The 449,585-nt window shown below is 68.7% G+C and carries 435 protein-coding genes, 12 tRNA genes, 2 other RNA genes and 3 pseudogenes (2 of these 452 running past the window's edge); 298 read left to right on the top strand and 154 right to left on the bottom strand.

The window, feature by feature from the left end:
- The 4 genes in view from ACYVGQ_RS11410 to ACYVGQ_RS11395 are tightly spaced (at most 4 nt apart) and all read left to right on the top strand, a layout consistent with a single transcriptional unit that may run on beyond the window.
- Positions 1-453, top strand: partial view of a thymidylate synthase gene (locus ACYVGQ_RS11410; RefSeq protein WP_460784726.1) — the 3' portion only. Its footprint begins 357 nt before the window's first position; the window shows 453 of its 810 coding nt (coding positions 358-810); its start codon lies beyond the left edge, outside the window; its stop codon occupies positions 451-453.
- On the top strand, positions 450-926 hold the full coding sequence (locus tag ACYVGQ_RS11405) for a dihydrofolate reductase (RefSeq protein WP_460784725.1): 477 nt from the start codon (positions 450-452) through the stop codon (positions 924-926). The genes ACYVGQ_RS11410 and ACYVGQ_RS11405 overlap by 4 nt, the downstream gene beginning before the upstream one ends.
- Complete coding sequence (locus ACYVGQ_RS11400; RefSeq protein WP_460784724.1) at positions 926-1,687, top strand: SDR family NAD(P)-dependent oxidoreductase; 762 nt, start codon at positions 926-928, stop codon at positions 1,685-1,687. Before ACYVGQ_RS11405 ends, ACYVGQ_RS11400 begins: the two co-directional genes overlap by 1 nt.
- A gap of 4 nt (positions 1,688-1,691) precedes the next feature.
- The gene (locus tag ACYVGQ_RS11395; protein ID WP_460784723.1) at positions 1,692-2,111 is read left to right on the top strand and encodes an EF-Tu/IF-2/RF-3 family GTPase; all 420 of its coding nucleotides are present in this window, start codon (positions 1,692-1,694) and stop codon (positions 2,109-2,111) included.
- 2 nt (positions 2,112-2,113) lie between these two features.
- Here ACYVGQ_RS11395 and ACYVGQ_RS11390 read toward each other — a convergent pair whose 3' ends face one another.
- Complete coding sequence (locus tag ACYVGQ_RS11390) at positions 2,114-2,653, bottom strand: NUDIX domain-containing protein (RefSeq protein ID WP_460784722.1); 540 nt, start codon at positions 2,651-2,653, stop codon at positions 2,114-2,116.
- A 308-nt stretch (positions 2,654-2,961) separates the two neighbouring features.
- Here ACYVGQ_RS11390 and ACYVGQ_RS11385 point away from each other — a divergent pair, with 308 nt between their 5' ends.
- From ACYVGQ_RS11385 to ACYVGQ_RS11335, 11 genes are all read left to right on the top strand, one after another.
- Entirely contained in the window at positions 2,962-3,858 is an 897-nt protein-coding gene (locus tag ACYVGQ_RS11385; protein WP_460784721.1) for a DUF559 domain-containing protein, read from the top strand.
- 144 nt (positions 3,859-4,002) lie between these two features.
- Positions 4,003-4,980: a 4-hydroxy-tetrahydrodipicolinate synthase gene (gene dapA, locus ACYVGQ_RS11380; protein ID WP_460784720.1), complete on the top strand. Its 978-nt coding sequence runs from the start codon at positions 4,003-4,005 to the stop codon at positions 4,978-4,980.
- 68 nt (positions 4,981-5,048) lie between these two features.
- Positions 5,049-6,725: a ribonuclease J gene (locus tag ACYVGQ_RS11375; RefSeq protein WP_460784719.1), complete on the top strand. Its 1,677-nt coding sequence runs from the start codon at positions 5,049-5,051 to the stop codon at positions 6,723-6,725.
- Between the two features lie 23 nt (positions 6,726-6,748).
- On the top strand, positions 6,749-7,243 hold the full coding sequence (locus tag ACYVGQ_RS11370; RefSeq protein ID WP_460784718.1) for a GNAT family N-acetyltransferase: 495 nt from the start codon (positions 6,749-6,751) through the stop codon (positions 7,241-7,243).
- Positions 7,244-7,319: 76 nt separating this feature from the next.
- Complete coding sequence (locus tag ACYVGQ_RS11365) at positions 7,320-10,055, top strand: FtsK/SpoIIIE family DNA translocase (RefSeq protein WP_460784717.1); 2,736 nt, start codon at positions 7,320-7,322, stop codon at positions 10,053-10,055.
- Positions 10,055-10,633 (top strand): CDP-diacylglycerol--glycerol-3-phosphate 3-phosphatidyltransferase, encoded by a 579-nt coding sequence (gene pgsA, locus ACYVGQ_RS11360; RefSeq protein ID WP_460784716.1) that lies wholly within the window; start codon positions 10,055-10,057, stop codon positions 10,631-10,633. The genes ACYVGQ_RS11365 and pgsA overlap by 1 nt, the downstream gene beginning before the upstream one ends.
- The gene (locus ACYVGQ_RS11355) at positions 10,630-11,112 is read left to right on the top strand and encodes a CinA family protein (RefSeq protein ID WP_460784715.1); all 483 of its coding nucleotides are present in this window, start codon (positions 10,630-10,632) and stop codon (positions 11,110-11,112) included. The genes pgsA and ACYVGQ_RS11355 overlap by 4 nt, the downstream gene beginning before the upstream one ends.
- 162 nt (positions 11,113-11,274) lie before the next feature.
- Positions 11,275-11,583, top strand: coding sequence for a helix-turn-helix domain-containing protein (locus ACYVGQ_RS11350; RefSeq protein WP_452330205.1), 309 nt, complete (start codon positions 11,275-11,277; stop codon positions 11,581-11,583).
- A gap of 23 nt (positions 11,584-11,606) precedes the next feature.
- Positions 11,607-11,831: a DUF3046 domain-containing protein gene (locus ACYVGQ_RS11345; protein WP_460784714.1), complete on the top strand. Its 225-nt coding sequence runs from the start codon at positions 11,607-11,609 to the stop codon at positions 11,829-11,831.
- Positions 11,832-12,099: 268 nt separating this feature from the next.
- Entirely contained in the window at positions 12,100-13,146 is a 1,047-nt protein-coding gene (recA, locus tag ACYVGQ_RS11340) for a recombinase RecA (RefSeq protein ID WP_460784713.1), read from the top strand.
- A 314-nt stretch (positions 13,147-13,460) separates the two neighbouring features.
- Positions 13,461-13,901: a regulatory protein RecX gene (locus ACYVGQ_RS11335; RefSeq protein WP_460784712.1), complete on the top strand. Its 441-nt coding sequence runs from the start codon at positions 13,461-13,463 to the stop codon at positions 13,899-13,901.
- A 144-nt stretch (positions 13,902-14,045) separates the two neighbouring features.
- Here ACYVGQ_RS11335 and ACYVGQ_RS11330 read toward each other — a convergent pair whose 3' ends face one another.
- Genes ACYVGQ_RS11330 through ACYVGQ_RS11310 form a run of 5 tightly spaced genes read right to left on the bottom strand, consistent with a single transcriptional unit; the run spans position 14,046 to position 20,146 of the window.
- On the bottom strand, positions 14,046-16,058 hold the full coding sequence (locus ACYVGQ_RS11330; RefSeq protein ID WP_460784711.1) for an HlyD family efflux transporter periplasmic adaptor subunit: 2,013 nt from the start codon (positions 16,056-16,058) through the stop codon (positions 14,046-14,048).
- Positions 16,055-16,924 (bottom strand): hypothetical protein, encoded by an 870-nt coding sequence (locus ACYVGQ_RS11325; protein WP_460784710.1) that lies wholly within the window; start codon positions 16,922-16,924, stop codon positions 16,055-16,057. The genes ACYVGQ_RS11330 and ACYVGQ_RS11325 overlap by 4 nt, the downstream gene beginning before the upstream one ends.
- Positions 16,925-16,944: 20 nt before the next feature.
- Positions 16,945-18,177, bottom strand: coding sequence for an ABC transporter permease (locus ACYVGQ_RS11320; protein WP_460784709.1), 1,233 nt, complete (start codon positions 18,175-18,177; stop codon positions 16,945-16,947).
- Positions 18,174-18,911: an ABC transporter ATP-binding protein gene (locus ACYVGQ_RS11315; RefSeq protein WP_460784708.1), complete on the bottom strand. Its 738-nt coding sequence runs from the start codon at positions 18,909-18,911 to the stop codon at positions 18,174-18,176. The genes ACYVGQ_RS11320 and ACYVGQ_RS11315 overlap by 4 nt, the downstream gene beginning before the upstream one ends.
- Positions 18,908-20,146 (bottom strand): efflux RND transporter periplasmic adaptor subunit, encoded by a 1,239-nt coding sequence (locus tag ACYVGQ_RS11310; RefSeq protein WP_460784707.1) that lies wholly within the window; start codon positions 20,144-20,146, stop codon positions 18,908-18,910. Before ACYVGQ_RS11310 ends, ACYVGQ_RS11315 begins: the two co-directional genes overlap by 4 nt.
- 184 nt (positions 20,147-20,330) lie before the next feature.
- Between ACYVGQ_RS11310 and miaB the strand changes: the two genes are divergently transcribed.
- The 3 genes from miaB (at position 20,331) to ACYVGQ_RS11295 (ending at position 23,562) form a co-directional block, all read left to right on the top strand.
- Positions 20,331-21,881 (top strand): tRNA (N6-isopentenyl adenosine(37)-C2)-methylthiotransferase MiaB, encoded by a 1,551-nt coding sequence (gene miaB / locus ACYVGQ_RS11305; protein WP_460784706.1) that lies wholly within the window; start codon positions 20,331-20,333, stop codon positions 21,879-21,881.
- Positions 21,882-22,138: 257 nt separating this feature from the next.
- Positions 22,139-23,035, top strand: a complete 897-nt coding sequence (gene miaA, locus ACYVGQ_RS11300; protein ID WP_460784852.1) for a tRNA (adenosine(37)-N6)-dimethylallyltransferase MiaA — start codon at positions 22,139-22,141, stop codon at positions 23,033-23,035.
- Complete coding sequence (locus ACYVGQ_RS11295; protein ID WP_460784705.1) at positions 23,032-23,562, top strand: dihydrofolate reductase family protein; 531 nt, start codon at positions 23,032-23,034, stop codon at positions 23,560-23,562. The genes miaA and ACYVGQ_RS11295 overlap by 4 nt, the downstream gene beginning before the upstream one ends.
- A gap of 100 nt (positions 23,563-23,662) precedes the next feature.
- Here the strand turns inward: ACYVGQ_RS11295 and ACYVGQ_RS11290 are convergent, their stop codons facing one another.
- Together ACYVGQ_RS11290 and ACYVGQ_RS11285 are read right to left on the bottom strand one after the other, a co-directional pair.
- The gene (locus ACYVGQ_RS11290) at positions 23,663-24,052 is read right to left on the bottom strand and encodes a hypothetical protein (RefSeq protein ID WP_460784704.1); all 390 of its coding nucleotides are present in this window, start codon (positions 24,050-24,052) and stop codon (positions 23,663-23,665) included.
- Positions 24,053-24,113: 61 nt separating this feature from the next.
- Entirely contained in the window at positions 24,114-24,464 is a 351-nt protein-coding gene (locus tag ACYVGQ_RS11285; RefSeq protein WP_460784703.1) for a hypothetical protein, read from the bottom strand.
- 213 nt (positions 24,465-24,677) lie between these two features.
- Between ACYVGQ_RS11285 and ACYVGQ_RS11280 the strand changes: the two are divergent.
- Positions 24,678-24,818: pseudogene (locus ACYVGQ_RS11280) on the top strand (IS256 family transposase); the annotation flags it as partial.
- Between the two features lie 67 nt (positions 24,819-24,885).
- Positions 24,886-25,758, top strand: a complete 873-nt coding sequence (gene dapF, locus ACYVGQ_RS11275) for a diaminopimelate epimerase (protein ID WP_460784702.1) — start codon at positions 24,886-24,888, stop codon at positions 25,756-25,758.
- Between the two features lie 140 nt (positions 25,759-25,898).
- Here dapF and ACYVGQ_RS11270 read toward each other — a convergent pair whose 3' ends face one another.
- Complete coding sequence (locus ACYVGQ_RS11270) at positions 25,899-26,543, bottom strand: class I SAM-dependent methyltransferase (protein WP_460784701.1); 645 nt, start codon at positions 26,541-26,543, stop codon at positions 25,899-25,901.
- Between the two features lie 78 nt (positions 26,544-26,621).
- On the opposite strand from ACYVGQ_RS11270, the gene hflX reads away from it, so the two are divergent.
- Positions 26,622-28,133, top strand: coding sequence for a GTPase HflX (gene hflX / locus ACYVGQ_RS11265; RefSeq protein ID WP_460784851.1), 1,512 nt, complete (start codon positions 26,622-26,624; stop codon positions 28,131-28,133).
- A gap of 146 nt (positions 28,134-28,279) precedes the next feature.
- On the opposite strand, the gene ACYVGQ_RS11260 is transcribed toward hflX, so the two are convergent.
- A complete protein-coding gene (locus tag ACYVGQ_RS11260; RefSeq protein WP_460784700.1) occupies positions 28,280-28,942 on the bottom strand; it encodes an SIMPL domain-containing protein in 663 nt (220 codons plus the stop codon).
- Between the two features lie 133 nt (positions 28,943-29,075).
- Here ACYVGQ_RS11260 and ssrA point away from each other — a divergent pair.
- Positions 29,076-29,445: a transfer-messenger RNA gene (gene ssrA, locus ACYVGQ_RS11255) on the top strand.
- Between the two features lie 152 nt (positions 29,446-29,597).
- On the opposite strand, the gene ACYVGQ_RS11250 is transcribed toward ssrA, so the two are convergent.
- Genes ACYVGQ_RS11250 through hisN form a run of 3 tightly spaced genes read right to left on the bottom strand, consistent with a single transcriptional unit; the run spans position 29,598 to position 31,397 of the window.
- Positions 29,598-29,981, bottom strand: a complete 384-nt coding sequence (locus tag ACYVGQ_RS11250; RefSeq protein WP_460784699.1) for a hypothetical protein — start codon at positions 29,979-29,981, stop codon at positions 29,598-29,600.
- Between the two features lie 26 nt (positions 29,982-30,007).
- The gene (locus ACYVGQ_RS11245) at positions 30,008-30,571 is read right to left on the bottom strand and encodes a hypothetical protein (protein WP_460784850.1); all 564 of its coding nucleotides are present in this window, start codon (positions 30,569-30,571) and stop codon (positions 30,008-30,010) included.
- A 19-nt stretch (positions 30,572-30,590) separates the two neighbouring features.
- On the bottom strand, positions 30,591-31,397 hold the full coding sequence (gene hisN / locus ACYVGQ_RS11240) for a histidinol-phosphatase (protein WP_460784698.1): 807 nt from the start codon (positions 31,395-31,397) through the stop codon (positions 30,591-30,593).
- Positions 31,398-31,522: 125 nt separating this feature from the next.
- On the opposite strand from hisN, the gene ACYVGQ_RS11235 reads away from it, so the two are divergent.
- A tRNA-Lys gene (locus ACYVGQ_RS11235) sits at positions 31,523-31,595 on the top strand.
- Positions 31,596-31,658: 63 nt separating this feature from the next.
- Here the strand turns inward: ACYVGQ_RS11235 and ACYVGQ_RS11230 are convergent.
- Entirely contained in the window at positions 31,659-31,808 is a 150-nt protein-coding gene (locus ACYVGQ_RS11230) for a hypothetical protein (RefSeq protein WP_460784697.1), read from the bottom strand.
- Positions 31,809-31,948: 140 nt separating this feature from the next.
- Between ACYVGQ_RS11230 and ACYVGQ_RS11225 the strand changes: the two genes are divergently transcribed.
- The gene (locus tag ACYVGQ_RS11225) at positions 31,949-32,248 is read left to right on the top strand and encodes a DUF7882 family protein (RefSeq protein WP_460784696.1); all 300 of its coding nucleotides are present in this window, start codon (positions 31,949-31,951) and stop codon (positions 32,246-32,248) included.
- A gap of 278 nt (positions 32,249-32,526) precedes the next feature.
- Positions 32,527-32,721 carry a hypothetical protein gene (locus ACYVGQ_RS11220; protein ID WP_460784695.1) on the top strand — a complete coding sequence of 65 codons (195 nt, stop codon included), beginning with the start codon at positions 32,527-32,529 and terminating at the stop codon, positions 32,719-32,721.
- 91 nt (positions 32,722-32,812) lie between these two features.
- Here the strand turns inward: ACYVGQ_RS11220 and ACYVGQ_RS11215 are convergent, their stop codons facing one another.
- Genes ACYVGQ_RS11215 through ACYVGQ_RS11190 form a run of 6 tightly spaced genes read right to left on the bottom strand, consistent with a single transcriptional unit; the run spans position 32,813 to position 38,196 of the window.
- Entirely contained in the window at positions 32,813-34,495 is a 1,683-nt protein-coding gene (locus tag ACYVGQ_RS11215; RefSeq protein ID WP_460784694.1) for an MDR family MFS transporter, read from the bottom strand.
- Positions 34,496-35,107 carry a TetR/AcrR family transcriptional regulator gene (locus tag ACYVGQ_RS11210; protein ID WP_460784693.1) on the bottom strand — a complete coding sequence of 204 codons (612 nt, stop codon included), beginning with the start codon at positions 35,105-35,107 and terminating at the stop codon, positions 34,496-34,498.
- A 60-nt stretch (positions 35,108-35,167) separates the two neighbouring features.
- A complete protein-coding gene (locus ACYVGQ_RS11205) occupies positions 35,168-35,650 on the bottom strand; it encodes a YbaK/EbsC family protein (RefSeq protein ID WP_460784692.1) in 483 nt (160 codons plus the stop codon).
- 48 nt (positions 35,651-35,698) lie between these two features.
- Positions 35,699-36,931, bottom strand: coding sequence for an MFS transporter (locus ACYVGQ_RS11200; RefSeq protein ID WP_460784691.1), 1,233 nt, complete (start codon positions 36,929-36,931; stop codon positions 35,699-35,701).
- Positions 36,928-37,374, bottom strand: coding sequence for a MarR family winged helix-turn-helix transcriptional regulator (locus tag ACYVGQ_RS11195; protein WP_460784690.1), 447 nt, complete (start codon positions 37,372-37,374; stop codon positions 36,928-36,930). The genes ACYVGQ_RS11200 and ACYVGQ_RS11195 overlap by 4 nt, the downstream gene beginning before the upstream one ends.
- Before the next feature lie 36 nt (positions 37,375-37,410).
- Positions 37,411-38,196, bottom strand: coding sequence for an IclR family transcriptional regulator (locus ACYVGQ_RS11190; RefSeq protein WP_460784689.1), 786 nt, complete (start codon positions 38,194-38,196; stop codon positions 37,411-37,413).
- A 99-nt stretch (positions 38,197-38,295) separates the two neighbouring features.
- Between ACYVGQ_RS11190 and ACYVGQ_RS11185 the strand changes: the two genes are divergently transcribed.
- From ACYVGQ_RS11185 to ACYVGQ_RS11175, 3 genes are read left to right on the top strand one after another with little or no spacing between them, the layout of a single operon-like run.
- Positions 38,296-39,087, top strand: coding sequence for a CoA transferase subunit A (locus ACYVGQ_RS11185; RefSeq protein WP_460784849.1), 792 nt, complete (start codon positions 38,296-38,298; stop codon positions 39,085-39,087).
- Positions 39,071-39,718 carry a 3-oxoacid CoA-transferase subunit B gene (locus tag ACYVGQ_RS11180; RefSeq protein WP_460784688.1) on the top strand — a complete coding sequence of 216 codons (648 nt, stop codon included), beginning with the start codon at positions 39,071-39,073 and terminating at the stop codon, positions 39,716-39,718. The genes ACYVGQ_RS11185 and ACYVGQ_RS11180 overlap by 17 nt, the downstream gene beginning before the upstream one ends.
- Positions 39,715-40,893, top strand: coding sequence for an acetyl-CoA C-acetyltransferase (locus tag ACYVGQ_RS11175; protein ID WP_460784687.1), 1,179 nt, complete (start codon positions 39,715-39,717; stop codon positions 40,891-40,893). Before ACYVGQ_RS11180 ends, ACYVGQ_RS11175 begins: the two co-directional genes overlap by 4 nt.
- Before the next feature lie 352 nt (positions 40,894-41,245).
- Here ACYVGQ_RS11175 and ACYVGQ_RS11170 read toward each other — a convergent pair whose 3' ends face one another.
- A complete protein-coding gene (locus ACYVGQ_RS11170; RefSeq protein ID WP_460784686.1) occupies positions 41,246-41,530 on the bottom strand; it encodes a hypothetical protein in 285 nt (94 codons plus the stop codon).
- A gap of 176 nt (positions 41,531-41,706) precedes the next feature.
- Here ACYVGQ_RS11170 and ACYVGQ_RS11165 point away from each other — a divergent pair, with 176 nt between their 5' ends.
- From ACYVGQ_RS11165 to ilvC, 7 genes are all read left to right on the top strand, one after another.
- Entirely contained in the window at positions 41,707-42,963 is a 1,257-nt protein-coding gene (locus ACYVGQ_RS11165; protein ID WP_460784685.1) for an MFS transporter, read from the top strand.
- 71 nt (positions 42,964-43,034) lie between these two features.
- Positions 43,035-44,441, top strand: a complete 1,407-nt coding sequence (locus ACYVGQ_RS11160) for an alpha,alpha-trehalose-phosphate synthase (UDP-forming) (RefSeq protein ID WP_460784684.1) — start codon at positions 43,035-43,037, stop codon at positions 44,439-44,441.
- 94 nt (positions 44,442-44,535) lie between these two features.
- The gene (gene otsB, locus ACYVGQ_RS11155) at positions 44,536-45,333 is read left to right on the top strand and encodes a trehalose-phosphatase (protein ID WP_460784683.1); all 798 of its coding nucleotides are present in this window, start codon (positions 44,536-44,538) and stop codon (positions 45,331-45,333) included.
- Positions 45,334-45,343: 10 nt separating this feature from the next.
- A complete protein-coding gene (ilvD, locus tag ACYVGQ_RS11150) occupies positions 45,344-47,059 on the top strand; it encodes a dihydroxy-acid dehydratase (RefSeq protein ID WP_460784682.1) in 1,716 nt (571 codons plus the stop codon).
- A 67-nt stretch (positions 47,060-47,126) separates the two neighbouring features.
- On the top strand, positions 47,127-48,929 hold the full coding sequence (locus ACYVGQ_RS11145; protein WP_460784681.1) for an acetolactate synthase large subunit: 1,803 nt from the start codon (positions 47,127-47,129) through the stop codon (positions 48,927-48,929).
- A 5-nt stretch (positions 48,930-48,934) separates the two neighbouring features.
- Positions 48,935-49,444 (top strand): acetolactate synthase small subunit, encoded by a 510-nt coding sequence (gene ilvN, locus ACYVGQ_RS11140; protein ID WP_460784848.1) that lies wholly within the window; start codon positions 48,935-48,937, stop codon positions 49,442-49,444.
- Between the two features lie 91 nt (positions 49,445-49,535).
- Positions 49,536-50,564, top strand: a complete 1,029-nt coding sequence (ilvC, locus tag ACYVGQ_RS11135) for a ketol-acid reductoisomerase (protein ID WP_460784680.1) — start codon at positions 49,536-49,538, stop codon at positions 50,562-50,564.
- Positions 50,565-50,921: 357 nt separating this feature from the next.
- Here the strand turns inward: ilvC and ACYVGQ_RS11130 are convergent, their stop codons facing one another.
- Positions 50,922-53,777 (bottom strand): FAD-binding and (Fe-S)-binding domain-containing protein, encoded by a 2,856-nt coding sequence (locus tag ACYVGQ_RS11130; RefSeq protein WP_460784679.1) that lies wholly within the window; start codon positions 53,775-53,777, stop codon positions 50,922-50,924.
- Positions 53,778-53,846: 69 nt separating this feature from the next.
- Here ACYVGQ_RS11130 and ACYVGQ_RS11125 point away from each other — a divergent pair, with 69 nt between their 5' ends.
- Entirely contained in the window at positions 53,847-54,506 is a 660-nt protein-coding gene (locus tag ACYVGQ_RS11125) for a GntR family transcriptional regulator (RefSeq protein WP_460784678.1), read from the top strand.
- Between the two features lie 588 nt (positions 54,507-55,094).
- On the opposite strand, the gene ACYVGQ_RS11120 is transcribed toward ACYVGQ_RS11125, so the two are convergent.
- Positions 55,095-56,033 (bottom strand): hypothetical protein, encoded by a 939-nt coding sequence (locus ACYVGQ_RS11120; protein ID WP_460784677.1) that lies wholly within the window; start codon positions 56,031-56,033, stop codon positions 55,095-55,097.
- Between the two features lie 72 nt (positions 56,034-56,105).
- On the opposite strand from ACYVGQ_RS11120, the gene ACYVGQ_RS11115 reads away from it, so the two are divergent.
- The 3 genes from ACYVGQ_RS11115 to serA all read left to right on the top strand — a co-directional run bounded on the left by ACYVGQ_RS11115 (position 56,106) and on the right by serA (position 58,640).
- Positions 56,106-56,573, top strand: a complete 468-nt coding sequence (locus ACYVGQ_RS11115; protein ID WP_460784676.1) for a hypothetical protein — start codon at positions 56,106-56,108, stop codon at positions 56,571-56,573.
- Positions 56,570-56,920, top strand: coding sequence for a hypothetical protein (locus tag ACYVGQ_RS11110; protein ID WP_460784675.1), 351 nt, complete (start codon positions 56,570-56,572; stop codon positions 56,918-56,920). The genes ACYVGQ_RS11115 and ACYVGQ_RS11110 overlap by 4 nt, the downstream gene beginning before the upstream one ends.
- 115 nt (positions 56,921-57,035) lie before the next feature.
- A complete protein-coding gene (gene serA, locus ACYVGQ_RS11105) occupies positions 57,036-58,640 on the top strand; it encodes a phosphoglycerate dehydrogenase (RefSeq protein WP_460784674.1) in 1,605 nt (534 codons plus the stop codon).
- Here serA and ACYVGQ_RS11100 read toward each other — a convergent pair whose 3' ends face one another.
- Positions 58,641-59,183, bottom strand: a complete 543-nt coding sequence (locus tag ACYVGQ_RS11100; RefSeq protein WP_460784673.1) for a TetR/AcrR family transcriptional regulator — start codon at positions 59,181-59,183, stop codon at positions 58,641-58,643.
- Positions 59,184-59,239: 56 nt separating this feature from the next.
- Here ACYVGQ_RS11100 and ACYVGQ_RS11095 point away from each other — a divergent pair, with 56 nt between their 5' ends.
- The 14 genes from ACYVGQ_RS11095 to ACYVGQ_RS11030 all read left to right on the top strand — a co-directional run bounded on the left by ACYVGQ_RS11095 (position 59,240) and on the right by ACYVGQ_RS11030 (position 81,557).
- The gene (locus ACYVGQ_RS11095) at positions 59,240-60,763 is read left to right on the top strand and encodes an MFS transporter (protein ID WP_460784672.1); all 1,524 of its coding nucleotides are present in this window, start codon (positions 59,240-59,242) and stop codon (positions 60,761-60,763) included.
- 130 nt (positions 60,764-60,893) lie between these two features.
- Complete coding sequence (locus ACYVGQ_RS11090; RefSeq protein WP_460784671.1) at positions 60,894-61,943, top strand: 3-isopropylmalate dehydrogenase; 1,050 nt, start codon at positions 60,894-60,896, stop codon at positions 61,941-61,943.
- 45 nt (positions 61,944-61,988) lie between these two features.
- A complete protein-coding gene (locus tag ACYVGQ_RS11085) occupies positions 61,989-63,083 on the top strand; it encodes a branched-chain amino acid aminotransferase (protein WP_460784670.1) in 1,095 nt (364 codons plus the stop codon).
- Positions 63,084-63,293: 210 nt separating this feature from the next.
- Positions 63,294-64,070, top strand: a complete 777-nt coding sequence (locus tag ACYVGQ_RS11080) for a fumarylacetoacetate hydrolase family protein (RefSeq protein WP_460784669.1) — start codon at positions 63,294-63,296, stop codon at positions 64,068-64,070.
- Entirely contained in the window at positions 64,067-65,320 is a 1,254-nt protein-coding gene (locus ACYVGQ_RS11075; protein ID WP_460784668.1) for an MFS transporter, read from the top strand. Before ACYVGQ_RS11080 ends, ACYVGQ_RS11075 begins: the two co-directional genes overlap by 4 nt.
- A 14-nt stretch (positions 65,321-65,334) precedes the next feature.
- Positions 65,335-66,102: a class I SAM-dependent methyltransferase gene (locus ACYVGQ_RS11070; RefSeq protein WP_460784667.1), complete on the top strand. Its 768-nt coding sequence runs from the start codon at positions 65,335-65,337 to the stop codon at positions 66,100-66,102.
- A gap of 12 nt (positions 66,103-66,114) precedes the next feature.
- Positions 66,115-67,620: a glutamate--tRNA ligase gene (gene gltX, locus ACYVGQ_RS11065; RefSeq protein ID WP_460784666.1), complete on the top strand. Its 1,506-nt coding sequence runs from the start codon at positions 66,115-66,117 to the stop codon at positions 67,618-67,620.
- 119 nt (positions 67,621-67,739) lie between these two features.
- Positions 67,740-68,237, top strand: coding sequence for a lipocalin family protein (locus ACYVGQ_RS11060; protein WP_460784665.1), 498 nt, complete (start codon positions 67,740-67,742; stop codon positions 68,235-68,237).
- Between the two features lie 103 nt (positions 68,238-68,340).
- A tRNA-Gln gene (locus ACYVGQ_RS11055) sits at positions 68,341-68,412 on the top strand.
- Between the two features lie 190 nt (positions 68,413-68,602).
- Entirely contained in the window at positions 68,603-68,803 is a 201-nt protein-coding gene (locus ACYVGQ_RS11050) for a helix-turn-helix domain-containing protein (protein ID WP_460784664.1), read from the top strand.
- A 38-nt stretch (positions 68,804-68,841) separates the two neighbouring features.
- On the top strand, positions 68,842-70,002 hold the full coding sequence (locus tag ACYVGQ_RS11045) for a tyrosine-type recombinase/integrase (RefSeq protein ID WP_460784663.1): 1,161 nt from the start codon (positions 68,842-68,844) through the stop codon (positions 70,000-70,002).
- Positions 70,003-70,820: 818 nt separating this feature from the next.
- Positions 70,821-74,249, top strand: coding sequence for a MobF family relaxase (mobF, locus tag ACYVGQ_RS11040; RefSeq protein WP_460784662.1), 3,429 nt, complete (start codon positions 70,821-70,823; stop codon positions 74,247-74,249).
- Between the two features lie 91 nt (positions 74,250-74,340).
- Positions 74,341-77,496 (top strand): DISARM system SNF2-like helicase DrmD, encoded by a 3,156-nt coding sequence (gene drmD, locus ACYVGQ_RS11035; RefSeq protein WP_460784847.1) that lies wholly within the window; start codon positions 74,341-74,343, stop codon positions 77,494-77,496.
- Positions 77,496-81,557 (top strand): Eco57I restriction-modification methylase domain-containing protein, encoded by a 4,062-nt coding sequence (locus tag ACYVGQ_RS11030; protein ID WP_460784661.1) that lies wholly within the window; start codon positions 77,496-77,498, stop codon positions 81,555-81,557. Before drmD ends, ACYVGQ_RS11030 begins: the two co-directional genes overlap by 1 nt.
- 34 nt (positions 81,558-81,591) lie before the next feature.
- Here the strand turns inward: ACYVGQ_RS11030 and ACYVGQ_RS11025 are convergent, their stop codons facing one another.
- Complete coding sequence (locus tag ACYVGQ_RS11025; protein WP_460784660.1) at positions 81,592-82,482, bottom strand: hypothetical protein; 891 nt, start codon at positions 82,480-82,482, stop codon at positions 81,592-81,594.
- A 210-nt stretch (positions 82,483-82,692) separates the two neighbouring features.
- On the opposite strand from ACYVGQ_RS11025, the gene ACYVGQ_RS11020 reads away from it, so the two are divergent.
- The 6 genes from ACYVGQ_RS11020 (at position 82,693) to ACYVGQ_RS10995 (ending at position 92,159) form a co-directional block, all read left to right on the top strand.
- Positions 82,693-83,964, top strand: coding sequence for a recombinase family protein (locus ACYVGQ_RS11020; protein WP_460784659.1), 1,272 nt, complete (start codon positions 82,693-82,695; stop codon positions 83,962-83,964).
- A 51-nt stretch (positions 83,965-84,015) separates the two neighbouring features.
- The gene (drmA, locus tag ACYVGQ_RS11015; protein WP_460784658.1) at positions 84,016-87,729 is read left to right on the top strand and encodes a DISARM system helicase DrmA; all 3,714 of its coding nucleotides are present in this window, start codon (positions 84,016-84,018) and stop codon (positions 87,727-87,729) included.
- A complete protein-coding gene (gene drmB / locus ACYVGQ_RS11010; protein WP_460784657.1) occupies positions 87,729-89,756 on the top strand; it encodes a DrmB family protein in 2,028 nt (675 codons plus the stop codon). The genes drmA and drmB overlap by 1 nt, the downstream gene beginning before the upstream one ends.
- Positions 89,746-90,453 (top strand): DISARM system phospholipase D-like protein DrmC, encoded by a 708-nt coding sequence (drmC, locus tag ACYVGQ_RS11005; RefSeq protein ID WP_460784656.1) that lies wholly within the window; start codon positions 89,746-89,748, stop codon positions 90,451-90,453. Before drmB ends, drmC begins: the two co-directional genes overlap by 11 nt.
- A gap of 159 nt (positions 90,454-90,612) precedes the next feature.
- A complete protein-coding gene (locus ACYVGQ_RS11000) occupies positions 90,613-91,203 on the top strand; it encodes a type IV toxin-antitoxin system AbiEi family antitoxin domain-containing protein (protein ID WP_460784655.1) in 591 nt (196 codons plus the stop codon).
- Positions 91,204-91,298: 95 nt separating this feature from the next.
- Positions 91,299-92,159, top strand: a complete 861-nt coding sequence (locus tag ACYVGQ_RS10995) for a nucleotidyl transferase AbiEii/AbiGii toxin family protein (protein ID WP_460784654.1) — start codon at positions 91,299-91,301, stop codon at positions 92,157-92,159.
- Between the two features lie 378 nt (positions 92,160-92,537).
- On the opposite strand, the gene ACYVGQ_RS10990 is transcribed toward ACYVGQ_RS10995, so the two are convergent.
- On the bottom strand, positions 92,538-93,212 hold the full coding sequence (locus ACYVGQ_RS10990; protein ID WP_460784653.1) for a GntR family transcriptional regulator: 675 nt from the start codon (positions 93,210-93,212) through the stop codon (positions 92,538-92,540).
- A 342-nt stretch (positions 93,213-93,554) separates the two neighbouring features.
- Here ACYVGQ_RS10990 and ACYVGQ_RS10985 point away from each other — a divergent pair, with 342 nt between their 5' ends.
- The 23 genes from ACYVGQ_RS10985 to ACYVGQ_RS10875 all read left to right on the top strand — a co-directional run bounded on the left by ACYVGQ_RS10985 (position 93,555) and on the right by ACYVGQ_RS10875 (position 117,313).
- Positions 93,555-93,938 carry a hypothetical protein gene (locus tag ACYVGQ_RS10985; RefSeq protein ID WP_460784652.1) on the top strand — a complete coding sequence of 128 codons (384 nt, stop codon included), beginning with the start codon at positions 93,555-93,557 and terminating at the stop codon, positions 93,936-93,938.
- Between the two features lie 38 nt (positions 93,939-93,976).
- Entirely contained in the window at positions 93,977-94,468 is a 492-nt protein-coding gene (locus ACYVGQ_RS10980) for an NADPH-dependent FMN reductase (protein WP_460784651.1), read from the top strand.
- On the top strand, positions 94,432-94,998 hold the full coding sequence (locus ACYVGQ_RS10975) for a flavin reductase family protein (protein WP_460784650.1): 567 nt from the start codon (positions 94,432-94,434) through the stop codon (positions 94,996-94,998). Before ACYVGQ_RS10980 ends, ACYVGQ_RS10975 begins: the two co-directional genes overlap by 37 nt.
- An 86-nt stretch (positions 94,999-95,084) precedes the next feature.
- Entirely contained in the window at positions 95,085-96,380 is a 1,296-nt protein-coding gene (locus ACYVGQ_RS10970; protein WP_460784649.1) for an NtaA/DmoA family FMN-dependent monooxygenase, read from the top strand.
- Between the two features lie 204 nt (positions 96,381-96,584).
- On the top strand, positions 96,585-97,313 hold the full coding sequence (locus tag ACYVGQ_RS10965) for a GntR family transcriptional regulator (protein ID WP_460784648.1): 729 nt from the start codon (positions 96,585-96,587) through the stop codon (positions 97,311-97,313).
- 318 nt (positions 97,314-97,631) lie between these two features.
- Positions 97,632-98,522: an ATP-binding cassette domain-containing protein gene (locus ACYVGQ_RS10960; RefSeq protein ID WP_460784647.1), complete on the top strand. Its 891-nt coding sequence runs from the start codon at positions 97,632-97,634 to the stop codon at positions 98,520-98,522.
- Positions 98,519-99,316: an ABC transporter ATP-binding protein gene (locus ACYVGQ_RS10955; RefSeq protein ID WP_460784646.1), complete on the top strand. Its 798-nt coding sequence runs from the start codon at positions 98,519-98,521 to the stop codon at positions 99,314-99,316. The genes ACYVGQ_RS10960 and ACYVGQ_RS10955 overlap by 4 nt, the downstream gene beginning before the upstream one ends.
- Complete coding sequence (locus ACYVGQ_RS10950; protein WP_460784645.1) at positions 99,313-100,404, top strand: ABC transporter permease; 1,092 nt, start codon at positions 99,313-99,315, stop codon at positions 100,402-100,404. Before ACYVGQ_RS10955 ends, ACYVGQ_RS10950 begins: the two co-directional genes overlap by 4 nt.
- The gene (locus ACYVGQ_RS10945; protein WP_460784644.1) at positions 100,397-101,281 is read left to right on the top strand and encodes an ABC transporter permease; all 885 of its coding nucleotides are present in this window, start codon (positions 100,397-100,399) and stop codon (positions 101,279-101,281) included. Before ACYVGQ_RS10950 ends, ACYVGQ_RS10945 begins: the two co-directional genes overlap by 8 nt.
- 239 nt (positions 101,282-101,520) lie before the next feature.
- Positions 101,521-103,029 carry an ABC transporter substrate-binding protein gene (locus ACYVGQ_RS10940; protein WP_460784643.1) on the top strand — a complete coding sequence of 503 codons (1,509 nt, stop codon included), beginning with the start codon at positions 101,521-101,523 and terminating at the stop codon, positions 103,027-103,029.
- Positions 103,030-103,290: 261 nt separating this feature from the next.
- On the top strand, positions 103,291-104,601 hold the full coding sequence (locus tag ACYVGQ_RS10935) for an NtaA/DmoA family FMN-dependent monooxygenase (protein ID WP_460784642.1): 1,311 nt from the start codon (positions 103,291-103,293) through the stop codon (positions 104,599-104,601).
- Between the two features lie 40 nt (positions 104,602-104,641).
- On the top strand, positions 104,642-104,944 hold the full coding sequence (locus tag ACYVGQ_RS10930) for a putative quinol monooxygenase (protein WP_460784641.1): 303 nt from the start codon (positions 104,642-104,644) through the stop codon (positions 104,942-104,944).
- Between the two features lie 24 nt (positions 104,945-104,968).
- On the top strand, positions 104,969-105,934 hold the full coding sequence (locus tag ACYVGQ_RS10925) for a C-terminal binding protein (RefSeq protein WP_460784640.1): 966 nt from the start codon (positions 104,969-104,971) through the stop codon (positions 105,932-105,934).
- Complete coding sequence (locus ACYVGQ_RS10920; RefSeq protein ID WP_460784639.1) at positions 105,931-107,574, top strand: thiamine pyrophosphate-binding protein; 1,644 nt, start codon at positions 105,931-105,933, stop codon at positions 107,572-107,574. The genes ACYVGQ_RS10925 and ACYVGQ_RS10920 overlap by 4 nt, the downstream gene beginning before the upstream one ends.
- Positions 107,564-108,886, top strand: a complete 1,323-nt coding sequence (locus ACYVGQ_RS10915; protein ID WP_460784638.1) for an NtaA/DmoA family FMN-dependent monooxygenase — start codon at positions 107,564-107,566, stop codon at positions 108,884-108,886. Before ACYVGQ_RS10920 ends, ACYVGQ_RS10915 begins: the two co-directional genes overlap by 11 nt.
- A gap of 55 nt (positions 108,887-108,941) precedes the next feature.
- Positions 108,942-110,006: an extracellular solute-binding protein gene (locus ACYVGQ_RS10910; protein ID WP_460784637.1), complete on the top strand. Its 1,065-nt coding sequence runs from the start codon at positions 108,942-108,944 to the stop codon at positions 110,004-110,006.
- Positions 110,007-110,099: 93 nt separating this feature from the next.
- Positions 110,100-110,990, top strand: coding sequence for an ABC transporter permease (locus ACYVGQ_RS10905; protein ID WP_460784636.1), 891 nt, complete (start codon positions 110,100-110,102; stop codon positions 110,988-110,990).
- Entirely contained in the window at positions 110,987-111,787 is an 801-nt protein-coding gene (locus tag ACYVGQ_RS10900) for an ABC transporter permease (RefSeq protein ID WP_460784635.1), read from the top strand. Before ACYVGQ_RS10905 ends, ACYVGQ_RS10900 begins: the two co-directional genes overlap by 4 nt.
- Positions 111,784-112,926, top strand: coding sequence for an ABC transporter ATP-binding protein (locus ACYVGQ_RS10895; RefSeq protein ID WP_460784634.1), 1,143 nt, complete (start codon positions 111,784-111,786; stop codon positions 112,924-112,926). The genes ACYVGQ_RS10900 and ACYVGQ_RS10895 overlap by 4 nt, the downstream gene beginning before the upstream one ends.
- Positions 112,893-114,587, top strand: coding sequence for a zinc-binding metallopeptidase family protein (locus ACYVGQ_RS10890; RefSeq protein WP_460784633.1), 1,695 nt, complete (start codon positions 112,893-112,895; stop codon positions 114,585-114,587). Before ACYVGQ_RS10895 ends, ACYVGQ_RS10890 begins: the two co-directional genes overlap by 34 nt.
- Complete coding sequence (locus ACYVGQ_RS10885) at positions 114,584-115,285, top strand: ThuA domain-containing protein (RefSeq protein ID WP_460784632.1); 702 nt, start codon at positions 114,584-114,586, stop codon at positions 115,283-115,285. The genes ACYVGQ_RS10890 and ACYVGQ_RS10885 overlap by 4 nt, the downstream gene beginning before the upstream one ends.
- Positions 115,270-116,415, top strand: coding sequence for a Gfo/Idh/MocA family protein (locus tag ACYVGQ_RS10880; protein ID WP_460784631.1), 1,146 nt, complete (start codon positions 115,270-115,272; stop codon positions 116,413-116,415). Before ACYVGQ_RS10885 ends, ACYVGQ_RS10880 begins: the two co-directional genes overlap by 16 nt.
- Before the next feature lie 76 nt (positions 116,416-116,491).
- Entirely contained in the window at positions 116,492-117,313 is an 822-nt protein-coding gene (locus ACYVGQ_RS10875; RefSeq protein WP_460784630.1) for an SseB family protein, read from the top strand.
- A 166-nt stretch (positions 117,314-117,479) separates the two neighbouring features.
- On the opposite strand, the gene ACYVGQ_RS10870 is transcribed toward ACYVGQ_RS10875, so the two are convergent.
- Positions 117,480-117,911, bottom strand: coding sequence for a MarR family winged helix-turn-helix transcriptional regulator (locus ACYVGQ_RS10870; RefSeq protein WP_460784629.1), 432 nt, complete (start codon positions 117,909-117,911; stop codon positions 117,480-117,482).
- Positions 117,912-117,978: 67 nt separating this feature from the next.
- Here ACYVGQ_RS10870 and ACYVGQ_RS10865 point away from each other — a divergent pair, with 67 nt between their 5' ends.
- Entirely contained in the window at positions 117,979-118,965 is a 987-nt protein-coding gene (locus ACYVGQ_RS10865; RefSeq protein WP_460784628.1) for an aldo/keto reductase, read from the top strand.
- 76 nt (positions 118,966-119,041) lie between these two features.
- Here the strand turns inward: ACYVGQ_RS10865 and ACYVGQ_RS10860 are convergent, their stop codons facing one another.
- Together ACYVGQ_RS10860 and ACYVGQ_RS10855 are read right to left on the bottom strand one after the other, a co-directional pair.
- The gene (locus ACYVGQ_RS10860) at positions 119,042-119,899 is read right to left on the bottom strand and encodes a 3-hydroxyacyl-CoA dehydrogenase (RefSeq protein WP_460784627.1); all 858 of its coding nucleotides are present in this window, start codon (positions 119,897-119,899) and stop codon (positions 119,042-119,044) included.
- The gene (locus tag ACYVGQ_RS10855; RefSeq protein WP_460784626.1) at positions 119,896-120,345 is read right to left on the bottom strand and encodes a MarR family winged helix-turn-helix transcriptional regulator; all 450 of its coding nucleotides are present in this window, start codon (positions 120,343-120,345) and stop codon (positions 119,896-119,898) included. The genes ACYVGQ_RS10860 and ACYVGQ_RS10855 overlap by 4 nt, the downstream gene beginning before the upstream one ends.
- Before the next feature lie 115 nt (positions 120,346-120,460).
- On the opposite strand from ACYVGQ_RS10855, the gene ACYVGQ_RS10850 reads away from it, so the two are divergent.
- A complete protein-coding gene (locus tag ACYVGQ_RS10850; protein ID WP_460784625.1) occupies positions 120,461-121,480 on the top strand; it encodes an LLM class flavin-dependent oxidoreductase in 1,020 nt (339 codons plus the stop codon).
- A gap of 70 nt (positions 121,481-121,550) precedes the next feature.
- Here the strand turns inward: ACYVGQ_RS10850 and ACYVGQ_RS10845 are convergent, their stop codons facing one another.
- Positions 121,551-121,754: a cold-shock protein gene (locus tag ACYVGQ_RS10845; RefSeq protein WP_452330144.1), complete on the bottom strand. Its 204-nt coding sequence runs from the start codon at positions 121,752-121,754 to the stop codon at positions 121,551-121,553.
- 291 nt (positions 121,755-122,045) lie between these two features.
- Here ACYVGQ_RS10845 and pepN (ACYVGQ_RS10840) point away from each other — a divergent pair, with 291 nt between their 5' ends.
- Positions 122,046-124,529 (top strand): aminopeptidase N, encoded by a 2,484-nt coding sequence (gene pepN, locus ACYVGQ_RS10840; protein ID WP_460784624.1) that lies wholly within the window; start codon positions 122,046-122,048, stop codon positions 124,527-124,529.
- On the opposite strand, the gene ACYVGQ_RS10835 is transcribed toward pepN (ACYVGQ_RS10840), so the two are convergent.
- Together ACYVGQ_RS10835 and ACYVGQ_RS10830 are read right to left on the bottom strand one after the other, a co-directional pair.
- Complete coding sequence (locus ACYVGQ_RS10835) at positions 124,501-125,040, bottom strand: GNAT family N-acetyltransferase (RefSeq protein ID WP_460784623.1); 540 nt, start codon at positions 125,038-125,040, stop codon at positions 124,501-124,503. The two genes, pepN (ACYVGQ_RS10840) and ACYVGQ_RS10835, sit on opposite strands and share 29 nt — an antisense overlap.
- Entirely contained in the window at positions 125,040-125,678 is a 639-nt protein-coding gene (locus ACYVGQ_RS10830; RefSeq protein ID WP_460784622.1) for an MBL fold metallo-hydrolase, read from the bottom strand. Before ACYVGQ_RS10830 ends, ACYVGQ_RS10835 begins: the two co-directional genes overlap by 1 nt.
- 151 nt (positions 125,679-125,829) lie before the next feature.
- Here ACYVGQ_RS10830 and ACYVGQ_RS10825 point away from each other — a divergent pair.
- Positions 125,830-125,905, top strand: a tRNA-Glu gene (locus ACYVGQ_RS10825).
- A 64-nt stretch (positions 125,906-125,969) separates the two neighbouring features.
- Here ACYVGQ_RS10825 and ACYVGQ_RS10820 read toward each other — a convergent pair.
- A complete protein-coding gene (locus tag ACYVGQ_RS10820) occupies positions 125,970-126,311 on the bottom strand; it encodes a tyrosine-type recombinase/integrase (RefSeq protein WP_460784846.1) in 342 nt (113 codons plus the stop codon).
- A 40-nt stretch (positions 126,312-126,351) separates the two neighbouring features.
- Between ACYVGQ_RS10820 and ACYVGQ_RS10815 the strand changes: the two genes are divergently transcribed.
- Positions 126,352-126,678: a hypothetical protein gene (locus tag ACYVGQ_RS10815; protein WP_460784857.1), complete on the top strand. Its 327-nt coding sequence runs from the start codon at positions 126,352-126,354 to the stop codon at positions 126,676-126,678.
- A 63-nt stretch (positions 126,679-126,741) separates the two neighbouring features.
- Here ACYVGQ_RS10815 and ACYVGQ_RS10810 read toward each other — a convergent pair.
- From ACYVGQ_RS10810 to ACYVGQ_RS10755, 12 genes and pseudogenes are all read right to left on the bottom strand, one after another.
- A pseudogene (locus ACYVGQ_RS10810) lies at positions 126,742-127,083 on the bottom strand (tyrosine-type recombinase/integrase); the annotation flags it as partial.
- Positions 127,084-127,094: 11 nt separating this feature from the next.
- Entirely contained in the window at positions 127,095-127,307 is a 213-nt protein-coding gene (locus ACYVGQ_RS10805) for a hypothetical protein (protein WP_460784621.1), read from the bottom strand.
- Between the two features lie 98 nt (positions 127,308-127,405).
- Positions 127,406-128,005 (bottom strand): hypothetical protein, encoded by a 600-nt coding sequence (locus ACYVGQ_RS10800; RefSeq protein ID WP_460784620.1) that lies wholly within the window; start codon positions 128,003-128,005, stop codon positions 127,406-127,408.
- Positions 128,002-129,300, bottom strand: coding sequence for a hypothetical protein (locus ACYVGQ_RS10795; RefSeq protein WP_460784619.1), 1,299 nt, complete (start codon positions 129,298-129,300; stop codon positions 128,002-128,004). Before ACYVGQ_RS10795 ends, ACYVGQ_RS10800 begins: the two co-directional genes overlap by 4 nt.
- The gene (locus ACYVGQ_RS10790; protein ID WP_460784618.1) at positions 129,297-130,061 is read right to left on the bottom strand and encodes an ATP-binding cassette domain-containing protein; all 765 of its coding nucleotides are present in this window, start codon (positions 130,059-130,061) and stop codon (positions 129,297-129,299) included. Before ACYVGQ_RS10790 ends, ACYVGQ_RS10795 begins: the two co-directional genes overlap by 4 nt.
- Positions 130,058-130,711 (bottom strand): response regulator transcription factor, encoded by a 654-nt coding sequence (locus tag ACYVGQ_RS10785; RefSeq protein ID WP_460784617.1) that lies wholly within the window; start codon positions 130,709-130,711, stop codon positions 130,058-130,060. The genes ACYVGQ_RS10790 and ACYVGQ_RS10785 overlap by 4 nt, the downstream gene beginning before the upstream one ends.
- Positions 130,704-131,918 carry a sensor histidine kinase gene (locus ACYVGQ_RS10780; RefSeq protein ID WP_460784616.1) on the bottom strand — a complete coding sequence of 405 codons (1,215 nt, stop codon included), beginning with the start codon at positions 131,916-131,918 and terminating at the stop codon, positions 130,704-130,706. Before ACYVGQ_RS10780 ends, ACYVGQ_RS10785 begins: the two co-directional genes overlap by 8 nt.
- A gap of 568 nt (positions 131,919-132,486) precedes the next feature.
- Positions 132,487-133,734: an MFS transporter gene (locus ACYVGQ_RS10775; RefSeq protein WP_460784615.1), complete on the bottom strand. Its 1,248-nt coding sequence runs from the start codon at positions 133,732-133,734 to the stop codon at positions 132,487-132,489.
- The gene (locus tag ACYVGQ_RS10770) at positions 133,731-134,279 is read right to left on the bottom strand and encodes an ArsR/SmtB family transcription factor (RefSeq protein ID WP_460784614.1); all 549 of its coding nucleotides are present in this window, start codon (positions 134,277-134,279) and stop codon (positions 133,731-133,733) included. Before ACYVGQ_RS10770 ends, ACYVGQ_RS10775 begins: the two co-directional genes overlap by 4 nt.
- 59 nt (positions 134,280-134,338) lie before the next feature.
- A complete protein-coding gene (locus ACYVGQ_RS10765) occupies positions 134,339-135,412 on the bottom strand; it encodes a DUF4349 domain-containing protein (protein ID WP_460784613.1) in 1,074 nt (357 codons plus the stop codon).
- The gene (locus ACYVGQ_RS10760) at positions 135,409-135,966 is read right to left on the bottom strand and encodes an RNA polymerase sigma factor (protein ID WP_460784612.1); all 558 of its coding nucleotides are present in this window, start codon (positions 135,964-135,966) and stop codon (positions 135,409-135,411) included. Before ACYVGQ_RS10760 ends, ACYVGQ_RS10765 begins: the two co-directional genes overlap by 4 nt.
- Before the next feature lie 64 nt (positions 135,967-136,030).
- Positions 136,031-136,669: a TIGR00645 family protein gene (locus ACYVGQ_RS10755; protein ID WP_460784611.1), complete on the bottom strand. Its 639-nt coding sequence runs from the start codon at positions 136,667-136,669 to the stop codon at positions 136,031-136,033.
- A gap of 194 nt (positions 136,670-136,863) precedes the next feature.
- Here ACYVGQ_RS10755 and ACYVGQ_RS10750 point away from each other — a divergent pair, with 194 nt between their 5' ends.
- From ACYVGQ_RS10750 to ACYVGQ_RS10720, 7 genes are all read left to right on the top strand, one after another.
- Positions 136,864-137,856 carry a TerC family protein gene (locus ACYVGQ_RS10750; protein ID WP_460784610.1) on the top strand — a complete coding sequence of 331 codons (993 nt, stop codon included), beginning with the start codon at positions 136,864-136,866 and terminating at the stop codon, positions 137,854-137,856.
- Positions 137,857-138,010: 154 nt separating this feature from the next.
- Positions 138,011-139,468 (top strand): 3-isopropylmalate dehydratase large subunit, encoded by a 1,458-nt coding sequence (gene leuC / locus ACYVGQ_RS10745; protein WP_460784609.1) that lies wholly within the window; start codon positions 138,011-138,013, stop codon positions 139,466-139,468.
- A gap of 2 nt (positions 139,469-139,470) precedes the next feature.
- Positions 139,471-140,091, top strand: coding sequence for a 3-isopropylmalate dehydratase small subunit (gene leuD, locus ACYVGQ_RS10740; protein WP_460784608.1), 621 nt, complete (start codon positions 139,471-139,473; stop codon positions 140,089-140,091).
- A gap of 80 nt (positions 140,092-140,171) precedes the next feature.
- Positions 140,172-141,536, top strand: a complete 1,365-nt coding sequence (murA, locus tag ACYVGQ_RS10735) for a UDP-N-acetylglucosamine 1-carboxyvinyltransferase (RefSeq protein WP_460784607.1) — start codon at positions 140,172-140,174, stop codon at positions 141,534-141,536.
- Positions 141,537-141,541: 5 nt separating this feature from the next.
- A complete protein-coding gene (locus ACYVGQ_RS10730; protein ID WP_460784606.1) occupies positions 141,542-142,297 on the top strand; it encodes a lysophospholipid acyltransferase family protein in 756 nt (251 codons plus the stop codon).
- Complete coding sequence (locus ACYVGQ_RS10725; RefSeq protein WP_460784605.1) at positions 142,287-143,426, top strand: NAD(P)H-dependent glycerol-3-phosphate dehydrogenase; 1,140 nt, start codon at positions 142,287-142,289, stop codon at positions 143,424-143,426. The genes ACYVGQ_RS10730 and ACYVGQ_RS10725 overlap by 11 nt, the downstream gene beginning before the upstream one ends.
- A complete protein-coding gene (locus tag ACYVGQ_RS10720) occupies positions 143,326-144,414 on the top strand; it encodes a D-alanine--D-alanine ligase family protein (RefSeq protein WP_460784604.1) in 1,089 nt (362 codons plus the stop codon). Before ACYVGQ_RS10725 ends, ACYVGQ_RS10720 begins: the two co-directional genes overlap by 101 nt.
- On the opposite strand, the gene ACYVGQ_RS10715 is transcribed toward ACYVGQ_RS10720, so the two are convergent.
- Positions 144,415-145,209, bottom strand: a complete 795-nt coding sequence (locus ACYVGQ_RS10715; protein WP_460784603.1) for a hypothetical protein — start codon at positions 145,207-145,209, stop codon at positions 144,415-144,417. It lies immediately after the preceding gene.
- A gap of 46 nt (positions 145,210-145,255) precedes the next feature.
- Complete coding sequence (locus ACYVGQ_RS10710; protein WP_460784602.1) at positions 145,256-145,765, bottom strand: DUF3515 family protein; 510 nt, start codon at positions 145,763-145,765, stop codon at positions 145,256-145,258.
- 23 nt (positions 145,766-145,788) lie between these two features.
- Between ACYVGQ_RS10710 and thiL the strand changes: the two genes are divergently transcribed.
- Positions 145,789-146,784, top strand: coding sequence for a thiamine-phosphate kinase (gene thiL / locus ACYVGQ_RS10705; protein WP_460784601.1), 996 nt, complete (start codon positions 145,789-145,791; stop codon positions 146,782-146,784).
- Here the strand turns inward: thiL and rsmD are convergent.
- Complete coding sequence (gene rsmD / locus ACYVGQ_RS10700) at positions 146,754-147,329, bottom strand: 16S rRNA (guanine(966)-N(2))-methyltransferase RsmD (RefSeq protein ID WP_460784600.1); 576 nt, start codon at positions 147,327-147,329, stop codon at positions 146,754-146,756. The two genes, thiL and rsmD, sit on opposite strands and share 31 nt — an antisense overlap.
- A gap of 354 nt (positions 147,330-147,683) precedes the next feature.
- On the opposite strand from rsmD, the gene ACYVGQ_RS10695 reads away from it, so the two are divergent.
- The 6 genes from ACYVGQ_RS10695 to mutM all read left to right on the top strand — a co-directional run bounded on the left by ACYVGQ_RS10695 (position 147,684) and on the right by mutM (position 152,778).
- Entirely contained in the window at positions 147,684-149,855 is a 2,172-nt protein-coding gene (locus ACYVGQ_RS10695) for an ATP-dependent DNA helicase RecG (protein ID WP_460784599.1), read from the top strand.
- 61 nt (positions 149,856-149,916) lie between these two features.
- Entirely contained in the window at positions 149,917-150,414 is a 498-nt protein-coding gene (gene coaD, locus ACYVGQ_RS10690; RefSeq protein WP_460784598.1) for a pantetheine-phosphate adenylyltransferase, read from the top strand.
- Between the two features lie 85 nt (positions 150,415-150,499).
- Positions 150,500-150,997, top strand: a complete 498-nt coding sequence (locus tag ACYVGQ_RS10685) for a YceD family protein (RefSeq protein WP_460784845.1) — start codon at positions 150,500-150,502, stop codon at positions 150,995-150,997.
- Between the two features lie 2 nt (positions 150,998-150,999).
- A complete protein-coding gene (rpmF, locus tag ACYVGQ_RS10680; protein WP_050721097.1) occupies positions 151,000-151,209 on the top strand; it encodes a 50S ribosomal protein L32 in 210 nt (69 codons plus the stop codon).
- Positions 151,210-151,226: 17 nt separating this feature from the next.
- Positions 151,227-151,919 (top strand): ribonuclease III, encoded by a 693-nt coding sequence (rnc, locus tag ACYVGQ_RS10675; protein WP_460784597.1) that lies wholly within the window; start codon positions 151,227-151,229, stop codon positions 151,917-151,919.
- On the top strand, positions 151,912-152,778 hold the full coding sequence (gene mutM, locus ACYVGQ_RS10670) for a bifunctional DNA-formamidopyrimidine glycosylase/DNA-(apurinic or apyrimidinic site) lyase (protein ID WP_460784596.1): 867 nt from the start codon (positions 151,912-151,914) through the stop codon (positions 152,776-152,778). Before rnc ends, mutM begins: the two co-directional genes overlap by 8 nt.
- Here mutM and ACYVGQ_RS10665 read toward each other — a convergent pair whose 3' ends face one another.
- From ACYVGQ_RS10665 to ACYVGQ_RS10645, 5 genes are all read right to left on the bottom strand, one after another.
- Positions 152,779-154,098, bottom strand: a complete 1,320-nt coding sequence (locus tag ACYVGQ_RS10665) for an FtsX-like permease family protein (RefSeq protein ID WP_460784595.1) — start codon at positions 154,096-154,098, stop codon at positions 152,779-152,781.
- Positions 154,095-154,790: an ABC transporter ATP-binding protein gene (locus tag ACYVGQ_RS10660; RefSeq protein ID WP_460784594.1), complete on the bottom strand. Its 696-nt coding sequence runs from the start codon at positions 154,788-154,790 to the stop codon at positions 154,095-154,097. Before ACYVGQ_RS10660 ends, ACYVGQ_RS10665 begins: the two co-directional genes overlap by 4 nt.
- A gap of 75 nt (positions 154,791-154,865) precedes the next feature.
- Positions 154,866-155,939 (bottom strand): GNAT family N-acetyltransferase, encoded by a 1,074-nt coding sequence (locus ACYVGQ_RS10655; RefSeq protein WP_460784593.1) that lies wholly within the window; start codon positions 155,937-155,939, stop codon positions 154,866-154,868.
- Positions 155,936-157,024 carry a GNAT family N-acetyltransferase gene (locus tag ACYVGQ_RS10650; RefSeq protein ID WP_460784592.1) on the bottom strand — a complete coding sequence of 363 codons (1,089 nt, stop codon included), beginning with the start codon at positions 157,022-157,024 and terminating at the stop codon, positions 155,936-155,938. The genes ACYVGQ_RS10655 and ACYVGQ_RS10650 overlap by 4 nt, the downstream gene beginning before the upstream one ends.
- A gap of 17 nt (positions 157,025-157,041) precedes the next feature.
- Entirely contained in the window at positions 157,042-157,323 is a 282-nt protein-coding gene (locus tag ACYVGQ_RS10645) for a hypothetical protein (protein WP_460784591.1), read from the bottom strand.
- A gap of 529 nt (positions 157,324-157,852) precedes the next feature.
- Between ACYVGQ_RS10645 and smc the strand changes: the two genes are divergently transcribed.
- Positions 157,853-161,377 (top strand): chromosome segregation protein SMC, encoded by a 3,525-nt coding sequence (smc, locus tag ACYVGQ_RS10640; RefSeq protein ID WP_460784590.1) that lies wholly within the window; start codon positions 157,853-157,855, stop codon positions 161,375-161,377.
- Between the two features lie 97 nt (positions 161,378-161,474).
- On the opposite strand, the gene ACYVGQ_RS10635 is transcribed toward smc, so the two are convergent.
- A complete protein-coding gene (locus ACYVGQ_RS10635) occupies positions 161,475-162,140 on the bottom strand; it encodes a hypothetical protein (protein WP_460784589.1) in 666 nt (221 codons plus the stop codon).
- 71 nt (positions 162,141-162,211) lie between these two features.
- Between ACYVGQ_RS10635 and ftsY the strand changes: the two genes are divergently transcribed.
- Positions 162,212-163,087: a signal recognition particle-docking protein FtsY gene (gene ftsY / locus ACYVGQ_RS10630; RefSeq protein WP_460784588.1), complete on the top strand. Its 876-nt coding sequence runs from the start codon at positions 162,212-162,214 to the stop codon at positions 163,085-163,087.
- A 42-nt stretch (positions 163,088-163,129) separates the two neighbouring features.
- A complete protein-coding gene (locus ACYVGQ_RS10625; protein WP_460784587.1) occupies positions 163,130-163,630 on the top strand; it encodes a DUF2004 domain-containing protein in 501 nt (166 codons plus the stop codon).
- A gap of 121 nt (positions 163,631-163,751) precedes the next feature.
- On the opposite strand, the gene lipA is transcribed toward ACYVGQ_RS10625, so the two are convergent.
- Together lipA and lipB are read right to left on the bottom strand one after the other, a co-directional pair.
- Complete coding sequence (lipA, locus tag ACYVGQ_RS10620; protein WP_460784586.1) at positions 163,752-164,744, bottom strand: lipoyl synthase; 993 nt, start codon at positions 164,742-164,744, stop codon at positions 163,752-163,754.
- Positions 164,741-165,379 (bottom strand): lipoyl(octanoyl) transferase LipB, encoded by a 639-nt coding sequence (gene lipB, locus ACYVGQ_RS10615; protein WP_460784585.1) that lies wholly within the window; start codon positions 165,377-165,379, stop codon positions 164,741-164,743. Before lipB ends, lipA begins: the two co-directional genes overlap by 4 nt.
- A gap of 78 nt (positions 165,380-165,457) precedes the next feature.
- On the opposite strand from lipB, the gene ACYVGQ_RS10610 reads away from it, so the two are divergent.
- The 4 genes from ACYVGQ_RS10610 to ffh all read left to right on the top strand — a co-directional run bounded on the left by ACYVGQ_RS10610 (position 165,458) and on the right by ffh (position 168,821).
- Positions 165,458-166,045: a TetR/AcrR family transcriptional regulator gene (locus ACYVGQ_RS10610; protein WP_460784584.1), complete on the top strand. Its 588-nt coding sequence runs from the start codon at positions 165,458-165,460 to the stop codon at positions 166,043-166,045.
- Between the two features lie 67 nt (positions 166,046-166,112).
- Entirely contained in the window at positions 166,113-166,754 is a 642-nt protein-coding gene (locus tag ACYVGQ_RS10605) for a hypothetical protein (RefSeq protein WP_460784583.1), read from the top strand.
- A complete protein-coding gene (locus tag ACYVGQ_RS10600) occupies positions 166,751-167,248 on the top strand; it encodes an RNA polymerase sigma factor (protein ID WP_460784582.1) in 498 nt (165 codons plus the stop codon). The genes ACYVGQ_RS10605 and ACYVGQ_RS10600 overlap by 4 nt, the downstream gene beginning before the upstream one ends.
- Before the next feature lie 13 nt (positions 167,249-167,261).
- Positions 167,262-168,821: a signal recognition particle protein gene (gene ffh / locus ACYVGQ_RS10595; RefSeq protein WP_460784581.1), complete on the top strand. Its 1,560-nt coding sequence runs from the start codon at positions 167,262-167,264 to the stop codon at positions 168,819-168,821.
- 386 nt (positions 168,822-169,207) lie between these two features.
- Here the strand turns inward: ffh and ACYVGQ_RS10590 are convergent, their stop codons facing one another.
- On the bottom strand, positions 169,208-170,908 hold the full coding sequence (locus ACYVGQ_RS10590) for a glycerol-3-phosphate dehydrogenase/oxidase (protein ID WP_460784580.1): 1,701 nt from the start codon (positions 170,906-170,908) through the stop codon (positions 169,208-169,210).
- Positions 170,909-170,996: 88 nt separating this feature from the next.
- Here ACYVGQ_RS10590 and ACYVGQ_RS10585 point away from each other — a divergent pair, with 88 nt between their 5' ends.
- Together ACYVGQ_RS10585 and glpK are read left to right on the top strand one after the other, a co-directional pair.
- The gene (locus ACYVGQ_RS10585) at positions 170,997-171,962 is read left to right on the top strand and encodes a sugar-binding transcriptional regulator (protein ID WP_460784579.1); all 966 of its coding nucleotides are present in this window, start codon (positions 170,997-170,999) and stop codon (positions 171,960-171,962) included.
- A 100-nt stretch (positions 171,963-172,062) separates the two neighbouring features.
- A complete protein-coding gene (gene glpK / locus ACYVGQ_RS10580) occupies positions 172,063-173,559 on the top strand; it encodes a glycerol kinase GlpK (protein ID WP_460784578.1) in 1,497 nt (498 codons plus the stop codon).
- A gap of 3 nt (positions 173,560-173,562) precedes the next feature.
- Here the strand turns inward: glpK and ACYVGQ_RS10575 are convergent, their stop codons facing one another.
- Positions 173,563-174,702: a glutamate--cysteine ligase gene (locus ACYVGQ_RS10575; RefSeq protein WP_460784577.1), complete on the bottom strand. Its 1,140-nt coding sequence runs from the start codon at positions 174,700-174,702 to the stop codon at positions 173,563-173,565.
- 212 nt (positions 174,703-174,914) lie between these two features.
- Between ACYVGQ_RS10575 and rpsP the strand changes: the two genes are divergently transcribed.
- The 4 genes from rpsP to trmD are packed head-to-tail and all read left to right on the top strand — an operon-like array spanning position 174,915 to position 176,919.
- Positions 174,915-175,337, top strand: coding sequence for a 30S ribosomal protein S16 (gene rpsP / locus ACYVGQ_RS10570; protein WP_460784576.1), 423 nt, complete (start codon positions 174,915-174,917; stop codon positions 175,335-175,337).
- 6 nt (positions 175,338-175,343) lie between these two features.
- Positions 175,344-175,574 carry an RNA-binding protein gene (locus ACYVGQ_RS10565; protein WP_460784575.1) on the top strand — a complete coding sequence of 77 codons (231 nt, stop codon included), beginning with the start codon at positions 175,344-175,346 and terminating at the stop codon, positions 175,572-175,574.
- A 1-nt stretch (position 175,575) separates the two neighbouring features.
- The gene (gene rimM / locus ACYVGQ_RS10560; RefSeq protein WP_460784574.1) at positions 175,576-176,169 is read left to right on the top strand and encodes a ribosome maturation factor RimM; all 594 of its coding nucleotides are present in this window, start codon (positions 175,576-175,578) and stop codon (positions 176,167-176,169) included.
- Positions 176,170-176,187: 18 nt separating this feature from the next.
- Positions 176,188-176,919 (top strand): tRNA (guanosine(37)-N1)-methyltransferase TrmD, encoded by a 732-nt coding sequence (gene trmD, locus ACYVGQ_RS10555; RefSeq protein WP_460784573.1) that lies wholly within the window; start codon positions 176,188-176,190, stop codon positions 176,917-176,919.
- Here trmD and ACYVGQ_RS10550 read toward each other — a convergent pair.
- On the bottom strand, positions 176,916-177,509 hold the full coding sequence (locus ACYVGQ_RS10550) for a histidine phosphatase family protein (protein ID WP_460784572.1): 594 nt from the start codon (positions 177,507-177,509) through the stop codon (positions 176,916-176,918). The two genes, trmD and ACYVGQ_RS10550, sit on opposite strands and share 4 nt — an antisense overlap.
- A 59-nt stretch (positions 177,510-177,568) precedes the next feature.
- Between ACYVGQ_RS10550 and ACYVGQ_RS10545 the strand changes: the two genes are divergently transcribed.
- Positions 177,569-178,015, top strand: a complete 447-nt coding sequence (locus tag ACYVGQ_RS10545; protein WP_460784571.1) for a pyrimidine dimer DNA glycosylase/endonuclease V — start codon at positions 177,569-177,571, stop codon at positions 178,013-178,015.
- A gap of 4 nt (positions 178,016-178,019) precedes the next feature.
- Here the strand turns inward: ACYVGQ_RS10545 and map are convergent, their stop codons facing one another.
- A complete protein-coding gene (gene map, locus ACYVGQ_RS10540) occupies positions 178,020-178,802 on the bottom strand; it encodes a type I methionyl aminopeptidase (protein WP_460784570.1) in 783 nt (260 codons plus the stop codon).
- A 107-nt stretch (positions 178,803-178,909) separates the two neighbouring features.
- Between map and ACYVGQ_RS10535 the strand changes: the two genes are divergently transcribed.
- The 8 genes from ACYVGQ_RS10535 to dprA all read left to right on the top strand — a co-directional run bounded on the left by ACYVGQ_RS10535 (position 178,910) and on the right by dprA (position 185,014).
- Complete coding sequence (locus ACYVGQ_RS10535; protein ID WP_460784569.1) at positions 178,910-179,404, top strand: MFS transporter permease; 495 nt, start codon at positions 178,910-178,912, stop codon at positions 179,402-179,404.
- 165 nt (positions 179,405-179,569) lie between these two features.
- Complete coding sequence (gene rplS / locus ACYVGQ_RS10530; protein WP_452330094.1) at positions 179,570-179,917, top strand: 50S ribosomal protein L19; 348 nt, start codon at positions 179,570-179,572, stop codon at positions 179,915-179,917.
- A 120-nt stretch (positions 179,918-180,037) separates the two neighbouring features.
- Positions 180,038-180,766, top strand: coding sequence for a signal peptidase I (lepB, locus tag ACYVGQ_RS10525; RefSeq protein WP_460784568.1), 729 nt, complete (start codon positions 180,038-180,040; stop codon positions 180,764-180,766).
- Entirely contained in the window at positions 180,766-181,428 is a 663-nt protein-coding gene (locus ACYVGQ_RS10520) for a ribonuclease HII (RefSeq protein ID WP_460784844.1), read from the top strand. The genes lepB and ACYVGQ_RS10520 overlap by 1 nt, the downstream gene beginning before the upstream one ends.
- A gap of 58 nt (positions 181,429-181,486) precedes the next feature.
- Positions 181,487-181,813: a DUF2469 family protein gene (locus ACYVGQ_RS10515; RefSeq protein WP_452330091.1), complete on the top strand. Its 327-nt coding sequence runs from the start codon at positions 181,487-181,489 to the stop codon at positions 181,811-181,813.
- A 104-nt stretch (positions 181,814-181,917) separates the two neighbouring features.
- Positions 181,918-182,283: a YraN family protein gene (locus ACYVGQ_RS10510; RefSeq protein ID WP_460784567.1), complete on the top strand. Its 366-nt coding sequence runs from the start codon at positions 181,918-181,920 to the stop codon at positions 182,281-182,283.
- Entirely contained in the window at positions 182,280-183,809 is a 1,530-nt protein-coding gene (locus tag ACYVGQ_RS10505; protein WP_460784566.1) for a YifB family Mg chelatase-like AAA ATPase, read from the top strand. The genes ACYVGQ_RS10510 and ACYVGQ_RS10505 overlap by 4 nt, the downstream gene beginning before the upstream one ends.
- A complete protein-coding gene (dprA, locus tag ACYVGQ_RS10500; RefSeq protein WP_460784565.1) occupies positions 183,806-185,014 on the top strand; it encodes a DNA-processing protein DprA in 1,209 nt (402 codons plus the stop codon). Before ACYVGQ_RS10505 ends, dprA begins: the two co-directional genes overlap by 4 nt.
- Here the strand turns inward: dprA and ACYVGQ_RS10495 are convergent.
- Together ACYVGQ_RS10495 and ACYVGQ_RS10490 are read right to left on the bottom strand one after the other, a co-directional pair.
- A complete protein-coding gene (locus ACYVGQ_RS10495) occupies positions 184,999-185,655 on the bottom strand; it encodes a response regulator transcription factor (RefSeq protein WP_460784564.1) in 657 nt (218 codons plus the stop codon). The genes dprA and ACYVGQ_RS10495 overlap by 16 nt on opposite strands.
- A gap of 3 nt (positions 185,656-185,658) precedes the next feature.
- Complete coding sequence (locus ACYVGQ_RS10490; protein ID WP_460784563.1) at positions 185,659-187,179, bottom strand: sensor histidine kinase; 1,521 nt, start codon at positions 187,177-187,179, stop codon at positions 185,659-185,661.
- 90 nt (positions 187,180-187,269) lie between these two features.
- Between ACYVGQ_RS10490 and ACYVGQ_RS10485 the strand changes: the two genes are divergently transcribed.
- From ACYVGQ_RS10485 to ACYVGQ_RS10475, 3 genes are all read left to right on the top strand, one after another.
- Positions 187,270-188,412, top strand: a complete 1,143-nt coding sequence (locus ACYVGQ_RS10485) for a phosphotransferase (protein WP_460784562.1) — start codon at positions 187,270-187,272, stop codon at positions 188,410-188,412.
- A 101-nt stretch (positions 188,413-188,513) separates the two neighbouring features.
- On the top strand, positions 188,514-188,912 hold the full coding sequence (locus tag ACYVGQ_RS10480) for a hypothetical protein (protein ID WP_460784561.1): 399 nt from the start codon (positions 188,514-188,516) through the stop codon (positions 188,910-188,912).
- A 102-nt stretch (positions 188,913-189,014) separates the two neighbouring features.
- Positions 189,015-189,917: a tyrosine recombinase XerC gene (locus ACYVGQ_RS10475; protein ID WP_460784560.1), complete on the top strand. Its 903-nt coding sequence runs from the start codon at positions 189,015-189,017 to the stop codon at positions 189,915-189,917.
- Between the two features lie 16 nt (positions 189,918-189,933).
- Here ACYVGQ_RS10475 and ACYVGQ_RS10470 read toward each other — a convergent pair whose 3' ends face one another.
- Positions 189,934-190,473, bottom strand: coding sequence for a murein hydrolase activator EnvC family protein (locus ACYVGQ_RS10470; protein ID WP_460784559.1), 540 nt, complete (start codon positions 190,471-190,473; stop codon positions 189,934-189,936).
- Positions 190,474-190,769: 296 nt separating this feature from the next.
- Here ACYVGQ_RS10470 and rpsB point away from each other — a divergent pair, with 296 nt between their 5' ends.
- From rpsB to ACYVGQ_RS10425, 9 genes are all read left to right on the top strand, one after another.
- Entirely contained in the window at positions 190,770-191,732 is a 963-nt protein-coding gene (gene rpsB, locus ACYVGQ_RS10465) for a 30S ribosomal protein S2 (protein ID WP_460784558.1), read from the top strand.
- Between the two features lie 40 nt (positions 191,733-191,772).
- Positions 191,773-192,600, top strand: coding sequence for a translation elongation factor Ts (gene tsf / locus ACYVGQ_RS10460; protein WP_460784557.1), 828 nt, complete (start codon positions 191,773-191,775; stop codon positions 192,598-192,600).
- Between the two features lie 91 nt (positions 192,601-192,691).
- On the top strand, positions 192,692-193,408 hold the full coding sequence (gene pyrH, locus ACYVGQ_RS10455; protein ID WP_460784556.1) for a UMP kinase: 717 nt from the start codon (positions 192,692-192,694) through the stop codon (positions 193,406-193,408).
- 70 nt (positions 193,409-193,478) lie between these two features.
- On the top strand, positions 193,479-194,033 hold the full coding sequence (gene frr / locus ACYVGQ_RS10450; protein WP_460784555.1) for a ribosome recycling factor: 555 nt from the start codon (positions 193,479-193,481) through the stop codon (positions 194,031-194,033).
- A gap of 6 nt (positions 194,034-194,039) precedes the next feature.
- Complete coding sequence (locus ACYVGQ_RS10445) at positions 194,040-195,182, top strand: phosphatidate cytidylyltransferase (RefSeq protein ID WP_460784554.1); 1,143 nt, start codon at positions 194,040-194,042, stop codon at positions 195,180-195,182.
- On the top strand, positions 195,182-195,772 hold the full coding sequence (locus tag ACYVGQ_RS10440) for a DivIVA domain-containing protein (RefSeq protein WP_460784553.1): 591 nt from the start codon (positions 195,182-195,184) through the stop codon (positions 195,770-195,772). The genes ACYVGQ_RS10445 and ACYVGQ_RS10440 overlap by 1 nt, the downstream gene beginning before the upstream one ends.
- Before the next feature lie 47 nt (positions 195,773-195,819).
- Positions 195,820-196,509 carry an aggregation-promoting factor C-terminal-like domain-containing protein gene (locus ACYVGQ_RS10435; protein ID WP_460784552.1) on the top strand — a complete coding sequence of 230 codons (690 nt, stop codon included), beginning with the start codon at positions 195,820-195,822 and terminating at the stop codon, positions 196,507-196,509.
- Between the two features lie 12 nt (positions 196,510-196,521).
- A complete protein-coding gene (locus ACYVGQ_RS10430; protein ID WP_460784551.1) occupies positions 196,522-196,809 on the top strand; it encodes a hypothetical protein in 288 nt (95 codons plus the stop codon).
- A gap of 2 nt (positions 196,810-196,811) precedes the next feature.
- A complete protein-coding gene (locus ACYVGQ_RS10425) occupies positions 196,812-197,540 on the top strand; it encodes an alpha/beta hydrolase (RefSeq protein WP_460784843.1) in 729 nt (242 codons plus the stop codon).
- Here the strand turns inward: ACYVGQ_RS10425 and ACYVGQ_RS10420 are convergent.
- Positions 197,515-198,567: an AI-2E family transporter gene (locus ACYVGQ_RS10420; RefSeq protein WP_460784550.1), complete on the bottom strand. Its 1,053-nt coding sequence runs from the start codon at positions 198,565-198,567 to the stop codon at positions 197,515-197,517. The genes ACYVGQ_RS10425 and ACYVGQ_RS10420 overlap by 26 nt on opposite strands.
- A 162-nt stretch (positions 198,568-198,729) precedes the next feature.
- Between ACYVGQ_RS10420 and ACYVGQ_RS10415 the strand changes: the two genes are divergently transcribed.
- Both ACYVGQ_RS10415 and ACYVGQ_RS10410 read left to right on the top strand, forming a co-directional pair.
- The gene (locus ACYVGQ_RS10415; RefSeq protein ID WP_460784549.1) at positions 198,730-200,667 is read left to right on the top strand and encodes a glycosyl transferase; all 1,938 of its coding nucleotides are present in this window, start codon (positions 198,730-198,732) and stop codon (positions 200,665-200,667) included.
- Entirely contained in the window at positions 200,664-201,593 is a 930-nt protein-coding gene (locus ACYVGQ_RS10410; protein WP_460784548.1) for a tetratricopeptide repeat protein, read from the top strand. The genes ACYVGQ_RS10415 and ACYVGQ_RS10410 overlap by 4 nt, the downstream gene beginning before the upstream one ends.
- Positions 201,594-201,672: 79 nt before the next feature.
- Here the strand turns inward: ACYVGQ_RS10410 and glgB are convergent, their stop codons facing one another.
- The 3 genes from glgB to glgX all read right to left on the bottom strand — a co-directional run bounded on the left by glgB (position 201,673) and on the right by glgX (position 208,078).
- Positions 201,673-203,880 (bottom strand): 1,4-alpha-glucan branching protein GlgB, encoded by a 2,208-nt coding sequence (glgB, locus tag ACYVGQ_RS10405; protein WP_460784547.1) that lies wholly within the window; start codon positions 203,878-203,880, stop codon positions 201,673-201,675.
- Positions 203,877-205,943: an alpha-1,4-glucan--maltose-1-phosphate maltosyltransferase gene (locus tag ACYVGQ_RS10400; protein ID WP_460784546.1), complete on the bottom strand. Its 2,067-nt coding sequence runs from the start codon at positions 205,941-205,943 to the stop codon at positions 203,877-203,879. Before ACYVGQ_RS10400 ends, glgB begins: the two co-directional genes overlap by 4 nt.
- A 62-nt stretch (positions 205,944-206,005) precedes the next feature.
- Entirely contained in the window at positions 206,006-208,078 is a 2,073-nt protein-coding gene (glgX, locus tag ACYVGQ_RS10395) for a glycogen debranching protein GlgX (RefSeq protein WP_460784545.1), read from the bottom strand.
- 91 nt (positions 208,079-208,169) lie between these two features.
- Between glgX and ACYVGQ_RS10390 the strand changes: the two genes are divergently transcribed.
- The 4 genes from ACYVGQ_RS10390 (at position 208,170) to ACYVGQ_RS10375 (ending at position 213,669) form a co-directional block, all read left to right on the top strand.
- Entirely contained in the window at positions 208,170-209,333 is a 1,164-nt protein-coding gene (locus ACYVGQ_RS10390) for a cysteine desulfurase family protein (protein ID WP_460784544.1), read from the top strand.
- A 101-nt stretch (positions 209,334-209,434) separates the two neighbouring features.
- Entirely contained in the window at positions 209,435-210,532 is a 1,098-nt protein-coding gene (mnmA, locus tag ACYVGQ_RS10385; protein WP_460784543.1) for a tRNA 2-thiouridine(34) synthase MnmA, read from the top strand.
- A 247-nt stretch (positions 210,533-210,779) separates the two neighbouring features.
- Positions 210,780-213,149, top strand: coding sequence for an NAD-dependent DNA ligase LigA (gene ligA, locus ACYVGQ_RS10380; RefSeq protein ID WP_460784542.1), 2,370 nt, complete (start codon positions 210,780-210,782; stop codon positions 213,147-213,149).
- Positions 213,142-213,669 (top strand): AAA family ATPase, encoded by a 528-nt coding sequence (locus ACYVGQ_RS10375; RefSeq protein ID WP_460784541.1) that lies wholly within the window; start codon positions 213,142-213,144, stop codon positions 213,667-213,669. Before ligA ends, ACYVGQ_RS10375 begins: the two co-directional genes overlap by 8 nt.
- 70 nt (positions 213,670-213,739) lie before the next feature.
- On the opposite strand, the gene ACYVGQ_RS10370 is transcribed toward ACYVGQ_RS10375, so the two are convergent.
- The 4 genes from ACYVGQ_RS10370 to ACYVGQ_RS10355 all read right to left on the bottom strand — a co-directional run bounded on the left by ACYVGQ_RS10370 (position 213,740) and on the right by ACYVGQ_RS10355 (position 218,281).
- A complete protein-coding gene (locus tag ACYVGQ_RS10370; protein ID WP_460784540.1) occupies positions 213,740-214,018 on the bottom strand; it encodes an acylphosphatase in 279 nt (92 codons plus the stop codon).
- Entirely contained in the window at positions 214,015-214,569 is a 555-nt protein-coding gene (locus ACYVGQ_RS10365; RefSeq protein WP_460784539.1) for a GNAT family N-acetyltransferase, read from the bottom strand. The genes ACYVGQ_RS10370 and ACYVGQ_RS10365 overlap by 4 nt, the downstream gene beginning before the upstream one ends.
- 90 nt (positions 214,570-214,659) lie before the next feature.
- A complete protein-coding gene (locus ACYVGQ_RS10360) occupies positions 214,660-216,501 on the bottom strand; it encodes a DEAD/DEAH box helicase (RefSeq protein WP_460784538.1) in 1,842 nt (613 codons plus the stop codon).
- A gap of 82 nt (positions 216,502-216,583) precedes the next feature.
- Positions 216,584-218,281, bottom strand: coding sequence for a long-chain-fatty-acid--CoA ligase (locus ACYVGQ_RS10355; protein ID WP_460784537.1), 1,698 nt, complete (start codon positions 218,279-218,281; stop codon positions 216,584-216,586).
- Positions 218,282-218,397: 116 nt separating this feature from the next.
- On the opposite strand from ACYVGQ_RS10355, the gene ACYVGQ_RS10350 reads away from it, so the two are divergent.
- From ACYVGQ_RS10350 to ACYVGQ_RS10320, 7 genes are all read left to right on the top strand, one after another.
- The gene (locus tag ACYVGQ_RS10350; RefSeq protein WP_460784536.1) at positions 218,398-218,613 is read left to right on the top strand and encodes a hypothetical protein; all 216 of its coding nucleotides are present in this window, start codon (positions 218,398-218,400) and stop codon (positions 218,611-218,613) included.
- Positions 218,606-218,905, top strand: a complete 300-nt coding sequence (gene gatC / locus ACYVGQ_RS10345; RefSeq protein WP_460784535.1) for an Asp-tRNA(Asn)/Glu-tRNA(Gln) amidotransferase subunit GatC — start codon at positions 218,606-218,608, stop codon at positions 218,903-218,905. Before ACYVGQ_RS10350 ends, gatC begins: the two co-directional genes overlap by 8 nt.
- Positions 218,902-220,419, top strand: a complete 1,518-nt coding sequence (gene gatA, locus ACYVGQ_RS10340) for an Asp-tRNA(Asn)/Glu-tRNA(Gln) amidotransferase subunit GatA (protein WP_460784534.1) — start codon at positions 218,902-218,904, stop codon at positions 220,417-220,419. Before gatC ends, gatA begins: the two co-directional genes overlap by 4 nt.
- Positions 220,419-221,933, top strand: coding sequence for an Asp-tRNA(Asn)/Glu-tRNA(Gln) amidotransferase subunit GatB (gene gatB / locus ACYVGQ_RS10335; RefSeq protein WP_460784533.1), 1,515 nt, complete (start codon positions 220,419-220,421; stop codon positions 221,931-221,933). The genes gatA and gatB overlap by 1 nt, the downstream gene beginning before the upstream one ends.
- A gap of 106 nt (positions 221,934-222,039) precedes the next feature.
- Positions 222,040-223,296: a DNA polymerase IV gene (dinB, locus tag ACYVGQ_RS10330; protein ID WP_460784532.1), complete on the top strand. Its 1,257-nt coding sequence runs from the start codon at positions 222,040-222,042 to the stop codon at positions 223,294-223,296.
- A 37-nt stretch (positions 223,297-223,333) separates the two neighbouring features.
- Positions 223,334-223,666 (top strand): hypothetical protein, encoded by a 333-nt coding sequence (locus ACYVGQ_RS10325; RefSeq protein WP_460784531.1) that lies wholly within the window; start codon positions 223,334-223,336, stop codon positions 223,664-223,666.
- Entirely contained in the window at positions 223,641-224,231 is a 591-nt protein-coding gene (locus ACYVGQ_RS10320) for a nucleoside/nucleotide kinase family protein (RefSeq protein WP_460784530.1), read from the top strand. The genes ACYVGQ_RS10325 and ACYVGQ_RS10320 overlap by 26 nt, the downstream gene beginning before the upstream one ends.
- Before the next feature lie 4 nt (positions 224,232-224,235).
- Here ACYVGQ_RS10320 and ACYVGQ_RS10315 read toward each other — a convergent pair whose 3' ends face one another.
- The 7 genes from ACYVGQ_RS10315 to ACYVGQ_RS10285 all read right to left on the bottom strand — a co-directional run bounded on the left by ACYVGQ_RS10315 (position 224,236) and on the right by ACYVGQ_RS10285 (position 226,610).
- Positions 224,236-224,730: a DUF2017 family protein gene (locus ACYVGQ_RS10315; RefSeq protein ID WP_460784529.1), complete on the bottom strand. Its 495-nt coding sequence runs from the start codon at positions 224,728-224,730 to the stop codon at positions 224,236-224,238.
- Positions 224,727-225,023, bottom strand: a complete 297-nt coding sequence (gene clpS, locus ACYVGQ_RS10310; RefSeq protein WP_460784528.1) for an ATP-dependent Clp protease adapter ClpS — start codon at positions 225,021-225,023, stop codon at positions 224,727-224,729. The genes ACYVGQ_RS10315 and clpS overlap by 4 nt, the downstream gene beginning before the upstream one ends.
- Positions 225,020-225,367 carry a metallopeptidase family protein gene (locus ACYVGQ_RS10305; protein ID WP_460784527.1) on the bottom strand — a complete coding sequence of 116 codons (348 nt, stop codon included), beginning with the start codon at positions 225,365-225,367 and terminating at the stop codon, positions 225,020-225,022. Before ACYVGQ_RS10305 ends, clpS begins: the two co-directional genes overlap by 4 nt.
- Before the next feature lie 79 nt (positions 225,368-225,446).
- A tRNA-His gene (locus tag ACYVGQ_RS10300) sits at positions 225,447-225,522 on the bottom strand.
- 36 nt (positions 225,523-225,558) lie between these two features.
- Positions 225,559-226,185 (bottom strand): oligoribonuclease, encoded by a 627-nt coding sequence (gene orn / locus ACYVGQ_RS10295; protein WP_460784526.1) that lies wholly within the window; start codon positions 226,183-226,185, stop codon positions 225,559-225,561.
- A gap of 38 nt (positions 226,186-226,223) precedes the next feature.
- Positions 226,224-226,298 (bottom strand) — tRNA-Arg (locus ACYVGQ_RS10290).
- Between the two features lie 39 nt (positions 226,299-226,337).
- Positions 226,338-226,610, bottom strand: coding sequence for a hypothetical protein (locus tag ACYVGQ_RS10285; protein WP_460784525.1), 273 nt, complete (start codon positions 226,608-226,610; stop codon positions 226,338-226,340).
- Positions 226,611-226,851: 241 nt separating this feature from the next.
- Here ACYVGQ_RS10285 and ACYVGQ_RS10280 point away from each other — a divergent pair, with 241 nt between their 5' ends.
- The 4 genes from ACYVGQ_RS10280 (at position 226,852) to ACYVGQ_RS10265 (ending at position 230,225) form a co-directional block, all read left to right on the top strand.
- Entirely contained in the window at positions 226,852-227,376 is a 525-nt protein-coding gene (locus ACYVGQ_RS10280; RefSeq protein ID WP_460784524.1) for a single-stranded DNA-binding protein, read from the top strand.
- Between the two features lie 43 nt (positions 227,377-227,419).
- Complete coding sequence (locus ACYVGQ_RS10275) at positions 227,420-227,920, top strand: DUF6993 domain-containing protein (protein ID WP_460784523.1); 501 nt, start codon at positions 227,420-227,422, stop codon at positions 227,918-227,920.
- A 125-nt stretch (positions 227,921-228,045) separates the two neighbouring features.
- Positions 228,046-229,725, top strand: coding sequence for an energy-dependent translational throttle protein EttA (ettA, locus tag ACYVGQ_RS10270; RefSeq protein ID WP_460784522.1), 1,680 nt, complete (start codon positions 228,046-228,048; stop codon positions 229,723-229,725).
- A 26-nt stretch (positions 229,726-229,751) separates the two neighbouring features.
- Positions 229,752-230,225 carry an acyl-CoA thioesterase gene (locus tag ACYVGQ_RS10265; RefSeq protein ID WP_460784521.1) on the top strand — a complete coding sequence of 158 codons (474 nt, stop codon included), beginning with the start codon at positions 229,752-229,754 and terminating at the stop codon, positions 230,223-230,225.
- 4 nt (positions 230,226-230,229) lie between these two features.
- Here ACYVGQ_RS10265 and ACYVGQ_RS10260 read toward each other — a convergent pair whose 3' ends face one another.
- Complete coding sequence (locus tag ACYVGQ_RS10260; protein WP_460784520.1) at positions 230,230-231,114, bottom strand: acyl-CoA thioesterase; 885 nt, start codon at positions 231,112-231,114, stop codon at positions 230,230-230,232.
- Positions 231,115-231,162: 48 nt separating this feature from the next.
- Between ACYVGQ_RS10260 and ACYVGQ_RS10255 the strand changes: the two genes are divergently transcribed.
- A complete protein-coding gene (locus tag ACYVGQ_RS10255) occupies positions 231,163-231,831 on the top strand; it encodes a hypothetical protein (RefSeq protein WP_460784519.1) in 669 nt (222 codons plus the stop codon).
- Positions 231,832-231,841: 10 nt separating this feature from the next.
- Here ACYVGQ_RS10255 and ACYVGQ_RS10250 read toward each other — a convergent pair whose 3' ends face one another.
- The 4 genes from ACYVGQ_RS10250 to pepN (ACYVGQ_RS10235) all read right to left on the bottom strand — a co-directional run bounded on the left by ACYVGQ_RS10250 (position 231,842) and on the right by pepN (ACYVGQ_RS10235) (position 237,651).
- Entirely contained in the window at positions 231,842-233,500 is a 1,659-nt protein-coding gene (locus ACYVGQ_RS10250; RefSeq protein ID WP_460784518.1) for an FAD-binding dehydrogenase, read from the bottom strand.
- Positions 233,497-233,916, bottom strand: a complete 420-nt coding sequence (locus ACYVGQ_RS10245) for a globin (protein ID WP_460784842.1) — start codon at positions 233,914-233,916, stop codon at positions 233,497-233,499. The genes ACYVGQ_RS10250 and ACYVGQ_RS10245 overlap by 4 nt, the downstream gene beginning before the upstream one ends.
- 23 nt (positions 233,917-233,939) lie before the next feature.
- Positions 233,940-235,025, bottom strand: coding sequence for a mechanosensitive ion channel family protein (locus ACYVGQ_RS10240; protein ID WP_460784841.1), 1,086 nt, complete (start codon positions 235,023-235,025; stop codon positions 233,940-233,942).
- A gap of 73 nt (positions 235,026-235,098) precedes the next feature.
- The gene (pepN, locus tag ACYVGQ_RS10235) at positions 235,099-237,651 is read right to left on the bottom strand and encodes an aminopeptidase N (RefSeq protein WP_460784517.1); all 2,553 of its coding nucleotides are present in this window, start codon (positions 237,649-237,651) and stop codon (positions 235,099-235,101) included.
- Between the two features lie 123 nt (positions 237,652-237,774).
- Here pepN (ACYVGQ_RS10235) and ACYVGQ_RS10230 point away from each other — a divergent pair, with 123 nt between their 5' ends.
- From ACYVGQ_RS10230 to ACYVGQ_RS10210, 5 genes are read left to right on the top strand one after another with little or no spacing between them, the layout of a single operon-like run.
- Positions 237,775-238,956, top strand: a complete 1,182-nt coding sequence (locus tag ACYVGQ_RS10230; protein WP_460784516.1) for a ferrochelatase — start codon at positions 237,775-237,777, stop codon at positions 238,954-238,956.
- A gap of 42 nt (positions 238,957-238,998) precedes the next feature.
- Positions 238,999-239,484: a ribose-5-phosphate isomerase gene (locus ACYVGQ_RS10225; RefSeq protein WP_460784515.1), complete on the top strand. Its 486-nt coding sequence runs from the start codon at positions 238,999-239,001 to the stop codon at positions 239,482-239,484.
- 1 nt (position 239,485) lies between these two features.
- Complete coding sequence (locus tag ACYVGQ_RS10220) at positions 239,486-240,484, top strand: Fpg/Nei family DNA glycosylase (RefSeq protein ID WP_460784514.1); 999 nt, start codon at positions 239,486-239,488, stop codon at positions 240,482-240,484.
- Positions 240,485-240,504: 20 nt separating this feature from the next.
- On the top strand, positions 240,505-241,149 hold the full coding sequence (locus ACYVGQ_RS10215; RefSeq protein ID WP_460784513.1) for an FMN-binding negative transcriptional regulator: 645 nt from the start codon (positions 240,505-240,507) through the stop codon (positions 241,147-241,149).
- Positions 241,146-242,618: an amidohydrolase gene (locus tag ACYVGQ_RS10210; protein ID WP_460784512.1), complete on the top strand. Its 1,473-nt coding sequence runs from the start codon at positions 241,146-241,148 to the stop codon at positions 242,616-242,618. Before ACYVGQ_RS10215 ends, ACYVGQ_RS10210 begins: the two co-directional genes overlap by 4 nt.
- Before the next feature lie 168 nt (positions 242,619-242,786).
- Here the strand turns inward: ACYVGQ_RS10210 and ACYVGQ_RS10205 are convergent, their stop codons facing one another.
- Complete coding sequence (locus tag ACYVGQ_RS10205; RefSeq protein WP_460784511.1) at positions 242,787-243,272, bottom strand: Dps family protein; 486 nt, start codon at positions 243,270-243,272, stop codon at positions 242,787-242,789.
- A gap of 140 nt (positions 243,273-243,412) precedes the next feature.
- Here ACYVGQ_RS10205 and ACYVGQ_RS10200 point away from each other — a divergent pair, with 140 nt between their 5' ends.
- Both ACYVGQ_RS10200 and ACYVGQ_RS10195 read left to right on the top strand, forming a co-directional pair.
- Positions 243,413-243,949 carry a gamma carbonic anhydrase family protein gene (locus tag ACYVGQ_RS10200; RefSeq protein WP_460784510.1) on the top strand — a complete coding sequence of 179 codons (537 nt, stop codon included), beginning with the start codon at positions 243,413-243,415 and terminating at the stop codon, positions 243,947-243,949.
- Between the two features lie 32 nt (positions 243,950-243,981).
- Positions 243,982-244,056, top strand: a tRNA-Ile gene (locus ACYVGQ_RS10195).
- A gap of 80 nt (positions 244,057-244,136) precedes the next feature.
- Here ACYVGQ_RS10195 and ACYVGQ_RS10190 read toward each other — a convergent pair.
- The gene (locus tag ACYVGQ_RS10190) at positions 244,137-245,312 is read right to left on the bottom strand and encodes a tyrosine-type recombinase/integrase (protein WP_460784509.1); all 1,176 of its coding nucleotides are present in this window, start codon (positions 245,310-245,312) and stop codon (positions 244,137-244,139) included.
- Between the two features lie 10 nt (positions 245,313-245,322).
- Positions 245,323-245,958: a hypothetical protein gene (locus ACYVGQ_RS10185; protein ID WP_460784508.1), complete on the bottom strand. Its 636-nt coding sequence runs from the start codon at positions 245,956-245,958 to the stop codon at positions 245,323-245,325.
- A 118-nt stretch (positions 245,959-246,076) separates the two neighbouring features.
- On the opposite strand from ACYVGQ_RS10185, the gene ACYVGQ_RS10180 reads away from it, so the two are divergent.
- The 5 genes and pseudogenes from ACYVGQ_RS10180 to ACYVGQ_RS10160 all read left to right on the top strand — a co-directional run bounded on the left by ACYVGQ_RS10180 (position 246,077) and on the right by ACYVGQ_RS10160 (position 249,258).
- Positions 246,077-246,274 (top strand): helix-turn-helix transcriptional regulator, encoded by a 198-nt coding sequence (locus ACYVGQ_RS10180; protein WP_460784507.1) that lies wholly within the window; start codon positions 246,077-246,079, stop codon positions 246,272-246,274.
- A gap of 73 nt (positions 246,275-246,347) precedes the next feature.
- Complete coding sequence (locus tag ACYVGQ_RS10175; protein ID WP_460784506.1) at positions 246,348-246,482, top strand: hypothetical protein; 135 nt, start codon at positions 246,348-246,350, stop codon at positions 246,480-246,482.
- Between the two features lie 151 nt (positions 246,483-246,633).
- Positions 246,634-246,849, top strand: a pseudogene (locus ACYVGQ_RS10170) (helix-turn-helix domain-containing protein); the annotation flags it as partial.
- A 363-nt stretch (positions 246,850-247,212) separates the two neighbouring features.
- Positions 247,213-247,461 (top strand): hypothetical protein, encoded by a 249-nt coding sequence (locus ACYVGQ_RS10165; RefSeq protein WP_460784856.1) that lies wholly within the window; start codon positions 247,213-247,215, stop codon positions 247,459-247,461.
- Positions 247,462-248,298: 837 nt separating this feature from the next.
- The gene (locus tag ACYVGQ_RS10160; RefSeq protein WP_460784505.1) at positions 248,299-249,258 is read left to right on the top strand and encodes a hypothetical protein; all 960 of its coding nucleotides are present in this window, start codon (positions 248,299-248,301) and stop codon (positions 249,256-249,258) included.
- Between the two features lie 170 nt (positions 249,259-249,428).
- On the opposite strand, the gene ACYVGQ_RS10155 is transcribed toward ACYVGQ_RS10160, so the two are convergent.
- Positions 249,429-249,845: a hypothetical protein gene (locus ACYVGQ_RS10155; RefSeq protein ID WP_460784504.1), complete on the bottom strand. Its 417-nt coding sequence runs from the start codon at positions 249,843-249,845 to the stop codon at positions 249,429-249,431.
- A 117-nt stretch (positions 249,846-249,962) separates the two neighbouring features.
- On the opposite strand from ACYVGQ_RS10155, the gene ACYVGQ_RS10150 reads away from it, so the two are divergent.
- Entirely contained in the window at positions 249,963-250,469 is a 507-nt protein-coding gene (locus ACYVGQ_RS10150; RefSeq protein ID WP_460784503.1) for a hypothetical protein, read from the top strand.
- On the opposite strand, the gene ACYVGQ_RS10145 is transcribed toward ACYVGQ_RS10150, so the two are convergent.
- The gene (locus ACYVGQ_RS10145; protein WP_460784502.1) at positions 250,450-250,920 is read right to left on the bottom strand and encodes a DUF2510 domain-containing protein; all 471 of its coding nucleotides are present in this window, start codon (positions 250,918-250,920) and stop codon (positions 250,450-250,452) included. The two genes, ACYVGQ_RS10150 and ACYVGQ_RS10145, sit on opposite strands and share 20 nt — an antisense overlap.
- A 53-nt stretch (positions 250,921-250,973) precedes the next feature.
- Here ACYVGQ_RS10145 and ACYVGQ_RS10140 point away from each other — a divergent pair, with 53 nt between their 5' ends.
- Complete coding sequence (locus ACYVGQ_RS10140) at positions 250,974-251,240, top strand: helix-turn-helix transcriptional regulator (protein ID WP_460784501.1); 267 nt, start codon at positions 250,974-250,976, stop codon at positions 251,238-251,240.
- On the opposite strand, the gene ACYVGQ_RS10135 is transcribed toward ACYVGQ_RS10140, so the two are convergent.
- The 5 genes from ACYVGQ_RS10135 to ACYVGQ_RS10115 form a co-directional block, all read right to left on the bottom strand.
- Positions 251,197-252,159, bottom strand: a complete 963-nt coding sequence (locus ACYVGQ_RS10135; RefSeq protein WP_460784500.1) for a hypothetical protein — start codon at positions 252,157-252,159, stop codon at positions 251,197-251,199. The two genes, ACYVGQ_RS10140 and ACYVGQ_RS10135, sit on opposite strands and share 44 nt — an antisense overlap.
- 298 nt (positions 252,160-252,457) lie before the next feature.
- Positions 252,458-252,817 carry a hypothetical protein gene (locus tag ACYVGQ_RS10130; protein WP_460784499.1) on the bottom strand — a complete coding sequence of 120 codons (360 nt, stop codon included), beginning with the start codon at positions 252,815-252,817 and terminating at the stop codon, positions 252,458-252,460.
- Complete coding sequence (locus tag ACYVGQ_RS10125; protein ID WP_460784498.1) at positions 252,814-253,029, bottom strand: hypothetical protein; 216 nt, start codon at positions 253,027-253,029, stop codon at positions 252,814-252,816. Before ACYVGQ_RS10125 ends, ACYVGQ_RS10130 begins: the two co-directional genes overlap by 4 nt.
- Entirely contained in the window at positions 253,026-253,211 is a 186-nt protein-coding gene (locus ACYVGQ_RS10120; protein ID WP_460784497.1) for a hypothetical protein, read from the bottom strand. Before ACYVGQ_RS10120 ends, ACYVGQ_RS10125 begins: the two co-directional genes overlap by 4 nt.
- Before the next feature lie 89 nt (positions 253,212-253,300).
- Positions 253,301-255,298 carry a DUF262 domain-containing protein gene (locus tag ACYVGQ_RS10115; RefSeq protein ID WP_460784496.1) on the bottom strand — a complete coding sequence of 666 codons (1,998 nt, stop codon included), beginning with the start codon at positions 255,296-255,298 and terminating at the stop codon, positions 253,301-253,303.
- A 177-nt stretch (positions 255,299-255,475) separates the two neighbouring features.
- On the opposite strand from ACYVGQ_RS10115, the gene ACYVGQ_RS10110 reads away from it, so the two are divergent.
- Positions 255,476-256,249: a hypothetical protein gene (locus tag ACYVGQ_RS10110; protein ID WP_460784495.1), complete on the top strand. Its 774-nt coding sequence runs from the start codon at positions 255,476-255,478 to the stop codon at positions 256,247-256,249.
- A 172-nt stretch (positions 256,250-256,421) separates the two neighbouring features.
- Positions 256,422-256,925, top strand: a complete 504-nt coding sequence (locus ACYVGQ_RS10105; RefSeq protein WP_460784494.1) for a DUF3145 domain-containing protein — start codon at positions 256,422-256,424, stop codon at positions 256,923-256,925.
- A 159-nt stretch (positions 256,926-257,084) separates the two neighbouring features.
- Here the strand turns inward: ACYVGQ_RS10105 and ACYVGQ_RS10100 are convergent, their stop codons facing one another.
- The 11 genes from ACYVGQ_RS10100 to ACYVGQ_RS10050 all read right to left on the bottom strand — a co-directional run bounded on the left by ACYVGQ_RS10100 (position 257,085) and on the right by ACYVGQ_RS10050 (position 268,661).
- Entirely contained in the window at positions 257,085-258,320 is a 1,236-nt protein-coding gene (locus ACYVGQ_RS10100; protein WP_460784493.1) for a beta-ketoacyl-[acyl-carrier-protein] synthase family protein, read from the bottom strand.
- Positions 258,321-258,409: 89 nt separating this feature from the next.
- Positions 258,410-258,658, bottom strand: a complete 249-nt coding sequence (locus tag ACYVGQ_RS10095; protein WP_017830435.1) for an acyl carrier protein — start codon at positions 258,656-258,658, stop codon at positions 258,410-258,412.
- 68 nt (positions 258,659-258,726) lie between these two features.
- A complete protein-coding gene (locus ACYVGQ_RS10090; RefSeq protein ID WP_460784492.1) occupies positions 258,727-259,728 on the bottom strand; it encodes a beta-ketoacyl-ACP synthase III in 1,002 nt (333 codons plus the stop codon).
- Between the two features lie 31 nt (positions 259,729-259,759).
- Positions 259,760-260,680 carry an ACP S-malonyltransferase gene (locus tag ACYVGQ_RS10085; protein WP_460784491.1) on the bottom strand — a complete coding sequence of 307 codons (921 nt, stop codon included), beginning with the start codon at positions 260,678-260,680 and terminating at the stop codon, positions 259,760-259,762.
- An 85-nt stretch (positions 260,681-260,765) separates the two neighbouring features.
- Entirely contained in the window at positions 260,766-261,959 is a 1,194-nt protein-coding gene (locus ACYVGQ_RS10080) for a PucR family transcriptional regulator (RefSeq protein ID WP_460784840.1), read from the bottom strand.
- 31 nt (positions 261,960-261,990) lie between these two features.
- Complete coding sequence (gene aceE / locus ACYVGQ_RS10075; RefSeq protein WP_460784490.1) at positions 261,991-264,717, bottom strand: pyruvate dehydrogenase (acetyl-transferring), homodimeric type; 2,727 nt, start codon at positions 264,715-264,717, stop codon at positions 261,991-261,993.
- A 186-nt stretch (positions 264,718-264,903) separates the two neighbouring features.
- Entirely contained in the window at positions 264,904-265,857 is a 954-nt protein-coding gene (locus tag ACYVGQ_RS10070; protein ID WP_460784489.1) for an L-lactate dehydrogenase, read from the bottom strand.
- 58 nt (positions 265,858-265,915) lie between these two features.
- Positions 265,916-265,988, bottom strand: a tRNA-Val gene (locus ACYVGQ_RS10065).
- A 92-nt stretch (positions 265,989-266,080) separates the two neighbouring features.
- Positions 266,081-266,653, bottom strand: a complete 573-nt coding sequence (locus ACYVGQ_RS10060) for a hypothetical protein (RefSeq protein ID WP_460784488.1) — start codon at positions 266,651-266,653, stop codon at positions 266,081-266,083.
- A 53-nt stretch (positions 266,654-266,706) separates the two neighbouring features.
- Positions 266,707-267,798 carry an acyltransferase family protein gene (locus ACYVGQ_RS10055; RefSeq protein ID WP_460784487.1) on the bottom strand — a complete coding sequence of 364 codons (1,092 nt, stop codon included), beginning with the start codon at positions 267,796-267,798 and terminating at the stop codon, positions 266,707-266,709.
- A gap of 23 nt (positions 267,799-267,821) precedes the next feature.
- Positions 267,822-268,661 carry an aldo/keto reductase gene (locus tag ACYVGQ_RS10050; protein WP_460784486.1) on the bottom strand — a complete coding sequence of 280 codons (840 nt, stop codon included), beginning with the start codon at positions 268,659-268,661 and terminating at the stop codon, positions 267,822-267,824.
- A gap of 62 nt (positions 268,662-268,723) precedes the next feature.
- Here ACYVGQ_RS10050 and ACYVGQ_RS10045 point away from each other — a divergent pair, with 62 nt between their 5' ends.
- The 4 genes from ACYVGQ_RS10045 (at position 268,724) to rnpB (ending at position 271,954) form a co-directional block, all read left to right on the top strand.
- On the top strand, positions 268,724-269,095 hold the full coding sequence (locus ACYVGQ_RS10045) for a YchJ family protein (RefSeq protein WP_460784485.1): 372 nt from the start codon (positions 268,724-268,726) through the stop codon (positions 269,093-269,095).
- 45 nt (positions 269,096-269,140) lie between these two features.
- A complete protein-coding gene (locus tag ACYVGQ_RS10040) occupies positions 269,141-269,872 on the top strand; it encodes a zinc ribbon domain-containing protein (protein WP_460784484.1) in 732 nt (243 codons plus the stop codon).
- A gap of 18 nt (positions 269,873-269,890) precedes the next feature.
- The gene (locus tag ACYVGQ_RS10035) at positions 269,891-271,573 is read left to right on the top strand and encodes a bifunctional 3'-5' exonuclease/DNA polymerase (protein ID WP_460784483.1); all 1,683 of its coding nucleotides are present in this window, start codon (positions 269,891-269,893) and stop codon (positions 271,571-271,573) included.
- A gap of 14 nt (positions 271,574-271,587) precedes the next feature.
- Positions 271,588-271,954, top strand: an RNA gene (gene rnpB / locus ACYVGQ_RS10030) — RNase P RNA component class A.
- 73 nt (positions 271,955-272,027) lie between these two features.
- Here rnpB and ppgK read toward each other — a convergent pair.
- Positions 272,028-272,774 (bottom strand): polyphosphate--glucose phosphotransferase, encoded by a 747-nt coding sequence (gene ppgK / locus ACYVGQ_RS10025; protein ID WP_460784482.1) that lies wholly within the window; start codon positions 272,772-272,774, stop codon positions 272,028-272,030.
- A 68-nt stretch (positions 272,775-272,842) separates the two neighbouring features.
- On the opposite strand from ppgK, the gene ACYVGQ_RS10020 reads away from it, so the two are divergent.
- From ACYVGQ_RS10020 to ACYVGQ_RS10005, 4 genes are read left to right on the top strand one after another with little or no spacing between them, the layout of a single operon-like run.
- Positions 272,843-273,037, top strand: a complete 195-nt coding sequence (locus ACYVGQ_RS10020; RefSeq protein ID WP_460784481.1) for an SPOR domain-containing protein — start codon at positions 272,843-272,845, stop codon at positions 273,035-273,037.
- A gap of 3 nt (positions 273,038-273,040) precedes the next feature.
- A complete protein-coding gene (gene glnA / locus ACYVGQ_RS10015; RefSeq protein ID WP_460784480.1) occupies positions 273,041-274,378 on the top strand; it encodes a type I glutamate--ammonia ligase in 1,338 nt (445 codons plus the stop codon).
- Positions 274,379-274,384: 6 nt separating this feature from the next.
- Positions 274,385-277,360, top strand: coding sequence for a bifunctional [glutamine synthetase] adenylyltransferase/[glutamine synthetase]-adenylyl-L-tyrosine phosphorylase (locus ACYVGQ_RS10010; protein WP_460784479.1), 2,976 nt, complete (start codon positions 274,385-274,387; stop codon positions 277,358-277,360).
- Between the two features lie 56 nt (positions 277,361-277,416).
- Positions 277,417-278,331 (top strand): diacylglycerol/lipid kinase family protein, encoded by a 915-nt coding sequence (locus ACYVGQ_RS10005; RefSeq protein ID WP_460784478.1) that lies wholly within the window; start codon positions 277,417-277,419, stop codon positions 278,329-278,331.
- A gap of 28 nt (positions 278,332-278,359) precedes the next feature.
- Here the strand turns inward: ACYVGQ_RS10005 and ACYVGQ_RS10000 are convergent, their stop codons facing one another.
- The 4 genes from ACYVGQ_RS10000 to glnA (ACYVGQ_RS09985) form a co-directional block, all read right to left on the bottom strand.
- Complete coding sequence (locus ACYVGQ_RS10000; protein ID WP_460784477.1) at positions 278,360-279,418, bottom strand: AI-2E family transporter; 1,059 nt, start codon at positions 279,416-279,418, stop codon at positions 278,360-278,362.
- A 273-nt stretch (positions 279,419-279,691) separates the two neighbouring features.
- Complete coding sequence (locus tag ACYVGQ_RS09995; protein ID WP_460784476.1) at positions 279,692-279,901, bottom strand: hypothetical protein; 210 nt, start codon at positions 279,899-279,901, stop codon at positions 279,692-279,694.
- A gap of 47 nt (positions 279,902-279,948) precedes the next feature.
- Complete coding sequence (locus ACYVGQ_RS09990; RefSeq protein ID WP_460784475.1) at positions 279,949-280,101, bottom strand: hypothetical protein; 153 nt, start codon at positions 280,099-280,101, stop codon at positions 279,949-279,951.
- 734 nt (positions 280,102-280,835) lie between these two features.
- The gene (glnA, locus tag ACYVGQ_RS09985) at positions 280,836-282,260 is read right to left on the bottom strand and encodes a type I glutamate--ammonia ligase (protein ID WP_460784474.1); all 1,425 of its coding nucleotides are present in this window, start codon (positions 282,258-282,260) and stop codon (positions 280,836-280,838) included.
- 120 nt (positions 282,261-282,380) lie between these two features.
- Between glnA (ACYVGQ_RS09985) and ACYVGQ_RS09980 the strand changes: the two genes are divergently transcribed.
- Complete coding sequence (locus ACYVGQ_RS09980) at positions 282,381-282,809, top strand: RDD family protein (protein ID WP_460784473.1); 429 nt, start codon at positions 282,381-282,383, stop codon at positions 282,807-282,809.
- 4 nt (positions 282,810-282,813) lie between these two features.
- Here the strand turns inward: ACYVGQ_RS09980 and ACYVGQ_RS09975 are convergent, their stop codons facing one another.
- Positions 282,814-283,302 (bottom strand): ATP-dependent zinc protease family protein, encoded by a 489-nt coding sequence (locus ACYVGQ_RS09975; RefSeq protein ID WP_460784472.1) that lies wholly within the window; start codon positions 283,300-283,302, stop codon positions 282,814-282,816.
- A gap of 17 nt (positions 283,303-283,319) precedes the next feature.
- Between ACYVGQ_RS09975 and ACYVGQ_RS09970 the strand changes: the two genes are divergently transcribed.
- Positions 283,320-284,504, top strand: coding sequence for a RimK family alpha-L-glutamate ligase (locus ACYVGQ_RS09970; protein WP_460784471.1), 1,185 nt, complete (start codon positions 283,320-283,322; stop codon positions 284,502-284,504).
- Between the two features lie 59 nt (positions 284,505-284,563).
- Here the strand turns inward: ACYVGQ_RS09970 and ACYVGQ_RS09965 are convergent, their stop codons facing one another.
- Positions 284,564-285,274 (bottom strand): DUF4191 domain-containing protein, encoded by a 711-nt coding sequence (locus ACYVGQ_RS09965; RefSeq protein ID WP_460784470.1) that lies wholly within the window; start codon positions 285,272-285,274, stop codon positions 284,564-284,566.
- Positions 285,275-285,423: 149 nt separating this feature from the next.
- Here ACYVGQ_RS09965 and ACYVGQ_RS09960 point away from each other — a divergent pair, with 149 nt between their 5' ends.
- Both ACYVGQ_RS09960 and ACYVGQ_RS09955 read left to right on the top strand, forming a co-directional pair.
- On the top strand, positions 285,424-286,293 hold the full coding sequence (locus tag ACYVGQ_RS09960; RefSeq protein WP_460784469.1) for a hypothetical protein: 870 nt from the start codon (positions 285,424-285,426) through the stop codon (positions 286,291-286,293).
- A 45-nt stretch (positions 286,294-286,338) separates the two neighbouring features.
- Positions 286,339-286,848, top strand: a complete 510-nt coding sequence (locus ACYVGQ_RS09955) for a hypothetical protein (protein ID WP_460784468.1) — start codon at positions 286,339-286,341, stop codon at positions 286,846-286,848.
- A gap of 6 nt (positions 286,849-286,854) precedes the next feature.
- Here the strand turns inward: ACYVGQ_RS09955 and sucB are convergent, their stop codons facing one another.
- The 3 genes from sucB to ACYVGQ_RS09940 form a co-directional block, all read right to left on the bottom strand.
- The gene (gene sucB, locus ACYVGQ_RS09950; RefSeq protein WP_460784467.1) at positions 286,855-288,603 is read right to left on the bottom strand and encodes a 2-oxoglutarate dehydrogenase, E2 component, dihydrolipoamide succinyltransferase; all 1,749 of its coding nucleotides are present in this window, start codon (positions 288,601-288,603) and stop codon (positions 286,855-286,857) included.
- 64 nt (positions 288,604-288,667) lie between these two features.
- Positions 288,668-290,041, bottom strand: coding sequence for a dihydrolipoyl dehydrogenase (gene lpdA, locus ACYVGQ_RS09945; RefSeq protein WP_460784466.1), 1,374 nt, complete (start codon positions 290,039-290,041; stop codon positions 288,668-288,670).
- Positions 290,038-291,534: a leucyl aminopeptidase gene (locus tag ACYVGQ_RS09940; RefSeq protein ID WP_460784465.1), complete on the bottom strand. Its 1,497-nt coding sequence runs from the start codon at positions 291,532-291,534 to the stop codon at positions 290,038-290,040. Before ACYVGQ_RS09940 ends, lpdA begins: the two co-directional genes overlap by 4 nt.
- A gap of 107 nt (positions 291,535-291,641) precedes the next feature.
- Between ACYVGQ_RS09940 and ACYVGQ_RS09935 the strand changes: the two genes are divergently transcribed.
- The 6 genes from ACYVGQ_RS09935 to ACYVGQ_RS09910 all read left to right on the top strand — a co-directional run bounded on the left by ACYVGQ_RS09935 (position 291,642) and on the right by ACYVGQ_RS09910 (position 297,865).
- Positions 291,642-292,583, top strand: coding sequence for a proteasome assembly chaperone family protein (locus ACYVGQ_RS09935; RefSeq protein WP_460784464.1), 942 nt, complete (start codon positions 291,642-291,644; stop codon positions 292,581-292,583).
- Positions 292,584-292,758: 175 nt separating this feature from the next.
- Positions 292,759-294,039, top strand: a complete 1,281-nt coding sequence (locus ACYVGQ_RS09930; RefSeq protein ID WP_460784463.1) for an RNA polymerase sigma factor — start codon at positions 292,759-292,761, stop codon at positions 294,037-294,039.
- Positions 294,036-295,355 carry a MurT ligase domain-containing protein gene (locus tag ACYVGQ_RS09925; protein WP_460784462.1) on the top strand — a complete coding sequence of 440 codons (1,320 nt, stop codon included), beginning with the start codon at positions 294,036-294,038 and terminating at the stop codon, positions 295,353-295,355. The genes ACYVGQ_RS09930 and ACYVGQ_RS09925 overlap by 4 nt, the downstream gene beginning before the upstream one ends.
- The gene (locus tag ACYVGQ_RS09920) at positions 295,352-296,107 is read left to right on the top strand and encodes a type 1 glutamine amidotransferase (protein WP_460784461.1); all 756 of its coding nucleotides are present in this window, start codon (positions 295,352-295,354) and stop codon (positions 296,105-296,107) included. Before ACYVGQ_RS09925 ends, ACYVGQ_RS09920 begins: the two co-directional genes overlap by 4 nt.
- 16 nt (positions 296,108-296,123) lie before the next feature.
- Positions 296,124-296,828 (top strand): alanine racemase C-terminal domain-containing protein, encoded by a 705-nt coding sequence (locus tag ACYVGQ_RS09915; RefSeq protein WP_460784460.1) that lies wholly within the window; start codon positions 296,124-296,126, stop codon positions 296,826-296,828.
- Positions 296,825-297,865: an alanine racemase gene (locus ACYVGQ_RS09910; protein WP_460784459.1), complete on the top strand. Its 1,041-nt coding sequence runs from the start codon at positions 296,825-296,827 to the stop codon at positions 297,863-297,865. Before ACYVGQ_RS09915 ends, ACYVGQ_RS09910 begins: the two co-directional genes overlap by 4 nt.
- 33 nt (positions 297,866-297,898) lie before the next feature.
- Here the strand turns inward: ACYVGQ_RS09910 and ACYVGQ_RS09905 are convergent, their stop codons facing one another.
- Positions 297,899-298,114 (bottom strand): DUF7455 domain-containing protein, encoded by a 216-nt coding sequence (locus ACYVGQ_RS09905; protein WP_460784458.1) that lies wholly within the window; start codon positions 298,112-298,114, stop codon positions 297,899-297,901.
- Between the two features lie 181 nt (positions 298,115-298,295).
- On the opposite strand from ACYVGQ_RS09905, the gene ACYVGQ_RS09900 reads away from it, so the two are divergent.
- Entirely contained in the window at positions 298,296-300,374 is a 2,079-nt protein-coding gene (locus tag ACYVGQ_RS09900; protein ID WP_460784457.1) for a DNA gyrase/topoisomerase IV subunit B, read from the top strand.
- 240 nt (positions 300,375-300,614) lie between these two features.
- On the opposite strand, the gene ACYVGQ_RS09895 is transcribed toward ACYVGQ_RS09900, so the two are convergent.
- Complete coding sequence (locus ACYVGQ_RS09895) at positions 300,615-303,059, bottom strand: DNA gyrase/topoisomerase IV subunit A (RefSeq protein WP_460784456.1); 2,445 nt, start codon at positions 303,057-303,059, stop codon at positions 300,615-300,617.
- A 44-nt stretch (positions 303,060-303,103) separates the two neighbouring features.
- Here ACYVGQ_RS09895 and ACYVGQ_RS09890 point away from each other — a divergent pair, with 44 nt between their 5' ends.
- Positions 303,104-304,225, top strand: coding sequence for an alkaline phosphatase family protein (locus ACYVGQ_RS09890; RefSeq protein ID WP_460784455.1), 1,122 nt, complete (start codon positions 303,104-303,106; stop codon positions 304,223-304,225).
- A gap of 12 nt (positions 304,226-304,237) precedes the next feature.
- On the opposite strand, the gene sepH is transcribed toward ACYVGQ_RS09890, so the two are convergent.
- A complete protein-coding gene (sepH, locus tag ACYVGQ_RS09885; protein ID WP_460784454.1) occupies positions 304,238-305,278 on the bottom strand; it encodes a septation protein SepH in 1,041 nt (346 codons plus the stop codon).
- A 197-nt stretch (positions 305,279-305,475) separates the two neighbouring features.
- Between sepH and ACYVGQ_RS09880 the strand changes: the two genes are divergently transcribed.
- Complete coding sequence (locus ACYVGQ_RS09880; protein ID WP_429460727.1) at positions 305,476-305,769, top strand: DUF4193 domain-containing protein; 294 nt, start codon at positions 305,476-305,478, stop codon at positions 305,767-305,769.
- Positions 305,770-305,835: 66 nt separating this feature from the next.
- Here ACYVGQ_RS09880 and ACYVGQ_RS09875 read toward each other — a convergent pair whose 3' ends face one another.
- Positions 305,836-306,300, bottom strand: coding sequence for a DUF3093 domain-containing protein (locus ACYVGQ_RS09875; protein ID WP_460784453.1), 465 nt, complete (start codon positions 306,298-306,300; stop codon positions 305,836-305,838).
- Positions 306,301-306,312: 12 nt separating this feature from the next.
- Between ACYVGQ_RS09875 and dut the strand changes: the two genes are divergently transcribed.
- From dut to dxs, 5 genes are all read left to right on the top strand, one after another.
- Positions 306,313-306,786, top strand: a complete 474-nt coding sequence (gene dut / locus ACYVGQ_RS09870; protein WP_460784452.1) for a dUTP diphosphatase — start codon at positions 306,313-306,315, stop codon at positions 306,784-306,786.
- Positions 306,783-307,370: a DUF3710 domain-containing protein gene (locus ACYVGQ_RS09865; protein ID WP_460784451.1), complete on the top strand. Its 588-nt coding sequence runs from the start codon at positions 306,783-306,785 to the stop codon at positions 307,368-307,370. Before dut ends, ACYVGQ_RS09865 begins: the two co-directional genes overlap by 4 nt.
- A complete protein-coding gene (locus ACYVGQ_RS09860; protein ID WP_460784450.1) occupies positions 307,367-308,107 on the top strand; it encodes a DUF3159 domain-containing protein in 741 nt (246 codons plus the stop codon). Before ACYVGQ_RS09865 ends, ACYVGQ_RS09860 begins: the two co-directional genes overlap by 4 nt.
- A 160-nt stretch (positions 308,108-308,267) precedes the next feature.
- On the top strand, positions 308,268-311,099 hold the full coding sequence (acnA, locus tag ACYVGQ_RS09855; RefSeq protein ID WP_460784449.1) for an aconitate hydratase AcnA: 2,832 nt from the start codon (positions 308,268-308,270) through the stop codon (positions 311,097-311,099).
- Between the two features lie 152 nt (positions 311,100-311,251).
- The gene (gene dxs / locus ACYVGQ_RS09850) at positions 311,252-313,192 is read left to right on the top strand and encodes a 1-deoxy-D-xylulose-5-phosphate synthase (RefSeq protein WP_460784448.1); all 1,941 of its coding nucleotides are present in this window, start codon (positions 311,252-311,254) and stop codon (positions 313,190-313,192) included.
- A 34-nt stretch (positions 313,193-313,226) separates the two neighbouring features.
- Here dxs and ACYVGQ_RS09845 read toward each other — a convergent pair whose 3' ends face one another.
- From ACYVGQ_RS09845 to ACYVGQ_RS09825, 5 genes are all read right to left on the bottom strand, one after another.
- A complete protein-coding gene (locus ACYVGQ_RS09845; RefSeq protein ID WP_460784447.1) occupies positions 313,227-313,910 on the bottom strand; it encodes an SPFH domain-containing protein in 684 nt (227 codons plus the stop codon).
- Between the two features lie 140 nt (positions 313,911-314,050).
- Positions 314,051-316,198 carry a 3-hydroxyacyl-CoA dehydrogenase NAD-binding domain-containing protein gene (locus ACYVGQ_RS09840; RefSeq protein WP_460784446.1) on the bottom strand — a complete coding sequence of 716 codons (2,148 nt, stop codon included), beginning with the start codon at positions 316,196-316,198 and terminating at the stop codon, positions 314,051-314,053.
- A 4-nt stretch (positions 316,199-316,202) separates the two neighbouring features.
- On the bottom strand, positions 316,203-317,408 hold the full coding sequence (locus ACYVGQ_RS09835) for a thiolase family protein (protein WP_460784445.1): 1,206 nt from the start codon (positions 317,406-317,408) through the stop codon (positions 316,203-316,205).
- A 72-nt stretch (positions 317,409-317,480) separates the two neighbouring features.
- On the bottom strand, positions 317,481-318,674 hold the full coding sequence (locus ACYVGQ_RS09830) for a ribonuclease D (RefSeq protein WP_460784444.1): 1,194 nt from the start codon (positions 318,672-318,674) through the stop codon (positions 317,481-317,483).
- Positions 318,667-319,248 carry a DUF3000 domain-containing protein gene (locus ACYVGQ_RS09825; RefSeq protein ID WP_460784443.1) on the bottom strand — a complete coding sequence of 194 codons (582 nt, stop codon included), beginning with the start codon at positions 319,246-319,248 and terminating at the stop codon, positions 318,667-318,669. The genes ACYVGQ_RS09830 and ACYVGQ_RS09825 overlap by 8 nt, the downstream gene beginning before the upstream one ends.
- 25 nt (positions 319,249-319,273) lie before the next feature.
- Between ACYVGQ_RS09825 and ACYVGQ_RS09820 the strand changes: the two genes are divergently transcribed.
- Positions 319,274-320,443 carry an alpha/beta hydrolase family protein gene (locus ACYVGQ_RS09820; protein ID WP_460784442.1) on the top strand — a complete coding sequence of 390 codons (1,170 nt, stop codon included), beginning with the start codon at positions 319,274-319,276 and terminating at the stop codon, positions 320,441-320,443.
- Here the strand turns inward: ACYVGQ_RS09820 and ACYVGQ_RS09815 are convergent.
- The gene (locus tag ACYVGQ_RS09815) at positions 320,427-320,858 is read right to left on the bottom strand and encodes a SufE family protein (RefSeq protein ID WP_460784441.1); all 432 of its coding nucleotides are present in this window, start codon (positions 320,856-320,858) and stop codon (positions 320,427-320,429) included. The two genes, ACYVGQ_RS09820 and ACYVGQ_RS09815, sit on opposite strands and share 17 nt — an antisense overlap.
- Before the next feature lie 19 nt (positions 320,859-320,877).
- A complete protein-coding gene (locus tag ACYVGQ_RS09810; protein WP_460784440.1) occupies positions 320,878-321,771 on the bottom strand; it encodes a sulfurtransferase in 894 nt (297 codons plus the stop codon).
- Between the two features lie 129 nt (positions 321,772-321,900).
- Here ACYVGQ_RS09810 and zapE point away from each other — a divergent pair, with 129 nt between their 5' ends.
- The 4 genes from zapE (at position 321,901) to ACYVGQ_RS09790 (ending at position 325,157) form a co-directional block, all read left to right on the top strand.
- A complete protein-coding gene (zapE, locus tag ACYVGQ_RS09805; protein WP_460784439.1) occupies positions 321,901-322,938 on the top strand; it encodes a cell division protein ZapE in 1,038 nt (345 codons plus the stop codon).
- A gap of 135 nt (positions 322,939-323,073) precedes the next feature.
- On the top strand, positions 323,074-324,312 hold the full coding sequence (locus ACYVGQ_RS09800) for an ammonium transporter (RefSeq protein ID WP_460784438.1): 1,239 nt from the start codon (positions 323,074-323,076) through the stop codon (positions 324,310-324,312).
- A 19-nt stretch (positions 324,313-324,331) separates the two neighbouring features.
- Positions 324,332-324,964, top strand: a complete 633-nt coding sequence (locus ACYVGQ_RS09795) for a type II toxin-antitoxin system PemK/MazF family toxin (RefSeq protein WP_460784437.1) — start codon at positions 324,332-324,334, stop codon at positions 324,962-324,964.
- Between the two features lie 31 nt (positions 324,965-324,995).
- Complete coding sequence (locus ACYVGQ_RS09790) at positions 324,996-325,157, top strand: hypothetical protein (protein WP_460784436.1); 162 nt, start codon at positions 324,996-324,998, stop codon at positions 325,155-325,157.
- Positions 325,158-325,199: 42 nt separating this feature from the next.
- Here the strand turns inward: ACYVGQ_RS09790 and ACYVGQ_RS09785 are convergent, their stop codons facing one another.
- The 3 genes from ACYVGQ_RS09785 to ACYVGQ_RS09775 all read right to left on the bottom strand — a co-directional run bounded on the left by ACYVGQ_RS09785 (position 325,200) and on the right by ACYVGQ_RS09775 (position 326,377).
- The gene (locus tag ACYVGQ_RS09785; protein WP_460784435.1) at positions 325,200-325,637 is read right to left on the bottom strand and encodes an SRPBCC family protein; all 438 of its coding nucleotides are present in this window, start codon (positions 325,635-325,637) and stop codon (positions 325,200-325,202) included.
- A gap of 100 nt (positions 325,638-325,737) precedes the next feature.
- Positions 325,738-326,181 (bottom strand): (R)-mandelonitrile lyase, encoded by a 444-nt coding sequence (locus ACYVGQ_RS09780; protein WP_460784434.1) that lies wholly within the window; start codon positions 326,179-326,181, stop codon positions 325,738-325,740.
- Positions 326,171-326,377, bottom strand: a complete 207-nt coding sequence (locus tag ACYVGQ_RS09775; RefSeq protein WP_460784433.1) for a hypothetical protein — start codon at positions 326,375-326,377, stop codon at positions 326,171-326,173. The genes ACYVGQ_RS09780 and ACYVGQ_RS09775 overlap by 11 nt, the downstream gene beginning before the upstream one ends.
- Positions 326,378-326,494: 117 nt before the next feature.
- Here ACYVGQ_RS09775 and ACYVGQ_RS09770 point away from each other — a divergent pair, with 117 nt between their 5' ends.
- Positions 326,495-327,220 carry an SDR family oxidoreductase gene (locus tag ACYVGQ_RS09770; protein ID WP_460784432.1) on the top strand — a complete coding sequence of 242 codons (726 nt, stop codon included), beginning with the start codon at positions 326,495-326,497 and terminating at the stop codon, positions 327,218-327,220.
- Between the two features lie 54 nt (positions 327,221-327,274).
- Here the strand turns inward: ACYVGQ_RS09770 and ACYVGQ_RS09765 are convergent, their stop codons facing one another.
- Positions 327,275-328,681: an MFS transporter gene (locus ACYVGQ_RS09765; RefSeq protein WP_460784431.1), complete on the bottom strand. Its 1,407-nt coding sequence runs from the start codon at positions 328,679-328,681 to the stop codon at positions 327,275-327,277.
- 102 nt (positions 328,682-328,783) lie between these two features.
- Between ACYVGQ_RS09765 and ACYVGQ_RS09760 the strand changes: the two genes are divergently transcribed.
- The gene (locus ACYVGQ_RS09760; RefSeq protein WP_460784430.1) at positions 328,784-329,665 is read left to right on the top strand and encodes an aldo/keto reductase; all 882 of its coding nucleotides are present in this window, start codon (positions 328,784-328,786) and stop codon (positions 329,663-329,665) included.
- Positions 329,666-329,803: 138 nt separating this feature from the next.
- Positions 329,804-330,673: a helix-turn-helix transcriptional regulator gene (locus ACYVGQ_RS09755; RefSeq protein WP_460784429.1), complete on the top strand. Its 870-nt coding sequence runs from the start codon at positions 329,804-329,806 to the stop codon at positions 330,671-330,673.
- Between the two features lie 340 nt (positions 330,674-331,013).
- Here the strand turns inward: ACYVGQ_RS09755 and ACYVGQ_RS09750 are convergent, their stop codons facing one another.
- The 5 genes from ACYVGQ_RS09750 to ACYVGQ_RS09730 form a co-directional block, all read right to left on the bottom strand.
- The gene (locus ACYVGQ_RS09750; RefSeq protein ID WP_460784428.1) at positions 331,014-331,370 is read right to left on the bottom strand and encodes a type II toxin-antitoxin system RelE/ParE family toxin; all 357 of its coding nucleotides are present in this window, start codon (positions 331,368-331,370) and stop codon (positions 331,014-331,016) included.
- On the bottom strand, positions 331,367-331,636 hold the full coding sequence (locus ACYVGQ_RS09745) for a hypothetical protein (protein WP_460784427.1): 270 nt from the start codon (positions 331,634-331,636) through the stop codon (positions 331,367-331,369). The genes ACYVGQ_RS09750 and ACYVGQ_RS09745 overlap by 4 nt, the downstream gene beginning before the upstream one ends.
- A gap of 48 nt (positions 331,637-331,684) precedes the next feature.
- On the bottom strand, positions 331,685-335,125 hold the full coding sequence (gene mobF / locus ACYVGQ_RS09740) for a MobF family relaxase (protein ID WP_460784426.1): 3,441 nt from the start codon (positions 335,123-335,125) through the stop codon (positions 331,685-331,687).
- Between the two features lie 103 nt (positions 335,126-335,228).
- Complete coding sequence (locus tag ACYVGQ_RS09735; protein ID WP_460784425.1) at positions 335,229-335,882, bottom strand: LuxR C-terminal-related transcriptional regulator; 654 nt, start codon at positions 335,880-335,882, stop codon at positions 335,229-335,231.
- Positions 335,879-337,123 (bottom strand): sensor histidine kinase, encoded by a 1,245-nt coding sequence (locus tag ACYVGQ_RS09730; protein ID WP_460784424.1) that lies wholly within the window; start codon positions 337,121-337,123, stop codon positions 335,879-335,881. Before ACYVGQ_RS09730 ends, ACYVGQ_RS09735 begins: the two co-directional genes overlap by 4 nt.
- Positions 337,124-337,139: 16 nt before the next feature.
- Between ACYVGQ_RS09730 and ACYVGQ_RS09725 the strand changes: the two genes are divergently transcribed.
- The 3 genes from ACYVGQ_RS09725 to ACYVGQ_RS09715 all read left to right on the top strand — a co-directional run bounded on the left by ACYVGQ_RS09725 (position 337,140) and on the right by ACYVGQ_RS09715 (position 340,373).
- On the top strand, positions 337,140-337,997 hold the full coding sequence (locus ACYVGQ_RS09725; RefSeq protein ID WP_460784423.1) for an ABC transporter ATP-binding protein: 858 nt from the start codon (positions 337,140-337,142) through the stop codon (positions 337,995-337,997).
- The gene (locus tag ACYVGQ_RS09720; RefSeq protein WP_460784422.1) at positions 337,994-339,391 is read left to right on the top strand and encodes an FtsX-like permease family protein; all 1,398 of its coding nucleotides are present in this window, start codon (positions 337,994-337,996) and stop codon (positions 339,389-339,391) included. Before ACYVGQ_RS09725 ends, ACYVGQ_RS09720 begins: the two co-directional genes overlap by 4 nt.
- Before the next feature lie 103 nt (positions 339,392-339,494).
- A complete protein-coding gene (locus ACYVGQ_RS09715; protein ID WP_460784421.1) occupies positions 339,495-340,373 on the top strand; it encodes an exopolyphosphatase in 879 nt (292 codons plus the stop codon).
- A 54-nt stretch (positions 340,374-340,427) separates the two neighbouring features.
- Here the strand turns inward: ACYVGQ_RS09715 and ACYVGQ_RS09710 are convergent, their stop codons facing one another.
- A complete protein-coding gene (locus ACYVGQ_RS09710) occupies positions 340,428-341,126 on the bottom strand; it encodes a hypothetical protein (RefSeq protein ID WP_460784420.1) in 699 nt (232 codons plus the stop codon).
- A 93-nt stretch (positions 341,127-341,219) separates the two neighbouring features.
- Here ACYVGQ_RS09710 and ACYVGQ_RS09705 point away from each other — a divergent pair, with 93 nt between their 5' ends.
- Together ACYVGQ_RS09705 and ACYVGQ_RS09700 are read left to right on the top strand one after the other, a co-directional pair.
- Positions 341,220-341,477, top strand: coding sequence for a helix-turn-helix transcriptional regulator (locus ACYVGQ_RS09705; protein WP_460784419.1), 258 nt, complete (start codon positions 341,220-341,222; stop codon positions 341,475-341,477).
- Positions 341,458-342,642 carry a tyrosine-type recombinase/integrase gene (locus ACYVGQ_RS09700; protein WP_460784418.1) on the top strand — a complete coding sequence of 395 codons (1,185 nt, stop codon included), beginning with the start codon at positions 341,458-341,460 and terminating at the stop codon, positions 342,640-342,642. Before ACYVGQ_RS09705 ends, ACYVGQ_RS09700 begins: the two co-directional genes overlap by 20 nt.
- 126 nt (positions 342,643-342,768) lie before the next feature.
- On the opposite strand, the gene ACYVGQ_RS09695 is transcribed toward ACYVGQ_RS09700, so the two are convergent.
- Positions 342,769-342,841, bottom strand: a tRNA-Val gene (locus tag ACYVGQ_RS09695).
- 151 nt (positions 342,842-342,992) lie between these two features.
- Here ACYVGQ_RS09695 and ACYVGQ_RS09690 point away from each other — a divergent pair.
- From ACYVGQ_RS09690 to ACYVGQ_RS09680, 3 genes are all read left to right on the top strand, one after another.
- A tRNA-Gly gene (locus ACYVGQ_RS09690) sits at positions 342,993-343,065 on the top strand.
- 51 nt (positions 343,066-343,116) lie between these two features.
- Positions 343,117-343,187 (top strand) — tRNA-Cys (locus ACYVGQ_RS09685).
- 29 nt (positions 343,188-343,216) lie between these two features.
- Positions 343,217-343,288 (top strand) — tRNA-Val (locus tag ACYVGQ_RS09680).
- 55 nt (positions 343,289-343,343) lie between these two features.
- Here ACYVGQ_RS09680 and ACYVGQ_RS09675 read toward each other — a convergent pair.
- Positions 343,344-344,105, bottom strand: coding sequence for an SDR family oxidoreductase (locus ACYVGQ_RS09675; RefSeq protein WP_460784417.1), 762 nt, complete (start codon positions 344,103-344,105; stop codon positions 343,344-343,346).
- 101 nt (positions 344,106-344,206) lie between these two features.
- Here ACYVGQ_RS09675 and ACYVGQ_RS09670 point away from each other — a divergent pair, with 101 nt between their 5' ends.
- The 5 genes from ACYVGQ_RS09670 (at position 344,207) to ACYVGQ_RS09650 (ending at position 349,764) form a co-directional block, all read left to right on the top strand.
- A complete protein-coding gene (locus ACYVGQ_RS09670; protein ID WP_460784416.1) occupies positions 344,207-345,049 on the top strand; it encodes a helix-turn-helix transcriptional regulator in 843 nt (280 codons plus the stop codon).
- A 9-nt stretch (positions 345,050-345,058) separates the two neighbouring features.
- On the top strand, positions 345,059-347,041 hold the full coding sequence (gene thrS / locus ACYVGQ_RS09665) for a threonine--tRNA ligase (protein WP_460784415.1): 1,983 nt from the start codon (positions 345,059-345,061) through the stop codon (positions 347,039-347,041).
- Positions 347,038-347,604 carry an HIT family protein gene (locus tag ACYVGQ_RS09660; protein ID WP_460784414.1) on the top strand — a complete coding sequence of 189 codons (567 nt, stop codon included), beginning with the start codon at positions 347,038-347,040 and terminating at the stop codon, positions 347,602-347,604. Before thrS ends, ACYVGQ_RS09660 begins: the two co-directional genes overlap by 4 nt.
- 60 nt (positions 347,605-347,664) lie before the next feature.
- The gene (locus ACYVGQ_RS09655; RefSeq protein WP_460784413.1) at positions 347,665-348,933 is read left to right on the top strand and encodes an HNH endonuclease signature motif containing protein; all 1,269 of its coding nucleotides are present in this window, start codon (positions 347,665-347,667) and stop codon (positions 348,931-348,933) included.
- 282 nt (positions 348,934-349,215) lie between these two features.
- A complete protein-coding gene (locus tag ACYVGQ_RS09650; protein WP_460784412.1) occupies positions 349,216-349,764 on the top strand; it encodes a hypothetical protein in 549 nt (182 codons plus the stop codon).
- 58 nt (positions 349,765-349,822) lie between these two features.
- Here ACYVGQ_RS09650 and pdxY read toward each other — a convergent pair whose 3' ends face one another.
- The gene (gene pdxY / locus ACYVGQ_RS09645) at positions 349,823-350,674 is read right to left on the bottom strand and encodes a pyridoxal kinase PdxY (protein WP_460784411.1); all 852 of its coding nucleotides are present in this window, start codon (positions 350,672-350,674) and stop codon (positions 349,823-349,825) included.
- Between the two features lie 34 nt (positions 350,675-350,708).
- Complete coding sequence (locus ACYVGQ_RS09640; RefSeq protein ID WP_460784410.1) at positions 350,709-352,025, bottom strand: aminotransferase class I/II-fold pyridoxal phosphate-dependent enzyme; 1,317 nt, start codon at positions 352,023-352,025, stop codon at positions 350,709-350,711.
- A gap of 82 nt (positions 352,026-352,107) precedes the next feature.
- Here ACYVGQ_RS09640 and pdxS point away from each other — a divergent pair, with 82 nt between their 5' ends.
- From pdxS to ACYVGQ_RS09625, 3 genes are read left to right on the top strand one after another with little or no spacing between them, the layout of a single operon-like run.
- Positions 352,108-353,004, top strand: a complete 897-nt coding sequence (gene pdxS, locus ACYVGQ_RS09635; RefSeq protein WP_460784409.1) for a pyridoxal 5'-phosphate synthase lyase subunit PdxS — start codon at positions 352,108-352,110, stop codon at positions 353,002-353,004.
- The gene (gene pdxT / locus ACYVGQ_RS09630) at positions 352,994-353,590 is read left to right on the top strand and encodes a pyridoxal 5'-phosphate synthase glutaminase subunit PdxT (protein WP_460784408.1); all 597 of its coding nucleotides are present in this window, start codon (positions 352,994-352,996) and stop codon (positions 353,588-353,590) included. Before pdxS ends, pdxT begins: the two co-directional genes overlap by 11 nt.
- Positions 353,591-353,612: 22 nt before the next feature.
- Entirely contained in the window at positions 353,613-354,482 is an 870-nt protein-coding gene (locus ACYVGQ_RS09625) for a ribonuclease FAU-1 family protein (protein WP_460784407.1), read from the top strand.
- A gap of 30 nt (positions 354,483-354,512) precedes the next feature.
- Here ACYVGQ_RS09625 and ACYVGQ_RS09620 read toward each other — a convergent pair whose 3' ends face one another.
- Positions 354,513-355,430 (bottom strand): phosphotransferase family protein, encoded by a 918-nt coding sequence (locus tag ACYVGQ_RS09620; protein WP_460784406.1) that lies wholly within the window; start codon positions 355,428-355,430, stop codon positions 354,513-354,515.
- An 87-nt stretch (positions 355,431-355,517) separates the two neighbouring features.
- Between ACYVGQ_RS09620 and ACYVGQ_RS09615 the strand changes: the two genes are divergently transcribed.
- The 8 genes from ACYVGQ_RS09615 (at position 355,518) to ACYVGQ_RS09580 (ending at position 364,093) form a co-directional block, all read left to right on the top strand.
- On the top strand, positions 355,518-356,276 hold the full coding sequence (locus ACYVGQ_RS09615; RefSeq protein ID WP_460784405.1) for a YebC/PmpR family DNA-binding transcriptional regulator: 759 nt from the start codon (positions 355,518-355,520) through the stop codon (positions 356,274-356,276).
- A 46-nt stretch (positions 356,277-356,322) separates the two neighbouring features.
- Positions 356,323-356,886, top strand: a complete 564-nt coding sequence (gene ruvC, locus ACYVGQ_RS09610) for a crossover junction endodeoxyribonuclease RuvC (RefSeq protein ID WP_460784404.1) — start codon at positions 356,323-356,325, stop codon at positions 356,884-356,886.
- Positions 356,887-356,914: 28 nt separating this feature from the next.
- Positions 356,915-357,532: a Holliday junction branch migration protein RuvA gene (ruvA, locus tag ACYVGQ_RS09605; RefSeq protein ID WP_460784403.1), complete on the top strand. Its 618-nt coding sequence runs from the start codon at positions 356,915-356,917 to the stop codon at positions 357,530-357,532.
- Positions 357,525-358,553: a Holliday junction branch migration DNA helicase RuvB gene (ruvB, locus tag ACYVGQ_RS09600; protein ID WP_460784402.1), complete on the top strand. Its 1,029-nt coding sequence runs from the start codon at positions 357,525-357,527 to the stop codon at positions 358,551-358,553. Before ruvA ends, ruvB begins: the two co-directional genes overlap by 8 nt.
- 66 nt (positions 358,554-358,619) lie before the next feature.
- A complete protein-coding gene (locus ACYVGQ_RS09595; RefSeq protein WP_460784401.1) occupies positions 358,620-359,009 on the top strand; it encodes a preprotein translocase subunit YajC in 390 nt (129 codons plus the stop codon).
- A gap of 45 nt (positions 359,010-359,054) precedes the next feature.
- The gene (gene secD / locus ACYVGQ_RS09590) at positions 359,055-360,779 is read left to right on the top strand and encodes a protein translocase subunit SecD (RefSeq protein WP_460784400.1); all 1,725 of its coding nucleotides are present in this window, start codon (positions 359,055-359,057) and stop codon (positions 360,777-360,779) included.
- 6 nt (positions 360,780-360,785) lie between these two features.
- Positions 360,786-361,775: a protein translocase subunit SecF gene (secF, locus tag ACYVGQ_RS09585; protein WP_460784399.1), complete on the top strand. Its 990-nt coding sequence runs from the start codon at positions 360,786-360,788 to the stop codon at positions 361,773-361,775.
- 68 nt (positions 361,776-361,843) lie between these two features.
- Positions 361,844-364,093: a RelA/SpoT family protein gene (locus ACYVGQ_RS09580; RefSeq protein WP_460784398.1), complete on the top strand. Its 2,250-nt coding sequence runs from the start codon at positions 361,844-361,846 to the stop codon at positions 364,091-364,093.
- On the opposite strand, the gene ACYVGQ_RS09575 is transcribed toward ACYVGQ_RS09580, so the two are convergent.
- Together ACYVGQ_RS09575 and ACYVGQ_RS09570 are read right to left on the bottom strand one after the other, a co-directional pair.
- Entirely contained in the window at positions 364,063-364,623 is a 561-nt protein-coding gene (locus ACYVGQ_RS09575; protein ID WP_460784397.1) for a type IV toxin-antitoxin system AbiEi family antitoxin, read from the bottom strand. The two genes, ACYVGQ_RS09580 and ACYVGQ_RS09575, sit on opposite strands and share 31 nt — an antisense overlap.
- A 73-nt stretch (positions 364,624-364,696) precedes the next feature.
- Positions 364,697-366,061 carry a DUF349 domain-containing protein gene (locus tag ACYVGQ_RS09570; RefSeq protein WP_460784396.1) on the bottom strand — a complete coding sequence of 455 codons (1,365 nt, stop codon included), beginning with the start codon at positions 366,059-366,061 and terminating at the stop codon, positions 364,697-364,699.
- A gap of 182 nt (positions 366,062-366,243) precedes the next feature.
- On the opposite strand from ACYVGQ_RS09570, the gene nirB reads away from it, so the two are divergent.
- From nirB to ACYVGQ_RS09545, 5 genes are read left to right on the top strand one after another with little or no spacing between them, the layout of a single operon-like run.
- A complete protein-coding gene (gene nirB, locus ACYVGQ_RS09565; protein WP_460784395.1) occupies positions 366,244-368,823 on the top strand; it encodes a nitrite reductase large subunit NirB in 2,580 nt (859 codons plus the stop codon).
- Positions 368,820-369,182 carry a nitrite reductase small subunit NirD gene (gene nirD, locus ACYVGQ_RS09560; RefSeq protein WP_460784394.1) on the top strand — a complete coding sequence of 121 codons (363 nt, stop codon included), beginning with the start codon at positions 368,820-368,822 and terminating at the stop codon, positions 369,180-369,182. The genes nirB and nirD overlap by 4 nt, the downstream gene beginning before the upstream one ends.
- Complete coding sequence (gene cobA / locus ACYVGQ_RS09555) at positions 369,179-370,414, top strand: uroporphyrinogen-III C-methyltransferase (protein WP_460784393.1); 1,236 nt, start codon at positions 369,179-369,181, stop codon at positions 370,412-370,414. The genes nirD and cobA overlap by 4 nt, the downstream gene beginning before the upstream one ends.
- Positions 370,411-371,541 (top strand): uroporphyrinogen-III synthase, encoded by a 1,131-nt coding sequence (locus ACYVGQ_RS09550; RefSeq protein WP_460784392.1) that lies wholly within the window; start codon positions 370,411-370,413, stop codon positions 371,539-371,541. Before cobA ends, ACYVGQ_RS09550 begins: the two co-directional genes overlap by 4 nt.
- Positions 371,538-372,215, top strand: coding sequence for a sirohydrochlorin chelatase (locus tag ACYVGQ_RS09545; RefSeq protein ID WP_460784391.1), 678 nt, complete (start codon positions 371,538-371,540; stop codon positions 372,213-372,215). Before ACYVGQ_RS09550 ends, ACYVGQ_RS09545 begins: the two co-directional genes overlap by 4 nt.
- A 110-nt stretch (positions 372,216-372,325) precedes the next feature.
- On the opposite strand, the gene ACYVGQ_RS09540 is transcribed toward ACYVGQ_RS09545, so the two are convergent.
- Both ACYVGQ_RS09540 and ACYVGQ_RS09535 read right to left on the bottom strand, forming a co-directional pair.
- On the bottom strand, positions 372,326-373,240 hold the full coding sequence (locus ACYVGQ_RS09540) for a formate/nitrite transporter family protein (RefSeq protein ID WP_460784390.1): 915 nt from the start codon (positions 373,238-373,240) through the stop codon (positions 372,326-372,328).
- Positions 373,241-373,373: 133 nt separating this feature from the next.
- Positions 373,374-373,658, bottom strand: a complete 285-nt coding sequence (locus ACYVGQ_RS09535) for a hypothetical protein (RefSeq protein WP_460784389.1) — start codon at positions 373,656-373,658, stop codon at positions 373,374-373,376.
- A 104-nt stretch (positions 373,659-373,762) separates the two neighbouring features.
- Between ACYVGQ_RS09535 and ACYVGQ_RS09530 the strand changes: the two genes are divergently transcribed.
- The 14 genes from ACYVGQ_RS09530 to ACYVGQ_RS09465 all read left to right on the top strand — a co-directional run bounded on the left by ACYVGQ_RS09530 (position 373,763) and on the right by ACYVGQ_RS09465 (position 389,002).
- Positions 373,763-375,100, top strand: coding sequence for a replication-associated recombination protein A (locus ACYVGQ_RS09530; protein ID WP_460784388.1), 1,338 nt, complete (start codon positions 373,763-373,765; stop codon positions 375,098-375,100).
- A 194-nt stretch (positions 375,101-375,294) separates the two neighbouring features.
- Positions 375,295-375,924, top strand: coding sequence for a 30S ribosomal protein S4 (gene rpsD, locus ACYVGQ_RS09525; RefSeq protein WP_460784387.1), 630 nt, complete (start codon positions 375,295-375,297; stop codon positions 375,922-375,924).
- Positions 375,925-376,040: 116 nt separating this feature from the next.
- Positions 376,041-376,223: a hypothetical protein gene (locus ACYVGQ_RS09520; RefSeq protein ID WP_460784386.1), complete on the top strand. Its 183-nt coding sequence runs from the start codon at positions 376,041-376,043 to the stop codon at positions 376,221-376,223.
- Positions 376,224-376,284: 61 nt separating this feature from the next.
- Entirely contained in the window at positions 376,285-378,945 is a 2,661-nt protein-coding gene (gene alaS / locus ACYVGQ_RS09515) for an alanine--tRNA ligase (protein ID WP_460784385.1), read from the top strand.
- Positions 378,942-379,415 (top strand): Holliday junction resolvase RuvX, encoded by a 474-nt coding sequence (gene ruvX / locus ACYVGQ_RS09510; RefSeq protein ID WP_460784384.1) that lies wholly within the window; start codon positions 378,942-378,944, stop codon positions 379,413-379,415. The genes alaS and ruvX overlap by 4 nt, the downstream gene beginning before the upstream one ends.
- Position 379,416: 1 nt before the next feature.
- Positions 379,417-380,799: an endolytic transglycosylase MltG gene (mltG, locus tag ACYVGQ_RS09505; protein ID WP_460784383.1), complete on the top strand. Its 1,383-nt coding sequence runs from the start codon at positions 379,417-379,419 to the stop codon at positions 380,797-380,799.
- Positions 380,789-381,625 (top strand): shikimate dehydrogenase family protein, encoded by an 837-nt coding sequence (locus tag ACYVGQ_RS09500; RefSeq protein WP_460784382.1) that lies wholly within the window; start codon positions 380,789-380,791, stop codon positions 381,623-381,625. Before mltG ends, ACYVGQ_RS09500 begins: the two co-directional genes overlap by 11 nt.
- 35 nt (positions 381,626-381,660) lie before the next feature.
- Complete coding sequence (gene aroC, locus ACYVGQ_RS09495; RefSeq protein ID WP_460784381.1) at positions 381,661-382,884, top strand: chorismate synthase; 1,224 nt, start codon at positions 381,661-381,663, stop codon at positions 382,882-382,884.
- Entirely contained in the window at positions 382,877-383,398 is a 522-nt protein-coding gene (locus ACYVGQ_RS09490; protein ID WP_460784380.1) for a shikimate kinase, read from the top strand. Before aroC ends, ACYVGQ_RS09490 begins: the two co-directional genes overlap by 8 nt.
- Complete coding sequence (aroB, locus tag ACYVGQ_RS09485) at positions 383,395-384,483, top strand: 3-dehydroquinate synthase (protein WP_460784379.1); 1,089 nt, start codon at positions 383,395-383,397, stop codon at positions 384,481-384,483. The genes ACYVGQ_RS09490 and aroB overlap by 4 nt, the downstream gene beginning before the upstream one ends.
- Positions 384,480-384,917 carry a type II 3-dehydroquinate dehydratase gene (gene aroQ / locus ACYVGQ_RS09480; protein WP_460784378.1) on the top strand — a complete coding sequence of 146 codons (438 nt, stop codon included), beginning with the start codon at positions 384,480-384,482 and terminating at the stop codon, positions 384,915-384,917. Before aroB ends, aroQ begins: the two co-directional genes overlap by 4 nt.
- A 64-nt stretch (positions 384,918-384,981) precedes the next feature.
- Positions 384,982-385,542, top strand: coding sequence for an elongation factor P (gene efp, locus ACYVGQ_RS09475; protein ID WP_460784377.1), 561 nt, complete (start codon positions 384,982-384,984; stop codon positions 385,540-385,542).
- Positions 385,543-385,545: 3 nt separating this feature from the next.
- Positions 385,546-385,956, top strand: coding sequence for a transcription antitermination factor NusB (nusB, locus tag ACYVGQ_RS09470; RefSeq protein WP_460784376.1), 411 nt, complete (start codon positions 385,546-385,548; stop codon positions 385,954-385,956).
- A 40-nt stretch (positions 385,957-385,996) separates the two neighbouring features.
- Positions 385,997-389,002, top strand: coding sequence for an SNF2-related protein (locus ACYVGQ_RS09465; RefSeq protein ID WP_460784375.1), 3,006 nt, complete (start codon positions 385,997-385,999; stop codon positions 389,000-389,002).
- Positions 389,003-389,022: 20 nt separating this feature from the next.
- On the opposite strand, the gene ACYVGQ_RS09460 is transcribed toward ACYVGQ_RS09465, so the two are convergent.
- The gene (locus ACYVGQ_RS09460; RefSeq protein WP_460784374.1) at positions 389,023-389,943 is read right to left on the bottom strand and encodes a DUF4349 domain-containing protein; all 921 of its coding nucleotides are present in this window, start codon (positions 389,941-389,943) and stop codon (positions 389,023-389,025) included.
- 161 nt (positions 389,944-390,104) lie between these two features.
- Between ACYVGQ_RS09460 and ACYVGQ_RS09455 the strand changes: the two genes are divergently transcribed.
- The 34 genes from ACYVGQ_RS09455 (at position 390,105) to ACYVGQ_RS09290 (ending at position 424,754) form a co-directional block, all read left to right on the top strand.
- Positions 390,105-391,682: a Rieske 2Fe-2S domain-containing protein gene (locus ACYVGQ_RS09455; protein ID WP_460784373.1), complete on the top strand. Its 1,578-nt coding sequence runs from the start codon at positions 390,105-390,107 to the stop codon at positions 391,680-391,682.
- Positions 391,683-391,724: 42 nt separating this feature from the next.
- Complete coding sequence (locus ACYVGQ_RS09450; protein WP_460784372.1) at positions 391,725-391,982, top strand: hypothetical protein; 258 nt, start codon at positions 391,725-391,727, stop codon at positions 391,980-391,982.
- Positions 391,979-392,359 carry a type II toxin-antitoxin system VapC family toxin gene (locus ACYVGQ_RS09445; protein WP_460784371.1) on the top strand — a complete coding sequence of 127 codons (381 nt, stop codon included), beginning with the start codon at positions 391,979-391,981 and terminating at the stop codon, positions 392,357-392,359. Before ACYVGQ_RS09450 ends, ACYVGQ_RS09445 begins: the two co-directional genes overlap by 4 nt.
- Before the next feature lie 70 nt (positions 392,360-392,429).
- Complete coding sequence (gene pyrR, locus ACYVGQ_RS09440; RefSeq protein WP_460784370.1) at positions 392,430-392,960, top strand: bifunctional pyr operon transcriptional regulator/uracil phosphoribosyltransferase PyrR; 531 nt, start codon at positions 392,430-392,432, stop codon at positions 392,958-392,960.
- The gene (locus tag ACYVGQ_RS09435) at positions 392,957-393,922 is read left to right on the top strand and encodes an aspartate carbamoyltransferase catalytic subunit (RefSeq protein WP_460784369.1); all 966 of its coding nucleotides are present in this window, start codon (positions 392,957-392,959) and stop codon (positions 393,920-393,922) included. The genes pyrR and ACYVGQ_RS09435 overlap by 4 nt, the downstream gene beginning before the upstream one ends.
- Complete coding sequence (locus ACYVGQ_RS09430; protein ID WP_460784368.1) at positions 393,919-395,220, top strand: dihydroorotase; 1,302 nt, start codon at positions 393,919-393,921, stop codon at positions 395,218-395,220. The genes ACYVGQ_RS09435 and ACYVGQ_RS09430 overlap by 4 nt, the downstream gene beginning before the upstream one ends.
- Complete coding sequence (locus ACYVGQ_RS09425) at positions 395,217-395,723, top strand: PH-like domain-containing protein (RefSeq protein WP_460784367.1); 507 nt, start codon at positions 395,217-395,219, stop codon at positions 395,721-395,723. Before ACYVGQ_RS09430 ends, ACYVGQ_RS09425 begins: the two co-directional genes overlap by 4 nt.
- Positions 395,720-396,922 carry a glutamine-hydrolyzing carbamoyl-phosphate synthase small subunit gene (gene carA / locus ACYVGQ_RS09420; RefSeq protein ID WP_460784366.1) on the top strand — a complete coding sequence of 401 codons (1,203 nt, stop codon included), beginning with the start codon at positions 395,720-395,722 and terminating at the stop codon, positions 396,920-396,922. The genes ACYVGQ_RS09425 and carA overlap by 4 nt, the downstream gene beginning before the upstream one ends.
- Complete coding sequence (carB, locus tag ACYVGQ_RS09415; protein ID WP_460784365.1) at positions 396,922-400,209, top strand: carbamoyl-phosphate synthase large subunit; 3,288 nt, start codon at positions 396,922-396,924, stop codon at positions 400,207-400,209. Before carA ends, carB begins: the two co-directional genes overlap by 1 nt.
- On the top strand, positions 400,206-401,051 hold the full coding sequence (pyrF, locus tag ACYVGQ_RS09410; protein WP_460784364.1) for an orotidine-5'-phosphate decarboxylase: 846 nt from the start codon (positions 400,206-400,208) through the stop codon (positions 401,049-401,051). Before carB ends, pyrF begins: the two co-directional genes overlap by 4 nt.
- Entirely contained in the window at positions 401,044-401,952 is a 909-nt protein-coding gene (gene gmk, locus ACYVGQ_RS09405; RefSeq protein ID WP_460784363.1) for a guanylate kinase, read from the top strand. The genes pyrF and gmk overlap by 8 nt, the downstream gene beginning before the upstream one ends.
- 65 nt (positions 401,953-402,017) lie before the next feature.
- The gene (gene rpoZ / locus ACYVGQ_RS09400; RefSeq protein WP_460784362.1) at positions 402,018-402,275 is read left to right on the top strand and encodes a DNA-directed RNA polymerase subunit omega; all 258 of its coding nucleotides are present in this window, start codon (positions 402,018-402,020) and stop codon (positions 402,273-402,275) included.
- A gap of 14 nt (positions 402,276-402,289) precedes the next feature.
- A complete protein-coding gene (metK, locus tag ACYVGQ_RS09395) occupies positions 402,290-403,486 on the top strand; it encodes a methionine adenosyltransferase (protein ID WP_460784361.1) in 1,197 nt (398 codons plus the stop codon).
- Positions 403,486-405,435 (top strand): primosomal protein N' family DNA-binding protein, encoded by a 1,950-nt coding sequence (locus tag ACYVGQ_RS09390; RefSeq protein ID WP_460784360.1) that lies wholly within the window; start codon positions 403,486-403,488, stop codon positions 405,433-405,435. The genes metK and ACYVGQ_RS09390 overlap by 1 nt, the downstream gene beginning before the upstream one ends.
- 19 nt (positions 405,436-405,454) lie before the next feature.
- Entirely contained in the window at positions 405,455-406,375 is a 921-nt protein-coding gene (gene fmt / locus ACYVGQ_RS09385) for a methionyl-tRNA formyltransferase (RefSeq protein WP_460784359.1), read from the top strand.
- Positions 406,372-407,799: an RsmB/NOP family class I SAM-dependent RNA methyltransferase gene (locus ACYVGQ_RS09380; protein WP_460784358.1), complete on the top strand. Its 1,428-nt coding sequence runs from the start codon at positions 406,372-406,374 to the stop codon at positions 407,797-407,799. Before fmt ends, ACYVGQ_RS09380 begins: the two co-directional genes overlap by 4 nt.
- Positions 407,796-408,476, top strand: coding sequence for a ribulose-phosphate 3-epimerase (rpe, locus tag ACYVGQ_RS09375; RefSeq protein WP_460784357.1), 681 nt, complete (start codon positions 407,796-407,798; stop codon positions 408,474-408,476). The genes ACYVGQ_RS09380 and rpe overlap by 4 nt, the downstream gene beginning before the upstream one ends.
- Positions 408,473-408,736, top strand: a complete 264-nt coding sequence (locus ACYVGQ_RS09370; protein WP_460784356.1) for a phosphoribosyl-ATP diphosphatase — start codon at positions 408,473-408,475, stop codon at positions 408,734-408,736. The genes rpe and ACYVGQ_RS09370 overlap by 4 nt, the downstream gene beginning before the upstream one ends.
- Before the next feature lie 37 nt (positions 408,737-408,773).
- A complete protein-coding gene (gene hisG / locus ACYVGQ_RS09365; protein ID WP_460784355.1) occupies positions 408,774-409,613 on the top strand; it encodes an ATP phosphoribosyltransferase in 840 nt (279 codons plus the stop codon).
- Complete coding sequence (gene hisF / locus ACYVGQ_RS09360) at positions 409,613-410,407, top strand: imidazole glycerol phosphate synthase subunit HisF (RefSeq protein WP_460784354.1); 795 nt, start codon at positions 409,613-409,615, stop codon at positions 410,405-410,407. Before hisG ends, hisF begins: the two co-directional genes overlap by 1 nt.
- Positions 410,371-410,763, top strand: a complete 393-nt coding sequence (gene hisI / locus ACYVGQ_RS09355) for a phosphoribosyl-AMP cyclohydrolase (protein ID WP_460784353.1) — start codon at positions 410,371-410,373, stop codon at positions 410,761-410,763. Before hisF ends, hisI begins: the two co-directional genes overlap by 37 nt.
- Positions 410,760-411,356: a Trp biosynthesis-associated membrane protein gene (locus ACYVGQ_RS09350; RefSeq protein WP_460784352.1), complete on the top strand. Its 597-nt coding sequence runs from the start codon at positions 410,760-410,762 to the stop codon at positions 411,354-411,356. Before hisI ends, ACYVGQ_RS09350 begins: the two co-directional genes overlap by 4 nt.
- A 37-nt stretch (positions 411,357-411,393) precedes the next feature.
- The gene (locus tag ACYVGQ_RS09345; protein ID WP_460784351.1) at positions 411,394-411,624 is read left to right on the top strand and encodes an HGxxPAAW family protein; all 231 of its coding nucleotides are present in this window, start codon (positions 411,394-411,396) and stop codon (positions 411,622-411,624) included.
- Positions 411,624-412,436 (top strand): indole-3-glycerol phosphate synthase TrpC, encoded by an 813-nt coding sequence (gene trpC / locus ACYVGQ_RS09340; protein WP_460784350.1) that lies wholly within the window; start codon positions 411,624-411,626, stop codon positions 412,434-412,436. Before ACYVGQ_RS09345 ends, trpC begins: the two co-directional genes overlap by 1 nt.
- Complete coding sequence (gene trpB / locus ACYVGQ_RS09335; protein WP_460784349.1) at positions 412,433-413,644, top strand: tryptophan synthase subunit beta; 1,212 nt, start codon at positions 412,433-412,435, stop codon at positions 413,642-413,644. The genes trpC and trpB overlap by 4 nt, the downstream gene beginning before the upstream one ends.
- Positions 413,641-414,447 carry a tryptophan synthase subunit alpha gene (gene trpA / locus ACYVGQ_RS09330; RefSeq protein ID WP_460784348.1) on the top strand — a complete coding sequence of 269 codons (807 nt, stop codon included), beginning with the start codon at positions 413,641-413,643 and terminating at the stop codon, positions 414,445-414,447. The genes trpB and trpA overlap by 4 nt, the downstream gene beginning before the upstream one ends.
- 10 nt (positions 414,448-414,457) lie before the next feature.
- Positions 414,458-415,483 carry a prolipoprotein diacylglyceryl transferase gene (gene lgt / locus ACYVGQ_RS09325; RefSeq protein WP_460784347.1) on the top strand — a complete coding sequence of 342 codons (1,026 nt, stop codon included), beginning with the start codon at positions 414,458-414,460 and terminating at the stop codon, positions 415,481-415,483.
- Positions 415,484-415,571: 88 nt separating this feature from the next.
- Entirely contained in the window at positions 415,572-420,149 is a 4,578-nt protein-coding gene (gene gltB, locus ACYVGQ_RS09320; protein WP_460784346.1) for a glutamate synthase large subunit, read from the top strand.
- The gene (locus ACYVGQ_RS09315) at positions 420,142-421,608 is read left to right on the top strand and encodes a glutamate synthase subunit beta (RefSeq protein ID WP_460784345.1); all 1,467 of its coding nucleotides are present in this window, start codon (positions 420,142-420,144) and stop codon (positions 421,606-421,608) included. Before gltB ends, ACYVGQ_RS09315 begins: the two co-directional genes overlap by 8 nt.
- A gap of 53 nt (positions 421,609-421,661) precedes the next feature.
- Positions 421,662-423,110, top strand: coding sequence for a pyruvate kinase (pyk, locus tag ACYVGQ_RS09310; RefSeq protein WP_460784344.1), 1,449 nt, complete (start codon positions 421,662-421,664; stop codon positions 423,108-423,110).
- 89 nt (positions 423,111-423,199) lie between these two features.
- Positions 423,200-423,282: transfer RNA gene (locus ACYVGQ_RS09305), tRNA-Leu, on the top strand.
- Between the two features lie 59 nt (positions 423,283-423,341).
- Positions 423,342-423,968 (top strand): ANTAR domain-containing response regulator, encoded by a 627-nt coding sequence (locus ACYVGQ_RS09300; protein ID WP_460784343.1) that lies wholly within the window; start codon positions 423,342-423,344, stop codon positions 423,966-423,968.
- A gap of 175 nt (positions 423,969-424,143) precedes the next feature.
- Entirely contained in the window at positions 424,144-424,464 is a 321-nt protein-coding gene (locus ACYVGQ_RS09295; RefSeq protein WP_460784342.1) for a hypothetical protein, read from the top strand.
- The gene (locus ACYVGQ_RS09290) at positions 424,461-424,754 is read left to right on the top strand and encodes a hypothetical protein (RefSeq protein ID WP_460784341.1); all 294 of its coding nucleotides are present in this window, start codon (positions 424,461-424,463) and stop codon (positions 424,752-424,754) included. Before ACYVGQ_RS09295 ends, ACYVGQ_RS09290 begins: the two co-directional genes overlap by 4 nt.
- On the opposite strand, the gene ACYVGQ_RS09285 is transcribed toward ACYVGQ_RS09290, so the two are convergent.
- Positions 424,755-425,126, bottom strand: coding sequence for a hotdog fold thioesterase (locus ACYVGQ_RS09285; RefSeq protein ID WP_460784839.1), 372 nt, complete (start codon positions 425,124-425,126; stop codon positions 424,755-424,757).
- A gap of 96 nt (positions 425,127-425,222) precedes the next feature.
- Here ACYVGQ_RS09285 and polA point away from each other — a divergent pair, with 96 nt between their 5' ends.
- The 8 genes from polA (at position 425,223) to ACYVGQ_RS09245 (ending at position 434,352) form a co-directional block, all read left to right on the top strand.
- The gene (polA, locus tag ACYVGQ_RS09280) at positions 425,223-427,856 is read left to right on the top strand and encodes a DNA polymerase I (RefSeq protein ID WP_460784340.1); all 2,634 of its coding nucleotides are present in this window, start codon (positions 425,223-425,225) and stop codon (positions 427,854-427,856) included.
- 30 nt (positions 427,857-427,886) lie between these two features.
- Entirely contained in the window at positions 427,887-429,587 is a 1,701-nt protein-coding gene (locus tag ACYVGQ_RS09275; protein WP_460784339.1) for a DUF885 domain-containing protein, read from the top strand.
- Positions 429,588-429,592: 5 nt separating this feature from the next.
- Positions 429,593-430,936 carry an MFS transporter gene (locus ACYVGQ_RS09270; RefSeq protein WP_460784338.1) on the top strand — a complete coding sequence of 448 codons (1,344 nt, stop codon included), beginning with the start codon at positions 429,593-429,595 and terminating at the stop codon, positions 430,934-430,936.
- Between the two features lie 42 nt (positions 430,937-430,978).
- Positions 430,979-431,734 (top strand): SGNH/GDSL hydrolase family protein, encoded by a 756-nt coding sequence (locus ACYVGQ_RS09265; RefSeq protein WP_460784337.1) that lies wholly within the window; start codon positions 430,979-430,981, stop codon positions 431,732-431,734.
- A complete protein-coding gene (gene yczE, locus ACYVGQ_RS09260) occupies positions 431,731-432,387 on the top strand; it encodes a membrane protein YczE (RefSeq protein WP_460784336.1) in 657 nt (218 codons plus the stop codon). The genes ACYVGQ_RS09265 and yczE overlap by 4 nt, the downstream gene beginning before the upstream one ends.
- A complete protein-coding gene (locus ACYVGQ_RS09255; protein WP_460784335.1) occupies positions 432,384-433,127 on the top strand; it encodes a formylglycine-generating enzyme family protein in 744 nt (247 codons plus the stop codon). Before yczE ends, ACYVGQ_RS09255 begins: the two co-directional genes overlap by 4 nt.
- Positions 433,128-433,147: 20 nt before the next feature.
- On the top strand, positions 433,148-433,960 hold the full coding sequence (locus ACYVGQ_RS09250) for an arginase family protein (protein ID WP_460784334.1): 813 nt from the start codon (positions 433,148-433,150) through the stop codon (positions 433,958-433,960).
- Between the two features lie 131 nt (positions 433,961-434,091).
- Positions 434,092-434,352 (top strand): DUF6458 family protein, encoded by a 261-nt coding sequence (locus ACYVGQ_RS09245; RefSeq protein ID WP_460784333.1) that lies wholly within the window; start codon positions 434,092-434,094, stop codon positions 434,350-434,352.
- A 12-nt stretch (positions 434,353-434,364) separates the two neighbouring features.
- On the opposite strand, the gene ACYVGQ_RS09240 is transcribed toward ACYVGQ_RS09245, so the two are convergent.
- From ACYVGQ_RS09240 to ACYVGQ_RS09230, 3 genes are read right to left on the bottom strand one after another with little or no spacing between them, the layout of a single operon-like run.
- Positions 434,365-434,778 (bottom strand): GNAT family N-acetyltransferase, encoded by a 414-nt coding sequence (locus tag ACYVGQ_RS09240; RefSeq protein WP_460784332.1) that lies wholly within the window; start codon positions 434,776-434,778, stop codon positions 434,365-434,367.
- Complete coding sequence (locus tag ACYVGQ_RS09235; RefSeq protein WP_460784331.1) at positions 434,775-436,103, bottom strand: MFS transporter; 1,329 nt, start codon at positions 436,101-436,103, stop codon at positions 434,775-434,777. The genes ACYVGQ_RS09240 and ACYVGQ_RS09235 overlap by 4 nt, the downstream gene beginning before the upstream one ends.
- The gene (locus ACYVGQ_RS09230) at positions 436,100-436,669 is read right to left on the bottom strand and encodes a GNAT family N-acetyltransferase (RefSeq protein WP_460784330.1); all 570 of its coding nucleotides are present in this window, start codon (positions 436,667-436,669) and stop codon (positions 436,100-436,102) included. The genes ACYVGQ_RS09235 and ACYVGQ_RS09230 overlap by 4 nt, the downstream gene beginning before the upstream one ends.
- 121 nt (positions 436,670-436,790) lie before the next feature.
- On the opposite strand from ACYVGQ_RS09230, the gene ACYVGQ_RS09225 reads away from it, so the two are divergent.
- The 6 genes from ACYVGQ_RS09225 to ACYVGQ_RS09200 all read left to right on the top strand — a co-directional run bounded on the left by ACYVGQ_RS09225 (position 436,791) and on the right by ACYVGQ_RS09200 (position 441,666).
- The gene (locus ACYVGQ_RS09225) at positions 436,791-437,183 is read left to right on the top strand and encodes an NUDIX domain-containing protein (RefSeq protein ID WP_460784329.1); all 393 of its coding nucleotides are present in this window, start codon (positions 436,791-436,793) and stop codon (positions 437,181-437,183) included.
- Between the two features lie 169 nt (positions 437,184-437,352).
- Complete coding sequence (locus tag ACYVGQ_RS09220) at positions 437,353-439,233, top strand: BCCT family transporter (RefSeq protein ID WP_460784328.1); 1,881 nt, start codon at positions 437,353-437,355, stop codon at positions 439,231-439,233.
- Positions 439,233-439,535: a YciI-like protein gene (locus ACYVGQ_RS09215; RefSeq protein WP_460784838.1), complete on the top strand. Its 303-nt coding sequence runs from the start codon at positions 439,233-439,235 to the stop codon at positions 439,533-439,535. The genes ACYVGQ_RS09220 and ACYVGQ_RS09215 overlap by 1 nt, the downstream gene beginning before the upstream one ends.
- The gene (locus ACYVGQ_RS09210; RefSeq protein WP_460784327.1) at positions 439,535-439,972 is read left to right on the top strand and encodes a VOC family protein; all 438 of its coding nucleotides are present in this window, start codon (positions 439,535-439,537) and stop codon (positions 439,970-439,972) included. The genes ACYVGQ_RS09215 and ACYVGQ_RS09210 overlap by 1 nt, the downstream gene beginning before the upstream one ends.
- 774 nt (positions 439,973-440,746) lie before the next feature.
- A complete protein-coding gene (locus tag ACYVGQ_RS09205) occupies positions 440,747-441,238 on the top strand; it encodes a MarR family winged helix-turn-helix transcriptional regulator (protein WP_460784326.1) in 492 nt (163 codons plus the stop codon).
- Positions 441,235-441,666: an SRPBCC family protein gene (locus ACYVGQ_RS09200; RefSeq protein WP_460784325.1), complete on the top strand. Its 432-nt coding sequence runs from the start codon at positions 441,235-441,237 to the stop codon at positions 441,664-441,666. The genes ACYVGQ_RS09205 and ACYVGQ_RS09200 overlap by 4 nt, the downstream gene beginning before the upstream one ends.
- A gap of 472 nt (positions 441,667-442,138) precedes the next feature.
- Here ACYVGQ_RS09200 and ACYVGQ_RS09195 read toward each other — a convergent pair whose 3' ends face one another.
- The 4 genes from ACYVGQ_RS09195 to ACYVGQ_RS09180 form a co-directional block, all read right to left on the bottom strand.
- A complete protein-coding gene (locus ACYVGQ_RS09195) occupies positions 442,139-442,996 on the bottom strand; it encodes a hypothetical protein (RefSeq protein WP_460784324.1) in 858 nt (285 codons plus the stop codon).
- Positions 442,997-443,202: 206 nt separating this feature from the next.
- Positions 443,203-445,551 carry an ATP-binding cassette domain-containing protein gene (locus ACYVGQ_RS09190; protein ID WP_460784323.1) on the bottom strand — a complete coding sequence of 783 codons (2,349 nt, stop codon included), beginning with the start codon at positions 445,549-445,551 and terminating at the stop codon, positions 443,203-443,205.
- Positions 445,552-445,567: 16 nt separating this feature from the next.
- Entirely contained in the window at positions 445,568-445,978 is a 411-nt protein-coding gene (locus tag ACYVGQ_RS09185) for a VOC family protein (protein WP_460784322.1), read from the bottom strand.
- Positions 445,979-445,987: 9 nt separating this feature from the next.
- Positions 445,988-446,446, bottom strand: a complete 459-nt coding sequence (locus ACYVGQ_RS09180; RefSeq protein WP_460784837.1) for a helix-turn-helix transcriptional regulator — start codon at positions 446,444-446,446, stop codon at positions 445,988-445,990.
- A gap of 111 nt (positions 446,447-446,557) precedes the next feature.
- Between ACYVGQ_RS09180 and ACYVGQ_RS09175 the strand changes: the two genes are divergently transcribed.
- Positions 446,558-447,157 carry an HdeD family acid-resistance protein gene (locus ACYVGQ_RS09175; RefSeq protein ID WP_460784321.1) on the top strand — a complete coding sequence of 200 codons (600 nt, stop codon included), beginning with the start codon at positions 446,558-446,560 and terminating at the stop codon, positions 447,155-447,157.
- 13 nt (positions 447,158-447,170) lie between these two features.
- Here the strand turns inward: ACYVGQ_RS09175 and ACYVGQ_RS09170 are convergent, their stop codons facing one another.
- Positions 447,171-447,935, bottom strand: coding sequence for an SDR family oxidoreductase (locus tag ACYVGQ_RS09170; protein ID WP_460784320.1), 765 nt, complete (start codon positions 447,933-447,935; stop codon positions 447,171-447,173).
- 116 nt (positions 447,936-448,051) lie between these two features.
- Here ACYVGQ_RS09170 and ACYVGQ_RS09165 point away from each other — a divergent pair, with 116 nt between their 5' ends.
- The 3 genes in view from ACYVGQ_RS09165 to ACYVGQ_RS09155 are tightly spaced (at most 9 nt apart) and all read left to right on the top strand, a layout consistent with a single transcriptional unit that may run on beyond the window.
- Positions 448,052-448,525, top strand: coding sequence for an NfeD family protein (locus ACYVGQ_RS09165; protein ID WP_460784319.1), 474 nt, complete (start codon positions 448,052-448,054; stop codon positions 448,523-448,525).
- Positions 448,526-448,534: 9 nt separating this feature from the next.
- Positions 448,535-449,455 (top strand): SPFH domain-containing protein, encoded by a 921-nt coding sequence (locus ACYVGQ_RS09160; RefSeq protein WP_460784318.1) that lies wholly within the window; start codon positions 448,535-448,537, stop codon positions 449,453-449,455.
- Positions 449,452-449,585: the 5' portion of a glycerophosphodiester phosphodiesterase family protein gene (locus ACYVGQ_RS09155; RefSeq protein WP_460784317.1), read on the top strand. Its footprint extends 640 nt past the window's final position; the window shows 134 of its 774 coding nt (coding positions 1-134); its start codon is at positions 449,452-449,454; its stop codon lies off the right edge, out of view. Before ACYVGQ_RS09160 ends, ACYVGQ_RS09155 begins: the two co-directional genes overlap by 4 nt.

Below are 449,585 nucleotides of genomic sequence, written 5' to 3'. Positions count from 1 at the left end.
GTCATCGATCAGATCCGCCGATCGCCCGACTCGCGGCGCCTGATCGTCTCGGCATGGAATCCCGCGGACATCCCCGACATGGCGCTCGCCCCGTGCCACGCGCTGTTCCAGTTCTACGTCGCCGACGGGCGGCTCTCGTGCCAGCTGTACCAGCGCAGCGCCGATCTCTTCCTCGGCGTCCCCTTCAACATCGCGTCCTACGCACTGCTGACCCTGATGGTCGCGCAGCAGGCGGGCCTCGAGCCCGGCGACTTCGTGTGGACGGGCGGGGACTGCCACATCTACGACAACCACGTCGATCAGGTGCGCGAGCAGCTGACGCGCGAGGCGTACCCGTATCCGACGCTGCGCTTCGCCAGAAAGCCCGCATCGATCTTCGACTACGAGTACGACGACTTCATCGTCGAGAACTATCAGCACCACCCGGCGATCCGTGCAGCGGTGGCCGTATGACCTGGATGGGCCTGATCTGGGCAGAGGCGCGCGGCGGCGTGATCGGCGCCGAGGGCGGGATGCCCTGGCACGTGCCCGAGGATCTCGCCCATTTCAAGGAGATCACTCTCGGTGCTCCCGTCATCATGGGACGCAAGACCTGGGACTCGCTCCCGGAGCGATTCCGGCCGCTGTCCGGCAGGGACAACCTCGTCATCACCCGCCAGCAGGACTGGTCCGCCGAAGGTGCAAGGCGCGTCGCATCGGTGTCCGAGGCCGTGCGCGGCCGGGACGAGGCGTGGGTCATCGGCGGTGCTGAGATCTTCGCGCAGGTGATCGGCGACGCCGACCGGCTGGAGGTCACCGAGCTCGATCTCGACGTCGCCGGAGATGCATACGCACCGTCGAAAGCGGGCTGGCGGCTCGTCTCCGAAGGGGAGTGGCAGACCTCCCGCACCGGCATCCGCTATCGCTTCCTCCGGTACGAGCGCTGATGCCTCTCGCCCTCATCACGGGCGCAAGCGCCGGCCTCGGCGCCGAGTTCGCGCGCCAGCTGGCGGCGCGCGGCGCGGACCTCGTCCTCGTCGCGCGATCGGCTGCTCCTCTCGAACTCCTCGCGGGGGAGCTCAGGACGACGCACGGCGTCGCCGTCGATGTGATCACCGCGGATCTGTCCGTCGAGGAGGACGTCGAGCGCGTCGCCGCACGGCTGCGGGATGCCGAGGATCCCGTCGACCTGCTCGTCGACAACGCCGGATTCGGATTGCCGCTGCAGTTCGCGGACAACGACATCGAGGACGAGGTCCGTCATCTGCGGGTCCACGTCGAGGCGTCGATGCGGTTGATGCATGCCGCTCTTCAGACGATGCGCGGGCGCGGCGGGCGGATCATCAACGTCGCCTCGGTCGCGGGCTTCCTCTCGCGTTCCACGTACTCCGCATGCAAGAGCTGGCTGATCGGCTTCAGCCGCTGGGCGAACGCGGAGTACGGCCGAGACGGTGTCACGGTCACGGCGCTCTGCCCCGGATTCGTGCACACCACGTTCCACGAGCGGATGGGGCTCGCGCAGGGCGAGGAGGGCGTGCCGGCGCTGCTGTGGCTGGACGCGCCGTCCGTCGTGCGGGCCGGGCTCCGGGATGCCGCTCGGGGTCGCGCCGTGTCGATCCCGTCGTTGCGGTACAAGGCGATCGTGGCTCTGACGAACGTGCTGCCGCGTTCTCTGACGGCGCGTGTCGCCCGACGAGGCAGGGTGTGATCGCATGGGATGGTTCAGCAGGAGACGCGAAGCGCCGGATGCGAACGAGCAGCTGAGGCAGTACAACGAGGCGGAGGCGGCTCGCCTCGCCGGGCTGGGGCGGGGTGCGTCCGCGCAAGACGGCGCGCCGGTCGTCAACGCCGGTGTCGTCGCGTCGGCGGGCGCCGAGTTCTCCGTCGAAGACGTCTTCACCATCACGGGCCGTGGGATCGTCGCCACCGGAACGGTGACGACCGGCACCGTCCGGGTGGGGGATGCGGTGCGGATCCTTCGAGCGGGCGCCCAGGTCGCGGCCTCCGAGGTCACCGGGGTGGAGCTGTTCCGCAAGCGCGCGACCGAGGCCGCGGCCGGGAGCACGGCGGGCCTGCTTCTGAAGGGCCGCCCCGACGTCGTGCGCGGCGACCTCCTCCGCCTCGCGCCCTGAGATCAGCGGAATCGGCCGAGGCGGATGCCGGCGTAGGCGAGCGCCGCGATGGTCTCGCCGTCGGTGATCCTCCCCTCGGCGATCATGCGCAGGACTTCGTCGAACGGCACTCGGAGCACGCCGGCGATGCCCTCCTCCTGTTGCGTGCGGACGCTCGAGCCCGCCTGCGTCAGGTCGCGCGCGAGGAAGACGTGCTCCGGAGCGTCCGCGATGCCATTGAGGGCGTTCATCGATCCGATCGGCGTCCACTCGGTCGCCACGAGCCCGGTCTCCTCGAGCAGCTCCCGCTGCGCGGCCAGAAGCGGATCCTCGCCGTCCGTGCCGCCGGCCGGGACCTCGATGCTGTGCCCTGTCGTGTACCGCTCGAGCTCGACGAGGCACACGCGGTCCTCGTCGTCGAGCGCGATCACGAACACGGCGTCGTTCCGCATCGTGACCACGCCGTAGATGCCATCGCCCGCCGGCCCCGTCACGGCATCCTCCCGAACGGAGATCCAGGGATTCTCGTAGACGAGCCGGGAGTCGCGGGTCTGCCAGGTCATGCAGCCGACTCTACGTGCCTGGTGTGCCGGCCGTTGTGCAGGAGCCTGCGGTTGTTGTGCAGGAGCCTGCCGGCCATTGTGCAGGAGCCTGTGGCCGTTGTGTAGGAGCAGATCCCCGCTGGGGCCGCAACGCCGCGAAATCCTGCAGTCTGGGTCCAGCTGATCCTGCAGAACACCGGAAGGCTCCTGCAGAACGGTACGTCACTCGCTCGAACTCTGGTCCCTGCACATATTCGGACGCAGAGAGTTCTCCACCGAACGCGGATAGTGGGCATCCTCGTCCCCGGCAGGCGCACCACGATGCTGACATGACACGCATCGAAGAAGTGCTGACGGAACGAGGCGGAATAGCCCGGAGAGGGGATCTCGTGCGGGCGAGGGTCGGCAGAAGGCATCTCGAGCAGTCGATCGCGGCGGGACGGGTGATCAGGCTGCGCAAGGGCGTCTATGCGCTGCCCGGTGTCGCCTCCGACATCGTCACCGCCGCGCGGCACGGTGGGGAGCTCGCCTGCGGCGACGCCCTCAAGGCGCAGGGCGTCTGGCTGCTCGAGGACCCGACCGAGGCGCCGGCGCCTGCGCCGGCACCTCACGTCTGGGTCGGGCCGTCGAATCGTGAGCACGCGCACACGGGCTGCCGATGCCGTGTGCATCACGAGCAGGAGGACAGGACAGCGTCCTTCGGCATCGTTCCGATCGTGCTCGCGCTCCTGCAGTACTTCGCGTGCGCGGTAGAGGAGCGATGCTTCGCTTCGCTGGAATCCGCTCTCAACCTGGGTCTTCTCGGCATCCGGGGACTGGCGGAACTCCGGCGTCGGCTCCCCGCGCGACAGCGCTGGATCGTGGACCTCGCCCGCGTCGATGCGGAGAGCGGTCTCGAATCCCTCCTCCGATTCCGGCTGCACCTGCTCGGCATCGGACTGCGTTCCCAGGTGATGATCGACGGCGTGGGGCGGGTCGACTTCCTGCTCGGCGGCCGGCTCATCCTCGAGGTCGATGGGAGGCTGAACCACGACGGGGCATCCAAGCGGCACAAGGACCTGATGCGCGACGCTGCGGCAGCGGCGCAGGGATACGTGACGTTGCGCTTCGACTACGCGATGATCATCTTCGACTGGCCTGTGGTGCTCGCGGCGATCCTGGGGCGCCTTCAAGCGATGGAGCCGTCCATTGTGCAGGACGACGTGTCCGTTCTGCAGGATCAGTGACAGCGATCTCGCTCTTCTCGCCCTCGATTGCCTCGCGAAGCCGCATTTCGTCCTGCAGAACGCGCCCGTGGTCCGGCGGAACGGACGAGCGGCCTCCCACCAGGCCGTGGGAGCGAGGAGTCCGGAACCGATACGCTTGGAGGCATGACGCACTCGGGCAATCCTTTCGGACAGGTTCTCGTCGCGCTCGTCACCCCGATGACGGCCGACGGCGAAGTCGACTGGCCCGCCGTCGAGAAGCACATCGATGACGTCATCACCGCGGGTGCGGACGGCATCGTCGTGACGGGGACGACCGGCGAGACCTCGACCCTGACGGACCCCGAGAAGCTCAAGCTCGTCGAGGTCGGCAAGTCCGTCTCCGCCGGCCGCGCGAAGATCATCACCGGCGGCGGCTCCAATGAGACCGCGCACGCGATCGAGCTGTACAAGGCCAGCGAGAAGGCCGGCGCCGACGGCATCATGATCGTGACTCCGTACTACAACAAGCCCACTCAGGCCGGCATCCTCACGCACTTCCGCCTCGTCGCGGACGCCACCGATCTGCCGGTGATCCTCTACGACATCCCCGGGCGCACCGGAGTGCCGATCAAGTACGAGACGATTCTCCGGCTCGCCAAGCACCCGAACATCCTCGCGGTGAAGGATGCCAAGGGCGACTTCTCCGAGGTCAGCCGGGTGCTCAACCAGACCGACCTGATGTACTTCTCCGGCGACGACGCCAACGTGCTCCCGCACCTGGCGATCGGCGCGGCCGGCCTGATCGGCGTCACGGCGAACATCACGGCGACCCCCTACCGGACCATCGTGGATGCCGTGAACCGCGGCGACTTGGCCACGGCGACCGCGGAGCACAAGCGCCTCGAGCCGCTCGTGCGCGCCGTGATGACGCACGTCCCCGGCACCGTCTCCGCGAAGTACATCCTGCACGGACTGGGCCGGATCTCCAGTCCTCGCGTCCGCCTTCCCCTGGTGGGGCCGGAGGAGTGGGAGGCCGCCCTCATCGAGGACGAGCTCGATCTCGTCACCGGCGTCCCAGGAGCCGATTTCTCGAACTTCCGCCCCGACCGCAACGCGGCCGCCGGCGGTGCGCTGCCGAAGGTGCACGGCACGACGCGCTGAATCATCGCGGGCGCGGAGCGCGTCCGAAGCACGAACGGGCGCGCGAGGCGCTCGACTGAGGAGACACCATGTCCATCCCGATCGCCGAACCGGCCTCACTCGCGGAAGGGACCCTGCGCGTGACGCCGCTCGGCGGTCTCGGCGAGGTCGGCCGCAACATGACCATCTTCGAGTACGACGGGAAGATCCTCATCGTCGACTGCGGGGTGCTGTTCCCCGAGGAGCACCAGCCCGGCGTGGACCTGATCCTGCCCGACTTCGAGCCGATCCGGGATCGGCTGGACGACGTCGTCGGCGTCGTGCTCACGCACGGCCATGAGGACCACATCGGCGCCGTGCCGTATCTGCTGCGCTTGAAGAACGACATCCCGCTGATCGGGTCCGGGCTCACGCTCGCGCTCGTCGAGGCGAAGCTCAAGGAGCACCGCATCAAGGCGTTCACCCTCACGGTGAAGGAGGGGCAGGAGGAGAAGGTCGGCCCCTTCGACCTCGAGTTCGTCGCGGTGAACCACTCCATCCCCGACGCCCTGGCCGTCGCCATCCGCACCCCTGCGGGCCTCGTCCTCGCGACCGGCGACTTCAAGATGGACCAGCTGCCGCTGGACGGCCGCATCACCGATCTCCGTGCCTTCTCCCGCCTGGGCGAGGAGGGCGTCGACCTGTTCCTGGTGGACTCCACGAACGCGGACGTCCCCGGCTTCACCCCGACCGAGCGCTCGATCGGCCCCGTGCTCGACCAGGTCATCGGCAAGGCTCCGCGTCGTGTCATCGTGGCGAGCTTCTCCAGTCACGTGCACCGCGTGCAGCAGGTCATCGACGCGGCCCACGCCCACGGCCGCCGAGTCGCCTTCCTCGGTCGCAGTATGGTCCGCAACATGACGATCGCCGAGGACCTCGGCTACCTGAAGGTGCCGGACGACGTCCTGATCGACTACAAGAAGGCCCGCGATCTGCCCGACGACCGGATCGTGTACATGTCCACCGGATCGCAGGGAGAGCCGATGGCGGTGCTCAGCCGCATGGCCAACCTCGACCATGCGATCGAGCCCGGCGAGGGGGACACGGTGATCCTGGCCTCCAGCCTCATCCCCGGCAACGAGAACGCGGTCTACCGGGTGATCGACGGCCTCACGAAGCTCGGAGCGAACGTCGTGCACAAGGCCAACGCTCGCGTGCACGTCTCCGGCCACGCGGCTGCCGGCGAGCTGCTGTACTGCTACAACATCCTGAAGCCGAAGAACGTGCTGCCCGTCCACGGCGAGTACCGGCACCTCATCGCGAACGCGAAGCTCGCACAGGACACCGGGATCGCCGAGGAGAATACGATCATCGGGTCGAACGGCACGGTGATCGACCTGAAGGACGGCGCGGCCAGGGTGGCGGGTCAGCTCGATCTCGGATTCGTGTACGTCGACGGCTCGACGGTCGGCGAGATCACCGATGCGGACCTGAAGGATCGCAGGATCCTCGGTGAGGAGGGCTTCGTCTCGGTCATCGTCGTGGTGGATGCCGGCACCGGCCGTATCATCACCGGACCCGAGATCCACGCCAGGGGCATCGCGGAGGACGACTCGGTCTTCGAGGACGTCGTGCCCAAGATCGTGGCCGCGCTCAAGGAGGCGTCGGGCAACGGCGTCCGCGACACCCACGCCCTCTCGCAGGTCGTGCGACGGACGATCGGCCGCTGGGTCAACCAGAAGCTGCGGCGTCGTCCGATGATCGTCCCGCTCGTCATCGAGGCGTAACACGGGCCGCGTAGACTCCGGTCATGTCGGGTGTCTACACGATCCGCCCCGCGGGGCAGGCGGATGCGACGTTCCTCGGCGACATGGTCGTCGAGGCGGCCAACTGGCGTGCGGGAGGCGTGCGGCCTCGACATGAGGTGATCGCCTCTCCGGACCACCGCCGCTACATCGCGGGATGGATGCGACCCGCGGATGCGGGCTTCGTCGCCGTGGACGAGGTCGGCGGCCCCATCGGCGCCGCCTGGTACCGGATGCTGCCGCGGAACGATCCCGGCTTCGGCTTCGTCGGCACGGCGGTGCCCGAGCTCATCATCGGCGTGCGGCCGATCTGGCGCGCCCACGGCATCGGACGGGTGCTGCTGCGCACGCTCGTCCGTCATGCCGGGGAGCAGGGGCACAGCAGGATCAGCCTGAGCGTCGAACGCGACAACTTCGCCCGGACGCTCTACCGGTCAGAGGGATTCGCAGTGACGCAGCGCGGGTTGATGCGCGACACGATGGTGTACCGGATCGGCTGATCCCACGGCATCGGCGATACGCCCGAAAGCCGCGTCATTACGCGGCGATGTCGGATGCTGGCCGTAACGTGAAGGCATGGCCAGGAGCACCACCAAGACTCAGAGCGCCTCGGAGAAGTCCTCGTCGCGCTCTCGTGCTGCGACGGCTCCCACGAAGAAGCTGCCGCCCGCACCGAAGAAGTACATCGACGACGCCGACAGGCCCCCGCTCGCCGTGCGGGCCTGGGGCGGCGTCGCCCACGGTGTGGGAGGGCTGTTCCGCGCCTTCGGGCCTGAGGTCCTCGAGAAGGATCAGCGGCGCGACGGCTTCCCGCTGTTCCTCGTGCTGCTGGCCTGCCTGGGTGCGGTGAACGAGTGGTTCTTCATCGGCAACGAGGTCGCGGCGAACATCAGCGCGTACAGCGTCGGCGGCCTCGTCGGGCGAACGGCCTTCCTCATGCCCGTGCTGCTCCTCCTGCTCGCGGGATGGCTTTTCCGGCATCCGTCCTCCGTGCACGACAACGGGCGCATCGGGATCGGCTTCGGGCTGTTCGTGCTCACCCTCGCGGGGTTCTGCCATGTCGCGGCCGGCGTCCCTGGCGCGGCCGGCGAGATCGTGCGAGCCCAGCCCAAGCAGGGCATGCTCGCCCTCAGCGAGGCCGGCGGGCTGTTCGGCTGGATGGTGGGCGAGCCGCTGTCGTATCTCACGCCTATCGGCGCCTACATCGTCCTGGCGCTCCTCGGCGCGCTCAGCATCCTGATCCTCACCAAGACGCCGCCGAACCGCATCGGCCGACGGCTCGGCGACCTGTACGCGTGGATGTTCGACGCCGAGCGTGTGGAGAAGCCTGCGAAGGACGCGGCCGCGATCGACGAGTCGGACCAGGTCGACGATCCCGACGTGCTGCCCTGGTGGCGCAGGAACAAGACGGGACGCGAGGAAGACCCGGATGGCGCCTCCGACTCGCAGGCGATCACCGAGATGTTCGCCCCTGCGGCGACGCCGGCCTTCGACCAGGCGGTGATCGTCGATGACGGGCAGGATGCGGCGACCGAGGTGCTCACCGATGTGCAGGCGCTCACGCGGATGCTGTCGGAGAAGAACACGACCGCGCTCATGGACGACGGCGGCGACACCGGCGAGCAGCCGGAACTGCCAGGTCTCGACGGCTTCGGCACCGAGGGCGCGGGGGAGCGCGGCCCCCAGGCTCCGGTCGCGCCGTACCATCTGCCGTCCACCGCACTGCTGAAGGAGGGACCGCCGCCCGTCCTGCGGTCCGAGGCGACCGATCGCGTGATCGAGCAGATCACGAGCGTGCTCACGCAGTTCAAGGTCGACGCGAAGGTCACCGGCTTCTCGCGCGGACCGACGGTCACCCAGTACGAGGTCGAGGTCGGACACGGCGTCAAGGTCGAGAAGATCCTCCAGCTGAGCAACAACTTCGCCTACGCCGTCGCCTCGAACGACGTGCGCATCCTCTCGCCGATCCCGGGGAAGAGCGCGATCGGCATCGAGATCCCGAACGCCGACAAGGAGATGGTGGCGCTCGGCGACGTGCTCCGCTCGCCCGCGGCGACGAAGAGCACGCACCCGATGACGATCGGCGTCGGCAAGGACGTCGGCGGCAACATCGTCGTCGCCAACCTGGCCAAGATGCCCCACCTGCTGGTGGCCGGCTCCACAGGGTCCGGAAAGTCCAGCTTCGTGAACTCGATGATCACGAGCCTGCTGATGCGCGCCAAGCCCGCCGATGTGCGCATGGTGCTCATCGACCCGAAGCGGGTGGAGCTGACCAGCTACGCCGGGGTGCCGCACCTGATCACTCCCATCATCACGAACCCGAAGAAGGCCGCAGAGGCTCTCCAGTGGGTCGTGAAGGAGATGGACATGCGGTACGACGACCTCGCGTCGTTCGGCTTCCGTCACATCGACGACTTCAACCGGGCGGTGCGCGCGGGCGAGGTGGAGGTTCCGCTCGGCAGCGAGCGGGTTCTCAAGCCGTACCCGTATCTGCTGGTGGTCGTCGACGAGCTGGCCGACCTCATGATGGTCGCACCGCGCGATGTGGAGGACTCGATCGTCCGCATCACCCAGCTCGCCCGCGCCTCGGGCATCCACCTGGTCCTCGCGACCCAGCGTCCGAGCGTGGACGTCGTGACGGGGCTGATCAAGGCGAACGTCCCGTCCCGTCTCGCCTTCGCCGTCACGAGCGTCACGGACAGCCGCGTCATCCTCGACGCCCCTGGCGCCGACAAGCTCATCGGACAGGGCGACGCGCTGTTCTCGCCGATGGGTTCCTCCAAGCCCTTCCGCCTGCAAGGCGCATGGGTGGACGAGAAGGAGATCGAGGCGGTCGTCAAGCACGTCACCGCCCAGGCCCGTCCGGAGTATCGCCCGGACGTCGCGGAGTCGGCAGAGGCGAAGAAGAAGGAGGTCGACGAGGACATCGGCGACGACCTCGAGCTGCTGCTCGCGGCGGCTGAACTCGTGGTCTCCTCGCAGTTCGGCTCGACCTCGATGCTGCAGCGCAAGCTCCGGGTCGGATTCGCGAAGGCCGGGCGTCTGATGGACCTGCTCGAGTCCAGGGAGATCGTCGGGCCGTCCGAGGGATCCAAGGCTCGTGACGTGCTGGTCACGGCCGAGCAGCTCGGCGGCGTGATGGCGAAGCTGCGCGGAGAAGAGCCCGCTGCTCCGGCTCAGTCCCCGTCGGCGGCCTCCGCGACAGCGGCAGCCGCGTACGATCCGATCGAGGCGCAGTTCGAGGGCCTGCCTGTCGTCGAAGCCGAAGGCGATGGCGATGAAGACGCCTGGGGCCTGACGGGTCGCGACTGATGGCGATCCCCCGCCAACTGCCCAACGCGATCACGATCGCGCGCATCCCGCTGGCGGTCGTCTTCTTCGTGCTCCTCCTGCTGAGCGGGACCCACGGTCTCGGCGATCTCGTCGTACGCTGGATCGCCGGATGCCTGTTCGTGCTCGCCATCTCGACCGACTGGGTCGACGGGTATCTCGCCCGCCGGTACGACATCGTCAGCGACTTCGGCAAGCTCTGGGATCCGATCGCCGACAAACTGCTCACCGGGGCGGGGTTCGTCGGGCTTGCGATCCTCGGCGAATGGCCGTGGTGGATCGTCATCGTGATCCTGATCCGGGAGTGGGGGATCACGGTCCACCGGTTCGTCGTGGCGAAGCAGCACATCGTGGCGGCCGCCTGGATGGGCAAGATCAAGACCGCTCTCCAGGGCGTCACGCTCGGCTGGTGGCTGCTTCCGCTGCACGTCTGGATCGGCATGGACGTCTGGCTCGGCATCGGCATCGTGCTGATGTGGGCGACGCTCGTGCTCACCGTGGCGAGCGGCGTCGACTACGTCGTCGCTCAGATACGCGGCGCACGCGGGGGACGACGATGAGCACCGCCGCCGACGTCGTCGCCGCGCTTCTCGAGCGCGGCTGGACCCTCGGCGTCGCGGAGTCGTTGACGGGCGGAGCGCTGTCCTCGGCGATCGTCTCGGTTCCTGGCGCGTCAACGGTGTTGAACGGAGCGGTCGTGGCATACGCGACGCCGGTGAAGCACTCGGTGCTGGGAGTGGATTCCGAGCTGCTGCATGCGCACGGGCCGGTTCATCCCGAGGTGGCGCAGCAGATGGCCGACGGCGTGCGTTCCGTGGTGGCTGTGGAAGGCAGGCCGGCAGACGTCGGCATGGCGACCACGGGCATCGCCGGTCCCGCCTCGCCGGATGGACAGCCGGTCGGGACCGTGCACATCGGAGTGGCGACGCCGAGCGGCACCAGCTCCTTCGGGTTCCGGTTCGGCGGCGACCGTGACGAGATCCGTCGTCAGTCCGTGGATGCTGCGCTGTCCGCCGTCTTGAGGATGCTCGGGGAATAGCATTCTGTCGCCTGAGGTTGAGTCAAGTGTGCTCAATGCTCAGTTCGCAACGCTCACAACGAAACCACAGAGTAAAACGGTAGATTCGACCCCATCCAGTCGGGTTAGACTGGCGATCCGCTCGGCGTCGAATTCGACGACGGGGAACGAGAGGAGGTTCCGATGATTCTTGTCCGCCAGGAGATCGGCGATGTGCTGAGGGACTTCCGCCTTCAGAAGGGGCGTACGCTCCGTCAGGTGGCCGGCAAGGCCTCCGTCGCGCTCGGATACCTCAGCGAGGTTGAGCGTGGGCAGAAGGAAGCCTCGAGCGAGATCCTCGCATCGGTGGCTGAAGCGCTCGATGTTCCCATCTCGACGATCATGCGCGAGGTCGGCGACCGCATCTCGGTGCTAGAGGGGCTGCAGGTCTTCCCGGATGTCGTTCCGGACGATCTGGTCGCATCGATCGAGCCCGAGCTCTCGTTGCATTGACCGCGGGAGCGTGATCCTGCACGATGCGACGCAGTGAGTTCCTGCGGGCTGTCGATGCCGAGTTCGGCGCGCGCGGTGCATCGCTGGTGAACGATCTCGTGCTGAACGAGCTGGGAGGGCGCACGCCGGCGCAGGCGCTGGATGCCGGGGTTCCGCCCCGGGACATCTGGCTCACGCTGTGCGTCGCCACCGATGTGCCGCTCGCGAGGCGTCACGGTGCGGGTCGGCTGGAGCCGCGTCGGCGCTGAGTCCGTCGTTCGAGCGCATCTGCGTCGCGCAGGCTGCGTCGTCCGGCGTGTCGTCGAAGATCTGTTCGAGATGCGCGTATTGTTCTGCACAGGTGGTTGAAAGTCTCGTCTTTCGACGGTTAGAGGGCTCCACCGACACGATGTCGGAGGTCCCCTCTACCGTGAGGGACATGGCGGTAAGCCATACGCCTTGTCGGAGAGTCCGCCCCAGCCGGGGAGGGCCGCGACAGCCTACAGGCGGCAGCAGCGCGAGCAGAAGGAGCACGTCATGCCATCACCCGCAGACCGCGAGAAGGCCCTGGAATCGGCCCTCGCCCAGATCGACCGGCAGTTCGGAAAAGGCTCGGTCATGCGACTGGGCAGCGACGAGCGCGCACCGGTCGAGGTCATCCCCACGGGCTCCATCGCCCTCGACGTCGCCCTCGGCGTCGGCGGACTCCCGCGCGGCCGCATCATCGAGATCTACGGGCCGGAGTCCTCGGGTAAGACGACCCTGACACTGCACGCGATCGCCAACGCCCAGCGCGCCGGCGGCATCGCCGCGTTCGTCGATGCGGAGCACGCGCTCGACCCCGATTACGCCGCGAAGCTCGGCGTGGACATCGACCAGCTCCTCGTCTCCCAGCCGGACACCGGTGAGCAGGCGCTCGAGATCGCCGACATGCTGATCCGCTCCGGTGCGATCGACCTCGTCGTCATCGACTCCGTCGCCGCGCTCGTTCCGCGCGCGGAGATCGAGGGAGAGATGGGCGACTCCCATGTGGGTCTGCAGGCCCGCCTCATGTCGCAGGCCCTGCGCAAGCTGACGGGTGGGCTGAATCAGACCAAGACCACAGCGATCTTCATCAACCAGCTCCGCGAGAAGATCGGCGTGTTCTTCGGCTCCCCCGAGACCACGGCCGGTGGCAAGGCGCTGAAGTTCTACGCCTCGGTGCGGCTCGACATCCGTCGCATCGAGACCCTCAAGGACGGCACGGAGGCGGTCGGAAACCGCACCCGTGTGAAGGTCGTCAAGAACAAGATGGCTCCGCCGTTCAAGCAGGCCGAGTTCGACATCCTCTACGGCATCGGCATTTCGCGCGAGGGCAGCCTGATCGACTTCGGCGTGGAGCACAACATCGTGAAGAAGTCGGGTTCCTGGTACACCTACGACGGCGACCAGCTCGGGCAGGGCAAGGAGAACGCACGCGCGTTCCTCATCAACAATCCGGATGTCGCCCTGGCGATCGAGACGCAGATCAAGCAGAAGCTGGGCATCGGCAGTGCCGCGGCGCCCGAGGTCGCCGACGAGCTCGCCCAGCGGCGCCCGGCCTGATCATGACAGGTGAGAACGGGGGCGGGGAGCACCTCGCCCCCGTGATCCCGTTGTTCGGCGCAGGAAGCGTGAAGCAGACCGAGAACGCGATACGAGGACGGCCGGGCGATCCCGAGGGCGCGCCCAGCGAACGGCATCCGGCAAGCGGGGCCTGGTCCCGGCCACGTGATGTGACAACGCCTGTCGTTCGTCTGCGAGCCCTGCATTCGCAGGAAGATGCTCCTCGCGAGGGGGCTGCCGAAGACGTCGCGGATCCTGTCGTGGAGGGGGAGCGCGCCACAGAGGCTCTCGTGCGCAAGCTCAGGGCGAGGTCTATGTCCGTTGCAGAGGCGAGCACGTTCCTCCGTGGCCATCAGCTGTCATCGGTGCAGGTCGATGAGATCATCGACGAGTTCCTGGCACGCAAGTACCTGGATGACCGGATCCTCGCCGGGCACCTCGTGGTGTCCGGGCATGAGCGCAAGGGACAGGGCAGGATCGCTCTGGGGAGGGTCCTCGCACAGCGCGGTATTCCGCGCGACATCGCCGATGCGGCGCTCGCGGAGCTGCCGGACGATGACTTCGAGCGCGCCCTGGAGTTCGCGCGCGGCAAGACCCGCGCTATGGCGAGGCTCGACGCTGAGACGGCGAAGCGACGGCTTTCCGGCCAACTCGCCCGCCGCGGGTATTCAGGGAGTCTGGTCTCCAAAGTGGTGCGCCAGGCGTTGCAGGAGCAGTTCTCGGGCGGCTCGTCCTCCGGGGTGCGCTTCGAGTAGGACTCGGCCTCGCGAACATGCCCGGACCGTGAGCGAGGCCATGGCTGTCGGAGCAGCGATGCGCTGCAGCGGTACGGCGGACGACCGCGCGGGGACCCAGGGCCGCACCGTGACGGGTGCGACCCTGGGTCTCTCTCCGCGAGCTCAGTTTCCGGGGGGAGTGAAGCCGCCCCCGCTGTCGGAGAAGCCTCCAGCGGGAATGCCGACTCCGTCGGGGAAGGTGAACTCCTGATCGTTGGAGCCTCCGAGACCGGTGAGCCCCGTCTCGCTCTCCTCATCTGCAGTGATGACCTGGTTGAGGTCCGCCAGCACGACGACATCCCCTTCGGACAGGCCGTCGATGATCTCGGTCCGTTCGGCGCCGGCCGCACCCAGCGTCACAGCGGACGTCTCCGTCCTCCCGTCGACCAGCCGGGTCACGGTCGCCCCCGTGTTCGTCCGGGTGACGGCCGAGGTGGGGACGGTGAGGACGCCGACGGCATCCGCCAGCTGGACGTCCACGTCGGCGGTGGCGCCGATGCGCGGCGACTCGTCACCGGCATCCACGGAGATGGTGATCGTGTACGACGGTGTCGAGGTCGTGGAGACGTTCAGCACGCCGATCGAGGTGACCTCGCCGACGTAGGTCGCGCCGAAGGCAGGCAGGGTGATGCCGGCCGACTGCCCGACCTCGACACCCGTGATCCTGCTGAGGGTCACCGTCGCCTGCACCACGTAGCCGCCGTCGCCCTGCACCGTGATGACCGCGGCATCGGAGGCCGAGGCGACCGCGTCGCCGACGGTCATCCCTACGGAGACGATGGTCCCGGAGATCGGGCTCGTGATGCTCGCGAAGGTGAGATTCTGCGCGGCGATCGCGAGTTCCGCCTCGGCGACGGCGATCGCGGCTCGATCTGCGAGAATGCGCTCTGCGGTGATCGACCCCGAACCGGCCGACAGCGCATCGCTCGATCCGGGAGCGGACTCGCTTCCGGATGAAAGGGAGGCGGATGAGTCCGCGCCCGACGAGCTCTCCGCCGAGGCAACGGGTCCCGTCCCCGTCGATCCGGCTCCCTCTGCGGAGGAGTCTGCATCGGGCGTCGCGCTGTCAGAGATGCCGAGCAGCTTCCGCAGAGCGGCGACCTTCTCATCCAGTGCCGTGGCGGCATCCGTCAGAGCCGAGTTCGCCGCCTGGGCGGTGGATTGCGCCTCCTCGGAGACGGCGATCGCCGTCTGGCAGTCGGCGAGCTGAGCCTGGACCGTCTCCAACGCGCTCTGGAGCCCATCGGCGGCATCGTCTTCGGACGAGGGATCGTCGTCCGAGCCGGAGTCCTGCTCCTCCGCCGACTCTGCGGGCGCTCCCTCCGCGGCTTCGGCACCGTCCGTTGCCGAAGCGCCGTCCTGGCCGTCCTCGGTGAGGGTCGCATCGAGGAACGGCGCGCAGATCTCCTCCGCCTGCGCGACGGCGGACGAGGATTCCTCGCCGGTTGAGGTCGCCGCCTCATACTGCTCCAGGAGCGCCTGCTGCGCCGCGGTCACCGCCTCGAGCGCCTTCTGCGTGGCAGCGTCGTCGGACGTGCTCCCGGTGGACCCCGAACCCGATCCCGAAGAATCGGATCCCGTGGTACCAGGCTCCGACGCATTGTTCGATCCCGCCGATCCCGTCGTCGATGAAGCCGACGAACTCGATGAACCGTTCGACTGCGCCTCGAGATCGTCCTCGAGCGACTGCTCGGCACTCGCCACTGCATCCCGGGCGCTCGTGACGGCCTGTTCGAGATCCGTGGCGTCGATCGTGGCGAGCCGCTGGCCCGCGGTGACCTGATCGCCCAGCGCGACCAGGACGGAATCGACGGTGCCGGACACCTGGAAGGCGACGTCGCTGCTGTCCGCCGTAGCGAGCTGCCCGCTCAGCGCCAGCGTCTCCGTGACGTCGGCGATCTCCGCGAGGGCGGTGCGGTACTCGCCCCCGCCGTCCTGCGCCGCCGCATAGACGGCGCTCGTCCCGGAGCCCAGGGCGACCGCCGCGACGGCGACTCCCGCGATGACCCGATTGCGTCGGCGCGCGAAGACCGCGCCCCCTCGGCTGCGCACTCTCGCATAGAGGGGGATGCGCGCCGGTGCGTCCTCGATGACGGCGTCGTCTTCCGCTCCGCGCCGAGCCTCCTCGGCGGTCATTCGCCGCTCTCCGTGTCGCCGTCCGGACGGTCACCGCCCGGGAGACCGCCGGGCGTCCCCCCGAAGCCGCCGGAGCACTCGCCGTCCTCATCCGCATCGGACAAGGCGAGAGATGTGGCGTCGTAGCCGCCCGCGCCGTCCGCCTCGCCGATCGCGGTCACGCACAGTCCGGTCGCGATGTCGTCGGCGGTGGCGTCGACGGTGCCCGTGACCGCCGTGTCGTCGGTGAGAGCGATGTCGGAGGTCGTCGTCTCGGCATCCTCGCCGAAGCCGAGGGACTCGACGGACACTGTGCCGTCGGCCGTCGCGGTCACCGTGCCGTTCACGAACGAGCCGAAGCCGCCGCCCTGCATGTCCGGGGCGCCGGAGGGCATGTCGGTCGGCATCCCCTCCGGAAGTTCGCCGTCGCCGGCCGGCTCACCCTCGCCGGCCGACTCGCCGCCGGGGAATCCGTCGCGTCCGCCGAATCCCGTCGTGCAGGTGCCGTCGTCGGCTGCCGCCGACACGGTCACGGAGGTCGCCGTCGTCCCGTCCTCGTCGGTCACGATCGTGACGCAGTCCCCGATCTCGATCGCGGAGGCATCCAGGGCGACGGCCTTCGTGATCGCGGTGTCATCGGTATAGCGCACGGCCGTCTGCTCCTCGGAGCCCTGGACCTGCAGGAGTCCGTCCTCGGCGGAGGCGACGAGTCCGCTCACGCCCTCGGGCGCCTGCGGGGACTGCTGGCCGTCGGAGGGGCGATCGGTCGATGCCGCTTCCGGTTGGTCCGCTGCGGCAGCGCAGCCGGCCAGGAGCAGAGCGCCGGCCACGAGCAGGCCGGAGGCCATGCCGAGCATGCGCAGGCGCGAGGGGGTCGAAGTGATCATGTCTTTCTTCCTTGTCGGGGTCATTCGCTGCGGAGAGCGTCGATGGGAACGAGGCGTGCCGCCCTGGCGGCCGGATACACGCCGAAGGTGAGGCTGATCGCGATCGCCACGCCGAGTGCGAGGAAGACGATCGGGATGGAGACGACCACGGAGCTGCCGATGATCGCGGGGAGGACGAGCGCCGCGACGATGCCGAGGACGATGCCGACGAGACCGCCGCCGAGTCCGAGGACCGCGGCCTCCAGCAGGAACTGATTCCGGATCGCTCCCGGCGGCGCGCCCAGTGCCTTGCGCAGGCCGATCTCCCTGGTGCGCTCGCTGACGGACACGAGCATGATGTTCATCACGCCGATGCCGCCGACGAGCAGGGAGAGCGCGGCGACGCCGGCGAGCAGCACCGTCAGCGTCTGGTAGATCGCGGTGGCCGTGCTCACGAGCGCATCCTGACTCTCGAGCGTGAAGTCCGCGTCCTCGGCGGCGGTGATCCCGTGGACGTTCAGGAGGATCGACTGCACCTCCTGATACGCGGCCGACAGCACCTCGTCCGAGGCCGCTTTGACGTAGATCGTGCTGACCGCCGATGCCGTCGTGCCGCCCATGACGGTGCTGGTGGCGGTCGACAGCGGGATGATCGCCGCATCGTCCAGGTTCGTCGAGGAGCTCGAACCCGCCGAGGCGAGCACCCCGACGATCTCGAAGGAGCTGCTGTCGATCGTGACGCTCTGTCCTATGACGTTCGTGGTGCCGAACAGCTCTTCAGCCGTCTCCGAGCCGAGGACGACGACCCGCGCATTCGATGAGTAGTCCTCGTCCGAGAAGAAGTCGCCGACGGCGACCTCGCGCGATCGCACCTCGGTCCAGGACGTCGTCGTCCCGGTGACGGTCGTCGTCCAGTTCGTGTCGTTCGCGACCAGGGAGAGCGAAGACGTCTTCTCGGGAGCGACGCTCTGCACATCCGGAGCCGCGATCTCGGAATCGAGGGCCTCCGCATCCGCAGCGGTGAGCGTCGTGGAGGTCCCGAATCCGCCGCGCACGCCACTGGAGTCCGTGCTGGATCCGGGGGAGACGATGAGGAGGTTGCTGCCCAGCGAGCTGATCTCGGCGCTGACGTCCTTCTGCGTGCCCAGGCCGAGGCCGACGGTGACGACCACGGCCGCGACGCCGACGAGGATGCCGACGACGGTTAGGAGGGAGCGCAGGGTGTGCGATCGGATCGCGTGCCACGCGGTGGCGAGGGTCTCGGACCAGTTCATGCCCCCTCCTCCTCGCCGTGGAGGAGGCCGTCGCGCACCAGGGCGATGCGGCCGGCGCGTCCGCCGACCTCGGTCTCGTGGGTGATGAGCACGATGGTGCGTCCGGATGCGTTGAGCTCGTCGAGGAGTCCGAGGACGTCCTCGGTGGATTCGGAGTCGAGGTTTCCCGTCGGCTCGTCGGCGAGGATCATGGTGGGATCGCCCACGAGAGCTCGTGCCACGGCGACCCGCTGCTGCTGGCCGCCGGAGAGCTCGCTCGGCCGGTTGTCGAGCCGCGACGCCAGGCCCACGCGGGTGAGCGCCGCCGTCGCGCGCTCGCGTCGTTCCTCTTTGCCCACCCCGGCGTAGACGAGGGGCAGCTCGACGTTGCGCAGTGCGGACAGCGAGGGGAGCAGGTGGAACTGCTGGAAGACGAAGCCGATGCGGCGGTTCCGGATCTGCGCCAGCGCGGTCTCGCTGAGCTGATCGACGTCGTCGCCGCCGAGGCGATAGCTCCCGGAGGTGAGGACGTCCAGGCATCCGAGGATGTTCATCAACGTCGACTTCCCCGAACCGGACGGCCCCATGATCGCCAGGTACTCGCCCTCGTCCACGTGGAGATCGATGCCGCGGAGCGCCTCGAATTCGATGTCGCCGGTGCGGTACGTCTTGCGTGCATCGGTGAGTTCGATCACCGCCTCGCGGTGCGCGGACGGATGTCCGTCACCCGATTCCCGCAGGAGGAGCCCGCTCATGGCCGGCTCCCGTCGCTGCCGGGGAAGCCGCCGCTGGGCATCTCGCCGCCGCCGGGGAGCTCGCCCGTTCCACCACCGGGGAAGGATCCGCCGCCGGGGAGCACGCCGGTGCCGGAGTCGCCCTCACCGGGGGTGAAGCTCGCGACGAGGACCTCATCCCCCTCCTCGATCCCGGACAGGATCTCGGTGTAGTCGCCGCTGGTCTCACCGACCTCCACCGTCACGTCCGACTGCGTGCCGTCCTCGGCGATCACGGTGACCGTGCTCGTCTCCTCGGTCGTCGTCACCGCGGCGGAGGGGACCGCCAGCACGTCGGTGCGACGCTCGTAGACGATCGATCCGCTCAGCGAGACGCCGTCGTAGAGTCCTTCGCCTTCGCCGGTGATCGTGATCGAGACCGTGTACTGCGCCGAGCCGTCCGTGGTGCTCGGCAGCAGCGCGACCTCGGAGACGACGCCGAAGTACTCCGTGCCGTCGTCGGAGCTCAGCTCGACCTGCTGGCCCTCGGCGACGTTCGCGACGTCCGTCTCTCCGACGGAAACCGAGATGCTCCACGAGTCGGTGCTCACGATCGAGAAGGCGGCCGTGTCAGAGCCGGAGGCGCTGTCCGTGCTCGCGGCCGCCGAGCCCGGCGCGCCGCTGGTCGATGTCTCCGTGCCGGAGCTCGACGACCCGGAGGATCCGCTGATCCTGTCGCCGACGGCGACGCCGACGCTCGTGATCAGCCCGTCCGCCGGGGCGATCAGTCGTGCATCGTCCATCGCTTGGTCCGCGTCGTCGACCTCCGACTGCGCGACATCGACGGCGGCGGATGCCGCGGCGATGCGGGCGTCGGACTCGCCGGCGTCCTCGGCGTCGGCGAGAGCCGCCTTCGCCTCGGCGAGCGTCGCCTCGGCATCGAGCAGGTCTGCCTCGAGCTGGAGGGTGTCGACGGTCGCGAGGAGATCTCCTGCCGCCACGGCCTGGCCGGCCTCGACCTCCACCGAGGTGACGGTCCCCGACACCTCGAAGCTCACCTCCTCCTGCACGGCGGGGGTGACGGTGCCGCTGGCCGTGACGGTCTTCTCCATGGTCTGCAGACTCGCCGTCTCGGTCCTGGTGATGGTCTCGGCGGCGGCGTCCTGAGACGGCAGCAGGAAGCCGAACACCCAGATCGCGGCGGCGATGACGATCACCGCCGCGACGATGATCTTGGTGCGCAGCCGGAGGCGTGCGAGGAACGTTCGGGCGCTCATGACGGGCGTGGTCTCCTGTCGGGTCACGGAGGGGAAACAGCGGGCTCGCCATCCGAGTGGAGGCGAAGGTCGATGTCTGCGACGTTAGGGATGCCGGTGATGGGCGTCGTAGGCGAGATCGATGAATCCGCTGAGATCCCCCACGCGCTGCCATCGACGCGAGCGAACGTAGAATGTGATCATCATGAGTACTCCGCGCAGCGAACCGACGGTCATCGTGCCCTCTGCCGCGGCCGTCGACGTCGACGGCCGGCAGCGCTCCTACGAGGTGCGCACCTTCGGCTGTCAGATGAACGTCCACGACTCGGAACGTCTCTCCGGATCCCTGGAGAGTGCGGGCTATGTGAAGGCCGCCGCCGGTGAGGAGGCCGACATCGTCATCATCAACACCTGCGCCGTGCGCGACAACGCCGCGGGCAAGCTGTACGGGACGCTCGGCCATCTGAAGAGCCGCAAGGATCGGCACGCCGGCATGCAGATCGCGGTCGGCGGGTGCCTCGCCCAGATGGACAAGGATGCCGTGCTCGACAAGGCCCCGTGGGTGGACGTCGTCTTCGGCACGCACAACATGGGCTCCCTTCCCGGGCTTCTCGAGCGTGCACGCCACAACGGCGACGCCGAACTGGAGATCCTGGAATCGCTCGAGGTGTTCCCCTCGACGCTTCCGACCAAGCGGGACTCGGCGCACAGCGGCTGGGTGTCGATCTCGGTCGGCTGCAACAACACGTGCACGTTCTGCATCGTCCCCAGCCTTCGCGGCAAGGAGAAGGACCGACGGCCCGGCGACATCCTCAACGAGATCCGCCTGCTCGTCGACGACGGCGCGATCGAGGTCACGCTGCTCGGCCAGAACGTGAACTCCTACGGCGTCGAGTTCGGCGACCGCCAGGCCTTCGGCAAGCTCCTGCGCGCGGCGGGTGAGATCGAGGGGCTCGAGCGCATCCGCTTCACGAGCCCCCATCCTGCGGCGTTCACGGACGACGTCATCGCAGCCATGGCGGAGACTCCGGCGGTCATGCCGCAGCTGCACATGCCTCTGCAGTCCGGCAGCGACCGCATCCTCAAGGCGATGCGTCGCTCGTACCGGAGCGAGAGGTTCCTCGGCATCCTCGACCGGGTGCGCGAGCGGATCCCGGACGCGGCGATCTCGACCGACATCATCGTAGGCTTCCCCGGCGAGACCGATGAGGACTTCGAGGACACGATGCGGGTCGTCGAGCAGGCGCGGTTCGCGAACGCCTTCACATTCCAGTACTCGATCCGCGAGGGCACGCCGGCGGCCACCATGGCCGACCAGGTGCCCAAGGAGGTCGTGCAGGAGCGGTACAACCGCCTGATCGCGCTGCAGGAGCGCATCTCGCTGGAGGAGAACCGGAAGCAGGTCGGCCGCGAGGTCGAGGTGCTGGTCTCCGTCGGCGAGGGCAAGAAGGACGCCGAGACGCATCGGCTCACCGGCCGCGCCGAGGACAACCGCCTGGTGCACTTCGAGGTCACCGAGGGGTCCGAGCTGCCCCGGCCAGGGGATGTCGTGACCGTGACGATCACTCATGGCGCGCCCTTCCATCTGCTGGCCGACGATCCGACGGGCGCTCCGCTGCGGATCCGCCGCACGCGCGGCGGGGATGCATGGGATCGCGCCCAGGCAGAGTCCTGTGCGGTGCCCGCTCCCGTCGGAGCCGCCGGGGCTCCTCGCGCGGTCTCGCTGGGCCTGCCGACGCTGCGCATCGGCGTCTGATGGCAGAGGCTCCGCCCTCAGAGGGCGAGCCCTCTCCGTCCGTCGGCCCGTCGGTTCCGGGGGGCGGGTCTTCCCCGTTCGTTGAGTCGGCCGTTCCGGAGGGCGGGTCTTCCCCGTCTGTTGAGTCGGCGGTTCCGGAGGGCGGGTCCTCTCCGTCTGTTGAGCAGACCGTCCCGGGGGGCGGCTTCTCCCCGTTCGTTGAGCGAGCCCGCCCGGAGGGCGAGCGAGTCGAAACGCCCTCCCCGACAGGACCGCGTCTGTGGGCGATCGTCGGAGCGACCGGAACCGGCAAGAGCGATCTCGCGCTTCGGCTCGCGGAGGCGTTGCGCGCTCGGGGAAACGCTGCGGAGATCGTCAATGCCGACGCGATGCAGCTTTACCGGGGCATGGACATCGGCACGGCGAAGCTGCCGGTCGAGGATCGCCGCGGCATCCCGCATCATCTGCTCGATGTCCGCGATGTGACCGAGGCGGCGGCGGTCGCCTGGTACCAGCCCCTCGCCAGAGCGGCGATCGCAGACATCCACGCACGCGGCGGGGACGCGATCCTGGTGGGCGGCTCGGGCCTGTACGTGTCGAGCGTGATCTTCGACTTCCGGTTCCCGCCCAGGGATGCCGAGGTGCGCGGAAGGCTCGAGCGGGAGCTGGACGAGCTCGGCCCTGCTGCCCTGCACGCGCGCCTGCGACAGGCGGATCCCGTGACCGCGGAGCGCGTCGACCCCAAGAACGGTCGTCGCATCGTGCGCGCGCTGGAGGTGCTGGAGCAGGGCGTGGAGACTCATCGCGCTGTGCTTCCGGATGCGCCGGTGCCGTGGCGGTCGGGGACCCGCATCCTCGGAGTCCATCTGGAGCGCGCGGAACTGGTGCAGCGGCTGGATCGCCGGGTGGAGCGGATGTGGGCGGACGGGCTGGTGGAGGAGGTGCGCGCCCTGCGTGAGCTGGGGCTCGAAAGCGGCGTCACCGCGCGACGAGCGATCGGGTACGCGCAGGCGCTGGCGCAGATCGCGGGGGAGAGGACCGAGGTCGAGGCGATCGCCGAGACGCAGGCGCTGACACGGCGCTATGCGCGCCGGCAGGTTTCGTGGTTCAGGAGATACCCCGGTGTCGAATGGATCCCGCCGATGTCGGACCCCGATGGCATCCTGGCCGGATGACGACGCATTTCTACACCGCGACCAGTCTCGACGGCTTCATCGCGACGCGGGAGCACTCGCTCGACTGGCTCCTCACGCAGGACATCGATACCGACGGCCCGATGGCGTACCCGGGTTTCATCCAGGGGATCGGAGCGCTCGCGATGGGCGCCTCGACGTACGAGTGGGTGATGGAGCATGAGAACGGCGCGTGGGGCTACGCGCAGCCGACCTGGGTGTTCACGCACCGCGACTTGGCCCCGCCTGCGACGGGAGACGTGCGCTTCACGCAGAAAGACGTGCGCACAGTACATGCTGAGATGGTCGACGCCGCGGGAGGCAAGGACCTCTGGATCGTCGGTGGGGGAGATCTGGCAGGACAGTTCGCAGATGCCGGCCTTCTCGATGAGGTCTGGGTGCAGTACGCGCCGGTGACGCTCGGAGCCGGGGCCCCGCTGCTGCCCCGGGCGTTGGATCTCGAACTGATCGATCACGCCCGCAACGGAGCGTTCCTCTGCGGGCGGTACCGGGTGCTGTCGCCATCATAAGGGCCGCCGTGCCGTCTACAGGGGAGACGTGAGCACCGGGGCGGTTTCATGGAGCCATCGCAGCGGTGACCGGCATCGTGCCCTCTCGATAGCATGCCCGTCATTCGAATCGGATGCCGATGACTTCCCCGTCCCAGTCACAGCGTTCAGCAACCGCGTTTAGGACCGGCCTCGTGTCCACCTCGTAGTAGCCGCCTGTTCCTTGCACCTCATCGCCGAGTCGCTTGGTCCCTATTCCCGGGATATCGATAGCGACCTCCGTTCCGTCTACGGCGGTTGTTCCTCGCGGCCAGACAGCCGGATAACTCGTGCCCTGCGCAGATATGCCGACACAGCCCGCTTGGGTAATCGTCACCGTTCCTGAGATGGCGGCCTCATCGCCGGTGAGGAACCCGTCATCAGTGATCAGCGTGGCTGCATTGCCCCCACGCAGCGTCACCCCACCCGAGCATCCCGCGGTGGCGATCGCTACCGCGATCACGAGGCCCACCCCACCGAGCATCTGCCCAACTCAGGGAGTCAGCATGCGACAGCCGTACAGAGCGAGACCTTCATGGCCGAGAGGGCGTTCCCCATGTCTGCGTGGCCGATACGGCCCCAGGGTCTTTCGGCCAAGCGGCCATGACGATCTCTTGCGCGGTGATGTCGAGGTAGCCCGCTGCTCCATCAATGCCTGGTTGAGCTTCCAACGCGGCGTGCGTATCTCGGAGCGTTGCCCGGAGTTCAGTCGTCGTGAACCGGGCATCGGTTCTGACTTCGGTGTTGCGGGACACCTCAGCGATGCGCTGCCCGGCCTCGGCGCTCGGAACCCCGACAAAGGAGATCCATGCGTCGTGTTCGTCTGTCGGGTCGATCGCGGCGCCGGCATAATAGTTCGCTTCCGTGACTTCAAGCCCGGCCACGAGGCGGGAGAACAGGGCTCGCACCTGCGCTGACGGGGATGAGAGTGATGGGCACAGCGAGGACAGCGACGGCTAACGCGCGTGCGGTCTTCAACGCTTCTCTCCTTCGAGCATGGGTCAGTCACGTGGAGTGAATCATCTTTTGCTGACGCGCGGGATGCGGTTTGCCCTGCGTTAGGCAGGAGTTCATCAAGGAGCCTTGACCCGTCTGCGTTGCTTGAGCTGCTCACCGAGCTGAGGCCGACCGACACTACCGATCGGATCGGTCAGATGACGGAATCGCTCTATCGGGAACTCATCGACGCCGAAGCGGTCGCGGTGATCGGCTTCTACGACGCGTTCGGCTATGAGCGGTTCGACGTCTCGACGGCAGGCAAGCGGCTCATCGCCGACGCCTGATCCGAATCCATAGACTGTTGTCATGGTCGCATTCACCAAGGGGCACGGCACAGGCAACGATTTCGTGATCATCGCCGACCCCGAAGGCCGGCTCGAGCTGACGGCCGATCAGGTCGCGGCGATCTGCGACCGCCATTTCGGGATCGGCGCGGACGGGGTCCTTCGCGTGGTGCGTTCGAGCGCGCTCGCGGAGGGAGCCGCCGCCCTCGCCGAGGAGCCGGCCGCCGAGTGGTTCATGGACTACCGGAACGCCGACGGCTCGCTGGCGGAGATGTGCGGCAACGGCATCCGCGTCTTCGCGCACTACCTGATCCGTGCGGGGCTCGCGGCGATCGATTCCGGCACGACGCTGCCGATCGGCACTCGCGCCGGCGTGCGCGATGTGACCCGCAGCGAGACGGGGTACCAGGTCGATCTCGGTCGCTGGAAGCTGTCCGGCGGTGAGCCGCTGGCGAAGGTCAGAGGTCTGTCCGTGGCGCGCCCCGGACTCGGCATCGACATCGGCAACCCGCATGTGGTCGTGGCTCTCGCCTCCGAGCAGGAGCTCTCGGCCCTCGAGTTGGAGTACGCGCCGCAGCTGGATCCGGTCCCGGTCGCCGGCGCCAATGTCGAGTTCGTCGTGCCGGGCGAGCCGCTGGTGCGCGACGGTGTCGGCCATGTCTCGATGCGGGTCTTCGAGCGCGGCGTCGGCGAGACGCTGAGCTGTGGTACGGGCGTCGCCGCGACCGCCCTCGCTGTCCGGCACTGGGCCGGCGCACAGGCGCCGGACCACTGGCGCGTCGAGGTTCCGGGCGGCACGCTGGGCGTGCGCATGTTCCCTGCGGAGGATGGGGAGCACGTGGCGCTCTCCGGTCCCGCCCAGCTGGTGTTCGGCGGCGAGATCGATCTGGTCTGACGCCCCGACGTCGGGCGCTGCTGCCGGCGAACGTCGTCCTGGTGGCCAGGGGTATCTCAGATGTTCGCTTGGATGCCGAGGAGGAGGCCGGACGAGGAACCCGACAGCTCGGCGATGACCAGTCGCCGGGCCGGCAGCGATCACTCGGCCAGGGCGATGGGCTCGGTCGGCGGAGTGCCGTGCTTGCGGACCTTCAGGACGCGGTACCCCCTGCCGGTCGCCGAGCGATACACGCTGTAGCCGGGATGGAAGGTGGCGCCGATCCAGCGCTGGAGCGAGTCCGCGCCGAGGTTCCGCTGCACCACGAGCCAGGCGTCGCTGCGCTCGTCGAGTCGGGGGAGCCAGTGCTCGAGCATGTCGTGGAGGATGCTCTTGCCCACTCTGATGGGCGGGTTGGAGCGGATCGTGCGGAATCTCATCGCGGCGGGAACATCCTCGGGCAGCACGGCGTTGATATTCACGAGACCGAGGGAAGCGGCGTTGCGCCGGACCAGATCGAGTGCCCGCTCGTTGACGTCGACGGCCCAGACGGTGGCGTGGGGGGCTGCGAGAGCCATGCTGATGCTGATCGGTCCCCACCCGCATCCGAGGTCGAGAAAATCGCCCCCTGGCGGAACGGGAGGCATGTTCGCCAGCAGCACGGCCGTACCGGCATCCAGCCGGTCAGGGCTGAAGACGCCCCCCGCCGTGGTGATCTGCAGCGGACGACCTGCGAGCGTCACCTCGATGGTGCGCAGGTTCTCAGGGCTTGCCGGGGCCGCGGTGAAGTAGTGATCAGACCCCATAGGGTGAGCGTACCGGAGAGCGGGGTTAAGGTTAAGGCGCTCCCGCGAAGACGACGACACATGACAGAACAGGACCGGATGACCGACACCACGAACGACAGCCGCACGGATGAGCTCCTGGATCGAGTGCTGACGAACGCCGAGCAGCGCACGGAGGCGCACGTCTTCGGTGCAGCGCAGGCGATCCAGGACGCCTCCACCGCGGCGCACACGGATGCCGACGGGGCGCAGTGGGATCTCGAGGATCGGCATGCCCTCCGCCGAGTCGTCGGCCTCTCCACGGAGCTCGAGGACGTCACCGAGGTCGAGTACCGGCAGCTGCGGCTCGAGAACGTCGTGCTCGTCGGCGTCTACCCCCAGGGAGCGCAGGACGACGCGGAGAACTCCCTGCGCGAGCTGTCCGCTCTCGCGGAGACGGCCGGCGCCGTCGTGCTCGACGGTCTGCTGCAGCGTCGTCCGCACCCGGATCCCGCGACCTACCTGGGGCGGGGGAAGGCCCAGGAGCTGAAGGACATCGTCGCCGCGGTCGGCGCGGACACGGTGATCGCCGACACAGAGCTCGCCCCCAGCCAGCGGCGTGCGCTCGAGGACGTCGTCAAGGTGAAGGTCATCGATCGCACCACGGTGATCCTCGACATCTTCAGCCAGCACGCCAAGAGCCGTGAGGGCAAGGCGCAGGTCGAGCTCGCTCAGCTCGAGTACCTCCTGCCGCGTCTTCGCGGATGGGGCGACTCGATGAGCCGGCAGGCCGGTGGTCAGGTGGGCGCGGGCGGCGCAGGGATGGGATCGCGCGGACCCGGTGAGACGAAGATCGAGCTCGACCGTCGCCGCATCCGCACGAAGATGGCGCTGCTGCGCCGTCAGATCCGCGACTTCGCGCCCGCACGCGATGCGAAGCGGGCAGAGCGAAAGCGCAACACGATCCCCTCCGTGGCGATCGCGGGCTATACGAATGCTGGAAAGTCCAGTCTGCTGAACGCGCTCACGAACGCGGGAGTGCTCGTCGAGAACGCGTTGTTCGCGACGCTGGACGCGACCGTCCGGCGTACGGAGACCGCGGACGGCCGCGTCTTCACGCTGACGGACACCGTCGGCTTCGTGCGCAACCTGCCGCATCAGCTCGTCGAGGCATTCCGCTCCACGCTGGAGGAGGTCGGCGACGCCGATGTCGTGCTCCACGTCGTCGACGGCTCGCACCCCGACCCTGCCGGGCAGCTGCAGACCGTCCGCGACGTTCTCGGAGATGTCGGCGTACGAGACATGCCGGAGATCGTCGTCTTCAACAAGGCCGATCTCATCGACGAGGACGAGCGCCTCGTGCTGCGGGGGCTCGAGCCGAAGGCACACTTCGTGTCCTCCCGTTCAGGGGAGGGCATCGCCGAGCTCCGGATCGCAGTCGAGGAGGCGCTGCCGAGGCCCGCGGTCGAGATCCGCGCGCTGGTTCCCTACGATCGCGGCGATCTGGTCGCTGCGATCCACGAGACCGGGATGCTACTCTCGGCCGACCACGGCGAGCACGGCACCACCGTGCACGCTCGGGTATCGGAGCGTCTCGCCGCCGAGCTCGCACCGTTCGAGTCCGTCGCCTGAGACGCCCTCGACTGCACGATCATTGTCGGGATCAGGAACAGGCATCCTGATCCGGATGCCGGTTCCTGATCCCGCGCCGCTGAGGACGCCGAACCCGCGAGGCTCAGCTCTCTGGTGCGAGGCTGACCACACTGATCCCGGGCGGTTCAGCGCGCGAGGAAGCGCGCCTCGACGACGGCGGAGATCACGATGTCATCGGGCTCGTACTCCATCGACGCACCGGAATCGGCGGAGGCGAAAGCGGCCATACGCCCCTTGGCCATGATCTCCGGCGATGCCTGGTCGCGCGAGAGGAGGCCGGTGTCCGCGATCTCGAGCGGCACGATCGTGTCGAGGCGGAGCGCGCCCGCGTACGCTTCGGCGCGGGTGACCGCCGTTCCGACGGCGGAGGCGGCGACTTCCCGCTCGGTCCGCTCCCGAGTCTCAGGGGTGAGGTGCCAGTCGACCCAGCCGACCTCGACGCCGTCCCACGCGGAGATCTCCGACACCCAGATCGAGAGCTCGGATGCCTCTGCGAAGGTGGCCGTGAAGTCGACGGCGGCGTAGTACACGGGTGCGAGGCGCTTGCCTTCGTTGTTCCAGGGGCGCTCGGCGCGAACGGACAGTCTCTTGCTGGCCCAGTCGACGAGGGCGCCGGAATCCGACCGAGCGGTCAGCCCGGTGCGGACCGGCTCTGCGAGACTCAGCGCCTGCTCGACGACCGCTGCGCGCTCCGGTCCTTCGGAGCGGACGCTGACGTGGACGGTGGCCCGCTCGGGGGCGACACGGGCCTCGCTCTCGCCGCGGACGGTGATGGTGACGTCGCTCATGAGGGCGACTCTACGCGAGTCTCGCGGAATGGCGTGCAGGCCGGATACGTTGTACGCTGTAATGCTCGGGTGCGAGAGCTTCCGAACTGACAATTCCACAGCGCGACAGCGGCTCCTTCGCAAGAAGGACCACGGGGCTGATCGGTTTCGACAGCGCCTGTGAATCCACGAGAAGCGGGCCGAGGATGCAGAGTTATCTCGTAAACGCTCTCTGCAAAACAATAGTTGCCGAATCCAAGCGCAACGACTTCGCCCTCGCTGCATAAGCGAGCCCGATAGTCCGTCAGACCGTATGTGATTCCGATACGGATCCTGGCGTCATCTAGGAATCTTGCTGTGTGACGGCGTCTGGACGTCACACGGGACTCTTCCCAGGCTGGGCTCGTCGACTTAGGTGTCTGTGACAAAGGTCGGAGCCGAGCAGAACGTCTGCACAGACTGCGCCCGGAGAAGGCGTGGAGACTCAGCGCTGGACGGGGGTTCGATTCCCCCCAGCTCCACCGAACCGCTGTCGCAGTGAAAAGCCCGCCTCCCCCGGAAGAACACGGGAGGCGGGCTTTCACGTCTGCGGATTGTGAGACGACCGGCGCAGTGGCACCGTCGGACGGCGACCATCTGACGGTCGTCGTCGTCCGTTCTCCGCTGGACGCGGGGATCAGGCGTTCGCCACCGAACCCGCCAGCTGCCCGGTCTGAGCCAGCGCCGCCTGCAGTGCATTCGCGAGCTCCTCGAACGCGGTCTTGGTCTTCGCGGCGCCGATGGCGCCGCCCTTGAACGCGCCGGCGGTCAGATCACGGTTCAGACGCGCGACGAGGTTGCCCGCGGCATCCTGCGAGTAGTCCACCGCGAACGAGACATGGAATCCTCTGCCCGCCATCGCTCCGAGCCAGAACGTCTTCTGCTTGCTGCCGCGGGACGCCACCGTCGTCGTGCCCGTGGGCAGCTCCTGAACGCTGTATCCCTGGGCCTGGAGGACGGCGGAGATCGTCGCGCGAGCGGCGGTGGGGGCTCCGGTGAGGAAGAAGTCATGCGATGCCATGATCGCCAGGCTATCCGACGGCGGAGTCAGGGCCAGTCGATGAGAACGAGGCTCTGCTTCGTGTCGGCGAACTTCACCCAGCCGTCGCCGAACAGATAGGTCATCCCGTACCCGTCCTCGTCGGTCTGGAAGGAGGCCGAGGGATCCTCGGTGAGGTAGACGCCGACGTCGCCGTCCTCGCGGGTCCAGCCCTCGGCGATGAGCGTGCTCTGCGCGGCAGCCGCATCCTCCGCGGCCAGAGGCGCCCAGGCGAAGAACTGACCGTGGTCCGAAGGCTCGTCCCAGTTCGCCCAGGCGCAGTAGATCCCGCCCTCGAGCGGGCCGTCGACGAGGACGAAGTCGGACTGCTCTGCGCTCCACCCGAGCTCCTGCAGCGCCGTCACGGTGCCCTCGGAGACGATCGTCTCGCACGTCGGGTCGGCTGCGGGCTCTTCCGGACCCGGTGTCTCCTCGGTCACCGGAGCAGTCGTCTCCGCAGCGGTGGGAGCGGCGGACGGCGACTCCTCGACCTCCGGCGTCGAGGCGCACGAGGCGAGCGCGAGGGTCAGGACGAGAACGGATCCTGCGGCGAGGGGGATGCGGGGGATCATCACGGGCCTTGTCGATGTCTCAGGCGGTCGGGGGATGGAGGAGCTCGAGGAAGGCGTCGTGCAGGACGCCGTTGCTTGCGAGTGTCGACAGCGCGGACAGCGTCTCGACGCCGTCGAACGAGGTCATGCGCCCGCCCGCCTCGCGCACGATCGGGACCGCGGCGGCGATGTCGTACTCCTTGACGTCGAACTCGGCGACCATGTCGATGCGGCCCTCGGCGAGGAGCATGTAGGCGTAGACGTCGCCGTAGGCGCGGTCGCGCCAGACGCGCTCGGCGAGCGCGAGCAGAGCGTCGGCCTTGCCGGCATCCGCCCACTGCGTGATGCTCTGGAAGCTCACGCTCGCGTCTTCGAGGACGTCGACGGCGGAGACCCGGAGCCGCCTCGGCCCGGCGGGGGAGTCCGTCCATGCGCCGGCGCCGGCGGATGCCCACCAGCGGCGCCCGAGGGCGGGCATGCTGACGACTCCGACCTGGGGGACGCCGTCGACGGCGAGCGCGATCATCGTGCCCCACAGCGGGACGCCGCGCAGGAAGTTGGCCGTCCCGTCGATCGGGTCGATGATCCACTGCCGGTGTGCGTCGCCCTCGGTGCCGTACTCCTCGCCGAGGATGCCGTCGGTGGGGCGCTCGGTCGCGAGAATGCTTCGGATCGCCCGTTCGGTCGCGAGATCCGCGTCAGTCACGTGCGACCGGTCGGCCTTGCGGGACACCTCCAGGTCCGCGGCGTCGAATCGCGGCAGGGATTGGGCATCCGCAGCATCCGCGAGGCGAAGTGCGAGGACGAGGTCGCTCTGGAGCTCGCTGGCAGCGGGGGAGTCTGTCACCCGATCAGGATACCGTCGGGCGTGGAATCGGGCCGGCAAGGGTCGCCGCGTGACGTTCCCGCTTCGATTTCGTCTCGGGCCGAAGGGCTGGTAATGTAATTCCTCGGCCGGTGAACACCGGTGACGCACCTCTAGCTCAATCGGCAGAGCAACTGACTCTTAATCAGTGGGTTCTGGGTTCAAGTCCCAGGGGGTGCACCGAAGCCCCGATCTCTCGCCAGGTCGGGGCTTTATGCATGCCTGGCCACCCTTGGACTCGGCCTAGGGGAGATCCTCGACGTCGATCTGCTCATCGTCCTCCTCCTCGGCGGGCGATGGCTGCTCGGGGTGCGCGGTCGGGATATCGGGGTCCGCGCCCTCCGCTTCGACGCGACGTTCTTCGTCGGGGGACTCCTGGGGATTCGACACCATGACGCTCCGATCTCTCGTGCGCACCTTCTGCGCAGCATCCATCGTGGGGGGCGCAGAAGGATCTGTCGCGGCCATTGACAGAGCCGTCGTGCAGGACGACGGAAGCCGCCGGAAGATCTCCGATGGGCTATGTTCAGGCCATGGGCACAATGCAGTACGAAGGTCTGAAAGACATCCGGATAGAGGATCGGGCCCTCGCCCACCTGAAGGTGGTCATCCTCACCAAGCTGCGCAGGAACGAGAGCTTCTCCCTCTCCTGGAAGCACCCCGAGGAGCAGAAGGGCAGATCCACGATCTGGCTGCATCCGTCGATTCCCTTGCGCTTCGAGTTCGACGAGGACGAGGCGCCGGCGATGAATCCGCGATGGCTCGAAGCGCTCATGCATTCCGCGAACACCACGGGCGGGATCACCCTCGTCGACGAGGTCCTGGACGCATAGCACCGCGTCATGCTCTCGGGATCACGCGATCATCGCGATGCTCTCTGACCCGAAGCCGACCCCTGTGCGTCCTGGGGAACCGGAGGAGAGCCGACCGGCCGGCAGAGGTCCGCGACGACTCGCCGGCATGACATGGATCAGCCCCCTCATCTGTCCGAGCGGATGCGGGGGCTGATCTCGTCGCTCCCGAGGTCACGCCCGAACGCGTCGCGTCAAGGCCCTCGCCTCGCATCGCGGCACCGGGATACCGTCGCGGGATCGATGCAGAGGAGAAGACGATGAGCGATCCGCAGAACACGCGAGGAACACCCGGCGAGAACGAGGAAGCCGATACGGCCTCCGGCGGAGCGCCGGAACGGGCGGACGAGAGCAAGGACGCCCACACGACAGAGGGGGCCGCTTTCGACCGGACGACCTCCGAGCACACGACGGACGAGGACGGCACGCCGGTCGAGAACCCTTCTGGAGGGTGACGCCGGCCCTCGACGGAGGTGCTGACGGGGCGAGGCCCGCGGATGCTCTGAACACTTCGAGGATCCGCGGGCCTCATCGTGCGATGACGGATCAGCGCTCTACGGTCGTCGAGCCGCTCTCGTCCGGAACGGCTCCCTCCGGCGACCCTGTCCCGTCCGCGGCATCCGTCGGCCCGCTGCCGCGCAGCCCGGCCTCCAGCCGCTCGGCCTCTGCGCCGCCGATCGCCTCGCCCCGTGCCACGAGCCCTGCCTGATCCGACAGCGGGATCTGCTTGAGGAACAGGGAGAGGATCAAGGCCAGCGCAACGAACGGGATGAGATACCAGAACACCGGAGCGAGGGCGTCGGCGTACGCCGTGACGATGCCGTCCCGCACCTCGTCAGGCAAGGTGCTGAGGGTGGCGGGATCGATCGTCGACGCGGCCTGCGACGCCGCATCCGCCGAGGCCCCGGCGCCGGTGAACACGCCGAGGAGGTTCTCGGTGAGCCGTGTCGTGAAGATGGTGCCGAAGACGGCGGTGCCCAGCGAGGCCCCCACTTCGCGGAAGTAGTTGTTCGTGCTCGTCGCGGTGCCGATCTCGTCCGCGGGCACCGCGTTCTGCACGACGAGCACGACGACCTGCATGATGAGTCCCAGGCCGGCGCCGAAGAAGAACAGGAAGACGCAGATGAGCCAGATCGGCGTGGTCGCGGTGAGCGTCGTGAACGCGAGCATCGCGACACCGGTGACGATGGTGCCGAGGATCGGATAGATCTTGTACTTGCCGGTCTTCGAGATCGCGATGCCCGAGAAGATCGACGTTCCCATCAGACCCACCATCATCGGGATCATGAGCAGACCGGATGCGGCGGCCGAAGTGCCGGAGGACATCTGCAGGAACGTGGGGACGAAGCCGATCGCCGCGAACATCCCGATGCCCAGCACCAGGCCGATCGCCGTCGCGTTGATGAAGATGGGGTTGCGGAACAGGCTCAGCGGGATGATCGGGTCCTGCACGCGGGACTCGGTGATCACGAACGCGGTCGCGGCGACCACGAGGCCGGCGCCCCAGGCCCAGGTGGCGAGCGAGTCCCAGCCGAACTCCGCGTCGCCGCCGAAGTCGGTGAAGAAGATCAGGCAGGTCGTCGCGATCGACAGGAAGATCACACCGAGGATGTCGATCGGCTTCTCGGCCCTCTTGCTGGGAAGCTTCAGCGCGACCAGCGCGATGATGAACGCCGCGATGCCGACCGGGATGTTGATGTAGAACGCCCACTGCCAGGTGAGGTGGTCGACGAAGTAGCCGCCCAGCAGCGGGCCGGCGACGGCGGAGAGACCGAAGACGGCCCCCAGCGGGCCCATGTACTTGCCGCGCTCGTTCGCGGGCACGATGTCGGCGATGATGGCCTGCGAGAGGATCATCAGACCGCCGCCGCCCAGGCCCTGCAGCGCGCGGAAGACGACGAACATCCAGAAGTCGGTCGCGAACGCGCAGCCGATCGAGGCGAGCGTGAAGAGCGCGATCGCGACGAGGAAGAGATTGCGCCGGCCGAGCACGTCGCCGAACTTGCCGTAGATCGGCATGACGATGGTGGTGGCCAGCAGATACGCGGTAGTGATCCAGACCTGGTGGTCCACGCCGCCGAGCTCGCCGACGATCGTCGGCATGGCGGTGGAGACGATCGTCTGGTCGAGGCTGGAGAGCAGCATCCCCGCGATGAGGGCGCTGAAGATGATCCAGATGCGGCGCTGCGTGAGCAGGAAAGGCGCATCCTTCGTTGCGGTGACGGACATTCAGTCGGCTTTCTCTGGTGAGGTGAACGCGGAGCGGGCGATCCGCAGGCGTCGTACGAGCAGGTCGTCGAAGGATTCTGAGGACTGGTGATGGAGGAGCTGGTCCATGGACAGGCGCACCAGCGCGCCGACCGTGTGCACCATGACCTCGGCGCGCAGCTGCGCATCGGTCGTTTCGGCGGACCGGCGGAGGATCAGCGATATGTCCCGGCGCTCGTTCTTGCCCAGCTGCTCGAACGCAGCCTTGAGCAGCCGGGGCTCCTGCTCGATGATCGCGAACAGCGCGGGGGCGTCGTCGAGGGGGTTGAAGAGGCGGAACCGAGCGATCGTCAGCTCGATGAAGTCGTCGAGAAGATCGCCCGTGCGTTCTGCGAAGGCCTCTTCGAGAGCCTCTTGGCGCGGGTCGATCGCCGTGAAGCCGAAGACCGCGTTCTCCTTGCTCTCGAAGTAGTTGAAGAACGTCCGGCGCGAGACGCCGACTTCGGCGCACAGCTCCTCGACCGTGAAGCCCGCGAAGCCGCGATCGCCCGTCAAGCGGCGCGCGGCATCGGTGAGTGCGCGCGCGGTCTCTCGCTTGCGCTGTTCACGCAGGCTATCTGCACTCTCGCTCATGGAGTGCAATTATGCACTTCTATCCTAAGAGTGCACTGAGAAGGATGCTCGACGCGGTGATCAGACGACGTCGACGACCTCGCCGGCGGTGAGGGATCTCAGCTGCGCGAAGGTGAGCGGCATGACCGTGTGCGGGTGACCGGCGGCCGCCCAGAGCTCCGCATGCTCGGCGAGAGCGGTGTCCAGGTACGTGCGCAGCGGAGCCGGGTGTCCGACCGGCGCGACGCCGCCGATCACCTGGCCCGTGGCCGCGCGCACGACGGATGCCGGCGCCATCGCGACCTCGGTCGCCCCGATCGCCGAGGAGAGGACGGCGAGGTCGACGCGGTGCCCTCCGCTGGTCATGACGAGCACGGGGACGCCGTCCGCCAGGAAGACCAGGCTGTTCGCGATCGCCGCGACGTCGCAGCCGATGGCGGCAGCAGCCTCTGCCGCCGTGCGTGCAGAGTCCGGGAGCACGCGGATCTCGACGTCTAGACCCGCCTCGAAGAGATGCTGGCGCACGAGGCGGGAGCGTTCGGGCAGGGCGGCGGAGTCGGTCATCGCCCCACCGTATCGAACGCTCCCGTCAGCGTGCGGGGATGCCATGCCTCAGGCCGCGTCGCCGATCGCGATCGCCTCGGCGTCCTCCTGCGTGGTGTCCTCGGGCTCGTCGTCGATGTGCGCGAGGATGCGGCGGCCGAGGAAGACCGTCAGCGTCGCGATCAGCACGGAAGCGGCGGCGAACAGATAGGGCACGGTCGCGTTGAAGGCGTGCCAGAGCAGAGCCGCGAGCGGCGGAGCGATCGCCCCGCCGATGAAGCGCACGGCGGAGTAGGCCGACGACGCGACGGAGCGCGGCAGATCGGTGGCTTCCATCACGGCCTCGGTCAGCACGGTGTTCATGATGCCCAGAAGCAGGCCGCCCACGATGATGCAGGTCACGAGCCCGGCTGCGAGGTGTGCCAGGAGTCCTGCCGCGATCAGGTCGAGCGCGAGCAGCGGGAGCACGAGGAGGATGATCGTCGTGCGCCGCATCCTGCGCATCATCCACGGCGCCACCCAGACACTCGTGATCGCGAGGGCGACGCCCCAGCCGAAGAAGGTGAAGCCGATCCCCATCGCGCCGAAGCCGAGCGGGAACGGCGAGAAGGCCAGCAGGACGAAGAAGCCGATGTTGTAGAACAGCGCGGTGACCGCGAGGATCGCCAGCGCCGGACGGCCCAGTGCCCGGAACGGCGCGGAGAACGGCACGGGCGTGCGCTGCTCGTCCGGCGTCCTCAGCAGGGTGAGCACGGCGATGAAGCCGATCGCCATCAGCGCGACCACGCCGAAGAACGGTCCGCGCCAGCTCAACTCGCCGAGGAGTCCGCCCAGCAGAGGCCCGATGGCGATGCCGAGTCCGAGCGCCGCCTCGTAGAGCACGATCGCCGCGGCGCTTCCGCCGCTGGCCGAGCCGACGATCGTCGCGAGGGCTGTGGAGATGAACAGCGCATTGCCGAGGCCCCAGCCGGCGCGGAAGCCGATGATCGCATCGACGCTGCCGCTCAGAGCGCAGGCGAGGGCGAAGGCGACGATGAGGGCGAGTCCGATGAGCAGCGTCTTCTTCGCTCCGATGCGGCTGGACACCCAGCTCGTGATGAGCATCGCGAGCCCCGTGATCAGGAGGTAGCTCGTGAACAGCAGCTCGGTCTCGGCCGGGCTCGCCTCGAGCGACTCGGCGATCGCGGGGAGGATCGGGTCGACGAGTCCGATGCCCATGAAGGCCACCACGCTCGCGAACGCCACCGCCCAGACCTGCGCCGGCTGCTTCCAGACCGATTCCGTGGCTTTCGCGCCGCTCATTCGGATGCTCCTGTTCTCGTGGGGTGCTGTTCGATCGAGTGGGATGCGAGGATCTCGGCTGCGCGGGCGAGCGCGCTCCAGTCGTCCTCGTCGAGCCCGGCGAATCGGGGAGCCAGGGTCGCGCGGAACTCCGCACGCCACTCGGACATCGCGGTGCGCCCTGCAGGGGTGATGTCCACGACCGTCGCGCGGGAGTCCGCGGGGTCTGCCGATCGCGTGACGAGGCCGGCGCGGTCGAGGTCGCCGATCAGCCGGGTCATGCCCGGCTGCGTCGTGCGCGCCGCGGCCGCCAGCGTGCCGATGCGGATGCCGCCGGTCTCCTCGAGGATGCCGAGGACGCGCCACTGCGCCGAAGGGGCGTCGTTGTGCGCATCCTGGGCGGCGATCCTGGCCAGAGCGTGGGCCGAGAGCACGATCGAAGGGATGATGCCTTCTCGATTCATACCACTGAGTATATATCAGTTGGTATGGATGATTCCTCAGCGCCGCGCCGTCGCGATCCTCGCCGAGAGCTGGTGCGCATGGGCGAGCAGCATGCGTCCCAGCTGCGCGAGGCGATCGGGGCCGAAGCGGAACTCGACGCCGGTCAGGCTCAGAGCCCACTCCGGGCGTCCCGAACGGTCGAAGACGGCGGCGCCCAGGCCCCAGCTGCCCTCCACGATGAGCCCGGGGTTGACCGCATAGCCGCGCTCCTTGGTCTCCGAGAGCCGGGTGCGCAGCCGTCCCTCGGCGTGAGCGCGCCCCCAGGCCTCGGGAAGCTCCGGATGCCGCTCCAGGTATGCATCCACATCGTGGTCAGGAAGGAACGCGAGGATGGCGAGGCCTGCGCTCGCCACACCGAGAGGGAAGCGCACACCCTCGCTGAGCACGAAGGAGCGGATCGGGAAGGCGCCTTCCTCGCGCAGCAGGCAGACGGTCTCGTCGGCGCGGCGCACCGAGAGGAACGCACTCTCCTCGGTCTTCACCGCGAGCGAGCGGACGATGTCCTTCGCGAGCGCCGTGACGTCATAGCGCGCCGCGGCCACGGATCCCATCAGGAAGAGTTCAGGACCGGGCATCCAGCGCGCCGAGTCCTCGTCGCGGTCGACCAGTCCCTCCGCCCGCAGCGCCGACAGGAGGCGATGAGCCGTCGAGCGGGACAGGCCCGCATCGCGGGCGAGCTCCTGCAGGGCGGCGCCCTGCGCGCCGCTCGCCGTCACCAGGCGCATCAGACGTGCGGCCCTGGCGATCGCCTGGGCGCCGGGCACACGAGCGCGGGGTTCCACATCGTGGACACTATCGATGTCGCCGGCCACATCGCAAGCATCCGGTTCCGTCTGCGCTTCGAGAGGCGGATGCTGGAGACAGGACCTCGAAGGAGTGACGTGATCGACAAGCAATGGGCATCCGCCGCCGACGCGGTCGCCGACATCCCGGACGGAGCCTCTCTCGCCGTCGGCGGGTTCGGGCTCTCCGGAAACCCGATCGCCCTCATCGAGGCGCTTCTCGCGCAGGGCGCCACCGGCCTCAGCGTCGTCAGCAACAACTGCGGCGTCGACGACTGGGGGCTGGGAATCCTGCTGGCCGCGCAGCGCATCCGGAAGATGACATCCTCCTACGTGGGGGAGAACAAGGAGTTCGAGAGGCAGTTCCTCGACGGCCTGCTCGAGCTCGAGCTGACGCCGCAGGGCACCCTGGCGGAGAAGCTCAGAGCGGGCGGTTCCGGCATCGCCGCCTTCTACACCCGGACAGGCGTCGGCACGCAGGTCGCCGAGGGCGGGCTTCCGCGGCGCTACCGTGCGGACGGGACGATCGCGGTCGCCTCTCCGGCGAAGGACGTCCGCGTGTTCGACGTGGACGGCTCGCCGAGGGACTTCGTCCTCGAAGAGGCCATCACGACCGACTTCTCGCTCGTGCACGCCGCGATCGGCGACCGGCACGGCAATCTCGTCTTCACCAAGGCGGCGCGCAACTTCAACCCGCTCGCCGCGATGGCAGGACGTGTCTGCATCGCGCAGGTCGAGCGCCTGGTCGAACCGGGGGAGATCGACCCTGATCGCGTGCACCTGCCCGGCGTCTACGTGCACCGCATCGTGGAGGTGGGGACGGACATCCCCAAGCGCATCGAGCGGCGCACCGTCGCCGTGGAAGGAGCGGCGCATGGCGCTGACGCGTGAGCAGATGGCGGCGAGAGCCGCCGCGGAGCTTCAGGACGGCTCCTACGTCAACCTGGGCATCGGCCTGCCGACGCTCGTGCCCAATCACGTGCCGGACGGCGTCACGGTCGTGCTGCAGTCCGAGAACGGCATCCTCGGCGTCGGCCCGTACCCGGCTGAGGATGCCGTCGACCCCGACCTCATCAACGCGGGCAAGGAGACGGTCACCGTCCTGCCCGGTGCGGCGTTCTTCGACTCCGGCACGAGCTTCGGGATGATCCGTGGGGGGAAGATCGACGCGGCGATCCTGGGAGCGATGCAGGTCTCGGCATCCGGGGACCTCGCGAACTGGATGATCCCGGGGAAGATGGTCAAGGGGCCCGGCGGCGCGATGGACCTGGTGCATGGCGCAGGCCGCGTGATCGTGCTCATGGAGCATGTCGCGAAGGACGGCTCGCCGAAGATCGTGAACGACTGCTCTCTTCCGCTGACCGGCAGGGGCGTCGTGCACCGGATCATCACGGACCTGGCGGTGATCGACGTCACAGAGGCCGGGCTGGTGCTCGTGGAGACCGCCCCGGACGTCACGGTGCGGGACGTGGTCGATGCGACCGAGCCGGAGCTGATCATCCCTGAAGGGCAGGGCTCATGAGCGAGATCGTCATCGTCGCGGCCGCGCGCACACCGCAGGGGCGCTTGAAGGGGCAGCTCTCCGGCTTCACGGCGCCGCAGCTGGGATCCTTCGCGATCCGCGGCGCGCTGGAGCGGGCGTCCGTCGACCCGGCGGCGATCGATGCGGTCATCGTCGGTCAGGTGCTCGCAGCCGGCTCAGGGCAGAACGCCGCGCGTCAGGCCGCGATCGGGGCGGGCATCGGCTGGGACGTCCCCTCGCACTCGGTCAACAAGGTGTGTCTCTCGGGGCTCACAGCCATCATCGACGCCGCTCGGATGATCCGCACCGGGGACGCGACGACGGTGGTCGCGGCGGGCATGGAGTCGATGACGCGCGCCCCGCATCTGCTGATGGGGTCGCGCGACGGCTGGAGCTACGGGAGCGTCGAGGTGCTGGACCACATGGCCTACGACGGGCTCACCGACGCCTACGACAAGGTCAGCATGGGGCTGTCCACCGAGCAGCACAACGCCCGGTACGCGTTGACGCGCGAGGCTCAGGATGCGGTCGCCGCGCTCTCGCATCAGCGAGCCGCCGCCGCCCGGGACGCCGGCGTCTTCGACGCCGAGCTCGTCACGGTCGAGGTGCCGCAGCGCCGGGGAGAGCCGTTGCGTGTCACGCAGGACGAGGGGATCCGGCCGGAGACGACGGTCGAGACCCTTGCCGGTCTGCGTCCGGCTTTCAGCGCGGACGGCTCGATCACGGCGGGCAACTCCTCCCAGATCTCGGACGGGGCCTCCGCGGTGATCGTCACGACGCGGGACAACGCCGAGGCCCACGGCTGGCCGGTGCTCGTGAGCGTCGGTGCGAGCGGACAGACCGCCGGACCGGACAACTCTCTTCAGGCGCAGCCGGCGCGCGCCATAGAGCGGGCGCTGCAGAAGCAGGGCATCTCGGCATCGGATCTCGATCTGGTCGAGATCAACGAGGCCTTCGGGGCCGTGGTCGCCCGCTCGCAGAGCGAGCTCGGCGTCTCGTCCGACATCGTGAACATCCACGGCGGCGGCATCGCCATCGGCCACCCCATCGGTGCGAGCGGCAACCGTCTCGTCGTGCACATGGCCCATGAGCTGGCCCGACGGGGGAGCGGCACCGCGGCGGTCGGGCTCTGCGGCGGCGGCGGTCAGGGGGAGGCGCTCATCCTCACCCGCTGAGGATGGGTTCCTCCGTTCCGTTCGTCGAGCGAGCGGAGCGAGTCGAAACGGGGTTCGTCTCGAGCTGCGTTTCGACTCGGTCGGCTGCGCCGTCCTCGCTCAACGACCGGGGGAGAAGCAGCGGGACTTTCCTTCCGAACGACCGGGGGAGAAGCAGCGGGACTTTCCTTCCGAACGACCGGGGGAGAAGCGGCGGGACCTTCCTTCCGTTCGTTGAGCGAGCGGAGCGAGTCGAAACGGGTCTTGTGACGGGCTGCGTTTGGACTCGGTCGGCTGCGCCGTCCTCGCTCAACGACCGGGAAGAACGTGCGCGAAGGGGGCGTGCTGCGGCTGCGGACCGTGCCGTCCTCGCTCAACGGGTCGCGGGGGAGGCCTTCGCCGCCTTCTCCTGTGCCTTGGCGACCTTGACGGCCCGCTTGGCCTGCGCCTTGGCGAGGGGCGAGTCGTGCGCCACCAGGATCCCCCGTTCGTCCCGGCGCGTGTCGACGACAGCGCCGATCGCGAATGCGAGCGTGATGCCCCAGCTGAGCCATGCGAGCACGGCGCGCCAGGTGATCGGAGCCTCGCGCGTGCCCTTCAGCAGGGAGATCCCCGCCGTGATCGCGGCGAACAGTCCGGTGCTGAACAGGTAGCGCATGCCCCCACGCTACTCGTTCACCCCGCGACCGGTGCAGACCTGGCTCTTCTCAGGCGCGGACGCTAGAATGGCGCGCGGCGCTTCGGCGCTCACCAGCTGTGTATCTACCGGCCGTCGGCTTCCCGGCGGACAGCGGCGGCACCCGATCCCCGCGTCCGTCCGACGCGCGAGAGCCAATGACCCAGACGCAGATCTCCCGTTCGACGGATGCCGCGCCGAGCCTGCTCAGGCTTGCAGGGTTCCCGTACTTCCTCATCGCCTTCATCGCCCGTCTGCCCTTCGCCATGATGGTGGTGGGCGTTCTGACCGTGGTCGTCTCCGCCCGCGGTTCCCTGTCGCTCGGCGGCCTCACCTCCGCCGCGGTCGGCCTCGGGACGGCCGTGGTCGGACCGCTCCTCGGCGCCGCCGCCGATCGCTACGGTCAGCGCGTCGTCCTCGTGGCGTCCGCGCTCGTGAACGGCACAGCGCTCGCCGTCTTCGCCTGGGTGGTCTACAGCCCTGCTCCGGACGTGCTCGTCCTCCTCGCCGCGCTCGTCGTCGGCGCCTCGGCTCCTCAGGTGTCTCCGATGTCGCGTTCGCGCCTGGTGACCCTCATCACCGATCGGATGCCCGCACAGGCGAGGGACCGGAGGATCTCGGGCACGCTGTCGTACGAGTCCGCGGCCGACGAGACGGTGTTCGTCTTCGGGCCGTTCCTCGTCGGCATCCTGGCCTCCGCGATCGAGCCGTGGGCTCCGCTGGTCGCCGCGTCAGCACTGACCTTCGTGTTCGTCGGGGCCTTCGCCCTGCACCCGACCGGACGGCACATCTCCGCGGCCCGAGGGGCCGGCGGCTCCGCGCCCTCGCCGGTGGGAGCCCTGTTCCGCCCCGAACTCGTAGTCGTCGTCATCGGCATCCTCGGGGTGGGACTGTTCTTCGGTGCGATGCTCACCTCGCTCACGTCCTTCATGGCGGACAGGGGCGACGACGAGCAGGCGGGGCTCCTCTACGGCGTCATGGGCATCGGATCGGCGGTGCTGGCGCTGGGCGTCGCCTGGCTGCCCGCGCGGTTCCCGCTGCGCGCCCGATGGCTCGTCTTCGGCGCCATCCTGTTCGCGGGCGCCCTCCTCGTGGCGACGGCGAGCTCCGTTCCCGCGATGATCGCGGCACTCGCGGTGATGGGCATCGGCATCGGCCCGATGCTCGTCACGCAGTACGGGTTCGGCGCTGCCCGCAGCCCTCTCGGACGCTCGGCGACAGTGATGACGATGCTCGGTTCCGGCGTCGTGGTCGGACAGGCGGCGGCCTCGGCGATCACCGGCGCGATCGCCGAATCCGCCGGGACCGGGCCTGCCCTCCTGCTTCCGGGAGCGGCGGCCGCCCTCGTGCTCGCGTGCGGCGTCGTGAACTGGTTCCTCTCCGATCCGAAGCGGGTGCGCGAAGCCGGCCTGTGACGTCCCGTCACATGCCGGAAACGGCATCCGGGATACGCTGGACGAACCGACCACCGGTGTGAGGAGTCTCCATGACCGTTGCGGAATTCGTCGTCGTCGCGAACCGATTGCCGGTGGATCGGGTCCAGGGGCCGGACGGCGAGGAGGTCTGGCGCACCTCGCCAGGCGGGCTCGTCGCGGCTCTCGAGCCGATCATGCACTCGGTCGACGGCGCCTGGGTCGGGTGGCCTGGGCAGGCTGGGCTCGAGCTCGAGCCGTTCAGCGCGAACGGCATCCGCCTCATCCCGATCGCGCTGAGCGAGCACGAGGTCGAGGAGTACTACGAGGGCTTCGCCAACGACACGATCTGGCCGCTGTACCACGATGTGATCGCGCCTCCGCAGTTCCATCGCGAGTGGTGGGAGGCCTATGTCACGGTGAACCGGAGGTTCGCGGAGGCCGCCGCGGCAGCGGTCACCGAGGGCGGGACGGTCTGGGTGCACGACTACCAGCTGCAGCTCGTGCCCGAGATGGTGCGGGCGCTGCGGCCGGATGTGACGATCGGGTACTTCCATCACATCCCGTTCCCCGCGCACGGCCTGTACGCACAGCTGCCCTGGCGTGACCAGGTGCTGCGCGGTCTGCTCGGGGCGGACGTCATCGGATTCCAGCGCGCTCAGGACGCCACCTACTTCCTCACCGCCGTCAGACGGCGGCTGAGGTATGAGACCAAGGGCGCGAACGTCGCGGTTCCGGGCGAGGACGGCACGCGCACCGCCGTGGCGAAGGCGTTCCCGATCTCCATCGACACCGGGCCGTACCTGGAGCTCGCCGCGCGGCCGGACATCCAGGCGCGCGCCGCCGAGATCCGCGAGAGCCTGGGCAATCCGAAGAGGATCCTTCTCGGTGTGGACCGTCTGGACTACACGAAGGGCATCCGGCACCGCGTCAAGGCGTACGGCGAGCTCCTCACACAGGGCAGGCTCCACGTCGAGGACGTCACGCTCGTGCAGGTGGCCAGCCCGAGCAGGGAACGAGTGGACTCCTATGTGAATCTGCGCGACGAGATCGAGCTCGCCGTCGGTCGGATCAACGGCGACTACGACACGATGGGCCACACCGCGATCCGGTATCTGCACCAGGGCTTCCCCCGGGAGGAGATGGTCGCGCTCTACCTCGCCGCCGACGTGATGCTCGTGACGGCGCTCCGCGACGGCATGAACCTCGTCGCCAAGGAGTACGTCGCCAGCCGCGTCGACAACCGCGGTGTGCTCGTGCTGAGCGAGTTCACCGGAGCGGCGGATGAGCTGCGCACGGCCGTACGCGTCAACCCGCACGATATCGAGGGGCTCAAGGAGGCCATTCTCACGGCTATCGAGATGACACCGGGGGAGCAGGGCCGTCGCATGCGGCCGCTCAGACGCAAGGTGCTGGAGAACGACGTGCAGGCCTGGTCCTCCTCGTTCCTGGCCGCTCTGCGCGAAGCCCGAGGCGCGTAGGCACCTCTTCTTCGCCCGACGATCCCTGTGCGGCGCGCCCGTCGCTGCGGACATGAAAGGCTGGTCTCCGACCCATGCCGAAGGAGACCCTGCTGTGACCCGTACCTGGACGCCCGGAACCGCCGACGCCGACGTGACCGCCATCGCGACCACTTCCCGGCTCGTCATCGCGCTGGACTTCGACGGCACGGCGTCTCCGCTGATCGCCGAGCCCATGGCCGCACGCGCGCTGCCCGCCGTCACGGAGCAGCTCGATCGTCTCGCCGTGCTCCCCGACACGTTCATCGCCTTCGTGTCCGGGCGCAGTCTGCACGATCTCCGCGTCATCACCGAGCACGACGACGACTCGGCCGTCGCGCTCGCCGGCTCGCACGGCGCCCAGTACTGGTTCCCGGGCGCCGGTGAGGCGGCGCCGACCGGAGAGCCGACCGAGGACGGCACCAGGGAAGAGCTCTGGGCGGCGGCGCGGCCGATCATCGATCGCTACGACGGCGCGGAGTTCGAGCCGAAGACATTCGGCATGGGGGTGCACACGCGTCGGGCGACGTCCGAGGTCGAGGCCGCGGTGTTCGCCGAGATCGACGCGCTGGTGGCCGAGAGATTCCCGCACTGGCGTCGGCGGTCGGGGCACCGAGTGCTGGAGTTCTCCTCGCGGAGCGAGGGGAAGGACGCCGCGATCGGCGTGCTCCGGGAGCACTTCGCCGCGACCGGCATCCTGTTCGCCGGCGATGACGTCACGGACGAGGACGCCATGCGCGTGCTCGTGCCGGGGGATCTCGGAGTCCGCGTCGGACCGGGGGAGTCGGCGGCGACGCTGCGTGTGGACGATCCGCAGCAGATCGCGGAGCTCCTTGCGCAGGTCGCCGACGAGCGGGCGGCCGGACGGGAATAGACTGCCCAGTATGGCCCCGCAGGAACCGTCGAACACGCCCATCGACATCAAGCCCCGCAGCCGCGTCGTCACGGACGGCATCGAGGCGACGACCTCGCGCGGCATGCTCCGCGCCGTCGGGATGGGAGACGCCGACTGGGACAAGCCCCAGATCGGCATCGCCTCGAGCTGGAACGAGATCACGCCCTGCAACCTGAGCCTGGACCGCCTCGCTCAGGGCGCGAAGGAGGGCGTCCACTCCGGCGGCGGCTATCCGCTGCAGTTCGGCACCGTCTCCGTCTCGGACGGCATCTCGATGGGGCACGAGGGCATGCACTTCTCCCTCGTCTCGCGCGAGGTGATCGCCGACTCCGTCGAAACCGTCATGATGGCCGAGCGGCTGGACGGCTCCGTGCTCCTCGCCGGCTGCGACAAGTCCATCCCCGGGATGCTCATGGCCAGTGCCCGGCTGGACCTCTCCAGCGTCTTCCTCTATGCCGGCTCCATCGCCCCCGGCTGGGTGAAGCTCTCGGACGGCACCGAGAAGGACGTCACCATCATCGACTCCTTCGAAGCGGTGGGCGCCTATCGAGCAGGGCTCATGAGCGAGGAGGACCTCAAGCGCATCGAGTGCGCGATCGCGCCGGGAGAGGGCGCCTGCGGCGGCATGTACACCGCCAACACGATGGCGTCCGTGGCCGAGGCCCTCGGACTGAGCCTTCCCGGCTCCGCCGCCCCTCCGGCCGCCGATCGTCGTCGGGACTACTTCGCCCATCGCTCGGGCGAGGCCGTGGTGAACCTGCTCCGCCAGGGGATCACCACGCGCGACATCCTCACCCCCGAGGCGTTCGAGAACGCGATCGCGCTGGCGATGGCGCTCGGCGGCTCGACGAACGTCGTGCTGCACCTGCTGGCGATCGCCCGCGAGGCGGAGGTGGAGCTGAGCCTGCACGACTTCAACCGCATCGGTGACAAGGTGCCCCACGTCGCCGACATGAAGCCGTTCGGAAAATACGTCATGAACGACGTCGACCGGCACGGCGGCATCCCGGTCATCATGAAGGCGATGCTCGACGAAGGGCTCCTGCACGGGGACGCGCTCACCGTGACGGGCAAGACGCTTGCGGAGAATCTCGCGGAGCTCGACCCGCAGCCGATCGACGGCACGGTCATCCACACCTTCGACAACCCGATCCACGCCACGGGCGGACTCACCATCCTGCACGGCTCACTCGCCCCCGAAGGTGCCGTCGTGAAGACCGCCGGCTTCGACGCAGCCGTCTTCGAGGGCCCTGCACGCGTGTTCGAGCGCGAGCGCGCGGCGATGGATGCCGTCGCCGAGGGCGCCATCGACCCCGGAACCGTCATCGTGATTCGCTACGAGGGGCCCAAGGGCGGGCCCGGTATGCGCGAGATGCTGGCCATCACCGCCGCGATCAAGGGCGCTGGGCTCGGAAAAGATGTACTACTCTTGACAGACGGACGATTCTCAGGCGGCACAACCGGCCTGTGCATCGGCCACATAGCACCCGAAGCGGTGGACGCAGGTCCCATCGCCTTCGTGCGCGATGGTGATCTGATACGGGTCGATATCGCAGCTCGCTCTCTCGATCTACTCGTCGACGAGGCAGAGCTCGCCTCCCGCCGCTCCGGCTGGGAGCCGCTTCCCCCGCGCTATACCCGTGGCGTTCTTGCCAAGTACTCCCGACTCGTGCGCTCCGCTGCAGAGGGCGCCACGACCGGTTGATCCGCAGGCGAATACGGAGCGTTCCGCGCTCCGCCCACTTCTTCCTCCTCAGATCGCAAGGAAATCCATGACTGCTGATTCCGTGTCGGCCGTGCCCCGGCCGCCATCCTCTCGATCCGCCGCCCCTGAGCTGACCGGCGCCCAGGCGCTCGTGCGCTCGCTCGAGCTGCTCGGGGTCACCGATGTGTTCGGCCTCCCCGGCGGCGCGATCATGGAGGTCTACGACCCGCTGCTCGACTCCACCGAGCTGCGTCACATCCTGGTCCGCCACGAGCAGGGCGCCGGCCATGCCGCCGAGGGCTACGCCGCGGCATCCAACAAGGTGGGCGTCGCCATCGCGACCTCGGGTCCCGGCGCCACCAACCTCGTGACCGCGATCGCCGACGCCTATATGGACTCGGTTCCGTTCGTCGCCATCACCGGCCAGGTCTTCTCCACGCTCATGGGGACGGACGCCTTCCAGGAGGCCGACATCGTCGGCATCACGATGCCGGTCACCAAGCACTCCATCCTCGTGAAGGACGTGCACGAGATCCCGGGCGCCGTCGCCGCCGCGTTCGAGATCGCGGGGACAGGACGCCCCGGTCCCGTGCTCGTGGACATCACGAAGGACGCCCAGCAGGCCAAGGCTCCGTTCATCTGGCCGCCGAAGTACGATCTGCCCGGCTACCGGCCGGTGACCAAGGCGCACGGCAAGCAGATCCAGGCGGCTGCAGCCCTCCTCGTCGAGGCGAGGAAGCCGGTCCTCTACGTCGGCGGTGGTGTGATCCGGGGGCGCGCCTCCGCGGAGCTCAAGAGCTTCGCCGAGGCGTCAGGAGCCCCTGTCGTGACGACGCTGATGGCCCGTGGCGCCTTCCCCGACTCGCATCCGCAGCACCTCGGAATGCCGGGGATGCACGGCACAGTCCCGGCCGTGCTCGCCCTGCAGGAGTCCGACCTCATCGTGGCGCTCGGCGCCCGGTTCGACGACCGCGTGACCGGCAAGGCCGCGCTGTTCGCCCCGAACGCGAAGGTCGTGCACGTCGACATCGATCCGGCCGAGATCTCGAAGATCCGCACGGCGGATGTGCCGATCGTCGGCGACGTCCGCGACGTGCTCGTGGATCTGGAGACCGCGTACCGCAACGCCGCGGCGGAGACCACGCCCGACATCGCCGAATGGTGGTCGTACCTGGACGGCCTGCGCGACGAGTTCCCGCTCGGCTACACGCCGACGACCGATGGCCTGCTCTCCCCGCAGTACGTCATCCAGCGCATCGGCGAGCTCACCGGCCCGGAGGCGGTGTACGCGGCGGGCGTGGGCCAGCACCAGATGTGGGCGGCCCAGTTCATCAAGTACGAGCGCCCCAACGCCTGGCTCAACTCCGGCGGCGCCGGCACCATGGGCTACTCGGTCCCTGCGGCGATGGGGGCCAAGGTCGCCGAGCCCGAGCGCGTGGTCTGGGCGATCGACGGCGACGGATGCTTCCAGATGACCAACCAGGAGCTCGCCACCTGCGTCATCAACAACATCCCGATCAAGGTCGCGATCATCAACAACTCCTCGCTGGGCATGGTGCGCCAGTGGCAGACGCTGTTCTACGACGGACGCCACTCCAACACCGACCTGAACACCGGTCACGGCACCGTCCGCGTCCCCGACTTCGTCAAGCTCGCCGATGCGTACGGATGCCTCGCGATCCGGGTGGAGAAGGAGGAGGACGTGGACGCCGCGATCCAGCAGGCGCTGGAGACGAACGACCGACCCGTGGTGATCGACTTCGTGGTGTCCGCGGACGCGATGGTGTGGCCGATGGTGCCGCAGGGCGTGAGCAACAGCTACGTCCAGTACGCGATCGACCATGCACCGACCTTCGAAGGGGATGAGTGAGCGAGATGTCCAAGCACGTTCTGAGCCTTCTCGTCGAAGACCGTCCCGGTCTCCTCACCCGCGTCGCCGGACTGTTCGCCCGCCGCGGCTTCAACATCGAGTCCCTCGCCGTCGGGGTGACGGAGGTGCCGGGGATCTCGCGCATCACCGTCGTCGTCGACGTCGAGGATCTGCCGCTCGAGCAGGTCACCAAGCAGCTGAACAAGCTCATCAACGTCATCAAGATCGTCGAGCTCGACTTCGCGACGTCGGTGCAGCGCCATCATGTGCTCGTGAAGGTGCGCACGGACAACGCCACGCGCTCGAACGTGATCGAGATCGTGAACCTGTTCCGCGCCTCGGTCGTCGACTACGCCGCTGACGCTCTCGTCATCGAGGTGACCGGCGACAAGGGCAAGGTCGATGCGATCCTCCGTGCGCTCGAGCCCTTCGGCATCAAGGAGCTCGCGCAGTCCGGCCTGCTCGCCATGGGCCGCGGAGGCAAGAGCATCACCGAACGCGTCCTGCGCGGCTGACCCCGAACTTCGCAACCATCATCAATCCCGCCCCGCTCGTTGAGCGAGCGGAGCGAGTCGAAACGCAACCACCATCAAGGAGAAACGCAAAGTGAGTACTGAGATCTTCTACGACGCCGACGCCGACCTGTCGCTCATCCAGGGCAAGAAGGTCGCGATCGTGGGCTACGGCTCGCAGGGCCACGCCCACGCGATGAACCTGCGCGACTCGGGTGTCGAGGTCGCCATCGCGCTCAAGGACGGCTCGAAGTCCATCGTCAAGGCGGAGGAGGCCGGTTTCCCGGTCAAGAACGTCGCGGATGCCACGGCGTGGGCCGACCTCATCATGATCCTCGCGCCGGACCAGCACCAGCGCACGATCTACAGCGAGTCGATCGCGCCGAACCTGGCTCCGGGCAAGACCCTCGCCTTCGCGCACGGCTTCAACATCCGCTTCGGCTACATCGACGCGCCTGAGGGCGTCGACGTCATCCTCATCGCCCCGAAGGCGCCCGGGCACACGGTGCGCCGCGAGTTCGTCGCCGGCCGCGGCATCCCGGACATCATCGCCGTCGAGCGCGACGCGTCCGGTCAGGCCTGGGATGTCGCCCTGTCATACGCGAAGGCCATCGGCGGCACCCGCGCGGGCGTCATCAAGACGACCTTCACCGAGGAGACCGAGACCGACCTGTTCGGCGAGCAGGCCGTGCTCTGCGGTGGCATGAGCCACCTGGTGCAGGCCGGTTTCGAGACGCTCGTCGAGGCGGGCTACCAGCCGCAGATCGCCTACTTCGAGGTGCTGCACGAGCTCAAGCTCATCGTCGACCTCATGTGGGAGGGCGGCATCGCCAAGCAGCGCTGGTCGATCTCCGACACGGCCGAGTTCGGCGACTACGTCTCCGGACCGCGCGTGATCGACTCGGCGGTCAAGGAGAACATGAAGGGCGTGCTCGCCGACATCCAGTCCGGCGCCTTCGCGACCCGTTTCATCAACGACCAGGACAACGGCGCGACCGAGTTCCTGGAGCTGCGAGCCAAGGAGCAGGAGCACCCGATCGAGGTCACGGGCAAGGAGCTGCGTTCGCTGTTCTCCTGGAAGCAGACCGATGAGGACTACATCGAGGGCAGCGCTGCGCGCTGATCCTCTTGCGGTTCCAGAGCGGGCGTCCCCTCGGGGGCGCCCGCTCTTCGTGCAGCTGCGTTTCGACGCTCACCGTGCGGGGTGATTGTTTCTCCGTTCGTTGAGCGACGAGCGGAGCGAGGAGTCGAAACGGGGTTCGTCTGGGGGCGTTTCGACTCGCCTTCGGCTCGCTCAACGTGCGGGGTGGATTCTCGACTCGCTCACCGTGCGGGGTGGTTGTTTTTCCGTTCGTTGAGCGACGAGCGGAGCGAGGAGTCGAAACGGGGTTCGTCTGGGGGCGTTTCGACTCGCCTTCGGCTCGCTCAACGAACGGGAGGCTCGCGGCACGCTCACCGTGCGGGTGCGAGAGGGGTGACGCTAGAGGACGGGCGAGGCCGCGACGGGACGGCTGAGCTCCTCGAGGATCTCGACGACGTGCCGATAGGGCTTGCCCGTCGCGCGCGTCATCCCGATCTCGCAGGTGCGGTTCGCGGACACGAAGGCGTCGAAGCCGTGCCGCTCCGCATCCGCCGCGGCGATCTCCGCCGACTCGACGGCTGTGGCGCTGGCGGTGAGCTCCGGGTGCAGCATCCCGCGGTCGCCCGCGAAGGCGCAGCATCCCCAGCCCTCGGGGACGTACACCTCGTCGGCGACCGCGCCGGCGATCTCGGTGAGCGCCCCGGTGGCGCCGAGCGCCGTCGTCGAGCAGGTCGGGTGCACCGCGACGCTCGAGAGCCTGGTGCCGACCGTGATCCGCGGCAGCACCTCTCGGGCGATGTAGGTCGTGGCATCCTCGATCACCAGAGCCGAGTACTCCGGATGCCTCGCCGCGGCCTTGGCGAGCATCACGTGCAGGCCCTCGGTGCAGGAGGCGGCGTCGCACACCACGGGCAGCCTGCCCTGTCCGCTCGCCTCCCACAGCGAGGACAGGACGCGATCGGTCATACGGTCGTAGCCGGCGAGGTGGCCCTTGGACTTCCAGGGCGTGCCGCAGCACAGCCCGCCGGCGTCGTCAGGGATCACCACGGGGATGCCGGCCCTCTCCAACAGGGCCATGACGGCATCCCGTGATCCTTCGCCGTGCCCCTCCGGGCCGAACATCGTGCCGATGCAGGCGCCGAAGAACACGGCCTTGGCACCCGCCGGTGTCACGGGAACAGGCGATTTGGAGCCTCCGCGGGGCAGGCCGGCGTCGTACAGCGGCACGGTGTCGGCGCCCAGCACCGCGCGTCCCAGCTGCGTGACACCGGCGACCAGCGGTGCGGGCAGGGCATCGGCGACGGTGAGCGCGAGTCCGCCGATCCTCGTGACGGCGCCCCAGCTCTTCGCCGCGGCGTCCCACAGGCCGTCCTCGAGCTTCGACGCCTCCTCGGCGCGCAGACGCCGGACGAGATCGCCGGTGTTGATGTCCACGGGGCACGCGACCGCGCACATGCCGTCGACCGCGCAGGTCTGCACGCCCTCGTAGTCGTAGTCGGCGCGGAGGTCCTTCAGCAGCTCCGCATCGCCCCGCTCCTCGGCCCATGCCATGTCGCGTCGCAGCACGATCCGCTGACGGGGTGTCAGGGTGACGCTCTTGCTCGGACAGGTGGGCTCGCAGTATCCGCATTCGACGCAACGGTCGACCTCGTGCTCGACCGTCGGCACGCGCTTCAGATCGTGCAGATAGGAGTCCGGATCGTCCGACAGCACGACGCCGGGGTTCAGGATGCCCGCCGGGTCGAGCAGGCGCTTGATCTCCCACATCATGTCGGTGAGGAGATCTCCGTACTGACGTCGCACGAACGGGGCCATGATGCGCCCGGTGCCGTGCTCGGCCTTCAGCGAGCCGCCCTGTCCGAGCACCAGGTCGACGAGATCGGCGGTGAAACGTCGATAGCGCGCGAGGCTCTCCTCGTCGTCGAAGCGCTCGTTGAGAAGGAAGTGGACGTTGCCGTCCTTGGCGTGACCGAAGATCACCGAGCCGTCGTAGTCGTGCGCGGCGAACAGCTCGATGAGCCGCTCGCAGGTGGTCAGCAGCCGGTCGACGGGGACGACGATGTCCTCCAGAAGCGCTGTCGTGCCCGAGGGCCGGGCGCCGGCGACCGCGGTGTAGAGACCCTTGCGGACGTGCCAGAGCGACGCGCGCTCTGACGCGTCCGTGGTGAGGCGCGGCGGAACGGCGAGGGGGAGTGCATCGAATCCCGCCATCGCCGCGGCGGAGGCCTGTGTCAGCGCATCGGCATCGGCAGCGTGCACCTCCACGAGCAGCGCGGCATGCCCCTCCACGGCGATCTCCGCGATCGCCTCGGGGACGTCGCTGAGACCCTGCGCCACGCGGAGCGAAGCGGCGTCCATGAGTTCGATCGTCGCCAGTTCCTGCTCGACGAGGCCGGGAAGGGCCGCCATGGCGTCGGCGAGCGTCGAGAACACGAGAAGTCCGGTGGCGATCTGCGGGAGGATCCTGATCGTGCGGAAGCGCGCCTCGGCGACGAAGGCGAGGGTTCCCTCCGAGCCGATCACGAGGTGCTCGAGGATCTTCACCGGATCGTCGAAGTCCAGAAGGGAGTTCAGCCCGTATCCCATGGTGTTCTTCATGGCGAACTGCTGACGGACGAATGCGGCGGCCTCGGGGGACGAGAGCAGCCGTGCGCGGAGGTCCCTGAGGCCGGCGGCGATCTCTGGCTCGGCGGCTTCGAGCCTTTCCAGGGCGTCCGGCGCCGCGGTGTCGAGGATGGTCCCGCTGGGGAGGACCAGCAGCAGCGAGTCGATCGTGCGGTACGAGTTCTCCACGATCCCGCAGGCCATGCCGCTGGAATTGTTCGCCACGACTCCGCCGATCGTGCAGGCGATCTCACTGGCGGGGTCTGGCCCGAGCTTGCGCTTGTAGCGGGCGAGCCGCGTGTTGACCTGGCGGACGGTCGCCCCGGGGCCGACACGCACGATATCGCCGTCCTGCTCGACGGCGATATCCCGGAAGGCGCTGCGTGTGTCGACGAGGATGTCGTCCGTAACCCCTTGGCCGGACAAGCTCGTTCCCCCGGAGCGGAAGGTCAGCGTGCGCCCCGCGGCGCGGACGGCGTCGAATGCGCGCGCGACGCCGTCGGCATCCTGCGGGGACAGCACGGCATCGGGGACCAGGAGATAGTGCGAGGCATCGTGAGCGTGGGCGAATCTGTCGATGGAGCGTGCGGCGACGGTAGTTCCGGCGCCCAGAAGAGCGGTGTCCAGCGGATGGGCGAGCGTCGTCGACACGGGTGGCTCCTTCGCAAGAATTGTCAGACAAGTGTACTGGTTTAGTCTACTGTCCTCTACGCTGGTCCTATGACCAGCACTCCCGTCCTCGGCGTCGTCGGCGTGGTGGATGCCGTGACGCGCGAGTTGCGCGCCGGCATCCTGAGCGGGGAGGTCCACTCGGGAACGGCGCTCACCGAGGCGAAGGTATCCGAGGCGTACGGAGTGGCGCGTCCGAGCGCCAAGGCGGCGATCGAGCAGCTCGTCGCCTCCGGGCTGCTGGTGCGCACGGCGCACCGCAGCGCCCGTGTGGTGGCGATCGACGCGGAGATGGTGCGCGACGTCTACCGCACCCGCACGCGGCTGGAGAGCGCGGCGCTGCGTGAGCTCGCCGCCGCGGAGACGGGGCCGAGCGAGGCATTCGCGGCGAATGCCGAGATCCTGGCCATGCCGGCAGGACCCGACCCTGCGACGGTCGATCCGGACCTGAGGTTCCACACGGCGCTCATCGACGCGATCGGCAGCGAGCGGACCTCCCGCATGTACCGCAGCGTGCTCGACGAGGTGCGGCTGTGCATGGCTCAGGTCCAGGGCAGACGCCTGCTGGATGCCGCGGTCATCGCGGCACAGCACGCGGCCATCCTCGCGGCCGTGACGGCCGGGGAGGGCGAGCGCGCTGCGACTCTGCTCGCCGAGCATCTCGGCTCAGCCGAGGAGCGGCTCGTGGCGGCGCTCTCTCCCGCTCGCTGAGAGCTCCCTACCCGCTCGCTGAGCGAGCCCTCTATCCCGTTCGCTGAGCGAGCGCTCTATCCCGTTCGTTGAGCGAGCGGAGCGAGTCGAAACGGGGTTTCGTCCTGCTCCGTTTCGACTCGGTCGCCTGCGGCGTCCTCGCTCAACGAGCGGAGGGGGAGGATGCTCTGCGCGCGTCGCGTTCGTTGAGCGAGCGCTCTATCCCGTTCGTTGAGCGAGCCCTCTATTCCGTTCGTTGAGCGAGCGCTCTATTCCGTTCGTTGAGCGAGCGGAGCGAGTCGAAACGGGGTTTCGTCCTGCTCCGTTTCGACTCGGTCGCCTGCGGCGTCCTCGCTCAACGAGCGGAGGGGGAGGATGCTCTGCGCGCGTCGCGTTCGTTGAGCGAGCCCTCTATTCCGCTCGCTGAGTGAGCCCTCTATTCCGTTCGTTGAGCGAGCGCTCTATCCCGTTCGTTGAGCGAGCGGAGCGAGTCGAAACGGGGTTTCGTCCTGCTCCGTTTCGACTCGATCGCCCGCGGCGTCCTCTCTCGACGAACGGGGAAGGACGGTGTGCGGCATCCTCTCCTCGCTCAGCGGGCGGGTGGGAGCGTCACTCGGCCGGGGCCGCCTCGGTCTCGATGTCGATCGGGGCGTCCGAGGGATCGGCCCACACCGGAGCCGGCAGCAGCGTGTCGACGTTGCCCGCCTGGATCTCGCGGAGTGCATCCGCGATCTCCTCAGAGTTCTCCGGAACGGCGAGGCCGCAGGCGGTCAGTTCAGAGGCGAACTTCAGCGTCAGACGGCTCTTGCCTGCGGCGACCGCCTCTGCGGTGGTGCCGTCGAAGATCTCGCTGCCGGTCTGGATGTCGGACACGCCATCGCAGACGTGGTAGACCGCGCCGCCGGGGACCCAGAAGACCTCGTCCTCTCCGAGCAGCTGGATGACGGTCGACTGGTCCGCCGTGTACTGCTCGACGGACGGCGGGTTGAAGTCCACGCCGAAGACGACGGCGAGAGCGGCGAGGACGATGCCGACGATGCCGGCCGTGGTCTTCTGCCCCTTGTCCATGTCCTTGTTCAGGAAGACGAGGATGATGAGGGGCACGAACGCGATGATCGCGATGATCGCGCCGAGCTGGTTCTGCACGAAGAACCGGACGGTCTCGGACTTCTTCGCCGGGTCGAGGCGGTTCGCCTTCTTCCAGAGGAGGGAACCGGCGATCGAGAGCACGGCGATCACGACGAAGAGCACGAGGAGCGTGATGAACGCCCATTGCGGGAAGGTCGCGGTGACGCCGGGGGCGGAGAGCAGACCGGTGTCCGCGTCGCGGACGAGCACGCCGTCCTCGCCCACGTACTCGCGCTGGCGCAGCAGCCAGAAGATGCCGACGGCCTCGGCGGCGATGGCGACGGCCCACAGGGCCACCGCGATCCAGCGGAACGTCGTCGCCTGCTTCTTGGAGGCCGCCGTCGGCGTCCATTCCCCGCCCGTCGCTCCGGTCCGTTCCGCAGCGGTCGACTTCGCCGCCTCATCCTTGCGCTCAGCCACTGTGCGTTTCCCCTCTGTGAGTGCTCGCACCGAGCCTAGTGGGCGGCTCCTCGGCATCGCTACGCTGGGGGGATGACATCGGATGCCGAGGACGCTCTCTCCGGGGAGGGCGACGACGACCGCGTCGACGCGAAGCCGGCCCTGCCGCGCGGCTGGAACGCCGTCGGCAAGGGGAGCGAGGAGGTCGCGCGCATCGAGGACGACGGCACGGTGAGCGCGCCGGACGCTGCCGCGCAACCCGGTCAGATCAGCACCACGATGCTCGTGCTGCTCGGCGTTTTCGGCGGCGTCTATCTGCTGTACTCGGTCGGCTGGGTCATCGGCGGTCTCAACCTGAAGCCGCTGGCGAACCTCATCGTCTCGGACGCGATGTACCTGCCCTGGCAGATCCTCGCTATCGTCGCCCCGGCTCTGTGGATGCTCACCGTCTGGATACTCACCCGTCGCAGTGCCGCATGGCTCCGGGTCCTGCTGCTGCTCGTGGGCGCGGTGCTGCTCGTGCCCTGGCCCTTCGTGATGACGGGAGCGATCGGCGCATGAGCGAGGACAGGATCACGGCGGACGTCCGGCCGTTCGGATGGCTCAGGGCGACGGTGGTCGGCATCGGCGGCCTGTTCTACGCCTACGCGGTGTGGAACGCGATCGCGTACCTCGTCATCATGGCGCAGGGGAGCGGTCTGACCGGAGCAGGCTGGGGCACGCTGCTGTTCGGCGTCGCGTTCCCGATCATCGTGTTCGTGCTCGCCTTCGCGATCGGGCGGCGGAGGGGCCTCGGCGAGCTCGCGCTCGTGCTGCTCACGGGTCTCGCCGTCATCGCGGTGTTCTGGCTGAGCCTGGTCGGCTACAGCATCCTGAACATGGACGCCCTGGTGAACCTCGATCTCTGACGTCACACGAAACGGCCGCTCCCGGCGCTGAGCTAAGGTGGTACCGATCGCGCCCCGAAGGCGTGCGGCGCATCGATCCCACCCGCGTATCCGCGCTCACCCCGAAGGATCTGCTGTGCCGAAGCCCGTCGTGCTCATCGCCGAAGTTCTCTCGCCCGCCACGATCGAGGCCCTCGGCCCCGACTTCGACGTCCGAGGCGTCGACGGCACGGATCGAGAGGCGCTGTTCTCGGCGCTGTCCGACGCGGATGCGGTCCTCATCCGCTCCGCGACGCGGATCGACGCCGAGGCGCTCGAGCACGCGCCCAAGCTGAAGGTCGTCGCCCGCGCCGGCGTCGGTCTCGACAACGTCGACATCAAGGCTGCGACGACGGCGGGCGTCATGGTCGTGAACGCGCCGACCTCCAACATCATCTCCGCGGCCGAGCTCACCTGCGGCCATATCCTGAGCCTCGCCCGCCACATCCCCGCCGCCAACGCGTCGCTCGCGGGCGGCGCGTGGAAGCGCAGCGCCTACACCGGCACCGAGCTGTTCGAGAAGACGCTCGGCGTCATCGGCCTCGGTCGGATCGGCGCGCTGGTCGCGGCGCGCATGCAGGGATTCGGCATGAGGGTCGTCGCCTACGACCCCTACGTGACGAGCGCGCGCGCTCAGCAGCTGGGCGTCGAGCTGCGGAGCCTGGACGAGCTCGTCGCGGAGAGCGACTTCATCACGATCCACATGCCCAAGACGCCGGAGACCACCGGCATGATCTCGACCGAGCAGTTCGCCGCGATGAAGAAGACGGCGTACGTCGTCAACGTCGCGCGCGGCGGCCTGATCGACGAGGAGGCGCTGCACGCGGCGCTCGTCGCGGGTGAGATCGCCGGCGCCGGCCTCGACGTCTTCACCACCGAGCCGCCCGCGGAGGGCGGCACGGCACGTCCGCTGCTCGACCTGCCGAACGTCGTCGTCACGCCGCATCTCGGCGCGTCGACGGACGAGGCCCAGGAGAAGGCCGGCGTCTCTGTCGCCCGCTCCGTCAAGCTCGCCCTCGAGGGCGATCTGGTCCCGGACGCCGTGAACGTGGCCGGCGGCGTGATCGACCCGTTCGTCCGGCCGGGCATCGACCTCGTGGAGAAGCTGGGTCAGGTGTTCAGCGGGCTCGCGGCGTCGGCGCTCACGAGCCTCGACATCGAGGTCCGCGGCGAGCTGGCCGACTACGACGTGAGCGTCTACAGGCTGGCGGCGCTCAAGGGCATCCTGTCGAACGTCGTCAGTGAGAACGTGTCGTACGTGAACGCTCCGCTGTTCGCGGAGCAGCGCGGCATCGAGGCGCGGCTGGTCGTGGAGAAGGAGAGCCCCGAGTATCGGAACCTCACCACCCTCCGTGGAGCACTCGCCGACGGAACCGTGCTCACCGTCGCAGGCACGCTCGCCGGAACGCGCATGGTGCAGAAGATCGTCGGCATCAACGGATACGACATCGAGGTGCCGATCGAGAAGCATCACATCGTGATGCTCTACACCGACCGCCCGGGCATCGTGGCCGTCTACGGCCAGAAGTTCGGCGATGCGGGCATCAACATCGCCGGCATGCAGATCGCGCGCCGCGAGGCCGGCGGACAGGCCCTCTCGGTGCTGACGGTCGACTCTCGCGTGCCCGACGAGCTGCTCGCGCAGGTCGGCGCCGACATCGACGCCTCGGTGATCAGGCAGATCGAGATCACCGAGGACTGATCACGCCGTCGCGCGGAGCACGAGGGCGATGAGCTCATCGAGCTCCGCGCCGCGGGGGACGAGCCGCTCAGGGCCGTTCACGCCGAGCGAGTTGTTGAAGTAGAGCCCATCGCTCACGAGCATCACGAGATCGAGCGCCGCGTCGTCGCGGACGTGCGGGCGGATCGTCTCGGCCCAGAGGCGCCGGACGGTGCGCAGCGCTTCGGCGGCTTCGGCATGTCCGCCCTGTGCCAGGCGCGACGTCGCGATCAGCGCACGATCGAGCGCGTCGTCTTCCATCACGGAAGTGCGGAGGTAGTACGCCACCGGGCCGTCCTCGGCGTCCTCCATGCGATCGAGATCGAGGTCCGCGAGCCGGCGCAGCCGCTCGAGGAGACCCGCCGCGAGCTCGTCCTTCGAGCTGAAGTGGTAGAGCAGACCGCCTTTGGAGACCCCGGCCGCCTTCGCGGTTGCTTCGAGTGTCGCCGTGCGCTCACCGTCGTCGATGAGGATCGCCTCGAAGGCGTCGAGCACACGGTCGCGGGCGAGCGGAAGTCTGGGCACTCTGTTACTATACCAACCGGACGGTAAAGTTACGTCCCAGGAAGTTTCAGAGGTGAATGATGACCGCGTCGATTCTGACGACGGACATGGACGCTCCCCGCGTGGGAGCACGCGGCTGGTGGGCGCTCGTCGTGCTCATGCTGCCGGTGCTGCTGGTCTCGGTGGACAACACGGTGCTCAGCTTCGCGCTGCCCGAGATCGCCATCGCTCTCGCGCCCTCCGGGGCGGAGCAGCTGTGGATCATCGATGTCTACCCGCTCGTGCTGGCCGGGCTGCTCGTGACGATGGGCACGCTCGGCGACCGGTTCGGGCGCCGCCGGATGCTGCTCATCGGAGCCACCGGCTTCGCCGCCGTCTCGGCGCTGGCGGCCTTCGCGCCGACCGCCGCGCTGCTCATCGCGGCACGCGCGCTCCTGGGATTCTTCGGCGCGATGCTCATGCCGTCCACGCTCTCGCTGCTGCGCTCGATCTTCGTCAACCGGGACCAGCGCCGGATGGCGATCGCCGTCTGGGCGTCGGCGTTCTCCGCGGGTTCTGCGCTGGGGCCTATCGTCGGAGGCTTCCTGCTCGAGCACTTCGCCTGGGGCTCCGTCTTCCTCATCGCCGTTCCGGTGCTCATCCCGCTGCTCATCACCGCGCCGATCCTGGTGCCGGAGAGCCGTGACCCTGCGCCTGGTCGCATCGATCCGCTCAGCATCGTGCTCTCGATGGCCGCGATGATCCCGGTCGTGTACGCGATCAAGTCCTTCGCCGTCGACGGTCCGAGCTGGACGGCCGCCATCTGGGCCGCCCTCGGCATCTTCATGGGCGCGCTGTTCGTGCGCCGGCAGTCGCGTGCGGACATCCCGATGCTGGACATGGCGCTGTTCCGCCGCGGATCCTTCTCCGGCGCGATCCTCGTGAACCTCTTCAGCGTCGTCGCGCTGGTGGGCTTCCTCTACTTCGTCTCCCAGCATCTGCAGCTGGTGCTGGGGCTGTCGCCGATGGTCGCCGGGCTCGCGCTCGTACCCGGCATGGTGGCCATGATCGTGGCCGGTCTCGTCGTCGTTCCGATCTCGCGACGGCTCAGGCCGCATCTGCTGATTCCCGCGGCGCTCGTCTTCTCGGTCGCCGGCTATCTGCTGGTGGCCTTCACGACGCAGGACCACGGCGTCGCACCGCTCGTCATCGCGTTCGTCGTGCTCGGCATCGGCATCGGGGCGGCGGAGACGATCTCCAACGAGCTGATCCTCTCCAGCGCCCCGGCCGAGAAGGCCGGTGCGGCCAGCGCCGTCTCCGAGACCGCGTACGAGCTGGGCGCGGTGCTGGGCACGGCGATCCTCGGAGGGCTGATCACGGCGTTCTACCGAGGAGCCCTCGTCATCCCCGACGGAGTGCCCGCTGCGGTGGCGGAGGCAGCGGGGGAGACGCTGTCCGGCGCCTATACGGCCGCTGCGGAGCTGCCGAAGGAGATCGGCGACGCGTTGTGGCATGCCGCGGCCGCCGCGTTCGGCGCCGGCGTCACGGTGACGAGCCTCATCGGCGCCGGTCTCGTCGTCGTCGCCGGGGCCATCGCCGCTGTCACCCTGCGCACCCGCTGAGGTCCGGCATCCGTCCACCTGGCGCGCAAGCACGGCTTTCGGACCGCGACGCGCGCCTTCGTGCCATGCCGGCGGGCGCAGGCGGCGGGTCGCAGTACGCTGGGGGAGAACCCCCGATGCAAGGAGTGTCATGTCGCGTGTCGTGAAGCTGGCCGTCATCCCCGGTGACGGCATCGGCCCCGAGGTCATCGCCCAGGCGGAGCGCGTGCTGGATGCCGTGACCGAGACGAGCGATGTCACGTTCGAGAAGACGCGCTTCTCCCTGGGCGCCGCACGTTTCCTCGAGACCGGCGACACGCTCACCGAGGAGGATCTCGCTGCGATCAGCGCGCAGGACGCGATCCTGCTCGGCGCCGTGGGAGGGCAGCCGGGGGATCCGCGACTGAAGGATGCGAACATCGAGCGCGGGCTGCTGTTGAAGCTCCGCTTCACTCTCGATCACTACGTGAACCTCCGTCCGTCGAAGCTCTTCACGGGAGCACCGGGACCGCTCGCGGAACCCGGCGAGATCGACTTCGTCGTCGTGCGCGAAGGCACCGAGGGGCCCTATGTCGGCAACGGCGGCGCGATCCGCAAGGGCACGCCGCAGGAGATCGCGAACGAGACGAGCGTCAACACCGCCTTCGGCGTCGAGAGGGTGGTGCGCTACGCCTTCGAGCTCGCGGAGCGCCGCGCCAAGCGGCTCACGCTGGTGCACAAGACCAACGTGCTCGTGCACGCTGGCGGCATCTGGCAGCGCGTCGTGAACGAGGTGGCCGAGGAGCACCCCGAGGTGGCCGTAGACTATCTGCACGTCGATGCGGCAACCATCTTCCTGGTCACGAACCCGTCCCGCTTCGATGTGATCGTCACCGACAACCTCTTCGGCGACATCCTCACAGACCTGGCCGGCGCCGTCACCGGTGGCATCGGTCTCGCCGCATCCGGGAACATCAATCCGGACGGTGCCTTTCCCTCGATGTTCGAGCCCGTCCACGGCTCGGCGCCGGACATCGCGGGTCAGCAGAAGGCCGATCCCACCGCAGCGATCCTCTCCGTCGCGCTCCTGCTCGATCATCTCGGGCTCCGCGAGGAATCCGCCCGCGTCAACCGCGCGGTCGAAGAGGACATCGCGGCCAGGGACGGCGTGCGAACCACCAGCCAGACGGGCGACGCCGTCATCGCGAGGCTTCAGGCGTAATCTGAGAGCACGCGAGCGCCGCCCGCACCCCACCGCAGGAGAGAGATGACACTCACCGACACCGAACTCGCCCCGCTCGAGTTCACCGTGACCCGCAACCTCGCCGCCAAGAGCGCGGCGGCCCGCGAAGAGCTGCTCAAGGACCCGGGCTTCGGCACGGTCTTCACCGACCACACCGTCGACATCTGCTGGTCCGCCCGCGGGGGCTGGCACCGTCCGCGCGTCCAGCCGTACGGGCCGATCTCGCTCGACCCCGCCGCAGCGGTACTGCACTACGGCCAGGAGATCTTCGAGGGCATCAAGGCCTACCGCCACGCGGACGGCTCGGTCTGGACCTTCCGCCCGGATCGCAACGCCGCCCGTCTGCAGCGCAGCGCCCGTCGGATGGCGCTGCCCGAGCTGCCCACGGAGTACTTCATCCAGGCGCTGCGCGAGCTGATCGCCGTGGACGGCGCGTGGGTGCCGTCGGGTGCGGATCAGAGCCTCTACCTGCGTCCCTTCGAGTTCGCGAAGGAGGCGTTCCTCGGAGTGCGGCCGGCCCAGAAGGTCGCCTTCTATCTCATCGCGAGCCCCGCCGGCTCCTACTTCACCGGCGGCGTGAAGCCGGTGCGCATCTGGCTCAGTGAGACATACGCCCGTGCGGGCAAGGGCGGCACGGGTGCGGCGAAGACCGGCGGGAACTACGCCTCCAGCCTGCTCCCGCAGGCGGAGGCCTACGACAAGGGCTGCGACCAGGTCGTCTTCCTCGATCAGGATGGGAACGTCGAGGAGCTCGGCGGCATGAACGTCGTCTTCGTCTACAAGGACGGCACGATCGTGACGCCTGAGTCGGACAGCATCCTGGAGGGGATCACGCGCGACTCCATCCTGCAGCTCGCCGAGGACCGTGGGCATACCGTCGAACGCCGTCCGGTGTCGCTGCAGGAGTGGCGGGACGGCGTGGCCTCCGGCGACATCGTCGAGGTGTTCGCCTGCGGCACCGCCGCGGTCGTGACGCCTATCGGCGCGCTCGTCGCGGAGGGGTTCGAGGATGCTCAGCCCACGGGTGAGCTCGCCCTGTCGCTGCGCGAGGAGCTCACGGACATCCAGTACGGCCGTCGCGAGGACACGCACGGCTGGCTGCTGCGCCTGGACGCCTGAGCGACTTCGTCGGTTCTCGCGTCTCTCACGCCAGTGTCGTTCGTTGGCGTGTCCGGGTTGTCGCGGGTGCCGGCGCCCCCCGCCCCGCAACAACCCGGACGCGCCTCGGAGGACGTCCCACATGATGCGGGTCCGGTCGGCGGCGACCGGCAACAACCCGGACACGCACATCCAGCAGCGTCGTCCGGACCCGCTCGCTAGGCTGTTCTCGTGAAGATCGCTCGGTTCAGCCACAACGAGTCCATCCATTACGGCATCCTCGACGAGTCGGAGCTCGTCGTCCTCGCCGGGGATCCGATGTACACCGGATACGAGACCACGGGGGAGCGCGTGCCGCTGGCGGACGCCGTGCTGCTCGCGCCGGTGATCCCGCGGTCCAAGGTGGTCTGCGTCGGGAAGAACTACCACGACCACGCCAAGGAGATGGGCGGTGAGGCGCCGGAGGAGCCGCTGCTGTTCCTGAAGCCGAACACCTCCGTGATCGGACCGGGCGACGCCATCGTGCGTCCGGCGATCTCGCAGCAGACCGACTACGAGGGCGAGCTCGCCGTCGTCATCGGCCGTGTGGGCAAGCACGTCTCCGCCGCCAGCGCCCTCGACTACGTCTTCGGCTACACGGTCGCGAACGACGTGACCGCCCGTGACCTGCAGCGCAAGGACGGCCAATGGACCCGAGGCAAGGGCTTCGACACCTTCTGCCCGCTGGGCCCGGTCATCGAGACCGACCTCGACACGTCGACCGCGACGATCGAGACCAGGGTGAACGGCGAGGTGCGGCAGCAGGCTCCGCTCACCGACATGATCCACTCCGTCGCCGCGATCATCGAGTACGCATCGGCCGTCTTCACGCTGCTCCCCGGCGACGTCATCCTGACCGGGACGCCCGCCGGCGTCGGGCCGTTCCTCGCCGGCGACACGGTCGAGGTCGAGGTCTCCGGGCTCGGCATCCTGCGCAACACGGTGCGCGACGCGACGCCCGCCGCATGACGATCCTGACGGCTGTCGAGCAGGCGGCCGTCCAGCGCCGCACCGTCGGGGTGCTGTCCCTCGGCCAGGTGCTCGGCGGCATCGCCTTCGGCGCGACCGTGTCCCTCGGCGCGCTGCTGGCCGCCGACCTGTCCGGCGATGACGCGCTCTCCGGTCTCGCCACGGCATCCGTGACGCTCGGAGCGGCGCTCTGCGCGATCCCGCTCGCCCGGTTGGCGAGCCGCGTCGGACGGCGTCGTGCGCTCACGCTCGGAAACCTGCTGGCTCTCGCCGGCATCAGCATCGTGATCCTCGCCGCGGCGGTCCGGGTCTTCCCGCTGCTGCTGGCCGGCATCCTGATGATCGGCGCCGGAAATGCGGGCAACCTGCAGTCGCGCTTCGCCGCGACGGATCTCGCGGCGCCGCAGCATCGCGGCCGCGACCTGTCCGTGGTCGTCTGGGCGACGACGATCGGGGGCGTCGCTGGTCCGCTGCTGCTCGGTCCCGGCGAGATCGTCGGGCAGGCGATCGGGATGCCGCCGCAGACCGGGTCCTATCTGTTTTCCTTGATCGCGCAGACCGCGGCCTTCCTCCTCTACGTGATCGCGCTGCGCCCCGACCCGCTCCTGACGGCGCAGCGGATCGCGGCGTCCGTCCCGGCGTCCGGCGCCGTCGATCGTATCGACCGCCCTGTCGTGGCACGGTACGCGATCTTCGCCGTTGCCGCCTCGCACGTCGTGATGGCCTCGGTCATGGCGATGACGCCCATCCACCTCTCGCACATGGCGCAGGGGATGCACGCCGGTCATGCCAGCTCGGCGGACGTGTCCACCCTCGTGGGCGTGACGATCGCGCTGCACGTCGCGGGGATGTACGCTCTCTCTCCGGTGTTCGGCATCCTCGCCGACCGCTGGGGACGGCTCCGCGTCGTGCTGCTCGGTCAGGCGCTGCTCGCGGCGTCCCTGACGTTCGCGATCACGGTCAACGACCAGGCGTGGGGGGTCATGACCGCGCTCATCCTGCTCGGCCTGGGCTGGAGCGCGGCGACGGTCGCCGGTGCGGCGCTGCTCACCGAGGCGTCCGCTCCCGAGCTGCGCACCCGACGTCAGGGGCGCAGCGACTCGCTCATGAGCCTTTCCGCGGCCGCGGGCGCCGTGCTCGCCGGCGTGATCCTCTCGAACTTCCAGTACGCGGGGCTGGGCATCGCGGCATCCGTGCTCGTCCTCGCGATCGTCGTCCTCGCCCCGCTGGGCAGGATCGCCGGTCGGTGAAGGCGTGGGCGGGCGTGGGCGAAGCCTACGCGGCATCGTACGCGGCGCTGTGCGCGGGCGCGGGGGAGCGGCTGCATGAGCTCGCCGGGCCGGCAGAGGGGCGGAGCCTGCTCGATGTCGGATCCGGGGAGGGCACGCTCGCGGGATCCTGGGCGGACGCCGGATGGCTGGTCACCGCGTGCGAGCCGGAAGCGTCGATGCGTGCGGTCTCGCGGCGCCGGCATCCCCCGATCCCGGTGCTCGACGGAGGGCTGCCGCACCTGCCGTTCCCGGACGAGGCCTTCGATGCGGTCGTGGCCAACTTCGTGCTGAACCACGTCTCCGATCCGCGGGCTTCCGCTGCGGAACTGGCACGGGTGTCCCGAGGTATCGTGCTGGCGACGGTCTGGGTGCAGTCGCCGTCCTGGCTGTGGGCGGAGGTCGTCGCACGGGCGGGGCTCGCGTCCGCGGTGGGGGAGCGGCTCCCGGCGGAGAAGGATTTCGAGCGGACCGGGGAGGGATTCGCGCGGATGCTGGTCGAGGCCGGGCTGCGCGACGTCGCCGTGACCGAGTTGACGTGGACGTGGGCGGCTGACCCCGCGGCGCTGTGGGCTTCCGTGGAGGGCCGTGTCGCGGGGGCGGGGGCGTACTACGCGAGACTCGCTGCACGGGAGCGCGTCTCCTACCGTGCGGCCTTCGACGAGGTGGTGAGCGAACGGGCGGAGGACGGACTCCTCCTGCTCGAGCACCGTGCCGCGATCGCGCTGTCGGAGGGATCCGGGAGCACCTCTCCCGCTGACTAGAATCGAAGGGCTATGGCTACCCCTCACCCCCAGACCACGACCGCCTCCGGTGCCGACGTCCGCGTCCGGTTCTGCCCCTCGCCGACGGGCCTTCCGCATGTCGGCCTGGTGCGCACCGCATTGTTCAACTGGGCGTACGCCCGGCACAACGGCGGGAAGCTGATCTTCCGCATCGAGGACACCGACGCGGCGCGCGACAGCGAGGAGAGCTTCCGCCAGCTTCTGGACGCGCTCACCTGGCTGAAGATCGACTGGGACGAGGGCGTAGAGGTCGGCGGTCCGTATGCGCCGTACCGCCAGTCCGAGCGCCGCGACATCTATCGCGAGGTCATCGATAAGCTGCTTGCGACGGGCGCGCTCTACGAGAGCTACTCGACCGCCGAGGAGATCGACGCCCGCAACGAGGCGAACGGTCGCGCCAAGCAGCTGGGCTACGACAACTTCGACCGGGAGCTCACGGAGGAGCAGAAGGCGGCGTTCCGGGGAGAAGGGCGCCAGCCCGCGCTGCGGCTGCGCGTCCCGGACGAGGATCTCACCTACGTCGACCTCATCCGTGGAGAGGTGACGTTCCCGGCAGGATCGTTCCCCGACTTCGTCGTCGTCCGGCCGAACGGCATCCCGCTCTACACCTTCGTGAACCCGGTCGACGATGCGCTCATGGGCATCACGCATGTCCTGCGCGGCGAGGACCTCATGCCGTCCACCGCCCGCCAGCTCTCGCTGTACGCCGCGCTCATCGAGGCCGGGGTGACCGACTTCGTGCCGCGCTTCGCGCACATGCCCCTTGTGCTGGGGGAGACGGGCAACAAGAAGCTCTCCAAGCGCGACCCGCAGGCCGACCTGTTCCTGCATCGGGAGCGCGGCTTCATCCCTGAGGGACTCCTGAACTACCTGGCGCTGCTGGGCTGGTCGATCGGTCCCGACCGCGACGTCTTCTCGCTCGAGGAGTTCGTCGAGGCTTTCGACATCGTGAACGTGAACCCCAACCCGGCGCGCTTCGACCAGAAGAAGGCGGAGTCGATCAACGGCGACCACATCCGGATGCTGGCAGAGAAGGACTTCGCCGAGCGGATCGTGCCGTATCTCACCGCCGCCGGTCTGTTCGACGAGCCGACGCATGAGCAGCTCGTCCTGGCGTTCCGCGCCGCGCCGCTCGTGCAGGAGCGCGTGCAGCTGCTGGGGGAGGCGTCGGGCATGCTCGGCTTCCTGTTCACCGATGAGGTCGCGTACGAGGCGGATGCGCTGAAGGGCCTGCCCGCGAACGCCGCGGAGGTGCTGGACGCCTGCGTCGCCGCGCTGGAGCCCGTCTCCGATTTCACGCCGCAGACGATCCAGGATGCTCTCGCCGCCGCCCTGGTCGAGAACCTCGAGCTCAAGCCCCGGGTGGCTTACGGCCCGCCGCGCGTCGCGATCACGGGTCGGCGCGTCTCGCCGCCGCTGTTCGAGTCGATGGAGCTGCTCGGCAAGGACGTCACGCTCGCACGGTTGCGTGCGCTCTCCGAGACGCTCGTTGGCTGAGTCTTCACGGGATCTCAGAAGCTTCGGCGGATGGCAAGGCCCTGTGCTCCCGCCGGAGGCGTGCCTAGCCTGAGGCCTGAGTCGCCAGCCCGAGGCCGGCGCCGCGGAAGGAGCCGGAGATGAGTGATCAGCAAGTCCGATCGGTCGATGCGCTGGAGCTCGACCGCTATCTGGGGCTGTGGTTCGAGCAGGGGCGTCTGCCGCTGCGCTTCGAGGACGACGCCGCGACGGATGTGACGGCCGAGTACTCCCTGAACGACGACGACACTGTGCGAGTGGACAACCGCTGTCTCGATGCGCGAGGAGAACCTTCTCGAGCGCTCGGGCAGGCGGTGCCCGATCAGGAGCACCCCGGTCGGCTGAGGGTGTCCTTCCTCCCCGAGGCGCTGCGATGGATCCCCTTCACGCGCGCCGACTACTGGGTGCTGCGGGTTGATGAGGAGTATCGGCATGCTCTCGTTGGAACCCCGGATCGCAAGCACCTCTGGCTTCTCTCGCGGGAGCCTCTGGGTGATGAGCGGGTCGAAGCGGACTTCCTGCGGACTGCGGTCGAGCAGGGCTTCGACCTCTCCGAGTGGATCACGACCCCGCAGTCGGGGCGGGTGGTCGAGGTCTGAATACGGGCGACGCGCCCGAGCCCGGCGGAGAGGGTGTCGTTTTGCCATTCCGCACGGCCCTCGGGTAAGCTTGAACCTCGGTGCGAGGCTCCGGTTTCGCCCTTGGGGTATGGTGTAATTGGCAACACGGCTGATTCTGGTTCAGTTGTTCTTGGTTCGAGTCCAGGTACCCCAGCAACGAATCGCTAGAGTTCTCTGGGAAGTCTGGCTCCCTCCTCGCTCCATCGAGTGGCCCGATCTGGCGCCGAGTGACCAGATTGGTGACCAGAAACCCCCACGGGGCGAGTTTCGCGGTCGTCTCTGCTGATGAGGTACGCACTCGGCCCCGCTGGTTCGCGTGGGTACGCGCTTCGCACCTGTCTGGCATGGAAGCTCATGCACGCACCGAGGTCGAGCCCGCGTTTCTGACCCAGGCCGAGGTCGCCGTGCTGCTGGGCGTGCCCGAGCGCACGCTCGAAGGCTGGCGACTCACGAAGTCGGGGCCGCCGTGGTTGAAGCTCGGCCGGCACGTCAAGTACGACCGCGACGACGTGCTCGCCTGGGCGCGGGAGCAGCGTCATGGCTAGGCCGAAGATCGCCGCAGGCGATCTTCGGCCAGGTGCAGGTGACCCAGCTCGCGAACGGCAAGTGGCGGGCACGCGCCCGGATGCGCGCCGACTCCGGTGAGCTGGTGCAGCTCCGCGCCGAAGGCCCCACCGAGGATGCAGCCCGCGAGGAGCTGGTGTCACGCGCGAAGACGCTGACGACGCACACGAAGGCCATCGTCACCGCCGCATCGACCATCCAGGAGGCGGCGGAGGCGTGGCTGCCGACGGTAAAGGTGCGCGCCGAGAACGGCACGCTGTCGTGGTCGACGTATGAGAACTACGACACCACAGTCCGTCTCACGCTCGTCCCCGTCTGTGGCGGCGTCACGCTGGAGGCACTCACGGTCGGCCGCTGCGACCGGATCATCCAGAACCTCCTTGCCGACCGAGGCGTGTCGTCGGCGCGGAAGGCGCGCTCGGTGCTGTCGCTCATCTGCGGGTTCGCCGTGCGCGACGATGCGATCCCGACCAACCCGGTACGCGACGTCACCCGGTTGCCGACGCCGGAGAAGAAGACCGCGATGCTCACCCCGCAGCAGATCGAGGCGATCCGCGACCTCATGACGCACTGGCGCGAGACGGAGGGCATGGGGCCGCGCCCGAACTGGCGGGCGCTCGTGGACGGCATGGACATCATGCTCGGCACGTCCGCCCGCGTGGGGGAGTGCATCGGCCTGCGCCGCTGCGACGCGGATATGACCACCGCTCCGCCGACGATCCTGATCGACGGCACCGTGATCCAGAACAAGGTGCAGGGCGTCCAGCGCAAGAACGCACCCAAACGCACCCGCCAACGTCGTCGCGTCGCTCTCCCCGCTCTCGCAGCCGACGCGGTGCGACGCCGACTCGCGCTCGCAGAGCGAGGGCCTGAGGCACTGCTGTTCCCGACGAAGACCGGCAAGCCGATGAGCGTCTCGAACTACGAACGTCTACTGCGATCGTTCATCGACGACAACCGCGACCAACTCGTGCACCTCGGTGTCGAGGTCGACGAGTACTCGACACACATCTACCGGCGCACCACCGCAACGCTCGTGGAGCGCGCGGCCGGACTCACGATCGCGTCACGACTGCTCGGGCACGCGAACGAGATGGTCACCCGCAACAGCTACGTCATCACGGCCGAGCAAGTCGATGTCGTCACCGCCGATATCCTCGACACGATCCTTGGGACGTGAGTCATGCGGCTCGCCGGTCGCGCGGGAGGCGCCGCGTACCTTCTCACCGAAGCCTTGCGCCTGTGCGAGTGGAGAGGTAACGTACCTGCACCACAAGTCCATGAGCGTGCGGTGGCGGTGTGGAATCTCAACCACCGTAGGTCGGCCGGAGACGGATGCACCGCGGTCCCGGGTCGAGGCTCGGCGACGGGGGTGTCGATTTGGCACCCCCGTGAAAGACCTTCGGTTGTGCCGAATCGACACCACCGTGGTGGCGCAAGTCTTGCACCACCACGAAGACCGAGCCCCGGGATTGCAGGCGGTGTCAACTTGCCACCACCGCACGAGGACTCGGCCATCCATACTTTGGGAAGCCGGACGGCTCCGTCAATTTGACGGCACCGTGGACGACACGGATAAAGGTGTTGGCCGGCGTCGCACGCCCTTCACTGACGGCCCCGGAAAATTGCCGGGACCGTCGAACCGTAGCCTGAAGCGGTCGCCTCCGCACCTCGTGACGTTGCGAACGACCGCCTCGCGCTGTCCGGTTCGCGTCCGCAAACAGATGAGTCCCTGAGGTCGTCATAGAGCCGCCCGGCTGCATCGTTTGGCTCAACGACGCCCGCGCGTCACCAGCGCGCCGCGACCATGGACGGTACTCCCGGAACGACCGTCGCGACTCTGCCCCGATCGTCTCGCCCTCTCATCTGCGCCCCTGCCCAGACGGTCGCACCACGCGCATCTCGTCAGATTCATTCATGGACGTATGCCACCGCTGGTGGGGCGTGCGCACCTCCCTCATGAGACGACTCGTGAGGAGGCCCGGGGTGAAAGGCGGTGTGATCCTGTTCCGCGGTACCGGCGCGGCCGCACGCCGATACCTGGAGGCGGACAGGTCCACCGCCGACGAGTACTACCTGGAGGGCGGCACCGCGCTCGCGGAGTTCACCGTCTCCGACCCCGCGAGCGAGGTCATCGAGGCACGGACGCTCGACCCTGAGCAGTACGCCGCATGGGTGGACTGGACGGGCCCGATCAGCGGCACATCGATGGGAACCCCGCGCGGCGCGGGCGAGGGCATGCGGGGTTCGCCCCGGTTCGCGGAGATGGTGATCAACGCCCCGAAATCCCTCTCCATCGCCGCCGCCCTGCACCCGGAGGTCTCCGACGCGCTCGACGCCGCGCAACAAGATGCGGCGGCGGAGATCCGACGCTGGCTCGCCCAGCACTCGGTCACCCGGATCGGGCCTCGGCACGCGCGAGAAGTCGTGCCGGTGCAGCAATTGCAGACCGTCACCGTCGCACATAAGACCTCGCGCGCGGGTGACCCGCACCGACATATCCACTTCCAGATCGGCACCCGCGTCTACGCCGCTGGGAAGTGGCGCGGTCTGGACACCGCGGCGCTCTTCAAGCAGCAGGGCGCTGTCCGCGCCCTCGGCACCGCGATCATCGCCGCGCACCGGCGGCTTGCGGCCGTGCTCGACAAGCACGGGCTCACGCTCGACCCGGCGACCGGAGAGGTCGCAGAGCTGGAGCCGTTCAACGCGGCCCTATCGAAGCGCGGTGCGCAGGTCGAACGCAATCTCGCCACCTTCGAGGCCGACTGGGAAGCTGCGCATCCCGGCGAGGAACCCGGGCCGGTCGTGCGGGCGCGGCTGAAAGCGAAGGCGTGGGAGCACGAACGCCCGGGGAAGAAGCCCACGGTGCTCGGCAGCGAGGCCGGCTGGCGTGCGGAGCTCGAAGACGCTGGCTACAGCCCGGATGCACCACGGGCGCACAGGCCTGCACCGGTCGCGCTCGGCGAGCTGCGCATCGAAGAAGTCGCATCTCGTGCACTTGACCGTGCGGCGGCGGGCACATCGGCGTGGACGGTGCACACGCTGCGCGAGCATGTCACCCGCATCACCACCGAGCACGGCGTCCAAGCCACACCCGAACAGCTGCGAGAGTTCGTGCAACTGGCGACGCAGCTCGCAGCATCGGATTGTCTCTCCGTCCTCCCACCCGGTGCGCCGACGCCGGAGCACGTTGCGCATCTGACATCGTTGCGTGTCGTCGCTGTCGAGATGGAACTGCGCGATCTGCTCACCGCACGCGCGAACAAGTCCACCCAGCGCATCCCGGACATCCACGAGCTTGCGGTGCAGGCGGGCCTGGACGATGACCAGGAGCGAGCGGCCGCCGTCGTCGCATCCGCCGACCCGCTCGTCGTGGTTGAAGGCGCCGCGGGGTCAGGTAAGACCACGATGCTCACCACGGCCATCGAAGCCGCCGCAGCCGCGGAGGGCCGTGGGATGCGGGTCGTCACGCCGACGAAGAAGGCCGCCGTCGTCGCCGCTCAAGAGCTCGGCATCCCGGCTGACTCCGTGGCCGCGCTCGTGTACGCGTACGGGTTCCGGTGGAACAGCGACGGCGTGTGGACATGCCTCACGCCCGGCGACACTGACCCAGAAACCGGAAGCACCTACCGGGGACCGGCGCAGGAGGCGCGTCTCGCACCTGGTGAGCGGATCGTTGTCGACGAGGCAGGGATGCTCGACCAGGACACAGCCCTCGCCCTGTTGCACGTCGCGGACGAGGCCGGGGCGACTGTCGCGCTCGTCGGAGACCGGGCGCAACTCCCGGCGGTCGGGCGCGGAGGTGTGCTCGACATCGCCGCCAAGCTCACCCCAGCAGTCGTGGATATGACGAGCCTGCACCGCTTCATCGACCCCGCGTATGCGGCGCTCACGCTCGAGCTGCGGCATGCCCGCAACCCCGCCGCGATCTTCGATCGGCTGAACGAGCACGGACTGATCATCCTGCACGACACCGACGACGACGTGCCGGAGAACATTGCGAAGACCACGAGTACCGCGGACGCGATCACCGCCGCGACGAACGACGAGGCCCGGGCGTTGAACGAACGCATCCGTGCCGAGAGGGTCGACCGCGGCAAGGTTGACGACGCGCGGACGGTGTTCGGCAGCGACGGGCTGCCCATCGGCGCCGGGGACGTGATCCAGACCCGCCGCAACGACTCCACGCTCGGCGTTGCCAACCGGCAGACCTGGACGGTGCAACACGTCGGCGACGACGGTGCGGTGAGCATCATCGAGATTAGCAACGGCCGTAAGCAGCAGCGCACCGTGACTTTGCCCGCGGAGTACGTGACCGAAGATGCGCATCTCGCCTATGCGGTCACAGCGTACGGCGTCCAGGGCTCGACGGTGAACGCGGCGCACACGGTGCTCTCAGACGCTATCGATGCGGCAGGCGTCTATGTCGGCATGACCCGCGGGCGCGAGACGAACAGGCTGCACATCGTCGCCAGCGATCTCGCAGACGCGAAGGAGCAGTTCGTCGATGCGCTCGCCCGAGACCGCGCCGACCGCGGCCTGGAAGACGCCACCGAACGCGCCCGTGAGGCCGTCGCCGACCTGATCGCGGACGGGCCTATGTCCATCGTGAGCGCGGAGCGCGACCGGATTCTCGAACGGATCGCGAAGGCTGACGCGGAGCGCGAGCGCTGGCTCTCGGCAGCCGTCAGATTGCACGATCAGTCCCAGCGACACAAGGCCGAGTACGCGCCGCAGCGTGAGCTGGCGGAAGCCGCCGATGCGAAGGCTGCCGTGGTACTCGCGGACGTTGTGGAGTCGCTGACACAGGAAGCCGTCGCAGATGGCGCCACGTTCCTGGCTGCTCAGCAGAACGCCATCGCGGCACACCAGGCCAAGGAGAGCGCGTCTCGGTTCCGCAAGCGCTCTTCCACCCGCACCGCGAACAACGCAGACGCCCGCCGTGCGGAGACCGAGCGGGCTGTGCGTGATCGGTGGCAGAGCGTGCCCGGCAGCGAAAGCACTCTGCTCGCGTGGTCCGCGTCCGTCGCCCAGCACGAAGCCAGCCACGTGCCCGCGGTCGTCGAAGCACGCACGGAAGCCACGCAGGCTCGCAAGATTGTCAGCGAGATCGCTGAGAGACAGTCGCGGGAGCGCATGGCGCTGTACGAGCGCGTCCTCGGGAACCGCCGTCCGAGCACGGTTGCCGCGCGGGTGAAGGCTTTGCGTGAGCAGGTGAGGCAGGATCGCCGCTATGTCGCCCAACTCGATGCGCTTCCACCAGATGAAGCGGTGCAGCTCGTCCAGGAGCGTGCTGCCCAGGCCGAGGCACAGCACTCGGCTAGGGAAGAGGCGCGGAAGTCAGCAGAAGCCCGCGCAGCTCGATTCCGTGACGACGACCAGCGGCGGCAGCGAGGACCGAGCCGCGACGTTGAGCGCCGCCTGTAGAGCAACCGGAAATTGTGTGGTCAGGGGGCGCAGGCGGCGCTTCCTCGTCGGAATGTCATATGTCTACGCCAGAATGTGACGTGTGACTGAAATGACGATGAGTGGGAATCAGGGGGCATCGGTGCTGCCCGAACCGGGTCAGGTCGTGGAAGTTCGTGGGTCCACCTGGGCGGTTTCGAACGTGCAGACGCAGGGGTTGCCGCGCAGCCCCGCTGACGAGGCGGTCGCACAGCTCAGCCATGTCGTCGATCTTCAGTCGCTCGATGAGGGCAGTCTCGGTGCGCAGCTCAGCGTTGTGTGGGAACTCGAAGTCGGGCACACAGTGACGCCCGCTCAGGGTCTCCCCGATGTGATCCACACGGACGGCTTCGACCTGCCCGAGACCCTTGCGGGCTTCATCGACGCGATGCGGTGGGGAGCTGTGACAAGCGCCGACCCGAACCGTTACCAGGCCCCGTTCTGGTCGGGCGTGAATGTCGAGGCGTATCAGCTCGAACCGCTCCGCCGCGCGCTCGGAGCGCCGCGCGCGAACCTGCTGCTCGCCGACGACGTGGGTCTCGGCAAGACGATCGAAGCGGGCTTGGTCATCCAGGAGTTGTTCTTGCGACACCGCGCCCGCACGGCGGTGATTGTGTGCCCGCCGAGCCTGTCACTGAAGTGGCAGGACGAGATGCGGGAGAAGTTTGGCCTGGAGTTCACCATCGTGAACTCTGAGCTGATGGCCGAGGTCCGCCGCACGCATGGGCTTCAGGCCAACCCGTTCCAGATCTTCCCGAGGGTGATCGTGAGCATGGCGTGGCTACCCCAGGTGCGTGCGCAGCGATTGCTGCGCGACGTGTACGCGCAGGCAAGCAATCCCAAGACCGGCAGCCGGTATGCGTTCGACGTCCTGGTGGTCGACGAAGCACACCACGTCGCACCGTCGAGCCCGTCGGCGATCGCCGGTGGGCGAGGGTATGCCGTCGACACCCAGCGCACGGTCGCCGTGCGCCAGCTCGCCGAGAGTTGCGAGCACCGACTGTTTCTCAGCGCGACGCCGCACAACGGTCACCCGGAGTCGTTCACTGCGCTGATGGAGATGATCGACCCCCGCCGCTTCGCCCGCGGCGCGGATCTCGACGCAGCAGCACTCAAGGACGTGACCGTCCGCCGTCTGAAGACCGACCTGACCGGCAAGGGCTTCAAAAAGCGCAAGGTCAGCACGATCCCGTTCGATTCCTTCGACGATGAGCAGAAGATGTTCACCCTGCTCGACGAGATCGTCACGAAGAGCGCGAAGCTCAACGGCAAGAAACCGACCGGCGACATCGTGACGATGCTGCTGAAGAAGCGCTTCCTTTCGAGCCCGTTCGCGTTCGGGATGACGCTGAGCAACTATCTCGCCTCGAAGGCGGGTCGCGGGTTGTCCGAAGATGACTACGACGACATCTTCGGCGAGGGGCAGTCCGATGAGGAAGAAGGCCTCTGGGAGCAGGACGAGTCGGAGAAGCTCCGCGAGTCCAAGGAATCCGACCCGCTCAGCGCCGCCGAACCGGGCCAGCTTGAGACCCTGGCGAACTGGGGGCTGGGTTACGAGAGTCGCGCCGACTCTCGCCTCGACCGGCTGACCCGGTTCCTTGATGCCGTCTGCCGCCCCGATGGCAAGCTCTGGTCGAACGAGCGCGTCGTGGTGTTCACCGAGTACGCACACACGGTCGAGTGGCTGACCCGCGTGCTGCGGCAGAAGGGGTACAACGACGACCGCTTAGCGGTCATCCAGGGCTCGACACCGCCTGAGGAGCGCGAGTACATCCGCTCCCAGTTCACCGCCGACCCGTCCAAGGAACCCGTGCGGGTGCTGCTCGCCACGGACGCCGCGGGCGAGGGTATCGACCTCCAGAACCACTGCCACCGGCTCGTGAACTTCGACATCCCATTCAACCCGTCGCGACTGGAGCAGCGCATCGGACGCATCGACCGCTACGGCCAGACCCAGCAGCCCGAGGTCTACCACTTCGTCCCCGAGCGGGAGTCCTCGACCTACGGCTCGGACCTGCGGTTCATGGAGATCATCGCTCGCAAGATCGCCCAGGTGGAGTACGACCTCGGCTCGGCCAATCAGGTCGTTGGCGCCGAGATCCAGGGTCACTTCGGCAAGCGCGCCGCGACGAAGGCGAGGTCGAAGAGCGTGGACACCAACGAGGTGATCAACCAGGCGCTGGCCGGCGGCATGGAACTCAACGCCCGCTTGACGCAGCTGGAGCAGGGCTACGACGCGTCCCGGACAGAGATGCACCTCGATCCAGCGAACCTGCGCCGCGTCGTCGATACCGCGCTGCGGATCAACCACCAGTCACCGCTCGTCCCGAACTACGACTTCGCCCAGGACACCCACGCCGAGGTCTTCACCGTGCCGAGCCTCACCGCCGGCTGGCGTGACACGCTGCGCGGCCTCGATACCCGGCTCGACCCGGGTGTGCTTCGACCGATCACCTTCGACCCGGACGCCGCCGACGGTCGAGCGGACCTGGTGTACGTGCACCTCGGGCACCCGATCGTCCAGAAGGCGCAGCGTTTGCTGCGGCGCTCGCTGTGGAGCATCGACTCCACGCTGCGCCGTGTGACCGCGGTCGTCGTCGATGACCTTGAGGAGTCCTTCGTCGCGGCGGTCACGCGCATGGTGCTTGTCGGACGCGGCGGCGTCCGCCTCCACGAAGAGGTGTTCCTCGCCGGTGTCCGCCTCCACGGTCGGCGCGCGATGGCCGAGGAACGAGCGGAGGCTGCACTCGATACCGCCCTCGACCAGGAAGACCTGGCCCTCGCTGACGATCGCGTGCGCGACCAGCTCTGCGACCTGTGGAATGTGCCTGACGCGCCGCTCCGCCTGCGCCTGGAGGAGTCCATGCGGGCGCGTGCGGAACGTAAGCAGGCTCAGGTGACCGAGCAGCTCCAGCGCCGCGAGGCCGCCGACGTGCAACGTGCACGGGACATCTTCGCTGCGTTCCGGGCAAACCTCCGCGACTCCCTCGCGCGGCTGCGCGCTGAGGAGACCGAATCACAGGGGCAGTTGTTCACCGACGTCGACCAGGAGCGCCAGTGGCGACGCGACCGTGAGGCGATGCAGCGCCGCCTCGATGAGCTCGACGACGAAGAGGCACGCGAGACCATCGCGATTAAGGACAGGTACGCTGACGTGAAACCCCACACGACCGCCGCCGCCGTGGTCTTCGCGCTCACCCGCAACGACGCAGACGGGTGGCGCGACTGATGGCACGCCGACCCGTACGCAACCGCCCCGCAAAGAGCGCCGCGGACCTGCACCGTGCCTGGCTCGAACTCGTCGACACCGAAGGCCCGTTCCTCGCCATCCCAGCGCTCAAGCGCGTCTGGCCCGAAGGGATACCGCAGCTCGCCGAGGCTCGCAAGACCGTCCTTTCGGACGCCCGCAAAGACTTCGAGTCAGCCTGGGAACGCTACGACCGCAGCGCCGCGTCCGACGCCGCGCTGGACGCCTACCGCTCCGCCCGCGACAAGTGGGTCGAAACCGTGCTGCGCGACGTCGCAGGCTGGGCCGAGTCGCTCGCCTGGGGCGAGGTTCCCGGTGTCACCGCGCAGTCGCCAAACCATGCGGTAACCGTCCGCGCGCAGGCTTCGCTCGACGGAGAGGAAGGGGGCGGCGCGATCGTGCACGTCATCGACCCGGTCGACTCCCTCCGCGAATTGCCGGGTGACCTGTGGGCGGCCAACCCCGTCGACCGCGTCGAGGCGATGCTGCGCGAGAGTAGTGTGCCGATCGGCATCGTCACCGACGGCCGCTGGTGGGGGCTCGTCTGCGCACGCGAGAACGCGATGGCAGCCTCCGGCATCGTCGACGCACTCACCTGGACCGAGGAACCCCGCACCCGCGACGCGTTCCTGGCCCTGATCGGACGCCAGCACCTCATCGGCGGTGACCCCGCCGAGCGGCTTCCGGTGCTCTTCGCGGAGTCCGTCGCCGCGGCTGAGGAGATCACCGAGGCGCTGGGTGCGCAGGTGCGCCGCGCGGTCGAGCTGCTCATCCAGTCCTTCTCCGAGTCCGCGGCCGACGCGAAGCGGCGCAATCTACCGGACCCGCTCCCGGACCGCCCTCACAACAGCTACGAGGCCGCCGTCACCGTGATGATGCGCGTGGTCTTCCTACTCTTCGCCGAAGAGCGCGGGCTGTTGCCCCAGGGTGAGCTGTTCGATCAGGGCTACGGCATCGCCCGCGAACTCGACCAGCTCATCGCCCGCGAGTCGGCGGAGAGCGAGGAAGCCCTCGACGCCACCTCCCTCACCTGGCACCGGCTGCTGGCCACCAGCAACGCCCTCTACCGCGGCGCGACCTTCGAGAACCTGCGCATGCCCGCGTACGGAGGCTCGCTGTTCGACCCGGCCCGTTTCCCGTTCCTGACCGCGACGAGCGACCTCGGCACGCTGGGCGTGACGGTCTCCGATCGGGTGATGCTGCACGTCCTCCGAGCCGTGCAGATCGCCGAGATCAAAGGCGAGGCCAGGCGCATCTCGTTCCGCGACATCGACGTCGAGCAGATCGGCTACATGTACGAGGGTCTGCTCGGCTACACCGCGACCGTCACCCCCGAAGTGGTGCTCGGTATCCTCGGCACCCGCGGAGAAGAGCCCGAGATCCCGCTGGCGAAGCTGGAGGAACTGGGCAGCACGAACAGCGACCGCAGGAAGCTCGCCAAGGCCATCCGCGCCTGGATCGAGACTGATCAACCCTCCGCGAAACCCTCCTCCGAGGCCGCCATCGCCAAGGCTATCGACGCTGTGGTCGACCCGGGCATCGTCAGCGCCCTCATCCAGGCCGTCGGCGACGACCTCGACCTGCGCGAGCGCGTCAAGCCCTGGCTCGGGCTCGTGCGACTCGACCTGCGCAATCGACCGTTCGTCGTCCCCGAGGGCGGGCTCCTGGTCAAGGAGACGCCATCACGGAAGAACGCCGGAGCGCACTACACGCCAAAATCCCTCGCTGAAGACGTCGTCAAACACGCTCTCGAACCCCTCGTGTACGCGCCCGGCCCGCACCAGACGGCCAACCGTGATGAGTGGAAGCTGAAGTCGCCGTCGGACATCCTCAATCTCAAGGTGGCGGATATCGCCTGCGGTTCGGGCGCGTTCCTCGTGGCGGCGGCGCGCTTTCTCGCCGACCGGCTCGTCGAGGCGTGGGTCGTTGACAACCCCGCGTGGGCGGGCCGCAAGGACCTGCGGACCCTCGCTATCCGCGAGGTCGTCGCCAAGTGCCTCTACGGCGCCGACATCAACGACATGGCCATCGAGATGTGCAAGCTTTCGCTCTGGCTCGTCTCCCTCGATCGGAACCTGCCGTTCTCCTTCGTCGACGACAAGGTGTTCCTCGGCAACTCACTGCTCGGGCTCACCGACCTCAAGCAACTCCGAGCTATGCACATTGACCCGTCCAAGGCGAACCGCCAGCAGGGCATGCTCGACATCTTCGAGGTCGACACCGACTCGATCATCAAGCGTGCGGTCGAGCTACGGGAAAGCCTCGCGTCACCAGTCGAACCGGACGACAGCCCGGCCCGATCCGCGGCCGCCAAGCTACGGCAGCTCGCGCAACTCCACGCGGTCACGGCCGATCTTCGCAAGCTTGCCGACGGCGTCCTCGCAACCGGACTCGTGCTCGGCGGCAAGCCCGGACGTGCACTTGATACCGCCTACGAAGATCTGCGCGAAGCGGCACGCAAGGCATACCCCGGTGCTGGTGGCGAAGCCGACTCGATCTGGCTCGACTCAAAGATCGACGAGGGACTCACCCCGACCGTCGAGACCGACTACGCCCGCTGGCAGCCGCTCCACTGGATCATCGAGGCCGCCGACGTCATGGTCGACCACGGAGGCTTCGACGCCATCATCGGTAACCCGCCGTTCCTCGGTGGCAGCAAGCTGACGGGCGCCATGGGTACGAACTTGCGCGACTGGCTTGTCAACTGCCTCGCGGGAAAGCGGGGCAACGGTGATCTCGTTGCCTACTTCTTCTTGCGCGCTACCTCCCTCCTGCAGGCGCAGGGTGTTTTGGGTCTGATCGCGACGAACACTGTGGCGCAGGGCGACACCCGTGAAGTCGGCCTCGACACTATGGTCGAGCAAGGCTTCGTAATCACGCGGGCAATACAGTCGCGAACCTGGCCCGCTGCTACAGCGAACCTGGAGTACGCGGCAGTTTGGGGAACCCGAGCGAATGTCGCTGAAGGCCTTCCGAGGATTGCCGACGACACGCCTGTCCGGGCCATCTCCACCCTCCTTGAAGCCCAAGGGAGAGCGTCTGGCCTTCCCGTTAGATTGAAGGAGAATGCAGGCGTCGCCTTTCTTGGGGCAAAGGTTTACGGGATGGGGTTCGTTCTCGATCCCGAAGAGGCGCAAGAGTGGATTGCCGCGGATGCCCGCAACGCTGAGGTGCTCTTTCCCTACCTCAACGGGGAGGACCTCAACTCCCGCCCGGACTGCTCGCCCTCCCGCTGGGTCATCGACTTTGGCGACCGACCCGAATCAGAAGCCGCAACATACGAGGTGGCGTATGCACGGGCGCTCGAAAGAGTCAAGCCCGAGCGTGCGAAGTTGGCCGGCCGCAACAGCAGCGGGGACGACCGTGCGAAGAACTGGTGGAAGTTCGGTCGACGTACTCCGGCACTGTCCAGAGCAATCGCTGACCTTTCTGAGGCGTTCGCGATCACGCGCGTCAGCAAGACAGTCATGCCTGTCCGCGTGCCGACGGGCCAGGTGTTCAGCGACTCTCTGATCGCCTTCGCCTCTGCCGATTACAGTGACCAGGCAGTCTTGTCATCGAGCCTCCACCAGCTCTGGGCCATCACGTACGGTTCGACGCTCGAAACTCGAGTTAGGTACACGCCGTCGGACGTGTTCGATACGTTCCCACGCCCTGCACCCACCAAGCGCCTGGAGCAGGCGGGGCGAACTCTTGACACAGAGCGCCGGGAGATCATGCTGCGCCGAGAGCTCGGCTTGACAAAGCTCTACAACTTGGTGAACGACCCCGCGGTCAAGGGGGACGACGACGTTGAGCGCATTCGCGCGATTCATACGGAGGCTGATGCTGCCACGGTTGCCGCGTACGGGTGGGACGACGTGCATCTCCGGCACGGGTTTCACACCTATCGCCAAGCTGAGCGCTGGTCGATTTCATCGGTGGCGCGTGTCGAACTACTCGACCGACTGCTGGCCGAGAACCACCGACGCGGCGGCGCCAGCCCAGGGCCATCGACGACACACCCTCCGTCGATGACGATGGGAGATACGTTGTTCTCCTGATGACCGCCGAGCGGTCACGACGTGACGGTTCAAGTCAGCTGAACAGCGTGTTGTCCTCGGTCTCGCCCCTACGGGAGGACCTGGAGTTCTCGAGCGGCTCGGCAGCAGCACGTCGCTGGTTCTCCTCCAAGAGCCTGTCAAGCACCTCTATCCGAGCTGCCGGGTCGAGTGTCCACCTCGTCATCTTGCGAAACTCGTGGAAGCCGTGATTCGGCGCCAGATCTGACCAACCGTACGCATCGAGAACGCCAGCATCCAGGTCTTCATGGATGGCTCGAATCTCCGCCACGTCTGCATCGCTGATGTCGAGCATCATCGGATCGTTGACAAGGTTGTAGAGCGACGTCAGTCCGAGGCCCCTTCTCAGCATGATTTCGCGGCGGGTGCGGTCGAGGCGCACGCCCAGCGCATCGAGAGAGGTGCTCGACTTCGGCCGCGGGAAAGTCTCGAAAACATCCGAGGGGGTGTAGCGAGGGTCGTTTCGCATTCCCGAGCCATAGGTGATCGCCCAGAGCTGGTGGAGGCTCGATGACAAGACTGCCTGGGCACTGAAACTGTCTGTAATGAAGACGCCAAGCGCGTGGCTGAAGACCTGAGCTGCTGGCACGCGTACCGGCATCACTGTCTTGCTTACGAGGGCGATTGCTAGCACCTGCGCCTGGTCACTGTAATCGGCAGAGGCGAAGGCGATCAGAGAGTCGCTGAACACCTGGCCCGTCGGCACGCGGACAGGCATGACTGTCTTGCTGACGCGCGTGATCGCGAACGCCTCAGAGAGGTCTGAAATCGCCTTCCGCAGCCCTGGCGCGTTCTCGCCGTATTGCCACCACCTCTCACGCCTGACAGCTCGGTTGTTCTTCATGCGCTCCGGCTTCACGCGTTCGAGCGCCCGTGCGTATGGGATCGGGTATGCAGCAGCGGCCACCTCGCTTCGTTCGTTGAAGTCGATGACCCAGCGGGAGGGCGAGCAGTCCGGGCGGGAGTTGAGGTCCTCCCCGTTGAGGAACGGGAACAGGACCTCAGCGTTGCGGGCATCGGCGGCAATCCACTCTTGCGCCTCAGTCGGGTTCTAGGTCGGTGCCTGTCTCAAGGAGCAAAGTCACACGACGTCGACAAGAGCCGATGGACTGGCCTGATGAACCTCAAACAAGTACGTCGATGTGTCCTCTACGCCCGCCTCAGTGTCACCAAGGAAGAGTCCGTTTCTATTGCGCGGCAGCTTCAGTCATGTCGTCGCTACGCCGAGGCCCGCGGTTGGGAGGTTGTCGGTGAGTTCGTCGATGACGGTGTCTCGGCGACGGCCAACCGTCCAGAGGAGCGTCTCGGATGGAAATCGCTGCTCGCAGCTCGCGACTTCGACGCGGTGATCATCTGGAAAGTTGATCGGCTGGCGCGCCGAGTACTCGACTTCCTCCACGCGGACGAGACGCTCCAGAAACGGGGTGCGGGTCTCGTCGCCGTCGAGGACCCGATCGACATGACCAGCCCACAGGGGCGTGCGTTTGCCGTCATGCTCGCCGTCTTCGGTGAGATGGAGGCCGAGGCCATCCGCGCTCGAGTTCGAGCTGCGCGCGCGCAGATCCTCAAGGACGGACGGTGGCCCGGTGGCGGCATCCCGTATGGGTACCAGTCGATCCCGAATCCCGACGGCCCAGGCCGAGTGTTGTCGAAGGACGTTGAGCGCATCGCTTGGCTCTCGAAGGCTGTCGCCAAGGCGCTTCGAGGCGAGACAGTGAACTCAGTCGCCACGTGGCTCACCGATAGTGGCGCACCGCTACCCTTGCGTCGCATCGAGCGCACATCGGGGAGCAAATCTTGGAACCGTCAGACGATCGATGGTCTGCTGCGCAACCCGGTGCTCGCCGGGATGACGCCGCACAACCCCGGCCGCGCCAAGAGCGCAAAGCGGGTCGACCCGTTCGCGGTACTGCGGGACGAGCACGGCTCCCCGATCATCAACGAGGCGCTCGCCATCATCTCCTATGACGAGTTCGAGACTCTGCAACGACTCCTTGACGCCCGAACCGCGCCACAGGCCCGGAAGCGATCCGAGCGCCGATCGACGAGCGCCTTTCTCGCACGCGTCGCCCGCTGTGATGAGTGCGCCGTTTTCCTCTGCCGCGGCACAAACCAGAAGCGGCCCATCCTCTACTGTCCAAGGTGCCGCCAGACCATTGGCCGCACAGCGCTCGACGCCTACCTGATTGACCGGCTCCTCTCCGAACGTACCGAAGAACTGGTGGGCGATCTCGATGTCGCCGAGGCCTGGGCACGCGCCGGTAGCGATGACAAGGCCCGGCGGGGGGTGCTCGTATCCCAGCTCGACACTCTTGTCATCCGCCGTGGGGTCGTCGGTCGCTACTTCGACGAGGATCGCGTGTTGCTGGCATGGTCATCGACGCACTGACGCTCCCGTGTCCTGCTGATCGACGTCAGTGGCCTGCGGCAGACTGGTTCCATGGCAGAAGGCACGAACGCGCGTACCCCTATGGGCTCGGACTACGTGCTCAATTTCCCGACGGACGGCAGCTCGTTCGATGTGCGCGAGAACCTCGTTGACATCCTGGAACGGGAGTTACTCGGGCCGATCCATGGCGAGGAAGAGTTGCTGCCATTCAGCCCGAAGCAGACGTACCTCGTTGGGCTGGTCGCACCGGTGAAGCTCACGGGCATCGGCTCTTCGGTTCTGGACCAGGACGATGCCGACGACCTCGCGGAGGTGCGTCTCGACGAGAGTGGCGTTACGGAAGGCCGAGGGGTTCCGACGATCGCCGCCGACGAGAGCGAGGCTGACGCCGAAGAGGATGATGTCGAGGACCGTGCGCCTAAACAGGGCTTGATGATCCCTGCTTCGATGGGCTTGCGGTTTCAGGTGCCGAGCGACTTGGCATCGTTCGATGTCTCGGCGTCGTGGGGTACGTACGAGATCGTCGAGACCGATGAGGTGTCCAAGTCCGGCCGCTCGATCCGCAAGTATCAGCGCACGCCGGTCGAGGAGACTCGGACGATCCTGCTCGCGACGCTCACCCCGGGCCGTACGGAGACGGTTGTGCTCCGTGACGCAGTTTGCCTGCGGATCGACCGCTACAACGACGCAGAGTACGGGCGGGTGCTCGTGGAGATTGCGCTGTGTAATGACCGCGAGACTCCGATGCCAATCCCGTCGAACATGTGGATGTTCCAGACGAAGCTCTTCATCGACGCAGGCGGTGACGAGGTGTTCCTGCCTGTGAGAGATGTGATGGAGCAGGAATGGCCTGAGCATGACGACGAGGTGCGTCGTCTCGATCTTCAGTACAAGGATCGGCTGGAGTTCGCGATCGGTCGTACCTGCTCCGCCGATTGGGTCGTGCGCAAGGGCTCGCGCCGCGCTACCGCGGTGTCTACGACCTGGTTGCCCAAGGCTGAGACGCCCCAGACTCGGGCCGGCGAAGTCGAGGGTGCGACCTTGGCAATGAAGGCGCTGGCCTCCGGTACCCCGGACGACCTTCGTGCGGGGCTCGCGCCGCTGGTGGCAGGGTACGGCGCATGGCTTGACCGGCAGGAAGGTGTCGCTGCGCAGCTGCCGGCTCATCTGCGTGAGACCGCCGATGTAGTGCTGTGGGAGGCGCGGCAAGCGCACCAACGTCTCGTCCAGGGTCTGGAGTTTGTCGCGACGGATGCGACCGCACTTCAGTGCTTCCAGTTCATGAATCACGTGATGCGCGATCAGCGTCTTGCCTCGCAGGTCGCCGAGGCTCGCAAGTCCGAGCCTGCACTGTCGATCAAGGATGCGCGGGCGACTTTCGAAACGGCCGAGGCGGATGGGAAGCCGGTCGCCTCCTGGCGTCCGTTCCAGCTTGCATTCATTCTCATGCAACTCGGTGCGCTCGCCGACCCGACCGCGCCACTGCGCAGCGCGGAACATCAGGCACGCGTGGAGTTGCTGTTCTTCCCGACCGGTGGCGGCAAGACCGAGGCATATCTCGGCCTGGCTGCGTACACGTTCGCGATCCGTCGTCGGCAGGCGGTTGTGCAATCGAGTGACGGCCCTCTGAACGGCGGCGACGGGGTCTCGGTGCTGATGCGCTACACGCTGCGCCTCCTGACGGCTCAGCAGTTTCAGCGCGCGACTGCACTCGTCTGCGCCGCCGAACTCGCCCGCCGCGAGGATGAAGCGACCTGGGGGACCGAACCGTTCCGCATCGGCCTCTGGGTCGGCACCGACGTCAGCCCGAAGCGGTTCGAGGAAGCCGACGAACAGCTCAAGAAGGTCAACGACGGTGCGTCGCACCGGCTGACGGTCCTTCAGATTCAGCGATGCCCGTGGTGCGGGACCGAGATCACCCCGGCGAACGTGAAGGGTGACGCCACCAGCCGCCGGGTGTTCGTGCACTGCGGCGACGAGCTGGGCCGGTGCCCGTTCTCCAAGGGAGGCGGCGTTCCCGAGGGACTTCCGGTTCTCACCGTCGACGAGGAGATCTACCGGCTCACTCCGGCGTTTGTCATCGCAACAGTCGACAAGTTCGCCCGGCTCGCACGCGAGGGCGAAGCGGCCTCACTGTTCGGGTACGTCAGCAAGCGCTGCGGGCGACACGGCTACGTCCACCCCGACTACGCCGCCTGTACGGTGCAGTCGCATCCGGCGAATAACGGCCACCCGGCCGCGACCGTGATGCCGGTCAATCGCTTGCGCCCTCCGGACTTGATCATCCAGGATGAGCTACACCTCATCACCGGGGCGCTCGGCACGGCCGTCGGCCTGTTCGAGGTCGCCGTCGAGACGCTGTGCTCGTGGGAGACGCTCGAAGGCAAGACGGTCAAGCCGCTGATCGTCGCCTCGACGGCCACCGTGCGCAACGCGGTCGAGCAGGTGCGGCAGCTCTACGGCCGCAAGGTAGAGATCTTCCCGCCGCAGGTGCTCGACGTGGCGGACACCTTCTTCTCGCGCGAGGTCGAAGTCTCCGAGCAGAACCCCGGCCGTCGTTACGTCGGCGTTAGTGCGCCAGGCGTGCGCTTGTCGAGCGCCGAGATCCGCCTCGCTGAGGTGCTGCTGCTTGCAGGCCAGTTGCTGCTCGACCGCGCTGGCATCGAGGCAGACCCGTACATGACTCTCGTCGGGTACTTCAATGCCACACGGGAACTCGCCGGCATGCGCCGGTACGTGGACGACGACGTGAGCACTCGAGTCGGCAACCCTCGGCGCGACTCCGGCTTCCCGCGCAGGTACGGCACTGCGTTCGGGAGCCTCAACGTCGCCGAGTTGACCTCGCGGATCTCCGGCGCCGACATCGGCAAGACCCTCGACAAGCTCGGGCTCGAGTTCGACCCGAGCTATGACACGACTGCGGCGTTCAAGGCGCGAATCGCGTTGCGCCGGGAAGACAAGGCCGCACCCAAGCGGGACGGGGACGCCCCCTTCGATGTCGTCCTCGCCACGTCGATGCTCCAGGTGGGTGTCGACGTGCAGCGCCTCGGACTCATGCTCGTGGTCGGCCAGCCGAAGAACACCGCTGAGTACATCCAGGCGTCGTCGCGGGTTGGCCGCGACGCGGCACGCCCTGGCCTGGTCGTGTCGCTGGGGAACTGGGCGCGGCCACGCGACCTCGCCCACTTCGAGCAGTTCCGGCACTACCACGACACGTTCTACAAGCAGGTCGAGGCGCTCTCCGTCACGCCGTTCTCACCGACGTCACTCGAGCGCGGCATTGATGGGCTGCTCGTCAGCGCCGCGCGCGTCGCCCAGGCTACAGTCGTGGACGGGCTCTCGCCGGAAAGCGAGGCAGGCAGGATCGCCATGCAGCATCCCGCAGTCGCCGGGATCATTGAGCGTCTCAAAGCACGTATCTCTGCGGCTTCGCGAATAGATGAAGAGGTGAAGACCGCGAGCAACCGACTCGTCAATCGCCTTGATCAATGGTCGAAACGGGCAGCCTTGGCTGTGTCGCAGCACCAGACTCTTGTGTACGAGCGGACTCGAGATGACCCAAAGTACCTGCCGCTCATCGTCAGCCCCGAGAACCACCGCGCCAAAGTCGGCAGCTCCAGCGACGCACCGTTCGTGATCGCGAACTCGATGCGCGAAGTGCAGCCGGAGATCAACATTCTCGTGTCGCCCGTACCGGATCGACTCTTCGCCAGGACTCCCAAGGGTGTAGACAACTGGGCACTGCCCGCCGGGGAGGACGACTGATGACCGACGTCACCACCGCGCCACTGCCCGACAACAACGACGCCCTCGACCCGCTCGGCGATGCCGACGAAGACATCGCGAAGAATCGGGCCAAGGTCGGCTCCGCGCGTCCTTCGTCGCTGCTGTACACGTACGGTCCTGGCGCGATCATGGACCTGCCGAACTTCTCGGTCATGCCCGCCGGACTCGACGACTGGGAGCCGATCTGGAAGCGCCGTGAGATCGTCCCGACGATCCTTGAACCGCGCCTACTCAACGTCGTCCGGCTGCACCTCGGACCGCAGGTCGATGCACTGCGTCCGTTCCCGTGGCAACCGAAGGGGTCGATGTCTACCGAAGGCTCCGACCTCGGCCTGCCCGCGCGTGTGTTCCCGCAGTGGTTCCGCTGCACCGGTTGCGACTACCTCGGTCCGCTCACGCGGTTCACCTATACCAACACGCATCCGTTCCGCCCAGATCTGGCTCAGTTCACTCATAAGCCGTGCCCTGGCCGGGGCGGACGTGGACGACGTGAGGGCAGCCCGGCGGTGCCAGCGCAGCACCTGCTGACCTGCACCAACGGACACCTTGACGAGTTCCCGTACGCGCTGTGGGTGCACAAGGGTGAGAAATGCCCCGTCGCAGAGAACCCCGACCTGAAGATGCGCGACGCCAACGTTGGTAAGAGCGTCGGCTCCACGATCATCTGCCAGTCCTGCAACGCGACCCGTGGCATGGCCGAGGCCCAGGGCGTGAAGGGACGGGAGAAGCTTCCCCAGACCTGCCGCGGCCGCCACCCTCATCTCGGCGCCTTCTTCCCTGGCTGCAAGGCTCAGCCGGCTTTGATCATGATGGGTGCCTCGAACCTTTGGTTCCCTTCGACTCAGAGCATCATTGTTATGCCGCGCTCGGAGGCCGAGCAGAAGGAAGCGCTCGCCGACCAACTTCGCGTCGAGCTCGGCGTCGAGCAGATCCAGCAGTTCGCTGACCAGATCCCGGTCATCCGCGCACTCGCCGGGGCACGCGACATCGACGTGGCCAGCCTCTCTGACGCCGACCTCACTACTGCCGTCGCCGACGTGCTCGCGCCCCCGGAGTCGGAAGAGGCCCGCGAAGAGCGCCGCGCCAGCTGGGACCCGATCGAGCTACTCATCCCCGAATGGCGCTATCTCCAGAAGCCGATTCTGTTCCCCGAACAGCAGAACGACACAGGGCTCATGGTCACGGAGAAGCAGCGCGGTGCTGACCTGCATCCACGCCTCACCCGCGTCGTCGGCGTGGACAGGATGAAGAAGGTGAACGCTGTCCTCGGCTTCACTCGCCTCGACGAGATGGATCGCGTGAATGACGTCGCCTCGCGCCTGGTTGACCTCACCCGGACGGGCAAGCCCGTCTGGGTGCCTGCCACCGAGGATCGAGGAGAAGGGATCTTCCTCCAGCTCGACCTCGATGCTGTCGCGCGGTGGGAGCGAGAGATAGAGGTGTCTCCGTTGTGGGATGCCCACGTCCAAGCACACCGCCGAAATTTCGCCCGTCGCTTCTCCGAGACTGCCGAAGCGGTGGACCCCGATACTCGTATGCCCGCACCGCGTTACTGGCTCGTTCATACGCTGTCCCACATTCTCATCCGGGAGATGGCGATGTACTCCGGCTACGGCGCGGCCAGTCTCACCGAACGCATCTACGCGTGGCGTGATGAGCCCGGGCGCGAGGCTGCGGCGGGGCTGCTCATCTGCACGACAGCGTCCGACAGTGAAGGAACGCTTGGCGGCCTCGTAGCTCTCTCAGAACCGACGAAGCTCCAGAGCATCGTGCTGTCCGGATTGCGTCGGGCCGCGCGATGCTCGTCCGACCCGGTTTGCGCTCAACGCACGCCGTCCGACCCTGAGGACTTCCTTCACGGCGCGGCCTGCCACACCTGCTCCTTCGCTTCGGAGACCTCGTGCGAGAAGGCCAACCGGTTCCTCGACCGTCGGTTCCTCCTCGACCTCCCGACCTCGAGCGGCCCAGCCGTTCCGGGCTTCTTCGGCAGCGTTCATGGCCTCTGACCCGCTTGCGGAACTCGGCAGGTTCCTCACCGCGACCGAAGCGGAGCGGCTCGCAATGCAGTTCGGGACCGGCACGCCCGTCAGCGTCGCCGTACGCGAGATTGCGATCAGTCGTCGCGAGCACGTTAGGGAGCTGCTTGAAGCATCGGAGATCGCTCCCAGCGACCGCGAGCGTGCTGTCAGTGTGCTGCGCGCGATCGCCGGTGCGAAGACCGTCCTACGTGAGCTGACGCCGGTGTGGACGATGCCCGGTAATGAGGCCAACACCGGCCACCTCACCAGCGAGTTCCACCGCATCGTCGGAGCAGCACGGCAGTCGGTGACAGCGGCGACATACAACTTCCAGGACACCTCGCAGATGTGGGCGGCCCTGAAAGCGGCCTCCGATCAGCCCGGCGTTGTGGTCACCGTTTACGTCGACGCCGGGGTCGCCGACGCCGCGACGGTCAAGGTTCAGCTACCGGGAGCGACCGTCTACCGCTCTGCGCTCCTGCCCAATGGCAAGCAGGTAATCAGTCACGCCAAGTTCATCGTGGTCGATCACGAGGTGCTGCTCATCACCAGTGCCAATTTCAGTTTCTCCGCCGAGAATCGCAACATCGAGTTCGGCATCCTCATCCGCGATACCGCCCTTGCTGCATCCGTCGAGACCACCATGAGGAGCAAGCATGGGTCGCTCTACGAGCTGGTTCCTTAGCTCCATCAACTCGACGTGGTCAGTGAGTGTCTCGCCCACGCTAGGGCATTCCGACGGCAACAGTCTGGTGCCCGTTGGAGGACACGCGACAGCGGGGTCGCCTGACAAGTGTGGATAAAAACCACACATAGTTGAGCTTCCTGTGCAAGGATTGTATCCATGAAGGAGTTGGATGAGTCGCTTCCGTCGACGTTCACGACGGAGACCTCGCGGGCGCACGGCGTGCATCCGCGAGACCTGTATGCCTGGCGAGATGGCGGGAGGATCATCGAACTCTCGCGCGGGGTCTTCCGTCGAGCAGACGCGCCCCCGGCGTCTTACCCCGACATGATCGCAGTGGCGCACCGCGCTCCTCGCGCGATCGTGTGCTGTATTTCGGCGGCAGCAATCCACGACCTGACGGATGACATGCCGGCGTTGGTGCAGATCGCGGTTCCCAAACGGTCGCATACGCCGGCGATCACTTACCCGTCTGTGACGGTGTTTCGCTTCGATGAGGCCACGTTCGAACTCGGTGTGACCGCGTTCGAGGCGGGGCCGGGGGAGCCCGTGCGCATCTACGATGCGGCGAGGACGGTGGTGGATCTCATGAGATTTCGGAGACGCCTTGGTGAGCCGATTGCGCATGCCGCGCTTCACCGATATCTGGCAGCACCGAACTCGAAACCGGCACTGCTGCTGGAGTACGCGGAGGCGCTGGGGACGTTCGGGCCGATGCGTGCTGCGCTCGATGTTGCGAGTGCCCGATGAGTCGCCCCACGCGAGAGAGCGCTGCAGGGCGCGCGTACCTCGACCTGCAGAATCAGGCTCGTCGCCAAAAGCGTGGCACGCAGGAGCTGCTCACGATGTACATCGTCGAGCGATGGCTGTCGCGTATGTCGCGCTCACCGTACGCCGAGGACTTCATCCTGAAGGGCGGGATGCTGCTCGCTTCCTTCGGCACCCGCCGCCCCACGGTCGACGCCGACGCCCTCGCTCGTAACATGGCCTCTGATCAAGAGACCGTGGCCCGTCGTGTGGCCGAGATCGCCGCGATCGAAGACCCAGACGACGGCGTGGAGTTCCTGCCCGACACGGTCACCACTGCGGTGATTCGTGATGACGCGCTGTATTCCGGCGTGCGGGTGACGATGACGGCACAGCTCGCAACAGCGCAGGTCAAACTGCGGCTCGACATCAACTTCGGCGACCCCGTCACGCCGGCCCCGCGAACAGTTGAGCTGCCGTCGCTGCGGCCGGACGCTCCGCCGATCCGCATCCTGGGCTACCCGATCGAGACGGTGCTCGCAGAGAAACTCGTCACCGCGATCGAACTGGGACGAGCGAACACGCGCGTGCGTGACTTCGCGGACATCCACCTCTTGACCGGCACACAGGCTCTTCAGTGCGGAGCACTGCGCGAAGCGCTCACGGCCACCGCAGGGTTCCGCGGGACCACGTTGATCCCTCTGGCGCAAGCCGCAGAGGGGCTCGCAGTGCTGCGCAACTCGACCTATGTCGCTTACCGGAAGGGGCTTGGCGAGGCGGGCGCGAATCTGCCCGAGCGGTTCTCCGACGCCGTTGCTGCCGCTGCTGTCTTCGTCGACCCGGTGCTGGACGGGCTCGACGGCAAAGCCATCTGGAGCCCCGCCGAACGGAGCTGGCGCACGGCACCCGTCACGCCGTCCGAGCCGACAGAATCCACTACAGGTACGACCGACCTGTGACGACTTTCTTCGGATCTGGCCCTATCCGATCTGGTGACCAGATTGGTGACCAAAGACCCTCCCGAGTGGCGCGAATCAGCCCGAATCACTGCGTAGCTGTCGGTAGCCCGCGGTAGACTCAACCCCATGAGATCCCTGAAATCACGGGGAACTCCATCGATTCGGGGCTTTGCTCGGACGGGCCAGGCGGCTCTCAGTTGTTCTTGGTTCGAGTCCAGGTACCCCAGCCATATGCTCCTGGCGCGACTTGTAAGGGCCGGGATGATGATCCGTCCGGCGGTGCGGGTTGCGTAGGCGCCAACCCGTAGAGGGGCTCTCCGGATCTGCCCGTCTTGTTCACCGTCAGGGGAGCCCGTCAAGCGGAATGAGTGCACCGGACTATGAGCTCTCGGAGATGAACAGCACCCGATCAGAGCGATAGTGGTCGAAGACCACCTGGATGGGATTCTCGCCGGTGTCGTAATAGACCTGTCGGCGAAACAGCATCGGTGAGCCTGCGGTGACCTTCAGCAACCGGGCCGTGCGAGTATCGGCTACGGTGCTACCGATTACGGAGGCGACGGAGCCCACCTCACGTCCGAAGTAATCCTGCAGCGCATCCTTCATGACCGCGAGACGCGGGTAGTCCACGCTCTCATGCTCCGTCGAGTAATACGCGGATCGGACACCGATGGTGTCGCCGCCCTGGCGGAACAGGTTCTCGACCATGCGCACCGATGTGATTTCCGGTGCGAGCCGCAGACTCTTACGCAGGGAATCCGTCAAGGGGACGATGCGGGATTCGACCACATCCATCACGATGCGCCCCATCGCGATGACGTTGCCCGAGGCATCGTCTGTCGGGATGAGGGAGAACTGGCTGCGCACACGGGTGCCCACGCGTCGGGCGCGCTCGACGATGCCCTCGGCTGCGAGCTGCTGAAGCGCCTCCCGCACGGCGTTGCGGCTCGCGCCGTATTGTCGCGCGAGGTCATCCTCCACGAGAGCGGAGTCAGGGTCGATCAGCCCCGATTCCACATCCGAGAGCACAAGGTCATAGACACGCCGCGACACGGTGTGCGAATCGACTTCACCTCTGTGCTTGTATGCACCTCGGCCGCTCGCACTCAATATCGAGTCTTGATCTGATGTCATATTGCGCCCGAGAAGGTGATGGACCTGTGCGCGTGAGCGCGATAGGCCGGGAAAGACGAGAAGTATCGGATTTGACGTCGATTATATGTCTCTTCGATCCGGCCCCGGCGCTCATCCACGTGGCGTAACCCCTGGAATCAGTGGCGCAATCCGGCTCTACAGCGGCGTATCTTCGGCGAAACCTTGATGGCCTTCACTGATGGTGGTGCGCGGAACGCAGAGTGCGAGCCGTGGCGAGACCAGAGACCAACAGGAGTTCGCGTGGAGAAGATCATCTGCACATACCGGCTGCGCCCGGACGTCACGCTCGAGCAGTACTCGGCGTATTCGAAGGAGATCGACCAGCGCATCACGAACGGCGAGACGCCCGTGATCCGCTTCGAGGTCTATGCGGTCGAGGAGACAGTCGACGGCGAGTATTTCTGCGACATCGTCGAGGACATCGAGGTCACCGACTTCGCCGCCTGGCAGGAGGCTCTCGCGGGGGAGAACATGTCCTATCCCGTCAAGGTGCTCTTCGAGCGTTACATCGTGCCGGAATCACTGGTGACACTACGTACCAGCCGTATTCGACCCGCGGTGGCATCAGGGGAGCGCCCGCCCTTGCCGGCAGATGCCCCTGAGGCTCGCCCGGGTCGCCCGTGAGCCGCACGAGCGTCGAGACACGAGAGGACCACGCAACGATGAAGGTGGTAGCAGTCGTCGGGAACCCGAAGCCCGCCTCCCGCACGCGGGATGCTGCGGTGCGGTTGATCCATGAACTCGGATACTCCGATCCGGAGGTCATTGAGGTGGCCGAACTCGGCCCTGGTCTGCTCGGGTGGGGGGACGAGAACGTCGCGACGGCAAAGCGTGCGACGCAGGACGCGGATCTCGTCGTGTTCGCGTCTCCCACCTTCAAAGCCACCTACACCGGATTGTTGAAGACGTTCATCGACCAGTTCGAGACGAAGGCAGGCCTCGAAGGGGTCGTTGCCGTGCCGCTCATGCTCGGCGCCGGGCTTGCGCACGCCCAGGCTCCAGAGATGTTGCTGAAGCCGGTCTTGGTCGAGATCGGAGCAACCTGCCCGACGAGCGGGCTGTATCAGCTCGATTCGTCCTACCGAGACGATCCAGGCGCGACCGCGTGGGTGCAGCGATGGAAGAAGACGATCGATGCGTTGGTGACCCTATGAACGGCATGATTGACGAAAGGACCCGAGACATGATTCTGGAGCCCGTGGACGCAGCTGCGCTGCGCGGAGTGTTTTCGGAGTTTCCCTCCGGAGTCGCCGCACTCGCGGCGGTCGCCGATGGAAGCCCGGAGATCCTCATCGCATCGTCGTTCCAAGTGGGGATCAGCCTCGATCCGCCGATGGTGCTGTTCGCCGTCCAGCGAAGCTCGACGACGTGGCCGGTGCTGAGTCGCGCCTCACGTATCGGCGTGTCGATCCTGTCGTCCGGGCATGCGGGGATCGTGCGTCAGCTGGCCGGTCGTGACAAGGCGGCGCGTTTCGACAACGTCGGCACGACAGTGACGGAGAGCGGGGCGCTCCTGCTCGACGAGGCCAGCGTGTGGCTCGAGTGCGAAGTCACTCATGACTACGACGCCGGAGACCATCGTCTGATCGTCTTCACCGTCGGATCCGTGGCTCGCTCAGGTTCTGACCCTTTGGTGTTCCACCGCTCGGGCTTCCACCGCGCGACTCCGCTGACCGCAGCCTGACGGCTCCTCGCGCCGAGGCGCGAGTTCGACAAGTATTCCCAGCTCACCCGTAAGAGAGGTATTCCGTGTTCAAGCTCGGTTGGTTCGTGAATGGCTTCAGTCCCAAGACGTGGCATGGCCCGTGGGCGGGGTCGCAGACGACGGAGTGGTCCGGTCCCGATTTCTGGATCGATCACGCTCGAGCATTGGAACGCGGCGGATTCGACGTCTTCTTCATGGAAGACACCGCGATGCTCGACGACACCTACGGAGGATCGTTGGAGACGACTCTGAAGTTCGCTGAGATGGGGCCGAAGAACGACCCCATGCCGCTCATGCCGCTCCTCGCACGCGCGACATCCCACCTCGGACTCGTCTCGACGATCTCGACGATTCAGTACCACCCGTATATGGCTGCACGCCTCGGCGCCACGCTCGACCATCTCACGCAGGGCCGGATCGGTCTCAACGTCGTCACGAGCGTGAGCCATCGTGTCGCCCAGAACTATGGATACGACGCGCATCTGCCGCATGCGGAACGGTACGCGATGGCTGAGGAGTGGATGGACGCGGTGTCGGCGCTCTGGGACTCGTGGGAGCCGGGAGCGCTCGTCCTCGACGAAGACGAGCCGCGATTCGCAGACCACACCAAGGTGCACCCCGTGAACTTCGAGGGCAGGTACTTCAAGACCCGAGGACCGCTCAACACCGTGCCCGGACCACAGCACCGCCCCGTCATCGCCCAGGCGGGCGGGTCGAATCCCGGTCGGGACTTGGCTGCGCGTAGCGCTGACGTCATGCTGGGTTTGGTCAACAGCCCCGAGGAGATGATCGTATTCCGCGAAGACATGGATCGTCGGTTGATCTCCTACGGGCGCTCGCCCGAAGACCTGCACATCTTCTTCATGTGCCACGCGTACATCGGAGAGACGGACTCGGACGCCCGCGAGCGCTATGACCGCATCCAGCGGCGACGATTCGAGCCGGACGAGATCGTCAAGCGTCTGTGGACGATGTCGTATGCCTCAGGAGGGGAGATCGACTACTCGACGTTCGACCTGCACGCTCCCGTTCCGACCAAGATCGGCAACGGAGAGACCACCACCTTGAAGGCCTTGGTCGAGCAGAAGGACAAGACGCTCTATGACGTCGTAACAGGACCGGCACGCTTCGGCTTCGACTTCATCGGCACTGCGGATGCCATAGCTGAGCAGATGAACGATGTCATGTCGATGACGGGACGGCCGGATGGGTTTCTGATCCAGGGCATAGAGGACGAATTGACCCGCCGCAGCATGGCCGAGATCGCCGACGGATTGAGCCCTGTCCTGAAGAAGCGCGGATACATCCGCAAAGGCTTCTCCGGGAAGACGTTCCGAGAGAACCTCTCCCTCTTCGATTGACACGCCAAGCGTGGTCGGGATGTGACCAGCGGGGGAGACAGCTTCGGGTCGCATATCCTGCTAACGACGGGCCGCGGCCAGGCGTGGTGACGATGAGCCCGGATCAGGAGAGGCTGGAGAGTGGCTACAGGTAAGCCAGGCGATCGATACTCCGTTCAGGGAACTCCTCACGGGCGCAAGCAGAACGCGTCATATCGCGCCTATATGCTGTTGCGTTTCGCCATCAAGGCGGGTGGTCTTCCCGCGGGCATGTTGGTCGAGGAGCGAGCCGTCATGGAGCGTTTCGGCTTCTCCCGCGCCGCGGTGCGTGACGCTCTCAGCGGGCTGAGCTCAGACGGTCTCGTCGATCGCAAGACCGGCCTGGGGACGGTCGTCAAGGTGCGCCCGGTCCCGATCGCGCTCCTGGACGTCGTCCCCCTCGCCAACGACCAGCGCATATCGCTGCGACTCACCGAGACGTACCGGTTAGGTGCGTCCACCTATATCGCGGCGCGTCTGGGCACCGGAAACGCCGACGACATCGTGATGTCGGAGTTCTTCCTCACGGTGGGGGGCGCACGGATCGGTGTTCTCTCCGCTTTCAGTATCGGGTCTATCCCCGGGACATCTCTGTTGCGGCCGGCTTGGGAGATGCCGACGCTCGCAGACGCCTTCCCGAGGCAATACGGCGTCGAGTTCGGTGGCATGGAAGTCTCGATCGACGCACGCCTGGCCGACGAGTCTCTCGCCGAAGTGCTCGACATCGAGCCGGGGTCAGCCATTCTCGCCCGCGAGCAGATTCTCCGTGACATCAACGGCGTGGCCTGGGAATACGGCTTCGCACAGTACCGCGCCGATCAAGTGCTGTTTCGGTCCTCGAGCACGCCTGCCGATGCTCCTTCCGAGAGTGACGGCGAGGGCTGGGCCGGAGAGTTCACCCGCTCGAGTCGCTGATCGCGTCCTTCCTCACTTCGCGGCTGGCACGGGACGGAGTCGGAGTCTTCGCTCAAGTCGTCGACGCGCATCTTCGGCGTAACTCGTGCTCGAGTCGGATATGCCGTCTGGGACGACCTGATCGACCTTTTTGAAGAGACGGTGTCGGCGTCTGCCGCGACGCGTCGTAATCGGCGCATGAGTTCGCTCAGCGGCGCAATTGGGGCGTAACTCCCAGGATGCCGGCGGGAAATGACTTGTGCATAGCGTGATGCGTGCGCTGGAGGAGGTACCCGCCCAACGGCGCGAACGAGTCCGACGAACTCCAGGAGACGCCCCGTGCAGAACGACCCTCGCCCGTTTTCGATTCGTGCCGACAACCTGACCCTGTCCTATGGAGGGGAGCCGGTGGTGCGAAACGTGTCGTTCGAGGTCGCGCCCGGCACGGTACTGGGGATCGTCGGCGAGTCGGGCTCTGGCAAGTCAACGCTTGCGGCGGCGATCGCGGGGTTCCTTCCGCATTTCGGCGGTGAGGTTGTCTCAGGCGATCTCGACGTTGCGGGTGAATCGCGTTCGGCGGCGTATCCGGGCCGGCGCGCGGTGATCCCGAGATCCGTCTCCGGCGTGACGATGATCTTCCAGGATGCGATGACATCCATGGACCCGGTCGCAACGCTGGGCAGCCAGTTGACCGCAGCATTGCGCCGCTATCCGCGGGGCCGCAGGGACTCCAGCGGTCCGGTATCGGGCAGGAGGCGCCGCGGCGAGCGCTACCGGGAGGCGGTACGGCTGCTCGAGAGCGTGGGATTCGTCGCCCCCGAGCAGCAGCTGCGCCAGCGGCCGGGGGACCTCTCGGGCGGCATGCGTCAACGGGCGCTGATCGCTCTCGCGCTCGCTTCGAGACCACGGGTGCTGATCGCCGACGAGCCCACGAGTGCCCTCGATGTGAAGCTGGCGACGCTCACGATGCGACTGCTCGTCGAATCGGCCCGAGAGCAAGCGACGACGCTCGTCGTCATCGCACACGACCTGCGGCTCGTCGCTTCGTACGCCGACGCGATCGCCGTCATGCGCGCCGGGCTGCTTGTCGAGCACGGTCCGGCTGGGCGTCTCCTCTCGGATCCGCGGGAGGTGTATACGCGGCAATTGCTGGCATGCGTTCCCTCCCTCGACTCCTACCGTCAAGATCGGCTCGTGACCGTGACGGCGCGCGGGGGCGAGGAGCGGTGAGCGCGCTCGGTCAGAAGGGACTGGAGGTGCGCGGTGTCACCAAGATGTTCCGAGGAGCCGGCTCGCAGACGATTGCGGTCAACAACGTCTCGCTGCGTCTCGACTCGGGTGTGCGTACCGGCATCGTCGGCGAGTCCGGGTCGGGGAAGTCGACTCTCGCGCGCATGCTGTGCGGCCTCGCCGAGCCCACGAGCGGTGCCGTGTGCTACGGAGGCGTTGATGTCCGGCGTCTCGTCCGCACGCGGAAGACTCTGCGCGAATTCCGCCGCGACGTTCAGTTCGTGGCGCAGGACGTCGGCAGCTCGTTCGAGCCGGGTGCACGATCACGTCAGTCGGTGTTGCGCCCCGCGCTGGGGCTTCGGCCGAGGTTGGATCATGACGCGCTCGAGAGCCGCCTTGACGAACTCGTCTCGGCTTTCCACCTCGACCGGCGGGTCCTGGACCGTGATCCATCGATGCTGTCCGGTGGGCAGCGGCAGAGACTCACTCTGATCCGTGCGCTCCTCGTGTCGCCACGGTATCTGATCTGTGACGAGGTGATCTCGGCGCTCGATGTCTCGGTCCAAGCGGAGGTGCTCAACACCCTGCACGATATCGCGGTGAGCTCGGGCGTCGGCCTTGTCTTCATCGCCCACAATCTGCCGGCGACGGTGTTTCTCTGTGAGCAGGTGGCGGTGATGTATCGGGGGGACCTCGTCGAGACAGCCCCTTCATCGCAACTCGTGACCCAGCCCCGTCACGCGTATACGCGCGAACTGCTCGACAGCTATCGCGAGCTGGAGGGACGGCGATGACTGCGATCGCCGAGAGAACACCTGGCTCGGTGGGTATGCGCGCGCACCCGGTTCGCCTCTGGCCCGGAAATGCCTGGTGGATCAAGCGAGTCCTCTGGTTGCCGATACAGCTGTTCGCGTTCGCGATCCTCGTGTTCTTCCTCGTCAAGCTGATCCCCGGCGATCCCGTGGCGGTCGCGTCCGGCGGGTTCATGTCCGAGGCGGACGCTGCAGTGCGGCGCGAACAGCTGGGCCTCAACGACCCGATCCTGGTGCAGCTGGCGGATTTCCTGCTTCGCCTCCTCGTGCTCGATTTCGGATCGGGGATCGTTGACGGTGTCCCCATCGTCGACCAGATCGCTGAACGGCTGCCGACGAGCCTCCAGCTCGCGGTGCTCGCCATGGTGTGCACTTTCCTGCTGGCCCTGCTGCTGGCCCTGGCAGCGACAGTCCGGCCGAGCTCAGTCGTCGGGGTGTTCACGAAAGGGTTCACCGGTACCGCGGGAGTCCTCCCTGACTTCACTCTGGGAGTCTTTGGAATCCTGGTCTTCTACACCATGCTCCGGATCGCACCCGCGCCGCTCGGGATCATCGGTGCGCAGTACGACATGCCACCGTCAGTGACCGGCTTCCCTCTGGTCGACGCGATCGTCGCGGGCGAGGGGGACGTCTTCTGGTCCATGCTCCAGCACCTGTGGTTGCCCGTGCTGGTTCTGGTCATCTGCTACACGCCGATCGTCTTGCGGGTCATGCTCCCCGCGATGATCTCGGCGGCTGATGCGTCCGATGTGTTGTTCCGGGTCTCCGTCGGCAATTCGCGGTGGTCGGTGCTGATGGCGGTCGTGCGCCGCGCGCTGCCCACGTCGATCGCCGCGATGGCGAACATGGCTGGGCTGATCATCGGTGGGACGATCATCGTCGAGAAGCTCTTCGGGCTGGGCGGCCTTGGCCAGTATGCGATCGGAGCGGTGCTCAATGCGGACTACCAGGTCGTCCGCGGTTTCCTGATCATCTACGCCGCGATCAGCATGGTCGTCTTCCTCTTCGCGGACGTCCTCATCGGGGTGGCCGATCCACGCAGGCGGGCTGAAGGAGCAGGCAATGAGTGAGATCGCTGCACTCGAGAGGATCGACGGCGCACGCGCTGCGCGGTGGTGGGCGGCGCGGCTGAGAGAGGGGCTCATGATCGCGCCGTCGATTGCGATGCTCGTGCTCGCCCTCCTTCCGTGGAATCTGCTTCCCTTTGCGCCTGAGCGTGTGGCCGGCGCACCGTCGATCCCGCCGGGCTCGCAGTTCTGGTTCGGCACCGACTCGGCGGGACTCGATGTGTTCTCGAGGACGGTTGCGGCGGCTCGCATTGATCTCGGCGTCGGCATCATGTCGAGCACCTTCGTCGTCATCATCGCCGGGGTCGTCGGTGCCATCTTGGGCTTCTACGAGCATCGTCGTCGGACCGCGGGCGTTCTCGCCCGTGGCGCTCTGCGCCTGGTGGATCTCCTGCAATCGGTGCCTCTCACCGTTGCTGCACTCGTCATCGTCGTGATCTTCGGCACAGACCCCTTGGTCCTCTCGTGGGGAATCGCCGTCATCCTCAGCCCTGCTCAGGCCCGCCTGGTCAGGACGGAGGTCTTGCGGGTGCGCCGTGAGGGGTACATCGACGCGGCGCGGATGGCGGGCCGGTCCGAGGCGAACATCGCCATGACACGCGTGCTCCCGGGGTCGTTGTGGCCGCTGCTGGAGAACTGGCCGATGCTGTTCGCCAACGCGATCATGATCATCGCCGCGCTCGGCTTTCTCGGTGTCGGCATCCAGCCCCCGCGGGCGGAGTGGGGGGCGATGATCTCCAGCGGCACTGCTGACGCATCGGCCGGACGCTGGTGGTCGGTTGTCTTCCCGTCGGCGGCTCTGATCGTCTCCGTCGTCGCGATGAACTTGTTGCGCCGACTGGTCGTGAGCCGGCTGCCCGCGCATCTGCGACGTCTGTGATCGCCGGCATCGTCCCTCGGTCGGCACCGCCGTCTTTGTGTAATCCCATCCGAGAGGCCTGCGCGTGCTGCAGGTCGTACTCCAACACCTAGAGAGGTCACGTCATGAAGAGAACTCGTAGAACATCACCATGTCGCTTCGCAGCCCTCGCCGTCGCCTTCGTTTCGGCCGTGGTCATGAGCGCATGCGCCGGGCCGTCGCCGGATGAAGCCCCGCGTGCGGACGATGTACCCGTCATCGTGGGTGTGAGTGCCCTGGGGACGAAGTGGGGCACACCCGACTCCGGCCAGGACGGCACGTTGTTCGGCAATCTGCACGCGGGGCTGGTGCGCAAGTCGTATCTTCCCGCTGAGGGCGAGTACGTCAGCGGTCAGGATGTGTATTCCTTCGAGCCCTATCTCGCTGAGAGCTATGACGTCAGCGACGACGGTCTCGTCTACACATTCCATCTGCGTGACGACATCGAGAGCTCGTCCGGCAATCCGCTCACCGCCGACGACGTCGTCTATTCGTATCAACGAAAGTTCGCGTCACCCGCCGGTACGACGATCGCGGTCACCTCGCCGGTGCTCACGAGTGCCGAGCAGATCGAGAAGGTCGATGAGAGCACGGTCACCATCACGATCCCCAGCGCGTCCTTCGGCACCCAGCTGCTTGCTCTGCTGTCCGACTACACCGGCAGCATCTATGACTCGACGCTGCTGAAGGAGCACGAGAGCGATGACGATCCGTACGCGATCGAGTGGTCGGACACCGAACCGAACTACGGGTTCGGGCCGTATATGGTCGACGACTACCGCGAGGACCAGTACATCGACTACATCAAGAGCCCCGGTTTCCCCGTGGACCTCGGTACCGGCGCCGAGAAATTCCGCTACACCCTCATCGCTGACGCAGGAACACAGCTCTCCGCATTGCGCGCAGGAGACATCGACATCGCTATGGGCTTGCTTCCCGCTGACGTCGCGACTCTCGAAGGGGAAGAAGGCGTGACCGTCCCCTTGGTGCAGACACCGAACGAATGGCTGTTGATCCCGACGATCACGACCTCCGCGCCGTTCGACGATGTGGCCGTTCGGCAGGCGTTCGCCTATGCGATCCCTTACGACGAGCTGATCGAGTCGGTCTACCATGGTCGAGCATCGAAGGTGCCGTACGGACCGATCGAGCCCGGCACACCTGGCTACTCGGACGGGGGGCTCACCGGCTATGCCTACGACATCGATCGCGCAAAGAAACTGCTTGATCAGTCGGGGCACGCAGACGGCGTTTCCTTCACTCTGACGATTGACTCGAGTCGCGCGGACCTCGAGGCCGCCGCCATTCTCATCAAGACGCGTGCCGCCGACGCCGGATTCGACATCTCGATCCAGAAGGTGTCGAACGCCTCTCTCTGGGAGGGGATCACAGCGAAGTCGTTCCAGGCGTTCATGATGCGCGACTACGCGATCACCCAGACGCAGAGCTATGTCATGCGACTGTTCACGCAGCCGGGATCGTTCGCGAACTTCGCCGACTGGGAGGACGAGATGTACTACGCGGCGGAGGAGGCTGCGGAGGCGGTGCCCGATCAGCTCTCCGATGAGGCAGGGCGGATGTGGGCCAAAGCCGAGCAGCTGCTGTTGGATGCCAATCCGATCAACTATGCGCTGCACATCCAGCCAACGGTCGCCTACGCCGATGACATCAGCGGGTTCGTCTGGCGTACGGACAACTACCTCGACCTGACGCAGATCACCCGCGACTGACGGCTGGATGCATGCGCAAGGGTGGGAGGGATCGGTCGATGCGCTCTCCCACCCCTCGGATCCGGTCGCTCGCGATGCCAGGGCGGCCGATAAGGGTGGAGTTATCGCGGGAGGGGCCCGGAGAAAAAACCGCGGAACTGGGGTTTTGCAAGCAGGCATCTCCTGATCGAGTGGCGAAATAAACGCGATAACACGAGGAAGCCCCGGAGAAACATCGACGCAGTTGTATATCACTGCGGTTCTTACGAGCAATGGAGATTCATGACTGGACAGCAGTTTCACCTTGGCTGGTTCGTTGACGGCTTTCGTGCCCCGGCGTGGAATCGAATGTGGGCGGGAACATCATCGACGGACTGGATGACCGGCCGTTTCTACGTGGACATGGCCCGCGACCTGGAGCGCGGCATGTTCGACTTCATCATGCTCGAGGACTCCAATTACGTGCCCGACGTCTATGGCGCCTCGATGGACGTGTACCTGAAGTATGGACAGCGCGCGCCAAAGCATGATCCCGCGGTCCTGGCCACCCTGATCAGCCAGCAGACCCGCCGGCTGGGCATCGTGACGACGGTGGCGACCACCGAGGTCGAGCCGTTCCGTCTCGCGCGTCTGATGCAGACGCTCGATCATGTCTCGGGCGGACGTGCCGCCTGGAACGTCGTGACCGGTAGCAACGACCGCGCCGCTCAGAACTTCGGCTTCCCCGCGCAGCCACCGCATGATGACCGCTATGACCTCGCGGACGAGTTCATCTCGGCGGTGCGGGCGCTGTGGGACTCGTGGGACACGGGGGCCCTGGTCATGGACCAGGAAAGCGGCTACTACGTCGACTCCTCGAAAGTGCATGCGATCGACTTCCGGGGCGAGCACTTCTCCACTCGCGGGCCGCTGAACACCGTTCCCGGTCCGCAGGGTCATCCCGTTCTGTTGCAGGCAGGCGTCTCCCCGCGCGGACAGAAGTTCTCCGCGCGGCACTCCGACGCCGTCATCGCGACGGGAGGCTCTGTCGAGCGCATGAAAGCGCTCCGCGAAGGCATCCGTGCGCGCGCCGCTGAGGCCGGGCGGAACCCCGACGACGTCAAGGTGATGTTCCTCGCCGAGCCCGTGCTCGGTGAGACCGATGCCGATGCCGTCGAGCGGGCCAAGCGCATCCAGGACGAGCGTGAGTCGCTCCTCGACTTCGGCTTGAGCAGTCTCGCCAGCGTGACCTCGATCGACTTCGCCGCCTACGACCCGGACGAACCGCTCCCGCTCGATCTGACGACGAACGGTCACCAAGGACAACTCAACGACATGGTGCAATCGCGCCGTCCACTGCGTGATCTTGCCATCGGTGCCTGGGCGGGTGACAAAGACACGGCGCTGGTCGGATCGCCGGCGACGGTTGCGGAGAAGATGGGGGAGATCATGGCTGCGGTCGGCGGCGACGGCTTCCTCTTGACCTCGCTGACTCCTACACGCAGGTACGTCACCGAGGTGATCGACGGTCTCGTGCCCGAACTGCAGAAGCGCAACCTCACGCGTTCTGTGTATGCCCACGAGACCTTGCGCGACAACCTGCGCGCGTTCTGAGCCTGTTACGACCCGCCACCGAGAAATGAGGAGAAAAGACATGTCCGTTTGGGAAATCGCCAAGTTCACCGTTGCGGAAGGCAAGGAGAGCGACTTCGAGTCCGCCGTGCTCGCCTCGATCCCGCTGTTCAAGCGGCAGGAGGGCTGCCTCGACTTCCAGATGCTGCATTCTGCCGAGGCGCCGGAGACGTTTTGGCTCTTCATCGAATGGACGTCGATCGCACACCACGTCGACCGGTTCGCGTCTTCGGCGGACTTCACGACCTTCGTCGACTCGGTCACGCCGTTCTACTCGGCGGATCCTGTGGTCGACCACGCAGAGCGTTTCGTCGGTGGTTTCTGATTCACGTTCTCCTGATGTGACGCCATGACTTCGTATTCCATGCGCCGGGTTTTGTTCACCGACGTGCCCCGTGATTCCGCCAGCGAATCGGCCCTGAAGGCGGCGGGTCTCGCGGTTGGCTACCTCGATCCCCTGCTCGGCGACTCTGTTGTCCAGCAGGGGATGGGGGCAAGCGTCATCGTCAATGGGTTCACCGAGATCGACGAGGCAACGATCGATGCGTTGCCGGACCTGAGGTTGATCGCGCTGACCTCCATGGGCGCGGATATGGTGGACGTGGACGCGGCGAGCGCACGGGGCATCATCGTGACGAGCATTCCGGCCGACAGCGCCGCTGAGGAAGTGGCGACGCATGCCTTCGGCATGTTGCTCTCTGTGATACGAAACATCACGGCGTCGGATCGAGCGGTGCAAGAGGGAGGCTGGAGTGAATATCAGCCGGCCGCGTCCCCTCGGTTGAGCGAGCAGACGCTCGGTGTGATCGGTGCGGGACACATTGGCCGAAGACTGGTCGAGGAGTTCGGGCCTCACTTCTCTCGAGTCCTCGTGCACGATCCGTATCTCGAGGAAGCGCCTCCTGGCGCGGAGCTCGTCGACAAGCAGACACTGCTCGCGCGCAGCGACGCTGTCTCGCTGCATGTCCCGCTGAATCCCCGCACCTACCACCTCCTCGACGCCGATGCCATCGCGGGGATGAGGCAGGGATGCGTGCTCATCAACGTGGGCCGAGGCGCGCTGCTCGACGAGCGCGCGCTCCGGGCAGCGCTCGACAGCGGCCACATCGCGGGCGCGGCACTCGACGTCCTCGAGCACGAGCCTCCGACTGATCGTCATCCCCTGATCGGTCACCCGAGGGTCGTCGTCACACCGCACATCGCTTATCACTCCTCCTCGTCCGCCCGGCGGTATCGCGATATCCCCGTGAGGAATGCGATCGCCTGGTCGCGCGGAGAAGACCTCATATCGATCATCAACGGAGCACAACTATGACAGCCGATGCACGCACGACAGGCACGGCCCTCATCGAGGCCCTGATCGCCAACGGTGTGGACACCGTGTTCGGCATCCCCGGCACTCACAACATCGAGATCTACCGAGGCATCCAGCGCAGCCAGGGGCGCCTGCGCCACGTTCTTCCGCGGCACGAGCAGGGCGCCGCCTACGCGGCAGACGGCTACGCGCGTGCCACGGGGCGTGCGGGCGTCGTCGTGACCACTTCCGGTCCGGGCCTGACGAACGCGATCACAGGGATCGCGAACGCTTACGCCGACTCCGTGCCGATGCTGGTGATCACCCCCGGCATCCCGCGCGGACACGAACGCCGCGACATCGGTTGGCTCCATGAGGTGAAGGATCAACGATCGGCGATGGATGACATCGCCGATCGGAGTGTTCGACCGGGATCCCCTCGTGCAGCCGTCGACGCGGTCCACGAGGCCTTCGCCCGGTGGTGCATAGAGCGCCCTCGACCGGTGCACATCGAGGTGCCCTTGGACGTCCTGGAGGCTCACTGGTCTGCCGAGGACGGCGACCCAGCCGTGCTCTGGACCCCGCCTCTGCCCCCGGCGCCCGCGGCGGACACGATCGCCGAGGTCGCGCGGCTCGTCGCCGAGGCCGACGGCCCGGTCGTGATCGTCGCCGGCGGTGGCGCGGTGGACTCCGCCAGCGCATTGACGGCGCTGGCGGAGAAGATCGACGCCGCAGTGGTGACGACGACTCTCGGTAAGGGGTGTCTCGATGAGCGGCACCCTCTCGCCGTCGGCGAGTTCGCGGTTTATGACGCCGTCGCCCCCTTGCTGCGTCAAGCGGGTCTGATCATCGCGGTCGGCACGGAGCTCGGCAACCCCGGCCTGTACGAGGCCGTCACCGCCCCGCTCGTGCGCGTGGACATCTCCGCTGCACAAGTTCACAAGAACGTGCGCGCTGGTGTTGCGGTCCTCTCCGACGCCACCCTCTTCTGTGAGGCGCTGGTTGCCGCGGTCGCGGAGAGGTCAGACGCGGCGGTGCGCGAGGTGGTGGCATCCACACGTCGATCGGTTCTCGACGACGTGGCTCCTGTGACCGCGGCGTGGGAGCAGATCCAGAGCGTGCTTCAGGCGGCGCTGCCTGGTGAGGTGATCATCACAGGGGACAGTTCGCAGGTCTCGTACCTGGGGACAGGACCGTATTGGCAGTTCGCGCAGTCGCGCCACTACATCGTCACCACGGGCTACTCGACGCTCGGCTATTCGCTCCCGGCCGCGATAGGGGCTAAACTCGCTCGCCCTGAGACGCCCGTCGTCTCGATCGTCGGTGATGGTGCATTCCTGTTCAGCCTCCAGGAGTTGATCACGCTCGCTCAGCTGAACCTCTCTCTTCCCGTGCTCGTGGTCGACAACGGAGGATTCGCTGAGATCCGTCAGAACATGATCGATGCGGGCATGCCGCCCGTCGCGGTGGAACCCGGGGGAATGGACCTTGCCTTGTTCGCGGCGTCGGTCGGAGTGGCCTATGTCCGCGTCGACACTCCCGAGCATCTGGGCTCGGCGGCGCGGGAGGCGCTGGCCGCTGCGGGTCCGACACTTGTCCATTACGTGCTGCCGTCCGTAGGACGCCCCCTGATCGAGAGCAGGATCTCCGATGAGCGCTGACATGTTCCACTTGGGATGGTTCTTCGAGGGGGCCAGTCCGCAGGCGTGGGGAAAGCCCTTCACAGGCGCGATCGGTCGCGACTGGATGAAGCCGGATCTTCCACGGGATCTGGCACAGGCCCTCGAACGCGCGCGCTTCGACTACGTGCTGATAGAGGACTCTTCCTACGTCGCTGACGCGTGGGGAGGCTCGATGAGCATCTACCTCGAGAACGCGATCGCGACGCCTCGACAGGATCCCGCCGTCGTCGCGAACATCATGCTGCAGGCGACCACCCGCCTCGGCGTCGTTCCCACGCTCGCGACGTTCGCGTACCCGCCGTACATTCTCGCGCGGCTGCTGGGCACGCTCGATCAGATCTCGGAAGGGCGTGTGGGGTGGAACATGGTCACCGGGAGCTCTACCAGGGCGGCGCAGAACTTCGGTATGGCGGATCAGCACGAGCACGATGTGCGTTACGACATGGCGGATGAGTACATGGCTGTCGTGAACGGTCTATGGGACTCGTGGTCAGAGGGCGCGATCGTCGCGGATCCGGCCAGCGGAAGGTTCGCCGACCCGTCACGAGTCCACACGCTCGATTACCGTGGCGAGTACTACACCGTGCGTGGGCCGCTCAACTCGGGCCCCCTTCCGCAGGGACGTCCCGCGATCGCGCAGGCGGGCGGTTCGCCCCGTGGCAAGCAATTCGCTGCCGCTCATGCGCACACGATCGTCACGCACGTGAACGGCGTGGAAAAGATGAAACGCTACCGCGAAGATGTTCGCACTCAGATGGTCCAGGCCGGGCGCGATCCGGATGAGTGCAAGGTGCTCTTCCTCGTCAGCCCCATCATCGGGCGGACGGAACGAGATGCCCGAGATCTCCTTGCGCAGCGACGGCAGGATGCCGAGGAGAACGTAGAGATCTTGCTTGCCCACTTCTCCAAAGTGACGAACATCGACTTCTCCGCGTTCTCATTGGACAGCGTGCTCGGAGACAGCGAGTTGCGCACCAACGGACATCAGCAGTCCTTGGATCAGTTCGTCGAGAGATATCGCGGTCTCACCCTGCGCGAGGCCGGGGCGAGCGCCTTCGGCGTGCACACCGGGTGCGTGGACCTGGTGGGAACGCCCGAGTCCGTGGCGGCGCAGATGGATGAGGTCATGCAGGAAGTGGGCGGCGATGGCTTCCTCTTCAACTCGCCCGAACTGAACCGCAAGACCCTGGCCGAGGTGACGGACGGCCTCGTGCCGGCGCTCCAACGGCGCGGACTCACACGTACCGAATACGCGCATCCGATGTTCACTCAGAATCTCTTGGACTTCTAGTACTCCCGTAACACACCACTGCACCATGAGTTCCACCCCGACGAAAGGCATGTAGATGATACGCAAGAGACTGACCGTTGCTGTTGTGACGGCCGCCGCATTGTTCGCTCTGGCGGGCTGCGCTCCGTCATCCCAGAACTCCGACGGCTCCGCGTCCGGTGGCACCGTCACCTACGCGGGTTACGGCGGTACGGGCGAGGACGCGGAGAACGCGGCGTGGTTCATGCCCTTCGCAGAGGAGTCCGGAATCGAGGTCGTGACCGACGACTCGACCTCTTGGGCGAAGGTCCAGGAGATGGTGGATGCAGGTGCTGTGGTCTGGGACGTCGTGCAAGGCGCTACGACGCAGGGCGTGGAGGACAACGAGTACCTCGAAGACATCGACTGCGATGTCGTCGACTGCGCAGCATTCGACGACGCGTACTTCCCGGCGTACAAGCAGGCGGTCCCGCTGTTCGTCTTCTCCTTCGTGCTGGCCTACAACACCGACTCGTTCTCTGGCGCCGACGTGCCGGCCAGTATGTCGGACTTCTTCGACCCGAGCATCGAAGCCAGCCGCGTGCTGCCCATGACGGCGAGTGCATGGAGCGGCGTCCTCGAGGCTGCGCTGCTCTATGACGGCGTGTCTCGTGACGATCTGTACCCGCTGGATGTCGACCGAGCGCTGAGCGTGCTCGATGGCATCAAGGATCAGACCGAGGTGCTGGCGTCGGACAGCGAGTGCGCTGATCGGGTGTCCTCCGGAGAGGCAGAGCTGGGCATCTGCTACAACGGCCGCGTTGCGATCGCCGCGGACGAGGGCAATCCCATCGACGCCGTCTGGGGCCAGCAGATCGAGATGGCGGATTACATCTTCATTCCGAAGGGTGCCCCCAACCTCGAGGCCGCGCAGAAGCTCGTTGCGTACATCGTCGACAATCAGGGCGCGATCGCCTCGGAGATCGCCTACTCGCCGATCAACCCGAAGGCGCCGGTGAGCTCCGACGCGAAGTGGGCTGACTGGATCCCTTCGGCTCATGAAGGCACTGGAGACCAGGCGCCGATCGTCCTGGACATGGACTGGTGGACAGCCAACACAGAAAGCGTGATGGAGAAGATCACCGCCTGGATCAGCGAGTGACCGCGTGCAGTGCTGCGGTGCGGTCATCACCGCACCGCAGCACTGCCCTTCCGCGACTGTCGTACCCGAATAGCGAATGAGAGACATTCGACCGTGAACACCGAAACCATCGCTCAGCGTGCGGGAGCGAGTGAATCACACCGCCGACGGCCGCCCGCGGATTTCTGGACAGCGCTGACCGCACCTGCGCTCATCTTCGGCTTGCTCGTCTTCTTGATGCCCATCGTGGTGATCGTGGTGCGCAGCCTCACCGACCCCGGCCCGCACAACTACGTGGACGCTTTGCAGAGTTCCGTCTTCCTCACCTCGCTGTGGGTGACTCTGCGTATGGCCTTCTTCGTCGCCGTGGTCTGCGTCGCTGTGAGTTATCCGTATGCATGGGTGCTCTCTCGCGGACCCCGCGTGATCAAGATCATCTTGCTGATCGCGCTGTTCACGTCGTTCTGGACGAGCTCGCTGATCCGCACCTACGCATGGCAGATACTCTTGAACAACACAGGTGTCATCAATACCTTCCTGATGGATCTCGGCGTCATCAGCGACCCTTTGCCGTTGATCCGGAACGATTTCGCGGTTTACGTCGGTATGTCACAGGTGCTGGCCCCGTTCGCCGTGCTCACGCTGTACACCCAGTTGAACTCGATCAAACCCGAGCTCGAACTCGCCGCCCAGAGTATGGGCGCCCGCCCCGTGAGTGCATTCTGGCGCGTCACGATGCCGCTGTCGTTGCCCGGTGCCGTGGCGGCCATGGTGCTGGTGTTCATCATGTCGATCGGATTCTACATCACTCCCGCCATCCTCGGCAGCTCGAAGTCGATCTACGTCGGGTCTCTGATCATCCAACAGATCGAGGTCGTGCTCGATACCGGAATGGCAGCCACCTACGCCATCGTCGTTCTCGTCATCGTTCTGACGATCCTGCTCCTGGCGGCGCGGTTCGTGGGGATCGGCAGAATTCTGGGGACGCAAAGGAGCACACGATGAGGGCCCGATGGTTCGCGATCTGCCTGAGCCTGGTCTTCGCGGTGATCTTCATCGCACCGACCGCGGTCGTTGTCGGGTCGTCGTTCTCCACAGGAAGCTTCATCGTGTTTCCGCCCAAGGGATTCACGCTGCGTTGGTACGACAACGTGCTATCCGATCCGTCTTGGCTGAGGGTCTTCGGCAACAGCGCCATCGTCGGAGTCTTTGCGGCCATCGTCGCGGTCGTGGTCGGTCTGCTCCTGGCTGTCGCCGCTGCGCGCAGCCGCCTCGTACCGTCCGGAGTGGTGACGGCCATGGCCATGATGCCGATCATCGTGCCCACGGTGGTGGCCGGGCTCGGGTACTACATCTTGGCGGTGCGCATGGGATTGACCGGCACCGCCGTCGGGTTGATCGTCGCGCACGCGGCGATCGGCGTCCCCTACGTGTTCACGGGCGTGCTGGCGTCGCTCGTGGGCGCGGACAAGAGCGTGGAAGAGGCGGCGCGCATCAGCGGCGCGAACGAGGCATCGGCATTCGTGCGGGTCGTCCTCCCGAGGCTGATTCCCGCCGTCGCTTCTGGAGGGCTGCTGGCCTTCTTGAGCTCGTGGGACGAAGTCGTCATCGCCGGGTTCCTGACCACACCCACGTTCAAGACTTTGCCGGTCCAGTTGTTCGCGGACGTCAGCGGCGGTGCGACGCCGGAGGCCTCAGCGGTGGCGACCCTCGTCACGCTGGTCTCGTTCGGCTTGCTCGCCATCGTCGGACTCGGGCTCGGCGCGACAAGATTGCGGAAGAAACGGAAGGTACGCACATGACGACCGAAACGATGGCCGCGCTGCGGCCGGGACTGTCACCCTCGATCGGTGATCTGAAGACATCCGGGGCGACGTTGGAGATCCGAGACGTCGGCAAGGCGTATGGAGACGTCACCGCCGTCGACCGCGTGTCGATCGACATCCCCTCGGGAGCGTTCGTCACGCTCCTCGGGGCGTCAGGGTCCGGAAAGACCACGTTGCTCAGGATCATCGCCGGCTTCGAGACCGCGTCGAGCGGATCGATCCTGTTGGACGGCGTGGACATCAGCCGGCTGCCGGTGCATCGCCGCAACATCGGGATGGTGTTTCAGAACTACGCGCTCTTTCCGCACATGACCGTCGAGAAGAACGTCGAGTTCCCGCTGGCTCGGCACGGTGTGCCCCGCGCGGACCGTCCGCGACTGGTGCGGGACGCACTCGAAGCAGTCGAACTCGTCGGTTTCGAGAAGCGCAAATCGAGCCAGCTCTCGGGCGGGCAGCAGCAGCGGGTCGCTCTGGCCCGCGCGATCGTGTCGAAACCGAGACTGCTTCTCATGGACGAACCTCTCGGAGCCCTCGACCGACGGCTTCGCGAGGCTCTGCAGGTCAAGATCCGCTCGCTCAGCCACGACCTCGGTCTCACGGTGATCAACGTCACACACGACCAGGAGGAAGCGCTGACGATGAGCGACCGGATCGCCTTGTTGGCCAAAGGCGGGCTTCAGCAGTATGGCACCCCTGCCGAGCTCTACTCGACGCCGAGCAATGAGACCGTGGCCAGGTTCCTCGGAGAGTCGAATATCTTCGACGGCGTTCCGGCGCAGACGGAGTCGGGGTGGGCGATTCAGGTCGGTGACAGTTCGGTCGCGCTTCCCTCGAGTGCGGAGCCGTTCGAGCCAGGGGTCGAGGTTGCGCTTTTCCTTCGCCCGCACCGCATGACGGTCAGCGCTCCCGGGGACTCCGTCGAGGAGGGGTGTGAGGTTCTGCACGGAATCGTGGATGCCGTCATCTACGCGGGCGACGCCTGTCGGGTGCGGGTTCGTTTGCGCAACGACGACGTGATCGTGGTGCGCGCCCCCGCTGAGGCGAGCGTCCGCCTCAGTCAGGGCGATGAGGTCAAGGTCACGTGGCTCGCCGAGGACTCGCTCGTGATCCCTTGATATCCGGGTGTCACCCCCTGAATTCATTTGATAGCAATAGATACGCTCCGTCGCTGACGGGGTGGCCGAAAGGAACACACGTGGAACTGAGTGAGCTTCAGCAAGAGGCGTTAGCCGAGGTGTCAGCGCTCGCCCCGGCGTACTCCGCCTTCCATCAGGAGATCTGGGACTATGCCGAGACGGCATGGCGCGAGTATCGCTCGAGCGCCGCGTATGTGAAGCTTCTGCGCGAAGAGGGCTTCGAGGTCGAGGAGGGGTCGGGCGGCATGCCGACCGCGTTCCACGCGACATGGGGCACGAAGGGCCCAAGCCTGGGGATGTACGCCGAGTACGACGCCTCACCGGGCTACAACCAGGACAAGGTGCCGTATCGTAAGCCGCGCGAGGGGCTCCACCCGTGGGCGCCTGGCTTCACTGACGCTCACAGTGCGCTCGGCGTCGGAGCGCTCGCCGGTGCCGTCGCCTTCAAGCGGGTGCTCGAGCGGCACGGGCTCGATGCTCAGATCCACTTCTTCGGCGAGCCCGCGGAGAAGGTGTGCGGGTCGAAGGCCGTACACGCTGCGAAAGGGTATTACGACCAACTCGACGCCGCGATCTCGTATCACCCGCTCAGTGACAACGTCGTTGTCGGCGAACTGACGGGATGCCTCTACGGCAGTGTCGTGTTCACCTTCGAGTGCACCGAGGAACAACCCTGGATCGGGTGCGACGTGTTCGATTCGTCTGAGGCGAGTCAGCACAATACGGTGCGTTCGCCGGGGGCCGTCGACGCGCTCGCGCTCATGATCTCGACCACCAAGGCGACGCGCGAGAACATGTTCCCTCGCACGGGCGCATGGTCCCTCAACGAGATCGTTCTCGGAGGAGGCAACGCCACTGCCGACAGCCTGCCGCCTCGCATCACGCAGATCCAATACACGTGGCGCGTGCCGATGCTGAGCGTGCAGGAGCAGATCTACGAGGTGCTCGAGCGTTGTGCCGTGCATGTCGCCGCCATCACGAACACGGTCGTCTCCGCTCGCTGGGTCACCAAGATCCGGCCGGGGCTTCCCAACCTCACCCTGGCGCGTGCGCTCGAAGACATCATGGTGGAGATCGGGCCGCCCACGCGCGACGAGAGCGTAGCGGAGTTCGGACGGCAGCTGGAGATCTCGCTGGGATTCGAGCCGAGCGAAGACCCCTTCATCGGAACTCTCGAGCGCGTCACCTCCCTCGAAGAGCGCGATGCGCAGATTCGCCGGACGCTACCGCCGTGGCAGCATCACACGGGTGCGGACGACTACTCGGAATACAGCTGGCACACTCCTACTGTGCGGTTCTTCACGGCGAAGCCGCTGCTCAAGCAGGTTGAGGGGCTCAGCCACTGGGCCAACAACTCGATGAACGGTTTGGAGGGCGCGATCGATCCGACGTGGATCTACGGCGGTCAGATCGTTGCGGCGACGGCGGTGCGGCTCATCGAGGAACCAGAGCTGATCAGGGCGTCGACCGAGGAGTTCGAGCGACGCAGAGCCGAAGCGCCGGCGGAGTACCGCACGCCGTTGCTGCCCCCCGACTTCGACGCGCCCATCGAGTTGCCCTGGCCGGAGTACCACACGACTCCGCGGGGCTATGAATGGGTGCTGCCGACCACGAACGCGTTCGGCCAGCGTCTCGCATGACCGCGGGCTTGCGTCGCGCGCTCGTCGTTCGCGGCGGGTGGAGCGGCCACCAGCCGATGGAGACGGCGGCGCTCATGAGTGACCGGCTCCTCGCCGCGGGATTCGAGATCGAGGTGCACGAGAGCACCGCAGTCTACGCCGATGCCGAGTCGATGGCCGGGGCGGACCTGATCGTCCAATCGGTCACGATGGCTGAGATCTCGGAGAGCGAGGTTGCGGGGCTTCGGCATGCAGTCGAAGCCGGCGTCGGCTTGGCGGGGTGGCACGGGGGCATCGTGGACTCCTTCCGCTCGTCGCCGGACTACCTCCAACTCGTGGGCGGGCAGTTCGCGGCGCATCCGGACTCGACGGAGCATCCTCAGGGAAGGGAGCGGGTCCCAGGGGTCGTGCGGCATCGCATTCTGCCCACTGCCGCGGCCGAGCGTCACCCCATCATGGAGGGCATCGAGGAGTTCGAGGTCGTCACGGAGCAGTACTGGATGCTGGCCGACTCCTACAACGACGTGCTGGCTACGACCGTCCAGGCCTCCGGTGCGGGGGATCCGTGGAATCGCCCGGTCGAGTCGCCGACGATCTGGACACGCCAGTGGGGCGCCGGGCGCGTGTTCGTCTGCACATTGGGTCACGATCTCGAGGTGCTGGGGAGCGAGCCGGTGAGCACGATCATGGAACGGGGAATGATGTGGGCGGCACGGTGACACCGCGGACGTTCGGAGTGGGCGTCGTGGGCGTCGGCAAGATCAGCGAGCAGTATCTCGCGAGGATCCCGAGGCTCCCGATACTCCGGTTGGCCGCGGTCACCGACCGCGACACCGCTCGTGCCGACGCTGTCGCGCGTGGCGCCGGGGTGGAAGCGCTCTCTTTCGAGGAGATGCTCGGCCGGCCTGATATCGACATCGTGTTGGATCTCACGATTCCTGCGGCCCACGCGGGGATTGCCACTGCGGCGCTGTCGGCGGGCAAGCACGTGTACTCCGAGAAGCCGATCGCATTGTGCTCCGAAGACGCGGCTCGGCTGGTCGCCCTCGCCGAGCGGCACAAGGTTCGTCTCGGCACGGCTCCCGACACAGTGCTCGGTGCCGGGGTCCAGACCGCCTGGGCTGCAGTGCGCGAGGGGCGCATCGGTGAGATCGTCGGAGCAGCGGCCGCATGGAGTGCGCCAGGGCATGAGCTCTGGCATCCGGAGCCAGCGTTCTATTATCAGCCCGGCGCGGGGCCTCTGATGGACATGGGGCCCTACTACTTGACGTCGCTGGTGCTGATGTTGGGACCGGTAGCGCGGGTCAGCGGGTTCGCCCACTCGTCGGGGCGAGCGCGGGTCGTGGAGACGGGGCCGAACGCGGGCCGGTCCCTGTCGGTCGACCCCGATGTTCCCACTCACGTCATCGCAATGCTCGAGCACAGCAGCGGCGCCACGACGTCGGTGCAGATGTCCTTCGAGATCTGGGGTTCGCAGCTTCCCCCCATCGGCACGGCCGGCACCGTGTCCGTTCCCGACCCGAACGAGTTCTCGGGTCCGACCATGGTGTACACGTCCGCATCGCGGGAATGGATCGAGGCGGACGCCCCGATGGGCTATGTCGATGCAGGCCGTGGCGTCGGTCTCGCGGAGATGGCGCACTCGATCGCGAGCGGCCGTCCGCACCGCGCGACCGGTGAGCTGGCCGCACACGTGTCGGAGATCATGGAGTCGATCACTGTTGCGGCACGTGAGCGACGCATCGTCGAGGTGCACTCCGAGCCTCGGATCCCGGAGCCGGTATCGGCGGAGCAAGCCGACGAGGTCTTTCGAGCGGCGAGCGGTGGGGAGGGACGGAAGCCAGAATGACTCCTTGTACCCGAACGAATAATTCAGAGCGGTGTTTCGCCTGCGCGTCTCCCGCAGGATCCGCGAGGATGGCACGGTGAGGGAGAACACGCCTGCGGCCGTCAGAGAGCTCGATCTCCGGAAGGAGGCCTTCGAATCCGCACCGGGGGACGCGCAGGCGGAGATGGCCGTGTGGGAGGCTGCTTCGCAGCTCGCCGTGTGGTTTCTCGTCGATCGTGGAACCCTGGACCGGCCGCTTCCGAGCGGGTTCGAGGTCGATGGGGTCGGGCGGCTGCTCGGGGTGTACAGCACCGGTGAGAGGGCGGCGGCGGTCGCGGGGGAGCGCGGAACAGTGCTCGCCGTGCCCTTGCCGCAGGCATTGGACTGGCTGGCCTCGTTCGCAGAGCAGGATGTCGCCGGCCTGGTGCTCGATTCCCCGGGCCCGTGGACGTCGCTGTCCAACCTGCGCTACTTCAAGAACTGGATCCCGCGGGCGCGGACAGGGGAGAAAGCAGCTCCGTCGGTGATCGCGCCGCAGGTGCAGGCCGCCACGGATGCATACGCCGCAGATCGGGACGACCGGAGCTACGCGGCGACGGTGCGGGCGATCGCGGATTCCGAACTGTTCGTCGTGCTCGATCCGCAGGGCGACGGCGCCGCCCCGACCAGCATCGTCAACGGTCGAGGTGAACGAGTCCTGCTGGCCTTCACCGACTCCGACCGGGTCGACGCGATCTACGGGGACAAAGGCGTGCAGGTCGAGACGCGCAGGGGCGCCGACATTCTTCGGCTCATCGGCGACGAGTTCGACGTGCTGGTGCTCGATCCGCAGCATCCGTCGTCCTTCGCGGCGACCCCGGAGTGGATCGGCGACGACATCCGCGAAGGCGGGGCTCGCAGACGAGGACGCTCCCGTTGATCTCGCCTGCGCCGCCGCGACTCTAGTCGACCGCGTCGGGCGGACGCAGATCAGGCACTTCGGAGGTTTTCCTCGAGACGCTTCCGTGCGTTGCGAAACGAGCCGCGGTCGGGGGCGAGATCGTGCCGTGGTTCTCGAAGGGCGATCTCGAGCCCGGTCGTCCGGCTCAACGCCCTTCCGAGATGATCCGCTCGATGATCCTCGTGCCCTCGTCCAGGGCGTTCAGCTCCTCCTGGGAGAGGTCTGCCAGCACCTCGCTCAGCCAGCGGAGCTTGCTCTCGCGGGAGCGCTGAAGCGCGGCCGCTCCGTCGTCGGTGGTGAAGAGGACGGTGCGCCTTCTGTCGGCAGGGTCGGGCTCGCCGTGGACGAACCCGCGTCGGATGAGCGCCGCGACCGCATTGCTCATCGTCTGAGCGGTGACATCCTGCGCACGTGCGAGTTCGGCGCTGCTCATGCCTCGCGGCGAGCCCTCCAGCAGGCTGATGATCCACTCCTGCGACAGGGAGAGGTCAGAGGCCCCTCCCGCCTGCGAGCGCAGCCGTTGGAACAGGCGTCCCACCGTGTTCTGCACGCGCACCGCGCGCTCGTCCGCCTCCATGGAACAAGCCTACACGGCTATAGTCAGTGGTACTGTTAATCAGTACTACTGATGAATGGAGAATGTGATGACGGTGAAGACGACGCGCATCGGCCGGTCCGGTCTGGAGATCAGCGAACTGGTCCTGGGCATGATGAGTTACGGGGATCCTGCCCGCGGAGGTCACTCCTGGGTGCTCGACATCGATGAGGCGCGCCCGATCGTGCGGCGGGCGTACGAGGCGGGCATCACGAGCTTCGACACCTCCAACAACTACGCCTACGGATCCAGTGAGGAGGTCACGGGGGCGCTCATCGCAGAACTGGGACCGCGGGAGGGCATCCAGGTGTTCACGAAGGTGTTCGCCCCCACGACGGCCGACGCCCACCGGAACGGACGCGGGCTCTCGCGGGCGAACATCCTGCGGTCCATCGACGAGTCCCTCGGACGCCTCGGTCTGGATCACGTCGACCTCTACCAGATCCATCGTTTCGACCCCACCGTCCCGGTCGAGGAGACGATGGAGGCGCTGCACGACGTCGTGAAGTCCGGCAAGGCGCGTTACATCGGCGCCTCGTCGATGTGGACGTGGCAGTTCGCGCAGCTGCAGCACACCGCCGAGTTGCACGGATGGACGACGTTCATCTCCATGCAGGACCAGTACAGCCTGCTGCAGCGCGAGGAAGAGCGCGAGATGCATCCCTATGCGCTCGCCACAGGGGTCGGCGTCATCCCCTGGGCGCCGCTCGCCAGCGGATACGTCACGCGCCCCTGGGGCGCAGGCGGTTCCTCCGCGCGCACGGAGCTGGATCAGTTCGGGCGCAGCCTCAACGCCGCGTCCAACAAGGACATCGTCGATGCCGTGGAGGCGATCTCCGCTGAACGCGGCGTTCCGATGGCGCAGATCGCGCTGAGCTGGGTCGCGGGAAAAGCCGCCGTGTCTGCGCCGATCATCGGGGCGACCAGGCCGCAGCACCTCGACGATGCGATCGCCGCCCTCGATCTGGAGCTCAGCCCCTCGGAGATCGACCGCCTCGAAGACGCCTACACCCCGCGCACTCCCACGGGGTTCTGAGCTCAGCGGGTCAGAGGGGCGGCGAGACGTCGGATGGTGTGGCCGCAGGCGGTGAGCACCGACAGTCAGGAGTGAATCAGCTCTCCTGCGGATAGCTGTAGAAGCCCTTTCCGGTCGCGACGCCGAGCTTGCCCTTGTCGATGTACTCCTCCTTGAGGAGCTTCGCGAACGCACGCTGCTTCTCGCCGCCGACGCTCGAGATGTTGTATGCGGTCGTGAGGCCGACGATGTCGTAGATCTGGAACGGGCCGGCCGGAGCGCCCGTGCCGATGCGCCAGGTGGCGTCGATCGCGGCCGGCTCGGCGATGCCGTCGACGAGCAGCTCCGCCGCAGCATCCAGGAACGGCACGAGAAGCGAGTTCAACAGGTACCCCGCCTTCTCCTTCTTGATGTCGATCGGCACCATCCCGATCTGCTCGGCGAAGGCGATGACGGCGGCGCGCACCTCGGGCGAGGTGGACGGCGTTCCCATGACCTCTGCCGTGTTGTGCGACCAGATCTCGTTCGCGAAGTGCAGCGCGAGGAAGCGGTCGGGGCGGCCGGTCGACTCCGCGAGCGCGCTCGGCAGCAGTGTGGACGAGTTCGTGGCGAAGACGGCGGACGCCGGCGCCACGGCGGCGAGCGTCCGGTAGATGCCCTGCTTGAGCTCGAGGCTCTCCGGGACGGCTTCGATGATCAGGTCGGCCTCCGCCGCGGCATCCGCGAGATCGCTGGTCAGGCGGATGCGCCCGATCGCCGCGTCGGCGCCGCCGTCGCGGGCTCCTTCGACGCTCTCGGCGACATAGCGCTTCGCGAGACCGGCGAGGCGCTCGGCCGCGCGATCGAGCGCAGGCTGGTCGATGTCGTACGCGACCACGTCGAAGCCGTGGAACGCGGTCTGGAACGCGATCTGCGAACCCAGCACGCCGGTGCCGAGAACCGTGATGTTCTTCATGATTCCTCTTTTCCTGTCGCCCTCGTGGGGCTTTCTCTGTTGAAGCGCTCGAGATCGCGCGCGAAGCGCGCCACCTCCGCATCCGACCATCCGGCCAGATGCTCGTCGATGACGTCCTGCAGGATGAGCAGGGTGTCGCGGTAGGCCTTGCTGCCGGCCTCCGTGAGCTCGAGGGGGCGCCCGCGCCCTGCGGATTCCGCGCTCTCACGGATCAGGCCGAGCTCGATGAGACCTGCGAGCTGGCGAGACACCGTCGATCGGTTCAGACGGAACTCCTGTGCGATGTCGATGGAGCGGATGCCTGGGCGCTCTGCGATGTATCCGACGATCGACTGATCGGTCATGGAGAGAGGGGTCCCGCCGCGCCGCGCGTCGGCGACGCCGCGTCGCGAGATCGCGACGAGTGCGCGAAGGATGTCTGCGCGGTGCGCTGCTGCTCGACTCACCCGTCCGCCTCCCGCTGTGTTGCTATGTGCAACACTATGCCCTCTTGTTGCATTCCGCAATAAACCAAACAATATGCAGAGGAATAGATCTGCGGTACGACGGGTTCTCTCCGACATGACGGAATTCGGCCTGGACACTTTCGGCGGCGTCACCAATGATGCGGAGGGGAACCCCCACCCGCATCCGCAGGTGATCCGCGACATCATCGACGACGCGGTCCTCGCCGACCGCGTCGGACTGGATTTCTTCGGGGTGGGGGAGCACCACCGTCCGGACTTCGCCGTCTCCAGCCCGGAGATGGTGCTCGCCGCCATCGCGGGCCGCACGGAGCGGATCCGCCTCGGCTCGGCCGTCACGGTGCTGAGCTCTGACGATCCCGTGCGCGTGTTCGAGCGCTTCGCCACGCTCGACGCCGTCTCGAACGGTCGCGCGGAGATCGTCGCAGGGCGGGGCTCGTTCATCGAGTCCTTCCCGCTCTTCGGCTACGACCTCAAGGACTACGAGGTCCTCTTCGAGGAGAAGCTGGAACTTCTCTCCGGCCTGCTCGCCGAGGAGCCCGTCACCTGGAGCGGCACGACCAGGGCGGCGCTGACCGACCAGAGGGTCTTCCCGACCACGGCCGCGGGCATCCCCACGTGGGTCGGCGTCGGCGGCAGCCCCGAGTCCGTGGTCCGAACCGCACGCTACAACTTCGGCCTCTTCCTCGCGATCATCGGCGGGGATCCCGCTCGCTTCGCTCCTTATATCGACCTGTTCGAGCGCGCGCAGGACGAGTTCGGCGTCCCGCGCAAGCCGGTCGCCGTGCACTCGCCCGGCTTCGTCGCCGAGACGGACGCCGAGGCGCGGGAGATCGTCCGCCCCGGCTGGATCGCCATGCGCACGCGGATGGGGAGCGAGCGCGGCTGGCCGCCGCCGGCGGTCGGCGATTTCGAGCGCGAGATCGAATCCGGCTCGCTCTACGTCGGATCCCCGGAGACGGTCGCCGCGAAGCTCGCGCATACTCTGAAGACGTTGCGCGTGGACCGGTTCGACCTCAAGTACGACCAGGGCGGGCTCACCCGCGACGCTCAGCTGCGCTCCATAGAGCTCTACGGCGAGCGGGTCGTGCCGATGGTGAAGGACATGATCTCCTGACGGATCCGCTGTCCGACATGCGAAGGGGCCCGACCGCACTGATGTGCGATCGGGCCCCTTCGGTCAAGAATCAGAGGGCGCGGATGTTCGTCGCCTGCGGGCCCTTGGGGCCCTGCTCCGTGTCGAACTCGACCTTCTGCGCTTCCTCGAGGTTGCGGTGACCCGAGCCCTGGATCGCGCTGAAGTGCGCGAACAGGTCGGCGGATCCGTCATCGGGAGCGATGAAGCCGAAGCCCTTGTCGGAGTTGAACCATTTGACAGTGCCAGTGGCCATGCTGTGTTTTCCTTTGTTTTCGTGGGCCGATCTTCGACCCGTCATGCTCCGTCGATGCGTTCGACGGGCAAGTCGTGTTCCCTCGAAGTGCCGGCGGCGGTCATTGCGGCCGTGATCAGGAGGGGAAAGGTGGAGGAGAGAGGAAGAGGTCACCCTGCGCACGAAGGCGGCATACGGGCGGATGAACAGGCGGAGAGCCCGGCTGCCATCTCGTGGATATCAGCCAAGCTTAGCCCATCGCCGTCGCGCCGCCGACCGCAATGATGCGCTGTTCCGTGAAACGATGGACGGATGAGCTCTGCGAACCTCACCCGCCAGGAGACCACCGCTCGATCCGCGAGCATCTCCGTCCGAAGCATCCGCGTCGAGCTGGACCTCCGTGCGGCACGCGATTCGCAGCGCACGGGCTTCTCGACCACCTCGACGCTGGAGTTCGACGCCACGGCATCCGAGACCTGGCTGGACTTCGTCGGCGAGTCCGTCGAGGAGGTCGTCGTCAACGACTCCTCGCAGCCCGTCCTCTACGACGGCGCGCGCATCTCGCTGACCGGACTCGAAGCATCCAACACCGTCGTCGTGCGGGCGACAGGCGCATACAGCCGGTCGGGTGAGGGGCTGCACCGGTTCGTCGACCCCGTGGACGACGAGACCTATCTGTACACGCAGTACGAGCCGGCCGATGCGCGTCGAGTGATGACGTGCTTCGAGCAGCCGGACATGAAGGCGGCGTACACCTTCGTCGTGCATGCCCCGCAGGGCTGGCAGGTGCTGTCCAACCAGCGCGCGGTCTCGACCGCCATCGACGGCGATGCGCAGACGATCGAGTTCGCCCCGACGCTCCCGCTGTCCAGCTACATCACCGCGATCGCGGCCGGCCCCTACCACCGGGTCGACGGCGAATGGCGGCGTGACGGTCAGCGGGTGGACCTCGGCGTCCTGTGCCGTGCGTCGTTGGTCCCATACCTCGAGGCGGACGAGATCCTGGGGATCACCCGGCAGGGGCTGGACTTCTTCACCGACGCCTTCGGATACGACTACTCCTGGGGGAAGTACGACCAGATCTTCGTCCCCGAGTACAATCTCGGCGCGATGGAGAACCCGGGGCTCGTCACCTTCACCGAGGCGTACATCCCCCGCGGCGCGGCGACGGACGCGCAGCGCGGCGGCCGGGCGAACACGATCCTGCACGAGATGGCGCACATGTGGTTCGGCGACCTCGTCACGATGCGCTGGTGGGATGATCTCTGGCTCAAGGAGTCCTTCGCGGACTACATGGGAGCGCACGCCTCGGCCGCCGCGACGCGCTTCACCGACGCATGGGTGCGGTTCGCCGCCAATCGCAAGGCATGGGCCTATCAGCAGGATCAGCTGCCGACCACGCATCCCATCGTCGCCGACATCCCAGACCTCGAGGCGGCGAAGCTGAACTTCGACGGCATCACCTACGCCAAGGGCGCCTCGGTGCTCAAACAGCTCGTCGCGTTCGTCGGCGAGGACGCCTTCTTCGAGGGAGCGCGGCGATACTTCGCCGCGAATGCGTTCGGGAGCACCACGCTGGACGATCTGCTGGTGCAGCTCGAGGAGGTGTCCGGGCGCGACGTGCGAGCCTGGTCGCGTGCCTGGCTGGAGACGAGCGGAGTCTCGACGCTCCGGCTCGAGGCGGATGCCGAGGGGAGACGCGCCCTGGTGCAGACCGACCCCCGGCCGCACCGGCTGCGCATCGGGCTGTACGACCTCGTGGACGAGCGGCTGGTCCTTCGTGAGCGGATCGAGCTCGACATCGCTTCCGAGCGGACGCCGGTGGCGCTCGACGAGGCGGACCTCGTGCTGATCAACGACGACGACCTCTCCTATGCGAAGGTGCGTCTGGACGAGCACTCGCTGCGATCCGTCGCGGTGGCTCTGCCGACCCTGGACCCGCTCCCACGCGCCCTGGTGTGGTCGTCGCTGTGGAACGCCGCGCGCGACGGAGAGCTCTCAGCGACGCGCTATCTGGAGATCGTCCGCACGCATGCGCCGTCCGAGGAGAACATCGGACTGCTGGCGGGAGTCCTGGCCAATGCCGCCTTCGCGCTCGGCCGCTATCTTCCCGACGCACTCGTCGACGACGAGCGTGCGGCATGGCTCTGGGCGACCGAGGCCGCCTTCGATGCGGCGGAGGCCGGCAGCGATGCGCAGCTGAGCTGGGCGCGCGCGTACGCTGCGGCATCCGCGTACGGCACGGACGCCGCCCCGCGTGTGCGGGAGATCCTCGCCGGACGAGCGCCCGCCGGCCTCGCGGTGGATGCCGAGCTGCGCTGGTCGTTCGTCATCGCCCTGGCGACGAACGGCAGCATCGGCGAGAGCGAGATCGCCGCCGAGGCGACCCAGGACGAGACGTCCGACGGCCGGACGGCGGCGCGACGCGCGCGGGCGTCCCGCCCGGACGCCGCGGTGCGGGATGCCGCGTGGCGCGCGGCATGGACCGACCTCTCCCTCACGAACGATCAGCTGGATGCGACGATCGGCGGTTTCCGCGCCGGCGGGCGGCGTGACCTCATCGCCGGCTTCGACGAGGAGTACTTCGTCCGCATCCGCCCGGCGTGGACGGAGCGGAGCATCGAGCTGGCCAGGCGCCTCGTGATCGGGCTGTTCCCGGCATCCGACTCCCTGGAGCTCGTCGACGGCTGGCTGGCGTCGAACCGCGATGCGCCGGGTGCGCTGCGTCGGCTGATCGTCGAGCAGCGTGACCATCTCGCCCGCGCGATCAGGGTGCGTGCGGCTCAGGAGCAGTGAGCTGCATGCCCATCACCGTGCGCACGATCCAGGGGTGGGCATGGTCGTCGGCGATGTGCGACATGCCGAGGTTGCGGGCGACTCCTCGCGAGGCGGCATTGCCCGGATGGATGATCGCGGTGAGCAGCGTCGGCGCGAAGGCCTCCCTGGCGAGCTCGACGCACGAGTTCGCGGCTTCGGTCGCGTAGCCCCTGCGCTGGAGGTCGCGACGCACGTGATAGCCGACCTCCAGGACGGGCGTGTGATTGAAGGACTGCCAGGTGACGCCGCAGTCGCCGACGAACGCGCCGTCGTGCGTCTCGATGATCCAGAGGCCGTGGCCGTGCTCGTCATAGGAGGCGCGCGACCGCGCGATCCATTCCGCGCTCTCCTCGCGGCTCTTGGGGGCGGGGTAGAAGGCCATGACGTCCGGGTCGCCCAGCATCCCGGCCATCGCATCGAGGTCGGCCTCGGTCATCTCCCGGAACCGGAGCCGACCGGTCGGCCGGGGGAGCAGCCGGCGCACCGTCATCAGAGGTCGAGCGCGTCGCCGGGATCGAGCTCGAAGAACTCCCCGCCATGCTGTTCCGTCGCCCACTGCAGGCGACTGCGGTGCATCGTCCGTCCGGCGACCGAGAGGGTCATGTCGTGCACGCCGAACGCACGGCGCGGCTCGACGGCGAGCACGAAGTCCATCGCCTCGCCGATCTTCAGCCACGGCCCACCCGCGGGGGCGGCGAGCGTGTCGACGGCGACGCCCTCCGGCACGGCGAACGAGTCGCCGGGGTAGTACAGCTCGTCGTTCACGAGGACGCCGAGGTTCTGGACCAGCGGGATCGAGGAATGGATGATCGCGTGGTCGCCGCCGAAGAAGCGGAGCGTGAATCGTCCTGCCGTCACGGTGTCTCCGGGGGCGACGACGGCGATCTCGTAGTCGGACGCAGCCGCCGCGACGCCGGCCGGCGCGAAGATCGGCGTGCCGGGGGCGTCGCGCAGGATGCGGTCGAGATGCTCCGGGGTCCAATGGTCGGGATGCTCATGGGTGAGCACCACGGCCACGACGTCCGTGAGGTCGTCCAGGGGGGTGGTGAAGGAGCCGGGATCGATCAGCAGGGTGTCGCCGCTCTCGTCGATGCGGAGCGAGGCGTGTTCGTACTTCGTGACGCGCATGTGACGAGTCAACTCCTTCCGACCGCGGTCGGCAAACCCTCGTCGGCGCGCCACGCCCGAGATCCCCGAGGGGGCGGACCGGATTTGGCGGAGCAGGAAAGCCCATGGCATACTTGAACGGTTGTCGCGAGACGGAAACGCTTCGCAAGACGGCCCCATCGTATAGCGGCCTAGTACGCCGCCCTCTCACGGCGGTAACGCGGGTTCGAATCCCGCTGGGGTCACCACAACACAGAAAACCCCCGGTCATCCGGGGGTTTTCGCATTCCTACCATTGCTCGCTGCGGGGCGCTACGCGGCTTTTGGCAACAGATTGGCAACATCCGGTCGCATCGCTGCCTGGTCGAGCGCCGTGGCAACACCGTCGAGGTCGTCATCGAACAGGTCGGCGTACACGTCGAGGGTCACCGCGGCCGAGGCGTGCCCGAGCATCCGCTGCACGGCCTTGACGTTCGCCCCGGCGCTGACCGCGAGTGACGCGGCGGTGTGCCGTAGCTCGTGGGGCGTGAGTCCTTTGAGGCCGATCATGGTTACGGCGGGGTCGAACCAGCCGACGCGGTAGACATGGTTGCGCAGCCAGGTGCCGGTGCGGATGCCGTAGAACACGGGAGCATCGGTGTCGCGTCCGGTGATCTGTGCGCGGAGCAGGCGGACGAGGAACGCGGGGATCGGGATGCTCCTTCGGCGGCTCGATGCGCTGGTATCCCTTGTCGGCGACGACGGTCTGCTCGACGGTCAGGCGCGGGTGTTTCGCGTCGAGGTCGAGGTCGCGGACTCGCAGCCTGGCGAGTTCGCCCCCGCGCAGGCCGCAGTACGCGAGGGTGAGCACGACGAGGCCGTACCCGTAGTCTCGATCGTCCTTCATCTCGTCAATGGCCCCAGCGAGCGCCGCGACCTGATCGTGCGAGAGGCAGCGCTTGCGCGTCTTCGTCGGCTTGGGGAGCTTGAGTCTGGCGGCCGGGTTCGACGGCAGGCGCTCGTCCTCGACCGCGGATCGTAGCGCTCCTGAGAGCACGTTGACGATCTTCCGCACCGTCACGGGAGCACCTGGCAGCGCGGAGACCCATTCCTGCACTCGGAGCCGGGTGAGGTTGCCGATCGGGATGCTGCCGAGGTCGGGAGCGATGTGCTTGTCGATGATGTTCTCGACCCGGCTGCGCGTGGTTGCCCGTAGATCGCCGCGCGCGGCGAGCCAGGTCCGGAGCCAGTCCGCGACGCTGACCCTCGCCAGCGAGGGATCGAGGTAGCGACCTTGGGCGATGGTGACCTCAGTCGTCGCCAGGAACAGCTCGGCGGCCTTCTTCGTCGTGAAGCCGCGCTTCTGGGTCTGCTTCTTGTCGGGGCGGCGATAGAGGGCACGGTAACGACGGCCTTTCGCCGTCTCGTACGCCTCAATGCCTCCCATGGTTCTGTCGCCTACTTCTCCAGCCGGGCGAGGCGCTGCACGTCGATGCGACGGTAGACACGCTTGTGCTGGGTGAGCCGAATCGGCTCCACCGGCGAGGTGTCCGAGAGGGCGAGGGCGCGCAGCGTCGTGCGGTGAATGCCGAGCAGTGCGGCGGTCTCTTCCTCGGAGTAGACCAGCGGGGCACGCTGGTGCTCGTCTGCGGGGGCGGTGCTCTGCCCCATCGTTGTAAGGGCTCTGGTTGAAGAAGGCCTTGACCGGGTTCGGGCGGATGAGTTCTTGAGGAAGGCATGTGATGGGGCCGGTCGGTGAGGTGCGGGTGTTACTTGGTGCGCAGGTGTAGGGCGCATCCGACCGTAGGAAGGGCTATGGCCGTGACCCAGTTCGCCGGGTTACCGGTGTCGGTGAGGACGAAGCCCCAGGTCTCGCTGAACGGGTACTGACCTGGATTGACGACGACCGGGAGCAGCACGAGGGTCGCTGGTGCGACGGCGGCGATGCGTCGGTCGAGGAAGCGGGCGGCGATCAGGCCTGCGCCGAGGAGGCCGAGCATGTTGCGTAGCGGGGCGAGGGTTCCGGTCGTGCCGGTCACGGCCTCATCGGCCATGAGGCCGAGTACACGGGAGAGGAGTAGGGCGGTGCCGGCGCATACCGTCAGGACGATGACGTGCAGGAGCAGGCGTTGCGGCCAGAGCGGCTGAGATGCGAGGCGTTCGGCGTCGCGGGTCTGTGAGCCGTAGACGATCAGTGCGGCGGCGACGGGGATGAACTGGCCGAGCGCGGCGAGGGACGTCGCCGCGAGGAAGTCCGGCCGGAAAAAAGTAAGCGATCGCGCGCCGACGAACGCGAGCACGGCTTGGAGGACGAGCACTACCAGGACGACGGCGAGCAAGTGCCGGGCATGCAGGAAGCGGAGCGTCATCCCGTGATGTCCGCAGGGCGCAGGGAGCAGTCGAGGTACGCGGCAGCATGGTCAGCGAACCAGGCTTGTGCGCCTGGAAGCGATTTCGAGCGGAGCACGTCGACCAGGCGGTCCAGCTCTGCGGGATCGACCGCGAACTGGGCGGCATCGGGATCATCGGCGAGGAACACGTTGACGGCCCCGAGGGCGGCCCAGGCATCGCCAGCCTCGTCAGTTCCGCAGCGCACACCGACGAGCGAGAACAGCGCGGCGTGCACGCTGTCTGCGGCGGGGTCGACGCTGGCCGGGTTGAGCGCGAATGTCTCGAACCGGTCGCTGCCACCGTCGGGCACGGTCCCGTCGTCTTGCGAGAGGGTATCGAAGGCCAGCTCAGCCGATGCGACGAGGAAGGCGATGCGGCCCCAACGAGCTAACAGCTCTTCTCGCAGAGGCGCGTATTGCGGCAGGACATGCAGGGTCAGCACAGGGTCGTCCGAGGTGAGCGTCGTGAAGGACAGCTCGACCGGCGAGACAGAGACGGTGATGCGCTCGGCGGCGGGAGCGAGCGCAGCGGCGACGGGCACGCCCGCCACGACCAGGGCAGCACCGGCCACGGTCGCGAGCAGCCGTCGCGGGCCGCGGAGCACGGCGATGATCGCGATGAGTGCAGCGATGACAAGGACGATGAGCGCGTAGCGCAGCAACACCCAGTCGGAGTCGACGCGGGTGAAAGCGTCTTGTGCCGTGTCGATCCGGCGCAGCGGGTTCGCGAACTGAAGCCACGGTGCCCCGAGGATGAGGAACTGCGCCAGGTAGAGCAGGGTCGGCGCGATGATCGCAACCGGCAGTGCAGCCCAGCCGGGCAGCGCGGCAGCGGTCGCGGCGCCGATCGTCACGCTCACGACTACCACCAGCAGTCCGTGCAGCAGCGCGATCGTAGGTGTTCCGGTGATCCCCACGATGACCGCGCGGACGACGAGGCCGGCCAGGACGATGAGCCAGAGGGCAGCTCCCCACAGCCAAGCGGCGATCGTCTGATGGAGGATCGTGGCCGCGAGTGACCGTGGGGCGGTGCGCAGGATCGGGGCGCCGCCATCGCGAATCTCGCGGGTGGCGTCCCACGCGGTCGCGGCGGCGATGACCGGCGCCAGGAGCGTGGCGCCGGCGCTCAGGGCGTCAGCGATGTTCGCCCAGCTCGCCACGACGGGGTGCGTCGAAGTGGAGGCGACGATCGCGTAGGCGGCGAGGATGATCGGGCCGGCCGGCAGCAGCAGGATCGACCGCCGCAGTCCGGTCGACAGCGGCCCGCGGCTCACGCCGGCGCCGCCGTGTGAGCGAGCAAGGCAGCATAGCCGCGCTCGAGCGTGCTGTCGCCTGGCGAGTCCGGCCGGCCGTGAGCCTCCAGTTCCGGGACGGTCCCGGTGAAGACGATCCGGCCGCGGTCCATGACCACGACGGTATCGGCGGTGGCGCGTACATCCTCAATGAGGTGGGTGCTGGTGAGCACGGCGGTCTGTCGGCCGAGGTCGCGGATCAGCTCACGGAACGCGACGCGCTGCGCCGGGTCAAGTCCGACGGTCGGCTCGTCCAACAGCAGCAGTGCGGGCCGGTTCACAATCGCTTGTGCGATCCCTGCACGGCGGAGCATTCCACCCGACAGCGACTTCAGCGGTGATGCCGACCGGTCCAAGAGGCCGACCGCCTCGATCGCCTCGATCGTCGCGGCGGACCTGCGCGGAGCCGGTATCTCCTTAAGCCATGCGACGTACTCGACCAGTTCCCGGACCTGGAACGAGGGCGTGAAGCGGAAGTCTTGGGGCAAGTAGCCGAGGGATGCGCGCGCGAGCCGCCGCCCCGCACGATTGCTCGGATCATGGCCGCTAACTGTGGCGACACCCCGGTATCGCGTGTCCAGGGTGGCGAGCGCGCGGATCAGGGTGGACTTCCCGGCGCCGTTCGGACCCACCAGCGCGGTCACACCGTTCTCGACGCTCAGACTGACCTCATGCAGCGCATCGACGCACATACGCCGGTGTCGGATGGTCAGTGCCTCAACTCGTGTGGTGGGTTCAGTCATCGGATGAGTCCTCTGTCGAGGGCGAAGGCGATGAGTTGGAGGCGCGAGCGCATTCCGAGCTTGGTGAGGATGTGGGAGACGTGCGATTTCACCGTCGTCTCGCTGATGAACGCGATGGTGGCGATCTGTGCGTTGGACAGGCCGCGCGCCGCATACAGGAACACCTGGCGCTCCCTCGGGGTGAGTGGGTCGAGTGCGTCGACCTCTGGAGTCCGCGCGGCCTCGCGCGATTCGCGGAGCACTTCGGTGGACGGTCGAGGTTCGAACACGCTCTGCCCGGCATGGACGGTGCGCACGGCGTCGAGCAATGTCTCGGCCGTGGTGTCCTTCAGGAGGAAGCCAGCGGCCCCGGCGCGGGTCGCAGCGGCCACGGCCTCATCACTGCGGAGCGTCGTGAGCACCAGCACCGCTGGAGCATCCGCACCAGCGGCCTCGAGGATGCGCGCGGTAGCGGCGATGCCGTTCAGTTCGGGCATGCGCACGTCCATCAGCACCACATCCGGTCGCTCGCGCTGCACCAGCGTGATCGCCGCTTCGCCGTCGTGGGCGGCACCGGTGAAGCGCATGTCGGGCTGGGACTCGACCATCATCCGCACCCCATCGCAGAACAGCCGCTCGTCATCGACGACGGCGACGCGAATCTCACTCATCCTCGTCGCCTCTCGTCCGCGCGGGCAGGTAGGCGGTGACGATCCAGGAGTTCTCCTGCTCGTCGTGCGCCGCGGATAGCCAGCCGCCGGCCAGACGCGCGCGTTCCTGCATTCCCGTGACGCCTCGCCCGCTTCCCTCCATCGGCGCTTCGCCAGGGGTGCGGGAGGCGACGGTGACGGCGAGGCCGGCGTCCTGCCAATCCAGCGACACGTCCACGCCTCTTTCCACGGTCCCATGGACGAGAGCGTTCGTCAGCGCCTCCTGAACAATCCGATAGACCGACAACTCGCTTACCGGCGAGAGCGCATCTGGAGCACCGAGCTGCTGCACCCGCACCGGCAGACCAGCCTGCTGCATCCGCTCGAACAGGGCGTCCAGGTCGGCAACGCCCGGGGCCGGCGCGTCATCGCCAGGCGCACCCAGAGCGTCGATCAGCCAGCGGACATCTCCGAGGGTCTGCCTCGCGGTATCCGCGATCGTCCGCAACGGCGCGCTGGCTTGATCGGTCTTGGCGGCGATGCGGGCGCCCTCAGCCTGCGCGACGATGACGGCCAGCGAGTGTGCGAGCACGTCATGCACCTCCTGGGCAATGCGATCGCGTTCCCCGGCCAGCAAAAGCTCGCCCTCGGCTATCGACAGCGCGGAGAGGGCGGACTCGCGGGCGGCCCGCTGCGCGTTCAGGGCCGCAAGGCCGCGCCGGTATGCGAACGCGATCGCCCACACCCCGATGAACACGAGGAGACTTCCGAGAGTCCAGCTCGCGATCTGCCCGGCGATGTCCGGGAGGTCCCAACCGTATATCACGGTGGTCGACCCGCCCAGCGGTAGCGAATTCAGCGCCGCCACGCACAGCGCCGCGACCACGGCGAACCCGAAGGCGAACTGCACCCGGCCAAGCGGCAGCGTCACAGTCGTCACCGCGATCACAACCAGCAGTGCGCCGTACACCCACACATGCCAAGGCCCGAGGAACGCCCCGAACCGCAGCGCCGGGAGTGCGAGCTGGCCAACCAGGAGCACGAGCCCCAGTGCCAAGCTCGTCATCGGCAGGCGTCGCGCCAGGGCCAGGGACGCCGCGAGCAACGCGACACTGATCGGCGCGATCGGCGAGACGATGAAGAATGACGGTAGACCGGCGCCGACCAACAGCGCAACGCCAACCAGCGGCAATACTGCCTCGCTGGACCACCGCTGCACTCGAATCATGCAATCGACTCTATGAGCTGACCTCTCCGTTCTACTGGTCTTCGTTCGCGATCTCATCCAAGAGGTGGAGAAGCAGACCGATGAGGGTGACGTGAGGCTCCATTGCCTGCCGGTGCCGCGGCGCAGGGCCTTGCGAAACGGGTTTCTCAGCATGGCTGCCGAGGAATCTACGAAGGATCGCCTGCACGGGGCGGCAACGTGGCAACATCCTGGCAACCAACGCTGGCGACAAGGCTTTCCGCGTCGCACTCAACACACGTGAAACCCCTGCAAACACCGGTCAATACGGGGCCGATTGCGCGGTTCCAGAGGAGCCGATTCCCCTCTCACGGCGGTAACGCGGGTTCGAATCCCGCTGGGGTCGCCACAACACAGGAAACCCCCGGGTCTCCCGGGGGTTTTCGTGTATCCGGGTGGGCGTGGCCGGTGCAGATGCCGGTCGGAGGCACAGGCGTCGGCCCGATCGGTCGTATCCGACCGACAGGCGCGTTCTCGCCATACGGGTGTACCGCGGACTCTCATAGGACAGCGGGTCTCGGCTGAGATCTCGCAGCTCCTCGGCGAACGGTCATCCGGTGCCCGGCGAGGTGCGCAGCGTCATCTCCCGGAATCGCCGGTTGCGCAACGGCGCGATCATCAGAAGGGCCATCGCCCCGCCGAACACGGCAAAGGGCACCCAGACGGCCGTGGCGGCGGCCAGCCCGCCGAAGGCGGCCATGGCGAGCGGCATGAAGACGTCGTCGCCGAGCCGTGTGATCGAGCCCATCCTGCCGAGGTAGGCCGGATCGACGGTCGCGGCGAACGTCGCGCTCAGAAGCACGGAGGCGTATCCGGCCGTCGCGCCGATCACGAAGCTTCCCGCCCCCGTCAGCCACCCCGACCCGAATCCCAGCACCACGATGCCCGCGCCCTGGACGACGAGCGCGACGAAGCCCGAGCGAGCTTCATGCCGGGGCCGCCATCGAGTGACCGAGAGCGCGCCGAGAGCCGCGCCCAGCCCGAGGAGGGCCTCGAAGATGCCGACGGCCTGGGCTCCCCAGCCCTCGTCGTGCGCACGCAGCGCGATGCCGATCCCGACCGCCGGCCCGACGGCGAGGTTCAGTCCGGACAGCGCGAGCACGAGGGTCCTGGTCGTCGGCACGGCGCGGAGATGGCCGAAGCCGCGGGCGATGCCGCGCAGGGCGCTCTCGCGATCGGCACGGGGGAGCGCGAACCGCGGGCTCAGCCAGATCGCGATGAAGGCGATCACCAGCGTGAACGTCAGCGCGTTGACGGACGCGCTCCCGCTGAGCCCCGCGTGCGCCACGAGGAACCCGCCCACCGCGGAGCCGCCCATGGTGCCGAGGCGGGAAGCGGTCTGCGACACGGCGCTGTAGGAGGGCAGATCCGCCGGGCGGACGAGCTGGCGGGCGATGGTCCCGGCCGACGGCTCGTAGAAGGCGTCGCACACTCCGAAGGCGATCGCAGCGAGCGTCAGGACCAGCACGGAGGGCGGGGAGGCCAGCATCCAGAAGGCGACGAACAGGAGCACGCCGACGCGGAGCGCGTTGAACAGGAGCATCACGTGCCGGGCGTTCGCGCGGTCAGCGAGGACGCCTCCGAACAGCAGGACGATCGCGCGCGGGATCGTCCCCGCCGCGACGACCAGTCCCGCGACCGCTGGCGAGGTGATCTGCACGGCCGTCCAGGCCAGGGCGATGCTCCAGAGCGCGTCGCCGGCATCGGAGAGCGCTTTGACGCCGATCCAGGCGTGCACCGCGATGTCGCGCGAGAACCGGGGCGGCTCCTTCAGCAGGAGGGGCTCGGCGGCGGTCATGGCGAGGTCGGGAAGCCGTGGGCGAACATGAACACCGGGCGTCGCTCCGCCCCGTCGGCTCTGTCGATGCTCGCGCGCCATGCGTCGACGGCGTCGCGGATCGCCTCTGAAAGGACCGTCAGCTCCTCGGGCGTCGCCCAGGCGAGGACATCCGTGCTGAAAGCGGCGCGCGACCACTCCGGAAGGGGAGCCGTCCTGCGATGCCAGGCGCGGAGACGTCCGAGCTGGACCTGGATGTTCACCCGCTCCGCCTCGCGGGCCAGCAGCGCGTCGGCGGGGGAGTCCGCGAAGTCGTCCACGGACCAGGTGAACCGGTTCCTGGCCGGCCGCCACCAGCTCGTCCTCTTGTCGCCGGTGGGGTCCTCCGCCCGCTCGACGACGCCGGCACGCTCCAGCATCCGGAGATGATGACTGATGCTGCCGACCTGCAGTCCGAGGGCCTTCGCGAGGGTCGTCACCTGACTGGCGCCGTGCAGGCCCAGATAGTCGACGATGCGTCGGCGCACCGGATGGTGCACGGCGGTGATCGCTGTGATCTCTTCCATGCCGACCACGCTAAGCGCGGATCGACGCACCTACAAGAGTTCTTGTATACCCCGGAAAATCAGGCTTCTTCCGAAGAAGAACGCTTCCTCCGGCGTCGGATCGCCCACACGATGAGGAAGATGACCGCGGCGATGGCGATCCAGGGCAGCAGGAACCCTGCAGCGATCACGAGCGCGTTCAACGAGACGATGAGCCCGTTCCAGCCCGCGAGCAGCCCGTCGCCGAATCCGGCGGGGTCGGCGGTCGTCGCGACCTGCTCCCGCACGAGCTCCACCTGCAGCGACGACATCGCGATCTGGTCCTCCAGGCCATCGAGCTGCTGCTGGTACGACTCCAGCTCCGCCTGGCGGTCGGTCAGCGCGACCTCCGCCTCGATGAGCTCGGAGACGGTCCCCGACTGGGACATCAGCTCCGTCAGTCGCGCCACGGACGCCTTCAGGGCATCCACGCGGGCGCGCAGATCGATCGCCGTCGAGGTCACGTCCTGCTTCGAGATCGACGAGGACAGCACCTCGCCGCTGTCGCCGAGCTCGTCGATCACGGCGGCGAGGTCGGCGGAGGGCACGCGGATGCTGATCCATCCGTAGCCGGAATCCGGCTCGACCGGCATGCGGCCGTCGCTCACGGCGACGGGCTTGGACACGCTCGTGCTCTCGACGTAGCCCTCGTGCGCCTCGGCGAGATCGCCGATCGCGCTCACGGCCGCTGCAACGTCCTCGACCTCGACTTGCGCGTTCGCGGTGGCGATGATCTCTCGACCGGCGTCGGCGTCCTGGCTCGCCGCCATCGCGTCGTCGCCGAGCGCAGCGGCGCTCTCTTCGGAGGCCATGTCCGGGACTGCGCCGCCGCCGTCCGAGGACACGCCGATGAGCGGTGCACCGGCAGGCGCATCGGCGGTCGATGCGCCGCCGACCGAGCCGAGGATGGGCGGCGTGACGAGGACGCCGACGACGAAGGCGGCGGCGATGCCGGCCCCGGTGAGCCAGCCGCGTCGGCGCGACGCGCGCGCGGAGATCGCGGACGCCGGCGCCCCCCTGGCCGGTTCATCCGCGATCCGGTCGAACACGGCGTGCTCGATCCGGGCGACCGTCTCGTCGGACAGCCCGGGAAGAGCGGTGCTCTGCTCGTTCATGCGTCTCTCGCCTCCTTCACGGCGCCGCGCAGCTGCGTGCGCACCCTCGAGAGACGGTTCCGGACGACCGCGTGACTCACGCCGAGCTCCTCGGCCGCCGCCTGGTAGGCGTACCCCTCGGCGGCGCACAGGCGGAAGATCTCGCGATCGAGCTCGCCGAGCGTGCCGATCTCCTCGGCGATGCGCTCGGCGAGATCGGCCGTGATGACCTGCTCCTCGACGCTGACGGTGTCGGCGATCAGCTCGTCCGCGGCATCCGCGGTGTGCGCCTGATCCCGCAGCCTTCGCCGCAGGCGGTTGGCCGCCTGGAAGCGGCAGATCGTCGCGAGCCAGGGCAGGATCGACTCTCCGGCCAGCTCCAGCCTCGGCAGCTTCCGCCAGGCGACCACGAAGGTCTCCTGCGTGACGTCCTCGGCATCCACGACCGAGCCGAGGATGCCGTGGGCGATCCAGTAGACCGGACGTACATGCGCGCGGTAGAGCGCCCGGAAGGCGCTCTCGTCGCCCGACGCTGCGCGTGCCGCCCATTCCTGGTCCTGCGATCGCTGAGGCATCCTGCTCCGTTCGGTGTCTCTCACCGGGGAAGTGTCGACGAATGCCCCATCGTCTCAGATCAGGTCAGTGCGCGGCTTCCTGATGGGCGGCGACGATCGTCTTCTGCGACATGCGGTCGATCCAGGCGAGGGCCAGAGCGGAGACGATGAAGACCATGTGGATGACGACCTGCCAGAGCACGCCGGTGGGGGTGTAGCTGCCGAGGCCGTCGACCTCGCTCTCGTTCACGCCGTTCTCGTCCATATTGCCGACGGCGATGAAGGTCTTGAGGAGATGGATCGAGGAGATGCCGACGATCGCCATGGCGAGCTTGACCTTGAGCACGTTCGCGTTCACGTGCGAGAGCCACTCCGGCTGGTCGGGATGCCCGTCGGTGTTGATGCGCGAGACGAAGGTCTCGTAGCCGCCGATGATGACCATGATGAGCAGGTTCGCGATCATGACGACGTCGATGAGCCCGAGGACCGCCAGCATGATCACGGCCTCGTTGATCTCGGTGGGGTGGGCGACCACTTCGACGATGAGGTGCCAGAGCTCCACCATGAACACGACGACGTAGACGAGCTGCGCGATGATCAGCCCGATGTACAGCGGCGCCTGCAGCCATCGGCTGACGAAGATCAGGGAGCCGATGGAGCGCGCCCAGGGGTTGCGCGGGGGAGTGTCGAGCGGGTCTGTGGCGGAGCGGATCTCAGGAGTCACGGCGACTATTCCATCACGTCGGAGCGGTGGGCAGAAGCTCCGCTAGAATCGACGCTGCGAGAGGGAGTATCCCGACATCGCATCCTCGTCATCACGGGCACCGGCGTCGCTGCCCCGGGGATGCGGCGCACAGCGTGCGAGGGAGAGACTTTCGGCTCTTCTCCGTCCCCTCTTGCGAAAGGTGCCGTGCGCCCTTGAACATCCCCGTCTGGTTCGAGATCGTCTCTCTGGTGGTCCTGACCCTCATCCTCCTCGGCGATCTGCTCCTCATCTTGAAGCGTCCGCACATCCCGTCGACGAGGGAATCGACCCTCTGGGTGGTGTTCTACGTCACTCTGGCCCTCGTCTTCGCCGGGGTGCTCTTCCTCATAGGCGACCCGAAGGACTCGGTCGACTTCCTCACCGGATGGGCGATGGAGTACAGCCTCTCCATCGACAACCTGTTCGTGTTCGTGCTGATCATGACCCAGTTCTCCGTGCCGCGCAGGTACCAGCAGGAGGTGCTGATGGTCGGCATCATCATCGCCCTCGTGCTGCGCGCGATCTTCATCCTCATCGTCGGAGCCGCTGTCGAGCACCTCAGCCCGATCTTCTATGTCTTCGGCGCCTTCCTCATCTTCACCGCGATCCGGCAGGCGCTGCCCGAGAAGCACGACGACGATGCGCAGACGGAGAACTTCATCATCAGACTGCTGCGCCGCGGGATCGACATCAGCGAGGAGTACGACGGGTCGAAGCTGCGCACGGTCGTGGACGGCAGGAAGATCTGGACGCCGATGCTCATCGTCTTCGTGTCGATCGGCGTCACCGACCTCATGTTCGCGGTCGATTCGATCCCCGCGATCTACGGCGTCACCCAGAACCCCTTCATCGTGTTCACGGCGAACCTCTTCGCGCTCATGGGCCTGCGCCAGCTGTACTTCCTCCTCGGCGATCTGCTGGAGAAGCTGAGGTACCTGCACTACGGCGTCGCCTTCATCCTCGGGTTCATCGGAGTGAAGCTCATCCTGCACGCGATGCACGAGAACGAGCTGCCGTTCGTCAACGGCGGCCACCCGATCGAATGGGCGCCCGACATCAACAACTGGGTGTCGCTCGGCGTGATCTTCGGCTCGATGGCCGTCGCCACGGTCGCCAGCCTCATCTCGTCCTCGCGCGAGAAGAGGCAGCCGCCCGTCACGCAGTGACCCATGCGCCCGACCACCCGTTGCGGCGGTGTAAACTGACCGGCATGCGGCAGGTGGTTCTCCTTCTTAGCGGCCGCGACGAGACCTCGATCTAGGCCTTCTCGTCGCGGAGTCCAGCGTGGGCCGAACCGCCATAAGAGGAGACAGAAAACGCATGAGCACTGATGTGACCGACATCCCCCGTCGTCCGCGCACCCTGGCCGAGAAGGTCTGGGACGACCATCTCGTCGTCAAGGGCGAGAACGGCGAGCCCGACCTCGTCTACATCGATCTGCACCTCGTGCACGAGGTCACCAGTCCCCAGGCCTTCGACGGGCTTCGGACCGAAGGGCGGCCGCTGCGCCGCCTCGACCTCACGATCGCGACCGAGGACCACAACACCCCGACGCTCGAGATCGACAAGCCGATCGCCGACCTCACCAGCCGCACGCAGATCGAGACCCTGCGCCGCAACGCGGAGGAGTTCGGCGTCCGCCTGCACTCCCTCGGCGACGCGGAGCAGGGCATCGTGCACGTCGTCGGTCCGCAGCTCGGCCTGACCATGCCGGGCATCACGGTCGTCTGCGGCGACTCGCACACCTCCACCCACGGCGCCTTCGGCGCGATGGCGTTCGGCATCGGCACGAGCGAGGTCGAGCACGTCATGGCGACTCAGACGCTGCCCCTGAAGCCCTTCAAGACCATGGCGATCACCGTCGAGGGCACGCTGAGGCCGGGCGTGAGCGCCAAGGACATCATCCTCGCGGTCATCGCCGAGATCGGCACCGGCGGAGGGCAGGGCTACGTCCTCGAGTTCCGCGGCAGCGCCATCCGGGCCCTGTCGATGGAGGGGCGCATGACGATCTGCAACATGTCGATCGAGGCCGGCGCCCGAGCGGGCATGGTCGCTCCCGACGAGACGACCTTCGCCTACGTCAAGGACAAGCCGCATGCGCCGAGGGGGCAGGACTGGGAGGACGCGGTCGCCTACTGGCGCACGCTCCCGACCGACGAGGGCGCGGTCTTCGACGCCGAGATCTTCATCGACGCCGACGACCTCGAGCCGTTCGTGACCTGGGGCACGAATCCCGGCCAGGGCAGCTCGCTGTCGGCATCCGTGCCGGATCCGGCCGAGATCGCCGACGCGAACGAGCGCGCCGCCGCCGAGCGCGCGCTGGAGTACATGGACCTGACGCCCGGCACCCCGCTGAAGGAGGTGCCCGTGGACGCGGTGTTCATGGGATCCTGCACGAACAGCCGCATCGAGGACCTCCGTGCCTTCGCCTCCATCGTGAAGGGACGCAGGAAGGCGGACGGCGTCCGCGTCATGGTCGTCCCCGGATCCGCACGCGTGCGGCTCGAGGCCGAGGCCGAGGGCCTGGACAAGGTGTTCACCGACTTCGGAGCGGAATGGCGTTTCGCCGGCTGCTCGATGTGCCTGGGCATGAACCCCGACCAGCTGGCCCCGGGGGAACGATGCGCGTCCACGTCGAACCGCAACTTCGAAGGCCGTCAGGGCAAGGGCGGGCGCACGCATCTCGTGTCGCCGCTCGTCGCCGCCGCGACGGCTGTGCGCGGCACGCTGTCCAGTCCCAGCGACCTGGCGCCCGTCGACGAGCTGATCGGAGCCTGATCATGGAGAAGTTCACCACGCACACCGGCATCGCGGCTCCGATGAAGCGCTCCAACGTCGACACCGATCAGATCATCCCGGCGGTCTTCCTCAAACGGGTCACCAAGACCGGCTTCGACGACGCGTTGTTCCACGCCTGGCGGCAGGATCCGGAGTTCATCCTCAACCAGGACGCGTTCCAGGGGGCGTCGGTGCTCGTCGCGGGACCCGACTTCGGCACGGGCTCGAGTCGCGAGCACGCTGTGTGGGCGTTGCGCGACTTCGGATTCAAGGTCGTCCTCAGCCCGCGTTTCGGCGATATCTTCCGCGGGAACTCCGGCAAGCAGGGTCTTCTGGCGGCCACGATCTCCGAGGAGGACCTGGAGACGATCTGGGCGCTCATCGACGAGGAGCCCGGCTGCTCCATCACGGTCGACCTCGAAGCGCGCACGGCGACGATCGGCGACCCTTCGACAGGCTCAGGGCATCGCTTCCAGGCCAGCATCGGCGTGGACGATTACACTAGATGGCGGCTCCTCGAAGGGCTCGATGACATCGGGCTCACGCTGCGCAACGAAGACAAGATCGCGCAGTTCGAGGCCCGTCGCGAATCGTGGCGGCCGCGGACCCTCCCCGTTCTCTGAGAGCACGGCGGACCGTGAGTCGGGGGCATCCGCCCCAGCGGCTGACGCCGTGTTCTCTGGAATGAAGTGAGGCCCCTCGAATGACGACACCCCTGCGCGATGTACTCCAGGACGGGCTCGGATCGTTGACCGGGGACGTCATTGCCATCCGCGGAGGACACCCGCTGCGGGGACGCGTCGATGTGAAGGGCGCGAAGAACCTCGCCACCAAGGCGATGGTCGCCACCCTCCTCGGCGAGACGGCGAGCACGCTGCGCGACGTCCCGGATCTCAGCGACGTCGCCGTGGTGCGCTCGCTCCTCGAGGTGCACGGCGTGCGCGTCGAGACCGGAGACGAGCCGGGATCGCTGGTGTTCGACCCGAGCGGCGTCGAGTCCGCCCACATGGAGGAGATCGACGCGCACGCCGGCGCGTCGCGCATCCCGATCCTGTTCTGCGGACCGCTGCTGCATCGCCTCGGCCAGGCGTTCATCCCGGATCTGGGCGGCTGCCGCATCGGGGACCGTCCCATCGACTTCCACCTCGACGCGCTCCGCAAGTTCGGTGCGATCGTGGAGAAGCTGCCCAGCGGCATCCGGCTCTCCGCCCCGAAGCGCCTGCACGGTGCGAATATCCATCTGCCGTATCCGAGCGTCGGCGCGACGGAGCAGGTGCTGCTCACCGCCGTGCGCGCGCAGGGGACCACCGAGCTGCGCAACGCCGCCATCGAGCCGGAGATCATGGATCTGATCGCCGTGCTGCAGAAGATGGGCGCGATCATCTCCTACGAGCCGAACCGCGTGATCCTCATCGAGGGCGTCGACACTCTTCGCGGCTACGACCACCGCTCCATCTTCGATCGCAACGAGGCCGCGTCGTGGGCGTCCGCCGCGCTGGCGACCGACGGAGAGATCTTCGTCGGCGGCGCGAAGCAGCAGGAGATGCTCACGTTCCTCAACGTCTTCCGGAAAGCCGGCGGCTGGTTCGACATCCAGGAGGACGGCATCCTGTTCCGCCGCGGCGGCGAGCTGCAGCCGGTCGTCGTCGAGACGGACGTGCACCCCGGCTTCATGACCGACTGGCAGCAGCCGCTCATCGTCGCGCTCACCCAGGCGGAGGGGCGTTCGATCGTGCACGAGACCGTGTACGAGAACCGCTTCGGCTTCACCCAGGCGCTCGTCAAGATGGGCGCGGACATCGTCGTGCACCCGCACGGGCTCCAGGACGGCCCGCGTCGCGTCCCCCGCCGAGAGCTCGAGCAGGCCGCCGTCATCACCGGCCCGACGCCGCTGCACGGGGCCGACATCGTCGTGCCCGACCTCCGGGGCGGATACAGCCATGTGATCGCCGCGCTGACGGCATCCGGCCAGTCCCAGGTCTCGGGCGTGGACATTCTCAGCCGGGGGTACGAGAAGTTCCTGGCCAAGCTCGACGCCCTCGGCGCCGACTTCGACGTCGTCCGGTGACGCGCATGGGCTCCCGGTCCCCCGAGAAGTCCCGGCCGAGTCTGTTCTGGCTGCTCGCGATCGTCGTCGTCCCGTTCATCTCCTTCCTTGCGAAGCTCTCGTTCACCGGGCGGGAGAAGCTCCCGCGCGACGGCGCCTTCGTGCTGGCCCCGAACCATTACTCGGAGTTCGACCCGCTCATCGTGGCGGTGGCGGTCTGGCGGCTCGGCCGCGCTCCGCGCTTCCTGGCGAAGGAGAGCCTGTTCCGGATCCCCGTTGTCGGCGCCGCGCTGCGGGCGACGGGGATGATCCCGGTGGCCAGGGCGTCGTCGGCGTCGGCCGCGAAGCAGACCATGGCGCAGGCGAAGGAGCTCGTCGAGCACGGGCGGGGTGTCATCGTCTATCCCGAGGGCACGCTCACACGCGACCCCGATCTGTGGCCGATGCGCGGCAAGTCCGGCGCCGTGCGTCTCGCGCTGACCGGGGACATCCCGCTCATCCCCATGGCGCAGTGGGGCACGCAGGAGATCATGGGGCGCTATCAGAAGGGCTTGAAGCTGTGGCCGCCGCGAAAGCCGGTACGGATCCTCATCGGCGATCCCGTCGACCTCTCCGATCTGAAGGGGCGGGCGGGCGACAGCGCCGTGCTCACCGAGGCGACGAACCGGCTGATGGCCGCGATCACCCAGCTGCTGGAGCAGGTCAGAGGAGAGCAGGCTCCGGCGGAGCGGTGGAATCCGGCCGAGCACGGCCAGAAGGAGACCGGACGCCTTGACACCTAGACGCACACCTGCGACCGGTCCGCGCGTGACGGTGGTCGGCGCCGGCAGCTGGGGCACGACGTTCGGAAAGATCCTCGCCGACGGCGGCGCCGAGGTCACCATGTGGGCCCGGCGCGCAGAGCTCGCCCAGGAGATCGCCGAGGCGAAGCGCAACTCGCGCTATCTTCCCGGCATCAATCTGCCGCGCACGATGAACGCGACGCATGAACTGGCGACCTCGCTGGAGGCCGCGGAGCAGGTGTACCTCTCCGTCCCCAGCCAGACCCTCCGAGAGAATCTGAAGGCGATCCGCCCGCTGCTCGCCGGTCGCGAGATCCCGGTCGTCAGCCTCATGAAGGGCGTCGAGAAGGGCACCGGCCTGCGGATGAGCCAGGTCATCGAGCAGGAGCTCCGGTGCGATCCCGCGCTCATCGCCGTCGCATCCGGTCCGAACCTGGCCCTCGAGATCGCCAGGGAGCAGCCCACTGCGGCTGTCATCGCCTCGCGCAGTCAGGAGACGGCGGAGACCGTCGCCCGTGCGGCGCGGAACGACTACTTCCGCACCTTCGTGAACACCGACGTCATCGGCACGGAGTTCGGCGCCGTGCTGAAGAACCTCATCGCGGTGGCGATCGGGATCGTCGACGGGGTCGGCTACGGCGAGAACACGAAGGCATCGATCATCACGCGCGGGCTCGTCGAGATGACCGACTTCGCGGTGGCGAACGGCGCGCAGCCGGAGACGCTGCAGGGCCTCGCCGGGCTCGGCGACCTCATCGCGACATGCCAGTCGCCGCTCAGCCGCAACAACACCGCCGGGCGGCTGCTCGGTCAGGGATACAGCTATCAGGACGTCGTCAAGCAGATGCAGCAGACTGCGGAGGGCCTGGCCTCCGTCGCGCCGATCCTGCAGCTCGCGCACGAGGCCGATGTGGACATGCCCATCGTGCAGCAGGTGAAGATGGTGCTCGACGGGGCGATGAGCCCGCGCGACATCGCACCCCACCTGACGACGGACGACGACACCCCCCAGGGGGAGAGGACCAATCATGGGCAGGCAGACGGTGGTGGTGCTCTTCGGCGGGCGCTCCAGCGAGCATTCGATCAGCTCCGCCACGGCGGGCGGGGTCCTGCGCGCGATCGATCGTGACCGCTTCGACGTGATCCCGGTCGGGATCACGCGCGAGGGCGCCTTCGTCCTCGAGGTAGACGATCCGGAGCGGTTCGCGCTGGACGCCGCTCGCCTTCCCGAGGTCGTCGACAACGGCACGCGGATGCTGTGGCCGGAGCCCGGCGGCGACCGCACGCTGCGCGTGACGCTGCCGGACGGCTCCGCGGAGAACCTCGGCGAGATCGACGTCGTCCTCCCGCTGCTGCACGGCATGCACGGCGAGGACGGCGCGATCCAGGGATTCTTCGACGTCCTGGAGATCCCCTACGCGGGGTGCAGCATCCTCGATTCCGCGATCTGCCTCGACAAGCACTTCACGAAGCTCGCCCTGACCGCCGTCGGCATCGCGGTGTCTCCGGGGATCACCGTCCGACGGGCGCAGTGGAGCGCGGATTCCGAGCGGCTCCGCCGCGAGATCGCTGAGCTCGGCGGCGTCGTGTTCGTGAAGCCCGCCAGCGCGGGCTCCAGCGTCGGCGTGTCCCGCGTCGTGGACGGCGAAGGGCTGGACGCCGCGCTGGAGCTCGCCTTCGCCGAGGACGAGAAGGTGCTCGTCGAGGCGCAGGTCGCCGGCCGGGAGATCGAGGTCGGGGTCCTGGCTGGCCGGGACGGCGCCAGGGCCCGCGCGTCCCTCCCCGGCGAGGTCGTGCTCACCACGCGCAGCTTCTACGACTTCGAGGGCAAGTACCTCGGCGGCGACGGCGTCGAGATCGTCTGCCCCGCCGATGTCGACGAGGCCATGATCGCGAGGCTCCGCGAGACCGCGGTGCGTGCCTTCGAGGCGGTCGATGGCAAGGGACTCGCCCGCGTGGACTTCTTCGTGACCCCGGCGGGCGAGCTGATCGTCAACGAGCTGAACACCATGCCCGGCTTCACGCCGATCTCGATGTTCCCGAAGTGCTGGATCGCCTCGGGCCTCAGCTACGGCGAGCTCATCACCGAGCTCATCGAGGGCGGCCTGCGGCGCTGATCAGGCGCCGGGCCGCCCCGTGCCGGGCTGCTGAGGTCCGGGCTGCGCCGGGCCGGGCTGCTGCGGGTCGGCTGCCTGGTGGGTGGGCGGCTGCGGGTCGGACGGGGGATACCAGGACGCCTGCGGGCCGCCGAGCGGCGGGTACGACGGCTGGGCCTGGTACGGCGGCGTCTGCGGCGCAGCGCCGTACGGATGCTGCGTGGGGAACGCGGCCATCCCGGGCGATGGCGCCGGCGGCACCGGGTATCCGGCGACCGGGGCGGCTCCGTCTGCGGTGGGCTGCCGGAACCCGGGGGTGGCGCGGTGCACGATCAGCGCGACCAGCGCCGTCAGCCAGCCCCAGGTCAGCGCCCATCCCGCACCGGCGGTGACGACCTGGTTGAACTGCATCCCGTAGACGTCCGGCATGTCCGCGGGAATCTGCAGCCTGGCCATCACCAGGGGCGCTCTCGCGATCCCGGCGATCCATGCGGCAACGATCACCGCTCCCCAGGTGCCGAAGAACACGGCCGCGCCGCGCCCCGGAGCCGAGGAGCGGACCACCAGACGCACGAAGATCCAGGTGCCGGCGGTCAGGAGGACCAGGGCGAGCAGCATCCCGAGGACCGCGAGCGGGAAACCGCCGAAGCCGGGGACGAAGCCCCAGCCGATCGGGTCGTTGAGGAAGTAGGCGCGAGGCGTGCTCGGGATGCCGAGCAGCATCGACTGATACACGGCGAAGCTGGAGAGCAGGGCCCCGACGGCGACCAGGATCGCCGCGACGACCGGAACACGGGTGGAGGAGGCCGGGTGCATACCGGGCAGTGTAGGCGTCTCGCTCCCGCGCGTCAGCAGGACGCGCTCAGTCCGTCCCGTCCGGGTCGTAGTCCTCGGGGAGCTCATCCGGCCCCGTGCAGCCGCCCTCGGCGGGGATCGAGGTGATCGCGCCGACGAGGTTGCGGTCGCTGATGACGTCGTTGGAGCTCACCACGGAGGTGTCGACGTACAGCTGCACCGCGGGATCCCGGCCATAGGTCGTCAGTCGCAGATAGGGCGTCTCCGAGGCGTCGACGAGCCAGTCGACGCCCTCCAGCGTCACGCACTGCAGCTCGCTCGTCGGCGCCGGCTTCTCCAGACCGCAGGTGAGCAGGATGCTCGAATCGGTGGTCCCCCAGGCGCCGGTCGCCTGCGCATCCGTCCAGCGGCGGTCCTGGCCGGCGAGCGTCGTGATGTTGCGCAGACCGACGGTCACCTCGGCGCACAGCGGGTCGTTCGCGTCCGGCGCCGGCTCGAGGTGCACCGTCGTGGAGCATCCGGCGAGCAGCCCGCCCCCGAGCAGCAGCGCGGCGGCGAGGGCGAGACGGGAACGCATGTCTCCAGGCTACCTTTGACAGCATGCCCTCCCGTTCCGCAGACGACGATCCCCGCCTGGAAGATCTCTCCGAGGGGAGCATCCTGAGGGCGATCCTGGCGCGGACCGCGCCGGGCGCCCATACGCTGCTCGGCCCCGGCGACGACGCCGCCGTCGTCGCCGCGCCGTCCGGCTCCGTCGTCGCCACGACGGACACCCTCGTGCACGGGCCTGATTTCCGGCTCGCGTGGTCGAGCGGATACGACCTGGGCTGGAAGTCGGCGGCGGTGAACCTCGCCGACATCGCCGCGATGGGGGCGAGGCCGACGGCGCTGCTGGTCGCCCTCGCCGTGCCGAAGACCCTGCGCCTCTCGTTCGTCGAGAGCCTCGCCGACGGCTTCCGCGAGGCCTGTGCGGCGCTGGCGCCCGGCTGCGCGGTGGTGGGCGGCGACCTCACGGTCTCCGAGGTGCTCACGATCGCGGTGACTGCTCTCGGGGATCTGGAGGGTCGTGAGCCGGTCACGCGCGGCGGAGCCCGCCCGGGCGACGTCGTCGCGATCGCGGGCGAGCTGGGACATGCGGCGCACGGCCTGGCTGTGCTCTTCGGGCGCTTCAGAGACGGCGCGGATCCCGTCCCGATCGACGCGGCTCTGCTGGGGCCGGGGGAGGCGGACGCCGTCGCGGCGCAGCTGCGTCCGAGGCCGCCGATCGGAGTGGGTCCGGCCGCGGCGATGGCCGGCGCGACGGCGATGATGGACATCTCCGACGGTCTGGCCCTGGATGCGGGGCGGATGGCGGATGCGTCCGGGGTCACGATCGCGCTGACCTCCGCCGCTCTCGGCGCCGATCCGGCGCGCGCCCTGTCCGGGGGCGAGGACCACGCCCTGCTCGCCACGTTCCCGCCCGACCGGCTCGCACCGGGCTTCCGCGTCATCGGCGAGGTGCGCGAACGCGCGGACGCCGACGTGCTGTGCGACGGGGAACGCGTTGATCCGGACGGCTGGGATCCCTACCGGGACTGGGACTCGGCGACCGGCTGAGCCCACCACACCGCGGTGTCTCCGTAGGTCCGCTCCCGGACGAGCTCCAGACCCGCTGCGGAGAACTCCGGCGGCGTCGAGCGCCTGGCCCGCTCCACGACGATAAGCGCATCCGGTGAGAGCAGCGGCCGCAGCGCCACGAGATCGGAGCTCATGGCGGCGTCGTCGAGGTCGTAGGGCGGGTCCGAGAACACCAGGTCGAACACGCCCTGCGCCCGGTGCAGGAACGGGAGCACAGTGCTCTGATGGACGGTCGCGGGCCGCCTCACGGCGGAGGAGACCGCCTGCGCGTTACGGCGGGCGACGCCGGCGGCGACCCTGGCCGACTCCACCAGGTCGGCCGACGCCGCGCCGCGGCTCAGCGCCTCGAGGGCCAGCGCCCCGGAACCGGCGTACAGGTCGAGCACGCGGGCGTCGACGACGGCATCCGCCGAATCCAGCGCCCCGAAGAGCGACTCGCGGACGCGATCGCTGGTGGGACGCGTTCCGCTCGCGGGCACGGTCAGGCGTATGCCCCCGGCGTCTCCGGCGATGATCCTCGTCACCCGTTCACCCTATGGCACCCGGGTTCGCCGGCCGTTCTGCAGGACGTGCCGGCTGTTATGCAGGAGCTGGCGGCTGTTGTGCAGGAGCTGGCGGCTGTTGTGCAGGACCGCCGCATGCGGGGGGCACTGCCTCGACGGACGCAGGGATATTCTGCGGAAGATCGGCTCATGGTCGCGGGCGGAGGCCGATCGGTCCTGCAGAACGGCCGGAGGCTCCTGCAGAACTGCCGGAGGCTCCTGCAGAACGGTCCTGATGCTCCTGCAGAACGGCCGGTACTTCCTGCAGAACGCGCGGATGGTCCTGCGAACGGCTCCGGGCCTGGCGTGTCCGTGTCGTTCTCTAGACTCGTTCGCATGTCCCTGAGTCTCGACGCGCCGCTCAGCGAGGCGCTCGGCGACAAGGCCGCGAAGCCCCTCGAGAAGGCCTTCGGCATGCAGACCGTCGGCGAGCTGCTCTCGCACTACCCGCGTCGCTATGCCGATCCGGGCGAGCTCACGCCGATCCTGAACCTCCCGCTGGGCGAGATGGTCACGATCGTGGCCGAGATCCGATCGGCGGGGGTCCGCGTGATGCGCAACCGACCAGGCGCCATGCTGGAGCTCGCGATCAGCGACGGCGTCGGCCAGATGTCGTTGACCTTCTTCGCGAAGAACAAGGGCCAGGCGGAGTGGCGGGCCCAGGAGCTCAGGGTCGGGCGACGCGGCGTCTTCTCGGGGAAGGTCGGCGAGTACCGGGGCCAGCTGCAGCTCGCGAACCCGCAGGTGGAGCTGTTCGACGACGAGGAGGAGGCGCGCAAGCGCGCCGACGCCCGCGCGGCCCGTCCGATTCCGATCTACCCGGCGACCGCTGCCGTGACGAGCATGGCGCTCCAGCGACACATCGAGCGCGTGCTGCCGCTCGTGGACGCCGTGCCCGATCCGCTCTCCGAGGACATCCGCCGCAAGGAGGGACTGCTGGACGCACGTACGGCGCTGACGCAGATCCATCGCCCGGAGAATCGCGACGAGATCGATCCGGCCGTCCGGACCCTGCGCATGCACGAGGCGATCGTCCTGCAGACGGCGCTGCTCCAGCAGCGGGCGCTGGTCCGGACGATGAGCGCGACGAAGCGGCCTGCACACGAGGGCGGTCTCCTCGAGCGCTTCGACGCCGCCCTGCCGTACGAGCTCACCTCCGATCAGCGGGACGTCGGAGAGCAGGTCGCCCGCGACCTCATCGCCGACTGGCCGATGAACCGGCTGGTGCAGGGCGAGGTCGGCTCGGGGAAGACCCTCGTCGCGCTGCGGGCGATGCTCCAGGTGGCGGAGTCCGGGGGACAGGCTGCGCTCATCGCGCCCACGGAGGTCCTCGCGGGGCAGCATCTGCGCTCGATCACGAAGATGCTCGGCCCTCAGCTGGCTCCTCTCGTCATGCCGACGCTGCTGACGGGGCAGATGTCCGCGCCTGAGCGCCGCAAGGCTGCGCTCAGGGTCGCATCGGGGCAGGCGCTCATCGTGATCGGCACGCACGCGCTGCTGGGGGAGAAGACCACCTTCGCCGATCTCGGACTGGTCGTCGTGGACGAGCAGCACCGCTTCGGCGTGGAGCAGCGCGAGGCGCTGCGCGCGAAGGGCTCCAGTCCGCACGCCCTCGTCCTCACGGCGACTCCCATTCCCCGGACGGTCGCGATGACCGTCTTCGGTGATCTCGACACCTCCGTCATCCGCACGATGCCGGCCGGACGTGCCGGCATCGAGACCTTCGTCGCCCCGCTCGCCGAGCATCCGGGATGGTTCGCGAGGGTCTTCGAGCGCGCTGCAGAGGAGGTCTCCCAGGGGCGGCAGGTCTTCGTGGTGTGCGCGGCCATCGACACCGCGGCGAAGACCGCGGAGACCGGCGATCAGCCTCCCGCTCCGGAGGGGGCCGCCGGCCCGCGGTGGGGTGTCGTGCAGCTCGACGAGGCACTGTCCGCGCATCCGCGCATCAGCGGACTCCGCAGGGCCGTGCTGCACGGGAAGATGTCGGCGGACGAGAAGGACGCGGTCATGCAGGCCTTCGCGCGCGGCGAGATCGACGTCCTCGTCGCCACGACCGTGATCGAGGTCGGCGTGGACGTGCCGAACGCCTCGACGATGATCATCCTGGATGCCGACCGCTTCGGCGTCTCCCAGCTGCACCAGCTCCGCGGGCGTGTCGGACGAGGCGGCGTGCCCGGTCTGTGCCTGCTGGTCACCGAGGCGGAGGAGGGCACGGTCGCGCGTGAGCGCGTCGAAGCGGTGGCCGCGACGCTCGACGGCTTCGCGCTGGCGGAGGTCGATCTGGAGCTGCGCGGCGAGGGCGATGTGCTGGGCGCGCAGCAGTCCGGGGTGCGATCTTCGTTGAAGCTGCTGCGCGTGGTCAAGGACACAGCACTGATCGCGAGGGCGCGCCGGCTCGCCGAGGACATTCTCGAGACGGATCCGCTGCTGGACGGCCATCCCGGGCTGAGAGCGGCGATCGACCGACGGGTGAGCGCCGAGGATCGCGCAGCGCTGGCGAAGAACTGAGGCGCACGCGGTGCCCTAGGCTTGGGGGCATGCGATGCACCGAGCGATCGAAGGAGTCGAAGTGAGCAGCCGGATCGCTGTCGTCCCTGGTTCTTTCGATCCGCCCACCCTCGGGCATCTCGACGTCATCCGCCGGGCGGCGGTGCTGTACGACGAACTCCATGTCCTGGTCGTGCACAACCCCGGCAAGGAGGCGATGCTGCCGATCGCGCAGCGCCTTTCCCTGCTGGAGCGATCGATCGCCGAAGACGGGATGCCGGGGAGGATCGTGGTCGGCTCCTGGAGCATGGGTCTGCTGGTCGACTACGCGCGCGAGGTCGGTGCGGGCGTGCTCGTGAAGGGCATCCGCTCGCAGATCGATGTGGCCTACGAGTCTCCGATGGCGATCGTCAACCGCCACCTCGCGGACATCGAGACCGTCTTCCTCCTTCCGGATCCCGCGCACGCGCTGGTGTCGAGCTCGCTGGTGCGCCAGGTCGCCGGCCTCGGCGGAGATGTCTCGCCGTTCGTCCCCCCCGCGGTGGCCGAGTTCCTCGACACCGGAGCGCGCGGACTCTGAACGCCGGTAGAATCGCAGGGTGAGATCCCGTCTGAACGGACCATTCGTCCTGCCCGCCCGCGACATCGTCCGCCATCCGGGCGAGATGCGCGAGCACGCGTTCTCCGTCCCGCTCTCCGAGCAGTGGGGCGAGGGGATCGTGTCCCTTCCGGCCGGTTCGGAGATCGATCTGGATGTGCGTCTGGAGTCCGTCCACGAGGGGATCCTGGTGTCCGGGACGGCCGACGGCACCTACGCCGGAGTGTGCGGACGGTGCCTCACAGACATCTCTGCGCCCGTCGAAGTCGAGTTCCAGGAGCTTTTCGCGTATCCTGGTGAGGAAGAAACTGACTTCGAGGTTCAAGACGACCACGTGGATCTTGAAACTCTCGTCAGGGATGCGGCCGTGTTGTCGCTTCCATTTCAGCCGGTGTGTCAGCCGGATTGCCTGGGTCTTGACCCGATCACGGGCGAGCGGCTGACCGAGAGCACCGGCGCGGAGACCGCCGCTCCCATCGATTCTCGATGGAGTGCGCTCCGACAGATCACAGACCAGGGGAGCGCGGAAGACACCCGCGCGCCCGAGAACACAGAAGAGAGTTAGCCATGGCTGGTAACCCCCCGAAGCGCAAGGTTTCCCGTTCCAACACCCGCTCGCGTCGCGCGCAGTGGAAGGCGGAGGCTCCCGCCCTCGTCAAGACCGTCGAGAACGGCAAGGTCGTCTACAGCCGTCCGCACCAGGCGAAGGTCGTCACCGACTCGCAGGGCACCGAGCTGTTCCTCGAGTACAAGGGCCGCAAGGTCGCCGACGTCTGAATCACGGTCGCACGATCGTGACGGAGGTCCCCGGGGGGACGGCGCCTCTCGCAGTCAAGCTCAGGGTCGATATCGACCCTGAGCTCTTGGCGTTGGCGCTGACGCACCGTTCGTACGCCTACGAGCAGGGCGGCATTCCGCATAATGAGCGCCTCGAGTTCCTCGGCGACTCGGTGCTCGGCCAGGCGGTGACGGTCATGCTGTTCACTACGCATCCCGACCTCGACGAGGGCCAGCTCGCCAAGCGTCGTGCCAGCGTCGTCTCGACCGTGGCCCTGGCGGAGGTCGCCAGAGGCATCGGCCTCGGGGACTTCCTGCTGTTAGGGCGCGGCGAGGAGCAGACCGGCGGGCGGGACAAGGACTCGATCCTCGCGGACACCATGGAGGCCGTCATCGGCGCCACCTATCTGTCCGCGGGGCCGGATGCCGCCACCGAGCTCGTGCTCCGGCTCACGGAGCCGCTGCTCGCCGACCCCGAGCGATACGGCGCGGCGATGGATCCCAAGACGAGCCTGCAGGAGCTGGCTGCCCGCGTGGGCGCTGCCCCGCCGCTGTACTCGGTGGAGTCCAGCGGCCCTGACCACGATCGCCGCTTCATCGCGACGGTCGTCGTCGGCGACGTCGCCACGACCGGCGAGGGAACGAGCAAGAAGAGCGCCGAGATGGCCGCCGCGCTGACGGCCTGGCGCGTCATCAGCGAGCGTGCCTGAGCTCCCCGAGGTCGAGGTCGTCCGCGCCGGTCTCGCTCCCGCGGTCGTCGGTGCGATCGTCACCGGCGTCTCCGTGCTCGACGAGCGGGCGCTGACCAGGCATCCGGCCGGGGCTGCGGACTTCGTCCGGCTCCTCGAGGGTGCGACGATCGCCGCCGCGTCGCGCCGCGGCAAGTTCCTCTGGATGCCGCTGACGAGCGGCGACCGCGCGCTCACCGCGCACCTCGGCATGAGCGGCCAGATGCTGCTGCGGGCGCCGGACGCCGTCCAGGAGCGTCACGAGCGGATTCGCATCGGGATCGAGCATCCCCGCCATGGCGAGCTCGCGGTGGTCTTCGCGGACCAGCGCACCTTCGGATCGCTGGCCGTCGACGGTCTCGCCTTCGACGGCGCGGATCGCGTCCCGACCCAGGTGCTGCACATCGCTCGCGATCCGCTCGATCCGGGGTTCGACGATGCGGCGTTCATCGCGGCGGTGCGGCGCCGTGCGAGCGCGATCAAGCGGATCCTGCTCGATCAGACCCTCGTGAGCGGGATCGGGAACATCTACGCCGACGAGTCGCTGTGGGCGGCGCGGATCCACCCCGAGACCGAGGGGCGCACTCTCTCGGTCCAGGCGGTGCGGCGCCTGCTCGGCGAGGTCCGCCTTGTACTTGAGAAGGCCCTCGCCGAGGGCGGGACGAGCTTCGACGCCCAGTACGTCAACGTCAATGGACAGGCCGGCTATTTCGCGCATTCCCTGAACGCCTACGGTCAGACCGGCAAGCCGTGCCGTCGGTGCGGAACGGAGATCCGCCGCGAGGCGTTCATGAACAGGTCATCGCACTACTGCCCGCGGTGCCAGCGGCGTCGGGGCTGATCACACCGTCGGGAACGATCGGGCGAGCAGCGGGCGCGTCATCCGGGCGCTGAGCCAGACTAGACCGATGCCGGCCGCCACCACGCCGGCGATGGTCACGAGTGACAGCGGTGCCACGATGAGCGCGATCCCGACCAGCGGGAAGACGAGGACGGCGGCGCAGAGCGCGGAGCCGAGCGCGGTCAGCAGCAGCGGGGACATCACGGCGCGGCGTCGCGCCCGCTCGACGGTCTCCACCGGCATCCCCAGGAAATGCAGGCTGCGGTGCAGTTCGCGCTGGTCGAGCACATCGGCCGCCTGGTTCACGCCGACGGATGCCGCGACCGAGAGGAATGTGCCGATCAGCGTGATGATCAGGCCGGTGCGGATGTCCGTCGTCAGGGTCGAGCCGGATGCGTCCTCGGATGCACTCATCGTGTTCAGCAGCGACACTCCTGTGCCCGCGAACACGGCGATGAAGCCGGCCATCGCGACGCCGCCGATCTGACGCCAGATCGCCTTCGGCGACTCGAGGACCATCCGTGCGGACAGCAGGCGCTCTGGCGCCTCGGCGCGCCTCAGCTGGCGGCGCGCCTGCACGGCCACGGCCCACGGGCCGATGAGATTCAGTACGGCGAGGGCTGCCGCGAACAGAGCCGCGATGACGGTGATCGTCACGATGAGACCCGCGGCGCCGGGGATCAGCTGCATGCCGAGGAAGGCCGCGCCGATGACGCCCGCCGCGATCAGCGCCCGCAGCCAGTGCAGACGGGGTGCGTCGGAGCGCATGCGCACTCCGAGCGGGGAGATGATGACACGGCGCAGGCCGAGCGCCGCGCTGATCGCCGCGAGGGCGACGAGACCGAGGAAGACCAGCGCGACTTCGAGGGGCGGGAGCAGGACGCCGTCGATGCCCAGGACCTCGCCGCGGAAGCGGATCAGCGCGATCGCGGGCGAGAGGGCGAGATAGCCGAGGATCCCGCAGAAGGCGCCGATCGCGGCGACGAGAGCGGACTCGAGCACCGTCGCGATGACGACGCCGGCCGGGCCGACGCCGAGCAGACGCAGCGTCGAGAGCCGCTCGTCGCGGCGTCGTACGGAGAGCCGTGCGGCCGCCGCGCCGAGGGCGGTCAGCGGGACGACGAGGAGGACGAGGGCGATCGCGGCGAGCGCCTGATACAGCCCTGCCTCCGGGTCCGTCCATCTCCAGAAGGTCTGTGCGCCGCCCAGCACCGTGAGCACGAGCATCGTCACGGCGCCGAAGGCGACGATCGGCAGGACCAGCACAGCGGTCTCGCCCTTCGCGGGCCGAAGAAGCAAGGCGAGCACGCGCCCGTTCATGCGGCGACCTCGGCGTCGACGACGACCCCGTCGCGCATGCGGATGGTCCGAGAACAACGAGCGGCGACGTCGGGATCGTGGGTGACCACCACGAGGCTGCGGCCCTGACCGGCGGTCGACCAGATCAGGGCGTCCATGACCTCGGACGAGGTGCGCGAGTCGAGCGCGCCGGTGGGCTCGTCGGCGAAGACGAGCTGCGCACCGGTGACCTGGGCGCGGGCGATCGCCACCCGCTGCGCCTGGCCGCCCGACAGCTCGCCGATACGGCGATCCTCCATCCCCGAAAGCCCCAGCGCGGCGAGCCACCCGCCGGCCTGTTCGAGTGCGACACGGCGAGGGGCGCCGTTGATCATCACGGCGAGTGCGACGTTCTCGATCGCGGTGAGCTCGGGGATGAGCAGTCCCTGCTGGAAGACGAACCCGAACGCCTCGCGCCGCAGCCGTGAGCGCGCGCTCTCGCCCAGGCCGGTGACGTCGACCGTGAGGCCGGACGACGGGGTGAGCATAACCGTCCCCGCGTCGGGCGTCGTGATCCCTGCGAGCAGATGGAGCAGCGTCGTCTTGCCCGAACCCGAGGCGCCCATGATGGCGACCGCCTCGCCGCGACGGACGACGAGGTCGACGCCCGCGACGGCGCGCGCGGGGCCGAAGGACTTGTGCAGGGCATGGGCGACGAGGACGGGAGCGTTCATGTCTCCAGCCTCGTCGCCCGCGCATCGGCGGTCATCGGCCCCGTGGATGATCCGCGTACATCGGACGGATGACGCTCAGAGCCTCTTCTGCCAGGCTCCCGCGAAGGATGCCGGCACGAATCCGATGGCCTCGTTGATGTCGAGCATCGGCCTGTTCTCCTCGGCATTGAACGTCGAGACCCTCGGCGAGCCCGGGGCGATCGAGTGCCAGCGCAGGAGGTTCGCGCACTTCACGATCGTGCCGAGCCGTCTCCCGCGGTGCTCCTTCACGACGAGCGTGCCGAACTGATGCGTGATCCCTGCCGGATCGGACCCGATGACGAGCTCGTTGTAGGCGACGAGCCGTCCGGACGGCACGTGCTCGACCGCTGCCACGGAGACCGTGCGTCCGGCGTCCGCGAACCGTGCGTCCCTGCGCACGATCCGCGCCTCGTCCCAGGCCTCCTCGTCGATGTCGAGATCCCCGCTCGGCACATCCGTCGCCATCCGCGAGATGACATCGGCGTAGCCGGCCCGCAGGGAGGCGGGCGTAGGCAGCGTCCACTCGACGACACGGTAGTCCGCGCCGGCATGCGCGATCGCCGTCGCGAGCATGCGTTCGACGAGATCGAGAGAGCCGTCCATCGGCAGGATGCTGTGACGCTCCACCTGCTCGAGCGCATAGCCGTTCTCCGCGAGCAGGTCGCTCAGCCTCGTCGGAGCGATGGCACCCCATCCGGTCCCGGGCGTCGCCATCCGCTCCGAGGGAGTGGCGGGGTGCAGGGTCCAGGACTGCAGCGATGCGCGACCCGCGCGACGAGCCGCGGATTCGGCATGCTCCAAGAGCTCCTGCTCGACGCCGGTGCCCCAGTGCTCCGGGGCGATCATGAGATCGAGCGTCCCCGAGGTCGCGCCCTCCTCGTTCGGGAGGATCACGACGGCCGCGCCGACGATCTCCTCCTCGGCGCGGGCGACGAGGCCGCGGCAGGTCCGGTCGGTCTGCTCATGCCAGTCCGGGAGCTGCTCCTCGGCCGTCTCCGCGTGATCGTCGATCCCCGCGTCGAGGGCGGCTTGGAGATTGCCGAGCCGCACCATCGCGAGGAACTCGGCGGCGTCCGCGGCATCCGGCGTCGCGGGGATCACCAGATCGGAGATGAGGAAGCCGGTCATGACAGGTCCTTCCGCCATGCGCCCTCGTATCCGATCGGCACGAATCCGATGGCCTCGTTGATGTCGAGCATGGGACGGTTCTCCTCGGCGTTGTAGGTGATGACGCGGGGCGAGGCCGGCTGGCGTTCGCGCCAGGACAGCAGCCCCGCCGCCTTCACGAGCATCCCCAGCCGATGCCCGCGATGCGCGGCGAGGACGAGCGTGTCCTCCTGGTGCGTCGCCGAAGCGGGGTCCGGTCCGATGGAGAGCTCGTTGTAGGCGCACAGCTCGCCCGTGGCCATGTGCTCCGCGGCGGTGACGAGCACCGTGTTGCCCCGCTGCAGATGCCGTTCGTCGTGACGGGCCACGCGCTCGGCATCCCAGATCTCCGACGGCATGTCGAGGTCGGCGTCCGGCGCGTCCGTGGACATGTGGTGCTTCATCCACGCGTAGCCGTCGACGTGCGCGGTCGGCGTCGGCAGCATCCACTGCACGACCCGGTAGCCGGCAGCGCGCTGGGCGGCATCCGCGAGCAGGGCGCGAAGCCGTCGTTCCCGAGCCGGCGACCACGCCAACTCGCTCACGCGCTCCACCTGCTCCAGCGCGAAGCCGTGGCGCAGCAGGAATCGGGCTGCGTGATCGCGCGGCACGGCGCCGAATCCGTTCGGAGACGGGAGGGCGTCCTCGTCGGCATCGCGGTGCTCCGCCCAGAGCAGCAGGCGCTGCACTCCGGCGTCCTGCGCCGTCCGCTCCACGTGCGCGAGCGCGGCGGTTCCGATGCCCTGCCCCCAGGCGCGGCGTAGGAGGTTCACCGTGAAGAACGCGGTCCGCCCGCCCTCGTCGGCGACGACGTTGAGCACGGCGACGCCGATCATGTCAGCGCCCTCGCTGACATACCACTGCCGTCTGCTCATGTCGGCGTCCGAGAGCAGCAGGGGCTGCAGGGCTTCGGCGGTGACGACGTCGTCGTCGCGACCGGTGGTCTCGACGAGGGAGGCGTTGCGCACCTCTGCGTAGGACTGGATCAGCGCCGACGGCGCCGCATCCGCCCGTGCGGGCAGCACGAGCGGATGCAGCGTCGCGGTGTCGGTGAGCGGGAGGCTCATGTCGGCTCCTCGCTTCGTCAGCGCAGCTGACGCTGCAGGTCATACGTGAGCACGGCGATCGCCTCACGCTGGGTGAGCAGAGGAGCGCCGGGGAAATGAGACGCCACGTCGATCGGCGGATGCTCGGCCCGACGCCGCGCGCGCTGCGCCCGCAGGAGCAGCCAGAGGCCGATGCGGAGGGACAGCCGTTCGGCGAGAGCGAGCTCTGCGCGGTCGACGGGGACGGGGATCTCCAGGATCTCGAACTCCTGGGGACACGGCGGGTGTGCGGTGCTGCGATGCAGCTGTGCGATGGTCACGATTGCTCGTTTCTGTGGGTGAGGGGTGATGGGTGGGAGGTGCGCCCTGACGCACGACGCCGGTGCGCCAGGGGTGGGCCGACGGAGCGCCAGGGGGGTGAGGGAGGCCGGAGACGCCGAGGACGGCGCCGGACGGCGGAGGACGACCATGACCCTTGCGGGATCAGAGGGTGGGGGCGCGGAGGAACGGCACGAGGACGGCCCGATGCGGGCGGAGTCCTCCGGTTGCGGTTCTAGGAGAGCGCGCTGCGTCGCGACGCGAAGGTATCGGTCACCGAGTGCGCGAGGCGCGCGGCGGAGAAGCCTGCGAGCGTGGCGTTGAGCTGAATCATCATCGGTGACCTCCTCTCGTGTCGTGATCCGGTGTGTAACCGTAGCGAACCCGAGCGCGCCGAGTCAAGCATCCCCGGTCGCCTCCGGCGTGTCGCGCGGTCTCGCGATCCGGTCGTCCGCCGTGTGGGATGCCGGTCGATCCGCGGGATTCCGGTAGCGTGAGGCGGGTGAATGTCCCCGGACGAACGGTGCCCGCATGCATCTGAAGAGCCTGACGCTCAAGGGCTTCAAGTCGTTCGCCCAGCCGACCTCCTTCGTCTTCGAGCCGGGCGTCACCTGCATCGTCGGACCGAACGGATCCGGAAAGTCGAACGTCGTCGACGCGCTCGCCTGGGTGATGGGGGAGCAGGGCGCGAAGACGCTCCGCGGCGGCAAGATGGAGGACGTCATCTTCGCGGGCACCTCCACGCGCGGTCCGCTCGGCCGTGCGGAGGTGCAGCTCACGATCGACAACGCGGACGGCGCTCTGCCGATCGAGTACGCCGAGGTCACGATCAGCCGCACGCTTTTCCGCAACGGCTCCAGCGAGTACGCGATCAACGGATCGAGCTGCCGCCTTCTCGACGTCCAGGAGCTGCTCAGCGACTCGGGGCTCGGGCGCGAGATGCACGTCATCGTCGGCCAGGGGCGACTGGACACCGTCCTGCAGGCATCGCCGGAGGACCGCCGCGGCTTCATCGAGGAGGCAGCGGGCATCCTCAAGCATCGCAGGCGCAAGGAGAAGACCCTCCGCAAGCTCGACGCGATGGAGACCAACCTCACCCGCCTGAGCGACCTCGCCGGCGAGATCCGGCGCCAGCTGAAGCCCCTCGGACGCCAGGCGGAGATTGCCCGCGAGGCGCAGACGATCGCCGCGGTCGTCCGCGACGCGAAGGCGCGGATCTTCGCCGATGACGTCGTCGCCCTGCGCACGGCTCTCGCCGATCACACCCGCACCGAGCAGGAGCGTCACACCGAGCGGCTCGTGCTCACCGATCAGGCCGACTCCGTCCGCGCGGAGATCGCGCGGCTGGAGGCCTCGCAGAACTCCGCGGCGGTGGACGCCGCGCGCGGTGTGGCCTTCGGACTGGAGCAGGTGCAGGAGCGGATGCGCGGGCTGTACACGCTCGCGAACCAGCGGCTGGCGCTGCTCGGTTCGGAGGAGGACGATGCGGCCGTCACCGCGGTGACGGTCACGCAGGCGACGATCGACGAGGCAGGGGAGGAGATCACCACGATCTCCGAAGGGCTCGGAGATGCGCAGGATGCGGCGGCGGCGGCGAGCCGGGAGGTCGTCGCGGCGCGCGCGGAGCTCGACACCCTCGACGTCGACATCGCCGAGCAGAGCGCTCTGGTCTCCGAGTACGACATGCGCCTGAACACCCTGCGCGGCAATGCGGAAGCGGCGGCATCCGCTCTCGCGGCGGTCCGCGGGGCGGTGCTGCGTCAGGAGAACGCGCTCGAAGCGGCTCACGCCCGTCGCAGGGAGGCCGCGGAGGCTCTGGAGGCCATCGAGGACGCCGAGGCGCCGCAGGGCACGGCCGCAGAGCACGCGGCCGAGTACGAGGCGGCGCAGGCCGCCGCCACCGCCGCGGAGGCGGAACGCGAGGGTCTCCGAGAGCGTCTGCACGCGGCGGAGCGCGAGGTGGATGCGCTGACCGCGAAGGCGGCGGCCCTCAGCAGCGCCCTGTCGATCTCCGGGGGAGCGGCCGAGATCGTGCAGGCCGGCGGACGAGGAGTGCGTGGCCTCGTCGGCGACGCCGTGCAGGTCACGGCGGGATTCGAGGCGGCGATCGCGGCCGTGCTGGGGCCGCTCGCCGAGGGGGTCCTCGTCGATCGGGCGGAGGATGCGTTCCGGCTGGCGGCTGAGGAGCCGGGGCGCGGGGTGGTCGACTTCGTCATCGCCGATGCGGTCAGGGCGGCGGTCTCGCTGCCGGAGCTGGCGGGTGTCACGCCTGCCGCGGATGTGGTCATCGCGCCGGACGGCGTGCTCGGCATCCTCGGCCACGTGCTCATCGCGGATGACTCAGCCGCCGCGCAGAGCGCGCGTGCGGCGCTGGACGCCCTGGTGGACTCGACGACGACGATCGTGACGAAGGGCGGCGAGGTGCTGACCGCGCACACGCTGCGATCCGGGTCCGGAGGAGAGCGGTCGAGACTGGAGCTCGCCGCGGAGCGCGACGCCGCACGAGAGCGCCTCGACGAGGTGCGCGTGATCGTCGACTCGCTGCGTGAGGCGCGCGCGGACGCGGATGAGACGGTCGAGGGCGCGCGCCGGCATGCGAAGGACGCACTGCGCGAGCTGCGCGAGCACGACGCGGCGCTGGCGAGCTTCGCCGAGCAGGTGAACCGTGTGACCGTGCAGCACGAGTCCTCGATCGCCGAGTGCGAGCGTCTGGAGGCGGGACTCGTGCAGGCGCAGGCCGCCGTCGCCGATGCCGAAGCGGCGGCGGAGAAGGCGAAGCGCGAGGTGGAGTCGGCGGAGTCCGCGCCGCGTCCGGTCCTGGACGCCTCCGCGAGGGACGGACTGCTCGAGGCGCTCGAGGCTGCGCGCGAAGGGGAGATCACGGCGCGACTCGAGATCGAGACGCTGCGCGAGCGCGTGCGCGCCGCGCAGGCGCGGGTGGCGAGCCTCGAGCGTCAGCGGGAGCAGGAACGGGAGGCGGCGGCGGAGGCGGCCAGGCGTGCCGTGATCCGGCGGGCGCAGCGGGAGGCGGCGGCGGGCGTCGCCGAGGAGCTCCCGCGCATCCTGGACTCCCTGGATCGCTCGGTGACGGAGGCGCGCTTCGCGCTGTCAGCGGCCGAGGCGGCGCGGTCGGCCCAGAACGAGGAGCTCACGGCGCTGCGCGTCCAGGAGACGACGCTCCGCGAGCGTCTGGCCGGACTCACCGAGAGCGTGCACGGGCTGGAGCTGCAGATCCACGAGAAGAAGCTCCACCTCACGAGTCTGCTCGAGCGCGTGGCCAGCGAGCTGGCGCTCGACGAAGATATTCTCATTGCGGAATACGGTCCGGATCAGCTGGTGCCGAGGGATGTCCTCGACGCCGAGTCGGAGGACTCCGGCGTTCCCTACGATCGTCGTGTGCAGCAGCGCCGCCTCGCCGAGGCGGAGCGCAAGCTCGCGCAGCTCGGCCGGGTGAACCCGCTCGCGCTCGAGGAGTTCGCCGCGCTCGAGCAGAGGCATGCGTTCCTCACCGAGCAGCTCGCAGACCTCACCAGCACCCGCCAGGATCTGCTGACGATCATCGCCGATCTCGACGAGCGGATGCAGGCGATCTTCGCGTCGGCCTTCGAGGACACCAAGCAGGCGTTCGGCGAGGTCTTCCCCCTGCTGTTCCCCGGCGGTTCGGGGAGCATCTCGCTCACGGACCCGGACAGCATGCTCACAACGGGCATCGAGGTCGCGGTGCGCCCTGTGGGCAAGAAGATCGAGCGGCTGTCGCTGCTGTCCGGTGGCGAGCGCTCGCTGGCCGCCGTCGCGCTGCTGGTCGCGATCTTCAAGGCGCGCCCCAGCCCGTTCTACATCCTCGACGAGGTCGAGGCGGCGCTCGACGACGCCAATCTCGGGCGCCTTCTGACGGTGTTCGAGCAGCTGCGCGAGAGCTCGCAGCTGCTCGTGATCACGCACCAGAAGCGCACGATGGAGATCGCCGACGCCCTCTACGGCGTCTCGATGCGCCAGGACGGCGTGTCCGCCGTCGTCGGTCAGCGCGTCGGCGATCGAGCCGCCGCCGCGAGCTGAGCGGCTGCGGCCGGATAGCCCGGATCGCAGGAGGGATACGCGGCGCGTCCGGACGCGCCGCCCCGGCTGCGGCCGGTCTGGTCTCCGCCGGATGCCGTCAAGACGCCGCGAGGGACGCCTCGAACCCGGTCACCAGCGCGCCGAAGCCGGGCACGTCCTGCGGTCGGTGCCGCGCACCGGGGAGGACCTCGTGTCGCGCGTCGCGAGAGGCCAGCACGCTCGCGATGAGCTCGTACTCGTCGTTCCAGCCGCCCGTGACCACGAGCGCGGGGATGCCGTCGAGCATCTCGGCACGCACACCGTGGCCCCACGGCAGATTCGTCGTGGCCCAGCGTTCGGCGAGGGCGCGCTCCTCGTCCCAGAGCGCGGGATCGAAGGGGCCGCCGAACATGAGCGGGCGGAGCATGCCCCAGAAGCCGACGAGGGCACCGGCCTCCGCCTGCGCGCGAGCCTCCGTGACGATGCCGATGTGCCGTTCGATCGCCGGCTCGCCGCGCGCGATGTCATACAACGCCGGTTCCACCAGGACCAGCCCGCGGGCGTTCATGGCATGCGCCGCGACCACGGCGGGCACGGCTCCGATCGAGTGCGCGAACACGAGCGCCCCCGGATGCTCCTCGGAGAGCATCCGGGCCTGGTCGGCGACGCCCGATCCGGGAGAGAAGCCGACGAACTCGCCATCGGAATCCGCCTGCGCGGGCCAGGCGTCCGCACCTCTCCGGCCGGACCCGTGGATGAACACCCGTCCGAGTGTCGTCTGCATGCGGCGATGCTACCCGGCGCCGGGGCCGTTCGTGAGGGCTCAGGTGCATTCCCACCGCCTAGGCTGGATGCATGGCGGAGAAGTCCTGGTCCCTTGGTCGCGCGCTGCGCGGCATGTTCGTCAAGCCCACGATCGACGAGACGACCTGGGAGGATCTCGAGACGGCGCTCATCACGGCGGACTTCGGCCCCGACATCTCCGAGCGCATCGTCGAGGAGCTGCGCGAGAAGGTGGACCGCTACCGCACCACGGATCCGCGTGATCTCCAGCGGATGCTCCAGGAGACGCTCGAAGAGCACTTCGCGGCCTTCGACACGACCCTGAAGCTCTCCGAGCGTCCCGCGGTCGTCCTCATCGTCGGTGTGAACGGCGTCGGCAAGACGACGACGATCGGGAAGTTCACGAAGTTCCTGCGCGGCTACCAGCGTTCGGTGGTCGTCGGCGCCGCAGACACGTTCCGCGCCGCCGCCGTCGACCAGCTCGCCACGTGGGCGCAGCGTGCAGGCGCGGCGATCGTGCGTCCGCAGCAGGAAGGCCAGGATCCGGCATCCGTCGCCTTCCAGACGGTGGAGTACGCGAAGAACCAGGGCATCGAGATCGCCATCATCGACACCGCCGGCCGCCTCCACACCAAGGGCGGGCTGATGGACGAGCTCGCCAAGATCCGCCGGGTGGTGGAGAAGCAGGCGCCGATCAGCGAGGTGCTCCTCGTGCTCGACGCCACCACAGGCCAGAACGGCGTCCTCCAGGCAGAGGCATTCCTGCAGCACGCCGGGGTCACAGGCCTTGTCATCACGAAGCTCGACGGATCGGCCAAGGGCGGCTTCATCCTCGCGGTCCAGGAACGTACCGGCATCCCCGTGAAGCTGCTCGGCCAGGGCGAGGGGATCGACGATCTCACCGGCTTCACTCCGCACGCCTTCGTGCAGGCCCTGGTCGGCCGGTGATCGGGGCTACCGTGAGCGCGCCGGGACTGGTTTCATAGCGTTATGGCGATCGAACACGACTACTTCGGGCTCCTGTCGTCCGGGCCGGACGGATCGATCTTCTGGTCGGAGACGATCGAGCTCGGCGACCAGACGGTCACGGTGGATCTCACCGCGCCCGATCAGGACGACGTCTCGCCCGACGCGCTCGACATCGCCGCGGCGCTGATCTCCGGGCTCGAGGACGTGGACGCCACCGCGCGGCGCGGGATGCTCGCCGAGGTGGACGACCGCACGAGCGAGGTGACCGAATACATCCTTCAGCAGCAGGAGGCATACGGCGATGAGCTCACCGATGTCCTCGTGGACGTCTCCGGCGATGCGTCCGTCGACATCATCCGGTCGCTCCGCCTCATGAGCATGACGATCCTCGCCGACGAGCACGGCGGCACCGAGCCCTTCGCGGTGCTCGAGTACGCCCTGGACGCCGACGACACCGACGACGTGCTGCTGGTCAATCTGTCGTCCGATGGCTCGGTGCAGTCGGTGATGAGCGCCGACTGAGCCGAGACTGCAACACCACGCCGAGACCGCGCCGTATCGACGCGGTCTCGGCGTGGTGTTGGTGATTCGAGGTCGGGCTGCCCGCGCTCGCTTCCTCCTCGCTCAACGAGCGGGAGGGAGGTCAGACCGCCTGTGCGAAACCGAGGTCGGCGCTGTCCGCGATGTGCGCGAGATGTGCGGGGATCTCACGTCCCTTCGACACCATCGACTGCGCCCAGAGGCGGCCGGCCCGGTAGGAGGAGCGTACAAGGGGACCCGCGAGCACGCCGAGGAAGCCGATGCGCTCGGCTTCCTCCTTGAACTCCACGAACTCTGCGGGCTTCACCCACCGCGAGACCGGATGATGCCGTGGCGATGGGCGCAGGTACTGCGTGATCGTGATGATGTCGCAGCCGGCGTCATGGAGGTCGTGCAGCGCCTGGACGACCTCCTCCGGCTCTTCGCCCATGCCGAGGATCAGGTTCGACTTGGTGATGAGCCCGGCATCCCTCGCCTGCGTCAGGACGTTCAGCGAGCGCTCGTAGCGGAAGGCGGGACGGATGCGCTTGAAGATCCGCGGCACCGTCTCCACGTTGTGTGCGAACACCTCCGGCCGCGCGTCGAAGATCTGCCCGAGGAAGGCTGGATCGGCATTGTGCTCGTTGGCGAGCAGCTCGACGCCGGTGTTCGGGTTCTGGGCGTGGATCTGGCGCACGGTCTCCGCGTTCAGCCATGCGCCGGTGTCGGGGAGGTCGTCCCTGGCGACGCTCGTGACCGTGGCGTAGCGCAGGCCCATCCTGGTGACGCTCTCGGCGACGCGCCGCGGCTCGTCGGTGTCGTAGGCGTCCGGCCTGCCGGTGTCGATCTGGCAGAAATCGCATCGCCTCGTGCACTGCGAGCCGCCGATGAGGAAGGTGGCCTCCTTGTCCTCCCAGCATTCGAAGATGTTCGGGCAGCCGGCCTCCTGGCACACGGTGTGGAGGTCCTCACTCTTCACGAGCGTCTGCAGCGCGGTGTACTCCGGGCCCATCTTGGCCTTCGTGCGGATCCACTCCGGCTTGCGCTCGATCGGCGTCTCCGCGTTCCGGATCTCCAGGCGCAGAAGCCTGCGTCCCTCGGGCGCGGCGGCGCTCATGCGGGGACTCCGGCGTACTCGGCGAGGAACGCCGCACCGACGCCGTCGATGATGTCGGCGGGGGACACGTCGGCGCCGATCACCTCGCTGACGGTCGTGACTCCGGCATCCGTGATCCCGCACGGGATGATTCCGCGGAAGCCCGCGAGAGTGTTGTCGCAGTTGATGGCGAAGCCGTGCATCGTGACCCCGCGCTGCACGCGGACGCCGATCGCGGCGATCTTGTCCTCGCTGAGCGGGCGGCGCACCCATACGCCGCTGCGCCCCTCGACCTGATATCCGTCGACGCCGAGCGGGCGGAGGATGTCGATGAGAAGGCGCTCCAGGCGTCGCACGTGCGAGACGACGTCCATCGGCTCGGGCAGACGCACGATCGGATAGCCCACGAGCTGTCCCGGCCCGTGCCAGGTGATCTTGCCGCCCCGATCCACGTCGATGACCGGGGTGCCGTCGGAAGGCCGCTCCTGCGGCTCGGTGCGCTTGCCCGCCGTGTACACCGCCTCGTGCTCCAGCAGGATCAGCGTGTCGTCGCGTGCGCCGTCCACGATGTCGGCGTGGATGCGGCGCTGCAGCTCCCACCCCTCGAGATACGGGACGTACGCCGGTGCGAGTCCGGGTGTGAGGATGTCGAGCATGCTCGTCCTTCCCTGATTGATGGATGCAGTCCAACAATACTCCTGATCGGCATCCGCGGTGCGCGGTACGGTGAAGGGGTGACTTCCGACTCCCGCGCCGGCCGCCCGCGCGCCTCCTCTCGCGAGACCCTCGCCGAGGCGGCCTGCGAGCTGTTCCTGGAGCAGGGCTACGAGGCGACGTCGGTGGCGGACATCACGCGCAGGGCCGGCGTCAGCCGGTCGAGCTTCTTCAACTACTTCTCCTCGAAGTCGGACGTGCTGTGGTCGGGGATCGACGAGCGCATCGATCACGCCATCGTCTCGCTCGGTCTGCTGGGGCCGGATGGCGGGGGAGAGGCGGTGCGCGGCATCCTCCTGCTCGTGCTGCGGGACTTCGCACCGGATCCCCTCGCGCTCGCCCTCCGCAACGCGCGGGTCATGGGGCTGCAGGAGGAGCTCGTGCGGGACACCGGGGTGCGCCACGCGAGACTCGCGGCGGCGGTGTCCGCGGCCGCGACCTCGACCGGGATCGATGTGATCACGGCGGACATCCTCGGGGCAGCGCACGCGGCGGCCGTGCTCTCCTCTCTGCGGGTGTGGGCGGAGCAGGGCGCAGGGCGCGGCAGTCCCGAGGCGGTCCTGCGGGAGGCGCTCGGCGCGATCCACGACCTTCCCTGGAGCATCTGACCGCTCCGCGGACGAAAACGCCGATGCCGGACAGGTCATGAGTGAACCTATCCCCGAGGAGGAACTCATGAGCAGGGATCAGCTGGACGAGCTGCTGGACGGATCCGCGCCGGCCGTGGCGGAGATCGCATACGCGGACGTGCGCGCCATGGTCGCCGACGCGAAGGCGGAGGCACGGCCCCCGCAGCCGCGTGCCAAGAAGGCTGCGCTGGCGACCGGCGTGCTGGCGCTGCTGATGGCCGGCGGCGCGGGCGTCGCGACGGCATCCGGAGACTGGCTGTGGGGCGACGGCCTGGAGAACCCCGACCGCAGTTACACCTACACGGCGCCGACTTGGGGCCAGTGCGAGATCCGGTTCAGCGGATTCGACACCCACAACATCCTCATCCAGGCGGATGTGAACCGGATCATCGACGACTGGTTCGCGCACACGGACGTCGAGGCGGCCGCGGCGCCCTATGTGGATCACTACCTCGCGCAGCTCGAGTCGGATCAGGCGGACGACATCGCGTCCGGAGAGCTCACGGATCCGCGCCTGCCCGATCTGAACGCCTGGGAGGCGCATCAGCAGGCGCTCAGCGAGGCGCTCCATGTGGAGCTCAACGCGCACGGCTACGACAGCGGATCCGGTGACCTCGAAGGAACGGATGCGCACAGTCAGCTCCACTGCGAGGGCGAGGACTGGGGCGGAGAGGGCGGGGAGCAGTGAGCCGTCGCGACGAGCCGGTGACGGCGGCGCTGGAGGCGAGCGCGGCCGACCTGCTGGCCTACCTGTCGCGTCGCGTCGGGCCTGACGATGCGCCGGATCTCCTGGGCGAGACCATGGTCGTCGCGTGGCGGAGGGCGCGTGAGGTGCCAGCAGACGCGGAGCGGGCACGGATGTGGCTGTTCGGCATCGCCCGCGGCACGTTGCAGAACCATGCCCGCGGACAGCGCCGGCGGTGGGCGCTGGCGGACCGGATCCGCGGCGCCTCGTCGTCGTCGGCCGCCGCGCCCGCCGACGACGGGGTCGAGGTCCGGGATGCCGTCGCGCGCCTCGACCCGGAGCTCGCCGAGCTGGTGCGCCTCGTCCATTGGGAGCGCCTGAGCCTCGTCGATGCCGCCGAGCTCCTCGGCATTCCCGCGTCGACGGCGCGGGGCCGCTATCAGCGGGCGCGAGACCAGCTCCGCGCCGCGCTGAGCGTGGAGGCGCCGCTCGCGTAGAATCGAGAGCACCATGGCTACCTTTGGCACGCTCTCCGATCGGCTCACCGAGACCTTCCGCAACCTCCGTACGAAGGGAAAGCTCAGTGCGGCGGATGTCGATGGCACCGTCCGTGAGATCCGTCGCGCCCTGCTGGATGCCGACGTCGCGCTTCAGGTCGTCAAGGACTTCACGGCGAAGGTCCGCGAGCGCGCGCTCGGAGACGAGGTCAACAAGGCGCTCAACCCGGCGCAGCAGGTCGTGCAGATCGTCAACGAGGAGCTCGTCGCGATCCTCGGCGGCGAGCAGCGCCGTCTCGAGTTCGCGAAGACCCCGCCGACGGTCATCATGCTGGCGGGCCTGCAGGGCTCGGGCAAGACCACCTTCGCCGGAAAGCTCGCCAAGCAGCTGGAGAAGGAAGGCCACACGCCGCTCCTCGTGGCCGCCGACCTGCAGCGTCCGAACGCGGTGAACCAGCTGCAGGTCGTCGCTCAGCAGGCCGGAGCCGCGGTCTACGCGCCCGAGCCGGGCAACGGCGCCGGCGACCCGGTCAAGGTCTCGCGCGACGGCGTCGACCACGCCCGCCGTCAGCAGCACGACGTCGTCATCATCGACACCGCCGGACGCCTCGGCGTGGACGCCGAGCTGATGAGGCAGGCCGCGGACATCCGCAGGGCCGTGCAGCCGGACGAGGTCCTGTTCGTCATCGATGCGATGATCGGTCAGGATGCCGTGAACACGGCCAAGGCGTTCCAGGAGGGCGTCGACTTCACCGGCGTCGTCCTCTCCAAGCTCGACGGCGACGCGCGAGGGGGCGCCGCGCTCTCGGTGGCCTCGGTCACGGGCCGTCCCATCATCTTCGCGTCGACCGGTGAGAACCTCGACGACCTCGAGTCGTTCCACCCGGACCGCATGGCGAGCCGGATCCTCGACCTCGGCGACATCCTCACCCTCATCGAGCAAGCCCAGCAGGCCTTCGACGAGGAGGAGGCCAAGAAGGTCGCGGAGAAGCTCGCCAACGAGGCCTTCACCCTGGAGGACTTCCTCGAGCAGCTTCAGCAGATGAAGAAGATGGGCTCGATGAAGAAGATGCTCGGGATGCTCCCGGGCATGGGGCAGATGAAGCAGCAGCTCGACGACTTCGACGAGCGGGAGATCGATCGCACAGAGGCGATCATCCGCTCGATGACGCCGGGGGAGCGGCGCAACCCGAAGGTCCTCAACGGCTCGCGCCGGCTGCGCATCGCACGAGGATCCGGGATGACCGTGACCGACGTCAACCAGCTCGTGCAGCGCTTCGAGCAGGCGGCGAAGATGATGAAGACCGTCGCCCGCGGCGGGACCCCCAACATCCCCGGCATGGGACCGGTGCCCGGGATGGGGCGCCCCGGCGCCTCGTCGAAGCGCGGGAAGAAGGGCAAGTCGTCCGGCGGATCGCGCTCGGGGAACCCCGCCAAGCGTGCGGCGGAGAACGCCGGTCTCGCGACGACGGCCCAGCCCACCGGATCCGGATTCGGCCTCGGCAGCGCCGCGCAGGGCGCGCCGAGCGAGGCGGACCTCGCCGAGATCCAGAAGCTCTTCGGCAAGGGCTGAGTCCGCGTCTCGAGCAGTCGGACGCTCGTGGCGTCTTCCGCTTCGGCTCGCTCGGCTTCCGCCCGTGGCGTTCGCTGATGGACCCCGGCCAGGGGCATCCCCGCGCATCCTGTGCCCCGGAGCATGGGATGCACGATCCGAGTCGTGCCTGCATACTCCGGAGCGCGCCTTCGCGTCCGGGAAGTCGCGGGTCAGCTGTCAGCGCACCCGCAGCAGCCCGGACATGCTTCGGATGCTGTCCGGGTCGTTGCGGGTGGAGTCGCCGGTTAGCCGCATCTTCCCGGACATGGTCAGCAATCGGCAACCAACGCGATACGTCGTGCTGTGCGAGAGCATCAGGCAGCGGCGCGCGGACGGCTCCGCTCGGCCTGCGGCGGAACTGTTGATCAGGGCGCGGCGAGCTCCACGGCATCCACGCCGTGCGCTTCGCGCAGCGTCGTGAGCGTCTCCTCGACCTCCGCGGTGACGCGGGCCGCATCCCAGTCGAGCAGGGGGGCGAGACTCTCCGCCACGGTCCGCACCGCGTCGGCATCCGCGCGCCCGGTGAAGGCGAGATCCGTGCGGCGGAAGACGACGTCGCCGACGTGCCGCACCTTCTCGTGCTCGACCATCCAGGCGAGCTCCCTCGTCGACAGCGCGTCGCCGAGGAGCGGCTCGTCGTGCTCCTGCGCGAGGTAGTCCGCGACGTCCGCGGCACGCGTCCCGTAGCGCGTGAAGAGCACGCGTCCGCGCACTGTGTCGCCGACGTTCTGACGCAGCCACTCGATGCGGCGTCGAGGTGTCGAGGGGTAGCCTTCGCCGCCGCCGATGCGCACGCCCTTCGTATCGGCGACGCGCGGGCGGCCGAGCTCTTCGAGCACCCGGTCCGCGAGAGTCTCGCCGAGCGCTCGGAAGGTCGTCCACTTCCCGCCGACCAGGCTCAGCACGGGCGGAAGCCCGGCATCCCGGCGCCGTTCGATCCGGTAGTCGCGGGACACGAACCCCGGCGCCGTGTCATCGTGGTGCGGGAGCGGACGGATGCCGGCGTAGCGGTACACGATCTGCGAGCGGTCCACGGCGATCGTCGGGAACACGTGCGCGATGAGATCGAAGAAGTAGTCGACCTCCTCCTCCGTGCAGCGGGCGGGTTCCCGAGGATCGGCCTCGAGGTCGGTGGTGCCCACGAGCACGCGATCCTTCAGCGGATAGATCAGCACGATGCGCCCGTCGGAGTGCTCGAAGAAGATCTCGCGTCCCCCGGTGGCGTCCAGGAGCTCCGGATGGTCCAGCACGATGTGCGAGCCCTTCGTCCCGCCCATGAACGCGGTGCGGGCGCCCAGGGCGTCGTTGGTGAGATCCGTCCACGGACCGGAGGCGTTGACGACGACTTCGGCCGCGATGCGGAACTCGGCGCCCGTGTCCCGGTCGCGCAGCAGCACGCCGTCGCCGTCGAGGCCGATCGCCTCGACGTAGTTGAGCGCGTGCGCCCCGTCGTGCGCGGCCTCGCCGTCGCGGAGCACGTCGAGCGCGAGACGTTCGGGATCGTGCACGGATGCGTCGTAGTACGTCGCGGTGTACTTCACCTCCGCGTCCAGCTTCGGCAGCGCGGCGAGGGACTTCTTCCGGCCGTGGAACCGGTGGCGCGGCACCGTTCCGCCGGCGCGGGAGAACGTGTCGTAGAGGGTGAGGCCGATCTTGATGAGGAAGGCGCCTCGTTCCTGCGGCTTGCCCTGCCTGTGCGTGAGGAAGCGCAGGGGGGCGGCGAGGATCCCGGAGAACGTCGAGTAGATCGGGATCGTCGTCTCGAGCGGCTTGACGTAGTGCGGTGCGATCTTCAGGAGGCCGTTGCGTTCGGTCACCGACTCCTTCACGAGGCGGAACTCGCCGTTCTCGAGGTAGCGGATGCCGCCGTGGATCATGTGACTGGATGCGGCTGTGGCGCCGCTCGCGAAGTCGTCGCGTTCGACGAGGAGCACGTCGACGCCCTGCAGGGCGAGATCCCGGAAGGTCGAGATGCCGTTGATGCCCGCCCCGATGATCACGACGCCGGTGCGTCCGCTCTCGCGCGCGGTGCGGACGTCGTCTCGTTCTGCGGGGATGCCGGTCATGATCTCTCCTCCAGGGCCTTCACGCTCTATCCTGAACGCGAGAGCACACCTGCGCAAGCGGGGTGCACAAACGTGCAAAGGAGTTCGGATGAGCGCGACGCCCCTCAACGATCCGCGTGCCGCGTCCGCCCTGCGCGCCGCGCAGATGTACTACCTCCAGGACATGACCATGGACGCCATCGCCCGGGATCTGCGCACCTCCCGATCCTCGGTGTCCCGCCTGCTCAGCCATGCCCGCGAGTCGGGGCTCGTCGAGATCCAGATCCGTCCTCCGCAGGGGCAGGAGCTGCGCCTGGAGGAGGCCATCCGCGCACGCCACGGCATCGCCGCGCACGTCGTGCCGACGGCGCACAACCTCTCCGACGTGGAGCTCTTCGAGCGCGTCGCCATGAGCGCGGCGCGCCTGCTGCCGGCGTACTTCGACTCGAACATGACGCTCGGCATCGCCTGGGGCTCCACGCTCGACGCGATCAGCAGGCATCTCCCCAAGAAGGAGACGCACAACACCACCGTGGTGCAGCTCAACGGGGCGGGGAACACGTTCACCTCCGGCGTCGACTACGCGAGCGAGATCATGCAGCGCTTCGGCCAGGCCTTCGGCGCCGGCATCCAGCAGTTCCCCGTGCCGGCGTTCTTCGACGATCCGCGGACCAAGGAGGCGATGTGGCGGGAGCGCAGCACCCGACGCGTGCTCGACCTGCAGACGAGGGCGGACATCGTCCTGTTCGGGCTCGGATCGCCGTTCGCCGAGGTGCCGAGCCGCGTCTACATCGGCGGATATCTGGACAAGGCGGACTTCCGGAGCCTGCGCGAGGACCGGGTCGTCGGAGACATCGCCACCGTCTTCTACCGGCAGGACGGCAGCTGGAAGGACATCGAGCTCAACGCGCGCGCCACAGGACCCGGCTTCCCCGTCCTCGGTCGTGCGGCCCGGAGGATCTGCGTCGTCTCGGGCATCCAGAAGCTCCCGAGCCTCCGGGGGGCGATCGCGACGGGCCTCATCACCGACCTCGTCATCGACGAGCGGCTCGCCGAGCATCTCGTCGAGCTCTGACCGTGCACGTCCGTGCACGCGTACCGCGCCGATGCGTGCGCGTCTTCTAGGCTGGGCACGAAAGCCGACAACGCCGTCCAGGCGGGGGAGAACACCTTCTATGCACATCGTCGCCATCGACCAGGGCACCACGAGCACCCGCGCGATCGTCTTCGACGCGAGAGGAGCGATCGTCGCGAGCGGCCAGCAGGAGCACGAGCAGATCTTCCCCGAGGCCGGCTGGGTCGAGCACGATGCGAAGGAGATCTGGCGGAACACCCTCGCCGTCATCGACAGCGCCCTGGAGCAGGCGAAGATCCCCGCATCGGACGTCGCGGGCATCGGCATCACCAATCAGCGCGAGACGGCCGTCGTCTGGGACCGGCGCACGGGAGAGCCGGTGTACAACGCGATCGTGTGGCAGGACACGCGGACGCAGGATCTCATCGACGCTCTCGCGGCGGACGGCGGCGTCCGCCGGTTCGCGGGGACGACAGGACTGCCGCTGGCCACCTATTTCTCGGCATCCAAGATCGCCTGGATCCTGGCGAACGTGGACGGCGCCAGGGAGCGGGCCGAGGCGGGCGACCTGCTGTTCGGCACCGCGGACAGCTGGGTGCTCTGGAATCTCACCGGCGGCGTCGACGGCGGTGTGCACGCGACGGACGTCACGAACGCCAGCCGCACCCTGCTGATGGACCTGCGCACCCTCGACTGGGACGAGGAGCTGCTGGCGGCCTTCGGGATCCCCCGTGCGATGCTGCCCGCGATCCGCTCCTCCTCGGAGGTGTACGGGACGGCGGCGGGCACGGCGCTCGACGGCGTCCCGATCGCGGCGATCCTCGGCGATCAGCAGGCCGCCACGTTCGGCCAGGCGGCGTTCGGAGCGGGGGAGTCGAAGAACACCTACGGCACGGGGAACTTCCTCATCGTCGGCACCGGCGACCAGATCGTCGAGAGCGAGAACGGGCTCATCACGACCGTCGCCTACCGCCTGGGCGACGCGCCGCCGCAGTACGCGCTCGAGGGGTCGATCGCGGTGACCGGGTCGCTGGTGCAGTGGCTCCGCGACAACCTCGGCATCATCTCCCGCGCCCCGGAGGTGGAGGAGCTCGCCCTGACCGTCGAGGACAACGGCGGCGTGTACATCGTGCCCGCCTTCTCCGGTCTGTTCGCCCCCTACTGGCGTCCTGACGCCCGGGGGGCGATCCTCGGCCTCACGCGGTTCGCGCACAAGGGGCACATCGCGAGAGCGGCGCTGGAGGCGGTCGCCTTCCAGACCCGCGAGGTGCTGGACGCCGTCGCCGCGGATACCGGGATGCCCCTCGGGGAGCTGCGCGTCGATGGCGGGATGGCGGCCAATCAGACCCTGCTGCAGTTCCAGGCCGACGTGCTGGGCGTTCCGGTCATCCGCCCCGCGGTGATCGAGACGACCGCGCTGGGCGCGGCCTATGCCGCAGGCCTCGCGGTGGGGGTCTGGGACGATCTCGACGAACTGCGCGGGATGTGGCGTGAGGACGCGCGGTTCGAGCCCGGCATCGATGAAGCGGAGCGCGAACGCCGCGTCGCTCGCTGGCGCAAGGCGGTCACCCGCACGTTCGACTGGGTCGAGGACTGAGTTTCAGGCCGGTTCCGGTCCGGAGCGGAACTCGCGGATGAGGTGCTGGACGACCTCTCGGAGATCGCCGTCCGAGGCGTCGGCCACGGCGACCTGCCGCTCGTAGCTCGCCCCGCCGGCGAGGATCGCGCCGACGCCCTCGAGCTCCACGGCGCAGCGCAGATCCCTCGCGATCGGCGCGAGCTCCTCGATGAGGGTCGCGAGATGCGCCCGCACCGGCTCCTGGGTGCCGTCGGCGTCGATGATCAGACGGGCGTCGAGCCCGTAGCGCGCGGCGCGCCACTTGTTCTCCCGGTGGAACCAGGCGGGCAGCGTCGGCAGTGCCCGGCCGGCATCCAGCATCCGGGAGAAGTGCTCGACGAGCACCTGCACGAGGGCGGCGACCGAGGCGAGCTCGGCGAGCGTCGACATCCCGTCGCAGGCGCGCACCTCGATCGTCCCCCAGCGGGGTGCGGGGCGGATGTCCCAGCGCACCTCCGAGGCGTCGGCCATCACGCCGGTGCGCACCATGTCCTCGAGATAGCCCTCGAAATCGCGCCAGTCCCGCAGCGGCCAGGGAAGCCCCGCCGTGGGCAGCTGCTGGAAGACCAGCGCGCGGTTCGACGCATAGCCGGTGCGTTCGCCCGCCCAGTACGGGCTGGAGGCCGCCAGGGACTGCAGATGGGGCAGGAAGCCTGCGAGCGCGGCGATGATCGGGAGGACCTTGTCGCGATCCTCGACGCCGATGTGCACATGGATGCCCCAGATCATCATGTTGCGCCCCCACCACTGGGTGCGCTCGATGAGCTTGTGGTACCGCGTCTTGTCCGTGACCTGCTGGTCGTACCACTGGGCGAAGGGATGGCTCCCCGCGGAGAGCAGCTCGATGCCCGCGGGGTCCGTCGCCGCGCGCACCGCCGCGATCGCCGCCGCGATGTCGCCCACGGCATGGGACACGGTCTCGCCCACGCCGCTGGTCACCTCGATCGTGTTCGTCAGCAGCTCCCCGGTGACGGTATGGCGCTCGTGCTCGCTCTCGGCCTCGAGGGCGGCGAGCAGCTCTGGCGCGCGGCCGACGAGATCGCCCGTCTCCGGATCGGCGAGCATGATCTCCCATTCGAGGCCCACGGTGGAGCGAGCGGATTCGGCGAATGCGATGGTCACGAGCACAGTCTGACACGCGGCATCCCCGCTCCCGACGCGCGGCGAAACACCGCGTTTCGCGCCCCGCCGCGCGATCTGGCAGAATAGAGGGTCGGACGGCCCGCTCGACCCTCTATCCAGCGTGCATGTCCTCCCGCAGAGCTTCCGCCGGGAGTGCACCCCACTCTCCAGGCGATCGGTTCACACTTCCTTCCACACCATTCAGGAGAATCGTGGCTGTCAAGATTCGTCTCAAGCGCCTGGGCAAGATCCGCGCGCCGTACTACCGCATCGTCGTCGCCGACTCGCGCACCAAGCGCGACGGTCGTGTGATCGAGGAGATCGGCAAGTACCACCCCACCGAGGAGCCCTCGTTCATCGAGGTCGACTCCGAGCGGGCGCAGTACTGGCTCTCCGTCGGCGCCCAGCCGACCGAGCAGGTCACCGCCATCCTCAAGATCACGGGCGACTGGGGCAGGTTCAAGGGCGACAAGGACGCGAAGTCCACGCTCAAGGTCGCCGGAGAGAAGGCGGTCTTCGAGGTGGACGCCGCGAAGAAGTCCGTCGTCAAGCCCAAGGCGGAGAAGAAGGCGGAGGCCCCCGCCGCCGAGGCAGACGCGGAGGCCGCCGAGGCCCCCGCCGCGGACGCCGAGTAATCCGTCGTGCTGGCCGCCGCGCTCGAACACGTCGTCAAGGGGATCGTCGATCATCCTGACGACGTCCGCATCACCGAGTCCACGTCGCCGCGAGGCGATCTCCTCGAGGTGCGCGTGCACCCCGATGACCGTGGACGCGTGATCGGGCGCGGCGGCCGCACCGCGAAGGCTCTTCGCACCCTGATCACGGCCCTCGCCGACGGACGTCGCGTCCGCGTCGACGTCGCGGACGACTGACGTGGCGGCGAAGGACCGGAACCAGGGCAAGAACCAACTGCGCGTCGGCCGTCTGGTCAAGGCGCACGGGCTCAAGGGCGCCCTCAAGCTCGAGCTCTACACCGACAACCCCGAAGGACGCTTCGTCCCGGGGGCGGCGTTCACGTTGCAGGTGCCCGAGGCGTCTCCGTGGCACGGCAAGAGCATCACCGTCCGCGAGTACCGCGTGATGAACGGCAACTCCGTGGTGTTCTTCGAGGACATCGACGACCGCACGGCGGCGGAGGGGCTGGTCAGGGCGATCCTGTGGATCGATCAGGACGACGCGGAGCCCGAGGAGAACGCCTGGTACGACCACCAGCTCACCGGCCTCGACGTGGTCCGCGACGACCGGGTCGTCGGCCGTGTGGTGCGCATCGAGCACCTTCCGGCGCAGGATCTGCTCATCGTGCGCCCGGCGACGGCATCCGGCGACGACGCCGAGATCATGGTCCCGTTCGTCGAGGCGATCGTCCCGACCGTGGACATCTCGGCCGGACGCGTCGTCGTCACCCCGCCCGCGGGGCTCTTCGAAGAGCTTCCGGATGCCGAAGACCAGCCGTCCGCCGACGACTGATCCGTCTATCCTGATCCCGTGCGCACTTCGACTCCCGATGCTCGCTCAGCACACCGCTTCGACGTCGTCTCGATCTTCCCGTCGTACTTCGACGCCCTGACGCTGTCCCTGCTCGGCAGGGCGCAGGACGCCGGCCTCATCGAGCTGAACGTCCGCGACCTCCGGGACTGGACGGGCGACCGTCATCGCACGGTCGACGACACGCCGTACGGCGGCGGCGCGGGCATGGTCATGAAGCCCGAGCCATGGGGTCTCGCCCTCGACGATCTGGCCGGCACGTCAGCGAACCGGCCGACCATCATCTTCCCCTCGCCCGCCGGCGAGGTCTTCACCCAGGCGACGGCCCGTGACCTCGCGACGCGTGAGCATCTCGTGTTCGGATGCGGCAGGTACGAGGGCATCGACGAGCGCGTCTTCGAATACGCCGCCGAGCTGGGCGAGGTCCGCCTCGTGAGCCTCGGCGACTACGTCCTCAACGGCGGCGAGGTCGCCGTGATGGCCATGATCGAGGCGATCGGCCGCCTCATCCCCGGCGTCGTCGGCAATCCCGAGAGCCTCGTCGAGGAATCGCACGAGGACGGCCTGCTCGAGTACCCCTCGTACACCAAGCCGGCGTCCTGGCGGGAGCGCGCCGTCCCGGAGATCCTGCTGAGCGGCAACCACGGCGCGATCGCGGCATGGCGGCGCGAGCAGCAGCTCGATCGCACGCGCCGCCGCCGACCCGATCTGCTCGGAGACGCGGACTCCTAGAGCACGCGCTCCCGGCCGGCGTCCACCTCGATCACCAGCCCCTGCGGATGCCGCAGCGACAGCGCCTCCCCGGCGCCGAGGCCGCGCAGCTCGGCGCGCAGCATCCGCCCGATCATCTCGTGCGACACCAGCAGCGGGAGGCCGTCCGCCTGCCAGCCGCATTCGGAGAGCGCGCGCCTGGCTCGCAGACGCGCCTGCGCATAGCTCTCGCCGCCGGGGAACGCCCACCCGTAGCGGTTCTCGGCGCGCTGCTCGCGGATGCCGGGATGGGCCTGCTCGATCTGCGCCCAGGTGAGGCCGGCGAGGTCCCCGTGGTGCACCTCGGCGAGATCGGCGATCTCGACGAGCTCGGCGTCGATCCGCTCCGCGATGATGCGCGCCGTGGCGACGGCCCGCCCGAGCGGGCTCGTGCACACCGTCCGGATGCCCAGGCCCGTGAGGCGTTCGGCGGCGGCGTGCGCCTGGGCGACGCCCTCCGGCGTCAGGGGGGAGTCCAGCTGCCCCTGCAGGCGTCCCTCGACGTTCCACACCGTCTGACCGTGTCGGACGAGGAACGCCCTGGACGGCACGTGACGGTCCTGCGGGAGCATGCACCCAGGATGGCACACCGGGGCATCGACGGGCGGGAGCCGCCTGTTAGCGTCGAGGGGTGAGGATCTGGTCGCTGCATCCGCGCTACCTCGACAGGCAGGCGCTCGTCGCATGCTGGCGCGAGACCCTGCTCGCGCAGGCGGTCCTCGCGGGGGACACGAAGGGGTACACGCAGCATCCTCAGCTCGAGCGGTTCCGCGCCTGCGAGGAGCCGATCGCGGCCGTCGGCGCGTATCTTCGCGGCCTGGCGGCCGAAGCGGACGTCCGCGGATACCGGTTCGATCGCGCGCGCATTCGGCATGCCGGCGGTCACGACGTCCTCATCGACGTCACGCGGGGCCAGATCGAGCGGGAGCGGGAGCATCTGCTGGCCAAGCTCGTTGTGCGCACGCCCGAGGCCTTCGAACGGTTCCGATCGCTGCGGGATCCCGATCCGCATCCGCTGTTCCGCGTCGTCCCAGGACCCGCCGCCTTCTGGGAGCGGGCGCGCCCCGCCGAGCGCTGAGGCCTCAGTCGACGCCGAGGAACGAACGGTCGGTGAGGATGATCGGCCCCTCGTCGGTGATCGCCACGGTGTGCTCGGAGTGGGCGCCGCGGGAGCCGTCCCCGCTGCGCAGCGTCCATCCGTCGTCGTCCGTGACCAGCTCGTCCGTCGTCGCGAGGAACCACGGCTCGAGGGCGAGCACGAGACCGTTGCGCAGGGGGAAGCCCCGGCCGGCGCGTCCGTCGTTGGCGACGTGCGGGTCGCCGTGCATGGTGCGTCCGACGCCGTGTCCGCCGAAGTCGGTGTTGATCGAATAGCCTTCGCCGTGGGCGACGGCCGCGACGGATGCCGAGATGTCGCCGATCCGGTTGCCGACCACCGCAGCCGCGATCGCGGCGTCCAGGGCCCGCTCCGTCGTGTCGATGAGGCGGAGGTCCTCGTCCCGCGGCGTGCCGACGACGAACGACACGGCGGAGTCCGCCACCCAGCCGCCCACCGAGACCGCGAAGTCCAGCGTCACGAGGTCGCCGTCGCGGAGTGCGTAGTCGTGGGGGAGGCCGTGCAGCACCGCGTCGTTCACGGAGGTGCAGATGACCTTTCCGAACGGTCCGCGCCCGAACGACGGCGCATAGTCGATGTAGCAGGACTCCGCGCCCGCTTTGCGGATCATGTCGTGCGCACGGCGGTCGATCGCCAGCAGGTTGGTGCCGACCTTCGTCTCGTCCCTCAGAGTCGCGAGGGTCTCGGCGACGAATCGCCCTGCGGCTCGCATCTCGTCTATCTCGGCCGGGGTGCGCAGTTCGATCATGGTGTTCCTCTCGTCAGCTCCATTCTCCCGGAAGTTCCTGGTGCATCCTCCGCCCGCTCACAGCGAACACCGCGAAACCTCCGCAGAGTGCGTCGTACCATCGGATCATGTGGTTGCGACAGGCGTTCTTCCGGTGGCTGTTCCCTGCCGCGTTCGTGCTGCCGCTGTGGCTGCTCGTCGGCTGGGGCGTCTTCAACGCGGGAGGGTGGGCGTTCCTCGGCACGATCTTCATCGCGATCCCGTCGGTGCTCCTCGGCCAGCTGGTGCTCACGCTCCTGGTGCGCTCGCGCCCGTCCGTGAGGGTGAGTCGCGCCGTCTCATGGTGGGACGTCGCCGGATTCTCGCTCTGGCACGTCCTCACGATCCTGGTCGGCTGCTATCCGCAGGCCTGGTTCGGCTGGGCGCTGGCCGGTGCGATCGTCGTGGCCATCGCACTGTTCTGGCTGTCGCTGTGGCAGCTGTGGAACGAGGCGAGAGGCACAGGCGGCATCCGCATGGCGACGGCTTCGTGGCGTGCGCCCGTCGCCGACGAGGCTCCCGGAGGCGAGGACGTCGGCGGCGAGGTCTTCGTGATCCGCGAGAAGCCCGCCTCAGACGACTGAGCCGCGTTTTGGCGGGCGGCGGCATCCATGGCAGAATGGTTCCTTGTGCCGTGACCGGCTCTGCCTCAGGGGAGCCCGCGGACGCATTCTGCGCCGTACGGCACACCACAACGTATTCCTTCCAGCTTGCACCCGACCTGTGGCGGATGCAGAGAGTAGACGATCATGCAGATCCTCGACGCCGTCGATGCGGCTTCGCTCCGCTCGGACATTCCCGAGTTCTTCCCCGGTGACACCGTCAAGGTGCACGTGAACATCACCGAGGGCAACCGCTCCCGCATCCAGGTCTTCCAGGGCGTCGTCATCGGTCGCTCCGGCGATGGTGTGCGCGAGACCTTCACCGTCCGCAAGATCAGCTTCCAGGTGGGCGTGGAGCGCACCTTCCCCGTGCACTCGCCGGTGATCGACCACATCGAGGTCGTCACCCGCGGCGACGTCCGTCGTGCGAAGCTCTACTACCTGCGTCAGCTGCGCGGCAAGAAGGCGAAGATCAAGGAGAAGCGCGACCGCTGATCAGCGCCGCTTCTCGAAAGCACCCCGGGACACTCGCGTCCCGGGGTGCTTTCTTTCGCCAGGAGTGTGCGAACCTTGAGTGTGCCGCCTGCGCGGCATGTATCCCCGTGAAGGAATGAGATGTCGACTGAGTCCACCCCCGCACCGGTGCTGAAGAAGCGGCGTGGCTTCCTGATCTTCCTCCGGGACGTCGTCGTCATCGTGCTGATCGCGGCCCTGGTCTCCTTCCTCGTGAAGACCTTCGTGGTGCGCTCCTTCTACATCCCGTCCGGTTCGATGGAGCAGACGCTGCTCGTCGACGACCGGATCCTCGTCGATGAGCTGACTCCGCGCTGGACGGGTTACGAACGCGGCGACGTCATCGTGTTCCAGGATCCGGGCGGATGGCTCCCTCCGGCGGTCGAGGAGCCGCCGCAGCCGCCGCTCCTCGAAGCCGTCGACGCGGTGCTGACGTTCATCGGGATCTCCGCCTCCGATTCGCAGGACCATCTCGTCAAGCGCATCATCGGCCTTCCTGGCGACCACGTCGTGTGCTGCAACGAGCTCGGGCAGATCACCGTCAACGATGCGCCCATCGACGAGCTCGCCTATCTGAACCTGCCGGAGGGGAGCACGCTCGCCTCCGAGGAGCCCTTCGACGTCACGGTTCCGGAGGATTCGCTCTGGCTGCTCGGCGACAACCGCAACCGCTCCCAGGATGCGCGCGCCCATCAGGATCTGCCCGGCGGCGGCTTCGTCCCGTTGGAGAACGTGGTCGGCAAGGCCTTCCTCACGACCTGGCCGCTGAGCCGTCTCGGCGCCATCGACGGGCATCACGACGTGTTCAACGGAGTTCCCGACGCACGATGATGGCCGTCACCGTGCCGACGCTGCGCCTGGAGCGGGCGCTTCTCAAGGAGCATGAGCTCGTCGTCGCCCTCGACGAGGTCGGACGGGGCGCGCTGGCCGGCCCCGTCGCGGTCGGCGCGGCCGCGATCGACGCCAGGGGAGCGCGGCGGCGCATCCCGGACGGGCTGCGGGACTCCAAGCTCGTCCCCGAACGGCGCAGGCCGGACGTGGCCGCTCGCGCGGCGGCGTGGGTGCCGGCCTCCGCCGTCGGCTGGGCATCGGCCGCCGAGGTCGACGAGGTGGGCATCATGCGGGCGCTCGGCCTCGCCGCCTCCCGCGCCCTGCTCGGGGTCGTCGAGCAGGGCGTCGCCGTGGAGAGGGCTCTGGTGCTGCTGGACGGCAATCACGACTACGTCTCCGCCGTGCACCCTTCGCCGCTGCGCGTGCGTCCCGTGATCAAGGCGGACCGGGACTGCGCCTCGGTGTCCGTCGCCTCCGTGATCGCCAAGGTCGCAAGGGACGACCTGATGACGCGCCTGCACGACGAGCATCCGGTCTATCAATGGAATCGGAACAAGGGCTACGCGAGCGCGGAGCACCGCACCGCCATCCGCGAATCGGGCCTCTCGCCGTTCCACCGGGCGTCCTGGGCCATCGGAGACGCGGCGCCGACGCTCTTCTAGAGGTGCTCGCTCCCCGGCGGCAGCCGCGGCCCCGTTCGCCTCGTAGGATGGAGGAATCATGGATGAGGAAGCCTTCGACGACTACGACCGCGAACTCGAGCTCGCGCTGTTCCGCGAGTATCGCGACGTCGTGCAGCAGTTCCAGTACGTCGTCGAGACGGAGCGCCGGTTCTATCTCGCGAACGAGGTGAACGTCGTGCGTCGCGACACGGAGCACGACTTCTACTTCGAGATCTCGATGAGCGACGTCTGGGTCTGGGACATCTACCGGGCCGATCGCTTCGTGAAGGCCGTCCGGGTGCTCACTTTCAAGGACGTCAACGTCGAAGAGCTGCAGCGGCGGGAGTTCGAGCTCCCGGAGGAGCTGTCGCTCGACGGCAAGTGACTCGTCCTCCACAGGAGGGTTTTCTCGAGATCAGCGCACCGCGCCCGTAGATTCCGCGGGTTCTCGCAGCGCATGCCTCCCTCCGTGTTCGGGATGCTGTCGGCATGGCAGCGAAGGACGACCTCGGCAGGGCGGGTGAGGACCGTGCGGTCCGGCATCTCGAATCGATCGGATACGAGATCCTCGACCGCAACTGGCGTTGCGCGCTCGGCGAGATCGACATCGTCGCGGCTGATGCGACGACACGCCTGTGCGTCGTCGAGGTCAAGACGCGCTCCTCGGCCCGCTATGGACATCCCTTCGAGGCGCTGGACGAACGCAAGATCCGGCGGCTGTGGCGTCTCGCGCACGCCTGGATCGAAGAGCATCCCGGCACGACGAGCCACTCGCGAGTGCGACTGGAGGCGATCGGGATCATCGGAGCCGATCCCGAGAGCGGGACGCTGGAGCATCTGGTGGATCTGCGATGACCGCGGTGCGCACGTGGGCGGTCGCGCTCACCGGAGTCGACGGTCACATCGTCGAGGTCGAGGCCGACCTGTCGAACCAGCGGCCGGACTTCCGCATCATCGGCCTGCCGGACAAGTCCCTCGGCGAGGCGACGCAGCGTGTGCACAACGCGTGCAAGAACGCAGGGCTCGAGCTGCCGGCCCGGCGCCTGACCGTCAATCTCTCGCCGGCGAGCCTTCCCAAGCAGGGCTCCGGATTCGACCTGGCGGTCGCGACGGCGGCGCTCGCGACGAGCGGAGCGCTGAGCTCCTCATCGATCGCGAAGACGGTCCACATCGGAGAACTGGGACTCGACGGGAGACTGCGCCCCGTTCCCGGCGTCCTCCCCGCCGTGTACGCCGCGCAGCGCGCGGGCTTCGAGAGCGTGGTCGTGCCGTACGCCAACGCCGACGAGGCCCGGTTGGTCGGCGATGTCGAGGTGCGAGCGGCCACGACCCTCGCGGAGGTCGCCGCCTGGCATGGAGCGGACGTCGAGGTGCCTGAGGTCGAGCCGATCGAGGCGACGGCCGCCGAGGACGAGCAGCGGCCCGAGCTGGATCTCTCGGAGGTGATCGGCCAGGAGGAGGCCGTGGAGGCGCTCATCGCCGCGGCGGCCGGCGGACACCATCTCCTGATGAGCGGTCCTCCGGGAGCGGGCAAGACGATGCTCGCGCGGCGCCTGCCGGGGATACTTCCCGCACTGACCGAGCAGGAGGCGCTCGAGGTCGCGTCGATCCGCTCGCTCTCGGGGCGCGGTGTCGTCGCGCTGGATCGTGTGCCGCCGTTGGAGGCGCCGCATCACAGCGCCTCCGCGATGGCGCTGGTGGGCGGAGGCTCGCGCACGGTGCGTCCCGGCGCGATCGTGCGCGCTCATCGCGGTCTCCTCTTCCTCGATGAGGCTGCCGAGTTCAACAGGAGTGCGCTCGATGCCCTGAGACAGCCTCTGGAATCCGGGATGATCGACATCCAGCGGGCCGGATTCACCGCGCGCTTCCCCGCGCGGTTCCAGCTGATCCTCGCGATGAACCCCTGCCCGTGCGGCAACTACGGCGTTCGCGGCGCGGAGTGCACGTGCCCGTCGCTCGCGATCCGGCGGTACGCCATGCGGCTCTCGGGCCCGCTGCGCGACCGGATCGACATCGAACTCCCGATCGCGAGGGTGGCCGCGGCGCGGGCGACGGCGGACGAGCACAGCGCGATGACATCCGCGCAGGCACGCGAGCGCGTGGCGATGGCGAGAGAGCGTGCCGCCCTTCGCTGGAGGGGCACGCCGTGGCGTATGAACAGCGAGGTTCCCGGCACGTGGCTGCGACAGGGGACGCTGCGGCTGGAGGGGGCGATCCGCGCGCCGCTGGACAGGGCGCTGGAGCGCGGAGCGCTGACCCTCCGCGGATACGACCGCGTGCTGAGGCTCGCGTGGTCGCTGGCCGATCTCGCAGGTCGGGACCGGCCAGGGGCGGACGAGATCGGCAGGGCGCTGTTCCTGAAGAGAGGACTCATCGCATGATCGAGGTGCTGCGCGCGGACAGGGGCCTGCGCATGCTGGTGCGGCGTCTGCACGGGCCGGAGGACCCCGATGCCGCGATCGCGCGGGCCGCCTGGTCCGTCGTGGCGGAGCCGGGAGACGGCGTGGCCGGAGCCCTCATCGAGGCCATGGGGCCGGTGCAGGCGCTCGTCACCGCCTTCGCCTCGGCGCCGCATCCCGGCGCCGAGGCGAAGGCGGTCGAGAGTCTCGGAGGAGCAATGGGGCAGCGCATGCTGCGCGAGGGGCGTGAGCGCTGGCGACCCCGAGCCGGAGCGGACGCCGTGCGGACGGCGTTGAGCTCTGCCTCCGCAGCGGGGGCCAGGCTTGTCCTGCCCGGAGACTCCGGCTGGCCGCCGGGACTCGACGATCTCGGCCCCCATGCTCCCGTGCTGCTCTGGGTGCGCGGCGATCCGCAGCAGCTGACCGGGCGACCTCGAGCGTCGATCGTCGGAGCGCGTGCATCGAGCAGCTACGGCGAGCAGGCCACTGCGGAGATCGCCGGAGACCTCGCCGCCGCCGGGGTCGTGATCGTGTCGGGTGGCGCCTATGGGATCGACGGCGCGGCGCATCGTGCGGCGCTCGCGGTCGGGGGGAGCACGGTCGCCTTCCTCGCCGGAGGAGTCGACCGTCCGTATCCGATGGGGCACCACCAGCTGTTCGAGCGCATCGTCGGCACCGGAGCGGTCGTCTCCGAGGTGCCATGCGGCACCGCGCCGACGAAGTGGAGGTTCCTCAGCCGCAACAGGCTCATCGCCGCGCTCGGCGACGCGACGGTCGTCGTGGAGGCCGGCGTCCGCAGCGGCTCGCTGAACACCGCGGGGCACGCCGCGGCGCTGGGCCGTCCGCTCGGCGCGGTGCCGGGGCCGATCTCGTCCGCGGCCTCCGCCGGCTGCCATCGGCTGCTGCGGGAGTACGACGCGCGCTGCGTCACCTCCGCGGCCGAGGTGCGAGAGCTGTGGGGCGACGCGTCCGGGATCGAGCCGTCGTCCGGCCCACGCACGGATCCGGACGTCACACGGCTCCTGGACGCCATGAGCTCGCGAACGGCGCTCGATGCGGAGCAGCTCGCGCGGCGCGCCGGCATGTCGGTCGATCGCATCCGCTCGCTCCTCGGAGTGCTGGAGCTGGAAGGAGTGGCGGGGCGGCGCGAGAACGGCTGGGTGCGGCGGAGTCAGACCAGCCGGTAGCCGACACCGCGGACGGTCTCGATCCGCTCGGTGCCGATCTTCTGCCGCAGATAGCCGATGTACACATCGGCCACATTCGATCCGGGGTCGAAGTCGTAGCCCCAGACGCGGCTGAGCAGCTGCTCGCGGCTGAGCACCTGGCCCGCATGCCGGATGAGCTCTTCCGCCAGGGCGAACTCCCTCGCGGAGAGCTCGACCGCATGATCGCCGATCCTCGCCCTCCTGCTTCGGACGTCCAGATGCAGGTCGCCGTGCACGAAATCGTTCGTCGCACCCGTTTCCTCACGCCGCATGCGGAGGCGGATCCTGGCGAGCAGCTCGTCGAACCGGAACGGCTTGCCGAGATAGTCGTCGGCGCCTCCCTCGAGTCCCGCGATGGTGTCGTGCAGCTCCACGCGCGCCGTGAGCATGATGACGGGCAGCCTCGAGCCGGATCCCCTCAACTGGTCGAGCACATGGAATCCGTCGAATCCCGGCAGGTTGATGTCCAGCACCATCAGGTCGAACTCGTCGCTGAGCGCCAGCTCCAGAGCCTCGGGGCCCGTGGCGGCGACACGAGTGGCGAAGCCGGCCGCGCGCAGGCCCTTGTCGATGAACCCCGAGATGCGGGATTCGTCGTCGGCGATGAGGATGGAGGCCATCCGTCACATCCTCTCTGCAGGAAGGGGCGGGCGCGGAGGGATGACGAGACCGTCCGTGCGATCATGCGCGTCGACGATGCGCCGGGGGATCCGCAGGGTGAACACGGCGCCTCCGTCCGGCGCATCCGTCACATCGACGGCGCCCTGATGCGCCCTCGCGATCACCTGGACGATGTTGAGCCCCAGCCCGCTTCCCGCGCTGGACTCGGAGCCCGGACCGCGGTGGAAGCGATCGAAGACGCGCTCCTTCGCCTCGTCCGGCACCCCTGGGCCGAAATCGCGCACCCAGAGCTCCACCCGGTCGGAATCGGCTCTGCTACCGATCTCGAGCCGTCCGCCGCCGTGGGTCGTGGCGTTCTGTGCGAGCTGGAGCATCGCCTGCGTGATGCGCCCCGCGTCCAGGAGCGCGACGGCCTGCGCGGTCGAGACGACCGTCACGTCCGCACCGACGATGCCCCGCGCCTTCCGTGCGATCTGCTCGACGAGGTCGGCGACGTCGACCGGAGCGAGCTGCACCGGAGTGGGGCCGTGGAGGGCCGCGGCGCCGGCGAGGTCCTGGACGAGCCGGCCCATCCGGTCGAGCTCGTCCATCACCAGCGACTGCGTCTCACGGGCGTCCTCCGCGTTCTCCGGATCCATCACCTCGACATGACCGCGCACGATCGTGAGAGGCGTCTTCAGCTCGTGGCCGACGTCGCTGAGCAGCCGGCGCTGCGAGTCCAGGGCGTCGTCGAGCCGGTCGAGCATGTCGTTCATCGTCGATGCGAGCTCTGCCACGTCGTCGTCGCCCACGACCGGGATGCGCTCCTCCAGCGACTGGGCCGACACGCGCAGGGCCGTCTCGCGCATGTGTCGCAGGGGACGCAGCAGACGCGTCGCGACGATCGTTCCCGTCGCGGCGACGACGAGCACCACGATCGCGGAGACCAGCGCGAAGACGCGCGCGGCGCCGTCGAACTCGGCGAGCTCGGCCTTCACGTCGTAGACGAGGACGAACACCGCATCCGTCGGCGCCGGGGAGTCGGCCACCTCGATCGGCGCGGCGAGATAGCGCCAGATCACGCCGTCCTCGGCGTACGTCCCGATGAGAGGCTCGCCGGCGTCCATCTGCGCATGGATGAAAGCCGCGAAATCCGTCGCGCCGCTCAGGTCCAGGTCCAGGCTCATGCCCGGCACCATGCTGATCTTCCCGTCGAGCATCCCGAGCGCCCCGGTGTTGTCGTCCGGGCTCATCCGCTCGACGACCGCGCGCAGCGCATCGGTCGAGGAGCTCCACGGCTGACGCTGCGCGCTGCCGGACACCGTGGCGTCGCCCTCCGCGACGATGAAGCGCGCCGACTCCAGGTTCGCGTGCAGACGCGAGTCGACCTGCTCGAGATTCCCCTGACGCTCCACGAAGTAGACCGAGAGACCCACCGCGAGAAGGCCCAGCGCCGTCACGGCCGTGATCGTGGCGACGATGCGGGTGCGCACGGACACCGCGAGCCGTCGGCGCCGCGGACGGTCGTGCGGGGACTCGATCATCCCTCCAGTATCGCCGTGGGCGGTCGGCGGCACCGCCTCCCTAAGAGATGTCTCACCCAATTCCCGTGCCGAAAGTGGTGCAATCGAAGGGTGCCCGATCCCGCTGTCATCGCTCGAACCGCGCCGGATGCCGACGCCGCGCTCGTGCGCGAGGCCCTGGCCGTGGACGAGGCCAGGATGATCAGCGGCGAGCCGCTGGGCTCCGGCAGCGTCTCCGGCTTCGCCGTCGGCCGGCCGGGCGCCGAGCAGATCCACTATCTCGACACCTCGGCGCTGGCGGTCTCCGAGGAGACGGGGCTCGCGCTGGTCGACGAGGACGGCGTGACGCGGACCAGGATCTGGCCGCATCCCGCCGATCCCCATCTGCCCGCGTTGCCGGCGACAGCCTTCGCGCACTCGCTGGAGATCCTCCTGCACCGGCTCGGCATCGAGACGGCCGGGTCTGCGGAGATGGTGGGGTACCGACCTGGTCGGCGTGCGGTGCTCCGCGTGCCGACGATGTCCGGCATCACCTGGATCAAGGTCGTGCGTCCACGCCGCGTGGCAAGGATCGTTCGCGCGCACGAGGCCTGCGCGACCGCGGGCCTGCCGCTCCCGCGTCTTCGCGGCTGGGCCGAGGAGGGCCTCATCGTCCTGGACAGCGCGATCGGCGCCCCGGCGGCGGATGTCGTGTGGGAGCCCGTCACCCTGCTCGACGAGACGGACGCGCTGCGCGAGCGGATCGGCCGGACGCCATGGTCGGAGCGGACCCGGCCCATCGCCACGCGGCTGGGATGGTACGCAGGGCGACTCCGCGACGATGCACGCGCATCCGCGCTGCTGAGGCGCGTCGGCTCGGCGATCGAGGACCTGCCCGAGTCCGAGCCCGTCGTCGTGCACGGCGACCTCCACTACGGTCAGCTCTTCCTGACCGAGGGCAGGATCTCCGGTTTCATCGACGTCGACACCCTCGGACGCGGCGCGGCGGCGGAGGACACGGCGGCCTTCCTCGCCCATGCCATCGCCAGCGCACGCCTGACACCGCCGCCGCACACCGCGCGGATCCGGGATCTCGCCGACGCGGCGCTCGGCCGATGGGGGGACGACCGGGCCGTACGGCCGTACACGGCGGTGCACCTCCTTGGACACGCCATCGCGGCTCGCGTCGCCGGTGACGAGGAGGGCGAAGACTCCTTCCTGGACGCAGCCGCGCGCATCCTCGAAGGCGGGGAGGCGTCATCGGATGCCGGATAAGAACGCTCTCACCGCTGCTTTCGAGCGGGCTTAGCCGCGGTCGCGAAGCTGGAATCACACGATCGATGAAGCGTCGATCGCACGAAGATCAGGAGCTCGACATGAGTACGAAGAAATGGATCGCCTACGGCGTGACCGGTCTGGTCGGCCTCGGCGTCGTCGCCGGTGGCGCCGCGGCGACCGCGAGCACGATGGATCTGCACACCACGGAGGGAACCGTCGTCCCCGGCGGCGCCGTGACCAACCGCGGCAACGTCCTGGACACCGCCACGGTGCAGCTTCAGCAGACGAACTCGTCAGTGACGGTCGTGACCGCCCCCTCGGCGGCCACCGTCCCCACCCCGGCGACCGCGGTGACGCCGCAGACGGCTCCCTCCCCGACGACGGCCCCGTCCCCGAAGACGCCGCCGAGCCCGGCCACCCCGCCGAGCCCCGTCACGCCCCCGAGCGCAGCCAGCCCCACGACGCCCGCATCCGCGGCGTCGGCGCCGTCGCGCTGACGAGAGTGCACGATCGCGCCTCCCTCGTTCGCGAAGGGAGGCGCGGTCGTGTCTCCGGCGAGGCGCAGACCCGGGACGGCGGGCAGGCGGCACCATGGAGCCATGGAGCTCTCCGCGGCGATCGAGGCGTTCGCCGTCCACCTCGCACAGGTGCGGCGGCTCTCTCCGGCGACGGTGCGCGCCTATCGTTCCGATCTGGGCGATCTCGCGGCGTCGGCGGGCGGGAAGCCCCTCGGCGGGATCGAGCTGGAGGATCTGCGCGAGTGGCTGTGGGCCGCGACGCGGAGGGGGGATGCGCGAAGCACGCTGGCGCGGCGCTCGGCCGCGGCGCGTTCGTTCTTCTCCTGGGCGAAGGACGAGGAGCTCATCTCCGTCGACCCCAGCCTGCGGCTCGTCAGCCCGAAGCGCGGGAGGACCCTGCCGGCCGTCGCCTCGAAGGACGGCATGCGCGATCTGCTCGACGGGCGTCGCCTCGCCGCCGCCGACGGCGACCCGGTCGCTCTGCGCGACCACGCGATCCTCGAGCTGCTCTACGGCTCAGGGATCCGCGTGTCGGAGCTGTGCGGTCTCGACGTCGACGATCTCGACCAGGATCGCGCCACAGCCCGCGTGCTCGGCAAGGGGTCCAAAGAACGGGTCGTGCCGTACGGAGCGCCGGCGCGCGACGCGATCGGCGCGTATCTGACACGAGCCCGGGGCGTCCTGGCGCGGCGGGCGCAGGCTCCGTCCCCTGCAGTCTTCCTCGGCGCCCGCGGGGCACGGATCGGACCTCGCACGGTGTACGGGCTGGTCGCGTCCGCGCTCGGTCCCGTCGTCGGAGCGGACAACGTCGGGCCGCACGCGCTGCGGCACTCCGCGGCGACGCACCTCCTCGACGGCGGCGCCGACCTGCGGGCGGTGCAGGAGATCCTCGGGCACGCGAGCCTGGGCACCACTCAGATCTACACGCACGTCTCCACCGAGCGCCTCACGGCCACCTACCGGCTGGCGCATCCTCGGGCCTGAGTTCCCGCAGCAGACGTCACAACGGCGCGCAGCAGGGCAGCAGGACGGCTCTGGCCGCACCGCCGAACAGCAGCCGCGGGTCGATGTAGACCCCGTGGAGCCGGACGCCCACGTGCAGGGCGCCCGCGTCGGAGTGCCCGCCGACCGCGACGGCGCCGATGACCTCACCCGCCGCGACGACGTCGCCGGGGGAGAGGGACGACTCCAGCGGCTCGAAGGTGGCGACGATCCCTGCGCCGTGATCGATCGTGAGGAGCGGCCGGTCGACGACCACTCCGCGAAACGCGACCACGCCGTCCGCGGGAGCGCGCACCTCGCCGCCGACGGAAGCCGCGATGTCCATTCCGCGATGACCTGCGGCGTACTCGTCGGCGGGCGCCCGGAAGGGCTCCCGCACCTCGCGACGCCCCTCCACCGGCCACAGCCAGTCCCCGCGCTCCCGACCGTCGGATGCCGCCGGGGCCGCGGCGGCGGCGGGTCCGCTCCCCGCGAGCAGGGCGCAGCACAGCAGGACGGTAGCGAACACGCGGCGGAGCGGGAACCTCGGAAGTCTCATACGTCCATACTCGATGCCGCGCAGGAACGGCCGGCGACGAGAAGCCGGCGCATGGGGACGACTCGTCCGGAGATGCACCTGTGCAGGAGGATTCCCGCTCGCGCGATCCTGTACACTGGACGAGCACCTCGGAATCGGGGTGACTACGCGTGCCCAGAGCGACTCCGGTCGCGGCATCCACTCCCACAGGTCCTGCCTTCGTCGGCAGGCGGGCGTGCGCCGGGCACCAGGACTGCCGATCGACCGGTCGGCGACACAACCTCAAGGGCGCCACGCGCCAGAACAAGGAGACGACCATGGCTGTGGTCACCATCCGCCAGCTGCTCGACAGCGGCGTGCACTTCGGACACCAGACCCGTCGGTGGAACCCGAAGGTGAAGCGCTTCATCCTCACGGAGCGTAGCGGCATCCACATCATCGACCTGCAGCAGTCCCTGTCCTACATCGACAAGGCCTACGACTTCGTCAAGGAGACGGTCGCGCACGGCGGCACCATCCTCTTCGTCGGCACCAAGAAGCAGGCCCAGGAGGTCCTCGCCGAGCAGGCCACCCGCGTCGGCCAGCCCTTCGTGAACCAGCGCTGGCTCGGCGGTCTCCTCACGAACTTCTCCACCATCGCGAAGCGCCTGGCCCGCATGAAGGAGCTCGAGGAGCTCGACTACGAGAACCCGGCCGCCTCGGGATTCACCAAGAAGGAGCTCCTGCTCAAGAAGCGCGAGCTGGACAAGCTGCACAAGTCGCTCGGCGGCATCCGCAACCTGACGAAGACCCCTTCGGCGCTGTGGGTCGTCGACGCCAAGCGCGAGCACCTCGCCATCGACGAGGCCAAGAAGCTCGGCATCCCGGTGATCGGCATCCTCGACACGAACGCCGACCCGGACGACTTCCAGTACCCGATCCCCGGCAACGACGACGCGATCCGCTCCGTCTCGCTGCTCACCCGCATCATCGCGGACGCCGCCGCCGAGGGCCTGCAGCAGAAGCACAACCCGGAGTCGGGCGAGGCCGAGCCGCTGGCCGAGTGGGAGCGCGAGCTCCTCGAGGCTCCGGCCGAGGGCGCTGAGGCTCCCGTCGAGGCCGTCGAGGCTCCGGCCGCCGAGGCCGAGGTCGCTGAGGCTCCGGCCGCCGAGGCCGAGGTCGCTGAGGCTCCGGCCGCCGAGGCCGAGGTCGCCGATGCCCCCGTCGCCGAGACCGAGGCTCCGGCCGCAGAGGCGACCGAGGCTCCGGCGGAGGCCGCCGACGTCGCAGACGCCAAGTAATCCCGCGAACACAACATCACGAAGCAAGGAGCCACCACACATGGCCAACTTCACCATCGCCGACATCAAGGCGCTGCGTGAGCAGCTCGGCACGGGAATGGTCGACACCAAGAAGGCGCTCGAGGAGGCCGACGGCAACGTCGAGAAGGCCGTCGAGATCCTCCGCCTGAAGGGAGCGAAGGGCAACGCCAAGCGCGCTGACCGTTCCACCAGCGAGGGACTGATCGCCGCCCGCGAGCAGGAGGGCGCCGTCACGCTCGTCGAGCTCGCCTGCGAGACCGACTTCGTCGCGAAGAACGCGCGCTTCATCGCGCTGGCCGACAAGGTCGCCGATGCGGCCGCCGCCGTGAAGGCCGATTCCGTCGAGGCCGCTCTCGCAGCGGACGCCGACGGGCAGACCGTCGAGCAGCTGATCGCCGACGAGGCCGCCATCATCGGCGAGAAGGTCGAGCTGCGTCGCGTCCGCACGCTGTCGGGCGACCGCTTCGAGGTCTACCTGCACCGCACCAGCAAGGACCTGCCGCCGCAGATCGGCGTCGTCGTCGCCTATTCGGGAGACGACGCCGAGACCGCGCGCAGCATCGCGCAGCACATCTCGTTCGCGAACCCGTCGTACCTGTCCCGCGAGGACGTGCCGGCGGCGGACGTCGAGAAGGAGCGCGAGATCGTCACCGAGATCTCCCGCAACGAGGGCAAGCCGGAGGCCGCCCTGCCGAAGATCGTCGAGGGCCGCGTCACCGCGTTCATCAAGCAGGTCGCCCTGCTCGAGCAGGACTACGCCAAGGACAACAAGCTGTCCGTGGCGAAGGTCGCGCAGGACGCCGGCATCGCCGTGACGGACTTCGCGCGCTTCAAGGTCGGCGCTTAAGACCGTCGGAGGGGTTCGGATCCAGCAGGGTCCGAACCCCTTCTTCATGCCCAGAAGGCACTATCTTGATTCGGGACGAGAGGATCCACCCATGACCGAACGCACCGGACGCCGTCGCGTCCTTCTCAAGCTCTCCGGAGAGGCGTTCGGCGCCGGGCAACTCGGCGTCAACCCCGACGTCGTCAGCCAGATCGCCCGCGAGATCGCCGCGGCCACCTCCGAGGTCGAGATCGCCGTCGTCGTCGGCGGCGGGAACTTCTTCCGCGGCGCCGAGCTGAGCCAGCGCGGCATGGACCGCGGACGCGCCGACTACATGGGCATGCTGGGCACCGTGATGAACGCCCTCGCCCTGCAGGACTTCCTCGAGCAGGCCGGCGCCGCCACGCGCGTGCAGTCCGCCATCGCCATGACGCAGGTCGCAGAGCCCTACATCCCGCGCCGCGCCGAGCGCCACATGGAGAAGGGCAGGGTCGTGATCTTCGGCGCCGGAGCAGGCCTGCCGTACTTCTCCACCGACACGGTCGCCGCACAGCGCGCCCTGGAGATCGGCGCGCAGGAGGTGCTCGTCGCCAAGAACGGCGTCGATGCGATCTACACGTCCGACCCGAACAAGGACGCGACGGCCACCCGGATCGACCGCGTCACCTATCGCGAGGCCCTCCAGAAGGGGCTCAAGGTCGTCGACTCGACCGCGTTCAGCCTCTGCATGGACAACAACATGGACATGCGCGTGTTCGGCATGGAGCCCGCGGGCAACATCACCAGGGCGCTGCTCGGCGAGACGATCGGCACGCTCGTCACCGCCTGAGAGTCCCGCCCGATACGGGCGGCCCGGCCCGGATAGAATTGCCAGAACACCCCAGACGATTGGAGTCGCCGTGATCGCGGACGTCCTCGCAGAAACCACCACCCGGATGACCAGGGCGGTCGAGGCCGCGAAGGAGGACTTCGCCACCGTGCGCACCGGGCGGGCGAACCCGCAGCTGTTCCAGAAGGTCCTCGTGGACTACTACGGCTCGCCGACTCCGCTCGCGCAGCTCGCGTCGCTCGCGAACCCCGAGGCGCGCTCGCTCATCGTCACGCCGTACGACAAGTCGGCGCTGAAGGCGATCGAGCAGGCGATCCGCGACATGCCGAATCTCGGCGCGAACCCCTCGAACGACGGCAACATCGTGCGCGTCACCATGCCGGAGCTGACCGAGGAACGACGCAAGGAATACGTCAAGCTGGTCCGTTCCAAGGGCGAGGATGCGAAGGTCCATGTCCGCGGCATCCGCCGCAAGGCCAAGGACGAGCTCGACGCGCTGAAGTCCGAGGTCGGAGAGGACGAGATCGCCCGCGGCGAGAAGGAACTGGATGCCCTGACGCGTCAGCACGTCGACCTCATCGACGAGGCGCTGAAGCGCAAAGAGGCTGAACTGCTCGAGGTGTGAGCACGGATGACTGACGACACGGGACGCCTCGGGGGCGACGGCTCGCCGTTCGGGCCCGAGCGGGATCGCGCCGCATCCCCGGCGCCGCTCGACGATTCCGCGTTCCCGGAGTTCGACGTCGATCGGGTGCCGCCGCGGCCGCCTCTCCCCGAGGACGGCATGTCGACGGGGGAGCACAGCGCGATCCGCGAGCAGTGGCGACTGGCGCGCGATGAACTGGACAGCCGGGTGTCGCATGCGCGCGACCACTTCGACAGCAAGGTGTCGCACGCCCGCGACCAGCTCGATCAGGCCAATGAGCGCATCAAGCAGCGCACCGGTCGTGATCTCGTGGTGGCGATCCTCATCGGCGTGGCATTCGGCGCCGTCCTGCTGAGCTCGCTGATCTTCATCAAATGGCTCTTCGTGCCCATCGCCCTCGCGGCGGCTCTCCTGGGCGTCTACGAGCTCTCGCTCGCTCTGCGCGGCGCCGGCCGCCGGGTCGACATCGTCCCCCAGCTGATCGCCGGGGCGCTGCTCGTGCTGACCGGGTACTTCGCCGAGTCCTGGCTGTGCTGGGTCGTGCTGTTCGTCTCGGTGTCCTTCGTCATCGTGTGGCGGCTGCTCGCGCAGATGATCGCCAAGGACGGCCGCACCTACGGCGACGTGCTCGGCGATGTCGTCGTCGGCGGCTTCGTCCAGGTGTACGTCCCGTTCCTGGCGAGCATCGCCCTGATCCTGCTCGCGCAGGAGGGCGGCCAATGGTGGGTGCTCGGCTTCATCGCGATCGCCGTGGCGGCCGACACCGGCGCGTACGCGAGCGGCCTGGCCTTCGGACGGCATCCGATGGCCCCGAGGATCAGCCCGAAGAAGACCTGGGAGGGATTCGCCGGCGGCGCGATCGCCGCCGTCGGAGCCGGCGTCCTGCTCGCGCTGTACCTGCTGGAGATGCCCTGGTGGGCCGGGGCCGTCCTCGGAGCGGCCGTGCTCCTGTCCGCGACGCTCGGCGACCTCGGCGAGTCCATGCTCAAGCGCGACATCGGCATCAAGGACATGAGCTCCTGGCTGCCCGGTCACGGAGGTCTGCTCGACCGTCTCGACAGCATCCTTCCCTCGACCATCCCCGCGCTGTTCCTGTACTTCCTGCTCTCACCCTGGGCGGTGCTCTGATGACTTCGGATACGGTGGTGGACGTGACGACAGAGGAGACCGGACCCCCGCCGTCGGCGTTCACGCTGACGACGGGGCGCACGCGCGGCTACCATCCTGCCGCGGTGGACACGTTCCTGTCCGCGGCCAAGGACACCTTCGAGCGCGACGACGACGCCCTGTCCGCGTCGGAGGTGCGCATGGCGTCGTTCCCGCTCGTCAAGCACGGCTACGACGTCGCGGAGGTCGATGCGGCGCTCGGGCGCATCGAGGACGCCTTCGCCGCTCGCGCCCGTCAGCGCGTGGTGCGTTCGGAGGGCGCGGCCGTATGGGTCGAGCAGGCCCGTGAGCAGGCGCAGCTCATCCTCGACCACCTCGCGCGTCCTCGACGTCAGCGCTTCGCCAGAACGGGGCTCCTCACCTTCGGCTACCGGGTCGACGAGGTCGATCACGTCGCCCGCCGGATCGTGCGCTACCTGCGCGACGGCGACGAGCTCTCGGTGGAGCAGCTGCGTTCGGCCGCCTTCCGCATGCAGCGACGAGGGTACCGCGAGGAGCAGGTGGACGCGCTGCTGGATGCCACGATCGAGGTCATGCTCGCCGTGCGCTGAGTGTTCTCATGGCGTCCTCAGCAAGCTCTGGCTAGACTGTGCCTATTGTGAGTTCATCCCACGACAATGATCTGATCGAGACCGGTGACGACCCGAAGCCCGTCGCGCGGCTCTCGGCTCCCGGAGCATCTGCCGCGCCGCGTGCGCGATGGTCCCGTCGGCGCGGCGTCGTCGGCGTGTTCGCCTCGGTGGCCGTCGTGGGCTTCGCCGCTGCGATCGTAGCGCCGACCGGCATCGCGCTGGCCGATCCCGTCGAGACCGCCGAGGCTCAGACCGTGTTCTCCCTTGCGGCGGAGGACTCGCAGGATCTGACCGTCACGGTCGAGGGCTCGTCCTTCGCGCCGGTGGAGCGCGGTGCCTACGACGTGTACGTCACCCCGCCACCACCGGAACCGGAGGTCGCCTCGTCCTCCTCCGGGTCCGGGTCGAGCTCGGGAAGCCGCCCGAGGTACACCGGCGGCGGCTCGCCCGCGGAATGGATGGCCGCGGCAGGCATCGCCGAGAGCGACTGGGGCTACGTCGACTACATCGTCTCCCGGGAGAGCGGCTGGAACCCGAATGCGACGAACTCGTCGTCCGGGGCCTGCGGCCTGGTCCAGGCGCTTCCATGCAGCAAGGTGCCTGGCAACGGCTACAACCCGGTCGACAACCTGCGCTGGGGCAACGGCTACGCCGTGGGTCGTTACGGGAGCTGGGGCGGCGCCTACAACTTCTGGCAGAGCCACCACTGGTGGTGAATCCGATCGGCCATGCCACGCTCGCGTAGGCGGCGTCCGGAGCGCTCGGACGCCGACGAATCCTTCGACCGCCTGCTCGCGGGCTGGAAGCGTACGGAGACGCGCCGTGGCCAGGAGTGGGTCGTGCAACCCGTGTCCGCGGTTCAAGCGGTCAAGGAGTACACCTGCCCTGGATGCGGGCGACTGATCGTGCCCGGGACGGCTCATCTGGTCGCCTGGCGGGCGGACGGGGTTCTGGGCGACGGCGCGGATCTCGCTGCGCGCCGCCATTGGCACACGCACTGCTGGAGGATCGGATGACGATGGAGATCCGCGGACCGCTCGAGCTGCCCGCACGGCGAAGCGACATCGAGCTGCACACGGCGGACGGCCTCCGGCTGGTGGGGGAGCTGGCGCTTCCGGAGTCCAGGGATCCGGTCGCGACGCTCGTCACGCTGCATCCGCTGCCCACCGCCGGCGGCTTCATGGACTCGCACATCATCCGCAAGGCGGCCGCCCGCCTGCCGGCCCTGGCCGACCTCGCCGTGCTGCGCTTCAACACGCGCGGCACCAGCTCTCCGCGCGGCACGAGCGAAGGCCGTTTCGACGGCGGCGCGGGCGAACGTCTCGACGTCGCCGCGGCGATGGACTTCGTCGCCGCGAACGCCCTTCCGGCACCGTGGCTGCTGGGGTGGTCCTTCGGCACCGAGCTCGCCCTGAAGTACGGCCGCGAGCACGATGTGGTCGGCGCCATCCTGCTGTCACCGCCGCTGCACAGGACGACGGATGCGGAGGTCGCGGCGTGGGCGGACGATCCGCGCAGGGTGATCGCCGTCATCCCGGAGCTCGACGACTATCTGCGCCCGGAGGAGGCCCGCGAACGCTTCGCCTCGATTCCGCAGGCCGTGCTCATCCCTGTCGAGGGCGGCAAGCACCTCTGGGTCGGCGAGAACCAGACCCGTCGGGTGCTCACGGAGATCGTCGCCGCGGTGAACCCCGCGGCGCTTCCGCTGCCCGAACGGTGGCCTATCTCTCGTTCATCCGCGGAATGAGCACCTGCCGGTAGATGATCAGGATGCTGGCCGCCACCGGGATCGCGATGAGCGCGCCCAGCAGGCCCAGCAGCGATCCGCCGGCGAGGGCGGCGACGACGACGACGGCTCCGGGCACGGCGACGGCGCGGCTCATGATGCGCGGTGAGATGACGTAGGCCTCGATCTGCATGTAGATCAGGTAGTAGATGCCGGCGGCGATGGCCGTCGCAGGCGATCCGAGCCCGGGGATGAGGCACGTCAGCACGATGATCGCCGACCCGGTGAGCGTGCCCACCAGCGGGATCAGGGAGAAGAAGAACGCCACGACCGCCAGCACGGCGGGGAACGGCGCCTTGATGATGCTCAGGTAGATCGCACTGAGGATGCCGTTGATCACTCCGAGGGACACCTGGCCCATGACGTAGTAGCCGACGGAGTCGGTGATCTGGTCGGCGAGGTCGATGAACCGGGGTCGGCGAGAGGCGGGCACGAGCTGGTACACCGAGCGCTTCAGCGACGGGGTGGACGCCGTGAGGTAGATCGTCAGGATGAGGACGATGAAGGCGCCGAACAGGCCGTTCACGACGGCCACGCTGGCGTTGATCACTCCGTTGGTGATGCTGCCGACGTTGGCGAGCAGCCAGTTCTGGGCCTCGGTCAGAACGCGTTCGACGTCCAGCGCGGGGAAGAGCTGGCCCAGCCAGGTGCTCAGATCGCCCCAGATGTCGTTGCTGCTCTGGACCAGGGCGGTGATCTGCTCGACAAGCTGGGTCACCTGGGAGATGATGATCGGCAGCACGATCAGCACGATGCCGGCGAACACGCCGAGCACCGCGACGATCGTGATGATCACGGCCAGCCACCGGGGGAGCTTCCGGCGCTCCAGCCAGGAGATGAGCGGGTCCAGGCCCAAGCTGATGAACAGCGCCGTGCCGATGTACAGCAGCACGGTCGAGAGCGTCTGCACGCTGTTGATGAGGAGGATGCCGAGTCCGACGCCCAGCGTCGCGATCAACGCGGTGCGGAACGGGTTGTGGACCTTCATGGCTGCTCCCTGGACGACGTGGCGGGTGGAGCAAGCGTATCCAGAACCGCCGGGGGATCGACCCAGACGGGGCCGTCCTGGGCAACACTCAGGTGCTTTCGATAGTCTGAAATGTCGAGCGATGATCCGTGAACCTGATCGGGTCGCGTAAGGAGACTATTCGTGCGTTTCGTATGGGCCGTCGTGGCCTTCGTCCTGGCCACGGTCCTGATCGGTGCGGGGATCGCCCAGAGGACCCTGTTCGTCGGGCCCTCGTCCCAGGAGATGTCGTTGACGACCTCTCAGCCGGAGGCGTACACGCTCATCGACAGCGCGGTGCTGCGCACCCAGGCCGGCCAGCAGACTCTCATCATCCGCGGCCACGGCGACCTCTTCGCCGCGTACGGACGGACGGCCGACCTCCAGGCCTGGCTCTCCGATGCGGACTACAACTCGATCACCCTGGACGAGCAGGGCGAGCCCGTCTCCGCGGTGATCGAGGCGACGGTCGAGGAGGAGGCCGAGACCCCGCCCGCCGACGACGCATCGGCCGACGACGCATCGGCCGAGGGCGAGGAGGCGGCAGGCCGGGATCCCGCGGGAAGCGACCTCTGGCTCGCGTCGTTCAGCGAGCAGGACCAGATCATCACGGACACGCAGCTTCCTGAGGGGACCAGCTTCCTGGTGGCGCGTGACGGCGCACAGGACGCTCCGGAGGACATCGTGGTGTCCTGGCCTCTGGACAACTCCACCCCGCTGGCGGGCCCGCTGGTCGCGGCGGGGATCGCCGTGCTCGCCGTGGGCATCGTGCTCTACATCCTGGCGATCCGTCACCAGCGCCGCGGCAGGGGGCCGAGGCGCAAGGGCGTCGGCCCCCTGCCGGTCACGGAGCCGATCGACCTCTCCGTCGAGGCTCCCGCCGACCGCGAGGCCATCGAGGCTCCGAAGGACAGCGACAGCGACCCGGCTGAGGACGAGACGGGGGCAGGCGGGCCTGCCACGCAGAAGCCCGACGACGAGCGGCGGGGCTCCGCGGGCACTGCTCAGCGCTCGGCCCTGCGTCGTCGCAGGCTTGCGCTTCCCGCGCTGGCGCTGGCCGCCGTCGTGATGACGGGCTGCTCCGCCGATTCCTGGCCGCAGTTCGGAGCGGAGTCCGCGACGCCTACTCCCACCCCCACCGTCATCGCCCCGGAGAACCAGAAGCCGCCGGCCGTTACCGAGGTGCAGGCCGCCCGCATCCTCCAGAGCATCTCCGACACGCTGGCATCCGCCGACGCCGACCTCGACATCGACCTCGCGGCGACGCGCCTGGACGGCATCGCGCTGGAGGCGCGTCGGACCGACTACACCCTGCGGGAGAAGCTCAGCGACCGCGCGCTTCCCGCTGCGATCCCCGCGGACGATGTCGAGATCCTGCTCCCGCAGGCGAACGACGGCTGGCCTCGCACGGTCCTCGTGCTCTCGCAGAGCGCCGGCGACGATTCCGTCGCTCCGGTCATCCTCACGATGACCCAGGCCGATCCGTGGTCGAACTACAAGGTGACCGACATGGCCGAGATGCACGCGTCCGTCGAACTGCCGGAGGTCGCCCCCGCCTGGCTGGGCACGACGCTGGTGCCGCCGGACTCGACCTTCCTGACCGTCGCGCCCGGCGAGATCGCCGCCGCCTTCGCCGACGTGGTGGACGCCGGGGAGAAGAGCTCCTGGTACGACTCCTTCGACGATGCTGCGCTCGAGGTCGCCACCGCGATCCAGGAGAGCCGTCAGGCGGTCGTCCAGAGCCTCGCGGACAACGACGCCTCCGAGACGTCCAAGACGGCGTTCGGCATCGACCCCAGCGATGAGGATCCGGTCTCGCTGGCGACGCTCGACAGCGGCGCGATCGTGGCGGTCTCCTTCGTCGAGACGCAGAAGATCACCCCCACGAGCGGAGACGCGGCGATCCGGTTCGGGGACAACCCCGAGATCAAGGCTCTCACCGGCGTCGAGGAGTCCGCCAAGGGCGTGACGGCGACGTACAGCCTGCAGGTGTTCTTCGCGGTGCCGACCCAGGGATCCGGCGAGCAGATCCGACTGCTCGCCGTGCATCAGGACATTCTCGGAGCGAAGGTGATCAAGTGAGCGATATCTCAGCATCGGCCCTGCGCGGGGCCGTCGACCTCTCCTCTCTGCGCAACCGTCCGTCTCCCGCCGCCCAGCCCGCCGGGCAGGCGCCCGAGCAGGCGTCCGAGGGGCTCGTGCGCGATGTGACGGACGCGACGTTCGGCGAGATCCTGGAGCTCTCGCGGACCGTCCCCGTCGTCGTCGACCTCTGGGCGGAGTGGTGCGGGCCGTGCAAGCAGCTCAGCCCCATCCTCGAGAAGGTCACGACGGAGCTGGCCGGTCGCGTCGTGCTCGCGAAGGTCGACGTGGACGCGAACCCGCAGCTCGCACAGGGATTCCGTGCGCAGTCGATCCCCATGGTGGTCGCACTCGTGGCCGGTCAGCCGGTGCCGATGTTCACCGGCGCGGTGCCCGAGGAGCAGGTGCGCCAGGTGTTCGCGCAGCTGCTGCAGCTCGCCGCGCAGAACGGCGTGACGGGAACCCTCGCCATCGAGGGCGAGGCGGAGGCCGCGCCCGCCGAGGAGCCCGCTCTGCCGCCGTTGCACGCGGAGGCGTTCACGGCGATCGAGAACGGCGACTACCCTGCGGCGATCAGGGCGTACGAGAAGGCGCTCGCGGAGAATCCGCGTGACGACGAGGCCCGTGCGGGCCTCGGGCAGGTGCGGCTGCTCGACCGTGTGCAAGGACTCGATCTGCAGGAAGCCCGTGCCGCAGCGGCGGCCGCGCCGACGGATGCGCAGGCGCAGTTCGCGGTAGCCGACCTCGACATCGCCGGCGGTCACGTCGACGATGCGTTCGGACGACTGCTCGACCTCTTCGCGAGCCTGCCGTCGGAGGAGCGCGCTCCGGTGCGCGAGCGCCTCGTCGAGCTCTTCGGCCTCATCGGCGATGCCGACCCGCGGGTGGCCGCCGCTCGTACGCGTCTGGCTTCGCTGCTGTTCTAGAGCGGGCCCGTCCGGCGCAGCGGCACGGCGGGCCGAGGGCGGTCATCCGCGTCGGACCGACAGGGGCGAGCGCACGCGTTCAGCCGTGCGAGACGGTCGGGACGTGCGGGGACGGCTGGTGTCGCAGCCACAGCGTCGACAGCGCGGGCAGCGTGACCGGAGCGATCGCGGGGGCCTCCTCCGTCTCGCGCCGGGCGACGACCATGCCCAGATTCCCGACGCCGTAGCCGCCATACTCGCCCGCATCCGAGTTCAGCACCTCCTGCCACACGCCTTCCTCCCCGAAGGCGAGGGGGAGGGCGTGCCGCGTGACGCCGGCGAAGTTGCTGACGACGACGAGGCGGCCGCCGTGCGCATCGCGACGCTCGAACGCGACCACGGTCGGGTCCCAGCTCGGTGCGCCGAGGCGCGTGAAGGAGGAGGCGTCGCCGTCGCGCTCCCACAGCGGCGCCTGTGCGCGATACACCCCGTTCAGCGCGCCGACGAAGTCCTGCAGCTGCCGATGCGCCGGCTGATCGAGCAGCCACCACTCCAGCTCCCGCGATTCCGACCACTCCGAGAGCTGACCGAACTCCTGTCCCATGAAGAGCAGCTTCTTGCCCGGATGCCCCCACATGTACGCCAGGTAGGCGCGGGTGCTCGCGAGCTGATGGGCGTGGTCGCCGGGCATCTTCGACACCAGGCTGCGCTTGCCGTGCACGACCTCGTCGTGGCTGATGGGCAGGACGTAGTTCTCGCCGAACGCGTACACGAAGGAGAAGGTCATCTCGCCCTCGTGGTGTGCGCGATGGATCGGATCGCGCTGGATGTACTGAAGCGAGTCGTTCATCCACCCCATGTTCCACTTGAACCCGAAGCCGAGTCCTGCGTGATCGGTGGGGGCGGTGACGCCGGGGAAGCTGGTGGACTCCTCCGCGATCATCAGGATGCCTGGGTGCAGCCGGTAGGCGGTGGCGTTGACCTCCTGCAGGAACCGGATCGCCTCGAGATTCTCCCGGCCGCCGTGGATGTTGGGCTCCCATTCGCCGTCCTTGCGGGAGTAGTCCAGGTACAGCATCGAGGCGACCGCATCCACGCGCAGGCCGTCGACGTGGAACTGCTCCAGCCAGTACAGCGCGTTCGCGACGAGGAAGCCGCGCACCTCCGGACGGCCGTAGTCGAAGATGAGCGTTCCCCAGTCCTGGTGCTCGCCACGACGGGGGTCCGGATGCTCGTAGAGGGGGCGGCCGTCGAAGCGCGCGAGCGCGAACTCGTCCTTCGGGAAGTGGCCCGGCACCCAGTCCAGGATCACCCCGATCCCGGCCTGGTGCAGCCGGTCGATGAGGTGGCGAAGGTCGTCCGGCGAGCCGAAGCGGCTGGTCGGCGCATAGTACCCGCTGACCTGATACCCCCACGATCCGCCGAAGGGGTGCTCGGCGAGCGGCATGAACTCGACATGGGTGAACCCGGTGGCCGTGACGTGCGCGATGAGCGGATCCGCGGCATCGCGATAGCTCAGCCCGCCCCGCCAGGAGCCCAGGTGGACCTCGTAGACCGCCATCGGCTGCGCCACGGCGTGCGTGGCCGCTCTGCGCGTCATCCAGGCGGCGTCCTGCCAGGTGTACGCGGATGCCGTGACGACGGAGGCGGTCTCCGGCGGGGTCTGCGCCGCCTGCGCCATCGGGTCGGCCTTGAGGATCCACCGGCCGTCGCGCGTGAGGATCTCGTACTTGTAATGCGTGCCGATGGCGACGTCGGGAACGAAGAGCTCCCAGATGCCGCTGGATCCCATCGACCGCATCGCGTGTCCGCTGCCGTCCCATCCGTTGAGATCGCCGACCACGCGGACGGCCTGCGCATTCGGCGCCCAGACGGCGAACGCCGTGCCGAGCTCCGAGCCGTGCGCACGGGGATGGGCGCCGAGGACGTCCCAGAGGCGTTCATGCCTTCCCTCGGCGATGAGATGCAGATCCAGCTCTCCCACTGTGGGCAGATGGCGGTAGGGGTCGCCGGCGAGCGTCTCCTCCGGGTCGTCGTACGTCGTGGCGACGCGGTAGGGGACAGCGGGCCCGTCGTGCGCGCCCTCCCATATGCCGTGAGCGGCATGCGACAGGCGGAGCCGCTCGCCGTCCGCGAAGACGATCGCGACGGAGCGGGCGAGCGGGCGGCGGACGCGGACGGTGGTGCGGGTGCGTCCGGCGGCATCGGGCAGGGGATGCGCGCCGAGGATCGCATGGGGCTCGTGGTTCGATCCCGTCGCGACCTGCGCCCATTCCTGAGAGGTCGTGATGTCCTCGATGTAGCTCATGCCCGCCTCCTCACCGCCAGGATGTGCACCGGCTCCGCGAAGGCGTCGAGGCGTACGTAGTCGTGATCCGTCCAGGTCCACACCTGCCCGGTCACGAGGTCCTCGACGTCGAACAGGTCGCCGGGTTCGACACCCCACACACGGGTGTCGAGGTGCACGGTCGTCTCGCGCACGGAGTGCGGGTCCACGTTGGCGACGACGATGATCGTGTCATCCTCTCCCGTACCCGTGAACGCGGCGTCCAGATGCTTCGAGTACACCAGCACGCCGTCGTCGTCGCTCCAGTGCACGGAGAGGTTCCGCAGCTGCCGGAGGGCGGGGTGGGCGCGGCGGATCTCGTTCAGGCGCCGCAGGTACGGTGCGAGCGATTCTCCCGCCGCCTCCGCCGCGGCGAAGTCGCGCACCTTGTACTCGTACTTCTCGTTGTCGATGTTCTCCTCGGATCCCGGCCGTGCCACGTTCTCATAGAGCTCGTATCCGGCGTACACGCCGTAGCTGGGACCGGCGGTGGCCGCGATCGCCGCGCGGATGCGATACGCGGATCTGCCGCCGAACTGCAAGTACTCGGTGAGGATGTCCGGGGTGTTCACGAACAGGTTCGGCCTCAGGTAGTCGGCGGTCTCCGCGGCGAGCGAGGTGAGGAACTCCTCCAGCTCCGCCTTCGTGTTGCGCCAGGTGAAGTAGGTGTAGCTCTGCTGGAATCCCGCGGCGGCGAGTCCGCGGAGCGGAGCGGGCCGTGTGAAGGCCTCGGCGAGGAACACGACGTCGGGATGCCGCGCGCTCACCTCGGCGATCAGCCACTCCCAGAACCACAGCGGCTTGGTGTGCGGGTTGTCGACGCGGAAGATCCGCACGCCCTGGGATATCCAGTGCAGCACGATCCGCAGAACCTCGGCGCTGATCCCCTCCGGGTCGTTGTCGAAGTTGATCGGGTAGATGTCCTGATACTTCTTCGGCGGGTTCTCCGCGTAGGCGATCGAGCCGTCCGGCAGCGTGGTGAACCACTCCGGGTGCTCGGCGACCCAGGGATGGTCGGGGGAGGCCTGCAGCGCGAGATCGAGGGCGATCTCGATGCCCGCCCTGCCCGCGGCCCTGACGAAGGCGCGGAAGTCGGCGAGGGTGCCGAGATCCGGATGGAGGGCGTCGTGGCCGCCGTCGGCGGAGCCGATGGCCCACGGTGAGCCGGGATCGGCGTCCGCGGCGTCGAGGGTGTTGTTCGGCCCCTTGCGGTTCGTGCGTCCGATCGGATGGATCGGCGGGAGGTACAGCACATCGAAGCCCATGTCCGCGACCGCGGGGAGGCGCTTCATGGCGGAGCGGAACGTGCCGCTCGTGGTCGTGCCGTCCTTGCGGCGCCTCGCGCCCTCGGACCGGGGGAAGAACTCGTACCACGCGCCGACTCCGGCCCTGGTGCGCTCCACGAGGAGGCGCTGCTCGGGGGCGGCGGAGGACAGCGAGCGCAGCGGCCTGTCCGCGAACAGCGCCGCGGCATCTCCGCTGTGCGCGATTGCGAGAGCCGAATCTGCGTCCGTCGTCTCCAGGGCGAGCGCGGCGAGCCGTCTGCGCTGCGCCGCCGGCCGGTCCTTCTCCGCCGCCGCTCTCGTGAGGAGCTCCGCGCCGAGCGCGATCATGACGGGCACATCCACGCCTGCGGCGATCTTCACGGACGCGGCGTTCGCCCAGGTCGCGTAGTCGTCGGCGAACGCCTCGAAGCGGTAGAGCCACGGCCCCTGCGCGTCCAGCGCGATGCCGGTCGTCCAGCGATCGGTGCCGTCGTCCAGAGCGGTCAGCCGGTGCAGGCTCTCCGCGCCGTCCGGCGAGATGAGCCGGACGTGCACGCCGATGCGATCATGCCCCTCCCGGAATGCGATGACGCTGAACGGGACGACCTCTCCGGCGAACGCCTTGGCGTCGAATCCGCCCGGCGCTGAGGGGCGCGGATCGGACAGCGGTATCCGCCCGGTGCGCACGCCTTCCGCGACGCCGGTCGCGGCCAGCGGCCGTGCGGGGATCTGCGCAGGACTCCGGAGGTCCGCCGGGCGGGAGAGCGTACGTGCAGCCACATGCTGAATGTACCGCTCCGCTGTGGCGGCGGACAGCCGGTTGCGTTTCGCGCCCTGGCGTGTCACTCGACGCGGAACAGGTGCATCGACGTACCGGGGATCGGAAGGACGTCTCCGGGCGTGTGGACCTGCTCCTCGGCGTCAGGGGTCTCGTCTGCGCTCGACCACAGGGAGACGAACCGCGTCGCGCCTTCGAGAGCGTCGGGAAGGGTGACGTCGATGGGGGCTTCCGTGCCGTGCACGATCAGCAGGATGCGGTTGTAGGCCTCGGTGTCCGGCGTGGAGGCGGCGACGTACTGGAGGGTCCGGTTGCCCGGATCCGTCCACTGCTGCTGCTCCATCGTCTCGCCGTTCTGATCGAACCAGTCCATGACGCTGGCGTTGGGGATGTGCTCGCCGAGACGGGCGTAGCGGCTGGGACGGAGCGCCGGGTTCTCGCGGCGCAGCCGGGTCAGGGCCGCCACGTGGGCCCGGAGGTCTTCCTGCCATGGCTCGAACTCCCAGTTCATCCAGGTGAGCGCGGAGTCCTGCGCGTAGGCGTTGTTGTTGCCGCGCTGCGTGCGACCCGTCTCGTCGCCGGCGGTGAGCATCGGGATCCCGGCGGACAGCAGCAGCGTGCCCAGGAGGTTGCGCATGGCCTTGCGGCGGGCGGCGAGGATGGCGGGGTCGTCGGTCGGTCCCTCGGCGCCGTGGTTGAACGAGCGGTTCATGTCGGCGCCGTCGTGATTGCTCTCACCGTTCGCCTCGTTGTGCTTGACGTCGTAGGACACCAGATCGTGCAGCGTGAAGCCGTCGTGTGCGGTGACGAAGTTGATGCTCGCCAGCGGCCCGCGATCGTCGGCGAAGGTGTTCGAGGACCCGGCGAGCCGGGTGGCGAAGCCGCCGATCCCGACCGGCGCCGATGCGCGCCGGGCGTAATCGATGTCGCTGAGCCAGAAGTTGCGGACGCGATCGCGGTAGCGGTCGTTCCACTCCATGAAGCCCTGGGGGAAGTTGCCGGTCTGCCAGCCGCCGAGGCCGACGTCCCACGGCTCGGCGATGAGCTTGACGTCCTGCAGTGCGGGGTCGTCGCGGATCGCCAGCAGCAGCGGATGCTCGCGGTCGTATTCGTGCTTCGCATCGCGGCCGAGGGCGGTGGCGAGATCGAAGCGGAACCCGTCGATCTGCATGTCGTTCGCCCAGTAGCGCAGTGAGTCGAGGACGAGGCGTGCGGCGGCGTCCGTCGAGGTGTTCAGCGTGTTGCCGATACCGGTGGTGTCGATGTACGCGCCGTCGGGCTGCTGGCGGTAGTAGCTCGCGTTGTCGATGCCGCGGAGGCTCGAGCGCGGTCCGCCGATGCCCTCTTCGGAGGTGTGGTTGTAGACGACGTCGAGGATCACCTCGAGGCCTGCCTCGTGCAGCAGCCGCACCATCCCCTTGAACTCCGCGAGGATCGCCTCCGGGCCCTCCTTGCGCGCCTCGTCGCTGGCGTACGCCGCATGCGGCGTGAAGAAGTTCAGGGTGTTGTAGCCCCAGTAGTTCGTGAGCCCGCGCTCGAGCAGGCGCGGCTCGGGGACGAAGGCGTGGACGGGGAGCAGCTCGACGGAGGTGACCCCGATGGAGTGGAGGTAGGTGATCATCGCCGGATGGGCCAGACCGGCATAGGTGCCGTGCAGAGCAGGCGTGACGTCCGGGTGGCGCTTGGTCATGCCCTTGAGATGCCCCTCGTAGACGACCGTGCGGTCCAGGGGGATCCGCGGCTTGGCGACGCCGCCCCAGTCGAAGCCGTCGGCGATCACGACCGAGCGCCATTCCTCGTAGCCGTCGCCCTGCGCCAGGCCCCGCGCGTAGGGGTCGAGCAGGAGCGTCTCGGGGTTGAAGGTGTTCCCGGGCCCGTGCGGTCCTCCGACGCGCAGCGCGTAGCGCGTCCCCGGCTGCAGCAGCGGAGTGGTGACCTCCCAGACGCCGCCGGGCAGGCGCTCGAGGTCCGCCCTGTCGGTGACCCAGTCGAGGTCGGACTCGTCGAAGACGACGAGCTCCATGGCAGAGGCGTTCTGCGACCAGACGCGGAGGGTGGCGACGCCGTCGTGCAGACGGACGCCGAGGTTGTCGAGGGCGGTGCCGCCGGGGGCGACGAAGGCACGGGACGCGGGCATGGGTTACACCTTAGGCCGGATGTGTTGCGGTCTCATGTCGGAGTGGACCCGGTGCCACCCCGCCAGCCGGATTCCGGGGGACAATCGAGGGATGCGGCACTATCTCGACCACGCGGCCACGACGCCCCTGCGCAGCGAGGCGAGGGATGCCTGGCTCGCGGCGACGGAGGTCGTCGGCAACGCCTCCTCGACGCACGGCGCCGGCCAGGATGCGCGGCGGCTGCTCGAGGAGTCCAGGGAGCGCGCCGCCGCCGTGCTGGGCTGCGACCCGATAGAGGTCGTCTTCACCTCGGGAGGGACGGAGTCGATCAACACGGCGCTGCGCGGGCTGTGGGCGTCGAGAACGGCGGGCGCGGACGCCATCGTCCTCCCGGATGCCGAGCACCACGCGACGATGGACACCGTGGCCGCTCTCGCCGCCGAGGGCGGCGCTGCGGTGCGTTCGGTGTCCGTGACCTCCACCGCGCGGATCGATCCGGAGGCGTTCGCGGCGGCTCTGCCGGGGGCAGCGCTGGCGACGGCCCTGATGGCCAACAACGAGGCGGGGACGGTGAACGACGCGTCGGCGCTCTCGCGGGCTGCTGCGGATGCCGGGGTGCCGCTGCACCTGGACGCGGTGGCGGCTCTGGGACATGTGGCCTTCACCTTCCGCGCGCTGCGCGCCGACGCCCCGCCGGCGTGCGGCCTGGTCGCGCTGAGCGTCGCAGGGCACAAGATCGGCGCGCCGGTCGGGGTCGGCGCTCTGGTCGTCGCGCGCTCCGCGCGGATCGCCCCGCTCCTGCACGGCGGGGCTCAGCAGCGCGGGCTGCGCGCCGGCACCCAGGACGTGGCCGGCGCCGCCGCGTTCGCCGTGGCGCTCGAGCTCGCCGAGGCGGAGCGCGTCTCCGAGTCCGCCCGTCTGACCGCGCTGCGCGATCGTCTGATCGACGGCATCCTGTCGCGCGTCCCCGCCGCGGAGCTGCTGGGCGAGCGGAGCGACCGCCTGCCGGGGAACGCCCATCTGCTGTTCCCCGGCGCCGTCGGGGAGAGCCTGCTCTTCCTGCTGGACGTGGCCGGCGTCGCGGCGTCCACCGGATCGGCGTGCCAGGCCGGCGTGGCGGAGCCCTCGCACGTCGTGATGGCGATGGGACGCAGCGAGCAGGACGCCCGCAGCGTTCTGCGGTTCTCGCTGGGGCGCTCGTCGACGGCCGCCGATGTGGACGCCGTCCTCGCTGCGATCCAGGACGCCTACGCGCGCGCATCCGCCGGGCACTGATCCGCCGTCTTCAGAGCCGGGAGGCGGCGGCGCCGGGGAGGGATGCGGGCGGATGGCGGCCTGCGCAGCCCTTCCTCAGCATCCGCTCGTAGACTGGGGTCATGCGGATCCTTGCGGCGATGAGCGGTGGAGTGGACTCCGCCGTCGCGGCCGCGCGTGCCGTGGAGGCGGGGCACGAGGTCGTCGGCGTGCATCTGGCGCTCTCGCGTGCCGGTGGGACGCTGCGCACCGGCAGCCGCGGCTGCTGCACGATCGAGGATGCGATGGATGCCCGCCGCGCGGCGGATCGCCTCGGCATCCCCTTCTACGTCTGGGACTTCTCCGAGCGCTTCCGCGACGACGTCATCGACGACTTCATCAGCGAGTACCGGGCGGGGCGCACCCCGAACCCGTGCATGCGCTGCAACGAGAAGATCAAGTTCGCCGCTCTCCTGGAGCGGGCGATCGAGCTCGGCTTCGACGCCGTGTGCACCGGACACTACGCGACGCTCGTCGACGGGCCCGACGGGCTCGAGCTGCACAGGGCGTCCGACAACGCGAAGGATCAGTCCTACGTGCTCGGCGTCCTCACGGCCGAGCAGCTCGCCCACACCTACTTCCCGCTCGGGTCGACCCCTTCGAAGGCGCTCGTGCGCGCGGAGGCGGCGGAGCGCGGTCTGAGCGTCGCCCAGAAGCCGGACAGCCATGACATCTGCTTCATCCCGGACGGCGACACGCGCGGGTGGCTGGCCGAGAAGGTCGGCACGGCGAGCGGCGAGATCGTGGACCGCGCCGGCGCCGTCGTCGGCTCGCACGAGGGCGCGCACGGATACACCGTGGGCCAGCGGCGCGGGCTGCATCTGGGCGTTCCGGCGCCGGACGGCAAGCCCCGCTTCGTGCTCGAGGTGCGGCCGGTGAGCAACACGGTGGTCGTCGGCCCCAAGGAGGCGCTGGCGATCGCCGAGATCTCGGGGGAGAGGTTCAGCTGGGCCGGTGCGGCGCCGTCGACCTCCGAGTTCGACTGCCATGTGCAGATCCGTGCGCATGCGGAGCCGGTCGAGGCGAGCGCGCACGTCACGGACGAGGGCGTGCGGGTCGTCCCCTCCGTGCCGCTGGACGGCGTCGCCCCCGGGCAGACCGCGGTCCTCTACATCGGGACGCGCGTCCTCGGGCAGTTCACGATCGACAGGACGGTCTCAGCGGTGCCCGTCGGGGCGTAGCCAGCCTCTAGCGTTCTCGCTTCGCCATCCCCGCGTGTCCTGTCGATTGCGGTTCGCGCCCGCGCGTCCTGGTTGTTGCGGGTGGATGAGGGCTGGACCCGCTGGTTCACGGACGCGCTCTGGTGCGTGTCCGGGCTGTTGCGGCTCGGGAAGGTGCCCGGTCGGGGTTCTCGGACATCTCCTGATGCGCGAGGCTCGCCCGCCCGGGAGGCCCGCGCATGTCGGCACCCGCTCGTAGACTCGACACGTGCCTGAGAACATCTCGCTGCAAGATGCCCGCGCCGAGGCGGAGGAGCTGACGACGCGGATCCTGGAGGCGAAGGACGCCTACTACGGCCGCGATACCTCCTTGGTGGACGATTCCACCTACGACGGGTGGATGCATCGGCTGGAGGAGCTGGAGCGCCTGCACCCCGAGCTCCAGGGGCAGGACTCCCCGACGCAGATGGTCGGCGCAGCCGAGTCCACCGGGCTCGCGACGATCGAGCACGCCGAGCGGATGCTGAGCCTCGACAACGTCTTCTCGGTCGAGGAGCTGCGAGAATGGGCCGCCAAGACGCAGGCCGCCTCCGGTCGCGACGTGGCCTGGCTGACGGAGCTGAAGATCGACGGGCTGGCGATCAGCCTCCGATACGAGAGCGGCGTGCTGACCTCGGCGGCGACGCGCGGAGACGGCCGCGTGGGAGAGATCGTCACGGAGAACGCTCTGCGGCTGGCGGACATCCCGCAGCGTCTGCGCGGCGAGGGGCATCCGACGGTCGTCGAGGTGCGCGGAGAGGTCTTCATCCCCGTTGCGGCGTTCGAGCGCCTCAACGCCGCTCAGGCCGACTTCCGCGAGCGCGCGTACGCGGATGCACTGGCACGCTGGGAGGCCAGGGGAGGGGCGAAGAGGCCCTTCGAGGAGGAGAAGGCGCGCGCGGCGGCGGCCCGGCGCTTCCCGGCGTTCGCGAATCCGCGCAACGCCGCCAGCGGAGGACTGCGTCAGCAGCTGGACAAGAAGGACGGCCTCGAGCTCGAGGCTGGGCTTCTGCGCACGGAGTCGCTCGCGATGTACGTGCACGGCATCGGCGCATGGTCGCCCCCCCCGGTCGCGTCGCAGAGCGAGATCTACGCCCTGCTCTCGTCGTGGGGGCTGCCGACCAGCCCGCATGCGAAGGTCTGCCGCAGCATCGATGAGGTCGCGGACTTCGTCGAGTACTTCGGCGAGCACCGGCACGACATCGAGCACGAGCTCGACGGCATCGTGGTCAAGGTCGACGAGCTCGCGCTTCACGACGAGCTGGGGGCGACGAGCCGTGCCCCGCGCTGGGCGATCGCCTACAAGTACCCTCCGGAGGAGGTGCAGACGAAGCTCCTCGACATCGTCGTCTCGGTCGGCAGGACCGGCCGCGCGACACCGTTCGCGGTCATGGCTCCCGCGCACGTGGCCGGTTCCGTCGTCCGCCAGGCCACGCTGCACAACAAGGACGTCGTCAAGGCGAAGGGCGTGCTGATCGGCGACACGGTCGTCCTGCGCAAGGCCGGCGACGTCATCCCGGAGGTGCTCGGTCCTGTCGTCGAGAAGCGCGACGGCACCGAGCGCGAGTTCGTCATGCCCGTGCGCTGTCCGGAGTGCGGGACAGAGCTGCGCGCGATGAAGGAGGGCGACATCGACCTCCGCTGCCCGAATGCGCGTTCCTGCCCTGCGCAGGTGCGAGGGAGGGTGGAGCACATCGGATCGCGCGGGGCTCTCGACATCGAGGTCCTCGGCGAGGTCACGGCCGCGGCGCTGACGCAGGCCGAGCCGCCCGCGATCGCTCCTCTCGACACCGAGGCGGGTCTGTTCTCGCTCGCCCTCGAGGATCTCGTCCCGATCACCGTCGTCGTCCGCGACAGTGAGACGGGCGAGCCCAAGATCGACGACGAGACCGGGGAGTTCGTGCGCAGGGCGCCGTTCCAGAAGCTCGGCCCCGCGCAGTATCCGCCGGGCGCGGAGGGGCTCGATGCCGCCGAGCGCCGGCGCCGGGGCATCCGCAAGGACCACCGCGAGGTGCTCCCCTCCGAGGCCGCGACGAAGCTGCTGGCCGAGCTCGCGAGAGCCAGGACGAAAGAGCTCTGGCGCCTGCTCGTCTCGCTGAACATCCGTCATGTCGGCCCGGTCGCCGCTCGCGCGCTCGCGCAGTGGTTCGGATCCCTCGACGCGATCAGGGCGGCCACCCGCGAGGAGCTCGCAGCCGTGGAAGGCGTGGGGGGCATCATCGCCGACTCCCTGCTCGCCTGGTTCGAGGTCGACTGGCATCAGGACATCGTCGAACGGTGGGCGGCTGCCGGCGTGCGATGGGCGACGCCGGGACACCCCGGCCCCGGAGCCGCGGTCGTCGAAGGGGGCGTCCTGGACGGTCTCACCGTCGTCGCCACCGGTTCTCTCGACGGCTACACCCGTGAGGGAGCCCAGGAGGCGATCATCAAGGCGGGGGGCAAGGCCGCGTCGAGCGTCTCGAAGAAGACCGACTTCGTCGCTGCCGGCCCCGGGGCAGGCTCCAAGCTCGCCAAGGCCGAGGAGCTCGGCATCAGGATCCTGGACGCCGCCCTGTTCCATCTCCTCGTCACCCAGGGGCCGGACGCGCTGGATGGCTGACCGGCTCATCGTCCTGAACGGCATGGCGGGAGCAGGGAAGACGACCCTCGCCCGTCCGCTCGGGGCGGAGCTCGGCGTTCCTCTCGTGTCGAAGGACGCGATCAAGGAGGCGCTCGGCGATGCGGTCGACGCACGGCTGCCGACCCGTGCGGTCGGTGCGCTGGCGGCCGATGCGCTCTGGCGGATCGCGGGGATGCTGAGCGGCACGGTGCTCGTGGAGTCGGTGTGGCTCGCGGGTCGCGACGAGGAATGGTTCCGCCGCGGCTGGGAGTCGGCCGGATCGCCGGCCGGTGTCGAGGTCTGGTGCGAGGCGCCCCTCGAGGTGATGCGCGAGCGCTTCCTCACGCGCCCTCGGCATGCCGTGCACGATGACGGTGACCGGATCGACGAGTGGGAGGAGGCGGCGATGGTCGCCCGTCCGATGACGGGGTTCGAGGTGATCAGGGTGGACACGTCGTTCGCCGTCGACGTCCCGGCCCTCGGAGAGCAGCTCGCCGCGTGCGGTTTCGGCACGCCCTGATGACGTGCCGCCGCTTCGGAGGCGATCGGCATCGTCCTCGCCTTCACCGGGCCGACGCCGGTCCCGGCGTTCAGGCGGTCGGGAGGATCTCGAACCCGTTCGGCTCTCCGAGGATCTCGTCCGAGAGGACCCGCACTTCATCGACCCTGCCGTGCGCGGGGCCCCTCCGCATCGCGGCGATGACGGCATCCACGGCCTCCTCGGCGCCGTGGAGCTCGGCCTCCACTGTGCCGTCCCGGCGATTCCGCACCCATCCGGAGAGCCCGTGGGCCTCGGCGGCACGCCGAGTGAACCACCGGTAGCCGACGCCCTGCACTCTTCCGTGCACGCTCAGGCGCACTGCGGTCATGCGATCACCTCCAGGCGGCGCGCATGTCGGAGCTCATGCAGTCCCGTCGCCCCTCCGGCGTCGGCGAGCTTCGCGCCGCCGTCCGCTCGCCAGCCGTGGCGATCGTAGAACCGGATGGCGCGCTCGTTGCCGTGGAGGCCCCAGAGGCAGGCCTCCTCCCAGCCCTCGGCGCGCAGTTCCTCCTCGGTCCGCATGAGGAGGGCGTGTCCGATGCCGGAGGACCACGCGGAAGGATGGGCGTAGCGGCCGGCGAGTTCACCGCGATGCGCGGAATCCGCATCCCGGCCCGCCCCGAAACCGGCCCAGCCGACGATGGCGCCGTCGCGTTCGGCCACGAGGAGCCGATGCGCGGGATGATCGTGTCCCTCAGGCGGAAGGCCGTCGAGCGAGCGGGCGATCCAGGATGCCCACATCTCAGCGCGCCGCTCGATGTCCAGCCCGTCGAGGACGCCCTGGTCGATCAGCCCGGCATAGGCCTCACGCCAGGCGTCCACGTGCACGACGGCCACGCCGTGCGCGTCTCCGACCGTCGCCCATCGCACACCCGTCATCCGTTCACGCTACCAACGCTCCGCGGAGGAGGCCGGCGTCGAACGGCGACGGGCGCGCCGCGGGAACGGCATCCCGGTCCCGCAGAGGGGTCAGTCCTTGTGGCGGGGCTTGCGGAACGGCCTGTCGTCCCGACCGTCGCGCCCCGGCCTGTCGCCGCGGTCGCCGAACGACGGGCGGTCCCGGCGTTCGTAGCGGTCGCCGCCGACGTCACGGCGCGCGCCGCCGCGCGGTCCCCGGTCCGGCTTGATCTCGATGAGCCTGCCCGAGATCCGGGTGTCGCGGAGCTTGTCCAGCACGGCGGCATCCATGCTCGCGGGGAGCTCGACGATCGAGAAGTCCGGGCGGATGTTGATCGCGCCGAAGTCGTCGCGCCCCAGGCCGCCCTCGTTCGCCAGCGCGCCGACGATCTGGCGCGGCTCCACGCGGTGACGCCGGCCGACCTCGATGCGGTACGGCGTGTAGTCGCCCTTGCCGCGGCGCGGGGTACGGGGCTCGCGCTGCTCGCGTCCGCCTGTGCGCTCCCGCGGAGGGCGGTTGTCGGCGGCGACGGCGCGCGCCAGCGGGTCGTTCTCAGGGTCCAGCAGCAGCGGGGTCTCGCCCTGGGCGACCACGGCCAGGGCTGCGGCGACGTCGGCCTCGGGGACGTCATGGTGGCGGACGTAGTGCGCCACGATGTCGCGGAAGGCCTCGATCCTGCCGGTCTCGGAGAGCGCCGTCGTGATCGCGTCGTCGAAGCGTGCGAGGCGCGTGGTGTTGATGTCCTCGGTCGTCGGCAGCTGCATCTGGGTCGGCTGCTGGCGCGTCGCCTTCTCGATGTGTCCGAGCAGGTAGCGCTCGCGCGGGGTGATGAAGCTGATCGCGTCCCCGGTGCGACCGGCGCGCCCGGTGCGGCCGATGCGGTGCACATACGACTCCGTGTCGGTGGGGATGTCGAAGTTCACGACGTGGCTGATGCGCTCGACGTCCAGTCCGCGCGCCGCCACGTCGGTGGCGACGAGGATGTCGAGCTTGCCGTCCTTGAGCTGGTTGACGCTGCGCTCGCGCTGCACCTGCGGGACGTCGCCGTTGATGGCTGCGGCGGAGTAGCCGCGAGCGCGCAGCTTCTCAGCGAGCGTCTCGGTCTCGTTCTTCGTGCGGACGAACACGATCATCCCGTCGAAGTTCTCCACCTCGAGGATGCGGGTGAGCGCATCGACCTTCTGCGCGTACGACACCACGAGGTAGCGCTGCGTGATGTTGGTGCTCGTCGCCGTCTTGGACTTTATGGTGATCTCTTCGGGGTCGTGCAGGTACTGCTGCGCGAGCCGCCGGATCTGCGCGGGCATCGTCGCGGAGAACAGGGCGACCTGCTTCTCCGACGGCGTCTGCGCGAGGATCTGCTCGACGTCCTCGGCGAAGCCCATCTTGAGCATCTCGTCGGCCTCGTCGAGGACGAGGTACTTCAGCTCGGACAGGTCGAGCGTGCCCTTGGCGAGGTGATCCATGATGCGACCGGGAGTCCCGACGATCACGTGCACCCCTCGGCGGAGAGCGGACAGCTGCACGCCGTACCCCTGGCCGCCGTAGACGGGGAGGACGTGCACGCCCTTCATCCGGGTGGCGTACGACTCGAACGCCTCGCAGACCTGCAGGGCCAGTTCGCGGGTCGGTGCCAGGACGAGTGCCTGCGGCGTCTTCTGCGAGACGTCGAGTCGCTCGAGCACGGGAAGCGCGAAGGCGGCCGTCTTGCCTGTTCCGGTCTGCGCCATGCCGACGACGTCACGTCCGGCGAGCAGCGTCGGGATGGTCGCCGCCTGGATGGGCGATGGCGTTTCATAGCCGAGATCGCGGGTGGCCTTGAGGACCGGCCCGGTGATGCCGAGCTCCTCGAATCCGGGCGTCGCGGGAGAGTCCTCGGGGGCGTCGGCGGGCGTTGCGTCTTCAGGGGTCACTTCCTAAAGGTAGCGCCCCGTGCGCCTTCGCGCCTGTGAGGGCGCCCTTCCAGAGTCCTGCAGCCCCTCGGGGAGCCGCTCGTCAGGAGCCGCTCGTCAGTGCGACGAGCTTCTCCTTCACCTGGCGGCGAAGCACCTTGCCGATCAGCGACTTCGGCAGCTCGTCCACGACGAAGATCCGCCGCGGCACCTTATAGGGCGTGAGGATGCCACGGGCGAACTCGCGGATCCCCTCGATGTCGACGTCCTTGGCGCCGTCCACGACGACCGCCGCGACGACCTCCTCGCCGGAATGGCCGCTGGAAAGACCCACGACGGCGGCGTCCGTGACATCCGGATGCTGGCGCAGCGCGTTCTCGACCTCGGTGGGGGCGACGTTGAAGCCGCCCGTGATGATGAGCTCCTTGATGCGGTCGACGATCCGCACGAAGCCCGCTTCGTCGATCGTGACGATGTCGCCGGTACGGTACCAGCCGTCGACGAAGGACTCCTCGGTCGCCTCGGGCTTGCCGTAGTAGCCGGAGAACACCTGCGGTCCGCGCACGACCAGCTCGCCGGCCGAGCCGGGCTCGACGTCCTGGGCGGTCTCCGGGTCGATCACCCGGCACTCGGTGCCGGGCAGCGGGAGGCCGACGGTGCCCGGAACGCGGTTGTCCGCCACAGGATTGGCCATGAGCACCGGCGAGCACTCGCTGAGTCCGTATCCCTCGACGAGGAATCCTCCCGTGGCCTTTTCGAAGGGGATCACCAGCTCGTGCGGCAGGGCCATGGCGCCCGAGATCGCGACCTCGATGCCGTCGAGCGAGACGCCCTTCGCCTTCGCTGCGGACAGCAGGCGCTCGGCGATCGGCGGGACGAGCGGCAGGAAGGTGGCGGGATGCTTCTTCACGACGTCGAGGACGAGGTCGGGGTCGAACTTCGGGAACAGCACGAGGCGCGCGCCCATCGACATCGCGAACGTGAGGCAGAGCGTGAGCCCGTAGGCGTGGAACATCGGCAGGACGGCATAGACCACGCAGCCCTTGCCGCGCTGGATCGACGGCACCCAGGCGCGCGACTGCGCGGCGTTGGCCAGCAGATTGCGATGCGTGAGCGCCGCTCCCTTCGGCGTCCCCGTCGTGCCGGATGTGTACTGGATGATCGCCAGATCATCGGTCTGCGGTCGCGGATGCGAGGCGGCCAGCGGTTCGGACGCGACCACGCGCTCCCATTCGATCGCGCCGCGCACCTTCGTGGTGAGGGCCGCCCGCGATTCGCGCGCCTTCGCGATCGGGAGCCGCAGGGCGAGCTGCGTCAGCCGGGGCATCCCCTTCGTGACGTCCACCGAGATGAGGGTGGAGACGGCGAGATCGGCCGGGAACTCCTGGACGGTCTTCACGACCTTGCTCCACACGATCGCGTGCTGGGCGCCGTGATCCTCGAACTGCTTGCGCAGCTCGCGGGGGGTGTACAGCGGGTTGTGCTCGACGACGACGGCGCCGAGGCGCAGAACGGCGTAGAACGCGACGATGTGCTGCGGGCTGTTCGGCAGGACGATGGCGACGGGATCCCCGGACTTCACGCCGAGATCGCGCAGTCCGGCGGCTGCGCGTTCGATCGCAGTCTGCAGCTCGGCGTACGTCGTCTCGCGCCCGAAGAACTGCAGGGCGGGAGCATCCGGGTAGTCCCTGGCGGACGCCGCGACGATGTCGACGAGCGATCCCTCCACAGGGCCCAGCTCTTCCGGCACGCCATCGGCGTAGCTGGCGATCCAGGGACGAGGGGGATCGAACGTCGTCATGAGCACAGCCTATAGACGCATCGCACGTTCGGGCTCCTGCTGCTGCTGTCCGTTGTGCCGGAGCCGCGGGCCGTTCTGCAGGATCTGTCGTCCGTTCTGCAGGACGACGCGGTCGGATGCGGCTGGAATGGCGCGCGCCACCGGCAGGCATCGGCGGGTTTCGCGACCTGATCCTGCGGAACGGCGACCTGATCCTGCAGAACGGACGACAGATCCTGCGGAACGGCGACCTGATCCTGCAGAACGGACGACAGGCCCTGCGGAACGGACCCGGCGGCGCGAGCACCGCACAGGCACGGAGCGGACGCGAACTAGACTGGTCCGGTGTCTGAAATCACCCCCGAACTCGTACGCCATCTCGGCGTGCTCGCGCGCATCCAGCTGAACGACGAAGAGGTGACGCGGCTCACGGGCCAGCTCGACGCCATCGTCGACAACATCGCGAAGGTCGCGGAGGTCGCGACCCCCGACGTGGTCGCGACGAGCCACCCGATCCCGCTCGCGAACGTCTTCCGTCCCGACGTCGTCGGAGAGACGCTCACGCATGAGCAGGTGCTGCAGAACGCGCCCGACCAGGCCGATGGCCGGTTCCGGGTGACGGCGATCCTGGGGGAGGAGCAGTGAGCGACATCATCCGCCTGACCGCCGCGGAGCTCGCCGAGAAGCTGGGCTCCGGTGAGGTCTCCAGCCGTGAGGCCACGCAGGCGCATCTCGATCGCATCGCCGCCGTCGACGGCGACGTGCACGCTTTCCTGCACGTGAACGAAGGCGCGCTGGCCGCCGCGGATGCCGTCGATGCCGCTCGCACCGCGGGCGAGCGGCTGCATCCCCTCGCCGGCGTCCCGCTGGCCGTCAAGGACGTCCTCGTCACGACGGATCAGCCGACGACGAGCGGCTCGAAGATCCTCGAGGGCCATCTCTCGCCCTACGACGCCACCGTCGTCGCGCGCTCGCGCGCCGCGGGCCTGATCCCGCTCGGCAAGACGAACATGGACGAGTTCGCGATGGGGTCGTCCACGGAGCACTCGGCCTACGGCCCCACCCGCAACCCATGGGATCTCGACCGGATCCCCGGCGGTTCGGGCGGGGGCTCGGCCGCGGCCGTCGCGGCCTTCGAGGCGCCGCTCGCGCTCGGCTCCGACACCGGAGGCTCGATCCGCCAGCCCGCCCACGTGACGGGTACCGTCGGCGTCAAGCCGACGTACGGCGGCGTGAGCCGCTACGGGGCGATCGCGCTGGCATCGAGTCTCGACCAGGTCGGGCCCGTCACGCGAACCGTCCTCGACGCGGGGCTGCTGCACGACGTCATCGGCGGTCACGATCCGCACGACTCGACCTCGCTCGACGAGGTCTGGCCGTCATTCGCCGACGCCGCGCGCGAGGGTGCCACGGGAGAGGTCCTGAAGGGGCTCAGGGTCGGCGTCATCCGCGAACTGCCGGACTCCGGCTTCCAGCCGGGGGTGGCGGCCTCCTTCCGGGAGTCCCTCGCGATCCTGGAGGCGAACGGTGCAGAGATCGTGGAGATCTCGACCCCGCATTTCGAGTACGGCGTCGCCGCCTACTACCTGATCCTCCCCGCAGAGGCGTCGAGCAACCTGGCGAAGTTCGACTCGGTGCGCTTCGGCCTCCGCGTGACGCCCGAGGGCGGCGCGACCGTCGAGGACGTCATGTCCGCCACCCGCGAGGCGGGATTCGGCGACGAGGTCAAGCGCCGCATCATCCTCGGCACCTACGCGCTGTCCGCCGGGTACTACGACGCCTACTACGGAAGCGCGCAGAAGGTCCGCACGCTCATTCAGCAGGACTTCGCGAACGCGTTCGCCGAGGTCGACGTCATCGCCACCCCATCCGCGCCGACGACCGCATTCCGGATCGGGGAGCGGATCGACGACCCGCTGCAGATGTACCTCAACGACGTCACCACGATCCCGGCCAACCTGGCCGGCGTGCCCGGCATCTCGATCCCGTCGGGGCTCGCCGCCGAGGACGGCCTCCCGGTCGGCATCCAGTTCCTCGCCCCGGCCCGCGAGGACGCCCGGCTGTACCGCGTCGGCGCCGCGCTCGAGGCGCTGCTGATCGACTCCTGGGGGGCGCCGCTGCTGACCAGGGCCCCGCAGCTCGACGGAGGGAAGAACTGATGGCCGCCGCGAAGCTCATGGATTTCGACAGGGCTCTCGAGCTGTTCGAGCCGGTTCTCGGCTTCGAGGTGCACGTCGAGCTCAACACCGAGACCAAGATGTTCTCGGACGCGCCGAACCCCGCGAACGAGAAGTACCACGCGGCGGAGCCGAACACCCTCATCGCCCCCGTCGACCTCGGCCTCCCTGGCTCTCTCCCGGTGGTGAACGCTACGGCGATCCGCTCCTCGATCAGCCTGGGCCTCGCGCTCGGCTGCTCGATCGCGGAGTCCAGCCGGTTCGCCAGGAAGAACTACTTCTACCCGGACCTCGGCAAGAACTACCAGATCTCCCAGTACGACGAGCCGATCGCGTTCGAGGGCTCCGTCGAGGTCGAGCTCGAGGACGGCACGCTCGTGATCGTCCCGATCGAGCGCGCGCACATGGAGGAGGACGCCGGCAAGCTCACCCACATGGGAGGGGCGACCGGACGCATCCAGGGCGCCGAGTACTCGCTCGTCGACTACAACCGCGCGGGCGTGCCGCTCGTCGAGATCGTGACGAAGCCGATCTTCGGAGCCGAGCACCGTGCTCCGGAGATCGCGAAGGCGTACGTCGCCGCCATCCGCGACATCGTGCGCGGCCTCGGCATCTCCGAGGCGCGACTGGAGCGCGGCAACCTCCGCTGCGACGCGAACGTCTCGCTGCGTCCTCGTGGGCAGGAGAAGCTGGGCACGCGCACCGAGACGAAGAACGTCAACTCGATGCGCTCCGTCGAGCGCGCCGTCCGCTACGAGATCCAGCGCCAGGCGGCGATCCTCGCCGACGGCGGGACGATCACGCAGGAGACCCGCCACTGGCACGAGGACACCGGGACGACCTCGCCGGGGCGCCCGAAGTCGGATGCCGACGACTATCGGTACTTCCCCGAGCCCGATCTCCTTCCGGTGCAGCCGGCAGCCGAACTGGTCGAGGAGCTGCGCGCTGCGCTTCCGGAGCAGCCGGTCGCGCGCCGCAGGCGGCTGATGACCGAATGGGGCTTCACCGATCTGGAGTTCCAGGACGTTCGCAACGGCGGGCTCGTGGAGGTCGTCGGGGCCACCATCGCCGCCGGTGCCGCACCGGCGGCGGCTCGCAAGTGGTGGACCGGTGAGATCACCCGCCTGGCCAATGCCGCGGAGAAGGACGCCGTCGAACTGGTGTCGCCCGAGAACGTCGCGGCGCTCCAGAAGCTCGTGGACGAGGGGACGCTGACCGACAAGCTCGCCCGTCAGGTGCTGGAGGGCGTCATCGCCGGAGAGGGCACGCCGCAGGAGGTCGTGGATGCCCGCGGCCTCGCCGTCGTCTCCGACGACGGCGCGCTCATCGCCGCGATCGACGAGGCCTTCGCCGCGCAGCCGGACGTGCTCGCCAAGATCAAGGACGGCAAGGTCCAGGCCGCGGGCGCGGTCATCGGCGCCGTGATGAAGGCGATGAAGGGCCAGGCGGATGCTGCGCGCGTCCGTGAGCTGATCCTGGAGCGCGCCGCGCAGTAGCCAGCAGCCCGTCTCCGTTGTGCCGAGGAACGATTCTGAGGAGGGATCGCACACCTGAGCGGCCGGGAGAGGGGCGGGTGTCGGTGCCCTCGGCGAGAATGGGATCATGGGGCGCGGTGACGGATCAGGACGCATCGTCTCTCCCGAGGGAGCGGACGATGCCGGCACCTGCATCCTCCACGTCGACATGGACGCGTTCTACGCGGCCGTCGCCGTGCTCGATGATCCGTCCCTACGCGGCCTGCCCCTGATCATCGGCGCACCGGATGGCCGATCGGTCGTGTCCAGCGCCTCCTACGAGGCCCGCCGCTACGGCGTGCGGGCCGCGATGCCCGTCTCGCAGGCGCTCAGACTGTGCCCGTCGGCGCGCATCGTGCTGCCGGACTTCCCTCGGTATCAGGAGGTGTCGCGGCGGGTGATGGCGATCTTCGAATCGTTCACGCCGCTCGTGGAGCCGCTGTCCGTCGACGAGGCGTTCCTCGACGTCCGCGGCGTCCGTCGTCTCTGGGGGAGTCCTGCTGTCATCGCCCGGCTGATCCGCGAACGGGTGCTCGCCGAGGTCGGCATCACCTGCAGCGTCGGAATCGCCGCCACGAAGCACGTCGCGAAGATGGCGTCCACGATGGCGAAGCCGAACGGGATGCTCGTGGTCGCCGCCGCCGACACGCTGGACTTCCTCGCGCCCCGCCCCGTGCGCGCGATGTGGGGTGTCGGACCCAAGGCAGCGGAAGCGCTGGAGGCGCGCGGCCTGCGAACGATCGGCGACATCCGCGAGGCCTCTCGGGAGATGCTCGAGCGCGCGGTCGGTTCCGCGATGGCGGTGCGGCTGGCCGAGCTGTCCCGTGGCGAGGACCCGCGGGACGTCGAGACCGTGCGCGTCGAGAAGAGCGTCGGACACGAGGAGACCTTCCACACCGACATCAGCGATCGCGACGTGCTCAGGGCCGAGCTCCTCCGCCTGGCGGATCGCGTCGCGGCGCGGTTGAGACGCGCCGAGTGGGAGGCGAACACGATCTCCGTCAAGATCCGGTTCGACGACTTCACGACGGTGAACCGATCCCAGACGCTGGCCGAGCCGACGGCGGTGGGGCAGCGCATCGGGACGGCGGCGCAGGCGCTGTTCGAGCAGATCGATCGCCGCAGTCCCATCCGGTTGGTGGGCGTACGGGCGGAGCGGCTGCAGCCGGCGGGCGGGGGAGTCTTCGCGCTGTGGGACGAGGACGAGGACTGGAAGCGCGTCGAGGGCGCGCTCGATGACGCACGGGCGCGCTTCGGCAATGCCACGATCACACGTGCGCGGCATCTCGGCCGCGGCGACGGGCGCGGTGCCGCACAGCATCCCCAGGCGCACGGCATCGATTGATCTGGGCTTCCGCTCGCACGTGGGATACCGTGGGTGCATGCCGAACATCGCAGTGGAACTCGGGAATCAGGCCGCGGCCTTCGGTGTGAAGAGCGCCTACGGCGAGCCGCAGGACGTCGATGGCGCGAGCATCACACCGGTCGCGCTGACCGTGGCGGGCTTCGGCGGCGGAGCTGCCGAAGGGGGCGAGAGCGGCGGTGGCGAGGGCGGCGGCGGTTATGGGCTGTCCATCCCGCTCGGCGTCTACGTGCGCCGCGAGGAGGGACTGCGCTTCGAGCCCAACATCGTGTCGCTGCTCGCGGTGGGCATCCCGTTCGTCTGGGTCGCCGGGCGCGCCCTCGCGCGTGTCATCCGTGCGCTCAAGAAGTAGCGACCCGGTCTCCGCAGCACTGCAGGCCGCGACGACGCAGGTCGTCGCGGCTGTCGCGGCACTGTCGGCCGCGAACCCCGTGGTGCTCGTCGACGGCCGAAGCGGCGCGGGCAAGACCACGCTCTCCCGTCTCGTCGCGGCGGACTGGCCGGTGGCCGGCCGACCGCAGCTGATCGCGCTGGACTCCCTCTATCCCGGGTGGGACGGATTGGATGCCGGCGTGCGGCGTGCGCTCGACGGAATCCTGCGCCCGCATGGCCGCGGACGCATCGGCACCTGGAACCGCTGGGACTGGGAACGCGACGTCGATGCGGAGGCGCACGCCGTGGATCCCTCTCTCGGCGTGATCCTCGAAGGATGCGGCGCGATCACGCCGCAGACCGCGTCGATCGCCGATGTCCGCGTGTGGGTGGAGTCGCCGGACGACTCCCGCAGGCACCGCGCGCTCGATCGGGACGGGGACGGCTTCCGTCCTCACTGGGACCGATGGGCCGCTCAGGAGCTCGCGCACATCGAGCGCGACGACCCGCGCTCTCTCGCGACGCTCACGGTCACGGTGCCCTGAGGATTCACTCCAGCGCGTCGGCAGCCTGGACGAGGCCTTCGAGCCGATAGCCGAGCCAGTCGTAGACGCCGGCACGCGGGTCGCTCGTGACGATGTCCTCGTCGGCGATGCCGAGCCGCGCGGCGAGCACCAGCCGGAGCGCCGTCAGTGTGCGCAGCCACGCGTCGATCTCGGCCTCGGGTATCACGACGTCGCGGGTGGTGAGGGCATCGCGTTCGCTGAGCTCCTCCGCCGAGACGTCGTGACCGGCGAGCGCGTCGCGGACGACGGAGGCCTCCGCCGCTCGCCTGTCGAGGAGATCGTCGTGCGTGGCCTGGGAGAAGGCGAGAGAGGCCTCGACGTCATCCGGATAGACGTCCGGGGTGAGCCGCTGCAGCGCTGGCTCGGAGGCGTCCTCGACGATATCCGCGGCGATCAGCTCGCGGAACTCGTCCAGCAGCCGCAGCAGATGCGCGCACTCGAACGCCGCGAGCGGCAGGACGATCGCCCGACTCGTCATTGCGGCGCCTTCCGGACGGTTGCCCACAGGCCGTAGTCGTGCATCGCCTGCGCGTGCGCCTCCATCGTCTCCCGCGGTCCGGTAGCGACGACCGCGTGGCCGTCGTTGTGCACCTCGAGCATGAGATGGGTGGCGCGGTCCTGCGAATAGCCGAAGTAGGTGCGGAACACCCGGACCACATAGCTCATCAGGTTGACGGGATCGTTCCAGACGAGGACCTGCCACGGCTCCAGGGGAGCGGCCGACAGGTCATGATCCTGCGTGACCTCCGGAACCGCAGTCGGCGTGCTCATGCCCAGCCCAGCTCGTGCAGCTGCTCGTCGTCGATCCCGTAGAAGTGCGCGATCTCGTGGACGAGCGTGGTGTGCACCTCGTCGCGCAGCTCACCCTCGTCCTCGCATTCGGCGAGATGGGGCTCGCGATAGACGATGATGCGATCGGGCAGCTCTCCCAGGCCGTAGGAACCGCGCTCGGTCAGCGCGAGGCCGTCGTAGAGCCCCAGCAGATCCAGGCTGCCGTCCTCCGGACGATCCTCGACGACGAAGACGACGTTCTCGAGCCCGGCCACCATGTCGTCGGGCAGCAGATCGAGCTCGTCGACGACGAGCTGCTCGAAGGCTTCGGCTTGCATCTCCATCGTCTTCAGCCTATTGCGCTCTTCGTCGATCCGCGCACGAGGACGGATGCCATGCCCGAAACGGGCCGAAGGAAGCATATGGGGTGGCTAACGGGGCTTGAACCCGCGACCCCCGCGACCACAACGCGGTGCTCTACCAACTGAGCTATAGCCACCATGTGCCCACCGGAGCGGGCAACTAGAAGAGTCTATTACATCTCCGAGGCGAACGATGACACCGTGCGCTCTGCGATGCCGCGCGCGTCGTCGCTGGACGGCCCCGGCTCTGCGACGAAGACGGCTTCGCGATAGTAGCGCAGCTCGCGGATGGACTCCAGGATGTCGGCGAGCGCCCGGTGGCCGCCGTCCTTGGACGGCGCCTGGAAGAACACCCGGGGATACCAGCGCCGGGAGAGCTCCTTGATGCTGGACACGTCGACGTTGCGGTAGTGCAGCCAGTGATCGACCTGCGGCATGTACTTCGCCAGGAACATCCGGTCGGTGCCGATCGTGTTGCCCGCGAGAGGGGCTTTGCGCTCCACGGGGGCGAAGCGCTTGATGTAGGCGAGGGTCTGATCCTGGGCCTCGGCGAGCGAGACGCCGGCGGGGATCTCCTCGATGAGCCCCGAGGCGCGATGCATGTTGGTCACGAACTCGTTCATGTTCGCGAGCGCCGAGTCGTTCGGCCGGATCACGATCTGGAAGCCGGGGTCGACCGGCTGCAGCTCGAAGTCCGTGATCACGACGGCGATCTCCACGAGCTCGTCGACCTCGAGATCGAGGCCCGTCATCTCGCAGTCGATCCAGACCAGTCGATCGTTCTCTGACGCAGTTGCCATAAGGGCATCCTAGTGAGGGTGCCGATAACAGCGGATTCTGGCCCCCCAGGCAGGATTCGAACCTGCGACCGGCGACTTAGAAGATCGATGCTCTTCCGCTGAGCTACTGAGGGTCGACTACCAGAGTACCGATTGTCGGAGGGCGCGTGGGCTCAGCGCAGGTAGCGCAGCGTCTGGACCGCCTCGTCCGCCGTCCAGAACTCACCGATCACGCGGAACGTGCCCGTGGCGAGATGCAGCCGCTCGGCGCGGTAGCGCAGGCCGAGAGGGTCGGCGGTGATCCGCAGGTGGCCGAGGATCCTGTCGTCGGCATCGTGGACCCGCCAGAGATGATCGCTCGCGCGGATGAGGCGCTCGCGCGGAGAGGAGAGCGCCGGAGTCGCGAACGGGACCTCCGGCAGCGTCTTCGTCGTGGTGTGGAACATCTGTTCTCCTTCCTGATTCGAAGGTATGCCCGACCTCCGACATCGTCCTCGGCGGGCTCCGGCCCTCGGCGATCCTGCGGCGTCGACTCTGCCTGCACAGAGCCCAGCGGAGGCGCGTTCTCCAGAGGATCCGTGGATTCCGCGGATCGCACTCGGTCGAGCGGGGGCGCGACCGGGCACGCTGTGGGCTATCGGGGACGGTGAGAACACCGTGAACACCGCGAAGAGAAGGAGCAGGACGATGAACGAGAGCGTGACGATTCGAGGATTCGTCGGGAACGACCCTCAGCCGGCGACGACGAGCACGGGCATCCCGGTGCTGAACTTCCGCGTCGGCAGCAGCAGGCGCCGTTTCGACAGACAGGCGCAGAGCTGGGTCGACGCGGGCACCAACTGGTACGCGGTGTCGGCGTACCGGCAGCTCGCGGAGCATGCGCGGGCGTCTCTGCGAAAAGGGGACGCGGTGATCGTCATGGGGCGCATCAGGTTCCGAGAGTGGGAGAACGCGAACGGCGTGAGGGGCGCGAGCCTGGATCTCGATGCGGAGGCCGTCGGCCACGACCTGCAGTGGGGGACGAGCAACTTCCTGAAGACGAGCCGCACCTCGGCGGTCTCGGTGGATGCCGCGACGGGCGAGGTGCACGCGGAGGATTCTGGCGACGGGGGTGCAGGAGAGCCCGAGGAGGATCTCGATCCCACCGATCCCGGCGGACTCGAGGGCGGGCTCTCCGACGCCTGGAATGCGAGTGCGCCGGCCACGCTGTGAGGACGTGCGGATGAGCGGAGGCCGTGGCGCATACAATCGGATCGTGCGCCGCAGAACCGAGTCCTCGTCCCTCCGCGTCGTCGGCTCGATGGCTGCGGTCGTCCTCGCCCTGGGGCTGATCGCATGCACGCCGGAGCAGGCGGAACCGACGGCGACGCCGGGGAGCTCGGCTCCGGCCACGTCCTCGCCGACGCCGGAGCCGGCCGATCCTGTTCTGGTTCCGGAAGGGTCGGCGGAGGACAATCTGCCGCTGTTCGCCGCCGTCACGGCGCAGGTCTGGGCGACCGAGGGCAAGTTCCACGGTCGTGCCTACGTCGATGCGCTCGTCGCGGCCGGGTTCGACAAGTCGGCGATGCAGGTCACCGAGGACGAGACCACGGTGGGGCGAGCCGTAGAGAGTCTGCAGTTCTCGGTGCGCTGGGGAGAAGCCCAATGCCTGATCGGTCAGGTCGGCCCCTCCACGGGTAAGCCCGTCACCGCCGTCATGGCCCAGCTCGCCGAGGGAAGATGCCTCGTCGGCAACACGCGCGCCATCGACTGGTGACGGCGACAGCCGAACGGTGACGCGCACGGGCATCTCCTGCTCGGCGCGGAGCGCATCCGCAGCACAGCTCTCAGCCGGTAGGCTGGGGTGTCGATTCGCGAAGGCGACAGAAGGAGCGTTTTTCGGTGGCTGAGTACATCTACTCCATGGTCCGTGCCCGCAAGGCGGTAGGTGACAAGCTCATCCTGGACGACGTGACGATGTCGTTCCTTCCCGGGGCGAAGATCGGCATGGTCGGTCCGAACGGTGCCGGAAAGTCCACGATCCTCAAGATCATGGCCGGCCTGGACACGCCGTCCAACGGCGAGGCGAAGCTCACCCCGGGCTTCACCGTCGGCATCCTCATGCAGGAGCCCGAGCTCGACGAGACCAAGACCGTGCTGGAGAACATCCAGGACGGCGTGGCGATCAAGGCGAAGCTCGACCGCTTCAACGAGATCTCCGCGCAGATGGCCGACCCCGACGCGGATTTCGACACCCTGCTCGCCGAGATGGGCGTGCTCCAGGAGGAGATCGACGCCGCCGACGGATGGGATCTCGACTCCCAGCTCGAGCAGGCCATGGACGCGCTGCGCACCCCGCCGGCGGACGCGGAGATCGCGCCGCTCTCGGGTGGTGAGCGTCGCCGCGTGGCTCTCGCGAAGCTCCTGCTGCAGAAGCCTGATCTCCTTCTGCTCGACGAGCCCACCAACCATCTGGACGCCGAGAGCGTGCTCTGGCTCGAGCAGCACCTGCAGTCCTACAAGGGCGCGGTCATCGCGATCACCCACGATCGGTACTTCCTCGACAACGTCGCGGAGTGGATCGCCGAGGTCGACCGGGGCCGCCTCATCGGCTACGAGGGCAACTACTCGACCTATCTGGAGAAGAAGGCCGAACGTCTCGACGTCCAGGGCAAGAAGGACGCCAAGCTCGCCAAGCGCCTGAAGGACGAGCTCGAATGGGTGCGTTCCAGCGCCAAGGGCCGCCAGACGAAGTCGAAGGCGCGTCTGGCGCGCTACGAGGAGATGGCCGCCGAGGCGGAGCGCACCAGGAAGCTCGACTTCGAGGAGATCCAGATCCCCGCCGGCCCCCGGCTCGGGAGCGTCGTGATCGAGGCGAAGAAGCTCGAGAAGGGCTTCGGCGATCGCACGCTGATCGACGGGCTGAGCTTCAGCCTTCCGCCGAACGGGATCGTCGGAGTGATCGGCCCGAACGGCGTCGGCAAGACGACCCTCTTCAAGACGATCGTCGGCCTCGAGCCTCTCGACGACGGCGAGCTCAAGGTCGGCGAGACCGTCAAGATCAGCTACGTCGACCAGTCGCGCGCGAGCATCGACCCCGGCAAGACCCTGTGGGAGGTCGTCTCCGACGGACTGGACATCATCACGGTGGGCAAGACCGAGATCCCGTCCCGTGCGTACGTCTCCAAGTTCGGCTTCAAGGGTCCGGATCAGCAGAAGAAGGCCGGCGTCCTGTCCGGCGGCGAGCGCAACCGGCTGAACCTCGCGCTCACGCTGAAGGAGGGCGGCAACCTGCTGCTCCTCGACGAGCCCACCAACGACCTCGACGTCGAGACGCTCAGCTCGCTGGAGAACGCGCTGCTGGAGTTCCCCGGATGCGCCGTGGTCATCACTCACGACCGGTGGTTCCTCGACCGCATCGCGACGCACATCCTCGCCTACGAGGGCACCGATGAGAACCCGGCCCAGTGGTACTGGTTCGAGGGGAACTTCCAGGCCTACGAGGCGAACAAGATCGAACGGCTCGGTCCGGACGCGGCCAACCCGCACCGCTCGACCCATCGCAAGCTGACGCGCGACTGATCGTGGCGGCGGCTTCGACGGGCGCCGTGCAGGCGCGTCTGCATGTCCCCATCCACCTGCGGTGGGGGGATCTCGACGCGTTCAATCACGTCAACAACACCTCGATGCTCAAGCTGCTGGAGGAGGCGCGCGTCCGCGCCTTCTGGAAGCCGGGGCCGGGGGAGGAGGGGCCGTCGACGGCGGTCCTCGAATCCGGCATCGAGCAGGGAGTACTGACGCTCATCGCGCGGCAGGAGATCGAATACCTCGCGCCCGTCCCGTATCAGCGGCTCCCGCTGGACGTGCAGATGTGGTTCGGGAAGCTCGGCGGCTCGAGCATCGAGGTCTGCTACGAGGTGCACTCGGATCCGGCATCGGCTGCCGCCGTGCTGTATGCACGCTCGACGGCCGTGATCGTCCTCGTCGACGCCGTCTCCGGCCGGCCCGTGCGGATGAGTCCCGAGATGCGCGGGGTCTGGGAGCCTTACCTCGGAGAGCCGATCGCCTATCAGCGACGCTGAGGACTCAGGCCTCCGGCACCCGGATCATGATCTCCTGGGCGACGCTGGCGACCAGCACGCCTTCGCGGGTGAAGATCCGCCCTGTCGCGAGTCCGCGTCCTCCGCGCGCGTTCGGCGACTCCTGGACGTACAGCAGCCACTCGTCGACGCGTGCGAAACGGTGCCACCACATGGCATGGTCGAGACTTGCGACCTTGAGCCCCGGGACCGCCCATGACACGCCATGCGCGCGCAGGATCGACTCCTGGATCGTCATATCGCTGAGGTAGGCCAGAGCGGCCCGATGCAGCGAAGGATCGTCGGGCATCGCCGAGCGGATCCGCATCCACACCCACTGCTGAGGACGTGGCTCCCCCTCGACGCCCTGGTGGATCGGCCCGCCGACGTGCCGGATGTCCGCCGGACGGTCGCGGAGCATCCGCATCGAGAGCGGATGGGCGCCTTCGACCAGCTCCTCGTCGGGAGCGAGATCCTCCGGGGCCGGGACGCCGTCCGGCATCGACGCCGCATGCTCGATGCCCGGACCCTCGTCCTGGAAGGAGGCGATCATCGAGAAGATGGGGACGCCGTTCTGATAGGCCTGCGCACGGCGCGTCGAGAAGGACCGTCCGTCGTGGATGCGGTCGACGGCGATCGTGAGCCCTCGCGAAGCGTCTCCGGGACGCAGGAAGTAGCCGTGCATGGAGTGCACCGGACGATCCTCGGGCAGGGTCCGCGCGGCGGCGACGAGCGTCTGGGCGAGAACCTGTCCACCGTAGATGCGGCCGCTCGGCATCGGATGCGAGCGGCCGGTGAAGATGTCCTCGGTCGTGCGGGCGGATGATCCGTCCAGGTCGAGAACGTCCAGCAGCAGCTCCACGGAGGCCTCGGCGTGCGCGTCGTCGCTCATATCGGTCCTTCCCGCGGTCCGGCGCCGCCTCTCGGTAGTCTAGAACGCGTGCCTCCTCGTCTCGTGCTCGCCGACCCGGACACCGCTCGAGACGTGCGGACCTTCGTCGGCCGGGCCGCACAGGTCTCCGACGAGGGCGTCCGTCTGCAGGGAGCGGGCGGCGTCCTCGCCGTCACGGCGGCTGCGCTCGCCCCGCACGGCCTCTTCGACGCCACGCCGACGATTCTCGCGATGCGCATCGTGCATGCCGATCCCGAACTGCAGTGCGACGTCGTGGTGGCAGCGCTGGCGGCGACGGACGACGAGCGGATGCTGGAACTGCCCGACACCGGCCTCTCACCCGCCTGGGCGGGGATCGCCCCGCCGCGGGGCGGCTGGGAGCACGCAGGCGAGCTGGACGCGGCCGTCGTCGCGCGTCGCGCCCAATGGGGCATCTCCGCCGTCGCGCGCGGCATGACCCCCGGAGCGGGGGAGGAGGCCGTCCGCGCCCTGCGTGCGGCGATCTGGGGCGAGCCGGACGAAGAGCTTGCCGGGCTTCCGCGCGGCATCGCCTTCGCCGCGCATGCCTTCGGCTTCATCGCCGGCTCCGAGCGGGCGCAGATCACCTCGTCCGGCCGCTGGACGCGAGTCGCGTTCCGGCGCGGCCACGTGCTCAGCCGCGGACCGGCGGCGAGCGGGCTCACCGCCGTGCGGGAGACCGGCGCCCGCGAGGCCTGACGCCGCGCCGTCAGCGCGAGACGGCGCGTCCCGCCTGCCTGCCCGAGAACAGGCATCCGCCCAGGAACGTGCCCTCCAGCGCGCGATAGCCGTGCATGCCGCCGCCGCCGAAGCCGCTCGCCTCGCCGACCGCATACAGCCCGGGGATCACCGTGCCGTCCGGGGCGAGTGCTCGCCCGTCCAGATCCGTCTCGATCCCGCCGAGGGACTTCCGGGTGAGGACATGCAGCCGGACCGCGATGAGCGGACCCGCCGACGGGTCCTGCAGCCGGTGCGGCGCGGCGGTGCGGATGAGCTTGTCGCCCCGGTACGCGCGCATCGAGCGCAGCATCCCGATCTGGGCGTCCTTGGTGAAGTCGTTGTCGATCTCCCTGTCGCGCGCGAGGATCTCCTGGCGGACGCGATCGATGTCGAGCAGTTCGCCGTCCGGCGCCTTGCCGAGCTGCTCCAGCAGCGTCTCGAGATCGTCCTCGACGAGGAAGTCCTCGCCCTCGTCGAGGAATGCCTGCACGGGGCCTGTCGGCCCCTTGGCGAGGCGCGACTTCACCAGCAGCCTCACATCCCTGCCGGTGAGGTCCGGGTTCTGCTCGCTGCCGGAGAGGGCGAACTCCTTCTCCACGATCCGTCGTGAGGTGATGAACCAGGAGTGGTCGTGACCGGTGGCGCGCAGGTGCGCGAGCGTGCCGAGCGTGTCGAAGCCCGGGAACAGCGGGACCGGAAGCCGCTTGCCCGTCGCATCGAGCCACAGGGAGCTCGGTCCAGGGAGGATCCGGATGCCGTGCGCCGGCCATACCGGGTCCCAGTTGGTGATCCCCTCGACGTAATGCCACATCCGGTCGCCGTTGATCAGATGCGCGCCCGCGGCCGCGGAGACGGCGTGCATCGATCCGTCCACGTAGGCGGGGACGCCGGAGAGCATGTGCGCCGGCGGAGCGCCGAGGCGGGCGGGCCATGCCGCGCGGACGAGGTCGTGATTGCCGCCGATCCCGCCGGAGGCGACGATCGTGGCCCCGGCGGTGATCTCGAAGGAGCCCGCGATGTCGCGGCCGGATTCGACGCCGCGCGGGGCGGAGCTGCCGGCCAGCACGTCACCGCGCGCACCGGTCACGGCGCCCGCGGATGCGGTGAGCTCCGTGACCCTGTGCCGCGGGAGGATCGTCAGCGTTCCCGCCTCCGCGGCGGTCTGCACGGCGGCGGCGAACGGCGCGACGACACCCGGACCGGTGCCCCAGGTGATGTGGAACCGGGGGACGGAGTTGCCCGGACCGAGGGCGCCGTAGCCGCCGCGCTCCGCCCAGCCGACGACAGGGAAGAACCCGACGCCCTTCTCCCGCAGCCAGGCCCGCTTCTCTCCCGCCGCGAACTGGAGATACGCCTCGGCCCAGCGGCGTGGCCAGGCATCCTCCTCGCGGTCGAAGCCCGCGCCTCCGAGCCAGTCCTGCGTGGCGAGATCGAGGGAGTCCTTGATGCCCATCCGGCGCTGCTCAGGGGAGTCGACGAGGAACAGGCCGCCGAAGGACCACCAGGCCTGGCCCCCGAGGTTCGCGAGCGGCTCCTGATCCACGAGGATCACGCGCCTGCCCGCGGCGCTCGCCTCCGCGGCGGCGACGAGCCCCGCCAGCCCCCATCCGATCACCAGGACGTCTGCGGACAGGGGCGTGGTCGTCATGCGTTCTCCGTCGAATCCTGACTGCGGCTCTCAAGGGTGGCCCGTCCGGCGGCCGAGGGGCCGATGCCGGAAGGCTCGAATGTGTTCACCATGGCATATGCGGCGCGCTCCAGGTAGTCCCAGAGCGTCGATTCGTGCAGAGGAGACAGGTGCGCCTCGTCCACGGCGGTCCTCATGCAGCGCAGCCACCGGTCGCGAGCGTCAGGGTCGACAGGGAAGGGCATGTGGCGCATCCGCAGGCGCGGATGCCCCCTGGTCTCGCCATAGGTGGTCGGACCTCCCCAGTACTGGGCCAGGAACAGCGTGAGCCGCTCCGCGGCCGGGCCGAGGTCCTCCTCGGGGTACATCGGCTTCAGGACCGGATCGACCGCGACCTCGCGGTAGAACACGTCCACGATCGCACGGAACGTCGCCATGCCGCCGATCTCGTCGTAGAACGTCACTTCTGCTCGCCCTCGCCCGTCTCGTTCTTCTTGCGCCGCCAGATGCCGCGCTCGGCGACGGGCGGGACCCCGGTGACGGCGTTCGGCCGGGTCCTGGGAGGGTTGGCGCCGCGGACACGGCGTGCCCCCTCGAGTCCGGAGGGGGTCACGGTGGCCATGCTCGGCATGCGGATCCCCAGCTCGTCCAGCTTCCTCTTGAGCCGCGAACGCAGCTCCTGCGCGACGTCGTCCTTCGCGTTCGCGCGGGTCTTCATCACGACCCGGACGACGAGGGCGTCGCCCGTCACGGACTCGAGCCCCCAGATCTCCGGCTTCTCGACGATGCGGGTGCGCCATTTCGCATCCTTGGCGAGATCCTGCGCGGTCTCCAGCATCGCCTGTTCCACGGCATCCAGATCGGAATCCGGCGCGACGCCGAGGTCGATGATCGCGCGGGCCCAGCCCTGGGACATGTTGCCGATGCGCAGCACCTCGCCGTTGCGGACGTACCAGAGCGTGCCGTTCACGTCGCGCACCTGGGTGATCCGCACGCTGACGTACTCCACGACGCCGGACGCGAGTCCGAGGTCGACGACGTCGCCGATGCCGATCTGGTCCTCCGCGACGAGGAAGAGACCGTTGAGGACGTCCTTGACGATGTTCTGCGCCCCGAAGCCGAGGCCTGCGCCGACGGCAGCCGTGAGCAGCGAGAGCGATCCGATGAGGTTCGGCGCGATCACCGCGAGCACCATGAGCAGAGCGACGACCACGACCGCCACGTTGACGATGTTCTGCAGGATGGAGCCCAGGGTGCGGGTGCGCTGCACGAGGCGCATGTCGGCCAGCGGCGATCGCTCGAGAGCCTGCGTGCTGTCGACGTTCGCCTTCGACTTGGCGCTGTCCACGATGCGCGCCACGACCCGGCGGATGAGGAAGCGGAGCGCGAGCCCGATCAGGAAGGCCACGACGACGATGATCGCGATCTGCAGTGCAGATCCGCCGATCGTCCCGAAGAAGGCCGCGATGCTCTCCCAGGCCTGTGCGAGCCAGGACGGCGCGCTGTCGGTCGCTGGCGGTGTCTGCGTGTCGACGGGGAGGATCATCATGTCGATTCTACGGAAAGGGCCTCTGCGGCAGCCGGGAACTGCGCCGCAGAGGCCGATCGGTTCTTCCGGGTCAGCGTTCCTCGTCGCGGTTCTGAGCCGCCAGGGCGCGCTCCACATCGGCCAGGTTCTCGTTGACGAGACGGCGAAGCGCAGGCGCCGCGTCCTGATGCGCGGTGAGCCAGGCGCGGGTCGCGTCCCGAAGCTCCACGTTCGCGAGCGCCGTCGGATAGAGCCCCGTGATCAGATAGTTCGCGATCTGATAGGTGCGCCCCTCCCAGATCGGCAGCAGCATGTCGAAGTACGCGGGGACGAAGGCGGCGAGTGCCTCGACGCCCGCCGGATGCACGAAGCCGAGCGCCGCCGAGCGGACGATCGTGTTGGGCGCGTCGTCCTTCTCGACGAGGGACGCCCAGGCGGCGCGCTTGGCCCCGACCGTCGGCAGCGAGGCCCGCGCCTGGGCGGCGAACTCGCCGCCCTTGGCCGTGTTGTCGGCAGCGAGTGCGGCGTCGACGGATGCCTCGTCGGTCGCGCCGATCGAGGCGAGCCCGGCGAGCAGCTGCCAGCTCAGATCGGTGTCGATCTCGAGTCCGGGGAGCGTCTCCTCGCCGGAGCGGAGACGGCCGACGATGCCGGCATGCTCCTCCGTCACGAGCGAGTTCGCGAAGGCGGTCACGAACTGCAGCTGGCTGTCACTGCCTGCGACCGCGCCCTGGGCGAGCGCCCAGAGTCCGTCGGCGACCTTCAGCCGAGCGGCGGCGCGATCGGCGGGAGCGACATACAGCGAGACCGCGGTGCGCAGCTGCGCGAGAGTCGTGCGCACCGTGGTCGACTCGGTCTCCCTGCCGATGTTGCCGAGCACCAGGTCGACGTAGTCGGATGCCGGGCTCTCCGCGTCGCGCGTCTGGTCCCATGCGGCTCCCCAGACGAGCGAGCGGGCGAGCGGGTCGGAGATGTCCGCGAGATGGGCGACGGCGGTGGCGAGCGAGCGCTCGTCGAGCCGGATCTTTGCATAGGCGAGGTCGTTGTCGTTGAGCAGCACGAGCGCGGGGCGCTTGAGGCCCTTCAGCTCGGGGATCTCGGTGCGGTCGCCGTCGACGTCGATCTCGGCGTAGTGGGTGCGGCTGAGCGCGCCGTCCACGAGGTCGTAGAAGCCGATGCCCAGCCGGTGCGGACGGATCGTCGGGTAGTCCGCGGGGGCGGTCTGGGTCACGGCGAACCGGGTGATCGCACCGTCGGCGTCCTCTTCGACGACCGGGGCGAGCGTGTTGACGCCGGCGGTCTCGAGCCACTTCTTCGACCAGGAGCCGAGTTCACGACCGCTGGTGGCCTCGAGCTCGGTGAGCAGGTCGCTGAGCTCGGTGTTGCCCCAGGAGTGCTTCTGGAAGTACTGGGAGACGCCGGCGAAGAACGCCTCGATCCCCACCCAGGCGGCCAGCTGCTTGAGGACGGATCCGCCCTTCGCGTAGGTGATGCCGTCGAAGTTGACCTGGACGTCCTCGAGATCGTTGATCTCGGCGGTGATCGGATGCGTGGACGGGAGCTGGTCCTGGCGGTAGGCCCAGGTCTTCTCCATCGCGTTGAAGGTGGTCCAGGCCTCGGTCCACTCGGTGGCCTCGGCCGTCGCGATCGTGGACGCCCATTCGGCGAACGACTCGTTCAGCCAGAGATCGTTCCACCACTTCATCGTGACGAGGTCTCCGAACCACATGTGCGCGAGCTCGTGCAGGATCGTCACGACGCGACGCTCCTTGACGGCATCCGTCACCTTGCTGCGGAAGACGTAGGTCTCGGTGAAGGTGACCGCACCGGCGTTCTCCATCGCCCCGGCGTTGAACTCCGGGACGAAGAGCTGGTCGTACTTGGCGAAGGGGTACGGGACGCCGAACTTCTCCTCGTAATAGGCGAAGCCCTCTCGCGTCTTGTCGAAGACGTAGTCCGCGTCCAGATGCTGCCACAGGCTCCTGCGGCCGTACACCCCGAGCGGGATGACCCGGCCGGAGGCGCTGGTGAGCTCGGAGAACGTGGCCTCGTAGGGGCCGGCGATGAGAGCCGTGATGTAGGAGGAGATCCGCGGCGTCGGCTCGAATCCCCAAGTCGCGGTGCTCTTGTCGTCGTGGAGGATGGGCTCGGGGGTGGGGGAGTTGGAGACGACCTTCCAGCTCGCCGGCGCCGTGACGGTGAACTGGAATGTCGCCTTGAGGTCGGGCTGCTCGAAGACCGCGAACACGCGACGGGAGTCGGGCACCTCGAACTGCGAGTACAGGTAGACCTCGTCGTCGACGGGATCGACGAAACGGTGCAGTCCCTCGCCGGTGTTCGTGTACGCGCAGTCCGCGTCCACGACGAGGACGTTCTCCGCCTGCAGCTCCGGCAGTGCGATCCGCGCGTCGGCGAAGACCTCGTTCGGGTCCAGCTGCTCCCCGTTCAACGAGATCTCGCGGACCTCGCTGGCGATGAGATCGATGAACGTGTAGCTGCCCTCCTGCGCGGTGAATCGCACCACGCTGCGCGATCCGAACACCTCCGCGCCCTTCGTCAGGTCCAGCGAGACCTCGTACGACCGGGTGTCGATGAGGGCTCGGCGCTCCTGCGCTTCGATACGAGTGAGGTTCTCTCCAGGCACAGCATTTCTCCCAGGGGTCAGGGGGCGTGGCCGTTCCACGACGCTGCTGGCGTCGACGGCAACCATGACAGCCTACGCCAGGACATGGCGCGGGCGAGCGGCGGAAGGTGAAAGGATGGAGCGGTGACCGCGAACATTTCGACCACCGTTCCCTTCGCGTCCGCCGCCGCTGCCGGCGGCGCCGCCTTCGTCGAGACGCCGGTGGCGTACGACGCACTGATCCTGGCCAGCTTCGGCGGCCCGGAAGGACAGGACGACGTCATCCCGTTCCTGCGCAATGTGACGCGGGGCAGGGGGATCCCGGACGAGCGCCTCGAGGAGGTCGCACACCACTATCGCCATTTCGGCGGCGTGAGCCCCATCAACGCGCAGAACCGTCAGCTCAGGGCCGCGCTCGAGGCCGAGATCGCCCGTCGCGGGCTGGATCTCCCGGTGTACTGGGGCAATCGCAATTGGGATCCCTACCTCGCGGACGCCTTCACGGCGGCGGCCGAGGACGGCCACCGCACCCTGCTCGTCCTGGCGACGAGCGCGTACAGCTCGTACTCCTCGGACCGGCAGTACCGCGAGGACATCGCGCTCGCGATCGCCGAGGCGGGGCTCGAGGACCGCATCACCGCCGACAAGGTGCGTCTCTTCTTCGACCACCCCGGTTTCGTCGCGCCCTTCCAGGAGGGCGTCGACGCGGCGATCCGCGGATTCCTGGACGAGGGGATCTCCGCCTCGGGCATCCGCGTCCTGTTCTCCACGCACTCGATCCCGACGGCGGATGCCGAGCGCTCCGGCCCCAGGGATCGCGAATGGGGTGAGGGAGGCGCGTACGTGGCGCAGCACCGCGCGGTGGCCGAGCACATCATGGCCTCCGCCGCTGCCGTCACCGGCGGGGCGACGGTGCCCTGGCAGCTGGTCTTCCAGTCCCGCTCCGGTCCGCCGTCGCAGCCCTGGCTCGAGCCCGACGTGAACGACGTCATCGCCGCGCTCCCGGCCGCGGGGGCGGAGGCGGTCGTGATCGTCCCCCTCGGCTTCGTCAGCGACCACATGGAGGTCATGTGGGATCTCGACACCGAGGCGATGGACGCCGCGGCGGAGGCCGGTCTGCGCGCTGTGCGCACGCAGACCCCTGGCGTGCACCCGGCGTTCGTCTCCGGACTCGTCGACCTGGTCGTGGAGCGGATCGAGGGGACTCCTGCGGCCGATCGTCCGCACCTCACCCCGCTCGGTCCCTGGTACGACGTGTCGCGCCCCGGCGACTGCGAGAACGTGCGCCTCGGCTTCAAGCCGGCCGCGGCCGGCCTCGCACCGTGATCCGTTCGGCCGCCGCGCGGCGACGTCCTTAGGATGGAGTCCATGCGCATCCACATCGCCACCGATCACGCAGGGCTGGACTTCTCGACGCAGCTGCAGCAGCACCTGCGCGCCGCCGGGCACGAGGTCGTCGATCACGGGCCGGTGGAATACGACGCCCTGGACGACTACCCCGCCTTCTGCATCCGTGCGGCGCAGGCCGTGGTCGTGGATCAGGCCGCCGGCGTCGAGGCGCTCGGCGTCGTCTTCGGAGGGTCGGGCAACGGCGAGCAGATCGCCGCGAACAAGGTCGCAGGCATTCGAGCCGCGCTGGTCTGGAACCTCTCGACGGCGGAGCTCGCACGGGAGCACAACGACGCGAACGTCATTTCGATCGGCGCAAGGCAGCACACCTTCGAGGAGGTCGTGAGCCTCATCGATCGCTTCATCGCGACGCCGTTCTCGAACGACGAACGGCATGTGCGCCGCATCGGGCAGATCGCGGACTACGAGCGCGACGGCTCCCTTCTGCCGGATCCGCGGGCCTGACATGCCTGAGGGGCATTCCGTCCATCGGATCGCGCGGCAGTTCGATCGCAACTTCATCGGCAGGCAGGTGCACGCCTCGAGTCCGCAGGGACGATTCGCCGAGGGCGCGTCGGTGCTGGACGGCAGGGAGGCGCTCAGCGTCAAGGCGGTCGGCAAGCAGATGTTCCTCGAGGCCGAGGGCGACCTCTGGCTGCGCGTGCACCTGGGGCTCTACGGGGCGTGGGACTTCGCCGGGGAGATCCTGATCGATCCGACCATCGCCTCGGCCAACGGACGTATGGGGCAGACGAATCAGCGGGGCACCGACCTGGACGATGCGGTCTACGACGACGCCGGGGAGAACTCGCTGTCCTCGATCGGCGCGCCACGACGTGCTCGCGTGCACGTGCGGATGTCCGAGCAGACCAGGGGGCTCGCGGACGAGGGATCGGAATGGCCGCCGCCGGTGGTCGGACAGGTGCGCCTGCGTCTGCTGACGGACATCACGTGCGCCGATCTGCGCGGACCGACCGCGTGCGTGCTGCAGACGCCGGACGAGATGCTCGCCACGGTGGCGAAGCTCGGCCCCGACCCCCTCGTCGGCGATCCCGTCGAGAACGAGGAGCGCTTCGTCCGGGCGGTGGGCAAGAAGGGAGCGCCCATCGCGCTGCTCCTCATGGATCAGACCGTCGTCAGCGGCATCGGCAATGTGTACCGGGCCGAACTGCTGTTCCGGGCGAGGCTGGACCCGCACACGCCGGGCCGGCTCGTGCCCGAGGACACGGTGCGGGAGCTGTGGCACGACTGGGTGAGGCTGCTCGCGATCGGCGTCGAGACCGGCCAGATGATGACCATGGACGACCTGACGCCCGAGCAGTACCGGGCGGCGATGGCCAGCCGGGACGACCGGCACTGGGTCTACCACCGCGCAGGACTGCCCTGCCGGGTGTGCGGGACGGAGATCGCGCTGGAGGAGATCGGCGGCCGCAAGCTCTACTGGTGCCCCCGCTGCCAGGCCTGACGTCGACCTAAGCTGGAGGCATGCGCCAGAATCCGAGCTTCTCCCTCGCCGATGTGGCCGAGATCCGTCGCGTGATCGACGCGAACTCGTGGGCGACGATCATGAGCGCCGGCGAGGACGGGCCGGTCGCATCGCACTACGTCGTCCTGCTGGACGACGAGCGGGACGATCTCACGATCGTGGGTCACGTCGGACGACCGGACGACATGATTCACGGGATGGGGGAGCGCGAGCTGCTGGTCGTCTTCCAGGGGCCGCACGGCTACATCTCGCCGGGGTGGTACGACCAGGAGACGCCGAGCGTCCCGACGTGGAACTACACGGCCGTGCACCTGTCCGGAGTGCCGGAGATCCTGGCGCCGGAGGAGAACCTGCGCGTTCTGGATCGCCTCGTGGAGCGGTTCGAGTCCCGTATGCCCGATCCGCGGCTGATGTGGGAGCGTCCCAACGACGAGGCCTTCGTCAGGCGCCTGGCAGCCGGAACGGTCGGATTCCGGCTCACGCCGACCAAGGTCGTCGCCAAGCGGAAGCTCAGCCAGAACAAGGACGCCGAGACGATCGAGCGGGTCATCGCCGAGCTGCAGGCGGATGGCGTCTACCGGAATCCGGCCCTCGCCGCGGAGATGCGGCGCGCGCAGGACGCCCGGCCGGAGAGAGCTCTGTGACGCCAGGCGCGTCGATCGGCACGCTGCGCGCGGTGCGGATCGCCGGTCCCGGCGCGGAGTTCCTCATCGACGAGGAGCCGGTCGACGTCTTCATCGAGGACGGTCTGATCACGGACATCGCGCCGACGGGTGCTCTTCCGGTCCGCGGCGGTGTGCTCGACGCCGCGGGCGGCTGGGCGATCCCCGGGCTGTGGGACGGCCACGTCCATGTCGTGCAGTGGGCGCTGGCGGCGGAGCGCGCCTCGGTCGCTGACGCCGGATCGGCGGAGGAGACGGCGAGGAGGATGGCGGCGGTCGCACCGCGCGGGGACGGGCGGAGGATCGGCATCGGCTACCGCGACGCCCTCTGGTCGGACGTTCCGAGCCTCGCCGTGCTCGATGCTGCGACGGGAGAGGTGCCGACCTATCTCGTCAACGCCGACGTGCACAGCGTCTGGCTGAACTCGGCCGCACTCCGCCGGGAGAGCCGGACGAGCCCCGACGGCATGCTGCGCGAGGACGACGCCTTCGAGATCACCAGGCGTCTCGATGCGGTCGACGACGTGCACGGCGATCTGGCGGTCGCGCGTGCGGGTGCGCAGGCGGCCGCGCGCGGCGTCACAGGACTGGTCGACTTCGACATGGCATGGAGCGCCTCGTCATGGTCGCGCCGGACACGGAGCGGATTCGCGGCGCATCGCGTCGAGTTCGCGACCTATCCCGATGATCTCGACCGTGCGATCGCCGCGGGGCTGCGGTCGGGAGCGATCCTGGACGGTACGGGCGGGCTCGTCAGGGTCGGGCCGCTCAAGATCATCACCGACGGCTCTCTCGGCACGCGCACGGCAGCGTGTTCGCATGCCTATGCGGGCACGGACTCGAGCGGGGCCCTCAACGTCGCCCCCGAGCATCTGATCGAGCTGATGACTCGCGCGACCGGCGCCGGCCTCGACGTCGCCGCCCATGCGATCGGCGACGTCGCAGCCGCTTCCGCTCTGGATGCCTTCGCCCTCTCGGGCGCGCGGGGGACGATCGAGCACGCCCAGCTGATCCGCCATGCGGATGTCGTCCGCATGGCGCGGCTGGGGATCGCCGCGAGCGTCCAGCCGCGCCACGCCGTCGACGACCGCGACCTGGCGGACAGGCTCTGGCGCGCGCAGACCTCGCTCGGATACCCGATGAGATCGCTGCAGGACGCCGGTGTCGAGCTGCGGCTGGGATCGGATGCGCCGGTGGCGCCGCTCGATCCGTGGCTTACCATCGCGGCCGCCGTCGCACGGACCGCGGGCGGGCGTGCGGCCTGGCATCCGGAGGAGGCGCTGACCCCCGGTGAGGCGATCCGGGCCAGCGTCCGGGGCGAGCTGCGGCCGGGGTCGGTCGCGGACATCGCCGTGCTGGGCGCGGATCCGCTCTCCGCATCGGCGGAGGAGCTGCGGACGATGCCCGTCCAGGCAACCGTTCTCGGCGGTCGCCTCACCCACGGTGCGTGAGCGCGTCTCGCGATCTCATCCGATGCCCGGGTCGCGGCGCGCGGACGCATCTCGCACCCGCGTCTTCCCGGACACCGCTTCGGGACATGTCGGGAAGCGGGGCGTCCAGGACGCAAGGAGGAGGGCATCGGAAGTGCTGCATCCGATGCCCTCCTCCTTGCGATTCCGCTACGCGGCGATGTGCGCCACGAGGAACCAGCGGTCCTTCTCGAGGCCGCGGACGATCTCGATCGCGACGTCCTGGCTGGTGAGGTCGATCTCGTCGAGGCCGTCGATCGCCGCCTTCGCGTCCACGAGGATGGCGTCGATGTCCGCGATGATCGAGCGGATCTCCTCGTCGGACTGTGCGAAGCCGGCGGGCACGCCCGTGGAAGGCGCCTTCGCGGCGACGGCGCTGAGGCGGGCGTCGACCGGCAGGCCGAGGGCGACGATGCGCTCTGCGGCGGTGTCGGCGAACTCGCCGGCGTGGGCGACGATGGCGTCGAGCAGTTCGTGGACGCCGATGAAGTTCGCGCCGCGGACGTGCCAGTGGGCCTGCTTGCCGTTGATCGTGAGGGCCTGGAGGCCGAGCACGACCGGCGAGAGGAACTGCGCTGCCGCAGCCGCGACGGTGGGGTCGCTGACGGTGGTGGAAATGGTCTCTGCCTTGCTCATGTCTGCTCCTCTGGAACCACTGCTTCGAACCTGATATCCATAACGCTACTCACGCTGCAGCATTCCGCAAGCAAGCTGAGGCTGGGCTTACAGCCGCGGAAACACGCGGAAGAACGGGATGCTGAGGGTAGTCTCGCCTTATGACGATCTCTTCAGCGGCATCCGTGCTGACCCTCGCCCAGAAGACGCCGCGCGTCCACGAGAGCGCTTTCGTCGCCGACGGCGCGCGCCTCGTCGGAGCGGTCACGCTGCAGCAGGGATCGAGCGTCTGGTACAACGCCGTCCTGCGTGCGGACTCGGCGGAGATCGTGCTCGGCGAGAACAGCAACCTCCAGGACAATGTCTCGGTGCACGTCGACGCGGGCCATCCGACGAGGATCGGACGCGACGTCTCGGTCGGGCACAACGCCGTCGTGCACGGCTGCACGATCGGCGACGGATCCCTCGTCGGCATGGGCGCGGTCGTGCTCTCGGGAGCGGTCGTCGGCAGCGGATGCCTGATCGCCGGGGGAGCGGTGGTGCTCGGCGGCACGGTGATCCCCGACGGCTCCCTCGTCGCAGGGGTTCCCGCGAAGGTGAGACGCGCGTTGAGCGACGAGGAGCGCGCAGGACTCGTCGCCAACGCGGAGATCTATCTGAGCCATGCGCGCGACCACGAGGACGCCATCACCCGGTGACCGGACCCTTCACCGGTAGGCTGTATCCTCGCGGGGCCGTAGCCAAGCTGGTCAAGGCAGCGAGCTCATAACTCGACGATCCGTGGGTTCAAGTCCCACCGGCCCCACCTCGCTCCCATGCTGTGCTTGCTATCGATTTATCCCCGGAAGCACGCGGTATTGGGCTTCGTGCGGGAATGTGCAAACCTCAGGAACTCACGGCAGTTGCCCACAGTTTGCCCACATTCGCGCCGATCGCGCCCGCTTCCAGACGTTCGGCAACGGCATCAAGATCGTCGTCGAAGAGATCGGCGTAGGTGTCCAGGGTCATAGCAGCGGACTTGTGGCCGAGCATGCGCTGAACGGCCTTCACATGCGCGCCAGAGGAGATCGCGAGAGATGCCGCGGTGTGTCGAAGATCATGAGGGGTGAGCCTCTCTATCCCCGCATCGCTCAGCGCCCGCAGGAACCAGGAGTTTTTACCCACGCCGCTCGCCGGGCGTCGAAGGTATCCATCGGCGCTGTTATCGCGGAACACGAGGTCGTCAGCTCCCTTTCCTTCGCAGAGCTTGGCGAGGGGCAAAGCGAGGAACGCTGGGAAGGGTACGGACCTGCGTTCCCAGTTCTTCGGGGGACCGACGTGGATCGTTCCGTCTATGTCGACGGCGCTCTGATTCACCAGGATGCGACGGCGCATCATGTTGAGATCTCGGACGCGAAGGCCGATGGCTTCTCCCCACCGTAGGCCGGTGTACGCGAGCAATAGCACGAGAGCCTCATGAACGTCGGTGGCCGTGGCAGAAGCGAATCGGACCACCTCCTCATGGCTGAGGTAGCGTCGCGGCTTACTCGACACCTTCCGCGGGAGGTTCTCGGCTCCTCGCGCTGGGTTACGAGTGATGCGCCCGTCGCGCACCGCTGTGTCGAGCACGCCCGCGAGAACGCCGACCGCGCGGATCACGACGGTAGCAGAGAGGGGCTTGGGTGTGGCGTTGCGTTCGCGTTCGGTCTTGGCTGTGCCCAGCGACAGTTCGCGTATCCAGGTTTCGACTGCCGAAGGTCGAATGTTCTGGATCGGCGTCGACCCCCAACGGGGGCCCACAAACACGCGCCAGGCGAGTTCCAATGAACGGTAGGAAGAAGGCTTCAGCGCCACCTCCTTGTTGTGCAGCCAGTCTCTCGCGACCTCGGCGACGGTGATTTTACCCGCGGTGGGATCCATGTACTCGCCCCGGGCCATGGCTACCTCGATGGACGCGAGAAAGGTCTGAGCGTCCCGCTTGGAGAGGAACCCACGCTTATCGGTCTGTTTCCGGTCGGGCGTGCGCCAGCGGACGCGATACCGTTTGCCGCTCGCGGTGTTGTAGGCGCTGATCGATCCCATTTCAGGACTCCTATCCTTGGGGCTTTCGCGGTCGTCCCCGGCGCGGTGCGGGGAGGTCTGCGGCATCCGGTAGTGCACGCGCGTATGTAATCCAGTCGTCGGCGGTCTTGAGCGGTACACCAAAGACCCTGCTGAGTACGCGTCGAGCGCTACTACCCTCGGTTGTGAGGCCTGCGCGAACGTACCGAAGCAGGGTCTCATCATCGGGACGGCGGACGCGACGACGCTCGCGCATCTCGAAGAACCCACCGAGCGCGTCTGACTCCAAGAACGCGAGTGCGCCTGCTGCGAGGTCCGCACGGTTCAGGGGGGAGGCGCTTCGAAAGTCGTAGTGCCCGCTGGTCGACATCTCGGCGTAGTAGGCGAGCACCGCGCCGCGGGAGCCCCTCTCGGGGACAACCTCGTAGATCATCTCCTCCGTGATCACCCGTACCCCATCAAGCTTGTAGGTCAGCGTCATAGCCGCGGCCTTTGCCTCCGCGCGAGCGGCGAGAGATTCGGTGAGGCAGAGCTCTTCGTCAAGAACCACGACCTCCGCGAGAGTCGGTTGCTGGTGCGCGATACCCCGCACGCGGTCTGTGAACTCAATGGATGCGTCTTGCGACAGGGAGACCTCCCTGTTCACGCAGAGCGTGATGCGGTGCATCTGCAATCGGTTATTCCGATTCATCAGTCCATCATTTTCTAGCTCGTTTAATACTGTATATGGTGGCACTCTACCACTATGAACACGCAACGGAACACGCGGGAAACGAGTGGAAGTCATGAATAGATTGCTGTCGCCGCGGGAAGCTGCCGATCTGCTCGGGATCAGCGAGCGTCAGCTGACGTTGATGCGCTTCAACGGTCGGGGTCCGGTCCACATCAAGGTGTCGCACAAGGCTGTTCGGTACCGGGAGAGCGACGTCACCGAGTGGGTTGAGAGCCGGGTTCGTCAGCAGTCTTCGCGAGTCGCAAGTTAGACGCGAAAGCGCCTACACGGACAACGTAGACGCCTTCGCGAGATCACCAGATCGCAGACAGGATAACCCGATCATGCCCGCTCGCCACTATGCCCACCGCCCGCCCCTCGAAGCCCTTTCCGATGTCCTGGAAGTTGTCGCCGTCTTGGCTGTTGCGCTGCTGGTGCTCACGACCGCGGCCGTTCTGCTCACCGAGGTGTTCGCATGAGGGGCACACACACGAACCGTATGCATGCCTTCCGTCGTGCCCAGGAGGCGAGCCAGGAGCGGAACGCCGTCGTGCGAAAGCATGCTTCCACTGAGCGCCCGTGGCGTGAGGAGGAGCCTCACGGTGAGGACATGTCGGGCGAGGTGGGCTCATGAGCCGCGCGGTCAGGAAGCACGGATTCGCTATGCTCCCGGACTGGTTCCTGCGGGAGGCGGTCCCTGCTCTCCGTCTCAAGGCTGCCAGCGTCGCGGCTTATGCCGTGCTGTGTGGGTGCGCGGATGCCTCGGGCTACTGCTATCCGTCGTTCGACCTCATTGCGCACGAGGGTGGCATGTCGAGGAACACGGCGGTGCGAGCGGTCAGGGCGCTCATCGACGCGAATCCTCCCTTGGTGAGGCTGGAATCGGTGGGCAACGGGACGTCTCACCGATACCGCGTCCTTGAGCGCCCTGATGCGATGCCGGGCGTACCCGAGATGGTTCGAAAGAACAACGACAATCGGCGTCGCCATCGGCTTCGGCAGCACGGACCTACCCCGGAACTGGGTAGGTCACGGGCGGATGGACCTACCCCGGAGATGGGTAGGTCAGATGCCGGACCTACCCCAGCGTTGGGCATGACCTACCCCAGAGCTGGGCGGGTGCCTACCCCAGAGCTGGGTAGGAAGAACACACAGCAAGAAAACACAGGAAGAACACACGGTGTTGCGCGTGAGCCCGGCGAGACGGCCATGCCCGACGTCGTCCACGAAGACACCGGTGCTCATGCACCGGACGCAACAGAAGATCTTGCCTGGGGATGGCATGGCTTGTTGAACCGTGAGCAGTGGGATGAGTACCGCCCCGAGTGGGAGCGGGTTCACGGCGAGACGCTTCACATCGAGCACACCCGATACTTCCCGACCCCTGACACGTACGCCGATGCGCTTGCGAAGCTCCGCACCGAGCAACCTCGTGGACCGTTCCGCGAAGCGTCATGACCCACCAGAAAGGAAAAGGGCTATGAGTACTCCCAATCCCAAGGAAGTACCGCGTGAGCGTCCCGCGTGGGCTGCGACATCATTCGCGGTCGCCAACCTCGACGACGCCGTACGCCGTTCCCTCGCACGCCTCGATGCTCGTCGTGCCACCCCGACCCAGGTCCGTGACGCTCTCGCATCGTCGGGTGTTCATGTCTCGCTCTCGTGGGCGAACGAATGGTTGGAGGACCGTCGTGCACGTCGCTGATCAGATCGTCTGGGATTACGCAGACGAACGTGGCATCGTTCCCATGCGGGGTCTTGGAAACCTTCCCGGGCACATTCGCGACCACCTCTCTGATTGGATCAGGCGGCCTGCCGCGCCCTGCCCTCACAGCGTCAGCGTCGCCACCATCGGCGGATGCGTCTTCCGGGTCGTCGGGCAGCCCACAGCACTATGCCCGTCGTGCGCTGTGGAGGCCCACATCGAGAGGATTGCGACCGCGTGCGGGATGTGCGGTCATCGCGTTGAGGGGGATGGCCAGCTCACGGCATTCACCGTAGCGGGGAGCACGTTGATACTCGGCGCATGGTGCGCCGCGTGCTGGGAAGGAGAAGACGAATGAACAAGCACACGCAGGCCGGACGGTACATGCGTCATGAGCGGCATGTTCTGGCCGCTGTCGGGACAGGAGGTTCGCTGCCGGAAGTCGTGGGGCGTGTCTCTTACCGGCTCACACCCGGTGAGCGGGACGCCGCTCTGAGGCGCTTGGAGGCAGGCGGTGCAGTCCGCCGTGACGACGCTGGGAACTACAGCCGCGACATCCAGGCGTGGTCGAGTATGAGGAGGGGGCGGAAGTGAACGACCTGAATCAGCGGCTTGCCGGTTTGCGTGGGTGGGTGAGCCGGGACGACGACCGTCGCGAACGTGAGCGGAATCTGCCGAAGGCCCTGTGCAGGAGGTGCGGCGGCATCGCCAAGGCAGGTGAGGGGTCCCGGGACGTTGAACCGGTCACGGGCCTCGTCGCTCTGCCGGGTAGTACCGGGAGAGTAGCGATGCGTAGGGCAGCTGTATCGCCGAAGGACACGGATCAGTGGCGGCGTGAATGCCAGACGTGCGCGACCGCGACGCTGGGGCAGATGTTGAGTGGTGTCCTCGGAACGCCGGTCTCGGAGGCTGACGCGCCGCGAGTCGTGGGGCGGCTCCGCGAGTGGGATGAAATCGGCTTCCCCGTACCGCTGAGCTTCACCGCCGAAGGTGCGGGCATCGCCACAGGGCGTCCGTGGGGTCACGTATCGCTGGATCAGCGGGATGAGGTGCGTCGCGTCCATGCCGAGGTGGTTCGTGAGCGTGTCGCGGGTCCCTGCACCCAGGGCGCGTGCGGTCTTTGCGGGCGTCGTGAAGCGATCCGTTGGTATGAGGGGCCGAGCTTCATGAAGTGGCCTGACGGTTCTCCGGCACCGGTGTGCGGGCCGTGCCAGGAAGTCCTGGATCGTCGGCCTGAAGTTCTCGGCGTGGAAGATCTCCGCGTGCGAGCGGTGGAAGCCGCAACCGGCTTCGCCCAGGCGTTCTACATGGCTCCGGATGATTTCCGTTGCTACTACGAGTCACGGGCCGCGGACGGGAACGGTTTCGCGGAACCGTGGACCTACGGTGACGGCATCGTGTCGTTCGTGGACGCCGTCTGGGAGGACCGTCCGAACCTCGCCCCGGTGGAGCGTCGCGACGAGTTCCGCGCACGCCTTCAGACCCGCCTGGAGACGGCGCGCAGGGTCAAGCAGGAGAAGCTCCACCAGGCAGAATCTGTCGCCTGGTGATCGAGCAGGGGCTGCCCACGGGCGGAGGTGGGAAAACTGTGCTGCGGTGGGCGGCCCCGGTGGGCCTCAGCGATGTTGAGGGCTCACCTGACGCGACAGGACGGCCCGGCCACGTAGAAGGGCCAAGGGCGACAGGGAACGCGTCAGAACGCCGGGAGCAGCGTCGTCAGTCATTCCTCGTCCTGAACGATCTCCGCGTCCACGTACTCGGGATCGAAGATGTTCGCCTCCTCCGGAAGCGGGAGCCCCAGCCCGCGTGCGGCGGCTTCGACCAGCGCGGTGAACTGTTCATCGTCGGGAGCCACCGCAACACGGGTCGGCTGATCGAGGCCGTCCAGCCGTGCCGCTCTCTCCAGCACCGACACCGCTGCCCGAATAGCCGCAGGGGTGGGAGCATCCTCCACCGCGGCAGCAGCGCGCAACCAGAGACGTTCTCCCCGCTGCCGGGCAATCTCGCGCAGCATCTCGCGATCCGGCTGAGGGACGCTCCCGAAGTAGTTCTTCACCGCCCTATATGCCGCAGGGGCGCCGCCGCGCATCCCCAGCGCCTTCGCGATGTCATCCCAACCACCACCGGCAACCCGCATCCGCCAGGCCTTCGACGCCCGGTCAGCGGCGTCAGCCCGAGTCCGACTTACCAAATACTTGTCATTGTGCATACGATCATGATCGTCGCGAGAGGTTAACTTGTGAAGCCCTACGGTATGCCCCTACTTGCCGACCTTTACGCGACGCCCCTGTCTGCTCGTGCGAGCGTTCTGCGCGATCTCTGGACTCGTCACGACGCGCCAATGACTCTGGCATCCGAGGATGAGTGGCTTGAGATCTACGACGGTCTCGGAGGATTCCTGCTCGACGCCGAGGTCAGAGAGGATGCTCGCCCCAAGAATCCTCTGGTGCTGTATCGAGCATCCTCCGCAGCAGGCGTGACCGGTCTTTCGTGGACGCCGTTCAGGCGCACGGCGATCTCTTACAGCCGTCTTCGCTTCGGCGTCCCGATCTGGTCCGCCGAGGTGCCTCCGGATCGCATGCGCGCGGCGTACCCCGGATTGCACTGGGCGGGGCAGTGGAACGAGATTGTCGCCGACGTGAGAGGACTCGCGGTAGCGCCTGTCCCCGCGCTACGTCGTTTGACAACGATCCCGAATGCCGCCCGCGACTCCGAGGATGCCAAGGCGCTCGCGCAGGCACTCAGACGTACAGGATGCTGATGCCAACCAGATCAGCAAGCACGACGAAGATACCGATCACTAGCCCGGCGATCGCCAGGCCTCGCCCTCGGTTCACCCGCTGCGCCCGATTGAGTCCGATTACGGCCCAGATGATCGCGGCGGCTCCGCTGCTGAAACTCACCAGATTCCAGACCAGACTCGGCATCAGGCCCAAGAAAAGCCCGAGGAGCCCCATCACGAGGGACCATGTCGCGGGCGAGTTCTTCCCAGCGGCCAGGTCGCGAGCCTCGTTGTAGAGGCTTCCCGAGCCGGTCGCTGCCGGACCAATCGATGCAAGGTGTTCTGTCCATTGGTTCCCATCCCACCAGCGCTGTAGGTTCGGCTGTTGCGGATCTGGATACCACCCCGCGGGGATAGAGGTTGGCGGCTGTTGAGGTTGCAGAGAGGGATTGGTCACAGTGTCCTCCAAGATCGGGTGGCTATCCATCATCTCTGATGGCTAGCCATAACGTATCGGAAGGTCTGTCGCTGTGGGCTTGAAGGGTGTCCCAGCCTGTCGACGAACCGAACTTTCCTGCGCTTCGTGCTCACCTCGCACATCTTCGCCATGAGCGCGGCTGGAGCTACGACGAGTTGGCCGCGCGTTCAGGCGTGGGGCGCTCAACACTCGTGACGTTGGAGAGCGGAAAGTCACGACGTAACCCGAATAAGCCCGCTACCACCGGCACACTCACAACGTGGTTCCACATCGCGAGAGCATTCGAGATCAGCCTCGGTGACCTCGTAGGACATCTGGACGGGCGTCAGTGAGGAACGGGCCCGAGGAATAGCTCGCCCACTCACGTTCAGCTTCTGGATCGCCCGTAACCATCATCCGATTGAAAGCTGCCAGCTGTGCCCGCTCGCGACCGAAGATCGCTTTGAACGCATCTGCGAGCCCGGTATCCCCGTCGTAGAGGATCGCGCATGCACGAGATGTGAACTCGATGACGTCCCAGAGCAGATGCTGGACATCTCGCCAGTCCTCGTCCACCCAGACAGCAAGCGCGATTGGCACATCCTCCACGCCCGCGTGCCGGATGGGATCTACTGACCAGATCTCAACAAAATCGACTCGCTGCGCAACCGCAGGAAGCGGGTCGACCCAGTCCAGCCGGTGTTCGCGCGTTTCGCCTAGAAGCGGCTCGACCTCGCCGAAAACCATCACGAACTCGGGGTCGGGGATAGTCTCAAGAACCAACGGGCGGCGATGCTTGTCAGTGTTGTGAATCTGCTGAAACCAGGTAATCACGCCGGCGCCCGTGGAGAAAGGCTGCATGGCTTTGAGGGCAGATCGTTGCTGACTGGTTAGCACGGCAAGATGACGCTTCTGCTCGACCTTGCTCCATTCCTCAGCTGTACTCGCGATGGGAAAGTACGTGCCCCGTTCCTCAGACCTGGTTAATGGTGGCGAGGCTGCCTCGCTAGCTGCCGTGTACATCGCGATGTCGAGCAATGAACGAGCACGACCGAGGATGTCGCGGAACTCCTCGGTCAACCCGTTCGGTTTCAACTCTCCTCTGACGCCGTACCGATAGACGATTCGATGCTCGCCATCACGGCGAGGTACCGCACGAACCACGACTCGATCTCGATGATGTTTCGCGGCCTTCTCAAGGAACTCGAATGACTCTTGTATCAGATACACGAATCGCTCACTCCACACCGAGTGCCCCAACTCCTCTGCCATAGCCGGAGTCTAGCCAGCGGTCACGCTTTCCGTGCTACAGAATTACTCCGATCCGCGCAGGTTCGTTCTGACGATCAGCGGCCCTATGAAAGCATCCCTGACGGAATCAAGACCCCGGGGGAGGGGATCGTCCGGTCGCATCCTGTGATGCCCACTGTTTGCCCACAACATGTGGGCGTGACATCGAGTTTCATCGGATAGCTATCAGCATCCACTTGCGGCACTATGACTGGGCAGGATCGGCATGGGCGCGAGATGGTGCAGCGGGCATAGGGGTTTCAAGTCCCACCGGCCCCACTCATCCCGACGACGAGGGGTCGTCGATGAGCTCCAGAAGTCGTCTCAGCTCGTCGCGGATCTCGGAGTGATCGTATTGGCCGGCTCGGCTCTCGCCCGAGATCACCCCCGAGCGGCGTACGGCTCGGAAGTCCCCGAAGGGGAACGAATAGGCCTGCTTCGTCTCCGGGTTCTCCGATCTGTCGACACCCAGATGCCAGTGGGAGAACTCGGTCCATCCGTGCTCGTGGATGAAGGCGTTCTCCTCGTCGACCGTGGGGGCGGCCTCCGACCAGTCGTCCCGTTCGTCCCTGACGACGTCGCCGTCCCCGACGAGCCTGCGGGCCTGGCGCGCCGCGGGACGGTTCAGTTCGATGCTCATGACCCGTCTTCGTCCTGGACGTCCTGTCCGGGCTCCGCCTGCGGCCGGCCGGTCACTCCGATGCCGACGGCTTCATGGCTGGGCTGCGGTTCGGAACGGGGCGGCGCCTTCGGCTCCTCCTCCGGATCCTTCTCGGTGCTGGGCTCCTGCAGCTGATCGTTCGAGGGCGTCTCCTCTTCGGAGGCCTCGGGAGCGCCGGAGAGGTCGCTCACGGCAGCACCCGGTCGTCATCGGGGGCGCCGGCGGCGAGACGGTCCGCCTCGGCGCTGTCGACGCGCGACGGATCGACGTCCGGATCGAGCACCTCCTCGCCGTCCACCTCATGGGTCGCCTGATCCTTCGCGTCCCGCTCGCCATCAGGGAACGGGAACGCGGGAGGGAATGCGTTCGACATGGTCTTCTCCTCTCGTGATGCGATCACGGTAGGACGCGGGGAGCGATTCCCCCACCCGGTTGACGCGGAGCGCCGGCCGGGCTAGCTCCTCACATCACATCGCCGATGTAGGAGTACTTCACGAACACCTCCGCGGCGATGCCGGATTCCTCCAGCACCCCCTGGACGGCGGTCATCATGTAGTTGGAGTCCCATCCCATGTAGAGGAAGTGCGTCTCGTCCAGCTCGTCCCACTGCCCCTTCCACGCCATCGCGTCGTACAGCGGGCCGCCGTGCGCCGCGCTGTACGACAGGGCGGCGGCGCGGTCGTCGGTCCAGGCGCGCCGGAACACCCTGTTGAACAGGTATCTGACGTCCTGGACCTCCCAGTGCTCGCCGCGGTACTCCACGTAGGAGAACTCGCGCTCCCACCCTGCGAGCCAGCCGCGTCGGCGCACGGCGTCGAGGATCGGGGTGAGACCGTCGTCGTCGATCTCCAGGACGTCGGGGCGGGCCCAGATGCGCAGGAACTCCTCGGTGAGCTGCTCCGTGCGCCGTGAGATCGCGGAGGTCCCCCAGCTGCCCGCCTCGGTGAGGACGCGAGTGGCGAGCACCGCACTGCGGGCGTAGGCGTCCCGCTGCTTCTCAGGGAAGGAGGCTCCGAACACGCGCTCGGCGAGTCCCTGCTCCAGCAGGGTGAGGTTGCCGAGCGTCGGGGCGAGCGCCCTGTGGCTGTTCTGCTCGTCCTCCGAGTACTCGTTCCACCCTCGGACCCCGTCGCCGGACCAAGACTCTCCCGGGGCCAAGGGCACGATGTGCTCCAGGTCGAAGGCGGACGCATCCGGCACGTTCTCGAGCCTTCCGAGGACGTAGGCCGCGTGGGGGAGCTCGCGGTACTTCAGGAATGCGCTGACCCGCTCGTCGGAGGGGGTGATGCGGGCGAACGCGCGCTTCAGGGATGCCGCGCCCTCTTCACGTGCACGGCAGAGCCGCGCGATCAGCCGGTCGGTCGGCAGGTTGACGACGGCGCGGCGGAGATAGAGCGCCTGGATCCACTCCAGCGTCTCCACCAGCTCGTCTCGGCCGATGCGCCCGCGACGGTGATCGCTGTAGGCGCTCATGACGAGCGGATACGACGCGCGGCCGAAGGCGTTCACGTACTCGAGCTGTCGTCGGACGTCGGGGTCGCTCTCGCGCGAAGGATCGAGCATGATGCCGTACAGCTCGGCGAAGTGGCGCCAGATCTCGGCATCCGCCTGCAGCTGTGCGACATCCACACGCGGGAACGAGCGTCGGAAGGCGCTGTAGACGCCGTGCTCGCCGCCGGCAGCGAGCTCGCGGCCCGTCGTCATCACGAGGTAGTGCCGCCAGAAGGCGCCGATGCTCTCGCCGGTATGCTGCTCGATGGGCAGCCAGAAGCGTTCCTCCACCTCCTGCTGCTCGCCATGGGTGAGGCCCATCAGGATGTAGTTGTGGATCAGCTCGTGGTCGCGCAGCGGCTCCCCTGTGGAGTTCAGGCTCTCGAAGATCTGCTGCGCGTTGGCGTCGGGGCCGAGCGTGATCGACACATGCTCCAGCTTCTTGAGTCCCCTCCAGATGCGCGGCGCCTCCTCGGCGTGCACCTGGCTGCGGAAGAACGCGTAGTTGTCGTCGAAGCGGGATTCGCGGTCGGCGTCGTCCCTGCGGTCCAGGACGACCGAGTCGTAGAGCTCGGCCCACGCGTCATGGGGGCGCAGCCGCGTGCGGCGATCGTCCGCCGAGCGGATCAGCACCCGCTCGAGCTCCGCGGCCATGCCGGGGTCGGAGTCCCGCACGGTGTGGTGCAGCGCGGCCGCGAGCAGCATCAGCGTCGTGATGCGCTGCTGGCCGTCGATGAGGATGAGGTCCGCGTCGGAGGCGTCCTGCGCGGAGAGGATCGACCCGATGAAGTGCCGGTGGCGCTCGTCCTCGTCGGCGACGGCGCGCACGTCCGAGAGCAGCCGTTCGCAGGCGCCGATGTCCCACCTGTACTGCCGTTGATACACCGGCACCACGATCGCCGTGCCGGGAGAGGAGAGCCATTCGACGGTGCCGGTCGCGGTCGCTTCGACATTGGTGGCCGTTGCCATGTTCTTCGCTCTTGCTCCTCACCACGACGGAAACCCGCGCTCCGCCGTCATCGAGTCTAGCCCGGGCGGATTTTCCACGGTCGAGCTCCACGGCGCGTCCGGGATGCGCTGTTAGGCTTGCCTTATCAGGGCCTGTTAAAACGTGCTGGCCCCCGATGAAAGGAACATGACTCGATCATGGGATACATCAAGTCCGAGTACCTCGAAGAGCGCGGTTTCGTCGTCCTCGACAGCTACAACCAGGCGCTCGACCCCAAGGAGTGGCTGGACATCGAGTACGTCGACTGGAAGTCCTCCGGCGACACGCGCTTCGCTCCGCTCGCGAGCGCCAAGGGCGACATCGAGTGCAACGGCTTCTGGAACCACAAGCCGCCGCGCACGGACAAGGACGGCGTCTGGATCCCCTCGCAGACGGAGAAGGCGCCGATCCTCACGCGTCGCGCGCAGGAGCCGGGTGCCAACGTGGGCCGTTGCCGCATCATCGAGCTGCAGCCGAACACCTACGGCGACTGCCTGTACAACCTCCATCAGGACGACAACAACAGGCTGAATCCGGATGGAACCGGCTGGGTGGTCCGCGGCTTCTTCAACCTGACGGACGACAAGGACAGCTTCTTCGTCCTGCGCGAGAACCGCACGGACCCCGCGGGTGAGGTGCGCATCGCGCTTCCGGCCGGCGCGCAGCTGATCATCGACACGCAGCGCCTCTGGCACGCAGCGACCCATGTGGGCACCGAGCCGCGCTACAACCTCATCACGTCGTGGACCTCCGGACCCGAGCTCGACGCCTACATCGAGAAGTACCACGGCACGGATCAGGTCGAGAACCACCCGGTCCCGCAGGACGTCCTCGAGGCCGGCTACATCGAGCAGGCCCGTAAGGACGCGGCCCGCGCCGCCTACTACGCGGCCAAGGGACAGCAGGTCAAGCAGGCCATGAGCGAGGCATAGGCACGCCGATCGCGACGGCGGCCCTGGTCGACATCGACCCGGGCCGCCGTCGTCGAATCACACGCTTGTCATTTCGCCCGTCTTGGGCGAGAATGGCCCTACAACCGCATATTCTCGCCACTTCGTTGGCTCAGGTCGTTGGGGAAGACGCACCTGATGAAACGGAGAGATCATGGCGACGGCTTACGCACGCGGAGTGGTGTACATCCACTCCGCGCCTCGCGCGCTCTGCCCGCACCTTGAATGGGCGGTGGGACGCGCCATCGGTCGTGCGGTGAACTTCGATTGGGACGAACAGCCCGTCCTCGAAGGATCTCGCCGGGCCGAGTTCTACTGGGACGGCCCCGTCGGCACGGGGGCTGCCCTCGCCACGGCGATCCGCGGCTGGGAGCATCTCCGCTTCGAGGTCACAGAGGATCCCACGCCGCGCAGCGACGGCGGGCGTTGGCTGCACACTCCCGATCTCGGCATCCATTACGCGCAGACGGATGCCGCGGGAAACATCGTCATCGGCGAGGATCGCATCCGCTACGCGATGGAGATCGCGGCCGGAGACGCGACCGAGCTGCAGCGCGAACTCGACGTCGCGTTGGGATCGGCGTGGGACGAGGAGCTGGAGCCCTTCCGCCACGCCAGCGACGATGCGCGGGTCGTCTGGCTCCACAAGGTCGGCTGACCGCCGCGGGCTCGGGGCGGGAAGGCGGAAGTACCGGCCGCCGGTGGAACATCCCGGAGACTGAGAAACCGAAGCCCGCCCCGCATGACCAAGGCCCCGTCCCCCGGCAGGAACCGGAGACGGGGCCTTCGTCATGCACACCCCGGGAAGGGCGAGCCGTCAGCCCTCGTAGTCGGCGATCGCGACGACCGCGTTGTGGCCGCCGAAGCCGAAGGAGTTGCTGATCGCGAGCTGCGGGCCGTCGCCGAGCGGCTGGGGGTCGCCCGAGACGCGCAGCGGGATCTCGGGGTCCTGCGTCGTGAGATTGATCGTGGGAGGCGCGACGCGGTCTCGGATCGCGAGAATGGCGAAGATCGCCTCGAGGGCGCCCGTGCCGCCGAGGAGGTGGCCCGTGGACGCCTTCGTCGCCGAGACCGGGACCTCGTGAACGCGATCGCCGATCACGTTCTTCAGGGCGATGTACTCGTTGGGGTCGCCCACCGGTGTCGAGGTGGCATGCGCGTTGACGTGGGTGATCTCGTCCGGCGTGCGACCGGCGGCCTCGAGCGCCAGCGTCACCGCCCTGGTCGCACCCTCGGGAGCGTTGGCCGTGATGTGATAAGCGTCGGCCGTGACGCCGCCGCCGACGATCTCCGCGTAGATCCTCGCTCCGCGCGCCTTGGCGTGCTCCTCGGTCTCGACGATCAGAGCGGCTGCTCCTTCGCCCATGACGAAGCCGTCGCGGTCGACGGAGTACGGACGGGAGGCGGTGGCCGGATCGTCGTTGCGGCGCGAGAGCGCCTGCATCGACGCGAAGGAGGCGATCGTGATGGGGTGGATGGCCGACTCGGTGCCTCCCGCGATCACCACGTCCGCGAGGCCCGCCTGGAGGTGCTCGTAGGCGTTCACGAGGGACTCGGTGCTGGAGGCGCAGGCGGAGGCGACCGTGCGGGCGAAGGCGCGTGCCGTGAAGTGCAGCGAGAGGTTGCCCGCGGCCGAGTTCGGCATGAGCATCGGGACCGTCATCGGCATGACGCGTCGCGGACCCTTCTCGCGCAGGGTGTCCCAGGCGTCCAGCAGCGTCCACACGCCGCCGATGCCGGTGGCGAAGTCGACGCCGAGGCGCTCGGGGTCCACGTCGGGGGAGCCGGCATCCGCCCAGGCCTCCATGGCCGCGATGAGCGCGAACTGGGAGGAGGGGTCGAGACGCTTGGCGACGGGGCGCGCCAGCACCTCCTCCGGACGCACGATCGCCTCGGCGGCGAAGGTCACCGGCAGCTCGAGCTCCGCGACCCATTCGTGTTCGAGGGAGCGTCCTCCGGAGGCGCCGGCGAGCAGGTTGGTCCAGTTCTCCGGAGCGGTGCCGCCGATGGCGGAGGTGGCGCCGATGCCGGTGACGACGATGCGCTTGGTCATGGGGGTGTGGTTCCTTGTCGAGCGGGGGTCGGGAGGGGAGCCGGCAAGCCGGAGGATGCCACGCCCGCGGGCGCGGCACCCGTCGGGTCTTACTCCTGGCCGGCGACGATGAAGCTGACGGCGTCGCCCACGGTCTTGAGGTTCTTGACCTCGTCGTCGGGGATCGTGACGCCGAACTTCTCCTCCGCGTTGACGACGATCGTCATCATCGAGATCGAGTCGATGTCGAGATCGTCGGTGAAGGACTTCTCGAGCGCGACCTCCGAGGCGTTGATGCCCGTCTCGTCGGTGATGAGCTCGGCGAGGCCGGCGAGGACCTCATCGTTGGTGAAAGCCATGTGGTTTTCCTCTTTCTTGCGGGTTGTAATCGGAACCGTGGAACAGTCTAGGCAACCGCGGACGCGGATCAGGGGAGGACGACGACCTGAGCCGCGAACACGAGCCCGGCGCCGAAGCCGATCTGCAGGGCGAGGCCTCCGGACAGCTCGGGATGCTCGGACATCAGGCGGTGGCTCGCGAGCGGGATCGAAGCGGCCGAGGTGTTGCCCGTCGTCTCGATGTCGCGGGCGATCACGGTGCTCTCCGGGAGCTTCAGCTGCTTCGCGAACTCGTCGATGATGCGCATGTTCGCCTGGTGGGGGATGAATGCGGCGAGGTCGGATGCCTCGACGCCCGCGACCTCCAGAGCCTCGCGGGCAACCTTGGCCATCTCCCAGACGGCCCAGCGGAACACCGTCGGGCCCTCCTGGCGCAGGGTCGGCCACGGCGCCAGGCCGTCGCGGAACTCCGTGAGCGTGTGGTTCATGCCGACGGCATCCGCCTTCGAGCCGTCGGAGCCCCAGACGGCGGGGGCGATCCCGGGGGTCTCGCTGGGTCCGATGAGCGCTGCGCCCGCCCCGTCGCCGAGGAGGAAGGAGATGCTCCGGTCGGCCGGGTCGACGATGTCGGAGAGCTTCTCGGTGCCGATGACGAGGGCGTAGTGCGCGGCCCCGGTGCGGATCAGCGCGTCGGCCTGTGCGACCGCGTAGGCGTATCCGGCGCACGCGGCGTTGATGTCGTAGGCGGCGGCCGGGTTGGCGCCGACGCGGTCCGCGACGATCGCCGACACCGACGGGGACTGCTTCGGGTTGCTGATGGTGGCGACGATCACGAGGTCGACCTGCGAGGCGTCGACGCCGCTGTTCGCGATGGCCTCCGCGGCGGCGTCCGTCGCGAGATCGATGGCATCGGTGCCGGCGGCGGCCCGCGCCCTGGTGACGATGCCCGTGCGCTGGCGGATCCACTCGTCGCTCGAGTCGATCGGGCCGATGAGGTCCTCGTTCGGCACCGCGTTCTCGCCGCGCGCCGCGCCGTAGGCATAGATGCGGGTGTAGGCCGGGCCTGAGGCCTGCTTGAGCACGGCGGTCACTTCGTCTCGCTTCGCTCGCTCAGTACGGCGGTCATGCGGCTGCTCCGTTCAGCAGCTCCACGGCTGCGTCGAGGTCTTCGGGGGTCTTGACGGCGACGGCGGGAATGCCGCGCAGTCCGCGCTTGGCGAGCCCGGTGAGCGCGCCCGCAGGAGCGAGCTCGATGAGGCCGGTGATGCCGTGCGCGGAGAACGACGCCATGTCCAGGTCCCAGCGGACCGGCGATGCCACCTGGCCGACGAGCAGGTCGAGCGCCTGCGCGCCGTCGGAGACGACGGATCCGTCGTGGTTGGTCCAGAGCGTGAGGGAGGGCGCGGATGCCGTGATCCCCGCCACGGCCGCGCGGAGCTCCTCGACGGCGGGCGACATGTACGAGGTGTGGAACGCCCCGGCCACCTGCAGCGGGATGACACGGGTGCCCTTGACGGGGTCGGCCGCGAGCGCCGCGAGGGCGGGGAGGGTGCCGGCGACGACGAGCTGGCCGCCGCCGTTGTAGTTCGCGGGGGAGAGGCCGAGCTCGGCGATGCGGGCCAGGACGGTCTCCTCGTCGCCTCCGAGGATCGCGCTCATGCCGGTGGGCGTCTGCGCCGCGGCATCCGCCATCGCACGTCCGCGGACTCCGACGATGCGCATGCCGTCCTCCGCGCTGATGACGTCGGCGCCGACGAGGGCGGCGATCTCACCGACGGAGTGCCCGGCGATGCCGTCGGCCCTGCGCCCTGCGCGTTCGACCAGCACCTGGCCGGCGATGATCGACGCCGCGACGATGAGCGGCTGTGCGATCCGCGTGTCGCGGATCGTGTCGGCATCCGAGACCGTGCCGTGCCGGACCAGATCGACCTCGGCGGCATCGGAGTAAGCAGCGATCCGATCGGCGACGCCGTCGAGTTCGAGCCAGGGCGCGAGGAAACCGGGGGTCTGAGAGCCCTGTCCGGGGCAGGCGACGACAATCACCTGACCAGTCTGCCAACGATTTCCCCCAGAGGGTGGATGATCTCTCACAAGATTACGGAAAACCCTTGTGTGTGGCGTACAGCGCTTAGCGCAGGCGCCGCGGGTTCGGACGACGGCGCACGGGATCGACCGTGCCGATCGAGCCGAGGATCAACGCGGTCTGGAGGATCAGCGCCTCACGGGGGCCGGTCGCATCCCAGCCGATGACCTCGCTGACGCGCTTCAGGCGGTATCGGACCGTGTTGGGGTGCACGAACAGCTCGCGCGCCGTGGCCTCGAGGGACCGGCCGTTGTCGAGGTAGCTCCACAGCGTGGTGACGAGGTCGGTGGAATGCGCCTGCAGGGGACGGTGGATCCGCTCGATCAGCGTCTGCTTGGCCAGCGGATCGCCGGCGAGCGCGCGCTCCGGAAGCAGGTCGTCCGCCTCCACAGGACGTGGTGCTCCGCGCCATGCGCGGGCGACGGCGAAGCCGGCGAGGGCTGCCCTGGCGCTCTGTCCGGCGTCGACCAGGGCTGCGACCGCCGGGCCGACGACGACGTATCCGGGGCCGAAGGACGGTTCGAGCCGTGCGGCGATCTCGTCGAACGCGAGCTCGTCGTCCTCGCGGTCCTGGGCATCCGTCTGGGCACGGCCCACGACCAGGACGAGCCGCGAGCCCTGCACGCCGACGAGCACGTCGACGGCGAGCTTGCGCGCGGTCCTGCGGACCTGGTCGATGTCGAACTGCGCCGGCGTTGTGCCCACGATGACGCAGACCTCGCCATGGCCGTGCCAGCCGAGGGCCGCGATGCGGCTGGGCAGCTCCTCGTCGGCCTCGCCCGTGAGGATGGAGTCGACGACGAGCGCTTCCAGCCGGGCATCCCACAGCCCGCGCGCCTCGGCGGCACGGGCATAGACGTCGGCGGCGGCGAAGGCGACGTCGCGCGAGTAGAGCAGGATCGCCTCGCGGAGGTGCTCGCCCTTGCCGGCGACCCGCTCCTCGGTGACCTCGACGGTCACGCGGATCAGCTGGAGCGTCTGGGTGAGGCTGACGCTGCGCAGCAGCTCCCGAGGGGCCGCGGCGAAGATGTCTGCCGCGATCCACGGCGTAGACGTCGGATCGTCGTACCACTGGATGAACGACGTGATTCCCGCCTGCGCCACCAGCCCGACCGCGGAGCGGCGGGCCGGCGGCATGTCGGCGTACCAGGGGAGGGTGTCCTCCAGGCGCGTGATCGTCGCGGTGGCCAGGTCTCCCGAGATCCGGCGCAGCCAGGCCAGGGTCGACGCCTTGTCCATCGACGCGGGAGGCGAGCCTGTCACGGCGGACTCAGCTCTCGCCGCCGGCGTTCCCGCTCGTGCCGGCGTTGACGTTGTGCAGATCGTACTTCTCGATCGCCTGGGCGATGACGGAGCGATCGAGCGTGCCCTTGTCGGCGAGGCCCTGCAGGGCGCGGACGACCATGGAGGGTCCGTCGATCTTGAAGAACCGCCGGGCGGCGGCACGCGTGTCGGCGAAGCCGAAGCCGTCCGCGCCGAGCGTGTAGTAGTCACCGGGGACCCACTGGCGGATCTGATCCTGTACCGCGTGCATGAAGTCGCTCGTCGCGACGAACGGCCCCTCCGCGGACGACAGCTTCTGCGTCAGATAGGGGATCTTCGGCTCCTCGGCAGGGTGCAGGAAGTTGTGCTCGTCGGCGGCGAGGCCGTCGCGGCGCAGCTCGGTCCAGCTCGTGACGGACCAGACATCCGCGACGACGCCCCAGTCCTCGGCCAGCAGCTCCTGCGCCTCGAGCGCCCACGGCACGCCGACGCCCGAGGCGAGCAGCTGCACGCGCGGGCCTTCGCCCTCGCCGGCGGAGATGCGGTGGATGCCCTTGACGATGCCGTCGACGTCCACATCCTCCGGCTCGGCCGGCTGCTTCATCGGCTCGTTGTAGACCGTCAGGTAGTACATGACGTCCGGGTCGGGGTGCGAGCCGCCGTACATGCGCTCGAGGCCCGACTGCACGATGTGCGCGACCTCATACCCGAACGCGGGATCGTAGGAGATGGTGGCCGGGTTGGTCGATGCGAGCAGCGGCGAGTGGCCGTCGGCATGCTGCGTGCCCTCGCCGGTCAGCGTCGTCCGTCCGGCCGTCGCGCCGATGACGAAGCCGCGGGCCATCTGGTCGCCTGCGGCCCAGAAGGCGTCGCCGGTGCGCTGGTAGCCGAACATCGAGTAGAAGATGTAGATCGGGATCAGCGGCTCGCCGTGAGTCGAGTACGACGTCCCCGTCGCGGTGAACGCGGCGGTGGCGCCGGCCTCGTTGATGCCGACGTGCATGATCTGCCCCTGCGGGCTCTCCTTGTACGCCAGGAGGAGCTCACGGTCGACCGAGGTGTAGTTCTGGCCGTTGGGGTTGTAGATCTTCGCGGTCGGGAAGTAGGCGTCCATGCCGAAGGTGCGAGCCTCGTCCGGGATGATCGGGACGACGCGCTGACCGAAGCCGTTCACGCGCATGAGGTCCTTGAGCATGCGGACGAACGCCATCGTGGTGGCGACCTCCTGGTTGCCAGAGCCCTTCTTCAGGAGCGCGTAGTCCTTGTCCTCCGGAAGGGAGAAGGGCACATGCGTGCTGCGACGCTCGGGGAGGAAGCCGCCCAGGGCGCGACGGCGCTCCAGCATGTACTGGATCGTCTCGTCCTGCGCGCCGGGGGTGTAGTACGGCGGACGGTACGGGTCGGCTTCGAGCTGCGCGTCCGAGATCGGGATGTGCATGGTGTCGCGGAACAGCTTGAGGTCGTCCAGCGTCATCTTCTTCATCTGATGGGTCGCGTTGCGGCCCTCGAAGTGCGGGCCGAGGCCGTAGCCCTTGACCGTCTTGGCGATGATGACCGTCGGCTGTCCCTTGTGCTCCATCGCCGCCTTGTAGGCCGCGTACACCTTGCGGTAGTCATGGCCGCCGCGGCGGAGGTGCCAGATGTCGTCGTCGGAGTAGTCCTTGACGAGGGCGAGCGCTCGCTCGTCCCGACCGAAGAAGTTGTCCCGCACATAGGCGCCGTTCTCGGCTTTGTAGGTCTGGAAGTCCCCGTCGGGGGTGACGTTCATGAGGTTCAGGAGGGCGCCGTCGGTGTCGCGGGCGAGCAGGTCGTCCCACTCCCGTCCCCAGACGACCTTGATGACGTTCCATCCGGCGCCGCGGAAGAACGACTCCAGCTCCTGGATGATCTTGCCGTTGCCGCGGACCGGGCCGTCGAGGCGCTGAAGGTTGGCGTTGATCACGAAGGTGAGGTTGTCCAGGCCCTCGTTGGCGGCGACCTGGAGCTGTCCGCGGGACTCGACCTCGTCCATCTCGCCGTCGCCGAGGAAGGCCCAGACGTGCGAGTCGGCGACGTCCTTGATGCCGCGGTTGGCGAGGTACTTGTTCGTCATCGCCTGGTAGATCGCGTTGATCGGGCCGAGGCCCATCGACACCGTCGGGAACTGCCAGAACTCCGGCATCATGCGCGGGTGCGGGTAGGAGGGCAGGCCGTTCGGCGCGCCGGACTTCTCCTGACGGAAAGCGTCGAGCTGGGCCTCGGTCAGCCGGCCCTCGAGGAATCCGCGCGCGTAGGCGCCGGGGGAGGCGTGGCCCTGGTAGAAGATCTGGTCGCCGCCGGAGGGGTCGTTCTGGCCGCGGAAGAAGTGGTTGAAGCCGACCTCGTACAGCGAGGCCGCAGAGGCGTAGGTGGAGATGTGCCCGCCGACGCCGACGCCCGGACGCTGGGCGCGGTGCACGGTGACGGCGGCGTTCCAGCGGATCCAGTGACGATAGCGCCGCTCGAGCTCCTCATCGCCGGGGAACTCCGGCTCGTTCTCCGGGGCGATCGTGTTGATGTAGTCGGTGGTGGGGACCATCGGAACGCCGAGGTGCAGATCCTTCGACCGCTTGAGCAGGCTGAGCATGATCTCGCGACCACGGCCGTGGCCCTTCGCATCGACGAGCTCGTCGAGGGACTGCTGCCATTCGCCGGTCTCTTCCGGATCGCTGTCGAGGGGGCCCTGGGAGTACGGATCCTGGTCGTGGACGGTCACGGGGAGCCTTTCGTCAAGCTGGCAGGTCTTGCCAAGGAAACGGGAAGCGACACGGGGAGCCTTGTCGGCTCGGCACAACGCGCGCCGGATTCAGCCTATCCCTGTTCCACGAACTCGTCGCACATCCGCCGGGGCGAGCACAGCGCCGCGGAGCATGACGGCGGAGGAGGCGTCCGCCCCGGAACGTCATCCCCGCAAGGACGCGGCGGCCGCCTCGAGCGTCTCGGCCGAGGCCTGCAGCAGGGCGAGCTCGTCGGGGGAGAAGACGATGCTCCGGATCGGGAACGCGCCGCGCGCGCTCACGATCGACGGGACGGACAGGGCGGCGCCGTCCACCCCATGGAAATCGTGCAGGACGGTGCTCACAGGCATGACGGCGTGCTCGTCGCGGAGGATCGCCTCGACGATGCGGGCGCTGGAGAGCCCGATCGCATAGTTGGTCGCGCCTTTGCCGCGGATCACCCTGTATGCCGCATCGCGCACCTCGGCGGCGATCTCTCCCAGCTCGCCGAGCGTCAGCCGCGGGTGGTCCGGCGTCTCCCAGTCGAGCAGCGGCACGGTGCCGATGGTGGCGCGGGACCAGAGCGGGAACTCCGTGTCGCCGTGCTCGCCGACGATGTACGCGTGCACGCTCGACGTCGCGACGCCGGTGCGCTCGGCGAGCTTCCATCGCAGTCGCGAGGTGTCGAGGACCGTTCCCGAGGCGAACACGCGCTCGGGGGGAAGGCCCGTCTCCTGCTGGGCGACGACCGTCAGGACGTCGCAGGGGTTCGTGACGATCACATAGATCGCGTCCGGGGCCGCGTCGAGCAGGCGGGGCATCATGGTGCGGATGATGCGGGCATTCGTCTCTGCGAGCTCGATGCGCGTCTGGCCGGGGCGCTGCTTCGCCCCCGCCGTGATCACGACGACGTGGGAGCCCGCGACGACGGAGATGTCGCTGCCGCCGACGATGTCGCTCGATCCGGTGAACTGCGTTCCGTGCGCGAGGTCGAGCGTCTCGGCCTCGACCTTCTCCGCGGCGATGTCGTACAGCGCGATGCGGCGCGCCGAGCCCCGGATCAGCGCCGCGTACGCCACGCTCGATCCCACGCTTCCCGCGCCGACCACCGTGAGCTTCGCGTTCTCGATGATCCGCATGCCACCAGTCTCACAGGTGGGATGCCCACGGGCCAGAGCGCGCGTGCCGAGCACGATGTGGGCCCTGCCGGGATCGAACCGACGACATCCACGGTGTAAGCGTGGCGCTCTACCAGCTGAGCTAAAGGCCCTGACCCTCCCAGCCTACCGGGCGGCGCGCATCGGCTCGGCCTGGGGCGGAGAGCGGTCGATCAGGATGCGGGAGCGCGTGCGGCCTGCGTGCTCAACGGTCCGGCGAGCCGTTGCGGACGACGAGCGCCGACGCACCGCGGCCGACCCGCACGACCTGCTGTCCGAGGACGATGATCACCGCGAGCGGGAACCCGATCCAGAAGAGGTTCGGCAGCACCGCGACGGCCAGGAAGCCGAGCAGGTCGCCGCGTTCGAGCGACTGCCGCGTCATCTCCAGCCCGCTCGAGGCTTCGACGAGGAAGTAGATCACGGTCTTCCAGAAGGTCGCGACGGAGACGATCAGAGCCAGCACCAGCCCCGACCAGCGCCGCAGGTGGAAGAAAATCCAGACGATCACGAGGACCTCGAGGAGGTTCGCCCAGCTCTGGGCGCTTCCGAAGGCGTCGAACTGCGCGTAGCGGTGGTCGAAGGTCCCGTAGAGCACATGGCCCGGCCAGACTCCGGCGAGCGGTCCTCCCGCATGCGAGACGGGTCCGAGCAGCACATAGCAGGCGTCGTAGGTCTGGATCGCGGCGGTCACGCAGAGCCAGACGATCACCCATCCCGGCATCCGCAGATCTTCGGGATCCAGGGCCGGGGCGTCGCGCGCATCGGTTGCGGTCATGGCGGAGAGTGTAGCGACAGGTCTGAGCGGCGACGTCGTGACGCTCCGCAGGACTATGCGCTCGTCGCTGAACGCGCGCGTGCCGGCCACAGGCGGCGGGGGAGCTCGAACAGCAGGCTCACCGGCATCCTCCGTCCGAGGAGCGCGAGCACCGAGGAGATCGCGACCGTGGCGAGGAAGATGACGACCAGCGCGACGGTCGGCTGTGCCAGCCCGGCCTTGGCCGCGAGCCAGCCCAGCGCCGCGAACACCGGATAGTGCGAGGTGTAGTAGATCAGCGAGTACCGGCCGACGAAGCGCGCGGGCGCGAGCCACCGGACATCCGGGATCGTCGCGGCGACGCGGACCAGGATGAGGATGCCGAGCATGGCCGGGATCGCCGCCAGCGGCTGATACCAGAGGCCGCCGTCGCGGCCGTCGGCGGCGGCGAGCTGGCCGTCGACGCCCGAGTACACGGCGATAGCGAGCGGGACGACGGCCAGGACCGCGGCCGTCCGGACGCCGAGCAGGCTCGCGTACCGGTCCCAGTGCTTCTCGATGAACGCGCCGAGGAAGAAGAACGGCATCAGGTAGAGGAACCGCTGCAGGAGCTCGAGCCCGGGGTCGGTCACGGCGAACGCGCCCGCCAGCGGGAGCACGATGAGCACCCAGATCGGGATCCAGCGGATCAGCAGCGCGATCAGGTAGTAGGCCAGCACGAACTGCATGAACCACAGATAGGTGTTGAAGAGGTCCAGCGAGAACGCGCCGTCCACGACGAACTCCATGGCCGCGTAGACGAGCGTCCAGACGACGATCGGCCAGAGGATCCGGCGGATCTTGCCCCAGACGTACTCGCCGGCGGGGCGCTTGAGGGACCCGGCGACGAGCAGACCGGACAGGAACATCAGCATCGGCATCCGGAAGGGCGCGAAGAAGTCGCTCAGGAAGACGAAGGCCTCGGGAAGGTCCCCGATCCGGTACTCGACCGTCTGCGTGCTGTGGTGCAGGATGACGAGCAGGATCGAGAGGCCGCGCAGGACGTCCATCCACCCGATCCTGCGACTGTGCCGCTCGAGCGCGTTGCGGATGTCGCCGCCCCGCCGGGTCGCGGCCTCCGCCCTGGTGCGGGGCGGGGCGTCGGACTTCTCAGGCGATTCGGGCACGCGGCGAGTATACCGATCGCCCGCTACGACTCCTCGTGCGTGCGCGGGTCGGCGCCGAACAGGCGGCCGTCCGGCCGTCCGAGCGCGGTGATCGCGTCGATCTCCGCGGAGTCCAGCGCGATGTCCGCGGCGGCGAGGTTCGCCCGCTGATGCTCCGGAGAGGCCGCCTTGGGGATCGAGACGACCTCGCGCGCGACATGCCAGGCCAGCACGACCTGAGCGGGGCTGACGTCGTGCGCCGCGGCGATCTCGACGATCACGGGTTCGTCCAGCAGCTCGTCGGCATGTCCGATCGGGCTCCACGCCTCGGTGATGATCCCGTGCTCGCGGTGGTAGGCGAGCTGTTCGACCTGCGGGAAGTACGGATGCAGCTCGATCTGATTGACGACGGGGCGGACGCCGGTCTCCTTCTCCAGGCGCTCCAGGTGCTCGGGGAGGAAGTTCGACACGCCGATCTGACGGACGATGCCGCGCTGCTGCGCGTCGACGAGCGCCGACCAGGCCTGGACGTACTCGCCCTGGCTGGGGTTGGGCCAGTGGATCAGATGCAGATCGGTGGCGTCGAGGCCGAGCCGGCTGCGGCTCTCCTCGATGCTCCAGCGCGCCTTCTCGCCGGCGTGATGGCGACCGGGAAGCTTCGTGGTCACGATGACCTCGGCCCCGGCGGCGGAGGCATCCGCGACGCCGCGGCCCACGGAGCCTTCGTTCTCGTAGTTGAAAGCCGAGTCGACGAGCCGGTACCCGGCCTCGATCGCGCGGGTGACGGCGCCGGCGCCGGCGGTGCCGCGCAGCCCGTAGGTGCCGAGGCCGATGGCGGGCAGCGCGAAGCCGTTGTGGGCGGTGAAGTGCGGCAGAGCGGACACGGTACTCCTCTGGATGCTTCTCGGCGGATGTCTCGAGCCAGCGTACGCGCGACAATGGAGTCATGCGCTGCCCCTGTTCATCCGGCGACACGTTCGAGGCGTGCTGCGGGCCGATCCTGGCGGGAGCTCCGGCCCCGACCGCGGAGCGGCTGATGCGGTCGAGGTTCACCGCCTATGCGCGCGGCGACGCCGTCCATCTGCTGCGCACCTGGCATCCGTCCACCCAGCCGTCGGCGCTGGAGTTGGGCGACGACATCGCGTGGCGCCGACTGGACGTGCTCGAGACGGTTGACGGGGGACCGTTCGCCAGGGCGGGCGAGGTCCTGTTCGAGGCGTTCTACCGGGAGGCCGGCGCTCCGGCATCGATGCGCGAGCGCAGCAGCTTCGTCCGTGAAGGGCGAGAGTGGCTCTACGTCGACGGCGCGCCCGGCTGAAGACGGCCGGGACGGATGTCACCGACTGCGGCTAGGTTTGGACTCGTGAATGCGACCCCCGAACAGCAGCGTCTCCTGCTCGACGTGGCGGATCTCGACCGCCGCATACAGCAGTCCGAACGTGCGCGCACGCAGCCGGCCCACGCGGCCCGCATCAACGAGCTCGCGGGCATCCGGCAGGAGCAGCTGCGCGAGCTGACGCTGCTGACCGGAGCTCTCGACGACGCGAAGGCCGAGCTGCGCCGTCTCGAGGCGGACGTCGCCGTGGTCGAGCAGCGCCGCGCCCGCGACGCCGGCCGTCTCGCGACCGCGACGAATCCGAAGGACGCCCAGGCGCTGGAGAGCGAGCTCGCGAGCCTGGCCCGCCGCACGAGTGCGCTGGAGGACCAGGAGCTCGAGGTGATGGCGCGCGTCGAAGAGGCAGAGGGCGCGGTCGCGGCGCAGCAGGCGGTCATCGATGCGACGACCGCGGAAGGTACGGAGCTCACGACGCAGGCCAAGGCCGGGATCGCGGCTGCGACGGCGGAGGGCGCGCAGCTCGCACGCGATCGTGAGGCGGTCTCCGCGGGCGTGGATGCCGCGCTCCTCGCGGAGTACGCCCGGCGGGCGGCGCGCGCCGTCGGTGCGGCTCTGCTGCGGGCCGGGACGTGCGAGGGATGCCGGATGGTGCTCTCGGGCACCGACCTGAACGCGATCCGGCAGGCGCCGGCCGATCAGGTCGTCTCGTGCCCGGAGTGCGGCTGCATCCTGGTGCGCACGGAGGAGTCCGGCTTGTGATCGCAGGTCGCGGCGGACGTGCCGGCATCTGCTGACCGGCGCATAGCGCTCGCAGAGACGTCGGACGGGATGATCGCCGTCGAGCTCTCGGCCGAGGGCACGGAGACCGGCCGGAGGGCGCTCCCGCGGGCGGAGGCGCCCGACTGGCTGAGAGCCGTCGAGGCGGACGATGCGCCGCGGTGGGTGATCCGCAGCGCGCGCGAGCTGTACCCGCGGCTGCTGGCGGACGGCGTGGTGCTCTCCAGAGCGCATGACCTCGTCCTGTGCCACGCGATCCTGCGCGACACGGTCCTCGTCGCCGATCCGCTGCAGGCGGATGAACGCTGGCAGGCGGCGCCGGCGGAACCGGCTGTGCCGACGCTGTTCGACGCCCTCGTCACGGGCGCGCGCGATCCCGTCGAGGACATGCTCGACCAGTACCGTGCGCAGCTGCGCGTGCTGGACTCCGCGCCGGATCGAAGACTCGCCCTGCTGTGCGCGGCGGAGTCGGCCGGAGGCCTCATCGCTGAGGAGATGCGCGCGGCGGGGGTTCCATGGGACGCCGTCGTGCACGATCGGATCCTTGTCGAGACGCTCGGCGAGCGTGCCTCGGGAGGCCTTCCCCGGCAGATGGCCGCTCTGGCGGATGACGTGCGCGAGGCGCTGGGTGATCACCAGGTGAACCTGGACAGTCAGCAGAAGCTGCTCCGGGCGCTGCACCGGGTCGGGGTGACCGCGGAGTCCACGAGCAGATGGGAGCTCGCCCGGCACGAGCATCCGGCTATCCCCCCGCTGCTCGCTTACAAGAAGCTGGCGAGGCTGCTCAGCGCGAACGGCTGGACCTGGCTGTCCGAATGGGTGCGCGAGGGGCGATTCCGTCCGGTCTACATCACCGGCGGCGTCGTCACGGGCAGATGGGCGTCTTCCGGCGGGGGAGCGCTGCAGCTGCCGCGCTCCCTGCGGCCGGCCGTCCGGGCCGACGACGGCTGGAGGCTCGTCGTCGCGGACGTCGCCCAGCTGGAGCCGCGGATGCTGGCGGCGATGGCCTCGGACGCGGCGATGGCGACGGCGGCCCGGGGGAGCGACCTCTACGCCGGCGTGGTGGAGTCCGGGGCGGTGTCGACGCGGGAGGAGGCGAAGTACGCCGTGCTGGGTGCGATGTACGGTGCGACGACGGGCGACAGCGGCCGGCTCGTGCCGCGGCTGCGGAAGGTGTTCCCGCGGGCGATGCGCCTGGTCGACGAGGCCGCTCGCACCGGCGAGGACGGCGGGGTGGTGTCGACCTGGCTGGGGCGGAGCTCGCCTCCTCCCGGTGCGGCGTGGCGTGCGCAGCAGGCGGCGGCGAGCGATGCCGACACGACGCAGGCTCAGGTGCGGGAATCGCAGCGACGGGCCAGGGAGCGCGGCCGGTTCACCCGGAACTTCGTCGTGCAGGGGACCGCGGCCGAGTGGTCCCTGATCTGGCTTGCGGAGATCCGTCATCGCCTGCGCGCGCTGCCGCTCGCGGTGCGGCCGGCGCCGGCGTCCGGGCCCTTCGCTCGGCAGGCGCATCTCGCGTTCTTCCTGCATGACGAGGTCATCCTGCACGTTCCGGAGGAGCAGGCCGAGCAGGCCGCGGATGCGGTGCGCGATGCCGCCGCGGTCGCCACGCGCCGCCTCTTCGGCGATTTCGCGATCGACGTGCCGCTGGACCTGAGGATCGCCCGCACCGCCGAGAAGTAGACTGGAGAGGCGAACGGGCCGACCGGACGGTCGCGTGGCGGGAGACCGCACCGAGGAACGTCCGGGCTCCACAGGGCAGGGCGGTGGGTAACACCCACCCGGAGCGATCCGCGAGAAAGTGCCACAGAGAGCAGACCGCCGGGGCGTGCCCCGGTAAGGGTGAAAGGGTGGTGTAAGAGACCACCGGGGGCCGTGGTGACACGGTCCGCCAGGTAAACCTCGCCCGGAGCAAGGCCAGACAGAGGATGTCGACGCGGCTCGCCGAGTCCTCGGGTAGGCCGCTGGAGCGGCACGGCAACGTGTCGCCGAGAGAGATGACCGTCGAAGGGACGCCCGAGAGGGCCCCCGGAACAGAACCCGGCGTACAGGTCGACCCCTTCGCACCAAACCGCAACACCACGCCGAAACGCTGCGATTCCGCAGCGGTTTCGGCGTGGTGTTGCGGTTTCGGGGGTCAGTCGCCGGCGAGCGACGCGGCCCCGATGATGCCGGAGTTGTTGCGGTGGATCGCGGGGACGATCGGGGTCTTCAGCTCCAGGAGCGGGAGGAAGTCGGCGGCGTTCTTCGACACGCCGCCGCCGACCACGAACAGGTCAGGGCTGAAGAGGAACTCGATGTGTGAGTAGAAGGCCTGCAGCCGTTCAGCCCACTCCGCCCAGCTGAGGCCCTCGCGCTCGCGCGCGGAGGTCGCCGCCCAGTGCTCGACGGACTCGAACTCGCGGAAGTTGAGATGGCCGAGCTCGGTGTTGGGCAGGAGCACGCCGTCGTAGAGGAACGCCGATCCGATGCCGGTGCCGAGCGTCGTCAGCAGCGTCAGGCCGATGACGTCCCTCGCCGCACCGTGACGGGCCTCCGCGACGCCGGCGGCGTCCGCGTCGTTGACGAAGACGATGTTCCGGCCGAGGCCGTCGCGGAAGAACTGCTCGGCTTCGAAGTCGATCCATTCCTTCGAGACGTTCGCGGCGGAGAGGGTCCTGCCCCGCTTGACGATGGCCGGGAAGGCGACGCCGAGCGGCAGGGTCGAGTCATGCACGTCGAGGGTCTTCAGGACCTTCTGGACGGCGGCGAGCACGTCCTGGGGCGAAGCGCCTTCAGGCGTGTCGACCCGCACCCGGTCGGAGGCCATGGTTCCGTGCTCGAGGTCGACGATGCCTGCTTTGATACCTGTGCCGCCGATGTCGACGCCGATCGCTTTTGCCATGGGCAATAGCCTAGCGAGAGGCCGCGTCGACAGTAGGATCGTGACAGACGCTTACGAAGGGATCCGGCATGTCGGACAGCGAACGCAAGTACTGGTACAACTCGGTGACCGGTGAGGTGGAGTTCGGATTCATCTCCCCGTCCGCTGACCGCGTCGGCCCCTTCGACACCGAGGCCGAGGCCGCTCAGGCGCCCGAGCTGCTCAAGAAGCGCTCGGCCGCCTGGGCGGAAGAAGAAACAGCGGAAGACGGCTGGGGAAACTGAAGCATGGACAAGCAGAGGGACTTCGTGCTCCGCACGATCGAGGAGCGCGGCGTCAAGTTCGTGCGGCTCTGGTTCACCGACGTCATCGGCACGCTCAAGTCGGTGGCGATCGCCCCCGCGGAGGTCGAGGGCGCGTTCGCCGAGGGAATCGGCTTCGACGGCTCCGCGATCGAGGGGCTGACGAGAACTTCAGAGTCGGATCTGCTCGCGCAGCCCGATCCGACGACGTTCCAGATCCTGCCCTGGCGCGGGGAGATCGACCCGACCGCGCGCATGTTCTGCGATCTCACCACGCCGGACGGCCAGCCGGCGGTCGCCGACCCGCGCCACGTGCTCAAGCGCACCCTCGCGAAGGCGGCGGACGCCGGATTCACGTTCTACACGCATCCGGAGATCGAGTTCTACCTGCTCAAGTCGTCCACATACGGCGCGGAGGGGCCGGTGCCCGTCGACTCAGCCGGATACTTCGACAACGTCCCCGGCGGCACGGCGCACGACTTCCGCCGCCGGTCGGTGCGGATGCTGGAGGACCTCGGCATCTCGGTCGAGTTCAGCCACCACGAGGGCGGACCGGGCCAGAACGAGATCGACCTGCGGTATGCGGACGCCCTCACGATGGCGGACAACGTGATGACCTTCCGCACGGTCATCAAGGAGGTGGCGATCGAGCAGGGCGTCTATGCGACCTTCATGCCCAAACCGCTCAGCGGCCATCCCGGCAGCGGCATGCACACGCACATGTCCCTGTTCGAGGGCGAGCGCAACGCCTTCTACGAGGAGGGTGCGAAGTATCAGCTCTCCAAGACCGGCCGCCAGTTCATCGCCGGGCTCCTGAGGCACGCCAATGAGATCGCGGCGGTGACCAACCAGTTCGTGAACTCGTACAAGCGCCTCTGGGGCGGCGACGAGGCGCCGAGCTTCGTCACCTGGGGGCACAACAACCGCTCCGCACTGGTCCGGGTTCCGATGTACAAGCCGAACAAGGGCGGATCCTCGCGCATCGAGTACCGCGCGCTGGACTCGGCGGCGAACCCGTATCTCGCGTATGCGCTGCTGCTGGCGGCCGGTCTCAAGGGCATCGAAGAGGGATACGAGCTCCCGCCCGAGGCCGAGGACAACGTCTGGGCGCTCAGCGACGCGGAGCGTCGTGCGCTCGGCTACTCGTCGCTGCCGGCCAGCCTCGACCATGCGCTGGAGTACATGGAGACCTCCGAGCTGGTCGCGGAGACGCTCGGGGAGCAGGTCTTCAACTACGTCCTGCGAAACAAGCGCAAGGAGTGGGAGGCCTATCGCGGCCAGGTCACGCCCTTCGAGCTGAAGAGCAACCTCGAGCTGCTCTGATCCTCCATGGCACGACTGGACGACTCCGTCTCCCTGTCTGCTCTCGCGCGCCTGGGCTTCACAGAGCTCGGCGCGGCGACGGAGGCGCTGAGCGAGCTCGCGGAGCTCACCGGCGTCGATCGCGTCGTGCTGGCGAGCGATGTCTCGTCCGCGGATCCCGACGCCGCCGTGGCCGCCATGATCCGCGTCGCCCGCCGGGACGCCGGTCCGCTGTCGGCCCTGCTGTCGCGGACGGAGAGCCGTGCGCTGGTGTGGCGGCTGTTCGGTGCGTCGACGGGCCTCGCCGACTTCTTCTTCCGTCATCCGGATGAGCTGGACGTGCTGGCGGAGCCCGTCGCCGCCGCCCCCGCTCCGGGGCAGCTGCGCGATCGGATGCTGGCGGCCGTCGGCGCGGTCGACGGCTTCGCGGCGTCCGCCGAGGACTCGGCCTGGGTGCGTCTGCGGGTCGCCTATCGTCGAGAGCTGGCGCGGATCGCCGCGGTCGACGTGAGCGATCCCGATCCTGCCGCGCTCATCCCCGCCGTCTCCGCCGCGCTGGCGGACGCCGCGGGTGCGGCGCTGGAGGCCTCGCTCGCCGTCGCGCGCGCACGTGTCGCGGCGAGCATGCCGCGCGATGCGGTGGCCGCGACGCAGCTCGCCGTGATCGGGATGGGCAAGGCGGGGGCGCGCGAGCTGAACTACGTCAGCGATGTGGACGTGATCTTCGTGGGCGGCACGGCGGACGAGGAGGTCCTGGACGAGGCGCGCGCCATCGACATCGCCACGCGGCTGGCCCGCGAGACGATGCGGGGACTCTCCGGCATCGAGACGGAGCCTCCGCTGTGGGAGGTCGATGCGAATCTCCGACCGGAGGGAAAGCAGGGCGCGCTCGTGCGCTCGCTCGGCTCGCATCTGGCGTACTACGACCGCTGGGCGAAGAGCTGGGAGTTCCAGGCTCTGCTCAAAGCTCGCCCGCTCGCCGGCGACCCCGCGCTGGGCGCCGCGTACATCGAGGCCGTGCAGCCGAAGGTGTGGTCGAGCGCCGCCAGGGAGAACTTCGTCGACAGCGTGCAGCGGATGCGCGAGCGCGTGAGGGAGCACATCGACCCCTCCGACGCCCCTTACCAGATCAAGCTCGGCCAGGGCGGGCTGCGCGACGTGGAGTTCACGGTGCAGCTGCTGCAGCTCGTGCACGGTCTGACCGATCCGGGCATCCGCACGCGCGGGACGCTGGAGAGCCTCGACGCGCTCGTCGCCGGCGGGTACATCGGACGCGCGGAGGCGGCGACGTTCGCGAAGGACTATCGCACGCTCCGCCTCCTCGAGCACCGTCTGCAGCTGAAGGATCTCTCGCGCACGCACCTCATGCCCCGCACGGACGAGGGGCTGCGGGTGCTCGCGCGCTCCACGGGGCTCGCGGACTCCGGCTCGGGGATCTGGGAGCTCTGGGAGCACGTGCGCCGCGAGGTGCGCGACATCCACACCCGGCTCTTCTACCGTCCGCTGCTGACGGCGGTGGCCTCCCTTCCCGAGGAGGAGCGCAGCCTTTCCACGGAGCAGGCGCATGATCGCCTCGCGGCGATCGGCTTCCGCGACCCGGCAGGTGCTCTGCGCCACATCGGCGCCCTGACGAACGGCATCAGCCGCAAGGCGACGATCCAGCGCCACCTCATGCCGGTGATGGTGCGATGGTTCGCGGACGGCACCGATCCCGACTACGGGCTCATCGCCTTCCGGCGCATCAGCGAGCGGCTCGGCGACACCCCGTGGTTCCTGCGGATGCTCCGCGACTCGTCCGGAGCCGCGGAGAGCCTCACCCGGCTGCTCTCCGGTTCGCGCTACGTCGGCGAGCTGATGGAGTGGATCCCGGAGTCGGTGGCCTGGCTGGACAGCAGCGAGTCGCTCCGGCCTCGGAGCGAGGACGCGCTCGACGAGGAGGCCAGGGCGATCAGCACCCGGCACGAGAGCACGGCGGAGGCGCTGCGCGCCGTCCGGGGACTCCGTCGCCGGGAGCTGCTGCGCACCGCGATGGGCGCAGTGCTGGAGGTTCTGACGATCGAGGAGATCGCCGCCGCTCTCACCGGGATCGCCTCCGCGACGATCCAGGCCGGGCTCCGTGTCGTGCGGCGCGAGATCGTGCCGTCGGAGGACGACGCCCTGGACTTCGCGATCATCGCGATGGGCCGCTTCGGCGGTGCGGAGCTGGGGTTCGGCTCGGATGCCGACATCCTGTACGTGTACGACGCGAACGGCGTCGACGCCCAGCGCGCCCAGCAGCTCTCCGTGAAGCTGGTCAGCGCTCTGCGCGAGAACCTGGCCGATCAGAGGGTTCCGCTCGACCTCGACGCCGATCTGCGTCCGGAGGGTCGCAACGGACCGGTCGTGCGCTCCTTCGACGCCTACGCCGAGTACTACCGGCGCTGGTCGCTGTCCTGGGAGGCGCAGGCGCTGCTGCGGGCTCGCGGCGTCGCCGGGAGCGCGAAGCTCACGGCGCGGTTCATGGAGCTCGCCGACGGCATCCGGTACCCCGAGGACGTGGATCCCCAGGGTCTCCGCGAGATCAAGCGCATCAAGGCGCGCGTGGAGGGGGAGCGGCTGCCGCAGGGCGCCGACCCGCGACGGCACCTCAAGCTGGGACCGGGTTCGCTGAGCGACGTCGAATGGCTCGTGCAGCTGCTCCAGCTGCAGCACGCGGCGGCCGAGCCGGCGATGCGGACGACGTCGACGCTCGGCGCGCTGGCAGCTGCCGTGGACGCCGGCATCGTCTCCGAGGAGGATGCCGGGCGCCTGCGGGAGGCGTGGCGTCTGTCCAGTCGTCTGCGATCCGCCATCACGCTGCTCACCGGCCAGACGAGCGATGTCCTTCCGTCCGACCGTCGTCAGCTGGACGGGATCGGCCGGCTCCTCGGCTACCCGGATCGCTCCGCGAGCGCCGTCGAGGAGGATTACCTCGGCGTCACCCGTCGGGCGAGGCGCGTGTTCGAACAGCTCTTCTACGGATAGCGGCTCAGCGGGTCCTCGCAGTTGTCATATCGGCGATATGCGCGCATGCTGACCGGATGAGCAGCAGCATGGTCGGCGTCGTCTGGAATCCTTCGAAGGTCGATGAGGGGGAGTTGCGGGGTGCCGTCGCCTCGGCGTTCGAAGGCGAGGCGCTCTGGCGCGAGACGAGTGTCGATGACCCAGGGCGAGGGATGGCCGAGGAGCTGCTCGAGGCGGGATGCGCCACCGTGATCGCGGTCGGCGGGGACGGCACGGTGCGTGCGGTAGCCGAGGCGCTGGCGGGAACGGACGCCGTTCTCGGCGTCGTGCCGCGCGGCACGGGCAACCTGCTGGCCCGCAATCTCGAGGTGCCTCTCGACGACGTTCCGGCGGCGCTGGATCGGATCGCACGCGGAGACGAGCGGACGATCGACCTCGGGTGGGTCGCGATCGACGGTGAGGAGCGGGCGTTCGCCGTCATGGTCGGCTTCGGCGTCGACGCGCAGATGCTCGTGGAGACGGACGACGACCTCAAGGATCGCGCCGGCTGGCTGGCGTACGTCGAGGCGATGGGACGCGCGCTGGCCGGAACCGAGATGACCGGCCTCGCGCTCACGCTCGACGACGGCGAGCCTCAGGGCCTCCGGGGGCACACGCTGCTGATCGGCAACTGCGGGATGCTGCAGGGCGGCATCCGCCTGCTCCCGGACGCCGTGCCGGACGACGGCCGGCTCGATCTCCTGCTGGTCAGCGCCGACGGCGCCCTGCAGTGGATGGAGACCGTGCGCTCCGTGGTGTGGGACAACGGCATCCGCCGGCTCTTCGCGCGCGACGCCGAAGCCGTCAGCACCGGCTCGACCAGGCATCTGACCGCCGAGCGCATCCGCGTCGAGCTGGAGGCTCCGCTCGTGTTCGAGATCGACGGCGAGGATGTCGGCGAGGTCGACGCCTTCGATGTGCGGGTCGACCCGGGCGCCCTCCGCGTGCGCTGATGCCGATGGCGTCGAGGACGACAGGACGTCACGGCGTGCTGAGGCTCGCGGGAGCAGCCGTCCTGCGATCCTGAGCGGGGAAGACGACCTTCTGCACGATGATGATGATGCTCGCCGCGACGGGGATCGCGACCAGCGCCCCGAGGATGCCGCCGAGCGCGCCTCCGGCCACCGCTGCGATCACGACGAGGGCTCCCGGCACGGCGACGGCGCGGCTCATGATGCGCGGAGACAGGACATATGCCTCGATCTGCATGTAGACGAGGTAGTAGCCGAATGCGATGAGCGCGGTCAGCGGGGAGGCGATGAGGCAGATCAGCGCGTTGACGATCGACGCCGAGAGCGTGCCGACGAGCGGGATCAGAGATCCGATGAAGGCGATGAGCGCGAGCAGCGCCGGCACCGGCGCTCCGATGATGCTGAGGACCAGAAGGCTCAGCACGCCGTTGACGAGCGCGAGGCTCGCCTGCCCCATCACGTAGCGGCCGACGGCGCCGGAGACGTCCTCCAGGAGTTCGCTGAACGTGTCGCGCTGATAGGCGGGGACGAAGCGAGCGGCGACCTTCTTCATCCCGCGCAGCGACGCCATGAAGTAGAGGGTGAGGATCAGCACGATCGTGACGCCCGTGAGGCCTCCGGCGATGCCGGCGCCCACGGCGAGCAGGCCGCCGCCGATGGAGGTCAGGTTGCTCGGGTCCTGCAGGAAGTCGAGGATGCCGCCTGCGGCGTCCTCGAAGGTCGAACCGAAGGTGGCGCTGAGATTCAGGAACCAGTCGCTGCGGCTGATGTCCTCCACCATCTGCGGGCCGTTCTCGATCAGGTTCGTCACCTGTTCGACGACGATAGGGACGATGGCGAGCACGATCCCCGCGAAGACGACGACGACGCCGGCCACGACGATCGCGACGGCCGCCGCGCGCGGCAGCCTCCGCTCCAGGAAAGCCACGATCGGATCGAGGCCGAGCGCGAGGAAGAGCGCCACGCCGATGTAGACCAGGACCGTCGCGAGCTGGCCGACGATGCTTCCGATGAGCAGGGCGACGAGCACGCCGAGCGCGCCGAGCAGTCCGAACGTGAACGGGTTCACCCGTGCGACGGTGTGCGCGAGGCCGCTCTGCTCCTCGGGGGCCGATGGCGGCGTTTCCGGACTCGATGCGGGCTGAGGCCGCCTCGTGCGGACTGTCGATCTCGTGCGGCGCATGTGCTTTCCCCCGTGCTCTGTCATGTGTCCGTCGCCGGACCGGATCACATAGTCGAACACCTCTGGCCGTCGCCGTCAAGCCGGTGGACGAGCAGGGGGACTGTCCGGCTCCGCGCGGCGTGGGCAGATCGCGGGCGCCCTCACGGATCGCGGGCTCCCTCACGGGAGGATGTCGAGGTTCCTGAACGTCGCTCCGTCATCCGTCCACCGCTGATCACGTCGCGGACGCTCTGAGAGATACAGGATCGCGCCCCCGATGATCGCAAGTGGACCGAGGGACAGGCCGGCGGGCGCGAAGCCCTCCGAGACCGGCACGCCGAAGAGCAGCGGGGGCAGCGAGGCGAGGATCAGCAGTGATCCGCCGGCCATCAGGATGATCCCGACCGTACGGTGGGGGCGACGTCTTCGAGGCCTCCTCACAGCAGCTCGTCGTCGTCCTCGTCGTCCGCAGGCCCTGTCGGGGGATCCGGGTCCTCGAGGTCCCCTTCGGGGTCGGGGTCGACGTCCTCCCCTTCGGGGTTGGGGTCGTCCTGGGACAGCGCGTCTTCGGGATACACGGGGTCGCTCATGTGGTCTCCGTCCGGTCGTGGTCGAATCATGCTCTCCGCCCACCGGGGTTTCGTCAAGTCCCCTCGTGCGGAGCGCTCTCGTCGCGAAGGCCGCGCATCGGCTCCCGTGAGGGACGGACCGTGACTGCGAAGCCCGAAACTCGCTGCATGAGCATGAGCATGAGCATGAGCATGAGCATGAGCATGAGCATGAGCATGAGCCGTCGGCGATCGCATGCCGTGACGATCGCCGGAGCCGGGTTGCGCAGAAGGCATCCTGCGCCCCCGAACGGAAGATGCCCCCTCCGGGCTGGGGACCCGTGGAGGGGGCGTTCGTCACTCGGGCGGCAACGAAAAGCTGCCTGACTGGGGATCGAGGCAGCGGGGGTCGCCGTTGACCTCCTCATTTTTCACGGTCCCGGGGGTTTCGGCAACGTGAGACAGGTTCTTTGTGGGAGCGCTACCACGCGGCCGCTGGATCCTTATGGCGTGTTGGAAGTCCGCAACAAACGCCGCTCCGCCGCGCCCCGTCGACGGAATCCGATCCCGGGGAGAGCCGTCCGTTCCCGCGGGAAGGGGGAAAACACGGGAGCGGACCACTCCACGACGTCGACCCGACGAGCGAGTCGTCACGGTCCGCGGTGCTCGCCGTCCTGGACACGCACGAGAGCCCGCCCCAGCGGGATGCTGAGACGGGCTCTCGTGCGATCTGCGGATCTCCTGCGGACTGGCCTCAGAAATCCCGCGGGACCTGGCTACACTCCAAAATAGAGCTCGTATTCGAACGGGTGCGGACGCTGCGCGATCGGCAGGATCTCGTTCTCGATCTTGTAGGAGATCCAGGTCTCGATGAGCTCTTCGGTGAACACGCCGCCCTCGAGCAGGAACTGGTGGTCGGCGCGGAGCGCGTCCAGCGAGTCCAGCAGCGAGTTGGGGACCTGCGGGATGTTCTTGGCCTCCTCGGGCGGAAGCTCGTAGAGGTCCTTGTCGACCGGCTCGTGCGGCTCGATGCGGTTCTTGATGCCGTCGAGGCCAGCCATCAGCTGAGCGGCGAAGGCGAGGTAGGGGTTTCCGGACGCATCGGGGGCGCGGAACTCGATGCGCTTGGCCTTCGGGTTCGAGCCCGTGATCGGGATGCGGATCGCGGCGGAGCGGTTGCCGGCGGAGTACACCAGGTTGACCGGGGCCTCGAAGCCCTTGACCAGACGGTGGTAGCTGTTCAGCGTCGGGTTGGTGAACGCCAGCAGCGCCGGCGCGTGCGCCAGGATGCCGCCGATGTACCAGCGCGCGATGTCGCTGAGCTGGCCGTAGCCCGCCTCGTCGTAGAACAGCGGCTTGCCGTCGTTCCACAGCGACTGGTGCGTGTGCATTCCGGAGCCGTTGTCGCCGAACAGGGGCTTGGGCATGAAGGTCGCGACCTTGCCCCACTCCTCCGCGGTGTTCTTGACGATGTACTTGAACTTCAGGATGTCGTCCGCCGCGTGCACCATCGTGTCGAAGCGGTAGTTGATCTCCTGCTGGCCGGCGGTGCCGACCTCGTGGTGAGAGCGCTCCAGCGTGAAGCCCGAGTCGATCAGCTTGAGGGTGATGTCGTCGCGCAGATCCGCCGTCTTGTCGACGGGGGACACGGGGAAGTAGCCGCCCTTGTACGGGGTCTTGTTGGCGAGGTTCCCGCCCTCCTCCTCGCGGCCGGTGTTCCACGCGGCCTCCTCGGAGTCGACCTTGTAGAAGCTCTCGCCGGCCGTGACGGAGTAGCGCACGTCGTCGAAGATGTAGAACTCCGCCTCAGGGGCGAAGTACGCGGTGTCGGCGATGCCGGTCGATGCGAGGTACTTCTCCGCCTTCTTGGCGACCTGGCGCGGGTCCTTCGAGTAGATCTCGCCCGTGCGCGGGTTGTAGATGTCGAAGATCATGACCAGCGTCTTGGCCTCGCGGAACGGGTCGAGGTATGCCGTCGTGACATCGGGGATGAGCTGCATGTCGGACTCGTGGATGTTCGCGAAGCCGCGGATGGACGAGCCGTCGAACAGCTGGCCGACGGTGAAGAAGTCCTCGTCGACGGTGGACGCCGGGATGTTGAAGTGCTGCTGCACGCCGGGCAGATCGGTGAAACGGATGTCAAGGAACTTGACGTCGTTCTCCTTGATGTAGCTCAGCACCTCGGATGAATCGGTGAACATGTATCACTCCTGGATGACGCGGGTCGGGGCCTTGGCCTTCGAGCAGGCTATGGCCGCAGCGTTTCTCTGGGGTGTCCTGAATGTTTCCGGCATGTTACAGCGGCCGATTAGGATCGGGGTGTGACGGATGCTGCGAACGCCTACCCGGGGGAGCGACTGGGCCTGCCGGAGACCGGGGCGGGGAGCATCGGCCGCGTCGGGCGACGCGTCGCGGCGCTCGCGATCGACTACCTGGCTGCGACCATCATCGCGACCGGATTCCTGGGCTACGAGCAGTTCGCGCTGCCCACGGAGGCGGGATTCGCGCAGTTCACCCCGCTGATCGTGTTCGCCGTCCTCCAGATCCTGTTCATCCCGACGGTCGGCGGGAGCCCAGGCCATCGCATCGTCGGTCTCCGCGTCGTCAGTGCGCGAGGGGGATGGGCGGGACTGTGGCGCCCGATCGTCCGAACGCTGCTGCTCGTCGTCGTGATCCCCGCGGTGATCTGGGACGCCGACCAGCGTGGGCTCCATGACAAGCTCGCAGGGACCGTGCTGCTCCGGGCCTGAGACGTCACGCCCGTCCGCGGTTGCGGCGACGCGTCTCCTTCGGCGCCCGCCCTCCCAGGAACGAGCGCGCGGGGTCGATCGTGAAGCCCTGCCGCAGCGCCTGCCGGCCGATCAGCATCCGGAATCCCATCTCGTCCCGGTTGCTGAGCGTCACCTCCGAGACGATCACGCGGTCGACGAGGCGGATCGCCAGGCATACGACGAGCCGGTCCTGCGCGTGGCCGGAGGAGCTGCGGATGCTGCGCCGATCGTAGACGGGGCATTCGACCACGGTCGCGTCCTTCTGGCTCTCCTGCCAGGGGCGCACCCGGAAGCGGACCCATTCCTCGCCCTCGCGCTCGAACTCCTCGATGTCGAAGGCGTGCAGCGATGAGGTTCGCGCACCGGTGTCGATCTTGGCCTTGATCCAGTCGACGCCCGCATCGGGCAGGCTCACCCATTCCCGCCACCCTGTAAGGGTGTTTGAATGGGGTGTCCGAGTCACGTTCACCATCCTGGCAGGAAAACCCCGTGAAGATCGCCGTCCTCTCCCGTGCGCCGCAGGCGTACTCGACGCAGCGCCTGCGCGCGGCCGCCGTGCAGCGCGGTCACGACGTCCGGGTGCTCAACACCCTGCGCTTCGCGATCGATCTCACCTCCGACGAGCCCGACCTGCAGTACCGCGGCAGGCCGCTCAGCGACTACGACGCGATCCTGCCCCGCATCGGCAGTTCGATCACCTACTTCGGAACGGCCGTCGTGCGCCAGTTCGAGCAGATGGACGTGTACACTCCCAACACGGCGAACGGCATCTCCCAGGCGCGGGACAAGCTCCGCGCGAACCAGATCCTGTCCCGCCACAACATCGCGATGCCCGCGACGGCGTTCGTGCGCAACCGTGCCGACGTGCGCCCGGCCATCGAGCGGGTCGGCGGTGCGCCCGTCGTCATCAAGCTCCTCGAGGGCACGCAGGGGATCGGCGTCATCCTCGCACCGCAGGTGAAGGTCGCCGAGGCGATCATCGAGACGCTGCACTCGACCAAGCAGAACGTGCTCATCCAGAAGTTCGTGGCGGAGAGCAGGGGCCGTGACATCCGAGCGCTCGTGGTCGGCGATCGCGTCGTCGCCGCGATGCGTCGCGTCGCAGCGGGGGACGAGTTCCGCTCCAACGTGCACCGCGGCGGGACCGTCGAACCGGTGGAGCTCGACCCGGTGTACGAGCAGACGGCGGTGCGCTCCGCGCAGATCATGGGGCTCAGGGTGGCGGGTGTCGACATGCTCGAGGGCGACGACGGGCCGCTGGTCATGGAGGTCAACTCCTCTCCGGGGCTGCAGGGCATCGAGCAGGCCACGAAGCTCGACGTCGCCGGCGCCATCATCGACTACATCGCGAACAGGGTCGCCTTCCCGGAGATCGATGTGCGTCAGCGCCTCAGCGTCTCCACCGGCTACGGCGTCGCGGAACTGGTGATGCACGCGGGTGCGGAACAGGTCGGAAAGCCCCTCGGCGAGCTCGGGCTGTGGGATCGGGACATCACCGTTCTCACCCTGCACCGCGGTGTGAACGTGATCCCGAATCCGCGCAAGCACGTCGTCCTGGAGGCCGAGGACAGGCTTCTCTGCTTCGGCAAGCTCGAGGAGATGCGCTCGATGATCCCCGAGCGGCGCCGCCGCCGCGCGAAGGTCCGCAGGCTCCCGAAGGAGCCGCTGAGCTGACGAGCGAGCGCCCCTGCCCGGCTGGGCAGGGGCGCTCGCTCGTCAAGCTCGACCGTCGGTCAGCGCGGACGCTGCGCCCGTGCCTTGAGCGGGTCGATGCCCTTCGGGATCGGCAGCGACGTGACCGACTGCGACACCGAGTCGATGCGGCGGATCACCGCGGCCATCGTCGTCTTGTCGATGGCCTTCGGCAGCCTCTTGACCGTCTTCGACAGATCGGCGATCGCCACCTCGTCCTCGCCGTGGCCGACGTACAGCACTGTGACGGGGACGCCGTGCGCGACGCGCTGCGCCTTCGTGCGCTCCTCGTTCACGAGGCGGGTCAGGCGCCCGCGTGCGCCCTCGCCGACGACGACGATGCCGCCGCGGCCGATCGCGCGGTAGACGGCCTCCTGGGTCTTGGGGTTGACGCCCACCGGGGTGTCCGAGGCCTGCCAGTTCCGACCGAGGCTCGTGCTCAGGACGTGGCCGGAGGCGCCGGGCATCCCGTCGATCTTCTGGTACATCGCGCTGGTGGAGAGCCGCGTCATGAGGAACAGCGATCCGAGGATGCCGACCATGAGGCCGGTGATGCCCCACAGGATCAGCGTCCACACCTGGAAGGGCGGGATGAGATAGCCGACGACGAGGCCGATCAGGATGCCGCCGACGAGGATCGCGATCTGCGCCCAGGGAAGCCAGGAGTACACGTCCCGCGTGAACCGGAACAGGGACTTGAGCTGGGAGAAGAACCCAGGACGCTTCTCGGGTTCGGGAGCACGCTTTGCCATGCGTATCAGCCTACCGATTCGGCGCGGCGCGGAATGCCCCGTTCGCGGCGGGCGCACTGCTCCTGCACAGCAGGCGGCCATCGGCGTGTCGTTCACCGTCCCGCTGATCGTCGAGAGGCAGGCTCGGGCGCGCGTGCTGTTCTGGATGCATGACGTTCACGGAGGAGATGACGGCGGCACTCGACGGCGCGCACCGCAGGATCAGGAGGATCGCCGCGGGCGACGGCCCGTATCGAGGGATGCTCGTGGCGGACGGCGACGCCGTCGCGGTCTGGATTGACATCGGGTCGTCGTCCTGTGCGCTGGATTGGCGCTTCGCCGGCGCCGAGCACGTCGCAGCTCCCCTCGAGGTCGCCAGATCGCTCGACGGGCACGGCGCGCTTCTGCCGTGGTGCTCTACGCGCATCGCGCCCTTCCTGTCCCGGCGCTCGCGAGCGGATGCCGGTCTGGATGCCGGGGAGTGGGTCACGCTCGTCGCGAGCGTGCTCCGGGGGCTCCGGGAGATCGCCGAGCGTGCGGACGCCGACCTGGCCGGGGACTGGTGGCTGAGCTATGACGGGCGACCGCTGTGCGTGCCGGGAGGCGACCGGCCGGCGCTCTCGGGAGCGACGGAGATCCTGAAGCGCGCGGGAGAGGACTGCGCCGATCGTGCGCTCAGACGCCTTCTTCTGGGCATCGCGGCCGCGGTGGGAGAGACGATGCCATCCGCCGGCAGGATGGAACGCTGGGAACGGGAGCTCCTCGCCTTCGCCGCGCCGCGCCCGCTGCGCACCGAGGTGCACGCTCCGGAGCTCGCGAGGGAGGTGACGACGGCGGCTGTGACCCAGGGGGCGGCTGAAGCCGGACGTCGGCGCGTCAGGGACCGGCGCGATCTCCGGACCCTGATGACGGAGCGCGTGGCGCATCTCTCCGGACTCCGGGGCGCGGCACCGCTTCGGGTCAGGCGATGGCGGGGTGCGCGTCCGGCGGGCGGACGTCCTGAGCGCGGGCGCGGCACGCGGACTGCCACTCCGCGCTGACGGCAGGGCCTCTTCCTCGCCGGCAGCGGAGCCGCGGCTGTCGTCGTGATCGTCGGGCTTCTCCTGCCGGGAGGCGATGACGCGCCGTCTGGCGCCGCGCAGGCGGCCTCGACCGAGCAGCGCGTCGTTCCCGCGCGTCCGGACGTCGACGATGCGTCTGCCGTGGACGCGGGCGACGGCGAGACGGGGACGACCGAAGGGGACCGTGCGCCGGCTCCGCGCAGCCGGCCGACGACGCCTTCGACGACGGACGGTCCTGATGATCCGGTGGTCGCGACGGAGGCCCTCCTGCGAGCGCTGAGCGCCTGTGCGGATCAGGGAGATCCGGAATGCCCGACCGCGCTGGCCGAAGGCGCCAACGCAGATCCCGAGGCGATCCTGGGGGCGTCGGGAACCGTCGCCCCCGTTCTCGTGGACGACTACGGCGACATCGCGGTCGTCCGCATCGGCGGTGACGGTGCGAAGTCGGGCGAGCAGATGCTGGTGCTCATCCGGCAGGACGGGAAATGGCTGGTCCGCGACGCCTACGACGTCGCGGACCAGCCAGATCGATGAGGCGACTCAGATTCCGAGGTTCGCCTGGAACTGCGCGGACTCGAGCCGGCTCTTGATCGCGCCGAGGAACCGTGCGGCATCGGCCCCGTCGATGATGCGGTGGTCGTACGAGATCGCGAGGTAGACGTACGAACGGATCGCGATCGCGTCCACGCCGTCGACCGTCACCACGCCGGGGCGCTTGAACACGGTGCCGGTGCCGAGGATCGCCGACTGGGGCAGGAACACCAGCGGAGTATCGAACAGCGCTCCGCGCGAACCGGTGTTGGTCACGGTGAACGTGCCGCCGGCGAGCTCATCGGGCTTCAGCTTGTTGTCGCGCGTGCGGGCCGCGAGGTCCGCGATCTCGTGGGCGAGCTGAGCGAGGTTCTTCGACGCCGCGTCGCGCACGACGGGGGTGAGGAGGCCGCGCTCGGTGTCGACGGCGATCGAGATGTTCTCGGACGCCGGGTAGACGATGCTGTCGCCGTCCACGGTCGCGTTGATGATCGGGAACGTCTGCAGCGCCTCGGCGGCGGCGAGCGTGAAGAACGGCAGGAAGGACAGCTTGTCGCCGGTCTTCTTCAGGAACTCGTCCTTGACGCTGAGACGGTAGTTCGCCACGGCGGTGACGTCGACCTCGACGAACGTGGTCAGCTGCGCGGTCTGCTGCATCGAGGCGACGGCGCGTTCCGCCACGACCTTGCGCAGGCGCGACATCTTCTGCGTCGTTCCGCGCAGCGGAGAGACCTCCACCGGTGCGGCCGTGGGCGTCGGCGCGGCGGCGGGTGCCGACTGCGCGGCCTCGGCGGCCTTGAGGACGTCCTCCTTGCGGATGCGACCGCCGACGCCGGTGCCGGTGACGCGTGCGAGATCGACGCCCTGCTGCGCGGCGAGACGGCGCACGAGCGGAGTGACGTACAGGGTGTCGGACTCCGTCGAGGCGGCAGCTGCAGCGGGTGCGGCCGGAGCCGGTGCGGCGACGGGCGCCGGAGCCTCGGCGGGAGCGGCTGCGGTGACCGGCTCGGGGGCGGCGACGGGCGCGGAAGCCACGGGAGCGGCAGCAGGGGCGGGGGCCGGTGCGGCGGCCGGCTCCGGAGAAGCCGCCGGGGCTTCTGCCGCGGGAGCGGCTGCGCCCGATCCGATGCGGGCGAGCACGCCGCCGACGGCGACCGTCTCGTCCTCGGCGGCGACGATCTCCTGCAGGACGCCGGCGACCGGCGACGGGATCTCGGTGTCCACCTTGTCGGTGGAGATCTCCAGCAGGGCCTCGTCGACGGCGACCTCGTCGCCGACCTGCTTCAGCCAGCGTGTGACGGTGCCTTCGGAGACGCTCTCGCCCAGCTCGGGGAGCACGACGTCCGTGCTGTCGCCCGACGGCGTGGCAGCGGGCGCGGCCTCCGCAGGGGTCTCGGCGGCGGGCGCGGCCTCGGCCGGCGCCGACTCGACGGGCGCAGCGGCCGGGGCGGCCTCCGCGGGAGCGGCTGCGGCCTCGGCGGGGGCTGCGGCAGGAGCATCCGATGCCGGTGCCGCGCCGGAGCCGTCGCCGATGCGCGCGAGAAGCGCACCGACCTCGACGGTCTCGTCCTCGGCGACCAGAATCTCCTCGATCACGCCGGTGACGGGCGAGGGGATCTCGGTGTCGACCTTGTCGGTCGAGATCTCGAGCAGGCCTTCGTCCGCCTGCACGGTGTCTCCTACCTGCTTGAGCCAGCGGGTGACCGTACCCTCGGTGACGCTCTCTCCGAGAGCGGGGAGGACCACGGATGTGCTCATGACAGAGTCTCCTTCAAGAAGTTTGTGACGCATTCAGCTTAGTGACCTCGGCGCCGGTTGGTGCTCAGAGCGCGTGCAGCGGTTTCCCGGCCAGCGCGAGGAAGGCCTCGCCGAGAGCTTCGCTCTGCGTCGGGTGAGCATGGATCAGAGGCGCGATGTCCTCGGGATGGGCCTCCCACGCGACGGCCAGCTGGCCCTCGGTGATGAGCTCGCCGACGCGGTCGCCGAGGAGGTGCACGCCGAGGACGGGACCGTCCTTCTGCCGTACGACCTTGACGAGGCCGCCGGTGCCGATGATCTCGCTCTTGCCGTTGCCGGCGAGGTTGTACTCGTAGCTCACGACGGCATCCGCGCCGTGCGCCGCGACGGCGGCGGCCTCGCTCAGCCCGACCGAGGCGACCTCGGGGTTCGAGTAGGTGATCTTGGGGATCTGCGTCTCCGGCACCGGCGGCGGGTTCTGCCCGGCGATGCGCTCGGCGACCGCGATGCCCTGCAGGAATCCGCGGTGCGCGAGCTGGAGGCCGGGGACGATGTCCCCCACGGCCCACAGGCCGGGGACTCCGGTGCGCAGCTGCTCGTCGACGACCACGAAGCCGCGGTCGAGCGTGACCCCCGCGTCCTCATAGCCGAGATCGGCGGTCACGGGTCCGCGTCCGACCGCCACGAGGAGGTAGTCGCCCGTGAAGGTCTTCCCGTCCTCGAGCGTCACGGTGACGCCGTCGTCGTCCTGGGCCGCGGACGAGAACCGCGTGCCGAGCGAGTACTGGATGCCGCGGCGCCGGAACGCGCGCTCCAGGCCCTTGCTCAGCGCGATGTCCTCGTTCGGAACGAGGTGCTCGAGCCCCTCGATGATCGTGACCTCGGCGCCGAAGGAGCGCCAGACGCTCGCGAACTCCACGCCGATGACGCCGCCGCCGAGGATGAGGACGCGCTCGGGGACCACGTCCAGGTCGAGTGCCTGCTCGCTGGTGAGGATGCGTCCTCCGACCTCGAGTCCAGGGAGGCTCCGGCTGTACGAGCCGGTGGCCAGCACGACGTCGGCCCCGGCGTACGTGTCGTCGCCGACCTGGACGGACCTGTCGGCGACGAGCCGGCCGGTGCCGGCGACGACCGTGATGCCGCGCGCCTTGACGAGGCCCTCCAGGCCCTTGAACTTCTTCGCGACGATGCTCTCCCGGTAGCTGCGGACGCCGGCGGCGTCGACGCCCTGCAGGGTGGCGGAGACGCCCACCGAGGCGGCGTCGCGCACGTGGTCGGCCACCTCGGCGGCGTGCAGCAGCGCCTTGGTGGGGATGCAGCCGCGGTGCAGGCAGGTGCCGCCGACCTTGTCCTTCTCGATCAGGGCGACGCTCTTGCCGAGCTCCGCGGCGCGCAGTGCCGCGGCATAGCCGCCGCTGCCGCCCCCGAGGACGACGACATCGAAGGAATGCGCGGTCATGCGGTCTTCTCCTCGTTCACGGATGCCTCGGCGTTCACGGATGCCTCGGCGAGTGCGACGATCGATCGGACGGTCGCCCCGGTCGGGCCCTTGTCGACGAATCCGTACGGCGCGGCGTTGTGCTCTGCCGAACCCGCCACGTCCAGATGCACCCATGGAATTCGGGGCGCGTCCTCCTCCTCGCCTGTACGGCCGACGAAGCGCTGCAGGAAGAGGCCGGCGAAGAGCGAGCCGCCGGCGCGATCTCCCATGCTGGCGTTGACGAGGTCGGCGATGGGTGACTTCAGGCTCTCCGCCATGTACTCCGGAAGGGGAAGCGCCCAGGCGAGCTCGTCGGCCCGCTCCGCCGCCGCCAGGTACTCGGCCACCGCGTCGTCGGAGCCCATGACGCCGGTGTGCCGATGGCCCAGCGCCACGAGGATCGCCCCCGTGAGCGTCGCGACGTCGATGATGAGGTCGGGGTTCTCCCGGCTGGCGGCCACGAGACCGTCGCCGAGGACGAGCCGTCCCTCCGCATCCGTGTTCAGGACCTCGACGGTGGTGCCGTCCAGCATCCGGAGGACATCGCCGGGGCGAGTTGCCGCGCCGGAGGGCATGTTGTCGGTGATGCACATCCACGCCGTGACGCGGACCGGGAGCCCGAGCGTCGCGATCGCCCGGATCGAGGCCAGGACGGTGGCCGAACCCGCCATGTCGAACTTCATGCCGACCATGCCGGCGGCGGGCTTGAGCGAGAGGCCGCCGGTGTCGAAGGTGATGCCCTTGCCGACGAGCGCGATGTGGCGGACGGCGCCGGCGGGGGAGTAGTCCAGTCTCACCAGCCTTGGAGGGCGCTCCGACCCCTGAGCCACGCCGAGGATGCCGCCGAAGCCCTGCTCGGCGAGAGCCGCCTCGTCGAGCACCTCGACGGCGATGTCCAGCCCCGCGACGCTGTCGACGGCGCTCTGAGCGAGATCGGCCGGGCTCTGCCACTGCGCCGGCACGTTGACGAGGTCCTTCACGAGCGCGAGCGCCTCGCCGAGCGCCTGCGCATGGGCGAGGTCGGCATCGGCGATCGCCTCGGCGTGCAGGATGACCGCATCCGCCCGCTTCTTGCTCTGATCGGCCCGGTAGTCGTCGAAGCGGTAGCCGCCGAAGACCGCGCCCTCGGCCGCCGCGGATGCGAGATCCGCCACGTCGGGGGCGAGGCCCACGGCGACCGTCGCGAAGCCGGTGAGCGTGCGCAGGGCGACGCCGGCGGCATCGCGCACCGTCGAGGCGGTGGGCGCGGGGCCTGCGCTGACGACGGCGAGCGGGATCGCGGAGACCTCGGGGAGATGGATGCGCGCGAAGGCGCCGGCCGAGCCCGTGAACCCGATCCCGTCGAGAGCCTCGCTCAGCCCGGGATACGGGGCGAGGGCCTCGGCTGCGGTGTCCGAGATGACGAGCACTGCGGCGTCTGCAGCACTTCCGGGGAATGCGTCTGTGGTGTGCGAGAGCACGGGAAGCGTCATGATCCCATCCTAGGGATCGGGCGCGGCCCGACGCCGGTCGCCGAAGGAGCGTGTTCGCTGAGAGCGACACCGGCCCCGGCATCGGCCCCTGCTCGTAGCATGGATGCATGCCTCTTCCCGGTGACCTCTTCGAGCGGGTTGCGAACGCGCCCGCGGTGCCTTCCGGCCTGCCCCTGGTGATGCTGCTGACCGGATTCACGGATGCCGGCAGCGCCGTGTCCGGCCTCATCGACCACCTTCGCGAGACCGCCGATCCTCAGCCCGTCGTGGTCTTCGACAACGATGTGCTCCTCGACTATCGCGCCCGCCGCCCGATCATCGTGTTCGAGCAGGACCACCTGACGGAGTTCCGCCCCTCCAGGCTCGAGCTCTCGCTGGCCCATGACGCGCTGGGCCAGCCGTTCCTGCTGCTGGCCGGCTACGAGCCCGACTTCGCATGGAACGCCTTCGCCCAGGTGGTGCTGGAGCTTGCCGACGAGTTCGCGGTGTCCGGTCTCAGCTGGGTGCACTCGATCGCGATGCCGGTTCCGCACACCCGCCCGATCGGGACGACGGTCAGCGGCAACCGGAGCGAGCTCATCGCCTCGCAGTCGGTGTGGCGCCCGCGCACGCAGGTCCCGGCGACGGCGGGGCACCTCCTGGAGTACCGCTTCGCCGAGCGCGGAGACCGCGTCGTCGGATTCGTGCTCCTCGTGCCGCACTACCTGGCGGAGACGGAGAACCCGAACGCGGTGATCGCGGCGGCCGAGCGACTGATGAGCTCCACCGGGCTCGTGCTGTCCCTGGACAGCGTCGAGTCCGAGCGGGAGCAGTATCTCGGCAAGGTCGACGACCAGGTCCTCGGCAACGACGAGCTCCGTCAGATGCTGCAGACCCTCGAGAACCGCTACGACGCCTACATGGCGGGGCACAGCCTCGAGGATGCCGAGCGCTTCGACCCCGGCTTCAGCGAGCGCGATCTTCCGAGCGCGGACGAGCTCGCCGCCGAGCTGGAGCGCTACCTCGCCACGCGGCCCCCTGGCGAGGACGACAAGCACGGCCGGGGCTGATTTCGGACCGGCTCGGCCCGATCGTCGCGCCGAGGGCGCCGAACCTCTCCACGTGTGCGATACTGGTAGTCCGACCCGTTGTCAATACTCGGCCTGAACGCCGCGGACTTGACAAGGGTCTTACTAGTGTCCGAAAAGTTCCGGGCGGGCCCGGCCCGCTCGTGAGAGGCGAAACGTGACTCCTGCCGCGACCAAGACATCCCGGACGAAGAAGGCCGCCGCCGACGCTGAGGTCGTCGAGACGGACGAGACCACGGCTCCTGCCGCCGAGGCCGCTGTCAAGCCCGCCGCGAAGACGGCGGCCAAGAAGGCGCCGGCCAAGCGCCGCAAGAAGTCCGACGAGGACGATGCCGGAGAGGATGTCGTCGACGACGAGGACGTCGCAGGCGGCGACGAGGCCGCTCCCGCCGGTGAGGCCGTGGACGAGGACGACGAGGACGGCAAGAAGCCCGCCTTCAGCGAGCCGCTGCCGACCGGCGCCATCGTCATCTCCTCGAACGACGACGAGGATGTGCCGGTCTACTCCACCCAGATCACGGGTGCGACCGCCGATCCGGTCAAGGACTACCTGAAGCAGATCGGAAAGGTCGCGCTGCTGAACGCGGCGGAAGAGGTCGAGCTCGCGATGCGGATCGAGGCGGGCCTCTTCGCCGAGGAGAAGCTCTCGGCGATGTCCCCCGCGGAGAAGACGAGCCAGCTCGGTCTCGACCTGCAGTGGGTCGCCCGAGACGGCCAGCGCGCGAAGAGCCACCTGCTCGGCGCCAACCTCCGTCTCGTCGTCTCCCTCGCCAAGCGCTACACCGGCCGCGGAATGCAGTTCCTGGATCTGATCCAGGAGGGCAACCTCGGTCTCATCCGAGCCGTCGAGAAGTTCGACTACACCAAGGGCTTCAAGTTCTCGACCTACGCCACCTGGTGGATCCGCCAGGCGATCACGCGTGCGATGGCCGATCAGGCCCGGACCATCCGCATTCCCGTGCACATGGTCGAGGTCATCAACAAGCTCGCGCGCGTGCAGCGTCAGATGCTGCAGGACCTGGGTCGCGAGCCCACTCCGGAGGAGCTCTCCCGCGAGCTCGACATGACCCCCGAGAAGGTCATCGAGGTGCAGAAGTACGGCCGCGAGCCGATCTCGCTGCACACCCCGCTCGGCGAGGACGGCGACAGCGAGTTCGGCGACCTGATCGAGGACACCGAGGCCGTGGTCCCCGCGGACGCGGTCGGCTTCACGATGCTGCAGCGTCAGCTCGAGCAGCTGCTCGACTCCCTGTCGGAGCGCGAGGCCGGAGTCATCCGGATGCGCTTCGGCCTCGGCGACGGCCAGCCCAAGACCCTGGACCAGATCGGCGACACGTTCGGAGTGACCCGCGAGCGCATCCGCCAGATCGAGTCCAAGACCATGGCGAAGCTGCGTCACCCGAGCCGATCGCAGTCGCTGCGGGACTACCTCGAATGATGACGGGCGCTCCTCGGGCGCGTTCGGCAGGTCTCCGGTACGTCTTCCCCGTCCTCGCGGGGAAGCTGGCCCGGTTCGCCACGCGCCTGCGCGGCGGCGGCTCGGCATTCCCCGGCTATCTCACGAACCGGCTGTCTCCGACGCTGCTGCCCACGCTCGCGGGGCAGTTCCCCGACGGGGTGATCTTCGTGCTCGGCTCCAACGGCAAGACGACGACCACGCACATGGTGAGCGAGGTGCTCCGCGCCCACGGGCTGACGGTGTTCACCAACCCGACGGGGGCCAACCTGCCGCAGGGCGTCACGAGCGCCCTGCTCGCGGACGCCACGCTCACCGGTCGCGTCCGCGCGGACGTCGCGGTGCTCGAGGTCGACGAGGGGTATGCCTCGGACCTCGCCGACCTGCTGTCGCCGTCCGTGATCCTGTCGCTGAACGTGCAGGTGGACCAGCTGTTCCGGTTCTATGAGACGGAGCGCGTCGCCGACATGATGCTGGATGCCTCCACCCGCGCCTCCGCCCACGTGGTGGTGAACCGGGACGATCCCTATCTCAGCAAGATCGACGCATCCGGTCTGCGCGGCGAACTGTCGTTCTTCGGGGTGTCGGAGGACGTCGTCGCGGCATCCGCTCATGGTCTCGCGAACGCGCGGGACACCCGCAGCGGCACCGAGGGCGTCGTCGCGCACGATGCCTTCGCCGAGGTGCGCGAGGTGTCGGGCCGGGAGATCGGCGTGAACGTCGACGGCGCGGACGTCCGGCTCACCCTGCCGGCTCGCGGCCTGCACTACGCGGCCGATGCGGCCGCGGCGCTGACGGTCGCCGCGCGCGTGCTGGGCCCGCGATTCTCGGCCTCGAAGGCGGCCGCCGGATTCGCGCAGATGGCTCCCGCCTACGGGCGCGGCGAGGTCATCCCGCTGCGCCGTGATCCTGCCGGCGAGCAGGTTGAGTTCGTCATGTTCAAGAACGCGCCCAGCCTTCAGATGAACCTCGATGCACTGGATGCCGCACCCGAGCGGGTGCTGATGGCGATCGACGACGGCACGCCCGACGTCTCCTGGCTGTACGACGTGGACTTCGCCGCGCTGCCGCACGTCGACGTGGTCACGGGGGAGAAGGCCCATCAGCTGGCGCTGGCGCTGGCCTATGCAGGCGTTCGGATCGATGCGGTCGAGCCCGACCTGGAGAAGGCGGTGGAGATCATGCGCTCCTTCCCCGAGAGCGTGTCGGGGCGGCAGATCTGGTTCGTGAACTATGAGCTCATGATGATCGGCCGCCGGATCCTCGGATACGGCGACCAGGAGGTGGCGCGCCGATGACGCAGGTCACGATCGCCCAGCTGTATCCGTCCGAGCTCGGCATCACCGGCGACCGCGGCAACGTCCGCGCGATCGAACGGCGGTTCGCCGCGCGTGGCATCGAGACGGTCACGGTGCTGGTCGGCCCGGGCGAGGAGCTGCCCGACGATCTCGACGTGCTCGTGGTCGGCAACGGGCCGCTCTCGGCCCTGCGGGGCGTCCACGCCGACCTCGCCGCACGCGCGGACAGGATCGAGGCGCACATCGCGGACGGCGGCGCGCTGTTCTCCGTCGGCGGCTCCGCCGAGCTCCTCGGCGAGGGGATCGACATCGCGGACGGCGAGACGCTGCCCGGCCTCGGCGTGCTCCCGTACCGCGTGGCGCGCGTCAGCGACCGGAGGGTCGGGTACATCGTCGTCCAGACGTCGGACGACCGTGTGGTCGGCTTCGAGGATCACGCCTCGGAGTGGACCCTGAGGGACGCGGGGGTCGCCTACGGCACCGTGCTCGAAGGACACGGCAGCTTCGCGCGCGGCGCGGCCCGCGGCGAGATCGTGCGTCGCGGCAGCGCCTTCGCGAGCAATCTGCAGGGGCCGGTTCTGCCGTTGAACCCCGCGCTGACGGATGTCCTGATCGGTACGGTCGCCGAGCGCCGCGGGTTCGCCCTCGCTGCCGCGGCGCCCAGCGATCTCGACGAGTACGCCGAGGCGGCTCGGACGAAGATCCTGCTGCGGCCCACTCGCGACAAGGGCTTCAAGACCATTCAGGTGTGACGGAGGAGGTCCGGTGGTGAGCTGGTCGCCGAACAGCGCACTCGTCCGCGCCTTCCGCTCTCGGGCGGCGCTGGCGCAGTCAGCGCGTGCTGCGGTGGCGGCGGGCGGCCGGGTCGCGGATCTGCGCAGGGATGCCTGGGGGCACGGTCTGCTTCCGGTCGCCCAGGCCGTCGTGGCCGCGGGCGCGCGGGCGGTGCGCGTGGACACTCCTCTCGAGGCCGAGGCGCTCTCCCTCGAGGGCGTCGTCGCGTCCCTCGACGAGCCGGCGGACATCGATCCGCTGCTGCTCTACGGGCTGCCGGATGCGGACGGGAGGCGCTCGACGGCGCCTGTGCTGCGCCTGGCCGGGCGCGTGCTCTCGATCAAACCGCTCCGGGCGGGGGAGTCGGTCTCCTACGGCTATACTTTCCGGGCGTCCGAGGACACCGCCGTGGCGCTCGTGACCGGCGGCTACGCGCAGGGCATCGTCCGCGCGCTCGGCAACAGGGCCGAGGTGGAGATCGACGGTGCGCCGCATCCGATCGTCGGCAGGGTCGCGATGGATGTCTGCGTGGTCGAGATCCGCGACGCCGAGGTGCGCCTTGGCGCGGAGGCGACCTTCTTCGGCGGGCGAGGGGGCGCCATCGACGCGCTCTCCTCGTGGAGCCGGATCACCGGCCTCTCCGCCGCGGAGCTCGTGACCGTGGCGGGACTCAAGGCCATGCGGGAATGGGAGTCATGATGACGCCGACGCTGGAGATCTCCGCGGGAGCGCTGCGGTCGAACATCGCAGCGGTGAGGGAGCGGATCGCGCCGTCGGCGCTGCTGTTCGCGATGAAGGACGACGCCTACGGGCACGGCCTGGAGTGGTCCGCATCGGTGGCGGCGGATGCCGGAGTGGAATGGTTCGGCAGCTACGACGTCTCCTCCGCCCTGCGCGTCCGCAGCGTCCTCGGCGCGTACGGCCGGATCTTCGCCTGGGCGACCTCGGAGGACGAGGAGGTCGCGCAGGCGGTGGAGGCCGGCATCGACCTCGGCGTCGGCACGCGGGAGTATCTCGCCCGCGTGATCACGATCGCCGAGCGGGCGGGCCGGCAGGCGCGCGTGCACCTGAAGATCGACACCGGACTCCACCGCAACGGGATCCGCCCTGAGGACTGGGCCGCGACGGTGGGGGAGGCCCGAGCGGCCGAGGCCGCCGGGAGCATCCGTCTCGTCGGGGTGTGGAGCCACATCTCGGAGGCCAGCGATGCGGACGACGATGCGTCCAGGGAGGTCTTCCTGCAGGCGGTCGACGAGGCCGCGGCGACGGGGGCGACGCCGGAGGTCCTGCACCTCACGGCGTCCGCCGCCGCCTGGTGGCGTCCGGAGCTGCGGGGGAATCTCTCCCGCATCGGCGCGTTCTGCTACGGCATCCGCTCGGCCGATGGGCCGGAGCCCGAGGGCATCCGTCCTATCGCCACGCTGAGCGCGCCCGTGATCGCGGTGTCGGCCGCAGCGGTGACGCTCGGCATCGGCGCGCTGGACGGCGTTCCTTCGACGCTCGTCGGCGCTCCCGTCGGCACGACGGGCGGTGTCGCGGCCATTCGCGAGATCGGGATGACCGAGATGCTCGTCGCGCCCTGGCCAGGAGCTGCGGTGGGACAGCGCGTACGGCTGTTCGGCGCGGGCGACCAGGGCGAGCCGAGCGCAACCGACCTCGCGGAGCGGATCGGCACCGTCGGCGAGGAGATCCTCACACGGCTGTCACCGCGCATCCCCCGTGTCCACGGGGATTGAACGGCCCACGGCTTCGCAGTGAGCGGTTCCGGCTCAGGCCTCGATGAGGCGCGCGGTCTCGTCGTGCCAGCTGGTGGCGATGCTGCGCAGCTTCTCCTCGTACTTGCGGCCGTGGTGGGCGCAGAAGAGCAGCTCTGAGCCATTGACCTCGGCGGCGATGTAGGCCTGCGCGCCGCAGGAGTCGCAGCGGTCCGCAGCGGTCAGACGGTACTCGACCGCGGAGGCCTCACGTTCGGTTGTCGCATTCATCTCGGTGCCTCCTCGGTTGTCGGGTTCGCTGTGGAGCGTGCTCAATACAACCACGCTCCGGCCGCGCCCATGCCCGGATCGCGGCGTGTTTCGCTCAGCGCGTACGCGGATCCGCTCGTGCAGGCCGGCGCCGGGAGTGTCGCCGGGCACGGGCATCCGCCCGGACGTAGAATCGAAGACTGTGACCGCCGAGTATTCCGCCCATCATCTCCAGGTGCTCGAAGGGCTCGAAGCGGTCCGCAAGCGCCCTGGCATGTACATCGGGTCCAACGGATCCCCGGGCCTCATGCACTGCCTCTGGGAGATCATCGACAACTCCGTCGACGAGGCCGTCGCGGGCAACGGCTCGAAGATCGAGATCATCCTCCATCAGGACCGCAGCGTCGAGGTGCGCGACCGCGGACGCGGCGTCCCCGTCGACGTCGAACCGCGCACCGGTCTCACGGGCGTCGAGGTCGTCTATACGAAGCTGCACGCCGGCGGCAAGTTCGGCGGCGGTTCGTACGCGGCGTCCGGCGGTCTGCACGGTGTCGGCGCCTCTGTGGTGAACGCGCTCTCGGAGCGGTTGGACGTCGAGGTCGACCGGAACGGCAGGACCTATGCGATGAGCTTCCACCGCGGAGAGCCGGGCATTTTCGCGGATGCGGGCGAGCCGCGGCCTGACGCGCCGTTCACGCCGTTCTCGGACAAGAGCGAGCTGCGTGTGGTCGGGAAGGTCGCCAAGGGCGTCACGGGCACCCGGGTGCGCTACTGGGCGGACCGTCAGATCTTCACGAAGGACGCCGCGTTCCAGATGGCGGATCTCGAGACGCGGGCGCGTCAGACCGCCTTCCTCGTCCCCGGGCTCGAGCTGGTCGTGAGCGACTCCCGCAGCGGTGAGCGCGAAGAGACCAGCTATCACTACGAGGGCGGCATCTCCGAGTTCGTCGAGTTCCTCGCCGCCGACGCGCCCATCACCGACACATGGCGCATCCAGGGAGAGGGCAGCTTCACCGAGACCGTGCCGGTCCTGCAGGCGAACGGGACGATGGCCTCTCAGGAGGTGCAGCGCGAGTGCCGTGTCGACATCGCTCTGCGATGGGGCACGGGATACGAGACCACGACACGTTCGTTCGTGAACATCATCGCCACGCCCAAGGGCGGGACGCACCAGCAGGGCTTCGAGCAGGAGCTGCTGAAGGTGCTGCGCTCCCAGGTGGAGCAGAACGCGCGCCGCCTGAAGGTCGGCAACGACAAGCTCGAGAAGGACGACGTCCTCGCGGGACTCACGGCGGTGCTCACCGTCGAGGTCCCCGAGCCGCAGTTCGAGGGTCAGACCAAGGAGATCCTCGGAACGCCGGCCGTCCGCCAGATCGTGGCCCAGGTGGTGCGCAAGGAGCTCGGCGCCCGGTTCTCCTCTCCCAAGCGCGACGACAAGAACCAGGCCTCGCAGCTTCTCGACAAGATCGTCGCGGAGATGAAGGCCCGCGTGTCCGCGCGTGCCCACAAGGAGACGCAGCGCCGCAAGAACGCGCTGGAGTCCTCGACGCTGCCCGCCAAGCTCGTGGACTGCCGCACCAAGGAGGTCGACCGCAGCGAGCTGTTCATCGTCGAGGGGGATTCGGCGCTCGGCACGGCGAAGAACGCGCGCAACAGCGAGTTCCAGGCCCTGCTGCCGATCCGGGGCAAGATCCTCAACGTGCAGAAGGCATCCATCGGAGACATGCTCTCCAACACCGAGTGCGCCTCGATCATCCAGGTGATCGGCGCAGGTTCAGGGCGCACCTTCGACATCGATGCGGCGCGCTACGGCAAGGTGATCCTCATGAGCGACGCCGACGTCGACGGCGCGCACATCCGCACGCTGCTGCTGACGCTCTTCTTCCGTTATATGCGCCCGCTCATCGAGGCGGGTCGGGTCTTCGCCGCCGTCCCGCCGCTGCACCGCGTCATCGTCATGAACCCGGGGTCCAAGCCGAACGAGACGATCTACACGTACAGCGAGCAGGAGCTGCACAACCTCCTGGCGAAGCTGCGCAGGCAGAACAAGCGGTGGCATGAGCCGGTGCAGCGCTACAAGGGCCTCGGCGAGATGGATGCGGAGCAGCTGGCCTCGACCACGATGGACAGATCGGGCCGTCTGCTGCGTCGTGTGCGCATGGAGGATGCCGAGGCCGCCGGCCGCGTCTTCGAGCTGCTGATGGGCAATGAGGTCGCGCCTCGGCGCGAGTTCATCATCGATTCCGCCGACCAGCTGTCCCGCGAGGCGATCGACGCCTGAGCGGGGGCGTTTCGACTCGGGCGCTGCGCGTCCTCGCTCAACGAGCGGGGGAGAGGCGGGCGGGTACCGTTTCCGTTCGTCGAGCGAACGCGGCCGGAGGCCGGAGCCTCTTCACCGTTCGTTGAGCGAACGCGGCCGGAGGCCGAGTGAGTCGAAACGGGTCTTGGGCGGGAGCGTTTCGACTCGGGCGCTGCGCGTCCTCGCTCAACGAGCGGGGGCACGCACCGTGACGTCGCGCACTCAGACGACGGGGCGGCCGATGGAGCCGATCACGCCGTCGATCGGCTGGCCGGAGGCATCCCGCTTCGCGCCCGGTGCCGGCAGCGTACGCACGGCGCCATCCGTCCCCACCGCATAGGCGGGCTCGTCGCCGACCCAGGCGACCGTCAGCCGGTCCTCGCCCTTCAGGAACGCGTGCGCGCGCACGCCGCCCGTGGCGCGGCCCTTGGCCGGGTACTCCGAGAAGAAGGAGACCTTCGCCCTTCCGGCGTCCATGCCGGGGATCGTGCCCTCCGCGCCGGACACCGTCGCGACCACGGCCTCCTCGTCGGCGGTGACCACGCCGAAGTGCAGCACCGTGGCGCCTGCGCCGAGCTTGACGCCCGCCATGCCGCCGGCCGGCGCGCCCTGCGGGCGGACGGCGGAAGCCGGGAAGTGCAGCAGCTGCGCATCGGTGGTCACGAAGACCAGCTCCGCGTCATCCGCCGCGGCCGCGGCGCCGACGACGGCGTCGCCGCTCTTCAGGCCGATGACTTCGAGATCGGGACGTACAGGGAGGGCGGAGGGGACGATCCGCTTCACCGTCCCCTGCGCGGTCCCGATCGCGTACGGAGCGTCGGAGCCGAGGGCGACGAGGGCGACCACGCGCTCCGACCGCGAGGTGATGCCGAGGTAGTCCCGCAGGGGGGCTCCGGCGGCCAGCTGCACGGAGGTCGCCGGCACCGAGGGCAGGTCGACGGGCGAGAAGCGCAGCAGGCGTCCTGTCGACGTGAGCGCCCCGAGCTCGCCGCGCACGGTCCCCCGGGCGGTGGACAGGATCGCATCGTGCTTGCTGCGACGGGCGGGACGGCTGATCTCCTGCCCGTCGAGGAGGTCGACGCGGACGGCCCTTCCGGTGGTCGAGAGGGCGACGAGGGTCGGCGCATCCGCGATCTGGAGATCCGCCTCGCCGGCCTTGGCGCGGCGGGGGGCAGCCGGCTTGGCGTTCATGAGCAGCGTCCGACGAGGCGTCCCGTAGGCGTCCGCTGCGGCGTCGAGCTCCACGGCGACCTGGCTCCGCAGCAGGCCCTCGCTGGCGAGGAGCTCGCGCAGCGCGGCGATCTCGGCCTGCAGGGCGTCGCGCTCGCTCTCCAGCTCGATGCGGGAGAACTTCGTGAGCCGCCGCAGACGGAGCTCCAGGATGTACTCGGCCTGCGGCTCGGACAGGTCGAAGACCTGGCGCAGCCGTGAGCGGGCCTGCTCCGTGTCGTCCGAGGACCGGATGACCTGGATGACCTCGTCGATGTCGAGGATCGCGATGAGAAGGCCCTCGACGAGGTGCAGACGCTCCTCGCGACGCGCGAGGCGGTAGCGGCTGCGCCGCGTGACGACCTCGATGCGGTGCCCGATGTAGACCTCGAGCAGCTCCTTGAGGCCCAGAGTCCGGGGCTGGCCGTTCACCAGCGTGACGTTGTTGATGCTGAAGGAGTCCTCCAGCGGCGTCAGCCTGTACAGCTGCTCCAGCACGGCGTTCGGGTCGAAGCCGGTCTTGATCCCGATCGTCACCCGCAGCCCGTGATGACGGTCCGTGAGATCGGTGACGTCGCTGATGCCCTGGAGCTTCTTGGCCTGCACGGCATCCCGGATCTTCTCGATGAGACGCTCGGGGCCGACCATGTACGGCAGCTCCGTGACGACCAGCCCGGTCCGCCGTGGGCCGAGCGACTCGATCGAGACCTTGCCGCGCACCTTCAGCGCGCCGCGCCCCGTGGCGTAGGCGTCCGTGATGCCCTCGAGGCCCATCACGACGCCCCCGGACGGGAAGTCCGGGCCGGGGACGAACTCCATGAGCTCCTCGACCGTGGCACCCGGGTTCTCGAGGAGGTGCGTGGCCGCGGCGATGACCTCGATGAGGTTGTGCGGCGCCATGTTCGTCGCCATGCCGACGGCGATGCCGGTGGCGCCGTTGACGAGCAGGTTCGGGAAGGCGGCGGGGAGGACGGCAGGCTGCTGGAACTGCCCGTCGTAGTTGGGCACGAAGTCGACGACATCCTCGTCGAGGCTCTCCGTCAGGGCGAGGGCGGCGCCGGCCAGACGCGCCTCGGTGTAGCGGGCCGCAGCGGGTCCGTCGTCGAGCGAGCCGAAGTTGCCGTGCCCGTCGACGAGGGGAAGCCGCAGCGCCCAGTCCTGGGCCAGGCGCACGAGGGCGTCGTAGATCGCCGAGTCGCCATGCGGGTGGAGCTTGCCCATCACCTCGCCGACGACGCGCGCGCTCTTGACATGGCCGCGGTCAGGGCGCAGCCCCATCTCCGCCATCTGGAACAGGATGCGCCTCTGCACCGGCTTCATGCCGTCGCGCGCGTCAGGGATCGCGCGCGAGTAGATCACGGAGTACGCGTACTCGAGGTAGGAGCCCTGCATCTCGTGGGACAGGTCGATGTCCTGGATGCGCTCCTCGACGGGTTCCGGCGGCGGGGTCTTGGGCATGGACTTCCTGAGGGCGTGCGGGAGCCTGTGAAAGACTGGCTCGGATGGCTCTCATGTTACCGGCCGATTCGGCCACAGCCCGGAGCGTGGTCGGGGTGGCGGACGACCTTCTCGACGCCGTCGCCGGACGGGCGGCGGGCCGGATCCGCTCCGGCGTCCTGGTGGTCGTCGACGGGCTCGGCGCGATCGCCCTGCGGGCCCATGCAGGGCACGCCCGGACGCTCACGGCCGATATGACCAGGCGCGATGTCGCCGTGTCGGTGTTCCCCTCGACGACGGCCGCCGCGCTGACGAGCCTGCTCACCGGCGTCTGGCCGGGGGAGCACGGCCTGGTGGGCTACCGGGTCCTCGACCGGACGCAGGACCGACTTGTGAACCAGCTGAGCGAGTGGGAGAGCGCCGGAGTCGATCCGCTCCGCTGGCAGCCGCGCCCGACGGTGTTCGAGCGGGCGGCGGCCGGAGGGCATCCGGTCTTCGCGCTCGGCGTGGCGGCCTACGCGCACAGCGGGTTCACCAGGGCGACCCTGCGCGGTGCGACCTTCGTCCCCGCCGCGACCGCCGCGGAGCGCGTGGCCGCGGCCTACGCCCTCGCGGCCGAGCACGAGGGCGCTCTGGTCTACTGCTACCTGCCGGAGGTCGACAAGGCGGGGCACAGGCACGGCATCGACTCCGCGGAGTGGGTCGCGGCGCTCGAGGAGGTCGATGCGGCGCTCGGCATCCGCGTCCCCGACGGCGTCGGCGTCCTCGTGACGGCCGACCACGGCATGCTCGACGTCCCCGCCCATCGCCAGGTCGTCTTCGACGAGACGGATGCCGGGCTGGAACTGGTCCGTCACTTCGGCGGCGAGCCGCGGATGCTCCACCTCTACCTGCACGACGGCGTCGATCCAGATGCCGCCGCCGAGCAGTGGCAGGCCGACACCGCGGGCGTGGCGGACGTCGTGACACGTGCCGCGGCGGTCTCCGCCGGTCTCTTCGGCCCGACGGTGACGGATGCCGCCGCATCCCGTATCGGGGATCTGCTCGTCGTGGCGCGGGGCAACCGGGCCCTGTACGACGGCACAGCAGCCGATCAGCGCAGCCGCGGGATGATCGGGCAGCACGGCGCGCTCACGCCGGAGGAGCGTCAGGTGCCCCTCATACGTCTCGGCTCGCTCGCGCGTTGAGACGGTGGCGCGTCACTCGTCGGTGCGCGCCCCGAAGACGATCTCGTCCCAGGACGGCATCGCGTTGCGACGCCGCTTCCGGGCGGAGGACTCCTGCGCGGGCGGCGGGGGGGCGGGATCCGGTTCCTCGTCCTCGTCGGCATAGCCCGGCTCGAGGGCGTCGAAGAGAGCGATCGGACTCGGCGGCTCCGCAGTCTCGTGCTCGTCCTCGATGATCGGAGCGGTCTCGCGCTGACCGCGCCGACGGCGGAGCGCCTCCAGCAGATCCGCCGTCTCCGCGCTCGTCGTGCTCTCCTCGGGCGCGCGTTTGATCGCGGCGTGCTGAGCGGCCGTCGGCGCGTGGTCGGGGAGCGCGGGCTCCTCCAGATCGGCTTCGGGATCGGCGAGCGGGCGGAGCCCGAACGCACCGGAGTCGAAGCGACTGTCGTCCTTGTACGGCGACGGAGTCCGCTCGCTGTCGACCGCGCGGAGGCGGGGGATGAGGCCCTCGGGAAGGGAGCCCTGCCTGGACAGCTGGGTGGCATCGGCGTTCAGGGGGGCGAGGGCGCTGCGGCGCGGGTCGAAGCTCCAGCGCGCATCGTGGTCGATCTCATTGGCGGTGAACTCCAGCTTGATGATCCAGCCGGACTCCTCCTTCCAGCTGACCCAGCGCTCTCCCGAGGCGGCGACCTCGGCGAGCTTCGCCCGGATGGCCGTGCCGAACGTCGGCTGCGCGTCCGGCTCGACCTCGCTGCCGATGAGGACCGGGACGGCGAGCGCCTGGCCGACCACATGCTCGCGCTCGGCGAGGACGGGTCCTTCGAAGCGCGCGACGACCGACTCCTCGACGCCGAGCAGCTCCGCCACCTCCGGCGCGGACAGCCCGGAGCGGATGTGGGCCTGGATCTCCTTCGGGCTGGCGGCCAGACGCGGCGCCGATTCCGGCGTCCTCGAATGCGCGCGACGGATCTCGGCGCGCAGGAGGTCGTCGATGGGCAGCGCGAAGCGCTCACCGGACGCGGTGGCGAGCACGAGCACACCGGATTCGGTGCCGACGATCGTGACGTTTTCCATGCGAAAGCCCCTCTGATGGGTGTTCTGCCATGGTGTCACGCGTGCGGTCCGAAGCCGGGAATAGCGCGGGCGTGCCGTCAGTTTGATCGGGTGCGGCGAGCGGCATTTGCGAAATGCCGTCGAGTCGTGCAAACTATGGCCGCCGCTTACCCGACGGCGCCCCACCCACTAGCACCATGAAAGTGGAGATTCACCGCATGGCAACCGATTACGACGCACCTCGAAAGAGCGAAGACGACTCCGAGTCGATCGAAGCCCTGAAGGAGCGTGTGCCGGACAAGCTCTCCGGCTCGACGGGCGACGAGGACTCCGACAACCCGTCGAGCTTCGACCTCCCGGGTGCCGATCTCTCCGACCTCGAACTCGACGTCGTCGTGCTGCCTGCGCAGCAGGACGAGTTCACCTGCATGAGCTGCTTCCTGGTGAAGCATCGCTCGCAGCTCGATCACGAGGGCCCGGAAGGACCGATCTGCAAGGAGTGCGCTGCCTGACAGCCGTCCGATACGTCACGCGCCCCCGACCGTCCGGTCCGGGGCGCGTCGTCGTTGCGCGGCGCCTCAGCGCTGTGCGGCGCGGATCGCGGCGGCGAGCCGGTCGGGGGTGCGGGTCGAGATCGTCCAGCTCGGCGCGGGATCGTCCGGATCGGTGTTGGGCACGATCACGATGCCGTCGATCCCTCCGCGGATGAGATGCCAGCCCGTCGCAGGCAGGCCCGGTCCGCGTGCCTGTCTGGCGTCCTCCCCGGTGAGGGCGACGGGATCCCCCAGCCAGCGCGTCTCGATGCGCGCGCGCCCCGCGCGCAGCACGGAGCCCTCGACCGAGACCACGGGACACGCGAGGATCATCAGGAAGATCACCGCCGACGCGGCCGCGACGCCGAGGACGAGGGCGAACGCGGAGCTCACCGGCACGAGGACGAGCGCGATCATCGGCGCGAGCACGGCGGCGGACACCAGCATCCAGAGGCTGGGCGCCAGGCGCTCCCGGTAGCGCGGACGTGTGGCGGGGACGGTGTTCTGCATTAGCCTCGTGGGGTGAGCGATTCGATCGATCTTCCCATTATCGCCTCGGTGCTGCCGGGCTACGCGCATCCGGGGGATGCCGGAGCCGATCTGGTGTCGGCGGAGGACGTGCACCTCGAGCCGGGCGAGCGCGCGCTCGTGGCCACGGGGGTGCGCATCGCGCTCCCGGACGGCTACGCGGCCTTCGTCGTCCCGCGGAGCGGCCTCGCGGCGAGGCACGGCATCTCGATCGTGAACGCGCCGGGCACCGTCGACGCCGGCTACCGCGGTGAGATCAAGGTGAGCCTGATCAACACGGACACCCGGAGCGCGTACGATGTGGCGGTCGGCGATCGCATCGCCCAGTTGATCATCATGCCGGTGACCCGTGCCGTGTTCATCCCCGTCGAAGAGCTCCCCGAGAGCGTCCGCGGCGAGGGGGGCTTCGGGTCGACCGGGTACCAGGCAGGGGGCGGCGGGACGATCGCCGCAGGGGAGCAGTCATGACAGAGCAGAACGAACAGCCCGCCAAGTCGGCGCCGGCGTCTCGCGCGGAGGACGGGCCCTTCGACGAGAGCGAGGTCAATCCGGTCCGCCCGTACATCGACCTCGGGGGAATCAAGATCCTGCCCAGGGAGGGGTTGAACCTCCGGCTCGAGGTCGAGGAGCAGACCAAGCGCATCGTCGCCGTCGGTCTCGATTACGCGGACTCCTCGCTCCAGGTGCAGCCGTTCGCCGCACCTCGCTCCGGCGGTCTGTGGGACGAGACGCGGGTCCAGCTCAAGGATCAGGTCCGCTCGCAGGGCGGACGCGTCGAGGAGCGCGACGGCCCGCTCGGCAAGGAACTGCTGGCGGAGGTGCCGGCGACCGCCGCGGAGGGCTCGGGGCTGCGTCTCGCGCGCTTCGTCGGGGTGGACGGGCCGCGCTGGTTCCTGCGCGGCGTGATCGGGGGCGCGGCGACGAGCGACGTCGAGGCGGCCGCGAAGGTCGAGGATCTCTTCCGTTCGCTCGTCGTGGTCCGCGGCGGATCGCCCATGCCCCCGCGCGATCTCATCCCGCTCAAGATGCCGGCCGCTCCGGGATCGGCGTGAGCGAGGACCGCGCGGCCCGCGACGACCAGGACGAAGCGCAGCCGCGCGCTTCCGAGGTGCTCGGCGCCGCCCTCGGCGGAGCGGCTCGCAGGGCGGGACTCGACCCGGCGGACGGCGCGAGCACGCAGCAGGTCGTGTGGAGCGCGATGGGCGGCTGGCGGGGCATCCTCGAATCGGTGCTGCCGAGCCTCGCGTTCGTCGTCCTGTTCACGGTCACGCCGGAGCCGCTGATCCTCGCTCTCGGGGTGTCGGTGGGACTGGCGGCCGTCTTCACGGTGGTGCGTCTGCTGCAGAAGTCGCCGCCGGCTGCGGCCATCGGCGGGCTCGTCGCCGCGGGCGCCGCAGCGGCTCTCGCCCTCTGGACCGGTCGCGGGGAGGACAACTTCGTCCCCGGCTTCGTCACGAACGCCCTCTACGGGTCGGCGATGATCGTCGCCGCGCTCGTCGGCTGGTCGCTGATCGGCCTCGCGGCGGGATTCCTCATGGGCGAGGGCACGGCATGGCGTCGGGACCGTCGCAAGCGCAGGGTGTTCTTCTGGCTCGGGATCGCCTGGGGCGCGCTCTTCTTCGCGCGTCTGGCCGTCCAGCTCCCGCCGTACTTCTCCGGAGACGTGACCGCTCTCGGCACGCTCAAGCTCATCATGGGCCTGCCGCTCTTCGCGCCGATGATCGCCGTGACGTGGCTTGCCGTCCGGGCCCTCTACCCGCGCGAGTCACCGTCGGACACGACGCCCTGAGCATGGTAGATTTATCTTGATATCAAGATAAATTGCAGGCTTTCGCCCACGGCCGGCACGGAGCAGACTGGTTAGGTCCGCCTTGCTAGCCGACGGGGCTCGATGGCGAGCAAGATGGAGGGGCCTGCCCCCCTCCATCCGAGTAGAAGGAGACGGATTCGTGTCCACGGTGAACAGCTTCGGTGCCCGGAGCACCCTGACGGTCGGCAGCACCGACTACGAGATCTTCCGCATCGACACCGTCCCCGGTTACGAGAAGCTCCCGTTCAGCCTCAAGGTCCTCCTGGAGAACCTGCTTCGCACCGAGGACGGTGCGAACGTCACGAAGGCGCAGATCGAGGCGCTCGGCTCCTGGGATGCCGCGGCGGAGCCGAACACGGAGATCCAGTTCACGCCCGCTCGCGTGGTCATGCAGGACTTCACCGGCGTGCCCTGCATCGTGGACCTCGCGACCATGCGCGAGGCCGTCACGGCGCTCGGCGGCGACGCGAACAGGATCAACCCGCTCTCGCCAGCGGAGATGGTCATCGACCACTCCGTCATCGCCGACCTGTTCGGCACGGAGAACGCTCTCGAGCGCAACGTCGAGATCGAGTACGAGCGCAACGGCGAGCGCTACCAGTTCCTGCGCTGGGGTCAGACCGCCTTCCAGGACTTCAAGGTCGTGCCCCCGGGAACGGGCATCGTCCACCAGGTGAACATCGAGCACCTCGCCAAGGTCATCTACGACCGCAGCGTCGACGGCGTGCTCCGCGCCTACCCGGACACCTGCGTCGGCACCGACTCGCACACGACGATGGTCAACGGCCTCGGCGTGCTGGGCTGGGGCGTCGGCGGCATCGAGGCCGAGGCGGCCATGCTCGGCCAGCCGGTGTCGATGCTCATCCCGCGCGTCGTCGGCTTCAAGCTGACGGGTGAGATCCCCGCGGGAGTCACGGCGACCGACGTCGTCCTCACCATCACCGACATGCTGCGCAAGCACGGCGTCGTCGGCAAGTTCGTCGAGTTCTACGGCGCGGGCGTCGCATCCGTCCCCCTGGCCAACCGCGCCACCATCGGCAACATGAGCCCGGAGTTCGGATCCACCGCGGCGATCTTCCCGATCGACGAGGTCACCACCGAGTACCTCCGGCTCACGGGCCGCGACGAGCAGGCCGTCGCGCTCGTCGAGGCGTACGCCAAGGAGCAGCACCTCTGGCACGACGCCACGAGGGAGCCGATCTTCAGCGAGTACATGGAGCTCGACCTCGGCACGGTCGTGCCGTCGATCGCCGGCCCCAAGCGCCCGCAGGACCGCATCCTCCTCTCCGAGGCGAAGACGCAGTTCGAGCAGGACATCCTCAGCTACGCCGACGCCAGCACGACGGACGACATCGTCGACCTCGAGTCGAAGCACTCGTTCCCCGCCTCCGACCCCGGGGCCGTCCCCGGCGAGGAGGACACGAGCACGCGTCCCGTCCACATCTCCAGCGGCGTGAGCGGCGCCTCCAAGCCGGTCAAGGTGAAGTCTCCCGCGGGCGACTCCTACATCCTCGATCACGGCGCGGTCACCCTCGCCGCGATCACCTCCTGCACGAACACCTCGAACCCGTCGGTGATGATCGCCGCCGGCCTCCTCGCCCGCAAGGCGCTGGACAAGGGGCTCAAGCAGAAGCCGTGGGTGAAGACGACCCTCGGCCCCGGCTCGAAGGTCGTCACCGACTACTACGAGAAGTCCGGCCTCGACAAGGACCTCGAGGGACTCGGCTTCTACACCGTCGGCTACGGCTGCACGATCTGCATCGGAAACTCCGGACCCCTCATCGAGGAGGTCTCGGCAGCGGTCAACGACAACGACCTCGCCGTCACCGCCGTGCTCTCCGGCAACCGCAACTTCGAGGGCCGCATCAGCCCCGACGTGAAGATGAACTACCTCGCCTCGCCGCCGCTGGTCGTCGCCTACGCCCTGGCCGGGTCGATGCACTTCGACTTCGAGCAGGACGCGCTGGGCACGGACGCCGACGGGAACGACGTGTTCCTGAAGGACATCTGGCCCTCGCCGGACGAGGTCCAGGAGATCATCGACACGTCGATCTCGCGCGAGCAGTTCATCAAGCAGTATGCGACCGTGTTCGACGGCGACGAGCGCTGGACCAGCCTCCCCACCCCGACCGGCCCGGTGTTCGAGTGGGACGAGCAGTCGACCTATGTGCGCAAGCCCCCGTACTTCGAGGGCATGACGATGGAGCTCACCCCGGTCAGCGACATCACCGGCGCGCGCGTCATGGCCACGCTGGGGGACTCGGTCACCACCGACCACATCAGCCCGGCCGGCAACATCAAGGCCGGCACCCCCGCCGCGCAGTACCTCACCGAGCACGGCGTCGCGCAGAAGGACTTCAACTCCTACGGTTCGCGCCGCGGCAACCACGAGGTGATGATCCGCGGCACGTTCGCGAACATCCGCCTGAAGAACCTCCTCGTCTCGGCCGTCAACGACGGCGCGGTCGTCGAGGGCGGCTTCACCCGCGACTTCACGAAGCCCGACGGGCCGCAGTCGTACATCTACGACGCCAGCCAGAACTACCAGGCCGCAGGCACGCCGCTGGTGATCTTCGGCGGCAAGGAGTACGGCTCCGGGTCCTCGCGCGACTGGGCGGCCAAGGGCACCAGCCTGCTGGGCGTCAAGGCCGTCATCACCGAGAGCTTCGAGCGCATCCACCGTTCGAACCTCATCGGCATGGGCGTCGTGCCGCTGCAGTTCCCCGCGGGCGAGAGCTGGGAGTCGCTGGGTCTCGACGGCACCGAGACCGTCTCGATCACGGGTCTCGAGGAGCTGAACGACGGCATCACGCCGAAGACGGTCCGCGTCACGGCCGCGCCCAGCGAGCACTCGCCCGAGGGCAAGCAGACGGTCGAGTTCGACGCGGTCGTCCGCATCGACACGCCCGGCGAGGCCGACTACTACCGCAACGGCGGCATCCTGCAGTACGTGCTGCGTTCGCTGGTCTGATCACCGGCAGGAGGGCCCGGATGCCTCGGCATCCGGGCCCTCCTGCTTCCGCAACCCGGGTGTCCTGACCTCTCCCGGCGGATTCCCCGACGCACGCTCGGGGGATTCCCGGAACCCGGCGGTAGGATCGATGAGGACTTCAGGAGGTGCGGATGCCCATTCTTCCCGGCATCACGGGACCACGGGACCTCGACGGGCTCAGTGCGAAGCAGCTGGACGAGCTCGCCGGCGAGATCCGCGAGTTCCTCGTCGAGAACGTGTCGCGCACGGGCGGCCATCTGGGCCCGAACCTCGGCGTCGTCGAGCTCACGATCGCCCTGCACAGGGTGTTCTCCTCGCCGGATGATCCGATCATCTTCGACACCGGGCATCAGTCCTACGTGCACAAGCTCCTCACGGGACGGCAGGACTTCTCGGCGCTGCGCGTCCGCGGAGGGCTCGCCGGCTATCCGCAGCGCTCGGAGAGCCCGCACGATGTGGTGGAGTCCTCGCACGCCTCGAGCTCGCTGAGCTGGGCGGACGGCGTCTCGCGTGCCCTGGCGGCGACGGGGCGCAGCGACCGGCACGTGGTCGCCGTGGTCGGAGACGGTGCGCTCACCGGAGGCATGACCTGGGAGGCGCTGAACAACATCACCGACGACAACGATCGCAACCTCGTCATCGTCGTCAACGACAACGGACGTTCCTACGCCCCGACGATCGGCGGGATGTCGCGCTACCTCAACCGCGTGCGCACGGCCGCTGCGTACAAGGACCTGCACCACCGCTCCGACCGCTTCTTCCGCCTCTTCGGCCCCGTAGGGCGAGCCGTCTTCCGCGGCGTCCGCGGAGGCACGCACGGCTTCCTCTCCCGCTTCACCAACAACGAGGCGCTGTACTCCAACCTGGACATCAAGTACCTGGGGCCGGTGGACGGCCACGACCTGGAGGCGCTGATCGAGACCCTCGAGCTGGCGAAGTCCTACGGCGCGCCGGTACTCGTCCACGCGATCACCGAGAAGGGCCGCGGATACCAGCCCGCCCGCGACGACGAGGCCGATCAGTTCCACGCGGTCAACCGCATCGACCCGGCCACGGGCGAGCCGCTGTCGAGCAGCGGACGCGGCTGGACGGATGTCTTCTCCGATGCGCTCGTCTCGGTGGGGGAGCGCGAGCCCGCCGTGATCGCGATGACGGCGGCGATGCTGCGTCCCACCGGACTGGCGCCGTTCGCGGAGCGCTTCCCCGATCGCGTCTACGACGTCGGCATCGCCGAGCAGCACGCGGTCGCCTCGGCGGCCGGCCTGGCATACGGAGGGCTGCATCCCGTCGTCGCACTGTATGCGACGTTCATGAACCGCGCCTTCGATCAGGTGCTCATGGACGTGGCGCTGCACAGGGCGGGCGTCACGTTCGTCCTCGACCGCTCCGGCGTCACAGGTCCGGACGGTCCCAGCCATCACGGCATGTGGGACCTTGCGATACTGCAGATCGTGCCGCGCATCCGCATCGCCGCTCCGCGCGACGCAGTGCGTCTGCAGGAGGCGCTGGAGGAGGCCGTGGCCGTGGACGACGCGCCGACGGTGATCCGCTTCCCGAAGGGCGAGGTCGCTCCGGACCTGCCCGCCCTCGAACGGCTTCGCGACGGAGTGGACGTGCTCTCGCGCGGCGAGAGCGAGGACGTCCTGCTCGTCGGCATCGGGCCGTTCGCCGCACTGGCGATGGACGTCGCCGAACGGCTGCGCGCCCAGGGCATCGGGGCGACGGTCATCGACCCGCGATGGGCGATCCCGGTGCAGCCGTCGGTGGTCGCGCTCGCGGCGCGGCACCGCCTGGTGATCACGCTGGAGGACGGCATCCGGGTCGGCGGCATCGGCACACGCGTGCGTCAGGTGCTCCGGGAGGCGGGTATCGACACCGCCGTGGACGAGCTCGGCCTGCCGGACGAGTTCATCGATCACGCCTCGCGCGAGCAGATCCTGGCGGATGCAGGGCTCACCGCCTCGAAGATCGCCCAGGACGTCGTCTCGCAGGTTCTCGGCACGCGCATCCCCGTGGCGCGCCATGCGGGCGAGACGGGCGCCATCGACCTTCCGCTCCACGAGAAGCGCTGAGCGGAGATCCCTCGGCGCCGAGGCGCGCCCGTTCTCAGTTCAGCGCGTGGAGCGCGGCGACGGCATCGGCCGGATCGCGATCCGTGGCACGCAGCGCCGCGGAGAGCAGGTAGCCGTCGGTGAGGGCGTCGCCGGTGATCATGACCCGTACGATCTCGACGCCGCAGTCCCGCAGGGCGGTCTCCGCGCAGGCCGTCAGCACCTGGGTCCCGAGCTCGGCATTGGTCGGCAGCGTCTCGCCTGCGATGCCCCGCACGACGTCGCGCATGGCGGAGCCCACGATGTTCGCCGCCCGCTCGGCGACGTTGACGACGTCCAGCTCGAAGACGCGCAGCGCCCGGCCGCTCGCGACCGGCCGCCATTCGAAGGAGGCGTGCACGAGGTGCTGGTGCCCGCTGGACCCCGTCAGCTGCCGCGCAGGCAGATCCGTGGCACGGCACCGCACGTCGATGAGCTTGTACCAGTAGAACAGGGGGAAGGTGCCGTGCGTCCCCGGGGAGAGCACCATGACCTCACCGGTGGCGTTCGGCACGCCCTTGGGCTTTCGGACGATCGGCTTGCCGTTGCGGGTGCGGATCGCCGCCCACCCCTCGTCGACGGTGACCATGAACAGCTTGATGAGCGCGGGCACCACCAGCAGCGTCGTGAGGACGGCCGTGCCCGTCTTCAGGAGGCTCGATGTGCCGGAACCGCTGAAGAGGGAGAGGAACCATTCCATGGCTCCACTCTTCCCGATACCGGGCGTTCACCTGCGAGGGAACGCCCCCGTCCCCGAGGAGTTCACCGTGATTTCCCCCGGCGTTACCCGAAAACGAGGAGCGGGCGCGGCTCGATGACCGGCCCGCTCCTCAGCGATGCTCAGCGGTGCTCGATGCCGCGGATCGGAGGGGTGTGGAACGTGCCCTGGAAGACGCGCTCGCTGGCGCCCTCGCGATCGAGATAGGGCGATGCCCCGCCGTCGATGAAAGGCCAGCCCGCGCCGAGGATGAGGCACAGGTCGATGTCCTCCACCTCGGGGACGACGTGCTCGTCGAGCATGATCCGGATCTCCTGCGCCAGTCCGTCCTGGACACGGGCGAGGATGGTCGCGGCGGATGCGGGCGAAGAGCCGGTCTGTCCCTTGAGCGCCTTCTCGGCGGCCTTGGTCCAGCCGGTCACGCGGCCGCCCTTGTCCTTCTCCACGACCTCGTCGAGCTCCGCGAGCACGTGGAAGTTCTCGTTGGCGTAGAACCGGTCGGGAAAAGCGCGCACCATGGTGTCCTGCACATGCGCAGCGACCTTCCAGCCGACGAGATCGATGAGCTGGAAGGGGCCCATCGGGAGGCCGAGCGGCGCGAACGCCCCCTCGACGTCCGCGACGGGCGTTCCCTCGTAGACGGCGCGCGCCGCCTCTCCCATCACCTTCGCGAGGAGCCGGTTCACGACGAAGCCGGGCGCGTCGGCCGTGAGCACGGCGTTCTTGCCCAGTCCCTTCGCCACGACGAAGGCGGTGGACAGCGCCTGCTCGTTCGTCACGGGCGTCTTCACGATCTCGATCAGCGGCATGACCGCCACCGGGTTGAAGAAGTGGAAGCCGACGAGGCGTTCGGGATGGGCGAGCTTGGCGCCGATCTCCTCGACGGACAGCGAGGAGGTGTTGGTGGCGAGGATCGCATCCTCCGCGATGATCTTCTCGATCTCGCCGAAGACCTGCTGCTTGACGCCGACCTCCTCGAACACCGCCTCGATGACGAAGTCCGCGTCCGCGTACTCGCTCTTGTCGATCGTCCCGTGGATCAGACCGCGCAGCTTGTTGGCGGAGTCGGCGTCGACGCGTCCCTTCGCCTCGAGCTTGCCGATCTCCTCATGGATGTAGGCGACGCCCTTGTCGACGCGCGCCTGGTCGATGTCCGTGATGAGCACGGGCACCTGCAGCTTGCGGACGAACAGCAGGGCGAACTGGCTGGCCATGAGACCGGCGCCGATGATGCCGACCTTCGTCACGCCGCGGGCGAGCGTCTTGTCCGGTGCGCCGACCGGCCGCTTCGCGCGTTTCTGCACGAGGTCGAAGGCGTACATGGACGCCGCGAACTGGTCGCCGGTGACGAGCTCGGCCAGCGCCTCGTCCTCGCGGGCGAAGCCCTCGGCCTTGGTGCCGCTCTTCGCCTTGTCGAGCAGCTCAAGGGCGGCGTACGGCGACTTCGGCACGCCGCCGATCTTGGACTCCAGCATCCCGCGGGCGACCTTGACGGCGATCGGCCATTTGGTGAGACGTTCGATCCTGCCCGGCTCGTTCTTGCGCTCGACCTTCGTGCTGCCGGTCAGCACGGCGTCCGCCCAGGCGAGCGAGTCCTCCAGATAGTTGGCGGCGGGGAAGATCGCATCGAAGATCCCGTAGTCGTACGCCTGCTGAGGCTTCAGCATCCGGTTCTGCTTGAGCGGGTTGGAGATCACGACCTCCAGCGCGTTCTCGATCCCGATGAGGTTCGGCAGCAGGTAGGCGCCGCCCCAGCCGGGGATGATGCCGAGGAAGACCTCGGGCAACGCCACGGCCGCCGCTGAGGCGTCCACCGTGCGATACGTGCTGTTGAGAGCGATCTCGAGGCCGCCTCCGAGCGCGAGCCCGTTCACGAAGGCGAAGGACGGCACGCCGAGCTCGCCGAGCGAGCCGATCACCTTGTGGCCGAGCTGCGCGATGAGCCGGGCGTTGTCCTTCGAGCCGACCCTGCTGATGTCGGACAGGTCCGCACCGGCCGCGAGGATATACTGCTTCCCGGTGATGCCGACCGCCTGGATCTCCCCGGCTGCCGCTCGGGCCTTCAGCCCGGCGAGGGTCTCGCCGAGCTCGGTGAGGGTCGCGGGGCCGAGCGTGTTCGGGCGGGTGTGGTCGCGGCCGTTGTCCAGGGTGATGAGGGCGAGCACCGCGCCGGAGGCGAGACGGACGTCGCGCACGGGAGAGTGCGTGACGACCTCGTCATCGGTGAGCGCGAGGATCGGGGAGAAGTCGATCGCTTCGTAGTCGGTCATCGCTCTACTTCCTCTTCTTCCCGTCGTAGTGCGGATTCTCCCAGACGACAGAGCCGCCCTGGCCGAGACCGACGCACATGGCCGTGAGGCCGTAGCGCACGTCGGGGCGCTCTGCGAACTGCGCCGCGAGCTGGATCATCAGCCGCACACCGGATGCGGCCAGAGGGTGCCCCAGCGCGATGGCGCCGCCCCAGGGGTTCACGCGCGGGTCGTCGTCGGCGATGCCGAAGTGGTCGAGCAGCGAGACGACCTGGATCGCGAAGGCCTCGTTCAGCTCGAACAGCCCGATGTTGGCGATGGTCAGGCCCGCCTTCTTCAGGGCCTTCTCCGTGGACGGGATCGGTCCGATGCCCATGATCTCCGGCTGCACCCCGGCGAAGGCGAACGAGACGAGCCTCATCTTGGGGGCGAGTCCGAACTCCTTCACGGCGCCTCCGCCGGCCAGCAGCGACATGGTCGCGCCGTCGGTGAGCGGCGAAGACGTTCCGGCCGTCACGCGCCCATGCGGGCGGAACGGCGTCTTGAGCCCGGCGAGATCCTCCATGGTGGTCTGGGGGCGGCGCCCCTCGTCCTCGGTGGCCAGTCCCCAGGCGCCGTCGTCGCCCTTGATCGCGACCGGCACGAGGTCGGGCTGGATCTTGCCGGCGTCGTATGCTGCCTGCACCTTGTGCTGGCTGAGCATCCCGAACCGGTCCGAGCGCTCCTTGGTGAGATGCGGGAAGCGGTCGAAGATGCGCTCGGCCGTCACCCCCATGTTCAATGCTCCCGGGTCGACCATCTTCTCCGCGACGAACCTCGGATTGGGGTTGGCGTTCGCACCGATCGGGTGATGTCCCATGTGCTCGACGCCGCCGGCGAGGGCGAGGTCGTACATGCCGATGCCGATGGACGCCGCCATCGTCGTGACGCTCGTCATGGCGCCGGCGCACATGCGCTCGATGGCGAGTCCTGGCACGGTCTGGGGGAGACCGGCGAGGATCGCGACCGACCGTCCGAGCGTGAGGCCCTGGTCGCCGGTCTGGGACGTCGCGGCGATCGCCACGTCGTCGATGCGATCCGCCGGCACTCCGGGATTGCGCTCCATGAGCCCGATCGTCGCCTTGACGGCGAGGTCGTCCGCGCGGGTGTTCCAGTACATGCCTTTTTCGCCGGCGCGCCCGAACGGGGTGCGCATGCCATCGACGAAGAAGACGTCCGAGATCTCGGCCACTCTGCCTCCTGGGTTAGGGATGAGGCCAGCCTAGGAGGCGGGAGGAGCGCACGGGAATCGCTTGGATCGAACCTACGAACCGTCCGCGTCGGCCTCTTCGAGCGATTGCGCGGCTTCTACAAAGGCATCCGCGATCCTCTGTGCAGTCTGCGCAATCTGCCAGGGCCGTGCGCCGAGCGCTTCGAGCGCGCCGGCGATGGCGTCGGCCGTCGCTCCCGGCGGCTCCCACGCCACCCGGCGCAGGTGATCCGGTGTCAGCAGGTTCTCCGTCGGCATGCCGAGCTCGGCGGCGACGGCCTCGACGACCGGACGCGCGGCCTTGAGCCTGGCGTCCGCCTCGGGATTCCGGTCCGCCCATGCCCGCGGCGGCGGCAGCGCATCGCTGGGGACGCGCTCCCTGGGCAGATCCGTCTCGGCGCGTCCTGCCTCGATCGCCGACCACCAGCGGTCCAGCTGCGTCCGGCTGGCGCGACCGTTGAAGGCCGTGATCGCGGCGAGCGCCTGCTTGCTGGTGGGCGCGGCGAGCACGGCGGCGACGAGCGAACGGTCGGGGACGAGGCGTCCGGGAGAGATGTCCTGCTGCTGGGCGTACTCCTCGCGCGACTGCCAGAGCGCGCGTGCCACAGCCAGATTCCGAGCGCCGCGAACCTGGTGCAGTCCGCCGAGGCGACGCCACGGCTCCGTGCGCGCCGGCTTCGGCATGCGAGTGAGCGTGGCGGCGAACTCCTCTTCGGCGAACTCCGTCTTCCCCTGCTCCTCGAGCTCTGCGACCAGGATCTCCCGCACGTCGATCAGGTGCAGCACGTCGAGCGCCGCGTACTCCAGCCACGCGGCCGGCAGGGGGCGCGTCGACCAGTCGGCGGCGGAGTGCTCCTTCTTGAGGGTGATCCCGAGCGCATCCTCGACCACGGCGGCGAGCCCGACGCGTTCATGGCCGAGCAGGCGCGAGGCGAGCTCGGTGTCGAAGATCGACGCCGGCTCGAGCTGCAGCTCCCGGAGAGAGGGAAGATCCTGGCTGGCTGCGTGGAAGACCCATTCCTGGTCGCCGATCGCCTCCTGCAGAGCGGCGAAATCCCCGATGGCCGGCGGGTCGAACAGGAAGACCCCCGCCTCGCGCCGGAAGACCTGCACCAGATAGGCGCGCTGGGAGTAGCGGAAGCCTGAAGCGCGCTCCACGTCGACGGCGACCGGTCCGACGCCTGCGGCGAGGCTCGCGCAGGCGCGTTCGAACTCCTCGCGATCATCGATCACGGAATACTCAGTCACGGGTGGCCTTTCGCGCGCCGAACACGGCGATGTCCTCGGAACCCGGCGGCAGACCTGCCAGCATTCCGACCAGTTCTGCCCATGCTTCCACATGCGGACGCAGCGGTCCCTCCGGAGTCCAGGAAGCACGCAGTTCGATCTGCGCGCCATCGCCCTCGGCGGCGAGGCCCCCGAACCCCTTCGAGAGGGTCTTGGTCGAGGTCCCCGAAGCCGAGTGGTACACGGCATCCCTGGACTCCAGCGCATCGACGAGCCAGGACCAGGTGACGTCGGCGAGCAGGGGATCGGTGCCGATCTCGGGCTCCAGCGGAGCCTGGGCGAACGCCACGATCCGCCAAGCGCCGTTCCAGGCATCCGGGGCGTCGGGATCATGCAGCAGCACGAACCTGGCCGTCCCGTAGATCGAGTCGCCGTGATCGTCGGGGCGCACATCGGCGGCAAGGGCGATCGCGAAAGGGGCGAGGCCCTGCGGGGACGGGATCTCGCGAACCGTGATGTCGGAACGGAACGTGGTATCCCGCAGTTCGGCTGCGGCTCGCTCGAAAAGCGATCCGGCATCGGGATGTGCGGTCACGGCAACAGGCTAGAGTCAGGAAGCGATGAAGAGTCTCAGGCACGCCGTCACGGTTCTCGTCCTCGCCCTGCTCGCGCTGATCACGGCCGCAGGTGTGGTGGTGCTCGGCCTCGCCCGGCGCGTGGTCACGCCTGGCGGGCGGGCGACGGACACCGAGATCCTCGGCGTCGACACCGGTGCGCAGACCATCGAGCTCACACGCACGCCCGACACGGAGCTGCCCGGTCGCTACGGGCTGTTCACCACCGGCACATACGGGTACGTCAAGCTCGGCGCCGTGCTGAGCGCGGACGCCTCGCGCGTCCGACGCAAGCTCCTCACCCAGATCGACCCCGGTGCGCGCATCGACAGGGGAGCGGCCTTCAGCGGCTGGTACTACAGCTCTCCGCGCGAACTGCATCTGCCCTGGGAGAACGTGCTGATCGGATCGCCGAGCGGGCCCTGCCCGGCATGGCTGTTCCCGGCGGCGGCGGATGCACCGGCCTCGGACATCTGGGTCGTCCAGATCCACGGACGCGGAGTGACGAGGGCCGAGTGCCTGCGCGCCGTGCCCGTGTTCCACTCGCTCGGCATGGCGAACCTGGTCGTCTCCTACCGCAACGACGGCGAGGCCCCGCGCAGCCGAGGGGGCTCCTACGCGCTGGGCGCCGCGGAATGGCGGGATGTCGACGCCGCGATCTCGTACGCGCTCCGCCACGGAGCGCGTCGCGTGCTCCTCATGGGCTGGTCGATGGGCGGCGCGCTCGCTCTGCAGGCGGCGGTGTCCTCCGGGAACCGTTCGTCGATCGCGGGGATCGTGCTCGACTCTCCCGTCGTCGACTGGCGCACCGTCCTGCGCTTCCAGGCCCGGAACATGGGCGTGCGGGAGCCGTTCCCGGATCTCGCGATGGAGCTGCTGTCCTCTCCGATGACGGCGCGCTGGGGCGGCGCGGAGGCGCCGATCCCGTTCGACAGGCTCGACATGGTGGCGCGCGCGGACGAGCTGACGGTGCCGATCCTCATCCTGCACAGCGACGATGACGGTTTCGTCCCCGCGGATGCTTCGCACGCCCTGGCGGAGGCGAGGCCCGACATCGTCACGATGCCGCGATTCGCCGTCGCGAGGCACACCAAGATCTGGAACTACGACCAGACCGGATGGACGAGGGCCATCACGGACTGGGCGGCCGCCCAGGAGTTCAGCGCTTCTGCCTGACCTGCTTCTTCGCCCGCATGAGCATCCCGGTCATGCCGCCGATCCGCAGGGGAGATACAGCCCGGGTGAGACCGATCGACTGCGGGTAGTCGTCGGGGATGGCGAGCACCTCGTCCGCCGTGAGCCCCGTGAGCCCCTGCACGAGGATGCTCGCGAAGCCGCGCGTCGTCGGGGCCTCGGGCGGCGCGGTCGCGTGCATCGCGACGACGCCGTCGACCACCTCGACAGAGATGTAGACGGGAGACTGGCACTCCGCGACGCGTTCGTACATCTCCGGATGGTTCCCGAGCTCCTCCGGCACGGCGGGGAGCTCGTTCGAGAACTCCAGCAGCAGCTGCAGCCGCTCGGCCTCGGGGAGGTCGAGGAAGTCGTCGCGGATCGCGGCGAGCGTGTCAGGAACGTGCGCGGTGCTCATCCCTGTCATTGTCACACGCTCAGAGGGTGCCGGGCTCGCTCCCCGTGACGATCGGCACGCGCACCGCGCTGCCCCACTCCGTCCAGGATCCGTCGTAGTTGCGGACGTTCTCGAAGCCGAGGAGGTGCTTGAGCACGAACCAGGTGTGACTGGAGCGCTCACCGATGCGGCAGTAGGCCACGACCTGGTCGCCGTCCTCGAGGCCGGCCCCGTCTCGGTAGATCGCATCCAGCTCTGCACGGCTCCTGAAGCCGCCGTCCTCGGCGACCGCCTTCGCCCACGGCACGCTCTGCGCCGTCGGGATGTGGCCCGCCCTGAGCGTGCCCTCCTCCGGATAGGCGGGCGCGGTCGTTCGCTCCCCGCTGTACTCCTCCGGGGAGCGCACGTCGATGAGGGGGCTGCCGATGTGCGCGAGGACGTCGTCCTTGTATGCGCGCAGGGCCGAGTCATCCCGCTCCACGACCGGGTACTCGGTCGGCGTCGGCGCGGGGGCCTCGGTGGTGATCTCGCGGCCCTCGGAGATCCAGCGGTCCCGTCCGCCGTCGAGCAGGCGCACGTCCTCGTGGCCGAACAGCGAGAACACCCACAGCGCGTAGGCGGCCCACCAGTTGTTCTTGTCGCCGTAGACGACGATCGTGTCGTCACGGGAGATGCCCTTGCGGCTGAGCAGGGCCGCGAAACCCTCGCCGTCGACGTAGTCGCGCACGACGGGGTCGTTGAGCTCGGTGTGCCAGTCGACCTTGACCGCCCCGGGGATGTGGCCCGTCTCGTACAGGAGGACGTCCTCGTCGGACTCCACGACGACCAGGCCTGGCTGACCCAGGTGCGCGGCGAGCCATTCGGCGGTGACGAGACGGCCGGGCTCGGCGTACTCGGCGAACTTCTCGGACGAGGTGTCGAATTCGATGGTCACGGGGCGCTCCTCGATGGTGTGCGGGCGAAGGCCCGGTCTGCGACGGCGTAGTGTTGTGCCGACCCCTCCGACGATAGATCCGTCGGGTGCGCACCGCACCGGTTCCGTAAGACTTCGACACAGGATCCCATGACCGAATCGACGCCCCGCGCCGGCACTGTGCGCCTCTCCGACCGGATCCCCGCCGTCACAGGGGCGGAGATGCTCTCGGGCCTCGTCCCCCCTCCGCAGTTCGACGGCGCGACGTTCGAGACGTACCGCGCCGACCCGGCGCATCCCTCCCAGGAGGAGACGAAGGAGATCCTGCAGCGGTTCGCCGGCCGCGGCGGCCCGGTGAAGCGCGGCGGGCTGTTCCGGAGGACGCCCAAGGAGCCGGAGATGAAGCCGGGCGTCTATCTGGACGGCGGCTTCGGCGTCGGCAAGACGCATCTGCTCGCGTCGATCTACCACGCGATGCCCGCACGCCGGAAGTACTTCGGCTCCTTCATCGAGTACACCGCGCTCGTCGGCGCCCTCGGATACAAGAACACCGTCGACCTGCTGCGCGGCGCCGATCTGCTCTGCATCGACGAGTTCGAGCTGGACGACCCGGGGGACACGATGGTGATGACCCGGCTGCTCGGCGAGCTCGTCGCCTCCGGCACGCGTCTCGCCGCCACTTCCAACACGCCGCCGAACGCACTGGGGGAGGGCCGTTTCGCCGCGCAGGACTTCCTGCGCGAGATCCACGCGATGTCGGACAGCTTCCAGACGCTGCGCATCGACGGCGTCGACTTCCGGCAGCGTGCGATCGACGGTCACGCGATCGTCCTCGACGACGAGGCCTACGCCGCGAGGCTGGATGCCGCTGCGTCCGCGGGCACGGCATCCGACGACGCCTTCGACGAGGTCATCCGGCACTTGGCGCAGGTCCATCCCTCCCGCTACATCCGTCTCATCGACGGCATCGCCGTGGTCGGCCTGCGGGGAGTGCGCCAGCTGACGGACCAGTCCGAGGCTCTGCGCTTCGTCGCCTTCGTGGACCGGGTCTACGACGCGCAGATCCCCGTCGTCGCGACCGGTATCGGCCTGGACCGGGTGTTCTCCGAGGAGATGCTCGCCGGCGGCTACCGCAAGAAGTACCTGCGCGCCATCTCACGGCTCAACGCTCTGACGCATTCTGCGTAACGATCCAGATCCGCGTAACGCGATGTTCACACGAAGGGTCCGCCTGTAACACGCGGGAAACAAAACCGGACCCCTTGCCGAAATCGGGCCTCGCCACACTGAAGCAGTCAACTACTTCGGATGTGAGGTTTTCCTATGGATGCTCCCGGCAACATCTCGTGGGGTATTACCGCGACTGCGCTGGTCCTGCTGATGACGCCAGGCGTCGCGTTCTTCTACGGCGGTCTCGTCAAGGCGAAGAGCGTCGTCAGCATGATGATGATGAGCTTCGGCTCGATCGGACTCGTCGCCGTGCTGTGGATTCTCTACGGCTTCTCGATGAGCGCCGTCGAGAGCCCGACCGCCTTCGCGGGCAACCCGTTCGCCGATTTCGGCCTCGGCAGCCTGGCCGCGGGCGAGGGCTCGAACGTCGCGCTGATCGGCGTCGCCTACGGCGCCACGTTCGCAATCATCACGGTGGCGCTGATCTCCGGTGCGATCGCGGACCGCGCGAAGTTCGGCAGCTGGCTGATCTTCGCCGGCGTCTTCGCGACGGTCGGCTACTTCCCGATCGCCGCCTGGGTCTGGGGCGGCGGCTGGATCATGAACCTCGGCACCACGCTGTTCGGCGAGGACAGCGGCGTCGCGGTGATCGACTACGCCGGTGGTACCGCGGTCCACATCAACGCGGGCGCTGCGGCCCTCGCGCTGGCTCTCGTCCTCGGCAAGCGCATCGGCTTCCAGAAGGGCATCCTCAAGCCGCACAACGTGCCGCTGACGCTTCTGGGCGCTGCGATCCTCTGGTTCGGCTGGTTCGGCTTCAACGCCGGCGCCGAGTGGCTCGCCGAGGACATGGGCGGCGTCGGCCTCATCGGCCTGAACACCCTGGGCGCCACGGCGGCAGCGATCCTCGGCTGGATCCTCATCGAGCGCATCAAGGACGGCAAGGCCACGTCGGTCGGCGCAGCCTCCGGGGCGGTCGCCGGTCTCGTCGCCATCACCCCGGCGTGCGCCAACCTGACGCCCGGCTGGTCTCTGCTGCTCGGTGCCGTCGCCGGCATCGTCTGCGCTCTGGCCGTCGAGCTGAAGTTCCGTCTCGGCTTCGACGACTCGCTGGACGTCGTGGGCATCCACCTCGTCGGCGGTCTGATCGGAACGCTCTACCTGGGTCTGTTCGCCACCGGCACCGGCCTCTTCGTCGGCGGCGACGCCAGCCAGCTCGCGGTCCAGGCGATCGCCGCGCTGGGCGTGCTGATCTACTCCTTCGTCGTCGCCTTCGTCATCGGCTTCGCGATCGAGAAGACCATCGGCTTCCGGATCACCAACGAGGACGAGATCGCCGGTGTCGACTCGGTCGTCCACGGTGAGGAGGGCTACGCGATCGTCGAGGCCTGAGCCTCGATAAGGTGACGGGGTGAGTTCCTCCAAGAGCATCCTCGCCCTCGTCTCCGAGATCGTCGTCGGTCTGCTGAACGGCCGGACGTCCCGGACTCCTGACACGGAGCCGGGACGTCCGGCCGTTCGCGGTTCCAGCGAGAGGAAGGCGACGCTCCGTGTCGATGGGCGGCGGTCCGGTTCGCGGGAGCCGGCCGTCTCGGAGCGGGCCGATGATCCGGAGGCCGGCCGGGAGCAGGGCAGCGAGACGGCGCGGATCGATCCGGAGCGGATCGGCGATCTGCAGGTGCAGTACGCACCGGAGAAGGACGGCGCCCCGGATGCCGGGGAGATCGTGTGGACGTGGGTGCCCTACGAGGAGAACGACGGCCGTGGCAAGGACCGGCCCGTCCTGGTGATCGGGCGGCAGTCGGGATCCAGGGCGTACGCCGTGCGGATGACGAGCAAGGCTCACGACGGAGACCGTGACTACCTGTCCATCGGCAGCGGGGCCTGGGATTCGCAGGGCCGGGAGTCCTGGGTGGACATCGAGCAGCTCTACAGCGTGCACGAGGACGGCATGCGCCGGGAGGCGGCGGTCCTGGACCGGTCGCGCTACGACAGGGTCGCGGCGGCGCTCGTCCGCCGGTACGGATGGTCGGTCACGCCCTGACCCATCCGATGCGCGGAGCGCGACGAACTCCTTGCACACGCCGCATGATGCGGTCGAGGAGGATGCCGCACCCCGCATCGAGGTGACGGAGCGGGATGGCGTCACGCGCGTGGACGTCGCCGAGGACGCGGCTGTGCGCCCGGGGCGCGGGCCCGGCATGCTCGAGGCCGATGAGCCGCCGGCGGTCGCCTGACATCGCTGTGGACGAGGACGCGCGAGCCGTCTCGGCGAACGGTCAGCGCGCGCTGCCCTCGGCGAGGAAGGCCAGCCGGCGCAGCGTCTCGGCATTGCGCCAGCGCAGCAACGGCGCGGTCAGGAGGGTCGGAAGGAGCGCGGCCGGCCCGCTGACCGGTTCCTCGTCGATGCGGATCATCACGCCCTCGCCGTGGGAGCGGACACGGATGACGACTCTCGCCTCGCCGATCGGCCAGCCACGCGCCAGGAGGACGATGCGGCGCGGAGGATCCCATTCCTCGACACGGGTCGTGTCATCGAGGAGCATGGGCCAGGCGCCGACGGAGTGATGCAGCTCGGCCCCCTGCTGCGGCCACGAGGGATCCACATCGCGCATCCGGGATGCTCCGACGACCCAGGCCGGGTAGAGCCAGCCGTTCTCCAGCACCCGGAACACCTCGTCGGGCGTACAGCTCAGCTCACGGACGTTCCTGGCCATGTCTGCGTCCTTCCTCGAGGTCGTGGCTGCATTCTGGAGGCCGATGAACCGATCTCCTATGGGGTTGACGCGCGACGATCCGCAGGGAGGGGAGCGCCCGTCATCGGGCGCGCCTCTCGGGCCCGTCGCCGGTTGCGGCGGCGTACTCGGCGTCCGAGACGTGAGCGCCCCACCGGACCTCGCCATCGGCGGTGGAGAGCGCGAGGTGGGTCATGAATGAACCGGGGGCGGCGCCGTGCCAGTGCCACACGCCCGGCGGCGTCTGCACCGTGTCGCCCGGTCGCATCACGATGGTCTCCCCGCCATGGGCCTGCACGACACCGACGCCATCGGTGACGTGCAGGGTCTGTCCGCCGGCATGAACGTGCCAGGCGGTCCGGGCGCCGGGCGCGAATCGCACCGTCGCGAGCGTCGCCGTACGAGGGCCGGCGCCGTTCGTGATCACGTCGACCCACACATCGCCGGTGAACCGCTCCGCTGGCGCCTTCAGCGTGGCAGGCGCATCCAGCACCACCAGGTCGTCGACGGGCTTCTCAGCGGGCATCGACGACCTGCCCGAGCGTGATCGCCGCCGACATGCCGGCGGGCCATCCCGCAGTCGTCTCCTTCTCCCCATGACCCGCGGTCGGTGCGTCGGCCGGGCCGGCGCATGCGGTCGTCGACGACAGGGCGACAGTCAGTGCGATCACCGCCTGACGGCGGCCGGCGGAGCTGTCTCTCCTGGTCATCGCGGCGGGCATGCTTCGACGCTACGACGAGCTCCTCGCGTGAGGGAGTGTCTGTCATTACGTGGATAAGCCGTCCCTCGTCGGCCATCGTGAACTGAGGTGCGCTCTCTCCTCGACGAAAGGAATCTCATGACTTCTCTGAACACCGCCCGCGTCGCCGTCGTCACCGGCGCTTCATCCGGTATCGGCGAGGCGACTGCTCGTGCGCTGCATGAGGCCGGATTCAAGGTCGCGCTGCTAGCCCGTCGGAGCGAACGCATCGAGGCGATCGCGGCCGAGCTGGGCGATGGTGCGATCGGGGTCGCCGCGGACGTGACGGACCGTGACGCGCTCGTGGCCGCGTCGGCGCGCGTGCGTGCGACGCTGGGCCGGGTGGACACCCTGGTGAACAACGCCGGCATCATGCTTCTGGGGCCGTTCTCATCCGAGCGGCGCGAGGATTACCGCCGGATGGTGGAGGTCAATCTCCTCGGTGCCATCACGGCGACGGAGGTCCTGCTCGATCAGCTCGGCGGCGGCGGCGACATCGTCAACATCTCCTCGGTGGCCGGACGCACGGCCCGTGCGGGCAACGGCGTGTACGCCGCGACGAAGTGGGCGATCAACGGCTGGTCGGAGTCGCTGCGGCAGGAACTGCTGCCGCATGTCCGTGTCACGCTCATCGAACCGGGGGTGGTCGCCACCGAACTTCCCACCCACATCACCCATGAGGAGACGAGCGCCACCGTCAACGCGATGTACGCCGAGGCGACGGTGACGGCCGAAGACGTGGCGGAGGTCATCGCCTTCGTGGTGGAGCGCCCGAAGCACCTCGCCGTCAACGAAGTCCTGCTGCGCCCGGCCACGCAGGTCTGATCGCGCAGAACGGGGATCGGCGTCCGCAGTGGATGCCGGCTCCCGTTCGTGCTTTCAGGACCGCTGTCGCGCGCCTGGCAGGATGAGCGCCATGGCTGCGAGGAAGGCTATGCCGAGAAGGACCGCCCCCGTGGCGAGGCCGATCGCCGACTCTGACGCCACTGCCGCGGTGCTCTCGCCCGGGGCGGAGGCCGTCGCGACGGCGACCATCACGCTGACGCCGAGCGCGCCGCCGAGCTGGTGGGCGACGTTCACCGCACCTGCGGCTGCGCCGGCGTCGCGCTCGTCGATGCCGGCGACCCCCGCTGCGGTGAGAGGCGCGAAGCCGATGCCCTGTCCCGCTCCGAGCAGGAGCATCGGCAGAGCGACCGCCGCCCAGTAGCTGCTCTGCTCGTCGATGAGCGAGAGCCATGCCATTCCCGTGAACGTGATGGCCAGGCCCGCCGTCACCAGGAACGCGTTCCCGAGCCGTCGGGTGAGGCGCGGCACCAGCAGGGACAGCGCGAACTGCACCGCCGTCATCGGGAGGAAGGCGATGCCGGCCTGCAGAGGCGTGAGGCCCAGAACCGCCTGCATGTACTGACTGGTGAAGAAGAAGCACCCGAAGATCGAACCGGCGAAGAGCATCCGAGCGATGAACGCTCCACCGCGCAGACGACTGCGCAGAATCCGCAGCGGGAGGATGGGCTGAGCGGCACGTGCCTCCATGAAGACGCAGAGCGCGATGGCGACGGCTCCCGCGCCGAGCGCACTCCAGGCGATCGGGTCGTGCCATCCCTCGTCGGCCGTCCGAGCGATGCCGTACACGAGCGCCGTCATGCCGAACGTGGATGAGATCGCACCCGCCACGTCGAGCCGTCCGCGCTTCCGCGACGTCTCTGCGATGTATCGGAGGGTCGCGAGTCCGAGGATGATGCCGATGGGCACGTTGATGAGGAAGCCGATACGCCACGAGGCCAGGTCGGCGACCGCGCCGCCGACGACGAGCCCGAGGCTCGCCCCGATGCCGGCGGTGGATCCGTATGCGGCGATCGCCCTCATGCGCGCGGGCCCTTCCGGGAAGTTCGCGGTGAGGAGCGCGAGGGAGGTGGGCGCGAGGATCGCCGACCCGATTCCCTGCAGCGCACGAGAGGCGATCATCCACTCGCCGGTCGGGGCGACGCCGATGAGGAGCGATGCGACGGCGAAGATCATGAGCCCTCCGACGAACATGCGTCGGCGGCCGACGATATCGCCGGCTCGTGCGGCGAGGAGGAGCAGCCCGCCGAAAACGAGGGCGTAGGCGTTCTGGATCCAGGACAGGCCGCTCGTGGTGAGCTCGAGGTCCTCGCGGATGCGAGCGAGCCCGGTGAACACGATGGAATTGTCGAGCACGATCATGAAGTAGCTCACGAGCACGACCGCGAGCACGATTCCGAGGCGGGGAGCGCGTAGCGCGGGGGAGGAGACGGTAGAGGCCATGAAAGCCATTCGATCCCGACGGCGAGGCCCGAAGAAGTGACGAGCTATCCGTGTAATGACAGTCACTCCCTCGGCCGGTCGTGCCGACGTAACGTCGGATCCATGACGAACACCCTCACTCTGAACAACGGCGTCGAGATCCCCGCGATCGGCTTCGGCGTCTTCCAGACCCCGCCCGCCGAGACCGCCGAGGCTGTCGCCGTCGCGCTCGAGACCGGCTACCGGCTGGTCGATACGGCCGCCGCATATGCGAACGAGCGCGGCGTCGGCGACGCGCTGAGGGCATCCGGCTCCGCCCGCGACGAGGTCTTCATCGAATCGAAGGTCTGGATCAGCGACTACGGCTACGAAGAGACCCTGCACGCGTACGAGAAGAGCATCCGCAAGCTGCAGGTCGACGTCATCGACCTGTTCATCCTGCACCAGGCGCTTCCCGGCGAGTTCGACAGGACCGTCGCCGCGTACAAGGCACTGGAGAAGCTCCTCGCCGACGGAAGGGTGCGCGCGATCGGCGTCAGCAATTTCATGGTCGGCCACCTCACGAGCCTGCTCGCGCAGACCGACGTCGTCCCGGCCGTGAACCAGATCGAGGTGCACCCCTACTTCCAGCAGCGTCCGCTGCAGGACTTCGGCGCGCAGCACGGCATCCTGACGCAGGCGTGGTCGCCGATGGGCGGCATCACGGCTTACCGTGGCGACGGTGCGAAGAGCACCTTCACCGACCCGGTCATCGTCAAGATCGCGGGGGCGCACGGCAAGACCGCGGCGCAGGTGATGCTGCGCTGGCACCTCCAGCGCGGCGTGCAGGCCATCCCGAAGTCGGTGAAGCCGGCCCGTATCGCGGAGAACTTCGCTGTGTTCGACTTCGAACTCACGGACGAGGAGATCGATCTTATCGACGCGCTCGACACCGGTGTGCGCGGCGGTCCCGAGCCCGAGGCCGTCACGCTGGAAGCGTTCGGCCGCGACATCCCGGAGAGCTGACATGAGCGCACCGCAGACGATTCTCGTCGTCGGCGACGGCGCCCTCGACGCCGATGGCATGCCGCTCGCAGGCGAGCCGGAATGCATCCGCGCCGATCTGGACGCGCAGGCCCGCTGACGAGGAATATCGTGGGGACCATGGACAGCCGCAGCGAGGTGCGCGAGTTCCTCAGCACACGCCGAGCCCGGCTCACCCCCGACCAGGCGGGCATCATCGGAGGCGGACGCCGACGCGTGACCGGTCTCCGCCGTGAAGAGATCGCGATGCTGGCGGGGATGAGCGTGGACTACTACGCCCGCATGGAACGCGGAAACCTCACCGGAGTCTCCCCGGAAGTCCTCGACGCCCTCGCCCGAGCGCTCCAGCTCGATGAAGCCGAGATCTCCCACCTCCACGACCTCGCCCGAGCCGCCGCCCCTGCCGGTCCGCGCAGGAAGCGCGCCCGACCGCGTGAAAGCACGGTCCGTCCCGCGCTGCAACGACTGCTCGACACGATCGCCGCGCCGGCCTACATCTCCAACTCCCGCAAGGACCTCCTCGCGGTCAACACGATAGGTCGAGCCGTGTTCGCGCCGATCATCGATGACCCCGCGAACCAGCGGAACAACGCCCGGTTCACCTTCCTCAACCCCGCCTCCCAGATCTTCTACACCGACTGGGAAGCCGGAGCGAACAGCATCGTCGCCTCCCTGCGCGTCGAGGCCGGCCGCAACCCCCACGACAAGGCTCTCACCGATCTCATCGGCGAACTCGTCACCCGCAGTGACGTCTTCCGCACGCGATGGGCTGCACACGACGTCCGGTTCCACCGCACGGGCGGCAAGCGCATCCACCACTCTGAGGTCGGCGACCTCGAGTTCGACTACGAGGCTCTTGAACTGCCGGCCGATCCAGGACTGACGTTGTTCACGATGACGCCCGCTCTCGACACGCCGACGCAGGAGCGCCTCCAACTCCTCGGCAGCCTCGCAGCCAGTCGGGAGACCATGACCGACGTCGCCGAGTGAGTCTGACCTCCGCACGTCGAAGCCCGTCGCAGATGCGCACGCTCCGGGAATCCTGCTGAGCGACGGGCGATCGCACGCAGCGACGTACGTCCTTGCCCGATCTCTGCCGACGATTTACGGTGGGGCGCGCAGCGCTCGGTCTGAACCGGAAGCAGAAAGCCCGCGGAATTCCGCGGGCTTTCTGCGCGTTCTCGGTGGGCGATACCAGACTCGAACTGATGACCTCTTCCGTGTGAAGGCGCTCAGATCAAGGGTTCCCTTGATTCTTCGGGGCCTACGGGTGTCTCTGAGACCCCTGAATCCGTCGTCGGGGTGATTTTGGGGTGATCGTTCTCAGCCGCTACTCGGGGATGCGCTGCGCGGGAAGGTCCATCGCCTCGTGCAGCAGGCGAACGACCTGGACGACCTCGCCAACGTGCCGGTAGACCACGAAGTGGCGCGGGCTGGCGATGCGACGCACCGCCGGGCTGACCTCATTGCGGCAGGTTCTCAGATGTACCGTGCGGATACCTCGTCCGAGGTCGTGCCGGTCATGCGATCCGGCGAGTTCAGGATCACGCGCAATGCTCGCGAGGGTTGCTCCGATCAGGGCCTGGTAGCCGTCTCTGACGGACTCGCCGAAGCGGAACACCGACCATTCGAGAACGTCGTCAATGTCTGCCTCGGCATCCTCACCAAGATCGAGCTGGTACGTCACGCGCTCTTGGCGGCTGCTCGCTCAGTCGCCAAGCGACCGCGCTCGCTCAAGTAGTCACTGAGGTCGTCAACGGAGAGGCGTGTGCTCCTGCCAGCATCAAGGCTGGCGATGCCTCGGTCTACTGCTGCGCGAAGCTCGGCGTAACCTGCTTCATCGAACTCGTCAGTCGTTTCGAGAGTGGCGATCAGCTCGTGTGCAATCTCGGCGCGCTCGGAGCGCGAGAGCGCGCGCGCGGCGTCAAGCACTTCTGCGAGCTTCGGAGTCATGCCGTAAGTCTACCGCTGAGGGCTGACAATGTGGAGGATCTACGACGCTCACAGGCTACGGCCCCGGTCGGGCGCTGCTTGACCTAGCGAGGCCCGGTGCTGGCTCGGGTCGTAGAGTGCGGCACGTCGCTGTTCCGCTTGCTGGGCGTCGCGCGCGGCCTGTGCTGCGCGGGTCTGCTCGATCCGCTCTGCGGCTTCGGCGGGGGTGAGCGTGCGCAGCAGTTTGGCTTCTTCTCGCGCCTGCTTTGCGGTCTTCGTGGCTCGTACGGCTTGCTGGGCGGGGTTGGTGGTGAGGTATGCCTGCTGGTTGCGGATCACGGTCTCCGCGCCGAATGCTCGCGCGTACGCGGCGAGTCGTGCGGTCTGTGCGCGCTCGGGCCGGTGCAGTAGCGCATCGCGTGCTGCCTGGTGTTCCTGCTCGGCGTCGATCACGCGCGGGTCGCTATCGATCCGGGGTCGGGTGATCCTCTCCACCCAGGCGTCGGCGCGTTCGTTCCACTTCGGCGGTTCACCCCACTCGCTCGTCAATCGCTGGTGCGCTTCGCGGGTTCGTGCCTGGGCGTTCTCGTGCTCGTCGCGGGCGCGGCGCTTCCCGAACCACGCCGCCGCCCGCACTCGCTCGCCTGCCGTCTGCTCTACGGCGTCGGCCCGCTGCCACTCGGTGAGCGCCGTTCTCGCGGCCGAGACAACGGGCGCGGTGACCTCGGCGCGCAGCTGCTCGGCCCGCTGCCGGGCGGCATGCTCGGCCGTGCGGGCCGTCGCACGCACCGCGTCCTCTCGGGTGCTCAGTTCGGTCAAGGCGTCGCTGACTTGTTGCCAGCGTGTCGCCTGCGCCTCGGCCGCCTCCGCACGCTTTACGAGGGCCGCTATCTCGTCGTTCACGAGCTGCACGGGGCCGTGCTCGATGAGCCCCGCGACTTCCTCGACGGCGCGCTGGGTCGCGTCAGCAAGGCCTCGGTCGGCGCGGTCGCGTTGCATCGCGGCGACGAACTGCGCCCGCGCTTCTTCTTGGCTGTTGGCAACGATGTGCAGCAGGTTCTCGTTGCGGCCTCTCGTCATGCCGACGTAGACGCTCGCGGCGCTGGTCGTGTCGGTGAGGATCGTGTGCGACCCGGCCACGGTTGCGCCCTGCACCCCGTACGCGGTTGCCGCATACGACAGGTGCACATGCTCGGTCACATAGTCGGCTGGGAGGTGCACGGTGCGCGGGAGCTTCCGCCCGCTCGATGCCTCGCGTGCGGTGACGGTTCCGTCGTCGGTGATGTGCTGCACTATCCACTGCTGACGATTCGCCACGCCCAGGGCGGTGTCGTTCTTGCGGGTCTGGATCAGGTCACCGCGCCCGATGCTGAGACCGTCGCTCCCGGTGGTCGTGGCGGTGTCGTCGACGAGGCCGCACCTCGTTCGTTCGTCTCGGATGCGGTCGTTGATCCGTGCTGCTTCGTCGTTCGAGGTGACCGTGACGGCTTCGCCGTCATTGCGCTGCTGGGCGATGTGCTCGCGCACCTCGTCGCTGCTCGCGTGGAGACGGATCAGACCGAGTGCGGCGAGCTGGTCGAACACCACGCCGGGATTCCTCCCGTCGCGCATCCGCACCGTGACCGCGGCGTAGGCGGGGTCGATGAAGCGGTGCACCTCGGCCATATCGAAGACGCGACCCCTGATGTGTGCGGCCATGTCGAGCACCCCGCCGCGCCCGACCGCCGCGAGCTGCGCACGATCCCCGACGAGGGCGACCGTCGCGCCAGCCTCAGCGATGACGGTAAGCAACGCGATTGCGGTGTCTTGGTCGAGCACCCCGGCCTCGTCCACGATCACCCGCTCACCCCTTGTGAGCTGGGCGTCCTCGGACGGGCCGTGATAGGTGCGCACGGTCTCCGGGTCAGTGTCGCCCCGTGCGAGGCGTGACCATACGCCGTCACTGTTCCAGCGCCACCCGTGCGCGTGCACGAGCGCCGCCACCGAGGTTGTAGGCACCCCGAGTTCTTCCTGTGCGACCTGGGCGGCGCGCAATGTCGGCGCAACCACCCGCGACGACCGCCCGTGCTGTGCCGCGACCTCGATTGCGACGCCGAGCATGGTGGTCTTGCCTGCGCCCGCTGCGCCCTCCACGATCACGAGCGGATCGGTCGAGGCGACCGCTGCTGCGGCCTGCTGCTGCCCGGCGTCGAGGTTGCCCGCCTGCGCCGCGTCCTGCACGTCCGGGTGCTTCGGCTCGCGGTCGGCGGTGCGGGCGGTGAGGAGGTCGCGCAGTTCCGTCTCAGCCTGCACCACGCGCAGGCTGGTGAGGTGCGCCACATGCTCCGGGGTCGCCGCATCCGGCGGGAATACAGAGAAGCAGTCCTCGAGCGCGAGCCGCGTGGCAACCGCGATCAGCTCGCGCAGCTCTGCACCCGTGGCGCGCACCCCAGTCTCGGTGATGATCCGGGTCGCGTGCTCCTGCACCGTGTGCCTCGTCCACGCAGACGCAGCAGCGGCACAACGATCCAGCGTGCGCGATGCGATCCGCTGCACCGACAACTCATCAAGCGACGCCGGCGCGCTCGGCGCAGGCCGGCGCAACGTCGCAGAGTCGTACCCGGCTTCCCGTAGCTCGGTCAGCCAGGCTTCCTCTTCGCGGAGTGTGGTGGGCTTCTTCGCGGGTCGCTCATATGCCCACGCTCGCGCTCTCAGCCGTGACGAGACGACCGGCCCCATCGTCTCGCCCGGATGCGCCGCCTCCCACTCCGCTTCGAGACGTTCGAGGTTCCGGCCTACTTGCTCGCCCCGCTTGCTCATCAGCGCGTTGTACGGTGCCAACTCGATGACTTCGCCGGTCGCGGGGTCGAGGGTCAGGCCGTGCCGATCCAGCACCGCCGCAAGCTCCGGGTGCGCCGCGATCACCGCCGTACCGAGGGCACGGATCGCGCCCTGCTGCTTGATGAGCGCCCCCGTATCGAGGCCGCGCCACTTCCCGGCCGCCCACACCCGCGTGCCGATCTGCATGTGAATGTGGCGGTGCGGGTCGCCTGCACGAGATGTGCGGTGCGTGATGCCCGTGACCTGTATGTGCTCGACCGGCACGACTTCTTGCTTTCCGCGAGGGCCGACACGAGTCACAGTGTGCTGCGCGAGCCACCGCTGAATCTCCGCCAGCGCGTCCTGCTGTGCGCGATCCAGCGCCTCCGATACCTCGGGATGCAGGGCGGCGGCAATCGAGAGCGACTTCGGGCCGTTGATCGTCATTTCTGCGAACCGTGCCGAACCCTGACGATCCGGCCCCGCCGCGCGCGGCCTTCCCATCGACTCGCCGGTGTCCGGGTTGATCCAGTCCACCCACCCGGCGTACTCGTCAGCCGTCAACGCACGGACGCTCACTGTCTCGCCCGACGCGCCGAGCACCGCATAGCTGATCCCGGTGCTGTCGCTCAGGTAGTAATCGTCAGCGCGCAAACGGTCAGCCTCGACATAGCGGCGCGCATCAGCTCCGGTTCCCCGGAAGAACACCACCCCGCCATGCATCGCCGCCTCCGATCATCTAATGTTTCTGCCACTACACAATGTAGCGTACGTTCATTCAGAAGAACAGGGGTGGTACAGAGTCACGGCGGGGTCAGCTGCGGAGGTATTCGAGGACGGCGAGGACTCGTTTGTTGCCGGGATGGGCGTGAAGGTCGAGTTTTGTGAAGATGGCGCTGATGTGGCGTTCGACGGTCGCGGGGCTGAAGTGCAGGTTCTGAGCGATCTGTTCGTTTGTCTGCCCCTCGGCCATGAGCGCGAGAACCTCACGCTCTCGATCACCGAGTGCGCCGAGAGGCCCGTGGTGGGCGCGTTCCTCCATCAGATGCGCGATGACTTTGGGGTCGATGCTGACGCCGCCTGCTCCGACGGTTTCGATTGAGTGGATGAAGTCGGCGACACGTCCGACTCGTTCTTTGAGCAGGTACCCGGTGCCGCCGACTGCGTCGGGTGCCGTTGCGAGCAGCGATCGGGCGTACTCGTTGCCGAGGTGCTGGGAGAGGATCAGGATGCCGACCGCGGGCCGTCGGGTGCGCAGCTCGACGGCGACACGGAGGCCATCATCGGTGTGGTGCGGTGGCATCCGCACGTCCGCGATGAGCAGGTCAATGTCATCAGCTGTGCCAAGCTGCGCGCGGAGCCGTTCTGCGTCCTCGACAGTCCAGACAACGACGTGGCCGTGCTGTTCGAGGATCGCTGCGATGCCCTCGCGGAGCAGGGCGACGTCCTCGGCGATTCCGATTCTCAATGAGCCGCCCCGTTCAGAGTCGATTCGGGTACTTGGATGGTGAGGACGGTGGGGCCGCCTCGGGGACTGTCGAGGAGCATGGTGCCTCCGAGGAGTCCTACGCGATGTTCGATACCGACCAGCCCTGTTCCGTTCTCGGGGTTCGCGCCCCCGCGTCCGTTGTCGGAGAGAGTGACGCGAAGCCCTTGCACGTTCATCGTGAGCGCGACAGTGATGCGGGCAGCGCCGCTGTGTTTGAGGGCGTTTGTGAAGAACTCAGATGCGATCGAGTAGAGGCTCGCTTCGACCGGAGCTTGGAGTCTCGGAAATGAGTCTGCTTCGACCGTGGCCGAAATGGGAGAGCGTGCAGCGAGTTCGGTGAGTGCTGCCGCAAGACCGTCTTCCACGAGGAGACGCGGACGGAGGCCGGAGACGGCTGCTCGCATCGCGTCGAGGGCGTGTTCGACTTCGAGGTGTGCGGCTTCGAGCGTGCTCAGCTCGGCAGCGTGAGGTGAACTGGCGGAGGTGGTGAGCTGGGCGCGGAGGACTCCCAGATGGAGTGCAGCGGCGGCCAGGTGCTGCTGGGGGCCGTCGTGGAGGTCGCGCTCGATGCGTCGGCGTTCGTCCTCGAATGCCTCCACGAGCGCGACGCTCTCACCCGCGAGCATGTCGACCTGACGTTCGAGTGATTCGATCTTGGAACCGATGAGCAGTCTCGTGGTGGCGGCCTGGGAGAAGGCGAGCAGCATGGCCGCGTAAAGGAACACGAGGAGGAGCAGGACACCGAGGAGGGTGAACAGCAGCGCGGGTGCAGGTTGGTCGATCTGCCATTCGCCGACAACATACTTCTCGCCTATCAAGGGGAGCAACGGGGCGGCGATGAGGGTGATGATTGCGGTTCCGCCGAAGACGAACAGGGCGTACCCGAGAGCGGCGTAGATGAGGTGGAGGAGCGTCGCCCCGATCTCCCGCCACCCCAAGGACGAGTAGAGCCGAGCAGGTGCATTTCGGAGCGGCGGAACCCGGAGACCATCGGGCGGGCCGGGTATCGTCCCGAGGCGCAGAAGTCGGACTCTCTGCCGCTCGACGGCGCTGAGGCTCCACGACCAGGCGGGGAGCAACGGGAAAGCAGCGAGGAAGATGATCGTGGGTACCGCGAGGATGACGCTGCTGAGAACGTAAGCGACAGCTCGCCAGGGAAGTGAAGTCCCGAGCACGCCCACCGGATGCACACGGTGCGGGCGCGGGCGGGAGAAAGGCATACTTCCATTCTCTCGGATGGTGTTGCCGCGCCTATGGGGGTTCCCCGGTTCTGCGATGAGGGTTTCCCCTCATCTTCTGAGGGCAATCATCCTTACCCCACCACCTCGATATTCGGAGGGTGGAGGTATGCAGCAAACGAGTTCTATACCCCCCGCAGTCATCGCATCGGCCGTCGAGAAGTCTTTCGGCGGGCGGCGAGGCATGCCCGTTGTGCCCGTACTTCGCGGAGTTGACCTCACGGTTCCCCAGGGCAGCATGGTTGCTATCGTCGGCTCCTCGGGATGCGGGAAGTCGACGCTGATGTTCTGCTTAGCGGGCCTCGATCCGGTCACCTCGGGGAGTGTGTGGACCTTGGGCGCGGATCTTGGAAAGTCGAAAGCGGGCGCAATCGCGCAACTGTATCGAGAGCGAATCGGCTTCGTCTTCCAGTCCTACAACCTCGTCACCGCACTCACGGCACGCGAGAACGTCGTGCTTCCCGAACGCCTCGGCGGGCGGCGAGCCGACCTCGACCGGGCTGACGCGATCCTGAGCGGTCTGGGCCTCGGCGAGCGGACACGCACACGCGTGAGCCGACTTTCCAATGGCGAGCAGCAGCGTGTCGCGCTCGCCCGAGTCATGGCGAACCGACCGGAACTTGTCTTCGCCGACGAACCCACCGGCGCACTCGACACCGCTTCTTCTCGCCTCGTGCTCGATCAGCTTCGGGCGTACGCTGACGGCACCCGAACCGTCATCATGGTCACCCATGACCTCGACGCCGCGACGCTCGCGGACATCGTGGTCGTCATGCGAGACGGCGTGCTGACGCACTCCCTGTATCGCCCGACCAGCAATCAGCTGCTCGCTGCGATGGAAGGAGACCCAGCATGATCCGCCTCGCCTTCGCCGAATTGCGCGAGGACACCCGCCTCTGGGTTGGGCCGTTCCTCGTCGCGATCGTTTCGGCCGCGTTCGTGTACCTTGCCGCGGTGTACTGGTGGACGCTGGGCACACCCGACGGAGCGGCACTGATCGAGAGCTTCGGTTCGACCGTCGATGAGGCACGAGCTGGCAGCTACGTCGTCTACGTCTCGACCGCCGTGCCCGCCATTGCCGTCCTCGGCACGGGTGCTGCCGCAACAGTCACCGCACTGTCGACACGCATCGCACGATGGCGACTCGCGGGAGCGTCGCCGTCGCAGGTGCGCCGCGCGATCACCACGCAAGTCCTCCTCGTGAACGCCGTCGGTGCTGTCGCCGGGATCATCGTCGCCAGCCCGTTTTGCCAAAGCGCCGTCGACCTCCTCGTGCGCATGGTCACCCGCGAGGATCACACGATCCCCGTCGCGAATGCGTTCCCCGCTGCCCTTCTCGCGATTGTCGGAGCAACCCTGGTGTCGTACTTCGCGAGCTTCATCCCGGCGCGTCGTGCAGCGCGAATCTCCGCCGTCCACGCGGTTCGGGATGAAACAGAAGCCACGGTGACAATGCCGGTTTCTCGATGGATCGTCGCTGGCTTCGCAGTCTTGTTCCTGCTGCAACAGATCATCGTCACCATCGGTGCGACGCTGACTCTCGGTTCCGACAGCATCGGCGGATCGAGCGCGGCGACGCTCTCCATGATGACGGGCCTTGCCGTCCTCGCGATCATCGTGGCTCTCGCACCCGTGCTTGTCCCGCAGTTCGTTCGACTGTGGACCGCGATCATCCCTGCCCGTCGTCTCCCTGCCTGGACTCTCGCGCGATACTTCGCGACCGGACAGCCCCGGCGAACCGCTACCGCCGTGATCCCGATCGCGGTCGGACTCGCGCTCTACGGCATCCTCTTCGGGATCATCACCACCTGGCAGGACGCGCTCACCCGGAATGGGATCACCACCACCCTCAACTCGCTTGACACCTACGTGATGCTGACTCCCGCAGCCGTCATCTCCATCGCGGGCAGCATCGCCAGCGTGCTCCTCTCAACCCGCGCACGCACAAAGGACGCCGCCGCTCTGCGTGTCGCTGGTGCCTCGCCGCGAACACTCATCGGCATCGCGTTCTCCGAAGCCGCTGCCTACGCCTTCACCGCGATCGTGCTCGGACTCGGTATTGCCGCGGCGTCGGTTGCAACGACGGCGTTCATGCTGACCGCCGGTGGACTCTCCGCGACTCCGCTGCTCGATCTGCGACAGATGGTTGTGCTTGCAGGGATCGCAACTGCGGCATTGCTCACTGTCCTCCTTGTTCCCGCGCTCTCAGCGATACGACGAAACCCGCGAGACGCGCTTTCTGCGCTCTGAGCAGGGCGTCACTGATGGAACCGATGCAACCGGCCTAGGAACGTGCTGATGCACGTCCTGACTTGGGTGCTGGTGGCGCACCTCCTTTGCGGGAGGCGTCACCATGTCCGAGCACACTCCACCCACCACAAGCGATGACGTTGCGGTTCAGGTCGGCTCGGTCGATCACGGCTTCGAGACGCCCGAGGGGCTGCGTACTCTGCTGATCCGTCTGAACGAGGCCGGGCCTGGCTCATGGCGTGGCGACCACGAAGCGGCGGAGTTGATGCGGTACGCGGCGATCAGGTATCGGCGGTTAGCTCGCAAGTACGGGATGGACGCATGGGAAGTCGCCTCGGCAGCATTCGAGGTTATGCTCGCCCGATCCACGCGCGCCGCACGGAATCCGTGGGCAGTAGTCACGCGCGCGGTGAAGATCACCTGTGGCGCTGAGAAGCGAGCTGCCGGGCTGCTGACGGCAACCAGCAGGGCGCGCCGCACCGACAGGATCGCAGGGTTCCACGACGCCATACGATTCGCAGAACGAGAGAACTTGACCGACTACCACCCTGCTTTCGCCGTCGATCCCAACATGGATGATGCCGCACAGGGTGTCGCTGATGAGGGTGTCGCCGTTGCGCTGTCGGCGACCGTAGAGCTGTTCGTGTCGGTGGGCTGGGATGTCGCACTTGTGACCGATTGCGTCGAGCATGTGTCGTATCGGCTTGGCGATCTGGCCTCACGCGCGACTGCTCTGGAGGCGCTACGCCGCGACCGTGTGGTGCCGAGGCTGTTGGGAGTGCCGCCACGATCATGGACGGCACTCCTGCGAGTCGTGCTCGGAAACCCCGACACGAAACATCGCGGTACTCCGATAGGCGACGGCGTTCTGCTACGACTACTGAGCGGCGAACCGCTGAAATGCCTACGCGACGACGAGGTATTGAGAAACGCAATCCGCGCGGCCAGTCCCAAACACCCAGATCAGACCGTGACCTCGTGAACGAACGCGTACAGGATCGGCGCGTCCAATCCTCGCTGCAAGCCGAGAGCACACCTACCCGGCACGTCCACGTCGGCCCGGTGGCATCAGCCCCTTGCGGCGTGCGCGAGCTACCCAGCCCTGTGCGGTCGAGAGCGGCACGCGGCTGATCCGGGCCATTGTCGCGGTCGGGTTCGGGTCGTCGTCGTCGATGAGTCGCGCGTGTTGTAGAGCGACCAACTCGTAGAAGTCTGGCGTGCGCTTCGGGTCGCCTAGGGGCTTCATCACTTCATCCGAGCGCAGCGCGCGACCGCTCGGGAGTGTGAGCTTGCCGCCCTGGAACTTACTGGTGCTCGTGACGGCGAACTGGCGGCGGTTGATCGCCGCCTCGATCTTGGAGGTTGGCAACTCGCGCAGGATCGGACTGGAGACGGGATCACCCGCCCATTCGGGCAGATAGGTGATGCCCGTGATGCGAACTTCGCCCTTCGGCTCTTCGCCCAGGACATACCGGCGTTGTAGGCGCAACAGCACGCGAGTGCTCGTAGGAACGTGCTGCACGAGATACCAGCGCCCGCTGTCGTTGTTGTTGTGGCTCGAGTTCAGCTTGCGGTCGAGCCCTGGCGCGGGATCGACCCACTGTTCGTAGCGCACGGCGGCGTCGATTCCGGCGCTGTCGTGTTCGGGGTCGAGGGGCGAGGGCTCGGGCATCTGCCAGCCTGTGGGCAGGTCGGCGGGAACGAGCAGCTCCACCTTCTCCAAGTCCTCGATCATGCCTCTACCTTACTGGAACCTGACAACAATCTCACGGACTAGCCGCTACGCCACTTTGATGATAGGATGGCGTAACTGCCGAAACGTGAGGTGATGACGATGAAGGACTCGACCCCATCCGCACCAGGTGATCGGCTGCTGCGCACCGATCAGGTCGCGGCGTGGTTGTCGGTGTCGAAGTCCACCCTTGTGCGCTGGCGACAGTCCGGGGAAGGCCCTGCGGTGTACTGGCTTGCAGAGGGAGTGCCGCGCTACCGCAGCGCTGACGTTGAGGCGTGGCTCGCGGCGAGAACAACCGCAAGACACCCCGCGTCGCGAAAGGGAAGTGCTCGTGCCAACGCGACGCGGTGACAAGTGGGAAGGGCGGCTGAAGATCGGCGGTCGCGTGGTGGGTACCCGACGTTTCGACACGAAACGTGCCGCCGTCGAGTGGGAACGTCGACAGCGCACCGCCTTTGACGAACACGGCTACGACCCGAGCGTCGGCAAGATCGCCGTCGAAGCCCTGCTTGCCGAGTGGCTGGAACAACGGGAGGGCCGCGTCAGCGAGACGACACTGAAAACCGACCGCTTCCTGCTGCCGACGGAGGGCCAGCTCGCGGGGACGGCCCGAAGCGAGCCAGTGCTGCCGCTGTGGTTCCGCAAGCTGCAAGTGGCGAAGGTGAATGCCAGCTCGATCCAGAAGTGGCAGGACGACCTTGGCAAGCGTGGCCTCGTCGCGACGACGGTGAGCCGCTATCGCACCTCACTGTCGTCATTCTTCAGTTGGTGCGTCACCGAGGGATTCATCGCGCACAATCCGGTCGCCTCTACGCCGCCACCGAAAGATCGTCGCGCACGCGAGGACATGCGACCGCTGCCCGCACCCGAGTTCACCAAGGTTGTGGCGAAGGTCACCGAGTTGAGTGCGGTCTACGGAGACCTGGTACTCGTGCTCGGTCGCACTGGACTGCGCTGGGGCGAGCTTCGAGCGATGCAAGTGCGCGACTTCACCGAGACTCCAATGCCGATGCTGCACGTCATCCGCAACCAACCCGAAGGGTCTTCCCTCAAAGCACCGAAGTCCGGCAAGAGTCGCAAGCTTCCGATCCCTGACTACCTCGTGCCGGTGATGCGCCGCTTCGCCGCCGGTAAGCAGCCCGGCGAGCTGCTGTTCACCAGCTCGGGCGGCGCGATGCTCTACCGCACTTCATTCGTTCGCACGACTAACTGGGAGGTGACGGGGCGCGGGCGTACCCTCCATGATCTGCGGCATACGGCGGCATGCGAATGGCTCATCCGAGGTGTGCCGCTCACCACCGTTCAGGCGTGGCTCGGCCACGGCTCCATCCAGATCACCGCTCGCTATCTGCATCACCTGGGCGACTATGCCGATCGCGCCGCGCTCGACGTACTCAACAAGACCGCGCCGAAGGCACTCACGAAGCGAGCGCGCAAGCTGCCCGACCTCAGCAGCTTCGGTACTGGTGCAGAGCGCAGCAGTTCCCCGGAGCGCGGGCGTGGCCTCAGCCGGTAGACCGCTTCTCTAGTCGAGAGGCGCATCCGCTCGGGGTGATTTTGGGGTGATTCTGTGGGGGCTCTCCACCGTGCCGTACCACCCGAAAACAAGAGAACCCCTGGCCTGACCAGGGGTTCTCTGCAGTGGGCGATACCGGACTCGAACCGATGACCTCTTCCGTGTGAAGGAAGCGCGCTACCAACTGCGCCAATCGCCCATGACCTGTACGGTCGATATTCGATATTACCCGACGAGGCGGGGCTGTCTTGACCATTCCGCGAGACACGCGCGAGATCCGGTGCTGGTTTGGCGTCCTGCTGATCTTCGGCTAATGTTTTACAAGTGCCCGGGGCGTCCGGGAACGAAATGCGGATGTAGCGCAGTTGGTAGCGCATCACCTTGCCAAGGTGAGGGTCGCGAGTTCGAGTCTCGTCATCCGCTCGAGTGCAGGAGTCCTTTCGAGGATTCACGGCACGTGGGGTCAAACCACACGGTGGCGTGGCCGAGCGGCTAGGCACCGGCCTGCAAAGCCGTTTACACGGGTTCGAATCCCGTCGCCACCTCGCCGGAACAAACTGAATAGCCTGTACAGGCGCGATTGGCGCAGCGGTAGCGCGCTTCCCTGACACGGAAGAGGTCACTGGTTCGATCCCAGTATCGCGCACCCACGGAAGAAGCCCCCGACCAAGGTCGGGGGCTTCTTCGTTTCGGCGCCGCGGTCAGCTCGCGTGCGCGTCTGTTCCGTTGAGGATACCCACGACCTCGTCGTACTCGCCGCGCACCTCGGCGAACCGGAGGAACTTCACGCGCTCGACGAGGATCTCCCGCGGATCCTCGTCCGCAGCCAGCAGGGCCATCGTCTCATCGGCGAACTCCTCCAGGGGCATCGCCGTCGGGTTCTGCCGCTGCCCCGGCATGAGGTCCGTCTGCACGGACGGCGGCACGACCTCCACCACGCGCACCGAGGTGTCGGCGAACTGGAGCCGGATCGACTCGCTCAGCATGTGCACGAAGGCCTTGCTGGCGTTATAGGTCGGCGTCGGCCGCAGCGGCACGGATGCCAGTCCGCTCGAGACGGTGATGATCGCGGAGTCTGGTCTGGTCTGCAGGTGCTCGACGAAGGCGGCGATGAGCCGGATGGGACCGAGCACGTTCGTCGTGACGATGCGCTCGGAGGTCTGGAGGAACGTGGCGGGGGAGCGCCAGTCCTCGGAGACCATGATGCCGGCCATCGCGAGGACCGTGTCCAGCTCCGGATAGCGGGCGAGCACGTCGTCGGCGGCGGCCGTGATGCTCGTGGGATCCGACACGTCGATGACGACGGTTCCGAAGCCGTGCGCGGCGCGCAGCTCGTCGAGCAGTTCCGTGCGGCGTCCGCCGATGATGATCGTCGCGCCCGCAGACTGGAGGCGCTGCGCGAGCGCGAGACCGATGCCGCTCGTCGCGCCGGGAATGAAGATGGTGCGTCCTGAGATGTTCATGCCCTCATTCTTCGACCGTCGGCAGCCCTGGGGGAGAGACCTGCTGAACGGGGGATCCGCAGTCCCTGGCTCAGAACGGCGATCGGGGCGAGGATGAAGACATGGAGAGAGCAGAACTGGCCGGCTTCCTGCGCCGCCGTCGCGAGGAGCTCCGGCCCGAGGACGTCGGCCTGACCGCCGGCCCGCGGCGTCGAGCATCCGGCCTGCGGCGCGAGGAGGTGGCGCAGCTGACCGGGATGTCGGTCGACTACTACACGCGGCTCGAACAGGCGCGCGGTCCCCAGCCGAGCACGCAGATGCTCTCGGCGCTCGCCCGCTCGCTGCGGCTCAGCGCGGATGAGCGCGACTACCTGTTCCGTCTCGCAGGGCACAGCGCGCCCACGAGGACGGATGCCTCGCCGCATGTCGCGCCCGCGCTCCTGCGGGTGCTGGACCGGCTCGAAGACACCCCTGCCCTGATCCTCTCCGACATCGGCGAGGCGCTCGTCGCGAACCGTCTCGCCGTCGCGCTGTTCGGCGACTCGTCCGTGCTCACCGGTCATGAGCGCAGCGACGTGTACCGCTGGTTCCGGACCGATGGCGCTCGCGAGCTCTATCCTGCCGACGATCGCGATCGGCAGTCGAGGGCGCTGGTGGCGAATCTGAGGGTCGCCTACGGCATCCAGGGGCCGAGGTCGCGCGCGGGGGCTCTCGTCCGCGCGCTCCTCGAGGAGAGTCCCGAGTTCGCCGGGCTCTGGGGACAGCAGGAGGTCGCCCGCCGCTTCGAGGACCACAAGGTGCTCATCCACCCGGTGATCGGACCGATCGAGCTCGACTGCCAGGTGCTGTTCACCGAGGACCAGTCGCAGGCCCTTCTCGTGCTCACCGCCGCCGATCGCGCCGCCGCGGAGCAGGTGCGGCTGCTCGACGTCGTCGGGTCCGAACGGTTCCCCCTGCGCAACTAAGATGGTCCGGTGACCACTGGATTCGATCTGTACCCCGACCGGAACGTCGTCGCCCTGCGCGTCGACGGCGAACTCAAGGACCTCTCCGCCGAGGTCACCGAGACGCAGACCACCGAGCCGGTCACGATCGACAGCGCCGATGGCCTCAACATCCTGCGCCACTCCACCGCGCACGTGCTCGCGCAGGCCGTGCAGCGCCTGCACCCCGAGGCGGATCTCGGGATCGGCCCGTTCATCACCGACGGGTTCTATTACGACTTCGGCGTCGAGAACCCCTTCACCCCGGAAGATCTGAAGGCGATCTCGAAGGAGATGCAGCGCATCGTCCGCGAGGGCCAGCGCTTCACCCGTCGGGTCGTGACCGCGGACGAGGCGCGGGCGGAGCTCGCGGACGAGCCCTTCAAGCTCGAGCTCATCGATCTGGCCGGCGGTCCCGGCTCCGGCGCGAACGCCGCCGAGGGCGCCTCCGTGGAGGTCGGCGCCGGCGACTTGACCATCTACGACAACGTCACCCGCGACGGCGAGGTCGCCTGGAAGGATCTCTGCCGCGGTCCGCACGTGCCGAGCACCCGCATGGTCGGCAACGGCTGGGACCTCACCCGCATCGCCGCAGCCTATTGGCGGGGGAGTGAGAAGAACCCGCAGCTGCAGCGCATCTACGGCACCGCCTGGCCGACCAAGGACGAGCTGCGGGCGTACCAGGAACGGCTCGCGGAGGCCGCCAAGCGAGATCACCGCCGGCTGGGCAAGGAGCTCGACCTCTTCTCGTTCCCGGAGGAGATCGGCTCGGGTCTGAGCGTCTGGCATCCGCGCGGCGGCATCGTCCGCGGCGAGATGGAGCAGCACGCCCGCCGGCGGCACATCGAGAGCGGCTACACCTACGTGTACACGCCGCACATCTCGAAGGAGGATCTCTTCCTCACCTCGAACCACCTCGTCACCTACAAGGAGGGGATGTTCCCGCCCATCGTCATGGACGAGGAGCGGGACGAGAACGGCGAGATCACCAAGCAGGGGCAGGACTACTACCTGAAGCCCATGAACTGCCCGATGCACATCCTCATCTACAAGGAGCGCGCGCGGAGCTATCGCGATCTGCCTCTGCGTCTGGCGGAGAACGGCACGGTGTATCGCAACGAGCTGTCCGGAGCGCTGCACGGTCTGACGCGTGTGCGCGGCTTCACCCAGGACGACTCGCACCTGTTCGTCACGCCCGATCAGCTGGAAGAGGAGGTCGGGAAGGTCCTGGAGTTCATCCTCTCGATGCTCAGGGACTTCGGTCTGACCGACTTCGAGCTCGAGCTGTCGATGAAGGACGATGAGAAGTCCAAGTGGATCGGTTCGGACGAGTTCTGGGAGTCTTCCACGGATGCTCTGCGGCGCGTCGCGCTCGCCTCCGGCCTCAAGCTCACCGAGGTGCCGGGGGAGGCGGCGTTCTACGGCCCGAAGATCGACCTGAAGACCCGCGACGCGATCGGCCGCACCTGGCAGCTCTCCACCGTCCAGGTGGATCCGAACCTGCCGGAGCGCTTCGACCTGGAGTTCATGGACAAGGACGGCCAGAAGAAGCGGCCGATCATGATCCACCGGGCGCTGTTCGGCTCGATCGAGCGGTTCTTCGCGATCCTGCTCGAGCACTACTCCGGCGACTTCCCGCTGTGGCTGGCGCCCGCACAGGTCGTCGCCGTGCCGGTCGCCGAGCAGTACGGCGAGTATCTCGACGACGTCATCGCGCAGCTGCGCTCCGCGGGCGTGCGCGCCGAGGTCGACCACTCCGACGACCGGATGCAGAAGAAGATCCGCACGCACACCACGTCCAAGGTGCCGCTGATCCTCATCGCCGGCGAGCAGGACCGGGATGCCGGGACGGTGTCCTTCCGGTTCCGCGACGGCACCCAGGAGAACGGCGTCCCCGTCGCGGACGCGATCGCACGGATCCGCGCGGCCATCGCCTCGCACGCGCTCGTGCTGAAGGCCGAGGACCTGGCGTGAGCGACGAGGGCGCGGCGTCCGGGGGAGCTCTCCCCGAGGACGCCGCGCACCTCGCCGGCGTGCCGGACGCGTTCCAGCGGCTGTGGACCCCGCACCGGATGGCGTACATCCAGGCGGGGCCTGAACCTCTGCGGGAGGAGTGCCCGTTCTGCGAGGCGCCGAGGCATCCCGACGCTGATCGCCTCATCGTCGCGCGCGGTGAGACCGCCTACGTGCTGCTGAATCTGTTCCCGTACAACTCGGGCCATCTCCTCGTCTGCCCCTACCGGCACATCGCCACCTACGATCAGGCGACGGCCGAGGAGGTCGCGGAGATCGGCGCGCTCACCCAGACCGGCATGCGCGTTCTCAGAGGGGTCTCGCGCTGCGACGGGTTCAACCTCGGGATGAACCAGGGCGCGGTCGCGGGCGCCGGCGTCGACGGGCACCTGCACCAGCACATCGTGCCGCGGTGGGCATCGGATGCGAACTTCTTCCCGATCATCGCCAAGACGAAGGCCCTTCCGCAGCTCCTCGGCGATGTCAGGGACACCATCGCCGAGGCGTGGCCTGTCACAAAATAGTCTCGTAGTTATATTCGAATAGTCGTTGCATATGTTCGAAGTAATATGCGATAATGAAGTATGCTCGTCGTCCAGGAGATCAGCGCCCCTCGTGAGGAGGAGCTGCTTGAGGTCTTCGAGGGGCTGAACGCGGAGCTTGCCGCTCTCGAAGCCCGCAGAGTACGGGTGCTCGCCGAGCGTTTTGATCTGCTCCTCGATGACGACCCCTTTCTGTCACCGCATCACGACATCGCCGTACGGGCGCTGGTTGCGGAGCTGGCAGCGACTGCGCATCTGTCTCATACTGCGATGGAGACCGCGATGTGCCGCGCTCACATCCTCGTGCACAGCTATCCGCGCGCGCTTCGTGCCCTCGAAGACGGCGTCATCACACTGCGGCATGCAGAGGTGATCATCCAGGCCGGCTCGGCATTGGACTCCGCGTCCGAGGCGGAGCGTGCCGAGTACGAGGGGCGTGTTCTGGAGCACGCCGTCTGCGAGACACCAGGGCGGACGGAGTCGATCGCCAAGCTGATCGCCGCAGAGGTGGCGCCGACCACCGTCGCGGATCGTCACCGCTGCGCTCGTGAGCGCCGTGGTGTGCGGGCGCGCTCTCTCGATGACGGCATGGGCGAACTCGTGATCACTGCGGCAGAGCTGCACGTCAGGGCGGCCTATGACCGTGCCACAGAGGTCGCCAGGCAGATCATCGCGCAGCGACCGGCGGTCGGCCCTTCCGAGAAGGACGCCGATACCGGGAAGGCCGACGTCCGCACGCTCGAGCAGGTCCGCTCCGACGTCGTGATGGAGCTGCTCCTGGCCGCTCCGGTCGGGTCGGTCGAGGGGACTCCCGCCGAGAGGATCACGGCGACCGTGCAGGTCACGATCGCAGCAGCTGCCCTCGCGGGCGCCGACGATCGGATGGCCGAGTTCGACGGATTCGGCCCCGTGCTCTCCGAGGACGCCCGAATGCTCGCCGGGTTCGCGACGACCTGGGAGCGGCTGTTCGTCGCCGGCGATGGGATGGTCGTCGCGACGGATGCCTACACGCCGACGGCGAACATGAGGCGGTATCTCCGGGCACGGGATCAGCGATGCCGGTTCCCCGGATGTCGTCGTCCGGCCAGGCGATGCCAGATCGACCACAACCACGATCATGCCAAGGGCGGTAAGACCGAGATCTGCAATCTGAGCTGCTTCTGCACAGGGCATCACACGCTCAAGCATCCAGATCTACTCGATCGGCATCGATGGTCGGTGAGGCAATTGCCAGGGGGCGTCATCGCCTGGATCAGCCCGGCAGGTCACACGTACATCGATGAACCGCCGAGGCGCGTGGCCTTCGTCTAGCTTGTGTTTCATCGAGGGCATCTTCACCGTACTCGTTGTGGATGCGGGGACAGGTCTCATCCCGGGGTCGTCGACCTGCTGCAGAAGGTGGCGGCGTGCGAGGCGCACGGGTTCGCAGGGGATAGATGTGAGTGTCATCTTCGGGTTGACACTCACTACGCATGACCGTACGCTCGCATCATGAACGGATCGTCTTCGACGAGTGGCTTGTCGCTTGCGGATCTGGCTTCTGCCGTCGCATCCGGTGAGGAGGCGTTGTCGCGTTCAGGTGACGAGGTCACGATGATCCTTCGGACCGATGAGCTGGTCCGACGTTCGCACGAACGCTTGAGCGAGGCGGTGTCGATCGCGCGTTCGCGCGGCGTCTCGTGGCAGGCGATCGGCGATGCGCTCGGGGTGAGCCGGCAAGCGGCCTTCAAGCGATTCGGCACCGGGGGCGAGCGAGCGACGATCGGACGGCCGACAGATCTCCTGGATCGCACGAACGAGGTGTTCGCACATCTGGATGCCGGCGAGTACGAGGCGGTGCGTGCCCACATGACTTACACGTGCGCTCGTGCGCTTACCGAGCGCAGGCTGATGGGCGTGTGGGACGAGGTCCGCAGTGCCTCGGGACGACTCGAGGCATGCGTAGGGTCGACCGCGCAGACGGCGGATGGAGACACCGCATTGACGAGGTTCGCGAATCGACACGTGAGCACGGGAACGATCGTGCAGACGACGCTGCGACACGAGGACGGCGAGTGGATCGGCCGCGTCGCCTACAACGGCTCCGGAAAGATCACCGGCATCCTCATCGCTCCACCTGCTTCCCGCGATCTTGCGTTCTAGGTGGCGAGGGTAGCGAGATCGCTATACTTCCGGACGCCGCAGGCCCGTGTCGGAGCCCTCAGCGCATCTGACGCGCCGTGAACTGCGGCTTCGGGTGGGCGTAGGACTCCTGAGCCTCGATGAGCTGCAGCTCGCGCTCGCCGGAATCGAGGGTCAGCTTCAGCAGATCGAAGACGCTGGACGCCGTCCGCTCCAGCGCCGTTCGTGCGCTGCCGGTCTCCACATAATGCGCGGTGAAGAGAGCGGCGGTGACATCTCCGGAGCCGTTCGCCTTCATCGGCAGGTACGGCGTCTGCACGATCCATCCGCCGTCGTGATCGACGGCGAGCATCTCGATCGTGCCCTCCTCCCTGTCAGGGCGCTCGACGCTCGTCACGAGGACCGTGTTCGGCCCCATCGCGCGCGCTGCGTCGACGGAGGCGAGCGTGGACTCCAGGGTGTCAGGCTCCGTGCCGGTGAGGAAGCCGAGCTCGAACTGGTTCGGCGTGATGATGTCGGCCACGGGGACGACCCTCTCCCGGAGGAGCTCGGGGATGGCCGGGGCGACGAAGCATCCGCTCTTCGCGTTGCCCATCACGGGGTCGCAGGCGTACAGCGCGACGGGGTTCGCGGCCTTCACGCGCGCGACCGCATCGATGATCACGTCGCCTATGCCCTCGCCGCCCTGGTAGCCGGAAAGGACCGCGTCGACGTGCGCGAAGGCGCCCCGCTCCTCGATGCCCGTGATGACCTCGCGCACGTCGTCCGGCGCGATGAGCGGACCGCGCCAGGCGCCGTAGCCGGTGTGATTCGAGAAGTTGACGGTGTACACGGGCAGGACGTCCACTCCGATGCGCTGCAGGGGGAAGACGGCGGCGGAGTTGCCGACGTGGCCATAGGCGACGGCGGACTGGATCGACAGGATCTTCATGGGGCTCTCCTCTGATGGCTCAGGGTCGGGTGGCTCAGGATCGGGTGGCGGAGACGAGATCGGCGAGCAGGGCGTCGCTCTCCTCATCGGTGAGGTCGTGGACGGTCAGCCTCAGATGCCGGGACGGCTCCGAGAGCTCCGCGAGACGGAAGGCATCGCCGGTGCGTACCAGCCACCCTCGCCGCATCATGCGCTCGGAGACGAGGGATGCCGCATGGGGCAGCCGCACCCAGAGGTTCATGCCGTCGCCCTGCGTCGCCTCGAGGCCGTGCTCGCGCAGCCTTTCGGCGAAAGCGCCGTTGCGGGTCGCGTAGTGCCGGCCTGCAGCGGCGATCCTGGCCAGGGCGTCCGGATCCGTGACGAGGCCGAGGACGAGCCTTTGCAGAAGGTGGCTCACCCACGTCGTCCCGGGGCTGAGCCGCTGAGCGAGACGCGCCGCCGTCTCCGGGTCTGTCGCGGCCACGGCGAGGCACATGTCGGGGCCGAGGAACTTCGACACCGAGCGGATCAGGGCGAATCGGCGGTGCTCGGGCGTGATCAGGGATTCGTACGGGTGCGGCGACAGCATCGAGAAGTGGTCGTCCTCGATGATCAGAACGTACGGATGCTCGGCGAGGAGCTCCCGCAGCGCCGTGGCTCGCGCAGGACTCAGGCGCGCCCCCGTCGGGTTCTGCGCGCGCGGGGTGCAGATCACCGCACGGACGCCGGCATCCAGGGCGGCGCGGAGCCCGTCGACGGTCATGCCCTCGTCGTCCACGGGCACAGGGACGGCACGATATCCGCCGAGCCGCACGGTGTGGATGCTGGCGAGGAAGCAGGGGTCCTCCAGAGCCACGGCGTCGTCGCGCGTGAGGGCCTGGGCCAGCAGTCGCTCGACGGCATCCACCGCGCCGCTCGTGATCGTGATGCGGAAGTCGGGGTTCGGGAGGTCGCGGCCGACCCAGTCGCGCGCCCATGCCTCGAGAGCGGGATCGATCACGGGCTCGCCGTAGAGCACCGGCCGGCCTGCGACGCCGGCGAGCACGACCGAGGGGTCGGGGATGAGGAGCGGATCGGGATTCCCCGTGCCGACGTCGCGCAGCACGGTGTCGGGCGCGTATCCCTCCTGAGGCGTAGGCGCGTGCCCGGTGAGCACCGTTCCGGCCCTGCCGCGTGCGACGACGACCCCCGCCTGCGAGAGCAGACGATAGGCGGCGACCGCCGTGTTGCGATTCACGCCCAGTTGGGCGGCCAGCTCGCGCACGGGCGGGAGGGCGTCGCCGTCCGCCAGGACCCCGCGGTCGCGCAGGTCGCGCACGCTGTCGGCGATCTCGGCGGCGGTGGCGCCGGTGATCTCGTGTGCGTCTCTCATCGCCATCGAGTCTAGTTCGCCCTCGGACAGTGCTAGATTTTGGCATAGATCAATAGTTGGATTGACCCGTTGGAGGATCCCGATGTCCCGCACGACCGCCGTCACCGGCACAGGACGCGTCAAGCGCGGCCTCGCCGAGATGCTGAAGGGCGGCGTCATCATGGACGTCGTCACCGCCGAGCAGGCCAAGATCGCCGAGGACGCCGGGGCGGTCGCGGTCATGGCGCTGGAGCGCGTCCCCGCCGACATCCGGGCGCAGGGCGGCGTCTCGCGCATGAGCGATCCGGACATGATCGACAGCATCATCGAGGCGGTCTCCATCCCCGTGATGGCGAAAGCCCGCATCGGCCACTTCGTCGAGGCGCAGGTGCTCCAGGAGCTCGGCGTGGACTACATCGACGAATCCGAGGTGCTCTCGCCGGCGGACTACGTCAACCACATCGACAAGTTCGGGTTCACCGTCCCATTCGTCTGCGGGGCGACCAACCTGGGCGAGGCGCTGCGCCGCATCAACGAGGGCGCGGCCATGATCCGCTCCAAGGGCGAGGCGGGCACGGGCGACGTCTCCGAGGCCATGAAGCACATCCGGAAGATCCGAGGCGAGATCGCCGCCCTCACCTCCCTCCCGAAGGACGAGCTGTTCGTCGCGGCGAAGGAGCTGCAGGCGCCGTACGAGCTGGTCGCCGAGATCGCCGAGACGGGCAGCCTCCCCGTGGTGCTGTTCGTCGCGGGCGGCGTCGCGACGCCGGCGGATGCCGCGATGATGATGCAGCTCGGCGCCGACGGCGTCTTCGTCGGATCGGGCATCTTCAAGTCGGGAAATCCAGCGGAGCGTGCGAAGGCGATCGTGAAGGCGACGACCTTCTACGACGATCCTGCGGTGATCGCGGAGGTGTCCCGGGGCCTCGGCGAGGCCATGGTCGGCATCAACGTGTCCGACCTGCCGGCGCCGCACCGCCTCGCAGAGCGTGGCTGGTAACCGGACGAGCATCGGCGTCCTCGCGCTGCAGGGCGACGTCCGAGAGCACGAGGCCGTTCTGCGCGGCCTCGGCGCGGACGTCGTCCGGGTGCGCCGCCCCGAGGAGCTGGAACGGGTCGACGCGCTGGTGATCCCCGGCGGGGAGTCGAGCGTCATGGACAAGCTCTCCCGTGTCTTCGGGCTGCAGGGGCCGCTGCGCGCCGCGATCGCCGAGGGGATGCCGGTGCTCGGCACCTGCGCGGGGCTCATCCTCCTCGCCGACACCGTGCTCGACGCGATCGACGGGCAGGAATCCCTCGGCGGACTGGACGTCGCCGTCAGGCGCAACGCCTTCGGCGGGCAGCGCGAGTCCTTCGAAGCAGACCTGGACGTCCGGGGGATCGACGGTCCTGTGCACGCCGCCTTCATCCGAGGACCGGTGATCGAGAAGGTCGGACCGCTCGCCGAGCCGCTCGCCGCGCTCGACGACGGGCGGGTCGTCGCCGTCGAGCAGGGCCATCTGATCGGGCTGAGCTTCCATCCGGAGATCACGGGCGAGGCCCGCTTCCACGAGCGGCTTCTCGGCCTGGCGACCGCGCGCGGCTGATCCGCTCCGATAGCGTGGCGTCATGCGACGCGCCATCGGCTCCACCTCGGTCAGCGCGAGCGGCGGCAACGCCACCCTCGTCGGACGTCGTGGCGACGGCTGGTCGCGCGTCTCCTCGAGAGAGCTCCCGATCGACGAGGCGGTGGCTCTTCTCGAGGTGGACGGCCACGCCGGCGCGCACGCCGACCCCGGCTTCGTGAACGCCGTCGCCTCATCCGCCGACGGCGCGCCGCGGTTCTCGCCGGGGCAGGGGATCCTCTGGCGATACGGCCGCTACGTCGAGACGGCCAGGGTCATCCGCGACGACGCGCGCGGTCTCGTCGTGTGGATCGCGGCGGGCTCGGCCCGGCTCGAACCGGTGCCGGCGGACGGCCGACGCCCGCGGGACGTCCCGATGGCGGAGCGCTTCCGCGTGCCCTGGGTGGTCCGCGAGTCGGAGTGGAGGGGACAGGGCGTCGTGCGCGTCGCCCCCACGGGCAAGCCGTGGTCGGTCTGGTTCTTCCACCGTGAGGACGGGACGCCTGACGGCGCCTACATCAACCTCGAGCTGCCGCATCGCCGGCTCGAGGACGGCGTCTTCACCCGTGACCTCGTGCTGGATCTGTGGCTCGACGCCGAGCATCCGGGCAGCGAGGACGTCTGGCTCAAGGATGCCGACGAGCTCGTCGCCGCGACGGAGCAGGGCAGGTTCACCGCGGCGCAGGCCGAGGCGATCCGCTGCCTCGCCGATCACGCAGGCGCGGACTTCCTCACGGCCGGCGGATGGCCGCTCGACGAGGGCTGGGGCTCGTGGCGCCCGGATGCCGCGATGGACGCCCCGATCCGGCTTCCGGACACGGCCGCGATCGCCGCCGCGCGAGCGCGCTCCGGGAAGACCGGCGTCGACGGCTGAGACATCCCGCTCCTGAGCGCGCTCAGAGGCTCAGATCAGCTCCGCGAGCCAGCGCAGCGCCGGCATCGCCTGGGCGCGCTGGAAGGCGCGCAGACCGGGCAGCTGCGGGATCTCCGCTCGCGCCTGATTGAACCAGAGATACGATGCGAAGCCCGCCAGCACCGGCAGCAGGGCCTCCGGCGCCGGCGCGCCGTGCTCTCGGAACACCTCCCAGGTCGCCGCGCAGTCCGGACCGCCTGCCGCTTCGACGCTCGGGACGAACAGCGGCACGTCGAGCCAGGCGGTGCCCCGGCACGCGGCCGGCCAGTCGACGAGACGGGCGCGGCCGTCGGCGATGAGGAGATTGTCGGCGCGGAGGTCGCCGTGCATCAGAGCGTCGCCGCGGACGACGTCCGCAAGGCCCGCGTCGAGGTCGATGAGCGCGTCGAGGCGATCGCGGATGCCGTCGGGAAGAGCGTCGCGCAGGGCATCCGTCTCGGAGATCTCGCGCCAGCGCGTGAAATCGCCGTTCAGGTCCTGCTCGGCGGCGGGGATCTCCGCGGGGGCGGGCGTCTCGGCGAGCACGGACAGGGTCTCCGCGATCGCGTGAAGGTCCTCGCGTCGCCACGGCGCGCCCGGCTGGGCTCCGTCGATGGCCTCGAGGACGAGCGCCGTTCCGTGATCGTCGTCGAAGACCTCGATCAGCGCAGGAGCGGTCGGCGGGGCGGCCAGGCGCAGCACCTCCGCCTCACGGCGGAGGAAGGAGCGCGAATCCGCGTGCGCATCCGGCGCGATCGCCTTCACGAAGGCTGCACCTGCGGTCGTCCGCACGACACCCGCGTAACCGGCGCCGAATCCGCCGTGCGCTCCGGCGTCCGCGACGTACTCCCCGCCGATCGCATCGACGATCGACGTCCGCAGGCGGCGGGGCAGCGATCCCCAGGTCGGTCGGAATCTGTCGGCACCCATACGCATCGGATCAACGTACACCGACGTTTCGTTACAATGGACGACGCCCTGGATACGTCTCAGGGCGGATACGACGAGCGGAGACCTATGTCCGGGCATTCCAAGTGGGCCACCACGAAGCACAAGAAGGCCGTCATCGACGCCAAGCGCGCGAAGTCGTGGGCCAAGCTCATCAAGAACATCGAGGTGGCAGCCAAGCTCGGCGGGCCCGACCAGGCCGGCAACCCGACCCTGTTCGACGCGGTGCTGAAGGCGAAGAAGACCTCGGTCCCGAAGGACAACATCGATCGTGCGATCAAGCGCGGCGCCGGCATCGGCGGCGAGGTCGTCGAATACACCTCGATCATGTACGAGGGCTACGGTCCCAACGGCGTCGCCCTCATGATCGAGTGCCTGACGGACAACAAGAACCGCGCGGCCGCAGAGGTGCGCACCGCGCTGAGCCGCAACGGCGGCACGCTCGCCGATCCCGGCAGCGTCGCGTACAACTTCAGCCGCAAGGGCGTGATCGTGGTCGGCTCGGAGGGGACGACGGAGGACGACGTCATGATGGCCGCCCTCGAGGCGGGCGCCGAGGAGATCGAGCCGCACGCCGAAGGCTTCGAGGTCATCACGGAGGCCACCGATCTCGTGACGGTGCGCTCCGCGCTGCAGGACGCCGGCATCGATTACGAGTCCGCAGACGTCGAGTTCGTGCCGAACCTCAAGGTGGAGATCGACGCGGACACCGCTCGCAAGGTCTTCCGTCTCATCGACGCCCTCGAGGACAGCGAGGACGTCCAGAACGTCTTCAGCAACTTCGACCTGACCGCAGAGGTCCAGGCCGAGCTCGAAGAGGACGAGTAAGGCGCGGCGTGCGGGCGAGGTCGAGGTGCGCGAATAGCCTGGGGGAGTGACCACCTCCTCGCTGCGCGTCCTCGGCATCGACCCCGGCCTCACCCGCTGCGGCGTCGGCATCGTGGACGTCGACCGCTCCCGTCGCGCGCGTCTCGTGCACGTCGGCGTCGTCCGGACGCCGGTGGACGCGCCGATCGGCGAACGTCTGGCGCTCGTCGCCTCCGGCATCCGCGCGGTCCTCGAGGAGCACGAGCCCGATGCCGTGGCGGTGGAGCGCGTCTTCGCGCAGCACAACAGCCATACCGTGATGGGGACCGCCCAGGCGAGCGGCGTCGCCCTGCTGCTCGCCGCAGAGGCCGGGCTCCCCGCCGCGACCCACACGCCGAGCGAGGTCAAGGCGGCGGTCACCGGCTACGGATCGGCGGACAAGAGACAGGTGCAGGCGATGATCGCGCGCATCCTGCGCCTGGATTCGCCGCCTCAGCCGGCGGACGCCGCGGACGCCCTGGCGATCGCCCTCTGCCACGCCTGGCGCAGGGACGCGTCCGCGCCCGAGTCCGGGGCCCTGACGCCCGCGCAGCGCGCGTGGGCGGAGGCAGAGCGTGTCGCTCGAACATAACTACGATGTGGCGTCGTAAGGTGGGGAGATGATCTCCTCCCTGCACGGCGTCGTCCTGCATGCCACGTCCGACCAGGTCGTCGTCGAGGTGGGGGGCGTCGGGCTCTCGGTCGCCGTCCCCGCCGATGTGGCGCACACCGCGCGCGTGGGGGAGCAGCTGCGCCTGCACACGAGCCTCATCGTGCGGGAGGACTCGCTGTCGCTCTTCGGCTTCGCCGAACGCGACGAGCTGGAGATCTTCGGGCTGCTCGTCGGCGTGACGGGCGTGGGGCCGAAGTCCGCGCTCGGCGTGCTGTCGCACCTCACGGTCGACCAGATCGCCGAGGCGGTCACGACGGAGGACGATGCCCCGTTCCGGCGCGTGTCCGGCATCGGGCCGAAGACGGCGAAGCTCATCGTCCTGCAGCTCGCGGGCAAGGTGCACGCCGTGGCGGCGCCGGCGCGCAGGACTCCCGCGACGGCCGTCGACATCGCCGGTCAGGTCACGGCGGCGCTCGTCGGGCTCGGCTGGTCCGAGAAGGTCGCAGCGGAGGCCGCGGCGCAGACCTTCGAGCAGTCGACGGAGGCCGAGCAGTCCTCGGTCGCGGCGCTCCTGCGGCGCACGCTGGCCCTGCTGGGCCCCGCGCAGGGGGGCGCACGTGGCTGACGAGCTCGACGCCTCGGAGCCCGTCGACGAGACGGAGCTCGCGATCGAAGGCGCGCTGCGTCCGACGAGCCTGGGGGAGTTCGTCGGGCAGCCCAAGGTCCGCGGTCAGCTGCAGCTGCTGCTCGAGGCGGCGCGCATCCAGCAGCGTCCGGCCGACCACATCCTGCTCGCAGGCCCTCCCGGTCTCGGCAAGACCACGCTGGCGATGATCGTCGCCCACGAGAGCGAGCGTCCGCTGCGCCTCAGCAGCGGTCCCGCGATCCAGCACGCCGGCGACCTCGCCGCGCTGCTCTCGAGCCTCGTCCCCGGCGAGGTGCTCTTCATCGACGAGATCCATCGCATGGCGCGCTCGGCCGAGGAGATGCTCTATCTCGCGATGGAGGACTTCCGCATCGACATCATGGTCGGCAAAGGCGCGGGCGCCACCAGCATCCCCCTGGACCTCGCCCCGTTCACGCTGGTCGGCGCGACGACGCGGTCGGGTCTGCTCCCGAACCCGCTGCGCGACCGCTTCGGCTTCACCGGGCACCTGGAGTTCTACGAGGACTCCGATCTCGAAAGGGTGATCGCCCGATCCGCTCTCGTGCTGGGCGTGCAGCTGCCGGAGGACGCCCGTTCCGAGATCGCCCGTCGCTCCCGCGGCACGCCCCGTATCGCCAACCGCCTGCTGCGCCGCGTGCGCGACTACGCCCTCGTGCACGGCGCCCGCGACACGGCCTCCGTCGAGGACGTCCGCGCGGCGCTCGAGCTGTACGACGTCGACGCGATCGGGCTCGACAGGCTCGACAGGGCCGTTCTCGACACCCTCGTCCGTCGTTTCCGAGGAGGACCCGTCGGACTCAGCACCCTCGCCGTGGCCGTGGGGGAGGAGGCTGAGACCGTGGAGAGCGTGGTCGAGCCCTATCTCGTCCGCATCGGCTTCCTCGGCCGCACGCCGCGAGGCAGGGTGGCGATGCCCGAGGCCTATGCGCATCTCGGGGTCGTGCATCCCGAGGGGGCCGCATTGTTCGATGACCTATAATCACTGAAGGCTTCCCCCCGACCCCTCTCGTACGCTCGGACGCGTGCGTCCCGAAAGGTTCCCCTGATGGAAATTGTGCTGTTCGGTCTCCTCGCCGTCCTGATCGTGTTCATGTTCTTCAACACGCGCAGGCGCAACAAGCAGATGGCCGCGGAACGCGAGGAGAAGGCGGCCAAGACCGTTCCGGGTGCGAAGGTCATGCTGCAGGGCGGCCTCTACGGCACGATCGTGGCCTTCGATCCGGAGAACCTCGACAAGCCCGCGCTCGTCGAGCTCGCCCCCGGCGCCGTCGTCGAGGTGCACAGCCAGGCCATTCTGCGTATTGTCGAGCCTGAGGATGCGACCGAGGAATCGGACGACGCCGAGACGGAGTCCGAGGAGGACACCTCCTTCGTGTCGGTCGAGACTCCGGAGGAGACCCGCGCTCGCCTCGAGCGCGACGCCGACGACAAGTAAGTCCTCGCTCGACCGCCTTCCGGCCTCTTAGAAAGCGCGACACCCGTGGCCTCATCCACCCCGACCCGCCATGCGTGGCGGGTCCTGCTCGGTCTGCTCCTCGTCACCGCTGCGCTCTTCGGCATCAACGCCGTCGGCGTCTACGGCTTCCAGAAGAGCTCGTGGGCTCCCGAACTGGCGCTCGATCTGCAGGGGGGGACGCAGATCATCCTCAGCGCGGTGACGGAGGACGGCGCGGACCCGACGCAGGAGCAGCTCGACCAGGCCGCCGCGATCATCCGGCAGCGCGTCGACGCCTCGGGCGTCGCCGAGGCGGACATCACCACCGAGGGCGGACGAAACATCGTCGTCCAGATCCCCGGCCCGGCCGATCAGGCCACGCGCGACCGCATCCAGGCCAGTGCGCAGCTCGAGCTGCGATCGGTCATCCTGACGACCGAGGCGGCGACGTCCTTCGTCGGCGAGGACGGCAACAGCACCCCGTATCCGACGCCCGACCCGACGCTCGACGACGTGCCCACCCCGGCGCCGACCGACGGCAGCGACCCCGCCTGGGTCACGGAGAAGCTCAGCGCCGAGGTGCTCGCGTACGACTGCTCGGATCCGGCGAACGACCCGGCGAGCGGGCCGGCGGACCAGCCGCTGATCGCCTGCGATCCGACGAACACGGTCAAGTACCTGCTCGGCCCCGTCGAGCTCACCGGGGACTCCATCGCCGACGCCTCCGCCGGTCGCGATCAGCGCTCGGCCGCCTGGGTCGTCCAGCTCGACTTCGACGACGAAGGCACAACGGTCTTCGGCGAGATCAGCCAGCGCCTCTACCAGAACCAGCTCGCGGGGCTCAGCCCGCGCGACCAGTTCGCGTTCGTGCTCGACGGCTCCGTCATCTCCGCGCCTCAGATGAACGGCGTCATCACCAACGGCCGTCCCTCCATCTCGGGCAGCTTCACGCAGGAGTCCGCGACGGCTCTGGCGGATCAGCTGAGGTACGGCGCGCTGCCGCTGAGCTTCACCGTGGAGAGCTCCGACACCGTCTCCGCCACGCTCGGCACGCAGCAGCTGCAGATCGGCCTCATCGCCGGGCTCATCGGACTCGGGCTCGTCGCGCTGTACTCGCTGCTCAGCTACCGGGCGCTCGGCTGGGTGATCATCGCGTCGATCGCGGTGATGGGCGTGCTCACATACATCATCATCTGCATCCTCGCCTGGCGCCTCGGCTATCGCCTGTCGCTCGCCGGCGTCGCGGGCCTGATCGTGTCCATCGGATTCACGGCGGACTCGTTCATCGTCTACTTCGAGCGAATAAGGGACGAGCTGCGAGACGGGAAGTCGATCACGGCATCCGTCGAGGACGGCTGGGGCCGCGCCAAGCGCACGATCTACATCTCCAAGTCGATCAACATCCTCGCCGCGGTCGTGCTGTACATCCTGGCCGACGCCACGGTGAAGGGCTTCGCGTTCACGCTGGGGCTCACGACCCTGATCGATGTCTTCATCTTCGTGATCTTCACGCACCCGGTCATGCAGCTGCTCGCGCGGACGAAGTTCTTCGGCGGCGGGCATCGGCTCTCCGGTCTCGATCCGGAGTCGCTGGGCGCCGTCTACCGCACCCGCACGCAGTTCCGCGAGGTGGAGACCGCGACCGCCGGACGCGCGGCGCGCAACGCGCGCTCGAGAGCGGAAGCGGATCGGCGGCAGACCATCGCCGAGCGCAAGAGGGCGGAGGCGCTCGCCTCCGAACCCACGACCAGCGGCGAGAAGGGGGAGTGACGGCTGATGTTCTCCATGAATGAGTTCGGCAACAACCTCTACACGGGCAAGACCTCGTTCCCGTTCGTCGGCCGCCGCGGTCTGTGGTTCATCGTCGCGATCGTGCTCGTCGTCGGCTCCGCGCTGATGCTGTTCATCCGTCCGCCGCAGTTCTCCATCGAGTTCACCGGCGGGTCGCAGTTCACCGTCACGGCGCCGGACAGCATCGATCAGTCGCTCGCCTCGGATGCCGTGCACGAGGTCGTCCCCGGGGCGACGACGAAGATCGTCATCGTCAACGGCACGGACATCCGCGTCCAGACCGATCAGCTCGACGACACCCGGACGCAGCAGGTCTCCGCGGCCCTCGCCGATGCGTACGGCGTGTCGGCGGACGAGGTGACGTCTTCGTTCATCGGCCCGGCCTGGGGCGAGAACGTCACGCGGCAGTCGCTCTGGGGCCTGGCGATCTTCCTCGCCCTGACCTTCCTCATCCTCGCGATCTACTTCCGCACCTGGAAGATGTCGGCGGCCGCGATCATCGGCCTGCTCGACGTGCTCGTGATCACGGTCGGCGTCTACGCCGTCTCGGGCTTCGAGATCTCCCCCGCCGCGGTCATCGGCTTCCTCACGATCCTGGCGTACTCCCTCTACGACACCACCGTCGTCTTCGACAAGATCAGGGAGAACACCACCGAGGACGGCGAGAAGTCCTCCCGTCTGTTCGGGGAGTCCGTGAACCTCGCGGTCAACCAGACGCTGGTCCGCTCGATCAACACCTCGATCGTGGCCGCGCTGCCGGTCGGCGCGATCCTGTTCATCGGATCCTTCTGGCTCGGCGCGGAGACGCTCACCGACATCTCGCTGTCGATCTTCGTCGGCATCCTGGTCGCGACCTACTCGACGCTCTTCGTCGCGGCGCCGCTGTACTCGCTGTTCCGCGAGAAGGAGCCGCAGATCGCCGCGCGCGACGCGCGCATCCTGGAGACGCGCTCGCGCTCTGTCGAGACGGTGTGACGGCTCTGCATCGACGGGGCCGGGGCCTCGTCCAGGCGCGTAGGATTGCAGAGCCCAGGAGGTAGTCGATGGCGGAGGCGAACACGCAGACGCAGGGATCCAGTCTCAGAAGACTCGTACCCCGCATCTTCTCGCGCGCGCCCCGCATCGACGACCTCGACGCGCTGACCCGCACCGTCAGGGCCAACCACCCCAAGGGCGACCTTGCGATCATCGACCGTGCGTATGCGGTCGCCAAGGAGAAGCACGCGGGGCAGAAGCGCCAGAGCGGCGAGCCGTACATCACGCACCCCCTCGCGGTCGCCCAGATCCTCGCCGAGCTGGGCCTCGGCCCCCGCGCGATCGCGGCGGCTCTCCTGCACGACACGGTCGAGGACACCGGCTACGCCCTCAGCGAGCTGACCGAGGCCTTCGGCGACGAGGTCGCCATGCTCGTGGACGGCGTGACCAAGCTCGACAAGGTCAAGTACGGGGAGAGCGCGCAGGCCGAGACGGTCCGCAAGATGATCGTTGCGATGTCCAAGGACATCCGCGTGCTGCTCATCAAGCTCGCCGATCGCCTGCATAACGCGCGCACCTGGGGCTTCGTCCCTCCGGAGAAGGCGGAGAAGAAGGCCAAGGAGACGCTCGAGATCTACGCGCCGCTCGCGCATCGCCTTGGCATCCAGGCGATCAAGTCCGAGCTCGAGGACCTCTCCTTCGCGGTGCTGCATCCGAAGATCTACGCGGAGATCAACAGCCTCATTGCGCAGCGGACCCCGCAGCGCGAGAAATACCTCCAGCAGGTCATCGAGGCGATCGACGAGGACCTCAGGGACCTCCGGCTCCGCGGCAGGGTCGTCGGCCGGCCCAAGCAGCTCTACTCCGTCTACCAGAAGATGGTGGTCCGCGGACGCGAGTTCGACGACATCTACGACCTCATCGGCATCCGCGTCCTCGTGGCCTCCGTGCGCGACTGCTACGCGGTGCTCGGTGCGATCCACGCCCGCTGGACACCGCTGCCCGGCCGCTTCAAGGACTACATCGCCACCCCGAAGTTCAACCTCTACCAGTCCCTGCACACCACGGTGATCGGCCCGAGCGGCCGGACGGTGGAGATCCAGATCCGCACGCACGAGATGCACCAGCAGGCCGAGTTCGGCGTGGCGGCGCACTGGATGTACAAGGAGCGGATGAACGGCGGCAAGACCGAGATGCGCGCCTCCGACACGGACATGGCCTGGCTCGCCCACATCTCGGACTGGCAGGCCGAGACCGCGGATCCCGGCGAGTTCCTCGACTCGCTCCGGTTCGAGATCGGCGCCAAGGAGGTCTACGTCTTCACTCCGAAGGGACGGGTCATCGGCCTGCCCGCCGGCGCGACGCCGGTGGACTTCGCCTACGCCGTGCACACGGAGATCGGCCACCGCACGATGGGCGCGAAGGTGAACGGGCGTCTCGTGCCGCTCGAGTCGGTCCTGAGCAGCGGAGACGTGGTCGAGGTGTTCACCTCGAAGAACCCGGATGCCGGCCCCAGTCAGGACTGGCTCGGATTCGTCAAGAGCACCCGCGCGCGCAACAAGATCAGGGGCTGGTTCACCAAGGAGCGCCGCGAGGAGGCGATCGAGCAGGGCAAGGAGGCGATCGCCCGCGCGATGCGCCGACAGAACCTGCCGCTGCAGCGCCTGATGAGCCAGGAGTCGTTCTCCGAGCTCGCCCGTCAGCTGCACTATGAGGACGTCGCAGGCCTCTACGCGGCGGTGGGGGAAGGGCACATCTCGACGCAGTCGGTGATCGAGAAGGTCACAGCGCTCGTGGCGGACGAGGACACCTCCACCGGCGCCATCGACCTGCCGGCGATGCCGGTGCGGGAATCTCGGACCGGGGATTCAGGGATCCTGGTGCGCGGCGCGGCGGACATCCTCGTGAAGCTCGCGAAGTGCTGCACGCCCGTTCCCGGCGACCCGATCGTCGGATTCGTGACGCGCGGCAGCGGGGTCTCGGTGCACAGGGCGGACTGCGTCAACGTCAAGGCTCTCGGAGCGGAGGACAAGGAGCGCTTCGTCGACGTGGAGTGGGCTCCGACCACGAAGAGCGTGTTCCGCGTGCAGATCCAGGTCGAGGCGCTGGACCGCTCCGGCCTCCTCTCGGACGTGACCCGCGTCCTCAGCGAGCATCATGTGAACATCCTCTCCGCGACCGTGCAGACCACGGACGAGCGGCTGGCGCTGAGCAGGTTCGTGTTCGAGATGGGCGACGCCGTGCACCTCGACAGGGTGCTCAATGCGGTCCGCCGCATCGATGCGGTCTACGACGTGTACCGCGTGACGTCCTCGTAGGCGCGTTCCAGCGCCGACACGGCGGCGTGCTTGCCCGGCAGACGCCGGCGCGCGTGAAGCCTGGCGAGGGCGGCCTCTGTCGCCCCCGGCCGGGACTGCGCCAGCGCGGACAGCCATGCGCCCGACGTGCTCCCCGCCATCCCGCGCGCGAGATCGATCAGCGTCTCCACAGGGCCGACGACGCCGATGCCGCCGATCGTGATCAGGTCGCCGTCGGCGACCACGGTCTCGTGCACCCGCAGACGTGCGGTCGACGGCGCGCGCAGCCGACGTCGTGTCGCCGGTCTGGCGTGATGGCGCACCGGCGCGGCGTCGCCCGCGCCGTGGATCCAGGCCGCGCTGGGGCCTGCGGCGGCGAGCTCCGGCCGCAGCAGGAGAGCGAGCGAGGCCGCTCTGGCGGCGGCCGACTCCGGGATGTCGGCGGGCAGGTACCCGTCGCCGACCTCGTGCAGGAGCCCGTCGAGCCGGCATGCCGTGAGCTCGGCCGCCGAGAGCGGGAGGCCGGGGTGGTAGACGAACGCGGTGCGCATGCCGCCAGTGTGCACGAAGGCGCCCTCCGGCGGGACCGGAGGGCGCCTTCTGTGGAGAACGACTCGGGAGGGCTCAGCCGCCCAGCGCGTTCAGCCATGCCTTTCGTGCGGCGATCGCCTCGGCCGCGGCGGCCGCGGCCTTCTTGTCGCCGGCCTTCGTGGCGGCGGCCTCTTCGGCCTCGAGCTTCTCGATGACGTCCAGGAGCTGCTGGCTCATGTCGTTCGCCCGCGCCTTCGTCTCCGGGTTGTTCTTCTTCCAGTCCACGTCCTCGCGGGCCTTGAGCGCCTGCTCGATGACGCGGAGCTTGTCGTCCAGCGCACGCTCCCGCTCCCGCGGGAAGATCCGGCCGACCTCGTCCCATTGCCGCTGGATGCGGGTCAGCAGGGCGCGCGCGGCCTTGATGCTCGGCTCGTCGGCGACCGCCTTGGCCTCCTCGAGGAGCGCGGTGCGGGCCTCGATCCTCGGGGCGGAGTCGGCCTCCTCCGCGGCGGTCTGATCGGCGCGCGCCTGATAGAGGGCGTCGCCTGCCGCCTTGAACCTCGCCCACAGCGCGTCATCGACCTTGCGGCCTGCGCGGCCGGCGGCCTTCCACTCGTCCAGCAGCGAGCGATACGCGGGGATGCCGTCCACGCCACGGGGGGCGAGTGCCTCGGCGCGCTCGACGAGGCGGGACTTGACGTCCCTCGCCGACTTGTGGGTCTCGTCGAGCTCTGCGAAGAACGCACGGCGCTGACGATCGACGGTGGCGCGTGCGTCGCGGAATCGCTTCCAGAGCTGCTGCGACACCGACTTCGGCAGACGCGGCCCGCTCTGCTGCTGGGACTGCCACGCGTCGAACAGCTCGGTGATCTCGGCCGTGACCTGCTTCCAGTGCGCCTGGGAGAGATCGCGCGCGGCGACGGCCTCGGCCTTCTCCACGATCACCGTGCGCTCGGCGATGGCCGCGTCGAGCTGCTCCTTGGCCAGCTGCGCCTCGGCCGCGCTGGCCTCGGCGAGCGAGGCCGTGAGGATCTCGAGACGCTCACGGAGGCTCGCGAGGTCGCCGACGGCGGCCGCATCCGTCACCTCGGCGACGAGGTGCGCGGCCTGAGCGGTGAGCTCGCCGGCTGCGGCTCCGCCACCGGCGAGACGCTGCTCGAGCGTCGACACCTTGAACGCCAGGTCCTCGAACTTGCGGACGAAGTAGGCGATCGCCTCGTCGCCGCTCGCATCAGGGTACTGTCCGACGACGCGCCAGGTCTCGCCCTCGCGCACTTCGACGGTGCCGTCCTCGGCGGCTCTGCCCCAATCGGCGGCGCCTTCGATCGTCGGCGCCTGCGAGACGACGGGCGGCTTCGGCGCGATGGGCGTGCGCGGGGGCGCGGGCACACGCGGGGGCGCGGGCACGGGCGGCGTCGGGACGGGGGGAGTCGGCTTCGGGGAATCGGTGGCAGACACGTTGCTCTCCTTGCGCGGTCGTTCCGCGGGAGTGGGAAGGGACGGTGATCAGCCTAGTATGCGACGGCTTTCACAAGATCGTGACACGGATGTGAGCAGATCGTTCGATCCGTGTAACGATGGCCCGCCTGTTCGTGAAACACGGTGGACCTACCGTCGGGAGCACCGAATGAGGAGGCTCCGTGATCGAATCGGGACAGACAACGAGCGACGTGCTGGTGGTCGGCGCGGGAATGGTCGCGCATCGCTTCGTGGAGAGCCTGCTCAGCCGCGCGGAGTCGACGGTGTCCGTCACGGTGCTCGGCGACGAGGGGCGCAACCCCTATGACCGGGTCGGCCTGACATCGTTCTTCTCCGGTGCCACCCCGGAGGATCTCACCCTCGATCCCGCCGTGCTCGCGGACGATCGGGTCCGCTTCATCGGCGGGGATCGCGCGACGCGCATCGACCGCAAGGCGCGCACCGTGCGCACGCGCTCCGGCGTCGAGCACGCCTACGACACGCTCGTGCTGGCGACGGGCTCGTACGCCGCGCGCGTCGCCGTGGACGGATCGGATCTGCGCGGGTGCTTCGTCTACCGCACGCTCGACGACGTCGCAGCGATGCGCGAGTACGTGACGGCACGCGGCGCGGAACTGGGCAGGCCGCTGCGCGGCGCGGTCGTCGGCGGCGGGCTCCTCGGTCTGGAGGCCGCGGGCGCGCTGCAGGGCCTCGAGGTCGACTGCACCGTCGTGCAGTCCTCCGACCGGCTGATGTCCGCACAGCTCGATCTCGCGGGCGGCACGATGCTGCGCCGGCTCATCGAGGCCCGCGGCATCTCGGTGCGCACCCAGAGCCGCACCACGCGATTGGACCCGGACGCCTCCGGGTCGGTCGCCGCGCTGCAGTTCCAGGACGGCAGCATGCACGCGGCCGACATCGTCGTCTTCACCGTCGGCGTGCGGCCCCGCGACGAGCTCGCGCGCGCGGCGGAGCTGCCCGTACACCCCGCCGGCGGGGTGCTCATCGACGAGCGCTGCCGCACGGCGGACGAGCACATCCTCGCCATCGGCGAGGTCGCCAACTTCGACGGTCGCTCGGTGGGCCTCGTCGCCCCCGGCTACGCGATGGCTGAGGTCGCCGCGACCCGCCTGCTCGGCGGCGATGCGACCTTCCCCGGCTACGACGAGTCCGCCAAGCTGAAGCTCTCCGGCGTGGACGTGGCGAGCTTCGGCGATGCCATGGCGACGACGCCGAACGCTCTGGACGTGGTGTTTGCCGACCCGGTGTCCGGCGTCTACAAGAAGCTCGTGCTCTCCGACGACGCGAAGACGCTGCTCGGCGGCATCCTCGTCGGCGACGCGTCCGCGTACGGATCGCTGCGCCCGCTCGTCGGTGCGCCGCTGGGCGCCGATCCCGCCGCCTATCTCGTGCCGGAGGGCGGCGTCGACGCCCCTGGCGGAGAGCTGCCGGACGAGGCCGTCGTCTGCTCCTGCTCCAACGTGACCGCCGGCCGTATCCGCGGGGCCGTGCATGACGAGGGCTGCATGGATGCGGATGCGGTGAAGACGTGCACCAAGGCGGGCGCGACCTGCGGCTCGTGCATCTTCATGATGAAGAAGATCGTCGGCCAGGAGCTGACGAAGATGGGCCATGTCGCGTCCCCTGCGCTCTGCGAGCACTTCGACATGTCCCGCCGTCAGCTCTTCGACGCCGTGCGGGTCTCCCGGCTCACCACCTTCAGCGCGGTCGTCGCGCGCTTCGGGCGAGGCCGCGGCTGCGACGTCTGCAAGCCGGCTATGGCGAGCATTCTCGCCGTGCTGGTCGGTGAGCACGTCCTCGACGGCGAGAATGCCGCCCTGCAGGACACCAACGACCACGTCATGGCGAACATGCAGAAGGACGGCACCTATTCGGTGGTGCCGCGCATGCCTGGCGGCGAGGTCACTCCCGCCGGCCTCATCGCTATCGGCCGCATCGCGGACGAGTACGGCCTGTACACGAAGATCACCGGCGGCCAGCGCATCGACATGTTCGGCGCGCGTCTCGAGCAGCTCCCGCAGATCTGGCGGCAGCTGGTGGATGCCGGGTTCGAGTCCGGCCAGGCGTACGGCAAGGCGCTGCGCACGGTGAAGTCGTGCGTGGGGTCCACCTGGTGTCGCTACGGGGTGCTGGACTCGGTGGGCATGGCCGTGAGGCTGGAACTGCGCTATCGGGGTCTGCGGTCGCCGCACAAGCTCAAAGTGGGGGTATCGGGCTGCGCCAGGGAGTGCGCGGAGGCGCGCTCGAAGGACGTCGGCGTGATCGCGACGGAGACCGGCTGGAACATGTACGTCGGCGGTAACGGCGGCTTCTCGCCGAAGCACGCGCAGCTGCTGGCCTCCGAGCTGGACGACGAGCAGCTCATCCGGGCCATCGACCGGTTCTTCATGTACTACATCCGCACGGCCGATCGGCTTCAGCGCACGGCCGGCTGGTGCGAGGAGCTGGAGGGCGGTCTCGAAGGGCTCAAGCGGGTCATCTTCGAGGACAGCCTCGGCATCTGCGAAGACCTCGACACGGCGATGGCGGCGCACGTGGACCGCTACGAGGACGAGTGGGCCGCCACGCTGCGCGACCCTGAGAAGCTGCGCCGCTTCGAGCCCTTCGTCAATGCGAGAGACACTCCCGACCCCTCCCTCGCCTACGTGCCCGAGCGCGGCCAGGTCCGCCCGGCCACCGCGCAGGAGCGCGCGGAAGGATCCGTCCTCATAGCCGGGACGACTCTGGAGGTGCGTCGATGACCATCGCAGCCGAGACCGACGCCCTGGTGCGCGTGTGCGCCGTCGGCGACCTCGAGGTGGAGCGCGGCAGAGCGGCTCTGTTCGGCGCCATCCAGATCGCGCTGTTCCTGCTCGCGGACGGCTCGGTGCACGCCGTGTCCAACTTCGACCCTTACAGCGCGGCGAACGTGATCTCCCGGGGTATCGTCGGAACCAGAGGCGATGCCCCTACCATCGCCTCCCCGATGCACAAGCAGGTGTTCGATCTGCGTACCGGCGATTGCCTGGACGCCCAGGGCAAGGACCCCATCGCGTTGCGCGTGTGGGAGGTCGTCGTGCGTGGCGGAGACGTCTTCCTGACTCCGGAGGAGCGGCGATGACCGTCATGCTCGGCGTCTCGCTCACCGGACGCGATGTCCTGCTCGTCGGCGGCGGCCCCGTCGCGGCACAGCGCCTGCGGCGCTTCCTCGCCGAGGGCGCCCTCACGCGCATCGTCGCCCCCGAGCTGCATGCCGAGACGGCGGCGCTCGTCCAGCGCCACGACGTCCCATGGGAGGCGAGGAGGTTCCACCCCGCCGATCTGGACGGCGCATGGCTCGTGCACACCGCGACCGGCGATGTGCGGGTGGACCGCGAGGTGGCCGCCCGCAGCGAGGCGGAACGCATTCTGTGCATCAACGCGAGCGACGGCGCCCACGGCACCGCGCGCCTGACCGCCCAGCTCGACAGCGGTGACGTGACGATCGCGGTGACGAGCACCGTCGGTGCGGACCCGCGACGATCGGCTGCCATCCGCGATGCGATCGGCGACATGGTCATGACCGGACATCTGCCGATGCGCCGTCGACGCGGCAGCCGCGTCGGCCGCGTCGACCTTGTCGGCGGCGGCCCAGGCCCGGTGGATCTGATGACGGTGCGCGCACGCCGGTTGATCGCGGAGGCGGATGTCATCGTCGCCGACCGCCTCGGCCCGACGACGGAGGTGTTGCAGGGGCTGGATCCCCATGTGGAGGTGATCGATGTGGGCAAGACGCCGGGCTCGCACCCGGTGCCGCAGGAGGAGATCAACCGGATCCTCGTAGACCGGGCGGCCCGTGGCAAGCGGGTCGTGCGGCTCAAGGGCGGCGATCCCTTCGTCTTCGGGCGCGGCGGCGAGGAGATGCAGGCATGCCTGGAGGCTGGCATCGCCGTGGAGGTCACTCCCGCTCCATCGAGCGCGATCGCCGTTCCGCAGGCGGCCGGCATCCCTGTGACCCATCGCGGCACCGCTGCGGCCTTCCACGTGGTGAATGGTCAGGGCCCCATCGGAGCGACTACCCTCGAAGCCATGGCGGACAGCACGGTCACGACGGTGGTCCTGATGGGCGTCGCCGTCCTCGACCGCCTCGTTGAGACCGCGCTCGGCCACGGAATCGCTGCCGATCGACCGATGGCGTTCGTCGAGAATGGGCACACCTCTCAGCAGCGCACCACACGCACGACCCTCGGCCGTGCGATCGAGGATGCCGCCGCCGTCGGACTGCGAAGCCCCGCCGTCATCGTGGTCGGCGAAGTGGCGCGCGCGGACCTGCTGCTGCCGAAGGGCGTCCTGAGCGAGGCATCTTCGGCGTGACGAGTCCACGACTGCTGGATGCCGCTCTGATCGGGTGCACGATCGTGATCGCGGCGGATCGGCGAGCCGCAGATCTCGCCAGTGCCCTGGAGCGGCGAGGCGGCCAGGCATATCGTGCTCCAGCGCTCAGCATCGTGCCGAACGAGGACGACGAGCAGCTCTTGGCGCGCACGCGCGAGCTCATCGCCGAACCGCCGGACATCGTGATCGTCACGACGGGGGTGGGGTTCCGGGGCTGGATGGACGCAGCGCACGAGAACGATCTCGCCGAGCAGCTCGCGACCGCGCTGGGCTCGACGCTGTTCGTCGCGAGGGGGCCGAAGGCGCACGGCGCCATCCAGCAGGCCGGGTTCGCCGCCGACTGGGTCGCGGAGTCCGAGACCGCTGCGGAGGTGGGCGAGTACCTCACCGGTATCGGCGTCGCAGGCAAGCGGGTGGCCGTCCAGCACCACGGTGCGGGCGCCGACGGGCTGGACGAGCTCATGTCGGCGCACGGCGCAGAGGTCGTGAGCATCACGGTGTACCGCTGGGGGCCGCCGCCCGACCCGCAGATCGTGCACCGCTCCGTGGTGCAGGCGGCGTCCGGGGAAGTCGATGCGGTCCTGTTCACGTCCGCGCCGGGCGCCGCGGAATGGATAAGGACGGCGGAACGTGCACGCGTGCTCGATGCCGTGCGGATGCGCGCGGACTCCGGGCGTCTGCTCCTGGCGGCGGTCGGCCCGATCACGGCGGCTCCGCTCGACGCGGCGCGGCTGCGCACCGCGCTCGCGGCTCGCGGGAGGCTCGGTTCGCTTGCGCGCTGCGTGATCGACTACTTCGGCGGAGGGAGGGCGCCGCGGCTGAGGACCGTAGCGGGCACCGTCGAGGTGCGCAGCGGTGGGGCGCTGGTCGACGGATCCTTCGTCCCGCTGTCCCGCGCCTCCGCGAGTGTTCTCGGAGCGTTGTTCGACGCCAAAGGGCGCGTGCTGTCGCGCGAGGAGCTCGGCCGTGCCCTGCCGCGCGGCGGGGAGAATGCGCACGCCGTCGAAGTCGCGGTCGGACGCCTGCGTGAGGCTCTCGGCTGTCCTGCCGCCGTGCAGACCGTCATCAAGCGCGGCTATCGCCTCGCCGTGGAGGAGACCGCATGACCACGCTCATCGCCTGCTCGCACGGCACGGGCTCGGCGGAGGGGCGTCGTGTCGTCGCGGATGTCGTCGAGCAGGTACGCGCGCGGGCGCCGGAGACGAAGGTCGTGCAGGCGTTCGTCGATGTGCAGGACCCCGACGTCGGCACGGTCGTCGACCGCGAGGCATCATTCGACGACGTCGTCGTGGTCCCGCTGCTGCTGTCCGCGGGATTCCACACCGCCGTCGACATCGCCGGAGCCGTCGCGCGACACCCGAACGCCAGGCAGGCGGCTCCGCTCGGCACCCATCCTCTCCTCGCGCAGGTGCTCGCCACACGTCTCCGCGCTGCTGTGGGAGACGTCTGGCTGCGGGGCGATCGCGTCGTGCTCGCGGCGGCGGGGTCCAGCAATCCCGCCGCGGCCGCCGATGTCGAGGAGGCCGCACGTCACCTGGCAGGGCTCATCCCCGCGCCGGTCAGCATCGGCTACGCCTCGGCCGTCGAACCGCGCATCGCCGACGCCGTGGCCACTGCGCGCGACCGCGGAGCCGCCCGCGTGATCGCCGCCAGCCATGTGCTTGCTCCCGGACATTTCGCCGGACTCGTGCGGGCGGCGGGCGCCGACGTCGTCTCGGAGCCGCTGGGTGCGGATCCGCGCATCGCAGAGGTCATCGTCGAGCGGTTCCGCGCCGTCTGAGAGTCTCCTTCGCGCGACTTCCGCATGATGCGGTTGCCGCGAGACGTCGTGCACCGAGCGCGAGGAACGGGCGACCGATTCCCCGGCCGCCCGTTCCTCGTCCCGTTCCGTCAGAGCGCGCCGACCGGTTCCCGATCCCGCTCGACGGCCGTGGATGCGGTCTCGACGATCCCGGGGAGCCCGGTCGAGTCCGTCTTCGTGCTGCCGCGCTTCGTCGCACGCGGCGTGCGGGCCTTCGTCCGCCCATGCGTGAGGTACAGCGGCAGGCCGACGAACAGCAGGCCGCCGACGAGGTTGCCGACGACCGTGGGGATCTCATTCCAGATCAGGTAGTCCCACAGGGTGAAGTCGGCTCCCAGGAGCAGTCCCGACGGGAACAGGAACATGTTCACGATGGAGTGCTCGAAGCCCATGTAGAAGAACAGCATGATGGGCAGCCACATCGCCACGATCTTGCCGAGGACGTTGTCCGAGACCATCGAGAGCACGACGCCGGTGGAGACCAGCCAGTTGCAGAGCACTCCCCGGATGAACAGCGTCAGCATGCCGGCGGCGCCGTGGTCGGCGTAGCCGACGGTGCGTCCGTGCCCGATCTCGCCGATCGCCTGACCGACGGCGCTGGGTTCGGTGGAGAAGCCATAGGTGAAGTAGATCGCCATCAGGACCGCCACCAGGAACGCGCCCCCGAAGTTGCCGACGAACACCAGCCCCCAGTTGCGCAGCATCGCACCGATCGTGGCACCCGGCCTCCGATCGATCACGGCGAGCGGGCCCAGCGTGAAGACGCCGGTGAGGAGATCGAAGCCGAACAGATACAGGATGACGAAGCCGATCGGGAACAGCACGGCTCCCAGCAGCGGCTGACCGGTCTGCGTGGAGACCGTGACCGCGAAGGCCGCTGCGATCGTCAGCAGCGCGGCGCCCATGAAAGCGCGAAGCAGCGTGTCCCTGGCGGACAGCTGCATCTTGTAGGCGCCGGCGTCGACCATGCGGGTGACGAGATCGGCAGGGGTGATGTAGGACACGGGACCTCCACGGGACGGGAGCCGCTCTGGCTCGCTTTGCGTCCAGCGTGAAGGAGCGTCGTTTCAGCCGAGGACGTGCCCGGTTACATCTCTGGTGCGAACCTCGCACATCCGTGGAGGAGCGGTGTGAGGATCACTCGGCAGGCGGCGCCGGCGTCTCGATCGGAGGCAGGGTCACTGCGGGACCCGGCGTGCTCGTCTCGGTCGGCTCCGGCTCCGGCGCGGTGACCTGCGCGTGCACGAACTGACTGGCGACGGCTCCCGCGACGAGGATCCCGCCGATGACCCCGATGAGGATGTTGTCCCGGATGCGACGGCGGATCCGTCCCTCGTGCCAGGCGGTGCGGGCGGCGTAGACGCGGGCGCGCTCCGCATCGGTGCGCGTGCGTTGAGCGTTCTTCGTACCGCGTCCGGCCATCGTGAACCCTTCTCCGTCTTCAAGGCAGCATGTGTGAGCCTACCGTCGTCGATGCGCTGCACGAGCATTGCGGAAGTGTCCCCGGCCCGCATTAGCCTTGACCCATGACCACACCGGCACCGCTCATGTCCGGCCAGACGCCTCTGGCCGTGCGGATGCGTCCGGTGTCGCTCGACGAGGTCGCCGGCCAGCGCCATCTGCTGCGAGCGGGCTCGCCGATCCTTGCGCTCGCGGACCCCGCCGCGTCCTCCCCGGGGGCGGTGTCGATCATCCTCTGGGGGCCGCCAGGTACCGGCAAGACGACGCTCGCACAGGCGATCGCGCGTTCGTCCGGACGCCGTTTCGTCGAGCTGTCCGCGATCACCGCCGGCGTGAAGGACGTCCGGGAGGTCATGCAGGAGGCGGTGACCCAGCGCGATCTGTACGGTCAGACGACGATCCTGTTCCTCGATGAGATCCACCGGTTCACGAAGGCGCAGCAGGACGCTCTGCTGCCCGGCGTCGAGAACGGCTGGGTGATCCTCATCGCGGCGACGACCGAGAATCCGTCCTTCTCCGTCATCTCCCCGCTGCTCTCGCGATCGCTGCTGCTGACGCTGCAGCCGCTCACCGACGACGACATCGGCGAGCTGGTCGATCGAGCCGTCGTCGACGCGAGGGGGCTCTCCGGCGCGGTGACCCTCGAAGACGGTGCGCGCGCGGCGCTGATCCGCCTCGCCTCCGGCGATGCGCGTCGCGCGCTGACCGGGCTGGAGGCTGCGGCGGCGGTCGCCCTCTCCGGCGAGACGGATGCGGACGACGATGCACCCGCGGTCACCGATGACGACGTGGCTCAGGCCGTCGACCGCGCGCTGCTGCGCTACGACCGACAGGGCGATGAGCACTACGACGTGATCAGCGCCTTCATCAAGTCGATCCGCGGCTCCGACCCCGACGCCGCCCTGCACTACCTCGCCCGGATGATCGAGGCGGGGGAGGACCCCCGCTTCATCGCGCGCCGCCTCGTGATCTCCGCGGCCGAGGACATCGGCCTCGCAGACCCGCAGGGACTCGTCATCGCGACGGCCGCCGCCGATGCCGTCGCGTTCATCGGGATGCCGGAAGGCCGGATCCCGCTCGCGGAGGCGACCGTCTATCTCGCGACGACCGCGAAGTCGAACGCGGCGTACGCAGGGATCGACGCCGCGATCGCCGACATCAGGGCCGGAGGATTCGGCCGGGTCCCCGTGCATCTGCGCGATGCGCACTATCCGGGTGCGAAGCGGCTCGGTCACGGACAGGGATACCGCTACCCGCACGACAGCGAGAACGGCATCGTGGCGCAGCAGTATCTGCCGGACGAGCTGCAGGGGCGTCACTACTACAACCCCAAGGAGCTGGGAGCGGAGCGGGACGTCTCCGCACGCCTGGAGCGCATCCGACGGATCCTCGGCGACCGCTGAGACGGCGCAGACCGGCGTTCCGCGAGACGGATCGTCGGTCTGTTAGACTTGACCGGCTCGAAACCGTGTTTTCGGGCATCCCCTCGTTCGCACCCACCTCGAATCGTGCCCCGGCGTGCACAGCGAGGAAGAGCGGGGGAGATACGCCCGTGCGACGTGAAAGGCACGTCCACGTCATCGAAAGGAAGAACTTCGTGGTCACGAAGTCCCAGGACCGCCGCAAGGTCCGCCTGTCCCGCGCCCTCGGCGTGGCACTCACCCCGAAGGCCGCCCGCTACCTCGAGAAGCGTCCCTACGCTCCGGGCGAGCACGGCCGCACCAAGCGCAAGGCCGACAGCGACTACGCCGTCCGCCTCCGCGAGAAGCAGCGTCTGCGCGAGCAGTACGGCATCCGCGAGAAGCAGATGCGCAACACCTTCAACGAGGCGCGCCGTCGCGATGGCCTGACCGGTGAGAACCTGGTCGAGCTGCTCGAGATGCGTCTGGACGCGCTCGTGCTCCGTTCGGGATTCGCCCGCACCACCGCCCAGGCCCGCCAGCTCGTCGTGCACCGTCACATCCTCGTCGACGGTCAGCTCGTCGACCGCCCGTCCTTCCGAGTGAAGCCGGGCCAGCTCATCCACGTCAAGCCCAAGAGCGAAGGTACTGAGCCCTTCCAGGTGGCGGCGGCCGGCGGTCACGCCGAGGTTCTGCCCCCCGTTCCGGGCTACCTCGAGGTCGAGCTCGACAAGCTGCAGGCCCGCCTGGTCCGTCGTCCGAAGCGCTCCGAGGTCCCCGTGACCTGCGAAGTGCAGCTCGTCGTCGAGTACTACGCGGCTCGCTGATACTCAGCATCAGCGAGAGGCGTCGGGTCTTCCCGGCGCCTCTCGTCGTATCCGGGTGCGTTTCCGCATACGATGGAGGAACCGCGTCTGAGCGGTCCGAGGGCGAGGACAACGACATGAAGAAGCTGCTGTGGTTCCTGATCGGGGTGATCGGCGGGTTCGTCGCCGCCCACTTCATGAACAAGGACCCTCGCGGCCACGATCTGCTCGCCGAGGTCGACGCCCGGATCACCGGCTTCACCGCCGTCCTCGGTGAGGCGTACCGCGCGCAGGAAGCGCGCCTGGCCGACGAGAACTGACTCCTTCCGGCTCCGTGCCCGCGGAGCCGTCTCCCTTTCACACAAGGACAGCCGTACCCCTATGAAAACTGCGGACATCGCGCAGCGCTATCTCAGCTACTTCGAGAACAACGGCCACACCATCGTGCCCTCGGCATCGCTGGTCAGCGACAATCCCACCGTGATGTTCACCATCGCGGGGATGGTGCCGTTCGTGCCGTATCTGACCGGGGTGGTTCCGGCGCCGTACGCGCGCGCAGCCGATCTGCAGAAGTGCATCCGCACCAATGACATCGAGGAGGTCGGCAAGACCGCCCGCCACGGCACCTTCTTCCAGATGCTCGGCAACTGGTCGTTCGGCGACTACTTCAAAGAGGGCGCGATCAGCTACGCCTGGGAGCTCCTGACGCGCTCCGAGGCCGATGGCGGCCTCGGCTTCGCGGAGAAGGACATCTGGGTCACCGTCTACGAGACCGACGACGAGGCCGCCCGGCTCTGGCAGAAGATCGCGGGTCTCCCCGCGGAGCGCATCCAGCGGATGGGCAAGGAGGACAACTACTGGCACACCGGCCAGCCGGGTCCGGCCGGTCCCTGCTCCGAGATCTACATCGACCGCGGCCCCGCCTACGGGCGCGACGGCGGGCCGATCGTCGACGACAACCGCTTCACGGAGATCTGGAACCTCGTCTTCATGCAGGAGCTGCTGAGCGACGTCCGCTCCAAGGTGGACTTCGACATCGCGGGTCCGCTGCCGCAGAAGAACATCGACACCGGTATGGGCCTCGAGCGCGTCGCGATGTTCAAGCAGGGCGTGGAGAACATGTACGAGACCGACCAGGTGCGTCCTGTGCTCGACCGCGCCGAGCAGATCTCCGGCCGCGTCTACGGCACGTCGCACGAGGACGACGTCCGCTTCCGCGTGATCGCCGATCACGTGCGCTCCTCGCTCATGCTGCTCTCGGACGGCGTCCGCCCCTCGAACGAGGGCCGCGGCTACATCCTGCGGCGCCTCATGCGCCGCACCGTGCGCGCGATGCGCCTGCTCGGCGTCGACGCGCCGACGTTCCCCGAGCTCTTCACCGCCTCCCGGGACGCGATGAAGACCGCGTACCCCGTGCTGGAGACCGACTGGTCGACGCTCTCGGGCGCTGCCGTCGCCGAGGAGGAGACGTTCCTGCGCACCCTCGCCCAGGGCTCGACGATCCTCGATCTGGCGCTGACCGAGACGAAGAAGTCCGGCGCTCCGACGCTGGCCGGCTCCGAGGCGTTCCTCCTGCACGACACCTACGGCTTCCCCATCGACCTCACGCTCGAGGTCGCGGAGGAGGCCGGGCTCTCCGTCGACCGAACGGCCTTCGACGAGCTCATGCGCGAGCAGAAGACCCGCGCGAAGGCGGATGCCAAGAGCCGTCGCCGACAGCTGGCGGACGTCTCGGTATACCGCGATCTGCGCGCGCTCGGCGAGACGGGCTTCGACGGCTACAGCGAGCTGGAGGCCGAGTCCACGGTTCTCGGCATCCTCGTGGACGGGCAGCCGGTGCAGACCGCGACGGAGGGACAGGTCGCCGAGATCGTCCTCGCCGAGACCACTCTCTACGCGGAATCCGGCGGACAGGTCGCGGACAAGGGCGCGATCGTGGGATCCGGGTTCTCGCTCGACGTCCTCGACGTGCAGCGTCCGGTCCCCGGCCTCATCAGCCACACCGTCGAGGTCGCCACGGGCAGCGTGGCCGTCGGCGACGCTGCCCGCTCCGTCGTGGACGCTGCGAACCGCCGGGCCGCCCAGCAGGCGCACTCTGCGACGCACCTCGTGCACGCGGCTCTCCGCGACACGCTCGGCGCCGGTGCCACCCAGGCCGGCTCGCTCAACAGGGCCGGCTACCTGCGCTTCGACTTCGCCTGGTCGCAGGCGCTGTCGGCCGAGACGCGCACGGAGATCGAGGAGATCACCAACCGCGCGGTGAACGACGCGCTGGAGGTCACGACGCGGATCGTCACCCTCGATGAGGCGAAGGAAGCCGGCGCCATGGCGCTGTTCGGGGAGAAGTACGGCGACGTCGTGCGGATGGTGGACATCGGCGGCCCCTGGTCGCGCGAGCTCTGCGGGGGAACGCACGTGTCCTCGAGCGCCGAGATCGGCCTCGTCAGCATCACCGGGGAGTCCTCGGTGGGCGCCGCGAATCGCCGCATCGAGGCGCTCGTCGGACAGGACGCCTTCCGCGAGCTCGCCGCGGAGCGGGCGCTCGTCTCCCAGCTCGTGACGAACCTGAAGACGCCGCGCGATCAGCTGCAGGATCGCATCGCCGAGCTCGCCGCGAACCTCAAGACGGCCGAGAAGCGCATCGCGCAGTTCGAGGCGAAGGAGCGCGAGGGCCGCGTCCCCGCGATCGCGGACGCCGCGGAGCGTGTCGGGTCCTACCGCGTCGCAGCGCAGTCCCTCGGCGAGGTCGGCTCGGCCGACGACATCCGGGGGATCGCGCTGAGCGTGCGCGACCGGCTCGGCTCCGAGGCGGCGGTCGTCGCGATCGGCGGCATCGTCGCCGGCCGGCCGATCGTCGTGGTCGCGACGAACGACGCGGCACGCGCCGCAGGCGCCAAGGCGGGAGCGCTTGCGAAGGGCGCCGCCGGCGCTCTCGGCGGCGGTGGCGGCGGACGCGACGACGTCGCGCAGGGCGGTGGCGCGGATGCTTCGGCGCTGCCGTCCGCCCTCGACGGCATCGTCGCGGAGCTGCGGGGCGCGTGAGCGGATTCCGCCGGGGCGTGAGACTCGGCATCGACGTCGGCAAGGCCAGAGTCGGGGTCGCCCGTTGCGACCCTGACGGCCTGCTGGCGGTCCCGGTGGAGACGGTGCCCCGTTCGGAGGCCTCGATCGACCGCCTCGTGGTGCTCGCCGGCGAGCACGAGCCGTTCGAGTTCGTCGTCGGCCTGCCGGTGAACATGCGCGGCGAGGACACCGAGTCCACCCGCGACGCCAGAGCCTTCGCCCGGCAGCTCGGGCGGGCGACGGGCATCGCCGTGCGTCTGGTGGACGAGCGGCTGAGCACGGTGAGCGCGCACAGCGCGCTGCGCGCTTCAGGGCGAACCCAGAAGAACTCTCGTAGCATTGTGGATCAGGTTGCGGCAGTGGTCCTGCTGCAGCAGGCGATCGACATGGAGAAGCGCACCGGAGCCCCCGCCGGCGCCGCCGTCGATCTCGATGAGGAGACCAGCTGACATGCCACAGGGAGACCTGTTCGACAATCTGCCGGATCCGTCGACCGAGCATCCGACGGCGGACCAGACGCCGCCGGCGCCAGGATCGCGCCGCGCGGCGCGGGAGGCCGCGCAGCGGTCGACCGATCTCCCCGGTGCGAGCGCGCCCGTCGAGGCGGTCTTCGACGTCGCGGATCCCGCAGCGGAGAGCTCCGCGCCCGTGACGCCGGGACCGACGCAGGACCCGGCATCTCCCGCCCCGGCCGCTCCTGTCGCGGCGGGAGGCGCGCTGGAGGATCTTTTCACCCCCTCCGCCGACGACGAGCATCCCGGCGGCCGGCGGCGACGCCGGACGGGGTGCCTCGTAGCCCTCCTCATCGTGCTCGTCGTCCTCGGCGGCATCGCGGCGACGGGCGTCTGGGCGATGAACACCTATCGCGAGCAGATCGACGAGATCATGGGCTGGGGCGAGCCGAAGGACTACGAGGAGGGCGAAGCCACAGGCGAGGCCCAGATCACGATCGTGAGCGGAGACACCGGGCGTCCGATCTCCACCGCGCTGTTCGATGCAGGCGTCACGAAGACCGAGGACGTCTTCTACGACATGCTCATCGACGAGGGACTGAACCCGAATTTCCTGCCCGGGGTCTATCAGCTCCAGCAGCGCATGACGGCCGCCGCAGCGCTGGAGGCGCTGGAGGACCCGGCCAACAGGCTGGAGAACACGGTCAGCATCAGAGAGGGGGGCACGGTGGACTCCGCGCTGCCCTCGATCGAGGAGTCGCTGGGGATACCCCTCGCCGACCTCGAGGCGGCGGTCGCGGATCCCTCGGCCTACGACGTCCCGGCCGACAGCCTGGAGGGCTGGCTCTTCCCTGCGGTGTACACGTTCGATCCGGGTGCGACGGCGGCGGACGTGATCGCGCGGATGGTCGCGCGGACGCGTGAATCCCTCAGCGATGCCGGCGTGCCGGACGACGACGCGCAGCGCATCCTGACGATCGCCTCGATCATCCAGCGCGAGGGCAGGGTCGACGACTTCGCGAAGGTGTCCCGGGTGATCCAGAATCGTCTCGACGACGGCATGAAGCTGCAGATGGACTCCACGGCGCAGTACGGCTACGGCGAGCTGCACGCCGGATCCGTCAGCACGAGCGAAGAGGCGCAGTACGACGACAATCCGTGGAACACCTACGTCCACGAGGGCCTGCCCGCCGGACCGATCGCGAGCCCGAGCGATGCCGCGATCGACGCCGCGATGCATCCCGTGGACGGTCCGTGGTTCTACTTCGTCACGGTGAACCCGCAGTCCGGCGAGACGATCTTCTCCGTCACGTATGAAGAGCATCTGAAGGGCGTCGACCAGTGGCGGCAGTGGTGCCGGGACAACCCCGATGGCTGCTGATCCGGCGCAGGCCCGTCGCCTGGCGGTCTGGGGGGATCCGATCGCGCACTCCAAGTCGCCTGCGCTGCACGCCGCGGCCTATGAGGTGCTCGGTCTCGACTGGGAGTACGGTCGGCGGCAGGTCTCCGCGGACGGCTTCGATCCCGTGCTGGCGTCGCTGGACGGATCCTGGCGCGGTCTGTCCCTGACGATGCCGCTGAAGGAGGCCGCGTTCCGCGCCACGGATCGGCGCGATGCGCACGCGGAGCTCACCGGGGCGGTGAACACCCTGCTTCTGGGGGAGGAACTGCGCGGATTCAACACGGACGTCGGGGGGATCGTCGACGCGCTGGCGGAGGACGGCGTCACGCATGCGGGCAGCATGCGGCTGCTGGGCGTCGGCGCGACGGCGGCCTCGGCGCTCGTGGCGGCCGCCGATCTCGGCGTCGACCATGTGGACGCGCGGGCGAGGCGACCGGAGCGCGCCGCGGCGCTGCAGCGACTGGGCGAGCGCCTCGGCATCCGCGTCGCCGTGCACGGCTTCGACGCGCCCTCATCTGCCGTAGACCTCACGGTGGCGACGCTCCCCGGCGGCACCGTGCTGCCAGAGGAGACGGCACGGACGATCGCCGCGTCGGGCGGGGTGCTCTTCGACGCGGCCTATGCGCCATGGCCGTCCGCTCTCGCGACGATCTGGCCGGCGGACGTCCGGGTGGTCTCGGGGCTCGGGATGCTGCTGCACCAGGCCGTCCGCCAGATCCGCGTCTTCCTGCACGGCGATCCCCTCAGGCCGCTGGAGCGCGAAGACGACGTCCTCACGGCGATGCGCGCCGCTCTCGACGCCTGACGTCACACGAGCGGAGATCGTGGGAGACTGGAGCAATGCTCCGCGTGCTCACGGCCGGCGAATCCCACGGCCCCGAACTCATCGCCATCATGGAGGGCCTGCCGTCCGGCGTCCCCATCTCGCCCGAGCAGATCCAGGCGGATCTCCTGCGCCGCAAGCTCGGCTACGGTCGCGGGTCGCGCATGAAGTTCGAGCAGGACGAGCTCACGCTCTCCTCCGGCATCCGGCACGGCAGGACGCTCGGCAGCCCCATCGCGCTGCGGATCGGCAACACCGAGTGGCCGAAGTGGACCGAGGTCATGAGCCCGGAGCCGGTCGAGCTGACGGAGAAGTCGCGCGGTCGCGGCGCGCCGCTGACCCGACCGCGGCCCGGTCATGCCGACCTCGTCGGCATGCAGAAGTACGACTTCGACGAGGCGCGTCCGATCCTGGAGCGCGCCAGCGCCCGTGAGACCGCCGCTCGGGTCGCCCTGGGCGCCGTGGCGAGGGCCTTCCTCGGCGAGCTCGGCATCCGCCTGGTCAGCCACACGCTCTCCATCGGCCCGGTGCAGGTGCCGGACGGCTCCACGCTGCCGACGCCGGACGACGTGGAGGCGCTGGACGCCGATCCGCTGCGCTGCTTCGATCCTGCGACGTCCGCGCGGATGGTCGCCGAGGTCGACGATGCGAAGAAGGACGGCGACACCCTCGGCGGCGTCGTCGAGGTGCTGGCGTACGGTCTCCCGCCGGGACTCGGCTCGCACGTGCAGTGGGATCGTCGCCTCGACGCGCGCCTCGCACAGGCGCTCATGAGCATCCAGGCCATCAAGGGCGTCGAGGTCGGAGACGGCTTCGAGACGACCAGGCGCCGTGGCTCGACGGCGCACGACGAGCTCTTCGCCGCCGACGCAGGCATCGTGCGCGCCTCCGATCGCGCGGGCGGGACCGAGGGCGGCATGTCGACCGGCACCGTGCTGCGCGTGCGCGCCGGCATGAAGCCGATCGCGACCGTTCCGCATGCGCTGCGCACGATCGACATCTCCACCGGCGAGACCGCCACGGCCCATCACCAGCGGTCCGACGTGTGCGCCGTGCCTGCTGCCGGAGTGGTCGCCGAGGCCATGGTGGCGATCGAGATCGCGGGAGCGGTGCTGGAGAAGTTCGGCGGCGACAGCGTGCGGGAGACGCGCCGCAACCTCGAGGGCTACCTCGCGGCGATCCCGGCGGAGCTCCGCACCTCCGCGGCCTCGGAGGCGGGGCTCGCCGCGAACGATGACTGAGGACCGCCCGCTCACCCTCGTCCTGGTCGGCCCCATGGGGGCGGGCAAGACGAGCGTCGGCCGCCGGGTGGCGAAGCACCTCGGCGTGCCGTTCATCGACACCGATCGACGGATCGTCGCCGAGCACGGCGCGATCGCGACGATCTTCAGCGAGCGCGGCGAGGAGCACTTCCGCGAGTTGGAGCGCGCGGCGGTCGCGGACGCGATCGCGGCCGGCGGAGTGGTATCGCTCGGCGGCGGCGCCGTGACCCAGGCCGCCACGAGGGAGCTCCTCCGCGAGCTGCCCGTGGTCTTCCTCACCGTCACCCCGGAGGCCGTCGCGGACCGCATCCGGGGAGCGGCGCGCCCTCTGCTGAACATCGAGGACGAGGATCCGCTGGACCGCTGGGCCCGGACCTTCGACGAGCGGCGCGACGGGTACGAAGAGGTGGCCTCGGTCGTGTTCGACACGTCCCGTCGCCCGATGAGCCGGATCGCGCAGGAGATCGCCGACTGGCGGAGAGGACTGTCATGAGCACCACCACGATCAGCGTCACGGGGCAGAGCGCCTACGACATCACGGTGGGGCGCGGCATCCTCGACCAGGTCTCCCGGGCGCTGGACCCGGCGGTGCGCAAGATCCTCGTCGTCCACCCGCCGACGCTGGCGACCCGCGCGGCGGAACTGCGCGACCGCCTCCTCGCCGACACGGAGAACGGTGCGCGCGAGGTGCTGCTGGCCGAGGTCCCCGATGCCGAGCAGGGCAAGCGCATCGAGGTGGCCGCCTTCTGCTGGCAGATCATGGGCCAGGCGGACTTCACGCGCACCGACGCGGTCGTCGGCTACGGCGGAGGCGCGGTCACCGACCTCGCCGGCTTCGTCGCGGCGACCTGGCTCCGCGGCGTGCAGATCGTGCAGGTGCCGACGACCGTGCTGGGCCTGGTCGACGCGTCCGTCGGCGGCAAGACCGGCGTGAACACCGCGGAGGGCAAGAATCTCGTCGGCGCCTTCTGGGCGCCACGGGCCGTCGTCGGCGACCTCGACGAGCTCGGCAGCCTGAGCGCCCACGAGGCGACGGCCGGCTACGCGGAGGTCGTCAAGGCCGGATTCATCTGGGCTCCGGAGATCCTCGACATCGTCGAGGCGGATCCGCAGCGCGCGGTGGACACCTCGACGGAGGAGTTCCGCCGCACGGTCGAGCTCGCGATCGACATGAAGGCCCGCGTCGTCTCGGAGGACTTCCGCGAGGCGGGGCAGCGCGAGATCCTCAACTACGGCCATACGCTCGGACATGCGATCGAGCACGCGGAGCGCTATCGCTGGCGGCACGGTGCGGCGGTCTCGGTCGGCATGCTGTTCGCCGCGGAGCTGTCGCGTCTGGCAGGGCGGCTGCCGGATGCGGCGGCCGAACGCCATCGCGCGATCCTGAAGTCCCTGGGGCTTCCGACCGGCTATCGCGCCGGCGCCTGGGCGACGCTGCTGGCCACCATGCAGCGCGACAAGAAGAGCCGCGGCGGGATGCTGCGGTTCATCGTGCTCGACGACATCGCCAAGCCGACGGTGCTGCAGGCCCCGGACGAGTCGCTCCTGTTCGCCGCCTATCAGGAGGTGGGGGAGTGACGCGCCGCATCCTGCTGCTCAACGGCCCGAACCTCAACCTCCTCGGCACGCGCGAGCCCGAGGTGTACGGGACCGCGACGCTGGCGGACGTCGAGAGGATCACGCGCGAGGCCGCGGCGTCCGAGGGATTCGATGTCCGAGCGCTGCAGTCCAATCACGAGGGCGTCCTCATCGACGCGATCCATGCGGCCCGTGAGGACTGCGCGGGCATCGTCATCAATCCGGGCGGCCTCACGCACACCTCGGTGTCCCTTCGCGACGCGCTCACCGGAGTGTCGCTCCCGTTCGCGGAGGTGCACGTCTCCGACGTGCACGCGAGGGAGGAGTTCCGGCACTTCTCGTACCTGCAGGACGTCGCCGCCGTCCGCGTCATCGGCGAAGGCGTCCCGGGATACGGGATCGCTGTGCGGCGGCTCGCCGCGCTCATCCCGTAGAATCGACTGTCGGCCGTCTGCGCGCGGCCCACGAACCTTCGAAACGAAACGGAATCCGCTCCTCATGGCATCCACCGCAGACATCAAGAACGGCGTCGTCCTGAACATCGACGGGCAGCTCTGGAGCGTCATCGAGTTCCAGCACGTCAAGCCGGGCAAGGGCGGTGCGTTCGTGCGGACCAAGCTGAAGAACGTCGTGTCGGGCAAGGTCGTCGACCGCACATACAACGCGGGCGCCAAGATCGAGATCGAGAACGTCGATCGCCGCGACTTCACCTACCTCTACACGGACGGCGACGGCTTCGTCTTCATGGACGCCACCGACTACGACCAGATCACGGTCGGCGCGCCGACGGTCGGCGACGCGAAGAACTTCCTCCTGGAGAACCAGCAGGTCACCATCGCGCTGAACAACGGCAACCCGCTCTATATCGAGCTTCCCCCGTCCGTCGTCCTCGAGGTCACCTACACGGAGCCCGGCCTGCAGGGAGATCGCTCCTCGGCCGGCACGAAGCCGGCGACGCTGGAGACCGGCTACGAGATCCAGGTCCCGCTGTTCATCGAGACCGGCACCAAGGTCAAGGTCGACACGCGCACCAGCGACTACCTCGGTCGCGAGAAGTAAGGCGTGAGCGCTCGTACGAAGGCGCGCAAGCGCGCTCTCGACATCCTGTTCTCCTCGGACGTGCGAGGAGACGACATCACGGTGACGCTCGCCGCCGAGGCCAAGCGCGCGGCGTCAGAGCCCGCACGCGAGGCCAGCTGGCTGTACGCGCGCGAGATCGTCGACGGCATCGTCGACCACCAGGGCGACATCGACGAGCAGATCACCACGCACAGCCGGGACTGGAAGATCGAGCGGATGCCCGCCGTCGACCGGGCGCTGCTGCGCATCGGCGTGTGGGAGATCGTCTACAACGGCGAGGTCCCCACGGCGGTGGCGATCGACGAGGCCGTCGAGCTCGCCAAGGAGTTCTCCACCGAGGAGTCCGGTGCGTTCGTGCACGGCGTCCTCGCCAGGGTGGCGCGCGCCAGCTGAGCGGGCGCCCGTGTCGGATGCCGGTGGCACGATGGCGACCGTGAACGCTCCCTTCGTCCCCGAGCCGCCGGAGCCGGGCTCGCAGCCGGGGAGCGACGCCACGATCGCGCGCGGGGCCGCACCGAGCTGGCGCGCGCTGCTCGACCCCGTGCCGCGCGGACGAACGCCGACCGAGCTCGCGCTCGGCATGGAGCTGCGGCGCCGTCCCGTCGCGGGCCGCAACGCCTGGACGCCGCGGCCCGCGACGGCGGCGCATCCTCGCGACCTCGTCAAGGACCCCGGCGAGGTGCTCCTGGCCGTGCGCCCGCTGATGCGCAGCGACGCCACCGGCAACTGGATCCTCGGAGACGCGACCTGGGACGCCGTGCGCCGTCCGTCGTCGCGATTCCGCGCCGAGCACAGCCGGTGGTTCTCGGACTTCCTCGGGATCGCCAGGGAATCTCTGCTCTCCGGCACCGCCGGCGACTGGATCACGCTCGATCACGTCGGCTCCGGGCTGCTCTGGGCGCACCTCGACGCAGCGGGTGCCGCCGGCATCCCCGTGATCGCCACGCAGAAGCACACCGACGTGCGCAGGTTCGACTCGGCGTCGATCGCGGTCCGCATCGACGACGTCGAAGGCGGGCTCGCTCTGGAGCCCGAGGTGCTGGTCGACGGCGTGCAGCGCGCGGCGGAGCGGGTTCGCGCGATCGGAAGCGCCGGCGCGTACGCCTGGGCTGTCCGTGGCAGCCGGATCCTGCTGGAGTGGGGACCGGCCCTCATCCCGCCGGCCGCGCGGACGCTCCTGGTCGAGACGGGGCGGATCGTCGTCCCGGCAGCGGAGCGCGAGCAGTTCCTCTCCGCGGCCTATCCCGGCCTCGCCAGGGCCGGCGGCGTCAGCTCCGCGAGCGGCGCGGCGCTGCCGGAGCTCGCCGACCCCACCGCCGTGCTGACGATCGCCTATCGCCGCGGTCACACGGTCGAGTACTCGCTCGAGTGGGAGTATCCGGGATTCGGCCGCTTCCCGATCCCGGCGGGGAAGGACGCCGTCCGCGATCCGGAGGCGGAGCGCGTGATCCTCGAGGACATCGAGAACGTCTGGAGGCAGAGCGCGCCGTCGGTCTTCCGTCCCCACGGGACGCTGCAGGACATCGAGGCGGCCGAGTTCCTCACCAGGATCGTGCCACGGCTCGAGGCCGACGGCGTCGTCGTGGAGACGACAGGGACGCCGCGCTCCTATCGTGAGCTGACCGGCGATCCCGAGATCACCGTGTCGACGGTCGAGACGACGCAGCCGGACTGGTTCGATCTCGGCGTGCTCGTGAAGATCGACGGCAGGACCATCCCATTCCAGCCGTTGTTCACCGCGCTCGCGATGCGGCGCACCAAGCTGCTGCTGGTGGACGGCGGCTATCTGTCGCTCGCGCATCCCGCCCTGCAACGGCTGCGCGAGCTGCTCGACGAGGCGGCGGAGCTCGCCGAGTGGGAGGCCGGGCCGAGGATCAGCAGACACCAGATCGCTCTCTGGGAGGATTTCGAGGACCTGGCCGACCAGGCCGAGCCCGCCGTGGCATGGCGCGCTCTCGCAGAGGGCCTGCGCGGTGTCGGCTCCGTTCCGGGGGCCGACGTGCCCGCCGGCATCCGCGCCGCCCTCCGCCCCTATCAGAAGGCGGGCTTCGACTGGCTGGCCTTCCTGTGGGGACATCGGCTGGGCGGCATCCTGGCCGACGACATGGGACTCGGCAAGACCCTGCAGCTGCTGACGCTCGCGCAGCACGTGCGCGATACGGGGGAGCGACGGCCGATCCTCGTCGTCGCGCCGACGTCGGTGCTCGGCACCTGGCAGGAGGAGGCCGCGCGCTTCGCCCCCGACCTTGGCGTCGTGGTGATCGACGGCACGGCGCGCACGCGCGGCCGGTCCGTCGCGGACGTGGTGTCGGAGGCCGACGTGATCGTGACCTCGTACACGCTCCTGCGTCTCCGCGAGGGGGCGTTCACGGCGATCGACTGGGCGCTCGTCGTCCTCGATGAGGCGCAGTTCGTGAAGAACGCGGCCACGAGGCAGCACCGCGCTGCCGCCGCGCTGCGCGCGGACGCCGTCTTCGCCGTCACCGGCACTCCGATGGAGAACGGCCTGAGCGAGCTGTGGGCGCTGCTGAAGCTGACCGCACCAGGGCTGTTCCCCTCCGCGAGAGCCTTCCGGCAGGAGTACGTGCAGCCGATCGAGCAGGGCAAGGTCCCGGAGAACGAGGAAGGCGGCGAATACCGTCGCCGACGTCTGGAGCGGCTGCGCAGACGCATCAGGCCGCTCATGCTCCGGCGGACGAAAGAGGTCGTGGCGGCCGAGCTTCCCGCCAAGCAGGAGCAGCTGCTGCATGTCGAGCTGAGCCCCGCCCACAGAGCCGTCTACGACACCGTCCTGCAGCGGGAGCGGCAGAAGGTGCTCGGACTGCTGCAGGACCTCGACCGCAACCGCTTCATCGTCTTCCGCTCGCTGACGCTGCTTCGGATGCTGAGTCTCGCGCCGGGTCTCATCGATCCGGACGACGCGCGGATCGGCTCGCGCAAGCTCGAGCTGCTCGCCGAACGGGCGATGGAGCTCCGGGCGGAGGGGCATCGCGCCCTGGTGTTCAGCCAGTTCACCTCGTTCCTCCGGATGGCGGCGGAACGGCTGGACCGCGCGGGCATCCCCTATGTGCATCTGGACGGTTCGACCCGGCGTCGTGATGCGGTCGTCGACGAGTTCAGGACCGGAGAGCAGCCGGTCTTCCTCATCAGCCTGAAGGCCGGCGGGTTCGGCCTGACGCTGACGGAGGCGGACTACGTGTTCCTCCTCGATCCCTGGTGGAATCCCGCCGCCGAGACGCAGGCCGTCGATCGCACGCACCGGATCGGGCAGGACAAGCAGGTCTTCGTCTACCGGATGATCTCCGAGGACACGATCGAGGAGAAGGTGCTCGGACTCCAGCGCCGCAAGGCCCGGCTGTTCACCGCCGTGATGGATGACGAGGAGATGTTCGCGCAGTCCTTGACGGCCGAGGACATCCGAGGTCTCTTCGAGGCGTAGCCCTCCGTTCCGGTGCGCGGCTATGCGACGGAACCGGGACCGCCCGGTGCGTCACCGAGCAGATGATCGACCGCGAGCCGCGGTGCGCCGGGGAGGGCATCCGCCGCACGGCGTCTGGCTCGGCGCCGCACGAACCAGACGGTTGCCACGGCGAGGGCGGCGAGGAGCACGATCCAGGGCAGGCCGACGGCGAGGACGAGCGCGAGCTGCGTCCAGAAGCCGGCGAACCCGTGCCATCCGAAGGCCACGGCCTCGCCGAAGTCCGCGGGCGCCGTCTGCGGCTCCACGTACTCCTCGGTCAGATGCAAGGCGATGGTCGACATCGACACCCGGTCCTCCAGGGAGCGCTGCTCTGCCTCGAGCGTCTCCAGCTCGCTCTGTCGCGACGCGATCTCGGACTCCAGCTCGATGAGATCGCTCGTCCTCGAGGCCGTGCCGAGCCACTCGTTGTACCGGGAGATCGAGGTGCGCAGCGTCGTGATGCGCGCGTGGAGATCCCTTTGCGAGGCGGACACATCGGTGCTCTCCAACGAGGTCTCCGCGAGCGTCCCGAGGGAGGCGAGAGCGGTGCGGACGGCTTCGACCTGGTCGGCCGGCACCCGCAGCGTGAGCTCGGCACTCGCCGAGGAGTACTCGCCGGCCGCATACTCCTGTCGTCCGCTGATGCGTCCTCCGGCGTCCTCCACGATGCCGGTCGCGTCGTCCGCCGCGGCGATCGGGTCGTCGACCGTGATGACGATGCTGCCGGTGATGACGACGGCGGGATCGGCGGCACCCGTCTGCTGACCCGCCGCTTCGCCGCCTCCGGTGTCGACGGGGCCCGATTCGGCGGCGGCGTCCGCGCCGCCGGTCGATGCGCTCGGTGCTGCGCAGCCGGTGAATCCGAGCACCGCCGCGGCGGCGAGGACGAGGGCGGGCAGGAGGCGTCTGCGTGTGCTCATGCCGGAATCCTGCTGACGCCCGCCGAGCGAACGCCGTGAATCCGATCACGAAAGGATCATGGTTCGATCACGGTTGCGCATCGGCCTTTTGCCCGGCCGGTCTAAGCCGGCGCCCAGCGGCCCGCGGGTAGAATCGACCGGTCCACGTCAGGAGGAATGCAATGCGGATCACCGGACTCGGCCACGCCGGGATGTTCATCGAGACGACCGGCGGGAACATCATCTGCGACCCCGTCCTCGGCCCCTCGTTCTTCGGCTCCTGGTTCCCATTCCCCGACAACCGCGGCCTGGACTGGGAGCGGTTCGGCGCCGAGGCCGACTTCCTCTACATCTCGCACCGTCATCGCGACCATTTCGATCCCCGCCTGCTCGAGCGGTACATCCGCAAGGACATCGAGGTTCTGCTGCCGGAGTATCCGATCGACGATCTCGAGCAGGACATCCGCGCCCTCGGCTACGAGAACATCACCTACGCGCCTGCGGGGGAGATCATCCGCCGGGGCGACCTCAAGATCATGATCACGCCGCTGCGCGCTCCGAGCGACGGGCCGATCGGCGACTCCTCTCTGAGCGTGGACGACGGCACGGGCTCGGTGCTGAACCAGAACGACTCCCACCCGCTGGATCTCGAGAAGCTGCTGCACTTCGGCAGGCCCGACGCGTACTTCACCCAGGTGTCCGGTGCGATCTGGTGGCCGATGGTCTACGACCTCCCGATGGACGCCAAGCAGAACTTCGCGCGCCTCAAGCGCGAGGCGCAGAACAAGCGGGCGATGTACTACATCGAGAAGGTCGACGCCCCGCACGTCTTTCCCATGGCCGGCCCGCCGATGTTCCTCCGCGACGACCTCTTCGACTTCAACGGCACGGGCCGCAGCGGAGAGTCGATCTTCACCGACCAGAAGCAGTTCCTCGCGCATATGAACGAGCTGGCGCCCCAGTACGACGGGCAGCTCTTCATCCCCGGGACGGTAGTCACGGTCGCCGATGGCGAGGTCAGCACGGAGCAGACCCTGTACACCGAGGACGAGATCTCCCACGTCTTCGACGAGAAATGGGACTACCTCGAGGCGCAGCGGGCGAGCCGGCAGCAGGAGATCACGGACGAGGTCGCCACGCGGGCCGAGGTGATCCCGCCTGACGACATGCTGGCGGCGATCAAGGAGTGGTGGGAGCCGCTGCTGAAGAAGTCGCGCACGATCCGTCTGGGTGTGGGCGGACACGTCCGCTTCCGCATCGGCGAGCTCGACATGGTCGTGGACTTCCCCCGCGCGAAGGTGCGCGAGTATGCCGGGGAGGAGTGCATCTACTGGTACACGATCCCGGCGGATCTCGTCTCCACGAACATCCGCGATCAGGAGATCGACTGGTCGAACTCGATCTTCCTCTCGATGCAGTTCTCGGTGGGGCGCAGCGGCAAGTTCAACGAGTTCCTGACGACGTTCCTCAAGTGCCTCTCCGTCGACCGCATCGAGTACGTGGAGAACTGGTATCAGGAGCAGACGGACCAGACCGAGGACGCCGAGATCGGTGAGTGGGTCGTCCAGCGGCGATGCCCGCACCTGCGCGCCGACCTGACCCGCACCGGGAAGATCGATGAGGACGGTGTGCTGACCTGCAGCATGCACGACTGGAAGTGGGACCTGAAGACGGGGCGATGCCTGTCGACCGCCGGTCATGAGATCCGCGCGAGGAAGGCGGATCCGGTCACCGAGGACGCCCTCCGGATCGGCGCCTGAGACGTCCTGTACCACTGCTTCCCGCAGTGGTACTCTGGCTCTATGGCCACGACCCTTCCGCGCATTCAGGTGACGCAGACACCGGAGCTCGCCGCCGGCCTCGAGCTGGCCGCGAAGGAATGGCCGGGAGCCTCCCGTTCCGAGCTCGTCGCCCGTCTCGCCGAGAGCGGAGTTCGGGCTCTGGCCGCCCAGCGCGATGCCCGCAGAGCCGAGCGGCGCAAGGCTCTGGACGAGACCCGCGGCAAGTACGCCTATCCGCCCGGGTATCTGGAGGAGCTGCGCAAGGACTGGCCGGAGTGATCGTCCTCGACGCGAACGTGGTCATCGCGTTCTGGAGCACGGCAGACGCCCATGCGAAGGATTCCTTCGCGATCCTCGACACGGAAGAGGACTTGACCGTGCACCCGGTGACGCTGGCCGAGACCCTCGTCTGGCCCGTGGCGCAGGAGCGTGAGCAGGAAGCGGCCGCCGACCTCGTCAGACTGGGCATCGAACAGTACGCGCCGTTGATCGACGAGCCGTCGCGGATCGCGCACCTGCGCGCGCAGACCGGGCTCAAGCTCCCCGACGCCTATGTCCTCGCGACCGCGGAGCAGCTGCACGCGACGCTGGCGACTTTCGACAGGCGTCTGGCCGATGCGGCGCGGGAGCGCGGTGTCGCGGTCGTCGGCGCCTGAGCGCGTCCACTAGACTGAGGATACGAGCAACCTTTAACACCGTCCCGTGAGGCGGAGAAGGGAGCGGCGGATGAGCACGTGCACCGTGCTGCAGCAAGCCGACATCTCGCGGGCGCTGACCCGCATCGCCCATGAGATCCTCGAGTCCAATCGCGGAGCGGAGGATCTCGTCCTCCTCGGCATCCCGACCAGGGGAGTTGCTCTCGCGCAGCGATTGAGCGCCCTCATCGAGGACATCTCCCAGGTGCCCGTCCCCGCCGGCTCACTGGACGTCACGCTCTTCCGGGACGATCTCTCCCAGCATCCGACGCGGTCTCCGCGGCGCACCGAGATCCCCGCGGGCGGCGTCGACGGCAGGACGGTCGTGCTCGTCGACGACGTCCTCTTCTCGGGGCGCAGCATCCGCGCCGCGCTCGACGCGATCCAGTCGATCGGACGCCCCGCCGCCGTGCGCCTCGCGATCCTCGTCGACCGCGGGCACCGCGAGCTGCCCATCCGGCCGGACTTCGTCGGCAAGAACATCCCCTCCGCGCGCACGGAGCGCGTCAACGTGCGCCTGCACGAGTACGACGGCGCCGAGGAGGTGACGATCGAGGCATGAGGCACCTGCTCGACACCCAGACGCTGGACCGCACGACGGCGCTGCGCATCCTCGACGTCGCCGAGGACATGGCGGACACGCAGTCGCGCGAGGTCAAGAAGCTCCCGACGCTGCGCGGCAAGACCGTGGTGAACCTCTTCTTCGAGGACTCGACCCGCACCCGCATCTCCTTCGAGGCGGCCGCGAAGCGGCTGTCGGCGGACGTCATCAACTTCGCGGCCAAGGGCTCAAGCGTCTCCAAGGGCGAGAGCCTGAAGGACACCGCTCAGACCTTGGAGGCCATGGGCGCGGATGCCGTGGTCATCCGCCACCCGGCGTCCGGCGCGCCCCGCACGCTCGCGACCAGCGGCTGGATCTCCGCGGGAGTGGTCAATGCCGGGGACGGCACGCACGAGCACCCGACCCAGGCGCTGCTCGACGCGTTCACGATCCGCAAGCGCCGCTTCGGCGCGGACAGCAGGGGACGCGATCTCACCGGCGTCCACGTGGTGATCGTCGGCGACGTGCTGCACTCCAGGGTCGCGCGCTCGAACGTCTGGCTCCTCACCTCCCTGGGGGCGGAGGTCACGCTCGTGACCCCTCCGACGCTCATCCCGCAGAACGTGTCGGGATGGCCGGTGCGCGTGCTCTACGACCTGGACGAGGCGCTCGCGCTCGGCCCGGACGCCGTCATGATGCTCCGGATCCAGCTGGAGCGCATGAACGCCGCGTATTTCCCCAGTGAGCGGGAGTATTCCCGGCGCTGGGGGCTGGACGCCGTGCGAGCGGCAGGGCTCCCGGACGGTAGCATTGTCATGCATCCCGGCCCCATGAACCGGGGACTCGAGATCTCCTCCGAGGCGGCTGATTCGGCGCGATCCACCGTGCTGGAACAGGTGACCAACGGGGTGTCCGTGCGCATGGCGGTGCTGTACCTGCTGCTGGCAGGAGAACGAGAAGACGAACGAGGGGGAGACCTGTGAGCGAGACCCTCGTCATCACCGGCGCACAGCTTCTCGGCGCCCAGAGCGCCGACATCATCGTCGAGGACGGCGTGATCGCCGAGATCGGCAGCGGACTCAACCGCCCCGGCGCGCGCATCGTGGATGCCGCGGGGCTCGTCGCCCTGCCGGGGCTCGTCGACCTGCACACGCATCTCCGCGAACCCGGCTATGAGGCGTCCGAGACGATCCTCACCGGCACGCGCGCGGCGGCCGCCGGCGGGTTCACGGCCGTGTTCGCGATGCCGAACACCTCGCCGGTGGCCGATTCCGCCGGCGTCGTCGAGCAGGAGCTCGCCCTCGGCGAGGCGGCCGGCTACGCCACCGTGCAGCCCATCGGCGCCGTGACCGTCGGCCAGAAGGGCGAGCGGCTCGCGGAGCTCGGCGCGATGGCGGGCTCCCGTGCACGGGTGCGCGTCTTCAGCGACGACGGCTTCTGCGTCTTCGACCCGCTCATCATGCGTCGCGCCCTGGAGTACGTGAAGAGCTTCGACGGCGTGATCGCCCAGCACGCGCAGGATCCGCGCCTCACCGAGGGCGCCCAGATGAACGAGGGCGCCGTCTCCGCCGAACTGGGGCTCGGCGGCTGGCCCGCCGTCGCCGAGGAGTCGATCATCGCCCGCGACGTGCTCCTGGCCGAGCACGTCGGTTCGCGCCTGCACGTCTGCCACCTCTCCACAGCGGGCTCCGTGGACATCATCCGATGGGCGAAGAAGCGCGGGATCGCCGTGACGGCCGAGGTCACGCCGCATCATCTTCTGCTCACCGACGAGCTCGTGCGCGGCTACGACGCGCGCTACAAGGTCAACCCGCCGCTGCGGCGCGAGGAGGACGTGCTCGCGGTGCGCGAAGGCCTCGCCGACGGCACGATCGACATCGTCGCCACCGACCACGCGCCTCATCCCAGCGAGAGCAAGGCCTGCGAGTGGCAGGCCGCAGCCAACGGCATGGTGGGACTCGAGAGCGCCCTGCGGGTCGTGCACCAGTCGATGGTCGCGACCGGCCTCCTCGGCTGGGCGGACGTCGCCAGGGTCATGAGCGCCGCTCCCGCGCGCATCGGGCGCCTCGCCGACTTCGGCGCGATCGAGGTCGGAGCGCCCGCGAACGTGACCCTGTACGACGCATCCGTCGACGGCGTCTTCACCGAGAGCGACCTGCACGGGCGCAGCACGAACTCGCCCTATCTCGGTCGCGAGCTCCCCGGGCGCGTGGAGTGGACCATCCACCGCGGCGTCGTCACCGTCGAGGCCGGTACGCTCGTCGAGGGGCTGAACGCATGACCCGGGAGATGCTGTTCCTCGTCACCGGCCTGTTCGCCCTGGCGATCCTGCTCCTCATGCTCTTCGCCTGGCGGCGGCGACTCCGACGCGACGCAGCGCTCGCGGCGCCCCTCGGCGTGCCGGAGCACGCGGAGGTCCGGGCGCGCCACGAGGTGCTCTACGTCTCGACGACGCGTCACGACCAGCCCCTGGAGCGCTTGACGGTCGCCCCGCTCGCCTACCGGGCGCGCGGAGAGCTCGCCGTCACGGATCGCGGCGTCGCTCTGTGCCTGGACGGCGCTCCGACGGTGTTCCTGGCCAAGGACCGCCTCAGGGACGTCGCCCGCGCCACCGTGACCATCGACCGCGTGGTCGAGCCCGGCGGACTCGTGAAGCTCGTCTGGGATGTGACGGACGCGCATCCGGTCGACTCCTACCTGCGCCTCGCCGATGGCGACCCCCAGAACCTCATCTCCGAACTGCGGCCGCTCATCGCGACCCCCGACACGGGAGCCACCTCATGACTCTTCCCGATCCCGCCGTCCTCGTGCTGGAGGACGGATCCCGCCACCGCGGTCGTGCCTATGGCGCCCGCGGCACGACGCTCGGCGAGGTCGTCTTCGCCACCGGCATGTCCGGATACCAGGAGACGCTGACCGATCCGTCCTATGCAGGACAGATCGTCCTGCAGACCGCGCCCCACATCGGCAACACCGGCATGAACGACGAGGACGACGAGTCCCGTCGCATCTGGGTGTCCGGCTACATCGTGCGCGACCCCTCGCGCGTGGTCTCCAACTGGCGGGCGACGGCTTCGCTCGACGACACGCTGGGGCGCGACGGCATCGTCGGCATCAGCGGCATCGACACCCGTGCGATCACCCGCGTGCTGCGCTCGGCCGGCTCCATGCGCGGCGGCATCTTCTCGGGCGAGGCGGCCGCGCTGGACGCCGAGGAGCAGCTGCGCATCGTGCAGCAGGCTCCGCAGATGACCGGCCAGAACCTGTCCGCAGAGGTCTCGGTGTCCACCGCCGTGGTGACCCCGGCGGTGGGGGAGAAGCTCGGCAATCTCGCCGTCCTCGACCTCGGCGTCAAGCAGGCCACGCTGAACAACCTGGCCGCACGCGGCTTCGAGGTGCACGTGCTCCCGCAGAGCTCCACGTTCGCGGACATCATGTCGATCGACCCCGCCGCGGTGTTCTACTCGAACGGCCCCGGCGATCCCTCGGCCTCCGACGCGCAGGTGGCCGTGCTCCGCGAGGTGCTCGACGCCCGGCTGCCGTACTTCGGCATCTGCTTCGGCAACCAGCTGTTCGGACGCGCGCTCGGACTCGGCACCTACAAGCTGACCTTCGGCCACCGCGGCATCAACCAGCCCGTGAGGGACAAGACGACCGGTCGTGTGGAGATCACCGCGCACAACCACGGGTTCGCGGTCGATGCCCCTCTGGAGGGATCCTTCGACAGCCCGGCCGGGTACGGCAAGGTCGAGGTCAGCCACATCGGCCTCAACGACGACGTCGTGGAAGGCCTGCGCGCGCTCGACATCCCCGCCTTCTCCGTGCAGTACCACCCGGAGGCGGCCGCGGGCCCGCACGACGCCAACTACCTCTTCGACCGGTTCGCGGCGCTGGTCCGCGAAGACCAGCGCCGCGGGTCGAGCGAGCGCGGCGAGCCGACACCCGGCGCCGATTCCGATATCGCCAAGAAGGACTCCGAGTAATGCCCAAGCGCGACGACATCAACTCCGTTCTCGTCATCGGATCCGGTCCCATCGTCATCGGACAGGCCTGCGAGTTCGACTACTCGGGCACCCAGGCGTGCCGCGTCCTCCGCGAGGAGGGCGTGCGCGTGATCCTCGTGAACTCGAACCCGGCGACGATCATGACCGACCCGGACTTCGCCGACGCGACCTACATCGAGCCGATCACCCCCGAGGTCATCGAGACCATCATCGCGAAGGAGCGCCCCGACGCCATCCTGCCGACCCTCGGCGGTCAGACGGCGCTGAACGCCGCCATGGCGCTGAACGAGCGCGGCATCCTCGACAAGTACGACGTCGAGCTCATCGGCGCCAAGGTCGAGGCGATCAAGAAGGGCGAGGACCGCCAGATCTTCAAGGAGCTCGTGATCGAGGCGGGCGCGGATGTCGCGGCATCCGTCATCTGCCACACCACGGACGAGCTCATCGCCGGCGCGGAGAAGCTCGGCTACCCGCTCGTCGTCCGCCCCTCGTTCACCATGGGCGGCCTCGGCTCCGGCTTCGCCTATGACGAGGAGGACCTGCGCCGCATCGGCGGAGCGGGCCTGCACGACTCGCCCACCAGCGAGGTGCTCCTGGAGGAGTCGATCCTGGGCTGGAAGGAGTACGAGCTCGAGCTCATGCGCGACACCGCCGACAACACGGTAGTGGTCTGCTCCATCGAGAACGTCGACCCGGTCGGGGTGCACACGGGAGACTCCATCACGGTCGCGCCCGCGCTCACCCTCACCGACCGGGAGTACCAGAAGCTGCGCGACATCGGCATCGACATCATCCGTGCGGTGGGCGTCGACACCGGAGGCTGCAACATCCAGTTCGCGGTGAACCCCGAGGACGGCCGGATCATCGTCATCGAGATGAATCCGCGCGTCTCGCGCTCGAGCGCTCTGGCATCGAAGGCCACCGGCTTCCCGATTGCGAAGCTCGCCGCCAAACTCGCGCTCGGCTATCGACTGGACGAGATCCCGAACGACATCACCGGCGTCACCCCGGCGAGCTTCGAGCCCACGCTCGACTACGTCGTGGTCAAGGTCCCCCGTTTCGCCTTCGAGAAGTTCCCCGCCGCCGACGTCACGCTCACGACGACCATGAAGTCGGTCGGCGAGGCGATGGCGATCGGCCGCAACTACGCCACCGCGCTCCAGAAGGCGCTCCGCTCGCTGGAGAAGCGCGGCTCGAGCTTCCACTGGGGGCCGGAGGAGCGCAGCGTCGAGGAGCTCCTGGAGACATCCCGGACGCCCACGGACGGCCGCATCGTGGTCCTGCAGCAGGCGCTGCGCAAGGGCGCCACGCTCGAGCAGGCATTCGAGGCGACCGCCATCGACCCGTGGTTCCTCGACCAGATCGTCCTCATCAACGAGGTGGCCGAGACCGTGCGCACCGCGCCCGAGCTCGACGCCGAGACCCTGCGCCACGCGAAGGAGCACGGCTTCTCCGACGCGCAGATCGCAGAGCTCAGGGGAGGGTCTGAGACAGAGATCCGCGGTGTGCGCCACGGCCTCGGCATCCGCCCGGTCTACAAGACCGTGGACACCTGCGCGGGCGAGTTCCCCGCGCTCACCCCGTACCACTATTCGAGCTACGACTTCGAGACGGAGGTCGCCCCCTCCGAGCGGACCAAGGTCGTCATCATCGGCTCCGGGCCGAACCGCATCGGACAGGGCGTCGAGTTCGACTACTCCTGCGTGCACGCCTCCTTCGCGCTGTCGGATGCCGGCTACGAGACCGTGATGGTCAACTGCAACCCGGAGACCGTGTCGACCGACTACGACACGAGCGACCGGCTCTACTTCGAGCCGCTGACGCTGGAGGATGTGCTGGAGGTGCTCGACGCCGAGGCCGCCAGCGGCACCATCCTCGGCGTCGTCTGCCAGCTCGGCGGGCAGACTCCGCTCGGCCTCGCCAAGGGCATCGAGGCCGCGGGCTACACCGTGCTCGGCACGAGCCCCGCAGCCATCGACATCGCCGAGGAGCGGGAGCTGTTCTCGCAGCTGCTCGACGACGCCGGGCTCATCGCTCCGCGCCACGGCACGGCCGTGGATGCGGATGGCGCCGTCGCGATCGCCGAGGAGATCGGCTACCCGGTGCTGGTGCGCCCGAGCTTCGTCCTCGGCGGGCGCGGCATGGAGATCGTCTACGACACCGAGAGCCTGCGCGACTACTTCGTCCGCACGGCCGGCGAGGTCGTCATCGAGCCGGGCAAGCCGCTGCTCGTCGATCGCTTCCTCGACGACGCCATCGAGCTCGACGTCGACGCCCTGTACGACGGCGTCGAGCTGTACATCGGCGGCGTCATGGAGCACCTGGAGGAGGCCGGCATCCACTCCGGCGACTCCAGCTGCGCGCTGCCCCCGATGTCGCTCGGCCGCAGCGACATCGACCGCGTCCGCAAGGCGACGCTCGCGATCGCCGAGGGCGTGGGCGTGCGCGGACTGCTGAACGTGCAGTTCGCGATCAGCGCCGGCGTGCTCTACGTCATCGAGGCGAACCCGCGCGCCAGCCGCACTGTGCCTTTCGTGTCGAAGGCGCTCGGCATCCCGCTCGCGAAGGCGGCCAGCCGCATCATGGCCGGCAGCATGATCGAGGAGCTCAAGGCCGAGGGGCTCCTGCCCGCGCAGGACGGCTCGCACGTGCCGCTCGGTGCTCCGGTCGCGGTGAAGGAGGCGGTGCTGCCGTTCAAGCGCTTCCGCACCAAGGACGGCAAGATCGTCGACTCCGTGCTCGGTCCCGAGATGCGTTCGACCGGCGAGGTCATGGGCATCGACAAGGACTTCCCGACGGCCTTCGCGAAGAGCCAGGCCGCGGCCTACGGCGGGATGCCGACCTCCGGCACCGTGTTCATCTCGGTCGCGGACGCGGACAAGCGCGCCGTCATCCTCCCGGCTCACCGACTGCAGGAGCTGGGCTTCTCGCTCGTGGCGACCGAGGGCACGGCGGAGATCCTCTCGCGCAACGGCATCCCGGTCACCGTGGTGGCGAAGTACAGCGACACCCAGTCCAGCGGGGAGCGCAACATCGTCGATCTGATCAACGACGGGGAGATCGACATCGTCGTGAACACGCCGTCCGGCGGAGCCGCCCGCGCGGACGGCTACGAGATCCGCGCGGCCGCCGTCGCGGCGGACAAGGCGCTGTTCACCACGATGGCGGTGCTCGGCGCCGCCGTCAGCGGGATGGACGCCGCCGACCACGGCTTCGCCGTGCGCAGCCTCCAGGAGTACGCCATCGACCGGAAGGCGGCGGTGTGATCGAGAGCTTCGGCGAGCGGGTCCGGGCGGCGCTGAGCGCCGTCGGACCGCTCTGCGTCGGCATCGACCCGCATGCGGGTCTCCTGAAGTCCTGGGGGCTCCCGCAGAGCGCGGACGGGGTCCGCGAGCTCGGGCTGCGCACAGTGGACGCCGCGATCGGGCGCGCCGCGATCGTGAAGCCGCAGGTGTCGTTCTTCGAGCGCTTCGGCTCCGCGGGCGTCGCGGCGCTCGAGGACGTGCTCGCCGCGGCCCGTGCTGCGGGACTGATCGTGATCGCCGACGCCAAGCGCGGCGACATCGGCACGACGATGGACGCCTACGCCGCGGCCTGGCTGACGCCGGGCTCTCCGCTCGAGGCGGACGCCCTCACGGCGAACCCCTTCCTCGGCGTCGGATCGCTCGACGGCGCGTTCGAGCTCGCCGCCCGGCACGGCAAGGGCGTCTTCGTCCTGGCCGCGACGAGCAACCCCGAGGCCGTCGGCGTGCAGCGCTCCGCCTCGGCATCCGCGAAGACCGTGTCGGCGCAGATCGTCGAAGAGGTGTCCGCTCGCAACGCCGCTGCCGCACCGGCCGGGCAGTGGGGCAGTCTGGGCTTCGTCATCGGAGCCACGGTCGAATGGCCCGAGGCGGGTCTCGCGCCGTTCTCGCCTCCTGCGCCCATCCTGGCCCCGGGCTTCGGGACGCAGGGGGCCGCGGCCGGCGACCTCGTCACGCGGTTCGGCTCCATGGCCGCCGTCGTCATCGCGAGCGAGAGCCGCAGCATCCTCTCGGCGGGGCGGGACGGGCTCGCCGACGCGATCACCGCCGCCGCGGCGGCGTACCGGGAGGCCCTGGATGTCTGAGAAGCGCCCCGTCCCGGAAGTGGACCGCGCCGCCGCCGCGCGGCGCGCGGTGGAACGCCGTCGTGCTCGCGCATCGGTGAAACGCGACCTCACCACCCGGGTGATCGCACCCCAGGAGGTGCTGGAACGTGCAGGATCGGATCCGGACTCCGTTGAGGGCTCCTTCCGCGTGACCGACTTCCTCCTCGCGCTCCCCGCCATCGGCGCGGGCAAGAAGGACCGTGTGCTGGAGGAGCTCCAGATCTCCCCGGTGAAGCGTCTGGGAGGTCTGGGCGCCCGGCAGAAGCTCGCGCTGCGCGCGTGGCTGGACGGGCGCTTCCCCCCGCACAGACCGCGCTCGGGGCGCAGCCGTCTGCTCGTGCTCGCCGGCCCGACCGCGGTCGGCAAGGGCACCGTCGCCGCGCAGATCCGCGAACGGCATCCGGAGATCCACCTCTCCGTGTCGGCCACAACCAGGGCGCCGCGACCGGGGGAGGTCGACGGAGTGCACTACTACTTCGTCGACGACGCGGAGTTCGACCGCATGATCGCCGACGGAGAGCTCCTCGAGTACGCGGTGGTGCACAACAGGAGCCGCTACGGCACCCCGCGCGCCCCGATCGACGCCGCACTGGCCGCCGGCAGGACGGTGCTGCTCGAGATCGACCTGCAGGGCGCGCGTCAGGTCCGCGAAGCCGAGCCGTCCGCGACGCTGATCTTCCTGCTGCCGCCCAGCTGGGACGAGCTCGTGCACCGGCTCGTCGGCCGCGGCACGGAGGATGAGGAGGAGCGCGCGCGACGGCTCCGCACCGCGAAGGTCGAACTGGCGGCCCAGAGCGAGTTCGATTACCTGATTGTGAACGAGGATGTCGGCGCAGCCGCCCGCGAGGTCGTAGAATTGTCTGAGGCAACAGCGCGCTGAGCGTCTTCGCGCGCCCGCCGTATCGACTTCGCGACGAACCCGTCGCCTGATCTGGAGGTCCCACCATGGCCGGACACCACACCAAGGGCATCATCGATCCGCCCATCGACAACCTGCTCGACCGCGTCGAGTCCAAGTACGAGCTGGTCATCTACGCGGCCAAGCGCGCCCGCCAGATCAACGACTACTACTCCGATCTGCACGAGGGGAACCTCTTCGACAACGTCGGCCCGCTGGTGGACTCCTCGGTCGAGGACAAGCCGCTGACGATCGCGCTCCACGAGATCAACGAGGACAAGCTCCGCATCCGTCACGCCGAGTGAGGCGCGACGGACACATGAGCGCACTCCGCCTGTTCACCTCCGAGTCCGTCACCGAGGGGCATCCGGACAAGATCTGCGATCAGATCTCCGACAGCATCCTCGACGGCCTCATCGCCAAGGACCCCGGTTCGCGCGTCGCCGTGGAGACCCTCGTCACCACGGGGCTCGTGCACGTCGCCGGCGAGATCCGCACCGAGGCGTACGTCGACATCCCGACGATCGTCCGCGACGTCGTCAACGGCATCGGCTACACCTCGAGCGAGCTCGGATTCGACGGCAGCTCCTGCGGCGTCAGCGTCTCGGTGGGGGAGCAGTCCTCCGACATCGCGCACGGGGTCGACCAGGCCAAGGAGCACCGCGACGGCGGCTCGACCGATGAGCGCGACGCGCTCGGCGCCGGGGACCAGGGCATCATGTTCGGGTTCGCCACGAACGAGACCCCGCAGCTCATGCCGATGGCGGGATGGACGGCGCACCGCATCGCGGAGCGCCTCACGGAGGTCCGTCGCTCCGGCCTGCTGCCGTTCCTGCGGCCGGACGGCAAGACGCAGGTCACGCTCGGCTACGACGGCTTCACGCCGAAGACCGTCGACGCGGTCGTGCTCTCCACGCAGCATCACCCCGACATCTCCCAGGAGGAGCTGAAGGCGCAGGTGCGCGAGCATGTCATCGACCCCGTGCTCGCCTCGACCGGTCTCGACATCCCCGCCGATCTGACGTACTACATCAACCCGGCCGGCCCCTTCGTCACAGGCGGCCCCAAGGGCGACGCAGGCCTCACCGGCCGCAAGATCATCATCGACACCTACGGCGGCGCGGCCAGGCACGGCGGTGGCGCGTTCAGCGGCAAGGACCCCTCGAAGGTGGACCGCTCCGGTGCATACGCGATGCGCTGGGTCGCGAAGAACGCCGTGGCCGCCGGCCTCGCCGACCGTCTCGAGGTGCAGGTCGCGTACGCGATCGGCGTCGCGCATCCCGTCGGTCTCTACGTCGAGACCTTCGGCACGGGCAGGATCGACGACGACGCGATCACGAAGGCGATCTCCGAGGTCTTCGATCTCCGTCCGCAGGCGATCATCGAGGAGCTCGATCTGCTGCGTCCGATCTATGCGCAGACCGCCGCTTACGGCCATTTCGGGCGCGAGCTGCCCGACTTCACGTGGGAGCGGACCGACCGCGCCGAAGAGCTGCGCCGCGCCGCCGGCGTCTGATGGCCGCCGAGAGCAGGCGCATCGCGCGCGTGCTCCTGGACTCGCCGCTCCCGCAGCTGGACCGGCTGTTCGACTACGCGCTGCCGGATGAGCTCGGAGAGGTGGCGCCGGGCGTTCGTGTGAAGGTGCCGCTGCGTACGGCGGGCAGGGTTCTCGACGGCTACATCGTGGAGATCGCCCAGGAGGACGACGCGGACCGCCCCCTCTCCGCGGTGGAGAGCGTCGTGTCATCCGTCGCTGTGCTCTCGCCCGAGCTGTATCGGCTGGCGCGTCGGACCGCCGACCGTGCGGCGGGCTCGGCGTCGGACATCCTGCGCCTCGTCATCCCGAAGAGGCAGGTCCGGGTCGAGAAGGCCTGGTCCGCGGATGCCGGGCATCCGGTGCCCGATGAGGAAGCGACGACGGCGGCGGCGAAGGTCATCGCCCGCTATGAGGGTTTGGAGACCGTGCTCGACACCGGCGGACGCGCGGCCGTCGAGGCGGTGCCGGTGCTGGAGGAGGGGGTGCCCTCGTGGACCCGCCTCCTCGCCGCATCCGCCACCCGCGCACTCGCCGACGGCCGCTCCGCGATCATCGCGGTGCCGGACCACCGAGACCTCGATCGGGTCGTCGCGGCGCTGTCGGCGCTCCTCCCCGAGGATGCGATCGTGCGGCACGACGCGCGGCAGAGCAATCCCGATCGCTATCGCGCCTTCCTGCGCACCCTGGAGGACGCGCCCTGCGTCGTCGTCGGCAATCGATCGGCCGTCTACGCACCGGTGCGCGCCGGGCTCGTGGTCCTCTGGGACGATGGCGATCCGCTGCTCGCCGAGCCCCTCGCCCCTTATGCGCACGCGAGGGACGCGGCGCTGCTGAGGCAGGAGCAGGAGGGCAGCGCCCTGCTGCTCGCCGGTCACACGCGCACCAGCGATGTCGAACGGCTCGTGCTCGCCGGCTGGCTGCAGGACGTGCGCGCGGCACGACGCGTCCTGCCCCGAGTGCAGCTGAGCACTCCGCAGGAGCTCGAGCAGCATGCGCAGCGGCTGCCCTCCAGCGCATTCCTCTCCGCCAGGAGGGCCGCCGCCGAGGGCCCCGTGCTCGTCCAGGTCGCGCGTCCCGGCTTCTCTCCGTCGCTGGTGTGCGCCGAGTGCCGCCGCCCCGCCCGGTGCGCCCACTGCGGCGGGCCCCTGGGAGCGCACCGCCGCGGCGCGGTCCCCGTGTGCGGCTGGTGCGGGCGCTCGGCCCGCGCATGGACCTGCCCCTCGTGCTCTTCGACGCAGCTGCGCCTCGCGTCGTCGGGCAGCGAGCGCACGGCCGACGAGCTCGGCCGTGCCTTCCCCGGCATCCGCGTGATCCTCGCGGACGGCGCGCATCCCGTGGAGAGCGTCGATGCGCGCCCTTCCCTCGTCGTCGCCACCCGTGGGGCAGAGCCTCTCGCCGACGGCGGATACCGAGCGGTCGTGCTTCTGGACGGACCGCGGATGCTGCAGGCGCCGGAACTTCGGATCGGCGAGTCGTGCCTGCGCTGGTGGTCGAACGCCGCGGCCCTCGCCGCCCCCGGAGCGCCCGTGCACCTCGTCGGCGTCGACGGCGCGGTCGCGAGAGCGCTGGCCACCTGGAACCAGTCCGGCTATGCACGAGCGGAGCTGGAGGACAGGGCCCCGCTGCACATGCCGCCGACCACTCGCGTCGCGCAGGTGGAGGGCACGAGCGGGTCGGTGACCGGGGCGGTCGACGCCGTCAGAGCGCTCGGCCTGCCCGCGGAGGCGGTGCTGGGTCCGCTGCCCGTTCCCGGCGACGAGGGACGCGTGCGAGCCCTCATCCGCTTCGGCTACGGCATCGGCGCAGCCGTGGCGACCACCCTGCGCGCGCTCGTCGTCGCGGATGCCGTGCAGCGCCGCCGCGCCAAGGGCCGCCCCGCTCGCGCCGGCCTCTCCGTGCGCCTCGATATCCTCGAACCTGAGATCTGATCCGACCGGAGTACCTTTCATGCGCCTCGTCTTCGCCGGCACCCCCGCCGTCGCCGTCCCCACCCTCCAGCTTCTGGCGGCGCGTCATGACGTCGCCGCCGTCGTGACACGACCGGACGCGCCGCTGGGGCGCAAGCGCGTCCTGACGCCGTCCCCCGTCGCGCAGGCGGCTGGGGAGCTCGGGCTGCCGGTGATCAGGGCTGCGCGGCTCGACGCGGAGACCACGGCCCGGATCGCGACTCTGAACGCCGAGCTGGGCGTGATCGTCGCCTACGGCGGGCTCGTGCGCGAGCCGCTGCTCTCGGCGCCGGTCCACGGCTGGATCAACCTGCACTTCTCCCTGCTGCCGGCCTGGCGCGGCGCGGCGCCCGTCCAGCGTGCGCTCATCGCCGGGGACGAGGTGCTCGGCGCGAGCGTGTTCCACCTGGTCGAAGCGCTGGATGCCGGTGACGTGTTCGCCTCCCAGGCCGTCGACATCCCCGGCGATGCCACGGCAGACGTCGCGCTCGGCATCCTCGCACGCGCCGGCGCGCCGCTCACCGCCGAGGTCGTCGCCGCCATCGAGGAGGGGACGGCGACCAGGACGCCGCAGAACGGCGAGGTCACGCTCGCACCCAAGCTCTCCCTCGAGGACGGACGGCTGGACTTCGCGCTCCCCGTGGAGCAGGTGTACGCGCGCTACAGGGGCGTCACACCCGAGCCGGGTGCGCACACCACGGTCGACGGCGCCCGTCTCAAGATCCTGAGCGCCGCGCCGGCACTCGATGCGCCACGGTCGGAGCCCGGCGCCGTGTCCGGCACGCGCACGGGCGTCCTCGTCGGCACGGCGACCGCGCCTCTCGAGGTCACACGCTTGCAGCCGGCGGGCAGACCGGCCATGGCCGCGGCCGATTGGTGGCGGGGACGACGGGATGCCGAGGGGACGGTGGCCGGTTCATGAGCGGCGCGCAGCGCTCCTCGCGGAGACCGGGGCGTCCAGGTGGCCGTCCCGCCCCCGATCGCTCCGTGCAGGCGGCAAGGAGGGTCGCTTACGACGTGCTCCGCGCGGTGTCGGAGTCGGACGCCTACGCGAACCTCCTCCTGCCGGGCGCGATCACCTCCGCGGGCCTGAACCCTCAGGACGCCGGGCTGGCCACCGAGCTGACCTACGGCACTCTCCGCCGACGAGGAACCTACGATGCCGTCATCGCCCGGGCCGCCGGCCGCGACGCCGCGGACATCGATCCGGCCGTGCTCGACGCCCTGCGCCTCGGCGCCCATCAGCTGCTGTCCACGAGAGTGGCCTCGCATGCCGCGGTGAACGAATCGGTGAACCTCGCCGCGTCGCACAGCAGAGGCGCCGCAGGCTTCGCCAATGCTGTGCTGCGCCGGATCGCCCGCGACACGCCAGGGGAGTGGGAGGAGCGCATCGAGGCGGAGGCCCGCTCCGACGACGAGCGGCTCGGCCTGCGCACCGCGCATCCCGTCTGGGTCATCAGGGCGCTTCGCCGGGCTCTCGCCGCGGAGGATCGCGTGGACGAGCTGGAGGCGCTGCTCGACGCCGACAACGTCTCGCCCGAGGTCACGCTCGCCGCCCTGCCAGGCCTCGCCGAGCCGGCCGAGCCGCTGCGGCCCTATGCGCCGACCGCGTTCGGCGCGCCGGGCGGCGATCCGCACCGCTATCTCGCCCGGGCGGCCGGGACCGTCCGCGTGCAGGACGAGGGCTCGCAGCTCGTCGCGCTCGCGCTTGCCGCTGCGGCCCCCATACGGGAGGGGGAGCGCTGGCTGGACCTGTGCGCGGGTCCGGGGGGAAAGACCGCCCTGCTCGCGGCGATCGCCGTCGAGCACGGGGTGGCGCTGGAGGCGAACGAGGTCGTTCCGGCGCGCGCGGGGCTGGTGCGCAGCGCGCTGCGTCCGCTTCCCGGCGATGTCGTCGTGCACGAGGAGGACGGACGCGCTCTCGCCGCCGCGCATCCGGCGACCTTCGATCGCATCCTCGTCGACGCTCCATGCACCGGGCTCGGCGCGCTCCGCCGGCGTCCCGAGGCGCGCTGGCGCAAGACGCCGGCCGACGTCGCGGAGCTGACGGTGCTCCAGGAGGAGCTGCTGCTCTCGGCGCTGGAGGCGGTGCGACCCGGAGGCATCGTCGCCTACGTCACGTGCTCGCCGCACCTGGCGGAGACGACCGGCGTCGTGGCCGAGGTGCTGCGCGTGCGCGACGACGTCGCCGAGCTCGACGCCCGCGCCGTGCTGCGCGACGTCGCGCGCAGCACGATCGACCTCGCCTCCGACGGTTCCGGCCGCGTCCAGCTGTGGCCCCACCGGCACGGCACCGACGCCATGTTCCTCGCGCTGCTGCAGCGCTCACCGAAGGGATACCGATGACCCTCCCCGAAGCGCCCCGCATCAATCCGAGCGTCCTGGCCGCCGACTTCGTCAACATGCAGTCCGAGCTCGCCAGGATCGCCGCAGCCGACTTCGTGCACGTCGACGTCATGGACAATCATTTCGTGCCGAATCTGACGTTCGGCCCGCAGATGGTCGAGCGCATCCAGGCGACGAGCCCCATCCCGCTGGACGTCCACCTGATGATCTCCGACCCGGATCGCTGGGCGCCCGGGTACGCGGAGCTCGGAGCTGCGAGCGTGACCTTCCACCTCGAGGCCGCCGCCGATCCGGTCGCACTGGCCAGGCGGCTGCGCGCCATCGGCGCGAGGGCCGGCGTCGCCCTCAAGCCGGGCACCGCGGGCGAGAGCCTCTACGAGATCCTCGGCGAGTTCGACCAGATCCTCGTGATGACGGTCGAGCCGGGCTTCGGAGGGCAGGGCTTCATGCCGGAGACGATGCCGAAGCTGCGCGCCCTCGTCGAGGAGGCGCGACGTCGCGGGGTCTCCCCGTGGTTCCAGGTGGACGGCGGCATCTCGGCGGACACGATCGATCAGGCCGCCGCCGCGGGGGCCGACACCTTCGTCGCCGGATCCGCCGTGTACGGCGCCTCCGAGGCGGAAGCGGCCATCGCCGGGCTCAGGGAGCGCGCGAGAGCCGCTAGCCTGGAACCGTGAAGACTTTCGACGAGCTGTTCGCCGAGCTCCAGGTCAAGGCCGAGATCCGTCCAGAGGGATCGGGTACGGTGGCCGAGCTCGACGGCGGCGTGCACGTGATCGGCAAGAAGATCGTCGAGGAGGCCGCCGAGGTCTGGATGGCTTCGGAGTACGAGTCCGAGGAGGAGGCGGCGGAGGAGATCTCCCAGCTGCTGTACCACCTGCAGGTGATGATGATCGCCAAGGGCCTGAGCCTCGCGGACGTGTACCGACATCTCTGATGCGCTCCGTCCCGACCCTCTGACCCGAAAGACCCCCATGCTGCGCATCGCCGTTCCCAACAAGGGCTCGCTCTCCGAGACCGCCGCCGAGATGCTCGCGGAGGCCGGCTACACCGGTCGCCGCGACGCCAAGACCCTGCACGTCGTCGACGCCGACAACGACGTCGAGTTCTTCTTCCTCCGTCCCCGCGACATCGCCACCTACGTCGCCTCCGGCGCCCTCGACGTCGGCATCACGGGCCGCGACCTGCTCAGGGACGTCCCCCAGCAGGCGCGCGAGGTCCAGGCGCTCGGATTCGCGCAGTCGACCTTCCGCTTCGCCGCCCCTCCCGGCCGATACTCGACGATCCAGGACCTCGAGGGCGTCAGGGTGGCATCCGCCTATCCCGGCCTCGTCGACGCCTATCTGCGCGAGCACGGCGTCCAGGCGGTCCTCGTCCCCCTGGACGGCGCCGTGGAGTCCGCCGTGCGACTCGGCGTGGCCGATGCGATCGCCGACGTCGTCGAGACGGGGACCACGCTCCGTCAGGCGGGACTCGAGATCTTCGGGCCCGTGATCATCGAGTCCGAGGCCGTGCTCATCAGCCGTCCCGGTGAGGCGGAGGGCACGGACACGCTCCTGCGTCGCCTGCGCGGCGTGATCGTCGCCCGCCGCTATGTGCTGCTGGACTACGACCTGCCCGTCGAGCTGATCGACCGGGCGGCCGCCATCGCCCCTGGACGCGAGTCCCCGACGATCTCGCCCCTGCAGGATCCGGCTTGGGTCGCCGTGCGTGTCATGATCCCGCGCAAGGGCGTCAACCAGATCATGGACGCGCTCTACGCGCTCGGCGCCCGGGCGCTGCTGGTGACCGCGATCCACGCTGCGAGGCTCTGATGACGCTCGCGAGCCGTGTCATCCCCTGCTTGGACGTGGCTGAGGGCCGCGTCGTCAAGGGCGTCAACTTCGAGAACCTGCGCGACATGGGCGACCCGGTCGAGCTCGCGTCCCACTACGCGGCGCAGGGCGCGGACGAGATAACCTTCCTGGACGTGACGGCGACCGTCGATGCGCGCGCGACGACCTACGAGGTCGTGCAGCGCACGGCGGAGCAGGTCTTCGTGCCGCTGACGGTCGGGGGCGGGGTGCGCAGCGTCGACGACGTGGCGCGACTGCTCGCGGTCGGCGCGGACAAGATCGGCGTGAACTCCGCCGCCATCGCCCGTCCCGACCTGCTCGGCGAGATCGCAGACCGGTTCGGCGCCCAGGTGCTCGTGCTCTCCCTGGATGTGAAGCGCGCCCCGACCACGGCATCCGGGTTCGTGGTCACCACGCACGGCGGCCGCACGGAGACGACTCTCGACGCGCTGGAGTGGGCGCGGGAGGCCGCGGAGCGCGGAGCCGGGGAGCTCCTCGTGAACTCCATCGACGCGGACGGCACGCGCGACGGCTTCGATCTCGAGCTCGTCCGGCTCATGCGCGAGGTCGCCTCGGTTCCCGTGATCGCCTCCGGCGGCGCGGGATCCGTCGACGACTTCGCGCCGGCGATCAGAGCAGGGGCGGATGCCGTCCTCGCCGCGAGCGTCTTCCACACCGGCGCGCTCACCGTCGGCGATGTCAAGGAAGCCCTCCGTGCAGAAGGGGTGGTGGTGCGATGCACCGCGCCGAGCGAGCGGAGCGAGGCGAAGTGACCGATCTGGAGAAGCGCATCGCGCAGGTGGCCTGGAACGCCGACGGCCTCGCGCCGGTCATCGTGCAGCAGTGGGACACCCTCGAGGTGCTCATGCTGGCGTGGACCGACGCCGAGGCGCTGCGGCGCACGCTCACCAGCGGCCGCGCCACGTACTGGTCGCGCTCCCGTCAGGAGTACTGGCGCAAGGGCGACACCTCGGGCAACACCCAGCAGGTGCACGAGGCGCGGCTGGACTGCGACGGGGATGCGATCCTGCTGCTCGTGCACCAGAACGGTCCCGCCTGCCACACCGGCACCCGCACCTGCTTCGATGCGAGGGATCTGGAGGCCGTGCAGGCGGCCGGACTCCGATGAGCACCGCGGAGCGCGGACGCAGCCTCACCGTGGTGGGGTTCCTCCTCGCCGGCGGTGCGGGGGTTCTGTCCGCGACGCAGACCTGGCTGACCGTCGAGCGTCATGACGCCGCGGAGCCGATCCTCGTGACCGGTACGCAGGCGCTGTCGCTGCTGACGCCGCTCAGCCTCGCGGTGCTCGCGCTGGCCGCGGTGCTCGCGCTCTCCGGTCGCGTGCTCCGCTACATCCTCGCCTCGCTCGGCGCCGCGGTCGCGGTGCTGCTCGGGTGGTGGACGCTGGAGCTGCTGATCGCCCGCCCGCTGGACGCGGTCGCCCCGACCGTCACGGACCTGACGGGCCTCGCGGGCGACGACGCCATCGCCGGGATCGTGGACGCCGTGGTGCCCACGGCCTGGCCGGTCGTGGCGCTGATCGCGTGGGCGCTCCTGCTCGCCGGCTCCGTCTTCGCCCTCGCCACGGCATCCGCCTGGCGCACCGGAGGACGTCGCTATCGCGCGGATGCCGCGGAGCAGCGCGCCGCCGGGCCGATGGACGCCGTGGACTCGTGGGACGACCTGTCCCGGGGAACCGACCCGACGCGCTCGGACCGATAGACTGACCACGGCAGCAACCGACCTCGGAGGATTCCCCATGAGCAACCCCATCGCAGACCCCGGCCACGGACACTCGCCTGCCGCCTGGACCGCTGTGGTGGTCATGCTGTTCGGCATCACCGCCGGCACCGTCGCGTTCTGCTTCGAACAGCCGCTCTTCGTGTGGGTCTCGGTCGGGATCGTCGCCGTCGGAGCGCTGCTCGGCCCGATCCTCTCGAAGGTCGGCTACGGCGTGAAGGGCCCCAAGTACACCCCGAAGGGGCACTAGTGGTTCTCGCCGACCTGACGGCCGGCGCAGTCGAGGACGCGGAGCGTCGTGCGCTCACGCGATCCCTCGCCGACGTCGAGAAGGCCGCGCTCTCCCGTCCGGCGGCCAGGGACGCGGTCGTCGCGCTCGCGCCCGCGGCCCGGGTGAAGATCATCGCGGAGGTCAAGAGGGCCAGTCCCTCCCGCGGCGCCCTCGCGGAGATCCCCGACCCCGCCCATCAGGCCTCGCTCTACGAGACCGGGGGCGCCTCCGCGATCAGCGTCCTCACCGAGGAGCGCCGCTTCGGCGGCAGCCTGGCGGATCTGGAGGCCGTGACCGCACGAGTGGGCCTGCCGGTCCTTCGCAAGGACTTCATCGCCACGCCGTACCAGGTGCTCGAGGCGCGCGCCGCCGGCGCCGACCTCGCGCTGCTCATCGTGGCCGGTCTCGAGCCGCGGGTGCTCACCGAGCTGTTCTCACTCATCACCGAGCTGGGCATGACGCCGCTCGTGGAGACCCACTCCGCCGACGAGGTGGCTGCGGCCGTCGATCTCGGCGCACCGCTCATCGGCGTGAACGCGCGCGATCTGAAGACGCTCGAGCTCGACCGCGATCTGTTCGGACGGCTCGTGGACGGCATCCCGGACGGCACGACGAGGATCGCGGAGTCCGCGGTGCTCTCACCCGCCGACGTCGCGCACTACCGTGCGGCGGGCGCCGACGTCGTCCTGATCGGCGAGGCGCTCGTCACGGGGGATCCCGTCGCAAGCCTGCAGAGCTTCCTCGCTGCGGGGGAGCGCAACGTGCGGAGCGATCGGAAGGAGACCGCATGAGCCTTCGCGACGAGCACGGCCCGTTCTTCGGCGACTTCGGCGGGCGCTACATGCCGGAGTCGCTCATCGCCGCGATCGACGAGCTGACGATCGCCTACGAGGACGCGATCGCCGACCCCTCCTTCCGCGCCGAGCTCGCTGAGCTGCTGAGCAGCTATGCGGGGCGGCCGTCGGCGCTGACGGAGGTCCCGCGCTTCGCGGAGCACGCGGGAGGCGCGAGGATCTTCCTCAAGCGGGAGGACCTCAACCACACCGGCAGCCACAAGATCAACAACGTGCTCGGCCAGGCGCTGCTGACGAAGCGGCTCGGCAAGACCCGCGTGATCGCAGAGACCGGCGCGGGTCAGCACGGCGTCGCCACGGCGACCGCCGCTGCCCTGTTCGGATTGGACTGCACGATCTACATGGGCGAGGTCGACACCGAGCGCCAGGCGCTCAACGTGGCGCGAATGCGCCTGCTGGGCGCGGAGGTCGTGGCGGTCAAGAGCGGATCGCGCACGCTGAAGGACGCGATCAACGACGCCTATCGCGACTGGGTCGCGACCGTCGAGACCACGAACTACATCTTCGGGACCGCCGCCGGCCCGCATCCGTTCCCGGCGATGGTGCGCGACTTCCAGAAGATCATCGGCGAGGAGGCGCGCGCGCAGCTCCTCGACACGGCGGGGCGGCTTCCGGATGCCGTGGTCGCCTGCGTCGGCGGAGGATCCAACGCGATCGGCATGTTCGACGCCTTCCTGGACGACGCGGACGTGAAACTGTACGGCGTCGAGGCCGCCGGCGACGGCGTCGACACGCCGAGGCACGCCGCGTCCATCGAGCGCGGGCGTCCAGGCGTCCTGCACGGCGCGCGGACCTACGTCCTCCAGGACGAAGACGGCCAGACGGTGGAGTCGCACTCGATCTCGGCCGGCCTCGACTATCCCGGCGTCGGCCCCGAGCACTCCTGGCTCGCCGACATCGGACGCGCCTCGTACATCCCCGCCACGGACGACGAGGCGATGCAGGCGCTGCGCCTGCTCAGCCGCACCGAGGGAATCATCCCCGCGATCGAGTCCGCGCACGCCCTGGCCGGCGCCCTGCGCATCGGCCGGGAGGTCGGCCCCGACGGGCTCATCGCGGTCTGCCTATCGGGTCGCGGCGACAAGGACATGGACACCGCAGCCGCCTACTTCCACCTCTACGACGAGAGCGAGGAAGCCCGATGAGCCGGGTCGAGGCGGCCATCCTGCGTGCGCACGAGCAGGGCCGCGGCGCCTTCGTGGGATATCTGCCCGTGGGCTATCCGGACCTCGAGACCAGCATCCGCGCCGCCGTCACGCTCGCCGAGAACGGCGTAGACGTCATCGAGCTCGGTCCGCCCTACAGCGATCCCGTCATGGACGGGCCCCTCATCCAGGAGGCCACCCAGGCCGCCCTGGCCGCCGGCTACCGGACCGCGCACCTGTTCGAGGCGCTGCGGGCGATCACCGCGGCGACCGATGTCCCCGTGCTCGTGATGACGTACTGGAACCCCGTCATGCAGTACGGCGTCGACCGCTACGCGGACGACCTGCTCGCCGCCGGAGCTGCCGGGCTCATCACGCCGGACATCACACCGGAGGCGGCGGCCGAGTGGATCGCCGCGAGCGAGCGGACCGGCCTCGACCGGGTCTTCCTCGCCGCTCCCACCTCCACGGACGCGCGTCTCGACCTCGTCACGGCTTCCTCGACGGGCTTCGTCTACACGGTCTCCACGATGGGGATCACGGGAGAGCGGGCCGCGCTGGACAAGGCCGCCCGCACGCTCGTCGGCCGGCTCCGCGAGCACGGCGTCGGTCGCGCCTGCGTCGGCATCGGCATCTCCACGGCGGAGCAGATCTCCGCCGTCCTGGAATACGCGGACGGCGCGATCGTCGGCACCGCGCTGGTGAGGGCCCTCCGTGATGGAGGACTCGAGGGTCTGGCCGAGACCACCCGCACCCTGGCCGCCGGCACGGCGCTGACCGCCGCGGCCGCTGAGAGAAACTAGAATCGCACTCATGTCCCTCGCGCTCCACAGCACCCTCACCGGCGTGCTCACCAGCATCCCGAGCCCGCCGTCGAACGGCTTCGATCTCGGCCCGCTGCCGATCCGGTACTACGCGCTCTGCATCATCGCCGGCATCATCGTCGCCGTGCTGATGACGAATCGCCGCCTCACCAAGCGCGGCGCGGAGCCGTGGGTGGTCATCGACATCGCGATCCTCGCGGTCCCCCTCGCGATCATCGGCGCGCGCATCTTCCACGTGCTCACCCACCCGAACGACTACTTCGGGGAGGGGCTGAACACCTGGAACCCGTTCGAGTACGGCTCGGTCTGGGCGATCTGGGAAGGCGGCATCGCCATCTTCGGAGCCCTCATCGGCGGCGCGGTCGGCGCGTGGCTCGGCTGCCGCTGGACCGGCATCCGGTTCTGGACGTTCGCGGATGCGCTCGCCCCTGGCCTCCTCCTCGCACAGGCGATGGGACGCTTCGGCAACTGGTTCAACCACGAGCTGTACGGTCTGCCCACCGACCTGCCGTGGGGTCTGGAGATCGAGTCCGACAACGCCGCGTTCCCCCCTGGACTCGCCGAAGGAACGCTGTTCCACCCCACGTTCCTGTACGAGGTGATCTGGAACGGCCTCGGTGTGCTGGTCCTGCTCTGGATCGGACGAAAGCTGCAGCTGCAGTGGGGCAGGCTGTTCGCCGTGTACCTGATCTGGTACAGCGCGGGCCGCATCGTGTGGGAGTCCATCCGCATCGATCCCAGCGAGATCTTCTTCGGGCTGCGCAGCAACGTCTGGGCGGCGATCCTCGGCGTCATCGTCGGCATCGTGATCCTCGCCGTGCAGAGTCGTCGTCACACCGGTCGGGAGAGCTCTCCGTACGTGCCGGGACGAAGCCGGAAGGACCTCGATGCTGATGTAGAATCGCAGGACAATCCCTCTGACTTCGTGGACGTGAGCGAGCCTCCGGCAGAAGAAGTCACCGCAGGAGCCACCGCCACAAGCACCGCTCCCACGAGCGAGGACGGCTCCCGATAACGCCTCCTCGTCGAGTGAGGAACCATCGCACTGAACGAGCGGGCCGACGTCGTCCCCGGTGTCATCTGAAGAACTGAGGACGGTACGCATGCCATCGAGCGCCCCCGCCCACACCCCCGTCGGCCAGGTGTTCCCTGCCAAGCAGGGGATGTACAACCCGGCTTTCGAGAAGGACGCCTGCGGTCTCGCCATGGTCGCCACCCTGCGCGGCACGGCAGGTCACGACATCATCGAGCAGGCCCTCGAGGCGCTGCGCAACCTCGAGCACCGCGGGGCGATCGGCTCCGACGCCGGAACCGGCGACGGCGCCGGCATCCTGACCCAGATGCCCGACGCGTTCCTGCGCGCGGTGGTGGACTTCGATCTGCCCCCGGTGGGGGAGTACGCGGCCGGTCTGGCGTTCCTGCCCCTGCACGCGGGCGAGCGCCGCACCCAGAAGGCCGGCGTCGAGAAGATCGCCCGCGCGGAGGGACTCACGGTCCTCGGCTGGCGCGTCGTGCCGACGGTCAACAAGCACCTCGGAAAGCTCGCCGACGAGGCCCGTCCCGCCTTCGAGCAGCTGTTCGTCTCCCGCCCGGCCGCCGGCGACCGGCCCGCGCTGTCCGGCATCGAGCTCGATCGCGTCGCCTACCGGCTGCGCAAGCGCGCAGGGCACGAGTTCGGCGCCTATTTCGTCTCGCTCTCCAGCCGCACGCTCGGGTACAAGGGCATGGTGACCACCCTGCAGCTCGAGCCGTTCTATCCCGATCTGCAGGACGAGCGCTTCGCGAGCGAGCTCGCAGTCGTGCACTCCCGCTACTCGACGAACACGTTCCCCTCCTGGCCGCTCGCCCAGCCGCTGCGCATGCTCGCGCACAACGGCGAGATCAACACGGTCGGCGGCAACCGGAACTGGATGCGGGCGCGTCAGTCGCAGCTCGAGTCCGAGCTGCTGGGCGACATCAAGCCGCTCCTGCCGATCTGCACGGACGGGGCGAGCGACTCCGCCTCCTTCGACGAGGTGCTCGAGCTTCTCACCCTCACGGGCCGCAGCCTGCCGCACGCCATCATGATGATGGTGCCGGAGGCGTACGAGAAGCAGACCGACATCTCCCCGGAGCTGCGCGCCTTCTACGAGTACCACTCGAACCAGATGGAGCCCTGGGACGGCCCCGCGGCCCTGATCTTCACGGACGGCACTCTCGTCGGCGCGACGCTCGACCGCAACGGGCTCCGACCCGGTCGCTGGACCGAGACGACGGACGGGCTCGTCGTGATCGGGTCCGAGACGGGCGTCCTGGAGTTCGAGCCGGAGCGCATCAAGCGCCGCGGGCGCCTGCAGCCGGGCAAGATGTTCGTCGTCGACACCACCGCTGGGCGCATCGTCGAGGATGCAGAGGTCAAGGAGCATCTCGCGACCCTGCACCCGTGGCAGGAGTGGCTCGATGAGGGATCGGTGCGCTTGGCCGAGCTGCCGGAGCGGGAGCACATCGTGCACCCCCCGGCATCCATCACCCGGCGCCAGCGCACCTTCGGCTACACCGAGGAGGAGGTCCGGATCCTCCTCGCCCCGATGGGGCAGAACGGCGTCGAGCCGCTCGGCGCGATGGGATCTGACACGCCCATCGCCGTGCTCAGCAAGCGTCCTCGCCTGCTCTTCGACTACTTCACCCAGCAGTTCGCGCAGGTGACGAACCCGCCGCTGGACTCGATCCGCGAAGAGGTCGTCACGAGTCTGAGACTCGGCCTCGGCCCGGAGCGGAACCTCCTGACCTGGGGGCCGGAGCACACCCGCACCGTGACGCTCGACTTCCCGGTCATCGACAACGACGAGCTCGCCAAGATCCGGCACATCGACAAGGCGCTGCCCGACCGCAGGAGCGCGATGATCCGCGGCCTCTACCACTTCGATGCGGGCTCCCAGTCCCTGGCGCGGCGTCTCGAGGAGATGTACGCGGAGGTCGATGCCGCGATCGAGGACGGCGCGGAGTTCCTCATCCTGTCGGACCGCGACTCGAACAAGGACCTCGTCCCGATCCCGTCGCTGCTCATGGTCTCCGCGATCCACCATCACCTGATCCGCCGCGAGAACCGTATGAAGGTGGGACTCATCGTCGAGGCCGGCGACGTCCGCGAGGTGCACCACGTCGCGACGCTGATCGGCTACGGAGCCTCGGCGGTCAACCCGTACCTGGCCATGGAGACCGTTGAACATCTCGTGCGCACCGGCTTCGTCACCGGGGTCACCCCCGAGAAGGCGGTCCGCAACCTCATCTACGCGCTCGGCAAGGGCGTGCTGAAGATCATGTCGAAGATGGGCATCTCCACGGTGTCCTCCTACGCCGGAGCGCAGGTCTTCGAGGCCGTCGGACTCGGCCAGGAGTTCGTCGACGCCTACTTCACCGGGACCGAGACGAAGCTCGGCGGCATCGGCATCGAAGAGGTCTACACCGAGAACCAGGCCCGCCACGACTACGCCTATCCGGAGGACGCGGCCGCGCGCGTGCATGAGCGCCTGTGGACCGGCGGCGAATACCAGTGGCGCCGCGACGGCTCTCCGCACCTCTTCAACCCGGAGACGGTGTTCCGTCTGCAGCACTCGACGCGCAACCGCCGCTACGACATCTTCCGCGAGTACACGAAGCTCGTCGACGACCAGGCCGCGGAGCTGAAGACCCTGCGCGGCCTGTTCACGCTGCATCCTGGCGGCAAGCCGGTCCCGCTGGACGAGGTCGAGCCCGTGAGCGAGATCGTCAAGCGCTTCTCGACGGGGGCGATGAGCTACGGCTCCATCTCCCGGGAGGCGCACGAGACGCTCGCGATCGCCATGAACCGGATCGGCGGCAAGTCGAACACCGGCGAAGGGGGCGAGGACTCCGACCGGCTGGTCGACCCCGAGCGCCGCAGCGCGATCAAGCAGGTGGCGTCCGGACGCTTCGGCGTGACGAGCCAGTACCTCACCGAGGCCGACGACATCCAGATCAAGCTCGCCCAGGGCGCCAAGCCCGGCGAGGGAGGTCAGCTGCCTCCGGGGAAGGTCTACCCCTGGGTCGCTCGCACGCGTCACGCGACGGCCGGCGTCGGCCTCATCTCGCCGCCGCCGCACCACGACATCTACTCGATCGAGGATCTCAAGCAGCTGATCTTCGACCTGAAGCGTGCGAACCCCGGGGCCCGCATCCACACCAAGCTGGTCAGCCAGTCGGGCATCGGCGCGGTGTCCGCGGGCGTCGCGAAGGCGCTCAGCGACGTCATCCTGGTCTCCGGCCACGATGGCGGCACGGGCGCGAGCCCGCTGAACTCGCTCAAGCACGCGGGAACTCCCTGGGAGCTGGGCCTCGCGGAGACCCAGCAGACGCTCATGCTCAACGGCATGCGCGATCGCGTGGTGGTGCAGGTGGACGGTCAGCTCAAGACCGGCCGCGACGTGATCATCGGCGCGCTCCTGGGCGCCGAGGAGTTCGGATTCGCGACCGCGCCGCTCGTCGTGAGCGGATGCATCATGATGCGCGTCTGCCATCTGGACACCTGTCCGGTCGGCGTCGCGACGCAGAATCCGGTGCTGCGGGAGCGCTTCACGGGCAAGCCCGAGTTCGTGGTCAACTTCATGGAGTTCATCGCGGAGGAGGTGCGCGAGATCCTCGCGGAGCTCGGCTTCCGATCGCTCGACGAGGTCATCGGCCGCAGCGACCTCATCGAGACGAACGCGGCGATCGAGCACTGGAAGGCCGACGGCCTCGACCTCTCGCCGATCCTGGAGGGCCCGGTCTTCCCGGCGTCCGAGCCGCGCCGCGGAGCACGGGAGCAGGACCACGAGCTGGAGAAGCACTTCGACGTCCCCGTGATCGAGATGGCGCAGGAGGCGCTCACCGACCGCGCTCCGATCGTCATCGAACTGCCCATCCGCAACACGGAGCGCGCGGTCGGGACGATGCTCGGCCACGAGGTCACGTCGCGCTTCGGCGCCGACGGCCTCGCCCGCGAGACGATCGACATCACGCTGCACGGCACCGCGGGCCAGTCGCTCGGGGCGTTCCTGCCGTCCGGCATCGTCCTGCGCCTCGAAGGCGACGCGAACGACTACGTCGGCAAGGGGCTCTCCGGGGGAGACATCACGATCCGCCCGCCGCGCGGCTCGAGGATCGTGCCGCAGGAGAACGTGATCGCGGGCAACGTGATCGGCTACGGTGCCACGAGCGGGACGATGTTCATCTCCGGCGTCGTCGGCGAGCGCTTCCTCGTCCGCAACTCCGGTGCGACAGCCGTCGTCGAGGGCGTGGGCGATCACGCGCTCGAGTACATGACCGGAGGCGTCGCGGTGATTCTCGGATCCACCGGACGCAACCTCGGCGCCGGCATGTCCGGAGGCGTCGCCTATGTCCGCGGTCTTGCGACCGAGAAGGTGAACGCGCAGTCCCGCGAGAGCGGCGAGCTGCGACTCGAGCCGCTCGACCGCGCGGACCTCGAGGTGCTGCGGAGCCTGATCGGCGAGCACCTCGAGCGCACGGCATCCGTTCTGGCTGCCGACATCCTGGCCGACTTCGACACCGTCGCGGCCGAATTCGTGAAGGTGCTTCCGCGGGACTACGCCGCGGTGCAGAACATGCGCCAGGAGGCGGAGGCGGCCGGGCTCGACCCGGACGGCGACGTCATCTGGAACCGGATCCTGGAGGTGACCGGTGGCTGACCCCAAGGGCTTTCTGAAGGTGACGGAGCGGGAGCTTCCCGCCCGTCGCCCCGTCCCCGTGCGGATCATGGACTGGAAAGAGGTCTACGAACCGGGCGACAAGGCGGTGCTGCGACGCCAGGCAGGGCGCTGCATGGACTGCGGCGTGCCGTTCTGCCATGCCGGTTGCCCGCTCGGCAACCTCATCCCGGAGTGGAACGATCTGACCTGGCGCGGCGAGGGCCGTTCGGCGATCGATCGCCTGCACGCGACGAACAACTTCCCGGAGTTCACCGGGCGGCTGTGCCCCGCGCCGTGCGAGAGCGCGTGCGTTCTGGGGATCAACCAGCCCGCCGTCACGATCAAGCAGGTCGAGGTCTCGATCATCGACGAGGCCTTCTCCAAGGGCTGGGTCGAGGCGCAGCCGCCGGAGCGCCTGACGGGCAAGACCGTCGCCGTGGTCGGCTCCGGTCCTGCCGGGCTCGCCGCCGCGCAGCAGCTGACCCGCGCCGGTCACACGGTGGCCGTGTTCGAGCGCGACGACCGCATCGGCGGCCTGCTGCGCTACGGCATCCCTGACTTCAAGATGGAGAAGAGCCAGGTCGAGGCACGTCTTCGCCAGATGCAGGAGGAGGGGACCCGCTTCCGCGCCGGCGTCGAGATCGGCAAGGACATCTCCTGGGCAGACCTCCGCGCCCGCTACGACGCCGTGGTCATCGCGACCGGCTCGACGGTTCCCCGCGATCTGGCCATCCCCGGCCGTGACCTGGACGGCGTGCACTTCGCGATGGAGTACCTCGTGGAGTCCAACCACGTCGTCGCCGGGGACAAGGTCCCGAACCAGATCACCGCCGAGGGCAAGCACGTCGTCGTCATCGGCGGCGGCGACACCGGCGCCGACTGCATCGGCACCGCGCATCGCCAGGGCGCGCTCAGCGTCACCAACCTCGCCATCGGCCGCCAGCCCGGCGACGTGCGTCCCGACCACCAGCCGTGGCCGATGACGCCGACCGTGTTCGAGGTCTCGTCGGCGCACGAGGAGGGCGGCGAGCGCATGTTCCTCGCCTCCACCGTGGAGTTCCTCTCCAACGAGGCCGGAGAGGTCCGCGCGCTGCGCGTCGCCGAGACCGAGTTCGTCGACGGCCGCCGGGTGCCCAAGAGCGGCACTGAGCGCGAGATCCCCGCTGACCTCGTGCTGGTCGCGATGGGCTTCACCGGTCCGGAGCAGGACGGCTTCACCGAGGAGACCCGCCCGCAGGTGACCGACCGGGGGAACTTCCAGCGCGACGACGCCTACGAGTCGACGATCCCCGGCGTCTTCGTCGCCGGAGACGCCGGTCGCGGCCAGTCGCTGATCGTGTGGGCGATCGCCGAGGGCCGCGCCGCGGCCGCGAGCGTCGACCGCTTCCTCATGGGCGAGACCGTGCTGCCCGCACCGGTCCGTCCGACCGATGTCGCGATCGGCCTTCAGCCCGCGTAGGCTGAGCCAGGCATCGTCGCCAGTTCCATTCCTCTCTACCCTGGAGAATTCTGTTGAGACGCGCGAAAATCGTCGCCACCCTCGGCCCTGCGACCAGTTCCTACGAGAACGTCAGGGCCATCATCGAGGCAGGGGTGGACGTCGCCCGGCTGAACCTCAGCCATGGTGACTACTCCGTCCACGACGCGAACTACGCCAACGTGCGTCGTGCCGCCGACGATGCAGGCAGGGCCGTCGCCGTCCTCGTCGATCTGCAGGGACCGAAGATCCGCCTGGGCAAGTTCGAGGCAGGCCCGTACGAGCTCGCCGAGGGCGATATCTTCAAGATCACCACCGAGGACGTCATCGGCAACCGCGAGATCTGCGGCACCACGTTCAAGGGGCTCCCGCAGGATGTGAAGCCCGGCGACTTCCTGCTGATCGACGACGGCAAGGTGCGCGTCGAGGTCGTCGAGACCGACGGCACGGTCGTCACGACGAGAGTCATCGTCGCCGGCGCCGTCTCGAACAACAAGGGCATCAACCTCCCCGGCGTGGCCGTGAACGTCCCCGCCCTGAGCGAGAAGGACGAGGCCGACCTCCGCTGGGGCCTGCGCATCGGCGCCGATCTCATCGCGCTCTCGTTCGTGCGCAATGCCGCCGACGTGGAGCGCGTGCACGAGATCATGGCGGAGGAGGGCGTCAAGGTCCCCGTCATCGCGAAGATCGAGAAGCCGCAGGCGGTGGACGCCCTCGAGGAGATCGTCGACGCCTTCGACGGCATCATGGTCGCTCGCGGCGACCTGGGCGTCGAGCTGCCGCTGGAGGCCGTGCCGATCGTGCAGAAGCACGCCGTCGAGCTCGCCCGTCGCATGGCCAAGCCGGTCATCGTCGCCACGCAGATGCTGGAGTCGATGATCTCGAGCCCCGTCCCGACGCGCGCGGAGACCAGTGACGTCGCCAACGCCGTCCTGGACGGCGCCGACGCCGTCATGCTCTCCGGAGAGACGAGTGTGGGGGAGTATCCGATCGTCGTCGTGGAGACCATGGCCCGCATCGTCGAGTCGACCGAGGAGCACGGTCTGGAGCGCATCGCGCCGCTCACGGCGAAGCCGCGCACGCAGGGCGGCGCCATCACACTGGCCGCGCTCGAGGTCGCCGACTTCGTGGACGCCAAGTACCTCTGCGTGTTCACCCAGTCCGGAGACTCGGCCCGTCGCCTGTCCCGTCTGCGCTCGCGCATCCCGATGATCGCCTTCACACCGGAGCCCGGCATCCGCCGTCGCATGGCGCTGACGTGGGGGATCCACTCGACGCTCGTGGACGTCGTCCAGCACACCGACCTCATGTATCTGCAGGTCGATGACTACCTGCTGAAGAACGGCCTGGCCGTGGAAGGCGACAAGGTCGTCGTGATCTCCGGATCCCCTCCCGGGATCATCGGCTCCACCAATGACATCCGCGTCCACAAGGTCGGGGATGCCGTGGGCGGTGCTGCTCCGGTCTACAAGACGGGCGTCTGACACCTCCCTCCTCCGGATGCGCGCCGGGTCCCGCAGGGGACTCTCCGGCGCGCATCCGTGGTCGAGGCGTGCGATACGCTCGTCTGTGGGCCGGCGTGGCGGAATGGCAGACGCGGAGCACTCAAAATGCTTTGTCCGAAAGGGCGTGTGGGTTCGAGTCCCACCGCCGGCACCTCTCTCTCGAGCCCGCGGGGCGCGCCCGCCGCCGGCACGGTGAGACTCTCCACTAGAATGGGAATCGTGACCGAAGAACAGCCTGAGCAGTCCACGGCAACCGCACCCCGACGCGTCGTCGTCGCGGAAGACGAGTCGCTGATCCGTCTCGACATCGTCGAGATCCTCCGCGACAACGGCTTCGATGTGGTCGGTGAGGCCGGAGACGGCGAGACGGCAGTGGCTCTGGCCACCGAGCTGCGCCCCGATCTCGTGATCATGGATGTGAAGATGCCGCAGCTGGACGGCATCAGCGCCGCCGAGAAGCTGCACAAGGGCAACATCGCCCCGGTCGTGCTGCTGACCGCGTTCAGCCAGAAGGAGCTCGTCGAGCGCGCCAGCGAGGCCGGTGCGCTGGCTTACGTCGTGAAGCCCTTCACGCCGAACGACCTGCTCCCCGCGATCGAGATCGCGCTGGCTCGCCACGAGCAGATCATCACGCTCGAGGCCGAGGTCGCCGACATGGTCGAGCGCTTCGAGACGCGAAAGCTCGTCGACCGCGCCAAGGGTCTGCTCAACGAGAAGATGGGGCTCAGCGAGCCCGAGGCGTTCCGCTGGATCCAGAAGGCGTCCATGGACCGTCGGCTCACCATGCAGGACGTCGCCAAAGCCATCATCGAGCAGCTCGCTCCGAAGAAGGCCTGAGCAGACCGGAGAGCTCGCATCTGGGAGGGCTCTCCCTGGGGAGAGCATGTTCGGTGTGCTCTCCCGGTGTCCACGCCTGGACCATTCGTCCTGCACAATTAGTCGTTGCTCTGACTTCTCCACGGGCACTGTGAACACCGTTTCCGCCGTCGCTCACGCGGAGTATCGTCATGGCATGCCAATGACCCAGCACCAGGTGGAACAGCGTCTCGAGCAGCACGGCTCCGACCTCCTCGAGATCTATGAATCCTTGACGGAGATCGACGAGAAGCTCGACGCGCATGACAAGCGTTTCGATGCCATCGACGGGCGACTGGACGGGATCGACGGGCGACTCGACGGTCTTGACGGCAAGGTGGACGGCCTCTCAGACCAGGTAGGCGGTCTCGCCGGCAAGGTGGGCGATCTCTCCGGCAAGGTCGATGGTCTCATCAGCCAGGTGGACGGTCTCGCCGGCCAGATGTCCGACGTGCTCGAGATCCTGAGACAGCGATGACGGAGGGCGCCGTCGACGACTATGACGTCATCCTGCCCATCCGAGGCTACGACCCTGCTGCGGCGTACACGGAGATCGGACGCATTCGCGGTGCGCTGATGATGCAGCTCTCGCGTTTCGAGCAGCTGACGAAACGTCAGCTCGACGGCATGTGCTCGGTGGACTCCCGTTTCGGCGGTGTCGCGGAACGACTCGACAGGCTCGATGAACGAATGGAGCACGTCGAGGAGTCCCTCGACCGCATCCTGCGGCTGGTCGAGCACGGGGAGCGCGCGCCGTCCTCGCGCTGATCAGGCCGGCGCGTCCTTGATCATGTTGGTGATCCGGATCGTCGAGCAGCGCCTGCCCTGATCGTCCGTCACGACGATCTCGTGCACGGTGATGCTGCGTCCGAGGTGGATCGGCGTGCAGACGCCCGTCACGACGCCGGACGTCGCAGAGCGCGTGTGCGTGGCGTTGATGTCGACGCCGACGGCGAGCTTGCCGGGTCCGGCGTGCAGGTTCGCCGCCATCGACCCGAGCGACTCGCCGAGAACCACGTAGGCGCCGCCGTGCACGAGCCCGACCGGCTGCGTGTTGCCCTCGACCGGCATGGTCGCGACCGCGCGGTCCACCGCGAACTCGGTGAACTCTATGCCCATCTTCTCAGCCAGCGCGCCCATCCCGCGTCCGGCCGCCCACTCCAGGCCGTCTGTCGTCCTGCTCTCGCTCACGCATCCTCCTCAGCGCATGTCCGTCGTCCTCGTTAGGCTGACAGGGTGACGGACTCCGCAAAGCCTACCCTCATGGTCGTCGACGGCCATTCGCTCGCCTATCGTGCCTTCTTCGCACTCCCGGTCGAGAACTTCACGACCAAGGACAACCAGCACACCAACGCGATCTACGGATTCCTGTCGATGCTCGTGAACCTGCTGAAGGCGGAGCAGCCGACGCACCTCGCGATCGCCTTCGACACCTCGCGGCATTCCTTCCGCACCGACGAATATCCCGAGTACAAGGCCACGCGCTCCGAGACGCCGCAGGAGTTCCGCGGCCAGATCCCGCTCCTGCAGGACTGCCTCGCCGCGATGTCGATCGCCGTCCTCACGCAGGAGGGCATCGAAGCGGACGACATCCTCGCGACGCTGTCCGCCCAGGGCGCGGCACAGGGCTACGACGTGCTGGTGGTCTCCGGCGACCGCGACACGATCCAGCTCGTGAACGACGAGGTCACTCTGCTCTACCCGTCCGTTCAGGGCGTGTCGCAGCTCAAGCGCTACGACCCGACGACGGTGCAGGAGCGATACGGCGTTCGGCCCGAGCAGTACCCGGACATCGCGGCGCTCGTCGGCGAGACCAGCGACAACCTGCCGGGCGTGCCGAAGGTGGGGGAGAAGACGGCCGTCAAGTGGCTGACGCAGTTCGGCAGCCTCGACGAGCTCCTCGATCGCGCCGAGGAGATCAAGGGAGTCGTGGGCGGCAACCTCCGCGAGCACATCGACGACGTGCGGCGCAACCGCAGGCTCAACAGGCTGCTGACGAATGTGGAGCTGCCCGTCGGTCCCGCCGACCTCGCCGTCGCCCCGATCGACGCCCAGGCGGTCCGCGACATCTTCGCGCGTCTGGAGTTCCGGACGCTGCTGCCGCGCGTCTTCGAGGCCGTCGGCGTCGAAGCGCCCGAAGAGGACGCCGCCGACGCCGTGGTCCTGCCCGAGCCGGTCGAGGCGACCGCGGACGAGCTCTCCGCGTGGCTGTCCGCGCAGGACGCGGAACTGGCGCTGACCCTCATCCTCGCGGGCGGCGAGGCCATTCGCGTGGGCATCGCGAACACGACGGAGCTCCGCGAGGCGGACTGGAACGATGCGACGGCGGACGCATTGCGGCCCTGGCTGGAGTCCGCATCGCCGAAGGTGCTCCACGACGCGAAGCCCCAGGTCAAGGCGCTGCTGCGCTCCGGCATCCGGCTCGGCGGCCTGTCATACGACACGATCATCGCAGGCTGGCTGCTGCGTCCCAGCTTCCCGGACAAGACGCTCGGCAACCTCGTCGAGCGATACCTGGGGGAGAAGCTGCCGGAGGCCGATCCGACCCAGCTCGTCCCGGAGACGGATGGCGCCACACCTTCTCAGGAGGCGTGGTTCGCCCTGCGCACGGCGGAGGCGCTGCGCGCCGACCTGCCCGAAGGCGTCGCGGCCGTGCTCGTCGACATCGAGCTGCCGACGCTGCTCACCCTGGCCGACATGGAGATCGCAGGCGTCGCGGTGTCGCACGAGGTGCTGTCCACGTTCTCGGGCGAGCTCGCCACACGTGCCGATGCGATCGCCCAGGACGCGTTCGCCACGATCGGCCGCGAGTTCAACCTCGGCTCTCCGAAGCAGCTCCAGGAGGTGCTGTTCGAAGATCTCCAGCTGCCGAAGACGCGCAAGACGAAGACCGGATACTCCACGGACGCTGCAGCTCTCGCCGACTTGCAGGAGAGCACCCCGCATCCCTTCCTCGAGCAGCTGTCGCAGCATCGCGAGGCCACCAAGCTCCGCCAGATCATCGAGTCGCTGGACACCTCGATCAAGTCCGATGGCCGTGTCCATACCACGTACGTCCAGACCGGCAGCCAGACCGGTCGTCTGTCGAGCACGGATCCGAACCTGCAGAACATCCCCGTGCGCACCGAGGAGTCCCGTCGCATCCGCAGCGCCTTCGAGGTCGGCGAGGGCTATGAGACGCTCCTGACCGCCGACTACTCGCAGATCGAGATGCGGATCATGGCACACCTCTCCCGCGATGAAGGCCTCATCGAGGCGTTCAACAGCGGGGAGGACCTCCACCGCTTCGTCGGCGCCCGTGTGTTCGGCGTGGAGCCCGCCGATGTGAGTCCCGCCATGCGGACCAAGGTGAAGGCGATGTCCTATGGCCTCGTCTACGGCCTCAGCGCCTTCGGCCTCTCCAAGCAGCTGCGCATCGAGCAGTCCGAGGCCAAGCAGCTCATGCTCGAGTACTTCGCCCGCTTCGGCGCCGTGCGCGACTACCTGCGCGCCTCCGTCCTCGCCGCGAAGGAGGTCGGGTACACCGAGACGATCTTCGGACGCCGTCGGCCCTTCCCCGATCTGAGCAGCCCCAACCGTGTGCTGAGGGAGAACGCCGAGCGAGCGGCGCTCAACGCGCCGATCCAGGGCAGCGCGGCCGACATCATGAAGATCGCGCTCTTCCGGATCCACGACGACCTCGTGGCCGCAGGTCTGCGGTCCCGTGTCCTGCTCCAGATCCACGACGAGCTCGTCGTCGAGGTCGTACAGGGCGAGTGGGATGCGACCGAGAGGATCGTGCGCGAGCGGATGGGCGGAGCCGCAGAGCTCTCCGTGCCGCTCGACGTGCAGGTCGGGCGCGGGCATGACTGGAACGAGGCCGCTCACTGACCCGGGCCGCCCTCGCAGTACGCTGAGGGGATGACCAGCAGCCCCCGCACGCCCACGCCGATCGATCGCATCGCCGAGGAATGGGTCGACACGCTCGCCGTCCTCGAGCCGACCCTCGGCACGTACATCGGACGCAACGAGGCGAACGATCGCTATGCCGATCTGAGCCCGGAAGGGCGGGACCACTACGCAGAACAGGCCCGCCGTACGCTGGCGACGCTCGAGGCGGCCACGCCGGTCGACGCGGTGGATCGGGTCACCCAGAGCGACCTCGGCAGCGAGCTCCGCCTGGAGCTGGAGTTCCACGAGGCCCAGTGGCACCTCCGCGATCTCAACGTGATCGCCTCGGCCGCGCAGGACATCCGATCCGCCTACGATCTGATGCCGACGGCGACCGTGACGGACTGGGAGACGATCTCCGCGCGACTGTCGGCGATCCCGAAGGCGCTGCGCGGCTATGCGGAGAGCCTGCGGGAGGGGATCGCCCGCGGCATCGTCCCGGCCCGCCGTCAGGCCGTGGAGGTCGCCGTCCAGATCGAGCGCTACACCGCCGACAACGGCTTCTTCGCGGAGTTCGTGGCCGATGCCGCACCTGCAGAGGGAGAGCTCCCGGCCTCCCTCGCGCGGGCGCTGGCGGACAACGCCTCCGCGGCCCGCGTCGCGTACGACGAGCTCGGCGCCTTCCTCACCGGTCCTCTCGCGCAGGCGGCCGGCGAGACGGACGGTGTGGGGCGTGAGCTGTACGCTCTCAACTCCCGTCGCTTCCTCGGCGCGACGATCGATCTCGACGAGACCTACGAGTGGGGAGTCGAGGAGCTGCGCCGCATGGTGGCGGAGCAGACCGCGATCGCGAACGAGATCCTTCCCGGTGCGAGCGTCGAGGAGGCCGTCGCGCACCTCGAGGCGGATCCGTCCCGCAAGCTCCACGGCACCGAGGCCCTGCAGCAGTGGATGCAGGAGACCAGCGACCGCGCAGTCGCCGAGCTGGGCGCCACCCACTTCGAGATCCCGGAGGACATCCGCACCCTGGAGTGCATGATCGCCCCCACCCAGGAGGGCGGGATCTACTACACCGGGCCCACGGACGACTTCTCCCGACCCGGCCGCATGTGGTGGTCGGTGCCGGAGGGAGTCACCGAGTTCGACACGTGGCGCGAGCTCACGACGGTCTACCACGAGGGCGTCCCCGGGCATCATCTGCAGATCGCGCAGGCCGTCTACAACCGCGCCGAGCTGAACTCCTGGCGGCGGCTGCTGGCCGGCACATCCGGCCATGCCGAGGGATGGGGGCTGTACGCGGAGCGCCTGATGGAGCAGCTCGGCTACCTGGACGACCCCGCCGACCGCCTCGGGATGCTGGACGGCCAGCGCATGCGCGCCGCCCGCGTCGTGCTGGACATCGGCGTGCACCTGGGCAAGCCCCGCCTCGATGAGTCCGCAGCAGGGTTCGACGCGGGATCCGATGGCGTCTGGGATGCCGCCTACGCGCTGGAGTTCATGCGTCGGAACGTGAACATGTCCGACGAGTTCGTGCGATTCGAAGTCAACCGCTATCTGGGCTGGCCGGGGCAGGCGCCCTCCTACAAGGTCGGACAGCGCATCTGGGAGCAGGTCCGCGACCAGTACCGGGCCGCAGAGGGAGCGGCCTTCGACATCAAGCGGTTCCACAAGCGCGCCCTCGACCTGGGCGGCGTCGGCCTGGACACGCTGCGCACGGCGCTTCTCGGCTGATCGTCATGGCGGACACGTCCCTGCCGAGCCGCTCTTCCCTCTCCGCTCGTCTCGATGATCTGCCGCTCACCCGCCGTCACCTGCGCGTCCTGACCGGCTCAGGGATCGGCTGGGCGCTGGACGCGATGGACGTCGGGCTCATCTCCTTCATCCTCGCGGCCCTCGCCCAGCAATGGGATCTCACCAAGACGGAGACCGGCTGGATCGCCTCCGCCGGCTTCGTCGGCATGGCACTCGGCGCGAGCCTCGGCGGCCTGCTCGCCGACCGCCTCGGACGACGCCAGGTGTTCGCTCTCACCCTGCTCGTGTACGGCATCGCCACGGGGGCGAGCGCGCTGGTGGGCGGCATCGCGATCCTCCTGGTGCTCCGCCTCCTCGTCGGACTCGGGCTCGGGGCCGAGCTGCCCGTCGCCTCGACCTATGTGAGCGAGCTCGCGCCGAGCCGCATCCGCGGCCGCCTGATCGTCATCCTCGAGGCGTTCTGGGCGATCGGATGGACCGCCTCCGCCCTGATCGGGTTCTTCGTCATCCCGGCATCCCCCGACGGATGGCGCTGGGCGTTCGCACTGGGTGCCGTGCCGGCGGTCTACGCCATCGTCGTTCGGTGGAGCCTCCCCGAGTCCCCGCGCTGGCTCGCAGGCCGGGGACGTCTCGCCGAGGCGGAGCGCATCGTGGAGTCCTTCGAAGCGGACGCGGGCACGGTGGCGACGCCGGCGATCCGCAGGGAACCGTCGTCGCGCGCGACCGCACGCGCCCGACTCACGACCCTGTGGAATGCGGAGTTCCGGGTGCGCACAGCCTGTCTCTGGCTCGTCTGGTTCACGGTGAACTTCGCCTACTACGGCGCCTTCATCTGGATACCCAGCATCCTCGTCGACGCGGGCTACGATCTCGTCAGCTCCTTCCGGTTCACCCTGCTCATCACACTCGCGCAGCTGCCCGGATACGCGGTCGCGGCCTGGCTGATCGAGGTATGGGGCCGCCGTACGACGCTGTGCGTCTTCCTCCTCGGCTCCGGCGTCGCCGCGATGCTGTTCGGGACGGCGACGGGGGAGGGCGCGATCATCGCCAGCGGTATGGCGCTGTCGTTCTTCAACCTGGGCGCCTGGGGCGCGCTGTACGCTGTGACGCCGGAGATCTATCCGACCTCCCTGCGGGCGACAGGAGCAGGGTGGGCGGCCGGAGCGGGCCGCATCGCCTCCGTGATCGCCCCGCTGCTCGTCCCCGTGGTGCTCGCCCGGGCCGGCGCCGGCACGCTGTTCGTGATCTTCGCGTGCTGCTTCGCCGTGGCGGCCGTCGCCGTCTGGGGCGTCGGGGATCGCCGCGGGCAGGCGCTCGACGACCGCTGACGACGGCGCGCACCATCTGTTCAGGCGCAATAGGCTGGAGGGGTGAGTGCAGTCAGGTTCGTCGCCATCGGCGACTCCTTCACCGAGGGCGTCGGAGATGAGCTGCCGGACGGCCGTGTGCGCGGCTGGGCGGACATCGCCGCGCAGGGCTGGGCGGATGCTGCGGGCCAGCCGATCGCGTACGCGAACCTCGCGATCCGGGGGAAACTCGCCTGGCCGATCGTCGAGCAGCAGCTCGAGCCCGCCCTGGCCCTGCATCCGACCCATCTGTCCTTCAACGGCGGCGGCAACGACATGCTGCGGCCGCGCGCGGACATCGAGCACATCGCGGACGCGTTCTCCCGTGTGCTGCGCCGCTGCGATGAAGAGGGCGTGACCATGATCCTCCTGTCCGGCGCCAATCCCGCCGGCCAGCTGCCGATGGGGTCGCTCGTGCAACGCCGTGGCGACGCCCTCTCGTACGCGGTGCTGCGGCGGATCGAGCACCGTCCTGACGTGATCCGCGCCCTGAACTGGCCTGATCGCGAGCTCGCACGGCCGCCGTACTGGTCGGAGGACCGGCTGCACATGAACGCGGCGGGCCATCACCGGGTCGCCGCGCGCGTGCTGCACGGTCTCGGCTACGAGGCGCCGGAGCAGTGGTGGTCACCGGCTGATCCCCCGCCCGGAGGACTGTCGGGCCTCGCCTACTATCGCGCCCACGTCGGCCCTTGGGTGAAGCGGCGGATCGCCGGCACCTCTTCGGGTGACGGGCGCGCTGCCAAGCATCCGGCCTGGGTCGAGCTGGTGCCGCGGTGACGGCCGCGACCGGCCGCCGTCTGCCTCGTCGCACCGTCCAGCTGCTCATCGGGCTCTTCCTCTACGGAATCGGCATAGCCTTCATCGTCCGCGGCCAGATCGGCGCCGCGCCATGGGATGTCCTGACACAGGGGATCGCGACCCATGTGCCGCTGAGCTTCGGCGTCATCACGATCCTCACGAGCGTCGTCGTCCTGGTGCTCTGGATACCCCTTCGGCAGAGGCCCGGCATCGGCACCCTCATGAACGCGCTTCTCGTCGGACCATCGGCGGACGTCGGCTTCGCTCTGATTCCGGCAGGGCAGCCGCTCTGGGTGCGGATCGGGTTCTTCGTCGTCGGCCTGGTCGTGCTCGCGGCGGCGACCGGGCTGTACATCGGCGCGCAGTTCGGCCCCGGGCCGCGCGACGGGCTGATGACCGGACTCCACCGGCGCACGGGATGGCCGATCTGGGCGGTGCGCACCGGGCTCGAGGTGACCGTCGTCGCGGTCGGCTGGCTGCTCGGCGGAGATGTGGGCATCGGCACGCTCGCCTTCGCCCTGCTGGTGGGACCGCTGTGCCAGCTCTTCCTGCGGATCTTCGCGATCCGGCTCGACACGGCCGCAGGCGGTGCGCCCGGAACCGGTCGCACCGAGAAGGCGCAGGCATCGTGAACGACTTCGAGCTCTCACGGATCCCGGCAGGTTCCGTGACGCTGCACGATGCTCGGCGGCGCCTGCAGCGCACGGTCGATCTGGAGACCTTCGAGATCGGCGTCTACGCGGTGACGGAGGAGCAGTTCGCCGAGGTGCTCGGCATCGCCGCCCGTCATCCACGCCGGCCCGCGGCCGATCTGAGCTGGTTGCGCGCCGTGCGGTTCTGCAACGCCGCATCCGAATGGGAGGGGCTGGATCCCGCCTACTCCTTCGACGGCGAGAGCGTTACCTGGCACATCGACAGCGACGGCTATCGTCTTCCCACCGAGGCCGAATGGGAGTATGCCTGCCGGGCCGGGTCGACAGGACCGCACTACGGTCCGCTCACAGACGTGGCATGGACGAGCGCGGATGGCGTGCGTCACCCTCAGGATGTCGGCGGGAAGCTTCCGAACCTGCACGGTCTCTTCGACACCCTCGGAAACGTCTGGGAGTGGTGCTGGGATCTTCTCGACCCGGCGCGCTACGACGAGTACCGCGTGTTCCGCGGCGGCGGCTTCGATGACGACGCGTGGAGCGCTCGTGCCTCGGTCCGGCGCGGAGGAGCACCGCGCATGCACCATGAGGACGTCGGCATGCGGCTCGCGCGCGGGGCATTCGACACGACGGAGGCGGCGCAGGGCTGGTCGGCAGCCGCCGACAGCGGGCGAGCGGCCTTCGACGGTCCGGCGCCGCAGGGCTGGACTCCACGACGATGATCTTCCAGGAGAGGGATCCCATGACCTACGACTTCGCCCCGATCATCAGCCAGGGGCGCGTGGCCGATCGCACCGACGGCGCCCTGCGCGGCGCGCTCACGGCGGGAACGGCGCTGGCGGCCTACCTCGGACGGGAGCCCGTCGTGGTCGGCTCGCCATCGCCGGCGCGCATCGACGACTGGAGGGCGGCGCTGCCCGAAGCCTCCGAGACGCTCCGGGCGCTGCGCGCCGCGGTCACGGCCTCCCTGGACGCAGGAGCGGTGCCTCTCCTCGTGGCGAACACGTGCGCGGCCAGCCTCGGCACCCTTCCCACCGCCGCGGCCCGCCATCCGGATGCCGTGGTGCTGTGGATCGATGCGCACGGCGACTTCAACACTCCCCGGACGACGGAGTCGGGATATCTCGGCGGTATGGTGCTCGCCGCCGCCTGCGGCCTCTGGGACAGCGGACACGGCGCGGGGCTCGCCCCGGAGCGGGTGATCGTGGTCGGCGGACGAGACATCGACCCCGCGGAGGCCGAGCTGCTCTCGGATGCCGGCGTCACGGTCCTCCCTCCCGCGGAGAGCACGCCGGAGCGCATCGCCGCCCTGGTCGACGGCCGACACGTCTGGATCCACGTCGACTGGGATGTTCTCGAGCCCGGGTTCGTCCCCGCGGCCTATCGCGTGCCGGAGGGGCTCCTGCCGCATCAGATCGCGGACATCTTCGCCGCGCTTCCCGCCGGGAGCCTCAAGGGCCTCGAGCTCGCCGAGTTCGAGGACGGGGACTCCGAGATTCCGTCGCGTGTGAGCGTGGAGCTGATCCTGGAGACCTTCCAAGCCCTGCGGCGCTGATCGACCGCGGCGTGCGAAGCTCCGGCGTCTCCGTGTCAACCCCATGGCGGATCATCCCCGTGCCGTCGAGGCTGTGAGGCATCGGCGCTCCGGCGTCGGGGCGGGATGGGCCCGTCCGGGAAGGAGCTCTCATGAGCATCGGAACCGGGATCGCACTCTTCGTCATCGGCGCGATCCTCGCCTTCGCCATCGATGTCGAGGTGGAATGGGCGGATCTCGACCTGATCGGCTACATCCTCATGGGTGCAGGCGTGGTCGTGTTCCTCGTCGGGATCATCCTGATGGCGCGACGTCGCCGTACCGACGTGGTCACGCGGACGGCCGTCGATCCGGCCGCAGGGGAGCAGGTCACCCGGCGGGCGACCCGCACCGATGACCCGGGGTCGGTCTGAGCCGACCGCGCCTCAGGACATCGGCCGGACCATGTACCTGCCCGGATCCTCCAGGACCTCGAACCCGTACTGCGCGTAGAGCCCCTGAGCGTCGGCGGTCGCCAGCAGCATCCGGCGCAGCCCCAGGGGAGCGAGGTCGGTGAGGATGCCGGCGATGAGCTGCTTTCCGACGCCATGCCCGCGCGCGGCCGGATCGACGAACACGTCGCAGAGCCAGGCGAACGTGGCGCCGTCGGTGACGACCCTGGCGTAGGCGCGCTGAGCCCCCGACGCCTCCTCCCAGACGCCGTAGTTGCGCGATCCGTCGATGGCCGCATCCTGGACGGCACGCGGTCGTCCGCGCGCCCAGTACGACTGCTCGCTCAGCCACGCGTGGACCTGAGCGCGGTCGATCCGTGCATCGTCCTGCGCGAACACGTGGTTCATGGTCTGCTCCTGTCCGGGTCGAGGCCCATGCGGATGCGTGTGCGCTTGCGCTCGACCACGATGAATGCGCTGCCAAGCAGCCAGAGCGGAATCTGTGCGAGGAACGCGATGCGGAACGCCTCCAGCGAATAGGTGTCCGGTGTTCCTGCGCCTTGCACATCCAAGGCGAGGCCGATGAGGAAGACCGCGATGAGGGCGGCGATGAATCCGCCGGCGTTCGTGACGCCCGTCGCCGTGCTCAGGCGATGCGAGGGATTGTGCGTGCGTGCGTGATCGAAGGCGATCATGGATGCCGGGCCGCCGGTCGCGAGCGCCACCGCGAGCGCATAGAGGAGCCAGACCGGCGCCGGACCGGGCAGGACGATGATCACGAGCCACGCGAGCAGCTGGACGGCCACCGCGGGAAGGACGAGCGCGCGCGAGCGGTGCAGGGGCAGCCGCCGGGAGAGATCTCCGATGACCGGGCCGAGCACCATGCCCGCGACGACGTACACCGAGACGATCGTCGCGGCCTGAGCCGTCGAGAGCCCCTCGCCCGCGGTCAGGAACGGCATTCCCCAGAGCAGGATGAACGCCGTGCCGGCGAAGGGCGTGGTGAAGTGCGACCAGAAGGCGAGACGCGTCCCCGGATGCGCCCAGGCCGCGCGGATCCCGACACCGGTGTCGATGGAGCTCGTCACGACGCGGACCACGCCGGTGTCGGTGTTGACGCTCACGTCGGCGGTCTGCTCCGGCGGATGGTTGCGGATGATCGCGAAGACGAGGATCGCGAACAGCAGGCCGAGCCCTGCGATGCTGCCGAACGTGATCGTCCAGGTCGTCGCGTGCAGGAGCCCAGCGAGCGGGATCAGCGCCACGAGCTGGCCTGCCTGGCCGACGATGCCGGTGAGCTGCACCATGATAGGCCCGCGCTGGGCGGGGAACCAGGTCGCGACGAGACGCAGGACGGCGGGGAACACGGCCGCATCGCCGGCGCCGAGCAGGATGCGGGCGACGAGGGCGACGCCGATGCTGGGGGAGAGGGCCATGGTGAGCTGCCCCGCCGCCATGAGCACCATGCCGAGGGCGATGATCGGGCGGGAGCCGTGCTTGTCGAGGAGGATGCCGATCGGGATCTGCATGCCGCCGTAGACGGCGAGCTGGACGACGGCGAACAGGGACAGCGTCGATGCGTCTGCATGGAACCGCTCGGCAGCGTCGACGCCGACGGCGCCGAGCGAGGTGCGGTTGGCGATCGCCAGGACGTAGGCGGCGACGCCGACCGACCAGATCAGCCAGCCCCGCCACCCCGGAGTGGACGCGGAGGAGGCGGGTATCGCGGTCACCCCTCTACGCTACTCCCGGCCGGCTCCGGCATCCGCTTCCCGAGCACGTGCAGGGTCGTGCCGTCGCTCCTCGTCTCTGCGACGATCGACTCCCATCCGAGGGAGGCGTAGAGGCGACGTGCGGGGACGGCGTCCTGATGGCAGCCGAGGACCGCGGTGGGGTAGGGGAGGGCGGCGACGACGGCGGTCATGAGCGCCCGCGCGACGCCCGCGCGGCGGTGGGAGGGCGAGACGGCGAGCTCGGCGACGGAGAAGCACTCCTCGCCGAGCCACTGGGTGCGCTGGTCCTCGGACATCAGCGGTGCGATCCGGTCGCGCCACCAGTCGCCGGCCGCGATTCCCGTTCCCAGCACGAGCCCGACGAGCTCGGGGCCGTCCCAGGCGAGCAGCAGCCGGAACTCCGGTTTGGTGCGCGCATAGCGCCGGATGCGTTCGAGGACCGAGGCGCGGCTCGCCGCGACGTCATCGCCGTATGGCGGCTCCGCGAAGGTCTCGGCGTAGAGATCGGCTGCCTGCGCGAGCTGATCGTCGGCGCCGTCCCAGGAGGATATGCGGATGCCGGTCATGCGAGAGCCGCGATGAGGAGGGAAGGGAGCACGATGCCGATCCTTCCTGCCCTGGCGCCTCAGGCATCGCGCGCCACGCCCGCGTCCGCGAATCTGTCGTTCACGCCCCTATGCTGGGCTGGTGTCCGGGAGCCGTCGGCGTGCGACCGCCGTCGTGATCGATCGCGATCGAGTGCTCGTCATCCGACGAGTGCGCGATGGTGTGAGTTATGCCGTTCTGCCCGGGGGAGGCGTCGAGCCGGGGGAGAGCGCGGAGGATGCCTGTCTTCGGGAGCTGGCGGAGGAGACAGGCCTGCGAGGACGCATCCTCCGCCCGCTTCCTCCGCACGACCAGGACGAGGTCTGCTTTCACGTCGCCGCATCGGGCGCTCTGGCGCTCGGCGGCCCTGAACGCCGGCGGTCCGCCGAGGACAACGTCTACGAGCCGACGTGGCTGCCCCTCGATGAGATCGCCGGGATAGGCCTGGTGCCGGCATCGGCGCTCGATGCGATCGCGGCCGTGAGCGATAGATGACGATCCTCGCCGCTCCTGGCCTCAGGGAGCATGCGGATGCGGACCCATAGCGTCCTGTTTCCGGTCGTCCGTTGCAAGAATGTCTTCCATGGACGATGGATACGGAACGCACAAGAGATCGAAAGGCCCCTCGCACTCGTCGCCTCGCTCCGGCGCGCGAGCCGCTGAGATGGCACGGAACATCGCCAGGAATCTGACACCGTCGCCTCCGAAGGGCCTCCATCCGGCCTTGATCCCGGGCGTCGGCGTCGAGCAGACCAATCGTGTCTATCGCACCGACTGGCTCGTGTTCGGCGCGGCGGCGGCGTTCACCGTCGCGTTCATCGGCTGGGGGGTCTTCGGCGGCGACAGCCTGTCCGACACGGCTTCGGCCGTCCTCGGCTGGGTCGTGAAGTACACCGGCGTCTTCTTCACGACCGTCGCCACGGCGATCCTGCTCTTCATGCTGTTCCTCGGCGTCAGCGCCTACGGACGCATCCCGCTCGGCCGGGACGACGAGGATCCGGAGTTCTCGATGTTCTCGTGGATCTCCATGCTGTTCGCCGCCGGCATGGGGATCGGGCTCGTGTTCTGGGGCGCCGCCGAGCCGCTGACCTTCTTCGCGGATCCGCCGCCGGGAACGGTGGAAGGCGGAACCCTCGAGGCGATGATGACCAGCCAGGCGCAGGTCCTGTACCACTGGGGTCCGCAGGCGTGGGCGTTCTACGCCCTCGTCGGCGCCGCCATTGCGTACAGCTCGTTCCGGCGCGGGCGCACGCCGCTGATCTCGTCGATCGTCGCGCCGCTGCTGGGGGAGCGACGGACGACCGGTCCCCTCGGACGCACGATCGACATCTTCTCGATCATCGTGACGCTCTTCGGCACCGCGGCGTCGCTCGGGCTCGGCGCGCTGCAGATCGGGCACGGCGTCGAGCTCGTCTCGGGCCTCGGCGAGGTCGGCAACGGCATCCTCATCGGCGTCATCGCCGTGCTCACGGCGTGCTTCATCGCCTCGGCGGCCTCCGGGGTGTCGAAGGGGATCCAGGCGCTGTCGAACATCAACGCCGTCGCCGCGATCATCCTGTCGCTGTTCGTGTTCTTCGTGGGACCGACGCTGCTCATCGTCAACGCGATTCCGGCGATCGCCTTCGAGTTCCTGAAGGATCTGCCGCAGATGATGGGCCGGACGGCCGCACAGGGGGAGGCCGCCGAGCAGTTCCTCGCCTCCTGGACGATCTTCTACTGGGCGTGGTGGATCTCCTGGTCGCCCTTCGTCGGCATGTTCATCGCGAAGATCTCCCGGGGGAGGACGATCCGGCAGTTCGTGCTCGTGGTCATCCTCGTCCCCTCCCTCATCTCGGTCGTCTGGTTCGCGATCTACGGCACGACGGCGATCGATCAGCAGATGAACGGAGCCGCGCTGCCGACGACGCCCGCCGAGGACGTGCTCTTCGGCGTCCTGGCGAACCTGCCGTGGACGGCCGTCACCGACATCGTGCTGATGATCCTCATCGCGATCTTCTTCATCACGGGGGCGGACTCGGCATCCCTGGTGATGGGGACGATGTCGCAGCAGGGGCGTCCTGAGCCTCGCCGGTGGGTCACCGTGACCTGGGGAACGCTCGTCGGGGTGATCGCCGCCGTGCTGCTCGTCTCGGGGGAGGAGGGGAGCGGGCTGAGGGCGCTGCAGAACGTCACCATCATCGCGGCGCTGCCGTTCGCGATCATCATGGTGTTCATGATGATCGCACTGATGAAGGACCTGCGACGCGATCCGATGATCCTCCGGGACAGGTATGCACGACACGCGCTTCGCCACAGCGTGCGCACCGGGCTCTCGGAGTTCGGCGACGACTTCGCGCTCGTTCCTGCGGAGTACGATCACTCGCAGGACGATCATCCTTGGGTCGAGGCGCGGGGCGACGCGGCTCTCGCCGAGATCTTCGAGACGGCTGCCCTGCCGATCATCGACGACCCGCCGGAGGTGAGTCCTGCGAAGGACGACGCCATGCCGGGCGACGTGACAACGGATGCCGGCTCCGACGACGAGACCGCGGCGAGAGGATCATGATGCATGCTGTGCTCGAGTACACGTATGGCGACGACTACCTGACGGCCAGGGAGACGTTTCGCGCCGATCATCTTCGCGCTGCATGGGCGGCGGTCGAACGCGGGGAGCTGCTGCTCGGCGGAGCCGTGGGGGAGGGGCCGTTCAGCGGCCTGCTGGTCTTCCAGGGGGAGAACGCGCTGGAGGCGGCTCGGACCTTCGCCGCGGACGATCCCTATGTCGTCCACGGCGTCGTGACGTCCTGGACCGCACGCGTCTGGACGACCGTCGTGGGGGAGGACCCTGCGACGCCGGTGAGACCGTGATGGCGATCGCGTTCGAGAACGTCGGCATCGCGGTCGAGGACATCGAGGCCGCCATCGCCTTCTTCACCGATCTCGGTCTCACGGTCGTCGGCCGGGACGAGGTGAGCGGCGAATGGGCGGCGACGGCCGTCGGCCTCGACGGCAATCACGCGAGGATCGCCCTGCTCCAGACTCCCGGCGGGGAGGGGCGCCTCGAACTCTTCGAGTACATCCATCCGGAGGCGATCCCCATGCCGCCGACGCGCCCGAACGAGATCGGGATGCACCGGGTCGCCTTCTCCGTGGATGACATCGATGCGGCGCTGGGGATCGCCGCGCGGCACGGATGCCACCCGCTCCGCGGCGTTGCGAACTATCAGGACGTGCACAAGCTCACGTACCTGCGCGGACCCAGCGGCATCCTCGTGATGCTCGCGCAGGATCTCACGAAGGGCTGACGCGGTCGCGAGATCGCGGCTCAGGCCGGTGCTTCCCACGACGCCGTGTACCGCCAGAAGAGCCGCCGACGCATGCGGATGCCGGGAAGGCATTTCGTGCGCCACGACGCGTATCTCCTCCAAACTGTCCATCGCTTCCGAGACCGGTGCGCGCATGTGCGTCGGCAGCCGGGAGGCATGTGACGGATGGCGAACGAATCCGACAATCGGATTGAGCACGAGGGATGCCCACGAACGCCACATATCCTTCGGAGTCACGCGTATGATCCCGACGATCACTAGCCACCCGCCGGGTCGAAGGGCGAAACGCGCTTCACGAGGCGTCTCCTCCAGAGCCATCTGGGTGCAGTGAGGCGAAGAAGGCGATCAGATCGTACGCCTGAGCCCGATCCTGTCCGAACGCGCGTCGCTCGATGCGGACGGTCGGAGAGCCCTGCGTGGTTCTTGCGGCGATCGCTGCAGTCGTCGAGTCCGGCTCGATCCCGATCACGGTCGGGAACCGCATTCCCAGTCGTCTGGCGAGGTTCCCCGCGATCGTCGAAGACGTCTTGTCGGAGTCGACAGGACGGAAGGGAAATAGCTGCCAGGCTCATGCGTGATCGGTGACACGCCCGATCATCCGATGGCGACGCGAGCATGTTCGCCGCAGACGGGTGAACCGGGTGTCGTGGCGCATCGGTTCTGACGGATTGACCCGTTCCGGTGCCCATCCATCAGAACATCGCGTCGTTGGCATATTTGAATGATACGACATGTATGTCGTATCATTCAAATATGCCAACGACCACGACTAGTGAACTCGAGCAGTTGCGGTTTCTGATCCTGGCCGCCCAGCGCGAGGGCAACCGCAGCCTTGCGACCGCCCTCAGTCCGCTCGGGCTCACACCTGCCCAGGCCGAGGCCCTTCGAGTCCTCGACGACCACGGACCGCTGAGCCTCACCGGGCTCGGCGAGCTGCTGGTGTGCGAGTCGGGGACGAACCCGAGCCGGCTCGTCGCCCGACTGATTGAGAAGGGACTCGTCGAACGACGCACCGACAGTCATGACGCCCGGCAGATCCTCCTCAGCCTCACCCCCACAGGGACGGACGCGGGGGCGGAGACGAAGCGCGTCGAGCACCATCTGTACGCGCGGATGGCTGAGTCGCTGGAAGGCGCCGAACTCCGCCCGCTCATCTCCGCCCTGGAAGCGCTCGTGCACGGCACGCAAGCCGGAGACGCGATCACACGCCGCAACCCCAATGCGACAGGAACAGAGCACCCATGAACCAGGCAACCGGGACCATGATCCTCGACGCGCCGATCAGGCCGGTCCGCGACACCCTGCTCGCAGCCACGCGACTTCCGGAATGGAATCCCGCATTCGTCCGCGTCTCGGGAATCGACCCAGCCGTCCGCGGTGCCGAGTACGCCCTCGAGGCCATCCGAGGACTGCGCGGGAAGCTCACCTACACACAGACCGAGTCCTACACGATCGCGTTCTCCTGGGAGGTGCCGCTCCTCAGCGAGACTGGACTCTGGCAGCTTGCCGAGCCCAGTCCAGGACGAACGCTCGTAACCCACACTGTCGAACGACGCGGCGCGCTCGCCATGGCCCTTGTACATACGCTCGGCACCCTTCCCGGGCTCAGGCTGGAACGGCTCTCGGAGCGGCTGAGCGGAGCACTCGGCACGCTCCCGTCCGTCCACGAGTGAGCGCAGCCCGATTCGGCGGTCGCTATTTACCTCATGGTCGATCGAGGTAACCGCGACTCTTGTCGACCCGAACAGCAGCGCCGATGCTTCTCGGTACTCCCACTCGCTACGAGAAGAAGACATGTGTCGTCACGCGTTTTGCGCGCTGTGCAACGGTTTGCCCCTCGAACGTCGCTTCTTTGCGCGCTCTTGCGCGAGCGGGTTTCGTGACGGATCGCACTGAGGACGATGAACGCGACGGCCTCGCGTACCTGGTATCCGCGCGGACCGTTGGTACGCCAACCCAGGAGAGTCGCGCCGACCAGCATATTCGCATCTACGAGAACATGTCACCCTTGAACTGACATAATGTGCATTATCGGCGGTATCGCTTGCGAGGCCTTACAAGGTGCTCCATCGCGTTGCCTGATCCGGTCCGGGGCGCGCGCACACACACCGGCGTTCGCCGGTCATGCCGATCTCGATACGGAGTTCATCCGTCTGGCGTGAGTGAGACCACCGTACCCGCGGTCAGACCCGCGTCGAGACAGTCCAGGATCCTATCCAGATCGCTTTCGTCGTCGCTCTTGTACTCGAAATACAGGTACGGAAAAGGCTCCGTCGTCCGGAGTATGGACGGCTGGTCCACGGCAGGGTCGGCGAGACACGCGTCGGGTGCCGTTGCCGGTGACCAATCGGCGATCTCGATCGCGTCGGCGTCTCCGTACGCCCAACGGACTATCCGCACCGGTTCGATGGACTGACCCCCGTCGTCGTCGACGAGACCTTCGGTGTTGACGTACTCGATGAGTATCTGGAACTGGATCGTCTGGTTCGCGCCGGTCGCGTCGATCTCGTCGCCATCGACGACGGTTCCACGCCAGAAGGCTGGGCGGAACGCTTCAGCAGTGACGCGGAACGACAGGTTCGCCTCTGCGCCCCCGCCCGTTATCGGCATGTGGGCTGCGATCTCCCGTTGCCCTGGGTAGTGGGACATGAGATCGCGCACCATGCTTCCCGGGACGTAGGGCACCTCGTCTCCGGCGAGCTCCTCATCGATGATCGCCGCGCTCTCCTGCATGGTGCGCGCATCCGGGATCACCGCGATCTGGGTCCACGTCATCCAGCACCGATACCCGAGATCCTCGTTCTTGAACCACCAGTTCTCAACCGTGCCGCAGTCGTCGGTCACGTCATCGCCGAGAACGAGCACCCGGTCTGAGAGCTCCAGCTGTGAACGCACGAAGGCGACGCGATCCTGCGCATCTTCCCGTGCCGCTCTGATCTCCGGATCGTCCGGGCTGTGGCTCGGGCCGGTGTTCACCGCACACGCGGCCAGGAGCAACGCCATCGCGCCTACCCCGATAAGTGCCGACGAACGCCACCGAACCACAGCCAACCCCCGAAAGAGGCTTCTCGGGCGATACGTGGATACGCCGAGATCGAACACCGGCCACCATACTCTCGTCAATCGATCGGCCGATCCTGGCCGACAGCTGTGTGCGATGAGCAACCGAATCCGCGCCATCGGCGGACGGATGCCTTCCGCAGGAACCCTCAGGCTCCGACGTACTCCGCCAGGTGCTGCCCGGTCAGCGTCGCCTTCTGGGATACCAGATCCGCTGGTCTCCCCTCGAACACCACTCGGCCGCCGTCGTGTCCAGCACCGGGGCCGATGTCGATGATCCAGTCGGCGTGCGCCATCACCGCCTGGTGGTGCTCGATGACGATGACCGTCTTCCCAGCATCCACGAGACGATCCAGCAGCCCCAGGATCTTGTCGACGTCGGCGAGATGCAGGCCCGTCGTCGGCTCGTCGAGGACGTAGACGTCCCCCTTCTCCCCCATCTGGATCGCCAGCTTCACCCGCTGGCGCTCACCGCCCGACAGCGTCGAGAGCGGCTGGCCGAGGGACAGGTAGCCGAGTCCGACGTCCTCGAGTCGCCCGAGGATCGACACGGCGGCCGGGATCTTCGCCTCGCCCTCCGAGAAGAACGCCCTCGCCTCGGCCACCGGCAGGTCGAGCACCTCGGTGATGTCCTTCCCCGCGAGCCTGTACTCCAGAACCGCCGCCTGGAAGCGCTTGCCGCCGCAGTCCTCGCAGGGCGTCTCGATCGTGTCCATGAAGCCGAGCTCGGTGATGATGACGCCCGAGCCCTTGCACGTCGGGCAGGCCCCCTCGGAGTTCGCGCTGAACAGCGCCGGCTTCACGCCGTTCGCCTTCGCGAACGCCTTGCGGATCGGCTCCAGCAGTCCGGTGTACGTCGCCGGATTGCTGCGCCGAGAGCCCTTGATCGCGCTCTGATCGATCGTGACGACTCCCTCTCGCGGCGCGACGGATCCGTGGATGAGCGAGCTCTTGCCCGAACCGGCGACGCCGGTGACGACGGTCAGTACGCCGGTCGGGATGTCGACATCCACGTTCTGCAGGTTGTTCGCGTCTGCGCCGCGGATCTCGATCGCCCCGTCCCCCGCGCGCACGACCTCCTTCAACGCCGCCCGATCATCCAGATGCCGCCCGGTCAGCGTCCCGCTCGCGCGCAGGCCCTCGATCGTCCCCTCGAAGCAGATCTCCCCGCCCGCGCTTCCCGCGCCGGGACCCAGGTCGACCACACGATCGGCGATCGCGATCATCTCGGGCTTGTGCTCCACCACGAGCACGGTGTTGCCTTTGTCGCGCAGTTGGAGAAGGAGCGTGTTCATACGCTGGATGTCGTGCGGATGCAGGCCGATCGACGGCTCGTCGAAGACGTACGTGACGTCCGTCAGCGCCGATCCGAGGTGGCGGAGCATCTTGATCCGCTGTGCCTCTCCCCCGCTCAGCGTGCCGGACGGCCGCTCCAGGCTGAGATATCCGAGCCCGAGGGTGACAAAGGCGTCCAGGTTGGCGCGCAGCGCGTCGAGCAGCGGGCCTGCGCCGGCGAGGTCGAGTCCGCGCACCCACTGCGCGAGATCCGTCACCTGCATCCGGCACGCGTCCGCGATGCTGAGCCCCAAGATCTTCGATGAGCGCGCGCCCTCCGTGAGCCTCGTGCCGTCGCATTCCGGGCAGGTCGCGAACGTCGCGACCCGCTCGACGAAGGCGCGGATGTGCGGCTGCAGCGCGTCGAGATCCTTCGACAGCATCGCCTTCGTGATCTTCGGTATCAGGCCTTCGTAGGTCATGTTGATGCCCGAGATCTTGACCTTGGTCACCTCGCCGTAGAGGAAGAGCTGACGCTGCTTCTCGCTGAAGGAGGCGACCGGCCTGTCCGCGGGGTAGAAGCCGGACTCCGAGAACCCCTTCACCATCCAGCCGTCCGGGGTGTAGCCGGGCACCATGATCGCGCCCTCGTTCAGCGACTTCGACTCGTCGACGATCTGCGCGAGATCGAGGTCGGACACCGCTCCCCTGCCCTCGCAGCGGGGGCACATGCCGCCGAGGTAGATCGCGTCCTTGACGATCTTCTTCTCGCCCTTCGGCCCGGTCATCACACCGCTGGCCTTCTGGGTCGGGATGTTGAAGGAGAAGGCGGTCGGTCCGCCGACGTACGGCTCGCCCAGCTTCGAGAACAGGATGCGCAGCATCGCGTTCGCGTCCGTCACCGTGCCGACGGTCGACCGCGGATTCGCGCCCAACCGCTCCTGGTCCACGAGGATCGAGGTCGTCAGCCCTTCGAGCACGTCGACGTCCGGACGCGGGACCGAGGGCATGAAACCCTGCACGAAGGCGCTGTATGTCTCGTCGATGAGCCGGCGCGACTCCGCGGCGATCGTGTCGAAGACCAGCGAGCTCTTGCCCGAGCCGGACACGCCCGTGAAGACCGTCAGCCGACGCTTGGGCAGCTCGACGCTGACGTCCTTGAGGTTGTTCTCGCGGGCGCCCTGCACGCGGATGAGATCGTGGTTGTCGGCGAGGTGCGTCATCGAGGACCTTTCGTGGTCAGGCGGCCTGGTTGATGCGGAGGAGGTTTCCCGCGGGATCGCGGAAAGCACAGTCTCGCACGCCGTAGGGCTGGTCCATCGGCTCCTGGACGACATCGGCTCCTGATGCCGCGAGGCGGTCGAACAGGGCGTCCAGGTCGTCGACGGCCAGCGTGAGCGCACCGTAGCTGCCCTTGGCGATGAGCTCGAGGATCGTCCGCCGCTCCTCATCGGTGATGCCGGGGTCGGTGGCCGGCGGATGCAGCACGACGGAGGTCTCCGGCTGGCCGACAGGCCCGACGGTGAGCCAGCGCATCCCCTCGTAGCCGACGTCGTTGCGGACTTCGAAGCCCAGGGCATCGCGGTAGAAGCCGAGCGCCGCCTCGGCGTCGGTGTGCGGGAGGAAGGCGTAGTGAATGGTGATCTTCATGGCTTCACCCTAGGATCCGCGGACGGGGCGCGCTTCTTGATTCCTGATCGGTCTGGCGACGTGCTTGACATGGAAGTTCGGGATGCCGGACACGTCGGCCGCGTGCTCGGCGTAATGGCTCGGCGGGACGCCGACGAGCTCGGTGAACCGTGTGCTGAACGATCCGAGGGACGAGCATCCGACCTCGAAGCACACCTCTGTCACGGACAGGTCGCCGCGCCTCAGCAGCGCCATCGCGCGTTCGATCCTCCTCGTCATGAGGTACGCGTACGGCGACTCCCCGTAGGTCTGCCTGAAGAGTCTGCTCAGGTGCCCGGAGGAGACGTGGACGCCGCGCGCGAGCGCCTCGAGGTCGAGCGGCGAGGCGTACTCGCGGTCGATCCGGTCGCGCACGCGACGCATCATCGTCAGGTCGCGCAGACGAGCATCCTCGGTCACGCAGACGATCCTCGCACGCAGGGGGGACATCCGCATGAACGAGGATGACGGACGACGGACAGAACCCCTGTCGCGCAGCCGGGGCCCGCGCTACGCTGAACGCGACCTTCACAGGTTCCTCCCAGAAAGGCGGTATCCCCCATGTCGGACGCGCTCGACGAAGCGAAGTCGATCTTCCGCTCTCTCCGCATCACCCTGGCGATCTCCGGCGTCCTCGCGCTCATCGCGGGAATCGTCGTGCTCGTATGGCCGGCCAAGTCCGCAGTGATCGTCACCGCCATCCTGGCGTCGTACCTCATCATCGCCGGCATCGTGTACATCGGGCTCGGCATCTTCTCCGGGAAGGGCGGCGGATGGGCCCGCGTCGGCCACGTCGTGCTCGGCCTGCTCTACATCGTCGCCGGCGTCATCGCATTCGCGAATCTCGCCGCGGCCGCCGCGACCCTCGCGATCGTGGTCGTGGTCTTCATCGGCGTCAGCTGGATCGTCGACGGCATCGTCGCGCTCACTCTCCTCGGCCAGGACGGATCGCGGGTCTGGACACTGCTCTACGCGCTGCTCAGCGTGATCGCCGGCGTCTACGTGATCTTCAACGTGCTCGCCGCCGGTCTCGTGCTCTGGATCTTCCTCGGCGTCTCGCTCGTCGTGCTGGGCGTCGCACAGATCATCCGCGCCGTCACGATCGGCCGGGGAGCGAAGTCGATCGTCGTGGAGGCGAAGGAGGGGCTCGGCGCGGAGTGAGCCGTGCCCCGGCTCACTCCGCGCTGAACGACGAGATGTCGCCGACCAGCCGGGTGTTGTCCTCCGGGATCGGATCGATCGCCGCCTGCGCGACCTCGGCCGCGAACTCCGCCACGTTGTAGAGCTTTCCGGCACCCTCACGACGCGCGGAGATGGCGCCGGGGTTCGCGCGCTCCAGCAGCGTCGCCGTGATCGTGCCCTCGATCATGTCGCCGGAGACGATCGTGAAGCCGATCCCCTTCTTCGCGAGCTCCGGGATCCGAGCGCGCAGCGCGTCCTCTCCCGCGCGCTTCGACAGCGCGACCGGCTCGTACTCCGGCATGGTCGGGGTCGTGCGGATGAAGTGCGCCTGATGGCTGGTGACGAAGACGACGCGCGAGCCCTCTCCCAGCAGCGGCAGCGCCGCGTCGAGCACGTTCAGCTGCGCGTCGCGGTTGAGCAGCAGCGCGTAGTCCTCCGCCATGCCGGACTCCATGCCGCCGGATGCGTTCAGCACCAGGACATCCAGTCGTCCGTACTCGGCGCGCACCTGCTCGATCATGCCGGCGACGGATTCTTCATCGGTGAGATCGGCGCCCACGACGAGCGCCCGGCGGCCGAGCTCCCGCAGCTGCGCTGCGAGCTTCTCGGCCCGCGGCGCCTTGTTCCGGAAGTTGATCACGACGTCGGCGCCGGCCTCGGCGAAGTAGCGGACCGTGTCGGCGCCGATGCCGCGGGAGGAACCGGTCACGAGCGCGACCTTGCCTTCGAGGGAACCTGCGGGCAGAACGTCGGTCACGGTGACTCCTTGTGATGCGGGGCGCCGCGATCGCGCGACCGAACCAGACTATCAATCCGTCCGAGCCCGCTTTCGTGCCGCGACACCGTGATAGGTTGACGGCAAAGGAGGGGTGCATGGACGATTTCTCCCTGTTCATCGAACTGATCGACCAGTGGGCCTGGATCGGCTGGCTCGTTCTGATCGCCGTCTTCCTCGTCATCGAGATGCTCACGCTCGACTTCACCTTCCTGATGCTCGCACTCGGCAGCGCCGTCGGCCTCGTCGTCGATCTCGTCGGCGTTCCGCTGTGGGTCCAGGTGCTCGTCGCGGCCGCGGCCGCGGCCGTGCTCATCTTCCTTCTGCGCCCTCCCCTGCTCAGGAGGCTCCATCGCGGCGAGGATCCGGCGAAGTCGAACGTGGACGCGCTGATCGGCCTCCGCGGCATCGCGCTGCAGGACATCACGCAGGTGTCGGGTCAGATCAAGGCGTCCAATGGCGACACCTGGACGGCCCGGGTCTCCGGAGCCTCCCCCATCCCGCAGGGCGCTCCGGTCGCGATCGTCGAGATCAACGGCGCCACCGCCATCGTCCGCCCCTCCAACGATTAGGAGAACTTCGTGAACGACTCCTCGTTCATCCCCGCCGCGATCGGATGGATCCTCGTCATCGCGGTCCTCATCTTCGTGGTGGTGACCATCGCACGGTCCATCCGGATCATCCCGCAGGCCACGGCCGGCGTGGTGGAGCGGCTGGGCCGGTATCACAAGACCCTCACCCCCGGACTGAACATCCTCGTGCCGTTCATCGACCGGCTCCGGCCGCTCATCGACATGCGCGAGCAGGTCGTCTCCTTCCCGCCTCAGCCGGTGATCACCGAGGACAACCTCGTCGTGTCGATCGACACGGTCGTCTACTTCCAGGTGACGGACGCCAGGGCCGCGACGTATGAGATCGCCAACTATCTCGGCGCGGTCGAACAGCTCACCACCACCACCCTCCGCAACGTCGTCGGCGGGCTGAACCTGGAAGAGGCGCTCACCAGCCGCGACAACATCAACGGTCAGCTGCGCGTCGTCCTCGACGAGGCGACCGGCAAGTGGGGCATCCGCGTAGGACGCGTCGAGCTCAAGGCCATCGACCCGCCCGTCTCCATCCAGGACTCGATGGAGAAGCAGATGCGCGCCGAGCGAGACCGTCGCGCCGCGATCCTGACCGCCGAGGGCACCAAGCAGTCGGCGATCCTCGAGGCAGAGGGCTCCCGTCAGGCGGAGATCCTTCGCGCGGAGGGTGACAAGCAGGCTGCAGTGCTCCGAGCCCAGGGTGAGGCGGAGGCGATCCAGAACGTCTTCACCGCCATCCATCAGGGCGCCCCGGACGACAAGCTGCTCGCCTACCAGTACCTGCAGATGCTGCCGAAGATCAGCGAAGGCCAGTCGAACAAGCTGTGGATCATCCCCAGCGAGCTCACCGAGGCGCTCAAGGGGATCGGCAGCGCGTTCACGCCCAAGTCGGGGCCTGACGGCGCTCCTGGCGCGTGACGCACCCGTACTTCACCGGCGCACGGCACCCGAGAGTCCTCGCCCACCGCGGCCTCACCGCGGCGAGTGGGGACTCCTCGGCGAGCACGGTCTGGGAGAACACGGCCGCGGCCTTCGCCGCGGCGCATGC

It is taken from the genome of Microbacterium tumbae (genome assembly GCF_054780175.1).
The sequence above is the reverse complement of the archived record's forward strand: the minus strand, read 5'-3'. Positions and strand labels throughout refer to the sequence as shown.

Bases quoted from the DNA above. Each gene is read 5' to 3' on its own strand.
- leuD (WP_460784608.1), top strand. From the start codon at position 139,471: ATGGAGAAGTTCACCACGCACACCGGCATCGCGGCTCCGATGAAGCGC.
- ACYVGQ_RS11115 (WP_460784676.1), top strand. From the start codon at position 56,106: ATGACATCGGATGCCGAGGACGCTCTCTCCGGGGAGGGCGACGACGAC.
- ACYVGQ_RS10105 (WP_460784494.1), top strand. From the start codon at position 256,422: ATGGCGACGGCTTACGCACGCGGAGTGGTGTACATCCACTCCGCGCCT.
- pgsA (WP_460784716.1), top strand. From the start codon at position 10,055: ATGGCGATCCCCCGCCAACTGCCCAACGCGATCACGATCGCGCGCATC.
- ACYVGQ_RS10900 (WP_460784635.1), top strand. From the start codon at position 110,987: ATGAGGGCCCGATGGTTCGCGATCTGCCTGAGCCTGGTCTTCGCGGTG.
- ACYVGQ_RS09245 (WP_460784333.1), top strand. From the start codon at position 434,092: ATGAGCATCGGAACCGGGATCGCACTCTTCGTCATCGGCGCGATCCTC.
- ACYVGQ_RS09865 (WP_460784451.1), top strand. From the start codon at position 306,783: ATGACAGAGCAGAACGAACAGCCCGCCAAGTCGGCGCCGGCGTCTCGC.
- ACYVGQ_RS10925 (WP_460784640.1), top strand. From the start codon at position 104,969: ATGACTTCGTATTCCATGCGCCGGGTTTTGTTCACCGACGTGCCCCGT.
- ACYVGQ_RS10190 (WP_460784509.1), bottom strand. From the start codon at position 245,312: ATGGGATCGATCAGCGCCTACAACACCGCGAGCGGCAAACGGTATCGC.
- ACYVGQ_RS09965 (WP_460784470.1), bottom strand. From the start codon at position 285,274: ATGGCAAAGCGTGCTCCCGAACCCGAGAAGCGTCCTGGGTTCTTCTCC.
- carB (WP_460784365.1), top strand. From the start codon at position 396,922: ATGCCCAAGCGCGACGACATCAACTCCGTTCTCGTCATCGGATCCGGT.
- ACYVGQ_RS10665 (WP_460784595.1), bottom strand. From the start codon at position 154,098: ATGAACGGGCGCGTGCTCGCCTTGCTTCTTCGGCCCGCGAAGGGCGAG.
- ACYVGQ_RS10910 (WP_460784637.1), top strand. From the start codon at position 108,942: ATGATACGCAAGAGACTGACCGTTGCTGTTGTGACGGCCGCCGCATTG.
- ACYVGQ_RS09230 (WP_460784330.1), bottom strand. From the start codon at position 436,669: ATGACCGGCATCCGCATATCCTCCTGGGACGGCGCCGACGATCAGCTC.
- glnA (WP_460784474.1), bottom strand. From the start codon at position 282,260: ATGTTCACCGATTCATCCGAGGTGCTGAGCTACATCAAGGAGAACGAC.
- ACYVGQ_RS10520 (WP_460784844.1), top strand. From the start codon at position 180,766: ATGGCCGTCACCGTGCCGACGCTGCGCCTGGAGCGGGCGCTTCTCAAG.
- ACYVGQ_RS09710 (WP_460784420.1), bottom strand. From the start codon at position 341,126: ATGATCGAGGACTTGGAGAAGGTGGAGCTGCTCGTTCCCGCCGACCTG.
- ACYVGQ_RS10095 (WP_017830435.1), bottom strand. From the start codon at position 258,658: ATGGCTTTCACCAACGATGAGGTCCTCGCCGGCCTCGCCGAGCTCATC.
- ACYVGQ_RS09880 (WP_429460727.1), top strand. From the start codon at position 305,476: ATGGCAACCGATTACGACGCACCTCGAAAGAGCGAAGACGACTCCGAG.
- ACYVGQ_RS09875 (WP_460784453.1), bottom strand. From the start codon at position 306,300: ATGCAGAACACCGTCCCCGCCACACGTCCGCGCTACCGGGAGCGCCTG.
- ACYVGQ_RS09390 (WP_460784360.1), top strand. From the start codon at position 403,486: ATGGCCGCCGAGAGCAGGCGCATCGCGCGCGTGCTCCTGGACTCGCCG.
- trpB (WP_460784349.1), top strand. From the start codon at position 412,433: ATGAGCCTTCGCGACGAGCACGGCCCGTTCTTCGGCGACTTCGGCGGG.
- hflX (WP_460784851.1), top strand. From the start codon at position 26,622: ATGACCGACACCACGAACGACAGCCGCACGGATGAGCTCCTGGATCGA.
- ACYVGQ_RS10260 (WP_460784520.1), bottom strand. From the start codon at position 231,114: ATGAGCGACGACGCGCACGCCGAGGCCTCCGTGGAGCTGCTGCTGGAC.
- ACYVGQ_RS09670 (WP_460784416.1), top strand. From the start codon at position 344,207: ATGGAGAGAGCAGAACTGGCCGGCTTCCTGCGCCGCCGTCGCGAGGAG.
- ACYVGQ_RS10250 (WP_460784518.1), bottom strand. From the start codon at position 233,500: ATGACGACCACGCCCCTGTCCGCAGACGTCCTGGTGATCGGATGGGGG.
- ACYVGQ_RS10655 (WP_460784593.1), bottom strand. From the start codon at position 155,939: ATGACCGGCTTCCTCATCTCCGATCTGGTGATCCCCGCGACGCCGGAT.
- ACYVGQ_RS10180 (WP_460784507.1), top strand. From the start codon at position 246,077: ATGAATAGATTGCTGTCGCCGCGGGAAGCTGCCGATCTGCTCGGGATC.
- ACYVGQ_RS11075 (WP_460784668.1), top strand. From the start codon at position 64,067: ATGACGATCCTGACGGCTGTCGAGCAGGCGGCCGTCCAGCGCCGCACC.
- cobA (WP_460784393.1), top strand. From the start codon at position 369,179: ATGACCGTCATGCTCGGCGTCTCGCTCACCGGACGCGATGTCCTGCTC.
- ACYVGQ_RS10865 (WP_460784628.1), top strand. From the start codon at position 117,979: ATGACGGTGAAGACGACGCGCATCGGCCGGTCCGGTCTGGAGATCAGC.
- ACYVGQ_RS09275 (WP_460784339.1), top strand. From the start codon at position 427,887: ATGACCAGCAGCCCCCGCACGCCCACGCCGATCGATCGCATCGCCGAG.
- ACYVGQ_RS10770 (WP_460784614.1), bottom strand. From the start codon at position 134,279: ATGGAAGAGATCACAGCGATCACCGCCGTGCACCATCCGGTGCGCCGA.
- ACYVGQ_RS09195 (WP_460784324.1), bottom strand. From the start codon at position 442,996: ATGGCGTTGCTCCTGGCCGCGTGTGCGGTGAACACCGGCCCGAGCCAC.
- ACYVGQ_RS09780 (WP_460784434.1), bottom strand. From the start codon at position 326,181: ATGCCCGCTGAGAAGCCCGTCGACGACCTGGTGGTGCTGGATGCGCCT.
- ACYVGQ_RS09905 (WP_460784458.1), bottom strand. From the start codon at position 298,114: ATGAATGCGACAACCGAACGTGAGGCCTCCGCGGTCGAGTACCGTCTG.
- ACYVGQ_RS11030 (WP_460784661.1), top strand. From the start codon at position 77,496: ATGGCACGCCGACCCGTACGCAACCGCCCCGCAAAGAGCGCCGCGGAC.
- ACYVGQ_RS10445 (WP_460784554.1), top strand. From the start codon at position 194,040: ATGACTGACGACACGGGACGCCTCGGGGGCGACGGCTCGCCGTTCGGG.
- smc (WP_460784590.1), top strand. From the start codon at position 157,853: ATGCATCTGAAGAGCCTGACGCTCAAGGGCTTCAAGTCGTTCGCCCAG.
- ACYVGQ_RS11330 (WP_460784711.1), bottom strand. From the start codon at position 16,058: ATGACCGCCGAGGAGGCTCGGCGCGGAGCGGAAGACGACGCCGTCATC.
- ACYVGQ_RS11260 (WP_460784700.1), bottom strand. From the start codon at position 28,942: ATGAGCGACGTCACCATCACCGTCCGCGGCGAGAGCGAGGCCCGTGTC.
- ACYVGQ_RS09190 (WP_460784323.1), bottom strand. From the start codon at position 445,551: ATGACGCACCTCGCCGACAACCACGATCTCATCCGCGTGCAGGGCGCC.
- ACYVGQ_RS10895 (WP_460784634.1), top strand. From the start codon at position 111,784: ATGACGACCGAAACGATGGCCGCGCTGCGGCCGGGACTGTCACCCTCG.
- ACYVGQ_RS10550 (WP_460784572.1), bottom strand. From the start codon at position 177,509: ATGCTCCCGCAGGACCGTCACGTGCCGTCCAGGGCGTTCCTCGTCCGA.
- ACYVGQ_RS09620 (WP_460784406.1), bottom strand. From the start codon at position 355,430: ATGGGTGCCGACAGATTCCGACCGACCTGGGGATCGCTGCCCCGCCGC.
- drmB (WP_460784657.1), top strand. From the start codon at position 87,729: ATGACCGACGTCACCACCGCGCCACTGCCCGACAACAACGACGCCCTC.
- lgt (WP_460784347.1), top strand. From the start codon at position 414,458: ATGTCCCTCGCGCTCCACAGCACCCTCACCGGCGTGCTCACCAGCATC.
- ACYVGQ_RS11215 (WP_460784694.1), bottom strand. From the start codon at position 34,495: ATGTCCGTCACCGCAACGAAGGATGCGCCTTTCCTGCTCACGCAGCGC.
- ACYVGQ_RS09705 (WP_460784419.1), top strand. From the start codon at position 341,220: ATGACGATGAAGGACTCGACCCCATCCGCACCAGGTGATCGGCTGCTG.
- ACYVGQ_RS09720 (WP_460784422.1), top strand. From the start codon at position 337,994: ATGATCCGCCTCGCCTTCGCCGAATTGCGCGAGGACACCCGCCTCTGG.
- ACYVGQ_RS10980 (WP_460784651.1), top strand. From the start codon at position 93,977: ATGAAGGTGGTAGCAGTCGTCGGGAACCCGAAGCCCGCCTCCCGCACG.
- ACYVGQ_RS11195 (WP_460784690.1), bottom strand. From the start codon at position 37,374: ATGAATCGAGAAGGCATCATCCCTTCGATCGTGCTCTCGGCCCACGCT.
- ACYVGQ_RS09210 (WP_460784327.1), top strand. From the start codon at position 439,535: ATGGCGATCGCGTTCGAGAACGTCGGCATCGCGGTCGAGGACATCGAG.
- ACYVGQ_RS10635 (WP_460784589.1), bottom strand. From the start codon at position 162,140: ATGCAGACGACACTCGGACGGGTGTTCATCCACGGGTCCGGCCGGAGA.
- rpe (WP_460784357.1), top strand. From the start codon at position 407,796: ATGACCCTCCCCGAAGCGCCCCGCATCAATCCGAGCGTCCTGGCCGCC.
- mnmA (WP_460784543.1), top strand. From the start codon at position 209,435: ATGCGGATCCTTGCGGCGATGAGCGGTGGAGTGGACTCCGCCGTCGCG.
- ACYVGQ_RS11110 (WP_460784675.1), top strand. From the start codon at position 56,570: ATGAGCGAGGACAGGATCACGGCGGACGTCCGGCCGTTCGGATGGCTC.
- ACYVGQ_RS10950 (WP_460784645.1), top strand. From the start codon at position 99,313: ATGACTGCGATCGCCGAGAGAACACCTGGCTCGGTGGGTATGCGCGCG.
- ACYVGQ_RS10490 (WP_460784563.1), bottom strand. From the start codon at position 187,179: ATGATCGAGTCCCCGCACGACCGTCCGCGGCGCCGACGGCTCGCGGTG.
- ACYVGQ_RS10975 (WP_460784650.1), top strand. From the start codon at position 94,432: ATGGAAGAAGACGATCGATGCGTTGGTGACCCTATGAACGGCATGATT.
- ACYVGQ_RS11385 (WP_460784721.1), top strand. From the start codon at position 2,962: ATGACACGCATCGAAGAAGTGCTGACGGAACGAGGCGGAATAGCCCGG.
- ACYVGQ_RS10870 (WP_460784629.1), bottom strand. From the start codon at position 117,911: ATGGAGGCGGACGAGCGCGCGGTGCGCGTGCAGAACACGGTGGGACGC.
- ACYVGQ_RS09500 (WP_460784382.1), top strand. From the start codon at position 380,789: ATGGCTGCTGATCCGGCGCAGGCCCGTCGCCTGGCGGTCTGGGGGGAT.
- ACYVGQ_RS09295 (WP_460784342.1), top strand. From the start codon at position 424,144: ATGCCAATGACCCAGCACCAGGTGGAACAGCGTCTCGAGCAGCACGGC.
- ACYVGQ_RS10605 (WP_460784583.1), top strand. From the start codon at position 166,113: ATGAGCAGGGATCAGCTGGACGAGCTGCTGGACGGATCCGCGCCGGCC.
- ACYVGQ_RS09770 (WP_460784432.1), top strand. From the start codon at position 326,495: ATGACTTCTCTGAACACCGCCCGCGTCGCCGTCGTCACCGGCGCTTCA.
- ACYVGQ_RS10370 (WP_460784540.1), bottom strand. From the start codon at position 214,018: ATGACCGCAGTGCGCCTGAGCGTGCACGGAAGAGTGCAGGGCGTCGGC.
- ACYVGQ_RS11390 (WP_460784722.1), bottom strand. From the start codon at position 2,653: ATGACCTGGCAGACCCGCGACTCCCGGCTCGTCTACGAGAATCCCTGG.
- ACYVGQ_RS09895 (WP_460784456.1), bottom strand. From the start codon at position 303,059: ATGCCCAAGACCCCGCCGCCGGAACCCGTCGAGGAGCGCATCCAGGAC.
- ACYVGQ_RS10110 (WP_460784495.1), top strand. From the start codon at position 255,476: ATGGGATACATCAAGTCCGAGTACCTCGAAGAGCGCGGTTTCGTCGTC.
- ACYVGQ_RS11145 (WP_460784681.1), top strand. From the start codon at position 47,127: ATGACTGCTGATTCCGTGTCGGCCGTGCCCCGGCCGCCATCCTCTCGA.
- ACYVGQ_RS10885 (WP_460784632.1), top strand. From the start codon at position 114,584: ATGACCGCGGGCTTGCGTCGCGCGCTCGTCGTTCGCGGCGGGTGGAGC.
- ACYVGQ_RS11175 (WP_460784687.1), top strand. From the start codon at position 39,715: ATGAGCGAGATCGTCATCGTCGCGGCCGCGCGCACACCGCAGGGGCGC.
- ACYVGQ_RS10720 (WP_460784604.1), top strand. From the start codon at position 143,326: ATGGGCAGGCAGACGGTGGTGGTGCTCTTCGGCGGGCGCTCCAGCGAG.
- tsf (WP_460784557.1), top strand. From the start codon at position 191,773: ATGGCCAACTTCACCATCGCCGACATCAAGGCGCTGCGTGAGCAGCTC.
- hisG (WP_460784355.1), top strand. From the start codon at position 408,774: ATGCTGCGCATCGCCGTTCCCAACAAGGGCTCGCTCTCCGAGACCGCC.
- ACYVGQ_RS11020 (WP_460784659.1), top strand. From the start codon at position 82,693: ATGAACCTCAAACAAGTACGTCGATGTGTCCTCTACGCCCGCCTCAGT.
- lepB (WP_460784568.1), top strand. From the start codon at position 180,038: ATGTCGACTGAGTCCACCCCCGCACCGGTGCTGAAGAAGCGGCGTGGC.
- ACYVGQ_RS09640 (WP_460784410.1), bottom strand. From the start codon at position 352,025: ATGAGAGACGCACACGAGATCACCGGCGCCACCGCCGCCGAGATCGCC.
- ACYVGQ_RS11350 (WP_452330205.1), top strand. From the start codon at position 11,275: ATGATTCTTGTCCGCCAGGAGATCGGCGATGTGCTGAGGGACTTCCGC.
- ACYVGQ_RS09755 (WP_460784429.1), top strand. From the start codon at position 329,804: ATGGACAGCCGCAGCGAGGTGCGCGAGTTCCTCAGCACACGCCGAGCC.
- ruvA (WP_460784403.1), top strand. From the start codon at position 356,915: ATGATCTCCTCCCTGCACGGCGTCGTCCTGCATGCCACGTCCGACCAG.
- ACYVGQ_RS10100 (WP_460784493.1), bottom strand. From the start codon at position 258,320: ATGACCAAGCGCATCGTCGTCACCGGCATCGGCGCCACCTCCGCCATC.
- ACYVGQ_RS11090 (WP_460784671.1), top strand. From the start codon at position 60,894: ATGTCGCGTGTCGTGAAGCTGGCCGTCATCCCCGGTGACGGCATCGGC.
- ACYVGQ_RS10585 (WP_460784579.1), top strand. From the start codon at position 170,997: ATGAGCGCGACGCCCCTCAACGATCCGCGTGCCGCGTCCGCCCTGCGC.
- ACYVGQ_RS10150 (WP_460784503.1), top strand. From the start codon at position 249,963: ATGCCCCTACTTGCCGACCTTTACGCGACGCCCCTGTCTGCTCGTGCG.
- ACYVGQ_RS10590 (WP_460784580.1), bottom strand. From the start codon at position 170,908: ATGACCGGCATCCCCGCAGAACGAGACGACGTCCGCACCGCGCGCGAG.
- ACYVGQ_RS11395 (WP_460784723.1), top strand. From the start codon at position 1,692: ATGGGATGGTTCAGCAGGAGACGCGAAGCGCCGGATGCGAACGAGCAG.
- ACYVGQ_RS10070 (WP_460784489.1), bottom strand. From the start codon at position 265,857: ATGCGGATCATCGAGAACGCGAAGCTCACGGTGGTCGGCGCGGGAAGC.
- ACYVGQ_RS10020 (WP_460784481.1), top strand. From the start codon at position 272,843: ATGTCGGACAGCGAACGCAAGTACTGGTACAACTCGGTGACCGGTGAG.
- ACYVGQ_RS11335 (WP_460784712.1), top strand. From the start codon at position 13,461: ATGTCCGTTGCAGAGGCGAGCACGTTCCTCCGTGGCCATCAGCTGTCA.
- ACYVGQ_RS09185 (WP_460784322.1), bottom strand. From the start codon at position 445,978: ATGAAGATCACCATTCACTACGCCTTCCTCCCGCACACCGACGCCGAG.
- ACYVGQ_RS10650 (WP_460784592.1), bottom strand. From the start codon at position 157,024: ATGAGCCTCCCGCTCACCGACACCGCGACGCTGCATCCGCTCGTGCTG.
- sucB (WP_460784467.1), bottom strand. From the start codon at position 288,603: ATGAGCACATCCGTGGTCCTCCCCGCTCTCGGAGAGAGCGTCACCGAG.
- ACYVGQ_RS11200 (WP_460784691.1), bottom strand. From the start codon at position 36,931: ATGAGCGGCGCGAAAGCCACGGAATCGGTCTGGAAGCAGCCGGCGCAG.
- ACYVGQ_RS10505 (WP_460784566.1), top strand. From the start codon at position 182,280: ATGACCGCGGTGCGCACGTGGGCGGTCGCGCTCACCGGAGTCGACGGT.
- aroC (WP_460784381.1), top strand. From the start codon at position 381,661: ATGCTCCGCGTGCTCACGGCCGGCGAATCCCACGGCCCCGAACTCATC.
- ACYVGQ_RS11310 (WP_460784707.1), bottom strand. From the start codon at position 20,146: ATGAGCGCCCGAACGTTCCTCGCACGCCTCCGGCTGCGCACCAAGATC.
- ACYVGQ_RS10470 (WP_460784559.1), bottom strand. From the start codon at position 190,473: ATGAGACTTCCGAGGTTCCCGCTCCGCCGCGTGTTCGCTACCGTCCTG.
- ACYVGQ_RS10710 (WP_460784602.1), bottom strand. From the start codon at position 145,765: ATGCGTTCCCGTCTCGCCCTCGCCGCCGCGCTGCTGCTCGGGGGCGGG.
- ACYVGQ_RS09675 (WP_460784417.1), bottom strand. From the start codon at position 344,105: ATGAACATCTCAGGACGCACCATCTTCATTCCCGGCGCGACGAGCGGC.
- ACYVGQ_RS09760 (WP_460784430.1), top strand. From the start codon at position 328,784: ATGACGAACACCCTCACTCTGAACAACGGCGTCGAGATCCCCGCGATC.
- ACYVGQ_RS09290 (WP_460784341.1), top strand. From the start codon at position 424,461: ATGACGGAGGGCGCCGTCGACGACTATGACGTCATCCTGCCCATCCGA.
- ACYVGQ_RS09845 (WP_460784447.1), bottom strand. From the start codon at position 313,910: ATGGAATGGTTCCTCTCCCTCTTCAGCGGTTCCGGCACATCGAGCCTC.
- ACYVGQ_RS09545 (WP_460784391.1), top strand. From the start codon at position 371,538: ATGACCACGCTCATCGCCTGCTCGCACGGCACGGGCTCGGCGGAGGGG.
- ACYVGQ_RS10845 (WP_452330144.1), bottom strand. From the start codon at position 121,754: ATGGCCACTGGCACTGTCAAATGGTTCAACTCCGACAAGGGCTTCGGC.
- thiL (WP_460784601.1), top strand. From the start codon at position 145,789: ATGCCCTCCCGTTCCGCAGACGACGATCCCCGCCTGGAAGATCTCTCC.
- ACYVGQ_RS09925 (WP_460784462.1), top strand. From the start codon at position 294,036: ATGATGACGGGCGCTCCTCGGGCGCGTTCGGCAGGTCTCCGGTACGTC.
- ACYVGQ_RS10800 (WP_460784620.1), bottom strand. From the start codon at position 128,005: ATGACGCTCCGCTTCCTGCATGCCCGGCACTTGCTCGCCGTCGTCCTG.
- ACYVGQ_RS09535 (WP_460784389.1), bottom strand. From the start codon at position 373,658: ATGGCCGGACGCGGTACGAAGAACGCTCAACGCACGCGCACCGATGCG.
- ACYVGQ_RS11370 (WP_460784718.1), top strand. From the start codon at position 6,749: ATGTCGGGTGTCTACACGATCCGCCCCGCGGGGCAGGCGGATGCGACG.
- ACYVGQ_RS09350 (WP_460784352.1), top strand. From the start codon at position 410,760: ATGAGCACCGCGGAGCGCGGACGCAGCCTCACCGTGGTGGGGTTCCTC.
- ACYVGQ_RS10440 (WP_460784553.1), top strand. From the start codon at position 195,182: ATGACTTCGGATACGGTGGTGGACGTGACGACAGAGGAGACCGGACCC.
- ACYVGQ_RS10835 (WP_460784623.1), bottom strand. From the start codon at position 125,040: ATGACGGTGCGCCGGCTGCTCCCCCGGCCGACCGGTCGGCTCCGGTTC.
- drmD (WP_460784847.1), top strand. From the start codon at position 74,341: ATGACGATGAGTGGGAATCAGGGGGCATCGGTGCTGCCCGAACCGGGT.
- ACYVGQ_RS10045 (WP_460784485.1), top strand. From the start codon at position 268,724: ATGCGCTGCCCCTGTTCATCCGGCGACACGTTCGAGGCGTGCTGCGGG.
- ACYVGQ_RS10305 (WP_460784527.1), bottom strand. From the start codon at position 225,367: ATGGAGATGCAAGCCGAAGCCTTCGAGCAGCTCGTCGTCGACGAGCTC.
- dapA (WP_460784720.1), top strand. From the start codon at position 4,003: ATGACGCACTCGGGCAATCCTTTCGGACAGGTTCTCGTCGCGCTCGTC.
- ACYVGQ_RS10165 (WP_460784856.1), top strand. From the start codon at position 247,213: ATGCCCGACGTCGTCCACGAAGACACCGGTGCTCATGCACCGGACGCA.
- ACYVGQ_RS09625 (WP_460784407.1), top strand. From the start codon at position 353,613: ATGCGACGCGCCATCGGCTCCACCTCGGTCAGCGCGAGCGGCGGCAAC.
- ACYVGQ_RS11365 (WP_460784717.1), top strand. From the start codon at position 7,320: ATGGCCAGGAGCACCACCAAGACTCAGAGCGCCTCGGAGAAGTCCTCG.
- ACYVGQ_RS10920 (WP_460784639.1), top strand. From the start codon at position 105,931: ATGACAGCCGATGCACGCACGACAGGCACGGCCCTCATCGAGGCCCTG.
- sepH (WP_460784454.1), bottom strand. From the start codon at position 305,278: ATGGAAAACGTCACGATCGTCGGCACCGAATCCGGTGTGCTCGTGCTC.
- ACYVGQ_RS11270 (WP_460784701.1), bottom strand. From the start codon at position 26,543: ATGGGGTCTGATCACTACTTCACCGCGGCCCCGGCAAGCCCTGAGAAC.
- ACYVGQ_RS10480 (WP_460784561.1), top strand. From the start codon at position 188,514: ATGAGTACGAAGAAATGGATCGCCTACGGCGTGACCGGTCTGGTCGGC.
- ftsY (WP_460784588.1), top strand. From the start codon at position 162,212: ATGGCGGAGAAGTCCTGGTCCCTTGGTCGCGCGCTGCGCGGCATGTTC.
- ACYVGQ_RS09975 (WP_460784472.1), bottom strand. From the start codon at position 283,302: ATGGTGAACGTGACTCGGACACCCCATTCAAACACCCTTACAGGGTGG.
- ACYVGQ_RS09715 (WP_460784421.1), top strand. From the start codon at position 339,495: ATGTCCGAGCACACTCCACCCACCACAAGCGATGACGTTGCGGTTCAG.
- ACYVGQ_RS10510 (WP_460784567.1), top strand. From the start codon at position 181,918: ATGGCAGCGAAGGACGACCTCGGCAGGGCGGGTGAGGACCGTGCGGTC.
- ACYVGQ_RS10765 (WP_460784613.1), bottom strand. From the start codon at position 135,412: ATGAACGAGCAGAGCACCGCTCTTCCCGGGCTGTCCGACGAGACGGTC.
- ACYVGQ_RS09575 (WP_460784397.1), bottom strand. From the start codon at position 364,623: ATGCGCACCGCGTTCGTCTACCACCCCGGCCTCCCGCTCTCGGCGGCC.
- ACYVGQ_RS09840 (WP_460784446.1), bottom strand. From the start codon at position 316,198: ATGACCGACTACGAAGCGATCGACTTCTCCCCGATCCTCGCGCTCACC.
- ACYVGQ_RS10155 (WP_460784504.1), bottom strand. From the start codon at position 249,845: ATGCGGGTTGCCGGTGGTGGTTGGGATGACATCGCGAAGGCGCTGGGG.
- ACYVGQ_RS10930 (WP_460784641.1), top strand. From the start codon at position 104,642: ATGTCCGTTTGGGAAATCGCCAAGTTCACCGTTGCGGAAGGCAAGGAG.
- ACYVGQ_RS10535 (WP_460784569.1), top strand. From the start codon at position 178,910: ATGTGGTTGCGACAGGCGTTCTTCCGGTGGCTGTTCCCTGCCGCGTTC.
- ACYVGQ_RS11400 (WP_460784724.1), top strand. From the start codon at position 926: ATGCCTCTCGCCCTCATCACGGGCGCAAGCGCCGGCCTCGGCGCCGAG.
- ACYVGQ_RS09180 (WP_460784837.1), bottom strand. From the start codon at position 446,446: ATGTCCCCCCTGCGTGCGAGGATCGTCTGCGTGACCGAGGATGCTCGT.
- ACYVGQ_RS10010 (WP_460784479.1), top strand. From the start codon at position 274,385: ATGGCACGACTGGACGACTCCGTCTCCCTGTCTGCTCTCGCGCGCCTG.
- pepN (WP_460784624.1), top strand. From the start codon at position 122,046: ATGAGCTCTGCGAACCTCACCCGCCAGGAGACCACCGCTCGATCCGCG.
- orn (WP_460784526.1), bottom strand. From the start codon at position 226,185: ATGGCAACTGCGTCAGAGAACGATCGACTGGTCTGGATCGACTGCGAG.
- ACYVGQ_RS11320 (WP_460784709.1), bottom strand. From the start codon at position 18,177: ATGAACTGGTCCGAGACCCTCGCCACCGCGTGGCACGCGATCCGATCG.
- ACYVGQ_RS09490 (WP_460784380.1), top strand. From the start codon at position 382,877: ATGACTGAGGACCGCCCGCTCACCCTCGTCCTGGTCGGCCCCATGGGG.
- ACYVGQ_RS09820 (WP_460784442.1), top strand. From the start codon at position 319,274: ATGAAGAGTCTCAGGCACGCCGTCACGGTTCTCGTCCTCGCCCTGCTC.
- ACYVGQ_RS10805 (WP_460784621.1), bottom strand. From the start codon at position 127,307: ATGGGGCAGAGCACCGCCCCCGCAGACGAGCACCAGCGTGCCCCGCTG.
- ACYVGQ_RS10120 (WP_460784497.1), bottom strand. From the start codon at position 253,211: ATGTCGAACGCATTCCCTCCCGCGTTCCCGTTCCCTGATGGCGAGCGG.
- ACYVGQ_RS10995 (WP_460784654.1), top strand. From the start codon at position 91,299: ATGTACATCGTCGAGCGATGGCTGTCGCGTATGTCGCGCTCACCGTAC.
- leuC (WP_460784609.1), top strand. From the start codon at position 138,011: ATGAGCACTGATGTGACCGACATCCCCCGTCGTCCGCGCACCCTGGCC.
- ACYVGQ_RS10200 (WP_460784510.1), top strand. From the start codon at position 243,413: ATGACGATCTCTTCAGCGGCATCCGTGCTGACCCTCGCCCAGAAGACG.
- ACYVGQ_RS09765 (WP_460784431.1), bottom strand. From the start codon at position 328,681: ATGGCCTCTACCGTCTCCTCCCCCGCGCTACGCGCTCCCCGCCTCGGA.
- ACYVGQ_RS09650 (WP_460784412.1), top strand. From the start codon at position 349,216: ATGATCCTTCGGACCGATGAGCTGGTCCGACGTTCGCACGAACGCTTG.
- ACYVGQ_RS10285 (WP_460784525.1), bottom strand. From the start codon at position 226,610: ATGTTCCACACCACGACGAAGACGCTGCCGGAGGTCCCGTTCGCGACT.
- ACYVGQ_RS10515 (WP_452330091.1), top strand. From the start codon at position 181,487: ATGGATGAGGAAGCCTTCGACGACTACGACCGCGAACTCGAGCTCGCG.
- ACYVGQ_RS10775 (WP_460784615.1), bottom strand. From the start codon at position 133,734: ATGACCGCCGCCGAGCCCCTCCTGCTGAAGGAGCCGCCCCGGTTCTCG.
- ACYVGQ_RS09250 (WP_460784334.1), top strand. From the start codon at position 433,148: ATGACCTACGACTTCGCCCCGATCATCAGCCAGGGGCGCGTGGCCGAT.
- lpdA (WP_460784466.1), bottom strand. From the start codon at position 290,041: ATGACCGCGCATTCCTTCGATGTCGTCGTCCTCGGGGGCGGCAGCGGC.
- ACYVGQ_RS10350 (WP_460784536.1), top strand. From the start codon at position 218,398: ATGCGGCTGGAATGGCGCGCGCCACCGGCAGGCATCGGCGGGTTTCGC.
- ACYVGQ_RS09175 (WP_460784321.1), top strand. From the start codon at position 446,558: ATGTCGGACGCGCTCGACGAAGCGAAGTCGATCTTCCGCTCTCTCCGC.
- ACYVGQ_RS10815 (WP_460784857.1), top strand. From the start codon at position 126,352: ATGCTCCTTCGGCGGCTCGATGCGCTGGTATCCCTTGTCGGCGACGAC.
- ACYVGQ_RS10830 (WP_460784622.1), bottom strand. From the start codon at position 125,678: ATGCGCGTCACGAAGTACGAACACGCCTCGCTCCGCATCGACGAGAGC.
- ACYVGQ_RS10390 (WP_460784544.1), top strand. From the start codon at position 208,170: ATGCGGCACTATCTCGACCACGCGGCCACGACGCCCCTGCGCAGCGAG.
- ACYVGQ_RS09960 (WP_460784469.1), top strand. From the start codon at position 285,424: ATGACGTTCACGGAGGAGATGACGGCGGCACTCGACGGCGCGCACCGC.
- ACYVGQ_RS11180 (WP_460784688.1), top strand. From the start codon at position 39,071: ATGGCGCTGACGCGTGAGCAGATGGCGGCGAGAGCCGCCGCGGAGCTT.
- ACYVGQ_RS09595 (WP_460784401.1), top strand. From the start codon at position 358,620: ATGGAAATTGTGCTGTTCGGTCTCCTCGCCGTCCTGATCGTGTTCATG.
- dapF (WP_460784702.1), top strand. From the start codon at position 24,886: ATGGTCGCATTCACCAAGGGGCACGGCACAGGCAACGATTTCGTGATC.
- ACYVGQ_RS10695 (WP_460784599.1), top strand. From the start codon at position 147,684: ATGTCCCTGAGTCTCGACGCGCCGCTCAGCGAGGCGCTCGGCGACAAG.
- drmA (WP_460784658.1), top strand. From the start codon at position 84,016: ATGGCAGAAGGCACGAACGCGCGTACCCCTATGGGCTCGGACTACGTG.
- ACYVGQ_RS11165 (WP_460784685.1), top strand. From the start codon at position 41,707: ATGACCCAGACGCAGATCTCCCGTTCGACGGATGCCGCGCCGAGCCTG.
- ACYVGQ_RS11210 (WP_460784693.1), bottom strand. From the start codon at position 35,107: ATGAGCGAGAGTGCAGATAGCCTGCGTGAACAGCGCAAGCGAGAGACC.
- aroB (WP_460784379.1), top strand. From the start codon at position 383,395: ATGAGCACCACCACGATCAGCGTCACGGGGCAGAGCGCCTACGACATC.
- ACYVGQ_RS10715 (WP_460784603.1), bottom strand. From the start codon at position 145,209: ATGCACCCGGCCTCCTCCACCCGTGTTCCGGTCGTCGCGGCGATCCTG.
- ACYVGQ_RS10215 (WP_460784513.1), top strand. From the start codon at position 240,505: ATGCGCCAGAATCCGAGCTTCTCCCTCGCCGATGTGGCCGAGATCCGT.
- ACYVGQ_RS09800 (WP_460784438.1), top strand. From the start codon at position 323,074: ATGGATGCTCCCGGCAACATCTCGTGGGGTATTACCGCGACTGCGCTG.
- ACYVGQ_RS09425 (WP_460784367.1), top strand. From the start codon at position 395,217: ATGACCCGGGAGATGCTGTTCCTCGTCACCGGCCTGTTCGCCCTGGCG.
- ACYVGQ_RS11355 (WP_460784715.1), top strand. From the start codon at position 10,630: ATGAGCACCGCCGCCGACGTCGTCGCCGCGCTTCTCGAGCGCGGCTGG.
- ACYVGQ_RS10080 (WP_460784840.1), bottom strand. From the start codon at position 261,959: ATGGACAAGGCGTCGACCCTGGCCTGGCTGCGCCGGATCTCGGGAGAC.
- ACYVGQ_RS11085 (WP_460784670.1), top strand. From the start codon at position 61,989: ATGACACTCACCGACACCGAACTCGCCCCGCTCGAGTTCACCGTGACC.
- ACYVGQ_RS10495 (WP_460784564.1), bottom strand. From the start codon at position 185,655: ATGGCCTCCATCCTCATCGCCGACGACGAATCCCGCATCTCGGGGTTC.
- ACYVGQ_RS10325 (WP_460784531.1), top strand. From the start codon at position 223,334: ATGCCGAACATCGCAGTGGAACTCGGGAATCAGGCCGCGGCCTTCGGT.
- ACYVGQ_RS10060 (WP_460784488.1), bottom strand. From the start codon at position 266,653: ATGACCGCAACCGATGCGCGCGACGCCCCGGCCCTGGATCCCGAAGAT.
- ilvN (WP_460784848.1), top strand. From the start codon at position 48,935: ATGTCCAAGCACGTTCTGAGCCTTCTCGTCGAAGACCGTCCCGGTCTC.
- ACYVGQ_RS10730 (WP_460784606.1), top strand. From the start codon at position 141,542: ATGGGCTCCCGGTCCCCCGAGAAGTCCCGGCCGAGTCTGTTCTGGCTG.
- ACYVGQ_RS10130 (WP_460784499.1), bottom strand. From the start codon at position 252,817: ATGAGCATCGAACTGAACCGTCCCGCGGCGCGCCAGGCCCGCAGGCTC.
- ACYVGQ_RS09270 (WP_460784338.1), top strand. From the start codon at position 429,593: ATGGCGGACACGTCCCTGCCGAGCCGCTCTTCCCTCTCCGCTCGTCTC.
- ACYVGQ_RS09990 (WP_460784475.1), bottom strand. From the start codon at position 280,101: ATGAGCGACCCCGTGTATCCCGAAGACGCGCTGTCCCAGGACGACCCC.
- clpS (WP_460784528.1), bottom strand. From the start codon at position 225,023: ATGAGCACGCCGACTGCGGTTCCGGAGGTCACGCAGGATCATGACCTG.
- pyrH (WP_460784556.1), top strand. From the start codon at position 192,692: ATGACCGAACGCACCGGACGCCGTCGCGTCCTTCTCAAGCTCTCCGGA.
- pdxS (WP_460784409.1), top strand. From the start codon at position 352,108: ATGTCCCGCACGACCGCCGTCACCGGCACAGGACGCGTCAAGCGCGGC.
- ACYVGQ_RS10375 (WP_460784541.1), top strand. From the start codon at position 213,142: ATGGCTGACCGGCTCATCGTCCTGAACGGCATGGCGGGAGCAGGGAAG.
- ACYVGQ_RS09220 (WP_460784328.1), top strand. From the start codon at position 437,353: ATGGCACGGAACATCGCCAGGAATCTGACACCGTCGCCTCCGAAGGGC.
- ACYVGQ_RS10915 (WP_460784638.1), top strand. From the start codon at position 107,564: ATGAGCGCTGACATGTTCCACTTGGGATGGTTCTTCGAGGGGGCCAGT.
- ACYVGQ_RS10965 (WP_460784648.1), top strand. From the start codon at position 96,585: ATGCTGTTGCGTTTCGCCATCAAGGCGGGTGGTCTTCCCGCGGGCATG.
- ACYVGQ_RS10005 (WP_460784478.1), top strand. From the start codon at position 277,417: ATGAGCAGCAGCATGGTCGGCGTCGTCTGGAATCCTTCGAAGGTCGAT.
- zapE (WP_460784439.1), top strand. From the start codon at position 321,901: ATGACCGAATCGACGCCCCGCGCCGGCACTGTGCGCCTCTCCGACCGG.
- ACYVGQ_RS09655 (WP_460784413.1), top strand. From the start codon at position 347,665: ATGCTCGTCGTCCAGGAGATCAGCGCCCCTCGTGAGGAGGAGCTGCTT.
- ACYVGQ_RS10425 (WP_460784843.1), top strand. From the start codon at position 196,812: ATGGAGATCCGCGGACCGCTCGAGCTGCCCGCACGGCGAAGCGACATC.
- ACYVGQ_RS10420 (WP_460784550.1), bottom strand. From the start codon at position 198,567: ATGAAGGTCCACAACCCGTTCCGCACCGCGTTGATCGCGACGCTGGGC.
- gatB (WP_460784533.1), top strand. From the start codon at position 220,419: ATGGCCGCCGCGAAGCTCATGGATTTCGACAGGGCTCTCGAGCTGTTC.
- ACYVGQ_RS10225 (WP_460784515.1), top strand. From the start codon at position 238,999: ATGCGCATCCACATCGCCACCGATCACGCAGGGCTGGACTTCTCGACG.
- ACYVGQ_RS09215 (WP_460784838.1), top strand. From the start codon at position 439,233: ATGCATGCTGTGCTCGAGTACACGTATGGCGACGACTACCTGACGGCC.
- ACYVGQ_RS11220 (WP_460784695.1), top strand. From the start codon at position 32,527: ATGAGCGATCCGCAGAACACGCGAGGAACACCCGGCGAGAACGAGGAA.
- ACYVGQ_RS10790 (WP_460784618.1), bottom strand. From the start codon at position 130,061: ATGACTGAACCCACCACACGAGTTGAGGCACTGACCATCCGACACCGG.
- gltX (WP_460784666.1), top strand. From the start codon at position 66,115: ATGGCTACCCCTCACCCCCAGACCACGACCGCCTCCGGTGCCGACGTC.
- ACYVGQ_RS09995 (WP_460784476.1), bottom strand. From the start codon at position 279,901: ATGGCCGGCGGATCACTGCTGATCCTCGCCTCGCTGCCCCCGCTGCTC.
- ACYVGQ_RS09460 (WP_460784374.1), bottom strand. From the start codon at position 389,943: ATGAGCACACGCAGACGCCTCCTGCCCGCCCTCGTCCTCGCCGCCGCG.
- efp (WP_460784377.1), top strand. From the start codon at position 384,982: ATGGCATCCACCGCAGACATCAAGAACGGCGTCGTCCTGAACATCGAC.
- ACYVGQ_RS10175 (WP_460784506.1), top strand. From the start codon at position 246,348: ATGCCCGCTCGCCACTATGCCCACCGCCCGCCCCTCGAAGCCCTTTCC.
- ACYVGQ_RS10220 (WP_460784514.1), top strand. From the start codon at position 239,486: ATGCCTGAGGGGCATTCCGTCCATCGGATCGCGCGGCAGTTCGATCGC.
- ACYVGQ_RS09205 (WP_460784326.1), top strand. From the start codon at position 440,747: ATGCCAACGACCACGACTAGTGAACTCGAGCAGTTGCGGTTTCTGATC.
- ACYVGQ_RS09725 (WP_460784423.1), top strand. From the start codon at position 337,140: ATGGTGTTGCCGCGCCTATGGGGGTTCCCCGGTTCTGCGATGAGGGTT.
- ACYVGQ_RS10860 (WP_460784627.1), bottom strand. From the start codon at position 119,899: ATGAAGAACATCACGGTTCTCGGCACCGGCGTGCTGGGTTCGCAGATC.
- dprA (WP_460784565.1), top strand. From the start codon at position 183,806: ATGATCGAGGTGCTGCGCGCGGACAGGGGCCTGCGCATGCTGGTGCGG.
- ACYVGQ_RS10660 (WP_460784594.1), bottom strand. From the start codon at position 154,790: ATGAACGCTCCCGTCCTCGTCGCCCATGCCCTGCACAAGTCCTTCGGC.
- ACYVGQ_RS09300 (WP_460784343.1), top strand. From the start codon at position 423,342: ATGGGAATCGTGACCGAAGAACAGCCTGAGCAGTCCACGGCAACCGCA.
- glgX (WP_460784545.1), bottom strand. From the start codon at position 208,078: ATGCCCGCGTCCCGTGCCTTCGTCGCCCCCGGCGGCACCGCCCTCGAC.
- glgB (WP_460784547.1), bottom strand. From the start codon at position 203,880: ATGAGCTACATCGAGGACATCACGACCTCTCAGGAATGGGCGCAGGTC.
- ACYVGQ_RS09380 (WP_460784358.1), top strand. From the start codon at position 406,372: ATGAGCGGCGCGCAGCGCTCCTCGCGGAGACCGGGGCGTCCAGGTGGC.
- ACYVGQ_RS11295 (WP_460784705.1), top strand. From the start codon at position 23,032: ATGACGACGCATTTCTACACCGCGACCAGTCTCGACGGCTTCATCGCG.
- ACYVGQ_RS10280 (WP_460784524.1), top strand. From the start codon at position 226,852: ATGAACGAGAGCGTGACGATTCGAGGATTCGTCGGGAACGACCCTCAG.
- ACYVGQ_RS11345 (WP_460784714.1), top strand. From the start codon at position 11,607: ATGCGACGCAGTGAGTTCCTGCGGGCTGTCGATGCCGAGTTCGGCGCG.
- ACYVGQ_RS09240 (WP_460784332.1), bottom strand. From the start codon at position 434,778: ATGAACCACGTGTTCGCGCAGGACGATGCACGGATCGACCGCGCTCAG.
- gltB (WP_460784346.1), top strand. From the start codon at position 415,572: ATGCCATCGAGCGCCCCCGCCCACACCCCCGTCGGCCAGGTGTTCCCT.
- ACYVGQ_RS11125 (WP_460784678.1), top strand. From the start codon at position 53,847: ATGACCAGCACTCCCGTCCTCGGCGTCGTCGGCGTGGTGGATGCCGTG.
- ACYVGQ_RS10935 (WP_460784642.1), top strand. From the start codon at position 103,291: ATGACTGGACAGCAGTTTCACCTTGGCTGGTTCGTTGACGGCTTTCGT.
- ACYVGQ_RS09730 (WP_460784424.1), bottom strand. From the start codon at position 337,123: ATGCCTTTCTCCCGCCCGCGCCCGCACCGTGTGCATCCGGTGGGCGTG.
- ACYVGQ_RS10625 (WP_460784587.1), top strand. From the start codon at position 163,130: ATGGCGATCGAACACGACTACTTCGGGCTCCTGTCGTCCGGGCCGGAC.
- ACYVGQ_RS09435 (WP_460784369.1), top strand. From the start codon at position 392,957: ATGAGGCACCTGCTCGACACCCAGACGCTGGACCGCACGACGGCGCTG.
- ACYVGQ_RS09200 (WP_460784325.1), top strand. From the start codon at position 441,235: ATGAACCAGGCAACCGGGACCATGATCCTCGACGCGCCGATCAGGCCG.
- trpA (WP_460784348.1), top strand. From the start codon at position 413,641: ATGAGCCGGGTCGAGGCGGCCATCCTGCGTGCGCACGAGCAGGGCCGC.
- ACYVGQ_RS11160 (WP_460784684.1), top strand. From the start codon at position 43,035: ATGACCGTTGCGGAATTCGTCGTCGTCGCGAACCGATTGCCGGTGGAT.
- hisF (WP_460784354.1), top strand. From the start codon at position 409,613: ATGACGCTCGCGAGCCGTGTCATCCCCTGCTTGGACGTGGCTGAGGGC.
- ppgK (WP_460784482.1), bottom strand. From the start codon at position 272,774: ATGGCAAAAGCGATCGGCGTCGACATCGGCGGCACAGGTATCAAAGCA.
- ACYVGQ_RS11250 (WP_460784699.1), bottom strand. From the start codon at position 29,981: ATGGCATCGCATGACTTCTTCCTCACCGGAGCCCCCACCGCCGCTCGC.
- ACYVGQ_RS10760 (WP_460784612.1), bottom strand. From the start codon at position 135,966: ATGCCTCAGCGATCGCAGGACCAGGAATGGGCGGCACGCGCAGCGTCG.
- ACYVGQ_RS10355 (WP_460784537.1), bottom strand. From the start codon at position 218,281: ATGACGACGTTCGATCCCCCTCGTCCCTGGATCGCCAGCTACGCCGAT.
- ACYVGQ_RS10245 (WP_460784842.1), bottom strand. From the start codon at position 233,916: ATGGCGACGTTCCGTGCGATCGTGGACGTGTTCTACCGCGAGGTCGCG.
- ACYVGQ_RS10685 (WP_460784845.1), top strand. From the start codon at position 150,500: ATGCGCGAGCACGCGTTCTCCGTCCCGCTCTCCGAGCAGTGGGGCGAG.
- ACYVGQ_RS09775 (WP_460784433.1), bottom strand. From the start codon at position 326,377: ATGCCCGCCGCGATGACCAGGAGAGACAGCTCCGCCGGCCGCCGTCAG.
- ACYVGQ_RS09920 (WP_460784461.1), top strand. From the start codon at position 295,352: ATGACGCAGGTCACGATCGCCCAGCTGTATCCGTCCGAGCTCGGCATC.
- ACYVGQ_RS10240 (WP_460784841.1), bottom strand. From the start codon at position 235,025: ATGATCCTCCCCGTCGACACGCAGACACCGCCAGCGACCGACAGCGCG.
- lipB (WP_460784585.1), bottom strand. From the start codon at position 165,379: ATGCTCGACATCCTCACACCCGGACTCGCACCGGCGTACGTCCCGTAT.
- glnA (WP_460784480.1), top strand. From the start codon at position 273,041: ATGGACAAGCAGAGGGACTTCGTGCTCCGCACGATCGAGGAGCGCGGC.
- pdxY (WP_460784411.1), bottom strand. From the start codon at position 350,674: ATGAAGATCCTGTCGATCCAGTCCGCCGTCGCCTATGGCCACGTCGGC.
- carA (WP_460784366.1), top strand. From the start codon at position 395,720: ATGACTCTTCCCGATCCCGCCGTCCTCGTGCTGGAGGACGGATCCCGC.
- ACYVGQ_RS11205 (WP_460784692.1), bottom strand. From the start codon at position 35,650: ATGACCGACTCCGCCGCCCTGCCCGAACGCTCCCGCCTCGTGCGCCAG.
- alaS (WP_460784385.1), top strand. From the start codon at position 376,285: ATGAAAACTGCGGACATCGCGCAGCGCTATCTCAGCTACTTCGAGAAC.
- ACYVGQ_RS09785 (WP_460784435.1), bottom strand. From the start codon at position 325,637: ATGGCCAGGAACGTCCGTGAGCTGAGCTGTACGCCCGACGAGGTGTTC.
- gmk (WP_460784363.1), top strand. From the start codon at position 401,044: ATGTCTGAGAAGCGCCCCGTCCCGGAAGTGGACCGCGCCGCCGCCGCG.
- ACYVGQ_RS11230 (WP_460784697.1), bottom strand. From the start codon at position 31,808: ATGGTGTCGAATCCCCAGGAGTCCCCCGACGAAGAACGTCGCGTCGAA.
- rpoZ (WP_460784362.1), top strand. From the start codon at position 402,018: ATGGCCGGACACCACACCAAGGGCATCATCGATCCGCCCATCGACAAC.
- ACYVGQ_RS09910 (WP_460784459.1), top strand. From the start codon at position 296,825: ATGATGACGCCGACGCTGGAGATCTCCGCGGGAGCGCTGCGGTCGAAC.
- hisI (WP_460784353.1), top strand. From the start codon at position 410,371: ATGCACCGCGCCGAGCGAGCGGAGCGAGGCGAAGTGACCGATCTGGAG.
- ffh (WP_460784581.1), top strand. From the start codon at position 167,262: ATGGCTACCTTTGGCACGCTCTCCGATCGGCTCACCGAGACCTTCCGC.
- rpmF (WP_050721097.1), top strand. From the start codon at position 151,000: ATGGCTGGTAACCCCCCGAAGCGCAAGGTTTCCCGTTCCAACACCCGC.
- ACYVGQ_RS11325 (WP_460784710.1), bottom strand. From the start codon at position 16,924: ATGATCACTTCGACCCCCTCGCGCCTGCGCATGCTCGGCATGGCCTCC.
- ACYVGQ_RS09345 (WP_460784351.1), top strand. From the start codon at position 411,394: ATGAGCAACCCCATCGCAGACCCCGGCCACGGACACTCGCCTGCCGCC.
- secF (WP_460784399.1), top strand. From the start codon at position 360,786: ATGTTCTCCATGAATGAGTTCGGCAACAACCTCTACACGGGCAAGACC.
- mltG (WP_460784383.1), top strand. From the start codon at position 379,417: ATGCCACAGGGAGACCTGTTCGACAATCTGCCGGATCCGTCGACCGAG.
- rpsB (WP_460784558.1), top strand. From the start codon at position 190,770: ATGGCTGTGGTCACCATCCGCCAGCTGCTCGACAGCGGCGTGCACTTC.
- ACYVGQ_RS09520 (WP_460784386.1), top strand. From the start codon at position 376,041: ATGAAGAAGCTGCTGTGGTTCCTGATCGGGGTGATCGGCGGGTTCGTC.
- pyrR (WP_460784370.1), top strand. From the start codon at position 392,430: ATGAGCACGTGCACCGTGCTGCAGCAAGCCGACATCTCGCGGGCGCTG.
- ilvD (WP_460784682.1), top strand. From the start codon at position 45,344: ATGGCCCCGCAGGAACCGTCGAACACGCCCATCGACATCAAGCCCCGC.
- ACYVGQ_RS10430 (WP_460784551.1), top strand. From the start codon at position 196,522: ATGCCACGCTCGCGTAGGCGGCGTCCGGAGCGCTCGGACGCCGACGAA.
- ACYVGQ_RS09450 (WP_460784372.1), top strand. From the start codon at position 391,725: ATGGCCACGACCCTTCCGCGCATTCAGGTGACGCAGACACCGGAGCTC.
- ACYVGQ_RS10945 (WP_460784644.1), top strand. From the start codon at position 100,397: ATGAGTGAGATCGCTGCACTCGAGAGGATCGACGGCGCACGCGCTGCG.
- ACYVGQ_RS11225 (WP_460784696.1), top strand. From the start codon at position 31,949: ATGGGCACAATGCAGTACGAAGGTCTGAAAGACATCCGGATAGAGGAT.
- ACYVGQ_RS10115 (WP_460784496.1), bottom strand. From the start codon at position 255,298: ATGGCAACGGCCACCAATGTCGAAGCGACCGCGACCGGCACCGTCGAA.
- ACYVGQ_RS09455 (WP_460784373.1), top strand. From the start codon at position 390,105: ATGCGGATCACCGGACTCGGCCACGCCGGGATGTTCATCGAGACGACC.
- ACYVGQ_RS10185 (WP_460784508.1), bottom strand. From the start codon at position 245,958: ATGCACCGCATCACGCTCTGCGTGAACAGGGAGGTCTCCCTGTCGCAA.
- ACYVGQ_RS09745 (WP_460784427.1), bottom strand. From the start codon at position 331,636: ATGACTCCGAAGCTCGCAGAAGTGCTTGACGCCGCGCGCGCGCTCTCG.
- ACYVGQ_RS10475 (WP_460784560.1), top strand. From the start codon at position 189,015: ATGGAGCTCTCCGCGGCGATCGAGGCGTTCGCCGTCCACCTCGCACAG.
- ACYVGQ_RS11050 (WP_460784664.1), top strand. From the start codon at position 68,603: ATGGAAGCTCATGCACGCACCGAGGTCGAGCCCGCGTTTCTGACCCAG.
- dxs (WP_460784448.1), top strand. From the start codon at position 311,252: ATGCCCATTCTTCCCGGCATCACGGGACCACGGGACCTCGACGGGCTC.
- ACYVGQ_RS11060 (WP_460784665.1), top strand. From the start codon at position 67,740: ATGAGTGATCAGCAAGTCCGATCGGTCGATGCGCTGGAGCTCGACCGC.
- ACYVGQ_RS09285 (WP_460784839.1), bottom strand. From the start codon at position 425,126: ATGGGCGCGCTGGCTGAGAAGATGGGCATAGAGTTCACCGAGTTCGCG.
- nirD (WP_460784394.1), top strand. From the start codon at position 368,820: ATGACCATCGCAGCCGAGACCGACGCCCTGGTGCGCGTGTGCGCCGTC.
- ACYVGQ_RS10785 (WP_460784617.1), bottom strand. From the start codon at position 130,711: ATGAGTGAGATTCGCGTCGCCGTCGTCGATGACGAGCGGCTGTTCTGC.
- ACYVGQ_RS10135 (WP_460784500.1), bottom strand. From the start codon at position 252,159: ATGGCAGAGGAGTTGGGGCACTCGGTGTGGAGTGAGCGATTCGTGTAT.
- ACYVGQ_RS09580 (WP_460784398.1), top strand. From the start codon at position 361,844: ATGGCGGAGGCGAACACGCAGACGCAGGGATCCAGTCTCAGAAGACTC.
- ACYVGQ_RS09890 (WP_460784455.1), top strand. From the start codon at position 303,104: ATGGCTCTCATGTTACCGGCCGATTCGGCCACAGCCCGGAGCGTGGTC.
- rplS (WP_452330094.1), top strand. From the start codon at position 179,570: ATGCAGATCCTCGACGCCGTCGATGCGGCTTCGCTCCGCTCGGACATT.
- miaB (WP_460784706.1), top strand. From the start codon at position 20,331: ATGAGTACTCCGCGCAGCGAACCGACGGTCATCGTGCCCTCTGCCGCG.
- ACYVGQ_RS09815 (WP_460784441.1), bottom strand. From the start codon at position 320,858: ATGAGCACCGCGCACGTTCCTGACACGCTCGCCGCGATCCGCGACGAC.
- glpK (WP_460784578.1), top strand. From the start codon at position 172,063: ATGCACATCGTCGCCATCGACCAGGGCACCACGAGCACCCGCGCGATC.
- ACYVGQ_RS09940 (WP_460784465.1), bottom strand. From the start codon at position 291,534: ATGACGCTTCCCGTGCTCTCGCACACCACAGACGCATTCCCCGGAAGT.
- murA (WP_460784607.1), top strand. From the start codon at position 140,172: ATGACGACACCCCTGCGCGATGTACTCCAGGACGGGCTCGGATCGTTG.
- ACYVGQ_RS10315 (WP_460784529.1), bottom strand. From the start codon at position 224,730: ATGACGAGTCGGGCGATCGTCCTGCCGCTCGCGGCGTTCGAGTGCGCG.
- ACYVGQ_RS09165 (WP_460784319.1), top strand. From the start codon at position 448,052: ATGGACGATTTCTCCCTGTTCATCGAACTGATCGACCAGTGGGCCTGG.
- ACYVGQ_RS11405 (WP_460784725.1), top strand. From the start codon at position 450: ATGACCTGGATGGGCCTGATCTGGGCAGAGGCGCGCGGCGGCGTGATC.
- ACYVGQ_RS11170 (WP_460784686.1), bottom strand. From the start codon at position 41,530: ATGCGCTACCTGTTCAGCACCGGACTGTTCGCCGCGATCACGGCGGGG.
- fmt (WP_460784359.1), top strand. From the start codon at position 405,455: ATGCGCCTCGTCTTCGCCGGCACCCCCGCCGTCGCCGTCCCCACCCTC.
- ACYVGQ_RS09530 (WP_460784388.1), top strand. From the start codon at position 373,763: ATGACCACACCGGCACCGCTCATGTCCGGCCAGACGCCTCTGGCCGTG.
- ACYVGQ_RS10365 (WP_460784539.1), bottom strand. From the start codon at position 214,569: ATGACGGGTGTGCGATGGGCGACGGTCGGAGACGCGCACGGCGTGGCC.
- ACYVGQ_RS10145 (WP_460784502.1), bottom strand. From the start codon at position 250,920: ATGATGGATAGCCACCCGATCTTGGAGGACACTGTGACCAATCCCTCT.
- ACYVGQ_RS11315 (WP_460784708.1), bottom strand. From the start codon at position 18,911: ATGAGCGGGCTCCTCCTGCGGGAATCGGGTGACGGACATCCGTCCGCG.
- dinB (WP_460784532.1), top strand. From the start codon at position 222,040: ATGGGGCGCGGTGACGGATCAGGACGCATCGTCTCTCCCGAGGGAGCG.
- map (WP_460784570.1), bottom strand. From the start codon at position 178,802: ATGATCGAACTGCGCACCCCGGCCGAGATAGACGAGATGCGAGCCGCA.
- ACYVGQ_RS11000 (WP_460784655.1), top strand. From the start codon at position 90,613: ATGAAGGAGTTGGATGAGTCGCTTCCGTCGACGTTCACGACGGAGACC.
- ACYVGQ_RS09935 (WP_460784464.1), top strand. From the start codon at position 291,642: ATGCCTCTTCCCGGTGACCTCTTCGAGCGGGTTGCGAACGCGCCCGCG.
- drmC (WP_460784656.1), top strand. From the start codon at position 89,746: ATGGCCTCTGACCCGCTTGCGGAACTCGGCAGGTTCCTCACCGCGACC.
- ACYVGQ_RS11095 (WP_460784672.1), top strand. From the start codon at position 59,240: ATGATGACCGCGTCGATTCTGACGACGGACATGGACGCTCCCCGCGTG.
- recA (WP_460784713.1), top strand. From the start codon at position 12,100: ATGCCATCACCCGCAGACCGCGAGAAGGCCCTGGAATCGGCCCTCGCC.
- ACYVGQ_RS11245 (WP_460784850.1), bottom strand. From the start codon at position 30,571: ATGATCCCCCGCATCCCCCTCGCCGCAGGATCCGTTCTCGTCCTGACC.
- ACYVGQ_RS10205 (WP_460784511.1), bottom strand. From the start codon at position 243,272: ATGAGCAAGGCAGAGACCATTTCCACCACCGTCAGCGACCCCACCGTC.
- ACYVGQ_RS10780 (WP_460784616.1), bottom strand. From the start codon at position 131,918: ATGATTCGAGTGCAGCGGTGGTCCAGCGAGGCAGTATTGCCGCTGGTT.
- ACYVGQ_RS11375 (WP_460784719.1), top strand. From the start codon at position 5,049: ATGTCCATCCCGATCGCCGAACCGGCCTCACTCGCGGAAGGGACCCTG.
- lipA (WP_460784586.1), bottom strand. From the start codon at position 164,744: ATGAGCGCCGCCGCGCCCGAGGGACGCAGGCTTCTGCGCCTGGAGATC.
- metK (WP_460784361.1), top strand. From the start codon at position 402,290: ATGAGCGCACTCCGCCTGTTCACCTCCGAGTCCGTCACCGAGGGGCAT.
- ACYVGQ_RS10850 (WP_460784625.1), top strand. From the start codon at position 120,461: ATGACGGAATTCGGCCTGGACACTTTCGGCGGCGTCACCAATGATGCG.
- ACYVGQ_RS09615 (WP_460784405.1), top strand. From the start codon at position 355,518: ATGTCCGGGCATTCCAAGTGGGCCACCACGAAGCACAAGAAGGCCGTC.